Annotated in this window: 356 protein-coding genes, 9 tRNA genes, 1 rRNA gene, 1 other RNA gene, 20 pseudogenes and 1 riboswitch (2 of these 388 only partly in view); of the genes and pseudogenes, 124 read left to right on the top strand and 263 right to left on the bottom strand. The window is 39.1% G+C overall.

The window, feature by feature from the left end:
* A 16S ribosomal RNA gene (locus HW278_RS09355) occupies window positions 1-1,018 on the bottom strand (it extends 500 nt beyond the left edge of the window).
* Window positions 1,019-1,538: 520 nt separating this feature from the next.
* On the opposite strand from HW278_RS09355, the gene HW278_RS09350 reads away from it, so the two are divergent.
* The gene (locus tag HW278_RS09350; protein ID WP_009419881.1) at window positions 1,539-2,141 is read left to right on the top strand and encodes a CDP-alcohol phosphatidyltransferase family protein; all 603 of its coding nucleotides are present in this window, start codon (window positions 1,539-1,541) and stop codon (window positions 2,139-2,141) included.
* A 26-nt stretch (window positions 2,142-2,167) separates the two neighbouring features.
* Here the strand turns inward: HW278_RS09350 and HW278_RS09345 are convergent, their stop codons facing one another.
* From HW278_RS09345 to HW278_RS09315, 7 genes are all read right to left on the bottom strand, one after another.
* Window positions 2,168-3,100: a peptidylprolyl isomerase gene (locus tag HW278_RS09345; RefSeq protein ID WP_178977638.1), complete on the bottom strand. Its 933-nt coding sequence runs from the start codon at window positions 3,098-3,100 to the stop codon at window positions 2,168-2,170.
* 189 nt (window positions 3,101-3,289) lie between these two features.
* Window positions 3,290-4,054, bottom strand: coding sequence for a leucine-rich repeat domain-containing protein (locus HW278_RS09340; protein WP_178977637.1), 765 nt, complete (start codon window positions 4,052-4,054; stop codon window positions 3,290-3,292).
* A gap of 87 nt (window positions 4,055-4,141) precedes the next feature.
* Window positions 4,142-6,154: an excinuclease ABC subunit UvrB gene (gene uvrB, locus HW278_RS09335; RefSeq protein ID WP_178977636.1), complete on the bottom strand. Its 2,013-nt coding sequence runs from the start codon at window positions 6,152-6,154 to the stop codon at window positions 4,142-4,144.
* A gap of 580 nt (window positions 6,155-6,734) precedes the next feature.
* Window positions 6,735-8,015, bottom strand: coding sequence for a replication-associated recombination protein A (locus HW278_RS09330; RefSeq protein WP_178977635.1), 1,281 nt, complete (start codon window positions 8,013-8,015; stop codon window positions 6,735-6,737).
* 102 nt (window positions 8,016-8,117) lie between these two features.
* Window positions 8,118-9,356 carry a type IX secretion system plug protein domain-containing protein gene (locus HW278_RS09325; protein WP_178977634.1) on the bottom strand — a complete coding sequence of 413 codons (1,239 nt, stop codon included), beginning with the start codon at window positions 9,354-9,356 and terminating at the stop codon, window positions 8,118-8,120.
* 75 nt (window positions 9,357-9,431) lie between these two features.
* Complete coding sequence (locus HW278_RS09320) at window positions 9,432-11,483, bottom strand: peptide MFS transporter (protein ID WP_178977633.1); 2,052 nt, start codon at window positions 11,481-11,483, stop codon at window positions 9,432-9,434.
* 44 nt (window positions 11,484-11,527) lie between these two features.
* A complete protein-coding gene (locus HW278_RS09315) occupies window positions 11,528-13,492 on the bottom strand; it encodes a putative porin (protein WP_178977632.1) in 1,965 nt (654 codons plus the stop codon).
* A 430-nt stretch (window positions 13,493-13,922) separates the two neighbouring features.
* Here HW278_RS09315 and HW278_RS09310 point away from each other — a divergent pair, with 430 nt between their 5' ends.
* Window positions 13,923-14,555, top strand: coding sequence for an HdeD family acid-resistance protein (locus tag HW278_RS09310; protein ID WP_178977631.1), 633 nt, complete (start codon window positions 13,923-13,925; stop codon window positions 14,553-14,555).
* A 216-nt stretch (window positions 14,556-14,771) separates the two neighbouring features.
* Here HW278_RS09310 and HW278_RS09305 read toward each other — a convergent pair whose 3' ends face one another.
* From HW278_RS09305 to HW278_RS09285, 5 genes are all read right to left on the bottom strand, one after another.
* A complete protein-coding gene (locus HW278_RS09305) occupies window positions 14,772-16,478 on the bottom strand; it encodes an SLC13 family permease (RefSeq protein ID WP_178977630.1) in 1,707 nt (568 codons plus the stop codon).
* Window positions 16,475-16,948, bottom strand: coding sequence for a CYTH domain-containing protein (locus HW278_RS09300; RefSeq protein ID WP_009417413.1), 474 nt, complete (start codon window positions 16,946-16,948; stop codon window positions 16,475-16,477). Before HW278_RS09300 ends, HW278_RS09305 begins: the two co-directional genes overlap by 4 nt.
* Window positions 16,949-16,951: 3 nt before the next feature.
* Window positions 16,952-17,596, bottom strand: a complete 645-nt coding sequence (locus HW278_RS09295) for a hypothetical protein (RefSeq protein ID WP_178977629.1) — start codon at window positions 17,594-17,596, stop codon at window positions 16,952-16,954.
* Window positions 17,597-17,679: 83 nt separating this feature from the next.
* Complete coding sequence (locus HW278_RS09290; RefSeq protein WP_178977628.1) at window positions 17,680-18,510, bottom strand: lamin tail domain-containing protein; 831 nt, start codon at window positions 18,508-18,510, stop codon at window positions 17,680-17,682.
* A 27-nt stretch (window positions 18,511-18,537) separates the two neighbouring features.
* Window positions 18,538-19,899 (bottom strand): OprO/OprP family phosphate-selective porin, encoded by a 1,362-nt coding sequence (locus HW278_RS09285; RefSeq protein WP_178977627.1) that lies wholly within the window; start codon window positions 19,897-19,899, stop codon window positions 18,538-18,540.
* An 829-nt stretch (window positions 19,900-20,728) separates the two neighbouring features.
* Between HW278_RS09285 and HW278_RS09280 the strand changes: the two genes are divergently transcribed.
* The 10 genes and pseudogenes from HW278_RS09280 (at window position 20,729) to HW278_RS09235 (ending at window position 34,333) form a co-directional block, all read left to right on the top strand.
* Window positions 20,729-23,077 carry a hypothetical protein gene (locus HW278_RS09280; protein WP_178977626.1) on the top strand — a complete coding sequence of 783 codons (2,349 nt, stop codon included), beginning with the start codon at window positions 20,729-20,731 and terminating at the stop codon, window positions 23,075-23,077.
* A gap of 7 nt (window positions 23,078-23,084) precedes the next feature.
* Complete coding sequence (locus HW278_RS09275) at window positions 23,085-23,924, top strand: prephenate dehydrogenase (RefSeq protein ID WP_178977625.1); 840 nt, start codon at window positions 23,085-23,087, stop codon at window positions 23,922-23,924.
* A gap of 197 nt (window positions 23,925-24,121) precedes the next feature.
* Window positions 24,122-25,054 (top strand): YbbR-like domain-containing protein, encoded by a 933-nt coding sequence (locus tag HW278_RS09270; RefSeq protein ID WP_178977624.1) that lies wholly within the window; start codon window positions 24,122-24,124, stop codon window positions 25,052-25,054.
* On the top strand, window positions 25,051-25,635 hold the full coding sequence (coaE, locus tag HW278_RS09265; protein ID WP_178977623.1) for a dephospho-CoA kinase: 585 nt from the start codon (window positions 25,051-25,053) through the stop codon (window positions 25,633-25,635). Before HW278_RS09270 ends, coaE begins: the two co-directional genes overlap by 4 nt.
* A gap of 30 nt (window positions 25,636-25,665) precedes the next feature.
* Window positions 25,666-26,367 carry a cytochrome c3 family protein gene (locus tag HW278_RS09260; protein ID WP_178977622.1) on the top strand — a complete coding sequence of 234 codons (702 nt, stop codon included), beginning with the start codon at window positions 25,666-25,668 and terminating at the stop codon, window positions 26,365-26,367.
* 23 nt (window positions 26,368-26,390) lie between these two features.
* Window positions 26,391-29,291 (top strand): 4Fe-4S dicluster domain-containing protein, encoded by a 2,901-nt coding sequence (locus tag HW278_RS09255; RefSeq protein WP_178978001.1) that lies wholly within the window; start codon window positions 26,391-26,393, stop codon window positions 29,289-29,291.
* Window positions 29,292-29,296: 5 nt separating this feature from the next.
* Entirely contained in the window at window positions 29,297-31,228 is a 1,932-nt protein-coding gene (locus tag HW278_RS09250) for a family 20 glycosylhydrolase (RefSeq protein WP_178977621.1), read from the top strand.
* A pseudogene (locus tag HW278_RS09245) lies at window positions 31,209-33,019 on the top strand (quinol:electron acceptor oxidoreductase subunit ActD). The gene HW278_RS09250 and the pseudogene HW278_RS09245 overlap by 20 nt, the downstream one beginning before the upstream one ends.
* Window positions 33,020-33,029: 10 nt before the next feature.
* Window positions 33,030-33,566, top strand: coding sequence for a c-type cytochrome (locus tag HW278_RS09240; protein ID WP_178977620.1), 537 nt, complete (start codon window positions 33,030-33,032; stop codon window positions 33,564-33,566).
* Between the two features lie 5 nt (window positions 33,567-33,571).
* Complete coding sequence (locus HW278_RS09235; protein ID WP_178977619.1) at window positions 33,572-34,333, top strand: hypothetical protein; 762 nt, start codon at window positions 33,572-33,574, stop codon at window positions 34,331-34,333.
* A gap of 4 nt (window positions 34,334-34,337) precedes the next feature.
* Here the strand turns inward: HW278_RS09235 and HW278_RS09230 are convergent, their stop codons facing one another.
* Entirely contained in the window at window positions 34,338-35,504 is a 1,167-nt protein-coding gene (locus HW278_RS09230) for a class I SAM-dependent RNA methyltransferase (RefSeq protein WP_178977618.1), read from the bottom strand.
* Window positions 35,505-35,568: 64 nt separating this feature from the next.
* On the opposite strand from HW278_RS09230, the gene HW278_RS09225 reads away from it, so the two are divergent.
* Window positions 35,569-36,792, top strand: a complete 1,224-nt coding sequence (locus tag HW278_RS09225) for an exonuclease SbcCD subunit D (protein WP_178977617.1) — start codon at window positions 35,569-35,571, stop codon at window positions 36,790-36,792.
* A 505-nt stretch (window positions 36,793-37,297) separates the two neighbouring features.
* Here the strand turns inward: HW278_RS09225 and HW278_RS09220 are convergent.
* A complete protein-coding gene (locus tag HW278_RS09220) occupies window positions 37,298-38,929 on the bottom strand; it encodes a C45 family autoproteolytic acyltransferase/hydolase (protein WP_178977616.1) in 1,632 nt (543 codons plus the stop codon).
* 424 nt (window positions 38,930-39,353) lie between these two features.
* On the opposite strand from HW278_RS09220, the pseudogene HW278_RS09215 reads away from it, so the two are divergent.
* Together HW278_RS09215 and HW278_RS09210 are read left to right on the top strand one after the other, a co-directional pair.
* Window positions 39,354-41,989 (top strand): annotated as a pseudogene (locus HW278_RS09215) (valine--tRNA ligase).
* An 11-nt stretch (window positions 41,990-42,000) separates the two neighbouring features.
* Complete coding sequence (locus HW278_RS09210; protein WP_126370516.1) at window positions 42,001-42,816, top strand: 2,3,4,5-tetrahydropyridine-2,6-dicarboxylate N-succinyltransferase; 816 nt, start codon at window positions 42,001-42,003, stop codon at window positions 42,814-42,816.
* Window positions 42,817-42,883: 67 nt separating this feature from the next.
* Here the strand turns inward: HW278_RS09210 and HW278_RS09205 are convergent, their stop codons facing one another.
* The 8 genes from HW278_RS09205 to HW278_RS09170 form a co-directional block, all read right to left on the bottom strand.
* Window positions 42,884-43,411, bottom strand: coding sequence for a DUF3575 domain-containing protein (locus HW278_RS09205; protein ID WP_178977615.1), 528 nt, complete (start codon window positions 43,409-43,411; stop codon window positions 42,884-42,886).
* 344 nt (window positions 43,412-43,755) lie between these two features.
* Complete coding sequence (locus tag HW278_RS09200; RefSeq protein ID WP_178977614.1) at window positions 43,756-44,265, bottom strand: gamma carbonic anhydrase family protein; 510 nt, start codon at window positions 44,263-44,265, stop codon at window positions 43,756-43,758.
* Window positions 44,246-44,473, bottom strand: coding sequence for a DUF3820 family protein (locus tag HW278_RS09195; RefSeq protein WP_002675489.1), 228 nt, complete (start codon window positions 44,471-44,473; stop codon window positions 44,246-44,248). Before HW278_RS09195 ends, HW278_RS09200 begins: the two co-directional genes overlap by 20 nt.
* Window positions 44,474-44,526: 53 nt before the next feature.
* Complete coding sequence (locus HW278_RS09190) at window positions 44,527-44,820, bottom strand: type II toxin-antitoxin system RelE/ParE family toxin (RefSeq protein ID WP_002675487.1); 294 nt, start codon at window positions 44,818-44,820, stop codon at window positions 44,527-44,529.
* Window positions 44,792-45,055: a hypothetical protein gene (locus HW278_RS09185; RefSeq protein ID WP_002675485.1), complete on the bottom strand. Its 264-nt coding sequence runs from the start codon at window positions 45,053-45,055 to the stop codon at window positions 44,792-44,794. The genes HW278_RS09190 and HW278_RS09185 overlap by 29 nt, the downstream gene beginning before the upstream one ends.
* A 150-nt stretch (window positions 45,056-45,205) precedes the next feature.
* Window positions 45,206-46,333 carry a biotin synthase BioB gene (gene bioB / locus HW278_RS09180; RefSeq protein WP_178977613.1) on the bottom strand — a complete coding sequence of 376 codons (1,128 nt, stop codon included), beginning with the start codon at window positions 46,331-46,333 and terminating at the stop codon, window positions 45,206-45,208.
* A gap of 53 nt (window positions 46,334-46,386) precedes the next feature.
* Entirely contained in the window at window positions 46,387-47,061 is a 675-nt protein-coding gene (gene cmk, locus HW278_RS09175) for a (d)CMP kinase (RefSeq protein WP_002675478.1), read from the bottom strand.
* 31 nt (window positions 47,062-47,092) lie between these two features.
* Window positions 47,093-47,578 carry a hypothetical protein gene (locus tag HW278_RS09170; RefSeq protein WP_048746800.1) on the bottom strand — a complete coding sequence of 162 codons (486 nt, stop codon included), beginning with the start codon at window positions 47,576-47,578 and terminating at the stop codon, window positions 47,093-47,095.
* A gap of 905 nt (window positions 47,579-48,483) precedes the next feature.
* On the opposite strand from HW278_RS09170, the gene HW278_RS09165 reads away from it, so the two are divergent.
* From HW278_RS09165 to HW278_RS09080, 18 genes are all read left to right on the top strand, one after another.
* Window positions 48,484-49,512, top strand: coding sequence for a rod shape-determining protein (locus HW278_RS09165; protein ID WP_002675473.1), 1,029 nt, complete (start codon window positions 48,484-48,486; stop codon window positions 49,510-49,512).
* Window positions 49,513-49,547: 35 nt separating this feature from the next.
* Entirely contained in the window at window positions 49,548-50,384 is an 837-nt protein-coding gene (gene mreC, locus HW278_RS09160) for a rod shape-determining protein MreC (RefSeq protein WP_002675472.1), read from the top strand.
* A complete protein-coding gene (mreD, locus tag HW278_RS09155; RefSeq protein ID WP_009411304.1) occupies window positions 50,381-50,887 on the top strand; it encodes a rod shape-determining protein MreD in 507 nt (168 codons plus the stop codon). Before mreC ends, mreD begins: the two co-directional genes overlap by 4 nt.
* Window positions 50,884-52,743 carry a penicillin-binding protein 2 gene (mrdA, locus tag HW278_RS09150; RefSeq protein ID WP_178977612.1) on the top strand — a complete coding sequence of 620 codons (1,860 nt, stop codon included), beginning with the start codon at window positions 50,884-50,886 and terminating at the stop codon, window positions 52,741-52,743. The genes mreD and mrdA overlap by 4 nt, the downstream gene beginning before the upstream one ends.
* A complete protein-coding gene (locus tag HW278_RS09145) occupies window positions 52,743-52,934 on the top strand; it encodes a hypothetical protein (RefSeq protein ID WP_053581728.1) in 192 nt (63 codons plus the stop codon). The genes mrdA and HW278_RS09145 overlap by 1 nt, the downstream gene beginning before the upstream one ends.
* 6 nt (window positions 52,935-52,940) lie before the next feature.
* On the top strand, window positions 52,941-53,174 hold the full coding sequence (locus tag HW278_RS09140) for a DUF5053 domain-containing protein (protein WP_009420625.1): 234 nt from the start codon (window positions 52,941-52,943) through the stop codon (window positions 53,172-53,174).
* A gap of 220 nt (window positions 53,175-53,394) precedes the next feature.
* Window positions 53,395-53,946, top strand: a complete 552-nt coding sequence (locus HW278_RS09135) for a Maf-like protein (RefSeq protein WP_178977611.1) — start codon at window positions 53,395-53,397, stop codon at window positions 53,944-53,946.
* 177 nt (window positions 53,947-54,123) lie between these two features.
* Complete coding sequence (locus HW278_RS09130) at window positions 54,124-54,570, top strand: polymer-forming cytoskeletal protein (protein ID WP_002675467.1); 447 nt, start codon at window positions 54,124-54,126, stop codon at window positions 54,568-54,570.
* Window positions 54,521-54,763, top strand: coding sequence for an AtpZ/AtpI family protein (locus tag HW278_RS09125; protein WP_082315870.1), 243 nt, complete (start codon window positions 54,521-54,523; stop codon window positions 54,761-54,763). Before HW278_RS09130 ends, HW278_RS09125 begins: the two co-directional genes overlap by 50 nt.
* Window positions 54,753-55,136 carry a hypothetical protein gene (locus HW278_RS09120; RefSeq protein ID WP_178977610.1) on the top strand — a complete coding sequence of 128 codons (384 nt, stop codon included), beginning with the start codon at window positions 54,753-54,755 and terminating at the stop codon, window positions 55,134-55,136. Before HW278_RS09125 ends, HW278_RS09120 begins: the two co-directional genes overlap by 11 nt.
* Window positions 55,137-56,008: 872 nt before the next feature.
* Window positions 56,009-56,350 (top strand): TM2 domain-containing protein, encoded by a 342-nt coding sequence (locus HW278_RS09115; protein WP_009417595.1) that lies wholly within the window; start codon window positions 56,009-56,011, stop codon window positions 56,348-56,350.
* The gene (locus HW278_RS09110; protein ID WP_178977609.1) at window positions 56,351-56,758 is read left to right on the top strand and encodes a DUF2752 domain-containing protein; all 408 of its coding nucleotides are present in this window, start codon (window positions 56,351-56,353) and stop codon (window positions 56,756-56,758) included. It abuts the gene before it with no gap.
* Complete coding sequence (locus tag HW278_RS09105) at window positions 56,755-57,186, top strand: hypothetical protein (protein ID WP_009417672.1); 432 nt, start codon at window positions 56,755-56,757, stop codon at window positions 57,184-57,186. Before HW278_RS09110 ends, HW278_RS09105 begins: the two co-directional genes overlap by 4 nt.
* Window positions 57,186-57,998 carry a M48 family metallopeptidase gene (locus tag HW278_RS09100; protein WP_178977608.1) on the top strand — a complete coding sequence of 271 codons (813 nt, stop codon included), beginning with the start codon at window positions 57,186-57,188 and terminating at the stop codon, window positions 57,996-57,998. Before HW278_RS09105 ends, HW278_RS09100 begins: the two co-directional genes overlap by 1 nt.
* Window positions 57,999-58,000: 2 nt before the next feature.
* Window positions 58,001-58,432, top strand: coding sequence for a Holliday junction resolvase RuvX (gene ruvX / locus HW278_RS09095; protein ID WP_178977607.1), 432 nt, complete (start codon window positions 58,001-58,003; stop codon window positions 58,430-58,432).
* A gap of 24 nt (window positions 58,433-58,456) precedes the next feature.
* Window positions 58,457-60,559, top strand: a complete 2,103-nt coding sequence (locus HW278_RS09090; RefSeq protein ID WP_178977606.1) for a glycoside hydrolase family 97 protein — start codon at window positions 58,457-58,459, stop codon at window positions 60,557-60,559.
* Window positions 60,560-60,561: 2 nt separating this feature from the next.
* Window positions 60,562-62,586: a glycoside hydrolase family 65 protein gene (locus HW278_RS09085; protein WP_178977605.1), complete on the top strand. Its 2,025-nt coding sequence runs from the start codon at window positions 60,562-60,564 to the stop codon at window positions 62,584-62,586.
* Entirely contained in the window at window positions 62,579-64,639 is a 2,061-nt protein-coding gene (locus HW278_RS09080; protein WP_178977604.1) for a S9 family peptidase, read from the top strand. Before HW278_RS09085 ends, HW278_RS09080 begins: the two co-directional genes overlap by 8 nt.
* Before the next feature lie 87 nt (window positions 64,640-64,726).
* On the opposite strand, the gene HW278_RS09075 is transcribed toward HW278_RS09080, so the two are convergent.
* The 6 genes from HW278_RS09075 to HW278_RS09050 all read right to left on the bottom strand — a co-directional run bounded on the left by HW278_RS09075 (window position 64,727) and on the right by HW278_RS09050 (window position 74,458).
* Window positions 64,727-66,124 carry a BT_3987 domain-containing protein gene (locus HW278_RS09075; RefSeq protein WP_178977603.1) on the bottom strand — a complete coding sequence of 466 codons (1,398 nt, stop codon included), beginning with the start codon at window positions 66,122-66,124 and terminating at the stop codon, window positions 64,727-64,729.
* A 52-nt stretch (window positions 66,125-66,176) separates the two neighbouring features.
* A complete protein-coding gene (locus HW278_RS09070; RefSeq protein WP_178977602.1) occupies window positions 66,177-67,436 on the bottom strand; it encodes a DUF1735 and LamG domain-containing protein in 1,260 nt (419 codons plus the stop codon).
* A 12-nt stretch (window positions 67,437-67,448) separates the two neighbouring features.
* The gene (locus HW278_RS09065) at window positions 67,449-68,807 is read right to left on the bottom strand and encodes a hypothetical protein (RefSeq protein ID WP_178977601.1); all 1,359 of its coding nucleotides are present in this window, start codon (window positions 68,805-68,807) and stop codon (window positions 67,449-67,451) included.
* An 18-nt stretch (window positions 68,808-68,825) separates the two neighbouring features.
* Entirely contained in the window at window positions 68,826-70,484 is a 1,659-nt protein-coding gene (locus tag HW278_RS09060; RefSeq protein ID WP_178977600.1) for a SusD/RagB family nutrient-binding outer membrane lipoprotein, read from the bottom strand.
* A gap of 18 nt (window positions 70,485-70,502) precedes the next feature.
* Complete coding sequence (locus HW278_RS09055; RefSeq protein WP_178977599.1) at window positions 70,503-73,529, bottom strand: SusC/RagA family TonB-linked outer membrane protein; 3,027 nt, start codon at window positions 73,527-73,529, stop codon at window positions 70,503-70,505.
* Window positions 73,530-74,230: 701 nt separating this feature from the next.
* Window positions 74,231-74,458, bottom strand: coding sequence for a hypothetical protein (locus HW278_RS09050; RefSeq protein ID WP_178977598.1), 228 nt, complete (start codon window positions 74,456-74,458; stop codon window positions 74,231-74,233).
* 187 nt (window positions 74,459-74,645) lie between these two features.
* Between HW278_RS09050 and HW278_RS09045 the strand changes: the two genes are divergently transcribed.
* Together HW278_RS09045 and HW278_RS09040 are read left to right on the top strand one after the other, a co-directional pair.
* Window positions 74,646-74,822 (top strand): CAL67264 family membrane protein, encoded by a 177-nt coding sequence (locus tag HW278_RS09045; RefSeq protein ID WP_002675432.1) that lies wholly within the window; start codon window positions 74,646-74,648, stop codon window positions 74,820-74,822.
* Window positions 74,823-74,908: 86 nt separating this feature from the next.
* Window positions 74,909-76,483 (top strand): NADP-dependent glyceraldehyde-3-phosphate dehydrogenase, encoded by a 1,575-nt coding sequence (locus tag HW278_RS09040; RefSeq protein ID WP_178977597.1) that lies wholly within the window; start codon window positions 74,909-74,911, stop codon window positions 76,481-76,483.
* Window positions 76,484-76,543: 60 nt separating this feature from the next.
* Here HW278_RS09040 and HW278_RS09035 read toward each other — a convergent pair.
* The 6 genes from HW278_RS09035 to HW278_RS12710 form a co-directional block, all read right to left on the bottom strand.
* Window positions 76,544-76,617, bottom strand: a tRNA-Arg gene (locus HW278_RS09035).
* Window positions 76,618-76,636: 19 nt separating this feature from the next.
* Window positions 76,637-77,086 (bottom strand): GatB/YqeY domain-containing protein, encoded by a 450-nt coding sequence (locus tag HW278_RS09030; protein WP_015782518.1) that lies wholly within the window; start codon window positions 77,084-77,086, stop codon window positions 76,637-76,639.
* A gap of 69 nt (window positions 77,087-77,155) precedes the next feature.
* Complete coding sequence (gene gldD / locus HW278_RS09025) at window positions 77,156-77,722, bottom strand: gliding motility lipoprotein GldD (RefSeq protein ID WP_002675426.1); 567 nt, start codon at window positions 77,720-77,722, stop codon at window positions 77,156-77,158.
* Between the two features lie 81 nt (window positions 77,723-77,803).
* On the bottom strand, window positions 77,804-78,106 hold the full coding sequence (locus HW278_RS09020; protein ID WP_002675425.1) for a hypothetical protein: 303 nt from the start codon (window positions 78,104-78,106) through the stop codon (window positions 77,804-77,806).
* A gap of 51 nt (window positions 78,107-78,157) precedes the next feature.
* The gene (locus HW278_RS09015; protein WP_178977596.1) at window positions 78,158-78,847 is read right to left on the bottom strand and encodes a ComF family protein; all 690 of its coding nucleotides are present in this window, start codon (window positions 78,845-78,847) and stop codon (window positions 78,158-78,160) included.
* A 22-nt stretch (window positions 78,848-78,869) separates the two neighbouring features.
* On the bottom strand, window positions 78,870-78,992 hold the full coding sequence (locus tag HW278_RS12710; protein ID WP_255493597.1) for a hypothetical protein: 123 nt from the start codon (window positions 78,990-78,992) through the stop codon (window positions 78,870-78,872).
* 199 nt (window positions 78,993-79,191) lie between these two features.
* Between HW278_RS12710 and HW278_RS09010 the strand changes: the two genes are divergently transcribed.
* The 3 genes from HW278_RS09010 to HW278_RS09000 are packed head-to-tail and all read left to right on the top strand — an operon-like array spanning window position 79,192 to window position 82,397.
* Window positions 79,192-80,742, top strand: coding sequence for a glycine--tRNA ligase (locus HW278_RS09010; RefSeq protein WP_178977595.1), 1,551 nt, complete (start codon window positions 79,192-79,194; stop codon window positions 80,740-80,742).
* A gap of 18 nt (window positions 80,743-80,760) precedes the next feature.
* Window positions 80,761-81,363 carry a PAS domain-containing protein gene (locus tag HW278_RS09005; RefSeq protein WP_178977594.1) on the top strand — a complete coding sequence of 201 codons (603 nt, stop codon included), beginning with the start codon at window positions 80,761-80,763 and terminating at the stop codon, window positions 81,361-81,363.
* A complete protein-coding gene (locus HW278_RS09000) occupies window positions 81,360-82,397 on the top strand; it encodes a phosphatase PAP2 family protein (protein WP_178977593.1) in 1,038 nt (345 codons plus the stop codon). The genes HW278_RS09005 and HW278_RS09000 overlap by 4 nt, the downstream gene beginning before the upstream one ends.
* Before the next feature lie 6 nt (window positions 82,398-82,403).
* Here the strand turns inward: HW278_RS09000 and HW278_RS08995 are convergent, their stop codons facing one another.
* From HW278_RS08995 to HW278_RS08985, 3 genes are read right to left on the bottom strand one after another with little or no spacing between them, the layout of a single operon-like run.
* Window positions 82,404-82,844 (bottom strand): deoxycytidylate deaminase, encoded by a 441-nt coding sequence (locus HW278_RS08995; RefSeq protein ID WP_009411280.1) that lies wholly within the window; start codon window positions 82,842-82,844, stop codon window positions 82,404-82,406.
* Window positions 82,807-83,733: a bifunctional riboflavin kinase/FAD synthetase gene (locus HW278_RS08990; RefSeq protein ID WP_178977592.1), complete on the bottom strand. Its 927-nt coding sequence runs from the start codon at window positions 83,731-83,733 to the stop codon at window positions 82,807-82,809. The genes HW278_RS08995 and HW278_RS08990 overlap by 38 nt, the downstream gene beginning before the upstream one ends.
* The gene (locus HW278_RS08985; protein WP_178977591.1) at window positions 83,730-85,502 is read right to left on the bottom strand and encodes an AMP-dependent synthetase/ligase; all 1,773 of its coding nucleotides are present in this window, start codon (window positions 85,500-85,502) and stop codon (window positions 83,730-83,732) included. The genes HW278_RS08990 and HW278_RS08985 overlap by 4 nt, the downstream gene beginning before the upstream one ends.
* A 430-nt stretch (window positions 85,503-85,932) precedes the next feature.
* On the opposite strand from HW278_RS08985, the gene HW278_RS08980 reads away from it, so the two are divergent.
* A complete protein-coding gene (locus HW278_RS08980; protein WP_002675412.1) occupies window positions 85,933-86,289 on the top strand; it encodes a DUF6567 family protein in 357 nt (118 codons plus the stop codon).
* A 492-nt stretch (window positions 86,290-86,781) separates the two neighbouring features.
* Here the strand turns inward: HW278_RS08980 and glmS are convergent, their stop codons facing one another.
* The 9 genes and pseudogenes from glmS to HW278_RS08935 form a co-directional block, all read right to left on the bottom strand.
* Window positions 86,782-88,623 carry a glutamine--fructose-6-phosphate transaminase (isomerizing) gene (glmS, locus tag HW278_RS08975; RefSeq protein ID WP_015782508.1) on the bottom strand — a complete coding sequence of 614 codons (1,842 nt, stop codon included), beginning with the start codon at window positions 88,621-88,623 and terminating at the stop codon, window positions 86,782-86,784.
* 30 nt (window positions 88,624-88,653) lie between these two features.
* Window positions 88,654-89,106 carry a pantetheine-phosphate adenylyltransferase gene (gene coaD, locus HW278_RS08970; RefSeq protein WP_002677379.1) on the bottom strand — a complete coding sequence of 151 codons (453 nt, stop codon included), beginning with the start codon at window positions 89,104-89,106 and terminating at the stop codon, window positions 88,654-88,656.
* Window positions 89,107-89,123: 17 nt separating this feature from the next.
* A complete protein-coding gene (locus HW278_RS08965; RefSeq protein WP_015782507.1) occupies window positions 89,124-90,101 on the bottom strand; it encodes a D-alanine--D-alanine ligase in 978 nt (325 codons plus the stop codon).
* A 13-nt stretch (window positions 90,102-90,114) separates the two neighbouring features.
* Window positions 90,115-91,418 (bottom strand): annotated as a pseudogene (der, locus tag HW278_RS08960) (ribosome biogenesis GTPase Der).
* A 59-nt stretch (window positions 91,419-91,477) separates the two neighbouring features.
* Window positions 91,478-92,401 (bottom strand): DUF4300 family protein, encoded by a 924-nt coding sequence (locus tag HW278_RS08955; protein WP_317166217.1) that lies wholly within the window; start codon window positions 92,399-92,401, stop codon window positions 91,478-91,480.
* A gap of 4 nt (window positions 92,402-92,405) precedes the next feature.
* Window positions 92,406-92,951: a protein adenylyltransferase Fic gene (gene fic / locus HW278_RS08950; protein WP_034556323.1), complete on the bottom strand. Its 546-nt coding sequence runs from the start codon at window positions 92,949-92,951 to the stop codon at window positions 92,406-92,408.
* Window positions 92,952-92,953: 2 nt separating this feature from the next.
* Window positions 92,954-93,481: a GNAT family N-acetyltransferase gene (locus HW278_RS08945; RefSeq protein ID WP_178977589.1), complete on the bottom strand. Its 528-nt coding sequence runs from the start codon at window positions 93,479-93,481 to the stop codon at window positions 92,954-92,956.
* Between the two features lie 125 nt (window positions 93,482-93,606).
* Window positions 93,607-96,075, bottom strand: a complete 2,469-nt coding sequence (locus HW278_RS08940) for a M1 family metallopeptidase (RefSeq protein ID WP_178977588.1) — start codon at window positions 96,073-96,075, stop codon at window positions 93,607-93,609.
* A 99-nt stretch (window positions 96,076-96,174) separates the two neighbouring features.
* Entirely contained in the window at window positions 96,175-98,574 is a 2,400-nt protein-coding gene (locus tag HW278_RS08935) for a TonB-dependent receptor (RefSeq protein ID WP_178977587.1), read from the bottom strand.
* An 829-nt stretch (window positions 98,575-99,403) separates the two neighbouring features.
* Between HW278_RS08935 and HW278_RS08930 the strand changes: the two genes are divergently transcribed.
* Window positions 99,404-100,378: a lytic transglycosylase domain-containing protein gene (locus HW278_RS08930; protein WP_053581699.1), complete on the top strand. Its 975-nt coding sequence runs from the start codon at window positions 99,404-99,406 to the stop codon at window positions 100,376-100,378.
* 16 nt (window positions 100,379-100,394) lie between these two features.
* Here HW278_RS08930 and murI read toward each other — a convergent pair whose 3' ends face one another.
* From murI to HW278_RS08900, 6 genes are all read right to left on the bottom strand, one after another.
* Window positions 100,395-101,204, bottom strand: coding sequence for a glutamate racemase (murI, locus tag HW278_RS08925; RefSeq protein ID WP_178977586.1), 810 nt, complete (start codon window positions 101,202-101,204; stop codon window positions 100,395-100,397).
* A gap of 101 nt (window positions 101,205-101,305) precedes the next feature.
* Window positions 101,306-101,839, bottom strand: a complete 534-nt coding sequence (locus HW278_RS08920) for an OmpH family outer membrane protein (RefSeq protein WP_016479699.1) — start codon at window positions 101,837-101,839, stop codon at window positions 101,306-101,308.
* Between the two features lie 30 nt (window positions 101,840-101,869).
* Window positions 101,870-102,964 carry an OmpH family outer membrane protein gene (locus HW278_RS08915; RefSeq protein WP_053581697.1) on the bottom strand — a complete coding sequence of 365 codons (1,095 nt, stop codon included), beginning with the start codon at window positions 102,962-102,964 and terminating at the stop codon, window positions 101,870-101,872.
* Window positions 102,965-103,033: 69 nt separating this feature from the next.
* Entirely contained in the window at window positions 103,034-105,568 is a 2,535-nt protein-coding gene (locus HW278_RS08910; protein WP_178977584.1) for an outer membrane protein assembly factor, read from the bottom strand.
* A gap of 4 nt (window positions 105,569-105,572) precedes the next feature.
* Window positions 105,573-106,295, bottom strand: coding sequence for an isoprenyl transferase (locus tag HW278_RS08905; protein WP_178977583.1), 723 nt, complete (start codon window positions 106,293-106,295; stop codon window positions 105,573-105,575).
* Window positions 106,296-106,310: 15 nt separating this feature from the next.
* On the bottom strand, window positions 106,311-107,006 hold the full coding sequence (locus tag HW278_RS08900; RefSeq protein WP_034554165.1) for a DUF6089 family protein: 696 nt from the start codon (window positions 107,004-107,006) through the stop codon (window positions 106,311-106,313).
* A gap of 287 nt (window positions 107,007-107,293) precedes the next feature.
* On the opposite strand from HW278_RS08900, the gene HW278_RS08895 reads away from it, so the two are divergent.
* Both HW278_RS08895 and trxB (HW278_RS08890) read left to right on the top strand, forming a co-directional pair.
* On the top strand, window positions 107,294-107,491 hold the full coding sequence (locus HW278_RS08895; RefSeq protein ID WP_220389373.1) for a hypothetical protein: 198 nt from the start codon (window positions 107,294-107,296) through the stop codon (window positions 107,489-107,491).
* Between the two features lie 444 nt (window positions 107,492-107,935).
* Entirely contained in the window at window positions 107,936-108,877 is a 942-nt protein-coding gene (gene trxB, locus HW278_RS08890; RefSeq protein WP_178977582.1) for a thioredoxin-disulfide reductase, read from the top strand.
* Window positions 108,878-108,988: 111 nt separating this feature from the next.
* Here the strand turns inward: trxB (HW278_RS08890) and HW278_RS08885 are convergent, their stop codons facing one another.
* From HW278_RS08885 to HW278_RS08855, 7 genes and pseudogenes are all read right to left on the bottom strand, one after another.
* Window positions 108,989-110,911, bottom strand: coding sequence for an LTA synthase family protein (locus tag HW278_RS08885; protein WP_178977581.1), 1,923 nt, complete (start codon window positions 110,909-110,911; stop codon window positions 108,989-108,991).
* Window positions 110,912-110,922: 11 nt separating this feature from the next.
* On the bottom strand, window positions 110,923-111,225 hold the full coding sequence (locus tag HW278_RS08880) for a hypothetical protein (RefSeq protein WP_009411254.1): 303 nt from the start codon (window positions 111,223-111,225) through the stop codon (window positions 110,923-110,925).
* Window positions 111,213-111,983, bottom strand: a complete 771-nt coding sequence (gene surE, locus HW278_RS08875) for a 5'/3'-nucleotidase SurE (protein ID WP_178977580.1) — start codon at window positions 111,981-111,983, stop codon at window positions 111,213-111,215. The genes HW278_RS08880 and surE (HW278_RS08875) overlap by 13 nt, the downstream gene beginning before the upstream one ends.
* Before the next feature lie 100 nt (window positions 111,984-112,083).
* A pseudogene (locus HW278_RS12850) lies at window positions 112,084-114,407 on the bottom strand (family 20 glycosylhydrolase).
* 17 nt (window positions 114,408-114,424) lie between these two features.
* Window positions 114,425-115,637: pseudogene (locus tag HW278_RS12910) on the bottom strand (aryl-sulfate sulfotransferase); the annotation flags it as partial.
* A pseudogene (gene trxB, locus HW278_RS08860) lies at window positions 115,638-116,573 on the bottom strand (thioredoxin-disulfide reductase).
* Window positions 116,574-116,990: 417 nt separating this feature from the next.
* Entirely contained in the window at window positions 116,991-117,254 is a 264-nt protein-coding gene (locus tag HW278_RS08855) for a hypothetical protein (RefSeq protein WP_220389374.1), read from the bottom strand.
* A gap of 234 nt (window positions 117,255-117,488) precedes the next feature.
* On the opposite strand from HW278_RS08855, the pseudogene HW278_RS08850 reads away from it, so the two are divergent.
* From HW278_RS08850 to HW278_RS08825, 6 genes and pseudogenes are all read left to right on the top strand, one after another.
* Window positions 117,489-118,180 (top strand): annotated as a pseudogene (locus tag HW278_RS08850) (DUF6089 family protein).
* A 15-nt stretch (window positions 118,181-118,195) separates the two neighbouring features.
* Window positions 118,196-118,918, top strand: a complete 723-nt coding sequence (locus HW278_RS08845) for an isoprenyl transferase (RefSeq protein ID WP_178977583.1) — start codon at window positions 118,196-118,198, stop codon at window positions 118,916-118,918.
* A gap of 4 nt (window positions 118,919-118,922) precedes the next feature.
* Window positions 118,923-121,449 (top strand): annotated as a pseudogene (bamA, locus tag HW278_RS08840) (outer membrane protein assembly factor BamA).
* 68 nt (window positions 121,450-121,517) lie between these two features.
* Window positions 121,518-122,611: pseudogene (locus tag HW278_RS08835) on the top strand (OmpH family outer membrane protein).
* Window positions 122,612-122,641: 30 nt separating this feature from the next.
* Window positions 122,642-123,164 (top strand): annotated as a pseudogene (locus HW278_RS08830) (OmpH family outer membrane protein).
* A 107-nt stretch (window positions 123,165-123,271) separates the two neighbouring features.
* Window positions 123,272-123,584, top strand: a pseudogene (locus HW278_RS08825) (glutamate racemase); the annotation flags it as partial.
* Here the strand turns inward: HW278_RS08825 and HW278_RS08820 are convergent.
* From HW278_RS08820 to HW278_RS08795, 7 genes and pseudogenes are all read right to left on the bottom strand, one after another.
* A pseudogene (locus tag HW278_RS08820) lies at window positions 123,584-123,829 on the bottom strand (glutamate racemase); the annotation flags it as partial. The pseudogenes HW278_RS08825 and HW278_RS08820 sit on opposite strands and share 1 nt — an antisense overlap.
* Before the next feature lie 100 nt (window positions 123,830-123,929).
* The gene (locus HW278_RS08815; RefSeq protein ID WP_016479699.1) at window positions 123,930-124,463 is read right to left on the bottom strand and encodes an OmpH family outer membrane protein; all 534 of its coding nucleotides are present in this window, start codon (window positions 124,461-124,463) and stop codon (window positions 123,930-123,932) included.
* Between the two features lie 220 nt (window positions 124,464-124,683).
* Window positions 124,684-124,905, bottom strand: a complete 222-nt coding sequence (locus HW278_RS12905) for a hypothetical protein (protein ID WP_255493587.1) — start codon at window positions 124,903-124,905, stop codon at window positions 124,684-124,686.
* Window positions 124,906-124,996: 91 nt separating this feature from the next.
* Window positions 124,997-125,494, bottom strand: a complete 498-nt coding sequence (locus HW278_RS12900; protein ID WP_255493586.1) for an OmpH family outer membrane protein — start codon at window positions 125,492-125,494, stop codon at window positions 124,997-124,999.
* Between the two features lie 158 nt (window positions 125,495-125,652).
* Complete coding sequence (locus tag HW278_RS08805) at window positions 125,653-128,187, bottom strand: outer membrane protein assembly factor (protein ID WP_178977584.1); 2,535 nt, start codon at window positions 128,185-128,187, stop codon at window positions 125,653-125,655.
* Window positions 128,188-128,191: 4 nt separating this feature from the next.
* On the bottom strand, window positions 128,192-128,914 hold the full coding sequence (locus HW278_RS08800) for an isoprenyl transferase (protein ID WP_178977583.1): 723 nt from the start codon (window positions 128,912-128,914) through the stop codon (window positions 128,192-128,194).
* Window positions 128,915-128,929: 15 nt separating this feature from the next.
* Complete coding sequence (locus HW278_RS08795) at window positions 128,930-129,625, bottom strand: DUF6089 family protein (RefSeq protein ID WP_034554165.1); 696 nt, start codon at window positions 129,623-129,625, stop codon at window positions 128,930-128,932.
* 287 nt (window positions 129,626-129,912) lie between these two features.
* Between HW278_RS08795 and HW278_RS08790 the strand changes: the two genes are divergently transcribed.
* Both HW278_RS08790 and trxB (HW278_RS08785) read left to right on the top strand, forming a co-directional pair.
* The gene (locus HW278_RS08790; RefSeq protein WP_220389373.1) at window positions 129,913-130,110 is read left to right on the top strand and encodes a hypothetical protein; all 198 of its coding nucleotides are present in this window, start codon (window positions 129,913-129,915) and stop codon (window positions 130,108-130,110) included.
* A gap of 444 nt (window positions 130,111-130,554) precedes the next feature.
* Entirely contained in the window at window positions 130,555-131,496 is a 942-nt protein-coding gene (trxB, locus tag HW278_RS08785; RefSeq protein ID WP_178977582.1) for a thioredoxin-disulfide reductase, read from the top strand.
* 111 nt (window positions 131,497-131,607) lie between these two features.
* On the opposite strand, the gene HW278_RS08780 is transcribed toward trxB (HW278_RS08785), so the two are convergent.
* From HW278_RS08780 to HW278_RS08725, 12 genes are all read right to left on the bottom strand, one after another.
* Window positions 131,608-133,530 carry an LTA synthase family protein gene (locus tag HW278_RS08780; RefSeq protein WP_178977581.1) on the bottom strand — a complete coding sequence of 641 codons (1,923 nt, stop codon included), beginning with the start codon at window positions 133,528-133,530 and terminating at the stop codon, window positions 131,608-131,610.
* A gap of 11 nt (window positions 133,531-133,541) precedes the next feature.
* A complete protein-coding gene (locus HW278_RS08775; protein WP_009411254.1) occupies window positions 133,542-133,844 on the bottom strand; it encodes a hypothetical protein in 303 nt (100 codons plus the stop codon).
* The gene (gene surE, locus HW278_RS08770; protein ID WP_178977580.1) at window positions 133,832-134,602 is read right to left on the bottom strand and encodes a 5'/3'-nucleotidase SurE; all 771 of its coding nucleotides are present in this window, start codon (window positions 134,600-134,602) and stop codon (window positions 133,832-133,834) included. Before surE (HW278_RS08770) ends, HW278_RS08775 begins: the two co-directional genes overlap by 13 nt.
* A gap of 100 nt (window positions 134,603-134,702) precedes the next feature.
* Window positions 134,703-137,030 (bottom strand): family 20 glycosylhydrolase, encoded by a 2,328-nt coding sequence (locus tag HW278_RS08765; RefSeq protein WP_178977579.1) that lies wholly within the window; start codon window positions 137,028-137,030, stop codon window positions 134,703-134,705.
* A gap of 17 nt (window positions 137,031-137,047) precedes the next feature.
* Window positions 137,048-138,514, bottom strand: coding sequence for an aryl-sulfate sulfotransferase (locus HW278_RS08760; RefSeq protein WP_178977578.1), 1,467 nt, complete (start codon window positions 138,512-138,514; stop codon window positions 137,048-137,050).
* A gap of 49 nt (window positions 138,515-138,563) precedes the next feature.
* Entirely contained in the window at window positions 138,564-139,361 is a 798-nt protein-coding gene (locus HW278_RS08755) for a hypothetical protein (protein ID WP_178977577.1), read from the bottom strand.
* 695 nt (window positions 139,362-140,056) lie between these two features.
* Window positions 140,057-141,583 (bottom strand): hypothetical protein, encoded by a 1,527-nt coding sequence (locus tag HW278_RS08750; protein ID WP_178977576.1) that lies wholly within the window; start codon window positions 141,581-141,583, stop codon window positions 140,057-140,059.
* A gap of 128 nt (window positions 141,584-141,711) precedes the next feature.
* Window positions 141,712-143,211 carry a toxin-antitoxin system protein gene (locus HW278_RS08745; protein ID WP_178977575.1) on the bottom strand — a complete coding sequence of 500 codons (1,500 nt, stop codon included), beginning with the start codon at window positions 143,209-143,211 and terminating at the stop codon, window positions 141,712-141,714.
* Window positions 143,212-143,229: 18 nt separating this feature from the next.
* Window positions 143,230-144,903 (bottom strand): RagB/SusD family nutrient uptake outer membrane protein, encoded by a 1,674-nt coding sequence (locus tag HW278_RS08740; protein ID WP_178977574.1) that lies wholly within the window; start codon window positions 144,901-144,903, stop codon window positions 143,230-143,232.
* Window positions 144,904-144,915: 12 nt separating this feature from the next.
* Complete coding sequence (locus tag HW278_RS08735) at window positions 144,916-147,960, bottom strand: SusC/RagA family TonB-linked outer membrane protein (RefSeq protein ID WP_015782486.1); 3,045 nt, start codon at window positions 147,958-147,960, stop codon at window positions 144,916-144,918.
* A 295-nt stretch (window positions 147,961-148,255) separates the two neighbouring features.
* A complete protein-coding gene (locus HW278_RS08730; RefSeq protein ID WP_002675350.1) occupies window positions 148,256-148,381 on the bottom strand; it encodes a FeoB-associated Cys-rich membrane protein in 126 nt (41 codons plus the stop codon).
* A gap of 10 nt (window positions 148,382-148,391) precedes the next feature.
* Window positions 148,392-149,072 (bottom strand): SIMPL domain-containing protein, encoded by a 681-nt coding sequence (locus HW278_RS08725; RefSeq protein WP_178977573.1) that lies wholly within the window; start codon window positions 149,070-149,072, stop codon window positions 148,392-148,394.
* A gap of 442 nt (window positions 149,073-149,514) precedes the next feature.
* Here HW278_RS08725 and uvrA point away from each other — a divergent pair, with 442 nt between their 5' ends.
* Window positions 149,515-152,271 carry an excinuclease ABC subunit UvrA gene (gene uvrA / locus HW278_RS08720; protein WP_178977572.1) on the top strand — a complete coding sequence of 919 codons (2,757 nt, stop codon included), beginning with the start codon at window positions 149,515-149,517 and terminating at the stop codon, window positions 152,269-152,271.
* 55 nt (window positions 152,272-152,326) lie between these two features.
* Here uvrA and ric read toward each other — a convergent pair whose 3' ends face one another.
* Window positions 152,327-153,052 carry an iron-sulfur cluster repair di-iron protein gene (ric, locus tag HW278_RS08715; RefSeq protein WP_016479719.1) on the bottom strand — a complete coding sequence of 242 codons (726 nt, stop codon included), beginning with the start codon at window positions 153,050-153,052 and terminating at the stop codon, window positions 152,327-152,329.
* A gap of 953 nt (window positions 153,053-154,005) precedes the next feature.
* The gene (locus HW278_RS08710) at window positions 154,006-155,541 is read right to left on the bottom strand and encodes a leucine-rich repeat domain-containing protein (RefSeq protein ID WP_178977571.1); all 1,536 of its coding nucleotides are present in this window, start codon (window positions 155,539-155,541) and stop codon (window positions 154,006-154,008) included.
* 274 nt (window positions 155,542-155,815) lie between these two features.
* Between HW278_RS08710 and HW278_RS08705 the strand changes: the two genes are divergently transcribed.
* Window positions 155,816-156,034, top strand: coding sequence for a hypothetical protein (locus HW278_RS08705; protein ID WP_178977999.1), 219 nt, complete (start codon window positions 155,816-155,818; stop codon window positions 156,032-156,034).
* Between the two features lie 461 nt (window positions 156,035-156,495).
* Here the strand turns inward: HW278_RS08705 and HW278_RS08700 are convergent, their stop codons facing one another.
* Entirely contained in the window at window positions 156,496-168,657 is a 12,162-nt protein-coding gene (locus HW278_RS08700) for a T9SS type B sorting domain-containing protein (RefSeq protein WP_178977570.1), read from the bottom strand.
* A gap of 1,299 nt (window positions 168,658-169,956) precedes the next feature.
* Here HW278_RS08700 and murD point away from each other — a divergent pair.
* The 8 genes from murD to HW278_RS08660 all read left to right on the top strand — a co-directional run bounded on the left by murD (window position 169,957) and on the right by HW278_RS08660 (window position 179,685).
* A complete protein-coding gene (gene murD, locus HW278_RS08695; protein ID WP_111972968.1) occupies window positions 169,957-171,291 on the top strand; it encodes a UDP-N-acetylmuramoyl-L-alanine--D-glutamate ligase in 1,335 nt (444 codons plus the stop codon).
* 2 nt (window positions 171,292-171,293) lie between these two features.
* Window positions 171,294-172,526 (top strand): FtsW/RodA/SpoVE family cell cycle protein, encoded by a 1,233-nt coding sequence (locus HW278_RS08690; RefSeq protein ID WP_178977569.1) that lies wholly within the window; start codon window positions 171,294-171,296, stop codon window positions 172,524-172,526.
* 25 nt (window positions 172,527-172,551) lie between these two features.
* Window positions 172,552-173,583, top strand: a complete 1,032-nt coding sequence (gene hemH / locus HW278_RS08685) for a ferrochelatase (protein ID WP_178977568.1) — start codon at window positions 172,552-172,554, stop codon at window positions 173,581-173,583.
* Window positions 173,584-173,668: 85 nt separating this feature from the next.
* The gene (locus tag HW278_RS08680) at window positions 173,669-174,214 is read left to right on the top strand and encodes a CopD family protein (RefSeq protein ID WP_178977567.1); all 546 of its coding nucleotides are present in this window, start codon (window positions 173,669-173,671) and stop codon (window positions 174,212-174,214) included.
* A 175-nt stretch (window positions 174,215-174,389) separates the two neighbouring features.
* Window positions 174,390-176,099 carry a 1-deoxy-D-xylulose-5-phosphate synthase gene (locus HW278_RS08675; protein WP_178977566.1) on the top strand — a complete coding sequence of 570 codons (1,710 nt, stop codon included), beginning with the start codon at window positions 174,390-174,392 and terminating at the stop codon, window positions 176,097-176,099.
* A gap of 541 nt (window positions 176,100-176,640) precedes the next feature.
* A complete protein-coding gene (locus HW278_RS08670; RefSeq protein WP_178977565.1) occupies window positions 176,641-177,660 on the top strand; it encodes a DUF3078 domain-containing protein in 1,020 nt (339 codons plus the stop codon).
* Window positions 177,661-177,663: 3 nt separating this feature from the next.
* On the top strand, window positions 177,664-178,257 hold the full coding sequence (locus tag HW278_RS08665; protein WP_178977564.1) for a thymidine kinase: 594 nt from the start codon (window positions 177,664-177,666) through the stop codon (window positions 178,255-178,257).
* Between the two features lie 144 nt (window positions 178,258-178,401).
* The gene (locus tag HW278_RS08660; protein WP_048746914.1) at window positions 178,402-179,685 is read left to right on the top strand and encodes an MFS transporter; all 1,284 of its coding nucleotides are present in this window, start codon (window positions 178,402-178,404) and stop codon (window positions 179,683-179,685) included.
* 112 nt (window positions 179,686-179,797) lie between these two features.
* Here the strand turns inward: HW278_RS08660 and HW278_RS08655 are convergent, their stop codons facing one another.
* Window positions 179,798-181,240, bottom strand: coding sequence for an arylsulfatase (locus tag HW278_RS08655; RefSeq protein ID WP_178977563.1), 1,443 nt, complete (start codon window positions 181,238-181,240; stop codon window positions 179,798-179,800).
* A gap of 172 nt (window positions 181,241-181,412) precedes the next feature.
* The gene (locus HW278_RS12840) at window positions 181,413-181,589 is read right to left on the bottom strand and encodes a hypothetical protein (protein ID WP_009421082.1); all 177 of its coding nucleotides are present in this window, start codon (window positions 181,587-181,589) and stop codon (window positions 181,413-181,415) included.
* 497 nt (window positions 181,590-182,086) lie between these two features.
* On the opposite strand from HW278_RS12840, the gene HW278_RS08650 reads away from it, so the two are divergent.
* From HW278_RS08650 to HW278_RS08640, 3 genes are all read left to right on the top strand, one after another.
* Window positions 182,087-182,356 (top strand): hypothetical protein, encoded by a 270-nt coding sequence (locus HW278_RS08650; protein ID WP_048746918.1) that lies wholly within the window; start codon window positions 182,087-182,089, stop codon window positions 182,354-182,356.
* Window positions 182,353-182,829 (top strand): PIN domain-containing protein, encoded by a 477-nt coding sequence (locus tag HW278_RS08645; protein WP_048746920.1) that lies wholly within the window; start codon window positions 182,353-182,355, stop codon window positions 182,827-182,829. Before HW278_RS08650 ends, HW278_RS08645 begins: the two co-directional genes overlap by 4 nt.
* A 125-nt stretch (window positions 182,830-182,954) precedes the next feature.
* Window positions 182,955-185,246 carry an inorganic phosphate transporter gene (locus HW278_RS08640; protein ID WP_009411219.1) on the top strand — a complete coding sequence of 764 codons (2,292 nt, stop codon included), beginning with the start codon at window positions 182,955-182,957 and terminating at the stop codon, window positions 185,244-185,246.
* 67 nt (window positions 185,247-185,313) lie between these two features.
* Here the strand turns inward: HW278_RS08640 and HW278_RS08635 are convergent, their stop codons facing one another.
* Together HW278_RS08635 and HW278_RS08630 are read right to left on the bottom strand one after the other, a co-directional pair.
* Window positions 185,314-186,504 carry a phosphoglycerate kinase gene (locus HW278_RS08635; RefSeq protein ID WP_002675311.1) on the bottom strand — a complete coding sequence of 397 codons (1,191 nt, stop codon included), beginning with the start codon at window positions 186,502-186,504 and terminating at the stop codon, window positions 185,314-185,316.
* Between the two features lie 116 nt (window positions 186,505-186,620).
* Window positions 186,621-187,580 carry an IS30 family transposase gene (locus HW278_RS08630; RefSeq protein WP_255493530.1) on the bottom strand — a complete coding sequence of 320 codons (960 nt, stop codon included), beginning with the start codon at window positions 187,578-187,580 and terminating at the stop codon, window positions 186,621-186,623.
* 268 nt (window positions 187,581-187,848) lie between these two features.
* On the opposite strand from HW278_RS08630, the gene miaB reads away from it, so the two are divergent.
* Window positions 187,849-189,297, top strand: a complete 1,449-nt coding sequence (miaB, locus tag HW278_RS08625; protein WP_178977562.1) for a tRNA (N6-isopentenyl adenosine(37)-C2)-methylthiotransferase MiaB — start codon at window positions 187,849-187,851, stop codon at window positions 189,295-189,297.
* 45 nt (window positions 189,298-189,342) lie between these two features.
* Here miaB and HW278_RS08620 read toward each other — a convergent pair whose 3' ends face one another.
* The 24 genes and pseudogenes from HW278_RS08620 to HW278_RS08505 all read right to left on the bottom strand — a co-directional run bounded on the left by HW278_RS08620 (window position 189,343) and on the right by HW278_RS08505 (window position 211,543).
* A complete protein-coding gene (locus HW278_RS08620; RefSeq protein ID WP_106095862.1) occupies window positions 189,343-189,840 on the bottom strand; it encodes a hypothetical protein in 498 nt (165 codons plus the stop codon).
* Window positions 189,841-189,904: 64 nt separating this feature from the next.
* The gene (locus HW278_RS08615; protein ID WP_178977561.1) at window positions 189,905-190,411 is read right to left on the bottom strand and encodes a metallophosphoesterase family protein; all 507 of its coding nucleotides are present in this window, start codon (window positions 190,409-190,411) and stop codon (window positions 189,905-189,907) included.
* A complete protein-coding gene (gene rnc / locus HW278_RS08610; RefSeq protein WP_009417665.1) occupies window positions 190,408-191,166 on the bottom strand; it encodes a ribonuclease III in 759 nt (252 codons plus the stop codon). Before rnc ends, HW278_RS08615 begins: the two co-directional genes overlap by 4 nt.
* Window positions 191,167-191,173: 7 nt before the next feature.
* Window positions 191,174-192,421, bottom strand: a complete 1,248-nt coding sequence (gene fabF, locus HW278_RS08605; protein ID WP_009417598.1) for a beta-ketoacyl-ACP synthase II — start codon at window positions 192,419-192,421, stop codon at window positions 191,174-191,176.
* A gap of 97 nt (window positions 192,422-192,518) precedes the next feature.
* The gene (locus tag HW278_RS08600; RefSeq protein WP_002675303.1) at window positions 192,519-192,755 is read right to left on the bottom strand and encodes an acyl carrier protein; all 237 of its coding nucleotides are present in this window, start codon (window positions 192,753-192,755) and stop codon (window positions 192,519-192,521) included.
* Window positions 192,756-192,930: 175 nt separating this feature from the next.
* Window positions 192,931-194,019, bottom strand: a complete 1,089-nt coding sequence (locus HW278_RS08595) for a beta-ketoacyl synthase N-terminal-like domain-containing protein (RefSeq protein WP_048746930.1) — start codon at window positions 194,017-194,019, stop codon at window positions 192,931-192,933.
* A 17-nt stretch (window positions 194,020-194,036) separates the two neighbouring features.
* Complete coding sequence (locus HW278_RS08590) at window positions 194,037-194,894, bottom strand: NAD-dependent epimerase/dehydratase family protein (protein WP_048746932.1); 858 nt, start codon at window positions 194,892-194,894, stop codon at window positions 194,037-194,039.
* Between the two features lie 101 nt (window positions 194,895-194,995).
* Entirely contained in the window at window positions 194,996-195,367 is a 372-nt protein-coding gene (locus HW278_RS08585; protein ID WP_009417662.1) for a DUF2809 domain-containing protein, read from the bottom strand.
* A gap of 38 nt (window positions 195,368-195,405) precedes the next feature.
* Entirely contained in the window at window positions 195,406-196,062 is a 657-nt protein-coding gene (locus tag HW278_RS08580) for a DUF2461 domain-containing protein (RefSeq protein ID WP_178977560.1), read from the bottom strand.
* A 294-nt stretch (window positions 196,063-196,356) separates the two neighbouring features.
* Window positions 196,357-196,884, bottom strand: coding sequence for a hypothetical protein (locus HW278_RS08575; RefSeq protein WP_178977559.1), 528 nt, complete (start codon window positions 196,882-196,884; stop codon window positions 196,357-196,359).
* 52 nt (window positions 196,885-196,936) lie between these two features.
* Window positions 196,937-197,380 (bottom strand): hypothetical protein, encoded by a 444-nt coding sequence (locus HW278_RS08570; RefSeq protein WP_048746941.1) that lies wholly within the window; start codon window positions 197,378-197,380, stop codon window positions 196,937-196,939.
* Between the two features lie 52 nt (window positions 197,381-197,432).
* Window positions 197,433-197,900, bottom strand: a complete 468-nt coding sequence (locus HW278_RS08565; protein WP_048746943.1) for a hypothetical protein — start codon at window positions 197,898-197,900, stop codon at window positions 197,433-197,435.
* Between the two features lie 83 nt (window positions 197,901-197,983).
* Complete coding sequence (locus HW278_RS08560) at window positions 197,984-199,117, bottom strand: clostripain-related cysteine peptidase (protein WP_178977558.1); 1,134 nt, start codon at window positions 199,115-199,117, stop codon at window positions 197,984-197,986.
* 114 nt (window positions 199,118-199,231) lie between these two features.
* Window positions 199,232-199,546 (bottom strand): hypothetical protein, encoded by a 315-nt coding sequence (locus HW278_RS08555; protein ID WP_178977557.1) that lies wholly within the window; start codon window positions 199,544-199,546, stop codon window positions 199,232-199,234.
* A 58-nt stretch (window positions 199,547-199,604) separates the two neighbouring features.
* A complete protein-coding gene (locus tag HW278_RS08550) occupies window positions 199,605-200,066 on the bottom strand; it encodes a hypothetical protein (RefSeq protein ID WP_178977556.1) in 462 nt (153 codons plus the stop codon).
* Between the two features lie 2 nt (window positions 200,067-200,068).
* Window positions 200,069-201,652: a C10 family peptidase gene (locus HW278_RS08545; RefSeq protein ID WP_178977555.1), complete on the bottom strand. Its 1,584-nt coding sequence runs from the start codon at window positions 201,650-201,652 to the stop codon at window positions 200,069-200,071.
* 97 nt (window positions 201,653-201,749) lie between these two features.
* Window positions 201,750-203,912 carry a TonB-dependent receptor gene (locus HW278_RS08540; protein WP_178977554.1) on the bottom strand — a complete coding sequence of 721 codons (2,163 nt, stop codon included), beginning with the start codon at window positions 203,910-203,912 and terminating at the stop codon, window positions 201,750-201,752.
* 95 nt (window positions 203,913-204,007) lie between these two features.
* Window positions 204,008-204,098, bottom strand: a riboswitch (TPP riboswitch).
* Window positions 204,099-204,142: 44 nt separating this feature from the next.
* Window positions 204,143-205,383: pseudogene (gene brnQ / locus HW278_RS08535) on the bottom strand (branched-chain amino acid transport system II carrier protein).
* Window positions 205,384-205,506: 123 nt separating this feature from the next.
* On the bottom strand, window positions 205,507-206,367 hold the full coding sequence (locus HW278_RS08530) for an SDR family oxidoreductase (protein ID WP_111972944.1): 861 nt from the start codon (window positions 206,365-206,367) through the stop codon (window positions 205,507-205,509).
* A gap of 77 nt (window positions 206,368-206,444) precedes the next feature.
* Window positions 206,445-206,735, bottom strand: coding sequence for a hypothetical protein (locus HW278_RS08525; RefSeq protein ID WP_178977553.1), 291 nt, complete (start codon window positions 206,733-206,735; stop codon window positions 206,445-206,447).
* Between the two features lie 302 nt (window positions 206,736-207,037).
* Window positions 207,038-207,841: a CPBP family intramembrane glutamic endopeptidase gene (locus tag HW278_RS08520; RefSeq protein WP_178977552.1), complete on the bottom strand. Its 804-nt coding sequence runs from the start codon at window positions 207,839-207,841 to the stop codon at window positions 207,038-207,040.
* A gap of 591 nt (window positions 207,842-208,432) precedes the next feature.
* On the bottom strand, window positions 208,433-209,605 hold the full coding sequence (locus HW278_RS08515) for a helix-turn-helix domain-containing protein (protein ID WP_178977551.1): 1,173 nt from the start codon (window positions 209,603-209,605) through the stop codon (window positions 208,433-208,435).
* A 192-nt stretch (window positions 209,606-209,797) separates the two neighbouring features.
* Window positions 209,798-210,200, bottom strand: a transfer-messenger RNA (tmRNA) gene (gene ssrA / locus HW278_RS08510).
* A gap of 566 nt (window positions 210,201-210,766) precedes the next feature.
* Entirely contained in the window at window positions 210,767-211,543 is a 777-nt protein-coding gene (locus HW278_RS08505) for an SDR family NAD(P)-dependent oxidoreductase (protein WP_178958322.1), read from the bottom strand.
* 99 nt (window positions 211,544-211,642) lie between these two features.
* Between HW278_RS08505 and HW278_RS08500 the strand changes: the two genes are divergently transcribed.
* The 3 genes and pseudogenes from HW278_RS08500 to HW278_RS08490 all read left to right on the top strand — a co-directional run bounded on the left by HW278_RS08500 (window position 211,643) and on the right by HW278_RS08490 (window position 213,549).
* Window positions 211,643-211,978: a MerR family transcriptional regulator gene (locus HW278_RS08500; RefSeq protein WP_178958321.1), complete on the top strand. Its 336-nt coding sequence runs from the start codon at window positions 211,643-211,645 to the stop codon at window positions 211,976-211,978.
* Window positions 211,975-213,054, top strand: a pseudogene (locus HW278_RS08495) (winged helix DNA-binding domain-containing protein). Before HW278_RS08500 ends, HW278_RS08495 begins: the two are co-directional and overlap by 4 nt.
* Window positions 213,055-213,129: 75 nt before the next feature.
* Entirely contained in the window at window positions 213,130-213,549 is a 420-nt protein-coding gene (locus HW278_RS08490; protein WP_178977550.1) for a SlyB protein, read from the top strand.
* 83 nt (window positions 213,550-213,632) lie between these two features.
* Here the strand turns inward: HW278_RS08490 and HW278_RS08485 are convergent, their stop codons facing one another.
* A complete protein-coding gene (locus HW278_RS08485) occupies window positions 213,633-214,475 on the bottom strand; it encodes an aldo/keto reductase (protein ID WP_178977549.1) in 843 nt (280 codons plus the stop codon).
* Between the two features lie 240 nt (window positions 214,476-214,715).
* Here HW278_RS08485 and HW278_RS08480 point away from each other — a divergent pair, with 240 nt between their 5' ends.
* Together HW278_RS08480 and HW278_RS08475 are read left to right on the top strand one after the other, a co-directional pair.
* A complete protein-coding gene (locus tag HW278_RS08480) occupies window positions 214,716-215,435 on the top strand; it encodes a DUF4468 domain-containing protein (protein ID WP_178977548.1) in 720 nt (239 codons plus the stop codon).
* Window positions 215,436-215,683: 248 nt separating this feature from the next.
* Window positions 215,684-216,286 (top strand): AraC family transcriptional regulator, encoded by a 603-nt coding sequence (locus HW278_RS08475; RefSeq protein WP_255493583.1) that lies wholly within the window; start codon window positions 215,684-215,686, stop codon window positions 216,284-216,286.
* A 63-nt stretch (window positions 216,287-216,349) separates the two neighbouring features.
* Here the strand turns inward: HW278_RS08475 and HW278_RS08470 are convergent, their stop codons facing one another.
* The 10 genes and pseudogenes from HW278_RS08470 to HW278_RS08430 all read right to left on the bottom strand — a co-directional run bounded on the left by HW278_RS08470 (window position 216,350) and on the right by HW278_RS08430 (window position 225,009).
* Entirely contained in the window at window positions 216,350-217,420 is a 1,071-nt protein-coding gene (locus HW278_RS08470; RefSeq protein ID WP_178977547.1) for a hypothetical protein, read from the bottom strand.
* A gap of 320 nt (window positions 217,421-217,740) precedes the next feature.
* The gene (locus HW278_RS08465; RefSeq protein ID WP_220389372.1) at window positions 217,741-217,917 is read right to left on the bottom strand and encodes a hypothetical protein; all 177 of its coding nucleotides are present in this window, start codon (window positions 217,915-217,917) and stop codon (window positions 217,741-217,743) included.
* Between the two features lie 160 nt (window positions 217,918-218,077).
* A pseudogene (locus HW278_RS08460) lies at window positions 218,078-218,542 on the bottom strand (DUF302 domain-containing protein).
* A gap of 8 nt (window positions 218,543-218,550) precedes the next feature.
* Window positions 218,551-219,720 carry an alpha/beta hydrolase gene (locus tag HW278_RS08455; protein ID WP_178977546.1) on the bottom strand — a complete coding sequence of 390 codons (1,170 nt, stop codon included), beginning with the start codon at window positions 219,718-219,720 and terminating at the stop codon, window positions 218,551-218,553.
* Window positions 219,721-219,943: 223 nt separating this feature from the next.
* Entirely contained in the window at window positions 219,944-220,948 is a 1,005-nt protein-coding gene (locus tag HW278_RS08450) for an MBL fold metallo-hydrolase (protein WP_178977545.1), read from the bottom strand.
* A gap of 162 nt (window positions 220,949-221,110) precedes the next feature.
* Window positions 221,111-222,253, bottom strand: a complete 1,143-nt coding sequence (locus tag HW278_RS08445) for an alpha/beta hydrolase (protein WP_178977544.1) — start codon at window positions 222,251-222,253, stop codon at window positions 221,111-221,113.
* On the bottom strand, window positions 222,250-222,819 hold the full coding sequence (locus HW278_RS08440) for a sugar O-acetyltransferase (RefSeq protein ID WP_178977543.1): 570 nt from the start codon (window positions 222,817-222,819) through the stop codon (window positions 222,250-222,252). The genes HW278_RS08445 and HW278_RS08440 overlap by 4 nt, the downstream gene beginning before the upstream one ends.
* Window positions 222,820-223,014: 195 nt before the next feature.
* Window positions 223,015-223,587, bottom strand: coding sequence for a hypothetical protein (locus HW278_RS08435; protein ID WP_178977542.1), 573 nt, complete (start codon window positions 223,585-223,587; stop codon window positions 223,015-223,017).
* Window positions 223,588-223,864: 277 nt separating this feature from the next.
* On the bottom strand, window positions 223,865-223,987 hold the full coding sequence (locus HW278_RS12645) for a hypothetical protein (protein WP_255493582.1): 123 nt from the start codon (window positions 223,985-223,987) through the stop codon (window positions 223,865-223,867).
* 59 nt (window positions 223,988-224,046) lie between these two features.
* Window positions 224,047-225,009, bottom strand: a complete 963-nt coding sequence (locus HW278_RS08430; protein ID WP_178958309.1) for a transporter — start codon at window positions 225,007-225,009, stop codon at window positions 224,047-224,049.
* Window positions 225,010-225,414: 405 nt separating this feature from the next.
* On the opposite strand from HW278_RS08430, the gene HW278_RS08425 reads away from it, so the two are divergent.
* From HW278_RS08425 to purL, 12 genes are all read left to right on the top strand, one after another.
* Window positions 225,415-225,882 (top strand): DUF192 domain-containing protein, encoded by a 468-nt coding sequence (locus HW278_RS08425; RefSeq protein WP_178977541.1) that lies wholly within the window; start codon window positions 225,415-225,417, stop codon window positions 225,880-225,882.
* Window positions 225,883-225,969: 87 nt separating this feature from the next.
* The gene (locus HW278_RS08420; protein WP_178977540.1) at window positions 225,970-226,509 is read left to right on the top strand and encodes an RNA polymerase sigma factor; all 540 of its coding nucleotides are present in this window, start codon (window positions 225,970-225,972) and stop codon (window positions 226,507-226,509) included.
* 3 nt (window positions 226,510-226,512) lie between these two features.
* Window positions 226,513-227,199 (top strand): anti-sigma factor, encoded by a 687-nt coding sequence (locus tag HW278_RS08415; protein ID WP_178977539.1) that lies wholly within the window; start codon window positions 226,513-226,515, stop codon window positions 227,197-227,199.
* A 14-nt stretch (window positions 227,200-227,213) separates the two neighbouring features.
* Window positions 227,214-228,278 carry a TonB-dependent receptor gene (locus HW278_RS08410; protein WP_178977538.1) on the top strand — a complete coding sequence of 355 codons (1,065 nt, stop codon included), beginning with the start codon at window positions 227,214-227,216 and terminating at the stop codon, window positions 228,276-228,278.
* Window positions 228,279-228,422: 144 nt separating this feature from the next.
* A complete protein-coding gene (locus HW278_RS08405) occupies window positions 228,423-228,725 on the top strand; it encodes a hypothetical protein (protein WP_178977537.1) in 303 nt (100 codons plus the stop codon).
* Window positions 228,710-229,036 carry a type II toxin-antitoxin system RelE/ParE family toxin gene (locus HW278_RS08400; RefSeq protein WP_002675218.1) on the top strand — a complete coding sequence of 109 codons (327 nt, stop codon included), beginning with the start codon at window positions 228,710-228,712 and terminating at the stop codon, window positions 229,034-229,036. Before HW278_RS08405 ends, HW278_RS08400 begins: the two co-directional genes overlap by 16 nt.
* 507 nt (window positions 229,037-229,543) lie before the next feature.
* The gene (gene glgP / locus HW278_RS08395) at window positions 229,544-233,785 is read left to right on the top strand and encodes an alpha-glucan family phosphorylase (RefSeq protein ID WP_178977536.1); all 4,242 of its coding nucleotides are present in this window, start codon (window positions 229,544-229,546) and stop codon (window positions 233,783-233,785) included.
* 204 nt (window positions 233,786-233,989) lie between these two features.
* Complete coding sequence (locus HW278_RS08390) at window positions 233,990-235,360, top strand: OmpA family protein (protein ID WP_178977535.1); 1,371 nt, start codon at window positions 233,990-233,992, stop codon at window positions 235,358-235,360.
* Window positions 235,361-235,458: 98 nt separating this feature from the next.
* Entirely contained in the window at window positions 235,459-237,249 is a 1,791-nt protein-coding gene (uvrC, locus tag HW278_RS08385) for an excinuclease ABC subunit UvrC (RefSeq protein ID WP_178977534.1), read from the top strand.
* A 32-nt stretch (window positions 237,250-237,281) separates the two neighbouring features.
* Window positions 237,282-237,425, top strand: a complete 144-nt coding sequence (locus HW278_RS08380; protein ID WP_178977533.1) for a hypothetical protein — start codon at window positions 237,282-237,284, stop codon at window positions 237,423-237,425.
* 3 nt (window positions 237,426-237,428) lie between these two features.
* A complete protein-coding gene (locus HW278_RS08375; RefSeq protein WP_178977532.1) occupies window positions 237,429-237,644 on the top strand; it encodes a hypothetical protein in 216 nt (71 codons plus the stop codon).
* A gap of 217 nt (window positions 237,645-237,861) precedes the next feature.
* Window positions 237,862-241,530 carry a phosphoribosylformylglycinamidine synthase gene (gene purL, locus HW278_RS08370; protein ID WP_178977531.1) on the top strand — a complete coding sequence of 1,223 codons (3,669 nt, stop codon included), beginning with the start codon at window positions 237,862-237,864 and terminating at the stop codon, window positions 241,528-241,530.
* Window positions 241,531-241,766: 236 nt separating this feature from the next.
* Here the strand turns inward: purL and HW278_RS08365 are convergent, their stop codons facing one another.
* The 7 genes from HW278_RS08365 to HW278_RS08335 form a co-directional block, all read right to left on the bottom strand.
* Window positions 241,767-242,105, bottom strand: coding sequence for a transcriptional regulator (locus HW278_RS08365; protein WP_178977998.1), 339 nt, complete (start codon window positions 242,103-242,105; stop codon window positions 241,767-241,769).
* A 141-nt stretch (window positions 242,106-242,246) separates the two neighbouring features.
* A complete protein-coding gene (locus HW278_RS08360) occupies window positions 242,247-242,540 on the bottom strand; it encodes a type II toxin-antitoxin system RelE/ParE family toxin (RefSeq protein ID WP_009420238.1) in 294 nt (97 codons plus the stop codon).
* Window positions 242,530-242,784 (bottom strand): hypothetical protein, encoded by a 255-nt coding sequence (locus tag HW278_RS08355; protein ID WP_015782430.1) that lies wholly within the window; start codon window positions 242,782-242,784, stop codon window positions 242,530-242,532. Before HW278_RS08355 ends, HW278_RS08360 begins: the two co-directional genes overlap by 11 nt.
* A gap of 1,192 nt (window positions 242,785-243,976) precedes the next feature.
* On the bottom strand, window positions 243,977-245,227 hold the full coding sequence (locus HW278_RS08350; RefSeq protein WP_041546941.1) for a hemolysin family protein: 1,251 nt from the start codon (window positions 245,225-245,227) through the stop codon (window positions 243,977-243,979).
* Window positions 245,228-245,389: 162 nt separating this feature from the next.
* Window positions 245,390-245,890, bottom strand: a complete 501-nt coding sequence (locus HW278_RS08345; protein ID WP_178977530.1) for a c-type cytochrome — start codon at window positions 245,888-245,890, stop codon at window positions 245,390-245,392.
* Between the two features lie 182 nt (window positions 245,891-246,072).
* Complete coding sequence (gene hemB, locus HW278_RS08340; protein ID WP_178977529.1) at window positions 246,073-247,059, bottom strand: porphobilinogen synthase; 987 nt, start codon at window positions 247,057-247,059, stop codon at window positions 246,073-246,075.
* Window positions 247,060-247,118: 59 nt separating this feature from the next.
* Entirely contained in the window at window positions 247,119-247,646 is a 528-nt protein-coding gene (locus HW278_RS08335) for a YqiA/YcfP family alpha/beta fold hydrolase (protein ID WP_178977528.1), read from the bottom strand.
* A gap of 353 nt (window positions 247,647-247,999) precedes the next feature.
* On the opposite strand from HW278_RS08335, the gene HW278_RS08330 reads away from it, so the two are divergent.
* Complete coding sequence (locus HW278_RS08330; RefSeq protein ID WP_178977527.1) at window positions 248,000-250,015, top strand: M3 family metallopeptidase; 2,016 nt, start codon at window positions 248,000-248,002, stop codon at window positions 250,013-250,015.
* A gap of 40 nt (window positions 250,016-250,055) precedes the next feature.
* On the top strand, window positions 250,056-250,592 hold the full coding sequence (locus HW278_RS08325; RefSeq protein ID WP_178977526.1) for an isochorismatase family protein: 537 nt from the start codon (window positions 250,056-250,058) through the stop codon (window positions 250,590-250,592).
* Between the two features lie 70 nt (window positions 250,593-250,662).
* Here the strand turns inward: HW278_RS08325 and HW278_RS08320 are convergent, their stop codons facing one another.
* The gene (locus tag HW278_RS08320; RefSeq protein ID WP_178977525.1) at window positions 250,663-251,490 is read right to left on the bottom strand and encodes a universal stress protein; all 828 of its coding nucleotides are present in this window, start codon (window positions 251,488-251,490) and stop codon (window positions 250,663-250,665) included.
* Between the two features lie 42 nt (window positions 251,491-251,532).
* On the opposite strand from HW278_RS08320, the gene HW278_RS08315 reads away from it, so the two are divergent.
* The 4 genes from HW278_RS08315 (at window position 251,533) to infB (ending at window position 256,615) form a co-directional block, all read left to right on the top strand.
* Window positions 251,533-251,787, top strand: a complete 255-nt coding sequence (locus HW278_RS08315; protein WP_178976536.1) for a hypothetical protein — start codon at window positions 251,533-251,535, stop codon at window positions 251,785-251,787.
* A gap of 147 nt (window positions 251,788-251,934) precedes the next feature.
* Entirely contained in the window at window positions 251,935-252,402 is a 468-nt protein-coding gene (gene rimP / locus HW278_RS08310; protein WP_178977524.1) for a ribosome assembly cofactor RimP, read from the top strand.
* Window positions 252,403-252,412: 10 nt separating this feature from the next.
* On the top strand, window positions 252,413-253,645 hold the full coding sequence (gene nusA, locus HW278_RS08305) for a transcription termination factor NusA (RefSeq protein WP_178977523.1): 1,233 nt from the start codon (window positions 252,413-252,415) through the stop codon (window positions 253,643-253,645).
* Window positions 253,646-253,762: 117 nt separating this feature from the next.
* A complete protein-coding gene (gene infB, locus HW278_RS08300; protein ID WP_178977522.1) occupies window positions 253,763-256,615 on the top strand; it encodes a translation initiation factor IF-2 in 2,853 nt (950 codons plus the stop codon).
* A 51-nt stretch (window positions 256,616-256,666) separates the two neighbouring features.
* Here the strand turns inward: infB and HW278_RS08295 are convergent, their stop codons facing one another.
* Window positions 256,667-259,114, bottom strand: a complete 2,448-nt coding sequence (locus HW278_RS08295) for a TonB-dependent receptor (protein ID WP_178977521.1) — start codon at window positions 259,112-259,114, stop codon at window positions 256,667-256,669.
* 3 nt (window positions 259,115-259,117) lie between these two features.
* Window positions 259,118-260,455, bottom strand: a complete 1,338-nt coding sequence (locus HW278_RS08290; RefSeq protein ID WP_178977520.1) for a PKD domain-containing protein — start codon at window positions 260,453-260,455, stop codon at window positions 259,118-259,120.
* 569 nt (window positions 260,456-261,024) lie between these two features.
* Here HW278_RS08290 and porV point away from each other — a divergent pair.
* Window positions 261,025-262,128, top strand: a complete 1,104-nt coding sequence (gene porV / locus HW278_RS08285; RefSeq protein ID WP_178977519.1) for a type IX secretion system outer membrane channel protein PorV — start codon at window positions 261,025-261,027, stop codon at window positions 262,126-262,128.
* A 125-nt stretch (window positions 262,129-262,253) separates the two neighbouring features.
* Here porV and HW278_RS08280 read toward each other — a convergent pair whose 3' ends face one another.
* The 61 genes and pseudogenes from HW278_RS08280 to HW278_RS12605 all read right to left on the bottom strand — a co-directional run bounded on the left by HW278_RS08280 (window position 262,254) and on the right by HW278_RS12605 (window position 323,079).
* The gene (locus tag HW278_RS08280; RefSeq protein WP_178977518.1) at window positions 262,254-262,823 is read right to left on the bottom strand and encodes a hypothetical protein; all 570 of its coding nucleotides are present in this window, start codon (window positions 262,821-262,823) and stop codon (window positions 262,254-262,256) included.
* Window position 262,824: 1 nt separating this feature from the next.
* Window positions 262,825-263,199 (bottom strand): hypothetical protein, encoded by a 375-nt coding sequence (locus HW278_RS08275; protein ID WP_178977517.1) that lies wholly within the window; start codon window positions 263,197-263,199, stop codon window positions 262,825-262,827.
* A gap of 111 nt (window positions 263,200-263,310) precedes the next feature.
* Complete coding sequence (locus tag HW278_RS08270) at window positions 263,311-263,718, bottom strand: hypothetical protein (protein WP_178977516.1); 408 nt, start codon at window positions 263,716-263,718, stop codon at window positions 263,311-263,313.
* Between the two features lie 42 nt (window positions 263,719-263,760).
* A complete protein-coding gene (locus HW278_RS12640) occupies window positions 263,761-263,991 on the bottom strand; it encodes a hypothetical protein (RefSeq protein ID WP_255493578.1) in 231 nt (76 codons plus the stop codon).
* Between the two features lie 137 nt (window positions 263,992-264,128).
* Window positions 264,129-264,614 carry a hypothetical protein gene (locus HW278_RS08260; RefSeq protein ID WP_178977515.1) on the bottom strand — a complete coding sequence of 162 codons (486 nt, stop codon included), beginning with the start codon at window positions 264,612-264,614 and terminating at the stop codon, window positions 264,129-264,131.
* Window positions 264,614-265,144, bottom strand: coding sequence for an ADP-ribosyltransferase (locus HW278_RS08255; RefSeq protein WP_255493812.1), 531 nt, complete (start codon window positions 265,142-265,144; stop codon window positions 264,614-264,616). The genes HW278_RS08260 and HW278_RS08255 overlap by 1 nt, the downstream gene beginning before the upstream one ends.
* Window positions 265,145-265,152: 8 nt before the next feature.
* The gene (locus HW278_RS08250; protein ID WP_178977513.1) at window positions 265,153-265,707 is read right to left on the bottom strand and encodes a hypothetical protein; all 555 of its coding nucleotides are present in this window, start codon (window positions 265,705-265,707) and stop codon (window positions 265,153-265,155) included.
* Between the two features lie 6 nt (window positions 265,708-265,713).
* On the bottom strand, window positions 265,714-265,914 hold the full coding sequence (locus tag HW278_RS08245; RefSeq protein WP_178977512.1) for a hypothetical protein: 201 nt from the start codon (window positions 265,912-265,914) through the stop codon (window positions 265,714-265,716).
* Window positions 265,915-266,231: 317 nt separating this feature from the next.
* Window positions 266,232-266,495, bottom strand: a complete 264-nt coding sequence (locus HW278_RS08240) for a hypothetical protein (RefSeq protein ID WP_178977480.1) — start codon at window positions 266,493-266,495, stop codon at window positions 266,232-266,234.
* A 1-nt stretch (window position 266,496) separates the two neighbouring features.
* Window positions 266,497-268,902 carry an ADP-ribosyltransferase gene (locus HW278_RS12635; protein ID WP_255493577.1) on the bottom strand — a complete coding sequence of 802 codons (2,406 nt, stop codon included), beginning with the start codon at window positions 268,900-268,902 and terminating at the stop codon, window positions 266,497-266,499.
* A gap of 139 nt (window positions 268,903-269,041) precedes the next feature.
* Complete coding sequence (locus HW278_RS08225; protein ID WP_178977511.1) at window positions 269,042-269,422, bottom strand: hypothetical protein; 381 nt, start codon at window positions 269,420-269,422, stop codon at window positions 269,042-269,044.
* 66 nt (window positions 269,423-269,488) lie between these two features.
* Window positions 269,489-269,686, bottom strand: a pseudogene (locus HW278_RS08220) (deaminase domain-containing protein); the annotation flags it as partial.
* A gap of 154 nt (window positions 269,687-269,840) precedes the next feature.
* Entirely contained in the window at window positions 269,841-270,173 is a 333-nt protein-coding gene (locus HW278_RS08215; protein WP_111972895.1) for a hypothetical protein, read from the bottom strand.
* A 2-nt stretch (window positions 270,174-270,175) separates the two neighbouring features.
* Complete coding sequence (locus HW278_RS08210; protein ID WP_178977509.1) at window positions 270,176-271,033, bottom strand: hypothetical protein; 858 nt, start codon at window positions 271,031-271,033, stop codon at window positions 270,176-270,178.
* Between the two features lie 480 nt (window positions 271,034-271,513).
* The gene (locus HW278_RS08205; protein ID WP_178977508.1) at window positions 271,514-271,963 is read right to left on the bottom strand and encodes a guanylate kinase; all 450 of its coding nucleotides are present in this window, start codon (window positions 271,961-271,963) and stop codon (window positions 271,514-271,516) included.
* A 240-nt stretch (window positions 271,964-272,203) separates the two neighbouring features.
* Window positions 272,204-272,668: a hypothetical protein gene (locus HW278_RS08200; protein WP_178977507.1), complete on the bottom strand. Its 465-nt coding sequence runs from the start codon at window positions 272,666-272,668 to the stop codon at window positions 272,204-272,206.
* Window positions 272,669-272,670: 2 nt separating this feature from the next.
* Window positions 272,671-275,232, bottom strand: coding sequence for a hypothetical protein (locus HW278_RS12630; protein ID WP_255493576.1), 2,562 nt, complete (start codon window positions 275,230-275,232; stop codon window positions 272,671-272,673).
* Window positions 275,233-275,541: 309 nt separating this feature from the next.
* The gene (locus HW278_RS08185) at window positions 275,542-275,889 is read right to left on the bottom strand and encodes a hypothetical protein (protein ID WP_111972892.1); all 348 of its coding nucleotides are present in this window, start codon (window positions 275,887-275,889) and stop codon (window positions 275,542-275,544) included.
* Between the two features lie 66 nt (window positions 275,890-275,955).
* Window positions 275,956-276,192 (bottom strand): hypothetical protein, encoded by a 237-nt coding sequence (locus HW278_RS08180; RefSeq protein WP_178977506.1) that lies wholly within the window; start codon window positions 276,190-276,192, stop codon window positions 275,956-275,958.
* A gap of 155 nt (window positions 276,193-276,347) precedes the next feature.
* Window positions 276,348-276,722, bottom strand: a complete 375-nt coding sequence (locus HW278_RS08175) for a hypothetical protein (protein ID WP_178977505.1) — start codon at window positions 276,720-276,722, stop codon at window positions 276,348-276,350.
* Window positions 276,723-276,727: 5 nt separating this feature from the next.
* On the bottom strand, window positions 276,728-277,249 hold the full coding sequence (locus HW278_RS08170) for a hypothetical protein (RefSeq protein ID WP_178977504.1): 522 nt from the start codon (window positions 277,247-277,249) through the stop codon (window positions 276,728-276,730).
* A gap of 10 nt (window positions 277,250-277,259) precedes the next feature.
* Window positions 277,260-277,820, bottom strand: a complete 561-nt coding sequence (locus tag HW278_RS08165) for a hypothetical protein (protein ID WP_178977503.1) — start codon at window positions 277,818-277,820, stop codon at window positions 277,260-277,262.
* A gap of 1 nt (window position 277,821) precedes the next feature.
* The gene (locus HW278_RS08160) at window positions 277,822-279,720 is read right to left on the bottom strand and encodes a fibronectin type III domain-containing protein (RefSeq protein WP_178977502.1); all 1,899 of its coding nucleotides are present in this window, start codon (window positions 279,718-279,720) and stop codon (window positions 277,822-277,824) included.
* 55 nt (window positions 279,721-279,775) lie between these two features.
* Window positions 279,776-280,486: a hypothetical protein gene (locus tag HW278_RS08155; protein WP_178977501.1), complete on the bottom strand. Its 711-nt coding sequence runs from the start codon at window positions 280,484-280,486 to the stop codon at window positions 279,776-279,778.
* A 307-nt stretch (window positions 280,487-280,793) separates the two neighbouring features.
* Window positions 280,794-281,153: a hypothetical protein gene (locus tag HW278_RS08150; protein WP_178977500.1), complete on the bottom strand. Its 360-nt coding sequence runs from the start codon at window positions 281,151-281,153 to the stop codon at window positions 280,794-280,796.
* 339 nt (window positions 281,154-281,492) lie between these two features.
* Window positions 281,493-282,650, bottom strand: coding sequence for a hypothetical protein (locus HW278_RS08145; protein WP_178977499.1), 1,158 nt, complete (start codon window positions 282,648-282,650; stop codon window positions 281,493-281,495).
* A gap of 41 nt (window positions 282,651-282,691) precedes the next feature.
* A complete protein-coding gene (locus HW278_RS08140) occupies window positions 282,692-283,150 on the bottom strand; it encodes a hypothetical protein (protein ID WP_178977498.1) in 459 nt (152 codons plus the stop codon).
* Window positions 283,151-283,156: 6 nt separating this feature from the next.
* On the bottom strand, window positions 283,157-286,204 hold the full coding sequence (locus HW278_RS12625; RefSeq protein ID WP_255493575.1) for a fibronectin type III domain-containing protein: 3,048 nt from the start codon (window positions 286,202-286,204) through the stop codon (window positions 283,157-283,159).
* 5 nt (window positions 286,205-286,209) lie between these two features.
* Window positions 286,210-289,551: a T9SS type A sorting domain-containing protein gene (locus HW278_RS08130; protein ID WP_178977497.1), complete on the bottom strand. Its 3,342-nt coding sequence runs from the start codon at window positions 289,549-289,551 to the stop codon at window positions 286,210-286,212.
* 62 nt (window positions 289,552-289,613) lie between these two features.
* Complete coding sequence (locus HW278_RS08125) at window positions 289,614-290,054, bottom strand: lipocalin family protein (protein ID WP_178977496.1); 441 nt, start codon at window positions 290,052-290,054, stop codon at window positions 289,614-289,616.
* Between the two features lie 346 nt (window positions 290,055-290,400).
* The gene (locus HW278_RS08120) at window positions 290,401-290,664 is read right to left on the bottom strand and encodes a hypothetical protein (RefSeq protein ID WP_178977495.1); all 264 of its coding nucleotides are present in this window, start codon (window positions 290,662-290,664) and stop codon (window positions 290,401-290,403) included.
* Between the two features lie 309 nt (window positions 290,665-290,973).
* On the bottom strand, window positions 290,974-291,321 hold the full coding sequence (locus HW278_RS08115; RefSeq protein ID WP_111972892.1) for a hypothetical protein: 348 nt from the start codon (window positions 291,319-291,321) through the stop codon (window positions 290,974-290,976).
* 440 nt (window positions 291,322-291,761) lie between these two features.
* Window positions 291,762-292,361, bottom strand: a complete 600-nt coding sequence (locus HW278_RS08110; RefSeq protein ID WP_178977494.1) for a hypothetical protein — start codon at window positions 292,359-292,361, stop codon at window positions 291,762-291,764.
* Between the two features lie 22 nt (window positions 292,362-292,383).
* The gene (locus HW278_RS08105) at window positions 292,384-292,755 is read right to left on the bottom strand and encodes a hypothetical protein (RefSeq protein WP_178977493.1); all 372 of its coding nucleotides are present in this window, start codon (window positions 292,753-292,755) and stop codon (window positions 292,384-292,386) included.
* Between the two features lie 361 nt (window positions 292,756-293,116).
* Window positions 293,117-293,473 (bottom strand): hypothetical protein, encoded by a 357-nt coding sequence (locus HW278_RS08100; protein ID WP_178977492.1) that lies wholly within the window; start codon window positions 293,471-293,473, stop codon window positions 293,117-293,119.
* A 255-nt stretch (window positions 293,474-293,728) separates the two neighbouring features.
* Window positions 293,729-294,886 carry a hypothetical protein gene (locus HW278_RS08095; protein ID WP_178977491.1) on the bottom strand — a complete coding sequence of 386 codons (1,158 nt, stop codon included), beginning with the start codon at window positions 294,884-294,886 and terminating at the stop codon, window positions 293,729-293,731.
* A gap of 41 nt (window positions 294,887-294,927) precedes the next feature.
* Complete coding sequence (locus HW278_RS08090) at window positions 294,928-295,335, bottom strand: hypothetical protein (protein ID WP_178977490.1); 408 nt, start codon at window positions 295,333-295,335, stop codon at window positions 294,928-294,930.
* Window positions 295,336-295,553: 218 nt separating this feature from the next.
* Window positions 295,554-296,087, bottom strand: coding sequence for a hypothetical protein (locus HW278_RS08085; protein WP_178977489.1), 534 nt, complete (start codon window positions 296,085-296,087; stop codon window positions 295,554-295,556).
* Window positions 296,084-296,467 carry a hypothetical protein gene (locus HW278_RS08080; protein ID WP_178977488.1) on the bottom strand — a complete coding sequence of 128 codons (384 nt, stop codon included), beginning with the start codon at window positions 296,465-296,467 and terminating at the stop codon, window positions 296,084-296,086. Before HW278_RS08080 ends, HW278_RS08085 begins: the two co-directional genes overlap by 4 nt.
* 352 nt (window positions 296,468-296,819) lie before the next feature.
* Window positions 296,820-297,377, bottom strand: a complete 558-nt coding sequence (locus tag HW278_RS08075; RefSeq protein WP_178977487.1) for a hypothetical protein — start codon at window positions 297,375-297,377, stop codon at window positions 296,820-296,822.
* A gap of 1 nt (window position 297,378) precedes the next feature.
* Window positions 297,379-299,262, bottom strand: coding sequence for a hypothetical protein (locus HW278_RS08070; protein WP_178977486.1), 1,884 nt, complete (start codon window positions 299,260-299,262; stop codon window positions 297,379-297,381).
* The gene (locus tag HW278_RS12620) at window positions 299,178-299,795 is read right to left on the bottom strand and encodes a hypothetical protein (protein ID WP_255493573.1); all 618 of its coding nucleotides are present in this window, start codon (window positions 299,793-299,795) and stop codon (window positions 299,178-299,180) included. Before HW278_RS12620 ends, HW278_RS08070 begins: the two co-directional genes overlap by 85 nt.
* Window positions 299,796-300,110: 315 nt before the next feature.
* Window positions 300,111-300,383 (bottom strand): hypothetical protein, encoded by a 273-nt coding sequence (locus HW278_RS08060; RefSeq protein ID WP_255493572.1) that lies wholly within the window; start codon window positions 300,381-300,383, stop codon window positions 300,111-300,113.
* Between the two features lie 13 nt (window positions 300,384-300,396).
* Window positions 300,397-301,356: an IS30 family transposase gene (locus HW278_RS08055; RefSeq protein WP_255493530.1), complete on the bottom strand. Its 960-nt coding sequence runs from the start codon at window positions 301,354-301,356 to the stop codon at window positions 300,397-300,399.
* A gap of 151 nt (window positions 301,357-301,507) precedes the next feature.
* A complete protein-coding gene (locus HW278_RS08050) occupies window positions 301,508-302,029 on the bottom strand; it encodes a hypothetical protein (RefSeq protein ID WP_255493571.1) in 522 nt (173 codons plus the stop codon).
* Between the two features lie 420 nt (window positions 302,030-302,449).
* Window positions 302,450-302,644, bottom strand: coding sequence for a hypothetical protein (locus tag HW278_RS08045; RefSeq protein WP_178977485.1), 195 nt, complete (start codon window positions 302,642-302,644; stop codon window positions 302,450-302,452).
* 4 nt (window positions 302,645-302,648) lie between these two features.
* Complete coding sequence (locus tag HW278_RS08040) at window positions 302,649-303,035, bottom strand: hypothetical protein (protein ID WP_178977484.1); 387 nt, start codon at window positions 303,033-303,035, stop codon at window positions 302,649-302,651.
* A gap of 3 nt (window positions 303,036-303,038) precedes the next feature.
* Window positions 303,039-305,123, bottom strand: a complete 2,085-nt coding sequence (locus HW278_RS08035) for a fibronectin type III domain-containing protein (protein WP_178977483.1) — start codon at window positions 305,121-305,123, stop codon at window positions 303,039-303,041.
* Window positions 305,124-305,577: 454 nt separating this feature from the next.
* A complete protein-coding gene (locus HW278_RS08025) occupies window positions 305,578-305,793 on the bottom strand; it encodes a hypothetical protein (protein WP_178977482.1) in 216 nt (71 codons plus the stop codon).
* The gene (locus HW278_RS08020) at window positions 305,768-306,043 is read right to left on the bottom strand and encodes a hypothetical protein (RefSeq protein ID WP_178977481.1); all 276 of its coding nucleotides are present in this window, start codon (window positions 306,041-306,043) and stop codon (window positions 305,768-305,770) included. Before HW278_RS08020 ends, HW278_RS08025 begins: the two co-directional genes overlap by 26 nt.
* 542 nt (window positions 306,044-306,585) lie before the next feature.
* Window positions 306,586-306,849 carry a hypothetical protein gene (locus tag HW278_RS08015; protein WP_178977480.1) on the bottom strand — a complete coding sequence of 88 codons (264 nt, stop codon included), beginning with the start codon at window positions 306,847-306,849 and terminating at the stop codon, window positions 306,586-306,588.
* A 1-nt stretch (window position 306,850) separates the two neighbouring features.
* Window positions 306,851-309,256: an ADP-ribosyltransferase gene (locus HW278_RS12615; RefSeq protein ID WP_255493569.1), complete on the bottom strand. Its 2,406-nt coding sequence runs from the start codon at window positions 309,254-309,256 to the stop codon at window positions 306,851-306,853.
* Between the two features lie 70 nt (window positions 309,257-309,326).
* Entirely contained in the window at window positions 309,327-309,845 is a 519-nt protein-coding gene (locus HW278_RS08000) for a hypothetical protein (protein WP_002675173.1), read from the bottom strand.
* A complete protein-coding gene (locus tag HW278_RS12610; protein WP_255493568.1) occupies window positions 309,839-312,877 on the bottom strand; it encodes a hypothetical protein in 3,039 nt (1,012 codons plus the stop codon). The genes HW278_RS08000 and HW278_RS12610 overlap by 7 nt, the downstream gene beginning before the upstream one ends.
* Window positions 312,878-312,882: 5 nt before the next feature.
* On the bottom strand, window positions 312,883-314,937 hold the full coding sequence (locus tag HW278_RS07990) for a fibronectin type III domain-containing protein (protein ID WP_178977479.1): 2,055 nt from the start codon (window positions 314,935-314,937) through the stop codon (window positions 312,883-312,885).
* Window positions 314,938-314,943: 6 nt separating this feature from the next.
* Window positions 314,944-319,395, bottom strand: coding sequence for a hypothetical protein (locus tag HW278_RS07985; RefSeq protein WP_178977478.1), 4,452 nt, complete (start codon window positions 319,393-319,395; stop codon window positions 314,944-314,946).
* Between the two features lie 365 nt (window positions 319,396-319,760).
* Window positions 319,761-319,836 (bottom strand) — tRNA-His (locus tag HW278_RS07980).
* Window positions 319,837-320,013: 177 nt separating this feature from the next.
* Entirely contained in the window at window positions 320,014-320,562 is a 549-nt protein-coding gene (gene rfbC / locus HW278_RS07975) for a dTDP-4-dehydrorhamnose 3,5-epimerase (RefSeq protein ID WP_009751598.1), read from the bottom strand.
* Window positions 320,543-321,787 carry an alpha/beta hydrolase-fold protein gene (locus HW278_RS07970; protein WP_178977477.1) on the bottom strand — a complete coding sequence of 415 codons (1,245 nt, stop codon included), beginning with the start codon at window positions 321,785-321,787 and terminating at the stop codon, window positions 320,543-320,545. Before HW278_RS07970 ends, rfbC begins: the two co-directional genes overlap by 20 nt.
* 94 nt (window positions 321,788-321,881) lie before the next feature.
* A complete protein-coding gene (locus HW278_RS07965) occupies window positions 321,882-322,706 on the bottom strand; it encodes a thymidylate synthase (RefSeq protein WP_009410566.1) in 825 nt (274 codons plus the stop codon).
* Between the two features lie 251 nt (window positions 322,707-322,957).
* A pseudogene (locus HW278_RS12605) lies at window positions 322,958-323,079 on the bottom strand (phosphinothricin acetyltransferase).
* A gap of 449 nt (window positions 323,080-323,528) precedes the next feature.
* Here HW278_RS12605 and HW278_RS07960 point away from each other — a divergent pair.
* From HW278_RS07960 to purB, 4 genes are read left to right on the top strand one after another with little or no spacing between them, the layout of a single operon-like run.
* Window positions 323,529-325,391 carry a M1 family metallopeptidase gene (locus HW278_RS07960; protein WP_178977476.1) on the top strand — a complete coding sequence of 621 codons (1,863 nt, stop codon included), beginning with the start codon at window positions 323,529-323,531 and terminating at the stop codon, window positions 325,389-325,391.
* A gap of 1 nt (window position 325,392) precedes the next feature.
* Window positions 325,393-325,764 carry a hypothetical protein gene (locus tag HW278_RS07955; protein WP_053581514.1) on the top strand — a complete coding sequence of 124 codons (372 nt, stop codon included), beginning with the start codon at window positions 325,393-325,395 and terminating at the stop codon, window positions 325,762-325,764.
* Between the two features lie 40 nt (window positions 325,765-325,804).
* Entirely contained in the window at window positions 325,805-326,926 is a 1,122-nt protein-coding gene (locus tag HW278_RS07950) for an ATP-binding protein (protein WP_178977475.1), read from the top strand.
* Between the two features lie 46 nt (window positions 326,927-326,972).
* Window positions 326,973-328,304: an adenylosuccinate lyase gene (purB, locus tag HW278_RS07945; RefSeq protein ID WP_178977474.1), complete on the top strand. Its 1,332-nt coding sequence runs from the start codon at window positions 326,973-326,975 to the stop codon at window positions 328,302-328,304.
* A 79-nt stretch (window positions 328,305-328,383) separates the two neighbouring features.
* Here the strand turns inward: purB and sufD are convergent, their stop codons facing one another.
* The 8 genes and pseudogenes from sufD to HW278_RS07905 form a co-directional block, all read right to left on the bottom strand.
* Complete coding sequence (sufD, locus tag HW278_RS07940; protein WP_178977473.1) at window positions 328,384-329,685, bottom strand: Fe-S cluster assembly protein SufD; 1,302 nt, start codon at window positions 329,683-329,685, stop codon at window positions 328,384-328,386.
* 12 nt (window positions 329,686-329,697) lie between these two features.
* Window positions 329,698-330,438 carry a Fe-S cluster assembly ATPase SufC gene (gene sufC / locus HW278_RS07935; protein ID WP_048746519.1) on the bottom strand — a complete coding sequence of 247 codons (741 nt, stop codon included), beginning with the start codon at window positions 330,436-330,438 and terminating at the stop codon, window positions 329,698-329,700.
* 57 nt (window positions 330,439-330,495) lie between these two features.
* Window positions 330,496-331,431: a hypothetical protein gene (locus tag HW278_RS07930; protein ID WP_048746520.1), complete on the bottom strand. Its 936-nt coding sequence runs from the start codon at window positions 331,429-331,431 to the stop codon at window positions 330,496-330,498.
* A 215-nt stretch (window positions 331,432-331,646) separates the two neighbouring features.
* On the bottom strand, window positions 331,647-332,063 hold the full coding sequence (locus tag HW278_RS07925) for an EamA family transporter (RefSeq protein ID WP_178977472.1): 417 nt from the start codon (window positions 332,061-332,063) through the stop codon (window positions 331,647-331,649).
* A gap of 56 nt (window positions 332,064-332,119) precedes the next feature.
* Window positions 332,120-332,905, bottom strand: coding sequence for an SDR family NAD(P)-dependent oxidoreductase (locus tag HW278_RS07920; RefSeq protein WP_048746525.1), 786 nt, complete (start codon window positions 332,903-332,905; stop codon window positions 332,120-332,122).
* Window positions 332,906-332,929: 24 nt separating this feature from the next.
* Window positions 332,930-333,454, bottom strand: a complete 525-nt coding sequence (locus tag HW278_RS07915) for a hypothetical protein (RefSeq protein ID WP_178977471.1) — start codon at window positions 333,452-333,454, stop codon at window positions 332,930-332,932.
* 11 nt (window positions 333,455-333,465) lie between these two features.
* Window positions 333,466-333,726 (bottom strand): annotated as a pseudogene (locus HW278_RS07910) (SMI1/KNR4 family protein); the annotation flags it as partial.
* A gap of 257 nt (window positions 333,727-333,983) precedes the next feature.
* Window positions 333,984-334,814, bottom strand: a complete 831-nt coding sequence (locus tag HW278_RS07905) for a TerC family protein (protein ID WP_002675154.1) — start codon at window positions 334,812-334,814, stop codon at window positions 333,984-333,986.
* Window positions 334,815-335,501: 687 nt separating this feature from the next.
* Between HW278_RS07905 and HW278_RS07900 the strand changes: the two genes are divergently transcribed.
* From HW278_RS07900 to HW278_RS07875, 6 genes are all read left to right on the top strand, one after another.
* Window positions 335,502-335,573: transfer RNA gene (locus tag HW278_RS07900), tRNA-Arg, on the top strand.
* 98 nt (window positions 335,574-335,671) lie between these two features.
* Window positions 335,672-337,042, top strand: a complete 1,371-nt coding sequence (locus HW278_RS07895) for an SPOR domain-containing protein (RefSeq protein WP_178977469.1) — start codon at window positions 335,672-335,674, stop codon at window positions 337,040-337,042.
* 4 nt (window positions 337,043-337,046) lie between these two features.
* On the top strand, window positions 337,047-337,574 hold the full coding sequence (locus HW278_RS07890; protein ID WP_002675152.1) for an acyl-CoA thioesterase: 528 nt from the start codon (window positions 337,047-337,049) through the stop codon (window positions 337,572-337,574).
* 57 nt (window positions 337,575-337,631) lie between these two features.
* The gene (locus HW278_RS07885; RefSeq protein WP_009420442.1) at window positions 337,632-338,282 is read left to right on the top strand and encodes a metal-dependent transcriptional regulator; all 651 of its coding nucleotides are present in this window, start codon (window positions 337,632-337,634) and stop codon (window positions 338,280-338,282) included.
* Window positions 338,283-338,357: 75 nt separating this feature from the next.
* Window positions 338,358-339,161, top strand: a complete 804-nt coding sequence (locus tag HW278_RS07880; protein ID WP_178977468.1) for a DUF3298 and DUF4163 domain-containing protein — start codon at window positions 338,358-338,360, stop codon at window positions 339,159-339,161.
* Window positions 339,162-339,165: 4 nt separating this feature from the next.
* The gene (locus HW278_RS07875; RefSeq protein ID WP_178977467.1) at window positions 339,166-339,870 is read left to right on the top strand and encodes a phosphoadenylyl-sulfate reductase; all 705 of its coding nucleotides are present in this window, start codon (window positions 339,166-339,168) and stop codon (window positions 339,868-339,870) included.
* A gap of 60 nt (window positions 339,871-339,930) precedes the next feature.
* Here HW278_RS07875 and HW278_RS07870 read toward each other — a convergent pair.
* The 4 genes and pseudogenes from HW278_RS07870 to HW278_RS07855 form a co-directional block, all read right to left on the bottom strand.
* A pseudogene (locus tag HW278_RS07870) lies at window positions 339,931-340,733 on the bottom strand (TrmH family RNA methyltransferase).
* Window positions 340,734-340,793: 60 nt separating this feature from the next.
* Entirely contained in the window at window positions 340,794-340,991 is a 198-nt protein-coding gene (locus HW278_RS07865; protein ID WP_009410562.1) for a hypothetical protein, read from the bottom strand.
* 94 nt (window positions 340,992-341,085) lie between these two features.
* Complete coding sequence (gene sppA, locus HW278_RS07860) at window positions 341,086-342,858, bottom strand: signal peptide peptidase SppA (protein WP_178977466.1); 1,773 nt, start codon at window positions 342,856-342,858, stop codon at window positions 341,086-341,088.
* Window positions 342,859-343,182: 324 nt separating this feature from the next.
* The gene (locus HW278_RS07855; RefSeq protein WP_178977465.1) at window positions 343,183-345,909 is read right to left on the bottom strand and encodes a calcium-translocating P-type ATPase, PMCA-type; all 2,727 of its coding nucleotides are present in this window, start codon (window positions 345,907-345,909) and stop codon (window positions 343,183-343,185) included.
* A 600-nt stretch (window positions 345,910-346,509) separates the two neighbouring features.
* Here HW278_RS07855 and HW278_RS07850 point away from each other — a divergent pair.
* The gene (locus tag HW278_RS07850; RefSeq protein ID WP_178977464.1) at window positions 346,510-347,226 is read left to right on the top strand and encodes a LytR/AlgR family response regulator transcription factor; all 717 of its coding nucleotides are present in this window, start codon (window positions 346,510-346,512) and stop codon (window positions 347,224-347,226) included.
* A gap of 32 nt (window positions 347,227-347,258) precedes the next feature.
* On the opposite strand, the gene gldA is transcribed toward HW278_RS07850, so the two are convergent.
* The 11 genes and pseudogenes from gldA to HW278_RS07795 all read right to left on the bottom strand — a co-directional run bounded on the left by gldA (window position 347,259) and on the right by HW278_RS07795 (window position 353,315).
* A complete protein-coding gene (gldA, locus tag HW278_RS07845; protein WP_048745480.1) occupies window positions 347,259-348,158 on the bottom strand; it encodes a gliding motility-associated ABC transporter ATP-binding subunit GldA in 900 nt (299 codons plus the stop codon).
* A gap of 129 nt (window positions 348,159-348,287) precedes the next feature.
* Window positions 348,288-350,057 (bottom strand): aminopeptidase P family protein, encoded by a 1,770-nt coding sequence (locus HW278_RS07840; protein ID WP_178977463.1) that lies wholly within the window; start codon window positions 350,055-350,057, stop codon window positions 348,288-348,290.
* Between the two features lie 12 nt (window positions 350,058-350,069).
* A pseudogene (locus HW278_RS07835) lies at window positions 350,070-350,545 on the bottom strand (S-ribosylhomocysteine lyase).
* A 64-nt stretch (window positions 350,546-350,609) separates the two neighbouring features.
* The gene (locus tag HW278_RS07830; RefSeq protein ID WP_178977462.1) at window positions 350,610-350,894 is read right to left on the bottom strand and encodes a virulence protein; all 285 of its coding nucleotides are present in this window, start codon (window positions 350,892-350,894) and stop codon (window positions 350,610-350,612) included.
* The gene (locus HW278_RS07825) at window positions 350,882-351,091 is read right to left on the bottom strand and encodes a transcriptional regulator (protein WP_106095943.1); all 210 of its coding nucleotides are present in this window, start codon (window positions 351,089-351,091) and stop codon (window positions 350,882-350,884) included. The genes HW278_RS07830 and HW278_RS07825 overlap by 13 nt, the downstream gene beginning before the upstream one ends.
* Window positions 351,092-351,543: 452 nt before the next feature.
* Window positions 351,544-351,614, bottom strand: a tRNA-Trp gene (locus HW278_RS07820).
* 77 nt (window positions 351,615-351,691) lie between these two features.
* Window positions 351,692-352,879 carry an elongation factor Tu gene (tuf, locus tag HW278_RS07815; RefSeq protein ID WP_016478559.1) on the bottom strand — a complete coding sequence of 396 codons (1,188 nt, stop codon included), beginning with the start codon at window positions 352,877-352,879 and terminating at the stop codon, window positions 351,692-351,694.
* A gap of 65 nt (window positions 352,880-352,944) precedes the next feature.
* Window positions 352,945-353,016 (bottom strand) — tRNA-Thr (locus tag HW278_RS07810).
* Between the two features lie 12 nt (window positions 353,017-353,028).
* Window positions 353,029-353,101: transfer RNA gene (locus HW278_RS07805), tRNA-Gly, on the bottom strand.
* 22 nt (window positions 353,102-353,123) lie between these two features.
* Window positions 353,124-353,205 (bottom strand) — tRNA-Tyr (locus tag HW278_RS07800).
* A 36-nt stretch (window positions 353,206-353,241) separates the two neighbouring features.
* Window positions 353,242-353,315: transfer RNA gene (locus HW278_RS07795), tRNA-Thr, on the bottom strand.
* 197 nt (window positions 353,316-353,512) lie between these two features.
* Here HW278_RS07795 and HW278_RS07790 point away from each other — a divergent pair.
* Entirely contained in the window at window positions 353,513-353,662 is a 150-nt protein-coding gene (locus tag HW278_RS07790) for a hypothetical protein (RefSeq protein WP_178976535.1), read from the top strand.
* A gap of 129 nt (window positions 353,663-353,791) precedes the next feature.
* Here the strand turns inward: HW278_RS07790 and HW278_RS07785 are convergent, their stop codons facing one another.
* The 4 genes from HW278_RS07785 to HW278_RS07770 form a co-directional block, all read right to left on the bottom strand.
* The gene (locus tag HW278_RS07785) at window positions 353,792-354,715 is read right to left on the bottom strand and encodes a M48 family metallopeptidase (RefSeq protein WP_178977461.1); all 924 of its coding nucleotides are present in this window, start codon (window positions 354,713-354,715) and stop codon (window positions 353,792-353,794) included.
* A gap of 154 nt (window positions 354,716-354,869) precedes the next feature.
* On the bottom strand, window positions 354,870-355,433 hold the full coding sequence (locus tag HW278_RS07780) for a LemA family protein (RefSeq protein WP_009410846.1): 564 nt from the start codon (window positions 355,431-355,433) through the stop codon (window positions 354,870-354,872).
* Between the two features lie 27 nt (window positions 355,434-355,460).
* Window positions 355,461-356,297: a dTDP-4-dehydrorhamnose reductase gene (gene rfbD / locus HW278_RS07775; RefSeq protein WP_178977460.1), complete on the bottom strand. Its 837-nt coding sequence runs from the start codon at window positions 356,295-356,297 to the stop codon at window positions 355,461-355,463.
* A gap of 6 nt (window positions 356,298-356,303) precedes the next feature.
* Complete coding sequence (locus HW278_RS07770; RefSeq protein WP_002675130.1) at window positions 356,304-356,519, bottom strand: hypothetical protein; 216 nt, start codon at window positions 356,517-356,519, stop codon at window positions 356,304-356,306.
* Between the two features lie 323 nt (window positions 356,520-356,842).
* Here HW278_RS07770 and HW278_RS07765 point away from each other — a divergent pair, with 323 nt between their 5' ends.
* Window positions 356,843-357,802, top strand: coding sequence for a ribonucleotide-diphosphate reductase subunit beta (locus tag HW278_RS07765; protein ID WP_002675128.1), 960 nt, complete (start codon window positions 356,843-356,845; stop codon window positions 357,800-357,802).
* A gap of 42 nt (window positions 357,803-357,844) precedes the next feature.
* Here HW278_RS07765 and HW278_RS07760 read toward each other — a convergent pair whose 3' ends face one another.
* Window positions 357,845-358,705, bottom strand: a complete 861-nt coding sequence (locus HW278_RS07760; protein WP_178977459.1) for a glycerophosphodiester phosphodiesterase family protein — start codon at window positions 358,703-358,705, stop codon at window positions 357,845-357,847.
* 874 nt (window positions 358,706-359,579) lie between these two features.
* Between HW278_RS07760 and HW278_RS07755 the strand changes: the two genes are divergently transcribed.
* The 10 genes from HW278_RS07755 (at window position 359,580) to HW278_RS07715 (ending at window position 369,786) form a co-directional block, all read left to right on the top strand.
* Window positions 359,580-360,833 (top strand): sigma-54 interaction domain-containing protein, encoded by a 1,254-nt coding sequence (locus HW278_RS07755; protein WP_009419829.1) that lies wholly within the window; start codon window positions 359,580-359,582, stop codon window positions 360,831-360,833.
* Between the two features lie 272 nt (window positions 360,834-361,105).
* Window positions 361,106-362,377, top strand: a complete 1,272-nt coding sequence (locus HW278_RS07750; protein ID WP_178977458.1) for a nucleotide sugar dehydrogenase — start codon at window positions 361,106-361,108, stop codon at window positions 362,375-362,377.
* Between the two features lie 56 nt (window positions 362,378-362,433).
* A complete protein-coding gene (locus tag HW278_RS07745) occupies window positions 362,434-363,378 on the top strand; it encodes a transporter (protein WP_053581518.1) in 945 nt (314 codons plus the stop codon).
* Entirely contained in the window at window positions 363,359-364,489 is a 1,131-nt protein-coding gene (locus HW278_RS07740; RefSeq protein WP_178977457.1) for a GNAT family N-acetyltransferase, read from the top strand. Before HW278_RS07745 ends, HW278_RS07740 begins: the two co-directional genes overlap by 20 nt.
* A gap of 7 nt (window positions 364,490-364,496) precedes the next feature.
* Window positions 364,497-365,192, top strand: coding sequence for a ZIP family metal transporter (locus HW278_RS07735; protein WP_178977456.1), 696 nt, complete (start codon window positions 364,497-364,499; stop codon window positions 365,190-365,192).
* Window positions 365,193-365,222: 30 nt separating this feature from the next.
* Window positions 365,223-367,544: a glycoside hydrolase family 20 protein gene (locus HW278_RS07730; protein ID WP_009421717.1), complete on the top strand. Its 2,322-nt coding sequence runs from the start codon at window positions 365,223-365,225 to the stop codon at window positions 367,542-367,544.
* A 38-nt stretch (window positions 367,545-367,582) separates the two neighbouring features.
* Window positions 367,583-367,825, top strand: coding sequence for a hypothetical protein (locus tag HW278_RS07725; protein WP_002675120.1), 243 nt, complete (start codon window positions 367,583-367,585; stop codon window positions 367,823-367,825).
* A gap of 3 nt (window positions 367,826-367,828) precedes the next feature.
* Complete coding sequence (locus tag HW278_RS12265; RefSeq protein ID WP_009421757.1) at window positions 367,829-367,957, top strand: hypothetical protein; 129 nt, start codon at window positions 367,829-367,831, stop codon at window positions 367,955-367,957.
* A gap of 157 nt (window positions 367,958-368,114) precedes the next feature.
* Window positions 368,115-369,497, top strand: coding sequence for a dipeptidase (locus HW278_RS07720; RefSeq protein ID WP_178977455.1), 1,383 nt, complete (start codon window positions 368,115-368,117; stop codon window positions 369,495-369,497).
* 215 nt (window positions 369,498-369,712) lie between these two features.
* A tRNA-Asn gene (locus HW278_RS07715) sits at window positions 369,713-369,786 on the top strand.
* A gap of 49 nt (window positions 369,787-369,835) precedes the next feature.
* On the opposite strand, the gene HW278_RS07710 is transcribed toward HW278_RS07715, so the two are convergent.
* Both HW278_RS07710 and HW278_RS07705 read right to left on the bottom strand, forming a co-directional pair.
* Entirely contained in the window at window positions 369,836-371,557 is a 1,722-nt protein-coding gene (locus HW278_RS07710) for an ABC transporter ATP-binding protein (protein ID WP_178977454.1), read from the bottom strand.
* A 6-nt stretch (window positions 371,558-371,563) separates the two neighbouring features.
* Window positions 371,564-373,300 carry an ABC transporter ATP-binding protein gene (locus HW278_RS07705; RefSeq protein ID WP_178977453.1) on the bottom strand — a complete coding sequence of 579 codons (1,737 nt, stop codon included), beginning with the start codon at window positions 373,298-373,300 and terminating at the stop codon, window positions 371,564-371,566.
* Window positions 373,301-374,056: 756 nt separating this feature from the next.
* Here HW278_RS07705 and HW278_RS07700 point away from each other — a divergent pair.
* The 12 genes from HW278_RS07700 to HW278_RS07645 all read left to right on the top strand — a co-directional run bounded on the left by HW278_RS07700 (window position 374,057) and on the right by HW278_RS07645 (window position 385,240).
* A complete protein-coding gene (locus HW278_RS07700; RefSeq protein WP_178977452.1) occupies window positions 374,057-374,923 on the top strand; it encodes a peptidoglycan-binding LysM in 867 nt (288 codons plus the stop codon).
* A 248-nt stretch (window positions 374,924-375,171) separates the two neighbouring features.
* Complete coding sequence (gene recF, locus HW278_RS07695; protein WP_406568143.1) at window positions 375,172-376,293, top strand: DNA replication/repair protein RecF; 1,122 nt, start codon at window positions 375,172-375,174, stop codon at window positions 376,291-376,293.
* Window positions 376,294-376,375: 82 nt separating this feature from the next.
* Window positions 376,376-376,582 carry a hypothetical protein gene (locus tag HW278_RS07690; RefSeq protein WP_255493562.1) on the top strand — a complete coding sequence of 69 codons (207 nt, stop codon included), beginning with the start codon at window positions 376,376-376,378 and terminating at the stop codon, window positions 376,580-376,582.
* Window positions 376,572-376,895 carry a type II toxin-antitoxin system RelE/ParE family toxin gene (locus HW278_RS07685; RefSeq protein WP_002675094.1) on the top strand — a complete coding sequence of 108 codons (324 nt, stop codon included), beginning with the start codon at window positions 376,572-376,574 and terminating at the stop codon, window positions 376,893-376,895. The genes HW278_RS07690 and HW278_RS07685 overlap by 11 nt, the downstream gene beginning before the upstream one ends.
* Before the next feature lie 61 nt (window positions 376,896-376,956).
* Entirely contained in the window at window positions 376,957-379,446 is a 2,490-nt protein-coding gene (locus HW278_RS07680; protein ID WP_178977451.1) for an O-antigen ligase family protein, read from the top strand.
* Between the two features lie 5 nt (window positions 379,447-379,451).
* Window positions 379,452-380,012 carry a bifunctional pyr operon transcriptional regulator/uracil phosphoribosyltransferase PyrR gene (gene pyrR, locus HW278_RS07675; protein ID WP_048747813.1) on the top strand — a complete coding sequence of 187 codons (561 nt, stop codon included), beginning with the start codon at window positions 379,452-379,454 and terminating at the stop codon, window positions 380,010-380,012.
* A gap of 35 nt (window positions 380,013-380,047) precedes the next feature.
* Window positions 380,048-380,734, top strand: coding sequence for a hypothetical protein (locus HW278_RS07670; RefSeq protein WP_178977450.1), 687 nt, complete (start codon window positions 380,048-380,050; stop codon window positions 380,732-380,734).
* 10 nt (window positions 380,735-380,744) lie between these two features.
* A complete protein-coding gene (locus HW278_RS07665) occupies window positions 380,745-381,095 on the top strand; it encodes an SPOR domain-containing protein (RefSeq protein WP_178977449.1) in 351 nt (116 codons plus the stop codon).
* 19 nt (window positions 381,096-381,114) lie between these two features.
* A complete protein-coding gene (locus tag HW278_RS07660) occupies window positions 381,115-382,569 on the top strand; it encodes a sensor histidine kinase (RefSeq protein ID WP_128091571.1) in 1,455 nt (484 codons plus the stop codon).
* A gap of 20 nt (window positions 382,570-382,589) precedes the next feature.
* On the top strand, window positions 382,590-383,036 hold the full coding sequence (locus HW278_RS07655) for a copper resistance protein NlpE N-terminal domain-containing protein (RefSeq protein WP_009417407.1): 447 nt from the start codon (window positions 382,590-382,592) through the stop codon (window positions 383,034-383,036).
* Between the two features lie 155 nt (window positions 383,037-383,191).
* Window positions 383,192-383,800, top strand: a complete 609-nt coding sequence (locus HW278_RS07650) for a bifunctional nuclease family protein (protein WP_015782363.1) — start codon at window positions 383,192-383,194, stop codon at window positions 383,798-383,800.
* A gap of 12 nt (window positions 383,801-383,812) precedes the next feature.
* Window positions 383,813-385,240 carry a NupC/NupG family nucleoside CNT transporter gene (locus HW278_RS07645; protein WP_002675080.1) on the top strand — a complete coding sequence of 476 codons (1,428 nt, stop codon included), beginning with the start codon at window positions 383,813-383,815 and terminating at the stop codon, window positions 385,238-385,240.
* A gap of 873 nt (window positions 385,241-386,113) precedes the next feature.
* Here the strand turns inward: HW278_RS07645 and rplQ are convergent.
* The 40 genes from rplQ to HW278_RS07450 all read right to left on the bottom strand — a co-directional run bounded on the left by rplQ (window position 386,114) and on the right by HW278_RS07450 (window position 415,627).
* A complete protein-coding gene (gene rplQ / locus HW278_RS07640) occupies window positions 386,114-386,599 on the bottom strand; it encodes a 50S ribosomal protein L17 (protein ID WP_178977448.1) in 486 nt (161 codons plus the stop codon).
* Window positions 386,600-386,630: 31 nt separating this feature from the next.
* A complete protein-coding gene (locus HW278_RS07635) occupies window positions 386,631-387,623 on the bottom strand; it encodes a DNA-directed RNA polymerase subunit alpha (RefSeq protein WP_009411648.1) in 993 nt (330 codons plus the stop codon).
* A gap of 22 nt (window positions 387,624-387,645) precedes the next feature.
* Entirely contained in the window at window positions 387,646-388,251 is a 606-nt protein-coding gene (rpsD, locus tag HW278_RS07630) for a 30S ribosomal protein S4 (protein ID WP_009411647.1), read from the bottom strand.
* Between the two features lie 84 nt (window positions 388,252-388,335).
* A complete protein-coding gene (rpsK, locus tag HW278_RS07625) occupies window positions 388,336-388,737 on the bottom strand; it encodes a 30S ribosomal protein S11 (protein WP_002675071.1) in 402 nt (133 codons plus the stop codon).
* A gap of 13 nt (window positions 388,738-388,750) precedes the next feature.
* A complete protein-coding gene (rpsM, locus tag HW278_RS07620; protein ID WP_002675068.1) occupies window positions 388,751-389,125 on the bottom strand; it encodes a 30S ribosomal protein S13 in 375 nt (124 codons plus the stop codon).
* A 2-nt stretch (window positions 389,126-389,127) separates the two neighbouring features.
* Window positions 389,128-389,244, bottom strand: coding sequence for a type B 50S ribosomal protein L36 (ykgO, locus tag HW278_RS07615; RefSeq protein ID WP_002676536.1), 117 nt, complete (start codon window positions 389,242-389,244; stop codon window positions 389,128-389,130).
* A gap of 275 nt (window positions 389,245-389,519) precedes the next feature.
* Window positions 389,520-389,735: a translation initiation factor IF-1 gene (gene infA / locus HW278_RS07610; RefSeq protein ID WP_002675066.1), complete on the bottom strand. Its 216-nt coding sequence runs from the start codon at window positions 389,733-389,735 to the stop codon at window positions 389,520-389,522.
* 7 nt (window positions 389,736-389,742) lie between these two features.
* The gene (gene secY, locus HW278_RS07605; RefSeq protein WP_002675064.1) at window positions 389,743-391,086 is read right to left on the bottom strand and encodes a preprotein translocase subunit SecY; all 1,344 of its coding nucleotides are present in this window, start codon (window positions 391,084-391,086) and stop codon (window positions 389,743-389,745) included.
* Between the two features lie 10 nt (window positions 391,087-391,096).
* Entirely contained in the window at window positions 391,097-391,549 is a 453-nt protein-coding gene (rplO, locus tag HW278_RS07600; RefSeq protein WP_178977447.1) for a 50S ribosomal protein L15, read from the bottom strand.
* A 17-nt stretch (window positions 391,550-391,566) separates the two neighbouring features.
* Window positions 391,567-391,749: a 50S ribosomal protein L30 gene (gene rpmD, locus HW278_RS07595; RefSeq protein ID WP_002675060.1), complete on the bottom strand. Its 183-nt coding sequence runs from the start codon at window positions 391,747-391,749 to the stop codon at window positions 391,567-391,569.
* Between the two features lie 12 nt (window positions 391,750-391,761).
* Window positions 391,762-392,286 (bottom strand): 30S ribosomal protein S5, encoded by a 525-nt coding sequence (gene rpsE, locus HW278_RS07590; RefSeq protein ID WP_002675058.1) that lies wholly within the window; start codon window positions 392,284-392,286, stop codon window positions 391,762-391,764.
* A gap of 5 nt (window positions 392,287-392,291) precedes the next feature.
* Window positions 392,292-392,648, bottom strand: a complete 357-nt coding sequence (rplR, locus tag HW278_RS07585; RefSeq protein ID WP_002679484.1) for a 50S ribosomal protein L18 — start codon at window positions 392,646-392,648, stop codon at window positions 392,292-392,294.
* A gap of 11 nt (window positions 392,649-392,659) precedes the next feature.
* The gene (gene rplF, locus HW278_RS07580; RefSeq protein WP_106095964.1) at window positions 392,660-393,202 is read right to left on the bottom strand and encodes a 50S ribosomal protein L6; all 543 of its coding nucleotides are present in this window, start codon (window positions 393,200-393,202) and stop codon (window positions 392,660-392,662) included.
* Between the two features lie 21 nt (window positions 393,203-393,223).
* Window positions 393,224-393,622: a 30S ribosomal protein S8 gene (gene rpsH, locus HW278_RS07575; RefSeq protein WP_002675052.1), complete on the bottom strand. Its 399-nt coding sequence runs from the start codon at window positions 393,620-393,622 to the stop codon at window positions 393,224-393,226.
* A 20-nt stretch (window positions 393,623-393,642) separates the two neighbouring features.
* A complete protein-coding gene (gene rpsN, locus HW278_RS07570; protein WP_002675050.1) occupies window positions 393,643-393,912 on the bottom strand; it encodes a 30S ribosomal protein S14 in 270 nt (89 codons plus the stop codon).
* A 4-nt stretch (window positions 393,913-393,916) separates the two neighbouring features.
* Window positions 393,917-394,468, bottom strand: coding sequence for a 50S ribosomal protein L5 (rplE, locus tag HW278_RS07565; protein ID WP_002675047.1), 552 nt, complete (start codon window positions 394,466-394,468; stop codon window positions 393,917-393,919).
* Between the two features lies 1 nt (window position 394,469).
* The gene (gene rplX, locus HW278_RS07560) at window positions 394,470-394,784 is read right to left on the bottom strand and encodes a 50S ribosomal protein L24 (RefSeq protein ID WP_002675045.1); all 315 of its coding nucleotides are present in this window, start codon (window positions 394,782-394,784) and stop codon (window positions 394,470-394,472) included.
* 16 nt (window positions 394,785-394,800) lie between these two features.
* A complete protein-coding gene (rplN, locus tag HW278_RS07555) occupies window positions 394,801-395,169 on the bottom strand; it encodes a 50S ribosomal protein L14 (protein WP_002675043.1) in 369 nt (122 codons plus the stop codon).
* A 2-nt stretch (window positions 395,170-395,171) separates the two neighbouring features.
* Window positions 395,172-395,429, bottom strand: coding sequence for a 30S ribosomal protein S17 (gene rpsQ, locus HW278_RS07550; protein WP_002675041.1), 258 nt, complete (start codon window positions 395,427-395,429; stop codon window positions 395,172-395,174).
* Window positions 395,430-395,443: 14 nt separating this feature from the next.
* Window positions 395,444-395,635: a 50S ribosomal protein L29 gene (rpmC, locus tag HW278_RS07545; protein WP_002675028.1), complete on the bottom strand. Its 192-nt coding sequence runs from the start codon at window positions 395,633-395,635 to the stop codon at window positions 395,444-395,446.
* Between the two features lie 10 nt (window positions 395,636-395,645).
* The gene (gene rplP, locus HW278_RS07540) at window positions 395,646-396,065 is read right to left on the bottom strand and encodes a 50S ribosomal protein L16 (RefSeq protein WP_002675025.1); all 420 of its coding nucleotides are present in this window, start codon (window positions 396,063-396,065) and stop codon (window positions 395,646-395,648) included.
* A gap of 20 nt (window positions 396,066-396,085) precedes the next feature.
* Complete coding sequence (gene rpsC, locus HW278_RS07535; RefSeq protein WP_002679516.1) at window positions 396,086-396,826, bottom strand: 30S ribosomal protein S3; 741 nt, start codon at window positions 396,824-396,826, stop codon at window positions 396,086-396,088.
* Window positions 396,827-396,834: 8 nt separating this feature from the next.
* Window positions 396,835-397,245 carry a 50S ribosomal protein L22 gene (gene rplV, locus HW278_RS07530; protein WP_002675020.1) on the bottom strand — a complete coding sequence of 137 codons (411 nt, stop codon included), beginning with the start codon at window positions 397,243-397,245 and terminating at the stop codon, window positions 396,835-396,837.
* A gap of 8 nt (window positions 397,246-397,253) precedes the next feature.
* Window positions 397,254-397,532, bottom strand: coding sequence for a 30S ribosomal protein S19 (rpsS, locus tag HW278_RS07525; protein WP_002675018.1), 279 nt, complete (start codon window positions 397,530-397,532; stop codon window positions 397,254-397,256).
* A gap of 11 nt (window positions 397,533-397,543) precedes the next feature.
* Entirely contained in the window at window positions 397,544-398,371 is an 828-nt protein-coding gene (rplB, locus tag HW278_RS07520; RefSeq protein ID WP_002675016.1) for a 50S ribosomal protein L2, read from the bottom strand.
* 21 nt (window positions 398,372-398,392) lie between these two features.
* Window positions 398,393-398,680 (bottom strand): 50S ribosomal protein L23, encoded by a 288-nt coding sequence (gene rplW, locus HW278_RS07515; RefSeq protein WP_002675014.1) that lies wholly within the window; start codon window positions 398,678-398,680, stop codon window positions 398,393-398,395.
* A gap of 7 nt (window positions 398,681-398,687) precedes the next feature.
* Window positions 398,688-399,317: a 50S ribosomal protein L4 gene (gene rplD, locus HW278_RS07510; protein WP_002675013.1), complete on the bottom strand. Its 630-nt coding sequence runs from the start codon at window positions 399,315-399,317 to the stop codon at window positions 398,688-398,690.
* Window positions 399,317-399,934: a 50S ribosomal protein L3 gene (gene rplC / locus HW278_RS07505; RefSeq protein ID WP_002675012.1), complete on the bottom strand. Its 618-nt coding sequence runs from the start codon at window positions 399,932-399,934 to the stop codon at window positions 399,317-399,319. Before rplC ends, rplD begins: the two co-directional genes overlap by 1 nt.
* A gap of 171 nt (window positions 399,935-400,105) precedes the next feature.
* Window positions 400,106-400,417, bottom strand: a complete 312-nt coding sequence (rpsJ, locus tag HW278_RS07500; protein ID WP_009417400.1) for a 30S ribosomal protein S10 — start codon at window positions 400,415-400,417, stop codon at window positions 400,106-400,108.
* A gap of 12 nt (window positions 400,418-400,429) precedes the next feature.
* Window positions 400,430-402,550: an elongation factor G gene (gene fusA / locus HW278_RS07495; protein WP_178958229.1), complete on the bottom strand. Its 2,121-nt coding sequence runs from the start codon at window positions 402,548-402,550 to the stop codon at window positions 400,430-400,432.
* 9 nt (window positions 402,551-402,559) lie between these two features.
* Window positions 402,560-403,036 (bottom strand): 30S ribosomal protein S7, encoded by a 477-nt coding sequence (rpsG, locus tag HW278_RS07490; RefSeq protein ID WP_106095968.1) that lies wholly within the window; start codon window positions 403,034-403,036, stop codon window positions 402,560-402,562.
* Window positions 403,037-403,068: 32 nt separating this feature from the next.
* A complete protein-coding gene (gene rpsL / locus HW278_RS07485; RefSeq protein ID WP_002675007.1) occupies window positions 403,069-403,476 on the bottom strand; it encodes a 30S ribosomal protein S12 in 408 nt (135 codons plus the stop codon).
* Between the two features lie 433 nt (window positions 403,477-403,909).
* Window positions 403,910-406,342, bottom strand: a complete 2,433-nt coding sequence (gene pheT, locus HW278_RS07480; protein ID WP_178958228.1) for a phenylalanine--tRNA ligase subunit beta — start codon at window positions 406,340-406,342, stop codon at window positions 403,910-403,912.
* A gap of 12 nt (window positions 406,343-406,354) precedes the next feature.
* A complete protein-coding gene (locus HW278_RS07475) occupies window positions 406,355-406,894 on the bottom strand; it encodes a GNAT family N-acetyltransferase (RefSeq protein WP_178977446.1) in 540 nt (179 codons plus the stop codon).
* A 6-nt stretch (window positions 406,895-406,900) separates the two neighbouring features.
* Window positions 406,901-407,080, bottom strand: a complete 180-nt coding sequence (locus HW278_RS07470; RefSeq protein ID WP_178977445.1) for a hypothetical protein — start codon at window positions 407,078-407,080, stop codon at window positions 406,901-406,903.
* Between the two features lie 115 nt (window positions 407,081-407,195).
* Window positions 407,196-408,110, bottom strand: coding sequence for an SPFH domain-containing protein (locus HW278_RS07465; RefSeq protein WP_015782334.1), 915 nt, complete (start codon window positions 408,108-408,110; stop codon window positions 407,196-407,198).
* 689 nt (window positions 408,111-408,799) lie between these two features.
* On the bottom strand, window positions 408,800-410,791 hold the full coding sequence (locus HW278_RS07460; RefSeq protein WP_178977444.1) for a RagB/SusD family nutrient uptake outer membrane protein: 1,992 nt from the start codon (window positions 410,789-410,791) through the stop codon (window positions 408,800-408,802).
* A gap of 12 nt (window positions 410,792-410,803) precedes the next feature.
* A complete protein-coding gene (locus tag HW278_RS07455; RefSeq protein WP_255493810.1) occupies window positions 410,804-413,650 on the bottom strand; it encodes a SusC/RagA family TonB-linked outer membrane protein in 2,847 nt (948 codons plus the stop codon).
* Between the two features lie 35 nt (window positions 413,651-413,685).
* Window positions 413,686-413,919 carry a carboxypeptidase-like regulatory domain-containing protein gene (locus HW278_RS12590; RefSeq protein ID WP_255493557.1) on the bottom strand — a complete coding sequence of 78 codons (234 nt, stop codon included), beginning with the start codon at window positions 413,917-413,919 and terminating at the stop codon, window positions 413,686-413,688.
* A gap of 1,051 nt (window positions 413,920-414,970) precedes the next feature.
* On the bottom strand, window positions 414,971-415,627 hold the full coding sequence (locus HW278_RS07450) for a carbonic anhydrase (protein WP_178977443.1): 657 nt from the start codon (window positions 415,625-415,627) through the stop codon (window positions 414,971-414,973).
* 287 nt (window positions 415,628-415,914) lie between these two features.
* Here HW278_RS07450 and HW278_RS07445 point away from each other — a divergent pair, with 287 nt between their 5' ends.
* Complete coding sequence (locus HW278_RS07445; RefSeq protein ID WP_178977442.1) at window positions 415,915-417,654, top strand: glutamine--tRNA ligase/YqeY domain fusion protein; 1,740 nt, start codon at window positions 415,915-415,917, stop codon at window positions 417,652-417,654.
* Between the two features lie 75 nt (window positions 417,655-417,729).
* Here HW278_RS07445 and bglX read toward each other — a convergent pair whose 3' ends face one another.
* Window positions 417,730-419,933 carry the 3' portion of a beta-glucosidase BglX gene (bglX, locus tag HW278_RS07440; RefSeq protein WP_317166216.1) on the bottom strand. The gene runs 82 nt beyond the window's last position, so the window shows 2,204 of its 2,286 coding nt (coding positions 83-2,286); the start codon falls outside the window, past its right edge; it ends in the stop codon at window positions 417,730-417,732.

Below are 419,933 nucleotides of genomic sequence, written 5' to 3'. Positions count from 1 at the left end.
CGAAGAAGGGAGTATCTCTACTCCTGTCAGTCCCCATTTAAACCTTGGTAAGGTTCCTCGCGTATCATCGAATTAAACCACATGCTCCACCGCTTGTGCGGGCCCCCGTCAATTCCTTTGAGTTTCATTCTTGCGAACGTACTCCCCAGGTGGGATACTTATCACTTTCGCTTAGCCACTCAATCCTTAAACCAAACAGCTAGTATCCATCGTTTACAGCGTGGACTACCAGGGTATCTAATCCTGTTCGCTCCCCACGCTTTCGTCCATCAGCGTCAATTAATTGTTAGTAATATGCCTTCGCTATCGGTGTTCTGTGTAATATCTAAGCATTTCACCGCTACACTACACATTCCAACTACTTCACAACCATTCAAGACCAACAGTTTCAAAGGCAGTTGCTCAGTTGAGCTGAGCGCTTTCACCTCTGACTTACCAGCCCGCCTACAGACCCTTTAAACCCAATGATTCCGGATAACGCTCGCATCCTCCGTATTACCGCGGCTGCTGGCACGGAGTTAGCCGATGCTTATTCGTAAGGTACCGTCATCAAACTACGCGTAGCCCTTATTCTTCCCTTACAAAAGCAGTTTACAATCCATAAGACCGTCATCCTGCACGCGGCATGGCTGGATCAGTCTTCCGACCATTGTCCAATATTCCTCACTGCTGCCTCCCGTAGGAGTCTGGTCCGTATCTCAGTACCAGTGTGGGGGACATCCCTCTCAGAACCCCTATCTATCATCGCCTTGGGGAGCCGTTACCTCTCCAACTAGCTAATAGAACGCATACTCATCTTTCACCACCGTAGCTTTAATAGTATCACGATGCCGTATTACTATACTATGGGGTATTAATCCAAATTTCTTCGGGCTATCCCCCAGTGAAAGGCAGATTGTATACGCGTTACGCACCCGTACGCCGGTCTCAGTCACCCGAAAGTAACCTCCCCCTCGACTTGCATGTGTTAGGCCTGCCGCTAGCGTTCATCCTGAGCCAGGATCAAACTCTTCATCGTTAAATTCTTTTATATCTTCTAACCGATCTTCAAGTTATTGACTTCAGGTTTCACTCAATTCTTTAAATCTTCTTTGTGCTGTACAACATTATGTCAAGGTACGTGTTGTTTCTTTCTTTTAGGCGTATGCTATACCCCTACAAATGTGCCTTATCGCCTCATTTGCGGGTGCAAAGGTATAACCTTTTTCCTTACCTCCAAAATTTTTATATACTTTTTTTGAAGATTTTTTTTAATAATTTGGTAAGTGGTTGATTTTTAATACTAATATTGTAATCATTTTTGGGCCTCTTAGTGTTTTCTAACACGCTTTCCTTCTCTTACAACTAACTACCAACAGTTAAACATACATTCACATTTTTATCTCTAACTTCTATAAGTAGTTTCCAAACTATCCTATCATAATAATTTTAGTACTCAAGTGTGATATAATACATAATCTGCTAATTTACCAAAAGACATATATTTTTTTGTATATTAGAAAAATATTGTATTTTTGTTCTCATAAGAACTTATTAAAATGAAGACACCTTACTTACTAATAGCCTTCCGTTTTTTATTAGCCCCTACCATACTGATCTTTTCTTATTACACTGAAGAATCAATAGCAAGGCTATGGATTATAGTTTTCATCATCCTCGGCTTGCTCTCCGATGTTTTCGATGGCATTATTGCAAGGCAAATGGGTATTAGTACAGTAAAAATGCGACGAATGGATAGCCAAACAGATTTAGTATTCTGGCTCTCTATAGGAATAGCGTGTTATCATCTCAACCCTGAGCTCATAAAGACGTATCGGTATGAAGTAATCGCTATTTTTATAATGGAAGGGTTATGTTATACTATTAGTTTTTTGAAGTTTGGCAAAGAAACCTGTACTCACGCTTTTCTCTCCAAGTTGTGGGGCTTGTGCTTACTTACAGCATTTATCTCGCTCATAGGCTTTGGTCACGGAGGATTTCCCTTGCAATTAGCTATTTATTGGGGACTCTTCTCACAATTAGATGTAATTCTCATCTTGCTTTTGTTGCCTAAATGGCAAAACGATATCCCTAGTGCCTATCACGCCTACTTAATAAGAAGAGGCAAAAACTTTAAGAAGAGTAAATGGCTTAATAGCTAAATACTCTTCTTTAATAAAAAATAAGGTTACCCTACTGACACTAATTCTACATCAAAAATAAGAGGTGCATTAGGTGGTATTACGCCTCCCGCACCACGACTGCCATAAGCGAGTTCTGATGGGATTACCAATCGGGCTTTATCTCCTTCGTGAAGAAGTAATATTCCTTCATCCCAACCTGCAATCACTTGTCCAACACCTACAGTAAACTGTAGTGGTTCCTTCCTGCGATAAGAACTATCAAACACGGTCTTATCAAGCAACATACCTGTATAGTGCACGGCTACTTTTTGCCCTGCTTCTGCTTTTTTACCATTACCCTTGTGGGTAATTTGGTAATATAAACCACTATTCGTTTTCTCAAAGCCCACTACTTCTTTGGTAAAGGCTTCTTCAGCTTTGCGTTTCTCTTCAGCCAAACGAGCTGCTTTGGCTTTATTAAAATCATTGAAGGCTTTTAAGGCGTCCCATTTTTCTGCCTCCTCTCCTACTCTCACTATTTCTACTTTTTCAATCTTATCACCTTGTGCAATCGTATCTACTACTTCTTGTCCTTCCACGACTTCACCAAACACCGTGTGCTTGTTGTCTAGCCAAGGGGTGGCTACGTGTGTAATGAAAAACTGACTCCCATTCGTACCTGGTCCTGCATTCGCCATCGAAATGACTCCTGGTTTATTGTGTTTGAGCTCTGGGTGAAATTCATCGTCAAAACGATAACCTGGGTCTCCTGTGCCAGTTCCTAACGGACAGCCTCCTTGTATCATAAAGTTAGGAATCACTCGGTGAAAAGTAAGTCCATCGTAATAAGGCGTACCAAGTGGTTTTTGTGAGTTCTTCATTTTCCCTTCTGCAAGAGCTACAAAATTCCCTACCGTAGCAGGCGTTTTTTCATAAGTAAGACGAAGTAAAATAACTCCCTTCGTGGTAGTTATCTTTGCATAAATACCATTTTGCATTTTTTATCTTTTAATGTATTAGGGTGCAAAATTACACCAAAATTCCTAAATCACCAAATCACTATTACATTGCGTTCCTAATTCTTTCTAATAGTTAGCCAATGAATTTTTCTCTAATACTCAATAAAAAACAAGAAAGTAGAGACAAAAGATTCGTCCCTACTTTATGAGATTGTTATAGAAAAGATTTTATTCTTCTTCTGAAATAATATTGATATATGGTTTGAAACCTTCTGCTTTTTTATACACCTCTGCTCTTCCTTTAGGTACATAAATATGTCCTTTTACAATAGGTTCATAAGCTTGCTTTACATAATTGAGCTCTGAGCCAAAAATAATTGATATTGTTGGAGGAGTTTGTCCTTTAAAAGTTACATTACTTAACTTTTCACAAGAATCAAAAGCTGCACTTGCAACATTCAGTACGTTCTTAGGAATAGTAACTGAAGCAATTACTTTGTTAGAATCAAATGCGTTTCTTCCAATGGCTTGTAAGCTTTCAGGAAAGTTGAGAACAGGAATTTGGCACTTAGAAAACGCTTTATCATCAATGGTAATAAGTCCTTCTGAAAACTGAACAGAAGTAAGTGAAGTTTCAGCAAAAGCGTAACTACCAATTACTTGGACTCCTTTAGGAATAACAATACTTTTGAGTTTAGTTTTATAGAAAGCTATGTTATCAATACCTGTCAGTCCCTTAGGTAGTGTGATACTTCCTAAGTTTTTGTGTTGATAAAAAGCACCCTTATCAATGGTTTTTACATTTCTAAGTACCGCATCAGCTTGCATATTGAGCACTGCTGTGTTCTCGTTTTTCCACTTTACTAAGGTGAGTCCATCTGCACTCAATTCATAATCAGAAGCAGGAATAGTAACAACTTCTTCATCATTACCTTTGTCCTTTTTACAAGCAAAGAGGGCAAAAACTGAAAGGAGTAATAAAAATTTTTTCATTGTATTATTAGTTTTTAATTATTGGTGGCAAAGATACAAAACATTTTACAATATAGCAAATATTAGTCCTTAGTTTTATATCGCTACTCATTTTCTCATTTTCTCATTTACTAATTCCTGCAATTTCTTTAGCTCATCTCTGTACTGTGCAGCTTTTACAAAATCCAGCTCTTTGGCAGCTACCTCCATCAGTTTGCGAGTTTCTTTGATTTTCTTTTCCAACTCCTTAGCCGATAAATATACCGATTGCGCCTCAGCAGCTGTGCGCTCCTTAAATGAAGGATCGTAGTGAAATTCGGTTATAGGGCTCTTGCTGAGGCTATTCTCTATCTTCTTGTGCAAAGGCTGAGGCGTGATGTTGTGTGCCTTGTTGTAGTTCATTTGCTTTTCACGACGATAATTAGTATCATCGATAGTGCGCTGCATACTGTCAGTAATCTTGTCGGCGTACATTATTGCTTTTCCATTCACATTGCGGGCAGCCCTTCCTACAGTTTGAGTGAGCGAACGAGTGGAACGCAAAAAGCCTTCCTTATCAGCATCGAGGATAGCTACGAGCGACACTTCGGGCAGGTCTAAGCCCTCACGGAGGAGGTTTACCCCTATGAGCACATCAAAGAGTCCTTTGCGGAGGTCTTGCATAATCTCCACGCGTTCCAATGTATCCACATCACTGTGAATGTAACGACACCTAATACCAATGCGAGTGAGGTATTTGGTAAGCTCCTCTGCCATTCGTTTGGTGAGGGTGGTTACCAATATGCGCTCGTCTTTCTCGGTACGCAGTTGTATTTCCTCCACAAGGTCATCTATTTGATTGGCACTGGGGCGCACTTCTATTTCGGGGTCGAGCAATCCTGTGGGGCGTATCACCTGCTCTACGTACACGCCTTGCGTTTGCTGGAGCTCATAGTCGGCAGGGGTGGCACTCACGTAAATCACTTGGTTTTGAAGCGCTTCAAACTCCTCGAATTTCAACGGACGATTGTCCATCGCAGCGGGCAATCGGAAACCGTATTCCACGAGATTCTCCTTCCTACTGCGGTCACCACCATACATTGCGTGTACTTGTGAGACGGTTACGTGACTCTCGTCGATAACCATCAAGAAATCATCGGGGAAGTAATCTATGAGGCAAAACGGACGTGTGCCTGGTTCTCTACCGTCCAAATAGCGGGAGTAGTTCTCAATGCCCGAACAGTATCCTAATTCCCGTATCATCTCAAGGTCGAACTCAGTGCGTTCTTTCAGCCGTTTGGCTTCTAAGGGTTTGCCTAAAGCCTCAAAGAACTCTACTTGCTTCACCAAATCTTGTTGAATGTTCCATATCGCTTTTTGGAGAATATCGGGAGAAGTAACAAACATATTAGCGGGGTAGATATTGAGGCTCTGGTAGTGGTCTAACACGTGATTAGTAGTGGGGTCGAACTGTTCTATCTCTTCAATTTCATCACCAAAAAAGTGAATGCGGAAAGCGTTGTCATCATAACCTGGGAAGACATCAAGCACATCGCCTTTAATGCGGAAATTGCCGTGCCTAAATTCGGCGGTCGTGCGGGCATAGAGACTTTGTACCAATCGATGCATCAGCTTGGTACGGGGGAGTATATCGCCCTGTTTGAGGGTGATTACGTTCTTTTGAAATTCCACAGGGTTACCGATACCATACAAACACGACACCGATGCCACAACCAATACATCGCGCCTGCCCGACAGCAAAGCAGAGGTCGTACTAAGGCGCAGTTTTTCAATTTCATCGTTAATAGAGAGGTCTTTTTCGATATAAGTACCTGTGGAAGGTATATAGGCTTCCGGCTGATAGTAGTCGTAGTAAGAGACGAAGTATTCCACAGCGTTATTGGGGAAGAAAGCCTTAAATTCAGAATACAACTGAGCAGCCAGCGTCTTATTATGTGCCAACACAAGAGTAGGACGCTGAATGCGCTCCACCACATTAGCGATAGTAAAAGTCTTTCCAGAGCCCGTAACGCCTAATAGCACTTGGTACTTATCGTTGCGCTCTATACCTTTTACCAATTGGTCGATAGCCTGAGGTTGGTCGCCTGTAGGGGCAAAGTCAGAAACTATTTTGAATTTCATTTGTTTTAACCATAAATAAGAATGCAAAGATAGTGAAGAAAACTGAAAAGTAAAAATTATTTCACGCACATAGCTTAGAGACTCTAAATACTAAAATCTAAATTCAAAATTTTATAGTCTTTTCTCGTCCATCTATTCACCTCTTCTTTGCTTTACTTTCGATTTATTACCCTCAAAACTGCTTCTCTCTCTTAACTCTTAACCCCTCACTATTAACTCTTTATACACCCTTTCTATACCAATCGTCCAAGATTCGTATAAGCTTCCTATAAGCTCTCTATAAGCTAACACCACCCTCCTTACAGCCTTTTTTTACCAAAAACCCTCCCTCCCCTCTTCCGAACTTCTCCGTTTCCTTCCGAATCTTCCTAACAGCCCCAACACATCGCTTTTTCATCTCAAACTTTGCCAAAGTTAATAGCCCGTCGTGCTACGACTGCCTGTGCGGCTCGCACCTTTGGCAAAGTTAATTATCAGTATTTCTAGCATTATTGGCATTTACCTCATTTCCTCATTTGCTAATTCCCTCATTTGCTAATTCCCTCATTTGCTAATTCCCTCATTTGCTAATTTGCTAATTTCAATACCCATAGCGGTCGCCCCATAGTTTTTTGAGATAGTCACGCAGCGCATTTTCACGTGGATTATCAGAGGGTTCATAGAAGGTTTCTCCTTGCAATTCATCAGGCAAATAATCCTGAAAGGCAAAGTTATGAGCGTAGTCGTGAGCGTATTGGTAGTCTTTGCCATAGCCGAGCTCTTTCATCAGTTTGGTAGGGGCATTGCGCAAATGGATAGGTACACTCAGGTCGCCTGTTTGCTTTACCACTTGTTGGGCTTTGTTAATTGCCTTATAAGAAGCGTTGCTCTTAGGCGAAGAAGCGAGATATATAGCACACTGACTGAGAATAATATGCGCCTCGGGATAACCAATGGTGGTTACTGCCTGAAAGGTGTTGTTAGCCAAAATCATTGCAGTAGGGTTAGCATTGCCTATATCTTCGGAAGCGAGAATGAGCATACGGCGTGCGATAAATTTTACATCTTCACCGCCTTCAATCATTCGTGCCAACCAATAGACCGCACCATTAGGGTCACTGCCCCGTATTGATTTAATAAAAGCCGAAATAATATCGTAATGCTGTTCACCTGTTTTGTCGTAGAGTACGGTATTTTTCTGCACCAATCTGAGGACGCTGTCGTTCGTAATCACTACTGGTTCACCTTCAGGAGTCGCATTGACGATGAGTTCAAAAGTGTTTAACAATTTGCGTCCGTCGCCACCTGAGAGTCGCAAAAGAGCTTCAGTTTCTTGCAGTTCAATATTTTTGGTTTTAAGAATAGCATCTTGGGTAATGGCATTATGAAGCAGTTGCTCTAAATCTTTACGCTCAAAAGCGTTCAGTATATACACTTGGCAACGAGAAAGCAAGGCAGGAATCACCTCAAAACTGGGGTTCTCGGTAGTTGCTCCAATGAGGGTAATCCAACCTTTTTCAACAGCCTGCAAAAGGGAATCTTGCTGGGTTTTGTTAAATCGGTGAATTTCGTCTATGAAAACAATAGGGTTTTGGGTAGTGAAGAGTCCACCACTTTGTTTGCTTTGGTCAATTACTTCGCGCACTTCTTTAATCCCCGAACTAATGGCACTCAAGGTATAGAATGCGCGGTTACTTTGATGCGCAATAATGTTTGCTAGCGTAGTTTTACCCGTACCTGGGGGACCCCAAAAGATAAGCGATGGCAAAAGACCGCGTTCTATCTGTTGGCGCAAAGCCCCTTGAGCTCCAACTAAGTGCTCTTGTCCCACATATTGCGCTAAGGAAGTGGGGCGCATACGTTCTGCTAAAGGAGAAGACATTGATATAATGATTAATGTTTAATGATTAATAAAATCAACTTTACCAAAGTGTGAAACTTTGGTAAAGTGTAGCAATGTATAAACTGCTTGTCGTACTACGCCCTATTTTGTGATATTGGTACTAGAAGCAGAGCCGATGCCTACCACCTCGTCGTAGAGAGCGCCAGGAGCGCGGTAGTACACTAGCACGAGGTAAGTGTTTTCAGTTTGTTGAAAATTACCACTTATTTCGTTGAAATCAACTATGTCGCCTGCTTTGGTAGCAAACTTATAGTTGTAAAATCCCTGTTTAAGGAGTACTTTCCCTTTGAAAAGACCGTCTTTTTCGTCATAAGTGAGTTTGTATTCCTCGCGGAGTTCGTAGTTGCTAAACTTGCCGTATACATACACTTCTTTACCCCAAAAAGTAGATTTCCCTTCTAAGGCAAAATGCACTTGCGTGTAATCGGCTTCGTTGCTGGGGTTCATTCCGTTGATAGTGGTTACCAAGAAATCACCATTGATATCGGGATAATAAGTATAGATATTGCTCGCACGGCTTACATTGGTAAACAAGTAGCTATTTACCCATTTGCTTCTATCCAAACGATAGACTCCCGATGCAGGCACGTGTATATCCTTGCTATCGAAATAGAAGTATTCATTGCCTCCCCAGAAAGCCGTTTCGCGGTCGTAGCGATACACGAGGTCGTTACCCATCACGTACTGAGGTTTTACGCCCGTGATAGCCATATCCCAACGGTAGTTTTGCAGTATGGCTACTTTCACCGCTACATTGGGATTATCAAGTCTAAAATCTTTCTGCTTAATAGTGAACTGTACCACTTGTTGGGTATCAAAGTACTGCAAATCGCGAGCGCGTTTTACTTCGGTGAGTACATTCACTTGGGGTGTATAGAGCACAAATCGGCGTGAAAAGAGCTCTGTGCCATAACTATCGGTGATAGAGAGCATATAGTTACCGCTGAGAGTGATTTTAGTGAGTTCGTTAGGGAAAGTAAGGCGGTAATGCGAATAGCCTTGCAGGGTACCATAGGAGTTACTCTCGGGCTGCACCGGTTGGTTATCAATGCCTTTAAGGTATTCACTTTTCAGCAGAGAAGAGGCAGACCAATCGGCGTTGCAATAGGTGATTTTGTAGTAATAAGTCTCCTCATTACCCCCGAGGTCGTCGAACTGCAAACTAAACGACTCATTACGGCGCACGATAGGGAATTGGTTTTTATCGTTGCCGTTAGCTTTGAAGATAATCGTTTTGATATAATCAGGTGGTGTTTTCTCCACCAGCGGTTGAGCTTGCATTGCCAAGGGAAGTAGGAGTAAAAAGAGAAGTTTTTTCATAATTAAATATTTATATTTGTCTTAGGTGTACTATTTTTTATTTAGTAAAATAGATATTCTCCACAAGAATAGAACTTATTTCACTCCGTGCATCAGTTTCTTCACAAACGGATTGATGAGAATAATGAGTACCCCTGCTACGGCAGGCACAATGGTAAATATCAAAAAGAAAGTACTCAAACTGTACTCACGGGTGATATTCTCTATCTGTCCGCCCACTACAGCTGCTAATTTATGACCAATAGCTACAGCGAGGTACCATACCCCAAACATAAATGCTATCATTCGTGCAGGTACGAGCTTCGAGACGTACGAAAGTCCCACAGGCGATAAACACAACTCACCCATAGTGTTAAACATATAAGCAAATACAAGCCATAACATACTCACCTTTACTCCGTGAGTTACCCCGTGAGAGCCTAAGGCGAGTAAACCAAATCCTACTGAGAGCATCAGCAGTCCGATGCCGTATTTCATCGCAGCAGGTGGATTATACTTGCTATCCCACCAACGTGAAAACAAGCTCGCTAAGGCAATAATGAAGAAAGAATTCAGAATAGAAAACCACGATACAGTCGTCTCTACCCAGTTATCGCGCTCTTCTTTCACTTGCGCAACTATCAGCCCGTTGTCAGTATTGAGCTCTGCTCCCCGCTGTTTTGCCCACTGTTCCTTTTCGGCATCTACATAGCCAAACGAAGTGTTTTTGTTGTTCTTGCTTAGCAATTTTATCTCTTGCCCTACTTTTAGGTGATAATCAGCTACTCCTATGATAGTAGTACGTTCTACGATTTTCAAATCAGGGCGAGCGACTCTGTTTTCTTCAGTAATAGGGATATAAGTAGTTCTGCCCTGTGTATCGGTTTGTTCATAGGCTTGATAACTCACACTGTAAGCTGTAGTTTTGAAGTCGCGTTGTAGCATCCACGAAGCGATACCCCATACAAGACTAAAGCAGACCAATAACACTACTACGGCAGGAAATATCTTTTTGTAGGTTTTCTTTACCAAAAGGAAAAGTACGTAGGTAATCAGTAATAGTGGAATCACGGTGAGTAGCGCATTGAAAATATTGTAAAGTACTGCCCAATTACCGTGTAGCTCACGCTCTATATTATCCCGTGCAAAAATCACTAAAGACGAAGCTCCTTGTTCAAACGACAACCAAAAGAACACCACAAAAAAGGCAAAGATGACCACGGTAAGCATACGGTCGCGCACTATCGTAGTATAACGCATTATGCGACTACCTATCAGGTAAAAGAAAGCTATTAAGCCTACAATCACCATCACATATTGCCCTTTAAGCCCTGAGGTAGCAGCCCACCCAAAAAGGTCGATATTCCATATTTTCGAGAGAGGGTCGTTTAGTGCATAGCCAATACCTATGATTGCCGAAAGCGCTACCAATATCTTATCTACGGTAGTGAAAGGATTGAGTTTTTCCTCTTCTTGTTTTGCATCACTTGTAGTCTCTTTTTTTTCTTGCTTGCGTGGCTCACTTCCTATTGAACCAAATAAAGGTTTGGCAAACCAAAACTGTATAGTCCCCAAGAGCATAAACACTCCTGCCAAACCGAAGCCCCAACTCCACCCAATGCGTTCTGCCAAGTAACCGCAAAGCATCATTCCAAAGAAAGCTCCAGAATTTACTCCCATATAGAAGATGGTATAAGCAGCATCTTTCTTCTCGGGTAGGTCTTTGTACATTTCCGATACAAATGACACCATATTAGGTTTGAAAAAGCCCGTTCCTATCACCAAGAGTGCAAGCCCCAAATAGAGTGAAACCTCAGTTTCAAAAGCCATCGACACGTGTCCTAAGGTAATAATAACCGCCCCAATAATTACTGCCCAGCGGTAGCCGGTAATCTTATCGGCTATTATACCTCCAAGTATAGGAGTGAGATAAAGAAGCATAACATACGTACCAAAGAGTGCACCCGCGTTTTCAGTACTCCACGCCCATCCTGGGTTATACCCTATAAGCGTCATTGTAAGAAAGTTGATGAGCAGTACGCGCATTCCATAAAACGAAAAACGCTCCCACATTTCTGTAAAGAAAAGCACGAACAGCCCCGCTGGATGTCCTAATACTTGTGTATCGAAAATTGTCTTTTTAGTCATATAGATTTCATTCGTTATTTTTCTTGCTTTTCAACTCTTAACTCTTAACTAAAAATGTCCCACTTAATTCCCAATCGAATAATAAAATCTCTATACGGCTGACGTGGTGCAGAATAATAGTTGTAAGGATTTCCTATTTTTAGCCAGTTGCTCACGGGCACTTGCCATTGTTCTAAAGAGAAGAAAATGCGCATCGTACGTACTTTGGCATTGAGAAAAAAGTCTAACATCGGAAAGTTACCCGTCTTCTCTGCCGTCTGTACAGCAAATTCTCCTAAAAGCGGATTGTACTGATTGGAGTAATATTTGGTGAAGTAATTAAACCCTATCCCCGTTTGTAAGTACATTGCTTTGTTGAACAAGTGTGATGCAAAGTAAAAACTATTGCGAGTCACGAAAGTAGGTACATTCAAAATATTGCTATCTTGTACCACTTGCTGGTAGAGCATAGTGTTATCTAAGCCCCATTTACCAAATTTAAACTCTTTTTGTACTTTCAGTTGCAAATATTGTATATTGCTACTGTACTGCTCAGGACGCACTTTCCCTAAGGTTTCTTCTTGAAAATAAGTGTAGTTGTTGAGGTTGGTAAGACTGAGCGACGCATTCCCCCATTGGGTTTTCAAATCGCCATAGAGGGTCTGGGTATTCTGTTTGTTAAACGAAGTATAGTTATCCCAATTAAACTGCTTGTAGTCGCTTTGATACAGCAAATAATTAAAATTAGGCATAGCCGAATGCAGTTCAGCTCCTGCGGTGATGCTGTTCTTATCGTCAAAAGCATAAGCAAGTTTCCCGCTCAGTCTAGTACCTGTCATCTTGCCTACAAATGTCTGTTCACCCTCTGCTTCTATACTGAAACCACCTACTCTCTTATGCCATTGCACACCTAAACTCAGGTCGGTATCCTTGATTTGTCGGCGTTGCAACACTCCCGATACGTAGTAAGCGTTCTGAAAGTAATAATTGTAGAAATAAGCATTTCCAAAGAGGAAGGTTCTACCCAGATAGGGCAATTCGAGCTCTACTCCCAAACGGTTGATCATCTTCTTCAAGCGCGCCTTATCGTGAAGGTTTTGGGGTACATAGGCATCGCCAAAATAACTGTTGCTTTGGGTTTCGTCATAAGTATAATGTTCAGTTTCGTAGCTAAACAAATGGCGGAAGCGTATCTGCTTGTACGAAGCCAGCGAATCGCGGTTGCGCAAGAAAGCGTAGTCGTGTTGCAAAAAATAACGCTTGCTCTCCCGTATATTCTCAGCATTGAGTAATTGCACGTCTATTGTCGCACGGTTTTTAAACTGTTTTTCACCTCCCTCAAACTGCTCGGGCGTTACTATACCTCCATTCTCCTGACTGGTGATATCGTGAGAGGCAAAGTGTGCAAAGGCAGTGTATTTCTTGTTAGGTGATACGTAGGAAAAGCCCGCTCTAAAATTGCCATTGCTCACTAATATACGTTGGTATTTACCCAAGGAACGCAAACCTTTGTAAGCGATAAAGATATTGAGGTTGGGCTGTAAATTGATTGAAAAAAGGGTATTCAAAAACTGACCTTGTTCCATACCGCTTTTGTAAGTAAACTCAGTAAGTGGCGTAGGCAAATGGTAATAAGTTACCTCTTCCGGAGTAAGGTAGAGTTGCTTTTTAGCTTCTGCTCCCATCGAAGGCAGGTAATCCTGACGGCGGAAATCGTAAGAGAGTGCATTATACGGTTGCCCCATATTCGAGAAAGGCATCTTGCCAAACATATCCTTTCCCCACTCGTTGTTCAGGTAATACTTTTGCATCGTAAGCGAAGTATCTACCGAGGTGGTATCGCGGGTATAAGTAATAATTTTGTAGTCGCGTGCAGTGAAAGTAATGCTGTCTTTCTTCTTTTTAGGACGCAACGACTTAAAGGTTACCCCTCCCTCCTGATTGTTATTCGCACTATCGTCTTCTTGTGCCCAACTCAGCAAGGGGAATAGTAATCCTATAAGGAAATATATAGTTTTTTTCAGTGTCATTCGTTTCTATTTGGGGGCAAAGATAGAAATAATTTGTCAATTAGCCAATTTGTTAATTTTAGATACAGGTCAAACATACCAAATTTATTCGCTAGTGCGAGCTTGTAATTTGTGCCTATCTTGTTATATCAATTGCTGAGACTGTCCGAAAAGTCTTAAAATCGCATTTGCGTCGCTACATTTTGCTAAAGTTTCAGTCTTTGGAAAAGTTGATTACCTTGATAATCAATTCCTTCTAGTTATATTGTAGGGGCGATTTCCAATCGCTTTCACAGAACAAAACTTTTGGGACAGTTCAAGCTCTTATAATTAACCAATAAACTACATAACTGACAAAACAACTATATTTTTAATCTTTTATTTGTAAATATTTTTGCTAATCAATAAAATATCCTTACCTTTGTGTCATTAAATTATAAATGATAAAGTTATGTTGTATTTTTTCAAATCCATCAGAAGACCAGTAAAACACTGGTACATTCCCCTTATTTTAGGGATTTTGTTCATTCTTTGTGGTATAGGGGTTATTATATCACCACAAGCTTCATATCTTACCCTTTCAATACTCTTTAGTCTCTCATTCTTAATATCAGGGATAACTGAATCCTTCTTTGCCCTACAAAATACTAAAAATCTCAACGGTTGGGGCTGGTATTTGGTAAGCGGACTCATTTCATTGATAATGGGTATTTTTTTACTTATGTATCCCGCCCTATCAATGTTTATATTACCATTGGTAGTAGGATTCACATTGTTATTCCGTTCGTTTCAGTTACTCGGTTTTGCCTTCGAAGTAAAAGAAGCTGGTGTACTAAATTGGGGTAACCTAGCCATAGTAAGCGTATTGGGTATTATCCTTTCGTTCATTTTGATTGCTAATCCTATCTTTACAGGTATCTCATTAGTAGTGTTCACAGGTTTAGCGTTTATCTTCACAGGTATTTCTTCTGTAGTACTTTCGTTCAATCTGAAAAAGTTAAAAAGTTCTGTTCAAAAGTTATCAGATGATTTAAAGAACCGTATAGAAGACCTCGAAAAAGAAGTGAGAGAAGCTTTAAAATAACAGCAGATTAGCAAAATACCACTGGCACGAATCTATAGTTATACCTATGACTACAGAACTATAGTGCTTTTTTACAGAAAATACCTCCAAAGAATTAAATACTCTTTGGAGGTATTATGATTTTATAATTGATGTGCCTACACCCAATATCCAGGACCTTTTTTAAGAGTTATCTTTACTCTTACCTTCAGTAATTGGCATTATTGCACTGTGGTATTAAAAGAACACTCCATTGGTAAATCCATACCACCGCAATACCGTTTCGCCCCACAAGAGTATCATCAACCAACTGATAAACATCATCGTGATACCAAACTTGAAGGTGTCGCTCCAGCTATATTGATTGGTAGTGTACAGCAGGGCAGCAGGTTTACTGTTAAAGGGCAGTACATACACGTGTCCCACGAGCATTGCTACGGGGAAAGCCAGACTCATAATCGGATATCCGTTCTTCTGAGCTACCCCTATGGCAATAGGAATGAATATGAGGGTAAGCATTGTTTTAGATTGGAATATAAGCGAGAAAAGCAAAATCCCTCCTGTGAGTATCATATACAATACCCAAAACGGAGTGGCTTGAGTTATCCCTAAACTACCAAAAAGTGCATCTATAAGCGTGCCAGGCAAACCTGTCGCGTCAAGTCCTGCCCCTAAGGTATAAGCGCCTGCCGAGAACAATAGCAAGTGCCAAGGAATGTCTACATCGTTCCATTTCACTACGCCTACTCCTGGAAGCAAGGCTACTACGGCACCCATAAAAGCTACTGCTGTTTGGTTGATACCGTGTTGCTTATCGGTAGCCCACAAGATGAGTACACAAACAAAAATAGCAATCGCTTTATACTCCTCAAACTTCATTTTGCCGAGCTTGTTAAGCTCTTCCCTAAGCCTTTCCATACCTCCTTCAATCTGTGGTACGCGCTCTTCTTTTTTCAGTGGAAAATATATTTTCGAGCCTACGAACCACGCAATGAGAATAAGCAACACGCTCATCGGAAAGGCTGCTTTAAACCAATCCTGATAACTAAAAGAGCCTATACCCATAGCTCCTGCTATAAGAGAGCCCGCTAAAAGGGCTGCCCCTGAGCCTGTCAAGAAGGCATTAGCTCCTAAATTGATTTGGAAGAGGTTCTGCAATATCAAATTCCTACCGAAGTTATTGCGGTGTTCTCCTCCCGTAGCCCCGTAGATAGCGGCTATTACCATAAAGATAGGCAACAATATAGCAGCTTTGGCAGTAGTTGCCGAAATAAATGCCGATAGTACTAAGTTAATAATGATAAAACTCAGTATAATACCTCCCGAATTTCTGCCAAACTTCAACACAAACCACAAAGCAAATCGCTTCGCCACCTGCGTTTTCACTAACATACTCGCTAAGATAAACGAAAGAATATTAAGCCACATTACAGGGTGTCCTAATTGAGCATATGCCGTCTTGTCGGTCGTGACTCCACAAAGTACAATGCCCAGTATTACCAGTAATGAAGTGAGGTAATTGGGGATTGCTTCGGTAATCCATAAAATAATAGCAGCTACAAAAATAGCCAGCATCGCGTAGTTGATGTGTATAAACTCTTTGTGTGTTGCCTGCTGTAGGGTTACTTTTTGCTCGTCCGAGAGTTGTTTTTCTCCCTTCATTGTAGCTGTTAGTTGTTTGGTTTTAGCCTTTTCTATTTGGGCATACCGAGCCATCGCCGATTCAGTAAGCGGTGTCGTCTTCTCATTGGTATCAATCCGGTTGATAAACGAAATATTGGCTACCCAGTAAATAAGCACAAAGGCGAGGATAGCAAGCGGTCCTCCAATGCGTTGGAGGAACCGCTCTACCCCTGTTTTTTGTACCTTTGGCAACTTTTCGATATGATAGTTATTCATATCCAAAGGGTCAAAGGGTGGCGTGTGGTCGGTATTGTTTGTCATTTCCAGTTTTTATAAGGGTTCTTCATTAACATTGAATTGTAATAACGCTTGTCGCCTGTTACTTCTTCTCCCAACCAATCAGGACGGGCAAAAGTAGCTTTCTCGTCGGGTAATTCAATCTCTGCCATTACAAGTCCTTCATTATCTCCATAGAACTCGTCAATCTCAAAACAATAGTCGCCGTTCTTTACCAAATAACGTGTCTTGTCTATAATACCTGGTTCGCATAGTTTCAATAGCTCTTGCACTTCAGCTACGGGTATTTCCTTTTCCCATTCAAACCGGCTTGCGCCACTTTCATTACCGATGCCTTTTATGGTAATGAAACCTTTATCGCCTTTTATGCGCACTCTCACGGTGCGTTCAGGAACGGAGCTCAAATAACCTTGGGTGATACGAGTCGCCTTAAACGATGCTGCTTTATAGGCATCGCTCTTCACCATAAATTTTCTTTCTATTTCTTGTGCCATAACTTAATTTGCTAAGGGTTTATGTATCATTCCAATCACGCGTTTAATCGCTTGCAAGTAGTTGATGTTCTCTACTCCTTCCAACCCGCAATCGGCAATGGTTTTCTTAATATCTTCTATCTCGGTAGACTCTGAGTTAATGGTTTTCACCAAAGCCCCATTGATATATACGTTGCCGGTTTCGCAAATGGTATTGTTCACCATATAACCAAAACGCACCTTCTCAACGGTTACTGCTTGCAAGTCGGGGTGTGCTTCCACCATCTGTAAGAACTCTTCTAAGGTGTATTCTCCTTTGGTAAGCTCAGGCATTCCTTGCACTTTAAAAGCGGGGAATACTTCTTCTTTAAGCACTTTTGCCGAGATGGGAAACTCTCCTTTCATCAGTGGGTTCCATTGTTCTAAGCCATCTACCTTTTGTACAAAGGTTTTGATGTCCATCTTACCATCGCGAATTTTAGTGTTGTTCACATCGTTAGTCCTACTCACAATATAGGTTTCGGTACTGCGGCGTTCCCATACTTTTTCAGGAACAGGTACACTTAGGCGTGCCATACGCTCGGCTTGTTTAGCAAAGCAACGCCCAAAACTGCGAAACTCAAAACGCGGTTTAGAAATTTCGCCTATCTTTAATTCTTCTTTTGCCATAATTATGTTTTTATATCATTTATTGTTTAATCGCTTATTTTATAATATTTCCTTACAATAACTGTTCCTACACTCCTCCTCTCTCACTGCTTAACAGTCTCATCTTCTGTTCCTGTCGCAGGGTTCGCTTTTCCTTGGGTTGGGTCTGCTTGCATAAATTTACCTGTACCATCAGGACATCGGCTCCACGATTTCGTAACTGCCGCAAGACTCACTTTGCCCCAACCATCGCCTTTTTCACCTCGTTGGAAGGTGTTAAGCTTAGTTCCCTCAGGACTGTAAAGCTCTATAAGCACATTTTTCTTGCTCGAAAAACCCGAACTAAACCCTCTTGGGGTAGTGCCTTTGGCGCCTACGATAGCAAAATGTGAGTGAGGGGCTACCACTTCACCCTCAATACCCGTCCACACAAGTTCTTCGTCTTTTTTAATGGTTACGTCTTTTAGTTTGATAGGAGTATCGCCGTTGTTGTATAGTTCTATAAATTTTTCAGCATCGGTGCCTGCTCCGTAAAGCTCGTTAAGAACCAATTTAGTGTAGTCCGAAGGCTTATCGCCTACCACATAGCTACTTTCTTTTACGGTCGAAAATCCTGCGGTATTCACTACTGTTACTTTGTAGGTTACTTTTGTTTTATCGGCTTGTGCCGGAATAGTCCCTGTAAAAGTATTGTCCTTGCCTGTCATCGCTACGGTTTGGTTGCCTGCTCCTGCGTTGTAAACCAAAGTTACTGTCGAAGGTGCTTGTAGTCCCGGAGCGATTACAGCGGTTACCACTACGTTGTCAGTTGAGGTAGGGGCTGCGGGAGTAAGCTTCACCGATTTGATAGTCGAAGCTCCCTCGTACACTGCATCTTTCACACAACCTGCTGTAATGACCAACATTAATAGAAGTATGTATCTTAAACTTTTCATTTTAGTAATGGTTTAAAAGGTGAATGTTTAGAAATTAATTTCAAAGCGCATAGCGAGCATATGGTAGCTCACACCGCCTTTGCCTTTGCCTTCCACCGCTTTTTTATAATCGGTAGTTGGGGCTCCTGTGGCATCGTGCCCAATAATCAGTTTGCCTCTGCCGTTTGCATAACGGTCGTTGTTAGTATACTGATAGTTCAGAGCTATTTTCACGTTGTTATTCACATAAAAGTTCAGCCCCGTAGTGAAGTTTGCTCCTGAACCACCATACACGTCTTTGTCGTTCAAGCTGAGGTAATCACAGCGCATTGCCAACTCCAAATCACCCCATTCCTTGCCTCGGGTAGGCTGAGTAAACTCACCTTCCGATACGTTAAACTTCTGTTTGCCTCCAAAGAGCAAATACGCTGCTTGCACATACCAACCCGTGAAATTGTAATAGGTAGCTTCCGTAGTAACGTGGTTGCCTATCCACTCTCCTTGTACGCGGAAGCCTCCGTAGTAAGCAGCAGCTTCTACCCCGCGCAACCATTCGTGGTCTACATTGGGTATAACATCAGTGTCTAAGTACTTTTTGCGGTTAATCGAGGTAGAGTTGCGGGTACTAAAACGCGCTCCGCCGTAATCCTTAGGCGCTACATCAGTTTTAGGAGTGCGGTAAGACCCCTTAACACCTAAATAACAACCTTGCATACGGTCTTCGGTATAAGGCATCCAGCCCACTTTACTGGTGATTGAATACCCCTGGTTGCGTCCGTAATCCTTATTGTTGTCTTGCACATTGGTCACTTCCTCAACGCCAGCCACTCGTTGCAAAAACATACCAAGCGAAGCCCTAAAATGGTCGCGCAAGTACTCTCCTTGAATACCCAAATGTCGTGACGGCACTAAGGCTTTACACACCATAGGGCGTTCCATAAAGGTTAAGTAACGCGAACTGGTAGTTTGCTCCATCGAGAAATCTTCTTTGAAGTTCCCCACTTTCAAGGCTACGTTCTCAATCCCGTCGTATTCCACGATAGCATCTTTAAGTTCAAAAATACCATCGGCGAAATCAACGTCCACTTCACCGTACCAATCTTTGGTAACTTGTGCCTTTACGGCAAATCGAGCACGGCGAATAGAAGCACCGTTGCCTATCTTGTCGTAATCGCTCTTAGCGCCAAAAAACGTAGCAGCATCCACTTGCACACGGTTGTCAAACCAAAACTTATAGTTCTGATGTTTTGATTCAAAAACCAAGATGTTGTTACGTGCCTCTGAGCGAAGTTCTTTTCTATCGACTGCCACGCCATATTGGTTATAGCGAATGGTATCGAGCTCTTGGGCTATAGCTGTACTGAAGAAAGACAGCAATAGCCCCAAAATTAAAAAGGGTAACTTTTTCATCGGTTAAAATAATGTTTGTTAATGGAGTTGGTAAATTATTATTATAGTTCTTTTAACGCCACAAAGGTAAAAACTATTTTCCAATTAGCAATGAATTATTTTCTTTTTTTTTGATTTAAGCTGAAAAATCCTTAATTTTAACATAACACACCTTTACATCACCTCTATCTTACTTTCGATTATTTTTCTATTTTCAATTTTTAACTACTCACTTTTAAGCTTTTCACTGTTTAACCGTTCACTACCAACTCTTTCTATAATTTTATCCTACCATACCCCTATCTCTTCCCTTTTCCGTCATACTCCCCCTAGCACCTATGACCTAAGACCTCACACTTCCCCATTTACTAATTTTCTAATTTGCTAATTCCCTAATTATCCCTTCTCCTTTCCGTCATACTCCCCCCTAGTGCCTATGGCCTAAGGCCTATCTCCTATTCCTCTTTCTTTCGTCTCGAAACCCCATTTTTAACATTTTTAGCGCTGTTGTATAGTGTTATTAATCAATTATTTATATACCCTTTCTATACCAATCGTCCAAGATTCGTATAAGCTTCCTATAAGCTCTCTATAAGCTAACCCCACCCTCCTAATAGCCTTTTTCCATCAAAATTCCTCTCAGCTCTCTTTCGTTCCCCTCCGATATCTTCCGTCTCCTCCTAATCTCCCCAATACGTCGCTTTTTCATCTCAAACTTTGGCAAAGTTTTAAACTTTGCCAAAGTTAAATTACTATTATTGCCATTATCAGCATTTTTGGTATTAAAAAATTTTTTCCTACCTTTGCACTTCATTGCATATTACACTGCTTTCATTGAAACATCTTAATTATGCGCATTCTTTTTTACATAACGCTGTTTTTATCCCTGCTCGCCTGCGATTCCAAAGAGAAGAAAGAGGAGGTAACACCCTTGCTCTTCCCCGATAATACGCAAATGCTTTTCCGCATCAACGATAAAGACAACTTCCTCAGTGCCATTGCTAACAATACCTTTTGGAAAACGCACAATCCTCATCAGTTGCGCCCACACGAGGTAAAACTCCTTAATAGCATTCCCACCGATGATAACTTGTGGGTAGCTTTTGATACCGAAGGTCATTTCTTTGCCATAACTCCCCGTATTAGTAACGATACTATTAGTTTTTGGCGCAATGCCGATACTCAAATCCAAAAACAAGCTCAGTTTGGTAAAGAATGGTTTTACACCATAGCCGATAACAACTTGGTTATAGGCGATTCCGAGACTGTTTCGGCTTATCAACAACTGAAACAAGAAACTAAAACACCACGGCAACAGTCTTTGGAACAACTCCAAAAAGTAGGTAATACCGAATGCGTTGCCACTCTTTTCTTCCAAAAAGACGAAGCAAATGCTTACTTCAAATCGTTTTTCGGAACTGAGATATTGCAAAATGTAAAAGATTGGGTCTCTCTCGACCTTTTCTTAGAAGAAAACAACATACGTTTTAGCGGTATGGCACTCATTGCCAATGCCAATGCCGATATAATGGCACACACCCTGCCCTATCAAAACAATGTGTTAAACGTACTTCCCGCGCGCTTGCGTTCACTCGTTTCTTATACTTTCGACGACGGCGATAAACTCGCTCAAAACGATAGTACAGCCACCAATAATCCGTTTAAAACCTCTATCAATGGGGTAGCTTTCGCTCAAACCCCCGAAGGTCAATTTGCTGTCGCCTCTTCTTTTGATGTAGATGAGACCATCAAACAGTTGCCCGTACTCTCAGAAGACTTTCAGCACAACTTCTCTATGTACGAACTAAACCCCGACCTCCCAATGGATTTTTTCACGGCTTTTGTACCTCAGTTTGTCCCTAAATACGTCGGAGTGTATGAAAAGTTCCTCGTGTTTACTACCACCAAAGACCTTCTTACCTCAGTAATCAACGATATGCAACGAGGCAATGTGCTTTCAGCCAATAAATCTTACGATTGGTTAGAACAAAACAGCGCTTCCAACGTGAGTGTTACACGGCTCACAAATCTTTATGACAACACCGCTTTTAGCAGTAAATATCCTTATATAGCCGAAAACTATCGCTGGGCAGTATTCCAACAAACCCCTCAAAACGACTATTACGTGCTCAATTTCATCAGTCAAAAACAAACTGAAAGCACTCTTTCCGATGAGATGAAAGAACGTTTCCGCCTTACGTTAGACGACCAAATGGTTATCCCTCCTACCATTCTCTTAAACCACCGCACCAAACAACTCGAAATAGCCGTGCAAGACACCAATAACGATTTATATCTGATAGGTAACAACGGTTCTCTCTTGTGGAAAAAACGCTTAGACGGAAAGATACAAAGCCCTATTTACCAGGTCGATTTATTTAAAAACGGCTTCTTGCAAATGGCTTTCACTACCGAAAAGTCTATCTGGATTATTGACCGCAACGGCAATGTGGTAGAGCCTTTCCCTCTAAAATATCAAAACCCTATCACACCTTTGGAGGTGTTCGATTACGATAGCAATCGCGAATACCGCTTCCTCTTTGCCGAAAACAATATCTTGCACCTGTTAGACAGAAAAGGACAACAAGTGAAAGGCTTCTTACAGCGCACCAATGGAAAACCTTTGTTTACTCCTAAGCATTACCGTTTCAATGGCAAAGACTATCTTATCTACCCTTCCGATAATGGTATCTTTAATATCTTGCACCGCAACGGTGAAAACAGAATAACAGTAAAGGGTAACTATCGTTTCTCTAACAATCCTCCTTTGGTATTCAATAACTTGTTTATGTTCACCACTCAAGAAGGTAACCTTATTTCTATCGATGAGAAAGGAGGAATGAATCGCACAAATCCATCGCTGGTAGAACCCTTTTATTGGGAAGGTAATCGTTATGCACTTACCTCTCTTTCAGCCAATATACTCACCATAGGCGGGCAACGGATTGAACTTCCCGAAGGTAAATATGAACGTCCTAAACAGTTCCGCATTCGTGGCATCAACTACGTCTCAGTAAACGAACAAAACACCAAAAAAGCCTATTTATACGACGAAAAAGGAAAATTGTTAAAAGACTTTCCCGTAGAATCAGTATCCCCCATTGCAATAGACGTAGATTTAGATAAATCTATTTGGATAGTTACTGAAAAATCACCCACTGAATTGGTGCTCTACACTATGAGACAATTAGCTAATTAATATCGAATTGAAAAAAGCAGTCATCATAGGCTTAGGTCTCATAGGAGGTTCCTTTGCCTTAGAATTAAAAAAACGTTTGGGCTACCACATTGCTGGTATCGACCTAAACCCTAATCATATAGAAAAAGCCTTAGCCTTAGGCATCATCGATGAAAGTACGGGTTACAACCATCTCACCGATGCCGACCTCGTGCTCATAGCAGTACCCGTGAACCATATAGGCGAAGTACTTATAGAGGTGCTCAATAAAGTAGGCGAGCACACATTAGTAATGGACGCAGGTTCTGTAAAAGGTCACATCTGCGAGGTAGTAGCTACGCACCCCCATAGGCAAAATTTTGTAGCAGCGCACCCTATGGCAGGTACCGAGCATTCAGGACCTGAGGCAGCTCTTTACAACCTCTTCGATGGGAAAGTAATGGCACTTTGTGAAGTAGAAAAAAGCAATTGGCAACTGCTTGACCGTGCGTTAAGTATTGTAAAAGCCCTTAATATGCGTGTGAAGATGATGCAACCTTCTGACCACGACTTGCACACTGCCTATGTATCACACCTCTCACACGTAAGTTCGTTTATGCTAGGCAAAACCGTTTTAGAGATAGAAAAAGACGAAGCTCAAATCTTCGATTTAGCCAGTACAGGTTTCGCCTCTACGGTGCGTTTGGCAAAAAGTGACGCTCAGATGTGGTGTCCTATCTTTTTGGAGAACAAGGACAACGTGCTAAAAGCCCTCAATGAATATATCAAGAATTTAGAAGCTTTCAGAACCCTCATCGAAACTGAACAATCCGAAGCCCTTACCCAAAGTATCCACGAAGCCAATTATATTAGGAAAATACTCAAATAGTATTCTAATACCAAACGGGTATATATGCGAGCCATAACGTGTATATACCCGTTTAGTGATAGATATATACCGCTGACCTCACAGGTATATACTTTTCTAATAATAGGTATATACCGCATTAAAGTATTAATAAGTATTATTTTGCGCTCTCAATAAAAGTTTATACCTTTGTGCCAAAATTTACCCTTTACCTAATTATGAAGCCATTTCGCCTCTTTTTCACTAATCGTCGCAACCTCACTTTTGTGATATGCCTGTTGCTCTCGGTATTCATTTGGTCGCTGAAGAAACTCTCTAAAAATCTTATCAGAGAATTATCGGTACCAGTAACGGTTATCAATCTGCCAGCCGACAAGGTATTTCTACCCTCTGCTCCTAACTACGTGAGAATAACAGTAGAAGGCAATGGCTTTTCTCTTCTGAAATCCTACCGACAAAATGCTACCCTCACCGTAGATTTCTCCGATTTACAAGAAGTGGGCGAACACTTCTATACACTCTCTAAAAGCAGTAAGGACAAGCTCAGCAATACCTACCTATCGAATTTCAGAATACGCTCGGTAGTCTCCGATACTCTACAACTATACTTAGTACCCAAACACACAAAAAAAATACCCGTAGTAGTACACTTAAACGTGGAATTCCCTAAAGAATACCAACTTACGGAATTGCGCCTCTTACCCGATTCGGTAGTAGCTTCAGGTAGCCAAAAAGTGATAGATACGCTCACACAAGTAACTTTCCAATACCGACACAAACGTCCGCTAAAAGACAATTTCGGTGAAACTTATACGCTCAAAAGCACTCCTTGGGTACACTATAACGCTCATAAAATTGTGATGCAAGCCTTTGTCGATAAGGTGAGCGAGCAGGAATTGCGCGTACCTGTGAAAGTGATGGGCGTACCGAAAGAGAGTCAAGTAAAAGTCTTCCCCGACGAAGTGAGTGTACTTTGTACAGGTGAATTGAGTATCTTAAAGACCCTTACTCCTAACGATATAGAAGTAACTGCTGATTTGTGCGAAGCAATCGACAACCATATACCACTACAACTCAATACTCATAAACGACGCATAAAGGTAGCTTTTATGAAAGAGACCTCCGTTGATTTTCTAATACGCAAAGAATGATGGTAGTAGGACTCACAGGAGGTATTGGTAGTGGCAAGAGCACGATATCCAAAGCATTTGCTGCCTTAGGTATCGCGGTATTCAATTCTGATGAACAAGCTAAAGCGCTCATCGCTAACAATGCGCAGGTAAAGAAACGCATTATCGCTGCTTTTGGTGAGGAGGCTTACCAAAATGGAGAATATAACCGCACTTATATCGCTCAAATTGTATTTAACAATCCTGAGAAATTAGCGATACTCAACGGTATTGTACATCCTGCCCTTGCAAAATATTTTAAACAGTGGGCAAAGAAGCAAACTTCGCCCTATGTACTGAAAGAAGCCGCTATCCTTTTTGAGAGTGGAAGCTATAAGGATTGTGATTATATCATCACGGTTACAGCCCCTGAGGAGGTGCGCATTGCCCGTGTGATGGCACGCGACCATTGCACCGAAGCCCAAGTGCGCGCGCGTATGGCACAACAATGGAGTGATGCCGAGCGCATTGCCCTTTCAAATGCAGTGATTGAGAACATCGATTTAGAAAACGCAAAAAAAGAAGTAAGGAGGATACATTTTCAACTTTGCCAAAGTTTGTAACGCAACGGCATTATTTGTCAATTGTCAATTATGAATTATCAATTGAAAAAGATTATCATTATATCAACCCTTATCGTTGCCTTTTTAGGCATTACCTACGCTCTTTACGCCTTTCTGATGCAGATAGGGGTAGATGAGGGTTATGAACCTATACAGCCTATTCACTTCTCTCACAAAATTCACGCAGGTGATAACCAAATCGATTGTAAATATTGCCACTCAGGGGCGCGGACTTCGGCAGTAGCAGGCGTACCCTCACTCAATGTATGTATGGGTTGCCATAATACCATTTCGGAATATGAAGGTGAGGAGGATCTCGCCAATGGTTACACTAAAGAATTTTACACCAAAGAAATCAAGAAATTATACGAAGCAGTGGGCTGGGACGAGCAGAAATTTCGCTATACGGGCACTCCTAAAGGGGTGCAGTGGATACGCATTCACAAACTCCCCGACTTTACTTATTTCAATCACAGTCAGCACGTAGCTGTAGGTGGATTGGAATGTCAGAAATGCCACGGCGAAGTACAACAAATGGAGGTGGTACACCAGTACGCTCCTCTTACGATGGGGTGGTGTATAAACTGCCACCGCCAAATGCCTGTGAATGCTAACAACCCTTATTATCAACACTATGAAGAAGTGCACAAGGCTTTGGCTAAAAAGCTAAATGTTAGCAAACTAACCGTTGCCGAAATGGGAGGCTTAGAATGTGCAAAATGCCACTATTAATAATTACGAATTACGAGTTACAAATGACTAAAGAGTCCATACATAACATACCAACATCACGGCGGGATTTCCTAAAATTCTTAGGTTTTTCTACAGCGGTGGCAGCATTAGCAGGTTGCGAAGGGGCGGTACACAAAACGATTCCGTATGTAATACAGCCCGAAAGCATTGTAGCAGGTGAAGCCAATTATTATGCTACTTGCATCGCCGATGGTTTTGACTTTGCCAGCGTACTAGTGAAAACTCGCGAAGGGCGACCCATTGCTGTATTGCGCAACCCCGAAGCCAAAGCAGGAGGAGCAGTGAATGCAAGGATATTGGCATCGGTATTGAGTTTATACGATGAAAATAGAAACCCCTCCCCTACCCTCTCCCAAGGAGGGGAATTGTGGCAACAGCTAGATACTAAAGCCATTACAGCTTTAGAGAAAGCAAAAGCTGAAGGAAAGCAAATTGTGATGCTCAGTCAAACACTCGCTAGTCCGTCGAGTTATGCTCTTGTAGAACTATTAAAAGAAAAATACCCTACCTTTAAACTCGTAGAATACGATACCATATCAGAAGATGCTACTCTCAGAGCTTTTGAAAAACGTTGTGGACTGCGCGCGATGCCCGATTACGATTTCAGCAAGGCAAAGCTCATCGTTTCTTTTGATGCCGATTTCTTGGGCGATTGGAATGGTGGAGGCTATGAAGCAGGCTATGCGCAAGGGCGTATCCCCAGCAAAGCAAACGGAATGTCGCGCCATATTCAGTTAGAAGCCAACCTCAGCCTTACAGGCGCTAATGCCGATGAGCGTATCGCACTCACTCTTGACCAAGTGAAAAAAGCATTAGCTTACTGTTTCCAATACCTAAAAGGTTTTGAGGAGAATGAACAATTTCATTTCCCAACCTATATTATAGAAAAAGAGGAGAATAAAGTTACTATTGAAGACAAAATAAAGAAAATAGCTTCCGAACTCAAAAAAGCGGGTAGCAAAGCCTTAATAGTAACAGGTATTGATAGCGTTGAAGCTCAATTAATCGCTTTTGCTATCAATGAACATCTCCAAAGTGAAGCTTTCTTGCTTCAAACTCCCGTGCTTACCCGTAAAGGTAATGTTAATGCTCTACAACAGCTACTCATCGATATGAACGAAGGCAAGGTAGGTGCCCTCTTCATCAACAATCTCAACCCCTTATACAGTTTGCCTAATGCCGAAGTGTTTGCCGCTGGCTTGAAGAAAGTACCTTTTTCGGTATCTTTTGCGATGCGCGCTGATGAAACCGCACAACAAACGACCTTTTGGGCACCTCAACCGCATTATTTAGAGTCGTGGGGCGATGTAGAATTTAAATATGGGCACTACGGACTGATGCAGCCTTGTATACGTCCACTTTTCAACACCAAACAATGGCAAGACTGTTTCTTACAATGGATAGGAGACAATGAAAGCTATTACGATTTTATCAAAGCTCATTGGGAAGCCCATATCTTAAAAGGATTTTCTTGGGAACAAGCCCTACACGATGGCACTTTTGTAAAAGAAGATATAAAATCTTTTGAGTTGCCGAAAGAAGAAAAAATCCCTTCACTGAGGAAACCGCCTATGATCCTCACACGTGAGGAAACTTTAAGGCTAATAGGTACAGTACTTCCCAGAGAATTAGTAGAAACACCTTTTGAACTCAGCCTCTATACCAGCACCGCTTTGGGAGACGGGCAGCAGGCTAACAATCCTTGGCTACAAGAGCTCCCCGACCCTATCCACCGCACTACGTGGGATAACTTCCTCACGATGCACCCCAGCGATGCTCAGCGTCTAAATATTGAGAATTGGCATACTGCTGATGGTGCTTTGGACGGGCATCAGGCGAAAGTGAGTGCTAACGGCAAAAGTATCATCGTTCCCGTACTTATCACTCCTGAACAAGCGCAAGGTAGTGTGGGGCTTGCCTTAGGTTATGGGCGCAAGGCAGGCATACAAGCCGAAATGCAAATAGGCGTAAATGCCTTCCCTCTTTATAAAGACCATCGTAAGACCCAAGGTGTACAGATAGAAAAAGCAGACGGCACACACGAATTTGCCTGCTTGCAACTGCAAAATGAATTGGTAGGGCGTAAAAATATCCTCAAAGAAATCAGTTTAGATACTTTCTTAAACTCCTCTGCCAAAGTGTGGAATCCTCAACCTCCTAAAACCAAGAAAGACCCTACTACCCCACATCACTTTAAACTCTCTATCGACCTGAATGCTTGCACGGGTTGTGCGGCTTGTGTGATCGCTTGCCACGCCGAAAACAATGTGCCAGTAGTAGGCAAAGAAGAAGTGCGTCGCTCGCGCGATATGCACTGGTTACGCATTGATCGTTATGAATCAAGAGAAGACGAACAAAGGTATGTTGGTTTTCAGCCCGTGATGTGTCAGCATTGTAATAATGCCCCTTGTGAGACTGTTTGTCCCGTAATCGCTACCACTCACGGACAGCAAGGACAAAACCAAATGGCTTACAATCGCTGTGTAGGCACGCGCTATTGCGCCAATAACTGCCCCTATAAAGTGCGTAGGTTCAACTGGTTTCAGTATAGTGAAAACAAGCAGTTCAACTACAATATGAACAACGAAATAGGGCGTATGGTGCTCAACCCCGATGTAACAGTACGTTCGCGAGGGGTAATGGAAAAGTGCTCCCTCTGTATCCAGAACACCCAAGCGGTAATACTAAAAGCCAAAAGAGAAGGTCGTACGGTCGCGCCAGGAGAGTTTAACAATGTAGTAGCTTGTGCCGCTGCTTGTAATACAGGAGCTATGGTATTTGGCGATGCCAACGAAGAAGGAAGCAAAATAGCCCAACTCAGTGCCAGTGAGCGTATGTATCAGCTTTTAGCTGAGCTCAACACCGACCCTAATGTGGTGTATCAAGTGAAAGTTAGGAATTAGAATTTATGAAGTTTTACATATTTTTGATATACTTTTGGTGTGTTTCTCCTTATGTGCTTTATGCAGGGATAGACCACTTGTTGCCTGAGCCACAACAAGTAATCCCCAATGGGCAACGCTACAAGGTAGCATCGGCAGAAACGCGCCCGCTCATTATTGTAGAAAGAGTAGCCGATTTGCCCGAAATTCCCGTCAATAAAGAAGAAGGGTATATGTTAGAAGTTACCAAAAATTATATCCTCATTCGGGCGATCAGTGGGAAAGGCGTATATTGGGCAAAACAAACCCTAAAACAACTTTTGGTTACCAAAAGCAATAAAGCCTATTACGAAGGGTGCAAAATCATTGATTATCCTGCTTTTAGAGTACGCGGTTTTATGCAAGATGTGGGGCGCACCTTTATGAGTTTGGAGGAGTTGAAAAGAGAAATAGCACTACTTTCGCAGTACAAAATCAATGTATTTCATTGGCATCTTACCGAAAACCAAGGGTGGCGTTTGCAGAGTTTGCGCTATCCTGAGCTCAATGCCCCCTCTAACTATGATCGTATGCCTGCCCAATACTATACCCTCCAAGAAGCCAAAGAGTTAGTCTCTTTCTGTAAAGAACACAATGTATTGCTCATTCCCGAAATTGATATGCCTGGACACAGTCGCGCTTTTGAAAAGGCTTTTGGGGTAGCTATGCAGTCGGAAAAAGGAATAGCAATTCTCAAAGAGCTATTGGATGAGGTAGTCGAAAATTTTGATGTTCCTTATATTCACATAGGCACTGATGAAGTAGTTTTTAGCAATCCGCAATTTGTACCCGAAATGGTGGCTTACCTGCGCCATAAAGGCAAAAAAGTGATTTCGTGGAATCCTGGGTGGCAATATAAAGCAGGTGAAATAGATATGACCCAACTGTGGAGTTATCGCGGTAAAGCACAAAAAGGCATCCCCGCTATCGATAGTAAATTTCACTACATCAATCATTTCGATGCTTTTGCTGATTTAGTTGCCCTCTACAACAGCAGAATTTTAAATGTACCCCAAGGCGACGATGAGCACGCGGGAGCTATTATAGGGTTGTGGAATGACCGCTATATCAAAGGAGAGCGAAATATTTTCATTCAAAACAATTTCTATCCTGCGATGCTCGCCTTAGCCGAACGCTCTTGGAAAGGAGGAGGTAGCGAATATTTTGATGGCAAAGGCACTATGCTCCCTACTGATACCAGCGACCCTATATTCCGGCAGTTTGCTGATTTTGAAAGGCGTATGTGTTGGCATAAAACCCATCACTTTACTGCCGAACCCTTTGCCTATGTACCTCAAACCAAAGTAGTTTGGCGCATTACCGATGCCTTCCCTAACAATGGCAACCTTGCTCAATCCTTTCCGCCTGAGAAAGCTTTAAAAGAAAGCTACTCCTATGAAGGAAAAACTTATCATACCCATAAAGCCATAGGGGCTGGCATTTATTTGCGACATACTTGGGGGGAACTTGTTCCTGCTTTTTATAAAAACCCTCAGCCCAACCACACTGCTTATGCGTACACTTATGTATATTCACCCGAAGAACAGCAGGTTGGTTTATGGGTAAGTTTTCAAGATTACAGTCGGTCGGAAAAAGATCTTCCCCCGCCACAAGGCAAATGGGATTACAAGGAGAGCAAAATTTGGCTAAACAATACTGAACTCTCTCCTCCTATATGGGAATCAACTCACAGAGAACTCTCTAACGAAATACCTCTTACTAACGAAAATTTTCAAGTGCGTCCTCCTTTACAAGTTACCCTCAACAAGGGATGGAATAAAGTGTTGCTCAAGCTACCTGTGGGTGCTTTCTATACCCCCGAAGTGCGATTGGTGAAATGGCAATTCACTTGTGTGTTCGTAACCCCCGACGGCAAAGACGCTGTAAAAAATCTTATTTATGCAGATACTCAACGATAAATCCTATCATACCATCAGTGAAGATATAGCACGCCCCATCGAAGGTCGTGCTTCTCGCGCGTGGTGGATTGCCTTTGGCATTACCCTTCTTGCAACCCTCTGGGGGTGTGGGCAATATGGGTAACCTTGCGCGACGGCATAGGCGCGTGGGGGCTCAACAAGAATGTAGGCTGGGCGTGGGACATCACTAACTTTGTGTGGTGGATAGGTATCGGGCACGCGGGGACACTCATCTCGGCAGTACTGTTGCTCTTTCGCCAACAGTGGCGGGTGGCTATCAATCGCTCGGCTGAGGCGATGACTATCTTTGCGGTGCTACAAGCGAGTATCTTCCCGATACTGCATTTAGGCAGACCGTGGTTGTTGCATTTCAACTTGCCTATTCCCAACCAATACGGCTCGTTGTGGGACAATTTCAACTCGCCTTTGTTATGGGATGTTTTTGCTATTGCTACCTACTTTTCGGTATCTTTAGTTTTTTGGTGGGTGGGCTTACTCCCCGATTTTGCGATGTTGCGTGACCGTGCTCTCAAGCCTTTTCAGAAGAAGATTTACAGCTTGCTGAGCTTTGGGTGGAGCGGGCGTGCCAAAGATTGGCAACGTATGGAAGAAACAATGTTGCTCTTGGCAGGTATTGCCACTCCGTTAGTCATTTCAGTGCATACTATCGTCTCTTTTGATTTTGCTACTTCGGTGGTCTCTGGCTGGCACACTACTATTTTCCCGCCCTACTTTGTTGCAGGGGCTATCTTTTCGGGGTTTGCAATGGTGAGCCTGCTACTTATTATCTTGCGCAAAGTATGTAAGTTAGAAGCCTATATCACCCTCAAACACATTGAGCTGATGAATACCGTGATGTTAGTCGCAGGTAGTATTGTAGCGGTTGCTTACCTCACCGAGTTTTTTATGGCAATGCGTTCTCATTCAGAATTTGAAAAATACATCTTCATAAATCGTGCTACAGGTGATTATGCGTGGGCATTCTGGACGATGATTATTTGCAATATTGTCCTCCCTCAATTGCTATGGTTCAAAAAGTTACGCCGTAGTATTACCTTTTCAGTATGCGTTGCTTTGGTAGTATGTGTGGGGATGTGGTTCGAGCGTTTTGTGATTATCGTTACCTCACTACACCGCGGTTATCTGCCTTCATCGTGGACGATGTTCAGTCCTACGTGGGTGGATATAGGAATATTTGTAGGCACTTTGGGGTTCTTCTTTTTGTTGTTCTTATTATATGCAAGGAGCTTCCCGATGATTGCACAAGCTGAGGTGAAAGGGGGTAGGTCTCAGGTGTCAGGTCTTAGGTATCAGGGGACAGATGTTAGCAGGCAGGAGTCTCTTAACTCTTATCTCTTAACTCTTACCTCTCCGGAAGAACTTTTAGATAAAATAAAAGAATTAAAATCAGAAGGGAAGGAAATTCAAGAAGTATATACGCCTTTTTATGTACACGGTTTAGCCGAAGCCTTAGAGCTGAAACGTACTCGCTTAGGCAAAGCCACTTTTCTATACGGACTCATAGGCTTCTTTTTCGGTTGTTGGCTCACCTATTTCACAATGATAAAAGACTGGCCAATGGATATTGGTGGAAAGCCTAATGCCACTTTCTGGCAAAACCTCCCCGCTTTTGTACCGGTAATATTCGAGTTGGTTGTATATTTTGCAGCGCATCTATTGGTGATTAGTTTCTTTATCAGAAGTAGGTTATATCCTTTCAAAAAAGCTGAAAATCCTATAAAGAAAAGTAGTGATGATAAATTTGTAATTCAGGTAAGAGATAAGAAGTAAGAGGTAAGAAATGAAACATTTTAAAAACTATATAAAGTATTTATTGCTAATAATATTATTGGTAGTTGGTTGTAGGAACAAACAAGAGCGCAATATTGAGTTTATGCCCGATATGTACGAAAGTCCTGCTTATAAAACTTATGAAGTTGCTCCGCTCTCTCCTCCTGAACACACTGTGAAAAGAGGTGAGTTGCCCTATAGCTACCCCAATACTATTGAAGGTTATGAGCAAGCCAAAGCTCAATTGCACAACCCTTTAGCAACTGATACCCTACAACAAACTCAAAACCTAACCAATGGCAAAGCACTTTACGGCATCTATTGCGTGCTCTGTCACGGTGAGAAAGGCGACGGCAAAGGAGTTTTAGTACAACGGGAGAAGATTTTAGGCGTTCCCAACTACAAGAGCAGAGAACTCACCGAAGGCAGTATTTATCACGTGCTCTACTACGGACGCAATACAATGCCCGCTTTTGCTAATCAGCTGAGTGAGAAAGAACGCTGGCAAGTAGCAATGTACGTTGAACAGCTAAGAGATAAGAGATAAGAAGTATGAGCATATTGTTTTTAACATATTCAATTGTATTGTTTGTAGCGCTTACGTTGGTAGGGGTATTGGTATTCTATGCTATCAACAAAGTCACGCACGCGGAATGGGTAACCGATTTATACCCTATAATGAAGCGTATCACAACACCTTTGTGGCTAGTGTTATTAGTTTTGTTGGGAGTGCTGTATATAGTGCATCGCGAAACTTTTTTTCTGTTGCGTACTGTGGGCTATATGGCAGTATGGGTGGGGTATCGTTATACTTTAAAAAAGTTTAAGACTTTAACGCCTCACGTACTATTCTTAGTCCTTTTCTTTCTTACCGAAACTCCAATGGCGTGGGATTGGTTTTTGAGTCTTACTCCCGAATGGCACAGCACCCTCTTTGCGTGGCAATTGCTCAGCAGTTTTCTACTCTCTGGCATTGCCCTCATTACCTTATTTAGCAAGCCAGAACACTATTCTGATTTAGGGAAATACCTCTTTGGATTCTCTATTTTTTGGGCGTATTTGTGGTTCTCACAATATATGCTGATATGGTACGCCAATATTCCTGAAGAAACTGTTTATTACCAAACTCTTCTCAGCAAAGGCTATGGAGAGGCTATTGTAGCAATGCTCATTCCCAGTTTTGCGCTACCTTTTCTCATCTTGCTTTCCTCCAAAGCCAAACAAAAAAAGCTGCTCCTTTTTGGAACAGCTATCCTTATATTATTAGGGCAATACCTCAACTTCTATCTAATGGTAATGCCGTTTGTAAAATAGAACTTTACTCTTCGGCTTGTTTTTTAGCTTTCTTACTTCCTTCGTACATCTTATATTGTAGCAATCGGCTTTCTAATTTGCCATTAAAGAGTTTTATTTTTCTTGAAGGACGCAATCCTACATATTTTATACCTTCTAAATTAGAAGTGATGAACCACGCATCGGTATTGGGGTAATGATGTTTAAGAGTGTTGCCTATCGATGAGTAAAGCTGTTCTACATCGGTTTGTAGGCGCTCATTGTAAGGTGGGTTGAACACCATATGTAATGGTTGCTGTTTATCTTCTTTTTCAGTAGCAAAAAAGTCTTTTTGGAATACTTGAATGTACTCAGATAAGTCGGCGTTTTTTAAGTTATCTTTGGCTTTGGCTACTGCTGAGGGTGCTTTATCATATCCTACAATTTGGTGGTGAAACTCTCGTATTTTTTTAATACAACTGCCAAAGATAAGATTAAAGAGGTCTTCATCAAAATCGTTCCAACGTTCAAAAGCGAACTCTTTTCGGTGTACATTGGCTGGAATATTACAAGCTATCATAGCTGCTTCTATCAAAAAAGTACCACTACCACACATAGGGTCTAAGAAATCACACTGCCCTTGCCAACCGCTGAGTAGTAGGATACCGGCAGCAAGCACCTCGTTGATAGGAGCTATATTGGTAGCTGTACGATACCCGCGCTGATGCAGTGAATTGCCCGAACTATCGAGTGACACAATTACTTCGTTGCGCTGAATATGAATATGTATCTCCAAATCGGGGTGTAGTACATCTACATTGGGACGACGACCTGTGGCATTGCGAAAAGCATCAGCAATGGCATCTTTGGCTTTTAAAGCCACGTATTGAGAGTGATTAAAAAGTTCGGTTTGTAAGGTGGCTGTAACAGCGAAGGTCTGGTCTACTCTTAGGTAGGTTTGCCAATTGAAGTTATAGAGTTTTTGGTAATATTCTTTCTCGTTACGCACATAAAAAGAAGCAATAGGTTTCAGTATTTTTAAAGCGGTACGCAAGCAGAGGTTCGCCTTATACATAAAGCCTTTATCGCCTTCAAACTGTACACTGCGAACGCCTTTGGTTACGTGCATAGCCCCTAAATTGCGCAATTCATCAGCTAAAATATCTTCAAAGCCAAAGAAAGTTTTGGCTACCATTTTATAATTATTTTCCATTAGTATACAAAAATATGGCAAATATACATTATTTTTGCCATTTGAGAAAATAAATAACTGAAAAATGAACTTGCTACATACTGCCGATTGGCACTTAGGACAAACGTTTTACCAATACGACCGCTATAACGAACATCAATATTTCTTGGATAATCTTTTGCAAATTATTGAAGAACAACATACTGATGTTTTACTTATCAGTGGTGATGTGTTTGATACTGCTAACCCTGCAGTGGCATCGGTAAAGCAGTTTTATCATTTTCTTCATCAAGCAACTGAGCGCTTCCCCCAACTGCAAATTATAGCTATTGCGGGTAATCACGATTCGCCTGTACGCCTTGAAATGCCCCAACCACTCCTGGAAGATACACAAGTGCATTTGGTGGGATATGTGAAAAGAAATGAACAGAGAGAGATAGATTACAAGCGTCTTATTATTCCGCTTTACGAAAATGGGGAAGTAATAGCTTACTGCCTTGCCGTGCCTTTTCTCCGCTTAGGGGATACTCCTAAAAATGAAGCTACTAACCCCGATTATACTCAAGGGGTGGAGGCTTTCTACCGTGAAATTACGGAAAAGGCTTTGACTATTGCCAAAGGGAAACCACTGATTGCTATGGGACATCTGCACGCTTTGGGAGCAGAACTCAGCGATGAGGACACGGCTGAGCGTCCTATTATTGGGGGAATGGAAGGCTTCAAACCAACCAGTTTTCCTAACGTGTTACAATACATTGCTTTGGGACATATTCACAAAGCTCAAGCCTTAGGTGGTAAAACTCATATACGCTACTCAGGAAGCCCTATACCCTTATCATTTTCAGAAAAGCATTATCAGCATCAAGTGGTAGCTTTTTCATTAAAAGAAGGACGTGTACAGGATATTAAAACTGTCCCCATTCCGTTGCATACTCCTATGTTAAGCGTGCCTGAGCGACCCCTACCGGTAAAAGAAGTGCTGAATGCTTTGGCTTCTTTACCTAAGGGAACTACTCATACTCCTGCCCCTTATTTAGAAGTAAAAGTATTACTAAACGAACCTGCTCCTGAACTCAAAAACAGCATACTGAAAGCTATCGCTCATAAACACGTGCGTTTGGCGCGTATAGATGTGCGCTACCAACAGCAACAAAACACTACAAAAGAAACTTTGCAAAAGGAAATTACTTTAAACGACCTGCAACCTTATGAGGTACTACAAAGGGTTTACCAAAATAAATTCCAAAAAGAACTGCCTGAATTCTATAAACCTTTGTTTGATGAAGCAATGGAGAAAGCGACTGATTAATGGTTAATGGTTAATGGTTAATGATTAATGGTTAATTGATGTGAGTTTGATGTAAGAAAAGTGTAGCTTACGCTACAGAAATATTACAAATCTTAAAAAAATCAAACAAATAGGTTACTTCGCTACTTTAAAATCTCGCACAGATTGCACGGATTGCGCGGATTTAGACCCCGATTGATTTCAATATTATAGAACAAAAGTGCACGGATTTTAGCAACGAGTTGCTTAGATTTTACTGATTATAATGTAAACACAACTGTAAATCAGTGTTATATATACCAAACTGATGCTAATTAAAAGTGTAGCTTACGCTACACAAATATTACAAATCTTAAAAAAATCAAACAAATAAACAGCAGGGTGAATTAACTTATTGATTATAAACCTCCCCCCCTTACACATACCCAGCTTTCGCTGGCTTCCTCCAAAGGGAGAGATGTGACGCAAAAACGACTATGAAATTGTAAATCAGAGACAATCATTTCTCAAACCTTGATTCACATTACTAATTTTTATTGACTAACTTTTGAATCTTTTCTCGTTCTTCACTATACGGTATTTCGCATTGGAGGGCTTTTTGGAAGAGCTGGTGTGCGGTTTCTTTGTTACCTTGTGTTTGATAAGCTCGCCCTAATAAGTAATAGGCTTTCCAATAATGCGGATTGAGACTTGTTATAGGCTTTACTTCATCTATTACAATAGGGGTATGTTCGCGCAAATGTGTTTCTATCTGTTGCTCTAATACCCTATACGCTTCGTAATCCTTAAACGCTTGGGTGTACATAAAAGGGTCGGGCGGAATATTTAAGGAAGTTTGAGGATAAGGGCTGTGCGACGGATAAACTTTGGTAGCAAATATCTGCTTCAAATCATAGGCTACAAAAGTGCCCAACTGATAAGGAGCTGTCGATACCCATACCAAGCGTTCTTGAGGTTTAAAAATTACTGCGTGATGTGCCAATAGCTGGTTGAGTGCTTTCTCATTGCCATAGCCTATGGAATCGGCGTGTAAGCCTTCGGTACTGCGGAGGAGTGTAGCTATTTTAGAGGGGTTTAGCTTAGGTTCTTCTGTTAGGAACTCCTGCATTTTAGCATATCTATACGCTGAATGCGAAGTGCGTATCTGTTTGAGATTCTTCTTATCTTTCTTGTACACTTCACTTTGGAAATGATTGGCGCAAAGCACTGCATTAGGAGCTTCGTACACCCCAAACTTTTTGGGTGATACCTCGATGATTACTGCCTTGCCGTCGGTAGCACTCCCCACCATTATAGCTTCGGACACGAATACCTTTCGCTTTTTAGCAATAGCAATCGCCTCATCGATATTTTTGGCGTACTGCAAGATTTCACGGCAGAGGAGCGAAATAGGGGTGCGAGCTTTCAGCGGAATAGACGACTTTCCCGCATTGATAGTAACCGTAAGACCTTCGAGATTCATACCCGAGAGCACACCTATCATTCCGCCCCAAGCGTAACTCATAAAAGGAATGCCTTCCTCAGGGCGCACAAATCGCACTACCTTTTCAGTAGCAAAGTCATCGGAGAGATAAAAATCGAAATTGCGCCCTATGAGGAGTTGACCATCTTCGGTTTTATCGCCCCAAACTGCTAATGAAGAACAGCCTACGAGCATCAAGTCTTGCAAAGCGTGCCCTAAATCGTGAGCCGAATGTAGGTAAAGGGTACGCTGATAAGCAGGGGCTATGTAGTTAAAAATCGTATCGGAGTACTGCGCTTGTCCCCAGAGTTCTTGCTGGAAAGGGGGTATCACACAATTATTAATATCTCGATTGAACCACTTGACGAACTTGCGCAAAAAACGCTGTTTGCGCTGTGAAGGCACAAACTGATTGAGTTTGACAAAGAGCAGACTGTCCTGACGGTGATACAAAGGCTCAGTAAGTGCACCCGAATTGAGCCCTAACTGATAGGGATTTCCTGAAAGGTAGAGCTCCCACAAGCCTTGTTGATTTTTTGCAATATAGTTATCCTGAAAATACCGCAACGTATCATTTAGTGCAGTAATTTGAGGTTTCTGGTACGGATAGGTTACCTCAGGCGGAATGATTTTCTTGTAGAAAATACCGCAAGAGGTGAGCAGGAGGTAAAAAGTAAGAAGTAAGAGTTTTTTCATTTTGCCGATTCTTCGAACTGCTGATTAAGGTGCAAAAATAGGGATAATTTTTTAATACCCAAAATGCCAATAATGCCAATAATACCAGAAATGCGAAAATTGTAGTTTTCTGAGCATACAGTAAAAATTCGTACGGATTCGGAGAATATCGGAGATAGTCGAAGGTAGCGGGAGAGTATACTTAGCTTATAGAAAGCTTATAGGAAGCTTATACGAATGTTGGACGATTGTTATAGAAAGGGTATACAAAGAGTTGATTATTAATGATTAAGAGCTAAAAGTGAATTGTTAAAAACAGTTAAATAACCCAAAGTAAGACAGAGGTAAAAAGAAAGTAATACAGAGCAAAAGTAGTTTAAAAATTGGTAATTGGTATTTTTTTACTACTTTTGCAGTCAGAATAGAAATTGGCAAATTAGCACATATGACAGAACCCAAAAAATACAACCCTACTGATTTAGAAGAAAAATGGTATGCCTATTGGCTTGCCCACAACTATTTTCACTCAACCCCCGATGAGCGTACGCCCTATACCATTGTGATTCCGCCCCCTAACGTTACAGGGGTGCTCCATATGGGGCATATGCTCAACAACACCATTCAAGATGTACTTATTCGTCGTGCACGCCTTAAAGGCTTCAATGCTTGCTGGGTACCAGGTACTGACCACGCTTCTATTGCAACAGAAGCCAAAGTGGTGGCAAAACTCAAAGAACAAGGCATTAAGAAATCCGACCTCACTCGCGAGGAGTTCCTTGTACACGCGTGGGAATGGACACACCAATACGGTGGGGTGATTCTCGAACAACTCAAAAAATTGGGTTGCTCTTGCGACTGGGAGCGCACTAAATTCACTATGGACGAGGAGCTTTCGGCTTCGGTTATCAAAGTGTTTGTGGATTTGTACAACAAAGGACAGATATACCGCGGACATCGTATGGTGAACTGGGATCCAGAGGCTAAAACCACCCTTTCTGACGAGGAAGTGATTTATGAAGAACGTCAAGGATTTTTGTATCATTTGAAATATCAAATCGAGGGGACGAATGAGTACCTTATCATTGCTACTACCCGCCCTGAAACCATTTTTGGCGATACGGCTATCTGCATCAACCCTAACGATGAGCGTTGGCAACACCTGAAAGGCAAAAAAGCGATTATACCTATCTGCAACCGCGTAATTCCTATTATCGAAGATGAGTATGTAGATATGGAATTTGGTACAGGTTGCCTGAAAGTAACCCCTGCCCACGACCCTAACGACAAGGTTTTGGGCGACAAACATCAGTTAGAAGTCATTGATATCTTTAATGATGATGCAACCCTTAATAGCTACGGCTTGCACTATGCTGGCAAAGACCGCTTTGTGGTGCGCAAAGAGATAGTAGCCGAATTAGAAGAAAAAGACTTACTCGCTAAAAAAGAGACCTATACTAACAAAGTGGGAACATCCGAGCGTACCAAAGCCGTGATAGAACCCCGCCTTTCCGACCAGTGGTTCCTAAAAATGGATACCCTTATCCAACCCGCTATCAAGGCGGTATTGGAAGACGAAAGCATCAAACTATATCCTAAGAAATTCGAGAATACTTATCGCCATTGGGTAGAAAACGTACGCGATTGGAATATCTCACGCCAGTTGTGGTGGGGACAACAAATTCCTGCTTACTACTACGGCGAGGGCAAAGACCAATTTGTAGTAGCTGAAACTAAGGCAGAAGCCCTTGTGTTAGCTAAAGAAAAGAGTGGCAACGCACAGCTTACCGAAGCTGATTTGCGACAAGATGAAGATGTCCTCGATACTTGGTTCTCGTCTTGGTTATGGCCAATGAGTGTGTTCAACGGTATTTTAGAGCCTAATAATCCTGAAATTGAGTATTATTACCCTACCAACGATTTGGTAACGGGACCTGATATCCTTTTCTTCTGGGTAACCCGAATGATAGTAGCAGGTTATGAGTACAAAGGTGAGCGTCCGTTTAGCAATGTGTATCTTACCGGATTGGTACGCGACAAGCAACGCCGCAAGATGTCTAAATCCTTAGGCAACTCACCCGATGCACTCAAACTCATCGCTGATTACGGTGCTGATGGCGTGCGCGTGGGGCTCTTGCTCTCATCGGCAGCAGGTAATGACTTGCTGTTTGACGAAGCCCTTTGTCAGCAAGGAAAAGGATTTGGCAACAAATTGTGGAATGCTTTCCAATTGGTAAAAGGGTGGCAAGTGGATGGATCGGTAGCACAACCTGCTGCCGCTCAGCTCGCTTTGCAATGGTTTGAAGCGAAGTTCAACGCAGTACTCACCGAAGTAGAAGACCATTTTGAGAAATATCGCATCTCCGATGCCCTAATGGCAATTTATAAACTCGCCTGGGACGACTTCTGTGCGTGGCTTTTAGAAATGGTAAAACCCGAATACGGCAAACCAATGGACAAAGCCACTTACGAGGGCGTGGTAATCGCTTTTGAGAATTTACTAAAACTCCTTCACCCCTTTATGCCATTCCTTACCGAGGAAATATGGCAAAGTTTAGCACCTCGTACCCCTGAACAAGCCCTTATCGTGGCTACCTACCCCACCGTACAGCCGTACGACGAAAAACTATTGGCAGAATTTGATTTTGCTGCCGAAGTGATAGCAGGTATCCGCACGGTACGCAAAGAAAAGAATATACCTTTCAAAACACCGCTTAGCCTTTCGGTACTAAACAAAGAGCAAATGAGCAACCGTTTTGATGTGGTACTTAGCAAAATGGGCGGACTTGAGGCTATTACCGAAGTGAGTACAGCTATAGAGGGGGCAATGTCTTTCCGCGTAAAAGCTAATGAATACTTTATTCCTATCGGGGGGCTGTAAATGTAGAAGAGGAACTTAAAAAACTACAAGAGGAACTCACCTATACACAAGGCTTTTTAGCATCGGTACGCAAGAAACTTTCTAATGAGAAATTCGTAAACTCAGCGCCTGCTCAAGTAGTAGATAACGAGCGCAAAAAAGAAGCTGATGCGTTAGCGAAAATTGAAACACTTGAAAAAGCGATAAAAGCAATTAACAATTGATAATTAGATAAATGGAACACTTAAAACAAATGATAGATGAAGCGTGGGAAAATCGCTCTCTGCTTCGTGAGGAAATTGTACAACAGACTATCCGTGAGGTGATTCACCTCTTAGATTTAGGTCAGTTGCGAGTGGCAGAGCCTACTGCCGATGGCTGGAAAGTAAACGAATGGGTGAAAAAAGCTGTAGTGCTTTACTTCCCTATCCAAAATATGAAACCTGTAGAGGTGGGCATCTTTGAGTTCCACGATAAGATTCCGCTCAAACACAACTACGACGAGAAAGGAGTGCGCGTAGTACCACCTGCTGTAGCACGTCGTGGTGCTTTTATTGCCAAAGGAGCTATACTGATGCCCAGCTATGTGAATATAGGGGCGTATGTAGACGAAGGTACAATGGTAGATACGTGGGCTACTGTGGGTAGTTGTGCCCAAATAGGCAAGCACGTGCACCTGAGTGGTGGCGTAGGTGTAGGGGGGGTATTAGAACCCTTGCAAGCAGCTCCTGTGATAGTAGAAGACGGGGCTTTCATCGGGTCGCGTTGTATCTTGGTAGAAGGAGTACGCGTAGGCAAAGAAGCGGTACTTGGTGCTAATGTAGTGCTTACAGCCTCTACTAAAATCATTGATGTAACGGGTAATGAACCTAAGGAACTGAAAGGCTATGTACCTGAACGCTCAGTAGTGATTCCTGGTAGTTACACCAAGCACTTCCCTGCTGGAGATTACCAAGTGCCTTGTGCCCTTATCATCGGGCAGCGTAAAGCCTCAACCGATAAGAAAACTTCACTAAATGATGCCCTTAGAGAATATGGAGTTTCTGTATAAGAAAAGTGATGAGGATATAAAATAGAAAAGGCTACCCCAAAGGTAGCCTTTTTAATAGATAATAGATTTAGAATTTATATCCTATCTTAATACCAAAGTTAGGTTCGATAGCCCAGAACTTCTTATTTTCATTAACTTGTTTACCAAAGTTTCGTGCAATATTTGCAAAAGGAGCGATGATAAAGGTATCGTCGAGATTCCATTGGTAACCTGCCCCTACACCTAAGATAAAACTATCCAAACGCGTTTTTACTCCATCTTCAGAGAATGTTCCAAAACGTTGTTTGATAAAAGGATTTACATAGAGCCCTGTGCCTCCGTCTTCTTCAAAATAATAGTTATATCCTATTTGAATACTAGTAGCTCTGTACTTTTCTCCTTTTTTTCTAGGGAATACAGAAAAGCGGTCGTTAAAGAAAATAGTTCCTTCGATAGACTGATTAGGAGCTATGTAATGTTCATAACCTAACTCTACAGAAGCTAACCATATAACATTCAAGATATTCAAGTTTACTTGATGTTGAGGAAAATCACTTTGGGCAAATGTTTTTGCTGAGAAAAACATAAGCATTACAGCTACAATAATTTTTTTCATCGGTTTTCTTAGTTTAAAAATAATGGCAAAGATACTACTTTTATGCTAATACACAAAAATAATACTGTAAAATCAAAAAAAGTCCAGTGTGTAGCACACTGGACTTTTATATGTAAAACTAACTAATTCACTTGTGAAGAAAAGGTAACAACTATTAAAAACACTAAAAAAGAATACAGACTTCACAAGGAATCGCAAACGAAATATAAAGACTTTACTACTATTATATTCCTTTACTAATAGTGGGGCAAAGGTATATATTATTTTGAATACATCCAAATAAATAGTAGAATAATTTTAAATAACATATGCTTAATACTGATAATCAACATATAGCATATTCTCTATTTTTCTATCCAACTTGCATATTTGGGATAGTTTAGGGCAGTTCGCTCGATGAGAGTCCTCTGTTCATCGGTAATATTTTTGAGTTTTTTAGCAGGAACGCCAGCATAAAGACTCCCTTTTTCTATATGGGTATTAGGAGGTACTACGGCTCCAGCAGCTACAATGCTATGGCTTTCTACCACACATCCGTCCATTACGATGCTTCCCATACCTATAAGCACATCATCTTCGATAGTACAGCCGTGTACAATAGCGTTATGCCCTATGGATACACGATTACCAATGGTTGTAGGGTGTGTTTGATAGGTAGCGTGAATCACTACACCATCTTGGATATTGGTGTCATCACCTATGCAAATAGTGTTTACATCGCCACGAATAACCGCATTATACCACACCGTACAGCAGTCGCCTAAGTGCACATCACCGGTAAGAGTAGCATTTTCAGCAAAAAAGCAACCTTCCCCAAAGGTAGGTTGCTTTCCGTTAACTTTCTTGACTAACATATTCTTTTAGTTTATCGATTATCTCTTGTAGACCATTAGTTTTTATCTCGAAAGTAGTAGCCAATAGCATTCCTAACTTCCCTTTAGGAAATCCTTGAGTACTGAACCACTCGAGGTAATAGGAAGGCAAATCAGCAATCATAGTACCCTTGTACTTGCCATAGGGCATTGGGGTTGTGATGATTTCTTTGAGAATTTCGGAGTTCATAGAGAAAATTAGAAAATTAGCAGATTAGGAAATTTTTGAATTAATCAGGCAATTTAGAACAAAGGTTTCTGTTTAGAACTTCTAAAATGGCGTATTTCTATTATATTTTTTTCTTTATCAACTTTGTAATAAACAAGAAACTTTCCTTTTAGAATAGTTCGCCTATAAATATTTAGGTCTTTGTTATAATACGATAAGGCATACGGATCTATTGAAATCTCCTTTTCTAAATCTATCAAAGCCTTAGTAATTTTATCGGAATAAGAAAAACTACCATTTCTTTCGTCCCAATAATCAAGTGTATCGTTATAATTTCTTTCAGCTTCTTGAGTCCACTTTACTTTCATAACGTTGTCTTCTTCGTTCTGTAGCTCTTCTGTGTACTTCAGAACTATCCACTAACATTCCTAATCTTGATTGTTCTTCTGAAAGAGCTAAACTTCTAAGGTCTTCTTCAGTAAGCTCACTAAAATCATCTGCTCTTTCTACAACTGTTGTTTTTAGTTTAAACTTATCAAACAATGGTTGAAATATGGATAATTCTGTGGGATTAAAAGTTATTTTTAATGTGGTTGTATCCATAGTTTAACAATTAAAAGTTGTCTATTTCTTTGTAAATTAACAAATCTGTGAATTAATTAGGCGATTTTTCAACTTCGTCAAAGATAAGAGCCACTCTGGCAAGAAACTTTGGCAAAGTGTAGGGCCTAAATTCGCAAAGCAATTGTGATATTAGTGTGTAGCTCGTACTCTTTTTTCTTCGTTGCGCTCTATTTTATGGTTAGGGCGCGTCCATTTAGGGTTTTCGCCTAAGGAGTGATATTGAGAGTCGGCTGCTTCTACCGTTTGAGGTTGTGGATGCGTTTCAAAAGGTTTCTGAATACGCATACCAAGTACGCCGAGCATTTGCATATCCTCATTGATATCGGGGTTAGGAGTAGTGAGGAGCTTATCGCCTGCGAAGATAGAGTTGGCTCCCGCAAAGAAACAGAGAGCTTGTCCTTCTTGGCTCATTTGGGTACGACCTGCAGAAAGGCGCACTTGCGATTGTGGCATCACGATACGCGCGGTAGCTACCATACGCACCATCTCGAAGATATCTACGGGCTCACAGTCTTCCAAAGGCGTTCCTTCTACGGGCACTAAGGCATTAATAGGTACCGACTCGGGTTGTGGATTGAGCGTTGAGAGCGCTACGAGCATTCCGGCGCGGTCTTCGAGTGATTCACCCATACCAATAATCCCTCCACTGCACACAGTAATATTGGTTTTGCGCACGTTGTCAATCGTTTTGAGGCGGTCGTCATAACTACGGGTAGAAATGATTTCTTTGTAGTATTCTTCTGACGTATCGAGGTTGTGATTGTAAGCATACAAGCCTGCTTCCGCCAAACGTTTGGCTTGGTTTTCGGTAAGCATACCGAGTGTACAGCACACTTCCATATCCAGCTTATTGATAGTACGCACCATTTCGAGCACCTGTTCAAATTCGGGACCATCTTTTACGTTACGCCACGCTGCCCCCATACACACACGTGAAGCTCCTGCTGATTTAGCACGAAGGGCTTGGGCTTTTACGTGAGTAACACTCATCATATCGGCGTTTTCTATCTTTACTTCGGTTTCGTAACGCGCCGATTGCGGACAGTAAGCACAATCCTCGGAGCAACCTCCGGTTTTAATAGAGAGTAGTGTAGAGACTTGTACCGAGTTAGGGTCGTGATATTTACGGTGCACAGTAGCGGCTTCGTAGAGCAACTCCATTAAGGGTTTATTGTAAATAGCCATTATTTCTTCTTTCGTCCAATTATGACGGGTTTCGGCATTGCTACAGCCACACGTATGTTGATTTTCGCACATAGTTCTTTTCTTTATTTCGGGGGCAAAGATACAAAACAATTGACAATTGACAATTAACAATTAACAAATGCTAAGATTTTTTGTACTTGTTCCTCTATAGTAAGATTGGTATTATCGATAACTATGGCATCATTGGCTTTTTTAAGAGGTGACTCTTTGCGGGTAGTATCGATATGGTCGCGGTGCTGGATATTGGCAAGCACTTCGTCGAACGATGCTTTATCGCCTTTGGCTTGTAACTCTTTATAACGGCGCTGGGCGCGCACTTGTTCGCTAGCGGTCATAAATATTTTAAGTTCAGCATTCGGGAATACCGTTGTACCTATATCGCGTCCGTCCATTACAATACCTTTGTCTTTACCCATTTTGCGTTGAAGGTCTACTAGGTAAGTGCGCACTTCGGGTTGTTTGGCAACTTCGCTCACCCAATTGGCTATTTCAATACCGCGTATTTCGTTTTCGATATTCTTACCGTCTAAATAAATTTCAGAAAATCCCAACTCAGGGTTGTATACGAACTTTATTTCCGACTTTCGCAGGGCTTTCATCAGCGGTTTTACTTCGATGCCCGAGGTAGAAACATAACCTTTTTCTAAGGCTAAATAAGTAACGGCGCGGTACATCGCACCTGTATCGATATAGACGTAGCCCAACGCTTTGGCTACGGCTTTGGCAGTAGTACTCTTTCCTGTTGAGGAATAGCCGTCAATGGCAATGATAATATTCATTAGTGTTTAGTTATTAGTTTTTAATCGTTAGTTATTTGTAGAGTGATGGGGCTATTTCTATTTCGGTTACAACTTTTTTGTTTTTATCGTAGTAATAATAGTACAGCGTTATATTGTTATCAATGAAAAAGCGCATCTTTCCGCGATTGCTTTTTAGTTTTTGTACAATAGCTTCCTTAGCTGCTGATGCGTCAAACTCTACTCCTTCGGAATCGAAATTAAAGAGGGTTACATAATACCCCATAGTTTTTTCTCCTTTTAGGGCAACACTATCTAAGCGCACCCCCTCTTCTATTATTTGTGGCAACTGCTGGTTCATTTCGGCTACTTGATTCTTCATTTCATCGGTAACTAAATCGTTTTTAGCTTTTGAAAAGAAGGAGCTTGTGAGATAGCGTGTCGTAAAAAATGCCGCTAAAAATACCACAACAAAAGACACCACACCCACTATTACTCCAATAATGTTTTTAGTGCGATTGTTCTTTCGGGATTCCTGAGTGTTAAGAAAATCGTTCATTTTTGTCTCTTTTTAACGCTACAAAGATATAAAACAAAAAGCAAACTGCAATGCCCTGATGCGTTTTTATCTTAAAAAAATACGACCATCTAATAATAAATACTTAAAAACAATGAGATAGGAGAATTTGGAAATTAGGAAATGAGGAAATGAGGAAATGAGAAAATGAGGAAATGAGAAAATGAGGAAATTAGAGAATGAGGAAATTTGGAAATGAGAAAATGAGGTGGAGGCTACAAGGAACGCGCTATCGGAGGGGATTAACTTTGGCAAAGGTGCGAGCCGCACAGGCAGTCGTAGCACGACGGGCAATTAACTTTGGCAAAGTTTGAGATGAAAAAGCGATAGTTGGGACTGTTAGGAGTATTCGGAAGGAAACGGAAAAGTTCGGAAGAAGGGAAGTAGAATTTTTGATGGAAAAAGGCTGTAAGAAGGGTGGGGTTAGCTTATAGAGAGCTTATAGGAAGCTTATACGAATCTTGGACGATTGGTATAGAAAGGATACATAAATAATTGATTAATAATACTATACAACAACGCTAAAAATGTTAAAAACAGGGTTTCGAGGCGAAAGAAAAGGAAATGAGTAATGGATAAGGATAGGAACTCGGTGCTTACTCAAAAGTCGGTGAGCTATTGTAGAACACTATGCGAGATTAGAAATTAGTTTTACGTATACCTAAAAGATGTTATATTATATCGAATAGACATTATTTAATAGAAATTCATATAAACTGATAAACAGCAAGATAAGAGGAGGTTAGCTATAAAGTTTTAAGAAAAAGTGTAAGAATATTTGTGTAGGTCAAAAAAAAATCGTAAAATTGCACCCGCAAAAAGTAGTGTCTACAAAACACTTAAATAACTGATTTATAAGGTAAATATATAATAGAAAGAAAAATAATATGGGTTTTTTTGATTTCTTGACAGAAGAAATAGCCATTGATTTGGGTACTGCGAACACCCTCATTATTCACAATGACAGGGTAGTGATTGATAGTCCATCGATTGTAGCAATAGATAGGACAACCAGAAGAATTATAGCCGTAGGTAGAGAAGCACGGCTAATGCAAGGGAAAACACACCCTAATATCACCACTGTTCGTCCGCTAAAAGACGGGGTAATTGCCGACTTTGACGCTTCGGAACAGATGATAGGAATGCTCATTAAGAGTATACCTGCGTTGCGCAAACGCTTTTTCTCGCCTTCTTTGCGTATGGTAGTTTGTATCCCCTCAGGAATTACCGAGGTGGAAACGCGTGCGGTACGCGAGTCGTGCGAACGTGTGAACGGTAAGGATATTTACCTCGTACACGAACCGATGGCAGCGGCTATTGGTATAGGGCTTGACATTATGCAACCTAAGGGTAATATGATTATCGACATAGGTGGGGGTACTACCGAGATTGCGGTGATTGCCTTAGGGGGTATTGTATGCGACAAGTCGGTAAAAATTGCAGGGGATATTTTCAACTCGGATATTGTGCACTATATGCGTACGCAACACAACCTTTACGTAGGGGAAAGTACTGCAGAAAACATTAAGATGACCGTAGGAGCTGCTACTGAAGACCTCGATGCCCCACCAGATGATATTATGGTACAAGGGCGTGACTTGCTCACCGGTAAACCTAAGCAAGTGCAAGTATCCTACCGCGAAATGGTGAAAGCGCTGGATAAGTCTATTCTTCGTATAGAAGATGCTATAATGGAGACACTTTCGCAAACACCTCCTGAATTGGCTGCCGATATCTATAATACAGGTATCTATATGGCAGGTGGTGGGTCGATGTTGCGGGGATTAGACAAACGTATTTCTATGAAAACTGACCTCCCTGTATACGTAGCCGAAGACCCTTTGCGTGCCGTAGTACGTGGAACAGGTATCACTCTAAAAAACATTAACAAATTCAGAAGTATTTTATTAAAGTAAAAATAGATAGAGGTAAGAGATAAGAAACAAGAGGTATGAACCAAATCATTCAATTCTTTATGAGGTCGAGGGACTTTTTTGTGTTCCTCGCACTGTTCTTATGCGCTATTGGTTTGGTTTTTAACAGCAATTATTATCCTCAGAGTGCTTACATAAACTCAGCGAATGCAGTGTCGGGTAGGCTTTACAGTTTCACAGACTATTGGGCACAATATTTTAGCTTACGCGGTCAGAACGAAACCCTTACTGAGGAGAATAGAGCTCTGCGCTCACAACTCTTACGGATGGAACAGCAAATCCGCAATATATCTCTTGTAGATTCGGTGTCATTCCCCACTACCGATTCACTGAAATACAAGGTACTTAAAGCAAATGTTATAAAAAATAGTTTCCGTTTAAAAAACAACTACCTCACTATCGACAAAGGCACAAAAGACGGTGTAAAGCAAGATATGGGAGTGCTATCGCCACAAGGAGTTGTGGGAATAATAGAGAATACTTCGGAGAGGTTTGCTACTGTACAAAGTGTACTGAATACTAGGTCGGCACTGAATGCAATGGTGAAGCGCACACAACACTTTGGTTCATTGCGTTGGGATACCCGAGAGGTGAATAAAGTACAGCTGTTAGAAGTACCTAATATAGCCCCTATACAGAATGGAGACACGATTGTAACAGGGGGTATGTCGAACATATTCCCCAAGGGAATTCCTATTGGCAGGATAGTTCATTTTGAAAAGAGCAAAAAGGATAATACGTATATCATTGATGTAAAGCTATTTGCTGATATGTCGAACCTTGAATATGTGTATATTATTGAAGATAGAGATAGAGCAGCCGTTTCTGACTTAGAAAAACAGAACCCAAAATGAGTCACCCAGTAGTAAGAAATGTATATTTATTTGTATTCTTAGTGTTGTTGCAGGTACTCATCTTCAACAATGTGGAGTATTGGGGCTATGTAAATCCGATGGTTTACATAGTGTTTATACTGTTATTACCCTATCGTGAAAACAGAATGCCTTCATTGGTAGCGGCATTTTTAATAGGGTTGTGTATAGACATTTTTTCTAATACGGGAGGGTTGCACGCTGCCAGTAGTGTACTCATAGCTTATTTGCGTAATCCGATACTACTAACAGTATTTGGCAAGAATTTTGAGTATCAAGAATTGGATTTGCTCGCTTATCCGTTTTCTAAGATTTTTAGCTATACAACCTTGATGGTGGTAGTGCATCACACACTGTTTTATTTCTTAGAAGTCTTTAACTTCAATCACTTGTTTCTTACATTAGCAAAGATTGTAGGAGCATCTATCTTCACTATCATCGTTTGTTTGCTATTCATCTATCTGTTTAGTAAAAATAAGAAATGAGAAAATATCTGTTGCCCATTATTATTCTTTTTGTGGCAGTGGTGTTCTTAGTACGGTTATTCTTCTTACAAGTAATATTTCACGAGGAAAATACAGGAATTGACAACATTGCTATTGAAACGGTATACGATTACCCCGAACGCGGGTATATTTACGACCGTAATGGAGAACTATTGGTATCGAACCAACCTGCCTATGACGTGATGGTTGTGCCCAGTGAGGTGAAAACTCTCGATACCTTAGAGCTTTGTGGACTCCTTGAAATCAGTAAAGAAGAGTTTAGGGAACGACTCATAAAAGCAAGTGATTACTCACGCAAAAAACCTTCGGTAATCGTGCACCAGCTCTCCAAAGACGATTATGCTGTACTACAAGAAAAGTTGCGCAAGTTTCAAGGATTTTATATACAGAAGCGAATGCTCCGCAGTTACCTCACTCACAATGGGGGGAATGTATTGGGATATATCAGCGAGGTAAATGAATGGGAACTAAAAAAGAACCCTTATTACTTAGCTGGTGAACTGATAGGGCGCAGTGGGGTAGAAAAACAATACGAGGAATTCTTACGAGGTAAAAAAGGTGTACAATTCTTCCAAAAGGACAAACACAACGCTGCCATTGAACGCTATAAAAATGGCGCAATGGATACTTTGCCTATCACTGGACAACCATTGCAACTAACCATAGATATCAATTTGCAAGCCTATGGCGAAATGCTGATGCAACACAAACACGGCGGAATTGTAGCTATAGAACCTAAAACAGGTGAGATTCTCGCATTGATATCAGCGCCTACTTTTGACCCTGCTCTGTTAGTAGGACGTGAACGTTCTAAGAACTACACAGCCCTTTATAACGATTCGATTGCTAAACCTCTTTATGACCGCACACTATTAGCAGAATACCCACCAGGTTCGCCATTTAAAGTAATAAACGCACTCATAGGCTTACAGGAAGGTGTGATAACACCAGGTAGTGTGTTCAGCTGTGGGGGAGGTTATCGTTTTGGAGGGCGTATAATGCGTTGCCACTGCGGGCGCAGTTCTAATGACCTATTACACGGGATAGCTTTTTCTTGTAACTCTTATTTTGCGAATACCTATAAGCGTGCTATTGATATGAAAACCTCTTCGGCAGTGGGTATGGACAAGTGGAATGCTCACGTACGAAGTTTTGGATTGGGAAGCTTTTTAGGTGCTGACCTACCGACGGGACGTGCAGGGAAAGTGCCTAATACTGCTTTGTATGACAAACAATATGGTAAAGGTCGCTGGAATGGCACAACCAATATCTCTAACGCTATTGGGCAAGGAGAATTGCTTACCACTCCTATACAGCTTGCTAATGTGATGGCAGCCATCGCTAATAGAGGTTATTACTATACCCCTCATATCGTAAAAAAAATAGATAATAAAATTACTCCATTTCAAGAGTATACCGTTGCTAAACACACTACAATAGCCCCTAAAAACTTTGAACCTGTGATTAGAGGTATGAATATGGCATATGAGCAAGGTACCGCACGCCGTACCCAAATTGAAGGTATTAATATCGCTGCTAAAACAGGTACCGCCGAAAACTTTATAAAAGTGAATGGCAAGCGTATGCAACTTACTGACCACTCTATATTTGTAGCTTTTGCCCCCATAGAAGACCCTAAGATTGCTATTGCCGTATTTGTGGAAAACGGGTATTACGGAGCACGAGTAGCTGCTCCCATCGCCTCACTAATGATTGAAAAATACCTAAAAGGTGAAGTATACCGCTGCGACCTCGAAAAACAAATGCTCGAAAAGAGTCTTGAAGACGAATATATGAAGCCTTATAGCGGATTGCCTTTTACCATCAACCGATAATGAAGAAACAAATGAAATTAACAACCAAAGAAGAAAATTTGATTATTGCGATACGGAACTTTAGAGAATCTTTACATAATCCTTCAGAGGAGTTGGAATGGTATGCCCGTAGACTTTTCGAAGAAATTATAGATGGAGAAGATGATGAAGAACGTCGTAAGCTCATAAAAAAAGAACTTAGAAAAAAATAACACAATATGGAAATAGTAATTAATAAAAAGATGGCTACTAAACAACAAATACAAGACATCGCTCTTGATATTTCTTGGGCTAAAATAGCACGTAAGTATTTTGGTAAATCTGCTTCTTGGATATACGACAAAATAGACGATACTAATAACGGCTTTACCGAAACAGAAAAAGATCTTTTTAGAGGAGCTTTATATGATTTGGCAGAACGTATTCGCAAAACTGCAGATAATTTTGAATAAAGTTTAGATAATTATTATAGTCAAACAAAAATAGATTGCGAATAAATAGGCTTGTTCTTAGAAGGCGATTTGCAAATCGCTCCTACAATATACTAAAAAATCGACTGATTATCAGTGTATCAACTTTGCCAAAGTCTGAAACTTTGGCAAAGTGTACGATACAAAATTTGCAAACCAATTCTGATAGACTATACATTAAAATTGCCCGTGTGGCTCACATTTGAAAAAGATTATATTAGCCTCAGGCTCACCGCGCCGTCAGCAGTTCCTGAAAGAATTAGATATCCCTTATGAGGTAGTCCTTAGACCCATAGACGAAACCTACCCTAAACACTTAAAGCGAGAGCAAATCACCGACTATCTCGCCCAGCTGAAAGCTACGCCCTTTGCGGGTGAAATACCTACGGATTGTGTGCTTCTCACCTCTGATACTATTGTGTGGCACAAAGGTAAAGCCCTTGGTAAACCCAAAGACGCTACCGAAGCCTTTGCAATGTTGCGTTCGCTCTCGGGGAAGACTCACGAGGTAATTACCTCTATATGTTTTACTACTAATGAAAAGCAAATAACGGAACACTGTATTACGAAAGTAACCTTTAAAGAGCTTTCCGATGACGAAATAACCTATTACATAATTCACTATCAGCCATTTGACAAAGCAGGAGCTTACGGTATACAGGAGTGGATAGGACATATAGGAGTAACAGCTATTGAAGGCTCTTATAACAACGTAATGGGACTACCTACACACTTAATTAAAGAACAAATATAAAACAAATAAACTCTGGTAATTCTTGAATTTTACCAGAGTTTTTTCTTATATACTAATTAGCTTAAACTATTAAGAAACAATTTATTAAGAAAAATAATAAAAAAAGAATTATTAAAAAAATTGCAGTTTTAAAATATTTATTGTACTTTTGGGGCTGTATTTTAAATAGAAATACAAATGGCTATATTTAATAAAGAGAGAGATAATAAAAAGATTATTATGGCAGCAGAAAATCCCACAGGAAGTAGCAACCGTATTGTTACTGAAACAAAATTCAAAGGAGAAATCAATTCAAAATCTGATTTTAGAATTGATGGTGAAGTGGAAGGAACTTTCCAAACTTCAGGTAAATTAGTAGTAGGCAGAACCGGTGTAATAAAAGGCACTGTGATTTGCGAAAACGCCGATATTGAAGGTAAAATAACAGGTACCCTCAAAGTGAGTAGTATTTTAAGTTTAAAATCTACTGCAGTTGTAGAAGGCGAAGTGTACGTAGATAAGCTTTCTATAGAACCAGGAGCGGTATTTAACGTTTCTTGCTCGATGAAAGGAGGCAAAAACAGCTTTACTATCAATGAAAAACCACAAGCACCACTTACAGCCGAAAAACAACCACCTAAATAAGTGGATTACCTTTTCACAAATAGGGCTACAAATGGCTATTACCATAGCCATTTGTAGCTTTTTTGGTGTTTGGTTAGATGGTAAATTTCCTAATGAGTACTCTCTATGGACAGTGGTATGTTCGCTTTTTGGGGTATTTGGAGCTATGTATTCAGTAATTAAGAAAGCCCAACAGATGAGCGATGAAGAGTAACATACTCCTGTTTGTAAAATATTTATTATTGCTTATTGCCGGAGGGGTAGGACTCTTTTGGGTGTATGATTATTGCGTAAACACAGAGGGTATTAGTTTGTACTATTCGCTAAAAACCTTGCTCATCTTCCATTGTGGTTTATCTTTCTTCTTATTTAGTATTATCTTCATCGTAAACAAAAGACGCAAACAGCACACTGCTTTTGCTTTTATGGCGGGGTTTGTATTGCGTTTTGTAGCCGTAGTAATTCTCTCACTTCCGCTGGTAAAAACTGTAAGTCCTTCACCTTTATACGAAATGCTCTTCATCTTATTGCCCTCTTTTTATTTCACAACCATAGAGGCTGTATTAGCGATTCGGTTGATAAAATAAGTGGGAGCCGTATGGCGGGTAGAAAATTAGAAAATGAGAAAATTAGAAAATGAGAAAATTAGAAAATGAGAAAATTAGAAAATGAGAAAATTAGAAAATGAGCAAATGAGAGAATTGGAAAATTAACAGATTAGCAAATGGGTAGTGATAAAAAAGGTTTTTTGATGGGTCTGACTTGTCGGACAAATCGGACTGGTCTGAGTTATCGGAGGAAAACGAAAAATATAAAAAGTGAGTTGGGAGGATTTTTGATGAGAAAAGGCTATGAGATGGGTGGGGTTAGCTTATAGAGAGCTTATAGGAAGCTTATACGAATCTTGGAAGATTGGTATAGAAAGGGTATGCAAATAATTGATTAATAGTGTAATACAACAAGGTTAAAAATGTTAAAAACGGGGTTTCGAGGCGAAAGAAAGAGGAAGAGGTGATAGGCCTTAGGCCATAGGCACTAGGAGATAACCTCCCCCTTTACACATACCCAGTTGTTGCTGGCTATTTTCAAAAGGGGAAACTGTGGCGAGTCTTTTATTCGGTAAGCCCCCGAACCCCCGAAGGGGGACAAGCTGGAAAAGGTGACAAACCTCCCCCCTTACACATACCCAGTTGTTGCTGGCTATCTCGGAGAAGGGGAAGGTAACGAGGGAAAAGGGAACAAATGACGAAGAACGATAGGCGAATGATGAAGGCAAGGTGATGGTAAGATAAGGGAAATGTAAAAACCGAGTGTGGCAATTTTGTGGGAAAATTCCTTGTTAAAGACACTATTTATGATTTTGAATCAGAAGTATAACTTTTTTTGTTAAAATATTAGGCAATATCAAAAAAATGCTGTAATATTGCACCATAATTTTAATATCATAATTTTACACACTATGGATGCACAAAAAGTGGATATGTTTATCGTAACTAATGGTAAATTTTTCAGACCTGAAATCGTTCCTCAAATTCGTGAAAAGCTTCTTTCTTTGGACGAATCAAAATGGGTAATGCTACAAACGATACAATTTAAAGACCCTACTACTTCTCTCCTCATTTCTATTTTTGCAGGACATTTGGGTATTGACCGTTTCTACATAGGCGATGTAGGTATGGGAGTTGGTAAATTACTTACTTGTGGTGGTTTGGGTATTTGGACGATTGTGGACTGGTTCCTAATTATGGACGCTACAAGAGACAAAAATGCGGAATTATTAGCTTCAGCACTTAGTTACTAATTGACGACTAAAAAGTTCTATACTTTCATCACACTCCTATGTCTTGCCTGTTGGGGGTGGCTACTTAGCCACTATCTTTTTCACGGACAGGACATAGGGGTTACTGTTTGTGCAATAAAGAATGTTACGGGGTACCCCTGTCCGTCGTGTGGTACCACGCGGTCGGTTGAGGCTTTTTTTGAAGGGCACTGGGGAGAGGCGTTACTGACCAATCCGCTTGGGGTATTGGCATCGGTATTACTTATCATTACTCCGTTATGGTTACTTTATGATTTATGCAGAAAGAAAACTACTTTGCAGGGAGCTTACATAAAGTTTGAACAATTCTTTAAACACCCTTACGTGTATATTCCCTTTTTTATTCTCATAGTACTGAACTGGATTTGGAATATTTATAAAGGTTTATGATAGAAACTAAACAATTAAACGAACGCATCAGCGATGGTGACAAGGAGCGCGCTGCCAATAGCTATATAATGTCGATAGTGGCTATTATGGCGGGAATGCCTTTGCCTATCATCAATCTACTGGCTACCATATTCTTTCTGGTGGCACATCGCAAAGGCTCTTTTTTTGTGCGTTGGCATTGTTATCAAGCCTTCGTTTCACAACTTTTCTTATTTTTTGTAAACACCACTACTTTCTGGTGGACTGTATCAATAGTATTAGGGAGCAATTTAGTAACTAATGCTTATATTGCTTGGCTGATTATTGCCTTTATCTTTAATGTTTATGAAATTATAGGCACGTTTTATTCTGCCATAAAGATACGCAAGGGCGAACATTTATCGTGGTGGTTTTACGGTGATATTGTAGATTTAATAGTGAAAAAATAATGAATAAAGTAATATCAAGAGGCACTATTTTACTGTGTGTTTTCTTTGGCAGTTGGTTTTTACTGCAACAAGTAAACTGGTTGGGGATTTTTAAGATTAACTCGCTGATAAGGAATGAATATGTGAAGAAAATAGAGGTGAAGCTGGGTGAAATGATGTTTGAGGACTTCACGAGCAGAAACTCGGTGGTAGACGATAGCCTTGCAGTAGCGACTATCGACAGTATGGTGACCAAAATATGTGATGCTAATAACATCGACCGGAAGGAGCTGAAAGTGTACTTATTAGATAGTGAAGAGGTAAATGCTTTTGCTTTGCCTAATCACCAGCTGATGATTTATACAGGACTTGTAAAAAAGACCTCAAGCCCAGAAGCCCTTTGTGGGGTGATTGGGCACGAGCTGGCGCATATTGAAAAAGATCACGTAATGCAGTCGCTTGTAAGAGAATTAGGGATAGGCACTTTGTTTGCTATTATTTCGGGGCGGTCAGACCTTTCGATGATTACAGAAGTAGGCAGAATCGTATCTTCGAGTGCTTTTAACCGAAATATGGAAAAAGAAGCCGACCTTGTGGGACTTACCTATATACAAAATGCGAAGATAGACCCTAAACCTTTTGCTGAGTTTATAGGGGTGATAGATGATAAGAATACTCCGCCTTCGGCATTTAAATGGGTGAGCACTCACCCTTTTCCAAAGGATAGGAAAGAGTATTTGCTACAAAATATCGGTAAACAGCGAACTAACTACAAGCCTGTTATTTCTTCATCTACTTGGGAAACATTTAAGGAAATCATAGAGGAAGAATAATTATGCGACTCTTAGCTATAGACTACGGAACCAAACGCACAGGAATTGCTGTAACCGACCCTCTGCAAATTATCGCTTCGGGGCTTTGCACAGTAGAAACCCCTACCCTACTGGCTTTCCTAAAACAATACACTGCCGAGGAAGCCGTAGAAGCCTTTGTGATTGGGCAACCTAAACGAATGAACAACGAGGATTCCAGCGTAGAGACTGAGATACAAAAGTTTATCAGTAAGTTACAACAGAAGTTTCCAGAGATACCTATCCACCGTCAAGACGAGCGCTTTACCTCCAAACTTGCTTTCCAAACAATGATTGATAGCGGACTTAAAAAGAAACAACGCCAGAACAAAGCGCTGATAGATGAAATTAGTGCTACCATTATCTTACAAGAATTTCTCTCAGGGAGAGCCAATGAGTGGTCAAGCAAAAGATAAAATCACGATAAAAATATTTAACCAATGAAAAAGTTTATTATCACTATTGTATGTATGTTGTGTGCTGCGCCTCTTCTATTTGCGCAAACTCTTTCATCTCCTAACGGGAACCTCAAACTCTCATTTCGGCTTAATGAAAAAGGTACGCCTACTTATGCCTTAACTTTCAAAGGCAAAACAGTCATCAGCGAGAGTGCTCTGGGGTTTGTTATCAACCAAAAGGAGGATTTCAACAGCAATTTTGAAATCACAGATGTTCAATTTGCTGAAGCTAATAATGTATGGCAACCCGTATTGGGCGAAAACAAAGAAATACGCGACCATCACAAAGAAATGTTCGTCCGTCTCACTCAGAAAAACAACGGACGACAATTGCACTTGCGCTTTCGCTTGTTCAACGACGGTTTAGGTTTCCGCTATGAATTTCCAGTGCAAGCTAACTTCCGTCACTTTAGAATTCAAGAAGAGCTTACTGTTTTCCAACTTTCGGGTAACCACAAGGCTTTTTGGATTCCCGCTGACTACGATACTAACGAGTTTCCTATTACCACTTCTGCTATTTCGGAAATTCCTAAACTTATCGACAAAGTGCGCGAAGAGCCTTTGGCTGCCAAAGCACCTACTCCTAATGTAGCCGTACAAACTCCCTTGATGCTCAAATCGAGTGATGGATTGTACATCAATCTGCACGAAGCTGCTTTGGTGAATTACCCTGCGATGATGCTCAACGTCAGTGCTACCAAACATCAGTTATCAGCTCATTTAGTCCCCGATAAGAATGGGGTAAAAGGCTACATTCAAACGGGTAGCGTAACACCTTGGCGCACAATAGTAGTGAGCGATGATGCTCGCGATATTTTGGCTTCTAACCTTATCCTCAACCTCAACGAACCCTGCAAAATCACCGATACTTCTTGGATTCACCCTACCAAATACATAGGCGTTTGGTGGGAGTATTTTATAGGAGGTGGTAGTACGTGGGCTTACTCCGATGACCGCGATATTACCATTGGCGTTACCGATTACCAAAAACTAAAACCTAACGGACATCACGGTGCTAATACCGAGCACGTGAAGAAATACATCAACTTTGCCTCTCAGCACGGTTTTGATGCCGTTCTTGTGGAAGGTTGGAATGAGGGCTGGGAAGATAATTATGCTTACGACAAAGAGCGCATCTACAGCTTTACCAAAGCCTACCCCGATTTTGATGTACAAGCACTACACCAATACGCCGCTGGCAAAGGAGTAAAACTGATTATGCACCACGAAACTACCTCCTCAGTAGTTGATTACGAACGCCACCTGCACGAGGCTTTCCGCTTTATGAACGACAATGGTTACGACGCCGTGAAAACAGGTTATGTTGGACCTATCATTCCGCGCAGCGAATACCACGACGGACAATGGATGGTAAACCACTACAACTATGTAGCCGAAACCGCTGCTAAGTACCGCATAATGGTCAATTCACACGAGGCGGTGCGACCTACCGGTATGAGCCGTACTTACCCTAACTGGGTAGCCCAAGAAAGTGCACGCGGTACCGAATTTGAGTCGTTCAACGGCAATCGCCCCGAACATACTACTATCCTCCCCTTTACCCGCTTGATGGGTGGTGCTATGGACTATACCCCTGGTATTTTTGAAGGCGATTTGAGCCGATATGGCAACAACAAAGCCAAACGTAGTACTACCCTTGTGAAGCAGTTGGCGCTCTACGTAACAATGTACAGTCCGTTACAAATGGCAGCCGACTTGCCTGAAAACTACGAAAAACACCTCGATGCTTTCCAATTTATCAAAGATGTAGCAGCCGACTGGGATAATACTTACATTTTAGAAGCCGAACCCGGCGATTACATCACCATTGCCCGCAAAGCTAAAGGTAAAAACGAGTGGTTTGTAGGCGCTATCACCGATGAAAACGCCCGTGAAGCTCTCATTGATTTCAGCTTTCTACCCAAAGGAAAAACCTATACCGCTACCCTCTACACCGATGGCAAAAATGCCGATTGGCGTACCAATCCCAATAGTTACTCCATCAAAACAATGAAAGTAACTCAAAAAACCAAACTCAAACAACGCCTTGCCCCCAGTGGTGGCTTGGCTATAAGTATCAAGTGATTATGAAACAATTCTTTTTCATTATAGGTTTCATTTGCTGTGCTTCACTGAATGCCCAAGACCCGTGGTTGCTCAAAGCAGAGACCATCAACCCCGCTAACTATTACGGGGTTACAATAGGCAATGGAATGATAGGGATGCGTTCTTCTGCTGCACCCCTACAAATAGACCAAGTAATCATAGCAGGGTTGTACGATTACGGCAAAAGTAGGGTAGTTTCGGCTATGCCTAATATCAATCCATTACAACTGCGAATGGCTATTGATTACGAGGATATCAACGCTCATTCTGTTAGTGATTTCACTCAAGAGTTAGAATTGCGCAATGGGGCGTTCTCAGGTCACTTCAATTTTAAAGACAAAGCTAAAGTTACCTATACTTATTATGCCTTGAGGCACTTGCCTCACACCTTGCTGTTAGACATCAGCATTACCCCTTTGCGCGATATTACACTTCTGGCAGAGAACATTCTAACCACCCCCGATGGCTTCCGCAACCCTCAAAACTACTTCAATGAAATCAATCCGCCACACGCTCATATCCCATTGCTCACTACGGTGGCTCAAACACCAGCAGAGAATGCCAAAGTAGCAGTGAGTAACGCTTTTCTTTTTGATAAAAAATACGGTAACGCTCCCCAAATATTACACGAAATGAGGGACTATAATAGTCACCTAATGCAATTCACTCATAAACTAAAAGCTGGCGAAACCTATTCTTTTTCTCTAATTGGCAACCTAATAAGCTCTCAGCACTCTATCGACCCTTATAACCAAGCCGAAAGACTCTGTACTTATGCTTTTTTGCAGGGACACGAGGCGCTACTTGCAGGACATAACAAACAGTGGGCAAAACTCTGGGAAAGCAACATTGAGATTGAGGGAGATGCACAGGCTAATCAGGACATCCACAATATGTTATACCACTTATACGCTTCGGTAAGTGAGCTCCATTCCTTTTCTCTTTCTCCTTATGGGTTAAGCCACACAGGGTATATGGGACACATATTTTGGGATACCGAAATGTGGATGTATCCCCCTTTGTTATTATTGCACCCCGAAATAGCTAAAAACCTCCTCAACTATCGCTATCAAAGGTTAGAACGCGCCCAACACAACGCTGCGCTGCACGGTTATCAAGGGGCGATGTTTCCTTGGGAAAGTGCTGTGTCAGGAGAAGAAGACACCCCTGTGTGGGCACTCACAGGTACTTACGAGCATCACATCACTGCCGATGTAGCTATAGCGGTTTGGAATTACTATTGTGTAACTAAAGATAAAGAGTGGTTGCACCGCATAGGCTACCCCATTTTAGAAAGTACCGCTACTTTTTGGCAAAGCCGAGTGAGTGAACAAGCTCCCTATCAAATTAAAAACGTAGTATGTGCCGATGAATGGGCTGAAAATGTAGATAACAACGCCTATACCAATGCAGCTGCTAAACTGAACTTGCTCTACGCTACTGCTGCTGCCAAAGTATTAGGCATAAAAGCTAACCCACAGTGGAAAACCATAGCCGAACAACTCGTTTTCAGCACGATGGATAATGGCGTAACCCGTGAACACGATAGCTATACAGGGCAATTCATCAAACAAGCCGATGTAAACCTATTAGCTCATCCGTTAAAAGTAATTACCGACAAAAACCAAATACACAAAGATTTAGAGTATTACAAAGACAAAGTGCCTTACAACGATACTCCTGCGATGACTCAGGCTATATTCTCTCTCTTATACAGCCGATTAGGCGACCGCGAAAAGGCTTATAAGTACTTTACTGAAGCCTATCACCCTAACCTCTTACCTCCTTTTAGAGTAATGGCTGAAACCAAAAATGGTAAGACTCCTTATTTCCTCACCGGAGCAGGAGGCGTACTACAAACGGTGATGATGGGCTTTGGAGGATTAGATATATCCGAAGAAAAAGGCATACAACAACTGAAAACTGTAATGCCCACACATTGGAAAAAAATCACTTTAAAAGGCATCGGAATTGACAAAAAAACATATATCATATCAAATGAATAAACCTCAATCACACCCTCCTAAAGCTAAACAAATACCTCATATATTCACCGAATTTGGCAACAAGCGCACCGATAATTACTATTGGCTACGCGAGCGCGAAAACCCTGAAGTCATTGCTTATTTAGAAGCCGAAAACGCCTATTATCAGGCGCAAACAGCACACACCAAACCTTTGCAAGAAACGCTCTTTGCCGAAATGAAAAGTCGCATCAAAGAGAACGATAGTTCTGTGCCTTACTTTTACAACGGTTATTGGTATCAAACCCGTTATGAAGAAGGAAAAGATTACCCTATTTATGTGCGCTACAAGGAAACGCTCGATGCTCCAGAAGAAATCCTTTTCGATTGTAATGCGATGGCTAAAGGCAAAGCCTACTTTCACCTCGATAGCTTTGCCATAAGCGACGACAATCAGTGGGCAGTTTTTGGGGTGGATACTGTATCTCGCCGGCAATATACGTTGCAAATCAAGAACCTCAGCACAGGTGAAATACTGCCCTATAAAATCAAAAATACCAACGGACAAGCAATTTGGGCAGCCGATAGTCGTACCATTTTCTACGTGAAGAACAACCAGCAAACCCTGCGTTCTTTCAAAGTATACCGCCATATTTTAGATACTGACCCCAAAGACGATGTATTGATTTTCCACGAAAAAGACGATACTTTCGATGTGTTCGTCTACCGCGAGAAGTCTCGCAAATACCTTGTGATAGGCAGCGAAAGTACCCTTACATCCGAATATCAAATCTTAAACGCCAATACCCCTCTCGAGGCTTTCAAAGTATTCCAACCCCGCACACGAGGCTTGGAATACGATATAGCTCATTATGAGGAGTATTTTTATATTCTCACCAATAAAGACGGTGCGACCAACTTCAAACTGATGCGTACCCCCGAAAGTGCTACAACTTCCGAGCATTGGGAAGAGGTAATAGCCCATCGTCCCGAAGTACGCCTCAACGATATCGAGATTTTTAAAGATTTCTTAGTAGTCGAAGAAGTGTACAATGGCTTAGAACACATACAAATACGCTCTTGGGATGGCTCAAAAACGCATTACCTCCCCTTTGATAGCGAAACTTATACCGCCTATACTACCCAAAATATAGATTTCAACACCGAATGGATCCGCTACAACTACCAATCATTGGCAACTCCTGCTTCTATTATAGAATATAATATGCGCACTGGCGAAGAGCGCCTACTAAAAGAACAAGAAGTATTAGGCGGGAACTTCAACAAAGATAATTATATAGAAGAACGCCTTTGGGCAACTGCCCCCGACGGAGTAAAAGTCCCCATTTCGCTTATCTACCGCAAAGATATAGTGAAAAATGGACAAAATCCTTTGTTGTTGTATGGTTATGGCTCGTACGGAGTAACCATCAATCCTTATTTTTCTACCACTCGTTTGAGCTTGTTAGACCGCGGTTTTATCTATGCTATTGCACATATCCGCGGGGGAGAATATTTAGGTCGCCAATGGTATGAAGATGGCAAACTCCTCAAAAAGAAAAACACATTTACCGATTTTATCGCTTGTTCTCAGTACCTCATCGCAGAAGGCTACACCTCTCCCGAACATCTATTTGCTGAAGGTGGCTCGGCTGGAGGTTTGCTAATGGGTGCTGTGGTGAATATGGCACCACAATTGTATAAGGGCATTATCGCTTCAGTGCCTTTTGTGGATGTGGTAACCACAATGCTCGACGACAGTATTCCGCTCACTACGGGCGAATACGACGAGTGGGGGAATCCTAATAACGAGAAATATTACAATTATATGCTCTCCTATTCCCCTTACGACCAAGTGCGCGCTCAAGTCTATCCAGCAATGTACGTGAGTACCGGTTTGCACGACTCACAAGTACAGTACTGGGAGCCTGCCAAATGGGTAGCCAAACTGCGAGAACTCAAAACCGACGACCATCTGCTGTATTTAGACACCAATATGGAAGCTGGTCACGGCGGTGCCTCAGGACGCTTTGAAGCCCTAAAAGAAACCGCAAAAGAATACGCTTTTTTATTGGAATTAGAGAAAAATAGATAAACAAAAAAAAGGAATGTTTAGTAAACATTCCTTTTTATAAAAGATACTACTCTATTAAAAATAGAATAGTATTTTATTTAATTTTTACTACTCTTCGTAGAAATTAATTTCAGAGAATCCCATCCAATAAGAGGAAGCGTTTTCATCATTAACAAAGTTTCCTACTGATAGACGTATAAGAGGAACAGCTTTTTTAAAGGTTATTACAATATCACCACTACCGTTATAAGTTATAGTTCCTTGATATTGCTCACTTCCTTGTGTCATACCAGCATACGCTGATATATTTTTCACTTGGTTCCCTGATATAGGTTTCAATACTACTGATTTTATAAGTCTTACTTTAGGAAAAGTAAAGTAATAATAAGCGCCATCTCTCACATAAGAATAGGTATTTTCATCTCCATCTAATAGAAATCTTGGAGAGTAATATATGTCTCCATAATAAGAAGCGATAATACCTTTTCTATCTATTATTTTACCTGATGGTTGAGTGCCCACTTCTACATTATCATTTGATGAGACTAACTCTTTAATGTCGAAATTCACGAAGAGTTTGTTATTACTCAATTCTTGTTCATTACCCGAAGCATCTTTTACTACATATTTGAGGGGTAATGCGTATTCTCCCTTATTAGTAAAAGAATCTTCATTTAGATTGAAAGTAAGTTTTTTGCTTAACGCATCGAAATCAGCTTCGGGGAGTGTTCCTTCAACTCCTGCAGGCGCGAGGGTTCTACCACTTAGCACAGCACTATCATCGCGCACTAAGGCTACTTTAAGTCCTGTTGGAAGTTCATAGCTACTCTTTATAGTGAAAGCGACTTCCTTATCACTATTCCCTATATAAACACTACCATTGTAGTAGCCTAAAAATTTAGAAACAACTTTAGATTCAGCAGTGATTTTTATTTCTTCAGGGAAGACTTTTAGTACAAATACATCTTTCCCTTTAGGAAGTGTAAGACCGCTATCGGTTACTTTTAAAGCATAAGGCAAAATGACTTTTTTGTTAAAATTAGAGTTATTGCTAATAGTAAGCGTGAAAGTAACAGAAGTTTCACCTTTACTAAGGGTTTTGGTAGCTTCACTCAACTGAACAAGGTTTGCATCTCCTAATTCAAAGCCTGAATAATCAGCTTTTACTTTGTCGTAAGCTGATGCATCGTAAGCAAATGATACTTGAACATCCTTATCATAAGGTTTGTCAAGCAGTCTTACTTCTACTTCTTTGGTATAGTTTCTATTAATAGTTACATTACCAAAAGAGAGCATTGGCAGATCGGCAACAGTGGGTCTGAGATAAATATAGTTAAGACGAGGGTCATACCCTAATTGGGTACGAATATCGTTGTCTTCTATTTTTTTATCAATTTCCCAAGTAGTGCTATCGTTTTTTTCGACAGTAATCTCGTCTTTTTTACAAGATACTAATAGTGAAAAACAGAAAGCGACTGTTAAACTATTGAATATTATTTTTTTCATTGTGTTTATTTTTTAGAAGCTATTTCTTTACAGTATAGCCTCATTGTTATTACTAATCTTCTGTATCTAAGATTTCAGATGGGAATTTTACATTTTCTTTCCATTCTACCGTAGGGGTAAAGGTAGCTTCATCAATATCTTTTACATACGAATCACCATCTTGTTCTCCTGTATTATAGGAAGAAGTACCTTTTCTATAGATAGTGGTATTATTGTACTTGCTCATATCTTTAAAACCGTCTTTTTTGGTGATAGGCAAGTAGGCTACCAAACCTTTACTAGTTGGATCAACAGGTAAGTATAAACCATCTACAATCTCAGCATCGGTAAGAACTCTGTTCCACAATCTAAACTCGCGAAAATAACGATTCGCAGAATAAGAGGTTTGGGTATTTTCGATATTGATACGCATACCAGGAGATACTTTTAAGCTAGGGCGTTGATAAGTTTTAATAAGTTTACCATTGATATACAATTTAAGGAAAGAGTCTTTATAGGTGAAGGTAATTTGTACCCATTTTCCTACAGCAATATCTTTAGATTCTGCCCAATCGTCGGGGCTATCTCCACCACCGTTTTTCACCTGTATTTTACCAGCATCTATACGGGTATAAGGTAACATTTCGCCTTGGAAAAGTGACATATTTACATTGGTATTATTATAGGAGTGAAATTCTTCAAACAAGAACATTCCTTGTATGGTAAATTCATCATTTCCTTGAATATTGTCAGCTACTTTCACTCCTAAACCATAGCCTTGTTTAATTTTGGCTACTGAAGTTTTGAACGGACGACTAAGGCTTATTACCACATCTTTATTAGAAAGAATAGGCAAAGAAGCAGAGACGATACGCAATGGGATAGCGTATTTTATGCCTAAAGGGAAGGTATCATCATTTAAAGGGCGTACTTTCACTCCCACTTGTACAGCGGTTTGTCCAGCTTTTAGAGTGATATTCAAACTACCATTAGTAGATTTATTGGTAGTATTACCTTCTTCATACAATTCGTATTCAGAGACAGGTAACATTTTGTAATTAGTGGTGTTTTTCTCGTTGTATTCAGGAAAAAAATCGGTAGTAGCAATGGTGATGGTTTCATTGCGGTCTCTGAGGTTAGACATACGGATTTCAAACTTAGTGCTACCTGATTCAGTAGACTTGGCAAAGCTCACATTGACATTGTTGTCGTTCATATACACCGCTGAAAGGTTTCCGAGACTGTTACTATTGTCGTTGTCTAACTTTTCTTGACAAGCGGTGAGCCCTAAGAAAAGGGCTACACTCGCTAATTTTATGATTGTATTTTTCATTGTAATAATTTTTTAAGGGAGAATGATTGTAGGTTCCATTTCTTTATAGCCTGAGTAATCAGGGCGAGGATTAGCGATGCGGATCGCTTCACGAGTCCAAGCGTAGTGCAAATACTTACGAGTAATATTATTATCTTGGAGATATTTTTTGAAGTGAGGGTCACTTTCATTAGTAACAGCGTAATCACTTTGTCCGTGGTATGCTCCTAAACCCCATATTTCTTTATTTTTTACAGCTTTTCCTTTTCCTATCATTACATTAAATTTACCTGCTTGATAATTAGCTGAGGTAGAGTTGTAGTAAACACCTCCTAAATGTTCAATATGATTTCCTACCCCATTAACATTATAGTCTTGTAAAAAGTGTTTATCAAAATAAGTAGTAAAGTGATTATGGAAAATTGCTGCTACGTGACAGGGCACATCGGCACAGAAATAGTAACGTTTGGTAAGATAGTTAGCTGGCAAATAAGATTTGAAATTATTAATATATTCAGCTTCTTTAGGGTGGAATCCTGAAGTAGAAGCGGTAAATAACGCTTTAAGATTAGCTTCGCGTTCTGCTTGAGTTTTTACAGCATGATCTGCTCCTATAGGACCAAAGTATTTAGCCATTTCTTTTACAAATTTAGCTATATTACTATTCTCATTACCCCAATCTACCATTAATGGAGTCTGTTTTTTCTGTTCTTCTCCTGTAAGATTTTGATTATGGTTTCCACAAGTTTCCCAGTCTACGTCATAACCATCAAAATCCATAGCGATGATATAGCGTGCTAATTCACGAGCATAGATTTCAGGCCATTGGTTATAGCATTCAGCATAAGGATATTTGTTATGAAAGTCTTGACTACCTGACACTCCTTCTTTGGTAGCGGGTAAGCCTAAACCTACACTTGGAGTTTGCCAGCACATTAAGATAGAGCCTCCCTTTTTGTGGAAAACCTCAATATCTTTTTTGTGATTAGCGGTTAGAGTTTCGGGGCGCATATTAGTACCTCCCCAAATAGAAAGCGCTACTATCGAGTCGGGTACAGCTTGTAACCAGCCACGTGCAATGCCTTTTACAGGTTGCCAAGTAGGCCCATCAAACCAAAAATATACCATAGGCACCTGTCCGCCTGCTTCACCTGTATTGAGCCACGCTTTTTGTTTGTACTCGCGGAGCTGAGCCCAATAGGCTTCAAGAGCTTTTTTGTTCTCTTCAGTACGTTCAGCTTCAGCGAGCCATTTAGCAGCGTCTCTTTTGTTCTTTAAGTCCTCTAATGCCGCTCTTTCAAAATCTTCGGCATTCGACTCTGTTTCTGTCCACTTACTACAGCTTGTAAGTCCGATAGTAAGGGCTAATAGTGTGTATACAAATTTTTTCATCGTATTTTACTTTTAAATTTATTTAGTTTTTTTGTCCCACCATACGTTAGTAGCAGCGTTATCAGTACCACCTAAGAGGCCTTGAGCAGCTGTAACGTTTTCTCTGTTTTGTTTAAATTCATTTTCAGGGAATGGGAAACGACGCATACCGAAATCTTTACCAGAAGCAGGGATATTTTGCACTCCTACATTGGTTCTGTTTAAAGCGGCTGTAAACATACGAGGGTAGCCCGTACGACGCCATTCACTCCAAGACTCGAAACCATTAGGATAGTTAGCGAGGTATTTTTGAGTGATAATTTGCTCTAAATGGTCTTCAGTACTACCGCTGGTGAGCCATTTTTTATCAATAGTGCTCGCTGCACTGATGTTGTAAACAGAGTTTTTAGGGTCGGCATAGTTAGCGGGTTGAGCACTACTATTGTAATAGCTTTGCGCTTGAGCAGCAGTTAAACCATTTTCGGCGAAAGATACTTCAATACCTTTTTTGTACAAATTTTCGGCAGTATCGTTAGTATACCATCCTATTAAAGCAGCTTCAGCGAGTAAGAATTGCACTTCGGAAGCGCGCAACCAATAGGTAGGAGTAGTTTGCACTACAGTAGGTACTGAGAAGTTTTTGTAAACAGCTACATCGGTGGTAGGGTCGATACCAGAGCGTACAGCGTAGAAATCGGAGGTTTGAGTATCGGCAGTTGCCTTGGTAAAGTATTTAGCCATACGAGGGTCGTCATATCCTTTTAGGTAAGAATAGATAGTCGCCCCCATTTTAAGCTCACCATAACCTAACATAGTTACCAAGGAATGGTCGAAAATATATTTACTAGAGGTTACTAACTTACCTGCTTGAGAATCGTCTTCAATAAGTCCACCAGGATTCGTAGTAGCTTTGATTACATATTGTTGAGCGAGCGCTTGGTCGGCAAAGCGTACACGCATTGCTAAGCGCAACATCAATGAATTAGCTAAGCGTATCCATTTAGCAGTATCACCTTGGTACACAGGGTCGAAGTTTTCTAACACTTTGTTGTTAGCTCCATATTGATTGAGTATGGTTACTGCATCGTCTAATTCTTTTAAGAAAGATTTGTAAACTTTTTCTTGGCTATCGTATTTAGCTTTGATTTTACCAGGTTCCATATCGCTATAAGGGATAGGACCAAAGAGGTCGGTAGCGCGATGCATAGCCATTATTTTTACGATTTGTGCTAAAGAATAAGCAGCTTGGCTTGTCAAATCTTTAGGGGTATACACCAATTTACCATTTACAGTTTGGACATTGTGCAAGCGGTTTTTAATCTCAAAATAAGGGTTCATCACCTTTGTAATAAGTGTAGAGAAAGTACCATTGGCACGGAAGTCGGACACATAGTAACTAGTTTGGTTATTGCCATTATCCCAGTGATTACGCCCTGGAGAGAAGTAACCTACCCAGTTATCAGTACTCATATTTTGTACTACTTGATAGTCGTTAGCAGGGTCAACACCTACTCCTGTAGGGACGGGGCGTTGTACCAGCTCGGTGAAATATCCACCAGAAGCATAGCCACCACGGTTAATATCCTCATCGGTAGGTTGTGTTTTATTAGTATTTACATCGGCAAAATCTTTAGTACAAGCACCGAGTAATATACCTGATAATGCTACAACTGCTATATTTTTATTGAATATTTTCATTGTTTTGTCGTTTTTGAATTAGAATTTAATTTTCAAGCTCGCACCGTAAGTAGCTGCACTTGGAGTCATAAAGAACTCAGTAGTAGCATAGGTACCTACACCATAAGTAAGTTGAGGGTCGAAAGGAGCTTTGTTGTAAATCATCCAAAGGTTAGTACCAATGGCACCAATCGTTACGCTTTTCACTTTATCCCAGAAGTGTTTACCATCTATAGTATAGTTGAGTGATACTTCTTGGAGACGTACGTTAGTAGCGTCGTAAGAGTAATAACCAGGAAGGTCTTTAATGGTATTGTAGTATTTTTGAGCGTCGTATTTTTTACCATTCACTACTACTCCATCATTATCACGAGCATCGGCAGAAGCTTTTGATACTCCATAAGCATCGAGCATAGGTTGTGTACCTGCTAAAACGATACCTCCAAAGCTACCGTTGAACAAGAAGCTCAAATCGATACCTTTATAAGAAAGGGTGTTGCGCCATCCCATTTGGAAATCGGGGGTAGAACGTCCTAATTTTACTTCTTGAGTTTTATCAAATTTGTATTGAGAAGCTTCTTCGATAAGATCACCGTTCACATCGCGGAGCAATACACCTCTTACTACAACATCGGACATACTACCGCCTTCGCGCAATACAGTGCTACCTTTGCGCACTTCTGTAATATCAAATAATTCACCAGTGAAAGGATTGCGGTAACCGCGAACTAATTCTTTTATTTCGTTCACATTGCGTGAATAGGTAAGAGTAGAATTCCAGTTGAGTTCTTTGTTAAGGAATTCTTTATTGTAATTTACTGACAACTCAATACCGCGGTTTTCAACGTTACCTGCTTGCAAATAGAAAGAAGAGTAGATAGAAGAAGCGGACAATTGTTGTTCAAAGAATTGATTATAAGTGTTAGATTTGTACAAAGTCAAATCTACTGACAAGCTATTACCGAACAATTTGGTATTTAAACCAGCTTCCCAAGAAGTAGTGCGTTCAGCTTTAAATTCTGGATAAGGATATACCTTATTAGTTTTCAAGCCGTCGGCAGTAAGTTCGTGAGTAATAGTACCTGGAGTAATACCTGTTTTGCTGATAGGAGAACCTACCTCAGTATATGAACCACGTACTTTCAAATAGTTGATAAACTCAGGCAATTTTGCCATTTGAGAAATCACTGCGGAAAGCCCTACTGAAGGATAGAAGAATGAAGGTTCGGCAGAGTTTACCAATTGTGAAGACCAGTCGTTACGACCTGTAGCTGAGAGGTATAACATACCTTTATAGCCAAGTTCGGCACTTGCGAATACCGCTACGTTTTTAGCGCGAGAATAGCTCTGACCTGAGCCTCCTCGTTGAGGGTCGAAGTTAGTTGTTGAGAAGAGGTTAGGCAAACGGAACAACACGCCTCTTGCCGAAAGACCTGTGCTATAACGGTCGTTATAACTTGAACCAACGTTAGCTGTTAAAGAGAATTTTTCGCCAAAGTTTTTATTGACGTTAAACATTATATCGGCATAAGTTTGCTCATCTTTAGTTTGGGTATTAGCATAAGAACCGTTGTTGTTAGGCCCCCATTCAGTTTTCCAACCGATTAAGAAGTTGGTAGTGCTGGCATATAGTTTTTCTTCAGCAGTACCGTAGTCGTTATCTAAACGCACACGCCCTGTAACGTTCAACCAATCGAGGATATCGTATTTCAAAGAAGCCGACATCATATAGCGTTTCTTGTTGTTCAAGAAGAGTTCTCGATTCGCTACCCAATAAGGGTTTTCGGAGAAGTAACTGTCAACTCTATCAGAATAAGGTTGATATCTTTCATAAATACCTCTTGAAGGGTTGTAGCGTTCATAAGCTTGTACATCGCGATAATCCATACTGCGTGGCATTAAATACAAACCTACTAAGGGGTTGAAATAACCACCTCCCGCCATCATATTACGGCTACCTTGGCGGATAAAGTTACCACTTACATCTAAGTGCAATTTATCTTTAGCAAAATTAGCGGTATTGCGCACCCCTACGTTGTAACGATAGTAAGCGTTGTTAGGAATGAGACCTTCGGCATTGGTTTGTGCAGCCGATACAAAAGTTTGGTTTTGAGCGTTCCCTGTAGAGAAGGTAACAGAGTTCATAAAGTTTGTACCTGTATTGAAGAATTTACGAGGTTCGAAAGTAGAAGGTGTTGCTAATTTAGCTCCCCAGCTTTTATCACCATTACTACCATAAGTATTTTGGAATTCAGGTAATAATATAGGAGTCATCAACTCTACACTGCTGGATAGGTTTACTTCAGTTTTACCTTCTTTACCTTTTTTAGTGTTGATAAGGATTACCCCGTTAGCGGCTTCACTACCGTACAAAGCTGCTGCCGAAGGACCTGTAAGTACGTTGATACTTTCGATATCCTCAGGGTTGATATCTGAAATACCTTCTCCTCCACCTGGACGACCGAAGTTATTACCTCCGCCATCACTTTGTTTGTTGAACAAAGGCACCCCATCAATCACATAGAGCACACCGTTATTACCGTCCAATGATTTGAGACCACGCATTACCACTTTGGTAGAACCACCTACCCCAGAAGAGCTACGTTGGATATTCACCCCCGCTACTTTACCGTTGAGGCTATTTACCACGTTCACGTCTTTCACTTTGGTAAGTTCTTCCGACTTCACTTGTTGTACGTTATAACTCAAGGCTTTCTCTTGGCGTTTGATACCCAAAGCGGTTACCACTACTTCACCAAGTTGTTGTGCTTCTTCTTGTAACACCACATCTAAAGTAAGAGTACCGCTCGCTTTCGTAACCTTTCTTTGCAGAGTACTATACCCCAAGAAGCTGTACTCAATAGTTTCATTGGCAGCTGCTTGTAGTTCATACTTCCCGTCAAAGTCAGTTGAAACACCACGTGTTGTACCTTTAATCACAACACTTACACCTGGCAGTGGCATACCATCACTGCCTGTAACTGTACCAGTTACTTTCGTTTGTGCCATTAGCGCACCGCTAAACAATGCAAAAACGAACATTAGCATTGATATTTTTACTTTCATTACTTTATTGAATAAATTAATTTGGGCGCAAAATTAGGAATATTTTAACATAGCGCAAATTTTTTACCTTACTTTTTTCCTTTTTTTTCTCTTTTTCTTTATTTCAAAAATATATATTATTGATAATCAAACAGAATCAAAAGTACTAATTTTATATTTTTCTCCTTCAAAAATCTCCAAAGATTAAAAAATAATCTTCTTTATATCTATTTTATTAAAGAGAAGCTCATCTTATATGGTTATTTTTTTAAATCTATTTAATTATTATAACCAAAATAGTTTACACATTAAATTAAAGTCTTTTTTTCTAAATCAATACTCATTCTTAATATTTTCTTAAAACAAATGTTAAAGTCTTCTCCCCTTCATCTCAGCGTCTTTTCATCACTCCCTTTCAAAATCGCAAACCACTATTCTTCTCCCCTTCTCCCGACCATACACTTTACCAAAGTTTCTAATTGCTTTTCGTACTACAACCTTTTACAAAGTCAAAAACTAACAATAACCCTCTTTTTATCTCTACCTTACCTTTAACTTAGCTTCACTTTTTCTTCGTTCATTCTTCGTCTTTACGTCGCTTTAGTCCCCCCTTTGGAGGTAGCCAGCGATAGCTGGGTATGTGTACCGCGAAAGCTGGGTATGTGTAAGGGGAAGGTTACCTTTGTCTTTTCTATATCTGTCTGTGTAACTCACACCGTCTTTTATTCATTGTAGACCCACTGTAGACCCACTGTAGACCCACTGTAGACCCACTGTAGACCCACTGTAGACCCACTGTAGACCCACTGTAGACCCACTGTAGACCCACTGTAGACCCACTGTAGACCCACTGTAGACCCACTGTAGACCCACTGTAGACCCACTGTAGACCCACTGTAGACCCACTGTAGACCCACTGTAGACCCACTGTAGACCCACCCATTATTCAATTATCCTATAAGCTTTGTACAATCCTCTGCCAATTCCACCATTAACCACTAACCATTAACCACTAACCATTAACCACTAACCATTAACCACTAACCATTAATCATTGACCATTAATTCAAAAATTTGTTCATTTGCTAATTATTTTCTACTTTTGCCTACTGATAACCGATACTTGTAATCATAATAATGAATAAAAATGCTGTATTAGGGTGGGCAACCCTCATAATGATAGTAGTAGGCTTAGGGCTTATCGCTTTAGGAGCCTTTAAATACAACGAAGTAGCAGGCTTTGGATTCGGAGCAGTAGGCATCGGCTTTTTTGCTATTGCTTGGGTATTCAACGCCCTCAAAGGAAGAGTATGACAATTTGCTAATTTGTTAATGTGATAATTAGCAAATGTACATACCCTACTCATTTGCTAATTTACTAATTTGCTAATTAAAAAATTATGAATATACCAGAACAATTTCAAGTAAAACCCTTTCGCCAAGACACTTACCTTATTGATGGCGAACTCCGTGAGTGGAAAGGTGAGTTCACCAATATCTACTCCACTATTTCTTCTACTGAAAAGTATGAGCATACCCTCTTGGGTAGCGTGCCTTCGTTAGGCAAAGCTGATGCTTTAGAAGCCCTTCATTCGGCTACCGAGGCTTATAACAAAGGTAAAGGTTTGTGGCCTACAATGAAAGTAAAAGACCGCATCTCCGCAATGCTCAAATTTGTAAAACAAATGGAAAAGCAACGCGATGAGGTCGTAAAACTGATGATGTGGGAAATCGGCAAAAACCTGGACGACTCGCGTAAGGAATTTGACCGTACCGTAGAGTACATCTACGACACCATCAATGCTTATAAAGAACTCGATAACGAGTCGTCTAAATTCGTGCAACGCGATGGAGTCTATGCCCTCATTCGTCGTGGCCCCTTAGGGGTTGTACTCTGTTTAGGCCCTTATAACTACCCACTGAATGAAACCTTTGCACTGATTATCCCTGCACTTATTATGGGCAACACAGTGATTTTTAAGCCCGCTAAACACGGGGTATTACTCTTCACGCCTCTATTGGAAGCCTTCCAAAACTCCTTCCCTCGTGGGGTGATTAATATTCTTTACGGACGCGGTCGCACCGTTGCACCACCCATTATGGAGAGTGGCAAGGTAGATGTATTGGCACTCATAGGCAACAGTAAGACAGCTATTGCACTGCAAGACCAGCACCCTAAGAAAAACCGCTTGCGCCTTGTCTTTGGCTTGGAAGCTAAAAACCCTGGAGTAATACTTCCTGACGCCAATCTTGATTTGGCAGTAAACGAATGCGTGAAAGGAGCTTTGTCTTTCAACGGACAGCGTTGTACAGCACTAAAAATCCTCTACGTACACGCCAAGATAAAAGATGAGTTTCTCAAGCGTTTTTCCGAAAAGGTCGATGCGCTCAAGTTCGGTAATCCGTGGGACGAAAAAGTTGCCCTCACTCCCCTACCTGAGGTCGATAAACCTGCTTTCTTACAAGAACTCATAGACGATGCTCTTGCCAAAGGCGCTACTATTCAGAATAAAAAAGGTGGTCAGCGCACTGATAACTTCATTTTCCCTGCGGTACTTTATCCCGTTACCAAGGAAATGCGAGTGTATAACGAAGAGCAGTTTGGTCCCCTTATTCCAGTAAAACCATTCTCCAATATCAACGAGATTATAGATGAGATTTCCGATTCTAAATACGGACAGCAAATCAGTCTGTTTGGCGAAGACCCACACGAGCTCTCCCCTCTCATCGATATGTTGGTGAATATGCTCTGCCGTGTGAACCTCAACAGCTTGTGTCAGCGAGGTCCCGATGTATTCCCTTTCACTGGTAGAAAAGACTCAGCTGTGGGTACCCTAAGCGTACACGATGCCTTACGCTCGTTCTCTATCCGCACCTTTGTATCGTTCCAAAACAACGACTACAACGACAGGATAGTAGAGAACCTCCTCCGCACCGGCGCTTCTAACTTCATCAACACCGATTTCATTTTATAAAGTATATTTATAAGGTATATAAAAAAGCAGGTTGCTATATAGCAACCTGCTTTTTCCTCGTGACCGCAAGAGGAGTCGAACCTCCAACCTTCAGAACCGGAATCTGATATTCTATCCAGTTGAACTATGCGGCCTCTTTTAAACTATATATTACTAAGACAATAATCTCTTTACAATCTCCGAAATGAGCTTGCCATCAGCCTTACCTGCCAATTGTTTGGTGGCTACACCCATTACCTTGCCCATATCCTTAGGCGTAGTAGCACCCACTTGGTTAATAATCCCTCTCAGAGCAGTTTCTACTTCTGCTTCACTGAGTTGAGCCGGTAAGAACTTCTCTATCACCGCCATTTGGGCTAATTCAGGCTCAGCTAAGTCATTCCTACCTTGTTGTGCGTACAAAGCCGCACTGTCTTTGCGCTGTTTTACTAATTTTTGCAACAGTTTAAGTTCATCAGCTTCCGAAAGTTCTTCGGCAGCCCCTGCTTCTGTTTTGGCTAACAAAATAGCCGATTTAATAGCTCTCAACGATTCTAATGCCACTGTGTCCTTGGCTTTCATCGCTTCTTTGAGAGCCTCCATTACTTTAGTTTGTAAACTCATAATTTTCCAGTGTTTTGTGGGGCAAAAGTAATGCTATATTTGTAAACTGCCAACTTTTACCCCTGTTTTTTATTTCCAACGGAGGCTTTCCATTATCCTTCTCACATCTTTTTCTAAATAATTACTCGCAGGTTGTACCGAATCGTAATTAGGAACCACCCTAAAATACACCGAACCTGATATAAAATGACGCACACTATCAGTAGCGTAAAACTGTGCTTGCGAAGCTGCATTGCCATACACTTGGTAAAACATACCGTACACTTTGGTCGTATCGTTCATAAATACTGTCGAAGCAATATTATCCGCTTTAATCGTATGGTCATAAGTAAACTTCTGTGCATCACTCAGCAACTGACGGATATTGCCATTCACATTTTTATAAGTGAGATAAACCGTAGCCTTCATCGCAGGATATTCTATATTAACATCACACGAATGGGGTTTGTATTTCAATTCCGATAGCGTATTTACCTCAAAAGTAAACGGACAATTAGGCAATTCGGTTACTTTCTGATACGATGCTTGCGGGTATTCCAATCGCAATACTCCCTTAGGCTTAGGTAATATATCAGTACCACAAGCTACTAACAATAGCACTACACTACTCAACAGACTATAAATAAGTTTTTTCATACATCACACTAATACCAAAAAACCTCAGCCACTTATGCTAAGGTTTTTCAGTGTAAAAAAGTTTTTATAATGGGTGAAAAATTATTCTACAGGTTTTTCTTCTGCTTTCACTTCTTTTTTCTCACCACCTTTTTCGTGGCAAGACTTTTTGCCATCTTTCTTACCGTCTTTTTTGCAACAAGATTTCTTTTTGCCATCTTTATTGCACTCTTTTTTCTCGCCGTCTTTATCGCAAGATTTCTTCACTTTCACTCCTCCGTTACCATCTTGGTCTACGATAAGGCTTTTAGCGATTTGATTTACATTAAGGGTCATAGCCCCTACATTAGTACTAAATGCAAACATTACAAATGCTGCAACAATTAATTTAAAAGTGTTCTTCATACAATTTTATATTTAGTTATTAATTTTCTGTTTATCAATATATTTCCTTTCTTATCCCAACATCGCATATCCCATTGTAGCAACGCCTATTTCCACATTGGGTACGGTTTTCAAAAGCTCATAACAGTTCGTGAGCGTGGCTCCTGTGGTCACCACATCGTCTACCAAAAGCACCTTCTTGCCTTCTATTCTATGAGTATTTTGAAGAGAAAATATATGTTCGCTCTCCTTCAAACGTCGCCACACCACCTTTCGGGTCTGCGTAGTATTAGCTTCAATTTTCACCAATACATCATCTATATAATCAAGGTGTAATACCGAAGCCAATGTCCTGCCAAACAAGGCTACTTGGTTGTATCCTCGCTTGCGTTCTTTGCTTTTGTGTAAAGGCACAGGCAACACCACCTCAGCCTGCTGAAATAGGGGCGCATTCTTTATCTTTTCACCGAGCCATTGCCCTAACCACTCCCCTATCTGCTCTTCTCCTTTATACTTCAAAAGATGTATCAAATGTTGTGCCATATTGTCCTTTTTAAAGTAAAATAATGCAGTAGCCGCAAACACTTCGCACTCTTCTGTCAGTCGCTGGGTAAACAAATTTTCCGCCTGCAAATGAAAGTTCGTTTCTTCCAACTTTTCTCTACAATTTACACACAAAAATTGCTCACCTGTAACCAACAATTTTCCACAACCTCTGCAATAAGCAGGTGATAACACCGAAAGTATATCCGATAAAATCATAATTCTTTTAGCTAATAGGTCGTTAATAGCTTCCTCTTAAATCCACCTTCTCTCCTTCCGCTCCTCGTTCATCGTTCGTCTTTTGTTCGTTGTAGACCCACTGTAGAGCCACTGTAGAGCCACTGTAGACCCACTCTTTGTTCATCTATCCTATAAGCTTTGTATAATCCTCTCCCAATTTCACTATTAACCATTAACCATTAATCATTAACCACTAACCATTAATCTAAAACTTTTTCGGCAAATATACTCCTTTTTCCAAAAAATAATAGTACCTTTGTCCAATTATTTTTGATCTGAAACAAAACTTAATCTATTTTTACAACTGAAAATCAATTGAATATATGGCAAATACAGACGATCAATTCAAAAAAGTTATTGCTCACGCCAAAGAATATGGCTTTATTTTCCCTTCAAGTGAAATCTACGACGGTCTTGGTGCCGTGTACGATTATGGTCAAAATGGCGTTGAACTAAAAAAGAATATCCGCGAATATTGGTGGCGCGCAATGGTGCAGATGAACGAGAACATTGTGGGTATCGATGCTGCTATCTTTATGCACCCTACTACGTGGAAGGCTTCTGGGCACGTCGATGCTTTCAACGACCCTCTTATCGATAACAAAGACTCTAAAAAACGTTACCGCGCCGATGTGCTCGTAGAAGATTACGTCGCTAAACTCGATGATAAGATTGAAAAAGAAATCGCTAAAGCTCAAAAACGCTTCGGCGATGCTTTCGACCGCGAGCAGTTTATAACTACCAATCCTCGTGTGTTAGAATACAAAAAACGTGGCGAAGAAATATTACACCGCTTGGGTAAATCGCTTGAAAAAGAAGACCTCGCCGATGTAAAAGCCCTTATCGAAGAACTCGAAATTGCCGACCCCGAAACAGGTTCTCGCAACTGGACAGATGTAAAGCAGTTCAACCTAATGTTCGGCACCAAAATCGGCGCCTCTGCCGATGCCTCTATGGATTTATACCTACGTCCCGAAACCGCTCAGGGTATTTTCGTAAACTTCCTAAACGTGCAAAAATCCGGACGTATGAAAATTCCTTTTGGTATCGCCCAAACGGGTAAAGCCTTCCGCAACGAGATTGTGGCACGTCAGTTTATTTTCCGTATGCGCGAGTTCGAACAAATGGAAATGCAATTCTTCATCAAACCAGGTACCCAACAACAATGGTATGAGTATTGGAAAGAAACCCGCCTCAAATGGCACTTGTCCTTAGGAATGGGTGAAGAAAACTATCGCTACCACCCACACGAAAAGCTCGCCCACTACGCCGATGCTGCTTGCGATATCGAGTTCCGTTTTCCATTTGGTTTCAAAGAATTAGAAGGTATCCACTCTCGTACTAATTTCGACCTCGGTAACCACGAAAAGTATTCAGGTAAAAAAATGCAATACTTCGACCCCGAAGAAAACAAGAGCTATACTCCTTACGTACTCGAAACCTCTATCGGGCTCGACCGTATGTTCCTTGCGGTATTCTCCAATTCATTGCAAGAAGAAGCGTTAGAAGGAGGAGATACCCGTACCGTATTGCGCTTGCCTTTTGTGTTGGCTCCTACCAAAGTAGCCGTATTGCCATTGCTCAAAAAAGACGGACTTCCAGAAGTTGCCGAACAAATTGTGAACGAGCTAAAATACGATTTCAATGTAGCTTACGACGAAAAAGATGCAGTAGGTCGCCGTTATCGTCGCCAAGATGCCGTAGGTACACCTTTCTGCGTAACCGTCGATCACCAAACTTTGGACGACAACACCGTTACCTTACGCCACCGCGACACTATGGAGCAAGTGCGCATTGCCATTCCCGAATTGCGCGCTGCTATTGCCAAAGAAGTGGATATGCGCAATTGGCTTCACAAATTAGATACGAAGTAAGAGATAAGAGGTAAGAAAATGACTGAAACTCCAACAATCAAACGTCCCGTGCCCATAGACGAAGAAGTGTTGTGGGATAAAACCACTACCCTGATGAGTCGTACCAACAAGCACGGACATATAATGGAAACCAATAAGGCATTTCAAGAAGTATCAGGCTATACTGAGGCTGAGTTATACGACCAGCCTCATAGCCTTATCCGCCACCCCGATATGCCCAAAGTAGTTTTTAAAATACTGTGGGAAAACCTCAAAGGGCATAATAATTTCCACGCTATCATCAAGAACCTCTCTAAAAGCGGGCGCTATTATTGGGTGATTACTAATTTTGAAATCATACGCAATGAGCAAGATGAAATTACTGCTTTTGTATCACACCGCAAAGCATTGCCTAAAGCACTCATCAGCGAGCATATAGCCCCTTTGTACGAACGACTCTTAAAGATAGAAAAAGCCAATGGTTTGGAAGTAAGCGAACGCTATTTCAACGGCTTTTTAGAAGACCGTAAAACTACCTACGATGCTTTCATTCGTCAGTTGCTCAAAGAAAATGCTGAAGAAATCAAAGCCTTCTATAACAACAAAAACACCGATAGCTTTTTAACAGAACTCATTCGATGAAATACTTTTTACTATCCTTTCTCCTTTTCTCCCTATATCCTGTTACAGCACAGGAAAACGACTCTATTCCACAAACTACATTGGATAGCATTGCAAATGCTTTGCAAGGCTCACACCCATCTGAAGCAGATTTATCAGGCAAACAATATAAAATCAACGATAATCTAACCTATGTATACCAAAAACCGCGTTTTGTGGATATCTTCAACAAAATACCACGCAACATAGGTAAATCAGCGGTCGAGATGGCGTCTAAACCGAATTATCCTTACGGATTGGCAGCTATTGGAGCAACCGCTGCACTTATCCCCGCTGACCCTTGGCTCATTAGAGAGAGTAGAAATTTGGGAGAGAATTTAGGATTAAATGAAGCACATACCTATAAAAAGTTAGGTTTTTTGAAGATTATTCCCGCCGATGTAAACTCAGCAATGTACTTTATTGGCAATGGTACGACTTTTATCATCATCAGTGGGGGGATGGCTACTTATGGTCTTATCACAGGTGATTATCGCGCCAAAAGTACTGCTATGCAGATATTGGAAAGTATTATTGTATCAGGGGCATTTGTACAACCCATCAAGCGACTCACAGGGCGCGAGAGTCCTTTTATAACCGCAGACGACGGGCGTTGGCACAGTCAGTGGACGTTTGCTCCCAGTTTTAAAGCTTACCAAGAGGATACCCCTATGTATGACGCTATGCCCTCTGGACACCTCACTACTGCAATGTCAGCACTCACAGTGATTGCCGAAAACTACCCTGATTACAAATGGATAAAGCCCGTAGGTTACACAGCCTTAGGCTTGATGTGCTACGAGATGATGCAAAGTAAAGTACACTGGGCTTCCGATTACCCTATTGCCCTATTTGTGGGCTATATCACCGGTAAAACGATTGCTAACAGACGCATTACTAAAATAAAAAAAGAAGACACTTTCTTAGTTAATAAAGTAAAATATAATTGGGAATTCTGTACCTCCAACACTTGGGAAGGATATCAGCTACTTGGAGTAAATATTAAATTTAAGTAAGGAAGATTATTCACTTACATCTTCTAAATGGACGACTTCTACACCTGCTTTTTCGAGAAAAGCTAAGCCCTCGTTATCGCGATAGCCTTCCTTATACACCACGCGCTTAATCCCCGATTGGTAGATGAGCTTACTGCACTCTTTGCAAGGTGACATTGTGATATAGAGCGTCGCTCCTTCCGACGATTGTGTAGACGAAGCGACTTTCATTATCGCATTGGCTTCGGCGTGAAGTACATACCAATGGGTATTGCCTTCCTCATCTTCACAACAGTTATCAAAACCAGTGGGCGTACCATTATAACCGTCAGAAATAATCATACGGTCTTTTACTATTATAGCTCCTACTTGCTTGCGCTGTGAATAAGACAATTTTGCCCATTCCATCGCCATACGCATATAAGCTTTGTCATAACGCAATTGCTTTTCTCGCTGTTGTTTCGTCATCTTGTAATTGTTTTTTAAGAAGTGCTACTGAAGAGAACTTTCGTTCTTCACGTAGGTATTTTACAAAATATATTGTGAGTTCACGGTCGTAAAGGTCGCCGTTGAAGTCAAAGAAATACACCTCGATAGAAGCCCCTTTACCTTCGATAGTAGGGTTCTTGCCAATGCTCATCATTCCATACACTTTTCGTGCGTCAATGTAGCTATACACGGCATATACGCCATCTTTGGGAATGAGTTTGTAGTCTTCGGTTACTTGTATATTAGCAGTAGGGTAGCCTAAGGTACGCCCCAATTTGAGTCCGTGTACCACCGTGCCTGTAAGGCTGTAAGGAGTCCCGAGGTAATGCTCGGCAGTGGTAACGTCGCCTTTATTCAACGCCTCTCTTATCTTGGTGGAACTCACCGATACTTCATCTACTTCTTGCACCGATATTTCTTCCACAGCAAAGCCATACTTTTCGCCAAATAAACGCATATCGTTTATATTTGCGGTACGATTGCGCCCAAAACGGTGGTCGTAACCAATAATCACCTTTTTCACATTGAGATGCTGTACCAAAATAGTACTTACGAACTCCTCGGCAGTAAGTTGGGCAAAAGCCTCATTAAAAGGTTGTACTACGAGCAAATCGACGCCTAATCGCTGGAGTAGTTGCTTCTTCTCTTCCAAAGTGTGAATAAGTTTCAAACTTTTGTCGTGTTGCACTACCATTCGCGGATGCGGAAAGAAAGTGAATATTGTTGCTAAAAGTCCTTCTTGGCGAGCTGTTGCTACTACCCTTTCAATGATTTTCTGATGTCCCAAATGCACACCATCAAACGTGCCTATGGTGAGCACCGTAGGTTGTTGGGTAGTAAAAGTAGTAATATCGGTTATTTCTCTCACTTATTGTAGAACTTATTGTAAATATCTATATACTTTTCTTTAATCACACGTCGTTTGAGCTTGAGAGTAGGAGTGAGATGACCGCCATCTATCGTCCATTCATCGGGGGTGAAATCAAAAAGTTTTACTTGTTCCCACTTGCCTAAATGATTGTTTACCTTTTCTACCTCTTTAGCAATACGGTCGTGAATGGCTTGGTTTTGTATAATCTCTTCGTTGGTTTTACCTAATTTCACTTTATGACGGCGTGCCCATTCTTTTACAAACGGGAAATTGAGCTGAATAATAGCAGCTGGCATCTTTTCACCTTCGCCTACTACCATTACATTCTCAATGAAACGAGAGAGTTTCAACTGGTTTTCTATCAGCTGAGGCGATACGTACTTACCGCCTGAAGTTTTGAAGATTTCCTTCTTGCGGTCGGTGATTTTAAGGAAGCCATCAGCGTCAAGCTCGCCTATATCGCCTGTGTGGAAGAAACCATCGGTGATGTTTTGATCTGTTTGCTCGGGGTCTTTATAGTAGCCCAACATTACATTCTCCCCTTTCACAAGTATTTCACCGTCTTCGGCAATTTTCACTTCTATATTGACAATAGGTTTCCCTACGGTACCTATCTTCCAAAATCTACCCGATTCGCGGTTTACTGCAATAACGGGAGCGGTTTCGGTAAGACCATAACCTTCCATAATTTTGAGTCCTGCGGCAGAGAACACCTTAGCCAAACGCGGTGAGAGAGCAGCACTACCTGAGACAATCATCTGTATGCGTCCGCCTAAGGCTTCGCGCCATTTGCTAAAGATGAGTTTGCGCGCAATTTTCAGTTTGAACTGATACCAAGCGCCATTGGCTCCATAAGGTTCGTACTTGAAGCCCAAATTGAGTGCCCAAAAGAAGAGTTTGCGTTTAATGCCTTTAAGTTCTGCCCCTTTTGCGAAGATTTTGTCGTAAATCTTCTCTATGAGTCGGGGTACTACTGTAATGATATGCGGTTTTACTTCGCGTAAGTTATCACTGATTTTATCGAGAGATTCGGCAAAATAAATGCTTAGACAATCGTACTGATACAAATAGGTGAGCATACGCTCAAACACGTGGCACACAGGCAAAAAGCTGAGTGCTGTAGAGCCTTCGGTAATAGGCAAACGGTCTTGGCAGTTCAGTATGTTAGAGATGATATTCCAGTGGGAGAGCATTACCCCTTTTGGACGGCTGGTAGTGCCCGAAGTGTAGATGATAGTTGCTAAATCGTCTTTTTGAATACTATCTTTGCGTGCTTCCACTTCTGCTTGATTGCTCTCATCGGCGCCTAAATCGAGGATTTCTTGCCAATGGTGGGCATAAGGTACATCGTTGAAGGTAAAAATAGTTTTTAGATGAGGCAATTTATCTTGGATAGAAGAGATTTTCTCCCATAGTTCTTTATCGGAAACGACACAGTATTTACATTCCGAATGGTTGAGGATATACTCGAAATCCTCTAAGTTGATAGTGGGATAGATAGGTACATTCTGTGCGCCTACTTGTAAAATCCCGATGTCGAGCACGTGCCATTCGGTGCGATTAGTACTTGAAATGACCGCTATTTTATCATTTTTTTCAATGCCTAAGCGCAATAAGCCTCGGCTTACGGTATTCACTTTTTGGATATATTCAGCGGTAGAGGTTTTTGCCCACTCACCGTTGTATTTGGTAGCAAAAGCGACCTCTAAAGGGTGTTTAGATTGTTGATAATAAGGTATATCGAATAAACGATTTACGGTATTCATTGGTTTAAATTTTTGTTACAGAGGGCAAAAGTAATAAATAATTACGAAATACGAAATACGAATGACGAAAAAAGGAAAAAACTTTATTTTTCTGGAAAAAATTGTCTTTTATCATTTGTAATTTACAATTAATTCATACTTTTGCACCAAATAAAAACAATTGAGATATAGAAGAATAGAAAAATACACATAAGATTTAAAGAGAAAGTTGTTAATATTCCTTTTTAAAAGAATCTGGTAAATTCAATAAAAAAGCAGAGGTAATTAACAAAAGGTTTCTCGCCCCATAAGGGCGTGAACTGTTTTTGTTACATACCTGTTTTTGGGCATACCAGAGCCTTTTTAAAAGTGTGAACAAAACATTCACGCTTTTTTATGCTCAAAGGTTGCCCTTATTCGTTTTGTAATATTAAAATTAAATCAATAACAAATGAAAAAAATCGTATTATTCAGTGCTTTGGCACTACTGTTAGCAAGTTGTGGAGGTACAAGAGAGTTATCGCACAATGTAAACAACCATACTACTCAAGTGGTATTGGCTAAAAATAACTTTAAAGTAGTAGAACACGTGAAAGGAGAAGCTTCTAATCAATATTTTCTTATTGTAGGAGGTGGAAGACGTGGCTTGGTAGAAAAAGCAAGAGCTAAAATGCTTCAAAATGCCAATTTGGTAGGCTCTTCAAGAGCGGTTATCAATGAAACTGTAGAAATACATTCTTTCTTTTTCTGGTTTGGTATGCAATACACAGTAACTGTTTCAGCTGACGTAATCGAATTTACTGAATAGTAAAACACAAAAAAGAAGCTGTTCAAAAAGTTTTATTTTTATAGGGGCGTTTACAAGCGCCCCTATAAATGTAATATCAATGAGATTGACTATCAATGATTTCAACTTTGAAAAAGTCATAGCACAACAGGGCGTGAGCTATACGGGGAACGGAAACTTTAGCAAGGTATAACGGCAGTAAGATAAACGAAGAGTGGGTCTACAGTGGCTCTACAGTGGCTCTACAGTGGCTCTACAACGAACAAAAGACGAACCTAAATAGGAAGTAAGTTAAAGCTAAGATAAAACTAAAAAGAAGGTAGTTAAGGGATTTCTATTTTGGTAAGGAACGTAGCACGAAGAGCAAACAGAAACTTTGGCAAGGTATATAGTACAAAAGCAAATAAAAAAGAGAATTTTGTTATATCGAGCTCACTTCAAACAAAAAAAGAGTCAATTTGTAAGTATACAAATTGACTCTTTTTCTAATTGAGAAATTGGGAAATTACCAAATTATTCTACGGTTACTGATTTGGCTAAATTACGAGGTTGATCGACATTGCAACCGCGCTTGATAGCGATATAATAGGACAGCAACTGCAAAGGTACTGAGGCTAAAATAGGGGTAAGTGCCTCACTGATTTCGGGTATTTCAATCACGTGGTTTGCTAAGCCCGCCATTTGGGTATCGCCTTCGGTTACTACGGCTATAATTTTACCTTTGCGTGCCTTTATTTCTTGTGCATTGGAAACTACCTTATCATAATGTCCTTTAGACGGTGCGATGAATATCACCGGCATATTCTCATCGATAAGGGCGATAGGTCCGTGTTTCATCTCGGCAGCTGGATAGCCTTCGGCGTGAATATAGGATATTTCTTTGAGTTTTAAAGCCCCTTCCAAAGCGGTAGGGAAGTTAAAACCACGACCTAAATACAAGCAATTGGTAGCTGTTTTATAGCTTTCGGCTATTTCGGCTATCTTGTGATCGACTGTTTTGATAGTGGTTTCGAGCAACTGGGGCACACGTTCTAATTCCTTGCAAAGACGGTGATAGGTTTCCGTACTGAGGGTACCCTTCTTATGTCCTAAATGCAAAGCGATAAGGGTAAGCACCGTAAGCTGGGTGGTAAAGGCTTTGGTAGAAGCTACCCCTATTTCAGGACCTGCGTGAGTGTAAGTGCCTGAATGGGTGATACGCGCAATTGATGAACCTACCACATTGCAAATACCGTAGATAAAAGCTCCTTTTTCTTTCGCTAATTTGAGGGCTGCTAAGGTATCGGCGGTCTCACCCGATTGCGAAATAGCAATGACGATATCCCCTTTATTGATAATAGGGTTGCGATAGCGGAACTCTGAGGCGTACTCTACCTCCACAGGAATACGAGCGTATTCTTCTAACAGATATTCACCTACCAAGCCTGCGTGCCACGAAGTGCCACACGCTACAATAACGATGCGTTTGGCATTGAGGAAGGTCTCTAAATGATTATCTATTCCTGATAGTTTGGTAGTATGGTTGGGCAAGAGGCGACCGCGCATCGTGTCTTGGATAGACTTAGGCTGCTCGTAGATTTCTTTGAGCATAAAATGGTCGTATCCGCCTTTTTCAATTGCTTCGAGGTTGAGTTTGAGTTGTTGTACAAACGGACTCACCTGCTCGTTACTGCCTATTTTAATCACTTTCAACGGTTTGTTGAGGTGAATGGTAGCCATTTCGCCATCTTCTAAATACACAGCATTTTGGGTGTATTCTATAAAAGGAGAGGCATCGGAAGCGACGAAGAACTCTCCATCACCTACCCCTATTACCAATGGACTACCCAAGCGGGCTACTACTATTTCCTCAGGTTTGCTTTCCTCCATTACAGCAATGGCAAAAGCGCCAACCACCTCGTTGAGCGCATAGCGCACGGCAGTCTCTAAATTGACGTTTTCTTTTTCTTTGAAGTATTCGATGAAGTTTACTAATACTTCGGTGTCAGTATCTGAATGGAATACAAATCCCTCTTTGATGAGGTTTTGCTTGATACTCTCGTAATTCTCAATAATTCCGTTGTGTACAATGGCTATTTTGCCAGAGTTAGAACGGTGAGGGTGTGAATTGATGTCGTTAGGCACTCCGTGGGTAGCCCAACGGGTATGCCCCATACCGCAGCCATAAGTAGGAACATTTTCTCCTGCCTTGGCTACCAAATCGGATACTTTGCCCTTGGTTTTTTCTCCGTAAAAACTCTCAGCGTTTAAGATAAAACCTGCGCTGTCGTATCCGCGATACTCTAAGCGTTTTAAACCATCAATCACGATGGGAAAGGCGGCGCGTTTGCCTAAATAACCTACAATTCCACACATATTTTTAAGTTCTTTTTATTATTTATTAATTTATACTCTTACACTTTCGGGCACTAATACGGTATAATCACCGTGATTGCGAATAACATCGCGCACAATAGACGATGATATAAACGAAGTACGCGCTGCCGTAAGTAAAAAGACAGTTTCTATTTGAGATAATTTGCGGTTAGTATGCGCAATAGCTTTTTCAAACTCAAAGTCGGCTGGGTTGCGCAAACCTCTGAGGATGAACTGAGCATCGATTTCTTTGCAGAAGTCTACCGTAAGTCCTTGGTAAGTTGTAACTTTTACTTTGGGTTCATCGGCAAAGGCTTTTTCGATAAACTCTTTGCGTTGTTCTACCGTAAACATATAGTTCTTGTCGCCATTAACACCTATGGCAACCACAATTTCATCGAATAGGTCTAAAGCGCGTTTGATAATATCGTAATGACCTAAGGTAATGGGGTCAAATGACCCTGGAAATAAAGCTCTTTTCAATGATTAACGATTAATGGTTAGTGATTCAATACTCGTTCAATTTCGCTTTCGAATAGTTCTTCAAGGCTAATACCAGCTACTTTAGCTTGTTGAGGCAGTAAACTAGCTTCTGAAAGCCCTGGTGTGGTATTCATTTCAAGCAAATAAGGTGTATCGCCTACTATGATAAACTCACTTCGGCTGAAACCTTCCATTTTTAACAATCGGTATACACGTTCCGCCAAAGCGTTGATTTTAGCAGTCATTTCGGCAGAAAGGCGCGCAGGGGTAATTTCTTGCGACTTGCCGTTATACTTGGCATCATAATCGAAGAAATCATTCTCGGATACAATCTCAGTCATTGGAAGAACTTTTATTTTCCCGCGATAGTTGATTACCCCGATAGAGATTTCAGTACCTTTCAAGAAAGTTTCGATGAGGATTTCGTCGTCTACTTCAAATGCTTTGTCTATATACATAGGCAGTTGAGCCTCTTCATATACTTTATACACTCCAAAACTACTCCCTGATTTATTAGCCTTCACAAAGCAAGGCAAGCCTACTTTGGCCACAATATCAGCAGTGTTGTAGTCTTCACCTTTGTTGAGATAGTAAGAAGGGGCTGAAAGAATTCCGAAAGGTTTGAGTACCGATAGCATATCACGTTTGTTGAAAGTAAGAGCCGAAGCATACATACTGCACCCTGTGAGCGGTAAGCCAATCAAATTGAAATAGGCTTGTAAATAACCGTCTTCACCTGGGGTGCCGTGAATAGCATTGAAAACAGCATCAAAAGTAATTTTACGTCCGTTTACTGTTACCGAGAAGTCGTTTTTATCAATAGGGTGTTCGTTGTTTTGAGTATCTACATACACCCATTTATCACGGTCGATACGCACGGGGTAAGGTACATATTTATCTTGGTTGAGGTTTTTGGCTACTACTGCAGCACTTTTTAAAGAAACGGGAGCTTCATTAGAGTATCCTCCCATTATGATTGCTATATTCTTTTTCATTTTTTCAATAGTATTACTTCTGACGGAAATACACGTCAATAGGCACGCCATTAAAATCAAAGTTCTCACGGAGTTTGTTTTCTATAAAACGTCGATATGGGTCTTTTACATACTGAGGCAAATTAGCAAAGAAAGCAAACTGTGGCATAGGTGTAGGCAACTGGGTACAGAATTTTATCTTGATGTATTTCCCTTTGATCGCGGGAGGGGATAGTTCTCAATGATAGGCAACATCACCTCATTGAGTTTGCGAGTAGGGATACGCTTGGTGCGGTTGTTATACACTGCTACAGCCGTTTCTATGGCTTTGTAGATACGTTGCTTATTCAATGCCGATACAAACAAGATAGGTACATCGGTGAAAGGTTCTATTTCTTTACGGATAGCCGCTTCGTACTGTTTAGCCGTATTGTTTTCCTTCTCTACCAAATCCCATTTGTTTACCAATATCACTATGCCTTTGCGATTGCGTTGTGCCAACCAGAAGATATTAGCATCTTGGCTTTCAAAACCACGCGTAGCATCAAGCATCAAAATACACACATCGGAGTGTTCAATGGCGCGAATAGAACGCATTACTGAGTAGAACTCTAAGTCCTCTTTCACTTTGGCTTTGCGACGGATACCTGCTGTATCAACTAAGTTAAACTCAAATCCAAAACGGTTATATTTAGTGTCAATCGCATCGCGTGTAGTGCCTGCAATATCAGTAACAATATAACGGTCTTCGCCTATAAGGGCGTTGATAAAGGACGATTTACCCGCATTAGGTCTCCCTACTACGGCAAAACGCGGTAAGGTGTTTTCTTCTTGTTTTTCTTTTTCGGGCAAGAGAGCGACCAAATCGTCGAGTAGCTCCCCTGTACCGCTACCATTTACACTTGATAGGGCGTAGAGATGTTCAAAACCTAAGGCATAAAACTCGTGCATATCGTTGCGACGGTTGTTGCTATCTACTTTATTTACCGCTACTAATATCGGTTTATGGCATTTGCGCAACAACTCAGCCACCGATTCGTCCATACCGGTAAGTCCTTCTTCTACGTTTACCATAAAGATAATCGCATCGGCTTCGTCTATGGCTAAGGCAACTTGTTTGTTGATTTCTTTCTCGAAAGAATCGTCGCCTCCCGCTAAGTAACCACCTGTATCAATAACAGAAAAAGAGACCCCGTTCCAGTCGGTTTTACCATAATGGCGATCGCGTGTTACGCCACTTACAGCGTCCACGATAGCCTCTCGGCGTTTTATCAAACGGTTAAAAAAAGTGGATTTACCTACATTCGGTCGTCCCACAATGGCTACTATAGCACTCATAATACACCTACTTATTTTTTGCAAAGATAGAAATTAATTGACAAATGACAATTATCTTCTTACAATCGCTGTTCTTTTTTATATGGATTGGGGCGATAGCCGTCCATTAGCACATCGTTTTCCATTATAAACGGAATAGCATCAGGTTGCTCCCATTCTACATCATAACGATTCATTAAGTAATCACTGAGCTGGGTGCGATTCTCTAATTTTATTGCCTGATAGGGTTCTTGAAAAGCGAGTTTTTCTATAAAGAGCAACTTGCCGTCAAAAGGTACTAATACCCCTACGTGTCCTACAAAAAGAGTGTTCTCCTCTGGGGTGATTTGGGAATGGAAGACTGCCGAGATAAGCGATGCCTTAGTCGGGTCGTTTTTATAACGGAAATTGATACCGCGCTCTTTCCACGCTTCTTGCATCACCCGCAAATGGGTGTTTACATCTTTGGTATTAGTAGTAGGCACCTCAGTAAAGAGGGTAAAAAAGTTATTTTCTTCCTCAGAGGTAAAGAACTTCTTAGAAGTATTGTGCAAGGATTCACGGTCTATAAAAAGCACCTCATCTTCCTCTTTGCTAGCAAACTTTTTATCCGTAGGGAAAGAAATTAAATCACGCAAGAGGGTGAAAGAGGTAAGACGGCAATTATAGCCTTGAAACATAGGGTATTTAGCCGTCCAAATGCTTTGTATAGCAACCTCATCATACTTAGGTAGCAAGCTGTCAATAGTAACAAATCCTTTGTGTACTAAGCCTGCTTTATCACCTACTGTTTGGTTGAAAAGGGCTACACCCTCCAAAAAAGAGGCTACATTTTGTGAAGAGACCCCCGCTGCTGTAAGGGCTTTTTGCACTTCATCTTGGGTAGCGGTATCTACTAAATTAGAATAAGTGAGAGTAACTGCTGTATTTTCAGTTGTTGCTTTCTTCTGTTGGCAAGAAATTGCTACCAAAGAAAGAGTAGTTATCAATAGAAGTCTTTTCATTGTTTTAGTCATTACTTTCATAATAATAAGATTGTTCTATACCTTTAAAAATTACTTCACGGTCGTTTACTTTATCAGTAAGGGCAGGTTGCAACAAAAAGCGTAATTCCAAATCGTTGATAGGGCTACGCTCCATTGCTTGGAGGTAAGGAGCTTTATCTATCCGTTGCCAATTCACTACTTTGCCTAAGCGTTTTTTAAGTATCAAGTCGAGCCATATACGAGTAGCACGTCCATTGCCTTCCATAAAAGGGTGGGCAATATTCATCTCTACGTATTTGGCTACAATTTCTTCAAAAGTATTTTCAGGCATTTGGTCTATTACGGGTAGGATAGCGTGCAAAAACATCGCATTGGCAAACTTAAAACCGCCCTTGCTGATGTTTAGCCGACGTATCTCACCTGCAAAATCGTAAAGCCCCTCAAAAAGATAGCGATGTATCTCGCATAATCCTTTAGTGGTACCTACTTCTATCTGCTCTATAGTCCCACTCTCAAAAAGACGATAGGCATTTTGCAAACTTTGTGCGTCGATTTCTTGAGTATTCATCTTCAATTTTCTCTGTTTAACGTATATACTAAGCTTGTATGCCTCTCTCCTATAAGCGGAAACAAGAAATCTTCAAGGGTATGATGGTAACGGAAGCCACATTTTTCAAGTACTCGCTGTGAGGCAATATTTTCCTCGTATGCGCCTGCCCATAGCTGGGTAAGGTGCAACTCTTCAAAAGCATATTGCAGTACCCTTAGGGTAGCTTCAGTAACATAGCCCTTGCTCCAAAAGTCTTCTCCAAGCCAATATCCTATTTCAGCTTCACTTTCGCTTATAGGAAGATTGCTCTTTCCTTGTAAAAGCAAGCCTATACTTCCTATGGGAATGTTGTTTGCTAAACAAATAGCAAAACTATGAGGCTTGCTAAGGACAACCTCAATAATCTCTCGGCTCTCTTCTACACTTTTGTGAGGTAGCCAACCGCACATCTTGCCTATAATAGGATTATGAGCTTGTGCGTATAAGGCTTGGGCATCTGTTATTTTCCAAGGACGAAGCAAAAGGCGCATTGTGTGAAGTGTTTCCATAAACTTAAATATTTTATAAATAGACTTTACCAAAGTTATCTGCCCGTGCGGCTCGCACCTTTGGCAAAGTTTATCATTAACCATTAACCACTAATCATTAACCACTAATCATTAACCACTAACCACTACTTAAACATTTCTTTAATCTCTTCCAACATCTTAATCTGTTTTTTTACCGATTCAGTTTGGTTTAAGCCGCGTTTGATAGTGATTCCCTCGTCCAATACGTTTTTGAGCATCTCTTTAGCAGCAGGGTTCTCCATATCTTTAGCGATTTCTTTGAGTGATTCAGCCAATAGCTCCACGTGTGAAGTATTGTCTAAGTGCATTGCCCACTCATAACCTTTTTTAAAGTTGGTAGCTGTTTCAGGATTGTCTTTTTCAAAGAAAGGATAGTATATAAAATAAGGAAGTATCGCAGGGAGATACTGCTCCATTTGGTTGTCTACAATTACTCCTGATAATCCCGCTAATTGGTCGGTATCAAAGTCTTTAATACTTCCTTTTTCAAGTATACTCTTAGCGCGGGCGGGCTCAGTGCGAGCTATCCCGTTGATAGCAGCATTCTTGATAGCCCCCGAAGGAGTTTCAAGGTATTTTTCAAATAAAGAAACGTATTTGTTTTTGTCTTTTGAGGTAGCTAATACCCATATCGCTGCCGATTTAGCTAAGTTCTCAGGGTCAGAAGACGCAATCTTTTCTACCATTGCCATTTCTTTGGCATTGAGTTCATAACTAGCGAGTTTTTGCAATGCTTGTATGCGCACTTGGAAAAAGGGGTCTTTAAGAGCAGCAAGCAAAATATCTTTGCCGTCAGGAGCCATTGGCGCACTTACCGCTTGCATTCTGCTCTTGAGCGATTTAGCGCGTTGCATTTGGTACAAATACTCTGCCCACGTTTTATGGTATTGCTCATCTATCAGCACCACACCTTCGGGGTTGATATCTATCAGCTCTGAGGCTTTCTTCATTGCGAAAGTAAAAGTATTCTCTTTACGAGCATCTACCCAAACACTATGACGCTCTGCCTTGCCATTTCTGTAAATATCTATATCCAACGGAAACTGAAACAAGAGGTCTTCGCTTTGTGTTTGAATGATTTTTAAGGTCAATTTACCATTGCTAAACGTCTTTTCTACATTCACAGTAGGATTACCATTGCCAAAGTACCATTGGTTGAAGAACCAGTTCAAGTCTTTACCGCTCACTTTTTCTAACGAAAGACGTAATTGGTGAGCTTCCCCCGTGCCGTATTCATTCGTTTTGAGGTAATCGGTAAGCCCTGCAAAAAAAGCCTCATCACCAAGATAATTGCGCAACATATGCAAGATAGCCCCGCCTTTGTTGTAAGATACCAAATCGAACATATCCTCACGTGAATCATAGCCAAAGCGCACCAAATCTTTTGCAAAATCATTGACGCGGTGTTGATATTGAAGGGTGTTATTGCTAAGGTGGTATTCTGCGGCATCTTTGCCGTATTTGTGTAGCAACCACAAGTATTCGCTGTAGTTAGCAAACGACTCGTTTACGGTGAGATTCGACCAGCTTTCGGTAGTTACCAAATCGCCAAACCAGTGGTGTGCCAATTCGTGTGCGATAATAGGCTCCCAATAGTTTTGGTCAGCCAAAGCTTCTGCGCTCTGATAAGCACTCTCGGCGTGGCTTACAGCCGTAGTGTTTTCCATTGCTCCACTCACAAAATCGCGCACTACCATTTGGGCGTATTTAGCCCACGGATAGTCATAGCCAAAACGCTCAGAGAAGAACGTAATCATCTCGGAAGTATTTCCAAATATCTGTTTTGCAACAGGCTCGTATTCCTTTTCTACATAGTATTCAATAGGCACCTTACCGCGCCAAGGTGTATCTTTTACTACGGCAAACTCTCCTGCCCCCATAAAGAAAAGATAAGGTGCGTGAGGCTTGTCCATCACCCAATAGTCGGTGCGCATATTGCCTTTCTTATCACTGCTTTTTAGCACCCCGTTAGAGAGGGTAACAAAGCTATCGGGCACTGTCATTTCTATTTCTTGAGTAGTCTTTTGGTTGGGCTTGTCGATGGTAGGAAACCAGCACGAAGAGCCTTCCGTTTCACCCTGCGTCCATACTTGGCGCATAGGCTTGTCGGCTTCTCCGTTAGGGTTGATAAAGTAAAGCCCTTTGGCATCGGTAATAGCACGACTGCCCTTATCGGTTACCTTTTCAGGCTGTGCCGTATAGCGAATGTACACGGTATAGGTCTCCCCTTTTTGGTAAGTTTTGTTGAGTTTTATTCTCAACATATCATTCTTATAGCTATAAGAAAGAGGCTGTTGCTTGCCGTTCTGCTCCAAAGCCACCTTGTGGATAAGCATAGCCTTTGCATCAAGGATAAGGCTATCGGTAGCATAGAAATAAGGAGAAGCAGTAAGCCATTCTTCGCCGTTGAGTGTTTGGTTAGTGAAGTTAAAATCTACCTTCAATTTCGTGTGCTTTAAGGCAGTTTTCTTCTCAGGAGTAGCACGATAGAGGCTTCGCCCCGAAGTATCCGTCTGTGCAAAAGTGTAGCCCGAAAGTAACAGGGCAATAATAGTAAAAAGTGTTTTTTTCATTAGCTTATTTTATTGCCTTGAAAAATATATTTCCAAGGGATAATTTCAAATGCAAAGATATAGCTTTTTGCCATTATAGCGAAATAAAACACCAAAAAATCACAACCGTTGTACCTCTTCCAGTTCATTTACGTGTGCCTCTTTAGCTTTTCCAAATTGGTAAGTGAAGTTCAGTTTAAGCTGTCGGCTTTCGCTATTGCCGTAAGCATAAAGGTCTAAGTTAGGCAAATGGCTCTCGCTGTCCCAACGCTGGGTGTGGAAAATATCGGTAAAACTAAAGGTAGCCGTAAGACGATTATTTAAGAAAAGGCGTTGCAAACCGAGGTCTATACCTCCTGACGATTTAGCTATCTCGTTGATGCCTGCTAATCTGCGCGAATTGTAAACTGCCGTGAGTTCGCCTTTCAGTTGCCAAGGCAAGCGAAAGTAATTTTGCATCGTTAGGCTGTACTGCCAACGATTGAGGTGTAACTCAGTGCCTTCTAACACAGTGCCTTTGTTCTCTATATAACTGAGGTTAGGGGTAATAGTCGTCTGACAGCCTTTGCCCCAGTTGAGTTCTTGATAAAGAGAAAAAAGTAAATGGTGCTGGCTACCTATGTTCTGAGGGATAGAAATAATCTTATTTTGCTGAAAAGGTTCACTAATACTGCTAAAAAAATCAGTAGAATAGCTGTAAGCCATTGTAAAAGATGTCTTTTTATACGAAGCCGAAAGAGTGAGTTTTTGTATCTTCTCAGGGGCTAAAAACGGATTCCCTTTCCAATACGATAATTCGTCTAAGAGGTATTCAAACGGATTGAGATTCTGGTATTCAGGTCGGTTGATACGTGTGCTATAACCTGCAAATAGTTGTAGGTCATCGTTGCATTGGTATTGCAAACTCAGGGTAGGAAAGAAATTGGTATAGTGCTTTTTGTGTTCTTGTTGGCTATTTGCACTGCCTGCAACAGGCAATAGCACTCCCTTAGAAAAAGTGGTCTCGTTGCGCACACCCACCTCAGCATTCAAGCGTTCGGTAATAGGGTAGTGATACTGGGCATATACGGCAAAAATACGCTCTTTGAAATCGAAAGCATTGGAGCGGTTTACATCTATGATATTGTGGGTAGGCAAGTGCTTGAAGAAATGAAAACTATTATCCGAAAATACTTGTGAATATTTAGCACCCGCTGTAAGACTGCCTCCCCATAACGGTAGCTCCGAACGAAAAGAAGTAGCAAAGATATGTATCTTACGGTCGTTTTCGGAGAGGTACATATCGTGAGAAAGTATAGTACCCTCAGGCGAACGGTAAGTGTTGGGTTGCCAATTGCCCGAGCCCCCATCAAAGAAAGCGTAATCTATGTCCAACTGATAGCGTTCGTTATCCGAAGGAGTAAACGTGTAGTAAACATTGGCACTGTATCGATTGGCTTTTTGCATAAAGTAATCGTTATAGCCCGATAGCGTCTTTTCCAATACATTAGCAGCATTGAAAAAGCGGGTAGTCGTGCTGGTAGTTCCTTTGCCAAATAACGTGTTGGCAGAGAGTTGCACCCCTAAGGTATGTTGTTCATCGGGCAAATAATCATAGCCAATATGCCCTGCAATCGTTTTGCGCTTTTCGGTATCATCGGTAGGACTTTCATAGCGCAAGCCATTTTGTAGGCGCTCACTGCCGTAATCCATTGCGTAATGCCCCAACTGATGATTATAACCCAAACGCAAAATACCCTTCTTCACGCTGTGTTGCAATTGGAGTTCTGTATTCTGTCGCAGATTCCACCAATACGACACCCCGTTATTTAAAGAGAAGAACGTGCCTTCCACCGTCTTTTTGTCTAATACTATATTCACCGCTCCTGCTCCTCCCTGTGCCTCATATTCGGCAGGCGGATTAAGTAATAATTCCGTTTTCTTGATTTGCGCCATTGGAATAGATTTCAGGTAGTTCGCCAAATCGTCGGGCTGCATATAAGTAGGCTTCCCATTGATGAGCACCAACACATTGCTCTTCCCGCCAATGCTCAGGTGATTTTGGTTGTCTACCACCACATTGGGCGTACTTTTCAGTGCATCAAGTGCCGTACCCGAAGAGTGTGTTAGGCTGTTTTTAGGTGAAAACACTATCTTGCCTTGCTCCATATACACAGCAGCTTTCTTCTGAGGAGCTGTAAGTACTACTTCTTCCAAATCTACCGCAGTGCTAAGTGCAATAGCAAGCATATCAATATTCTTGTCTAACAGAAAAGGCTCTCCCGTATACGACAAATAATCACCCGTACTTTCAATATAAATGCGCAACTTACGAGGAGGTGAAGTAAAGCTAAAGAGTCCGTTAGCTCCCGTAAGAGGTTCGCTTACAATAAGGTTCGTATCGGCATCTAATACTTTAATAGCTACTTTGGGAATTCCCTCAAGCGAAGCGTTATGGACGAAGCCTTTTACAGTGTATTGTGCTTGAGCAGAAAGAGTAAGCTCACAAAAAAGAGCAAGAAAGAAAATAAAACTTTTCATTAAAATATTGTTTATGGCGAATAATGGTGCAAATGTAAAATAAAAAACACACTCCATAAAAAGAATTAACTTATTTTATTGTTTTACTTTAACAAAGTTTCACATTTGTCCTTCGTCCCTCATCATTCGTCATTTCTCGCCTTTTCCCTCGCCACACTCCCCCCTTTTCTGTCATACTCCCTCCTATTACCTATGCCCTAAGACTCCACACCACCCCATTTTCTCATTTTCAAATTTGCTAATTCTCTAATTTCTCTTCCCCTTTTTCCGTCGCTACATTCCCCCTTTGGAGGTAGCCAGCGACAGCTGGGTATGTGTAAAGGGGGATGTTTCCCCTAGTGCCTATGGCCTAAGGCCTATCACCTCTTCCTCTTTCTTTCGTCTCGAAACCCCGTTTTTACCGTTTTTAGCCTTGTTGTATTATACTATTAATCAACTATTTATACACCCTTTCTATACCAATCGTCCAAGATTCGTATAAGCTTCCTATAAGCTCTCTATAAGCTAACCCTACCCATCTAATAGCCTTTTTTCATCAAAACCCCTCTTAACCTTCTTCCGAATCTCTCCGATATCTTCCGAAAGTTCAGAACCTCTTTAAGATTCTCCAAAAACTCCGACGAATCTCTCTCCCCATTTCACAAGGCGTAGACTTGATTTTGTTAAATTTTTGTTTAATTTCTGAGGCACAGCCTCATTCCTCTAACTCAAACTCGCGCCTCATTTCCTCATTTGCTAATTTTCTAATTCTCTAATTTTCTCATTTCTAACACTATTTGGTATTAAAGAATTATTTACTATCTTTGCCCCAATCTATACAAAAGAAAAAATGATGAAAAGAACGATACAATATTTGCTCACAGGTGGAGGAGTTGTTTTGCTCTCTGGTTTTTTGGTCAATGCAATGTCAGTTAAAAAAGAAGAAAACAATATCTACGAACAAGCAGAAGCCGAAGCAGCCCAGAACCCTCTTTCAGCTCAAGAAACTCATCATAAAAGCGATTTCTCTAATGATTACAGAGTTTTTGCCATCGATTTACCCGAAAAATTAGACTTTGCTGGCGAAAGAGTACCTTTGGAAGACCCCGATGTACACGAGCGCTTAGACCGAGAGCTTATCGTAAATACCTATTGGCAATCCAATACTTTGTTGGTGCTCAAGCGTGCTAATAAGTACTTCCCTATCATCGAACCTATCCTCAAACGCAATAATATCCCCGATGATTTCAAATATTTAGCCATCATAGAAAGCGGACTCACCAATGCGGTATCACCCTCCGGTGCAAGTGGCTTTTGGCAACTTATGAAACCCGCCGCTCAAGAATACGGCTTAGAAGTAACCGACCAAGTAGATGAGCGTTATCACATAGAAAAAGCTACCCAAGCTGCCTGCGATTATTTAAACAAAGCCAAGCGCAGTACAGGTTCCTGGACAATGGCTGCCGCTGCTTATAATGCCGGTATCTCAGGAATGAATAAGCAAACTTCTTTTCAAGAAACTAATAATTATTATGATTTATGGCTAAGCTCCGAAACTTCACGCTATGTATTTCGTATTTTAGCCCTAAAAGAGATAATGAAGCACCCTAAGAAGTACGGCTTCATCTTCGAGAAGAAACATTTGTATAACGAACTGCCCACTTACAATGTAATGGTAGATTCTACCATCGAAAATCTCACCCAATTTGCCAAGAGCCAGAACATCACTTATAAAGACCTAAAACTATACAATCCTTGGCTACGCGATAAAAGGCTAGATAATATAGATGGTAAAGCGTATTATATCAGGATTCCCAAGAAATAGTTTTTAAAGATAGATATTAGAAAGTAGAAATTTTCAAGTGTTTGACATTCTTGGGCGCAAACTGTTGCAATACTTCTACCTTGCCATTAGCAAGCCAAAGGTGTTGTGCCTCTGCAGTAGCATCATCGTTCAGTAAATGATGTTGAGAAAGTATATTGCGCGTTTGTTTGGCTACCGCATACCCCGAATCTATTACCTTTATGTGTGGAGGAATGAGCTCTTGTATTTGTGGTAACAAATAAGGGTAATGAGTGCAACCTAACACCAAATAATCAATCCCTTCGGCAACCATAGGTAAGAGGTATTTGCGTAATAATAGCGTCATTTCAGGACTTTTTATACGTCCCGCTTCTATAAGGTCTACTAGCCCCTCCCCTACTTGCTCTATAATTTCCACTTGCTCTTCCTGTTTAAGGTGCTCACTGGTTTTAGCAAAAAGGTCGCTGGCAAGTGTACTGCGGGTTGCTAATACCCCTATTTTCTTAGTAACACTCTGCAAACTCGCAGGTTTTATAGCAGGTTCTATTCCTATAAAAGGTACTTCTTTATATTTATTCCTCAAATACGATATAGCATTGGTAGTACCCGTATTGCACGCTACTACTATAATTTTTGCATTATTTTCTAACAGAAAACGCGTATTGGCATCGCATAATGCAATGATTTCCTCCTTAGTCTTCTCACCATAAGGAGCATTTTTATTATCTGCTATAAACAGGGTGTTCTCATTAGGCATTAGTGCGTTTACTTCTTTCCAGATAGTAGTCCCCCCTACTCCAGAGTCAAACAAACCAATAGGTGCTGTACGTGATGTTGAGTGAGTCATTTTAAAATAAGGTTCTTTTCAGTTGCAAAAATAAAAAAAAGTGTTCACTTAGCGAACACTTTTCATAAGAAAAAATATCTAATAATTTAAAAATCTACGAACTAAAATCCTAAGTCCTTTTTAACTGTACTGTAAAGGTCATCTCCTGTAGCTACAATCACGCTTGAGCCTGCACTTGAATCCAATACGTACTGAAGTCCTCTTTGCTTAGCAATTTTCTCAATAGAGCTTTTTACCTTTTTAAGCAATGGCTCTACCAATTCTTGTTGCTTTTTCTGTAAATTCTCAGCAGCAGTTTGTTGTGTTTTACGGATATTTTCTTCCATAGTTTTAATTTCCTCTGATTTTTTGAGGAATTCTGCTTCACGAGCTTTAAGTTGTGCCTCTGTAAGAGCAGCAGCTTCATTCTGATACTTTTGAGCCTTAGCTTGCAATTCTTTAATAGCTGCTTGAATATCGTTCATATATCCTTGCTCCATTTTCTTTAATTGTGACTCTATTGATTTTCTTTCAGGCATTTCTTCTAAAAGTTTTTGCACATCAATATGAGCGATTTTCACTTGTGCAGTAAGCATTGTAGTAGCTCCTAAGAATAGAGCCAATGCAATCATCAACGTTCTAATGTTTCTCATCATCTGTTTGTAATATTAGTTATTTAAAAATTTTTACTGATTTGTTGTAGGCGTTTGTGTTCTCGCCTCTTGTTGTTTTTTAAGGCGCTCGGCTTGTTCTTTTTCACGTTGCACCCTTTGTTCTTCAAGTTTCTTTTGGCGTTCAGCTATTTCCTTCTCACGCTGTTCTTTCTGTTCTTGTAACTTCTGTTGGCGTTCGGCTTGCTCTTTGTCGCGTTGTGCTTTTATAGAATCGCGCTGTTGTTGGAACTTCTGCTGGCGCTCAGCTTGCTCTTTCTCGCGTTGTGCTTTAAGAGCATCGCGCTCTTGTTGGAACTTCTGTACACGTTCAGCTTGTTCTTTTTCGCGTTGCGCTTTAAGAGCATCTCGTTCTTGTTGAAACTTCTGCTGACGCTCGGCTTGCTCTTTTTCGCGTTTTGCTTTGAGCTGTTCGCGCTGTTGCTTCATTTCTTCAGTTTTGCGCAAACGTTCTTGTTCGTATTGTACTCGGCGTTGCTCACGAGCTTTTTCAGCTTCTTTACGTTTCTTAACGCGTTCTTCTACAAACTCAAAATCATAGCTTTCTTTTAAGAGCTGAGCCATATCTTTGTTCCTATCTTCGGCATTGTCTTTCTTCTTCAAGGCACGAAGCACTACTTTACTCAAGTTATGTTGCTCATTAGAGAATAACATAGTGGCATCACTCTTTTCAAAGATAAAGTCGTATTTACGCATCTTGCCTATCTCTTGCACTATATTGAACACTTGGTCTTGGATAGGCTTAGCAAGCATAAACTTTTGGGTGATATACTCTCCTTCCTTAGCATCAAACTTCTGCTGTTTATAGGCATTCAGGTTGTATTCTAACAGAGCTATTTCTTCTTCTTTATCTTTGATAAGCTCGGGAGTAAGTAAAGCTTTCTCAGCTTCTAACTTATCTTTTTCAGCCTTTATCTTTTCTTGGCGTTTGGCTATTTCAGCCTCCCATTGCTCTACTTGTAAGGCAAACTGCTGGCTTGCTACTTTATAATCTTCGAGGTGTGATAATATGTAATCCATATCCACATAGCCAATACGAGATGGCTTTTGTGCATAAGTAAAACAGGCACTACACAATAGTACTATAAATAACGCTTGTAGTTTGTTCATAACATTTATCAAATGTATATACTACTTTTTAGCCTTCTCTTTTCATAAAAGAAAATATCGTGCCAAAAATTAGAATTGTTGTCCAAAAATAAAGTGTGTTTGCCAGCCACTGCGGCTATTGCTATTGGCAGGGTTATCGAAACCATACCCGAAGTCAATACCCAGCATACCGAACTGTGGCATAAAGAGTCGCAATCCTAAACCTGCTGAACGCTTAATCTGGAAAGGATTAAAGTTCTCTAATCCATTGTGTACATTACCTCCTTCGGCAAATACTAAGCCATAGATAGAAGCCATTGGTTTAAGAGTAATAGGATAACGCAATTCCAGAGAGAACTTGTTAAACACAGTCTCGCCATCATCGGCGGAAAGGGCATAGTTTTCATACCCGCGCATTTGTATGTTTTCACGTCCGTCCATAGAGTAATAGCCTAAGCCATCGCCTCCCATAAAGAAGCGTTCAAAAGGTACTATACCACGTTTGCTGTTATAAGCTCCCAAATAACCAAAATCAGCACCAAACTTTAATACAAATTTACTGTAAATATTGGTATACCAAGCTGAGGTAAACTTGAGCTTATAAAACTCTAACCAGTGAAAACGCTCTTGGTCTATCTGTGCTATTCTTTCAGAATCGCCGTTATTAGATGCTGTTTCACGTTCTTCAAGCAGTTTGCCATAATCTACCTTATTGAACAATGAGTAAGGAGGGGTAAGTTTCGCACTAATGGTAAAACTACTTCCTGACATTGGATAGATAGGGTTAGGACCACTTGAGTTACGCGATAACGAAATGGTATAAGCTAATGAATTAGAGTTACCATCTTTAAAAGTAAAGAGTCCTAAATTAGGATAATTCTTCAAATCATAATGCTGATAGCTTAAAGTATGAGCGATTTGGAAATAATCATCGGGGACTCTCAAACGTTTGGCTAAACCTACGTTTATTCCTGTGATATACACACGTTTACTCCTATCTACATCATAGCTCCTGTAACTATACCCGAACTGTTCGGTTCTACTGAATGACACTGAGAACTGCACAGGCTGTTTACCTCCCATCCAAGGTTCGGTGAATGAAAACCCATAAGTACGGTAGTACCTACTTATTTGGAAACTGAGTGATAGTGCTTGACCGTCGCCCATAGGCACTGGGCGATAGGCTTTGGGGTTGAACAAGTTGCGAATAGAAAAGTTATTGAATGAAAGGGCAAGTGTACCTATGAATGAGCCTCCACCATACCCTCCTTGCAACTGCACTTGGCTTGAACCTGTTTCGGTGAGTTTATATTCTATATCTACGGTTCCTGCATTAGGGTCGGCATTTTTAAACTCTGGATTGATGTTTTGAGCATCGAATAGTTGCAACTGTCCTAACTCACGAACGGTACGCACTACGGCATCTTTGCTATATAGATAACCAGGACGTGTGCGCAACTCGCGATAAATTACATAGTCGTTAGTCTTTTCGTTACCTGTTACTGATATTTTATTAAAATAAGCAGGCTTCCCTTCTACCACGCGTATTTCGAAATTGATAGTATCATTTACCACTGAGGTTTCTACAGGGTGTATTTGCGAGAAGAGATAACCACTATTTTGATATAAGTTGGTTATATCTTCGGCATCGGGTTTGGTATTGTCTTGAATGCGTTTTTTGAGCAATACTCCGTTATATACATCGCCTTTTTTGATACCCAATACTTGATTGAGCACACGGTCGTTATAGACTGAGTTTCCTAAGAAGCGGATATCACCGAAATAATAACGCTTTCCTTCTTCTACTGCTATTTTAAGACTTACGTTACCGTCTTTATTTTTAATAAGCGTATCGTTTACCACACGAGCATCGCGATAGCCTTTTTCTTTATAGAAATCTACGAGGTTTGTTAAATCTTCGTCGTAGTCTTTCTTAACATATTTGGAGCGTTTCCAGAAACGACCGAAACGCACTTGTTTTGTTTTTTTAAGCTTCTTGCGCAACTTGGCTGAGGTAAATTGCTGATTGCCTTCAAAAGTAATTTTATCGACTTTTACCTTATTACCTCTATCGATGTGAATGAGCATATCTACACCATTGGCATCGGTAGTATCTATTTTGGTATCGATGGTTACTTTGGTATTGAGATAACCATCTTTTCGATATTTATTAGTGATATAGTTTTTAGTATTAGCAATAAGGCTTTCGTTTACCTTTATTCCTTTTTTAATTTCGGCATCTTTAAGGAGGGTTTCTGCTTTTTTCTGTCCGATACCTGTTACTTTTACATCGACTAATGAAGGTGTTTCTTTGATAGCTAACTCTAAGAATACGGTATCACCTTCTACACGCTTGATATAAATATTAATATCGCTAAACAACTTATAGCCCCATAGCTTATGAATGATGGAGCTGAATTTTTCACTGGGGATTTCGATTACATCACCTACTTTCAAACCCGAAGTAGTAAGGATAGTTTGTTCGTTATAACGTTTTGCACCAGTAACTTCAATGCCACCAATTGTATATTTTCTTCCTTTTCCTAATGATATTCTGTCTTCTTCTTGTGCATTTACAAGGCTTACAAAAGCCAAGAAAGCAAGCAATAAAAATTTTTTCAGCATAGTTTTACGTAAGTTGTTCGCTTGTTTTTCCAAATCGTCTTTCTCTACTTTGATAGTTTGATAGGGCTTCTTCTAAGTGTTTTTTTGTGAAATCAGGCCATAATACTTCAGTAAAATAGAGTTCGGCATAGGCTATTTGCCATAATAAAAAATTGCTGATGCGCTCCTCACCGCTGGTGCGGATAAGTAAGTCTACATCGGGTAAGTCGTAGGTGTATAGGTGTTCTTGTAGTGTTGTTTCGGTAATTGTATTAGCAATAAGTGTGCCTTCTTTTACTTTTGCTGCAATTTCTTTTATAGCAGTTAGGATTTCTTCACGTGCTCCATAGTTGAGGGCTAAGGTAAGGGTAAGCCCTGTATTGTTTTTGAGTTTATCGATAGAAGCAAGTAGGGCTTCGCGTGGTTTAGGAGGGAAACGGTCTAAATTGCCAATGGTTTTGAGGCGTACATTATTCTTGTGCAAATTATCAACTTCCTTTTTCAGGAACTTTACTAATAGTTCCATTAAGGCTTTTACTTCTAAGGCGGGTCGTTTCCAATTTTCGGTAGAAAAGGCAAAAAGGGTGAGGTATGGAATACGGTGTTCCACACAATATTCCACTACTTGTCGCACAGTTTGCACTCCCTTTTCGTGACCATAAGCTCTGAGCAGACCTTGTTTTTTTGCCCAACGCCCATTACCGTCCATTATAATAGCCAAATGCTTTGGATAGTTTGTAATCTCCATTGGTTTCAAGTGAAATTATCTACAATAGCAAGGCCATTCGCCGAAGGTGTAGGTAAGGGTAAGACCTGAGAAGGCGTACCAGTCGTAACTTCTTCCTATGTTACCGAATGTAAAGGATTTTCTTTCGGGCGCACTACCATCGACGTTGTTAGTAAGGGCAAAACGGAAAGCTACTTCACCTCCTAAAACAAGCCTTCGAGTGATTTTAGCTTTAAAACCAAAAGCTACGGGCACAGCCACATCGAAGTCGCGACGTGTAGTATCGGTAGCTTCAACGGGTTTGGGAGAGGAGGGGTCGAAGTACAAATCGTCGTGCCAAAGCCCAGCTATACCTACGAACACATAGGGGGTCATAGGCATATCGAGCAAATTGCCGATTCTGTAGCTAAAGAAATTGAACTCGGTGCCTACTGCCAAATCGGTAATATCACTTGAATAAGCGAACCCTCGGTTGCGTTTACCAGGGATATCGGACTGGACGTCGTTAGCTCTAAGTTCGGACTTAGTAACCTGCACACGAACTGCCATACGTTCGTGGAAATTCCATTTATATATCCCACCAAAAGCGATTTTGTTAGGATATAAATAATAGGTTCTACCAACATCTGAAATGGGGTTGCTTCCACCTAAGAAAACACCGATTTCGTGTTGCTGTGCCGATGCCATATGCATCGCCAATAGTATCAATGTAATGTGTATAAATCTGTACATACGCTATTCTATGCAAGGCGCAAATATACGTGTTTTATATGAAATAACATTTATTATTTCCTATTTTTTTATTTCGGATTTTTTAATTAGCTGTTAAAATTCTTTATATATCATTGATTATTAACACGATATAAGTATATTTATTTTTATAAAGAATTATAAGTTATCGGGGGTGATTTGTGAAAAGTGGATAGATGAAAGATGCTTGTGAGTAGGTAGCAAGAAGTACCTTTGGTTGCTCTGTGAGACATCTGACGGATTTTTAATAAACCTTAAACGGAACTACAGTGGCTCTACAGTGGCTCTACAGTGGCTCTACAGTGGCTCTACAGTGGCTCTACAGTGGCTCTACAGTGGCTCTACAGTGGCTCTACAGTGGCTCTACAGTGGCTCTACAGTGGCTCTACAGTGGCTCTACAGTGGCTCTACAGTGGCTCTACAGTGGCTCTACAGTGGCTCTACAGTGGCTCTACAACGAAGACTAACCGAAGATCAATCGAATAGTAACTGAACACTGATTGAACTTATGGTGCTACTATCTGCTCATATCACTGGTTCTACTTTTTAGACTTATCGGGCATAAAATAAGTAACGTGAGCTCGATGTAAAATAGCGAACGAATACTCGGAGTGGGGTATGCGAGAGATTGTGTTTCAGAAATTAAACAAAATTGATTTCAAAATTAAAATAGCATCAAGACTGCGCCTTGTGAAATAACAATGCAAGATTCAACTTTGCCAAAGGTCGTAGCACGAGGGGCAATTAACTTTGGCAAAGTGTATACCGCAAAAAAGACTCATCATCAGAATTATTTATCAAACTGATATTAACTTTTAATTTCGTGTGTTTGCTCTAATTGACAAATTGGCAGGTTTGTAGATTGGTATTATTTTTGTAGTTTTGCACCCTAATTAAAAGAAAAAATTGCTATGGCAAACATCGAAAAAATAAAATGCCTAATTATAGGCTCAGGTCCTGCGGGCTATACTGCCGCTATTTATGCCTCTCGCGCTAATCTTAACCCTGTGCTTTATCAAGGCGAACAACCTGGCGGACAACTCACTACTACCTTTGAGGTAGAAAACTTCCCGGGATATCCTGAGGGAGTAATGGGTAGCGAAATGATGATGCAGTTAGAGCAACAAGCTAAACGCTTTGGGGCTGATATTCGCAACGGCTGGGTGACTAAGGTAGATTTTTCGGCTCGCCCACACAAAGTATGGGTAGATGACCAAGAGCTCCACGCTGATGCTGTGATTATCGCTACGGGTGCTTCGGCTAAATACTTAGGTTTACCCTCAGAACAGCACTATTTGCAAACAGGAGGAGGCGTATCGGCTTGTGCTGTGTGCGACGGTTTTTTCTACCGCAATCAACACGTGGCTATTGTAGGGGCAGGCGACTCGGCTTGTGAGGAAGCGCTTTACTTGGCAAACCTCTGCTCGAAAGTAACAATGCTGGTGCGTCGCGATGAGTTCCGCGCTTCACAAATTATGAAGGAACGCGTGCTCAATTCGCCAAAAATAGAAGTGCTTTTCAATACTGAAACTGAAGAGATATTAGGTGACGGACAAGTAGTTACCGGCATTAAAGTACGCAACAACAAGACAGGGGAGATAAGCGAAATAGCTATCACAGGTTTCTTTGTAGCTATCGGTCACAAACCTAATACCGATGTGTTTAAACCTTATATCGATACTGATGAGGTGGGCTATATTAAGAATGTAGCGGGCACTTCGCTCACCAATGTAGCAGGGGTGTTTGTAGCCGGTGATGCTGCCGACACGCGCTACCGCCAAGCTATTACCGCAGCAGGTTCGGGCTGTATGGCAGCGTTGGACGCAGAGAAATACCTTCTTACTCTTGAATAGCTAAGAGGTAAGAGATATGAGATAAGAAAGCGCGATGTTTAGAATAATAAACATCGCGCTTTGCTATTTAACCTGCCAGTTATCGCTGGATTTGTTTCTTACTTTTTACCTTTATCGTAAACTAAGCTTATGGTTGATAATTCTATCCATATAGTCTTGCATAAAGGCTTTTAAATCTTTAATACCTTTTTGTATTTCGGCATTGTCTTCTTTGCCCAAGAGATTGTTTTTGAGAGCACCGTCTTCTTTCTTGTACACTCCGTTTACGTTGCCTGTTTCGTCGATGATATAGATGTAATTACCTTGCATCATTTGGTACATAAGCGCATCGGAGATAAAAGCGCGAGGCGTTTCATCAGGAAGATTGGCAAACACACTGCGCCCCCAAGAGCGGAAAGGCTTATGGTAACCCATTAGGTCTACTAACGAAGGATAAATATCTATTTGCTGGGCAATATCTGAATTTACACCCTTTGGCACTAAATTAGGATTAGGACTGTAGAACATAATTGCCGCTCCTTTGCCTGTAATAGGCTCTTTGTAAAGGTCGTAATAAGTTTGGTTAGGGTGGTCATTGACGAAAGCAAAGATAGTATTGTTATACCAAGGTTGTTTTTTAGCACACTCAAAGAATTGTTTGAGAGCGTAATCGGTATAGCCAATACATTGGTGAATTTCTAAGTTGCCTTTAGGGAATTTGCCCTCATATTGCTTAGGAATTTGAAAAGGGTGGTGGGAGGAGAGTGTGAAAATAGTGCCTAAGAAAGGTTGTTTCTTTTGAGAATAAGTCCTGCACATATATTGGAAAAAAGGTTCGTCCCAAATTCCCCAGTGACCATCGTCATCAGCATCGTTATTGTACTCATTTTTACCATAGTAATGGTCGAAACCTAAGATATTAGAAAAACCTAAGAATCCCATAGAACCATTGGGTGCTGAATGGAAGAAAGAGGTATCGTAGCCCATTTCTTTAGCGATAGACACCAAAGACTGTGTGGGTTGTTTCACATAAGGTGATGAGGTGTAAGCGACTTGAAAAGAGGGAATTCCTGCCAACATTGACGACATTCCGTGTATAGACTGACGCCCTGTGCAATAAGCATTGTCGAGCACAAGTGAATGTTGTGCTAACGAGTCTAAGAAGGGAGTATACGACTTAAAGTTAGGAATATGGGTTTTAGTATTCATACAGCCCCAATACTCTTTACCGAAACTTTCTAAAATAAAGAGGACGACATTGGGCTTGGTAGCTACTTCGCGGTTGTACTGCTTAATAGGTTTTAAACTCTCATTGATGTAGGCTTCATCTACAAAGTGATATTCTTTAAATCCTTTGTTCTTACCGATACTGCGAATGAGACAAAAAGGTGTGTTTAGTATCGCATCAGCCTGAGGAGCTGTATTTACGTGTCGGCTAGCATCGAGCATATTGATAGGGCGCGTATCCGAAGTAAAACCACCGCCTCGTATAGCCATCATTATCAGAGTACCGAAGCCTAAGAAAAATACAGCAGACCAACCAAAATAAGATTTCTTTTGAGCAATAGGCACTTCGACGTTTTTCACGCGTTTATAAAGGAAAACCCAAAGAGCTATCAGTAAAAAGAAGCCTACGAACATATACCAATAGCCTCCTAAAAAGCTACTGAATATTTTCATTTTGTTGTTTTCGTGTTCTATAACTGCAAACGATGCCGAAGTAAGGCGAGACTTGCTAAAAGGGTAGTATGCCATATCAATAAAATTGGTGGCATAAGCAATCGTATTAGGTATAAAGTACGACCAAAAAACTACTTTCTGAAATTTCTTATGGGTATTTACCCACAAAGGTAGTAAACTGAGCAGTATGAACAGCAAATTAGTGTACATTATAGCACAGTTATCAAACGCCAATCCATAATAGAAAAGGTCGGATGTGTTATAATCACCCATCACTCCGCGATTCATATAGATAAACAAACCACGTGCAATGGCATAAAATAAGTATACCAAGAAGATACGGTATAAGAAAACTACATATTCTCTGATTCTCATTGTATTTAATTTTAAGTGAATTGTAATAGCAGAATTATAAAGGCTAATACGCACGAAGCGATAAGTACACCACGTGCGCGTTCGTTTTCATAACGATTGATAAAAAAGAAGAAGATAGCAAGGTCTAACAGGGCTCCTAAGAGTATGAGTTTCCCTAAATATCTCTTGTAATAGGCATCTTGCAAGGTAGTAGCAATACTAAATTTAGAGAAAATAAGCACATAGGCTATCACCCCTATTACGTTTACAACAATACCTGCTATAAAACCAATGATTTGGTCTTTGCGTTTTTGATTTATATTTAAAAATCCCATTGCTTTAACTCTTGAATATTTTGGTGAGCCGTAAGGTCGAATTGAATAGGCACTACTGAAATGTAGCCGTTTTCGAGAGCCCATTGGTCAGTATCAATACCTTGGTCTTCATTCACAAAAGTACCTGTCATCCAGTAGTACACTCTCCCTTGCGGGTTCACACGTTTGTCAAAACTTTCTATCCAGCGCGAACGTGCTTGACGGCATACTTTTACGCCTTTTATTTCTTCCTTCTTGATATTAGGTATATTCACATTCAGCACTGTCCCTTTGGGCAACCCATTAGCGAGTACTTTTTCAGCAATACTTTTGATATAAGAGCGCGCTTGCGAAAAGTCGGCATTCCAACTGGAGTCTAATAATGAAAAACCAATAGCAGGAATACCCTCAGTACCCGCCTCGATAGCAGCACTCATCGTTCCTGAATATATCACGTTGATAGAAGCATTGGAACCGTGATTGATACCACTCACACAGAGATCGGGCAGACGACCGTTCAACACTTCGTGTTTGGCTATTTTCACACAATCGGCAGGTGTACCACTACAAGCGTATTCGCGAGTAGCTCCGTTATGTGAGGGCATAGGGTCGCAGTACATAGTAGTATCGAGGGTAACGGCGTGCCCTTTACCGCTCTGAGGCGAATCAGGGGCTACTACCACTACTTCGCCTAATTCTTTCATTATGTCTATCAGATAACGGATACCAGGAGCGGTAATACCGTCGTCGTTTGTTACTAATATTAAAGGTTTTTGCATACTAAAAAGTAAAGACGCGTTTTGTAGTCGCGTCTTTACGATGTGCAAAAGTACACAAATTTTAAATAAAAGCAATATTACATATGAAAAATATATATTTTTACATCAGTTGGATTTCATCTACAAACAATAAGGCTGGTGTGCCTTTACCCTCGTGCCATTCAGGGATTACAGTACCTTTGAGCACTACTTTCACATAGCGAGTTTTAGTTTTAGCAAAGTTCAAACTGATAGGCACGCGCTTGATAGGGTCGGTCTTCTGGGCTATCTTCAAAGGTTGCTGAGTGATGAGCTGAAAGTTTTTTCCATCAGCAGAGCTGTAAATAGCGACTTCTGAGGCGGGAAATATCCAGTTAGGCGTATCGGACAAAGAACCTGTTTTGAGATTGCTAATTTCTTCTTCTTTACCTAAATCGATTACTGCTTCTACTCCCACTCGACCAGGAAAGCCCACCCAATGCCCATCGATATAAGAATCTTCACCTATTTGGGCATCTACTAAGGCAGTAGCCCCTCCAAAAGTGTATTTAGGATTAGTTTCAGTGAGTAATTGTATAGGCTTGTAAGTAGCCTTATTAAATAACGACTGGTAGCTAAACACTCCGCTTATAGTATCTTTATGCACAGCTACTGCTTTTAACAGCACCTCGTTGCTGAGTTTGATAGGCTGGGTATAAAGCGTTTTGGTAGCATCAGGAGTAGTGCCATCGGTGGTGTAGTACACCTTGCCATCGCCTACGGTAAGGAGTTCTACCTGAATACCATCTTTCTTAGGAGCGGGCTGAATAACAGGGGTAACACCCAAGACGTGTTTGGCATAATGATATCCTTCTTTTTGATAGTAATTGAGTAAGTTGCCTAAACGCTTCAAAAAATCAGCATAGTTCTTTTTCTCTGGGGCTGTCCATTGTACCTCAGCTAAGGCAGCCAAACGCGGCAAGAGCATATACTCAGCGTGTGCAGGACTCGCGATGTACTCTGTCCACAAATTAGCTTGTGCTCCTAAGATGTATTTACCTTGTTCGGGAGTGAGTTTAGGGTCGATAGGTTCGTAGTCGTACACCTTTTTCACGGGAGGTATTCGCCTATGGACAGTGGTTCTTTACTAGGGTCTTCGCCTTGGTTATAGTCGAAATACAAACTGTAATGCGGGGTCATAATAGCACGGTTGTGGCGTTGTGCTGCGGCTATACCTCCTTCGGTACCTCGCCACGACATTACAATCGCGTCTTGTGAAATGTTATCTCCCTCCAAAATCTCGTCCCAGCCTATTACCTCTCTACCTTTCTTCTTGAGAAACTGCTCTACGCGCGATACCACATAGCCTTGTAGTTTCTGTTCGGCAGTGTGTTCAGCGTCGCCTTTTAAGCCCAATGCTTTAATTTTGGCCTGACATTTAGGGCACTCTTTCCAACGTGTTTTAGGACACTCATCACCTCCTATATGAATATATTTAGAGGGGAAAAGTTCGGTAATTTCGTCGAATACGCCTTCTAAGAACTCATAAGAAGCCTCATTGCCAGCGCAAAGTACATCGTCGAACACGCCCCATTTGGTACCTACTGCATAGTCCTTGCCTGTACAACCCAACTCAGGGTAAGCCGTGAGCACAGCTAAGGTATGTCCAGGTATATCTACCTCGGGAATAATCGTAATATAGCGGTCTTGGGCGTATTTTACAATCTCTTTAATCTGTTCTTGGGTGTAGAACCCGCCATAAGGTTTGCCATCAAATTGGTGGGGTTTATCTTTGAGCAAATGCCCAATAAGCGTTTCTTTGCGTGTTGAACCTACCTCAGTAAGGCGAGGTATTTTTTTGATTTCTATACGCCACCCTTGGTCATCGGTGAGGTGCCAATGGAACTTATTAAGGTTATGAAGTGCAAGTATATCAATGTACTGCTTGATAAAATCTACTGTAAAGAAATGCCTGCTCACATCAAAATGCATTCCCCGATAGGCAAAGCGAGGCGCATCGTCTATCACAGCCGTAGGGAACGCTAAGGATTTAGGTTCTGTTACGTCAATCGACTTGCGCAAGGTTTGTATGCCGTAGAACACACCTGCGGGACTTGCTCCATCATAGTAATTTGTTCACTTGTTACGGTAAGTTGATAAGCCTCTTGGTTAGTTTTTTTAAGGTCGGTTTTAAGACGAATAACCTTCCCACTATTTACATTGGGCTCAGTGGTAAGGGGTAGCCCTGTGATTTCTTTAAGATAAGAGCGAGGAATTGGGCATTCCTTTGTAGTAAGGTATCACCTTGTGGATAGGTAATCACGGTTTGGGCATCGAGCTCAAAAGGTTTCTGATGGGTATAACTAATGGATTGTGGTAGCGGAATTACCTCGTAATGAATTACAGGCTCAGTGCTTTACAAGCCATAAGACATAGCGTTACTAAACTAAATATAAGTTTTTTCATTGGTGGTGGTTTGATTTTTAATATTTAATAGTTGGGATATATTGTGCTCTATAGAAAGTAAAAGGCAACATAAAAGAACGTTTTATGGTGGGTGTTTCGTTGCGGTCAGTAATGATAATTTGTTTTTTGGTACTCAACGTGATTAGTAGCAAGTCCTCACCTATAAATTGGGCATTGCTACGGTTTGATGAGGATAAATCTTGGGAAGAGCTACTGCCATAGGAACTGTTACTGTTTGCTTGTTCATTCACTTTATACAAATAGCTCTCGAGCCAGTATCGGAATCTGATCGCGCATTGTCAATCACTAACACCTCGTTAGGTGCTTTCGGGTTGGACAGTGCATTCCGTGAGTAAAGTATTTTTTCTCAGGTTTTATGGTGCCATTTTCGCCTATGCGATATAGTAACTTCCCTGTTTTACCGTCAATTTTCCAAAGTTTCTCCATAACGATTAAACGTCATATAGTAATTACCTTCGCTATCGTAGTTAAAGGAGTTGGCGTGTAGCCAATCTTTTTTTACCCCTTGTATTTTTATATTAGGGTCGGTAGTGGGTCTACATAATCAAAACAACTCCATTGCTGGGTGATTTCCCTCTTCTATTCATAATCACAAAACCATCACCCTTTACAATATCGGTAGTTGTACCGCCTTGTGCAGTGAGGTCGAAAGTTTTATCAATATAGGTTACTAATCCTATACTGCCATCGGGCATAGGGCGACACTCGTGATGCACTTCCCGTCCGTTAAGTGCAGGAACAGTAGCAAAGTCTTTTTGAAATACTACCTCCCAAAGAGGTCTATAATTTTAATACTTTTAGCATTGAAAGTATAAGGACTTCCAACGGGGTAAGCAGGATTGGTAAGAATGTAAAACTGCTGACGCTGTGCATCGTAATTTACGACCAAAGGCTCTTCGGGCACTTGCTCATACCATACTACTACTCCTTTAGTATCTGTCAGATAGATAGCTTTTGTACCATTCATACGGGCATTTGCAAAAAATAACCGCCTATATCTTCTTTTAGGTCGTCTATCAGTAATGTTGCATTAGGAAGGAAAGCCTCCACACTTTTTGTCTTAAAAGTTTTCACTGCCGACTTATCTCCTTTCTCGGTAATGATTTGGCAACTGTATTGCCTATCGGGTTTGAGGAACAATAGCGTTTTACGTTCTATTCCTTTGCCCTGGTAGGTATTGGTTTGCTGTACTTGTTCCGGATGGCTTAGCTATTCAAGAGTAAGAAGGTATTTCTCTGCGTCCAACGCTGCCATACAGCCCGAACCTGCTGCGGTAATAGCTTGGCGGTAGCGCGTGTCGGCAGCATCACCGGCTACAAACACCCCTGCTACATTGGTGAGCGAAGTGCCCGCTACATTCTTAATATAGCCCACCTCATCAGTATCGATATAAGGTTTAAACACATCGGTATTAGGTTTGTGACCGATAGCTACAAAGAAACCTGTGATAGCTATTTCGCTTATCTCCCCTGTCTTGTTGTTGCGTACTTTAATGCCGGTAACTACTTGTCCGTCACCTAATATCTCTTCAGTTTCAGTATTGAAAAGCACTTCTATTTTTGGCGAATTGAGCACGCGTTCCTTCATAATTTGTGAAGCGCGGAACTCATCGCGACGCACCAGCATTGTTACTTTCGAGCAGAGGTTTGCCAAGTAAAGCGCTTCCTCACAAGCCGAGTCGCCTGCCCCTACAATAGCCACGTGTTGATTGCGGTAGAAAAAACCGTCGCACACAGCACAAGCCGATACGCCTCCTCCTGTTTGCAAATAGTGCTGTTCTGAGGGTAAACCTAAGTATTTAGCGAGCACCCGTAGCGATAATCACAGCATCAGCGTGGAGCTCTTGGTCATCTACCCATACTTTGTGTGGGCGAGCCGAAAAATCTACCTTAGTCACCCAGCCGTTGCGAATATCAGCCCCAAAGCGTTAGCTTGTTGCTCTAACTGCATCATCATTTCGCTACCCTTACTCCCTCAGGATATCCCGGGAAGTTTTCTACCTCAAAGGTAGTAGTGAGTTGTCCGCCAGGTTGTTCGCTTGATAAAGCACAGGGTTAAGATTAGCGCGAGAGGCATAAATAGCGGCGTATAGCCCGCAGGACCTGAGCCTATAATTAGGCATTTTATTTTTTCGATGTTTGCCATAGCAATTTTTTCTTTTAATTAGGGTGCAAAACTACAAAATAATACCAATCTACAAACCTGCCAATTTGTCAATTAGAGCAAACACACGAAATTAAAAGTTAATATCAGTTTGATAAATAATTCTGATGATGAGTCTTTTTTGCGGTATACACTTTGCCAAAGTTAATTGCCCCTCGTGCTACGACCTTTGGCAAAGTTGAATCTTGCATTGTTATTTCACAAGGCGCAGTCTTGATGCTATTTTAATTTTGAAATCAATTTTGTTTAATTTCTGAAACACAATCTCTCGCATACCCCACTCCGAGTATTCGTTCGCTATTTTACATCGAGCTCACGTTACTTATTTTATGCCCGATAAGTCTAAAAAGTAGAACCAGTGATATGAGCAGATAGTAGCACCATAAGTTCAATCAGTGTTCAGTTACTATTCGATTGATCTTCGGTTAGTCTTCGTTGTAGAGCCACTGTAGAGCCACTGTAGAGCCACTGTAGAGCCACTGTAGAGCCACTGTAGAGCCACTGTAGAGCCACTGTAGAGCCACTGTAGAGCCACTGTAGAGCCACTGTAGAGCCACTGTAGAGCCACTGTAGAGCCACTGTAGAGCCACTGTAGAGCCACTGTAGAGCACTGTAGTTCCGTTTAAGGTTTATTAAAAATCCGTCAGATGTCTCACAGAGCAACCAAAGGTACTTCTTGCTACCTACTCACAAGCATCTTTCATCTATCCACTTTTCACAAATCACCCCCGATAACTTATAATTCTTTATAAAAATAAATATACTTATATCGTGTTAATAATCAATGATATATAAAGAATTTTAACAGCTAATTAAAAATCCGAAATAAAAAAATAGGAAATAATAAATGTTATTTCATATAAAACACGTATATTTGCGCCTTGCATAGAATAGCGTATGTACAGATTTATACACATTACATTGATACTATTGGCGATGCATATGGCATCGGCACAGCAACACGAAATCGGTGTTTTCTTAGGTGGAAGCAACCCCATTTCAGATGTTGGTAGAACCTATTATTTATATCCTAACAAAATCGCTTTTGGTGGGATATATAAATGGAATTTCCACGAACGTATGGCAGTTCGTGTGCAGGTTACTAAGTCCGAACTTAGAGCTAACGACGTCCAGTCCGATATCCCTGGTAAACGCAACCGAGGGTTCGCTTATTCAAGTGATATTACCGATTTGGCAGTAGCACCGAGTTCAATTTCTTTAGCTACAGAATCGGCAATTTGCTCGATATGCCTATGACCCCTATGTGTTCGTAGGTATAGCTGGGCTTTGGCACGACGATTTGTACTTCGACCCCTCCTCTCCAAACCCGTTGAAGCTACCGATACTACACGTCGCGACTTCGATGTGGCTGTGCCCGTAGCTTTTGGTTTTAAAGCTAAAATCACTCGAAGGCTTGTTTTAGGAGGTGAAGTAGCTTTCCGTTTTGCCCTTACTAACAACGTCGATGTAGTGCGCCCGAAAGAAAATCCTTTACATTCGGTAACATAGGAAGAAGTTACGACTGGTACGCCTTCTCAGGTCTTACCCTTACCTACACCTTCGGCGAATGGCCTTGCTATTGTAGATAATTTCACTTGAAACCAATGGAGATTACAAACTATCCAAAGCATTTGGCTATTATAATGGACGGTAATGGGCGTTGGGCAAAAAAACAAGGTCTGCTCAGAGCTTATGGTCACGAAAAGGGAGTGCAAACTGTGCGACAAGTAGTGGAATATTGTGTGGAACACCGTATTCCATACCTCACCCTTTTTGCCTTTTCTACCGAAAATTGGAAACGACCCGCCTTAGAAGTAAAAGCCTTAATGGAACTATTAGTAAAGTTCCTGAAAAAGGAAGTTGATAATTTGCACAAGAATAATGTACGCCTCAAAACCATTGGCAATTTAGACCGTTTCCCTCCTAAACCACGCGAAGCCCTACTTGCTTCTATCGATAAACTCAAAAACAATACAGGGCTTACCCTTACCTTAGCCCTCAACTATGGAGCACGTGAAGAAATCCTAACTGCTATAAAAGAAATTGCAGCAAAAGTAAAAGAAGGCACACTTATTGCTAATACAATTACCGAAACAACACTACAAGAACACCTATACACCTACGACTTACCCGATGTAGACTTACTTATCCGCACCAGCGGTGAGGAGCGCATCAGCAATTTTTTATTATGGCAAATAGCCTATGCCGAACTCTATTTTACTGAAGTATTATGGCCTGATTTCACAAAAAAACACTTAGAAGAAGCCCTATCAAACTATCAAAGTAGAGAAAGACGATTTGGAAAAACAAGCGAACAACTTACGTAAAACTATGCTGAAAAAATTTTTATTGCTTGCTTTCTTGGCTTTTGTAAGCCTTGTAAATGCACAAGAAGAAGACAGAATATCATTAGGAAAAGGAAGAAAATATACAATTGGTGGCATTGAAGTTACTGGTGCAAAACGTTATAACGAACAAACTATCCTTACTACTTCGGGTTTGAAAGTAGGTGATGTAATCGAAATCCCCAGTGAAAAATTCAGCTCCATCATTCATAAGCTATGGGGCTATAAGTTGTTTAGCGATATTAATATTTATATCAAGCGTGTAGAAGGTGATACCGTATTCTTAGAGTTAGCTATCAAAGAAACACCTTCATTAGTCGATGTAAAAGTAACAGGTATCGGACAGAAAAAAGCAGAAACCCTCCTTAAAGATGCCGAAATTAAAAAAGGAATAAAGGTAAACGAAAGCCTTATTGCTAATACTAAAAACTATATCACTAATAAATATCGAAAAGATGGTTATCTCAATACCAAGTAACCATCGATACCAAAATAGATACTACCGATGCCAATGGTGTAGATATGCTCATTCACATCGATAGAGGTAATAAGGTAAAAGTCGATAAAATTACTTTTGAAGGCAATCAGCAATTTACCTCAGCCAAGTTGCGCAAGAAGCTTAAAAAAACAAACAAGTGCGTTTCGGTCGTTTCTGGAAACGCTCCAAATATGTTAAGAAGACTACGACGAAGATTTAACAAACCTCGTAGATTTCTATAAAGAAAAAGGCTATCGCGATGCTCGTGTGGTAAACGATACGCTTATTAAAATAAAGACGGTAACGTAAGTCTTAAAATAGCAGTAGAAGAAGGAAAGCGTTATTATTTCGGTGATATCCGCTTCTTAGGAACTCAGTCTATAACGACCGTGTGCTCAATCAAGTATTGGGTATCAAAAAAGGCGATGTATATAACGGAGTATTGCTCAAAAAACGCATTCAAGACAATACCAAACCCGATGCCGAAGATATAACAACTTATATCAAAATAGTGGTTATCTCTTCTCGCAAATACACCCTGTAGAAACCTCAGTGGTAAATGATACTATCAATTTCGAAATACGCGTGGTAGAAGGGAAGCCTGCTTATTTTAATAAAATATCAGTAACAGGTAACGAAAAGACTAACGACTATGTAATTTATCGCGAGTTGCGCACACGTCCTGGTTATCTATATAGCAAAGATGCCGTAGTGCGTACCGTTCGTGAGTTAGGACAGTTGCAACTATTCGATGCTCAAAACATCAATCCAGAGTTTAAAAATGCCGACCCTAATGCAGGAACCGTAGATATAGAATATAAACTCACCGAAACAGGTTCAAGCCAAGTGCAGTTGCAAGGAGGGTATGGTGGAGGCTCATTCATAGGTACACTTGCCCTTTCATTCAATAACTTTTCTATTCGCAACTTGTTCAACCCCAAAGCCTATCGCCAGTGCCTATGGGCGACGGTCAAGCACTATCACTCAGTTTCCAAATAAGTAGGTACTACCGTACTTATGGGTTTTCATTCACCGAACCTTGGATGGGAGGTAAACAGCCTGTGCAGTTCTCAGTGTCATTCAGTAGAACCGAACAGTTCGGGTATAGTTACAGGAGCTATGATGTAGATAGGAGTAAACGTGTGTATATCACAGGAATAAACGTAGGTTTAGCCAAACGTTTGAGAGTCCCCGATGATTATTTCCAAATCGCTCATACTTTAAGCTATCAGCATTATGATTTGAAGAATTATCCTAATTTAGGACTCTTTACTTTTAAAGATGGTAACTCTAATTCATTAGCTTATACCATTTCGTTATCGCGTAACTCAAGTGGTCCTAACCCTATCTATCCAATGTCAGGAAGTAGTTTTACCATTAGTGCGAAACTTACCCCTCCTTACTCATTGTTCAATAAGGTAGATTATGGCAAACTGCTTGAAGAACGTGAAACAGCATCTAATAACGGCGATTCTGAAAGAATAGCACAGATAGACCAAGAGCGTTTTCACTGGTTAGAGTTTTATAAGCTCAAGTTTACCTCAGCTTGGTATACCAATATTTACAGTAAATTTGTATTAAAGTTTGGTGCTGATTTTGGTTATTTGGGAGCTTATAACAGCAAACGTGGTATAGTACCTTTTGAACGCTTCTTTATGGGAGGCGATGGCTTAGGCTATTACTCTATGGACGGACGTGAAAACATACAAATGCGCGGGTATGAAAACTATGCCCTTTCCGCCGATGATGGCGAGACTGTGTTTAACAAGTTCTCTCTGGAATTGCGTTATCCTATTACTCTTAAACCAATGGCTTCTATCTATGGCTTAGTATTTGCCGAAGGAGGTAATGTACACAATGGATTAGAGAACTTTAATCCTTTCCAGATTAAGCGTTCAGCAGGTTTAGGATTGCGACTCTTTATGCCACAGTTCGGTATGCTGGGTATTGACTTCGGGTATGGTTTCGATAACCCTGCAATAGCAATAGCCGCAGTGGCTGGCAAACACACTTTATTTTTGGACAACAATTCTAATTTTTGGCACGATATTTTCTTTTATGAAAGAGAAGGCTAAAAAGTAGTATATACATTTGATAAATGTTATGAACAAACTACAAGCGTTATTTATAGTACTATTGTGTAGTGCCTGTTTTACTTATGCACAAAAGCCATCTCGTATTGGCTATGTGGATATGGATTACATATTATCACACCTCGAAGATTATAAAGTAGCAAGCCAGCAGTTTGCCTTACAAGTAGAGCAATGGGAGGCTGAAATAGCCAAACGCCAAGAAAAGATAAAGGCTGAAAAAGATAAGTTAGAAGCTGAGAAAGCTTTACTTACTCCCGAGCTTATCAAAGATAAAGAAGAAGAAATAGCTCTGTTAGAATACAACCTGAATGCTATAAACAGCAGAAGTTTGATGCTAAGGAAGGAGAGTATATCACCCAAAAGTTTATGCTTGCTAAGCCTATCCAAGACCAAGTGTTCAATATAGTGCAAGAGATAGGCAAGATGCGTAAATACGACTTTATCTTTGAAAAGAGTGATGCCACTATGTTATTCTCTAATGAGCAACATAACTTGAGTAAAGTAGTGCTTCGTGCCTTGAAGAAGAAAGACAATGCCGAAGATAGGAACAAAGATATGGCTCAGCTCTTAAAAGAAAGCTATGATTTTGAGTTTGTAGAAGAACGCGTTAAGAAACGTAAAGAAGCTGAAAAAGCTCGTGAGCAACGCCGAGTACAATACGAACAAGAACGTTTGCGCAAAACTGAAGAAATGAAGCAACAGCGCGAACAGCTCAAAGCAAAACGCGAAAAAGAGCAAGCCGAGCGTCAGCAGAAGTTTCAACAAGAACGAGATGCTCTTAAAGCGCAACGCGAAAAAGAACAAGCTGAACGTGTACAGAAGTTCCAACAAGAGCGCGATGCTCTTAAAGCACAACGCGAGAAAGAGCAAGCTGAGCGCCAGCAGAAGTTCCAACAACAGCGCGATTCTATAAAAGCACAACGCGACAAAGAGCAAGCCGAACGCCAACAGAAGTTACAAGAACAGAAAGAACAGCGTGAGAAGGAAATAGCTGAACGCCAAAAGAAACTTGAAGAACAAAGGGTGCAACGTGAAAAAGAACAAGCCGAGCGCCTTAAAAAACAACAAGAGGCGAGAACACAAACGCCTACAACAAATCAGTAAAAATTTTTAAATAACTAATATTACAAACAGATGATGAGAAACATTAGAACGTTGATGATTGCATTGGCTCTATTCTTAGGAGCTACTACAATGCTTACTGCACAAGTGAAAATCGCTCATATTGATGTGCAAAAACTTTTAGAAGAAATGCCTGAAAGAAAATCAATAGAGTCACAATTAAAGAAAATGGAGCAAGGATATATGAACGATATTCAAGCAGCTATAAAGAATTGCAAGCTAAGGCTCAAAAGTATCAGAATGAAGCTGCTGCTCTTACAGAGGCACAACTTAAAGCTCGTGAAGCAGAATTCTCAAAAAATCAGAGGAAATTAAAACTATGGAAGAAAATATCCGTAAAACACAACAAACTGCTGCTGAGAATTTACAGAAAAAGCAACAAGAATTGGTAGAGCCATTGCTTAAAAAGGTAAAAAGCTCTATTGAGAAAATTGCTAAGCAAAGAGGACTTCAGTACGTATTGGATTCAAGTGCAGGCTCAAGCGTGATTGTAGCTACAGGAGATGACCTTTACAGTACAGTTAAAAGGACTTAGGATTTTAGTTCGTAGATTTTTAAATTATTAGATATTTTTTCTTATGAAAAGTGTTCGTAAGTGAACACTTTTTTTTATTTTTGCAACTGAAAAGAACCTTATTTTAAATGACTCACTCAACATCACGTACAGCACCTATTGGTTTGTTTGACTCTGGAGTAGGGGGGACTACTATTGGAAAGAAGTAAACGCACTAATGCCTAATGAGAACACCTGTTTATAGCAATAATAAAAATGCTCCTTATGGTGAGAAGACTAAGGAGGAAATCATTGCATTATGCGATGCCAATACGCGTTTTCTGTTAGAAAATAATGCAAAAATTATAGTAGTAGCGTGCAATACGGTACTACCAATGCTATATCGTATTTGAGGAATAAATATAAAGAAGTACCTTTTATAGAATAGAACCTGCTATAAAACTGCGACTGTATTGCACGCTACTACTATAATTACCCGTATTGCACGCTACTACTATAATTTTTGCATTATTTTCTAACAGAAAACGCGTATTGGCATCGCATAATGCAATGATGCTTTTATTATCTGCTATAAACAGGGTGTTCTCATTAGGCATTAGTGCGTTTACTTCTTTCCAGATAGTAGTCCCCCCTACTCCAGAGTCAAACAAACCAATAGGTGCTGTACGTGATGTTGAGTGAGTCATTTTAAAATAAGGTTCTTTTCAGTTGCAAAATAAAAAAAAGTGTTCACTTAGCGAACACTTTTCATAAGAAAAAATATCTAATAATTTAAAAATCTACGAACTAAAATCCTAAGTCCTTTTTAACTGTACTGTAAAGGTCATCTCCTGTAGCTACAATCACGCTTGAGCCTGCACTTGAATCCAATACGTACTGAAGTCCTCTTTGCTTAGCAATTTTCTCAATAGAGCTTTTTACCTTTTTAAGCAATGGCTCTACCAATTCTTGTTGCTTTTTCTGTAAATTCTCAGCAGCAGTTTGTTGTGTTTTACGGATATTTTCTTCCATAGTTTTAATTTCCTCTGATTTTTTGAGGAATTCTGCTTCACGAGCTTTAAGTTGTGCCTCTGTAAGAGCAGCAGCTTCATTCTGATACTTTTGAGCCTTAGCTTGCAATTCTTTAATAGCTGCTTGAATATCGTTCATATATCCTTGCTCCATTTTCTTTAATTGTGACTCTATTGATTTTCTTTCAGGCATTTCTTCTAAAAGTTTTTGCACATCAATATGAGCGATTTTCACTTGTGCAGTAAGCATTGTAGTAGCTCCTAAGAATAGAGCCAATGCAATCATCAACGTTCTAATGTTTCTCATCATCTGTTTGTAATATTAGTTATTTAAAAATTTTTACTGATTTGTTGTAGGCGTTTGTGTTCTCGCCTCTTGTTGTTTTTTAAGCGCTCGGCTTGTTCTTTTTCACGTTGCACCCTTTGTTCTTCAAGTTTCTTTTGGCGTTCAGCTATTTCCTTCTCACGCTGTTCTTTCTGTTCTTGTAACTTCTGTTGGCGTTCGGCTTGCTCTTTGTCGCGTTGTGCTTTTATAGAATCGCGCTGTTGTTGGAACTTCTGCTGGCGCTCAGCTTGCTCTTTCTCGCGTTGTGCTTTAAGAGCATCGCGCTCTTGTTGGAACTTCTGTACACGTTCAGCTTGTTCTTTTTCGCGTTGCGCTTAAGAGCATCTCGTTCTTGTTGAAACTTCTGCTGACGCTCGGCTTGCTCTTTTTCGCGTTTTGCTTTGAGCTGTTCGCGCTGTTGCTTCATTTCTTCAGTTTTGCGCAAACGTTCTTGTTCGTATTGTACTCGGCGTTGCTCACGAGCTTTTCAGCTTCTTTACGTTTCTTAACGCGTTCTTCTACAAACTCAAAATCATAGCTTTCTTTAAGAGCTGAGCCATATCTTTGTTCCTATCTTCGGCATTGTCTTTCTTCTTCAAGGCACGAAGCACTACTTTACTCAAGTTATGTTGCTCATTAGAGAATAACATAGTGGCATCACTCTTTTCAAAGATAAAGTCGTATTTACGCATCTTGCCTATCTCTTGCACTATATTGAACACTTGGTCTTGGATAGGCTTAGCAAGCATAAACTTTTGGGTGATATACTCTCCTTCCTTAGCATCAAACTTCTGCTGTTTATAGGCATTCAGGTTGTATTCTAACAGAGCTATTTCTTCTTCTTTATCTTTGATAAGCTCGGGAGTAAGTAAAGCTTTCTCAGCTTCTAACTTATCTTTTTCAGCCTTTATCTTTTCTTGGCGTTTGGCTATTTCAGCCTCCCATTGCTCTACTTGTAAGGCAAACTGCTGGCTTGCTACTTTATAATCTTCGAGGTGTGATAATATGTAATCCATATCCACATAGCCAATACGAGATGGCTTTTGTGCATAAGTAAACAGGCACTACACAATAGTACTATAAATAACGCTTGTAGTTTGTTCATAACATTTATCAAATGTATATACTACTTTTTAGCCTTCTCTTTTCATAAAAGAAAATATCGTGCCAAAAATTAGAATTGTTGTCCAAAAATAAAGTGTGTTTGCCAGCCACTGCGGCTATTGCTATTGGCAGGGTTATCGAAACCATACCCGAAGTCAATACCCAGCATACCGAACTGTGGCATAAAGAGTCGCAATCCTAAACCTGCTGAACGCTTAATCTGGAAAGGATTAAAGTTCTCTAATCCATTGTGTACATTACCTCCTTCGGCAAATACTAAGCCATAGATAGAAGCCATTGGTTTAAGAGTAATAGGATAACGCAATTCCAGAGAGAACTTGTTAAACACAGTCTCGCCATCATCGGCGGAAAGGGCATAGTTTTCATACCCGCGCATTTGTATGTTTTCACGTCCGTCCATAGAGTAATAGCCTAAGCCATCGCCTCCCATAAAGAAGCGTTCAAAAGGTACTATACCACGTTTGCTGTTATAAGCTCCCAAATAACCAAAATCAGCACCAAACTTTAATACAAATTTACTGTAAATATTGGTATACCAAGCTGAGGTAAACTTGAGCTTATAAAACTCTAACCAGTGAAAACGCTCTTGGTCTATCTGTGCTATTCTTTCAGAATCGCCGTTATTAGATGCTGTTTCACGTTCTTCAAGCAGTTTGCCATAATCTACCTTATTGAACAATGAGTAAGGAGGGGTAAGTTTCGCACTAATGGTAAAACTACTTCCTGACATTGGATAGATAGGGTTAGGACCACTTGAGTTACGCGATAACGAAATGGTATAAGCTAATGAATTAGAGTTACCATCTTTAAAAGTAAAGAGTCCTAAATTAGGATAATTCTTCAAATCATAATGCTGATAGCTTAAAGTATGAGCGATTTGGAAATAATCATCGGGGACTCTCAAACGTTTGGCTAAACCTACGTTTATTCCTGTGATATACACACGTTTACTCCTATCTACATCATAGCTCCTGTAACTATACCCGAACTGTTCGGTTCTACTGAATGACACTGAGAACTGCACAGGCTGTTTACCTCCCATCCAAGGTTCGGTGAATGAAAACCCATAAGTACGGTAGTACCTACTTATTTGGAAACTGAGTGATAGTGCTTGACCGTCGCCCATAGGCACTGGGCGATAGGCTTTGGGGTTGAACAAGTTGCGAATAGAAAAGTTATTGAATGAAAGGGCAAGTGTACCTATGAATGAGCCTCCACCATACCCTCCTTGCAACTGCACTTGGCTTGAACCTGTTTCGGTGAGTTTATATTCTATATCTACGGTTCCTGCATTAGGGTCGGCATTTTTAAACTCTGGATTGATGTTTTGAGCATCGAATAGTTGCAACTGTCCTAACTCACGAACGGTACGCACTACGGCATCTTTGCTATATAGATAACCAGGACGTGTGCGCAACTCGCGATAAATTACATAGTCGTTAGTCTTTTCGTTACCTGTTACTGATATTTTATTAAAATAAGCAGGCTTCCCTTCTACCACGCGTATTTCGAAATTGATAGTATCATTTACCACTGAGGTTTCTACAGGGTGTATTTGCGAGAAGAGATAACCACTATTTTGATATAAGTTGGTTATATCTTCGGCATCGGGTTTGGTATTGTCTTGAATGCGTTTTTTGAGCAATACTCCGTTATATACATCGCCTTTTTTGATACCCAATACTTGATTGAGCACACGGTCGTTATAGACTGAGTTTCCTAAGAAGCGGATATCACCGAAATAATAACGCTTTCCTTCTTCTACTGCTATTTTAAGACTTACGTTACCGTCTTTATTTTTAATAAGCGTATCGTTTACCACACGAGCATCGCGATAGCCTTTTTCTTTATAGAAATCTACGAGGTTTGTTAAATCTTCGTCGTAGTCTTTCTTAACATATTTGGAGCGTTTCCAGAAACGACCGAAACGCACTTGTTTTGTTTTTTTAAGCTTCTTGCGCAACTTGGCTGAGGTAAATTGCTGATTGCCTTCAAAAGTAATTTTATCGACTTTTACCTTATTACCTCTATCGATGTGAATGAGCATATCTACACCATTGGCATCGGTAGTATCTATTTTGGTATCGATGGTTACTTTGGTATTGAGATAACCATCTTTTCGATATTTATTAGTGATATAGTTTTTAGTATTAGCAATAAGGCTTTCGTTTACCTTTATTCCTTTTTTAATTTCGGCATCTTTAAGGAGGGTTTCTGCTTTTTTCTGTCCGATACCTGTTACTTTTACATCGACTAATGAAGGTGTTTCTTTGATAGCTAACTCTAAGAATACGGTATCACCTTCTACACGCTTGATATAAATATTAATATCGCTAAACAACTTATAGCCCCATAGCTTATGAATGATGGAGCTGAATTTTTCACTGGGGATTTCGATTACATCACCTACTTTCAAACCCGAAGTAGTAAGGATAGTTTGTTCGTTATAACGTTTTGCACCAGTAACTTCAATGCCACCAATTGTATATTTTCTTCCTTTTCCTAATGATATTCTGTCTTCTTCTTGTGCATTTACAAGGCTTACAAAAGCCAAGAAAGCAAGCAATAAAAATTTTTTCAGCATAGTTTTACGTAAGTTGTTCGCTTGTTTTTCCAAATCGTCTTTCTCTACTTTGATAGTTTGATAGGGCTTCTTCTAAGTGTTTTTTTGTGAAATCAGGCCATAATACTTCAGTAAAATAGAGTTCGGCATAGGCTATTTGCCATAATAAAAAATTGCTGATGCGCTCCTCACCGCTGGTGCGGATAAGTAAGTCTACATCGGGTAAGTCGTAGGTGTATAGGTGTTCTTGTAGTGTTGTTTCGGTAATTGTATTAGCAATAAGTGTGCCTTCTTTTACTTTTGCTGCAATTTCTTTTATAGCAGTTAGGATTTCTTCACGTGCTCCATAGTTGAGGGCTAAGGTAAGGGTAAGCCCTGTATTGTTTTTGAGTTTATCGATAGAAGCAAGTAGGGCTTCGCGTGGTTTAGGAGGGAAACGGTCTAAATTGCCAATGGTTTTGAGGCGTACATTATTCTTGTGCAAATTATCAACTTCCTTTTTCAGGAACTTTACTAATAGTTCCATTAAGGCTTTTACTTCTAAGGCGGGTCGTTTCCAATTTTCGGTAGAAAAGGCAAAAAGGGTGAGGTATGGAATACGGTGTTCCACACAATATTCCACTACTTGTCGCACAGTTTGCACTCCCTTTTCGTGACCATAAGCTCTGAGCAGACCTTGTTTTTTTGCCCAACGCCCATTACCGTCCATTATAATAGCCAAATGCTTTGGATAGTTTGTAATCTCCATTGGTTTCAAGTGAAATTATCTACAATAGCAAGGCCATTCGCCGAAGGTGTAGGTAAGGGTAAGACCTGAGAAGGCGTACCAGTCGTAACTTCTTCCTATGTTACCGAATGTAAAGGATTTTCTTTCGGGCGCACTACCATCGACGTTGTTAGTAAGGGCAAAACGGAAAGCTACTTCACCTCCTAAAACAAGCCTTCGAGTGATTTTAGCTTTAAAACCAAAAGCTACGGGCACAGCCACATCGAAGTCGCGACGTGTAGTATCGGTAGCTTCAACGGGTTTGGGAGAGGAGGGGTCGAAGTACAAATCGTCGTGCCAAAGCCCAGCTATACCTACGAACACATAGGGGGTCATAGGCATATCGAGCAAATTGCCGATTCTGTAGCTAAAGAAATTGAACTCGGTGCCTACTGCCAAATCGGTAATATCACTTGAATAAGCGAACCCTCGGTTGCGTTTACCAGGGATATCGGACTGGACGTCGTTAGCTCTAAGTTCGGACTTAGTAACCTGCACACGAACTGCCATACGTTCGTGGAAATTCCATTTATATATCCCACCAAAAGCGATTTTGTTAGGATATAAATAATAGGTTCTACCAACATCTGAAATGGGGTTGCTTCCACCTAAGAAAACACCGATTTCGTGTTGCTGTGCCGATGCCATATGCATCGCCAATAGTATCAATGTAATGTGTATAAATCTGTACATACGCTATTCTATGCAAGGCGCAAATATACGTGTTTTATATGAAATAACATTTATTATTTCCTATTTTTTTATTTCGGATTTTTTAATTAGCTGTTAAAATTCTTTATATATCATTGATTATTAACACGATATAAGTATATTTATTTTTATAAAGAATTATAAGTTATCGGGGGTGATTTGTGAAAAGTGGATAGATGAAAGATGCTTGTGAGTAGGTAGCAAGAAGTACCTTTGGTTGCTCTGTGAGACATCTGACGGATTTTTAATAAACCTTAAACGGAACTACAGTGGCTCTACAGTGGCTCTACAGTGGCTCTACAGTGGCTCTACAGTGGCTCTACAGTGGCTCTACAGTGGCTCTACAGTGGCTCTACAGTGGCTCTACAGTGGCTCTACAGTGGCTCTACAGTGGCTCTACAGTGGCTCTACAGTGGCTCTACAGTGGCTCTACAGTGGCTCTACAGTGGCTCTACAACGAAGACTAACCGAAGATCAATCGAATAGTAACTGAACACTGATTGAACTTATGGTGCTACTATCTGCTCATATCACTGGTTCTACTTTTTAGACTTATCGGGCATAAAATAAGTAACGTGAGCTCGATGTAAAATAGCGAACGAATACTCGGAGTGGGGTATGCGAGAGATTGTGTTTCAGAAATTAAACAAAATTGATTTCAAAATTAAAATAGCATCAAGACTGCGCCTTGTGAAATAACAATGCAAGATTCAACTTTGCCAAAGGTCGTAGCACGAGGGGCAATTAACTTTGGCAAAGTGTATACCGCAAAAAAGACTCATCATCAGAATTATTTATCAAACTGATATTAACTTTTAATTTCGTGTGTTTGCTCTAATTGACAAATTGGCAGGTTTGTAGATTGGTATTATTTTTGTAGTTTTGCACCCTAATTAAAAGAAAAAATTGCTATGGCAAACATCGAAAAAATAAAATGCCTAATTATAGGCTCAGGTCCTGCGGGCTATACTGCCGCTATTTATGCCTCTCGCGCTAATCTTAACCCTGTGCTTTATCAAGGCGAACAACCTGGCGGACAACTCACTACTACCTTTGAGGTAGAAAACTTCCCGGGATATCCTGAGGGAGTAATGGGTAGCGAAATGATGATGCAGTTAGAGCAACAAGCTAAACGCTTTGGGGCTGATATTCGCAACGGCTGGGTGACTAAGGTAGATTTTTCGGCTCGCCCACACAAAGTATGGGTAGATGACCAAGAGCTCCACGCTGATGCTGTGATTATCGCTACGGGTGCTTCGGCTAAATACTTAGGTTTACCCTCAGAACAGCACTATTTGCAAACAGGAGGAGGCGTATCGGCTTGTGCTGTGTGCGACGGTTTTTTCTACCGCAATCAACACGTGGCTATTGTAGGGGCAGGCGACTCGGCTTGTGAGGAAGCGCTTTACTTGGCAAACCTCTGCTCGAAAGTAACAATGCTGGTGCGTCGCGATGAGTTCCGCGCTTCACAAATTATGAAGGAACGCGTGCTCAATTCGCCAAAAATAGAAGTGCTTTTCAATACTGAAACTGAAGAGATATTAGGTGACGGACAAGTAGTTACCGGCATTAAAGTACGCAACAACAAGACAGGGGAGATAAGCGAAATAGCTATCACAGGTTTCTTTGTAGCTATCGGTCACAAACCTAATACCGATGTGTTTAAACCTTATATCGATACTGATGAGGTGGGCTATATTAAGAATGTAGCGGGCACTTCGCTCACCAATGTAGCAGGGGTGTTTGTAGCCGGTGATGCTGCCGACACGCGCTACCGCCAAGCTATTACCGCAGCAGGTTCGGGCTGTATGGCAGCGTTGGACGCAGAGAAATACCTTCTTACTCTTGAATAGCTAAGAGGTAAGAGATATGAGATAAGAAAGCGCGATGTTTAGAATAATAAACATCGCGCTTTGCTATTTAACCTGCCAGTTATCGCTGGATTTGTTTCTTACTTTTTACCTTTATCGTAAACTAAGCTTATGGTTGATAATTCTATCCATATAGTCTTGCATAAAGGCTTTTAAATCTTTAATACCTTTTTGTATTTCGGCATTGTCTTCTTTGCCCAAGAGATTGTTTTTGAGAGCACCGTCTTCTTTCTTGTACACTCCGTTTACGTTGCCTGTTTCGTCGATGATATAGATGTAATTACCTTGCATCATTTGGTACATAAGCGCATCGGAGATAAAAGCGCGAGGCGTTTCATCAGGAAGATTGGCAAACACACTGCGCCCCCAAGAGCGGAAAGGCTTATGGTAACCCATTAGGTCTACTAACGAAGGATAAATATCTATTTGCTGGGCAATATCTGAATTTACACCCTTTGGCACTAAATTAGGATTAGGACTGTAGAACATAATTGCCGCTCCTTTGCCTGTAATAGGCTCTTTGTAAAGGTCGTAATAAGTTTGGTTAGGGTGGTCATTGACGAAAGCAAAGATAGTATTGTTATACCAAGGTTGTTTTTTAGCACACTCAAAGAATTGTTTGAGAGCGTAATCGGTATAGCCAATACATTGGTGAATTTCTAAGTTGCCTTTAGGGAATTTGCCCTCATATTGCTTAGGAATTTGAAAAGGGTGGTGGGAGGAGAGTGTGAAAATAGTGCCTAAGAAAGGTTGTTTCTTTTGAGAATAAGTCCTGCACATATATTGGAAAAAAGGTTCGTCCCAAATTCCCCAGTGACCATCGTCATCAGCATCGTTATTGTACTCATTTTTACCATAGTAATGGTCGAAACCTAAGATATTAGAAAAACCTAAGAATCCCATAGAACCATTGGGTGCTGAATGGAAGAAAGAGGTATCGTAGCCCATTTCTTTAGCGATAGACACCAAAGACTGTGTGGGTTGTTTCACATAAGGTGATGAGGTGTAAGCGACTTGAAAAGAGGGAATTCCTGCCAACATTGACGACATTCCGTGTATAGACTGACGCCCTGTGCAATAAGCATTGTCGAGCACAAGTGAATGTTGTGCTAACGAGTCTAAGAAGGGAGTATACGACTTAAAGTTAGGAATATGGGTTTTAGTATTCATACAGCCCCAATACTCTTTACCGAAACTTTCTAAAATAAAGAGGACGACATTGGGCTTGGTAGCTACTTCGCGGTTGTACTGCTTAATAGGTTTTAAACTCTCATTGATGTAGGCTTCATCTACAAAGTGATATTCTTTAAATCCTTTGTTCTTACCGATACTGCGAATGAGACAAAAAGGTGTGTTTAGTATCGCATCAGCCTGAGGAGCTGTATTTACGTGTCGGCTAGCATCGAGCATATTGATAGGGCGCGTATCCGAAGTAAAACCACCGCCTCGTATAGCCATCATTATCAGAGTACCGAAGCCTAAGAAAAATACAGCAGACCAACCAAAATAAGATTTCTTTTGAGCAATAGGCACTTCGACGTTTTTCACGCGTTTATAAAGGAAAACCCAAAGAGCTATCAGTAAAAAGAAGCCTACGAACATATACCAATAGCCTCCTAAAAAGCTACTGAATATTTTCATTTTGTTGTTTTCGTGTTCTATAACTGCAAACGATGCCGAAGTAAGGCGAGACTTGCTAAAAGGGTAGTATGCCATATCAATAAAATTGGTGGCATAAGCAATCGTATTAGGTATAAAGTACGACCAAAAAACTACTTTCTGAAATTTCTTATGGGTATTTACCCACAAAGGTAGTAAACTGAGCAGTATGAACAGCAAATTAGTGTACATTATAGCACAGTTATCAAACGCCAATCCATAATAGAAAAGGTCGGATGTGTTATAATCACCCATCACTCCGCGATTCATATAGATAAACAAACCACGTGCAATGGCATAAAATAAGTATACCAAGAAGATACGGTATAAGAAAACTACATATTCTCTGATTCTCATTGTATTTAATTTTAAGTGAATTGTAATAGCAGAATTATAAAGGCTAATACGCACGAAGCGATAAGTACACCACGTGCGCGTTCGTTTTCATAACGATTGATAAAAAAGAAGAAGATAGCAAGGTCTAACAGGGCTCCTAAGAGTATGAGTTTCCCTAAATATCTCTTGTAATAGGCATCTTGCAAGGTAGTAGCAATACTAAATTTAGAGAAAATAAGCACATAGGCTATCACCCCTATTACGTTTACAACAATACCTGCTATAAAACCAATGATTTGGTCTTTGCGTTTTTGATTTATATTTAAAAATCCCATTGCTTTAACTCTTGAATATTTTGGTGAGCCGTAAGGTCGAATTGAATAGGCACTACTGAAATGTAGCCGTTTTCGAGAGCCCATTGGTCAGTATCAATACCTTGGTCTTCATTCACAAAAGTACCTGTCATCCAGTAGTACACTCTCCCTTGCGGGTTCACACGTTTGTCAAAACTTTCTATCCAGCGCGAACGTGCTTGACGGCATACTTTTACGCCTTTTATTTCTTCCTTCTTGATATTAGGTATATTCACATTCAGCACTGTCCCTTTGGGCAACCCATTAGCGAGTACTTTTTCAGCAATACTTTTGATATAAGAGCGCGCTTGCGAAAAGTCGGCATTCCAACTGGAGTCTAATAATGAAAAACCAATAGCAGGAATACCCTCAGTACCCGCCTCGATAGCAGCACTCATCGTTCCTGAATATATCACGTTGATAGAAGCATTGGAACCGTGATTGATACCACTCACACAGAGATCGGGCAGACGACCGTTCAACACTTCGTGTTTGGCTATTTTCACACAATCGGCAGGTGTACCACTACAAGCGTATTCGCGAGTAGCTCCGTTATGTGAGGGCATAGGGTCGCAGTACATAGTAGTATCGAGGGTAACGGCGTGCCCTTTACCGCTCTGAGGCGAATCAGGGGCTACTACCACTACTTCGCCTAATTCTTTCATTATGTCTATCAGATAACGGATACCAGGAGCGGTAATACCGTCGTCGTTTGTTACTAATATTAAAGGTTTTTGCATACTAAAAAGTAAAGACGCGTTTTGTAGTCGCGTCTTTACGATGTGCAAAAGTACACAAATTTTAAATAAAAGCAATATTACATATGAAAAATATATATTTTTACATCAGTTGGATTTCATCTACAAACAATAAGGCTGGTGTGCCTTTACCCTCGTGCCATTCAGGGATTACAGTACCTTTGAGCACTACTTTCACATAGCGAGTTTTAGTTTTAGCAAAGTTCAAACTGATAGGCACGCGCTTGATAGGGTCGGTCTTCTGGGCTATCTTCAAAGGTTGCTGAGTGATGAGCTGAAAGTTTTTTCCATCAGCAGAGCTGTAAATAGCGACTTCTGAGGCGGGAAATATCCAGTTAGGCGTATCGGACAAAGAACCTGTTTTGAGATTGCTAATTTCTTCTTCTTTACCTAAATCGATTACTGCTTCTACTCCCACTCGACCAGGAAAGCCCACCCAATGCCCATCGATATAAGAATCTTCACCTATTTGGGCATCTACTAAGGCAGTAGCCCCTCCAAAAGTGTATTTAGGATTAGTTTCAGTGAGTAATTGTATAGGCTTGTAAGTAGCCTTATTAAATAACGACTGGTAGCTAAACACTCCGCTTATAGTATCTTTATGCACAGCTACTGCTTTTAACAGCACCTCGTTGCTGAGTTTGATAGGCTGGGTATAAAGCGTTTTGGTAGCATCAGGAGTAGTGCCATCGGTGGTGTAGTACACCTTGCCATCGCCTACGGTAAGGAGTTCTACCTGAATACCATCTTTCTTAGGAGCGGGCTGAATAACAGGGGTAACACCCAAGACGTGTTTGGCATAATGATATCCTTCTTTTTGATAGTAATTGAGTAAGTTGCCTAAACGCTTCAAAAAATCAGCATAGTTCTTTTTCTCTGGGGCTGTCCATTGTACCTCAGCTAAGGCAGCCAAACGCGGCAAGAGCATATACTCAGCGTGTGCAGGACTCGCGATGTACTCTGTCCACAAATTAGCTTGTGCTCCTAAGATGTATTTACCTTGTTCGGGAGTGAGTTTAGGGTCGATAGGTTCGTAGTCGTACACCTTTTTCACGGGGAGGTATTCGCCTATGGACAGTGGTTCTTTACTAGGGTCTTCGCCTTGGTTATAGTCGAAATACAAACTGTAATGCGGGGTCATAATAGCACGGTTGTGGCGTTGTGCTGCGGCTATACCTCCTTCGGTACCTCGCCACGACATTACAATCGCGTCTTGTGAAATGTTATCTCCCTCCAAAATCTCGTCCCAGCCTATTACCTCTCTACCTTTCTTCTTGAGAAACTGCTCTACGCGCGATACCACATAGCCTTGTAGTTTCTGTTCGGCAGTGTGTTCAGCGTCGCCTTTTAAGCCCAATGCTTTAATTTTGGCCTGACATTTAGGGCACTCTTTCCAACGTGTTTTAGGACACTCATCACCTCCTATATGAATATATTTAGAGGGGAAAAGTTCGGTAATTTCGTCGAATACGCCTTCTAAGAACTCATAAGAAGCCTCATTGCCAGCGCAAAGTACATCGTCGAACACGCCCCATTTGGTACCTACTGCATAGTCCTTGCCTGTACAACCCAACTCAGGGTAAGCCGTGAGCACAGCTAAGGTATGTCCAGGTATATCTACCTCGGGAATAATCGTAATATAGCGGTCTTGGGCGTATTTTACAATCTCTTTAATCTGTTCTTGGGTGTAGAACCCGCCATAAGGTTTGCCATCAAATTGGTGGGGTTTATCTTTGAGCAAATGCCCAATAAGCGTTTCTTTGCGTGTTGAACCTACCTCAGTAAGGCGAGGGTATTTTTTGATTTCTATACGCCACCCTTGGTCATCGGTGAGGTGCCAATGGAACTTATTAAGGTTATGAAGTGCAAGTATATCAATGTACTGCTTGATAAAATCTACTGTAAAGAAATGCCTGCTCACATCAAAATGCATTCCCCGATAGGCAAAGCGAGGCGCATCGTCTATCACAGCCGTAGGGAACGCTAAGGATTTAGGTTCTGTTACGTCAATCGACTTGCGCAAGGTTTGTATGCCGTAGAACACACCTGCGGGACTTGCTCCATCAATAGTAATTTGTTCACTTGTTACGGTAAGTTGATAAGCCTCTTGGTTAGTTTTTTTAAGGTCGGTTTTAAGACGAATAACCTTCCCACTATTTACATTGGGCTCAGTGGTAAGGGGTAGCCCTGTGATTTCTTTAAGATAAGAGGCGAGGAATTGGGCATTCCTTTGTAGTAAGGTATCACCTTGTGGATAGGTAATCACGGTTTGGGCATCGAGCTCAAAAGGTTTCTGATGGGTATAACTAATGGATTGTGGTAGCGGAATTACCTCGTAATGAATTACAGGCTCAGTGCTTTTACAAGCCATAAGACATAGCGTTACTAAACTAAATATAAGTTTTTTCATTGGTGGTGGTTTGATTTTTAATATTTAATAGTTGGGATATATTGTGCTCTATAGAAAGTAAAAGGCAACATAAAAGAACGTTTTATGGTGGGTGTTTCGTTGCGGTCAGTAATGATAATTTGTTTTTTGGTACTCAACGTGATTAGTAGCAAGTCCTCACCTATAAATTGGGCATTGCTACGGTTTGATGAGGATAAATCTTTGGGAAGAGCTACTGCCATAGGAACTGTTACTGTTTTGCTTTGTTCATTCACTTTATACAAAATAGCTCTCGAGCCAGTATCGGAATCTGATCGCGCATTGTCAATCACTAACACCTCGTTAGGTGCTTTCGGGTTGGCACAGTGCATTCCGTGAGTAAAGTATTTTTTCTCAGGTTTTATGGTGCCATTTTCGCCTATGCGATATAGTAACTTCCCTGTTTTACCGTCAATTTTCCAAAGTTCTCCATAACGATTAAACGTCATATAGTAATTACCTTCGCTATCGTAGTTAAAGGAGTTGGCGTGTAGCCAATCTTTTTTTACCCCTTGTATTTTTATATTAGGGTCGGTAGTGGGGTCTACATAATCAAAACAACTCCATTGCTGGGTGATTTCCCCTCTTCTATTCATAATCACAAAACCATCACCCTTTACAATATCGGTAGTTGTACCGCCTTGTGCAGTGAGGTCGAAAGTTTTATCAATATAGGTTACTAATCCTATACTGCCATCGGGCATAGGGCGACACTCGTGATGCACTTCCCGTCCGTTAAGTGCAGGAACAGTAGCAAAGTCTTTTTGAAATACTACCTCCCCAAAGAGGTCTATAATTTTAATACTTTTAGCATTGAAAGTATAAGGACTTCCAACGGGGTAAGCAGGATTGGTAAGAATGTAAAACTGCTGACGCTGTGCATCGTAATTTACGACCAAAGGCTCTTCGGGCACTTGCTCATACCATACTACTACTCCTTTAGTATCTGTCAGATAGATAGCTTTTGTACCATTCATACGGGCATTTGCAAAAAAATAACCGCCTATATCTTCTTTTAGGTCGTCTATCAGTAATGTTGCATTAGGAAGGAAAGCCTCCACACTTTTTGTCTTAAAAGTTTTCACTGCCGACTTATCTCCTTTCTCGGTAATGATTTGGCAACTGTATTGCCTATCGGGTTTGAGGAACAATAGCGTTTTACGTTCTATTCCTTTGCCCTGGTAGGTATTGGTTTGCTGTACTTGTTCCGGATGGTTCACTTCCCAATAAGCTATATGGAAGGACGTTTCCCCGCTGAAAGTCGCAGTTACTTCCGCGCGAAGGTTATTCGTCTTACTCAAAGACACCTCAAAATCGGTAAGATTACTCTGATACGGAGGGGTAAAAGGGTCTTCTTTTTTAGGGGGAATAGGGTCTTCTTTCTTAGGGATAAAAAGTTCGTCTTTTTTACAAGAAACTGATACCCCCCCTATGATTAAAAACAAAATAATAATCGATTTTCTCATATTTTAAATCTTTCTTGTTCCTATATGTTATTTCAATAAGAAAAAAGCGTTAGTCTTTATCGGGATTTACAGGCTCAATAGCATTACTAAAAGGCTCATATGTCACATAATCCCACAAGGCATAATGGTCTCTGGTAGGAATACGGTCTCCTATAAAATCTATATTTTCTACACTGCAAAAGATACGAAAAGGATACTGTTGCCCATAGTTGAGCTCCTTATGAAGATGTTGCACCCCATCGATGAGCCACGTAGCAATATAATGGTTGTTCTGCGGATTGATAGCTAATTTAATCTGAAAAGTATGCCATTGGTCGCTGTCTATAAGCACCTCAGCATTTTGCGCCCAAGGATTATTCTGGCTGGTCATAAACACCACTACCTGCCCCTCTTTTGCGCCCAACTTCTTTCTGCGTTTAGCATCGCCCGAGCCCACTTCAAAATCTATCTCGTGCCCTTCACTGTTATACAGAAAAGAGCCTATACTTGCCCAAGCGCCTGTTTCCATCGGAGGAATGTAAGCGCGCCAAGTGTAAATACCTGCCCCGTAACGGTGTACTGTTTTTTGTTTTTTGCGCTGTTCAGTATGAGCTTTCGTCCATATTTTCAGTGCCCAACCATCTTCGGCATAAGAATCACTTACCACTTTGGCATAAGTTTCTTTGTCCTTCCCTTGTGGGTAATCCTCGTCCTGATTACCTAATAACCAACCGTCAAGCGTTTTAAAATCCCATCGCATCACTTTGGTTTTATCAATGGTCACCTCAGGAATATCACTTGATTGTTTGCTACAGCCTACAAAAGCTGTCAAACACATTGCCATTAAAAATAGATTTACTCGTTTCATATGCTTTTATTTTTTCGTTTTTGCTTTATTTAAAATTCTCTTTTGCTTTATTGTTTCTTCGCTATTCCTTCTCCGTTTCTTCGTCTTTCCTTCGTCTTTCCTTCGTTGTTTCTTCGTTCATTATTCGTCATTGCATCGCTACACTCCACCTTTTCCGTCATACTTCCCCTAGTGCCTATAACCTAAGACCTCACACTTCGCCATTTACTAATTTTCTAATTTACTAATTTCCTAATTATCCCTTCTCCTTTTCCGTCATACTTCCCCTAGTACCTATGACCTAAGACCTATTGCCTATTCCTTTTTCTTTCGCCTCAAAACCCTGTTTTTACCGTTTTTTGCTTTGTTGTATTATAGTATTAATCAATTACTTATATACCCTTTCTATACCAATCGTCCAAGATTCGTATAAGCTTCCTATAAGCTCTCTATAAGCTAACCCCACCCAATTTACAGCTCATCTTTTACCTTTTATCTAAATTCCTACTTTTGAAAATCTCCGTTTCCTTCCGAAAAGCTCAAAAAAACTCTTTATCCTAATAATTTTTCACTTTTCACTATACAAACTGGTGTGAGGGTTGTAATGAATACCGTTTTAACTAACAACAAAGCAATTCTATTAATATTCTATAAAGGTAGATAATTACAACCCCTTTACCAGCCATTTATAAAAGCAATATGTAAGTCTCGTTTTATTAGCGAGGTTTATAAGAATAAGGATATGGTTGATAAGTTACATAATCCCATAAGCCTACAACATCTTCTGTAGTAGGACGTTCTCCTAAAAAGTCTAGGTTCTCTACACTACAAAATATATGAAATAATTTTTCTTGTCCATAGTTTAGTTTTGACTTATAACGGTCTACTCCATCTATAGCCCAAGTAATGATATAGTTCTGACCATTAATAGCTTGATTTATTTCTAATCTTATCTGAAAAGTATGCCACGATCCTTTATTTCTCTCATCAACTGTAACAATCTCAGTATCGTGATGTAGTTCTGGATTATTTTGGCTTGTAATATAAGCTATCAACTGATTGTTTTTCGTTGCGTGAGCTTCTTCTCTTTTTTTAATAGTCCCTGAACCAACCTCAAAATCTACTTCGTGTTGGTCATCGTTATAAAGCCAAGAACCTACGCTCACTCTTTCACCAATATTCATTGTAGGAATGAAAACACGCCAAGTGTAAATCCCTGCACCAAACATTTGTTTTGTCTTTAATTTTTTCCGCTCTTTTGTCCCTGCTTTTGTCCATATCTTCAAAGCCTTACCATCGTCGCAACCATCTTTATAAACTGATGAACAATGGTCTACATTCTTATTAGGTTCTTGGTTGGCTAAAACCCAATCTGAAAGAGGATAAGAACTAAAGTGCCATCTGTAAGTTCCAACAGGATTATCAGGCTTAGGGTCAGGTGTAGGCTTAGGTGTAGGAACTACGGCTCCACCATTGGGCGTATACTTAACATTATCCCATACGCCTGTTGTAGGAGTGGTAGCAGGTCTATCACCTACTTTTGGTAAGTTCTCTACACTACAAAAGATATTGAAAAGGTTGTCTTGACCATAATCAAGTGTTCCTTCCAATTTATCCTTTCCTTCTCTTCCATCTACTGTAAGGATAGCGTGATAGTTGCCATTCACTAACTTCAATTCTATCTTAAACCTATGCCAATCTTGTTGGGTAATAGCTATCTTTTTAGTGGTCATTCCGTAACCACCCAATTCTGCTATCACTTGATTATCAGTAAGTCTCATTTGGGAGCGTTCTGCATTCTTTCCTGAATAGACTTTGATAGCCAATTCGTGATTGTCATCTTTGTAAAGAAAGCAATTCACACTTGTTTGGGCTCCTTTCTCCAATTTAGGAACATACAATCTCCACTCATATACTCCCGCTCCATATTGTCTTACAGTTTTGAGTTTGTTGCGTTGCCAAGTGTTCACATCTGTGTGAATAATAAGTCCACCGTTTGTACAGCCAGGGCTATGTTGTATCTTATAGCAATTAGGCTTACTGTTCTGATTGGCTTCTATCCAATCGTTAGAAGGAGCATCAAACTCCCAAAACATTACCCCTTTTTGAGCCTGTTGTGCAGCATTAAGCGATTGTCCATCGCTTGATGTAGTTGTTGCGTCGCGTGTAGTTTCCTCAGAATCTATCTTACAACCAACATAGATGAACAAGGTCATCAATGAAAAAATAAATGTTTTTTTCATACTAAAATCATTAAGTTGTATGCTTTATTCTTAGTTTCCTTTTTAAGAAAAAGAGGCTGTCTCGTTGTTGGAGGTGAGACAGCCTCAGAAAAATCAATTTGCCATTTATAGATAAACATCAATTACTACTAATAGGCGGTATATTCAATAAAGTTAAACTTCGTTTCTAAGTGTTTTGTAAGAGCTTTATCGAGTTTAGCCCATTTCATCCAAGGTCTATTAGCAGCTGCTTCGGCTATAAAGAAGAACTTAAATTCATCTTCACCATAATTTGCAACTAAAGTTTTTAATACGTTACCATCAATAGAGTAAACAATAGTATACTTGTTATTTACTTTTTTAAGGTCGATGGTAAGTTTGTAGTCTTTGTTAGCATCTAATAAGCCAACATATTCGTCTACCGCAGGTTCAGCTCCTTGTATATATAGCAATAACTGATTGGGTTTAGCTCCTAAACGAGTGCGATCCTCTTCTGAGCCTATACGAGCCATCATTAAAAAGAGGCGTTCGGTTACTTTCCCTTTTTCATCTTCTGCATAATAATAAAGATTAGCTCCTGATTGGAATTGAGTACCCGCAGGAATGGTTGATACATCGGGGAAGCGGACAGACCACGTATATTTTCCATAGCCCATTTTCATACCCAACTTGTATTGTACCTTAGCAATAGTATTACCACTATCTACTCCTAACACCAATTTACCACTATCTACTTTAGCAATACCCCATTTCAACCAATCGTCGGGGAAGCTGTTGAAAGTCCATTTCTTTACTTCTCCTGTATCTGGTTCTGGTTCTGGGTCAGGTGGGTTAAGTTGGTTTTGAGGTTCTGTAGGTTCCATAGAATATGAGTAGGGAGTATAGGTTACATAATCCCACAAGCCATAATTATCTTTATAAGGCCAGCTATCGCCTACAAACTTTAAGTTTTCAGTACTACAAAAGATATAAAAAGGGTGCTCTTGCCCATAAGTAAGTTGCTGAGCGGCACACTTTACATCATCAATAAGCCAAGTAGCAAAATACTTTCCTCCTGCTAATTTTAGGTCAATTTGGAATGTATGCCAAGCATTCTTCTTGATTTTTACCTTTTGGTGTAAAGCTGGGTTATCCTGGCTGGTAATATAAGCAATCACTTCATCATCAGTAGCTCCTAAGGCATCACGGTCTTTAGTCGTACCAGAACCTACCTCGAAGTCCAATTCGTGTTTATCGCTATTCCACAACCAAGAGCCTATGCTCACACGTTCAGTAGTTCCTAAATCAGAGATATAGGCACGCCAAGTGTAGAGTCCTGCTCCGTATTGTTTTTTAGTTTTGAGCTTTTTACGCTCTTTGGTACCTGCTTTAGTGAATATTTTCACTACTTTACCATCTTCAGCTTGTGTATTGCTCTCCACTGAAGTTTGTGAAATATTAGCCTGTTCTCCTTGGCTGGCATTAAGCCAATCATTGGTATTATCAAAGTTCCACTTCACTTGCTTAGCAGTAACCAAACTGCCTTCTTGTGGAGTTCCTATCTCACTGCGTGGGTTATCGCTAAAACGCCCATCTGCATCGCTCTTGTCGCAGCCTATCATACTAAGCATCGCAACAGCCATCAGTATTGGTTTTGTATAGGTTTTCATATGAGTTTACATTTAAGATTATTGTTCTCTAAAAGAACGGTTGTTTTGTAGGTCAGGGAATTTGTTACTATACACCCCTGGTATAGGGTAATACCTACGTTTGTCATAAGGTTTAAACGGATTGCTGAACTTAGGATACACTTTCCATTCAGGACTCAAATCATAAGGATTTTTTACTACATTAGGGTCTCTTCTAGCATTTAAATTGGCTTCTTTAGTTTCCAATTTTTGTTTAACAAGATCCATATAAGCATCTAAGCGGTCTTTCCATAATCCCATACGGATAAGGTCTACACGACGGACTCCCTCCATATTAAGCTCAAACAAGCGTTCATCACACAATTTACTACGCATATCTTCTTTAGAAGCAAAGTTTGCCAAGGTATAATTGTGGTTGCTATTTTCAAAAGCTCTCTCACGAATTTTATTAATCAAATCCACTGATTCTTGAGTAGGTCCATTGAGCTCATTAAGAATTTCAGCCTTGCAAAGCAATACATCAGCATAACGCAACAAGATGAGGTTATTAGGTGTATTATAATTATAGGTTCCTGGTTTGGTATATTTATATTTTTTAGTATATACCGCATCATTCTCTACTATTTGCGGATTACTTTTTTCATTCCTAAGCGTTCCTACTTCATTAAGTTTAGGAGATATGTACTTTATAGGTTTTCCGTACACATTCTTGAAAGAAGTTACAATAAGTTCTTTAAGACGTTGGTCGTCACTATCAAACTTCCAGTACAATTCCAGAGGCATATTGATATTGTTCCAGCCCATATCATATTCCCAAGGAGTGAAATACAAAGCTAAATCTGAAGAACCTGAGGGCACTTTATCACTTGCTCGTATAGCAAAGATAATCTCGTTATTATTTAAGGTTTCAGGCTTAGAAGGGTCGAACACATCAAACACTTTAGCTTGTAAGGCGTATTTACCTGAGGTTACCACTTGGTCTGCATACATTAAAGCAGCTTGCCAAGCAGCGGTAGCATCTTTACCTTCTTCACGCAAACGCCCTGCTTTACGCATATTAAGACGCATCAAATAGCCATAAGCAGCGCCTTTGGTAGGACGACCTGAAGCTCCCTCTGTTGCAGTACCCCATTCATCGGGAAGGTTATTAGTAGCAATGAGCAAATCTTGTTCTATTTGGTCATCTAATTCCTCAACAGTAGCCAAAGTAGGGTTAGCATCAGCTTCGTAGAAACCATTTGTTATCAAAGGTACTCGATAAAAAGCATTGGTAAGCTGATAGAAAGCAAAAGCGCGCAAAAAGTGGGCTTCGGCTAAGAGCTCTGGTTTCTTATCGGCGGTTTTGAAACGAGATTCAGGAATCATTGAGATATTGTCAATAGCAGTATTGGCACAACCAATCATTTGCCAGTTACCATTGTAGCATCTCGCAAGTTCTACGTTGCCAGAGAGACCATTTTCATTGTATATCTCGAAAGCAATACCATCTTTAAAACAGTCATCAGTAGACATATCGTTGATGTAGAAGTTGCTTGTGTGTGTAGCCCCAAGAAGGTAACGATAAATTCCGTTTACACCTTCTTGTGCATTTTCTTCGGTAGTATAGGCGTTATTAGCATTGTAAACAGAAGTTAAATCTTCTTTGAGTTCACAAGCGGTAAACGAGAGTCCTAAAAGACCTACCAATGTATATAGTTTATAATTCGTTTTCATTATTCTTTTGCGTTAAAAAGTTAATTTCACTCCAAAGTTAATGGTTCTGTAAGCAGGATAAGAGTTTAAATCTAATCCTTGTGCAATAGCACTACTACCATTAGTACTAATATCGGGGTCGAAACCTTGGTATTTAGTGAAGGTAAGCAAATTTTGAGCTCCTACAAACATACGCATTGTTTTAAGAGTTTTCATATTCCATTGACTACCTGTGAAGGTATATCCTAACTCAACATTGCGCAATTTTACGAAATCGGCATCTTCTACAAAACGAGAGTTCACATAAGAACCATATTGCAATTTGGCTGTTTTTTGATAACCATTACGAGGCACACTGTTAGAAGCGTGCGCTTTTGTCCAACGGTCAGCTGAATCTGAAAGGCGGTTATTATCTTCCAAATAAATACGAGTTAAGTTAAGCATCTTGGCTCCTAATGAGGCTTCAAAGAAGAAAGAGAAGTCAAAACCTTTATAGGTAAAACTATTGTTAAGACCTATGATAGTTTTAGGGATACCAGTACCCAATACAGTACGGTCTTTTTCGTCTATTTTACCATCACCATTAAGGTCTTTAAACTTAGGGTCACCAGGTGCTGAGTTAGGCTGTGGTGCATAAGTTTCGCCTTCTTGAAGGATACCATCGAACTCATAACCATAAATAGCACTGAGAGGTTCACCTTCTTTGAGCATCATATATTCTTTTTCGTCATAAGAACCGTGAGGACGTATATACTGAAAACGTGGTTTTCCATCGTTGAGTTTCAATACCTCACTGCGGTTATGAGAGAAGTTAAATGCTGTAGTCCAGACAAAATCGTTTTTATTGATATTGGTAGATTTGATAGCCACTTCAAAGCCTCGGTTTTCAATCTCACCATCGTTTACCATCATTGCGGTATACTCAAAACGGCGACCGTCATTCACATAGTTAGGGAAACCTCCTGAAGGGTGAATAGGGTCAGGGTTTAACAAGTCGTGAGTGCGTTTGATATAATAATCGAAGCTGGCTTCTACTCTACCAACCACTAAATCGATACCGGCATTCCATTGTGCAGTGGTTTCCCAACGGAGTTTTGGATTGTAGGGATTAGAAGGATACATACCTTTAGAGTTCACATCATTACCAATATACACATCGCGTACAGAGTATTGGTATTGTGACAAACCAAAGCGGATACCATCGTTACCACTAAGTCCATAGCTAGTGCGCAATTTGATACGAGAGAAAAGAGGTTTAGCAAATTTCATAAACTCTTCTTCACCTAAGTGCCAAGCAATAGACCCCGCAGGAAATATACCCCAACGATAGTCAGCTCCAAACACTGATGAACCATCGGCACGAACTGAAGCGTTGATAATATAACGGTTATTGAAGATGTATTCGGCACGACCAAAAACAGAAGCTTTTTTGATTGAGGATTCACCTGAACCTATCCAATCTAAATGTTGGGCAGCTCCAATATTTTTGAAAGAGAATACATCGGAAGCAAAACCATAGGCTTGCACTTCATCACCTTTACCTCTTTGATAAATATAAGAAGTACCTGCGGTTACTTTTACATCGTGTTTACCTTCCATTTTAGGGTGGTAAGTAGCCACACCTTCTATTTGGTGTTTTACGTTTTCTTCGTGACTGAGAAATGCTTGTCCTTTGTAAGACTGACCTATAGAAGTAGAACGGTCATAATACTTTTCAGTTTTTAAATGGTCATAAGCATAGGTATAACGACCATTGATAGTAAGTGAAGGCAACAAATCAATATCGGCATAAGCGGTTGCATACATTGTATTAAAATGGCGATAGAGTTGCGCTCCGCTCATTTCTTCGAACACAGCCGGACGGCGGTCTTTAGTTCCAAACACATCGAAACCTTCTTTATTTTTCCAAGGTTCCAAATTAAAGATGCGGTACATAATATTTTTATCAGAAGAGACTGTACCCATATCTAAGAATTTCTTTTTAGATTTGGAAAAACTCATATTAGCCCCCGCTCTTACTTTCGGACTTATCTTGTACTGCAAATTGATACGTCCTCCATAACGATTATAATCGGTATTGAGCAGAATACCAGGCTCTGTAAGGTAGTTACCTGACATAAAAGCGGATAAGCGGTCAGTACCACCTGATACGGAAAGCTGGTGTAACACAGTGAAGGCATCGTGAGTGGTTTCTTTGAGCCAATCGGTACCTTTACCGCGATAGGTAGCTTGTTGAGCTGTCCATTTACCATAAGCGGCGTCTTGGGTTTGTTCATATAAGCGGCGGGTAAGTGCTATGGTTTCTCCAGCATCGAGCAAATCCCAAGGATTGTACATATTCTTATAAGAAGTTTGGTTAGAGTACTCTACATTAAAGCTACCTTCTTTACCTTTTTTAGTAGTAATAAGGATAACCCCGTTGGCACCACGAGCTCCGTAAATAGCAGTAGTAGAGGCATCTTTTAAGATTTCGATTGATTCGATGTCGTCTATACTGATTTGCGACATATTATCAGTTTGGAATCCATCGATTACATAGAGCGGTTCGTTATCGGCACTTACTGAAGAAGCACCACGCACACGGATAGATACATTACCACCAGGCTCGAGTGAGTTTTGGCGCACTTGTACTCCTGAGGCACGACCTTTTAACATCTGTGACATATCGGCTACCACCCCTGCTTTTACATCATTGGTTTTGATGGAGGTAATAGCACCTGCTAAATCACGTACTTTGGTAACGCCATAACCTACGACCACTACTTCGTCTAACTTTCTTTGCTCTTCGGCAAGAGCAATATTCAAAGGAGAAGGTGTATTGGCGGTTACTTTTACATTTTGAGTTACATAACCCATAAATGAGACTTCTAAGGTTTGCCCTACCGATACCTCTATGGTATACTTACCGCTCATATCGGTACTGACACCCTTACTAGTTCCTTTAATTACTACCGAAGCACTCATTAGGGGCTCTTTGGTAGTAGCATCGCTGACAGTTCCACGGATAGTGCGTTGTTGCGCATAGCTCCAACTCACTAATAAGAACAACAGAACTGATAAAAATAGATTTCTTTTCATACAATGGTTGTTTGTTCGTTTGTTTTCGTATGGTTTTGATGGTTCAAAAGTACAAAATAGTTGAAGAAATAGAGGTTTAAAATCGTCTATAAAAGGTTTAAAATCGTCTAATGAGTTTTAAGACATTCATAATCAAAGGCTAAAAAGAAGCTCTAAGAAAGTAATAAAAAGAAAAATAGCCTATAACAAATAGAAAAAAGATAAAAACAAAAGAATAAAAGATAAAAAAAGCCCCCAAAAAGGGGGCTGCGCAATTTAAAAATATATTACAATGCCGAGAAAAATCTCGTTATTTTTATCCACACTTACAATCAGTTCCTCCTCCACAACTTTTCTTTTTCTTTTTAAAAAAAAGTGTTTTTACGAGATAGCCTACTGCTATAACAACTAATATATAAGCGATGATTTCTTGTGTATTCATACTAAAAATACTATTTATTGAGTAATTCAAAAGCTACATTTATTTGTGCTTCTACTGCTATTTTGCCTATTGCTAAGGTGTCATTGGCTTCTGCTCCGCTACTACCTAAGCTCACTTTACTGGATCTGAAAGTAGGTTGTACATCGTTAAAGTTTGATGAAAGTTCTTTAACAGCAATAGCTTTGCCTATATTTTGGTCTAAACTTACCGCATAGAGCAGTGCTTTTTTACGAGCATCTTCAATGGCAGCTACACGAGCGTCTTGCAAATGCTTTTCTTTATTCTTCACATCGAAACTTACACTATTGATACGGTTTACGCCTGCATCGAAAATAGCGTTCATTAAACTATCGTATTTGCTAATATCTTCTAATTTGATAGTAATATTTTGTAAAACGCGATATTTATTAATCTTATTATAATCGTCTTTATAAAGTGAAACATAGCTGGTTTGGAAGTTTTCCTTTGGCAGTTCTTTACTCAAAGTCTCCAAGACTTTGGCTACTTCTTCACTGTTTTTTTGTCGTAAATTTTTAAGGTCAAGTCCTTCTCTTTCTATACTGATAGAGATGTTTACGACATCGGGGGTAACATATACAATGCCTTCACCCACCACTTGCACTGAAGGCGTTTGGGTTTGTGCTATTGCCATTGTCGAGACCAATGAGAATAATAAAATGTACTGTTTCATATGTTTGTTTTTAGTTTATTATATGCAATTTATATGCCAAAGGTGCGAGGTCGTAGCACGACAGGCAGGCGGATAACTTAGAAATTAGCTAATGGTTAATGATTAATGGTTAATGGTTAATTTGGGAGGGAATTATACAAAGCTTATAGAATAGATGAACGAAGAGTGGGTCTACAGTGGCTCTACAGTGGGTCTACAGTGGCTCTACAGTGGCTCTACAACGGAGACTAACCAAAGATTAACTGAATACTAACTGAATACTGATTGAGTTTATAGTGCTCCTATCTGCTAATATCACTCGTTTTACGAGTTAGACTTGTCGGGCGCAAAATAACTAACAACTTAGGTTAACCGCACGAAATTGCGGTTGCTATAATAAGATTTTTCCCAATTAGCCTATTTGTTAATTATTTCGTACCTTTGCCCTCCCTAATAGATAAAAATGAAAACCAAAGAGATACTTATAAAGGGTGCGAAATTGCACAACCTTAAAAATATAACTGTAGGAATTCCTCGTAATAAGTTAGTAGTGATTACAGGACTCTCTGGCTCGGGTAAATCATCATTGGCGTTTGACACGCTTTACGCCGAAGGACAGCGCCGTTATGTGGAGAGCCTATCGTCGTACGCGCGTCAGTTTTTGGGTAAGTTAGACAAACCCAAAGTAGACAATATCATAGGGATTGCCCCTGCCATTGCTATTCAGCAGAAAGTAAACACTTCGAACCCACGTTCTACTGTGGGCACTTCTACCGAGGTGTACGACTACTTGAAACTGCTCTTTGCTCGTATCGGGAAGACATATTCGCCAATTTCGGGACAAGAGGTGAAAAAACATACGGTTACCGATGTGGTTGATGCGGTGATGCGCTATCCCGAAGGCACCAAACTGTTGCTTTTAGCCCCTGTGAGTATCCCCAAAGACCGTACCGTAGAGCAAGTGCTCAAACTCCTATTACAACAGGGCTATGTACGCATTCTATACAAAGAAGAAATCATTCGTCTTGGGGAAGACAATTTGCCTAAGAATCTCGACAATTTCCAATTGGTAGTAGATAGGGTGATTGTGCGTCACGACGAAGACTTTCAGCACCGCCTTGCCGATGCGGTAGACACGGCTTTCTTTGAAGGCAAAGGCGAGTGCTATATTCAAGAAATGGACGGGGTGGTACAAACGCATTTCAGCAATCGGTTTGAGTTGGACGGTATCACTTTTTTAGAGCCTAACGTACACTTATTCAGCTTTAACAACCCTTATGGGGCTTGCCCAAAATGCGATGGTTATGGTGATACTATCGGACTTGATGAAGACCTTATCGTGCCTAACACAGGTCTTTCGGTCTACGAGAATGCTATCTATCCTTGGCGTGGCGAGACGATGAGTTGGTTTCGTGACCAATTGGTGAATAACGCCTATAAGTTCGATTTTCCGATACACAAGCCTTGGTTTGAGCTCACCGATGAGCAGAAACAATTGGTTTGGGACGGCAACAAGTATTTCACAGGACTCACCGATTTTTTCAAAGAGTTAGAAGAAAAAAGTTATAAAATACAAAACCGAGTGCTCTTGGCACGCTATCGCGGAAAAACGCGTTGTCACGAATGCCACGGCAAGCGTTTGCGCAAAGAGGCTAACTACGTGAAAATAGCAGGCAAAAGCATTTCGGACTTGGTAGAATTGCCTATTGAAGAACTACAAATCTTTTTCAAAGAACTCAAACTCACGGACTATGAGCAAGAGGTAGCCAAACGATTGCTTTTAGAAATTAACAACCGCTTGCAATTCCTTGCTGATGTGGGCTTAGGTTACTTAACGCTCAACCGAAAATCGAACACGCTCTCAGGGGGGGAAAGCCAGCGCATTAACTTAGCGACCTCGTTGGGCAGTAGTTTGGTAGGCTCTATGTACATACTCGATGAGCCCAGTATCGGTTTGCACCCGCGCGATACCGAACAACTGATAAGCGTACTAAAATCCTTGCGCGACTTAGGCAATACGGTGATTGTGGTGGAGCACGACGAGGATATTATGAAAGCTGCCGACTACATCATCGATATAGGTCCTGAAGCGGGCACGCACGGTGGTGAAGTAGTAGCGACAGGCACTTACAACGAACTTCTAAAAGCCAACACCCTTACGGGGAAATACCTCAGTGGGCGCTTAACAATTGAAATACCCAAAAAGCGACGCACTTCGCCTCACTACATCACTTTGGTAGGCTGTCGCGAGAACAACCTTAAAAATATAGATGTTACTTTTCCTTTGGATATGCTCACGGTAGTTACAGGGGTATCGGGTAGTGGAAAATCGACTTTGGTGAAAAAGCTACTCTATCCTGCTATTCAAAAAGAATTAGACTTAGGGGGAGAGAAAATCGGTCAGTTTACCAAAATAGAGGGTAAATACAAACACTTGCAAAGTGTGGAGTTTGTAGACCAAAACCCTATTGGAAAATCAACCCGTTCAAATCCTATTACCTATATTAAGGCTTACGACGATATTCGCGCCCTCTTTGCAAGTCAGAAGTTGGCAAAGATGCGGAATTTCCAATCTAAACATTTCTCATTCAACGTTGATGGTGGGCGTTGTGAAGTATGTAAAGGAGAGGGTGAAGTAACCATAGAAATGCAATTTATGGCTGATGTGCACCTCACTTGTGAGGCTTGTGGTGGTAAACGCTTCAAAAAAGAAGTGCTTGAAGTGATGTACGAAGGCAAAAACATAGATGACCTGCTGAACACTACTATCGATGATGCAGTAGCCTTTTTTCAAAAGCACAAACAAACCAAAATAGCTGAAAAACTCAAACCTTTGCAAGATGTAGGTTTGGGGTATGTAACACTAGGGCAGTCCTCCTCTACCCTATCGGGTGGGGAAGCCCAACGGATAAAATTAGCGTCGTTTCTATCGAAATCGGACAGTAAAGAAAAGGTGCTTTTCATCTTCGATGAGCCTACTACCGGCTTACACTTTCACGACATTCGCAAGCTCTTAGACTCGCTGCAAGCTCTTATAGAAAGAGGGCATTCGGTAATTATTATAGAGCACAATGTAGAGATGATAAAATCGGCTGACTACGTGATAGATTTAGGCTTAGAAGGCGGTGCTAAAGGAGGTAATCTCGTAGCGACAGGTACGCCCGAAGAAATCGCTAAAAACAAAAAGAGCTACACAGGAAAATACTTAAAACTGAAATAAAAAAGAGTTCGGTATTCTTACCGAACTCTTTTTTATTGATAATCCTAATAATAAACTACGCTTGACGAAGTTGCTTTTCCAAAGCAATAGCTTTAGGGAAAAGAATATTGTTTTCGAGGTGAATATGACGATTTAAATCGGTTTCAAACTCTTGCAACATTTGATAAGTTACCTTGTAAGTATTACAAGCATCGGCAGGAGGCGTATAGTTATTGGTAAGCTTTACTATTTCCTCGAAACGCTCACCTTCTGCACTGTGTTCGTGCATCATCATTGCGATAGGGTTCTCTACCGTACCGAAAGGTATATCGCCAAGAGGTTGCCCTGATTGTTGTGCTTTTACGAGGCTTTCGATAAAAGGGAAAAGCACTCCTTCTTCTTTTTTAAAATGCGACTCGAGGTCACGAGCACTCTCATTAAAAATACGATTGATTTCAAAGAGCTCAGGGTGACGCTCGCCGTGCACACGACATAGCTTATCGAGGAACTGCAAAAGCATAGGGGTTTTGTCGCGCACGTATTGGTGATGAATGCGCACAATATAGTTAGCAAGCAAGTCGAGAGGCCAATCGCGTACATCGACCTCGTTGCTATTGCCTTTGGGGAGCGCTTCCAACTCGCTAATAAGCGCGTTTTTCTCTACTCCTTTTTTCTCACAGGCTTCGTCGATAGTACGACCGCCTTTGCAGCAAAAATCAATACCGTGTTTTTTAAATATAGCGGCAGTGCGAAAATCGTCGGCTACGATTTCGCCAATGGTTTTGTTTGTTGTTATACTCATAATGATTTAATTTGAGAGGGCAAAGGTATGAAAAGTATTTGGATAATAAAAGTGTATTATATCTTTTTTATTTATTATACAAATACTATACCTTAGAAATAAGGTAGTTTCCGCTTTTAACATTCCTTTTACATTAACAAATATTTAAGACCTTTATTTTAACATTAAGAAGATGTTTGAATCCTTTTATCGTTCTAAAATGAATAAAGGAAAGGGTAGCACAATAGCTTTTTTACAGGGATTTTGGACATTTTAAAGAAGATAATATTGTCTTAAAATGGCAAAAGTAAAATTTTAACATTCATTGCGTTATTCTCGGGATTTTAACATTTTCTTTGCGTTTTATCTGTTAAAAACAGTTTTTTAACAGATAAAACGCAGTGTTTTTAAAGATTTAGTGTGTAATTATTAACAGTAAAATAAGAATTTCAGCGACGATAGTTATATTTTTTTGCATATTTTTTTGAATATTTTTTGGTAGTTACATTTTTTAACGTATCTTTGTGCCATCAAAAAAGATAAGAGACTTTTTCATAACCAACAACAAAGAAATAAACGAACTACAAGTTGTGTATAAAAACAAGAATGTAATTGTAAACAAAAAGTTTTTTTTCATAATTTTTATTTTTAAGTTTTCTTTTTTATTATTAAATTCAAGAGGCTTCTAAGGGGTTAGAAGCCTCTTTTTATTTGAGCCGGCCGACCGTAGCACGGCAGGCACTTTAATTAGGCAAATACAATTTGAGGCGAATTTGGGCTAAAGAGTGAAACTATGCCTCAGAAAAAGTAGTAGCACGACGGACAATTGATTTCAGAATTGGAGTGCTTGAAAGATTGCACATAAAAAAACCGTTATAAGCTATACTTATAACGGTTTTCCCCTATTATTAAATATTTAATTCTTATGAATAAGACGACTACTAAAAGTATATCTTCTCCAACTATCTTGTCTATTATTTAAATTCTGAAATATCTTTAGGATTGTATATACCTCCTGCACGGAAATCAGACTCTGAGATAACTCTATCATAATCAGCTTTACTTGATAATGGAATATACAACTGTATCTTACCGTTTCCGTTTGAAAAAACATCTCTTATGTTATCTATTTCAGGAGCTGGAACATCTTTACCCTCTGGTAAAGCTCCTAATCCTTTTGGAGGAACTGTTCCTCTAAAAGCTACGTGTTGTAATGCAGTACAATTACTGAATGCATTTTGTCCTAAGTGGGTTAAAGTAGCAGGAAATTCTACCTTCGTTAAACTTCTGGCCATTCTAAAAGAAGAATCTCCAATCTTTTTAATTTTAGGAAATTTGATATATGAAACATTAACATCAAAAGAATAAAGATCTGTCTCATTTTCATTAAACAACTTACCTTCTATCTCTGTAACATTATTAAAATCTATTCCTGTAAGCTCGTTTTGCCCTGCAAAAGCCCTACGTGCTACTTTAGTAATATTAGGTGGAAGAGTAATATTTCCTTTCAATTTTACACCTGTCTTTATTCCTAAAAGTACACCATCTTTAACAATATAATTTGAGTCATCTGATTTACTAACAACAATAGTAAGTATAAGTTTATTTCCCTTACCATTATCACCATCACTATTAGTAAGCTCTACTGTTAAAGTTCCTTCTTTTTTTCCAAATATTTTAACACCCGTATATTTACCATTCTCTTTCTCTATATCTGCACCAACTAATTCTTTCGCATATTCAATAGTAGCAATACTACTATCGTAAGTGCCAATAGTAAATGAATTATTATAAATATTATTTAAATCAATACGTCTAGGTTTTCCTCCTATCCCTATTTCTACATTTTGAATTGCAGCAGTAAAAGGAGCTCGTACGTGTACGATAAAACTTCCTTTAGGGAATCCTTTGTCATTTTTCTCACCTGCGGTATCTTCAAAGTATACTTCACCAGTTTGCCCTTCGCCTATTCCTTTTACAAAGAAATTTGCATTTCCCTTTTTATAGGCTTTTGCCAAGGCAGTAGATGTAGAGTTTATATTTACTTTATCTATCGTACCATTATATTTTTTGAGCAAATTGGTAACTTCTACTTCTACGTCTCTATCAACAAATACGGTTTTACCCAAAACGGCTATACCTCTATCTGTTTTCATTTCGTCTTTTACAGTTACATTGATATAGGCAACTCCATCACCGTTTTTACTTTCTATTTTCACACGGGTTTCGCCTACTTTACCGCCTACTTTTTTGCTAGAAATAATAACATTAATATCTCTTCCCATATTGGCGATAGCCACGTCTACATCTTCAGATTCGGGCTTTTTGATACCGTCGGGGGCAGTTACTTTCACGGTTGTTTGCCCTCCTAAGTTAAGGGTGACAGCCGTTTTCTCTAATATGATATTAGAGTCTCCCTCTTTATCGTCTTTTTTGCAGCTGAACAGGGTTGCTGAAGCCAACACTAATAAAGCTAACATCATTAGTCTAGTTTTCATTGCTAAATACATTTAATTAAATTTCGCTACAAAAATAGGTATTTTTACAATACAAAACAAGCTTTTAGAGATAATATTATCTATTATTTTGTGTTATTTGTAACATTTTATATTTAAACATCTGACAATCAAGTAACTTTATAAGAATTTTATTAGAGTAAAATTATTGTTTAATAAGAGAAGTATAGGTTAAACATACGAGGTTTTCTTTAAAGAAAATCAAACAAATAGGTAAAAGTCTTTCAATTGACAATTGATAATTGACAATTGATAATTGACAAATGTGATGTGCACGGAGGTACAGTGGTTTTATAGTGGCTCTACAGTGGCTCTACAGTGGCTCTACAGTGGCTCTACAGTGGCTCTACAGTGGCTCTACAGTGGCTCTACAGTGGCTCTACAGTGGCTCTACAGTGGCTCTACAGTGGCTCTACAGTGGCTCTACAGTGGCTCTACAATGGCTCTACAGTGGCTCTACAGTGGCTCTACAATAACGATTAATTAAATTATAATCAAAGATTAATTGAGTTTATAGTGTTTTAAGTTAATGTGAGATTGGTGTAAGAAAAAAGTGTAGCTTACGCTACAGAAATCTTACAAATCTTAAAATAATCAAACAAATAGGTAGCAAGCCTGGAAGTCTCGTACAGATTTCACGGAACAGTAATGAATAAATTGTAACTGACGTTAATTATGATGCATAAGATAGGGGATAAAACTGATAACACCAAAATAAGCCAATAATACCAGAAGTGAGGAAATGAGAGAATGAGGAAATTAGCAAATGGGGAGTGTATAAGATAAAAATAAAAGGCAAAAGATAATAAATAAAGTGAAGGAAAATACAATGACTATTATAGTTGGGATAGCAATAAAATTTTTAAGAAATGAAAAAGGGCTACCCTTAGCGGATAGCCCTTTTGAAATAAATATTAATTAATGTATAACCTATGAAGCAAACAAATCTTAACGATATAGTGTAAAGTTACCGTTGAAGGTACGAGTATCGTGTTCGTCGCTAAGTTCTACGAGGTACCAATAGTCGCCTGTTGGCATATCTCTACCGTCGTACTTACCGTCCCATTCTTCGCCTGCTCTAAGCGTTTTGAGACGACGACCGTAGCGGTCGTAAATAGTAGTACGGATGAACGGATACTTATCTACCCTGCGTGGTGCCCACGTATCGTAGTTGCCATCGCCGTCAGGAGTAAAGAAGTTCGGTATGAATACATCGAAGTATTCTTCATAGAACGTTTTCGAGAACGTACAGCCTGCTGCATCGTGTACTACTACATCTACTATTTTGAGTTTCTTACCGCTCACTGGATCGGTGTACTCACGGTCGTTCATTCTCAATTCGTAGACGTTATTGGTATCGTAATCTTCGCCATTGAACTCATAACGATAAGGTTTCACGCCGTTTACACCTTCTACTTGTAGCGTATTGATAACGGTAGTAGGTGATTTCACGATATTGTTCAACTGGCGATACTCTACCACAGTTACTGATTTGGTAGCCATTTGAGTACATTGTTTAACAGCTCCGGTAACTGAATGGACATCGGTATAGACGATTTCTAAGGTTTGTGTTGCTATACTCATATTAAACCTGTTCTGGTCGATATAGCCGACATTCACACCGTTGTTACGCGAGAAGGTTTGTGGTGTAGTAGCTCCGTTGAGTTTGTAGGTTATCTTATTGAAATCTACTTCGTCTTTGAAGCGTACTTCTATCCAGGTTGTGAACTCGTTATTATCACAACTGAAGCCTTGCTCGGTAGTTGGGTCGAGGTCAGGAGCTGAGTAAACGCTAAACTTATAAGTAGGCGACATCACACAGCTGTTGGTTGTACTGCTTACGCTATCGGTTACCACAATCTCGTAATTGCCTTCGGTTAAGTTAGAAGCGCGGATTACGGTTGCTGACGAGGTAGCATAATCGGTATGTGCAGGAACGTTTGAGCCTTGTTTCATTATAGCGATGTCGTAATTAGGACGACCGCCATCAACGGTGAACTCTATCCAAGCGTCGTTACCTTTGTGGCATACAAGCAAGTTAGAATCGGTTACATTCACTACGATAGGCTTAGGTTCTTTTACTATTAGTTGTTCCTTTTTGAACAAACAGCCCCAAGTATCCATTATTTCGACTGTATAAGTATCAGGAGGCAAGTTCCTAAATGTAGTATCTGATTGCGTCCTAAAGTTATAGTGAGAATCTATAATTGTATAATGATAACGTCCTGATCCTCCTCTTATGCTCAATGGATCAATAGTAATCTCTCCATCAGTATCTCCCTGACAAGTAACGTGACGAGTTACGGAAACAGTAGCGGTAATTGGGTCAGGTGCTTTTAAGCCTACCTGAGTAGTACCTGAAGCTACTGAACAGCCCCACGCATCGGTAACAGTAATAGTGTAAGTTACTACACCACCAGGAGTACCGACCAATCCTGAGAATAATACACTATCGCCATTGAGAGCTATGGTTTTCTGACCTGTAATAGCACCGCCTTGTATATTGACCGTATAAGGAGCCCAACCACCTGACACGGTTACGAGTATCTCACCACGATTATTATCACAAGTTACACTAAATGTTTCTCTTGCAAAAACAGTTATAGGAGCTTCGGCTTGTACTATTTCGAAGGTAGTTTCGGCTTTACAGCCTGAAATAGCCGAGATAGCTTCTACCCTGTACTTGCTTGCTGGCAAGCCTGCGTGTACTATGGTAGCACCTGTAGAGTTACCTGTAATAGGAGTACCTACTGGCAATGGATAAATTGTATAGCTAAATCCGTTAGCCACTTGGTCGCCGTCAGAGAGACGGGTATCGGTAAGTTCTAAGGTAATAGAACCTGTACCACCGTAGCAAGTTACCCTTTGTGGGTTCTTAGCTTCTAACAATAAGGTGTTAGGATCGAGCACGGTATAGTTGGTACTTACCTCACAACCCGTAATCATATTCTTAGCTCTTATCACATAAGCGTAAGGTTCAGTAAGGGTGAATGTATAAGTGAGTGAGTTAAGCGTTACTGGAGGTATTACGGTAATAGTACCCCAACCTACTTTGCTCACTGAGTACTCGATAGGTTCGCCACTGTATACGGTGGTAGTGCTGAGGGTTACAGAGATGTTTTCATCTACATTACAAGTTTTCGCTTGTAACTGAGTAGCGGTAAGACTGCTCATCATAAGTGTAGGTGAAATAGTCACTGCGGTAGTAGTTGCACTACAACCATTGGTATCGTACACCTGTGCATAATAACTATTAGCGGTAGTTAAATAGCTTGGTAAGGTGTAGCTATAAGAGGTTACTCCCGGAGTTACTTGCTGTTGATAGAGCAAGGTGCCTGAGGCAAGCTCTCGGTATTCAATACGTGTATAAGACTCAGTACCACCTGTTACATTATTCAAATCGAAATGCAATTGTGGATTAGTAACTTCACCTGTATCAGCATCGCAAGTGTACTCTTTTTTGCTAAGGGCATTGGTAGTTGAGATTACATCAGGAGAGGTAACCGTTACTTCAATGGTTGATGAACAAACTTGTGCACTTACAGCTGTAATACGGTAGGTAGCACCACCTAAGATGGCTGCACCTGATGGTACGTTATTAAAGGTTACATAATTACCATTTAGAACCTGAGTAACACCTGGTACTGCTACCCCTGCATTATCGGTGATTGTGAAGGTATATGGAATACCATCAACAGGGTTTGCTTTTATACGTACGGTAGCAGTTTCGGCATAACAAGTAGGTGTAGTAACCGAAAGGACTTCGAGTCTAGGTATTTCAGGAGGTCTTACTACGAAGTCTAACGACTTAGCACATTCGGCAGGAGTACCCCAAGTAGCTGCATCATAGATATTGATGAGGTAACTACCTATACCACCATTGGTTATTACACTGTGTGCATTACCTGTAACATTAGCCCCTGTAACCACCGGTACAGCACGTTCGTTGGCAGTACCTTTGTTAATCACACGGTAGAGACTAAACTTATAAGTACCTGAACCACCTGTGATATTAGTTACATTGATAGTTACTGTATTAGTAGCACCACAAGGTAACAATGGTAAGTGACTTGCATCAAACTTAATCATCTCGTGTACTCTAAATGTAGTACTAGTTTCGCAACCATTAGCATCTTTAAATGAGATGGTGTACGGATTTGGATTTGGTGCTAAGCGTATTGGTAAAACAGTTTCAGTAGTTACTGTTATGTTTTGCCAGTTCACAATACCGTCTATCTTGTATTGATGTTGACCAATACCTATGCTGTTAAATTTCACTCTAATAGGATAATCGGTATTATCGCTACAAGCGTCATCGACAGTAATTGAGGCAACAGAAGGTTGAGAATCGACGGTTACGGTAACTGTGTTTTCTCTCAAACAGCCAGAAGTATCTCTGACAAATACTTTCCAAACACCTGCTTCTACGTCTTTTGATTCGTTATCAGTAGAAGTAGTGAGGGCATTATCTAAGGCAGTACCGGTAGGTGCTGCTGATATGGTTGTATTGTGATAGTAATACTGATAAAGGGCTGTACCACCTGTGGCATCTACTACTATCTTACCGAGACCTTGTGGTTGCGGTGCTTGACAGTTTGCCTTACGGGTAACCGTAGCAGTCATTGTCAATAAAGACGCTGACTTACCTATGGTAAAGTTGGTAGTACCTTGTGTACAGTTAGTACCACCCTCAGTAAAGAGGACAAAATATCTACCTGCTGGAACATTTGGTATTACTATATCTTGACCCACTGCTGGAGTTGCTGTTAATGGTGGCGTAACAGGACCACTAGCTACAGCAGTTCCTAATGACGGATAAGTAGGTGTATAACGGAATACTTGATAGGTAACATTTGGATTTGTCCAGTTCTTCAAGTGAACAAACACCTTACCGTCATTGGCATCGGCACAAGTAGTAGAAGCAACACCTGTGATAGTAGCTTCTAAAGGCGATTGTGTAGGTACAGGTATATTAGCTTCCTTGATAAAAGTACACTTGCTACTTGCATCGTACACGATAAAGGTATAGGTTACCCCTGGTGTAACACCTGTAAAGGTGTAAGTAGAAGCGTTTTTAACACTACCATCGGACAAGAGAGTAGGTACTACAGCACCACCGTGGAACCAAGTATCATTTCCTCCTAGAGGGTTAGCCACTGTTTCTTGTACACTGGTAGTGGCTCCATAAGGAGGAGTAATACCTTCACGATATACGGCGATGTATTGGTTAGCACCAATAGTTCCTCCTGAGTTATCGTATACTGAGATAGCTATTTCACCGGAGTTGGCTATACAACCTATGGTGGCTGTACCTCGTGCGTCTAAGCCATTAGCATCGGATTTTACAACAAAGTCATAAGTATACTTACAAGACTTAGCATCTTCTACCACTATTTGGTAGTTACCAATGTCTAAGTTCATAAAGGTTTCTCTTGAACCAGTAGCTACATTAGTACGAGTAGCATTCACCACGCCATTCTTATTTAAAGTAACAGTGAATGGTGCAGTACCTCCTTTATTCACCCAAGCACTTGCCTGAGCTTTCTGAGTACCTGTAGTAGAGCACTCAAGGTCAGTATGGGTAACAGAGACTACCATTGCAGGTACTTCGGTAACAGTAAGACCTAATGGGTCGGATTTACAGTTTGAAGCATCTACAATTGTAAGAGTATAGATTCCTTTTGCTAATCCTGTAATATCTCCTACTGGACGTGTAACGGTGGTAAGACCATTATTAAACTCTATAGTATAAGGAGCTACTCCTCCTGAAATGTTGGCATTATTGAAGAGTATCTTACCTGAATTAACGCCTGCGCAGTTAATACCTTCAACAGTAGGCGTAACTACAAAAGCAGGAGCATCTTTCTTGATTTCTTGTTTAGGTGAAATCACTTCGCAGTAGTCACCATTGGTCATTTGGTAACGTATCTTAAAGTAGTAATCACCTGGTATCTTAGTTTTGAAAGTATAAGTATTACCAGACTGGCTAATAGCAATACCTGTAGGGGCTGCTACTGTAAAGTTGGCAGTAGGTGAATTGCTCCACAAGAACTGACGAGCACCTCCTGCTTTACCACCAGAGTAAGTAATATCATACTCAGCTTCGCTATTAGGTACACAAGTTAAAGCTACTTTAGAGATTACTTGCATACGCAATGGGTTATCTATAGTATAAGAAGTGCTTGTACGACAGTCGGCACCATCTTTTACTTCAAAGTTATAAACACCAGCCGATAGGTTTTCGTAAATGATAAAGTTTGTAGCGCTGGACTCAAAAGTTGCGCCTCCGTCTTTACTAAACTGATAGCTACCATTGCCATTTATTACCTTCACTTGCAAACGACCTGTAGCACCACCTTTAAAGCAAGGTTCTAAGTCTACTACTTCTATTTGCAATGGCTTAGGCGCTGGCACATCAAGAGTAGCCGTCATTGTACAACCATTGTTATCCTCTACTTCAATTACATAAGTTCCTACCTGTAAGTTAAAGTCAGCTTCGTTATTTACAGCCGATTTCGATTGTGATGGTGTAGCACCTGTTATAGGAGTAAAGCGGAATGTTTTATAAGGTCTTGCACCTCCTTCGGCAGTAAAGCGTACTGTCGCAAAAGTATTGAAGCAAGACACCGGAGCTGTAACTGTAGCCGTAACTGTTAAAGGTACAGGCTTGTTAATAGTATAGTTAAAGGCTGTTTGGCAACTGTGTTCATTAGCTTTGCGCACCAATAACGTACCATTATTTACTGCTGGGATTCCTGTAAGGGTAGCGACCCCTTGAGTAGGATTAATCTGTGTAAGGGTAACACTCGTCCAAGTAGTAGTACCCGCTATTTGATATTCTATTACAAATGTAGAAGGTGGATTATCAACTGTTAAGAAGATAGAACCATCATTCTTACCACATTTTTCATCGTAGGTAGTACCACGTGCTTTAAAGCCTTTGTTCTTGTCAATCTTCACTGAAAGTCCTTCGGCGCGTACTTGGCATATCTTAGTAGGTTGTGTAATCACAATATCGTCCACTGCTAAATCACTACCCACAGTAGAAGCAGCTGCTATATTTCTAATCTCAAATATATAAGCATTAGCAGTTATATCAGTAGTTGCAAAGGTTACTTTCTTATTAAGCCAAGCTCCTGTACGAGGAAGTTCACCTAATGACCTTTCAACGTATTGTGCTGGGTTACCAGGATTGTACAAGCGTACTATCAAGTTAGGGTTAGTACCACCTATATAAGTAATAGGTAATAAGTTGAACAAGTTCACTGATACACTCATTTCTTGACCAGCTACTACGTCTCTAATCGTGCGCTTGTAAACAATACCATTGTCATTATCAGGACTGCTTCCGTTGATTGCTAAATAGCGACCATCAGTTACTCCCGAAGCGTCTGACGGTGGTGTAGATACCCAGTAAGTTCCTGTAGTAGGTACTTGGCGTGTAATCATATACTGGTTATCGCCCAAAGTAGTACCGTTGGCATTACAAGTAATAAATACCGACTCGGAGTCGCAAGTATTCTTACCTTTACCAAAGTCTTCTTTAAACAACACATTAGGAGTTGTGCCCGTAGCTGTCTTGGGTGTATATCGCACATAAACACTATAAATACCTGGGTCTAATGTAAAGACATTAGAAGTACGTGTTTCACTGAGAGTACCATCGTCTTTTACAATGTCGTATTCGTAGTTACCTGCTGGGTTAGTAGTTACCGTAAAGGTACCTTTACCCTCACAGTCATAAGTAACAGTAGAAGCACTTACGGTAGCAAGTACTATTGGTTTTATGGTAATAGGTATTTCAAGAGTACATTTATTACTATCGCGTACATATACCACACTTGCTGTAGAGCCTACACGCAAAATAGGCACGGTAGTAAACGATACATTATTAGTACTAAACTCATAACCTGTACCAGTACCTCCTGACACATTGTTAATATGTACTATATACTCTTTGGTAGGACTTGAAGTATCACAAGAGATATCCTCAGCCACTCCTGCATAAGCACGCAAAGTGCTTTCTATATCTTTAATTACAATATTGCGGTTCCTATAAGTACATATATTGGTAGTAGATAACTGTATTTTTATTTCCAATTCATACTTACCAGCTTCCAAGTTATTAAAGAAACCTGTAGAGTTGGTACCTATAGTTTGTACTCGTGCTCCTGTGTCGTCTAACTTGTAAAGGGTAGACTTCACGTTTTGCTGTGTGTTATAAGTAATAGACACCTGTCCTGAGTTATTAGCAAAGCCACACAAGATATCGCGAGTTTTGATTGTATAGCCTAAGAGTCCTTCTGGATAAATATCCACTGGGGCAGTAAGAGCATAAGCTGAGTTAGCATCTTTGGCAATGAACACATATCTACCAGGTTGGTCTATATGTATATCACGCTCTACAAAGCTACTACCCGCAGGTATAGTAGCTATGAAAGCTGAAGCAGGTACATCGGAGTAGTCAGTATAGCCGTTTTGTACTACGCCGTCAATACTCCAAATAGCAAACTGATAAGGATTCTTACCTCCATCGGCTTCAAAGCGAGTAGTAAGTGAGTTACAGTTCTTCCAAGCCTTAGGAGTCACTTTGGCTGTAAGAGTAGTTTGTTTTTCTATTTTTTGTATAAAAGTTGCCTTACAAGTACTTGGCAAAGCGGTTGAAGTAACCTCAACAGTATAAGTATCAGGAGCTATGGTTATAGGCACTCGATATTCTGAATTAGTAGTAATCACAAAAGCTTGTCCGTTTTGGTTCACTACATTACCTGCTGAGTTTTTCAACACATATTTATAAGCAAGACCTGCCGTAGCCATACGTATAGTAATGAAACCTTGTTGATAGCTGGTTACATTGGCAAAGTCTATTATTTCACCTGAAAGTGAATTGGTAAATACATCAAAATAGAAGTATTTCTCACAGTTGTTATCCTTGTCTGACACACGCAAGCGGAAATGACCTTGTGCGTTGGCAACAAAAGTATTGTTGTTATGTACATCTTCCCAAGCGCTATCATCTAAGTTCGGACAGTTCAAACTTGATGGCGAAGAGCCTGCTTTTAGCTTTTGCCACATTATATTGCTATCGCGGAAGTTCACCACTATATTACGTGAAGGCTGATTACACAAGATAAAGTGACTTACCCATAAGTTGTTACCCGCACACACATCACCTCCGTTAGCTTGAGGTCTGATAGGGTCTGGTAGGTTATTGCTGGATACGAATTTTATTTCTTCACTGGTAGTGTAGGTTACATTACCACATTTCATCAATTTATCTACTCTATAAGTAGCAGGGTCGCTTACCTCTATATAATTATGGTTTAACGGATTTGGTATCTGTGTACCGTTCTTATACCAATTATAAGCAGTAAAACCATCAATAGCGGTGAGGCGTGTATTTATGCCAGAACAAGCGATCTCAGTACGTGAACACTCTTGCGTAGATATCGCAATAGTTTTAGAGCCTGTGCTAGTTTGTTCAGGAATAGTACAAGCTGCCGTTCCTCCTGAGTAAGTTAAAGAGTAAGTAGCTTGCAACACATTCATACAAGGCTTACCGATTACTGAACACTCTCCTTTTAATGAAATAGGAATAAGTATGGTACGCACATTACCCCCTGCTGTAAGTGTTTGCTTAGGCAGTGTAAAAGTAATCACATTACCCGATTTAGTAAAGGTAGGCTTGAAGATAGTAAGGGAAGCCCCCGTAACATCAGGAGTACCTATGGTAATGTTAGGGTGATTAGGCAAAGTAACCTCCAAGGTCGACGATACTACCCCTGCGGTTCCTTTATTTCTATAAGTAATGCGATAGTTGAAGTTCTCAGTAAGTGATAAATCGCGGTTGATAGGAGTTCCTGTACCATCCACAAAATCATTGGTAACCTCCATATCTACGGCACGCGATTTTACTACCACGTTAAAAGTACAAGTAGCTGCATTACCTGAGGTATCCTTAAACACATAGGTTACCGAGGTCGTTCCTATCGGAAAACGCTCTCCACTTTGGTGAGTCTGACTCCAAGAGCCTATACGGCAGTTATCGGTTGCCGTTACCACTCCCCAATGTGCTATTCCGTAACACTGGTTAGCTACTGCAGTTACTTCAATATTTTGCGATGGGCAACCTGTAATCACAGGAGGTATGGCGTCAGGAGCAAAGTTTACGGTAATAGTATGACTGCCCGAGTTAGTAGTACACAACCCGAGGTCTTTCAAACTGTAACGCACCACATACTGAGTATTGCGTGTTACCGTATCACTAATAGTTTGTTCACTACCCAAGAAAGTTTCAGTAGCATCAGTTTCTATACGGAACCACTCTATATTGAAGAGTTGCGCCGAACCGCCAAAGGTAAGGTCTACCACATCACCATTACAAGGGTTCGTGCTTCTTGCAACATAAGTAACTCCTGGTGAAGTATAGTTATTTGCCGTTACCAAAGCCGAATCAGGGTAATCACCACAAGCGTGAGAAGTGGTGACAGCATAAGTACCGTCCGGTACGTTCTTAAATACGTACCCCGTAGCGGTAGAAGTAGCTCCAAATACTGGCGATTTAGTTTCTACTCCTGTAACAGTATTCTTAATACTGAATTGTAATGGATAACGGATATACTCAGGATTGGTAACGTTCACCGCTATAAGTCCTGTTCCCGATACCGCACTACACGAAGTACCTACCACATCGCGTTTGAGCTCTCCCGTAGGGCTCACGGTTAAGTACACACGACTGACGTGAAAAGCTCCTGTCCCATCATTCACTGGGTCAGAAGGTTTATGAGTGTCAGGAGAAGGGATTACACTATACAAATTCATACTATTAGCTGGATCAGTAAAGTACTGTTCCCTCTGTGAAGCTTTCCCTACACTCCATAGTTGTTTTATACGTGCGTAATAGAAATAAGTAGACTGTAACAGATACTCTCCTGCTGATAAGTTATTAAAGGTGTGTGAACGGTCGTTACTTCTCCCTACTACTTGGTCATAGCCTGTAGCAGTCTTTTTTAATAAAGTATATTGTGCGTAACGAAGTGTTCCTACGGGAGTCGCCTCTATTTCATACGAAATCTTTGCTGCTCCCACACATCCTTGCTCTACTTTCACCTCATCTTTGTCATACTGCATTGGGGTGTCTAAGTTGAGTTCTTTGGTAGCTTCATTGCCACAACGGTCTTTAATAGTAATATTATACCTACCTTGTGGAAGGTCTCCAAACTCAAAACGATACGTTTCATTAGCGGTATCAGGGTTTCTCACCTCTTTTACTATAGGGAAAGTATACGTTACTTTGTGTAGTGGTTCAAAAGGTAAAGCGGTTTGGAAGTCAAATGTACGAGTAGTACCACTGTGCCCATCGTCTAAATAATCAACAGTCACAGTGATAGGGTAATTAAATTGGTTTCCTGCTACCCATTTGCGTATAGATACAGTACCTTTAAATATCCCTCTATTAATTTCTATCCCGTCAAAACGCTCATCTATCTTATTAGGCAAAGGAGCCATATTTACAATACGCTCCGGCTCATAACACTGAGTAATCCCTACAGTTTTAAACTTCACCTTATAGTAGCCATCAGGTTGTGAAGCTAAATCGGCATACAAACTACCGTTGTTGTTTATCCAAGTATAGTCAGTCCCTGGCGTAAGAAGTAGCCATTTAGCAGGGTTGCCTATTTCTGACTGTGTATAAGTAGCATTCCAACTGGGGTCGCCTGTACCTGTATATTTGTATACTTCAAAGTAAAATCCTTTGGCTCCTGCTACTGATGGATTTTTTACCCAGTCTGCTGGAGTAAAGTTCTGCCAGTTATAGAACCCAAAATATATCTTATCAGAAGCACTGTCTGGGTTAGGCAATTCTATTTTTTTCCAATTAGCCTCTACGTACAGATACTTAGCTGAAGAACCACTGGGGCAAGGATTAGCAGGGTCAGCGTTTAGGTCTGAACGGTTCACTGCTAATATCGCTGTCGAACCTGCTCTGTCCATATATATAAATGGGTCGTGCGAGTTCGTAGGGTTCAATTTGTTCTTTACAACATCTACTAAGTCCTTATCAAGTTTGAACTTCTTAACTATAGGTGTTTTCCCTAACTTAATAATCAGTTCGATAATATCTCCTTCTTGAAAATGTACTCCAGCTATATCATTGGTAATAAAAGAATAAGCACTGGATTTTTGTGGGCGAGCTACTGTGCGATAAGAAGAGGTAATATCATAAGTATTTTTATAATTCCCGGCTGAGTCATAGTGTTTTATAACAGCAGTGCCGGGTTTCCCTTTAATTTCATTCTCTAAACTTTGTTGTATACCTACATTGTCTTTTCGTTTTATACGAAATGAAAAATTAAACTTACAATCAGCTCCTACGCGTATGCCTGAATTCTCATTGTCGAGTTCAAACTCCATACAGTCAATATTCAATGAAAAAGGCGCTACTGAAAAAGTAGTTTTATTGGTTTCCCCACAATTCGGAGTACCATTCATTGTATCTTCTACGGTAAGCTCATAACCACTTCCTGTAGTAATCGGTTTAGCATTAGTTCCTTGAATAGTGATTTCCAAGTCTTGCCCCGCAACAGCATTATGAGTAGCATTATACAGCTCAGTACCCCCTTTGGTAAGGCGCACTTTAAAAGGCCCCTTGGCTCCTTTCTGTATACTGAAAACCACGCTACCGTCATTACCATTCCCTGTACAAGACGGCGGTACCGATTTAAAACTTTTAAAAGTTGGTGGTACGTACGAAGAAGTAACCGTTACCACTTTAGGTGAAGTAGATTTCTGGTTATTAGCTACATTCACCATTGTAACAGTATACGTACCCGCTTTAAGCGTAGTAAACTCGTGTTCATTTTTACCCGTCACTCCTATTTCCATAGGCCACGTACGACCGCTCGGGTCACCAGGTACATCGAGTTTTACCTGCAACTTGGTACCTACAGGCCCCATAGTAGTAGGAAGTGTTACCTTAATCTTCCCATCTGAGGCACATTGCCCTGGTGTTGTGGAAACATTAAAGTTGTTTAAGTTCAGCGGTGTTTGAGCCGAAAGCCCGAAGACCGTCATTACTATAAAAACAATTGTTAGAAAAAACTTTCTCATAATGCTATATATGCTATTTTGAAACAATAGTATCACTATACTTTAATGCACAAAAGTATATATTTTTCTCGAAACAGCAAAACTCTTTTATTGCGAATGTTAAAACAAAAGTTGCTCGTCTACCCCTTCCCTACCCTGCTCTTCCAACGGAAAAACCTTACACAACTATAACATTATTAATTACATACAACTGTGAAAAAGAAAAACAATCTACCCTTTTAGTCCGCTATTTTTTAGCTATATTTTAACTTTTTGTATACAAAAATTTAACATTTCCGAGAGGCTATTTTGGTAAAAAACACCCTCTTTTTTCACTCTTTTTTCACCTCCTTTACACAGATAATTGGAAGTTTTTACACAAAAACTTTTATCACCTTATTTATATTATGTATTCTATCTCAAATTCATCTTCGTTTAATGCTTATCCAATCTATATAGTTCAATACTTATCCAATGAGCCCTACACTTTGGCAAAATTTCTATTCACCCGTCGTGCTACGACCTTTATCAAAATTGAAAATCACTCGTCTATACTCTCTAAGAGTTATCCGTAGTAGCCGAGTAAGTGAATAAAGAAAGAAGTCTTTCTGAGTCTTTCCAACTAATCTCCAAATTCTCTAATCCTCTTTTTCCAGCACATTCCCTCTAAACTCCCCCAAAAAATTTACTAATCTCCAAATTTTCTAATTTGCTAATTCTCTTTTCTGTCACCACATTCCCCCTTGGGAGGGGGCTAGGGGAGGTTATATCCTAGCACCTATGGACTTAGGCCTAGCACCTCTTCCTCTTTCTTTCGCCTCGAAACCCCGTTTTTACCGTTTTTTGTGTCGCTGTATTATGCTATTTATCAATTATTTATATACCCTTTCTATACCAATCGTCCAAGATTCGTATAAGCTTCCTATAAGCTCTCTATAAGCTAACCCCACCCTCCTTACACCCTTTTTTTATCAAAAACTCCCCCTCCTCTCTTCCGAACTTCTCCGTTTCCTTCCGAAAGCTCAGCTGTGTCACTTTTAGGGGTACACACTTTGCCAAAGTTTTTGCCTGTGCGGCTCGCACCTTTGCCAAAGTTAATTATTAGTATTTCTGGCATTATTGGTATTTACCCCATTTCCTCATTTCCTCATTTCCTCATTTCCTCATTTCCTCATTTCCTCATTTCCTCATTTCCTCATTTCCTCATTTCCTCATTTCTGTCATTATTTATTTTTTTTTGCTTTCTCCCTTGCTAATTCCTATTTGTTTTGTACCTTTGCCCAAAAATAATAAGCACCTCAACAAAACGAGGTTTTATCAATGAAACGTTTAGTAATATTAGGAGGTGGTGAAAGTGGTGTAGGAACTGCCATTCTCGGTAAACAAAAAGGCTGGGAAGTATTCCTTTCCGATAAAGGCTCCCTAAAACCTCACTACCGCGAAACTCTTAACAAAGAAGGCATTCAGTGGGAAGAAGGCACACACACCGAAGAGAAAATTCTCTCAGCCGATGTGATTATGAAAAGCCCAGGTATCCCCGATAAAGCACCTATCATCAAAAAAGCTCACGAAAAAGGCATTGCTGTGATTTCTGAAATAGAATTTGCAAGCCAATATACCGATAGCCTCATTGTAGGCATCACAGGTAGTAATGGTAAAACCACTACCACCTTGCTCACTTATCACATTTTCAAAGAAGCGGGATTGCAAGTGGGACTTGGCGGAAACATAGGTTATAGCTTCGCCGAATTAGTAGCTACCAAAAATCCACCGTATTATGTACTCGAAATCAGTAGTTTTCAGTTAGACGGCATAGAGCATTTCGCCCCCCATATCGCCGTGTTGCTTAACATAACTCCTGACCATCTCGATAGGTACGACTATAAGTTCGAAAACTATATCAACTCTAAATTCCGTATCGCGATGAACCAAACTGAAAATGATTACCTTATCTATGATGCCGACGACGAGGTAATTACACAGTGGCTCAGCACCCATACTATAAAATCTAAACTCATACCTTTTTCTATAGAGAAAGAACTCCCACAAGGAGCTTTCTTAAAAGATAATAAAATATACATTATGTTAGAGAATCAAACTACTGAAATCGACGTTGAAGAAATTAGCCTTCGTGGCAAGCACAACATTAAAAATACAATGGCAGCAAGTGTAGCTGCCCGCTTAGTAAATATCCGCAACAACTCATTGCGCGAAAGTCTTAAAGGCTTTAAAGGTGCTCCCCACCGCCTCGAAGAGGTGAAAGTAGTAGATGGTGTTACTTACGTAAACGACTCTAAAGCTACTAACGTAAATTCAGTATTCTACGCTCTCGACACCATTAAAACTCCTATCGTGTGGATAGTTGGCGGACAAGACAAAGGCAACGACTATAACTCTCTTTTGCCTTATGTACACGAAAAAGTAAGAGCTATTGTATGTCTCGGAGTCGATAATTCCCCTATTATTCAATCGTTTCACAACACAATAGGCACGCTTGTCGAAACCCGCTCAATGGACGAAGCTGTAAAATTAGCACAAGGTTTTGCTCAAGAAGGCGATACAGTACTATTATCCCCCGCTTGCGCCAGCTTCGACCTCTTTAAAAACTACGAAGAACGCGGAGACCTCTTTAAAGCAGCTGTTCAGAAACTGTAATAATGCGCGAATGGATAGCCTCACATATCAAAGGCGACAAAACCCTTTGGGCGCTCATACTCGTCTTTACCCTCTTCTCCTTCTTGGCGGTGTACAGCACCAGTACCAACTTAGTGTATGTAGTGGGTAAGGGCACTCCTTTTGGCTACCTCATCAAGCACTTGGTGTTTGTAGGGGTCGGCTATCTCACTCTTTATATCGTGCATCGTACACCTTATCGTTTTTTCCGTCCTGCTTCTAAACTGGGGCTCATCTTAGCGGTGCTCCTACTCATCTTTGCAAACCTTTCAGGGAGCACCATCGAAGGGGCAAACGCCAGCCGATGGCTCAGCGTAGGGGGTTTCTCTTTTCAGCCCTCCACCTTTGCAATGGTAATGCTGATGGCTTATGTAGCTTCTTATTTAGCTAAAAACTACGGCAAAAAACTGTCTTTCAAAGAAACTATTTTACCCCTGTGGATGCCCGTAGGAGTGATTACAGCCTTAGTACTTCTTTCTAACCTATCTACCGCAATGCTAATCCTCAGCTCAGTGCTGATGCTCACTTTCTTGGGTCGTTTCCCAATGAAACATATCTTTTCAGCTATAGGCATTGCAATTGTTTTCCTTGCACTTTTCTTATTAGTAGTAAAAGCCTTCCCCGAAGCTTTCCCCAATAGGGTAGATACTTGGATGAGTCGTATCGAATCGTTTATGGGAGGCGAGGACAACAAAGAAGGCTATCAGATAGAACGTTCCAAAATGGCTATTGCCAAAGGAGGTATAATGGGACAAGGAGCAGGTAAAAGCACAATGAAAAACTTCCTCCCCCAAAGTTCCTCCGACTTTATTTATGCTATCATCACCGAAGAATATGGCTCATTAGGAGCTATCGTTATAATGGTGCTTTACATACTACTGCTCATTCGCATTGTAGTCATCTCACAAAAAGCACCTACCCTCTACGGGCAGTTATTAGTATTAGGCTTAGGTTTCCCAATACTCTTGCAAGCAATCATTAATATGGGAGTAGCAGTAGAACTCTTTCCCGTAACGGGGCAGAACCTACCTCTCATCAGTAGTGGGGGTACATCACTATGGATGACGTGCTTAGCCTTAGGGTGTATTCTCTCCGTAAGTGCCCAAAAACGCAAAGATGGTAAGATGGAGAAAGACAAACCCGAAGCCGACGTAGAGGAAGAACTCGCTGAAAGCGCTCTCAGACAAATGAAAAATGCGAACCGCACAGGCGATTAACTTTTAACTTTTCACTTAACTAAAAATGCCCAAAGGAGTATTACTCGTAAATTTAGGATCACCCGATTCCTTCGCAATAAAAGACGTCAAACGATATCTAAAAGAATTTTTAATGGACGAACGCGTCATCGACCTGCCTTACCTATTGCGCTATGCTTTGGTACACGGGGTTATTCTCAATACGCGTCCACCCAAAACCAGTAAAGCCTATCAAAAAATATGGTGGAGCGAAGGTTCTCCTCTCATTGTCATTAGTCGTTGGCTTACTGAAAAAGTACAGCGTAAAGTCTCTGTACCCGTAGTATTAGCAATGCGCTATGGCAACCCAAGTATCGCCAATGCACTAAAAGAATTACACAGCAAAGGAGTTGATGAAGTACTCCTCATTCCTCTTTATCCTCAATACGCAATGGCTACTACCGAAACCATTGAAGTCCTCACCGAAAAACTCATCAAAACCTCTTATCCTAATATGCGTCTCACTAAGTTTCCTGCTTTCTTCCATCGCCCCGAGTATATCGAGGCTTTAGCAAAGGTCGTACGCGCTCATTTAGGGACAGCTCCTTTCGACCATTTGCTCTTTTCTTATCACGGTGTACCCGAGCGCCATCTCTACAAAACCACACCTACCTCTGCACACAAACACATTGTAGAAGGTGTAACTTGTTGCGACCCTTACAGCGAAGAAGGAACACACTGCTACCGAAGTCATTGTTTTGAGACTACTCGCTTATTGGCAGAAAAGTTAGGATTAGAAAAAGGAAAATACTCACAAGCGTTTCAATCGCGTTTGGGGAAGGATAAGTGGATTACCCCTTTCACTTCCGATAAAATTATAGAACTTGCCCGAAATGGTGTAAAAAAATTAGCAGTCATCGCTCCTGCCTTTGTCGTCGATTGCGTAGAAACTCTTGAAGAAATAGAAATAGTAGGAGGTAAATCTTTCCGCAAAAATGGTGGCGAAAATTTTAAAATGATTCCCTGCCTCAACGACTCCGACCTGTGGGTACAAGCTCTGTCCTCTTGGATTAATGAAGAGACAAGAGATGAAAGATAAGATTAAAACTTTTCGGACGACTTCTTTTTCTATTTTAGCTAATTAATTCCTATCTTTGTAATCTGAAACGCTTAAAATATTTCTAATGACTGATTACCTTATTGCTAAAAGCATACATATCATCTTTGTAGTGAGCTATTTCGCAGGACTCTTTTATATGGTGCGACTATTTATCTATCACACCGAAGCCTTGGAAAAAGATGACCCCGAACGCTCAATTCTCCACAAACAATTCAGCTTTATGGAAGAGCGCTTGTGGAATATCATTACCGTGCCGGCACTGGTGCTGATGACTCTTAGCGGACTCTATATGCTATACGACGGTGGCGACTGCACGCTTATTAAACAAGGATGGTTTCACGTCAAACTGCTATTCGTCGTCTTTTTGTTTGTATATCATTACTATTCTTGGCGCATAATGAAACGACTCCAAGCGGGGCGCGCCTCTCTTACTTCGGTACAACTGCGAATGCTCAACGAAGTAGCGACAATTATCCTCTTTGTGGTGGTATTCGCCGTGATACTAAAAGGCTTATTCATCACCTATTGGTATTTTTCTTTAATAGCTTTTGTAGTAATGGGGGCTCTGATAATGTTAGTAGTGAAATTGGTCAATAAAGGAAAGAATTAGCATATTTGAAAATTAACATTTTAGCCAATGAGTGCGTCGCAAACTTAGCCAAAGTTTCAAATACAAGCTACACTTCTTTTTTAATTGTTTGATTTGAATAGATTTGTTTGATTTCTAAGGCACAAACCTTATCCTTTTTAATTTCTTTGTTGAATTTCTATAGCGTAAGCTTAATATGCAACAACTAAAAAATACTCCTATAACCTCTCTTCCTGCTCTGGCGCAACAAATCCGCAACCGCATTATAGAGGTTATTGCTACACGAGGTGGACACTTAGGTGCAAGTCTCGGAGTGGTAGAGCTTACTATTGCGTTGCACTATGTGTTCGATACTCCTCACGATATACTAGTATGGGACGTAGGGCACCAGAGTTATGCTCATAAAATCCTCACCGGTAGAAACGAGTATTTTACACATATACGCGAGCGTGGAGGTATCAGTGGTTTTCCTAAACGTGCAGAAAGTCAGTACGATGCTTTTGGTACGGGACACTCATCTACCTCTCTTTCTGCTGTCTTGGGTATGGCAATGGCATCGGCTTTGGCAGGCGATAAAGAGCGACAACATATAGCCGTGATAGGCGATGCTTCTATTGTGAGTGGTATGGCTTTCGAGGCACTGAACTATGCAGGCACCACCGATGCCAATATGCTCATTATACTGAACGACAATACAATGGCTATCGACCCCACCGTAGGAGCGTTCTCTCATTACCTTGCCCAACTGAAAACCGAACACGCTACTCACAGTGCTTTTTTTAGTGCTTTGGGGATTACCTACAAAGGCGTAGTAGACGGACACAACCTCACCGCGCTCATCACGGCACTCAAAGCCGAAAAGCGAGCCCGTGGAGTGCGCCTCCTACACGTTGTCACCACCAAAGGTAAAGGATACCCTAAAGCCGAAGCCTCACAAGTATTTTTCCATTCCCCCTCACAATTCGATAAAATCACAGGCAACCCTCTGCCTGAAAACTCTGCTCTCCCTGCTAAATATCAAGACGTAGTAGGGCAAACCCTCACCGAACTCGCCCAGCAGAACCCCAAGATAGTTGTCATCACCCCTGCAATGAGTAGTGGTAGCGGACTCACGGCTATGCAAAAGGCATTCCCCGATAGGGTAATGGACGTGGGGATTGCCGAACAACACGCGGTTACCTTTGCTGCCGGTTGGGCTACACAAGGTTTTATACCGTACTGTGTGGTATATTCCACATTTTTACAGCGCGCTTACGACCAGCTTATTCACGATGTAGCCCTCCAAAACCTGCCCGTAGTATTCTGTATAGACCGTGCAGGACTCGTAGGCGAAGACGGTGCCACCCATCACGGAGTGTTTGATATGGCATTCTTGCGCCCTATTCCTAATCTCATTATCGCTTCACCGCGTAATGCTACCGAGTTGCGCAATTTGCTCTATACCGCTCAGCAATCGCTCAAGCACCCCATTGCCATTCGTTATCCTCGTGGTCGTTGTGCACAAACCGATTGGCAACAACCTTTCCAACAGCTAATTATAGGCAAAGGCGAACAGCTAAAAGAAGGTAGCGAGATAGCCGTACTCACCATTGGCGCCATTGCCGAAAATGTACAACAACAGCTCAATCAAACTGCTGAACCCGAAAAATATGCCCATTACGATGCCCGTTTTCTCAAACCTTTGGACGAGGCGATGCTACATCATATCTTCCGTTCTTATAAGAAAGTAATCACAGTAGAAGAAGGAAGCACAGGCGGTTTAGGCAGTGCCGTAGCCGAATTTGCTACCCAGCACAGCTATACCACTCCGCTGAAAATCATCACCCTCCCTGATAGTTTTATTCCTCACGGCAAAGTAGAGACGCTCAAAGAAGAGTTTTTAAAAATTAGAGATTTAGCAGATTGACAAAATAAGCCAATATGTGAAAGAACAAAAACTGCTTTTTCTTCAACCTTTTCACGTTTTTAACACTTTTTCCTCAACAGTTTTAAAAGCCCTTTCTTCCTATTGACCTTCAACTAACTAACACCTTTCCTTCGTCTTAGGTTCGTCTTTCCTTCGTCTTAGGTTCGCTCTTCCTTCGGTTAAACTTCGGTGAAGAGACAAGTATGATAAATCTTTTATTTAACTGAATAATAATATTTTAACTGTTTTTACAGTGTAAGATACTAAGTTGTATTTTTCTTTTTAATAATTGAAAAAAATACATACATTTAACAAACATTAAGATTTTTTCAGCAATCTGTCAAGCTTCCTATTTGCTAATCTGATAATTACTTCTCATTCTATACCTCTCCCCTACTATTACATTTTCATTACGCTTTGTCTGTCAAGCATTCACCAGCTATATTCATTCCATTTTACATTTATTAGTTCATTTGCTAATTGCCAAATTAGCAAATTATCATTACCTTTGCACCCTGAAATATTTAGCACGATTCTCTGTATGAAAAAACTCATTGTTCTACTGTTTCTTACCTCCTTTACCGCTTTTGGGCAAGTGCGCAAAGCAAGAACGTACGAAGCCCCTGTAAAGTCCGATACGGTAAAAGTAATGAAAGATACCGAAGCGTTAAAGTTCACTTTCAACCGTTTTAAATTAGCACAACAAAAATGGTTCAAATTCAATCAAGTGAGCCTTAATATGAGCGAGGTAGCTTTTTCTAATTGGAGTGCAGGAGGAGAAAGTTCTATTTCGGGGATATTTAATGCCAAATTCCGTCGCCGTTATACCGAACGCACTTTCTTTTGGGACAACGAATTAGAAATCAACTACGGTATTAATGCTCAAAAAGGGCGCGAAGTGCGCAAGACCGACGATAAACTCTCACTCATCTCATCGTTTGGCTATCGAGGCGACTCACAGTCGTTTTGGTATTACACGGCACGCTATCAGTTTCTTTCACAAATCAGCAACGGGTACAACTATCCCGATGTAGAAAAGCCTATCTCCAAATTCTTTGCCCCTGCTTATATCACCTTTGGTTTGGGTACTGAATATGCTCCTTCAAAGATAAAATTCAGTATTTTCCTTTCGCCTATCACGCTTAAAACTACTGCTGTACTCGACCAACGTTTAGCCGATGAAGGTGCTTTCGGGGTAGAAAAAGCCCAGCGTGCTCCTGACGGTACTATTCTGAAGAAAGGTAAGCGTACCCATAACGAACTCGGTTTTTCAGTGTCCGGTCGCTGGGACAAGAAAGTGATGGAGAATATGATACTCAATACTTCCTTTAACTTCTATGGCGATTACCTTAAAAACTTCGGAAATATAGATGTGGATTGGGAAACTAATCTCAACTTGAAGGTAAATAGCTACGTGCAGGCGCGTATAGGGGTACATATCAAATACGACGACGATGTGAAGTTCTTTTCTTACAAAACACCTAATGGCGAAGTGCACAACTATGGAGCACGCACTCAATTCAAGCAGGTATTAGGGGTAGGAATATTATATACTTTTTAAGTGATGTTTTTAGAGAATACAGTAAACGACAACGAAAAAGCGGGCTGGATAGAAGTAATATGCGGGTCGATGTTCTCAGGCAAAACCGAAGAACTGATTCGCCGATTACGTCGTGCCCAATTTGCAAAACAGAAGGTAGAGATATTTAAACCCAGTTTCGACACGCGTTATGATGATACCAATATCGTATCGCACAACGCCAATGAAATTCCTTCTACACCCGTAGAAGCCGCCGCTAGCATTATGCTTCTTGCCGATGGTTGCGATGTGGTGGGTATAGACGAAGCACAGTTTTTTGACGACGAGATAGTACACGTGTGCAATGAGCTCGCCAATCGCGGGGTACGTGTAATCGTAGCAGGACTCGATATGGACTATAAAGGAAAGCCTTTCGGACCTATGCCCTTCTTGATGGCTACTGCTGAGTATGTTACTAAGGTACACGCTGTTTGTACACGTACCGGCAACCTCGCCAATTATAGTTTTCGCAAAGTTTCTAACGACCAGCAACGCTTGTTAGGAGAAGCCGATAGCTATGAGCCTCTCAGTCGCGCTGCCTTCTATAAAGCAATGAATGCTAAGAAAACAAAAGAATAATAACCGCACTTAAAGTACTTAATTGATAAGTTATTTTGGTATATTTAGGGTATTTTCAAACTTGCTAATCTGCTAACTTGCCAATTTGTAATTATTTTGTACTTTTGTCTGATTTTTAAAATGAAGTAATATAATACAACCATTATGAAAAAGAAAAATCCTATTACTTGGGTGCCTACCACCTATTTCGCTATGGGGCTTCCCTTTGTGATGCTTTCATTAGTTTTTCCTATTATCTTCAAAGGATTAGGTATTCCTGACGACCAGAACGCTTTTTGGACTTCTTTACTCATCTTACCTTGGTCTTTAAAACCTATTATCAGTGTAATAATGGAGCTCTATGGTACTAAAAAACAATATATTGTCATTACCGAATTAGTATCAGCAGCTTTATTCGGTTGTATTGTCTTTTCGTTACCTCTCCCTAACTTTTTCACTGTGTGTTTAGCCTTATTAGGAGTGATTGCCCTTAGCGGTTCTACTCACGATATTGCAGGTGACGGAATGTATATGGAACAATTGGACACAGCTACCCAAAGTGTATATTCTGGCTGGCAAGGTGCTTTCTACAACTTAGCAAAAGTGCTTGCCAATGGTGGTCTTATCTTCTTAGCAGGTTGGCTCGTAAAAGCAAAAGGTATGAGTGTAATTGCTTCTTGGCAACTGATTCTTAGTATTTGTGCTACTATTTTAGGTCTCGTAGGTCTATATCACCTTTATGCTTTGCCAAAAGATACTAAACCTCAGCAAGCTGGTGATTTTAATGTAAAAATGAAAGAACTATGGGGTATTTTTGTAGCTTTCTTCCGAAAGAAATATATTTTTTATTATTTGTTTTTTATCTTCTTATACCGTTTTGCAGAAGGATTAGCTATGAAGATAGCTCCTCTTTTCCTCATTGCTAAAACTGATAAAGGAGGCTTAGGGCTCACCGAACAAGAATATGGCTTAGTATACGGTACTGCGGGAGTTATTGCTTTTATTGTAGGCTCTATTTCAGCTGGCTATTTCGTCTCTCGTGTAGGGTTGCGCAAAGCTCTTTTCACTTTGGCGTGTGCTTTTAATATTCCATTTGTAGTGTATCTACTTTTTGCTTATTTCTTGCCCTCTCACTTGCCTACTATCGCTTTGGGAATTGTAGGTGAGTACTTTGGTTATGGTTTGGGTTTCGTAGGTCTTACCCTCTTTATGATGCAACAAATAGCTCCTGGTAAATACCAAATGGCTCACTATGCTTTCGCCAATAGCCTGATGAACTTAGGAGTGATGGTTCCTGGTATGATTAGTGGTTTCCTCAGTAAATATTTAGGATATCAACACTTCTTCTTATTGGTAATGATTTGCACTATTCCTGCACTATTAATCACTTGGAAAGTGCCTTTTACTTATGACTCCAAGCAGAATAAAATAGATGAAAAAGCTCATTAAACCTACTTCTTAGAGCATTTTTAAAGTCTATAATACTCATACTTAAAAGCCTTTACCTAAATACTGATTAGGTAAAGGCTTTTAAGTTATCTTTCTTCCTCCTTAGTAAGTTTTATTTCTTTGTCTCCCAATCAAAAGGAAAGAGCTCTGAGCGTGTATGACTTTGTTCCATAAATCGCTCTATTTTCTTCACTATCTTAGGATATTTCTCGGCGAGGTTGTGCTGTTCAGCAGGGTCAGTAGTAAGGTCGTACAACTCAATAGGAGCGTTTTTATCTTTATTCACGTTTAGGCGTACTCCTTTCCAGTTTTTATAACGCACTGCTTGTCTACCTCCCATTTCGTGAAACTCCCAATAAAGGTATTTATGCTGTTGCTGTTGTTTCTTCCCTAAAAGCGTAGGTAAAAACGACACCTGATGCCTATTAGGCACATACTTCTGATGCGTAATCTGAGCAAAGGTAGGCATCATATCCCAAAAAGCCCCTATGTGGTCGCTTACGCTACCTGCCTTTATCTTGCCTTTCCAATACACAATGTAAGGGGTACGTATACCGCCTTCGTACAAGTCGCGTTTAATACCTCTCAATCCTGCTGAGGAGTTGAAGAACTTAGGGTCAGCACCACCTTCGCGATGTGCCCCATTGTCGCTCGCAAAGATGATAAGGGTATCCTCATCAAGCCCTTTAACTTTAAGGAGCTTGCGTATTTCTCCCAAATATTTGTCTAACCGACTCACCATAGCCGCATAAGTGGCATAAGTATGCGGTTGCGACATATAACCTGCCCAGCCAAAAGGTTTAGGAGTAATCTTGTCGTAATCCACCCCTTTATAAGGTTTCTTGGGAAGATATTCGTACGAAGCGTAAATACTGTCGTGAGGCACTACCAATTCGGCGTGTGGGAGTGTATAAGTAAGCCACATAAAGAAAGGCTTTTCAGCTGTTTGTTTGCCTATATAATCCAATATTTTTTCTTGTATGAGGTCTTCGCCATAAACCTCTTGGCGCTCATAGTTTCCGTTTTCGGGAATGAGCACCTTTTCATTGTCGTGCCACAAGAAAGCAGGATAACGGCGATGAGCGCGGAACTGCGAGTTATAACCAAAAAAAGTATCAAACCCTTGTTTTAGCGGATTCCCTTCGGAAGGAACGATACCTAAACCCCATTTACCAAAACAACCCGTATTATAGCCTGCTTTCTTAAAAAGTTGTGCTACCGATGGGTCGTTAGCAAGTAAAGGTGCTTGCCCATCTACTGGCTCACGCACTTCTTCATTACCGCGTATGTGCGTTTCACCCGTAGTTTGCCCTGTAATAAACGAAGCGCGAGAGGGCGCACACACAGATGTACCTGTATAAAACTGAGTAAACTTCATTCCTTCATCAGCGAGTTTGCTGAGTTGGGGTGTTTTGATAATTTGCTGACCGTAAGGCTCTATATCGCCGTAACCTAAATCGTCAGCCAAAATAAAGATAACATTAGGAAGTTTTTCTTGTGCCTTGACTCCTATGGTGCATAAGGAAGCTAAAAGGCTTAATAGTAAATGTTTCATAATAGTTAATAATGAGTTATAAATGGTTAATCATTAATGCGACAAAGATACAAAACAATTTACAATTAGCAATAAAATAGACTATCAAACTCACATTAATCAACATTAGTCCGATATGATCATCACCACAACTCCCCTTACGTCTCTATTGTCCCTCTCCTGCGAGTCTCTCTCAAACATCTGATAACTCCCCTTTGGTCGCTACAATTTCCCTTTTGAAGATAGCCAGCGACAACTGAGTATGTGCACAAAGATAGCAGAGTATGCGTAAAGGAGGAGGTTTGTCTCCTTTTCCAGCTTGTCCCCCTTCGGGGGTTCGGGGGCTTACCGAATAAATGACTCGCCACATTCCCCCTCATTGAGAGGGCTAGGGGGGAGGTTTCTCCCCTACTGCCTATTGCCTAAGACCTCATACTTCCCCATTTACTAATTTTCTAATTTGCTAATTCTCTAATTATCTCTTCCCTTTTCCGTCACACTCCCTCCTAGTGCCTATGACCTAAGGCCTAGTGCCTATTCCTCTTTCTTTCGTCTCGAAACCCTGTTTTTAACATTTTTACCCCTATTATATCATATTATGAATCAACTATTTATATACCCTTTCTATACCAATCGTCCAAGATTCGTATAAGCTTCCTATAAGCTCTCTATAAGCTAACCATACCCATTTTACCTCTTACCTTTTACTTTTTACCTGTATCACCTCTTCCGTTATCTTTCGGTATCTTATGATACTCCAAAAAATCCAATTACTAACCCTCAATTAGTAAAACCTAACCCATTTTTTGCCAGTCTCCTAATTTATTACTACCTTTGCCTCATACAAATAAAAAATACTTAAACATTATGTCTTACATAGCAACTATAAACAGTAATAATCCTGAAGCCTTAAAGGTAATAAATTACCTTAAGACTCTTGACTTTGTGAAAGTTACTAAGAAAAAAGAATCCAAAAAAAATGTAACAGCTACTTCCGAAGTTTTAGAGGAAGATGAAAACGGAATCCCTCTAAAATTTAAAGATAAAATAATGGCTATGTCAAAACAAGCAAATCGCAATATGACCAAACGTTGGGAAGCTGCTATCGCCAAAGAAGAAAAAAAACATAAAATATGATAGTCATTTCCGACTCCAATATCATTTTCAGTTGCTTTTACACCCCTAATGGCGTAATAGCCTCTATTCTTAAAAACAAGAAGAATAAGTTACAATTTATAGCCCCCTCTTTTCTATTAGAAGAAGTTAAAGAACATTTGCCCGAAATTATGAAAGACAACCTTCTCACTAAAAGAAAGGCAAACGTTTTATTGAAAGAATTTACCCAAAACATTACTTTCTACGAATTAAAAGATATAAAAAAACAAAATAGAGAGAAAGCAAGTAAAATAGCCAAAAATATAGACCCCGACGATTATCTTTTTATAGCTTTACACTTTGAAAAGGGACATAAAATATGGACTTGTGACAACATCCTTTCTAAAAGATTAAAAGAAATGGGCTACGATATATGTATTTCTACACAAGAATTAAAAACCAATATCTATAAAAAAGTATCTCCTCTACCAAAAGATTCTCAAAATAAAAAATAACCTTAGTTCCTCATATTTATATAACTAAGAAAACATCAATAAACCTCCTCTTAAATTTACTAATCAGCAAATTGTCTAATTGACAAATTATTCATATCTTTGCCCCATAAAACTGATATAGTGTTATGGAACAGGTGTACATCTTTATGCTGTTCGTGTTCTTGGTGCTCGCCGTTATCGATTTGGTGGTGGGTGTGAGTAACGATGCAGCTAACTTTCTTAACTCTGCCGTAGGCTCCAAAGTAGCCACCATTCGCACCATTATGATAGTCGCCAGCGTGGGGGTAGCCATTGGTGCCGTCTTTTCTAGCGGAATGATGGAAATCGCACGTAAAGGCATCTTTAACCCTCAGCTCTTCTATTTCGATGAGGTAATGGTTATCTTTATGTCGGTTATTCTTGCCGATATCCTCCTCTTCGACCTCTTCAACTCTATCGGTCTACCTACTTCCACAACCGTTTCTATCGTATTCGAACTCTTGGGCGCTGCGATGTGTGTCGCCACTATCAAAACGTTTATGAGTGACGAATCGCTTTTTAACGCTTTCAACTATATCAATACAAGCGAAGCAGGCAAAATTATCACCGGTATTTTCACCTCGGTAGCCATCGCCTTTACAGTCGGTACGATTGTACAATACTTAGCCCGATTAGTATTCTCATTTAAATATCAAGAAAATGTAAAATATGTAGGAGGCGTGTTCGGCGGGCTCTCGCTTACGGGGCTTTCCTACTTCATTATCTTTAAAGGACTCAAAGATGTCGCTTTCATTCCTAAAGAAGCCATTGCGTGGATAGACACGAATATAGTGCCGCTACTCATAGGCTGTTTTATTTTCTATTCGGTGCTCTCACAAGTGCTTATCCGTATGAAAGTAAATATTTTTAGGGTAATTATCCTCAGCGGTACTTTTGCTTTGGCAATGGCTTTTGCGGGTAACGACTTAGTGAACTTCATAGGGGTACCCGTAGCAGCTTATCAGTCGTATGATATATGGCATAATTCAGGAGTAGCTCACGACGGCTTGCTAATGGGTGCTTTAGCCGATGGGCAAATCTCTACTCCTACCGCCTTGTTATTGCTCACCGGTTTTGTGATGATTCTCACCCTTTGGTTTTCCAAAAAAGCACGTCACGTGATTGATACAGGCGTTAATCTATCTCGTCAGAACGAAGGAGGTGAAGAGAAGTTTTCTTCTAACTTCTTATCGCGATTCTTGGTGCGTATTACAGTGATTTGTGCCAATGCCGTGAACTTCATAATGCCAAAGTCCATTAGCAACAAAATAGATCACCGTTTTGAAAAACCTGAACCTGACCCTAATGTAAAAGAAGAAGACCTTCCTGCTTTCGACCTCGTACGTGCTGCTATCAACCTCGTGGTATCCAGTAGTTTGATTGCCATTGGTACTTCCTTTAAGCTCCCGCTTTCTACTACTTATGTAACCTTTATGGTGGCGATGGGTTCTTCCCTTGCTGATAGAGCTTGGGGGCGCGATAGTGCTGTATATCGCGTGGCAGGGGTACTGAACGTAATCGGCGGTTGGTTTTTAACGGCTATTGTTGCCTTTATCGGGGCATTTTTAGTAGCAGGCATATTGTATTACGGAAGCGTGATTGGGCTTATTGTGATGATAATGGTAGTAGGCTTTGTACTCATTCGCAACGCAATTATCTACCGCAATAAACAGAAAGCCAAAGCACAAGGAAAACGCTTTGAGCGTGCCGACTTGGCTACCATTGGCGGTGTCATCAAAGAAAGCTCTAACTATGTATCCGAAACGATTTTCCGCATCGACCAGCTTTATAGCAAAGTGGTGAAGAATCTCGGCACTCAAGATTTAGGCAAACTCACCAAAAACAAAAAGAATGCTAAAAAGCTCGAAAAAGAACTCGATGAGCTGAAAGGTAATGTGTACTACTTTATAAAATCGCTGAATGAAAGTTCGGTGGCGTCCAGCAAGTTTTATATCCTTATTTTGGACTGTTTGCAGGATATGGCACAATGTCTCACGGCTATCACACTCAATAGTTATGAACACGTAAACAACAATCACAAGAACCTCAAATTTAATCAGCTACGTGACTTAAAATACATTTCCGATAAGATGGAAGATGTGTTTAAGGCAGAAGCCGAAATATTCAAAGGTTCAGACTATAACAAGTTACACGTAATTTTCGAAGATTGTAAGGTGTTGAAAAACGAAGTGTCAAAGATGGTACAAAAACAAATCGACCGTATTCGCACTACCGAAACCAGTCATAAAACTACTAAATTATATTTTAGTATTTTATTAGAAACCAATGCGCTCATCCGTGCTAATAACAACCTGCTAATGCAGTTCGATGAATACCAAAAACAGCAAAATAAGAAGAAGAAAATGAACCTTATCACCCAAGTAACAGGGAAGAAATAATGAAGATATAAAAAAGAGGTAACTAAATTAATTTTTAGTTACCTCTTTTTCTTTTTTTATATTTTAACTATTCGTTAATAGCTGCAATACCAGGTAGTACCAATCCTTCAAGGCTTTCAAGCATCGCTCCACCACCGGTAGAAACATAACTTACTTTATGCTCAAAACCAAATTGTTTTACAGCAGCTACCGAGTCGCCACCTCCTACAAGTGAGAAAGCACCTTTTTTAGTAGCTTCAGCCACGTAATCACCTACGGCAATGGTACCTTTTGCGAAGTTAGGCATTTCAAATACTCCGATAGGACCATTCCACAAAATAGTTTTTGATTTAAGCAATACCGATTTGATGTTTTCAAGAGTCTTAGGTCCTGCGTCCAATCCTTCCCAACCATCGGGAATAGCATTTACAGGTACTACTTGTGTTTTGGCGTTGTTATCGAAAGCGTCAGCAGCTACTACGTCTATAGGCAAGTGTACTTCTACTCCTTTAGCTTTGGCTTTGGCAAGGATATCAAGTGCAAGGTCAAGTTTATCATCTTCGCAGATAGAACTACCTACTTTTCCGCCTTGTGCTTTGATGAAAGTATAAGCCATACCCCCACCTATGATAAGGTGGTTCACTTTATCTAAGATATTTTCGATAATAGTGATTTTAGAAGAAACTTTTGAACCACCAAGGATAGCAGTTACAGGTTTTTCGCCGTTCTTCATCACTTTATCAATACTTTCAATCTCCTTAGCGAGGAGGTAACCAAAGCATTTGTGGTTAGGGAAGAATTTCGCTACAATAGTAGTCGAAGCGTGAGCGCGGTGAGCGGTACCAAAAGCGTCGTTCACATAGATATCGCCGAGTTTAGCAAGCTGTTTAGAGAATGCTTCATCTCCTTTTTCTTCTTCGTTATGAAAACGCAAGTTTTCAAGTAATACCACACTACCAGCAGGAGCAGCTGCTACCGCTTTTTCGGCTACTTCGCCTACGCAATCATCTACAAAAATCACTTTTTTACCTAATACTTTTTCCACTTCACTTACGATGTGACGCAAAGAATACTTGTCGTTGCGTTCCCCTTTGGGGCGACCTAAGTGGCTCATAAGTACTGCGGTTCCTCCATCTTTGAGGATTTTCTCGATAGTAGGTTTCGCAGCCTCAATACGAGTGTTATCAGTTACTTTAAAATTTTCGTCCAATGGCACATTAAAGTCCACGCGAATAAGGGCTTTCTTGCCCGCAAAATTAAAATTGTCTATGGTTTTCATATATCTAAAACTACAATAATTTTATTCAAGCCTCAAAGGTACAACAAAAAAGTGATATACACAAAACTTTTTGACAATAATTTTATTTCGCCCATTCCACCATCAAGTGCAATTTTTCAGATTACTTTCTGATAGAATAAATCTTTAGGTTTTTCAAAATCTAATACTTTTCTTGGTCTATTATTAATTTTATATTGATATTCTTTAATTTCTTTATCTGTAATATTTTTAAAATCAGTATTTTTAGGTATGTATTGCCGTACAAGACCATTGGTGTGTTCACTAAGACCTCGCTCCCAAGAACTATAAGGATGAGCAAAGAAAAATTGTAGGTTCAATTTCTTTTCAACTCGCTTAAAATCAGAAAATTCATTACCATTGTCAGCAGTAATTGTCTTTATATAGTTTTTGTAAGGCAAGGTCATATCTATAAGTTCATCTGCTAATGATTTAGCTTTCTTTCCTTCTTTTAACTTTTTCATAAATAACATTTTAGTAGTCATTTCAACCAATGTAAGTATCGCTCCTTTATTTCCTGCTCCTACAATTAAATCTATTTCCCAGTGTCCAAACTCTGTTTTCTGACTTATAACCTCAGGACGTTCTTCAATAGACTTTTTATCTTCTACTTTCTTTTTACAAGTGTACAATGCTCTACTTCTATGCTTAAGCTGATGACGAGTGTGTTTGTATAGTTCGCCTCCGTTTTCTTTGTCTTGGTGAATGAAATTATAGATAGTTGTTTTTCCAACCATTGGTATTCTATTTTTTTTACAATACCCTACAATTTGCTCAACAGACCACTGTTCTTCAGTGATATGCTTAATAACAAAAACTTTCATTTCTTTAGTAAATTTACGTTCTTTCCTAAAACGTTCTTTACGCTCTTCTGAGATTTCTTGAGCTACTTTTGGACTGTATTTTCCTGTCTTTGTTTTGTTTCTTGACAGCTCTCGACTGACGGTAGAGGGATTACACTCTGCATAAAGAGCAATATCTTTTTGTTTGATTCCGCTTGCTTTTAAAGCAGAAATTACCGACCTTTGCACCAAATTTAAATGCTTATATTCTTTCATTGTCATTTACAAAGAAAAGCATTTATTTTGAAAGAGAAAAGACTTTTATAGTTTTTTCTCTTTTTTTATTTTTCAGAGGGTTGCCCCTTAGAGGCAAAACCCTCTGAAAAATAAAAGTTTTACTAAAAATTACTACTTAAAATTGCAATTATTAGTGGAACTTACATTTCACCAATTGCCCTTAATGGTAGAATTGGCACACTGACAAATTGGCTAATTGCCAAATTATCTTTATCTTTGCGCCCTCAATTCAGAAACTCAAACCTCTATGGCTAAAGAAATAGACGAAAGTAAGCAAGGGCAAAGCCTTGTTTTACAAGCTGATAATAACAATTCTAAAAAACTATATATCGAGAGTTACGGTTGCCAAATGAACTTCTCCGACAGTGAAATTGTAGCTTCTATTCTCTCCAAAGCGGGATATAATACCACTGATACTGTTGATGAAGCCGATTTGGTACTTATCAACACCTGCTCAGTGCGCGAAAAGGCAGAACAGACTATTCGCAAGCGTTTGGAGCAGTTTAATGTGTACAAACGCAAGAAACCTGCTATGAAAGTGGGCGTATTGGGCTGTATGGCCGAAAGGGTAAAACACGCCTTCCTCGAAGAAGAAAAAATAGTGGATATGGTGGTAGGTCCTGATGCTTATAAGGATTTACCTAACCTACTTGAAGAAGTGGAAGAAGGTCGTGAAGCGGTAAATGTGATTCTCTCTAAGGACGAAACCTATGCCGATATTGCACCTATTCGTCTCAATAGCAACGGTGTAACAGCTTTTGTATCGATTACGCGCGGTTGTGACAATATGTGTACTTTCTGCATTGTACCTTTCACTCGCGGACGTGAACGCAGTCGCGACCCTTATTCTATCCTTAACGAAATCGCCGACCTCCAAGCGCGTGGTTTCAAAGAGGTTACCCTACTGGGGCAGAATGTGGATAGTTACCTTTGGTATGGAGGCGGGCTCAAAAAGGATTTCAGCAAAGCAAGTGAGATGCAACAAGCCACCGCTATCAACTTCGCTAAACTCCTCGATATGGTGGCAACAGCTCAGCCTGAAATGCGTATCCGCTTTTCTACCTCCAATCCGCAGGATATGACCCTCGATGTGATTGATACGATGGCAAAACACCCTAACATCTGCAAGTATATCCACCTGCCCGTACAGAGCGGTAGCAATCGCATCTTGAAAGCAATGAACCGCCTCCATACTCGCGAAGAATATTTCACGTTGATAGACAGCATACGCGAACGCATTCCTGAGTGTGCTATTTCGCAGGATATGATTGCTGGTTTCCCCACCGAAACTGAAGACGACCACCAAGATACGCTTTCGCTAATGGAATATGTAAAGTATGATTTTGGATTTATGTTTGCTTATTCGGAGCGTCCTGGTACATTAGCAGCACGCAAAATAGAAGATGATGTACCCGAAGAAGTGAAGAAACGCCGTCTTGCTGAGATTATCGACTTGCAACAAAAACACAGCTTGTACCGCACTCAAGCACAAATAAGCAAAACGGTAGAAGTGCTTATAGAGGGAAACTCTAAAAAATCGGATAAAGAGTGGATGGGGCGCAATAGTCAGAATACCGTAGTAGTATTCCCCAAAGAAGATTATAAAATAGGCGATTTTGTAATGGTAAAAATTACAGATTGTACTTCTACTACCCTAATAGGAAAAGCTATAAAAATTAGTAATGAAAGACAATAGAGAAAACAAAATAGGCTGTCCGGTTAAGGGACAGCCTATTTCTATTTATTGTTTCCGATAGGTAATCGTTACATTCAAAATATCATCAATGGTATAGCCTTTTTCTTTAAGAGTAGGGTCATAAGGTATTTGAGAGCGCAAAAAAGCTTTAAATTCATTGTCGTATTTAAAAATAAATTGTGTAGGGGTAATACTAACAATATCATAAGCTTTAAGAACCACTCCATTAGCCCCTTGTAAGCACAATTTGCTATTTTCTACAAAATATTTTACCGTGGCATTCTTTTTTTCACAATCATCTCCTTTAAGAGTGTGCTCCTCCGAGGTGAAAAATTCACCATAGAAAATGTACTTGTTTTCTTTGGCACACTGCATTTGTTTAGAAGTAATAATCTCAGTGAATAACTTACCATCAGGTAGCTTTGAATTTTCATAAACCCAAGTACCTTGTAATTCTTTAGGATGCTTAGTATCCTCATTGTCTTTTTTAGTGCACGCCGTGAAAGCTATCACAGAAAGTGCTATTAATAATATTCTTTTCATTAGAATAAAGTTTTAAATTCGGAACAAAAGTATAAAAGATTTTACTAATTAGCAATTTTTATTTTTACTCATTATCTGTCGCGCTACGAGCTAACTCTATAATCTCTAAGTTTTTAATCTCTCCTGCTTCTATCTCAAAACGAAGCATCGTACGCACGGTTTGCCAACCATAAAGACCAGCAGCTCCTGGGTTGAGGTGTAACAACTGAAACTGTTTATCGTATTGCACTTTTAGAATATGTGAATGCCCCGAGATGAAGAGTTTAGGAGGGCAGGTTAGGATTTCTTGTTTTGCCAACGGACTGTATTTATTAGGGTAACCGCCTATGTGTATCATCAGTACCTCCACGCCCTCACAAGCAAACCGATTTACTTCAGGGAACTGATGCCGTATCTCTATGCCATCGATATTACCATAAACCCCACGCAAAGGTTTTACGGCTTGCAACGCCTCTATCACTGCCAGGTTACCGAAATCGCCACAATGCCACACTTCGTCTGCCTCACTAGCGTAGTGCAATATACGATCGTCTATATACGAATGGGTATCGGAGAGAAGAAGGATTTTCATTGTACATCTAATTTATGATGTTGTTTACCCTGAATCTTATAGCAAGCGCGTTTGGCAGCAATCTCTTCAGCCTTTTTCTTAGACGTAGAACGCGCCCGAGTTACCGAAAAGCCTTGTACGTGCACTTTAGCAACGAAAAACTTAGTCTCAGAACAATCTTCTATATCTTCTTCAGCCTCAAAAGCAAAGTCTAATTTATGTTTTTGACACCATTCTATCAACAAACTCTTATGGCTAATAACCTTTCCTTCTAAATTCTTGATGTTGATATACGGCAAAATGAGCTCACGCTCAATGAACTTAAAACAAGCCTTATAACCTCTGTCTAAATAAATTGCTCCTATAAGTGCCTCGAAGAGGTTACCAGTGATATTATTACCTAATTGTCTCGGAGTGAGTTTAGTGCGCAAGAAGTCCAAGAGCCTCATATCCTTACCGAGTTGATTGAGGTTACGGCGCTCTACGATTTTAGAGCGCATTTTGGTAAGATAGCCTTCATCTTGTTCAGGAGCATTAGTAAAAATATAGTCGGCTATCACAGCGCCAAGAATCGCATCACCCAGAAATTCAAGGCGCTCATAGCTCTTACGCGTCGCTTTTTGGAATTGGTAAGAAGGGTGTGTAAAAGCCTCGCTGTAATATGATAAGTTTTTAGGAGGGAATCCTAAAAGCTCTTTGATTTTAGTATAAAAAATCCCGTCTTTCTTCTTAGGAATAAGACGGGGAAAAGTTAATATTTTCTTTAAGCCGAACACTTATAATTTATATCTTTTTGAATAATAAGCACGCATTGTGTCCACCGAAACCAAAGGTGTTACTCATCGCTACTTTCACGTCGCGATGTTGCGCTTTGTTGAAGGTGAAGTTCAGGCGTTGATCTATTTTTTCATCGGGATGTTCAAAGTTGATAGTAGGAGGAACGATGCTGTGTTTGATAGCGAGAATAGACGCTACTGCTTCTATTGCTCCCGCAGCTCCGAGCAAGTGCCCAGTCATCGATTTGGTAGAGTTAATATTGATATCGTAAGCGTGCTCACCAAATACATCTAATACTGCCTTAGATTCAGCGATGTCTCCTAATGGAGTAGAGGTACCGTGCATATTGATAGCATCTACTTCGTTCACTGATACTCCTGCGTCTTTAAGACAGTTAATCATCACGTTTTTAGCACCAAGCCCTTCAGGGTGAGGCGCCGTCATATGGTAAGCATCAGCAGAGAGACCTCCTCCTGCCAATTCGCAGTAGATAGTAGCTCCACGAGCCACTGCGTGATTGTACTCTTCAAGCACTACCGCTCCTGCTCCTTCGCCTAATACAAAACCATCGCGATTGGCATCAAACGGACGAGAAGCTTTGGCAGGGTCTTCATTGAAAGTAGAAAGGGCGTGCAAGGCGTTGAAACCACCGATTCCTGCAATAGTAACCGCTGCTTCCGAACCACCTGATACCATCATATCAGCATAGCCAAAACGAATGTAGTTTAACGCATCTATCATAGCATTAGCTGCAGAGGCACACGCTGAGACTGTAGTGAAGTTAGGACCCCTAAAACCATAGCGTATAGAAATCACACCTGCTGCGATATCAGCTATCATTTTAGGTATAAAGAATGGATTAAAGCGTGGCGTACCATCGCCTTCGTTGAAGTTAATTACCTCATTTTGGAAAGTTTCTAACCCCCCAATACCTGAGCCCCAAATTACCCCTATGCGGTCTTTATCTAGTGTATCCATATCAAGATGAGCATCTTTTACGGCTTCATCAGCAACCACTAAGGCATATTGAGCAAATTTATCGAGCTTACGTGCTTCTTTTTTGTCTATAAAATCCTCGACATTAAAGTTCTTTACTTCGCAAGCAAACTTTGTTTTAAACTTTGAAGCATCGAAATGGGTAATAGGCGCAGCACCGCTCTTGCCGGCTACGAGTCCTTCCCAAAACTCTTGGGCGGTATTACCTATAGGGGTAAGAGCCCCTATACCTGTAACTACAACACGTCTTTTCTCCATATTAGTTTCAACTTTTTAGCATTTAGGTTTAGAGCAAAAAGCATTAAGCAGTAAGCTACCAAGTATATACGTTGATAGCCTACTGCCTATGAGCCAATTATTGTTTAGCGTCTTCAATATATTTGATTGCTTGACCTACAGTTGCAATGTTTTCAGCTTGGTCATCTGGAATTTGAATATCAAATTCTTTTTCAAACTCCATAATCAATTCAACAGTGTCTAATGAATCAGCTCCTAAGTCGTTAGTGAAGCTCGCTTCTGCGGTTACTTCATTTTCGTCTACGCCTAATTTATCAACGATAATGGCTTTAACTCTTGATGCAATGTCTGACATAATTTTCTTTTTTTATAATTTGATAATAATTACTGCCGGCAAAAGTAACACTTTTTTTTTGAAACACAATCTTTTTCGTACAAATATTCTTATTTTTTACTTTTAAAAAGTACAAACCTACTTATTATCATAGATTTATCATTTTATAAATATTCTACTTTTTACTTTGCTTTTTTCACTTTTTCACTATCACACTTATTCCATTTCCGCCAAATCCTACGGCATTAATTAATATATGTTCGAGTTTATCGGGTACAGATTCGGGACTACTGAGATAAGGTACTCCTTCAAAACGGTTATTCTGTAACATTCGTATTGCCATTGCGAGGTTCAGTGCTCCACTCGCCCCATAGGTATGTCCGTGTCGCCATTTATTATTGGTGAGTAAAGGTTTTTCTTCGCCAAATACAGCTTCTATGGCGTTGAGTTCAGCTTGGTCACCTTTGATAGTACCGGTACAATGGGTTACAATCACATCTATCTTAGGATTCCCAGCACTTGTCAAAGCACGATGCATAGCATCTTGCAAACACTGTCCGTTTTTAGAGAGCGATACGCTATGGGTGAGCTTTTCAGTGGCAAAGCCTATCCCTACGATATAAGCTAAGGCATTAGCACGCTCTCCTTTTTCTAAACAGAAACAACCTGCCCCCTCCCCTAACACCATAGTGCTTTGTTTTTTGCTCATATCCATTGCCCTGCAAGGATAAGGCAAGGGCAGACTACTGTATATTTTCAGAGCTTTCACTTGTGCAATAGTAAAAGGGGTAAGAGGTGCCTCGCTACCACCTACCAAGAAGCGGTCTTCCATACCACTTTCCAGCCACGCAATGGCATTGGCAACGCCGTGTAAAGCGGTAGAGCAAGTAATAGAATGTGAGAGCTCAAAACCCTCATTGCTCAAATCCTGTGCTACCCAAGTGCTGATATTGCCCAAAGTAGTAGTAGGCGAAGCTAAGGTTTGGCAACTGTCTTCTTTCAGAAAATGACTAAAATGCTTTTCAAACAACATTGTTGCTCCTCGCGACGACCCTATATTGATGCCAAAACGAACTCCTTGCCACCCTGCTTGTGCAACAGCTCTTCGTGCAGTATGTAAGGCATAAAGAACGGTGGGGTCTAAGGGCTCATAAGCAGAATTAGAAGCTCTGAGTTGTTCTATAAGTTTTTGGTCACGGTCAGAAAGTCGCCCTTGTGGAATATTATTGTAAAGAGAGAGTGCCTCAGCTGCGAGGGTACTCGCCCCTGTAATAGCTATTTTCATTTCCCGCTTGCTAATTGTTAATTATCAATTGACAATAGTTCTATATATTCTTTAATATGCTTCTTCGCTTGCCAGCCCAAGGCTTCTGTTTTTTGGGTAATAACTTCAGCAGTCATACGGTTACCTTTGCGCTCCGGTAGCATTTGTATCTCGCCTCCAAAAAGCTGAGCGATTTCTAAAACTGTATAAGTCTCCGGACTGCCAATACCATAGCCGTCGCCTTTACCTTTTTCACCTACCAAGAGTAAGCCCGCTACTATATCATCTATATGCGTAAAATTGCGCTGTTGAGTACCTGGGGCTACTACCGTGAGAGGCTCCCCTTTCTTCATCTTCTCTATAAAGAGTGCTATAAGCGTCGCATATTTCCCCGTGCCAACTTCTCCTTTGCCATAAACATTGTAGAAATACACAATAGCATAGTTGAGCCCATACCACATACCGTAGTTCTTGATAAGCTCTGTATTCGACGATTTGCTCCAAGCATACGGACTTTGGTCTTTCCCTAAACCCCCGTCACCAAACTTGGTGCTACTGCCCGCATATACGAGTTTAGCCCCGTGTTTTCTGCAGAACTCTAATACTTTCAGCGTACCTATTTTATTAAACAACAATACCTTGTCGATATCCTCAAAACTCTGTTCCACCCGTGAGTATTCACCTAAGTGATAAATAATATCAGGTGAAAAACTGATAAGCTCGAAGATATGTTCGGTACTTCCTTCGATATATTGCACCCCTTCTACGTGATTTTCACGCTTACCAGTGAAATAATTGTCTAACGAATAGACCTCGTTGTTAGGGTCTTTGGCAAGAGCTTCACAAAGGTTAGAACCTACAAATCCTGCCCCTCCGGTTACTAATATTTTCTTCATTTATCCTAATAATACAACCTTAGTTCAATATAATATTATCCCGATTTTACAATTGCTTTGCGTTACATTATGTAGGGGCGAAATAACCTTTCACCCTCATTTTATTTATTCTTACTTGTGAATTGCAAAATAAGACAACCAATGGCGTAACACACCACATCTGCCCACGAAAAGTGATTGCCTAAGAGGATATACCCCAAGCTTCCTCTCGTGAAGCCCAAATAAGTAGCCACACCCAAGTACTGCATCACTTCTACGGCTACCGCAAAGGCAAATATACCCCAGATAAGTTTATCTTTATGCTTCACTTTCACGAACGAAAGCACTAAGTAGTACAGCAATATCACCACCAGTACATCGCCTATATAGCCTCTGATAAAGCCCATACTGCTAAACACTGTCGCAATAAGCAGTTCTGCCCCTAACAGTGCCAACGCCCATATAAAGTACTTTTTGTTAAATGTTAGTTTCATATCACACTTACCTAGCTGTTGCTAGCTTTACCTCTTAGCTAAAACAAACTTTCTCCATTCAAATTCGTCGTCAAGGCTTCCGTCATAAAGTCTAAAAACGGGCGCATTGCCAAAAGTCCCTGCACTACTTTCTTATCAAAGTCCTTCGCTGTGGCTTCTTGTCGTGTATAGTCGTGTTTTAAGAGAAACTGCTTTTTGCGCAAATAGGCAATCATCGGGTCGTCTTTCTCAAAACCTTTGGGGGCAGTCTTCACCTCGTCCCCCCATAGTTTCCCGTCAAACTCTTTCTTTATCCCCTCACTATTCATCACCTTTTGGAAATCCTCAGCATTGAGAGAAATTTCCTGACGCATACGCAATAAATCTTCTTTGTTCGGGTCGAAAAAACCTCCTCCTATAAACGTCTCTTGCGGACTAATATGCACGTAATACCCACCGCGGTAATACGGTTGTTTGCGTTGTATATAGCAACCGAAGTGCGTCTTGTAAGGTGTTTTGTCTTTAGAAAAGCGCAAATCGCGATAGATACGGTATATTTTCAGTGGCGCAAGGGTATCGTGCTCAGCAAGCCCAGTATAAATATAATTGAAAAGCAATGTAGCTTCTAATTTAGCACATTCATAAGCCTCCTTATGAGCATCGAACCACTCTTTATTATTGTTTTTAGCAAGGTCTGTAAGAAAAGAAAAAATCATAATACTAATTACAAATGACAAATAACCAATAAGGATATCTTTGTTGTTAGAAGTGCAAAGATAGTAAATAATTGCAAATAGAAGACAATTAAATAACGATTTTCTAGTTTAGAGATTTTTACTAAAATTAAGAAATCATATAGTTTTCCCTTAAAATTTTTAAACTTATAAAAGTATGAAATTCAATGTTTTATATAGCCTTTGTATACCTATCTTCCAAGATTCGTATAAGCTTCCTATAAGCTTTCTATAAGCTAAGCATATCTACCCTATATATAAAAAGTCTTAAAATTTTCAGATTTTCACACTTACCCCCACTTTAAATGAAAGAGCATTCCCAAAAGCCACTTGTCCGTTGAGTCCTACGTTTTTGAAGATGAAATAGCGAAAACCTAAATGTGCATTCCACAATACAAAATTATGGGGGTGTTCTCTTCTAAATTTTTCAGGGATAGGATCGGAAGAGCTATCACAACCACCTGAACTATGTCCGTCAGGAGTATCGCTTTGCCAAAAACAATGCCCTATTGAAAGCCCTGTATACCAATCGGTAGTCATACGATGGTCAAAATGGAAGTCCACACTGAGCTCAGGTACGTAAGCAGTTTCGTACTTACTTTTAAGATTAAAACTCTGGTTAGAAAAGTTAGCTCCCACCGAGAAACGAGGCGTAGCCCCATAGTGTACCCCTCCGCCTATAATACCTCCTATAAACGAAGCACCTGTTTGCACATCGATAAATACATCGCCTTTGGTGTAGGCTTCTTGAGCACTTATTTGCAATGCAAAAAGCAATAGAATAAAGAGTAAAAACTTTCTCATATTGATTATTTTTTTACCCTTTGGCAAAGAACTCCCTGCCAAAGGGTTAAGGTTATTTCACTAAGATAAAATCGTTGTTTTTCACCCCGTTGATATACATTTCTTGAAAGTAAGCATATCCACATTTACCTATATATCCTAAAAACTCTATTTTATAAGTCTTAGCTTTATTTTTAAGATAAAGTGTTTCTATCTTTCCTGTATATAAAAATATTGCACTCTCAGTTGCTACTTCGGCATAATCTTTTTTTTTAGATTCATTAGTAAACAAGGTACGGTATTTCTTCTCAGTGTTATTCTCTGTAATTTGGTAAAAATACACATTTTCTTTATCAGCCTCTCCTTTGTCGTTTAAGAAATCTTGATATTCAGGAGCTGATTTAGCTATAAATAATTGAAAATTAGGAGGTGGAAGCATACATTCGTCTTGTATCTCTGAAGACTTCTCACAAGACAATAAACAAATAAATAATGATAAAAATAATATCCTTTTCATAATACTTATTTTATTACCCTTTTACAGAGAACTCCCTGCCAAAGGGCTAAAGTTATTTTGCTAAGTAATGATTTTCTACTTTTACACCGTCTACACGGATTTCATTTGTTATGGATACGCGACCACATTTTGTATCTTTCATATAACCATTTACTTCTAATTTATAGGTTTTGGTAGCATTTTGAAGGTAGAGCGTTTCTGTTTTGCCAGTATACACATCATTTTCAAACCAAAGCTGAGTTCCTATATGCAAATAGGTATTTCCTCGAGGGTCTGTTTCATAAAGGAATCCTATTGGATACTCTTTTTTTGTATTACCTACTTGTTTGTATAGGGCAATATGAGTAGAGTCAATATTTCCTCTTTCATTGATAAATTCCTTATGAACCTCAGAGTTTTTGTTTATCCACATACTAAAAGTAGGAGGTGGTGGAGAACATATATAATCTTCCTTATTTTCTTTACTTTCTTTACAAGCTATTAGAAGAAATAATGTTGTAAGGCATAATATTTTTTTCATATAAGGTTTGTTTTTTAGGATTACGCAACAAAGGTAGGGAAAAATTAGCAAATTAGCAAATTTGAGAATTAGAAAATTATAAGCTATTTATACGAGAAATGAAACCTTGTAGCTCTATACCACGACAATTGTTTGTAATAGTTGTTCAGCTTTTCATTCTTGCCAAACAAATAAACACTCAGTCCGTTGCAATCTGTCAGCGCAATATTAGCAAATCTCGGTGTGTGTCTTTCAACCTTACAGAGTTGTAGCCAAATAGATTCGATAGCCACACTGGCTTTGCTCTCCAAAAGCACTTGTTTGAGGTCAAACAAATACTTTTCGTTATTCCTACTGTATTGTTGCAAGTGGGTTAAGGATAACTCAGAAGTGTTGAGTTGTTTGCAGAAAGAAGCTAATGCCTCCAACTGCTCACTATCTACCAAAGTAACCGTAGCCGACTGTCGTGCACCCTCCAAAACATTGTAATAGTTGTAGTAAGCTTCGGTTGCTTTTTCTAATTGTAATTTCCCTATAAGGTAAGGCAATAGGTAATGATAAGGAAAACCATCGGCAAGAATTTCGGCAGGCGAAGCAATAAAGTAACGGGCAGAATGTCGTAATTCATAGAGCACCTCTACCGACCCCATAAAGCAAGCGTCAAAAAGGATATAATCAAAACGATAAGGACTTAAAACTTCCGCAAGGTCAGGAAGCTCCATAGCCCCCTCTCGCGGACTCATATCTTTCCCAAACGATTTTACCACCACCCCTGATTTGTTTTCGGTTTCTATATGATAACCTTCCGGCAACCAGGCATTGCCGTGCGACCAAAGCACAAGTCCTTTATAGTGATTGTCGCCTTTGTAATAGCCCAAAGCATCTCTCAACACATTGCTCATTACAGTTTTATCAGTTGAATTTTGTTCGGGGTAAGAAACGATGATTCTAGAGGCTATTATCTCGGTGGTATCGTGTACAATTTCTAAAAGTACAGGGTGTGAAGGCAAAGCGGTAGAAGTATTGCTATCGATATACAGCAAGAGTTTGTCTCTTCCGTTAGGCACAAACCCGCGTTCTATTTCGTTGAGGTCTTTTAAGGCATAGGGAGCGAGGTCGTTATCAGCAACCATATACACGAGTGTGATTTCGTGAGGAGGTAAAGGCTCAGGAGTTGGGCTATCTTTTTGGCAAGAAAGTAACCCCAAGCCAATAAGAAGCAAAGAGTAATAACGCATAGTTTATTTTTTAGTCTTGCACAAAGCCAGCGAAAGCCCCCGTTCCCCCGAAGGGGGACAAGCTGGAAGAACAATTGTAAATCATAACTTTAATATATTAAACTGATACAAAAATTAATGAACAATACTAATTTTTCCTTTTGGGCAAATATCGATTGTGAGTTCACTTTTACTGCCTTGTATTTGTACTGTGCTTTCCAATCGTAGGCGTGAAGCCGTGATGGCTACTACTTTATAGCTACCTTTAGGCAAAGTAAATACCTTAGAAACAGTATTGGGTGATAACTTTTCAGAAAAATGCTCAACTACCGAAACGGTTACTGCTTCAAAATAGCGATTTTGTACGTGCAGGGTATAGTTTTCGGGCTCTATAGTTTCTTTAGAGCAAGATAGGGCAATGACTGCCAATAGATATATAAGGTAACGCATAGAAAGAATTAAAAAAATACCCTCTGGCAGAGGACTCCCTGCCAAAGGGTTAAGGTTGTTATTTTGCTAAATAAGGCACTTCTATTTTAGTACCATCTACACGAATTTCATTAGTAACTGCATACTTTCCACATTCTGTATCCTTCATATAACCATTTACTTCTATTTTATAAGTTTTAGTAGCATTCTGCAAATAAAGTGTTTCTATTTTGCCCGTGTAAACATCGTTACTAAAAGGAAGAGTAACTGAAATGTATAAATAAGTCTTTTCTGCTTTGGTGGTTTCATAACTATTATATTCATACGCCTTTTTCTCTCCTTCAAGTAATTTATATAAGCTAATATTTGCTTTATCAATTTTTCCTTCTTCATTTATAAATTCCTTGTAAAGTTTAGAAGTTTTGTTGATAGCAAAGGTTAATTCAGGAAGAGGGAGAGAACACGCTCTTTCTTCATCTTTCTCTCGACAAGAAATGATACTAACAAATAATAATATTGTGAGATAAAATATACTTTTCATAATTATTTAATATTAAGGATTGTTTTAACTCTATATTGATAGTTACCTTTAACTCCTGATTTGTATGCGTTTGAAGGTTCTTTATCCCCATTAGTATCAAATATTCCCAAATTATACCAACCACTTCCGTGATAGGGACTTGAGCCATCTTTATATCCTCCCCAACCTAAATTGTAGTGTACTAAGCTAAATCCTTCTTCTCCCACGTGAAGAAAATCATCAGGGCTATCACAGGTTGTGTGCATTTCTACAGTTCTATATCTTTTCATATAACCATCAATAACCCACGCGTGACCAGAATATTTATAATGTGTTGTTTTAAATATCCACCACCCGGTTTTATATGTTTCTACAATATCACTACCTCCTATGTAGATAGGGTTCCTTTTTTTTATTTCTGAAATAACTTTTGGGACTTGGAAATTTTCCACATAAGCATCTTTATAACCCAATTGATGGAATGTATGGAGAGCTTTATCTACGTCTGAACTACTACCTTTGTCACAAGTGTATTTCATTTCTAACAAATCATTATCTCCCAAGTGAGCTAATAAATATTGAATGTCTTCTTTAGCAGTAGAGTTGTTCCATACATTATGACTATAAATATTAGAGAACATATCTCCACTATCTATTTTAGTCATATCATCCCAATGCATTTTTCGTCCTACAACGCTATCTGGTTTTTTGTGATAGGCTAATAGTTGTCCAACAGCAACAGATACACAACCTACAGGAGCCTTATTATTACCACACTGCATAGAGACCTTTTCATTATAATCATTTTCTTGACTCCAAAGAGTTTTCACTAAAGGTCCTATTACATCTGTTTTCCACTCTCCATAAATATAAATATCTTCTTTGTAGTGATCAGGTTCTATACAAAGGAAGTTTTTAAATTTTCTTCCTTTCCCTTCATCTGGTTCAAACTTACTCTTCACTCGTTTACCCTCTTTATCAAAGAGTCCTTGTGCTATTAGCTCTGCTTGTCGTTCTTTAGAAAGCTGTTTGAAAATGGCTTCTTCTGCCTCAGTAGCGAGTTTTTCTTTATTAGCTTCAAAGGCGGCACGCTGTTCCTCTATATATGCCTGCATATAGCTAAACAGTATTGCTTGTCCTGGGTTGCTAATAGTATCACCGAGATGTCCGTAGGAGTTGTAGGCTAATACACTAGGAATACGCCTATCAGCTGAGGTAATTACATAACCTTGGTTATTGGCAAAGTTTACAATGTAGACATCGGCTTGTTCGGGTTTTGCATTGCCTTTGGTAGGTACGTAAGGCTTACGAGTGTCGCCTTTTACTACCTCAACAGAGCCAATTTTTAGGGGAGCTTTGGTAACGATACCCTCTACTTCACGCATTTGCATTGCGGTAGCGAGAGCGGTTTCTTGGGCTTCCTCCGCCGAAATATGGGTTTGCCCTGTGAGAGCTACCCAACCTAAAAGTCCGTTGTCTGAAGCCTTCGTTTCAGTATTGGGTAATACTGAAATATCAGTGTCGGTTGCGAACGGGGCATCTGCCTCTTCGCGTTGGCAGGAAAAGAAGAGTCCTGTTACGATAAAAATAGATAAAAACTTTCTCATATAAGGTTTGTTTTTTTATTCGCGACAAAGATAATAAAAGAAATGGAAACTTCAAAACAAAGTAACAAAAACTATAGCAGACTTTATCTTTTATCTCCTAAAAACTAAGCGTTACCCCTGCTAAGTAATTGGCTTCGGCAGCGGGTATATACACCATTCCGTAGCCGTTATCGCCGTAAGGAGTGTATTTGGTATTGAAAATGTTATTCCCCATTACCGAAAACAATACCGATTTGAAAGTGCTTTTAGGTTTCCACTCATATTGCAAACTGAGGTTATTCACGAAATAAGCATCGAGTTTTGCTTCCTCACGCTCGGTGTTATCTACATATTGCGCACCTACATATTTAGAAATTAACCCTATTTGAAAACCCTCAATAGGCATAAAAGTAATTGTATTACCGAGCACTACATCAGGAGAATACGAAATGCGAGTATCACCCCAACTAATAGTGCGAGTGGCTACCTCAGCATCTTGACTCTTATAATCTTTGTTTAGATTTTTGCTAAAAGCTATGTTAGGCGACCAGAACCAACGCTCTGAGAGTTGCACCATCGCATCGGCTTCAATTCCTGCACGATAACTCTTGCCTACATTTTCACGGATAGGATAACCGGTGCTGTTGAGTTTCCCTGAAAGTACTAATTGGTCTTCATAGCTCATATAATAACCATTGAGATTTAAACGTACTTTTGGGGTGGTGAGTCGCCAACCGAGTTCGATATCGTTGAGCTTCTCGGCGATAGGTTTCTTTGTATTAGGGTCGTCCTGTAAGGCTTCGTAATAACTCTTGTAATCGGAGCGGTTAGGCTCTTTGGTAGCACGAGCATAAGAGAGGTAAAGGTCGTTATGTGCATTCAAGAAGAAGGTAATACCCGCCTTAGGGTTGAAACTATTAAGGTTTTCGTCTATTTTGTATTTATTCGCCTTATACCCTACGTGACGGAATTGTACATCGGCAAACAGGCTCCATTTAGGGGCAAATTGCCAAGTGAGTTTGCCATAACCTGCCGCTTCTTCTTTGGTGTTGAGTCCTTCGTAGCTATAACGATTGCCATACACAAAAGGTGCTTTTTCTGCCCATAGCAAATCCTTGTAATGCGACCCTTCATAGCGATTGAGCAATCCTCCAAAGAGCAGTTGCACACCGTCTTTCTGATAGTTCGCCGAAAAAGTAGTACCCCAGAAATCGTTGTTCAATCCTTGTTGGTGAATGATGTATGCTTTTTGCTCCTTGCCTGCCCCGTCGAGCACTTTGGGCAAGCCTACCTTAGAATATTTTTTCTTCTCATAGTTCTCCCAATAGCCTTTACCTTTGGTGTAGTGGAAGGAAAGTTGCGTATGCCACGCCGTATTCCACTGTTGTGTCCAGTGCAGTTGGGCGTGGTCTTGCTGATAGTTATCGGTTTCGTTTTCATAGAAACGTTTGTTACCAGCGGTATCTTTGTATTCACCCGCAGGATTATAACGGCGATTACTGTGTAAAGTCTCTTTATCTACTCCCAGATAAGTGAGATAGACACTTTGTTTGCCACCAAATACCAATCCTTTGATGAGCGTACCCCCGTGGCTATAAGCACCTTGTAAGAAGTAGGATTTAAGGTCGGAGGAAGCGCGGTCGCGATATCCATCACTCTTGATAACAGAAAAGCGTCCGCTGAGTTCAAAACGGTCGTTGAGTTTTCCGGTGGAAAGTTTAAGGCTGTGTTTGTGAGTATTATAACTGCCGTAGAAGTTAGCAAGCTCTCCTGATGCCTGCTCTTGTACAGCATCGGTGAGGACGTTTAGGCTTGCGCCAAAAGCTCCTGCCCCATTAGAAGAAGTACCCACTCCGCGTTGCAACTGTATGCTCTCGGCAGAAGAAGCAAAGTCGGAGAGATTGTACCAGAAAACCCCTTGTGATTCGGAGTCGTTGAGCGGTACCCCGTTGATAGTAACATTGGTGCGGTACAAGTCGCTCCCACGTACAAACATATTGCTACTGCCAAAGCCCGAACCATCTTCGGAATAGCTCACCACATTAGGTAACTGAGCTAACAACAAAGGAAATTGCTGACCGAAATTTTTGGTCTTGATTTCCTCCTTAGAGAGGTTAGAAAAGGTTACGGGAAGTTTTTTGGTAGCCCTCACGGACGATACTAATACTTCGTCTAACTGAATGGGCTTAGGTGAAGGGACGATAGAGTCAGGCTCTATTGCCTGTTGTGCCATTGCCGATGTAGTAAGGCAAATGGCAGTGTACAAAAGTACATTTTTCATTGTAAAATAAATATTTACAAATAAAAGAGGCTATTATTTGGTGTGTTAATAAAATAAAAAAGCCTGTTTATGCTACCCAAAAGCAAAAACAAGCTCCAATTGCTTAGTTTCATTCCTTCAACGGGATTATCCGTTCAAGTTCAATGGGTATAATCTCAGCCTGTTACAGCACCCCTTATGAGACGGCGCAAAAGTACAAATAAATATCAAAACCGCAAATAATACGCTAATTATTTCTTCTGAAAGCCTTTTATGAAAGCTGTAATAATAAAAGTTAGCAAGGCAGGTAAAAACCATTCTAAACCGTAATCGCTCAAAGGTAATAGGCTTTTAATTTCATAAAGCTTATCAAAGGGTAGTTCTAACGTTTGACAGCTATCAATAGTGGAAATAATAGCAGTGACCAATACGCTTAAAATATAGGGTAATTTGCTATTTACAAAGCGGTCGAAGATTAAAACGGTTATAATGAGAGTAGAGACTATGGGGTATATAAATAGCAGAATATAAATCGCATAATTGATGATATTATCCACCGTGTTAATTGATAATACTACTGAAATAAGCGTACAGGCTATAGCACCTGCTTTGTACGGGATGCGTTGGTGAGTTACTTCTTCAAAGAACAAACCCACTGCCGATGTAAGAGCAATAGCCGTGGTAAGACAAGCAAAACCAATAGCTAAGGCAACAGTGATAGTACCCCATTTCCCTAAAACAGAATGAGAAATGTGTAACAGAAGTTCAGTGCGTTGTACGCTATCAGTTAAAGGGTAATCGGTAGTGGCGCCTAAGTAGATAAGCCCCCATAAATAAACAACAAACAGAGCGTAGAAAGCATTCCAGCCGCAAAAGTAACAGAAACACGCTCATTGCGTGAGGTATATCCACTATCTATTACTGCTGCAATAACAATACCTGCAAAGATAACCGAAGCCAGCAAATCCATTGTTTGGTAGCCTTCTAAGAAACCTAACGAAAAACTTTCGGTGGCGGTAAATGCCGTAGAGGTAATACTATCAGGGGGAAAGCATACGCCTAAAACAATAAGCAGTACTAAAACTATCAGCAGAAAAGGAGTGAGAAACCTGCCTATAATGCTTACAATCTTGGATTTCGATATAGATAATGCGGTTACAACGGCAAAGAATAGAACGATAAACCACACCTTAGGAAAAGCAGGTAATAAGGGCTGTATGCCTACCTCAAAAGTAGTAGCAGCGGTGCGTGGGATAGCTACCAAAGGACCTATGCATAAAATAACTAATAACGTAAGGATTTTAATGAGCCAAGGGTGCGTTTTCTTCCCTAAATCAGTGAAGTGAGTGCCCGTTTTAGCCACCATTAACACCCCTAAAAAAGGAGCTAAAATAGCGGTGATAAAAAAGCCTAACAACGCCATACCCCATTCACCTTCCGTTCTTAAACCTATGAACGGAGGCAATATAAGATTACCCGCCCCAAAGAACATCGCAAATAAAGCGAAGCCTACGGTGGTAATAGTTTTCCATTTGCTTTTACGAATATGATGCATAGAGGTAGAGAATAACTTTGCAAAAATAGTAATTTTATACTACAAATGCAAATATTTATTTTAAAGCCCCTCAAAAAATGCCTTCAACCTATGTTTTCCTACCTTCATTGGCGCTACCGAATCCATTGCCATTACGGTGAAAACGAATTCTATAGTGCCGTAAGCACTTTTAGGTAAGAAATATTTGCCTATTTTCAAAACAGACTTCCGTACCCAATCAGGCAAAAAACCGACCTTCACAGGCTTATGTAACACCTCGAAAGCCAAAGCAGCGATTTCATACTGGGTGAACACCTCAGCCCCTCCTACATTCACTTCCTTTTCGGAGCTCTCTAATTGCGCTACACACACCTCGGCTAAATCCTCGCCGTGAATAGGATTCATAGCGTATTGCCCTTTGCCAAACAGACGCACTTTACCTTCTTTTGCCATTGAAAAGAAGGTGGCTATATCGCTGTAAAAAGCCGATGGACGCACGATACAGTAGTCCATTCCACTGGTTTTAAGGGTATCTACAAAACGCTCTTTGGCAGCCCCAATGGCAATAGGACGTAATGCTTCGCCGTTTAATACGGAAATATATACGAACTTACGTACCCCTGAGCGCAGAGCTTCGTCAAGCAAGTTCTTGTTAGCCGCATAATCTACTTGCTCGTAGGTGAGTTTGTCTTTCTGCCGAGTAATCCCGACAGTGGAAATCACTTGGGTAACTCCCTCGCACACACCGAGTAAAGTATTGGGTTTTGTTACCTCAGCCTCGACGACTTCTAATAGCGGGTGGGTAAGTAAGGCGGGTGCTATTTTCGACTTATTGCGCACTATAATGCGGGTAGGGTATTCTTTTTTTAAGAGTTCAGCTAATATAAACTGACCTAAATAACCGGTCGCTCCGGCTAATAATATTTTTTCTGATGATTTCATACTGTTTTAATAAATTGATTTAAGACTTTCAACTTAGTTAATGTTTAAACTTTGGCTAAATTTGCGACGAAAAATAACTAATCGAACACAATTTTTCCTACGATTTTAGCACCTTCATACACGTTGAGCTCGTGAAGTTCGTCTAAGATATAAGCGGGGGCGTGACCGACAAGAAACCTCACTTGGCACAAAGCACTGTATTCACTCTCTTTCATAGGCTCTTCAAATTCAATAATAATGCTCCAATTTGGTTGAGGCAATTGCTCGATGTAAGTGCTGGCATAATAAACCTCACCGGTAGGAGGGTGTTGTCGTCCGCCTTCTTCTTTGGTAAGAAAATGAATGACACCTGATTTTGATTTCTTCATAGTCAGAATACAATTTGGTTTAACAAAAGTACTTCTTTATTTATTAACCGCCAAATAAAATAACAAATAACGAATGACGAATGACAGATAGATATATTTTAACTATACACTAAACGAATTTAAGGTGGGGCTTCAGTGGGTCTACAGTGGCTCTACAGTGGCTCTACAGTGGGTCTTCAGTGGGTCTTCAGTGGCTCTACAGTGGGTCTACAAGGGTCACTAACTATACATTCACCGAACACTAGCTGTATATCAACGATTTTTTACCTTTGAGAATTGGCTTTTTCGGTAGAATGAAGGTTTTACTTACTAAAAAACAATTTTCTCTCTTTTATGAGGATATACCCCACGAGTAGAGCGAATAAGCCTGTTTGTATCAGTTTGCTGTCGGGGTGAGTGGCGAAGATTTCGTTAGAAACATTGGCTACCAAATGGAACAATATGGCTACTAGCACATTGCGCCCCGATTTGTAATACAGCCAGTTGATGATAAACACAAAGGCAAACAGACTCACAAAAAAGTTGGCTGTATAGAGCCACCCCTCAGCTTGTACATTGCTTTGGTAATAGTTCTTTACAAAGAACAAGGGCAAATGCCATAACCCCCAATACACGGTAAAGATAACCGATGAGGTGAAAAGCGTCCACCTACTGCGCAAGGCATCAGTGCCGTAAGTATGCCAAGCCAATTCTTCGAGCACCGGCGCCAAACAGAGCACAAACCAAGCGTTGAAAGGCGCTGAACTGAAACTGGGTTGCCCTGAAATGTAAAACTGGTCGAGACTATGCCCTAAATTGAGCGAAAGTAGCTGTGCCACGACAATGGAAAGGGGTGGAAATAAGAGGGTAATCCAAAAATAGCGGTTGGTGAGCAAATTTCTGCCAATAAAACGCGCTTTGAGGTCGGATAAGAGCTCCTTATTGCGTGCAAAGAGGTAGGTAGCCACGCCCATAGGAGCAAATAAGCCTGCCAATTCAAAAAAGCCTGTCCAAAAAGCATTAGGTGCTTTTGGCTGGTGGCTCCAATAAGCCACCACAAACCACAATACCCAAGGAATCACAAGGGAAAGGGTAAAAAACAAAATAGGGTGATTATACTTTTTCATTTTATTTAAGAGTTAAACTCAATTTATGAGAAAGCCCCCGTTCCCCCGAAGGGGGACAATCTGCAAAAGTGAGCATTTTTTAAAATAAAGACAATGTTTAGCCTCTCACAATAATCGCTTTCACGGCTTGCCTCCTCTCCTTCGGAGAGGGGGAACGGGGGTGAGGCCTTTACTTTCAAAATTCTATTTTATAACTGATATTAGGGATAACCAAAGTAGCTTTGCTGAGCTCTATTTGTCTGCTTTGGTCATAAATAGAATAGTACCCCTAAGTGTTTGGGTAATATCTTGTGCGTGTGCTACAAGCAGAAGCACTAAAAAAAGAACGATGCTCAAAAAGGTTTTCATTGCGTAATACGTTTAAAATTCTGGGGCAAAGGTATGGTGGAAAACAAGGTGCATCGCCCAAGCGTGAGGGAATGGACGTAATTGTAATGAACAATTGATAATTGACAATTGACAAATGGTAGTGACGCAAGGGGTTAGGGAAGTTTTGTTCGTGGGAAGAATTGTGCGGGGCGGACAGGTAGGAGGAAGTGAAAAGAGGGGGTAGCGTGAGAGTTTGGACGTGCTAAACTATGCTTCTCGCACCTAATTTACAAATTCACTCGGTGTTTTACCTGTAATCTTCTTGAAAACTTGGTTGAAAGAGGACTTAGAGTTAAAGCCCGCTTCATAGGCAAGCCCCAAAAGATTAAAATTCTTATCAATGTCTTTCTTTGCCAAGGTGATAAACTCTTCGACACGATAGCTGTTCACAAAGTCATAAAAATTCTTTTCTTCGTATTGGTTGATAATTTGTGAAAGGTGGTTAGGAAGTACACCTAACATTTCAGCTAATTGAGCTAAGGAGAGTTTAGGTTCGAGATAAGGTTTTTCGGTAGTCATTAGTGTGAGCAGCTGTTTGTGTAAGCTGGTTGCTTCCTCGGCTTTCAAACCGGATTTGCGGTATTCAGGAGTTTTGGAGAATGAAGAAGGTTCAATATTGTCTGACCTATGAGAATTGTCAGACAAGACTAAATTCTTTATAAAAGGCTTTTGTTTTTCAACACTAAAAATTCCCTGATGCCGTATGCCCCAGAAGCCAATAAGCCCTATAAGTAAGACAAAGAGTGCTAAGAAAATAAGTTCTATATTAACTCCTATCTCTATTTCTAAGAGAAATTGCACTATATATCCCACTATCATCACTGAGAAAATCAGCCCGAACCCGATGAGCAACAGTCGTAGCCATTGCAAACTAATACCTTCGTTATAGCCAAAATTATCGCCTATTACCCGCTCATACTGATTGATTTTCTGATAAGCCAATACAATATATACCACACTCACGGTCACAAAAGCTACAAACGAAGTTGTAAATAACCATTGATAGGGGCTATGGTAATCGGCTTGGTCTATCATTGCTTTTTCAGTCGCCGAATAGCCAAAAAGAAATGGAAACATCACAACGTAGGTGAGCAAAAAAGGTAAAAAATGCAAGCTATCGCGCCAATGAAAATGTTGGTCTTCACGTGAACACACCAACACGTACAAATATACAAAAGGAGCAAACAAAAGCGGAAAAGGGTGCGTCGCTCCTACTAAATGCGGGTATTTCTCCCAATAACCCAAATAATGCAGGTAGTAATTCAGCAAATAAATACCAATGCACACCAACCATATCCCCAATACCTTATCCGATAAGGCTTGAGAGCGTTTGGTAAAGAGCAATACAGAGAGGAAAAAGCAAAGGAAAATGCCGATGGTAAAGAGCGTATTCATTATTATCTTCGTTGTTATTAAAGGCGCAAATATAAAGATAATACAAGAAAACGCCAATAACTTTACTACTTAATGATAAATAAATGAAAAAAATATAATAAATATTTAGTGAACAAGACTTCTAAAATGAATAAAACGAGAACTAAATAGAAGTGTTTTTCTATTTAGTTCTCGTTCTATAATGAGATTGTAATGTGGAGTCGGAGAGAATCGAACTCTCGTCCAAATAAGTCATCAAAAAGCTTTCTACATACTTAGTCCTCGTTTGATTTTCGTCGCAAAACTGACCGAGCACCGCCCATTTTGCGCTTAGCTTCCTTTGCTTAAGAACCGTTAGCAGAAGCGTACCGCAGGTTCAATGTTGACTTTTATGGTGCCTCTGCACGAAACGCCGTCAACAAGGGCTTTTCAGAGACATCTCGCTTCCCTACCTTGTAGAGACTTAGCCAGCAATCTTACTAAACTTCAGATTAGGCAGCAAGAGCGTAGTTATTCTCGCCATTTAAAATTTTGAAATAGAGATTATCGAGCATTCATTTCACAGCTCGGTATGCTTACTATTTAATGCCACTTACTGTCAAAACCGGTCGACCCCAAGTGTTCATTTCTGTAATTCGGTGCAAAGGTACAAAAAATAATCATACTGACAACAATTACCCTCTTTTTTATTTCATAATCCCTCTTTATTCTCCTACCTTCCACTAGCATACGCCTACCAGAGAGAAGAGAAAATGCTATTTAATCACTTTCCCTTCAATAATTCAGATAGCACTCTTCTTCTATTGACATTCAATACACCAACGTATTCACTTCTCTTTACTTTCGATTTATTATCCTCAAAATCACTTCTTACTCCCCTCTCTTAACTCCTCATTTTTAATTATTTACACACCCTTTCTATACCAATCTTCCAAGATTCGTATAAGCTTCCTATAAGCTCTCTATAAGCTAAGCATACCCTCCTAACAGCCTTTTCTCTCCAAAATTCCCTTCAACCTCTTTTGATTTTTTTTCGTTTTCCTCCGATAACTCCGAGCCTTTCCAAGTTTCTCTACTCTCCCTCCGCTGGTGCTTTTCTTGTAGCCTGTACCTCATTTTCTAATTTCCAAATTCGATAATTTTCCCTCTGCCTGTGTGGTTCACATTGCGCGTCGTGCACAACTAATTTGTGGTGAGTCCGCCATCAACGGCGAGCACAGTGCCTGTAATCCACGAAGCATTGTCGCTGGCTAAGAATACCGCTGCTTGGGCTATATCTTCAGGCGTGCCAATGTGTTGTAAAGGGTATATTTCCTTTACCATAGTCTCAAAAGCGGCTTGTTTTTCGGGGGTGAGAGCTTGCAAATTGCGGTTGAATTGCGGGGTAGAAATATTTCCAGGAGCAATGGCATTTACGCGTACGCCTAAGTGTCCGACTTCAAAAGCTAAGGCTATGGTAAAAGAGTTTAACGCTCCTTTAGTAGCCGAATAGACGGTAGCCGCGCGGTTAGGAAGCATTCGGTGCACAGAATACGACGAGATATTAATGACATTCCCCTTGCTTTTCACCAAAGCAGGAAGCAGACCTTGGGTAAGGAAATAAGGCGCTTTTACATTGAGGTTGAAGTGAGCATCGTATAAGGTGTTGTCCACTTGCTCAAAAGGCACGAACCTCGCCAAACCGGCGTTGTTTACTAAAATATCTACCGCAGGTAGCAGTTGCTCAATGTCTTTCACTACCTCAGTTACTGTCTCTATTTTTGATAAATCAGCAGAGAGGGTGTGTACTTGCACGCCAAACTCATTTAGTAGCTCTTGTTGGGCTCTTTGTAGTTTCTCAGGGTCTTTGCCTATGAGCAATAGGTTCGCGCCCTCACGGGCAAAGGCTTTGGCTATTCCTAAGCCAATACCGTCACTTCCGCCAGTAATCACGGCGTTCTTGTTGTTTAAGTTTTTCATTTGTTAATTATCTTCTTTAATTGTAGATTATTTACAAAGTGCAAAGGTAAAGTATTTATTTGTATATTTGCAACTTATGTCGTAATTTATTTACAATTTATGGCAAAAGAAGTACAAAAAGAACTCTTGTTAGACTTTGATTTTCTGCGGAAATTGGTAGTGGGAATAGGGGAAGTATCACAAATCACTGGTATCCCTACCCGACAAATACGCTATTGGGAAGAGAAAGGAATTATCAGCAGTTTAACAGAAGAGGAAGGGAAAAATAGAAGGTATGATTACCTGAATATCAAAAAAATACTCCTTATCAAAGAGCTTCTTGATGAGGGGTATACGTTAGATGCTTCGGTAGAGAAAGTAAAGAAGCGTATGGCGATGATAGAGGAAACGCTCTCCAAGATGAATCAATTAGTTAATAAGCAAGTGAGTCGATGAGAACAATAAGTAGGCAAGAGGCTATTACACTGAGATTGTTACACCAGCAATTGCTTTCTCCTCAATATGAAAAACCTGAGGAAATTGTAACGTGGCAAGGGGCTATGCAAGCACAGGACTATAACTATTTTCGTTGGGCGATAGGTATACGGCAATGTACTCCGCAATTAACCCAACTCCAAGAGGCTTTTGCTAAGGCTGAACTTTTACGTCTTCATCTCTTGCGTTGTACGGTGCAAGTGGTGAGCAAAACGGATATAGGCTGGCTACTTCCTTTATGTGAGGAACGCAATCTGAGTACTTTGCAATCTTGGCAAAAGAATATCAGTACAGCGTTTGCCCAAAATTACTTTCAGGAGGTAACACACGCTCTATGTGAATTGTTAGCTGGTGGTAAGTCATTGTCTAAAAAAGCTATTGCTAACAGACTCACAGCTTTGGGACTTTTACCTGATGACAAACTGCTCAACCCTTTATTATTGCGTGCTGAGATTGAAGGGCTTTTGTGTTCGGGGGTAATGCAAGGCAAGGAAGCTACTTGGGCTCTATTGTCCGAAAGAGTACCTACAACAACTGTTATTATCCTTGATGAAGCTTTGAAACGACTGGCACAGAAGTATTTCAGGAGTCATTCGCCTGCCTCGTTAGAGGATTTTACGTAGTGGTCAGGATTGCCTAAAATGCAATGTAAAAAAGCTATAGAGGGGATTGCCTCTGAATTAGAAGAAGTTTTGGTAGAAAGTATCCCAATGTATCTGTATCGCAATAACTTTGAGGCTACCAATTACGTAAAAACAATACATTTGCTTCCGCCATACGATGAGTATCTGATAGGCTATAAAAGCCGCTGGGTAGCTCTCGACAAAAAGCACGAAGCAAAGGCACATAATAAGTTTGGTATATTTAAACCGGTTATTCTGCACGAAGGCAGAGTTGTAGGCAATTGGAAAGCGAGTATTGATAAACAAGCAACTAACCTAACTACCGACCTTTTTACTGAGAAAACCAAAGTAAGGAAACAGAGTTTGCAAGAGGCTACTGACCAACTTGTAAGATTTTGTAAAAAAGATAACTAATTTTCTAATTCCCTCATTTGCTCATTTTCTAATTATGTATTACCTTTGCAGCATTAAAATATTAATAATATAATTATGAGAAAAGTACTTTTAATGGGAGTGTTAGCTTCCTTTATGTTAGCGGGTTGTGGTACAGCTAAATCACCAGAGATGAAACGCTTGGAAAAACAACAACAAGCCTTGAAACTCAATACCGAGCTCAACGAATTGCAAATGAGACTCACTCAAGAGCAAACCAATAATCAGTCGTTGCAAACTGAGGCTACACAAGCTAATGAAGAAGCTACCAATCGTACGGATGCTTTTAGTGATGCCAACTCGGCTTCGGCAAGTGCTAAAAAAGCGAACAAAGCTCAAAAGGCATTGCGCAAAGCTAGTAGGGCTAACAGGAATTTAGCCAAAAGTAATCGCCGTATTGAGAAATTGCAAAAAGACATCACTAAATTGCAAGAAAAGATAACTAAACTAAATGCTGAAGTAGAATTTAGCAAATAGATGCAAGTTAGATGTTTTATTAAAAAATCCTTGTATGGTATTACCACACAAGGATTTTTATTTATTGCTTGTCGTGCTACGATCTAATTGCCATATTGTAGTATCATCTCTACAAAATCAGGGTCTCGGTGAGAAGCGAAGAGTGTTTGCTGGGTGTCGAGAGTGGCTATTTGGCTCATATCCTCTGCTGAGAGTTGGAAGTCAAATACATTAAGGTTTTGTTCCATACGCTCTTTGCGCACCGACTTAGGAATGCAGATAATATCGCGTTGCAAGAGATAGCGCAAAGCTACTTGGGCAGCGCTTTTGTGATACTTTTCACCAATAGCATTGAGAGTAGGATTGGCAAAGAAATCGTTTTTACCCTCAGCAAAAGGTCCCCACGACATTAGCTTGGTGTCATATTTTTTCATTAGCTCTTGGAGGTCTTGCTGCTGGTAGAAAACGTGAGTTTCCATTTGGTTTACAGCAGGTTTTATCTCGCAGTGGTATGCCAAATCGAGGTATCTATCGGCATAGAAGTTGCTCACGCCAATAGCGCGCACTTTGCCCTCTTTGTAGGCTTCTTCCATTGCACGATAAGAGCCATAATAGTCGCCAAAAGGTTGGTGAACGAGTAGCAAATCGATATAATCAGTTTGTAGTTTGCGCAAAGAGGTTTCGATAGAGGCTTTTGCCTTTTCATAGCCTGCATTGCTTACCCACACTTTGGTAACGATAAAGAACTCTTTGCGGTCGATACCACTTTTCTTAATAGCGTTGCCTACGCCTTCTTCATTTTTGTAGATTTGGGCAGTATCAATCATTCGGTAGCCTACCGCGATAGCATCGCTTACGCAACGCTCACATTCTTTTGGGTCTACTTGGTATACACCATAGCCCAATAGGGGCATTTGTACCCCGTTGTTTAACTCAATGTTTTTCATTTGTAATTCTTATTTTTAGTTTTTAGACCCTGCAAAGATAAACAAATTTGTCAAATAATTGTTACAGAGGAGTTGGTAGTTTTTGTAGATTTTTTCCTTGTATTTTTTGATCTTTTTATGTTATGTTATAATCAATGGAAATATATCAATAGAGAAATGTTAAAATTTATAGTTTTATACATTTTTATTTTTGATTATAAAAAAATGTTGTATTTTTGCCACCTAAATTATTAAAAAGAAATGAAAAGTATCTTAATATTATTTTGTAGTATAATTCCTTTTATAGCAATAGGACAAGAAAAAATGAGTTTAGGAGATATTGAAAAAGTAATTGAAGTTGGTAATATCTCTAAATCAGTATTATATAATAATGCTGTACAATGGGCATCTGCAAATGAAGCAGGATGTAAGAAAAAAATAGAAATTCAAGATTCTAATAACTCAAGTATTGTTGTAAAATATGAAAAATTAAATACTCCAAGAGATAAATCATTAACAAAGTATATGTCCTATACTTTCAGATTTACTGTAAAAATAGATTGTAAGGATAATAAATATAGACGTATTTATGCTACTCCTTCCGTATTAATAGGTCAAGATAGAAATATTAATCTAAAAAAAATGACTCCTGACGAATTGATGGAATTACAAAAAGAACTAGAAGCAGGAATAAGGATTTCTGAAAGCTATTTTAAAGAAATATTGGATTGGGATTTAGGGAAAATTACTGAAATTCTTTTTGAAAAAGAGAAATTAATTACTGATTATAAACAAAAGTTGTCCAATATTGTAGGTAATTCAAGAACTGAGAAAAAGGAGAAAAAGTTATTAGAGGAGTCTTTAGAAAAAAATTATTTAGAATCTTATATTTTAAATGAATCTATAATTCGTTGGAATGTAATGATTGATAAATTAAATAATAACATAGATGCTATAATGAATCAAAACAATGATTTTTAGTATATTCTATAAAAAAAGCCCAAAAAAAACACTTATTTTTTTGGGCTTTTTTTTACTATACATTGTTAATTTGTTATTTTTTTAACCTCAATTACTTTATGGAAGAGCACAAACAAAGTGCTTGTTCAATAAAGTAATTAGCACTAATTAACTCATAACTTAATTATTTTCCTGTACGGCTAGCACCTCATTATACATAAATTATCCCTTATCAACAGTTTATAGGGGCAGTTGAGCCCTCTCCTGCCTTGCAAGCTACTTGTATCTATCTCAGTCCTGAATATGCTGAATATTGTACCCCGCGTAGCAACTATGGCATACGAGGAGCGTTGGCGCTGTTTGCAAACCCTATTATGCCACTCACCGAAAAGCAATTCACCCAACTGCAATACGATTTTCAACAAATAAAACACCGCCTCACCGATACCATTCACGCTTTTCAAGAGGAAGTACTACAAAATGCAGTGCAAACACTTATGTTAGATTATTTTGATATTCATACCTCGTTGTTTGGCAATCAGAAAATAGCTTTTCAGGGCAATGACCTTATGGTGCGTTTTATGGCATTGTTAGAACAAGAAGAATATGTGCAACATCGTGAAGTGAGGTATTATGCCGATAAGCTCTTTGTGTCGCCCAAGCATCTATCAGAAGTGAGCAAGCAGGTAAGCGGGCGCAATGCCCTCTACTGGATTAACCGCTTTACTACCATACATATACGCAAGATATTACAACAAAAAACACACTCTATTACCGAGCTTACCGACCTTTTTGGTTTTTCTTCCACTGCCTATTTTTCTCGCTTTGTACAACAACATTTAGGGGTAAGTCCGAGTGAATTTTATCAGTAATAATAAACTCCCCGTGTGGTATGTATCACGCAGGGAGTTTATTTTTGTAGCTACGGAAGCTTACTATGGTAATTTTGGACCTTTCCAGCCTCTGGTTACTAAAACATATTGAAAATAATCGGTAGTATATTTATCCTCCTCAGGCGTTATCTTTCCCATAAGGAAACTAATAGGTGATTTGAAACCAACAACATCTTGACAGTGTGCATAAGGAGAATCTTTACTGTTGAGCTTGTAAAGCACTATTGAAGGATTTTCAGAGGCTTCTTTGAAATTTTCTGCATTTGTGAAATAGGAGATAGGCCCATCGCAGTTTGCCCAAGAAATCATCTCGTTAGGGCTCGTTGGCATACCCAAACCTTTTGGAAGATACATTTCTGAATCAAAAGGACGATGCATCACAGAAATCACCGTATAATCTTTCTGTTTTAGAAGAGCAGCAAAACATTTTCTCCCGTTGTATTTTTCCTGATAGATATGTCCGCTACCCAAAGAGCAATAATAGTTTCTTTTTGTATCACTCACACTATCTAACTGCTTGATAGTTAAATCAAAATTACTCATCATAACACTATCGCGATTATGCTTAAAGGCTTCTTGTTTACCTAAAAGTCCATAAACTCGTATCTTTTGATCCTTTGGTAGTGTTTGATTATAGTTGTAAAGTATCTTCCATTTTTCAAGATACTCCTGTGTTTGGCGCTGCGGGATATTCTCTTTAAGATTGTTAAAGTGTTGTTTCAATAACGTTTCATCAGGAGTGTCAGTATTTAGGTATTGATTCAGAAGTTCAGCATCTTCGGTAAAAAATTCATTAAAATAATCAGTAACTCCAAACTTTTTGTTCAGGTACATCAAGAGTTGAGCGTCAAAAAGCTGTGTCTTGGCAAATCCGTGAATCTCACCAAACATAAACACAGTAGGAGTATTAACCTCTGTAAATAATGTTGTATCGGAGATTGTGCTTTCTGGCGGTAATATTATGCTATTAGCTTTAAGGTAATTTACTTTTTCTTCACTAATATTACCACGAAGGAAGAACCCATAAATAAAGAAATACGCTATGGGCAATACGGTTAAGAGCAAGAAAATAACAAGAATAGTAAGTAGTATTTTCTTTATTACTTTTTTCATAACATAACTATTTAGTTAATAAATATAAACTCACAAGAATCTAAGTAAAAAGAATCTCATTTCCTTAAATTCACAACAAAAGTATAAAATTAATTTTAATGAATAGATAATTAATGAGTATTTTTTTGTACAACAACATTTAGGGGTAAGTCCGAGTGAATTTTATTTATTGTTTGTTGTGCTACAACTTGCGTGTCGTGCTATGACTCCTCAATTTTAAGATAGTCTTTTGCCTTTGTATCAGCGACATCAGTAAGTCACATTTTACCATCAGCAGCTTCTAATTTCAACTGGTGACAATTTGACACCGTTTCATTTCCCTATTTTTTGAGTCGTTCTTTTAGCTTGTTCCAATACTTTCGAGCAGTAAGAAAATCTTTACTATCCGCAAGTATAGCCACTACATCTACAATAGAGAAATACCATTTCTCGTGAGTGTCGTCCCAAATGGTACGCACCTTGCGTTCTTCAAATAATTTGATAGCTTCTTTTTTCATATCCGATAAGGTTTTTGTGCTTTTTCAAACAACAAAAGCACAAAATAATTAATAATTGACAATTAACCATTGATAGTTTACAAAAACTCCCCGTGGTTACTGCCTATGCAGCTCGCACCACGGGGAGTTCATTTTCTAATTTTCTAATTCTCTCATTTCCTCATTTGCTAATTGACGATTTTATCAACTGTAGCATTGCTGTATCTATTTTCTCTGCTGTGCTGAAGTTTTGCTTTATATGGTATTTTTCGGCGATAGCAGAAATTTTCTCATAGCGTATGTTTACCGTTTTATCCTCCTCATAGATAAGGATTTTCAAAGGGAGTTCAATAGCCAACCGAGGGTTTTCCTGCATTAGGGCGGTTCCTACTTTGGGGTTACCTACTATGAGCACGGTGGCAGGCTGCATACTTTCGCCTACTGCCTAAGCCGCTTTGTGATGTTCAATAGTGGCAAAAATGGTAATCCCCTTGCTGTTCAGTGTTTTCTGAAGTGCTGCTACGGTCTCTTCAAAAGCTAATGGACTTTGGAAGTCTCCATAAGGTTTTATTACATCTTTACAACTGATAATAGGTTGTGCTGCTGCTAAGAACGGGAATAATAAGAAGATAATAAGGTGTTTCATATAGTTTATTATAAGTGTTTTTCAAAGAAAGTAAGGGTAAGTTCATTTAGTTTGTGGTGGGTTTTCTCAATAGGGGTTTTGCCACTAAATCCCAAAAAATGAGCAAAAGGCACCCACAAAGGCGCATCGGTAAAATCTACGTGGAAGATATCGGGGATTTGTATAAATTCACTTTCAGCTGTGTTTTTGCATAGGTTTCCCATTGTGCTGAGGTGCTCTTGAATATCGCTTTCTGTCCACCCACCTGAGCGTTCTCTTTCTGTGCGCATAGCTTCTGCAGGACGTGTGATAACCATTGTAGGAACACGCAAACCCGTTTGTGCTATTTTCTGAGGAATCCGCGATTCCATAATCAAATTAGCCTTGATACGAGGGTCTTTCCAAGAGGCTTCCGATACGATAATTCCTCCGAGAGAGACCCCAAAAGCTCCTAATCTATCCAAGTTGAGTTTGTTGTAAAGAAGATTGTTAGGGTCGTTTGTGTTGAGCATAGTAAGGAAATCTATTACTCGCGATACATCTTTAGCGAAGTAGGCTATCAATCCCCCTTCAAAAGTTTTTCCGTTATAGTTCAAGAGTGGATTTTCTTCTGTTAAGCTCTCATTGAGCATAGGGTCGATGAGTGTTCGCGGCAGGCTTTGGAGCGTACTGCCGTCGGGGAAAGTTGCCAAGGCTACCGCCATAGGGCAATCAATACCTACCACTATATAGCCTTGAGAAACTAACTCTTGTATCTGAAAAGTGCTTATACATCGGTGTCCATAAAGTCCTGTAAGGTATAAAAGTACAGGATATTGCACTTTTTCCTTGTTTACAGGAACTTTTACTAAAGCATTCGAACGCTTGAATCGTAACGGATAAAGCAATGCTTTCGGGATGTGTAAAAGCTCTGAAATAGCTTCGCTCACCTTTGTAGCTTCAGGGATATAAGGGGCGTAATTAGGTTGAGAGGTCTTTTCTGCGGGGTACCACACTTGTATGGGGATTTGTCTGGCTTGGTGTTTATCAGTGATGAAAATCTCCTCCCTATCAGGGTCAGTTACACAATAGGTTACCGTGCCAATGGCATACTTGCCCGTAGGTTTTGCAAAAAGCGCAGGACGGAATATATAGTAAGCCCCTCCCACGAGCAATAGCAATAGTATGGTGATAAGGATATACATCTTTTTCTTTTTCATTTGCTGCAATTATTTCTTTACTGCTGTGGTGGCTATGTCTGCCTTTTTTGCATTTAAAGGTAGCCATAGGCTACCTTTAAACGGTATAATATGCAAAAGTACATATTATTTTTTACTTAACCTACTAAATTTGTAGCTTTTATAAAAAACTTCCCGCGATGCGAGTCGCATAGGCTGTTTGCACCACGAGGAGTTTATTTATGCTTGTTGTGTTACGACTTAATTAAATAATTATATCTTCAGGAGAAGCATAAGAAAAAGGCACCCATCGGTAGTCCTTCTCTTTGCCTATATATCCCAAACCAGGGAAAGGTAAATGCCCTGCAAGAATAAGCGTATGCTCTTTGTAGCAGTTTTCGAGTACGAGCAGGCGTGTGTAAATTCCTTGCTGATAATCAGTATCCCACAACACACCCCAATCGGGTTTAGCAATGAGCAAAGGCGAGTGAACCGTATCGGCTAAGTGCTTTAACGAACGGCCCTCTGAGATGATAGTTACAAGCGTATGCCCCGGCGTATGTCCTTCGGCTAACTCGGTTTTTAATATCCCAAAAAGAGTATCACCTGCGCTGAAGAATTGCAGATGATTGCCAAGAGCTTTGAGAATATTGCGCGAATAGTTTAAGTATTGTTCTAACTGCTGGGGCGTTCTCTTATATTTAGTTTTAGAAAAATCGGGATTAGGTGATAGCCAAAAGTCGTACTCCTTTTTGTTGATATAACATTGCGCATTAGGGAAAGTGAGTTTGCCATCAGGAGTGGTAAGTCCCCCAATATGGTCGCCGTGAGCGTGAGTGATAAATACATCAGTAATATCAGAAGGAGAAACACCTATCTTTATGAGATTTTCGGGGAGTCTTCCTATATTGGTTTTCCCAGAATGTTTCCCGTTACCAGCATCGATTAGGATATACTTATTAGCCGATTTTATAAGCAATATATTCACCGACATCTGCATCAGTTCGGGGTTGAGATACAGTTTTTGCATCTGATTTACAAAGTCCTTTTTAGGTATTTGAGGGGCAAAGATAGATTGAGGAGGAGTGACGTTCATATATCCATCAGATAGGAGAAAGAGCTCCAAATCTCCTAATGTAATTTTAAGGCTACATCCTGTTGCTACAACATTGCTATCAGTAGTTTTTTCAGGTAAGAAACTCATTAGTGAGGGAACTGCTAAAAGTCCCCCACTGAGGGCAGTGGTTTGAAAGAATTTACGTCTATTCATAATGTCGATTAGCTTTATTTTATTTATTGATGATACAAAGATATAAAATAATTGACAATTAACCATTAATAATTAACAAAAACTTCCCCATGATGCGAGCCACATAGGCTTCACCACGGGGAGTTTTATTTACGCTTGTCCTGCTACGACTCGTGTTACGACTTAATTAGCCAAATTCTTTTTATAGAACTCTTCAAACTTGTCAAAAGGTATTTTGCCTGCTTTGTTATCGTATAAATCTACGTGAGTAGCATTGGGTACGATATAGAGTTCTTTGTTTTTACTACCTATTTGTTTGTAAGCATCTTCACTGAAATAGCGCGAATGTGCTTTTTCGCCGTGAACGAGCAAGGCAGGGGTTTGCATTTCGGCTGCGTAGTGCAAGATAGGCATATTAATAAGGGCTAACATACCGGTATCAGCCCAAGAATGTTCGGAGTTAGAGTTTACAGCACGAGGGTGAAAACCGCGCTTGGTGCGGTAAAAATCGGCATACTCGGCAATGAACTTAGGTGTTTCGGGGGTGATAGTTTTAGGGTCGAGGTTATTAGCAGGCAGGTAGGAAGCATAGCCTTTTTTAGCACTTTCCCAGCGTGCATTATTCATTTGTTCTTTCATCTTACGGCGTGCTTCGGGAGTATTGCCTGGTACACGGTCGTAAGTGCCTTGTGCATTGGGAGTCATTTTTATTTCATAGCCATTAGCCGATACGCGGGTCATATCGTACATAGTGCTGGTGCCTACCGCTTTGATACGAGTATCGGAAAGTGCCACGTTGAGAGCAAAACCTCCCCAACCGCAGATGCCGAGAATGCCAATGCGCTCGCGGTCTACATTCTCCAAAGAGCCTAAGAAATCAACAGCAGCTGAAAAGTCTTCTGTATTGATTTCGGGACTGGGCATATTGCGGGGTTCGCCAGAGCTTTCGCCAGTAAAAGAGGGGTCAAAAGCAAGGGTTACAAAACCGCGCTCGGCAAGGGTTTGAGCATAAAGTCCAGATGATTGTTCTTTCACTGCTCCAAAAGGACCTGATACAGCAATAGCAGCGAGTTTACCCTGAGTGTTTTTAGGCGTATAGAGGTCGGCAACGAGGGTGATGCCATAGCGGTTTTTAAAGGTTACTTTGCGGTGGTCTACTTTTTCTGATTTGGGGAATATCTTATCCCATTCTTGTGTAAGTGTCATAGTGTTTTCGGTATTAGAGGATTGAGCTTCTGTTTGTGTATTTTCGGTGTTGTTCACTTGTTTGTTTTGGCAAGAAACCATAGCCAAAATACTTGCGATTGTTAAAATGATTTTCTTCATACGGTATTATTTTCTAATTCTTTAATTATTTTTGCTGGTACGCCTGCTACTACCACATTAGCAGGTACATCTTTGGTAACAACGGCGCCAGCCGCTACTACCGAGTTTTCACCTATGGTAACCCCAGCGGTAATTACAGCCCCAGCGCCTATCCATACGTTCTTACAAATATGCACGTGGGCAACACTCAAACTCTGGCGGTTGGCGATAGTCACGGGGTGTCCTTCGCTGGAAATAGTAACCTTAGGGGCTATCATCACCTCTTCATCAATGGTAATACCGCCTAAATCGAGGAACGAACAATCGTGGTTGATAAAGGTATGCGCCCCTATGCGGAGATTCCTACCATAATTTAGGTGAATAGGGGTAGTAATCACAGCGGTTTCGTGCATTCGGTTGCCAAAGAGCTCTTGTAATAGTTGCTTTGTTTCAGTAGTGTCGGCAGTGTTATTGAGGCGTACAAGAAGTTTTTTGCTTTCGGCACAAGCCTCGTGAATGAAGTGGTAATCGGGGTCAAAGAAAGAAACAGTTTCTCCTGCAAGGAGACGAGAAAAGATATTGTTCATAATTGTTCATAAGCGTTAGTCTTTAGTTCTTAGTTGTTAGACTCATTGTTGTTTAGGCTACAAAGATAGTAATTATTTGCTGATTACCTAATATATTGACAAAAATCCCCGTGGTGCGAGCCACACAGGTTGTTTGCATACGGGGATTTCATTTTCTAATTCCCTAATTCCCTAATTCTCTAATTTCCTAATTTGCTAATATCTTTTACCTAAAAATTTCTCTTTGGTAACTCTATTATTGGGTCTATCGAGGGCTGTAACTACTATCTTACTACCTGAAAGAGCAGGGTTCAGGGCAGTAGTAGCATATTGCCAAATGTCAGCGGTAAGTACGGCATTGCCTTCTTCAACGGTTTCCTCACCGTGCGATATCGTTACTTTCACCTGAACAACCTTAAAATTATCACTTACTTCAATGGTTATAAGCTCTCCTTTTTGGGCACCTGTATAGGCTTCGGCGTTGATGTGCCTAATTTCAGGAGCTTTGAGATAGTCGGACACTGCCATATTATAAGCGTTGATAACACCACGTCGTTCAGCTTCTGCTGTATATAAGTCTTTCAGAACAGGGTCTTGCAAAGCGTTTTTGGCATAGGTGCTAGCGAGCCTAAATCGGTTATTTTGCGAGATGAGAGTAGGGTGAGTAGTAGGCTTTCGGCGGGGTTTTGCAACAACAATAATCTTATCGCCTACTCTGCGGTATACTACTTGGTTGCCGAGTTTCCCCGAGATGCCTTGCATTGCTAAGTTGTCTTTTATTTTTGCCATAGGTCTATTAGTTAATTTGTTCTTTTGTTAATTAGTACTGCAAAATTATAAAACATTTACTGAATTAGCAAATATGTCCATCTGCTCTCCACCGGCGTTCGCTTTTAAAACAACGGTCTATATATCCTGAGAATAATGCCTATAATAGTAAGAAATATAAGATGTTTTTTATTAAAAAAGTCGCTTTTATGGATTGCCCCCTCTCCTTGGGAGAGGGGGAACGGGGGTGAGGCCTTTAAATGCAAATATGCCCATCTGCTCTCCGGTTTAAGACTGCCTATCGTTCGGTGTAGAGCCACTGTAGAGCCACTGTAGAGCCACTGTAGACCCACTGTAGACCCACTGTGGGTTCGGTATAGCTTCGGTGTAGATAGCAATAAAGTTCTCTGTATGGTTTCAATAAGTAAATATACGAAATTTCATTTTTATAAGACGTTTACTTAACCTTATTTCAAAGGGTTAAGCCTTATACTTTCCTCTTTCCCAAATTTCTATTGAGTTAATAATGTTCTGCCACAAAATATAGCAGCCAGGACCTACGGTGGAAAGAGGGTGTAGGTAAGTAGTAGCTATCCAAATGGCAAAAGCCGTATTCTTTTGTCCTAAGGCTTGTCCTGCCTCAATCGAAGCTTCAAAAAACCGACCTATATACCGCCCAATAGCATATTGCATTAGGCATAATAGTAGCCCCAAAAAAGCAATGAGCAATAAAAAACCTATCCCCGATTGTGCGTGGAAGATATTTTTAAGAGTCGTACCGGTAACAATCATCAGTGAACAACCCCAAAGATAGAAGGAGAGGTCAGGAATGTGTATCAGCCATTGGTGAAAGCGGTGAAGTTGTGGTACACTCTTGGTAAGTAGAGCTAAGAGCATAGGCACAACCAACACCAAACACACTTTCTGCATTATGAGTGAGAAAGCAGTCCAAAAAGTAAACTCCGATGCAGGTTCTATCAGCGGAAAACAAATCGGAATCAGTAGGGCGCAAAGCAGATTAGAGAGGAAAGTGTAGGTGGTCATCTGTTCCAAATTGCCCCCAAGTTTTAAGGTTACTACGGCTGCGGCTGCGGCACAAGGGGCTATCACACAAGCAAGAATGCTCTCCAAGAGTATCAACTCCTTTCCACCAATCCGAAAATAAAGAATCACCCCTACAATCGCTGCTACCAAAACGATTTGGAAGAGACTTGCCCAAAAGTGCCATCGTACAGGCAACAACTTCTTAAAGTTTACCTTGCAGAAAGTAACGTACAGTATCAGGAACATAAACAGAGGCAGTATAGTGTCGAACGTAGGAGCAAGTTTTTGTGAGAGAGTATCCAATGCAGGCACGTAGTAAAATATGAGATATACCAAAGCGCCTATGCCCATAGAAATAGGCAGTGTCCAATTCTTTATAAAACGAATGAGTGTAAGCATTTTAAATTTACCGATGAGCTAATGATTTAAGGCTACAAAAGTACAAATAATTTGCTAATCAAACTGCCTGTACAACTCGTATTTAAAATTTCTAATTTGTCAATTTACTGATTTCTCTCTATCTTTGCCCTCAATTTACCGATTGTTAATGAACAAATTAAGACATTTCTATGAAACAGCTTTTATTACTTATTGCTATTCTTTCAGTATCAGCTCTTCTGGCTCAAAATTCTTTTGAATGTGATTTGTACTAAACTTTGCCAAAGTTAAATAATTTGCTAAGTGGTAAATTTTCTAATTATTTTCCAACCTTTTTATTTTTTCTTCGTTTATAAGGGCAAAAAGGATAATTGAGATATCAAAATTCATATATTTATTTTCTGAACTTTTAATTTTGTAGGACTTATGAAAAAGAAAATATTTACATCTGTTAAACTATTGCTGATGGGAGTTATCCTATTGTGCTACCTTGTTTTTAGCGCTTGTTCAGCTCTCACGCTTGAGTTTGAAGAGAGGGACTTGACCATTACCAATCTTGACGGCAAGACCATTCCCATAAGAGTTGAGCTTGCTCGCTCCATACGAGAGATGTCAAAAGGTTATATGGGGCGTGAGAATATTCCCGAAGGAACGGGTATGCTTTTTATCTTTAAAAGAGACGAAAAGTTAAGCTTTTGGATGAAAGATACGCCTACCCCCCTTTCGATTGCGTTCATTAACTCGAATGGCGAAATTCGCGAAACACGCGATATGACACCGTTCAGCCATCAAAGTGTGGACTCATCGGAACCTGTGCGTTATGCTCTTGAAGTGCCTCAAGGATGGTTTAAAAAAAACAACATAGGAAAGGGCTGTACAATCAAACTGCCGTAACCGATGAAGTTGAACAATCTCCTGTTTTTCTACATCGTACTTAATTTGAACCTTAAAAAGAATAAATCATTCATCATTTAAAGAAAAATGCAAATCGACCATCGTCTCATCGAGAAAGCTCAGCGCAACGACCGCTTAGCGCAAAAGCAGTTGTACGACCAGTACGCTCCTGCTTTGCTGAGTGTGTGCAGGCTGTACATTAGTGATTTGCAATTCGCCGAAGATGCCCTACTGAAAGCCTTCTTCAAGATATTTACCAGTCTCTCTAAATATGAAGAACAAGAGCACTTCTATGCGTGGATACGCAGGATTACTGTAAATGAATGTATAGATTTTCTCAAAAGCAAAGTCCAAAAGCTATCCTTCGCCGATTGGAGCGATACTTACGACACTATCGACGAGAGTGAGTTAGACAATGAATCTTTTAACGATGAGCAGATACAAGCCTTTATAGATAAACTTCCTTCTGCCTGTCGTACCGTTTTTAACCTTTATGTGTTTGAAAATGAATCTCACAAGCAGATAGCAGAGAAGTTAGGTATTAGTGAAGGCACTTCTAAATCGCAATTGGCTTATGCCAAAAAACTTTTACAACAATACGTTACAAACTATAAAAAAAGAGCTTAAAAAATGTGGAAAGATAGCATACAACGCCTATTTAGGTATCGGAAAATCACCCCATCACCTACCCTATGGGAACAGTTAGAGGCGCAATTAGCCGAGAGTGAAGCCCAACAAGCAAGGCAGAACAGCCGAAAAGTGTGGTATTGCGCCATAGCTGCCTGCTTGCTATTGTGCCTCGGGATAGGGTATTTGTTAGAACAGCAACAAACCAATACAAACCCTGAATATCAATCGCAGAAAGTAGTAGTTGTAACCACAGAAAAAGAAAACGTATCATCTGTTGGTACTACTTTCACTCCTACTACGATAACCGAAACTCCCAAAGTTCCCATAATCCAAAGGACTCTTACAACTTTGCCAGCTGTTAAGAGTTCCATAGCTTCTCCTGCCCTCCTCGATATCAATGAGGTAGATACTCTTTTTGCCCAGTACACTGCTGATGTTATTGAAACCAGAATTACAAAACAGATGGAAAAGCAAATAGCAGGGGATTTACAGCAACTATCGGCAGAAGACTTAGCTCTTATCGCTACTACTCAAGCTCAACTCAACCAATATGTAAATCAAAAATACGAGCAAGATGCTACTTTTAACACCATTGAAAGGGACTTGCTTAGAAACAGGGTAAAACTATTAGCTGAAAGGCTACTAAAAGAAGTAGGAACACGCGTTGTTTTAAACAATAAAGACTAAAAATAAATATCAAAATGAGAACATTATATTTTTTATGGGTGATTTGCTTGTTGGCGACAAGCGTCACCTTCGCACAAGACCATTCCAAAGAAGCTATCAAAAAATCGAAATACACGATAGACTCTATTGTATTTGCAGAAAAAGAAACGCTCAAAAAGAAACTTTCAGCCGTAAATCAGTTGCTCAAAGAGAAGAAAATCAGTGAAGAACTGAGTCAGCAGATGAAAGAAGAGCTCACGGCTACTACCGAGAAGAATATCAAAGAAAAGACGGCTACTGAAGCCGAACATTTAGCAAAACTCATACGTGAAGGAGCGACATCAGCCTCCACAGAAACCCAAACCAATACGGTTACCACAGCTAAATCGGATGCGTATAAGCGCGCAATGGAAGAATTAGAAACTATTTTCCGCAAGAAGGAAGAGAAAAAAGTGAATACCTATCGTGCCTTAGACGAAATAGGGCTTTATATGGCAATAGGGTTTCACAACCTAAACAGTAGCAATGGTTTTGGAGATAATCGTTTTAAACCCTTAGGTTCTAAATCGTTTGAATTGGGCTTTACATCAGGGTTTCGCTTGCTTAAAACGAACAATTTGTTGCATATCAACTATGGAATTGCCTGGATGCACGACGGACTCAAGTTCAAAGAGAGCGAGTACTTTGTAAGAGAAAACGGCGTAACAAAATCGGTGGAGTATACCGCTAATAAACTTAACAAATCGAAATTGCGCACCAATTACCTCATCGTGCCTGTGGACTTCGAATTTGATTTTACACCTCCTAAAACTAAGAACGGAGTAACCATTTACCCTGTTCACGACAGTTTCAGAGTAGGTTTTGGGGGTTATGTAGGGGTATCCATAGGCAACAGTCAGAAAATAAGATATGACGATGGTTCTATTCATAAAAATGTTATAAGAGAGGACTTAAATATTAGTCCTTGGGTATATGGACTTTCGGCGCATTTAGGATATAAAAGTTGTGTGCTTTACGCTCGATATAGCCTCGCTCCTCTTTTCCGAAACAATCCTGTAAACGAGTATCCTTTTTCTATAGGGATACGTTTTGGAGATTAAAAGATTTGTTTTATATCTCTTAGCTAAAATTTATTTTCCTGAAAATAGTATTATAATCAAAAAAAACTTTGTACCTTTGCAACGTTGCTTGTAAAGGTACTTTTTTTGTTTGGTATAAAAGCAGTCTTTTTAAATGATAAAAATATGAATACAATCTTAGAAGAAAAAGACATAGACACTCAAGATAAACAGAAGCTTATGGAGGCACTCGAGACGATGAGTGCCGAAGAGTCTGCTGGTTATAAGTTGTGGATTTCAAAAAAGCTTAAAGAGAGGTTTCATAATGCGACTGATTTAGAAGAAAACAATGAATATGCCTCAGCTAACTATCAGGATAAAGAAGAAAGTATTACCAACTTAGAAAATCTTGTAAGAGAAGCAAGAGCGGAATATAAAGCGGGTAAAACTACCCCAATAAACCCGTTTGATATATGGGAAAATCTTTAACTGAAACTGAAGAAAGCTCAAGCTCAACCTATACAATCGAATTAACTCAAGAGGCTTTAAAACAACTAAAAGAGATAAAGAAAAATGGGCTACCCTCTGTAAAGAAACGCTTAGAGAGGATTTTTGCAGAAATAGCAATTAATCCTATGGATAGTAATGGTTTTGCTTCTGCTGAGAAATTAAAACATTTCCCTAATAATGAGATTTGGAGCAGAGAGTTAAGCAAAAAGGATAGAGTAGTGTATGAAGTTTTTGAAGATGAGAAAACAGTACTTGTTTCCCGATTATTAGGACATTATTTTGACAAATAAGTCGTAGTACGACGACAATACGAGCCGTACGGGCAACCGTAGTACGGTGGATAGCAGAAGGGTCGGGAGAGCGAAAGATAACGGAGGATTTCAGAAGTAGTGTAAGAGGATTTTTGATGAAAAAAGGGTATTGGAAGGGTGTACTTAGCTTATAGGGAGCTTATAGGAAGCTTATACGAATCTTGGACGATTGGTATAGAAAGGGTATATAAGTGATTGACTCATAATACAATACAACAGTGCTAAAAATGTAAAAAACGGGGTTTCGAGACGAAAGAAAGAGAAATAGGTATTAGGCCTAAGGTCTTAGGCACTAGGAGGGGAGTATGACGAAAAAAGGAAGAAATGACGAGTGACGATTGACGAATGACAAATAACAGATGAAGAAGATAATATTATAAGGGGGAACTGAAATGAGGGAAAAGCGATTGAGAAATGGTATTGTTTGAAACTAATGATACATAAAACATCTAAAAATTGACAACTAACGACTAAACACTAAATATAATGAGTAATACAAAGAAAATTAATCCCGACTATGTGTTTGAAACCAGTTGGGAAGTATGTAACAAAGTAGGAGGTATTCACACAGTGATTACCACGAAAGCTCCGAGTATTGCGAAACAATTCAGAAGGAAATACTTTCTGATTGGTCCCGATATTTGGCAACACAACGAAAATAAAGAATTTGTAGAAAACCCCGAACTCTTCAAATCGTGGCGTGCTAAAGCAGCATCTGAGGGCTTGCGCGTGCGTGTGGGGAATTGGAAAATAGAAGGCAACCCCATAGTAATTCTGGTAGATTTCTCTCATTATGTAAGTGCCAAAAACGAGATTTTGCGTTATTATTGGGATAACTACAAGCTCGATTCTTACAATAGTCCGTGGGATTACGTAGAGTCGGTGCTTTTTGGTTATGCAGTAGGGAAGGTGATTGAGAGCTTTGTGAAGTTCAACACTGCTTCACGCGAAAACGTGATTTGCCATTTCCACGAATGGATGACCGGTAGTGCGCTACTCTATTTGGAAGAAGAAATGCCTAAAATAGGTTCGGTTTTCACTACTCACGCTACCGTAGTAGGTCGTGCGATTGCCGGCAATGGTTATCCGCTCTACAACGATATGAAGAACTACAAACCCGAAGAAATGGCCTATCGGTTTGGGGTACAACACAAGCACTTCCTCGAAAAAGAAACTACTAAAGTAGCCGACTGCTTCACTACGGTAAGCGAAATTACTGCCCAAGAGACGTTGCACTTCCTCAGTAGAAAAACTGATATCATCACGCCTAATGGCTTCAACGACGCCATAGTACCAGCTGAAAAAGATTTTGATAAGAAGCGTGCAGAAGCTAAACAGCGTCTTATCAGCGTAGCACAGGCTTTGGTAACCCAACCTATTAGCAAGGATACCAAAATTGTAGCTATCAGCGGTAGATATGAGTTCCGCAACAAGGGCATCGATGCCTTTATTGATGCCTTGGGAGCACTGAATAGGAATTCTAATAACAAGAAAGAGCTTTTGGCTTACATCTTAATTCCTACAGCTCACGATGCGCCTAACCAAGGATTGCTAAACAATTTGCACAACCCTCAGCAAACTACCGAAAACGAACAAAAGCACCTTACCCATATTCTCCCTGATGTGTATCACGATGCGATAATGACTCGTATTTATGAGCAACAGCTCTTCAATCGGAAAGAAGATAAGGTGAAAGTGATTTTCTGTCCAAGTTATCTCAATGGCAACGACGGGGTGTTCAACCTTTCTTATTACGACTTGCTCATCGGGTTAGACGGCACCGCTTTCCCATCGTACTACGAGCCTTGGGGCTATACACCGCTTGAAAGTTTAGCTTTTAAAGTGCCTACCATTACCACTACTTTGGCAGGTTTTGGCAAGTGGGTGAACGATTATTACCCCGAAAAACAAAAAGCGATAGAAGTAGTACCGCGCACCGATAGCAACTACGGTGAGGTAGTAGGCGCGATTGCTAAGAATATTCAGAATTTATTAGACAAGAAAGAACAAGACTTCCAAGAGCTTCGCGAAACAGCAGGTAAAGTATCAGAAATCGCTCTGTGGAAGAACTTAGTACAATACTACATAAAATGTTATGAACTCACTCTTGAAAATATAGAGGACAGAGTGGAGAGTCTGCCTCCGGTAGAAACTGATGGGGTGGCATATTTAGAGAAATCGAAGGTGGTGAACACGCCTAACTGGCGCAGTGTGATTATCCACCGTGCAATTCCCGAAGCCTTACAACCGCTCGAAGAACTCGCTAAAAACCTTTGGTGGTGCTGGAATGACGAGGCTTACGAAGTTTTTAAATACATCGATAAAGCCCAATGGATAGAAGTGCGTAAAAACCCTATTGCATTGCTGGACAGCATCTCACTTACTCGTTATAAAGAATTGGAGCAAGATGCAGTATTTATGCGCAATCTTTCGAAAGTATACGGTGATTTCCAAGCGTATATGGCTAAGAAATCGGAGATGGTAAGTCCGTCTATCTCTTATTTTAGTATGGAATACGGCTTACATTCTTCCTTGAAGATTTATTCAGGAGGTTTGGGTATCTTGGCAGGCGATTACCTAAAAGAAGCCAGCGACAAGGCAACCAAAATCACTGGGGTAGGATTGTTATACCGCTATGGTTATTTCACTCAAAAACTATCATCAGCAGGTAACCAAGAAGCCGACTACGAAGCACAAGATTTCTCGAAGATACCTGTAACGCCTGTAACAGATGAGAGTGGAAAATGGTTGATTGTATCAATAGATTTACCAGGTAGAACCCTATATGCACGTGTATGGCGTGTGGACGTAGGTCGTATAGAGCTTTATCTTCTCGACACCGATTTTGAGAACAACCGCGAAGACGACCGTTCTATCACCCACCACTTATATGGAGGCGACTGGGAAAACCGTCTTAAACAAGAAATGTTATTAGGTTTAGGAGGTATTAAGATGTTGCGCAAGCTAGGTATCGACAGTGATATTTACCACTGCAACGAAGGGCACGCTGCCTTTATAGGTTTGGAACGCCTCAGCGAGTATATCCAAAACGAGAACCTTACTTTCTCGGAAGCGATGGAAGTGGTGCGCGCCTCATCACTCTTTACTACTCACACCCCAGTACCCGCAGGTCACGATGCTTTTGAAGAAGGCTTATTACGCGCTTATTTAGGAAATTACGCCGATATATTGCACGTGAATTGGGAACAAATACTCGCTTTGGGTAAAATAAACTTGCAAAACCCACACGAGAAATTCTCGATGAGTAACCTCGCAGCAAACCTTTCGCAAGAAATAAACGGTGTGAGCTGGCTACACGGTGAGGTAAGTAAAGAAATCCTCAAAGACTTGTGGCCAGGTTATATGCCCGAAGAACTTCACATTAGCTATGTAACCAATGGGGTACACCAACCTACGTGGACAGCTGGCTTGTGGAAAGAAGTGGAAAACGAGGTGTTTGGCAAAGACTACAAAACACACCACTACGACCCTAAGAGCTTTGAGGGCATCTATAAGGTATCTGACCAACGCGTGTGGGAAATCAAAACGGCTCTTCGTTCTAAGCTATTGCGCCGTGTAGAACAAAAGCTACGTTTAGAGAAGAACACCCCTTATTTCTCTCCACGTCAGTTAGTGGAAATCAAAGAGAACTTACGCGAAGATATCCTTACCATTGGTTTTGCGCGTCGTTTTGCAACCTACAAACGCGCTCATTTGCTCTTTACCAATATAGAGCGTTTGGATAAAATAGTGAACAATCCTGAGCGCCCTGTACAGTTCATCTTTGCAGGGAAAGCCCACCCTGCCGATAAAGCAGGTCAGGATTTGATTAAGAATATTGTGGAAATCTCGAAATTACCACAGTTCTTAGGCAAGATATTATTCGTTCCTAACTACGATATGGAGCTCGCGCGCCATATGGTACAAGGGGTAGATGTATGGATGAATACCCCTACACGTCCGCTAGAAGCCTCAGGAACCAGTGGTGAAAAAGCTGCAATGAACGGGGTAATGCACTTCAGCGTACTTGATGGTTGGTGGGTAGAAGGGTATCGGGAAGATGCCGGTTGGGCCCTCCCTATGGAACGCTCCTACGAAAACCAGCAGTATCAAGACGAAATGGATGCAGAGACGATTTACAATATTATTGAAGACGAGATAGCTCCTATATTCTATGATAAGAATAAAGATGGCATCTCATCACGCTGGTGTGCACTCATCAAGAATACAATTGCCAAAGTGGCGGTAAACTTTACCACTACTCGTATGCTCACTGATTACGAAAAGCAATACTATTACCCAATGACTGAGCGCGTAACCAAGATTAAAGACAATCACTTTGCAATCGCTATTGAACTTTCGAACTGGAAACGCAAAGTAACTCAAGAATGGGATAACATAAAGGTAGTGAGCTTTAAAGTGCCTAATCGCAACGAGCAACTCATTTCTATTGGTAAGATATACAAAGGCGAAATTACCTTAGAATTAGGAGAATTACGTCCTGAAGACGTAGGAGTAGAATTGGTAGTAGCCCAACATAAAGACGATAAGTTTAAAGTACTCTCGACAAGTGAGTTTACGGTAGTGGCTCAAGAAGGCAATAAAGCTACCTATCAATTGGAAATTGCCTCAGAATATCCAGGTGCTTTGCACTTAGCAATAAGAATTTTCCCTAAAAATAATTTATTGCCACACCGCCAAGATTTCGCTTTGGTAAAATGGCTATAACAAATAAATAAGTATTTCATTTTAAAGTATATACGAAGAAAATAAGCAAATATATAAAGGTTAAAAAACCACTATTTTGGAGAGATTAAAAAGAATAAGAAATGTTAAAATTAATAAAAAAATATCTCTAAAATGATTTTGTATTAAAATAATACTTATATTTGCACCAAAATTAAAATAGTAATCAAAATTCATTTTTTAAGTATGAAGAAAATCAAAGTAACTTTATTTGCTTTGGCTGCTGCTTTCTCGGTAGCAGTTCAAGCACAAGATGAAGACAGTCCTTGGCAAATAGGATTTGGAGTGAACTCCGTTGATATTCGTACCCCTGATGCATTCGGGGACTTAATGAAAGACTGGGGAGGGCCAAGCGATATCAATATCCTTCCAGCAGTTTCTCGTCTTTCAGTAGGTAGATATATCGGAGCTGGTTTTTCTGCTGAATTATCAGGTTCTTTAAACAAAATCGAAAAGGGATTCGGTTATGACAAAGATCTTGATAACAAAGTAGATTTATCTTTCTGGTCTGCAGACTTAGCGTTGCAATACCACTTTAAATCTCTTTGGAACAAAGAGAAAGTAAAATGGTTTGACCCATTCTTACAAGTAGGTGGTGGTTATGCCGCTATTGACAACGAAGGTAAATTCCGCGCCTTAGGTGGTGGTGGTGTAAACTTTTGGTTTACCGAAAACATCGGTATTAACTTGCAGACAGCTTACCACCCTACTTTCCAATCTGATTCAAAAGAGGATTACTTCCAACACGCTGCCGGTATTACCATTAAATTTGGTAAAAAAGACCGCGATAAAGATGGTGTAGCTGACAAAGATGACCTTTGTCCAGATGAACCAGGTAAACCAGAATTGAAAGGTTGCCCAGACCGCGATAATGACGGTGTAGCTGATAAAGACGACGCTTGTCCTGATGAAGCTGGTAAACCAGAATTGAAAGGTTGTCCAGACAGAGACAATGATGGTATCGCTGATAAAGATGATGCTTGTCCTGATGAAGCTGGTCCAACTGAATTTAACGGATGCCCTGATACTGATGGCGATGGTGTGCCAGATAACGTAGACCAATGTAAAGACGTAGCTGGTCCTAAAGAAAACAACGGTTGTCCTTGGCCTGATACTGATGGTGACGGTGTTCTTGATAAAGATGACGAATGCGTAGACGTACCTGGTCCTGCTTCAAACAACGGTTGTCCTGAAGTAACTCAAGAAGTTCAAAAGAAATTGAACGACTTTGCACGCACTATCTTGTTTGACGTAAACAAAGCTACTATCAGACCTCAATCAGCAACTGTATTGAACCAAATCGTTGACGTATTGAAGCAATACAAGAACGCTAAATTCTCTATTGAGGGTTACACTGATATCAGTGGTAAGAGAGATAAGAACCAAAAATTATCAGAAGATAGAGCTTACTCTGTTAAAGCTTATTTGATTGAAAAAGGTATCGATGAAGGTCGTTTGACTGCAAAAGGTTTCGGTCCTGATAAACCAATCGCTTCTAACAAAACTAAGAAAGGTAGAGAGCTCAACCGTCGTGTTGAAATCAACTTAGTAAAATAGTTGTTTCTCTAACCCTTTTGTTACACATAAAAAGAGGTTGCCCGTAAGGACAACCTCTTTTTAATTATTAATTGTCAGTTATTAATTACTAATTGTTTATGTTCTCTTCTATCGAAATTCAATTGCAAACCTTACCTACTAACCCTGGTGTCTATCAGTTTTACGATGCTACGGACACGCTTATTTATGTAGGGAAAGCCGTCAATTTGAAAAAGCGCGTTTCTTCTTATTTTCAAAAGGAACACGACAATGCCAAAACACGTATTTTGGTGAGGAAAATTGTGCGTATAGAACACATAGTTGTAGCTACCGAGAGTGATGCATTACTACTCGAAAACAACCTTATCAAGAAATACCAACCGCGCTATAACATTCTCCTAAAAGACGACAAGAGCTATCCGTGGATATGTGTGAAGAAAGAGCGTTTCCCACGTGTGTTCTCTACGCGTAGGGTAGTAAAAGACGGTTCGTTGTACTTTGGCCCTTATACCAGTATGAAAACTGTACACACACTTTTAGATTTGATAAAAGAGCTCTTCGCTTTGCGCAATTGTAATTACGATTTATCTCCGCAAAACATCGCTAACCACAAGTTTAAAGTGTGCTTGGAATATCATCTGAAAAATTGTAAAGGACCTTGTGAAGGATACCAAAACGAAGCAGATTACAACCAGAATATTCAGCAGATTGTAGAAATCCTTAAAGGGAATTTCAAAGATGCGTTACATCAGTTTAAAAAGGAGATGATGGCACTGGCTTCGGAAATGCGGTTTGAAGAAGCAGATCTCATCAAGCAAAAGATACAGAGTTTAGAGAACTATCAGGCAAAATCGACCATCGTAAGTAGTAAAATTAGCAATGTAGATGTATTTTCTATCGTTTCGGACGAAGAGTACGGTTATGTAAATTTCCTACAAGTAGCCTACGGAGCGATTGTGAGAGCTCATACTTTGGAGATTAAAAAGAAATTGGAAGAAACCGATAGAGAGCTCTTGGAATACGCTATTATTGATATTCGTGAACGTTTCTTCTCTAATTCCAAAGAGATTATTGTGCCTTTTGAGGTTACTCTTTCAGAAGGGCTACAAGCGACCATTCCTAAGGCAGGTGAGAAAAAACAACTCTTAGACCTATCGATGCGCAATGCCAAACACTTCCGTCAAGATAGATTCAAACAGGAGAAAATAGTAGACCCCGAACGCCATACGAACCGTATTCTCACTCAGATGCAACGCGACTTGCACCTTTCTGTCCCACCGGTACATATAGAGTGCTTTGACAACTCGAATATTCAGGGTACGAATCCCGTATCGGCGTGTGTGGTATTTAAGAATGCAAAGCCGAGCAAGAAAGATTATCGTCATTTTAACGTGAAAACTGTAGAAGGGCCTAACGATTTTGCCTCGATGGAAGAAGCCGTGTATAGACGTTATCGAAGATTGTTGGACGAGGAACAACCGCTACCTCAACTGATTGTAATAGACGGCGGGAAGGGACAATTGTCTTCGGCATTAAAAGCCTTAGAGCAATTAGAACTGCGCGGAAAGATAGCTATTATAGGTATTGCAAAGCGTTTGGAAGAAATATTTTTCCCTGAGGATAGTATTCCATTGTATTTAGACAAGCGTTCGGAAACCTTGCGGGTGATACAGCAGTTACGCGATGAAGCTCACCGTTTTGGGATTACCTTCCACCGGCAAAAACGGAGTAAATCGGCAATCGTATCGGAGCTTGATGGAGTAGAGGGCATAGGAGAAAAAACTAAAGAAGTCCTCTTACAACATTTTAAATCGGTAAAACGCATAAGAGAAGCTACTTTAGAGGAGCTTACCCAAGTAGCAGGTTTTAGGGGTAAGAAAGTGTATGAATATTTCCAGAGTCATAAATAAAAACGAAGACTTTATTTGTTGCTAATTACAATTTGTTTCATACCTTTGGAGCAAGTTCTATTATAGAAATAATCTATGGCGAAAACAGTAAACAGCTCAGCTGTAATAGCTTTATAATCAAACGTTATTCGGAGCTAAGACGAACAAAAGACGGTGCGAGCCGCACGGGCAGATAAAAAATGAACGAAGAAAAGACGAACAAAAGACGAACAAAAGACGAACAAAAGACGAACAAAAGACGAACAAAAGACGAACAAAAGACGAACAAAAGACGAACAAAAGACGAACAAAAGACGAAGAAACAACGAACAAAAGACGAAGAACAGTGGTACAAATCTGGGTTCTTAGAGGTGTATAATGAGTACTTCTGCTATAAAAATAATTTATTCTTTTAATTAGAAAGTTTTTAATATATTTTTCGTATCTTTGTCGCAAGTTTCATCTTAGAAAAAACACCTATGAAAAAACTAGGTATGGTAGCTCTTTTGGCAACGCCAATGGTAGCTTGCAACAACAGCATACCTTTCTTACTAATGCTACCTAACTTTTTGAAAAATACTACTCAATAACTGAATTATTAATTGTTAATTGCTAATCGTTAATTGGATAATAATGCTTCTTTTCTTTAAAACCCCCAAAAACACTATCTATGTGGTAGCTACCGAAGTTGCCCTTACTGAGACCGACCTCAACAAACTGAAATGGCTGTTTGGCAATGCCCAGCAACTCCCCTCCCCTACCCTTAGCGGTACTTTCATCGGGCCCCGTGCGGCGATGATTACTCCTTGGAGTACCAATGCGGTGGAAATTACCCAAAATATGGATATTCACGGGATTACCCGCATCGAGGAGTTCCACGAGGTAACCGACCCCAATACACCTTTCGACCCTATGCTCTTTGAGCGATACAACGGTCTTACCCAAGACAGCTTTACTATCAACATTCAACCGCAAACAACACTCGAAATCGATGATATCGAGGCATATAACCAGCAAGAAGGACTTGCGCTAAGCGCCGAAGAAGTTGCCTATCTGCAAAATCTCTCTCAACAATTGGGGCGCAAACTCACCGACTCGGAAGTGTTTGGTTTCTCACAAATCAACTCCGAACACTGTCGCCATAAAATCTTCAACGGCACTTTTGTTATCAATGGTGAGGAAAAGCCTTCTACCCTGTTCAAACTCATTAAAAAGACATCACAAGAACACCCTAATAGCATTGTTTCAGCTTATAAGGACAATGTAGCTTTCATCAAAGGGGCTACTGTCGACCAGTTTGCACCCAAAAGTGCCGATAAACCCGATTTCTACGAAGTAAAACCTTTTGAAGTCGTGCTCTCACTCAAAGCCGAAACCCACAACTTCCCCACTACGGTAGAGCCTTTCAACGGGGCTGCTACAGGTTCAGGAGGTGAAATACGCGACCGTCTCGCGGGCGGACAAGGTTCTTTGCCTTTGGCAGGTACGGCTGTGTATATGACGGCTTACCCCCGATTAGAAGAAGACCGCCCTTGGGAAAAAGGAATGGCTGAACGCCAATGGTTGTACCAAACACCAATGGATATCCTCATCAAAGCCTCTAACGGGACAAGCGATTTTGGTAATAAATTCGGGCAACCGCTCATTACGGGTTCACTCTTTACCTTTGAACACGAAGAAGGCGGACGCAAATTAGGCTTTGACAAAGTGATTATGCAAGCAGGGGGCGTGGGGTATGCCAAAGCCTCACAAGCTATAAAGCACACCCCTCAAGAAGGCGACAAAATCGTTATCTTAGGCGGTGAAAACTACCGCATAGGTATGGGAGGTGCTGCGGTATCATCTGCCAATACTGGCGCTTTTGGTACAGGTATAGAGCTCAATGCCGTACAGCGTTCTAACCCCGAGATGCAAAAACGCGCTGCCAATGCAATTCGCGCAATGGTAGAATCGGACGAGAATCCTATCGTTTCTATACACGACCACGGAGCAGGCGGACACCTCAACTGTCTCTCAGAACTCATAGAAGAAACCGGTGGTAAAATCGACTTAGACAAACTGCCCGTAGGCGACCCTACCTTATCGGACAAAGAAATTATAGGTAATGAATCTCAAGAGCGTATGGGATTGGTATTGCCCAATTCGGCTATTGCCAAACTAAAAACCATTGCCGACCGCGAGCGTGCGCCTATGTACGAGGTGGGCGTAGTTACTGATGACAAGCATTTCAGCATTGCTTCTGCAAAGAAAGGTACCCACCCAATGGATTTAGACCTCAGTGCGCTCTTTGGCAGTTCACCAAAAACCGTAATGACCGATGAAACAGTAGTTACTAACTACGAAGAGTTACACTACTATGCAAGTCAGTTGCACAACTATTTAACACAGGTGCTACAATTAGAAAGTGTGGCTTGTAAAGACTGGCTTACTAATAAGGTAGACCGTTGCGTAGGGGGCAAAGTCGCCAAACAACAATGTGCAGGCGCACTACAACTCCCTTTGAACAACGTTGGGGTGATGGCTTTGGACTACAATGGCAAAGAAGGAATCGCTACTAGTATTGGTCATTCGCCTCTTACGGCACTCATCAGCCCTACCGCAGGTAGTCGCAATGCTATTGCCGAAGCACTTACTAATATTGTTTGGGCGCCACTAAAAGACGGCTTGCAAAGTGTATCGCTATCCGCCAACTGGATGTGGGCGTGCCGCAATAAAGGAGAAGACGCGCGTTTGTACGAAGCCGTAGAAGCTGCTTCTAATTTTGCGATTGAATTGGGTATCAATATCCCTACCGGTAAAGATTCCCTATCAATGAAACAAAAATACCCCGATGGTGGTGATGTGATTGCCCCAGGTACGGTGATTATTTCGGCGGCTACCCATTGTACCGACGTGCAAAAAGTGGTAGAGCCCGTATTAAAACGCAATGGAGGCAACATTTATTATATCAACTTCTCAGGCGCTCATTTTGAATTAGGGGGTTCGGCTTTTGCCCAAGTATTAAACAAAATAGGCGACAAAGCTCCTACTGTAAAAGATGCCGAAGGCTTTAAAATAGCTTTCAACGTATTACAATCACTGATAAAAGAAGGAAAAATACAAGCAGGACACGACATTGGTAGCGGCGGACTTATCACAACGCTTTTAGAGATGTGTTTTGCTGAAAACGACTTAGGAGCTACCATCGATTTGAGCGGACTTTCAGCCGATGAAGACCTTATCAAAACCCTTTTTGCTGAAAACGCAGGGGTAGTAATTCAAGCCGATAGCAGTGTTGAAGCTACTTTGGAAGAAAACTTCTTAGAATGGGCTAATATAGGCAAAGAAACTACTTCACAAGAACTTACTATTCACCATTTCGGGAAATCGTACCATTTCAATATCCCCGAATTGCGCGATGTGTGGTACCTCTCTTCTTATTTGTTAGACAAACAACAAACAAAAAATGACAAGGCGACCGAGCGTTATCAAAACTACTCTGAACAGCCTCTGCAATGCACTTTCCCAGCGCATTTCACGGGCGAAAAACCCGCACGCCCCGCAGGCAAACGCCCTATAGCGGCAGTGATACGCGAAAAGGGTAGCAACTCCGAGCGCGAAATGGCAAATGCCCTATACTTAGCAGGCTTTGATGTGAAAGACGTACATACCACCGACCTTATCAGCGGACGTGAAACCTTAGAAGATGTACAATTTATAGGAGCTGTAGGTGGTTTCTCTAACTCCGATGTGTTAGGCAGTGCCAAAGGTTGGGCAGGTGCTTTGCTCTACAACGAGCAAGCTAAAAAAGCGTTAGACAACTTCTTTGCCCGTCCCGACACCCTTTCTGTAGGTATCTGCAATGGCTGTCAGTTGTTTATGGAGTTAGAAGTCATCAATCCTGAGCACGCAGAGCACGGAAAAATGTGGCATAACGATAGTGGCAAGCACGAAAGTGGCTTTGTGTCGGTAACCATTCCAGAGAACAACTCGGTGATGCTCTCCTCTCTTGCAGGCAGTACCTTAGGGGTATGGATATCACACGGCGAAGGAAAATTCCACTTGCCATTGGCAGAAACCGAATATAATATCGTAGGTAAATACGCTTATCAGGAGTACCCTGCCAACCCTAATGGCTCTGATTACAACACGGCTATGTTATGCGACAAAACAGGGCGACATTTGGTAACGATGCCTCACATAGAGCGTTCAGTTTTTCCTTGGCAATGGGCGTACTATCCGAGTGAAAAAACAGCAGTTAGTCCTTGGTTAGAGGCATTTATCAATGCCCGCAAGTGGATTGAAGCACGTAATGCTAAATAAAAATGGTAAACAAAATCTTAAAAAAATAAGTGCGCAAATATTAAATTTACGCTAAAAAGGGGCTCCATAAGCCCCTTTTATATTAAACTTTTGTTAAACTTAAAAATACACTTGACAGGTACTGTTTTATTCGTACCTTTGCGTCGCAATGAGGGTGGTAGCTCATTGTAAACTTCAAATAATAGTTTTCATAATTTAAAGTTTTGGTTGGTTAATGAAGAAGTCCGATAAAAGAATTATCGGACTTTCTTTTTTAATTCTTGCAACACTTCTTCTAAATCAACAAAAAAAGAAGGTAATTGTATTGTAATAGTACTGAAAGGGCAATTACCTTTTAGCTTCTTTGTGATATGAATATGCAAGGCATTGGCTCTCAAATTAAACTCTACATCTTGGCACAAGGCATAAATATAATGAGTTTGTTCATTGTATTCAAAATAGAGTTCTTCTTCATAAGCTAATCTACTTATAGAAAAATATTGCTCCTTATTTACAAAAGTTATTTGCAAAAGCTCTCCCCAATATGGGCGAGGGTTGAGGTCTATTTCTTCAGAGGTAAAAAGTAAGGATTCCATCATAAGTTTTGTTAATCTACCGATTCTAAAAGAACTTCTTTATATCAGGAGTGTTAATGCTGTGAGTTAACGAATGGGCACTTACATTGTAGTGATTAGCTAAATTCTGTCGTAATCATTTTCATTTTGCAACTTAAAAAACTACTCTAAAGGTTTTTGCTTGGTGCTTCTAAAAAATTTTATTACAATTAGATTTTCTTCTTCTATAAAATCATAATACAAAGCAAACTTCCCTTTCATAATTAGTATTTTATATAACTTAACCTCTTCTACAAATTTTGAAAGTAACATAGGATTTTCTTTTAGAAAAACTTCAGTTTTTTCTACCTCATCAATAATTTTATTGGAATAATCGTTATTACAATTCCGTTTACTCCAATAGCGAAGTGTATCTCTAAAGCTTTCAATAGCCTCATTAGTCCAATTAATTTCCATACTCAGCCCTTAGCATTTTAAAAACTTCTTCACTCTTTACCATTTTTCCCTCTTTAGCTTGCTGATGCGATAAGGCTATTCTTTTTAGTTCTTCTTCTGTAAACTCATCATCGGAATCATATTGTTTTATGATTTTCAACATAGTATTATATTCATTTATAGGAACTATAGCTGATACTGTTCTTCCATTACTATCGGTTATAAACTGGATATTTGGATTCTGTGTTAATACTGCAATACTCATAATTCTATTATTTTTTTTACAAAGATACTGATTCTTTCCTGAAAAGCAAGAAGATTTTTAAATTTTAGACTTGAGGAATCTCAGAGAGAGTTAGAAAATATCAGAAAAACTTTGAGATATCAGAAATGAATTTGAACTTCCGGAAGATAACGAAGAAGTTCGAAGGAGGTGAGTCAGGTAAAAGGTGAAAGATGAAAGGTAAAATGGGTATGCTTAGCTTATAGAGAACTTATAGGAAGCTTATACGAATCTTGGACGATTGGTATAGAAAGGGTATATAAACAGTTGATAATGAATAGCTAAAAATGAAGAATAAAACGGATTTTTGAGGGAAATAAATCGACAAATAAGGAAAGTTAAAAGGGCGGTAAGACGATGGTATTAAGAACTGAAGAAATAGAATAATATCAATTATTTTGTTTAGTGTGAATTTTAATACTGCTTCTTTTTCGTGCGGGAGAAAACTGAAAATGAGCCGTGTAAAATGAGAATATTATACAGGTTAATCGTGTAGCGTATACACAAAATGAAGATTTTAGGGATATTGAAGTAAAGAATCTAAAATAGTATTAAGTATTGATAATAAGCTATTTAAGTGTAAAAAAGGCTACTTTATCATTTTTGGCACGCTATTTTCAATATAGATAGTGTAAGTTTGACAGACGGGATGTTAGTAAAACTTGCAAGTGCATTTAAATCATAATAAATGATGACACTAAAAATTGCTTGAAAAAACTGAATTAAACAAAATTACTGAAAAATTGCTATAAGAAACATTGTTAGATAAAAATTATTCATTGAAACAAGATTTTGAGAAGACACAGAGATTGCTAAAATAAACATTGTTAATCAAAATTACTATAAGAAACATTGAATCATTAAAGCAAAGACTGAAAAAACTAAATTACAAAGTCATTTATTAGGCTATTTAAAGACAAAATTTTATGAGAAAAAACAAATACTTTTAAGTTCATAAAATTTTATCAACTTAAAAGTATTCATTTTGGAGTTAGTAGTAGTATTTATATGCATTGTGAAAAAAGACTCTTCCGAAAGGGAGGGTCTTTTTTTAATAGTTAATAATTAGTGATTAATAGTTAATAAGGTATTGCAGTAATTCTTTTGCGACCCCGTACCTCTCTTCTTTAACAGGGGTTGATACATTATTTTAAAAGGGATTAATGACTTTTCGCTATTCGTTATTCACAGTAAGTCTTACGGTTTCTATTTTAGTCTGTGAGCAGGCTTCGATAGTGAAGGTAAAAGGAGGGATTTCTATCACTTCGCCTTGAGTAGGGATTCCTTCGTTATGAAGCACTATAAAACCGCCAAGTGTTTCGTATTCCTCGCTTTCTGGGATATCCAAATGATAGGTTTCATTGAGGTATTCGACCTCTAAACGCGCTGAAAAAAGGTATTCAGTATCGGATATTTGTTCTTCTATAAACTTATCTTTGTCGTGCTCGTCTTCTATTTCGCCAAAGAGTTCTTCTACGATATCTTCTAAGGTTACAATACCCGAAGTACCACCATACTCATCGAGCACTACTGCCATACTCTTGCGTTTGCGGGTGAGAATATTTAGTACTTCGTTTATCTGGATAGTCTCAGGGATATTGACAATAGGAATAAGCACTTCCTTGATGGCTTTTGGTTTCTTGAACATATCGAAAGAGTGCACGTAACCCAAAATATCATCTATATTTTCGTTGTATATTAATATTTTTGAAAACCCTGATGACACAAAGGTAGCAATAAGATTTTCAATAGATTCATTGAGCTCCACGGCTACTATTTCAGTACGCGGAATCATTATTTCACGTGCTTTTACGCCCGAGAACTCCAAGGCGTTTTGGAACATCTGCACCTCACTATCTACCTCTTCTTTTTTAGGAGCGTTTTCCATCTGTTCGGAGATATAATCTACCAGCTCTACTTTAGAGAACGAAAGAGGCACATAATCGCCTTTCGTCTTGAAGAATACGCGCAAGACAAAGTCGGATATCCACATCACAAAGCTGGAAAACGGATAGAACAGCAGATAGAAAAAGTACGCAGGAATAGCAAATACTTTTAGGAGTTGGTTTGCGTAAATCTGGAAGAACACTTTGGGCATAAACTCTGCCGTGATGAGAATTATGAGGGTAGAGATAATGGTATGCCAAAGGACATTTTGGAAAAAAGGAGGCAAAAGAACTGTCATTACCTTTCCCATTTCAAACCCATACACTACAAGGGCTACGTTATTGCCCACAAGCATAGTAGCCAGTAGTTTAGAAGGCTTTCGGGTGAGTTTGGTAAGCACATTAGCAATCACTCCTTCTTGCTTTTTAAGGATTTCTACGTGTACTTTGTTAGACGACACGTAAGCGATTTCAAACCCCGAAAAGAAGGCTGAAAGCACGAGTGTAGTAAGAATAATTATTACAGAAATAGGTTCCATAAGGGTATAATAGAAAAAGGCAGTTGCTATCAACTGCCTTTTATATAAGTGCAACACTTGTTATAATAGCTAAGCTGAGTGCAAGCTTCTTCATTAGTGATTCTTATTTTAAGTCATTCACTCGGCAAAGATACAAAAAAATAGATAATAAACAATCATTTCTTATTTTATTGTTCTGATGTACTCCAAAACTTCACGAGCTTGCTGTTCGTTCAAGCGCTGGTTGAGCATTAAGGTGTTGTACTCTTCTACCAACTTCTTGGCGATAGGGTCTTGCTTCTCCATCACATCGGGATTGAGAATCATATTCATCACCCACTCTGGCGTACGGCGGTCGAGCAAACCTATCATTGCAGGCCCTGTGAGTCTCTTTTTAGGACGATGGCACACGGTGCAATAGGTGTTGAAAGTTTCTTCTCCTTTGGCTGCCATTGTTGCATCGGGGGTATCAGCTAAGGGTGGGGTGATGGTCTTCACGGGGCCTATCCCTTTGTTGTTTTGCCAATCGGGAAAATCGGGCTCTGGTGCACTGTTTGAAGGGGCAGGTGTAGTAGTAGTTGCCTCTTGGGTAGTACTATCGGTGGTGGTGTTATTGTTGTTCGTTCCGCCACCACAAGCGGTTAAAAGTGCCATAGTGGCGAATGTTAAAAAGTGTTTCTTCATTAGTGTATAAAGAAATATAGCTTGCGCTATGAAAATTAATTAAGTATTCTTGTTTGGTAAAGAAATATGGCTAAAGCCATAGAAATTAAACAAAAATCAACAAGAAAATTAAACAAAGGTATAGATTCCCTGTTTGATTTGGTGTGATTTGTTCAATTTATCTCCCTCAGGGAGATTGTTGCCTATAAAAGTTTTACGACTTCCTTAGCAAAATAGCTAGCGATAAGGTCAGCACCGGCACGCTTGATGCTCACAATTTGTTCCATCATTACAGCATCGTGGTCGAGCCAACCGTTGGCAGCAGCAGCTTTCAGCATTGCGTATTCACCCGATACTTGGTAAACAGCTACGGGCACTTCGCTCATATTCTTCACTTCGCGAACGATGTCTAAATAGCAAAGCCCTGGTTTTACCATCACAATATCAGCGCCTTCCTCTATATCCATACGGGTCTCGCGTAAGGCTTCGAGGCGGTTGTGATAGTCCATTTGGTAAGTTTTCTTATCCTTAGGGATATCCTGTTGGTCTACGGGAGCACTGTCGAGTGCATCGCGGAAAGGTCCGTAGAAAGCTGAGGCGTACTTGGCACTATAAGCCATTATCCCTACGTGCTCAAAGCTATTGTCTTCAAGGGTTTCACGCAAGGCGAGGATACGTCCGTCCATCATATCGCTGGGGGCGATGAAATCAGCACCTGCCTGAGCGTGTGAGAGTGCCATTGTACAAAGAGCATTTACAGTAGCATCGTTCACAATGCGTCCGTTTTCCACAATGCCATCGTGACCATAAATAGAATAAGGGTCGAGCGCTACATCAGTCATTACGAGCATTTGGGGTACTGCTTCTTTCACAGTTTTAATAGCGCGTTGCATCAATCCATTGGGGTTGGCTGCTTCTACACCTTTGTTGTCTTTGAGAGCGTCAGGCACTTTCACAAACAGTAATACCGATTTGAGTCCTAAGCTCCAGAGCTCTTTTACTTGTTTTGCCAATAGGTCGAGGCTATAACGGTAATAACCCGGCATAGAGGCTATTTCTTCTTTTACGCCAGTACCTTCAACTACAAAGAGAGGCACAAGAAAATCATCAGGGGTAACAATCGTTTCTTTTACCAAACTACGTACCGTATCGTTTACGCGCAAACGGCGGTTTCTTCTCAGTGGATACATTATATTTAGTTATTAATTTTTAATGATTAATATTTAGTCCTTATTTATCTTTTTACCTACTATCTGCCAGTGTGGCTCCCTCCTTTTACCTCAAAAAACTCCTTCACTTCTTTTTCAAAAATCTCTATGGGATAAGTGTGTGCCATAGTATTCAAGAGGTGAATTTCTATATTTTGCTGAGGACTCATATCTTCTCGGAGAACTGATAGCGACTCCCACGGTGTGATGACGTCGTCCTGCAAACCGATAACTATCTGCATATAAGCGCGGTAATTAGGGTTGGGTTGGGTGTTAAAAGGCACTTCGTGTCGATAGGTAAGCGCAGGATTGAACAACAAGCAAGGTTTTTCAAGCTTTTGAGCGAGGTAATAGACAATGAGCCCTCCAAGACTCGAACCTATAAGCACATCAACCTCAGCATACTCTTTTTGTAACTCAGCAAAGAGGTTAGGCGCATTCCGATAGTCAATCGTAGGGGCGAAGATTTCACCGTAAGGGGTGAGCACTGCGCGCCTATCGTCTTGTAAGTAGCTATCGAGACCGTGTAAATAGAGTATTTCCATAATGAGTGCAAAAGTACAAAACATTTTTTAATTGACAAATTTGTCTTCTGTTGGCTATAGTCAGAAGTGTTTCGTTTAGAAAATTGACTTTAACAAAATTTAAAACTTCACTCAACTTAAACCCCTCTTCTTATCACCTCAAAATCAACTTAAAAGCACCTTTTCTTCGTCTTAGCTTCGCCTTACCTTCGCCTTAGGTTCGCTTTAGGTTCGTCTCAGAAGGCTCCAAAATTCATTTTCCTTTTTCCACCTTTATGTTTCAATATTTTTCTTTTCACTGAAAAAATTAGTATCATCTATCTGTTTTCTCTTCTGCTAATTTGCTAATTCCCGCATAAAGATATATATTTGCACTCTTATAATAAAAAACAACCTATATGTTCCAAACACCTTATAACGCAGCGCCCTTTTCGCGCTTTGCTCCTACCGACTATCTACCAGCCATCCAAAAAGCTATTGCCAAAAGCCTCAAAGAAATCGATACCATTGCTCATAATCCAGAAGTGCCTACCTATATGAATACAATACAGCCTTTGGCTTATGTGGGATTAGAACTCGACCGACTTACGGCGATGTTCTTCAACTTGAACAGTGCCGAAACGAACGAAACCCTGCAAGCAGAAGCTCAACGCATCTCGCCTCTGCTCACCGATTACAGCAACGATATCCGTTTGAACGAAGTGCTTTTTAAACGTGTTGAAGCAGTTTACAAAACCCGCAATTACCTTTCCGCTTCACCAGAACAACATACTCTCCTTGAAAAGACTTATAAGAGTTTTACTCGCAATGGTGCAAATTTATCATTGAATGATAAAGAGCATTTGCGCAGAATTGACAAGGAATTGGCGCGCCTCAAACTGAAGTATTCAGAAAATGTATTGGCTGAAACACAGCATTACCAATGGGTGATTACCCATAAAGAAGAGCTTAGCGGTCTGCCCGACTTTGTATTAGAGATGCTCGCTACCGAAGCAAAAAAATGCCATAAAGAAGGTTGGGTAATCACCCTCGACCTGCCTGTCTATACCGCCGTGATGAAATATGCTAATAACCGTGAGTTACGCCGTAAACTTTTTATTGACTATCATAGCCGTTGTGCAGGTGATAGTGCTTATAATAACGAAGCCAATGTATTGCGTATCGCTGAGTTACGTGCCCAACGCGCCTCACTGTTGGGTTATCCTGATTATGCGTCTTTGGTATTAGAAGAGCGTATGGCAGAAACATCAGAAAAGGTAATGGATTTCTTGAATAAACTTTTAGCTAAAGCCAAACCGCAAGCAATCAAAGAATTGGAAGAGCTAAAAGCCTTTTCAGGACTTGATGACTTTCAGCAATGGGATTTTGCTTATTATGCCGAAAAACTGAAACAACAGCGCTATCAAATAGATGATTCTCTATTAAAACCCTACTTATCTTTGGATAAAGCAGTGGAAGGAATGTTTGCAGTAGCACATAAGCTCTACGGTTTGCACTTCACCCTTACCGATGAGGTAGAAAAGTATCACCCCGAAGTACAAACCTACAAAGTAACCGATGATAAAGGAGAATATCTCGCCCTTTTCTACACCGATTTCTTTCCACGTACAGGCAAACGCAATGGTGCGTGGATGACCTCTTACAAAGAGCAATATACTGATAATGAGGGGAAGGATTCGCGTCCACACATTTCCATAGTGTGTAACTTCACGCGCCCTACTGCTTCGGCTCCTTCCTTGCTCACCTTCAACGAACTGACGACTCTCTTCCACGAGTTTGGGCACGCTCTTCACGGTATGCTTTCTAAGGTTACGTACCCTTCTCTAAGCGGTACTAATGTAGCCCGCGACTTTGTAGAGCTTCCCAGCCAGCTGATGGAGAACTGGTGTTACGAAGAAGAAACCTTGCGTCTTTTTGCAACACATTACCAAACAGGTGAGCCTTTGCCCATAGAATGGGTGCAAAAAATAAAAGAAGCTGGTGTTTTTATGGAAGGACTTTTAAGTGTGCGTCAGTTAAATTTCGGGTTCTTAGATATGGCGTGGCATACCTACCCTCATTTGGAACGCCTTGAAGATGTTCGCACTTTTGAACAAACAGTTACCAAAGAAACCCAACTCTATCCAACTGTAGAAGCAATGTGTATTTCGCCCGCCTTTTCACATATTTTTAGTGGAGGTTATGCCGCAGGGTATTATAGTTACAAATGGTCGGAAGTGTTAGATGCTGATGCTTTTGAAGTTTTTAAGGAATCAGGTATTTTTAATACTGAGGTAGCTACTCGTTTCCGCAGAGAAGTGCTCAGCAAAGGTAGTAGTGAGAAGGAAATGACCCTTTACAAACGCTTTCGTGGAAAAGAGCCCTCTATAGATGCTTTAATGAGAAGAACAGGATTCGACTTAGATAAGAGATAAAATAAGATAGAAGATGAGTATCAATTAATAATAATCAAGTATGACAACAGAAAATACACAATTGGTAATCCTTGATATTCAAGGAAAGTTATCACAAATCGTTTATAAATCGGAAGAGGTGTTACACAACAGCAGGATTCTTATTGAGGGATGCAAGCTCTTAGAGCTTCCTATCATTTGGGTGGAGCAAATGCCCGATAAGTTGGGTGCTACTCACCCTGTGATTGCTGAGATATTAGAAGGCAAAACCTCCGTGAAGAAAAGTAGCTTTTCAGCTTGGGGTAATGCTGAGTTCCGCAAGGAGCTTAGGACTAACAATCGCAAGCACGTATTGCTTATAGGTATTGAAACCCATATCTGTATTTACCAAACTGCGCTCGATTTGCTCGCTGAAGGTTATGAAGTATCCGTAATTGCCGATGCAGTATCTTCGCGTACCGAAAGCAATAAGCTCATCGGGCTCACAATGCTACGTGATGCAGGAGCTACTCTATTAAGCACCGAAGCGGCACTCTTTGCCCTCTTGCGCACTGCCGAACACCCGCGATTTAAGGAAATAGCAAGATTAGTGAAATAATGATTAATGGCTAATGATTAATAAAAAGGCTGTAAGAGTTTTCTTACAGCCTTTTTACATTAACATTCTCCTACTTTTCCACTTTAATAGTGAGCACAGGTGTGCTGGAGTGATTTACAAGGTCACTACTGATACTTCCATTGAAGAAGTGAGCAATACCCTTACGTCCGTTAGGGAACATACAGATAAGGTCTATATTGTTTTCCTTCACATAGTTTAAGATTCCTGTTTCTACACGAATATCGTTATAAACGTGTGTTTCAAAATGCTGATGAGAGTGTTCAGCTTCTTTAAGGAACTCTTCCATACGTTTATTTATTTCGGAAGTAGTAAGGAACTGGTAAGGAGTATTAACATACACCAAATCAACCTTAGCACCAAATACTTTAGCAAGTTTCAATGCCTTTTCAAAAGGTTTTAAAAATCGTTTAGAGAAATCGCAACCAAACATCATATGTTTAATTTTGAGTTTTTCGTGTGGATTTTTAATTACCAATACAGGCACAGAGGCAGAGCGGACTACTTTTTCAGCATTAGAGCCTATAAAGAGTTCTTTGGCGCCTGAAGCCCCATTAGAGCCCATAAACACAAGGTCGATATGGTATTTCTTTACAACTTCTTCCACAGCTTCGGGTAGCGGAGCGGTTTCAACAAGGTCAATCACTTCGACAGTGGTATCAATTTCCTTTTTAAGGTCGTTGAAACGCTGTTTAGTAAGGTTGAGAAAATACATTGCTTCGGGTACCGATACTTGACTTTCGGTCATTAAGCGGATAGGAAGTTCAATGGCGTGCAACACATATACTTTGGCATTGTGTTGCTTGGCTAAGTTAATCGCAACGTGTAGTGAAGCGATTGACTTTTCTGAAAAATCGGTGGTTACTAAAATGTTTTTCATAAGAATCTATTTTTTTTAGTTAAAAGTTATGAGTTTAGAGTTATGAAAGCGACCTACTCTAAAATTAGGTTTAGCTTATACAAAGCTTATACGAATCTTGAACGATTGTTATACAAAGGGTATATAAAGCATTCATTAACAGGTTTTTTATCAGATGTTTTTATCAAGGAAAAAAGTATTACAACGGCGGTAATTACTGTTTTTATTATTCTTAACAATCAGTTTATTAGTACTTTAAACGCCTTTATGGCTTACCGAATGCCTATCTATACAAATATTGATAGCTTTATGCGTTAGTTAAATTTCACGTGGTAAAGGTACTACTTATTTTTATAACTTCCAAACTTTTTTTACTTTTTTTCTTGTTATTTAGAAAATTCGTCGTATCTTTGCACCGAAAAGTAATACTTGAGGGGACATTTAAGTCCCCTCTTTTTATAGCAAATGAATTTCAAAGACCACGTTAAAGAGTTAGTTAATAAGGCTTTAAGCGAGCACCCTGAACTGTTTCTAACCGATTTAAGCGTAGGAACTGACAATACCATTCGCGTGACTATCGACGGAGATAAGGGCGTGGGTATTAACGATTGTATAGAGCTTAGTCGTGCTATTGAAAACTCTTTAGACCGCGAGGTGGTGGATTTCGCCCTGGAGGTTACTTCGTTTGGTGCTACTGAGCCTTTTGTAATGGAACGCCAATACACTAAAAATGTGGGTAGAACCGTGCAAATCACAACACTCGATGGTAAAACACACGAAGGAGTACTGAAAGGCATTGTTGAAGGTAAAGCCGTACTCGAAACTGAAACTCGCGAACCGAAGCCCGTAGGTAAAGGTAAAATCACTGTAAAAAAAGAGCACTTGTTTGCGCTCACCGATATAAAAGAAACTAAAGTAATCATTAAATTTTAATTAAACGTATATGAATAGTCTTGAATTAATCGAATCATTCTCGGAGTTTAAAGATGATAAACTCATCAATCGCGAAACCTTGATGGCTATTTTGGAAGAGGTTTTCCGCAATACTCTAAAAAAGAAATATGGCTCTGACGATAATTTCGATATTATTATCAACCCCGATAAAGGCGACTTACAAATCTTTCGTAACCGTGTGGTAGTGGAAGACGGTGCAGTAACAAACGACAATCAGCAAATTGAACTTTCGGTAGCTCGCAAAATTGAACCCGATTTTGAGGTAGGAGAAGACGTTTCAGAGGAAATTAAAATTAATGACTTGGGTCGGCGTGCTATCTTAGCTTTACGCCAAAACTTGATTTCTAAAATTCACGAATACGATAGTATGACTATCTATCAGCGTTTCAAAGACTTGATAGGTCAGCTATACGTAGCCGAAATACACCATATCCGTCACAAAGCTATCATCTTGTTAGACGACGAAGGCAATGAGATTATCCTTCCTAAGGAAAAACAAATTCCGTCGGACTTCTTTAAGAAAGGCGAGCACGTGCGCGGAATTATTGAATCAGTAGAGCTGAAAAGTACTAAGCCTACCATTATTATGTCGCGTACCTCTCCCCTATTCTTAGAGCGTTTGTTCGAACAAGAAATCCCCGAGATTGCCGACGGGCTTATCACTATTAACAAGGTGGTACGTATCCCAGGAGAGAAAGCAAAAGTGGCTGTAGATTCATTCGACGATCGTATTGATGCGGTAGGTGCGTGCGTAGGTGTGCGTGGGTCTCGTATTCACGGTATTGTGCGCGAGTTGGGCAATGAGAATATTGATGTATTACCATTCACCAATAACCCACAACTGCTCATTACCCGTGCCCTGGCGCCTGCACGTGTATCTTCAGTGGTTATCAACGAAGAAGAAAAACGTGCCGATGTGTATTTGGCAAATGAAGAAGTATCGAAAGCCATTGGTAAATCGGGCTATAACATTCGCTTAGCGAGTCAGCTTTCAGGCTATGAAATCGACGTATATCGCGAAGGAGCAACCGAAGAAGATATTGAGCTTAGCGAGTTTAACGACGAAATTGAAGAATGGGTGATTGAAGAACTGCAAAAAGCAGGACTTGATACAGCTAAGAGTGTATTGGAACTTTCTGCCGAAGAGCTAATGCAACGCACTGACCTCGAAGAAGAGAGCGTAAACGAAGTGCTACGCATTTTGGCAGAAGAGTTTGAATAGGGTAAAAGAAAAAATCTGTGAAAGCAGAGTATATGAGGGAGGTAGATTCCCTACAACTTAAACAAAGAATAATGTATCCTTTCTTCTTAAAAGGGAAATGGATTTTAATAAACATATATGAGCGAGGGAAAAAAAATAAGATTAAGCAAAGTTTTAAAGGAGTTCAATATCTCTATGGTAACAGCCGTAGAATATCTGAAGAAGGAGAAAGGGATAGAAATAGAATCTAACCCTAATACTTCTATTACAGAAGATATTGTGAAGTTCCTTTCGAACAAATTTAACGCCGACAAGAGTAAGCGTGAGGTTTCAAAAGAGATAGTGGAAGACAAGCGCAAAGAGCGTGAGGCTATCCGCATAGAGCAAGAGAAAGAAAACCAAGAGAAGCGCAAACAGCAGGAGCAAGAAGTGATAAAAGCTAAGGCTCAACTGGCTGGGCTCAAACCTGTAGGTAAAATAGACCTTGAAGAAGGTAATAAAAAAGAAGGAACAGCTCCTACTCAAGAAGCACCAGAACCAGAAATTACTACTTCAAAGCAGGAAGTAACTACTTCTAAAATAAAGACAACAACCTTGAAGCAAGAAGCAACTCCTGGAACAGTGCAATCTCAGCCGTCTGCCAAGAACAATAAAGAAAAAGATAAGAAAAAAGACAACAATAAACCCGACGCTCAAAAGAATAAATCTGCTTATCAAAATCCATTGGCACAAACCGTTGCTACGCAAAAGAAGAAGGAACAACAGAACCATAACTCTAAGGAAGAACTCACCTCTGAGATTCCCGCAGGTGTAATTGAAACCCAGTACCAAAAGCTCACAGGTCCTAAAGTAGTGGGTGAGAAAATAGACCTCAGTCAGTTTGAGAAAAAGAAGAAAAAGCGCAAACGCAACCGTCACAAAGACAAGGATAAAGAGACTCAAATTACTACTAATAGCGCTACTGATACTACCGGCGACAGCGAAAAACGCAAACGCATTCGCATTCGCAAAGATGAAGTGAATGTGGCTAAAGGTGGTGACAACACGAAGAAAGAAAAGAAAAACAAGATTATTGCCAAAATAGAACCTTCTGAAGAAGAAGTACAAAAACAAGTGCGCGAAACCCTCGAGCGCTTGCAAGGTAAAGGTACAAAATCTAAGGGGGCTAAATACCGCAAAGAAAAACGAGAAACACACCGACAAAAGGTAGAACAAGAGCTCGCAGAACAAGAACAACAAGAAAAAATACTAAAAGTAACCGAGTTTGTAACAGTAAACGAACTGGCTACAATGATGGATGTGCCTATCAATAAGGTGATTGGTGCGTGTATGTCTCTCGGTATTATGGTAACAATGAACCAGCGTCTCGATGCCGAGACCCTCTCAATAGTAGCTGATGAGTTTGGCTATGAGGTGGAATTTGCAACAGCTAACATCGAAGAAGCTATCCATACCGAAGAAGATCAACCTGAAGATTTAGTACCTCGTGCTCCTATTGTTACTGTAATGGGTCACGTAGACCACGGTAAAACATCGCTCTTAGACTACATTCGTAAAGAAAATGTAATTGCAGGTGAAAGCGGGGGTATAACTCAGCACATTGGGGCTTACAGCGTGAAATTAGAAAGTGGTGAACGTATCACTTTCCTCGATACTCCTGGTCACGAAGCTTTTACTGCTATGCGTGCTCGTGGTACCAAGGTAACCGATATTGCCATTATTGTGGTAGCTGCCGACGACGATGTAATGCCTCAAACCAAAGAGGCTATTAGTCACGCACAAGCCGCAGGAGTACCTATTATTTTTGCCATTAACAAGATTGATAAACCGAATGCAAACCCCGATAAAATTAAAGAACACTTGGCGACTATGAACCTTCTCATAGAAGAATGGGGCGGTAAAATACAGTCGCAGGATATTTCGGCAAAGCAAGGTATCGGTGTATCTGAACTATTGGAAAAAGTACTCTTAGAAGCTGAAATCCTCGAACTGAAAGCAAATCCTAACAAACCGGCGGTAGGTACTGTAGTGGAAGCAGCTCTTGACAAAGGTCGCGGATATGTATCTACTATATTGGTAGAATCGGGTACGTTGCACGTAGGCGACTATGTACTGGCGGGTACCAACTCTGGTAAAATACGTGCTATGCACGACGAACGAGGTAAGAAGGTAAAAGAAGCAGGCCCTTCTACTCCTATTTCTATCTTAGGATTGGACGGTGCTCCACAAGCAGGTGATAAATTCTACGTGTTTGAAGACGAAAAAGAAGCCAAACAGATTGTAGCTAAACGCGCTCAATTACAACGCGAACAATCAGTACGTACGCAACGCCACATCACCCTCGACGAGATAGGGCGACGTATTGCTCTCGGTGACTTCAAACAGTTGAATATTATTCTTAAAGGTGACGTAGATGGCTCGGTAGAAGCTCTTACCGACTCTTTCCAAAAGCTCTCTACTGAAGAGATACAAGTGTCTATCATTCATAAAGGCGTGGGAGCAATTACCGAGTCTGATGTATTATTGGCTTCTGCCTCCGATGCTATTATCATTGGTTTCAACGTTCGTCCGATGACTAACGCACGCGCCTTGGCAGAAAAAGAATCTATCGATATCCGTACCTACTCTATCATCTACGACGCTATCAACGACCTCAAAGACGCAATGGAAGGAATGCTTTCTCCTGTCTTCAAAGAAGAGGTTACTGGTACTGTAGAAATACGCGAACTCTTCAAGATTTCTAAAGTAGGAACCATTGCGGGCTGTATGGTAACCGATGGTAAAATCTACCGCAACTCTAAGATACGTCTATTGCGTGACAATGTGGTGATTTATACGGGTGAACTTTCTTCACTTAAACGTTTCAAAGACGATGTAAAAGAGGTGAGCAAAGGTTATGATTGCGGTTTGCAGATCAAGAACTATAACGACATTCACGAAGGTGATATAATAGAAGCCTTCCAAGAAGTAGCTGTAAAGAAGAAACTGTAAAAAGTGATATAATAAAAAAGCGCCTTAGGGCGCTTTTTTTATATCTCTGAACTAATTATTACTACTGCTATTGAAAAAAGCTTTGTGGTAAAAATCAGCTAATAACACTGAGATAGCATCCATTTTTTGCTGAGGGGATAGCTTTTGAGCAATGGTTTGATAAATCTCTTCTTTATGTTGTTCAGCAAAGTTACTGAGCAGTCCTTTTTCTTGAATCAAATGTTCCATAGTAATATTTTTCAGCTCATTAAGCATCCAAAGATGTGCTTGATAGCCTTCCTCTGCTTTGTGTAGCAATTCTTGATTTTCAGCAGTATTATTCAAGTCATAGGCTTGTTTCTTAGCAAAGAGGTCTGCTTTAAACTTGTCATCACTCTCCAATGCCTGTTTATACAAATTCTTCAAACAACGGAATACAAAATAACGATAATCAGCTTGTTGCTTCTTAGCTTTTTCTACAAGTAGCTTTTGCTCTTGTAACAAACGTTTCTTATCTTTCTTAGCACTTACTTGCAACTGACGGTGTACTTCTGCAATTTGAGTATTCAGTTCTCCCATAAAACTCAAATCAGTGATGTTTGAAAGCTCAGGTATATCTTTTATAACTACCACTTCCTCAGTAGTTTTAGTTGCTTGTTCAATAGGCTCTTCGGTAGTTGCAGGAACTTCTGGTATTACTTTCTCCTCTTGTAATGGAATAGTATCCTTAGATTTCTCAAGTTCTTCTGCTTTTTCAACTTTTTGCTTTTTCTCTTTACGAGGCTTTTTCTCTTTAGGAGTTTTCTCCTTTTTCTTAAACTTAAACGATGGGAAAGGCAATTCTACCTTTTCAAAATGGTAGGTATAACCTACACTCACATTAGTACTTTGTGCCGAAGTGTTTTGAGTGTCACTTTCAGCATTGCGGAATGACTGTAAGGCGCTCAAGGTAAACTGGTGGTTTTTCCAAGGAAGGAAGTTTATATTTAGTTGCACATTAGCTGTACTACCTTTGGAGGTATCCGATTGTGAAATACTATAGTTTCCTAACAGTGTCGTGTTGAGTTTGCCCTCAAAAAACGCTTTACCTACTGTAAGCGAAGGTCCCATCACTTGTGTTTTTTCTCTTGAGACAATACTGTACGAGTAGTTGAACGAAGGAGACAAACTGAGTTTGCTTTCAGGGAATTGTAGTATATAAGTCGCACCCGCGTTGTGAAAACGCGAAATACCTCCTCTGCGTACTATATCATTTTGTTTATTCACCACATCGTTGAAAGAATACGAAAGAGTTATATTCTGTTTTTCATTTATGGCATAAGCTATATTGGCATTCGTGTTTTGTGATACTTGTCGGTAGTTGATAGAATCTTGAGGATGTTCATAGAGTTGCGGATTGTTGATTCTATCAAAAGGATTGATAAGTTTATTAGTAAACATCGTAAAGTTGCTATAACTTCCTGAAAGAGATAGTTTAGACGTAACCTTGGCATTTACATTGGCTGAGCCTACCCACTGGTTGGACTGTTTAGGTTTTTGTTGGTTTAAATTGTCGTGTTGTCGCCCTATGCTAGTAGCTATTGACACATTGCCATTAAATAAATTCAACGAACTGTTTAGGGTGATATTCTCCATATCGTTTACAAAATAGTAAGCCCCTAAGGTCTTGTAATCGGGGTCTACTTTCTCGTAACGCACCCCTACACTCGCCTTCGTGAAAATAAAGTTAATACCTGCATTGTAAGCTGTAAAATCCTGCTTCTGGCTTTGAGTATTGCCCAAAAGACTTAAAGCATATTCACCAAACACTTCTACAAAATGCAGAGGTTTATATTTAGCAAATCCTGAATACACTTGGTTGGATAGTGGATATATTTTCTTCTCATCGGGAATAGGTACCGATAGAGAATTAGCTTTATCGTTAGCAAAGAAAAGAATTCCGCCTATTTCTAAATCTTCTTTTTTATAGGAGAGCTTCGTGCTGTAACCCCAACGCTCATAGGTAGGTATGGTTTGAGGGCGACCGTCGTATTCAGTTGCTTTGGCAAGTCGACCTCCCATAAACGAAGCTCTTAAAGGGTATTTTTCAGGTGTGAGCTCTAAACCTCCTCCTGTGAATTGTAGACCGTTGAATGTATAAGGAGAAAAGCTCATACTCACATCACCTATATGTGCTAAAATCCATTTGTATTTAGGGTGCAGACTTAGGCGATTAAACTTAAAGGGAATTTGGTAGTCTAAAGCATCTCCTTGATTGGTGTATCGATAATTGATAGGCATCGTCCAATCGTAAAAGCCCAAAGTGATATTACCATTGAAGAAATACAAGAAAGGTTCATTAGTAGCACTATCAGACGCCTGGTTATACACACCACTTACCGAAGCACTCCCCGAGATAGAAAAAGGTTTCTTCTTGAGTTTTTCTTTCAGTTGAGTATCTATATTCTCTAAATCTACCTGCTGAGCTAAAAGAGGTAGAGAAAGTAATACAAAGAATACAAGTAGGTAAGTTCGCGCCATTGATTAATGATTTTTTTGCATTTTAATATCAACAACTAAGTAAGATTCTGCACCATTGCTTACGTATTCCTTTATCTTAATAGCTCCTTTTCGCCCGTTAGCTGTCTCAAAAAGCACAATTCTGTTTGTTATTTCCTTATTAAAGGGGGCTTTGTTACTATTAGGTTTTATAGACAATGAAGATAGAGTAGTTCCCGAAGAAAGCGCATCGAAATCAGCTACTGAGAAAAACACCTGCCCCTTATTCTCTTGTTTGTTGATAAAGTAACTTTTTGTAGCATTGGGAATAGGGTCAAAAACAGCTGCCTGTGCTTCATTAGGTGATAAGAATACATTATAAGCAAAAGAAGTGCTCTGCCCGAAATACACAAAATCAATAAGCCTTCCATTCTCCGCTGTTACGTCATTAGGCTTTAGTACCTCCCCTAAAAAAGAAGAAAAATAGCAACCTACTGTTTTATTAGTATTGATACCTAATTTTACATCTGTAAAGGTAATAAGATTATCACCTGCTGTTACCGTAAAGTTCTTTTTCTCTGATAAGGTTTGCTTATCGTTATTAGCTGTAAGCTCTATTTGATACGTTCCTGCAGTAGGAAGTATAAACGACGGATTTTCATCAGTGCTCTCTTGCTGAAAAGCCCCGCTACTTACTTTCCAGCGATAAGCAGTGGCATTTACCGATTGGCTTTTCAAGAACAATCGTACAGGGGCTTGTGTATTATGAGGGTATTCATTCGTCATTTCAAAAGCAACAACTAAAGGCGCACGTACTACTACTGTTTTCTCCATTACCCTACGCTGAGAGTGGTTACTCGTTTCCAATCGCAATGTAAATATCCCCCCCTTTTCAAAGGTTACCGTAGGATTTTTCTCCGAACTATAAGCAGGCGTTCCTCCTTCAAACGACCATTGATAAGTAGTCGCTCCCTCACTTTGGTTGCTAAGAGTAAGCGTAAGAGGTGCTATATCACTCCCTTGTTGAGTAAAACTAAACAAAGCTGATAGCTCAGGGTAAACTGTAAACGATTTTTGGAAAGTGCGCGCCTCACCGTCTAAATTGGTAGTATGCGCTGTAATAGTATAAGTACCAGGCTCCGTATAACGAATATCCTCAGGATAAAAGGCATTAGAAGAAGTATAACTGCCATTAGGAAATTCCCACTGAAAAGCATCAGCTCCTGTGATTTTGTTTATGATGCGCACTTGTGCTGGAACATTGTAATTATCATCTACCATTGCAATGCTAAAATCACCCTCAATAGGCATATTTTGTTCTTGCTCACAAGCAAAGCAAAACCATAGTGCTAAACAAATTACTATCTTTAAAACTAAACGCATTGTATCATATTCTAAAACGGCTACAAAAGTAATACTTTTTATAGAATAAACCTAAAAAACATTTACTTTTTTAAGTCTAATATGTCATCCTTAACCTTCTAAGAACTAAAAAATCTGCTAATCCTCCCTACCCTATGATTTACACCTATCTGTGCCACCCGCACCCTTTCTCTTTCTTTCGCCTCGAAACCTCGTTTTTAGCATTTTTGGCATTGTTGTATTATATTATTAATCAATTACTTATATACCCTTTCTATACCAATCGTCCAAGATTCGTATAAGCTTCCTATAAGCTCTCTATAAGCTAACCCCACCCTTCTCACAGCCTTTTCTCTCCCAAAAACCTCCCAATACACTTTTTATATTTTTCGTTTTCCTCCGATAACTCAGACCAGTCCGATTTGTCCAACAAGTAAGACCTATTAAAAAACCTTTTTTATCACTACCCTTTTGCTAATTTCCTCATTTCCTCATTTTCTAATTCTTTAATTTTATAATTTCCCCCTCCTCTTTTACAAAAAATTGTATAATTCAACTATTTGATGTATCTTTGCAAAAATACTATTAAAATGAACTGCACTCGGTTATTTTGTTTCCTCTGTGTGTTTCTGTTTGCGAAAACACCCCTCTTTTGTCAAGAAGAAAAGTCTATTTCTACCGCTTTTCCGTTCTTAATCCTTAATTCTGATGCTATATCAGCAGGAAAAGGAGAAGTAGGGGTAGCTTCCTCTCCCGATGTGTTTTCTCAAAGAGTGAATGCTTCCAAATATATCTTTCTGCCTACTTCTTCAGCAGTAGCTATTAATTATATGCCCTTCACCCACAGAGCTGTGCGCGATGTGTTTTTAGGGGGGATTACTTTTTACAAAAAGAGAATACGGGATGCTTTCGGGGCAAATTTCTCATATTTCAGTATCGGTGATGTGAACTTAACCCAAGACATAGGGCAACAATCGTATATGTTAGGCACTTTCAAGCCTACTGAGCTTTCATTGGAGGGCTCTTATAGTTTACAATTAAGTCAGTCGTTTGCAATGGGGGTTACCTCTCGTTTTTTAAGCTCACAACTATCTATTCCTTCGCAAGGGAAGAGTGTAGCCCGAGCATTAGCTTTTGATATAGCAGGCTATTTCTACTCACAAGAGCACTTTATTAGTAGTTTGTTATACCGATACACTTGGGGATTCCAACTTTCTAATGTGGGAACAAAGGTGAAATACGACGACTTGGGCAGGTCTTTCTATCTTCCCACCCAACTGAAATTAGGAGCAGGTTTTTTATTGCAAACCGATAGTTATAACGAGTGGGAACTCTCAATAGAAGCTCAGAAATACCTTGTGCCTACCCCTACTGAGCAAGGTGTCCCCGATAAAGATATTATAGAAGCCTTAATAACCTCTTTCTACGATGCTCCTAATGGTTTTCGTGAAGAGTTTCACGAGATTAATTGGGCAGTAGGTTTGGAATACAAGTATAACCAATCATTTTTCTTGCGCTCAGGATTCTTCTACCAACACAAGGACAAAGGCGACCGAAAGTTTCTATCCATAGGAGCAGGTTTTGCCTTTAACAATTGGCAAATGGACGTAGCTTATCCTTTTTCATTCTCCACCTATAACAATCCATTCAGCACTTTTAAAATTAACCTAATTTACCGCTTTGGGCAACAGTGATTATTTTACAATCATCTTCTGCACCATCACATCTCTTCCCGTTTTTTAGCTTTAACTGTAAAACCAAGTAATGAATAGAGAATTAATATGAGAAGACGGAGGGACATTTATCTAAACATCAAACATCATTTTGATTCAAGATTCTTTTCATATTCCCATCGTCCCAATTCTTTTCTCTTTTCTAACTGGTGCAAAGCCAATTTCTTTATTTTTATATCATTAGTCTCAGATGCTAATTTTTCTAATGCTAAAAAACTCTCAGGCTGTGGTTGAGCTCCTATAGCATAAATGATTTTTCGTATGTAAGGATATTTAAAATCTTCTGGCTCTAAATACTTAGGAATATTTTTCAATGCTTTTAATAGAATAGGTATATTTTTTATATTATTATTATAAATAGATTGAAAAGCACTTACTATATTCTCGTGTTCATTATGGAAATTACATAGCAAGAACTCTTGGTATAAAGCTTCATAATCCTTTTCACTTAATCTTTTAGGTAATTCCCATAGTATAGAATTAAAAAATTGATTGTATCCTTCTTCATCTATACAATCTTTAACACTATATAACAAAGATCTCAATTCTTGAAAATTGGCTTTAAAATCTGTCTTTTTTTTAAAATCATTTGTGTCAATTTTCCAATGATACAAATCTTTTATTAACTCATAATCTTTTTGATTTATGTTCTTCATTTTATTTCACAATTTCAAATTTAACAATGTTCTCATTAAAAGTCTCTAATGCTTTCCCTTTTCCTAAACCAATATTAATTTGTTGTAATCCTTGTTTAGTACCCTCCGTTTTAAATAAAGCGCTTGTTTGTGTCCAGTTTTCCACACTGTTCACAGGAGGCATTTGAGAAAAATTTGTCATCATTTTTCGTGTTTTATCATTTCTAATTCCTATTTTTACTAATTTTTCTATTGTTCCTGTTTTCATCTGAAACTTTACAATAGTCCCATTATAACCAGTGTTTTTAATATATGTAAGAGTTGGAGAAGTGAATGTTTCAGAGGAAGCTGTTAATTTTCCTGTACTTTTTAGTGTTTCTAAATCTGTTTTTGTCATAGCCCTATAAAACACTTCTCCATTTTCATAAACTTCATAATCACCTATCCTCTTAATAAACTTACCTAAATTAAGTTCTTCAACTAACTTAGAAACGAACTCTTTTCTTTATTAATTCACATAATATAGCTCTTTCTCCATTTCATAAATAATTATTTTAATAAAGTCAAGTTCTTCAAGTCCTAAATCATATTTTTCCCAAGGAGATAGAATGTCTTTATTCTTTTCAATATAGAATTTTATTAAATCTAATATGTATGGACGATTCTCAATTCTTTCATTATTATAATTTATAATTCGCTCTTGTTCCTCTTTGTTATTTATAACATTATACAATGAAAACAATTGCTTTTTAAAATTGTTTTCCCCAAAGAACACAATAGATTCCTCAAGGGAATAATTATTAGATGTTAATATGATATTAAACATTGGAGAATATTCATCATATTTTTCTCCCCAATCCATCGTTTTTTCTTTAATTAAACAAAAAGGTTTGGTATTTCTTTCTATTTTAATCATATTCTTTACTATATGTTAAATAATTTATAATAACAAGTTGTATTAAGACAAAATGTTTATCATATATATAAGCCAATAACCAATGATTCCTACAATATCTGTTACATAGTTTAAGATATATTTCTTATTTTTAAAAAACACCCTTTCAAACCTTGTAGAATGTTTTGTTCTTTGTCTTTGTGTAGGTTCTTTATAACATTCTGCCATAAGTTCTTCAAAAATATATTCTAACATAGATATTAACTCTTCTTTCTTATCTTCTGGTATATACACTACATCTTTTGTTTTCCAGATAGTCCAATCAATATTGTGTTTTATCGAAAATCTTAGAAGATAGGGATATAGATATTCCACACAATAGGGTGTAATTCAAATTTTTTATCATTACATTTAAAAAACATAAGTACTATTTATATATAATATTCTTTCTTTTTCCAAACTTTTTCAAATAGGATTAAATAGTTATTGAGGTTAAGACTATGATATTCTTGAGAATCTTCTTGTCTTATCTCTTTAAATAGATTTTCTATGATATTTATATCTACTTTTCTTATTTTATAAAGATTATTTATATCCATTTCATCTATAAAATCTTGTTGTACATTAACTAATATGCAAAGTCGTTTCAGATAAATTTTATCTGTATACATTGTATTATGAATAATATTCTCTCCTATATCATATAGTTTAATAATATTTCTTTCATATTCTATATTGATATTTTTATGAGATTCTCTTTCTAAAAAAGATATTGCAAATTTTCGTTTGTTCTGTTTCTCTTTTTTTGACAATAAATTCCACTCTTCTTCTTTTTTTAAAATTTCAAGGAGTCTAATTTCTTCAAGAGGAACTTTTTGTTCCTTTAAAAACTCTATTTTTCCCTCTAAATTCTTCATTATTCAATTTCTTTTAGATAAATTTCTTGAATCAAAGGATCTGATTCATCAAATCGTGGCTTAAATGTTTTATTCTCTATTATAAATGTTCTATCTGACTTTAATAATATCTCTCCTTCAAAACCTGATTGTGAAATATTAGCTATTGAAACACCAGACTTATGCTCTATAATTAGGATTGTATTCCCATTATTTCTATTCATAAATAATTCTGCAACATCTTCATCTAATGAAGAAGAAAGAAAACTTTTTTCTGTAATTTTATCTCCCTTTTTTAATGATGAAAAATATTTAGATCCCTCTTTACCTAAGCCTCTATATACAGGTTTATTATACTTAGGTAATTTATTTAACGCTTGGTTCATTAAGTTTTTCTGAGAGATATAAAAATCAGTGATAGGTATTTCACCTCTTAGAGCTCTATTAAAATTCTTATATCCCTCTTTGGTTGTATAAAATCTCAATACAGCTTCTTCCTCTAACGAAAGCTCCTTAGTAAATTTTCTTTTAACTTTTCCATTTAGTAATATCTTGTATTTTAATTAATTTTCTCTATATGTATATAATGATATTTTTTTTCTTTTAATAGAGAAAAGACCCCTTCTTTTTCCAAAAAGTAATTTATAAAATCATAATCAAAAACATAACATTCATCATATAGATTAGGAATTTGAAATTTATTTTTTAAAGAGATAGACAAACCAAAATTATCTGTCAAAATATTTTTATCCACATTCTCTTCTCTAACATAATTTTGAACAATAGATAAATTTATTCTACCTCTTTGAAATATAGCCACTCTACCTTCTCCAGTTGTTGATTGATAATATACTAATAAAATAATAGTTTGATACTTCTCAGACAACCTTCTCAAGAACTCATCATAAATGTATAGTGAATAATTGAATTGCACCTCTATTTCTATCCAATTCTCATATTCAGATGAAATAATAATAGTCTCTTTGGGCGCATAGAGCCACCACTTTGGAGTATCTAAAAATTCTATTCTTTTTATAGAATAGAAAGTTTTAAACTCATTAATAATATTATCTATATTATCATTTTTTACATAAATTTTTGAAAGAGTTCCCATAACAAGTTACTTTATTATTTTTCCTAGTTCATCTAATGAATTTACTACGATTACATTTTTCTGTTTGATTCTATTAATCATATTTAATTGCGTATTTGTGGCTTCAGACATAGGTTTGTCTATATATAAAATCACTTTCTTTTGTTCTGGATTACAAAAATTATCCAACTTACTATTTAAGAATTTATCAAATTGATTCTCTTTCACAGCACTAAAAGATGTTTTTACCTCAATTATTTCATCTAATGTAGAAACGTCTATATCTGTGATGTTTGATTCTATTTTTTGTCTAAATCCTAATACTTCTTTTCTACTTTTAACAAACTCTCCTACTTTACCTTCTGTTATTTACCTATATTATTAACATTAGTGTTATTTAATCTTTTTGCTACTTGAATAGCATTCTTCTAATCCTTCGTTCTTTGTTCACTCCATCTCAATATTTTTCGTGCAGGATAAGTATATTCAATTATATTGCCATTTCTAACAATAATTCTCCTCCGTAAAATTAGCATAACCTAAATTCAATAAGATTCTGTCTCATTAAATTTTTCTTTTAATTCTTTCAAATAATCTAAATAATTTTGTCTCTCTATATCATTCATAAGTTTCCATTGAATATCTTTTATTTCCTTAGTTATCTTTATTAATTCAACAAACATATTTACATTTTTCTTTACAAAAAGATTATATTCTTTTTCACTTGAAAATGAGTAACTATTAATTGTTTTCATAAGTTGGTCTTTCCTCTCTTTTAATAAAAGAAGTTCTTTTTGATAATCTTTCATATTATAATTCTTTTAACCAAATTGTTTTTATAGGAATCATATAATCTTCTGGGTTAGGAGAAAAACCTACTTTTTCCACTTTAAATATCGTCTCAGACTTAAATAATATTTCTTTTTCAGATGGTAATGTTGAAAGCCCTTCTATTAGTTTTCCATCCTTTCCTTCTATTCTTATTAACACAGTATAAGGTCTATTCCTCATAGCTTCAATAACAGCATCTTCTGAATATGTTGCAGAAGTAAATCCTTTTGTTTTTATTATGGAACCTTGAACATATAATTCTGAAATTTTATCTTCAGATAAATCTTCAATTCTATATAAAAGACTATTATTATGATTAGATGTTGGTAACTTTTTCAACGCCTGATTCATTAGTTTTTTTTGAGAGATATAAAAATCAGTCATAGGTATTTCACCTCTTAGAGCTCTATTAAAATTCTTATATCCCTCTTTGGTTGTATAAAATCTCAATACAGCTTCTTCCTCTAACGAAAGCTCCTTAGTAAATTTTCTCGTTACTTTCCCACTTACAAAATCGTTGTATATTCTCTTATAATCTTCGTTAGTAAGAAGTCTTTTAAGACTTCTTGAAGACTCTGCTGTTCTTTTTCCTACTTCTCGTCTTGCTTTTTCAACAAAAGTATCTAGTTCTTTGGTGTCTACTCCTTCTTTTTGCAGTTTAGCACTTACTTTAGGCAAATCATCTAATATAGCTACTGAGAAGGTCGCTAAATCAGTAAGGGTACTTATAGTACTCCAATTCTCCACAAACCATTTGCCTCCAGCTCCCATATTTTCTATCTCTTTTCTATGGGATTCATTTTGCATATAGGCATTTAACGACAAATTTACTATTTCAATGGTTGCTGCTGTTTTCAGTATTACACTTGCTCCCTTTACAAATAGTCCTCTTGAAGCTCCATATAATCCTAAGAAGTTAGATGCTATTTCTATTGTTTTTAAAAGGTCTTCCTGATTTTGTTTCTTTGATAAATGATAAATATATATAATAGGTAAAACATCAACTTTAGGTGTTGTTGAATTTTTATAAAGATAAACAGTTGCAACATCTAATAAATTTTCTTTTGAAAAATTACTTAAGTCAGAGGCGTCTAATTCTGCTGGGATTCCTCTATTTAATACTGTAACTTTCCAAGATTTTATAAATTTAGAACGATTATGTTCTTTAATGTTTTTGATCTCTGTAAAGAATCTATAATCACCTGTCTTAAATAGCCCTAAAAAACAGAAATGTCTGAGACTTTGTTCTTCTGCTTTACTATACTTATCTGTTAATTGAAGAAGTTTATTGAGATGACGCATTACATTATCTCCATCTATTCCTGAATATAAATCATAGACTACTTCTTGATGATTATACAATTGGTTATATAAATACTTATCATCTTTAAAGCTATTGATAACATTAAAGATAGCACTTTCTTCGTTCGTTCCTGCCTTATCAATACTTCCTTTAGAAAGTGATTGTAAATATTTCCACAGTGTTTCATCTGAAAGTTCAGAAACAATAAAACTTGGAATATCTTCAAGCAAAGCATCTATTTTGTTATAATCATAACCAGCTTTTCCAAATGCTTCTTTGTATAGTTTAGCTATATATCTTTTGCTTTCCCCTGTAATTTCAAAGCCAATGTAATTAAGGATTTCTTTTAATGCATGATATCCTTTTGTTTTGATAGTAATAGCAGGTTCTTTTCCTTGGGCATAGTAAACATACATAGAGAAAACAGCATTATACTCGTTAAATTCTACAGAGTATCCTGTTCTTCCTATAATATTCCCTACAGTAGAGAGGTTCAATTTCCCCTTTTTATCATTGCAATAAAGTCCTACTATTTTTACTTTCTTATTTTCTTTATTTGTAAAATATTCATCTAAACGAGTTTCTGAAGAATATTTTTCTAAGTTATAATCTTGCTTAGCAGGAGGAAAATTTACTTCTTTATTCTTATTGCTTCTAAGGAAATCTAATATTTGTTGTAATGAGTAAACTAAATATTCTCCCTCTTTTTGTCCTTGAAAAGCGTATAACTTCACCTTAGGGTCGTTGATTTGCTTCCAATCGCGGTAGAAGAAGTCTTGCCCATCATTGTAATCCATTAGAGCAGAGGTTTTACCTTTATCGGCATTTTTACCTTTGAAAGGGTGTTCGAGTTTGAAGATGCCGTGCCCCAGTTCGTGGGCTATGGTGCGGGCATTGGTGCTGTAAACAAAGCCGTATTGCCCACCTAATCGCATATAGCCGTGATTGCCAGTGCCGTCGTTTACCAAAAAGATGTAATATGTGTTGTCTTTTGGCTTTCTGTTGGTTGTAAATTTAGCGATGACTGCGTTTTGTTCAGGACTATAGGTAGAAAGGTCGCCAAACTCGTTTTCTGTGGGCAAAGTGCCGTTTTTGAGTTGGTCGCTAATATCAAAAGGTTTTTCAGTGGTGATGTGTAGTGTTACCCCTACTTTTTCATAAATACTTTATATTCTTGTTACGAAACAGTTTTTTCAATATGTCAAAGAACGTATAGAGTGATTATATAGAAACTATTTTTTCAATATCTATTCTTCCAAAATATAACGCAATTTCAGTGTTCAATCTTAAATTTAATGTTATAATATCTTCTTTGCTTAGTTTAATTTCTATAAAATCATTTCTAAAAATGTATATATTATTAATGTAATGAATTTCACCTAAAAGATTAAAAAGTTCTTTTTGAGGCTCAGTGTCAATGAAAATAGTAGATAATTCTATATATACATATTTATTCAAAAGACTTTCAATATCTTCCAAATATTTATAATCAAAGATTTTTATTCTTGTCTTATTATTTAATTCTATCTCCAACCAATAATCATAAATAACTCCTTCGTATTCTGTTCCTTTTTCTATAGATATAATTTTAGCTTTTACCATATAATTTAATTATTATGATTTATTTTACAAAGTTACAATATATCCATAATTTCAAAAGTAAGCTCTTTATTTTCCATTTGTTTGTGTTTTTGTAATTCCATCAATTAATATTAATTTTACATTTGGAAACATTTCATTGAATTGTTGTATTATACCTGTACAAGATTTACAATACTCTAATTCTGATACTATTTTTATTTCTCCTTTTATATCAGGATTATATTTACCTCCTAAATCCTCTGCAAGTTTATTGAGCATTTTGTATTCACTATCTGTAGTTCATATCCAAGCACTTACTTCATCTCTGTTTGTTTTGCATTAATCTTTTTTGTATTCTCTAAGTCTTTTTTCTATCTTCCTTCTACATCATTATAAACCAGAGTTTGTATTGTCTTTTTCTAAGAATATGGATAAATATTTAGAAAATCTCTTCTTTTATTCTTTTTAATTTATCTATCCACTCTTCCCAATCAAATTCAAAATTATATTTACCTTCTAATTCTTTCTGTAGTAATTCTGCAGAAACTAAAACTCTATTTATAAAAATGTATTCTCTAATTTTATCATTGTGTAAGGGTTCTGGAGGATAATTGTCATTATAAGTTTGCTGATACATACACTCTAATTCTTCGATTTCTTTGATCAAATATTTATTCTGTAACAAATTATTAATTTTGATAAAGCAAAAATTATCTTTTGAATAAAAAGGAGTATTTATTTCATACTCAAAAAAGAATTTTATTTTTTCCATTATTACAATTTTTTAAATTTAGATACAGGATTTGCTCCTACAACAAACCCATTTGAGCTAACAGTTATTGCAGTTGTTTGTTTTATTCCTTTATAGATATATTCATAGACAAAGCGAGAACCTTCTTTCCCTACAATTTTACCATTTTTTAAACTTTCCATAATAAATTCTGCTAAATCTTCTTCAAAAATACCTTTATCTAAAAATTCCTCCTTATGTTTTAAAATATGTTGAAATCCTCCACTATTTTTACCTTTTTCAAGAAATATAATTTTTCCATCCTTATTTTTAAACAACCACATTAAATTTTCTTCTGTGAATTTTACTCCTTTTTCTTTTAGCTCTTGTATAAGTGCTTTATTTATAAGATTTTCAATTTCTCCAGCGTTCTTAACAACAACTTCAGTAGCTACTTCTAATTCTTTTGCCGATCCCTTTAAAACCTTTTTGCTTTTCACTATAGCAGTAGTAGCGTTTTTCCCCGCTTTTAAAACTCCTTTACCTGCCTTATAAAAGCCCTTACCTACTACTGTAAACGTTAGCCCTGCTTCAATTACAAGTGATGTACCCGCTACAAGACGACTCCTCTCTTCTCCTTCAAAATTCTTCCCTGTAATTAAAATATAGCCACTTTCTATAGGAATAATATAATCTACTACTGTAAATAGGAAATTGCGTAATTCATCAGGCATCGGGGCTCTTTTAAACTCCCTAAAGTCAGGGAAAAAGCGTTCCCATTTTTGAGAATTAGGCTCATATACATAAAAGTATTCTTTGTCGTGATCTTGTGATAAAGCATTGGCATACACATTATATTGAGTATGGAAGAAATAAAAGACTCCTCCTTTTGCTTTATACATCGTACCATTAGTACACTCTTGATATTCTATATAATCAAGATTGTATTGCCCAATTTTACCAATGCCTCCTTTTGCTTTTTTCCATTCTTTACAATGAGTAGTAGAAGTATTACTGCTTTCGTGTACAAAATCTTCTAAATATTGTTTTATGTCAGCAATTGCACTCTGTTCACGTTGTGCAATTTTACTTAGAATCTCAGTTTGTCTTGCATTAATCTTTTTTGTATTCTCTAAGTCTTTTTTACCAACACTATTTCCTGCAAAACTTTTTTGCTGTTGAAGTTCCTTCAGTTCATTAACTTCTTCTTTTGTTATTAAAGGGTGTTTCTCTGTAAAACTTTCTACATCATTATAAACCGATAATGTTTTCTCCCATTGAGAGATATTCTCTTTAGTTTTCTTGTCATATTCTTCTTTGTCTATTTTATTTTCAGAAAGCTGTTCATCTAACTTTTCTTGATTCTGAACTATCTCCTCTTTCTAATGTTCAACTAACCAGACACCATTTTTCTTGAGATAGACAATAGGTTCTTCCTCAAATTTAAAACCTTTTATGGGAGTTCTTTCTTCCCATACATCGGTAACTTCACTTTCTTTTATTTCGTATATAGGGTCATAACCTTGCTTTGGAAAATCATTAAAGAAAATCATAGCTTCCTCTAAAGGACGTAATATAAAGATATCATTTTTTATTACATTCTCTACAAAAAACTTTAACCCTTTATAAAGAGCATAAGAGGAAATCGAATAAGCACTTATTATTTTTGTATTTTTGATAACTAACCCATAATAATAGTCATATTTCTTAAAATGATATTTATTTATCAAAGAAGTATCTTCTGTTATAAATAACCAATCTTTCTCTTTCTGAAGTTCTAGTAAATTATCATTCAAATAACCAAAATCACCTTTTCTTCTTATAGTTGCCATAATTATTTTATTTTGTAAAATCTTTCAATATTATTTTCTTTTTTAAACACTCCTATTAGTTCCTCAGTTCCATCAGGTTTAATCCTCCAAATTTCTGCTCCTATTTGGGGCGAAACATAAGTGTGTTTATCAAAAACATATTCTGGTATACCTAATCTGTCATTATTGCCTGATGTAAACCCATTTCGAGTAAAAGGAAATTCACTGCGAGAAGCAAGCTTCTAACTTACCTATCCCGCTCTAATGTTCAACTAACCAGACACCTTTTTTCTTGAGATAAACAATAGGTTCTTCCTCAAATTTAAACCCTTTTATGGGAGTTTTTTCTTCCCATACATCAGTAACTTCGGTTACAAACTTATCATAGGGAACATCAACACTATTGTCGTTATAAATATGAAAACCTATTTTACGTTTTGTTTCTAAATCTGGAAATAGAATAACTGTGTTATCTGCGATATTAGATAAATCATATTTCCCTTCTTTATAATTACAGTATGTTCTCACTCTATAGGCTGAACTTATTTTATTTTTAGATACATCTATAAACATTTTATCTTTGAGTTCTACTTCATCATAGTTTTTAAAACCTAATAAGCTTTTTCTTTTCTCTACTTGAATACGGTATATTCCTTTTTTAACTTCCCAAAATCGACCATCAGTGTCCAAGTACTTTGCATAGAAATCATTTTTAATTTTTAGCATATTTATTTAGATATAAATTTTCCCAAATCTTCATTATAAACTCCTCTTAATCTTTGAGTCCCATCATTAAACACTTCCCAAATTTCGTCGCCATCTATAAATTTAATTCTTTCAGGAAGATTCCATTCAGGAACACCTAATCTACCATTATTCCCAGAAGTAAATCCTGTAGAGGTAAAAGGATAATTCCACTCGTCAAATGTTCCTCCTTTTGGAATAATAATTTTATCTGGTATTTCTGTTGATTTAAAACGTATGACACCACAGCTACCCTCTTCTAAATAAAACTCATATTTACCATTAGATAGTTTATAGTCCAAGCGCAAACCATAATAATAGTCTTCAAAAGTTTTAAGATGCTTTGTATCAGAAGCTATAGCCACAGAACCTCCAACTTCACCTGTATACTTGCCTTCTAGATATCTATTCATTGTTTCTTTAGTTACAACTTTCTGCATTAAAGTATTTTCATCAGGTTTAGGAATAGCTTTTCTTATTCTGGTAAGTTTCTTAATTTCATTAGGAGTCAAGGCATTGGCGTGTTTTTGCATCATATAATGAAAATCATCCATTGTAAGTCCTTCTTTCTTCAGCAAATTAGGAAGTATATCCGTAAATCCTTTTTCTTTAGCTATCGCTTCCTTAGTATATTTACCTATAGAAGAAGCTTCTGTGAGGGTTCTTTCTACATTTCCAATCCCTTTTCCCCATACTTTCTTAAAATTCTTGCTTAGAATGCGTTGTGATTCATTGATTGCTTTATTAGTTATTGCTAAGTCCAACAAATCCCCATACATCTTAAAGTATTGGAAACCTAAAAAGAAAGCTGAGGTGGTACCATAATAGGCTACATATTGGCTGTGTCCTCCTTGTATATCTATAGCAGAAGCCTGTCCCGCTTTTTCTCTTCGAGAAATCTCACCTAACCAGTTATTATCTGCTAAGAATGACCGTTTTTCTAAGTCTTTAATACTATAGTAATATCTATCATAAGCTCCTAAAAGCTGAAATGCTGCAATAAAATTATTGCGTTCTTTCAATTTATTTGTAAGAATAAACTTCTTCCCTTCTTTTGTCCTTCTTTTTGCTATAAAAGCTTCTAATGTTTCTTTCTGCCCTTGAGTCAAACATTTAGGACAAGCGTCCAATGATGAGTTAAGTACTATTTCTAATGTATTAAGTAATTCATCTATAACTTGCTCGCTGTCTAAATTTGGAATGTTAAAAGTTGTATAATCAAATGAATAGGCATTATAGTATTCAGGAATTCCTTCCCAAGGGTCAAAATTAGAAATAAGTAAATCTACATCTTTTATATAATAAGGCTTATCTTTTTCTGAAAGACGTATTACGAAGGATTCTTTAAAAGCTTTTTCACTAAATATTTTTTTATCTTTCAGTACATTTAAAAACAAGCTTTCTCCATAATGTTCTTTATAATCATTCTTTGATTTATAAAGGAATCCCCATTTTTTACCTTTTAAGATAGTTGATAAATATTTAGCAAAGGATTCTATCTCCTTATATTCTGCTGAATCTGCAGAGAGCCCTTTCCCTAAAAATAGTTTTATAGTCTCTTCTGAAATTCCTTCTTCTAATAAAGAATTTGATAGCTTTTGTTCTGCACTTTTTATTGTAATGAAAGAAAGACAGTCTACAATTTCTGTTTTCCCTTTTACTGAAATAGTTTTGTCAGAATTCTCTATCAGATATTCTCCTTTATTATTTATCCTTACCCAAACAGCTTTTTCTTTACTTCCTTTTTGGGGAACAAACTTAGATTTTGAGTAACTATTTATATAATATCCTTGTGGATTTTTATTTAGAATTGCATAAGAATGATATACTCCTCTATGATTAACCATTCCCAATCTTCCGTAATAAGTTCCTTCTTCCTCTCCCATAAAAGCAACTGTGAAATCTTGAGAAGAAAGTTCTATAGGTTCACCATTTATATTATAAAAGTGATAGCCTTTGTCATAAAGTATCTTTCTTAAATTATCATCAATACACACATAATGAGCTTGCCCTTCTCCTACATTTTTACCTTCACTTTGTCCTTGGAAGGCATACAGTTTTACTTTAGGGTCGTTGATTTGCTTCCAGTCGCGGTAGAAGAAGTCTTGTCCCTCATTGTAATCCATTAGGGCGGTAGTTTTACCTTTGTCGGCATTTTTACTTTTGAAAGGGTGTTCGAGTTTGAAGATGCCGTGCCCCAGTTCGTGGGCTATGGTGCGTGCATTGGCGCTGTATACAAAGCCGTACTGCCCACCTAATCGCATATAGCCGTGATCGCCAGTGCCGTCGTTTACCAAAAAGATGTAATATGTGTTCTCTTTTGGCTTTCTGTTGGTTGTAAATTTAGCGATGACTGCATTTTGTTCAGGGCTATAGGTAGAAAGGTCGCCAAACTCGTTTTCTGTGGGCAAAGTGCCGTTTTTGAGTTGGTCACTAATATCAAAAGGTTTTTCAGTGGTGATGTGTAGTGTTACCCCTACTTTTTCATAAATCTGCTGTACTTGAGCGATTGCCTCTTGAAGGTTTTGTCCGCTTTGAGTAGGCACTAAAGCTACATTTACTTCTTTAGGCGAGAGGTGTACTAAAATACATTTGCCAATGATTTCTTCTTTTTTGCCCTTTTTGTCTTTCTTTTCTTTGGCAACAACCCATAATTCTTCCTGCGCAAAGTCGAAAGCTCCCTTACGAGTGATTTTGTATAGTCCTTCACCCTTGCTTTCAGCCTCTACTTTTACACCATTTTCTGTATGGAAGAAGAAATCGTACTTGGTAGTATCGGCGGGTTGTATGCACAGTTCAAAACTGATTTATTTTTTATATCTAATATGTCAAAGAACGTAATACGAAAAAAAAACTTAAAAAATCTCTTTTTCTAATTTTTTGCATTCCTCAAATAAACATTCCATATCTATTGAATTATAAAAAAAAATAAATTCTCCTTCTAATTCTTTTTTCAATAACTTAGCAGATTCAATAGTTCTCCTTATAAAAATATAGTCCCTAATCTTATCATTATGTAGAGGTTCTGCAGGATATTCATTATTATATGTCTCTTGATATAACCTATCTAATTCTATGATCTCTTCTTTTAAATAGGTATTAATAGGAAGATCAACAATATCTATGTTATCAGCTCCCATATCGTCATCATATATCCATATAGGAGAACACTTGTATTCAAAAAAATATCTTATCTTTTTCATAATTACTTTAATGATTTCATATTTGTGCTAACTCTATAACATTTTTCCTGCTTTAAGAAGATTTTTTCATTCATTCTCTTCAATGTATTCATTAAATTTCCTTAAATATTCCTCTTCTTCTTTTGTCGCTTTTCTTAAAAATTTTTTGTCAATATAATTTAAATCCGCTCCATCTAATTTATCAAAATCCCATATTTCTAAATGATAATCATCCTTCTCATCCATATCAATAATTATGGCATAAGTTCCTTTTTTATAAATATCTACGTTTTCATTTATAATACATAAATCATATAATTTCATCCCATTTAGCAAATCCATCAAAAGGTCTGATAATTTTTTATTATACTTTATAATCTATCCATATAACCTCTTTTTATGTCTATTCCATAATATTTGCATTTTTATTTTGGAAACTTCCAATTAACCTATTAAATATCTATAGTAACGTTTCTTTTTTACATTATTTTTATTTCTTTCAAGAGTAGTTCGTCAAAAAAATATTGGCCTATTTTATTTAACTGAATATTTTTCTCCTCTATAATATCAGTTGGTAAGTTTATTTTTATAAAGCTATTTTCAAAAAAGCAAGTATCTCTCACTTGTCTTATAGTTCCAATAAAACATTGACCAAAAGCCCCCTTTTTACTTATAAAATAAGAATATAAAATTATGTTTATTTTCTTATAGATATATTTTGTCAAATCTATAGGAATCTCATCTATAAAAGTTATTTCTAATCCATTATTTAAAATTCCTATTACTTTGTATGAATATACTTTGCCTTCATATTCGGCGAAAGCTAAAACAGATTTTATAAAAACTTCTACCATAAAATTTACCAATTTGGGAAAAGTGTAACTATGTATCCATTTGACCCTACAGCTATCTTAAATTCTCTTAGCCCTTTTGTAGTTTGAATTTTATATACATAAGAAAGACGGCTACTACTATCAATAGTTTTCTTAATATATTTTTCATTTTTTATAGCCTTGTATATGTTATCTACCATTTCTTTTATTTTTCCATTAAATAAATTTTGAAAATCTATTCTTCCATTCCATTTCCCCTCTATAATATGTTCTAACCCTGAAGTTTTACTTCCTTTCTCCAAAAATATTATCATACCATCTATATTTTTTGTAATAAATTCTAAATTTTCTTCTGTAAACTTCACTCCTTTTTCTCTGAGCTCTTGAATGAGTTTTTTGTTTAACAATTCAACTTTATCAGCATTCTTAACAATAAGTTTTCCTGTTTTTCCATTAACATCGGTAATTTCTTCGGTAATTTCAAAAAGTACTTGCTCTATTTTGCCTGCTTGAGGAAGTAACTCCCATAGCTGGTAAAAGTTTATCACTCGTGCCTAATCATCTATTCTTTTCATACTCCCATCGTCCTAATTCCTTTCGCTTTTCTAGCTGATGTAAAGCCAATTCCTTTATTTTTATATCATTAGTCTCAGATGCCAATTTTTCTAAAGCTAAAAGACTCTCAGGTTGTGGTTGAGCTCCTATAGCATAAATGATTTTTCGTATATAAGGATATTTAAAATCTTCTGGCTCTAAATACTTAGGAATATTTTTCAATGCTTTTAATAGAATAGGTATATTTTTTATATTATTATTATAAATAGATTGAAAAGCACTTACTATATTCTCGTGTTCATTATGGAAATTACATAGCAAGAACTCTTGGTATAAAGCTTCATAATCCTTTTCACTTAATCTTTTAGGTAATTCCCATAGTATAGAATTAAAAAATTGATTGTATCCTTCTTCATCTATACAATCTTTAACACTATATAACAAAGATCTCAATTCTTGAAAATTGGCTTTAAAATCTGTCTTTTTTTTAAAATCATTTGTGTCAATTTTCCAATGATACAAATCTTTTATTAACTCATAATCTTTTTGATTTATGTTCTTCATTTTATTTCACAATTTCAAATTTAACAATGTTCTCATTAAAAGTCTCTAATGCTTTCCCTTTTCCTAAACCAATATTAATTTGTTGTAATCCTTGTTTAGTACCCTCCGTTTTAAATAAAGCGCTTGTTTGTGTCCAGTTTTCCACACTGTTCACAGGAGGCATTTGAGAAAAATTTGTCATCATTTTTCGTGTTTTATCATTTCTAATTCCTATTTTTACTAATTTTTCTATTGTTCCTGTTTTCATCTGAAACTTTACAATAGTCCCATTATAACCAGTGTTTTTAATATATGTAAGAGTTGGAGAAGTGAATGTTTCAGAGGAAGCTGTTAATTTTCCTGTACTTTTTAGTGTTTCTAAATCTGTTTTTGTCATAGCCCTATAAAACACTTCTCCTTTTTCATAAACTTGATAATCTCCTATTTTTTTAACGAACTTTCCTAAATTAAGTTTTTCAACCAATTTACTTACCACTTTGGGAACAGCAACAGATTTGACAGCTCGAACTTGTCTTAATTCGAAAACCTTTTTCCCTTGAGATATCTTATAATAAGTACTTGAAGGAGCTATTGCTCCCACTGATAAAGCAATCTCAAAAGAAGGCCATAATTCTCTAAATCCCTCAATAAAATTAGCACTATTTTTTGCTCCAAGAAATTTCTTCTCTATTTCCTCAAGTGAAGTATTTTCATTCCAAGTAATAGATTTTGTAATATCTTTATGAATCTTTGAATAAGCTCTTGCGGTATAAGTACCATCTTTATTTTTTGTTATTTTAGACCATAGTTCCCCTGTCCAAATATAATATGTGGGATTAGCCTCCTTCCCTACTTTTATATGTCCTATATACTCTCCTTTTTCTGAAGGAGGATCGCCTTCTAATATTTTATATTTTTTTAGCTTATTAGGAATGCTATCCGAAACAGTAACATATAAAGTACTTACTTTCTCATCAGAAATACCATTTATAAGTTCCTCAAATTCTGATACAAACTCTTTTCTTTCTTTTTGTTCAGCAAAACCTACTTTGTACTTATCATACAGTTTTTCAGCCTTTTCTGTATTTGTTATAAGAGTTTCTTTTTCTTCTTTAGACAATTTCCCAGTAGAGACAGAAAACATCTTAGCTCCTATTTCTTTAAAAGCCGTTTTATCTTCTTCTGAAATACCTATTTCATCAGCATTGCTTAAATAGAAATCCCATTGTTTCTTTAATTCTTGAAGAGATTTAACATCTTCTTCTGTAAGCTTTTTCTTTTTAAAGATATTCTTAACATCATTAATTATACCACTCAGACTTTTGATTTCCACCACATTGCTCTCCGTTTCATCATAAGTCGTTACTAACTTCCCCTCTATGAGTTGGCGTTCGGTGTTGAGCTTGATGCCGTTGAACACTACCTTTATCTTAGTGTCTTGCAGATAAGGTACTTTCACATAACCTTCACCTGAGTATACGCCATTGTTACCCGTAGCGTTGAGCACCATTACCGGGAAATCACCTGCTGTAAAGGTCGTGTTAGGATACAGATTGTCCTGTAGTGGGTTAGTGTTCTTGATGCGTATTTCGGGTTTTACCCCACATTGCACTTGGCTCTTTTCATCTATCTGCTCGGTGGTAATAAACTCCTGTTCGGTGCTATACATATAGCTTTCTTCTCCAAATACCGAACTACTATAGGCTGTTTCTAAGCCACAGGCTACACCCACTTTGTAAATGTAGGTACGTCCGCGTTTAAGGTTCGTGAGCTTGGCATAGGGCATACTCACTTTTTGCGATTTCCAGCTTTTGCCTTTCTCGCGGTACATCACCTTGTACGGGTATTCCTGATTAGGCATCATCGCCTGAGCACTCCATCGCAGTTGTGCTGAGGTGCTCTCGGTTATCGCTGTGAGCATTTGTGGTTACATCACGAAGGGTCTATTTCAATATGTCAAAGAACGTGAAAAAAAATTAATCTAAACATTCTAAATCCTCTATATTGTAATAACAAAGATTTATTAGAAAGGTATCTTTATTATTCTTATACATATCCTTAAATGTTTGGTAGATAATATCTTTACTATAATTACTAAAAGTTGAATTAATAAACTTTATATTGTTAGCTTGGATTAGTAAATAAGTGTGTTGTGTAAAATAGTCCTCGACAAAAATTTTACACGGTTTGCAGTTGATTTTATTAGCGTATTGTAACTGAATTTTATTTGTGTTTAGGAGGTCAGTTGCTATAAAAGAGTTCCCGTTGAGTTTATAAATTATATTTTCTTTGTAATCAAAATACTCTTTAAAATTAAAGTTTATAAATATATTCTTTTTTAAAAACAAGTATTTAAAAAAGGTTAAGTCACTATTTCTTACAGTTTCACCCTCATTAGTTCTAAACCAAATAAATGTTACATTTTCTTTATCATCTTTTTGCAAACGAAGTTTACCTTCTTTTAAAAGATGGTAAATCCTATTATCTTTTTTCTGCATTACTTTTAAAAAAGTTTCATATGAGGGATTGCCTCCTTGACTTGCATAAAGATCATTATAATTTTTGTTTAATAAACTATTTTCTATATAAATAACATTAAATTGTACATCTAAGAATTCAATATATTTAACTATGAAAAAAGCTATTATTAATATAATAGAGCTATATGTAATTATTCTTTTCTTCATTTTTTCACCTTCCTAAGGATTAGATTATAAAAATTAGTTTTATGGATCTTATCATATTCTTTTATCACATTCTCTTTAGTCTCATTCTTGTTTTTGATATAATAGTATTTCCAAACTAAATCAATATCATCTTTTGAACTGAAAATTAATTTCGCTGTATAAATATTTTTGTCATTTAGGAACCATATTAGGTTTGTCTCTTTTGCGTTATAGGTTTAAATTACCTGCTTTTAGTTCGACACAGCATATATTAAATTCTTCTTTGGGTTTTATCTTAATCTCTCCTGTATAGTTTATTTTTTTTCCATTAATCACTATAGCATCTGCATATGAATATGTTATAAAAACCTAATGCTTCCATAGAAGATTTATAAGTTCTTCTTGGTATTTGCTCATACATCTTTTCAAAATAACCATTTTTACTTCTGATTTCAATCTTTTTCTCTAATCCCAAACAGATATTAACTTTTATTGCTTCTGTAGAAGCTACACCTGTACGAAAGTATTCTTCCCACTTCTTTATTGAATCTTCAGCTTCCTTTCTCCCAACATTTTGAGCTATCTGAACTAATGCATCAAGAAAAAGTTTAGGATTTTGACAATCAGGACAATTAGCAATAAAATCATCTATTAACTTTCTAATTTCATTTCTGAGGATTATCATCATCAAGGAATATTTTCATAACATTTAAGTATGCCTTTTTACAAAAAGGACACAAAACTTTTTCAGAAGTATTAATTATCAAAAACTAACTACTTCAATCCATTTTTGTTCTATCTTTTTCATAATTTATTCTTCCTTGTCTTAGTTAGCTGTTAATTCTATATCCGCAAAAGGGTACTGCTGAACTTTAAGTGTAAAACCAAGTAATGAATAGAGAATTAATATGACAAGACGAAGGAACATTATTACTTAGAAAAATATTTTGATAAGCGACTGCTATTCTTCTCTATAACATCAGCTAATTTGAAAATGTTTAAGGTGTTATCAATGTTTTTTATGCCCTTACATAAAAGCATTCTTATTTTCTTCTATAATATCACGCAAATTTCTAATCATTATGTTGCCTTCTTTTTCTATTACCTTTTTAAATTTCTGAAATTTAGGGTATTTTGGCGTCTCGGAAAAACAAATATCTACAAACACATCAAAATCTATTGTTGTTAAGACAAACAAAGTATTATTCTCTTTTGCGATATCTCTATCTAAAATCTGATTTCCCTTTTTTATGATGGGATCATTATCATAAAATTTCAATATAGAAAAGGTGTCATTAGAGCTATTTATATCTATAATTTCTTTTACTGCTAAACTATCTCTTTTTAAAAGTTCTATTGGTATTCTATATTTTTCTGAGATTTTTTCTTTTGATAAAACTTGCTTTTTTAGAACTACTCCACTTATAACATCGTGAAATTCTTTTTTATATTTCAAAGAATTCTTAATAGGTGTTCCTCTTGTGTTTTTGCTCATTTCCCCTGTTTTCGCTATTTCCTTTTTATAAAAGGGAGAAAATTGCTTATCTAATAAGTTAAAAACATTAATATTTGATGAATCATCATTTTTTATACAATTAAAAAAATCATCACATAGTTTTGTTATATTAATATTCTTTTCATTTTTTAAATAGTCAGACACTTTAGTAGTGTTTGTTCCGACCAAAAACAGTGCTATATCGAGATTTTCTCCCATATCTTTAACTATTAAACCCTGAGAGGAAGATTGAATGTAAAATACTGAATAGATAGGCTTAGGAAATGTGCTATTATAATTGATATACTTAACGAAAATATCTTCAGTAATACCATTATTAAAAATGTATTTAGAGTCTAACTGATAATAATTATTCTTATTATCATCATATAGTCTCATATTCTTTAAGTAATCCTCTTTCTTATAACTTGTAGGAATCTCATAAGGTTTGAAAAAATCTTCCAACTGTTGCTGAGTACTCAAATTGAAAAAATCACAAAACTGCTTTTCCACTGTGTTGATTGAAAATTTACATTTTTTACCTTTATAAAGAAATATATTCTCATAACTTTCTATAGTCAGTTTCCCTTCCACTTCATTTATAACGGCTAATTCCTTAGCTTCAAATTCAATTTGTCCAAAAGCTAAGATACTATTTAATAATAAAATAAAAGTTATTTGTAATTTCATTTTTCTCTTTATTTAATAAGATTAATACTTTGTGTTATCTATTATTGATTGTTTTTGAATTTATGAGTCTTCATCAAATGCCAGAAAACAATCATACCAACTATTCCAATAGAAGAAAAGATTATTCGCATTTTCTTCCATCGTGCAAATTCATTATCGTATACAACCATCACTTGATCAGAATGCTTAAATTTTAGTACCTTTATTGAATTTCCTATCTCAACATTTGGAATATTGAATTTTCCTGCAATATCATATACATTTTCATCTAAGTTTCTAATAAAATATACTTCTTGACTATCAATATACCCTCTCACAAAAACACTTGGTGACCCATTATCTTCTCCTCCACTGCCAGTATAATAATCTATCTTTGAGATAATCATTACTTTCGGAGAGTAATTCCCTGATAAAGCATCATATATCCGCTTAATGTCAAAAAGATTCATTATAAGAATCATAGAAGCTAATAAAAATAACCAAAGCTTAAAAAACCACATAGCATTCTATTTTATATCTATTTTTAAAGGAGGTGTTTCATACTTAATATCTTTCCAAATATATTTAAAATCACCACTAGGAATAATATTATACCCTCCTAAAGTCATTCCTCCTTTTATTCCTACATAAGGTTTTCCTATCCCTATTTTACCTTCTATCGATTTGTTTATATTAGAATATCTTATATTTCCCCAAGAAGATATTCCTGCATAAGGGTTTGCATTTATGTTTACAACTCCTAAATCAAGACCTAATTCTCCTCCTACTTGCAAATCTGCTTGAAGTCCAAAATTCATTGTAAAATCTTTTTCTATAAAATCTTTTTTATCATTACGTTTTTCATATTGCATTTGCCCACTTGCTATAAGTCCTATAATAGGCTTAAGATATATCTTCGCTTTTGCTAATTTTAAATCTGCTCCGTATGTAAAACCTTTAAAAACTAAATTAATTCCGCCTGAGAACCCACCTTTCCTTACTATATTGTAAAACCTTGTTGCTTTGTCTTCTTCTAAAAATTCTTCTCCTTGAAAAGAAATATTAAACTCTAACTTTCCTGTATTATCTAATTTATTCAAAACACTACCAATACTATTTACATATTCACTAAGTTTTCGTAAAGCATTTTGTACCGCAGGAGACACTACTTTTACAGAAATATCATAGCCATCAACCCATTTAATTTGTACACTTTTACTCGTTTGGGTAGGATTACCTGTTTTTACTGTTATTTTTTTATCTTGTTTTTCATTAATAGAGGTCTTGAAATCTAATTCCCCTTGATTTGTTTCAAACTCTTTGCTATTTACAGTCCAATTAATAAAACTCACAGGAATTTCTTCCTTAGGAATATTAGGTTTTATTTCAGCTATAAATTGAGTATCCCGCCTTTCCTTTTCTATAGAAGGAAAATTTACATAATATAAAGTCTCCCCACTTTTTGCTACTCTATTTCCATTTCTTAAATCAATAGCTTTTAACTCCGTAAGATCAAACTTCTTTACTTCCTTATCTATCTCTATTCGTACTCCTATAGAGTCTGGAACTTTAGCAAATGCATAAATATCCAATTTTAAAAGTTCTTCAGAATGTTTCTCTATGAAAAATGTTTTTTTCTTTTCAAATCCTGCTACTATAGTTTTTAAACCTCCTCCATTGGGATAATAAATATTAAAATTCACTTTAGTTGTATCTGCTACATCTCCCATTTCAAAGGTTTCGAGCATATTCCGCTTATAAGGAAGTTTTATTTTATCCCCTGTGTAGTATTTTTTATTTTTATGTTTAATATAATAAGTAACATCTCCTTTCTTGTTATTTTCAGGAGTTGTTTCTTTACTTTTTTGTAAATTGCTAGGTGATTCTGTTTGTTTTACTTCGTTTTCTTCAACTGCTATAGATGTATTAATTTCTGCTTCCTTTTTAGCCGTTTCTGTATATTCTCTTTCCTTCTCCTTAGCCCACTCTTCTAAACTTTTATCAAAATTCTCATCTTGTTCTCCAAAAAGAGCTATAGTTTCTTCTTTTTTCTTAGCTATTTCTCTCTTCAATTCTTCAGCAAATTCTTTCAGTCCCTTTATTTCCTTTGAAACTTCCACCACATTCCTCTCCGTCTCATCATAAGTCGTTACTAACTTCCCCTCTATGAGTTGCCGTTCGGTATTGAGCTTGATGCCGTTAAACACTACCTTTATCTTAGTGTCTTGCAAATAAGGTACTTTCACATAGCCTTCTCCTGAGTATACGCCATTGTTACCTGTAGCATTGAGCACCGTTACGGGGAAATCGCCTGCTGTAAAGGTGGTGTTAGCATACAGGTTGTCCTGTAGTGGGTTAGTGTTCTTGATGCGTATCTCAGGTTTTACCCCACATTGCACTTGACTCTTTTCGTCTATCTGCTCAGTGGTGGTAAACTCTTGTTCGGTGCTATACATATAGCCCTCCTCACCAAATACCGAGCTACTATGGGCTGTTTCTAAGCCACAAGCTACTCCCACTTTATAAATGTAAGTACGTCCCCGTTTGAGTCCTGTAACTTTGGCATAGGGCATACTCACTTTTTGCGATTTCCAGCTTTTGCCTTTCTCGCGGTACATCACCTTGTAAGGGTATTCCTGATTAGGCATCATCGCCTGAGCACTCCAGCGCAGTTGTGCCGAGGTGCTCTCGGTTATCGCTGTGAGAAACTTCGGCGCTTCACAATTGGAGACTAAATCAAAGTAAAATGTCTCAGAATTGCCGTTGTTTTTAAAGTACGACTGTTCGTTAGGATTATTGGGGTTATTTGTAAAAGCTCGTACCTGCCATACGTAGCGCTTGTTTTCCAACAGTATAGGCATCATATTAGTGTATGCCAAGGCTGGTGAAAAGGTTTTAGTTTGGTACACCAATCGTCCCGTCATAAACGCCTCTTCTGGCACCAATGCCAAGTCCCATACTTCTTTGAGGGTGAACTCATACTGCATAAAGGGGGCTACATCGCGGGGCATCCATTGGAAAACAATATGCTGAAAAGCGTTCTTTTTGGTAAGCACTTCTCCTTTTTGGGGCATTGTAAGCACAGGAGGTGAGTAGCGGCGCACTTGTATCATCGCGCGTCCTTTGTTGGATACGGGGCGTCCAGTAGCTATGTCGTAAAGCGACAAGCCAATAAAATAAGTACCCTCAGGAAGTAGTCCGTTATAAGTCGCCTCATTAATACCGTAGAGGTTTTCGTAGCGCAGTAGGGTCTTAAAATCTATATTGGTAAGAGTGCGTCGTACACCTGGGGAGAGGTTTACCAAATAGGGAGTAATATAGTCGGGTGTTTGGGCGATGACTTGTCCTTGGAAGTCCTCTAACGAGAAGCGGAGCACAAAGGGGCGTCCGCCGGTAGAGAGGTCTTTAAGCAGAAAGTGTGCTTGTATTTTCTGTTCAAAGGTGTCGGCATACCCTCTCAGACTCTGTGGATAGGGCGGAGTGACAAACACTTGCACGTCCACAGGGTATTGCTGAGCTTGCAAAGTGAAACTCAGCAAGGTTAAGAAAAAGAGTATGTAACGACGTAAGAACATTATTTTTAATGATTAACAATCATCTTCTGCACCATCACATCGCCACCTGCTTCTAAAATAACCAAATACTGTCCTGCTGATATTCTTCTATTTTCAATAGGAATGTCGAAAGTTGTGCCTTCTGGTTGCTCAATCGCAGGAAAAACCTCTCTGCCTAAAATATCTATACAATACACCTTTATTGCAGAAGCTCTCTTGAGATTTACCTTTATACGGAAAGTTCCATTGTTAGGATTACTAAAAATACCAAAATCATCTATGAGTACTTCTTTAGATGTATTTTCCTTACCAATACCCAATCGGTCTTTTTCTACCCAAAGCGTTTTGTATACGGTCTTCTCACAACCGTCCAAAAAGCCTTTTAAGCCTATGGTATAAGTTCCTTCGTTAGGAAAACGCACTTCTGCAGCTCCATTTTCTTCTTTGATAAGAGTCACTTCTCGAGGTAATACCCACTGGGTAGTGATACTGTGAGATAAGCTTACCAATTTTACTGTATAGTTGTAATATGAATTGGTAGCAGCCAAAAAGTCTACTTCTAATATCTTATCACTTTGTGAAACTTCAAAGGTTGTCGCCTCTTTACAGCCTTTCTGGTCAGTAATTTCTACTTTATAATTACCTTTTGTTGATACGGTAAAGGTAGGTTCGGTACTAAGGAGGCTACCTGTGCTATCTGTCCAACGGAAAGTAGCCGAAGGAAAAGCTGTACTTAAATCGAATGACCGACTGTCGCCTTGGCATATCGTGATTTGTGAAGGGATATTAATAACCGTTTTTTCAGGTTGCAATACTTCGTAAAACTGCTCTAACGCCGGACAGTCGCTTTGGTCACGAAATACTGCTTTGTATTTACCTGCTTTTAACCCACTGATAGTTTTACCTCCATTAGTAGTGCCTTGTGTAATGAGAGTACCCTCAGCATCATACCACGAAACATTAACAGCTCCTTTTCCTCCTGAGAGTGTAAGAGCTATCTTACCATCATTCCCCTCATAGCAGGTTACGGGAGTGATGATAGTGCTCACTACCTCCACTTCCTCAGGATAAGAAAGCACCACCTTTTCTTGCACGGAACAACCTCGACTATCACTTACGGTTACAAAATACTTCCCAGCCGATAGTCCTGTGATATGAGCGTCTGTATGCCCTGTATTCCAAAGATAGGTATAAGGAGGCGTACCTCCAGAGACTATAGCGGTCGCTTGCCCCCCATTAGGAGCACTACAGGTCATTTCTGATTTAGTAACCTTCAAGTAAAGAGGGTCAGGATAAGTAAGAGTATAAGTTCCGACAGCTTTATTTTCATTAGCATCTATAACTTCTACTTGATAGATACCATCTACAAGATCTGTAATAGTTTTATCTCTTGTTTCGGTATATGGCTTGTTAAATCTTTTCCATACATATCTGTAAGTAGGTACTCCTCCTTTAGCATTTACCGTCAGCGTACCATTACTATTGATGCTCGAATTATTATTGGGGTCACTATTACGAGGGTTACAACTGATAGGTGTAGCTTCAATGCTATTTATAATAAGTTCATCAGGCTCAGTAATGGTAATTTTCTTAGTAAGCGTACAACCATTTCTATCTTTAATAGTAAGCGTATAAGTATCTGCCCCTAAAAAATAGTAAAGAGCTAAAAACTCCCCCTTTTTTTCTCCTGTCCCCATATGAAGAGTGTTAATAAATTCTCCATTACTTGCTTGCAACTGAGTTGTATATCTATAACTATCGATCGGAGTCCCTCCGGTAATAATTGCTGAGATCATACCATCTTTACGCTTATAGCCCTTAGCATGTGTGATGAAGTTTACTTTCCCTTCATTAACAATAGTAATAGGCTTTGCAGGCCCTCCTATTTTTACAACCACAGGAGATACTACCCCATTTTTAAGAATCTGGCAATCGTTCTTATCGGTAATAGTAAAGGTATATGTTCCAGAGGGTAGATTTGAAAGATAGAGAAAATTATCATCATAGACAAAATTATCATCAACGAGCACAGGTTCTTCTCCATTTTTAATATATTTATAAGGGGGTGTACCACCTGAAATTTCAAGAGTTATCACACCCTTAGACTCTCCGAAACATTGATTATCATTCTTATAATACAAAAAAGAATTTAAAGGTTCTGGGACAGCAACTGTAAATCTACCTTTATGTTGTGCATCATCTGTATATAAGGGAATATCTTTTCTTTGCCCATTATTATTTAGGTAGTAAAATTTTCCCATTATATCTATCTGATAATTAGTAGTTACAGAAGCAGTACGAAGTACCACATTATCTATGCGGTCGTGTTGTAAGAAATATTCTGTTAAATCTTTAGGTAAACCATCAATATCTCCTCCTTTTTCATTCTCCCCTGCTTTTATGAAAGAAAAACCATTGAATACTTCACCTAAATAAGCATCTCTATTTTTCTTATATTGTTCTAAACTACCTAATAATTTCCTGCTGAGCTGGATAGTAACAGTAGCTGTAGTTTCATTACTATTACATAAAGGAGATTGGATATTTTTTATTGTAATGAAAGGAGCTGCTTGTGTAACGGTAAGAGGTAATACCTCAGAAGAAGAACACACTAAACCAGTATCTTTATCATAAGATACTACTCTGAAGTAAATAGGTTTGCCAATCATCTCTTCTGCTCTTGCTTTACTTCCTAAAACATCTTCAGCAGAGACTTCTATGCTTTGTTTTTGTTGGAATTTTGCAGGAAGAGGTTCCCAATTATAATCATCTAACCAACTAAACCACCACCTCTTTTTCTCTGTTGCATATTCATAATGATATAAATCATTATCAAAAACTTCCTTAGCTATAAGAGGAACTTTGACATCAATAGGGAGAAATTTAGCACTATTGTTATCAGAGGTTTTCAAAGTATGAAGGGGAACGACATAAAAATCATAAGAGTAACTTAAAGATGCTCCATGTCCATCCCCTTCTTTGCTATCATGCAATATCTTACAAAAAACAACATTAATAGGCACATTAAAGTCCTCATCATCTCCATCACAATCATATCTATTCCAACCAAGTCTTTGTATGTGACCTTGATACCTTATTGTTAAGGGCTTTTCATTATAAAAATATTTAAGTGGGTTATAAAAGTTATTTTCAGTAGAAAAGTTTTTCTCTCGCTCATTTATAAAAATCCTATTCCATTTACCACACAACTTTCTTCCTCCTCCACTCCCGTAGAAGCCAACTCCCCCCGATATATAATAATTATTATTTTTTTTGATATTTAAATCTATATCAATTGTTCTGTCTTGAGCAAAAACACTTATACTAGCAACAAGAAATGATATAAAGTAAAGTAATTTATAAGCCATTGTCTCAGATCTTTAAGTTTTTTTCAATAAGGTAATCCTAATATTTGAAAAACAAAGGAACATTATTCCTTCACATAGACTCTTTTTTCAATTTCAGTTCCATTTCCCATATCATTTTTTTCACTATGAATTAGAGTTAATTTATTTTCTACAATTGAAAAAGTATAAGTATATGTCTTTTTTTCAGTATCAGATAATATAAGTTTATTATTAGATATAACATAGCTAAATGCATTAGAACTCTCTTTACATTCATCTATCTCTTTATTAAAATTAGTATTTACGTATTGCTTTTCTGTAAAGAGAATGTAACTTTTCTTTCTGCACTCATTTAAAACTATTTCTTCCCCTTCATCAGTTATAGATTCAATTTTCCACGTTCCAATCAATGCTTTTTTAGCATCATCTTGAGAGGTAGGGGTTGGGTTGTCATTGTTGCTTTTTCCACAGGCGGTGGCTAATAATGTTAAGGCAATAAAAGCCAAAGTAAAGATTTTTTTCATTGTACAAAGGTTTTTAAATTATTAATGCGACAAAAGTAGTGTGTTTTTTTGAGATATGCAAAAAATGTGAGATGTTTTTCTTACAGATCTACTTATTCCTTTTCTGCATCAGAAAACTTATCTAAAAAAATACTCTCTCCTTCTCTCCTTTGTTTTTCTTTCGTTTTATTTCCCTAAAATCACTGTTAATTCTTCACTTTTAGCTATTCATTATCAACTCTTTATATTCCCTTTCTATACCAATCTTCCAAGATTCGTATAAGCTTCCTATAAGCTCTCTATAAGCTAAGCATAAGATTCCTTCAAGCAAAAAGCACCTTTCACATTTATTTATACTTTCGTTTTCTTATCTTTTAAAAGTAATAAAGCTACCAAGTGTTCTCTTTTGGCTTTCTGTTGGTTGTAAATTTAGCGATGACTGCATTTGTTCAGGGCTATAGGTAGAAAGGTCACCAAACTCGTTTTCTGTTGGCAAAGTGCCGTTTTTGAGTTGGTCGCTAATATCAAAAGGTTTTTCAGTGGTGATGTGTAGTGTTACCCCTACTTTTTCATAAATCTGCTGTACTTGATCGATTGCCTCTTGAAGGTTTTGTCCGCTTTGAGTAGGCACTAAAGCTACATTTACTTCTTTAGGCGAGAGGTGTACTAAAATACATTTGCCAATGAGTTCTTCTTTTTTGCCTTTTTTGTCTTTCTTTTCTTTGGCAACGACCCATAATTCTTCCTGCGCAAAGTCGAAAGCTCCCTTACGTGTGATTTTATATAGTCCTTCTCCTTTGCTTTCAGCATCTACTTTTACACCATTTTCTGTATGGAAGAAGAAATCGTATTTGGTAGTATCGGCGGGTTGTATGCGCAGTTCAAAACTGATTTATTTTTTATATCTAATATGTCAAAGAACGTAATACGAAAAAAAAACTTAAAAAATCTCTTTTTCTAATTTTTTGCATTCCTCAAATAAACATTCCATATCTATTGAATTATAAAAAAAAATAAATTCTCCTTCTAATTCTTTTTTCAATAACTTAGCAGATTCAATAGTTCTCCTTATAAAAATATAGTCCCTAATCTTATCATTATGTAGAGGTTCTGCAGGATATTCATTATTATATGTCTCTTGATATAACCTATCTAATTCTATGATCTCTTCTTTTAAATAGGTATTAATAGGAAGATCAACAATATCTATGTTATCAGCTCCCATATCGTCATCATATATCCATATAGGAGAACACTTGTATTCAAAAAAATATCTTATCTTTTTCATAATTACTTTAATGATTTCATATTTGCACTAACTCTATAACATTTTTCCTGCTTTAAGAAGATTTTTTCATTCATTCTCTTCAATGTATTTTTGAAACTTTACTTGGAACTTTTCTCCTTCTTGATTAGTTACAGCTCTTAAATTTTTTATAGGTATAGATTTTATATCTACCTCTTCTCCCTTTTCAAAAGTCCAATTTTCTATAATATAATATGTAGGAGAAAAATCTTCTAAATTATTCCATAGGAACCATTCATTAGATCATCACTATTAGTAATAATCCCTAAATCATATAATTTCATCTTATTTAGCAAATCCATCAAAAGGTGTTTTCTTTGTCTTAGCTGTTAATTCTATATCCGCAAAAGGGTACTGCTGAACTTTAAGTGTAAAACCAAGTAATGAATAGAGAATTAATTTGACAAGACGGAGGGATATTATTACTTAGAAAAATATTTTGATAAGCGACTGCTATTCTTCTCTATAACATCAGCTAATTTGAAAATGTTTAAGGTGTTATCGGCATCTTTAACAGATGCTTTCAATTGATTAATTTCAAGGTATTTTGGATTATCATCGTCTACTTCAAACTGAGAAAAAGCTTCATTTTGTAATTTTAATATTATTGTAATTGCTTCAGATATTTTATTATCTGAATTATCTAACCATTTCCAAATATTCCCTTCTTTCTTAAAAATAGCTACTTTATGAGTCATCTTTCTGTCTTTAAGGGCATATTTTATATAATAATACTCTGAAAGATTGTATTCTAAAATTATTCTTGAATATAAAATGATTTCTTTTCTTTCATCTGGAGTACTTTTTAAAAAGAAATCTGAATATTTTTGTGTTAATAAATCTTTAGGCTTATTACCTTCTGATACTTTTTGATAGATAGAGTCAGATTTTTGAGCATTTATTTGATAATCATAATAAGAAGCTTTTTTAAATTGAAAACTCCCTATACAATTTACTTTGTTACTTTCATACTCACCTTGAATTTGAGAAAAAGTTAGGTTAGAAAGTAATGATAAGCTCATAAAACATAAGAGCTTAATAGTTTTATAATATAGAATGTTCATCTTTTAGTTCTTTTAATATTGGATCTTCAGTTTCTGATAGCTTATCCAATTCAATAGATAATTTATTAAAATCTAATACCGTATTATTAGAAGTGATTTTGGGCTTTATCTTCACTAATACTTCTTTATCATAAATTCCTTGTATTATAGAATCATATATATCAGGTTTAATCTTAAGTATTGTTAGAGCAATATTATTTACCTGACTTGTATTTGTTTTAAACCAAGTACCATTATATTTTTGCATAACAAAGATACCTGCTTGTGGCTTGAGATCTTCTTCACTAAAAAAATATATTTTCAAAATAGCAGTAGGAATGTTATCAATTCTAAATTCTGTTTTATTAATCAATTCAAAATAGTTTTTCTTCTTATTTATTGACTTAATTCTATTATATTCCCTTTTGGTCTTTTCTCTGATATAAGAGGCTCCTCCTAACGTGTTCTTTATATCCCATTCTTTACTTGAACAAGAAAAAACGGATTGTACAAGTTGTCCTGGAGTTTCATTTTTTACTTCAGTAACACTTTTTAGAGTAGAAAAAAACTTTCACTCTATCGTACTTGAAATAACTTATATCTTCAATATTATAGGAATAAATTCTATTATATTGCTGTGAAAAAATACAATGTATCACAAAATACATTGATATCAATATGTAAATTTTCTTGTCTTTCATCTTATCAAATTTTAATTTATTATTCTCTGTCTTCTATTCTTTTATCTTATGTTTAATAATATATTTACAGAATCTGTTAATAATTAGTAGAAATAACCAATAGATAAAAAAAATCAACTGTTTCATTAAATAGGACGTTATAGGAACTTTTTTTTCAGTCTCTTTCCCTGGATATGCGTATTTAGCTCCTTTCCGATACCAAATATATGAAAAATTTTTACCCTCTTTTTTCTCTATATAAGAGTTAAAATCTTCCCAATCAAGTGTTCCAAATTCAATAGCTGTGGAGTAGTTATCTAATGTTTTTGAATATCCTCTAAAATATGCGACTTTACTTACTGCTTTGGAATGATTGATATAAAAAGAATCTATTTCAATATACTTCTTCACATATTCTGTGTGATTTATAATAAAATCTCGATGCTGTAAAACATTAAGAAAAGAAATTATCAAAGGGATTCCTAAAATACCCAATAAGAAAAAAGTTATATAGTAAAAGATTCTTAATTTTATCACAACTTAAACCTCCCTTCTTTTAATGGAATCTTATCCGTAATACTCCAACTTTTGCCTATATCTACTAATTCAAACTCTAAAACACCTTTTGATTTTATCTTAGCTTTAACACAACATCCTATAACATTCTCACATAAAAGCATTCTTATTTTCTTCTATAATATCACGCAAATTTCTAATCATTATGTTGCCATCTTTTTCTATTACCTTTTTAAATTTCTGAAATTTAGGATATTTTGGCGTCTCGGAAAAACAAATATCTACAAACACATCAAAATCTATTGTTGTTAAGACAAATAAAGTATTATTCCCTTTTGCGATATCTCTATCTAAAATCTGATTTCCCTTTTTTATGATGGGATCATTATCATAAAATTTCAATATAGAAAAGGTGTCATTAGAGCTATTTATATCTATAATTTCTTTTACTGCTAAACTATCTCTTTTTAAAAGTTCTATTGGTATTCTATATTTTTCTGAGATTTTTTCTTTTGATAAAACTTGCTTTTTTAGAACTACTCCACTTATAACATCGTGAAATTCTTTTTTATATTTCAAAGAATTCTTAATAGGTGTTCCTCTTGTGTTTTTGCTCATTTCCCCTGTTTTCGCTATTTCCTTTTTATAAAAGGGAGAAAATTGCTTATCTAATAAGTTAAAAACATTAATATTTGATGAATCATCATTTTTTATACAATTAAAAAAATCATCACATAGTTTTGTTATATTAATATTCTTTTCATTTTTTAAATAGTCAGACACTTTAGTAGTGTTTGTTCCGACCAAAAACAGTGCTATATCGAGATTTTCTCCCATATCTTTAACTATTAAACCCTGAGAGGAAGATTGAATGTAAAATACTGAATAGATAGGCTTAGGAAATGTGCTATTATAATTGATATACTTAACGAAAATATCTTCAGTAATACCATTATTAAAAATGTATTTAGAGTCTAACTGATAATAATTATTCTTATTATCATCATATAGTCTCATATTCTTTAAGTAATCCTCTTTCTTATAACTTGTAGGAATCTCATAAGGTTTGAAAAAATCTTCCAACTGTTGCTGAGTACTCAAATTGAAAAAATCACAAAACTGCTTTTCCACTGTGTTGATTGAAAATTTACATTTTTTACCTTTATAAAGGGACATATTCTCATAACTTTCTATAGTCAGTTTCCCTTCCACTTCATTTATAACGGCTAATTCCTTAGCTTCAAATTCAATTTGCCCAAAAGCTAAGATACTATTTAATAATAAAATAAAAGTTATTTGTAATTTCATTTTCCTCTTTAATTAATAAGATTAATACTTTGTGTTATCTATTATTGATTGTTTTTGAATTTATGAGTCTTCATCAAATGCCAGAAAACAATCATACCAACTATTCCAATAGAAGAAAAGATTATTCGCATTTTCTTCCATCGTGCAAATTCATTATCGTATACAACCATCACTTGATCAGAATGCTTAAATTTTAGTACCTTTATTGAATTTCCTATCTCAACATTTGGAATATTGAATTTTCCTGCAATATCATATACATTTTCATCTAAGTTTCTAATAAAATATACTTCTTGACTATCAATATACCCTCTCACAAAAACACTTGGTGACCCATTATCTTCTCCTCCACTGCCTGTATAATAATCTATCTTTGAAATAATCATTACTTTCGGAGAGTAATTCTCTGATAAAGCATCATATATCCGCTTAATGTCAAAAAGATTCATTATAAGAATCATAGAAGCTAATAAAAATAACCAAAGCTTAAAAAAACACATAGCATTCTATTTTATATCTATTTTTAAAGGAGGTGTTTCATACTTAATATCTTTCCAAATATATTTAAAATCATCATTAGGAATGATATTGTATCCGAAGCTGTTTAAACTTTTTCACTCAAAAAAAAATAACTCCTTGACAAGAAATACAATAGTTTAAACTCTAATCATCTATTCTTTTCATACTCCCATCGTCCCAATTCTTTTCTCTTTTCAAGCTGATGTAAAGCCAATTCCTTTATTTTTATATCATTAGTCTCAGATGCCAATTTTTCTAATGCTAAAAGACTCTCAGGTTGTGGTTGAGCTCCTATAGCATAAATGATTTTTTTTATATATGAATATTTAGAAATCTCATCTTGTAAATATTCAGGAATATTATTTATTGCTTTTAGTAAAATAGGTATATTCTCAATATTGTTATTCCATGTAAATTGAAATAGAGTAACTATATCTTCATTTTCTATATGCCATTTTTCACATAATAATTCCCTATTAATACCTTCAAATAGAGAAATATTATTTATAGGAACAAGTCTTAGATAACTAAGATATTCCTTATTTTTCAGTTTAATAGCTTCTAAATATTTTTGAAGTATAAAATTATCATTTTGATAATTTGGCAATTTCTTATAAAATTCGTTTAATGATATATCTGAGGAAGCAAAATCTAAGATAGTATCTTTTTCTATTTGTGTCATTTTTTAATAATTTTTATAAGTTGAAATTCAATTATATTATTATTGAATTGATTCAAACCTTTTCCTTGACCTAAAGCGATATTAATTTGTTTTGTATTTGAGTTTCTTAATGTCTCTACTTTAAAACGAGTGTGTGTTTGATTCCAATTTCCACCAATATCTTTTGCTGTAGGCATTTTCCCAAATTTTCTTTCAACTAAAGGGTTACCATCAGTAACACCTATTTCTCTTAGTTCATCAATAGTACCTCTTTTTACCTTAAACTGAACTAATATTCCTTCATAGCCTTCTGAAAAAGCCATATTAGGTGAGGTAGTAGTCTCTCCTGTAGCCCGCATTTTATTTGTTCTTAAAAGTTCATCATAATGTTCTTTAGACATAGTGCGATAAAACACTTCTCCTTTTTCGTAAACTTCGTAATCACCTATCTTCTTAATAAACTTACCTAAATTAAGTTTTTCAACTAACTTAGAAATACTCTTTCCTGCAATTCTTGTAACTTCCTCAGCAATGTTATTAGGTAAAGTTATTCTATTTCTATTAGCACTTTCTAATGTTTCTTAGGCTATTTCTAGAACGATTCTACCTTGTGAGTCTTTTCCTACAATGAGTTTTCCTGTTTTTCCATTAACATCGGTAATTTCTTCGGTAATTTCAAAGAGTACTTGCTCTATTTTGCCTGCTTGAGGAAGTAACTCCCATAGCTGGTAAAAGTTTATTACTCGTACCTAATCATCTATTCTTTTCATACTCCCATCGTCCCAATTCTTTTCTTTTTTGAAGCTGATGTAAAGCCAATTCCTTTATCTTTATATCATTAGTCTCAGATGCTAATTTTTCTAATGCTAAAAGACTCTCAGGTTGTGGTTGAGCTCCTATAGCATAAATGATTTTTCGTACATAAGGATATTTGAAATCGTCGTCTTCTAAATACTCAGGAATGTTGTCTATTGCTTTTAATAGGATTGGAATGTTTTCAGTATTGTTGTTAAAAATAGTCTGAAAGGCACTTGCCATCTCTTCGTGTTCATGATGAAACTTTTGTAATAAAAACTCTTGATATATTTCCTCTTTTTCCTTAAAAGTTAAAATTTTAGGTAAACGCCAAAAAAGAGCCTCGAAGTAATTATTGTCATTATACTCATTAATTCTATTCTTTGTTTCATATAATAATTCCTTTAAGATTTTTTTATTTGCCATAAATTTTGTAAGAGTTTTAAAATCTTCAATAGAAATTTTTCTTTCACATAATAAAAGTATTAGTTCTTTATCTTTTTCTGTTATTCCCATTTTATTTTATTATTTCAAAATTAATAATATTCTCATTAAAAGTCTCTAATGCCTTTCCTTTTCCTAATCCTATATTAACTTGTTCTATATTGTAATTTCCACCTTCGGTTTTAAATAAAGCATTATTAGTTGTCCATCCTTTTTTTACTCTATCCATTTTTGAAAAGTTCAACATCATTTTTTCCCCACTATCATTCCTAACGCCTATTTTTACTAATTTTTCTATTGTTCCTGTTTTCATCTGAAACTTTACAATAGTCCCATTATAACCAGTGTTTTTAATATACGTAAGAGTTGGAAAAGTAAATGTTTCAGAGGAAGCTGTTAATTTTCCTGTACTTTTTAGTGTTTCTAAATCTGTTTTTGTCATAGCCCTATAAAACACTTCTCCATTTTCATAAACTTCATAATCACCTATCCTCTTAATAAACTTACCTAAATTAAGTTTTTCAACTAATTTAGAAATACTCTTTCCTGCAATTCTTGTAACTTCCTCAGCAATGTTATTAGGTAAAGTTATTCTATTTCTATTAGCACTTTCTAATGTCTCTTGGGCTAATTGTTGGATTTCTCTACTTGTATAAATATCTGCGGATAAAGTAATTGCATTTATAGCGAATATTAATTGTCTGAGTTTCTGGCAAACTTCCTCATTTTCGCAACCCTCACCATAAGTTAAGAAAATATCAGCAGTAGCACTTCCTACTTCAACTCCCCCAATAACTGTTTTAAGTTTCCTATACGCTTGAGGAACTTCCTGTATACCTTTTAAACTATTTAAGCCTATTACAAAAGAATATGTATCAATATAACCTGATAAATAATTGAAAAAGGCATCAGAATTCCTTTGGTCTAACAAAATATAGGCAACAAAAGCAGGAATTCGTTTGTTTTCTAATTTTAAATTATCCTTATCAACTACTATGTAATCTAAGGCTTCAAAAGCTGCTGCAGATAAGGTTTTATCTGTTGTAAGTCTTACTTTAGGGGTAGCATACTGTAAATCAAAATGAATCTTTCCCTTTTCTATTTTTAAGATATGAGCATCAAACTTCCCTTTCTTGACTACAATATCCTGTTTTGCTTCTTCTTTAAAAGGAGTCCTTCCCCAAATTCTTAAAATCTCATTTATAAGGCGTTTTCTATTGTCTTCTCTACCTCCAAAGATAGAAGAATCGTCTAAACTATAAGCTAAGTCAGCCAATAATTTGTCTTCTGTTGAAAGTTTGGTTAAAAACTCTTGTTCTTGACCTTCTGGAATATTGTGCAAAATATCCAAGATTAAATCCTCTTCTGCTTCACGAGAGCTTCTTTTTATAAGAGCCTTTATAAGACCGATTCGTTCTTGTGGTGTAAAGTGAGCTAATCCACAAATAGCACTATTTTTGAGTTGTTCGAACTCTGTATCATCTATTTTACCATCTTCTAAGTACCCCCCAGTAACACTAACTTCCTCTAAATAGACAATATCATCTTTTGAACTATCTAGTACAGAACTTTGTTGATTTGAAGCTACTTGAGAAAGAGGTTTTCCTGACAAATAATCGGCAAAGGAATAGTTATCTGTCCCTGCTGAAGTATGTGTAGTCAGAATTTGTAACTTCTCAAAATCATATTGAGTGAAAGCTCCCATTCCAGGTGGGGTGGCTGTACCTCCTATTATTTCTTTTGGGAAATTCCATTTTCTATTCTTACTAATTAAGAACTTAACAGAAACTTTATAAGATGAACGACCTCTTAAACTTACTTGATAAACACGACTTTCAAAGCTATCGTTAGGCAATAAATCATCAAAATATTTTAAATCACTATCTGAGATAGGCTTGTAGTTCTTTTCAGAAAGATAGTAACAACGTATCTGTTGTAATATTTTGCTTCTAACCATTTTCCTTTATATTCACCCTCTTTTTGTCCTTGGAAGGCGTATAACTTCACTTTAGGGTCGTTGATTTGCTTCCAATCGCGGTAGAAGAAGTCTTGCCCATCATTGTAATCCATTAGGGCGGTAGTTTTACCTTTGTCGGCATTTTTACCTTTGAAAGGGTGTTCGAGTTTGAAGATGCCGTGCCCTAGTTCGTGGGCTATGGTGCGTGCATTGGCGCTGTATACAAAGCCGTACTGCCCACCTAATCGCATATAACCATGATTGCCTGTGCCGTCGTTTACCAAAAAGATGTAATATGTGTTGTCTTTTGGCTTTCTGTTGGTTGTAAATTTAGCGATGACTGCGTTTTGTTCAGGACTATAGGTAGAAAGGTCGCCAAACTCGTTTTCTGTGGGCAAAGTGCCGTTTTTGAGTTGGTCGCTAATATCAAAGGGTTTTTCAGTGGTGATGTGTAGTGTTACCCCTACTTTTTCATAAATCTGCTGTACTTGAGCGATTGCCTCTTGAAGGTTTTGTCCACTTTGAGTAGGCACTAAAGCTACATTTACTTCTTTAGGCGAGAGGTGTACTAAAATACATTTGCCAATGAGTTCTTCTTTTTTGCCTTTTTTGTCTTTCTTTTCTTTGGCAACGACTCATAATTCTTCCTGCGCAAAGTCGAAAGCTCTCTTACGAGTGATTTTGTATAGTCCTTCACCCTTTGCTTTCAGCATCTACTTTTACACCATTTTCTGTATGGAAGAAGAAATCGTATTTGGTAGTATCGGCGGGTTGTATGCGCAGTTCAAAACTGATTTATTTTTTATATCTAATATGTCAAAGAACGTAATATAAATATAATGAGTTTATTATTCATATTTAGGAATTTCCAATTTATCTATTTCTAAATATTCAACTATTGCTTTTTGTTTTTCTTGATTATAAGGAAGATGACATTTGTTTATATCATCCATTAATTGCATTTCTATGACTCCACAGGGAAGCTCTTTTATATAAATAGCTTTTTTAAATTGCAATATCTTTTCTTTACCAAAAAGCTCTTGTGCTTCTTCACCAAACCAAATCTTATAAGCAGGATAAAAAATAAAATTTCCTAAATCTCTTTTCGCCCATTCCACCATCAAGTGCAATTTTTCAGATTACTTTCTGATAGAATAAATCTTTAGGTTTTTCAAAATCTAATACTTTTCTTGGTCTATTATTAATTTTATATTGATATTCTTTAATTTCTTTATCTGTAATATTTTTAAAATCAGTATTTTTAGGTATGTATTGCCGTACAAGACCATTGGTGTGTTCACTAAGACCTCGCTCCCAAGAACTATAAGGATGAGCAAAGAAAAATTGTAGGTTCAATTTCTTTTCAACTCGCTTAAAATCAGAAAATTCATTACCATTGTCAGCAGTAATTGTCTTTATATAGTTTTTGTAAGGCAAGGTCATATCTATAAGTTCATCTGCTAATGATTTAGCTTTCTTTCCTTCTTTTAACTTTTTCATAAATAACATTTTAGTAGTCATTTCAACCAATGTAAGTATCGCTCCTTTATTTCCTGCTCCTACAATTAAATCTATTTCCCAGTGTCCAAACTCTGTTTTCTGACTTATAACCTCAGGACGTTCTTCAATAGACTTTTTATCTTCTACTTTCTTTTTACAAGTGTACAATGCTCTACTTCTATGCTTAAGCTGATGACGAGTGTGTTTGTATAGTTCGCCTCCGTTTTCTTTGTCTTGGTGAATGAAATTATAGATAGTTGTTTTTCCAACCATTGGTATTCTATTTTTTTTACAATACCCTACAATTTGCTCAACAGACCACTGTTCTTCAGTGATATGCTTAATAACAAAAACTTTCATTTCTTTAGTAAATTTACGTTCTTTCCTAAAACGTTCTTTACGCTCTTCTGAGATTTCTTGAGCTACTTTTGGACTGTATTTTCCTGTCTTTGTTTTGTTTCTTGACAGCTCTCGACTGACGGTAGAGGGATTACACTCTGCATAAAGAGCAATATCTTTTTGTTTGATTCCGCTTGCTTTTAAAGCAGAAATTACCGACCTTTGCACCAAATTTAAATGCTTATATTCTTTCATTGTCATTTACAAAGAAAAGCATTTATTTTGAAAGAGAAAAGACTTTTATAGTTTTTTCTCTTTTTTTATTTTTCAGAGGGTTGCCCCTTAGAGGCAAAACCCTCTGAAAAATAAAAGTTTTACTAAAAATTACTACTTAAAATTGCAATTATTAGTGGAACTTACATTTCCTTCCAACATTTTTTGAAATATCTAATAACTCTAACTGTATAAACTCATTAAAATAAAGTTTTGATTTATCATATTTCAGATTATATGTGTCATAATATTGTGGATTCTCAGTAGATTGTAAAAAGTTATATCTAGAAAGATTTAAAAATGATATCTTTAATTGTATATTAACAAACTCTATTATTGTATTTGGAAAATTTGTTAAATTTGAAAAATCAAAATTCAGTAAATCAAATCTCTGATTATTTCGCCCCATTCCAAAAAATTCTCCTTTCCTATTTTCAAGCATAAGAAAATCTTCATCTATATCAAAATGTTCTATAAATTGATACCATTCACTTGATAAATGTTTATTCTCATAAATTTTAAGCTCTTCAAATAGTGAATGTATAGGATAAGTAATATTATATTTTAACAATTCTAGAAGTACAATATTAATACTTTCATTATTAAAACTAAATTCTTGATAAAAGCTATCGTAATAAAAGGATTTTAAATTCATAGTTTGTTATTTAATTATAATTGTTAATGTAACAGACGAAGAGTTTCTATAGATATAGTCTTCCAAATATCTTTTCAAAGTAGAAATATCAACACCTTCTTGTACAACAATATCTAATCTAGCTCTCTTTACTTGTAAAACTCTTTTACCTCCTTGCAATACGTAGCTTTTCGCTCTTACAACATTATCTAATTCTTTGTTGATCACTATTTCTATTCTATACTAATCTAAAGAGAATATATAAAACTCCCTAGAGGTTTTCCTTGTTCATTTATACGAATATAATATAACCAAGAAGCTGGATAAATTCGAGGGCTATCCTCCTCTCCTTTTCTACCTAAAATAATAGGCTTTTCATAAGCGCTATCTCTTTTAAACTTCCCTATAGACCAGAAACCTCCTAAGATTTTTATTACAGCCTCACCTATGTACATATACATATTCATATAGATCTTGTTTTTTCTTATAGATTTCTTCTATTTGATTTATTCCTTCTTCAGAAAAAGTAAACTCTTTTAGATTTAAAATTTCAAGAAGCTTATGTAATTTTGCATCCTTACTTTCCAAAAAGGCATCTAACTTTTTCTGCAATTCTTTGTTGAGCTTTATTTCCATTAACTTAAGAGTATATCATTTTTCCTAGAGAAGTTCTTAATCTATCAGTGCCGATCCTTTTTAACCAAATATCAGGACAAATTCGAGGGTTATAATCATTTCCTCCCCAAGCAAGAATAATAGGATAACCATAAGCCTCGTCTTTTTTAAACTTCCCTATAGACCAAAATCCTCCTAAGATTTTTATTACAGCTTCTCCTATGTATACATATGTATAATCATATAGATCTTGGTTTTTCTTATAGATTTTTTCTATTTGATTTATTTCTTCTTCAGAAAAAGTAAACTCTTTTAGATTTAAAATTTCAAGAAGCTTATGTAATTTTGTATCCTTACTTTCCAAAAAGGCATCTAACTTTTTCTGCAATTCTTTGTTGAGCTTTACTTCCATTCCTTAATATTTTATAATTATAAAATCACTTTCTTTTAATCCTGCTTTTTGCACTTCTGCTTTTACATTCTGTATAAATTTGGGATCTACTTCATCAAAACAATGCCATTCTATTTTATCAACTTTATCAGATAAGTTATCCTTAATTATTTTTATATCTTTCATTACTTGATCATTATACTTACTACACGTTACCTTTCCAGATTTAACTTCTCGTGCTACTCCATTCAAAACATTATCTATAACTCTCTTACTATTACCCACTTGTATTTCTAACTGAACAGCATTAGACCCCATTAATTTATTAAAAGTTTCTTCTGTGATAGTGCCAATTTCTCTATTCCTATAAAGCGTTTTAAATTTATCTTCCCATTTATCATAAGGTAATTTTCCCTTGTATTTATTCCAATAGGTTGTTAATATTTGTTTAAACTCAGGAGTAAGCATAAAGTTATCAACTTCGACTATTTTTTTACTTATTGCTTTCTTAACTGTTTTACCAATATATTCAATAGCTTTTTTGTCAATCCCTGTTTTAGAAACCCACTTTCCTCCTTCAAAAGCAAGTGTTCTAAAAGTACCTTTCACTCCAGAAACAGCTACTTTTAATGGCTCTTTCACTACTCTCCATATCCTACCCACAGGGGCAAACTCTAATATTAAGAATCCTCCTGCTTTTAATCTACTTGCCTCTTCTCCATCAAAATCTTTACCTGTAATAAGTATAAGTCCGTTCTCGAAAGAAAGCATTCTTCCAAGTTCCTTATACCCTTCTATAAAAAGAGGCTCTAAATCTAATTTTTTATAACTTGATGGTAAATCTACTACCTTATGCCATTTATTATCAAAATCTTCATTATAATAGTAAAAATAACCCTCTTTCTTTGTTACTTCTGTAGTAGAAGGTGGATTTTCTCCATCTGTAGGCAAAGCTTCTGAAGTATGCAATAAAAGTGTTTTATTATCTGGTAGAAAGAAAACAGTTCCTATTGACCTTTTATCTTTTATCCAATCAGCTGTGGCTTTATACCATATTTCGTAACCTGCTATTTTTTGAAGCTTGTTAAAAGCTTTATAGTTCTTATACCAAGGCTCTCCTTTGCTCTGCTGTTCATTAAGTTGTTCAACAGCAAGTCGTTTATTCTCCTTTACCTCTTTATCAAAATTACTAACTTTCTGTTGTGTTTCTTGGTCTTTTTTCCTAACCTCATTAAAGAAACTATCGTCTGTACTTGCTTGTCTTTTATCTGTTTGATAATAGGTTTTAACATCCGTTAATTCTTTACGGCTATTCTCTGACAAGAAAGGTGATTTTGAAAGATTCTCAATTTGCGCGGCAATCTCTTTATCGGTTTCTTGCAAAGATTTAAAGATAGTTTCTCTCTTCTTCTGATAATCTGATTCATTAATTTCTTTTTTCTTCTTTTCAAGAGCTTCTAGTTCTGCCAATCTCTCTTCCCGTTCCTTTATAATTCCTCTAATAATATCACCTATTTCCTTTGAAACTTCCACCACATTGCTCTCGGTCTCATCATAAGTCGTTACTAACTTCCCTTCTATGAGTTGACGTTCGGTGTTGAGCTTGATGCCATTAAACACTACCTTTATCTTAGTGTCTTGCAAATAAGGTACTTTCACATAGCCTTCACCTGAGTATACACCATTGCTGCCTGTAGCGTTGAGCACCGTTACGGGGAAATCACCTGCTGTAAAGGTCGTGTTAGGATACAGATTGTCCTGTAGTGGGTTAGTGTTCTTGATGCGTATTTCGGGTTTTACCCCACATTGCACTTGGCTCTTTTCATCTATCTGCTCGGTGGTGGTAAACTCCTGTTCGGTGCTATACATATAGCTTTCTTCTCCAAATACCGAACTACTATAGGCTGTTTCTAAGCCACAGGCTACCCCCACTTTGTAGATGTAGGTGCGTCCGCGTTTGAGTCCTGTAACTTTGGCATAGGGCATACTCACCTTTTGCGATTTCCACGTCTTGCCCTTCTCGCGGTACATCACCTTGTAAGGGTATTCCTGATTAGGCATCATCGCTTGAGCACTCCAGCGCAGTTGTGCCGAGGTGCTTTCGGTCATCGCGGTGAGCATTCGTGGCTACATCACGAAGGGTCTATTTCAATATGTCAAGGAACGTTGTTTTAAGGTTTGTAATTATACAACCTTTTAAACTTGTATAAAATAATTCTATCTTACAAATAAAAACATTAATATTTTATAGAATACTCTCTGCTAACAAATCTTCTTTTAAAGGTAATTTTTCAGGATAAAAAATAAAAATAACATTATCATCATTTATCAATGAAATATATTCTTTTTCTTGCCACTTCAATAAAACAGGTAGCACTTTGTTATAATTATCTCTGAAATGTTTATATTCACTATATCCATTAAATCCCAATCTATTATTGGAGTTATTAAATAAATATTATCACGGTAAATAGTGTCTACTAATAATTTGATAAGATTTTTACGCTTCATATTTCTTTAAATATTATTATTTTCCTCACGTTTTTAATAATTTATGAAAGAGTCATAATCTATTAGAAGGTAAGTCTATAATTTTAAACTTTTCTTCAGATACAATTTCAATAATTCCTTTGCTTTCTAAAAAAGGTAAAAACTCTTTTATTACATTTTTTTGATTTTCATCTTCAGCAAAATCATTAATAGACCATTCATTCCCAAAATTCCTATAAAACAATTCTATTTTATATAGAAAATTATCGATTATTGCTTTTGTTTTCATAAGATAAACTTTCTAACAATAGAACATCTCTTGCGGGTAAATTTTCGGGAAATAACATAAATATATATTCATCATCATTTATTATAGAAATATAGTTTCTTTCTTCCCAGTATTTGAGAATTGGCAAAATTTTTTGATATTCAGCTTTGATATTTTTAGAGAAGGCATTCCATCTCCATTTAGGATTATAGGCAGAGGGATCATGACAAATATTATCAATTATTATCTCTATTATTTTTGAACGTTTCATAGCATAGTGTTATTTAAAATTGATTATTTCACCTGTTTTTAGATTAATCATCCTTTTTAGTCTAATTTCGGATTTAGTTATAAATTGTGTTGCCCCTCCTTTTCCAAAATTCGGATAACTCCTCGTTATAACTTCTATATATATAAAAATCACTTTCTTTTGTTCTGGATTACAAAAATTATCCAACTTACTATTTAAGAATTTATCAAATTGATTCTCTTTCACAGCACTAAAAGATGTTTTTACCTCAATTATTTCATCTAATGTAGAAACGTCTATATCTGTGATGTTTGGTTCTATTTTTTGTCTAAATCCTAATACTTCTTTTCTACTTTTAACAAACTCTCCTACTTTACCTTCTGTTATTTACCTATATTATTAACATTAGTGTTATTTAATCTTTTTGCTACTTGAATAGCATTCTTCTAATCCTTCGTTCTTTGTTCACTCCATCTCAATATTTTTCGTGCAAGATAAGTATATTCAATTATATTGCCATTTCTAACAATAATTCTCCTCCGTAAAATTAGCATAACCTAAATTCAATAAGATTCTGTCTCATTAAATTTTTCTTTTAATTCTTTCAAATAATCTAAATAATTTTGTCTCTCTATATCATTCATAAGTTTCCATTGAATATCTTTTATTTCCTTAGTTATCTTTATTAATTCAACAAACATATTTACATTTTTCTTTACAAAAAGATTATATTCTTTTTCACTTGAAAATGAGTAACTATTAATTGTTTTCATAAGTTGGTCTTTCCTCTCTTTTAATAAAAGAAGTTCTTTTTGATAATCTTTCATATTATAATTCTTTTAACCAAATTGTTTTTATAGGAATCATATAATCTTCTGGGTTAGGAGAAAAACCTACTTTTTCCACTTTAAATATCGTCTCAGACTTAAATAATATTTCTTTTTCAGATGGTAATGTTGAAAGCCCTTCTATTAGTTTTCCATCCTTTCCTTCTATTCTTATTAACACAGTATAAGGTCTATTCCTCATAGCTTCAATAACAGCATCTTCTGAATATGTTGCAGAAGTAAATCCTTTTGTTTTTATTATGGAACCTTGAACATATAATTCTGAAATTTTATCTTCAGATAAATCTTCAATTCTATATAAAAGACTATTATTATGATTAGATGTTGGTAACTTTTTCAACGCCTGATTCATTAGTTTTTTTTGAGAGATATAAAAATCAGTCATAGGTATTTCACCTCTTAGAGCTCTATTAAAATTCTTATATCCCTCTTTGGTTGTATAAAATCTCAATACAGCTTCTTCCTCTAACGAAAGCTCCTTAGTAAATTTTCTCGTTACTTTCCCACTTACAAAATCGTTGTATATTCTCTTATAATCTTCGTTAGTAAGAAGTCTTTTAAGACTTCTTGAAGACTCTGCTGTTCTTTTTCCTACTTCTCGTCTTGCTTTTTCAACAAAAGTATCTAGTTCTTTGGTGTCTACTCCTTCTTTTTGCAGTTTAGCGCTTACTTTAGGCAAATCATCTAATATAGCTACTGAGAAGGTCGCTAAATCAGTAAGGGTACTTATAGTACTCCAATTCTCCACAAACCATTTGCCTCCAGCTCCCATATTTTCTATCTCTTTTCTATGGGATTCATTTTGCATATAGGCATTTAACGACAAATTTACTATTTCAATGGTTGCTGCTGTTTTCAGTATTACACTTGCTCCCTTTACAAATAGTCCTCTTGAAGCTCCATATAATCCTAAGAAGTTAGATGCTATTTCTATTGTTTTTAAAAGGTCTTCCTGATTTTGTTTCTTTGATAAATGATAAATATATATAATAGGTAAAACATCAACTTTAGGTGTTGTTGAATTTTTATAAAGATAAACAGTTGCAACATCTAATAAATTTTCTTTTGAAAAATTACTTAAGTCAGAGGCGTCTAATTCTGCTGGGATTCCTCTATTTAATACTGTAACTTTCCAAGATTTTATAAATTTAGAACGATTATGTTCTTTAATGTTTTTGATCTCTGTAAAGAATCTATAATCACCTGTCTTAAATAGCCCTAAAAAACAGAAATGTCTGAGACTTTGTTCTTCTGCTTTACTATACTTATCTGTTAATTGAAGAAGTTTATTGAGATAACGCATTACATTATCTCCATCTATTCCTGAATATAAATCATAGACTACTTCTTGATGATTATACAATTGGTTATATAAATACTTATCATCTTTAAAGCTATTGATAACATTAAAGATAGCACTTTCTTCGTTCGTTCCTGCCTTATCAATACTTCCTTTAGAAAGTGATTGTAAATATTTCCACAGTGTTTCATCTGAAAGTTCAGAAACAATAAAACTTGGAATATCTTCAAGCAAAGCATCTATTTTGTTATAATCATAACCAGCTTTTCCAAATGCTTCTTTGTATAGTTTAGCTATATATCTTTTGCTTTCCCCTGTAATTTCAAAGCCAATGTAATTAAGGATTTCTTTTAATGCATGATATCCTTTTGTTTTGATAGTAATAGCAGGTTCTTTTCCTTGGGCATAGTAAACATACATAGAGAAAACAGCATTATACTCGTTAAATTCTACAGAGTATCCTGTTCTTCCTACAATATTCCCTACAGTAGAGAGGTTCAATTTCCCCTTTTTATCATTGCAATAAAGTCCTACTATTTTTACTTTCTTATTTTCTTTATTTGTAAAATATTCATCTAAACGAGTTTCTGAAGAATATTTTTCTAAGTTATAATCTTGCTTAGCAGGAGGAAAATTTACTTCTTTATTCTTATTGCTTCTAAGGAAATCTAATATTTGTTGTAATGAGTAAACTAAATATTCTCCCTCTTTTTGTCCTTGAAAAGCGTATAACTTCACCTTAGGGTCGTTGATTTGCTTCCAATCGCGGTAGAAGAAGTCTTGCCCATCATTGTAATCCATTAGAGCAGAGGTTTTACCTTTATCGGCATTTTTACCTTTGAAAGGGTGTTCGAGTTTGAAGATGCCGTGCCCTAGTTCGTGGGCTATGGTGCGTGCATTGGTGCCGTAAACAAAGCCGTATTGCCCACCTAATCGCATATAGCCGTGATTGCCAGTGCCGTCGTTTACCAAAAAGATGTAATAAGTGTTCTCTTTTGGCTTTCTGTTGGTTGTAAATTTAGCGATGACTGCGTTTTGTTCAGGGCTATAGGTAGAAAGGTCACCAAACTCGTTTTCTGTGGGCAAAGTGCCGTTTTTGAGTTGGTCGCTAATATCAAAAGGGGTTTCAATATGTCAAGGAACATTATTTGTTTTTTCAGAATTTTATAGCGTTAGACATCGTATCCATCTGTTTAGTAAGAAAATCCCCGTAAAATTTATTAGAAACAGTCGTCAAATCATTTATATCACGAAAGCCATAGTTATCATTTGAGTGAATTAAAGTATCTATCATCTTGTCACAATCAAACTGAGCTATGATATAAGGGTATTTTTTATCTCTATCTCTTTCCTCATTAAAAAGCATTAAATGTTGAACTAAAAGAACAATATTATTCTTTTTATCATAGATTCCAGAAAAATAATATAGGTCTGGTGATACTTTTTTTATATCAACAGAATCTGTTTTTACAAATATACAATATCTATTCCCACTAATTTCTACAATTTTAAATATCTGACCTGATATATAATAAGAAGTATTTTCTTTATAAATATTCCAACTATTCTGTTCTTTTTTAGAATTATAACAACTTTCATAAAACATCAAAAAACACATTATCCCCAATAAGGTTATTATTATTATATTAGCTGTCTTACTCGTCTTTATTACCATAGTTCTATTACCATTATTTTTATAAAACTTTTTATTTTCTCCCAATTATTTTTAGGAGTATTAAATGAGTCTCCATTTATAAAGTAAACTTCTCCCTTCCCATAAGTAACACTTCCTGTTATTACAGTAGAAACTCCCGCACCAATACCTATATTAGTTCCTATAGAGAACACATTCCAATCACTACCTTCTGCTATGGTTCCTGAAGTTCCCACAGAAATATCTACTCCTGCTGTTATTGAACCAGAACTAGCACCAGCCTCTATTCTTTTATATGTGTAATCTCCTTCAAATTTTTTCTGATTTCTCTCCCTGTGATTCCAAGTTACGAAATGAGATTTTGATCTATTAACTCCTGCTCCTATCGCCGAGATAGCTCCTACTCCAAATTCTCCTCCTTTATAGGAATATACATATCCTGCATTCTTACCTCCCAAGAATGTAACATTCCCAAATATTCCTCCTCCTTCTAATTTAATACCAGAATTAGCTTCTATTCCTCCTGATATTTCAAGTCCTACCCCAACTCTATCTCTATTGGCGTTCACTACTTCTAATGCTTTATTTACAATCTTAAAAGTCTCTTCTATTTTATCTTTAGGTAAAATAGTCTCTAACCAACTTTTATCCACAGTACCTCCTTGGAAAGTAGGTTCTAATAGAGCATCTTGATTGGTTGCTGAAAGTGTTATAATGTCTTGGTTAAACTCGTTGTTTTTCTTTTTCTTGTAAAGATAGTCATAATACTTTTCTAACAAACGAATCTCTAAACTTTGTCCTTCTTTTTCTTGATAGTCTTGAGGAGTGTTTATCAGTTTTTGGGTCATAGTGTTTATACCATAGGCACTTCCTATCACTAACTGCCCCCAATTATCCGTTGGGTCTGCATTCTCTAGCATTTTCTTCATTACACGTTTGTATATCTCAATATTTTGCTTTTTAGAGAAAAACCTATCACTATAATTTATTTTATATTTCAATTGATTTTCTCCTTTTGTGTAATGCAACCAAATGGTAAATCCTTGTGTTTTTTCTAATTCTTTTTTCAGTTTCTCAAATTCTTCATCTTTAATATTTGATGTACTTACAATTATCTTAAATTGATTGTTAATTGTGTATATCTCAAACGAAGCATTATTAGGTACAGCAATAGTTTGTTTGCTCTTAAACTCTTTCTGGAAAGCGTTCTCTGTTAAAATAGCCCCTTGAGGAATAGTTGTACCATTAATAACACCATCAAAATAACTGTCTTTTCCTACGTTATTAATACTACCTCCTGTATTTTCAAAGCTATTTAATTTTTCTGTATATTTCTGTAATTCCTCTTGTAATAATTTAATTTCTTCTTCAACTTTTTTTACTTCATTAGAGGTAAAGTTTTTTCCTTTTTCAATAAGATTATCTGCACTCTTTTCTAAGTTCTCAAGAGACTTCTTGAGTTCATTATCATTATGTTTATCTATTTCATCCTTTATCTGTTTTACCTGTTCTTTTAACTCTTTCTGTTGATTCTTTTTACCCTTATATTCTCTTAGGATTGACTTAATCTTTTCTACCTCATTCGTAATATTTATCACATTGCTCTCCGTCTCATCATAAGTCGTTACTAACTTCCCCTCTATGAGTTGGCGTTCGGTGTTGAGCTTGATGCCGTTAAACACTACCTTTATTTTAGTGTCTTGCAAATAAGGTACTTTCACATAGCCTTCTCCTGAGTATACGCCATTGTTACCTGTAGCGTTGAGCACCGTTACCGGGAAATCACCTGCCGTAAAGGAGGTGTTAGGATACAGGTTATCCTGCAAAGGCTCGGTGTTCTTGATGCGTATCTCAGGTTTTACCCCACATTGTACTTGGCTCTTTTCGTCTATCTGCTCGGTGGTAGTGAACTCCTGTTCGGTGCTATACATATAGCTCTCCTCACCAAATACCGAGCTACTATAGGCTGTTTCTAAGCCACAGGCTACGCCTACTTTGTAAATGTAGGTACGTCCCCGTTTAAGATTTGTGAGCTTGGCATAGGGCATACTCACCTTTTGCGATTTCCACGTCTTGCCCTTCTCGCGGTACATCACCTTGTAAGGGTATTCCTGATTAGGCATCATCGCCTGAGCACTCCAGCGCAGTTGTGCCGAGGTGCTCTCGGTTATCGCTGTGAGAAACTTCGGCGCTTCACAATTGGAGACTAAATCAAAGTAAAATGTCTCAGAATTGCCGTTGTTTTTAAAGTACGACTGTTCGTTAGGATTATTGGGGTTATTTGTAAAAGCTCGTACCTGCCATACGTAGCGCTTGTTTTCCAACAGTATAGGCATCATATTAGTGTATGCCAAGGCTGGTGAAAAGGTTTTAGTTTGGTACACCAATCGTCCCGTCATAAACGCCTCTTCTGGCACCAATGCCAAGTCCCATACTTCTTTGAGGGTGAACTCATACTGCATAAAGGGGGCTACATCGCGGGGCATCCATTGGAAAACAATATGCTGAAAAGCGTTCTTTTTGGTAAGCACTTCTCCTTTTTGGGGCATTGTAAGCACAGGAGGTGAGTAGCGGCGCACTTGTATCATCGCGCGTCCTTTGTTGGATACGGGGCGTCCAGTAGCTATGTCGTAAAGCGACAAGCCAATAAAATAAGTACCCTCAGGAAGTAGTCCGTTATAAGTCGCCTCATTAATACCGTAGAGGTTTTCGTAGCGCAGTAGGGTCTTAAAATCTATATTGGTAAGAGTGCGTCGTACACCTGGGGAGAGGTTTACCAAATAGGGAGTAATATAGTCGGGTGTTTGGGCAATGACTTGTCCTTGGAAGTCTTCTAACGAGAAGCGGAGCACAAAGGGGCGTCCGCCGGTAGAGAGGTCTTTAAGCAGAAAGTGTGCTTGTATCTTCTGTTCAAAGGTGTCGGCATACCCTCTCAGACTCTGTGGATAGGGCGGAGTGACAAACACTTGCACGTCCACAGGGTACTGCTGAGCTTGCAGAGTGAAACTCAGCAAGGTGAGGAGGAGGAGTATGTAACGACGGAGGAGGGGCATAGTAATTATGGATTATTAATTGTTTTGACTTCTATTTTTTCAGTAGGGGTAGGTGAATTATCTTTTAAAATGACTTTAAAAAGATAGAGATAAGTGTTATCAGGTTGTATGTCGGTATCTTCAACCGAGGTAACAGGCGTAGTAAAACTGCGCCACAACATAGGTTTATCTCCATTGATAGCCTTGTAAATTATCATTTCATTAAAGCCATCTTTTATAGGTAACCACTGCAAAGTAACTTTCCCTTTTTTAACACGACTTTGAAGTCTTCGTAATACCCTATCATCAGTTTTAGGTTTGTGATTGATTTGTATTATAGGAGAGTAGTCGGAAAAATTATTGCTATGGTCTTTTGCACGTACGCTATACTCATATACCCCTGATACATTAGGAGGAACAGTATAAGTATAGGATTCTTTTTTACTATTATTTTCAGAGTGAATGAGTTTCCAATCGGTAGCTCCTTTTTCTCTTCGGTAGAGCAAATATTGGGTTACATCGTCACTAAAGCTCTTACGCCAAGTAAGTTTCCACCCACTTTTGTCATCAGTATACTCAGTGAAAATAGGGGTGGTAGGAGGAACTTTATCGGGTTTGGTGAGTTCCAACAATACGGAGGGAGTAGACTCATTCTTACGAAAATCGATGGCAGTTACCCAATAATACACTTTAGCGTTCAAACTTTTGAGTACTACGGTATCTTTTAGGGAGGTATCGGTGATATGAGAGCCCGTGATACGCATCATCTCTTCACCTTTTTGGTTACCTCTAAAAACATAGTAGCCCATTAGGTCAGCATCGGTATTGGCTTTCCATTGCAAAGTTACGACCCCTAAAGTATCTATAGTCCCAGTGAATTGTTGTACCCTTTCAGGAGGGGTTTCGTCATCGGGCTGTACTAACATCGCGAATGAATCGAAAGTAGTACCATTTTTACCATATGTGCGCACTTTGTAGTAATTAGAGGGCATTGTAGGGGTTATAAGTATTTGTCTATCACTTACAGCAATAGGAGTTTTTATCTCTTTATAAGCCTTGTCGTCAGGCGAATGCAAGAGAGAAAAGTGTGTAATCTCATTCTCGTTTTCTTTAGAGAAATCCCAACGTAATCGGTATTGTTTTTCATCTATAGGAACTACCTCAGTGAGTTGTGCTATTTGCGTAATAGCCTTAATACCCTTGCCTTTTATCTCTTGAGAATACGGACTATAAGTTCCAAAGATTGTTTTTCCTTTTAGGCGATAGCGGTACTCCTTATCATTCTGAGCTAATGAATCTACATAAATCATCGCTGAGGAACGACTATTCTGATTCATATTCACCACGGGGTGTTCAGTTATTGGAGCAAAAGGAGCGTCGCCTTCAGCCTTTTCAATAAAGTAATAACTATAGAGTTGGCTAAGGGTTTGATAGTCCCACGTGAGGGTTACTTTCCTATCTTCAAAATGTCCTCTAAAACCGAAAGGAGCTGGTAATTCTTGAAAATCTTTGAGCCCTGCTACTACCCCTCCTTCTTTTACGCTAAGCTTATCATTAGGTAATAGTTTTACTTTATAAAGATAATTTTCATTGGGTAATACTTCGTTGTCTACATATCCCCACCCTGCAAAGCAAGCTACCGAGAAGTCTAAATCGGCTGCCATTAGAGCAAAAGAAAAACGGTCATCTATTTCGCGCGCTTTATTAGCAATGCCTTCTATGGGGTTTTGGTTATTAGAAATTTCCGTTTCAAAGGTTTCTCCATAGATAGCTTGTGCTACAATAGCTGCATTATCGTTCTTTTCTACCCATTCTTGCCACTTTTCTAACGGAGGGGTTTTGAAGGTGCCTAACACTTTGGTTTCGGGGGTAGCGAGCACTTTACCATTGCGAAGATATGTAGTCCGTTCTAACTGAAAACCTATATTATTGGCTTTCTGCCACGCTACAGGAGCATCTACTGCCCAACGTAAGGCAATGCTGTTTTTTCGTACCTCCTTACTCATTTGCAAAGAAGGATTTTCTTGTGAAAAGGCAAGAAAAGTAATGCTATATATAACTATAAATAAAACTCGTTTCATTTTCTCTTAAAACTTATATTTGTAAGGTGTTTCGGAAGTAATCTTCCCGTCAGGCAATCGGTATTTTAACACTGCTTTGTAGTTCTTAGTAGGAAGCACAGGAAAATAGAGCTCCATAAACTCATTATACAAAGGATTTTTAGCCAGTTCATTTAAATGATTAGCAAAGTAATAATGTTGGGCATCCCAGTCTCTTTGATAATACATAAACACATCATATCGATAAGGGAATACCCGTTTTACATCGTAACTACTCCATTTCAGTTCCTCAGGATAAAACGAAAAAACAGTGATAGCCTCTTTTGGAGGATAGCCTACAGCATCATTGTCTCTGCTGAACCACGTTTGCCCTTGAGAATTACTATATAGATATTTAGTAAATAAAGCGTCAAACTTATCATCTAATACGGCTTCAGCTTTTATGAGAGGAATTCCTGAATAAGTAGTTCCTATGAGTTCAGCTTCTTCAAAAGGTTCATCAGTATTCATATCGTTCTGTAGCAAGGCAACTGCCGAGTTGTATTTTATCCATAAGTGCTCAATTTTGAACTTCTTCATCTTGTCGCTCAGACGCTCGTATTTACTAGTGTTAAATTGGTACGACAAACGTTCAAAGCCTCCTCTATCCACATTGGCTTGTGCTTTCTTGTTTTCAAAGGTGTAAGAAGTTTCATCTTCTCCTTTGTCAAAATCACCTTCTGAAACTTTAATGTTATTTTTCTTCTGCTGTGTTTTACCTGTGGCACTTACTTTTGCCCCTTGCTTACTATAGCTCACAATAGAAAGCCCATATTTAGTAGCTTTCGAGAGTTTAGGCATTGTAAAGGAAACTTTATTCTCTGCTTTTAAGTAAGTCGGGTTGAGCTCAAGAGTTTTTCCTCCTCCTTCGGGCTCTATAAACAAGCGGGTATTCCAATGCGCATCCTCAAACAAATAAGACTGTCCTTGTTTTAACTGCACAAAGCCTTCATTACTTTCTCCTATGAAATAATTCTTTTGGTCTAACACAGGATAAGCGTATTTTATATTCTTATTAGGGATATACTCAGGTGCTTCGCCTGTAGTAAAGGTTCGCTCTTCAGTTTCTACGGCTTTTTTACCATCTACCATCACAGTATGGTAACTTCCTCCTTTAAGTTCTTTAAAGCTTACACTTACTACTGCTTTTAGTTTTTGATGAGAAGGAAGCACCTCTCTTGGGGTGAAGTTGAGTTCATCCTGACTCTTTCCATAAGTTAGTTTTCCTTCTATGGTATTTCCTTGCGCATCGAGTACTTCAAATTTTTCTAAGTTCACGATATACGTATGGTCGCGGTCGTCTTCGGGAATTACAATAGGTTTCTCTAACTCTAAGTTGAAAGTAGCTTGAGGAGAGAGGAAGACATCTACCCCTTCACTACGGTCAGAAGGGGATACGTCTGAGATAATTTTCATACCTCCTAACACTTGATCGCTTGCCAATTCACATTGTTCTCCAAATTCCATTTTTAAACGGAAGCGCCCTTTTACTAATCCTCCTAGTACGTTGTAGTAGCCTCCTAAATAACCGCGTGCCCAGAAAGGATTAGGTCCCGACCCTTGTAGTAAAGCCGCTACCCCTGCGCTGAGTATTGGGATGCGTTTGCGAATGAAGAACAGTTTTATTTTAATGCCTAACTCTCCTTGCAGATATACATACGTTTGTCCGTTAGCATACCATCCATTGATACCCAGTTCTCCGCTTCTGCCCTTACAATGGGCATTGCCGTAATTCTTTAACATTAAGTCTGAACCAAAGCCAGCGGCGAAACTTGCGTAGAGGAAACCTACATCAAATTTAGTATCGAAGTTCAAATGCGCTCCAAAAGCAAACCCTTTGCCTTCTTTTATCTGGTTAAGACTCTTCATATAACCGATCTCGTCAGGATTGAGTTTTAGTATTTCGGCTACCTTCGCAGGAGGCTGAGGTGCTTCGCCTATTTTAGTACCCACCATAAAGTAGGTTTGCGCTTTGATATTTAGGAAATCACCAAAGCCCACTTGTAATCCCATCATCTCACGGGTTGTTCCTAAGTGGTAGTACCAATCTTGTGGGTCTATATGCAATACCGCACGTCCTGCTAAGCCACTATTGCCAGTCCCTCGTATTACTCCACCTGCTACATTCACGTATACTTCCATATTAGAGTGATAGGCTTTTTGGGCAAAGTCGTAACTCACATTTAGCTGTGCAAAGATAGGTGCTTTTTTGCTTTCATTGCTTTCATCTATGGTGAAATCATCAGGGATATCTGCTTTCCCTGAGTTGTCTAAATATTTGTATTTCTCATTTTTAGCCAACTCTTCCATTTTTACCACTTTCTGCACATTGTCAGCAAAGCCTTTTTGTACAGTAGCAAACGGATTGGATAGCTTATCTTGCAAAGCATACATTACGGCAGCATTACCATAAAAACCAATTTTTGAGAGACCTCCTCCTTTATAGGTTTGAATGTCTAATAAGGCTATAAAGGAAATCACTCTTTTGTCCTGAAAAGCTCCTAATACTCCTGCTTTGAGTCCTAACCCTATCTTTTCATCGGGAACTAACGAAAAGGCTTCTAATGCCTCTTTATCTTTAGGATTCCCCAAAGGGCGCATTTGGTAATACGCTCCTCCTACAAATCCTGTTATTTTTACGTATTGGGTGTTGATATTTAGTCCATCTACCATAGCTTCAAAGCCCCAATAGCGGAAGTCTTTACTACCAAATACAGCGTTAGCATTAACATCTACATCTAAAGATGTAATCTTGGTTGAAAGTTTTGCCTTAAATCCATTGCCGTACACTGGGTCGTTCTTCATTAGGTTTAACTCTCCACTCACTTTAGCTACTACTATATCTACATCCTCCAATTTGAGTCGGTTGATTTCAAATTTGTCGTAACTCCAGTGTTCATCGGTATTTTTAGCGTAGATATTAAAATCACCTTCGGCTGAAAACTTATCTTTTTGTAAGCCCACCCGTATACCGAAATGTAATTGGGCTCGTTCTTCTCTGAAAGCTACACTTACATCTTTGATACTCACAGGGAAACCTGCTATTTTCTGCTCTCCTTCACAGCCAAAATACTCAGCTGATATGTAAGGTGCTTGTGTTTGTAAGGTGAATTTTTGGAAGTTAATACCTTCTAACCTGTAAAGGTTTTTATCGCTCTTAGGAGCTTCTAAAACCATCGAGCCATCAAGTACTACTTTAGGAAGAAATTCTTTATTTTTTACTTGCAATTCAACATAAGAAGAAGGGAGAATTACAGCCTTTGCTTTCCACATATCAAAGGAAATAGAGTCCAACGACGAAACGCGAAGCATATAGTTATCTTCAGAAAAACTACCGTCAAAATGAATCCCGCGTGAATCGTCTTTCTCTATCGGAATCCTAAAAGCCCCTGAGAGAGCCCCTCCTTTGAGTTTAGAAGCTACAAAATCGGCTTGTATATGGTGTATGGCATATTTCCAACCTTTCTTTTTATCCTCTGACGTACGCCCTTCTTTAAAGCTAATGATATTGTCTGCCGATAAGCTCCCCGAAAAACCATAAGCGTCCAAAAGGAAGTTAGTCGCCTTTAAACTTACTCTCCCCTCCGTTTTTTTAAACTCTTCAGGCAAGGTAACCGTGAGTTCTTGTATATAAAAACCTCGCCAACTCTCTTGTCCTGCTACTAAATACTCATCATATCCTTGAGGGAATACCATTGCTGGAGCATTACTAGTATCACTCATATCCAAGACCATTCGCTCAGGGTGAAAGATAAAAGCTCCTTTGTCTTTGTTTTGTATTTGTCGAGTGAGGGCAAAAGCAGGTAGTTTAAGCTCTACTAACAAGTTGTTAAAATCTTCAGCTTCTATAGCTACCTCGCTTTCTACATAGCCATTGGCTATAGGTTGTAACTTATTGTCAACTGGTACTATAAGTTCATTAGAGATGCGTATTATCCCTCTTAAAGCAATTTTTTTCAATCCGTTACAATCTACCTCCACGTATGTTTGGTCGCCTACCGTTTCCCCTTTTACATTTCTACCTCCTTTGAGTAAGAACGACCAGTTTTTAGTATTGCTAAGGGTTACATCACCCAATAACGACAAGTGTACGTCGCCTACTAACTGACCTTCATACGAAAAAGGAATTTCGGTAGCTCCAAAGTACAGTTCGCGTTTGCCTGAAGGATTTTGGGTATCAGGAAAAGTAATACGAGCGTAAATATTTACCCTCGTTTCGTTAGGAGAAAAAGTAGCTTTGGTAACCATCATTGCATACTCTACCCCATTCTTATTTTCCCTAATTCCCACAGGAAGTTCTGTAATATCTTGGATTTGGTTTACCCAATGGGTCTTATTTTCTAATGAAGTGAAATTTTCTTGCTCTTGTGCCCTTAAACCAACATAGCACAATAGCAAAAGTAGTAAATAAATGCTTCTTATCTTCATAGCAATAGTCATTTTAAAGCTACAAAAGTAAAATATTATTTTCGAATTAGCAACTTTATTTATATCAAAAGCAAAAATACTCTTATATCCATCAGTAAATAGAGGTTTATTTTAACCTCAGTTCGATATATAATACTGATTTATAATAGTTGTGTTTACATTGTAATCTGTGCGAAACTTTCAGGTAGCTTGTCTCCTATTTGTTTGATTTGTGAAGATTTGTAAAATTTCTGTAGCGTAAGCTACTCTTTCCTTACGTCGAACTTACGCTAATTAATAAAAAGCTAAAAGTCGTTTTTCAGAAATATACTAGCTTTGTATAAGCCATAACGTATGAGCATAAAAAAAGCACCTTAAAAGGCGCTTTTTTATTAATAGGGTGGAATATGGGGCTCGAACCCACGACCTTCGGAACCACAATCCGACGCTCTAACCAACTGAGCTAAGACCACCGTCTGTATTTTCGGTTGCAAAAGTAACTCCTTTTTCCCAATCTACCAAATATTTAGACAACTATTTTTTAGCTAAGTGTTAAATGTTAAGTGTTAGGAACATTTAGCTCTTTGATTTTCAATCTCTTTTCACCTTTCACTCACATACCCTGTTACGAGCCCTCACTGGCTTTACCTTTTATCTTTTACCTTTTGCCTCTACCAGTAATGGCGCTTTCTTGTCTTTCTCCGAAAGTTGTATCACCTCAGCTGGTAGTCGCCAATCAATACCTATGGTAGGGTCGTCCCAGCGCACACTACCCTCACTCTCGGGAGCGTAGTAATTGTCGCATTTGTATTGAAAAATAGCTTCTTCGCTCAATACAGCAAAACCGTGAGCAAAACCTCTCGGGATAAAAAACTGGCGCTTGTTTTCTTCGTTTAGTATCACAGACTCATACTGCCCAAAGGTAGGTGAGTCTTCTCGCAAATCCACTGCTACATCAAGTACTTCTCCTTTTACCACTCTCACCAATTTAGCCTGTGCAAAAGGTGGTTTCTGAAAGTGTAATCCGCGCAATACCCCATAGGTCGATTGCGATTCGTTGTCTTGTACAAATACAGTGGGGCTTACTAACTCATTAAATCGCTGTTGCGAAAACGACTCAAAAAAGTAACCTCTTCCGTCAAAAAACACCTGTGGCTCAATAATCACCACGCCTTCTATCTTAGTTCTGATTACTTTCATCGGCAGGATTTTGTTCTTCTTGTGCAGGTGTTACCTCTTCTGCTGGTTCTATGGGTTCTATTACTTTTGTGCGTTTACTCTTGCGTTTAGTGGCTTGCAAATGCGTGATACGTTCATTTATCAAGTCTCCTGTGATGAAATCTATATTAGGCTCAGTATACGCTTTCTGATAGGTTTTCAGTGCCTTTTTATCATCGCCCATCTTTTCGTAATATTCAGCTAAAAAGAAGTTGGGCATCGCTGTTTTTAGGTAGCCATTGCTCTCTACGTATTTCGCTAATTTCTTAAGCGATTCCCAGTCTTGCGACGAATTAATAGCTGTATAAGTAGCCATCACATCGTTTAGTATAGGCACTTTCTTTACGCCTAACTGTTTATAAATAGTGTTATATTTGTTCTCCAAATATTCATAAATCCCCGTTTCAAGAGTCTCCATTTGGGTCTTAAACTCCTTGCCTCCTATGGGTTTATAAATGTCAAAACACATATCAAGTGCCTGTGCTATCCCTTGCAATTTAGCAGCGTTTACTGAGCTTCCTTTAAAATCAACAAAGTGATATTCTACCGATTCGTGCACGGGCGCCGAGCGCATCGCTCTTTCAAACTGAATTGCCTTGTCGTACACCACTTTGTTTTCCACATCGGCAGTAGCCATATAGTAAAATAAATGGTTAGGCACTCCCGCTGCCAAAGCGTGCGAAAACTCTTCTCCCATACGTGGAAGAGCCACTGGATTAAGGCTTACTATCATATTAAAAGTAGGTTTCTTCTCGGCAAGCATATAGTAATTCGCCAAAAAACCCGCCTCTTCCGAAGCAATAACCCCTTTTAGGTCAGCTATCGGGTATTTCCCTTGTATGTAAGGCACTAATTCTGCCGATACAAACTCAAAGAAACGAGCCGACTCATTAATAGGGCGACCCACCTCTTCTACCACCGTTACATCTTCTTGTTTGGGTTCATACACACCCACCACTATACACTTAGGCATTTCACCAAACTGTTCGTAATAACGCACCATCGAAACAACAGGCTCCATCAGTGTTTCGGCATTGAGCACTACTATCAGCGGATATGCCTGTCTATCCGTGTACTTTTCAGGCTTGTAGATACCTATCTTCTGTTTTCTATTGAGTCTCCCTGACGAAAAAGTCTCCGAAATAACCTGTGAAAACGCACTTTGTAAGGTTACCAAAGCGATAACGATTGTAAGAAATTTCTTCATTTTTTTATAGTATTTACTTTATTTTAAACGCACAAATGAAACAAAAAAGCTCCATATAGCAAAATTTTAAGCATTTTTTAACGAAATTTTAACTTTATACCGATACCTGCGCTTTAATCGTAGGGTAAGGGTCATAGCCTTCTAAACGAAAATCATCATAATCAAAGGCAAACAAATCCTTCACTGCCCGATTCAAGTGCATCGTAGGCAAAGGGCGTGGCGTCCTGCTGAGCTGTAAAGCTACCTGCTCACGATGATTGTTATAGATGTGCACATCACCAAAAGTATGCACAAAATCTCCTAATTGCAAATCGCATACTTGCGCAAGCATCATCGTAAGTAACGCATATGAAGCAATGTTAAAAGGCACCCCTAAAAACACATCGGCACTGCGTTGGTATAACTGACAAGACAATTTCCCATCGGCTACGTAAAACTGAAACAGTGCGTGACAAGGAGGCAATGCCGCTTTACCATTGGCTACGTTCTCCGCAAACGATTTTCCTGTATCAGGCAATACCGACGGATTCCAAGCCGAAACGATAATCCGTCGGCTTTCAGGATTTTGTTTAAGAGTCTCTACCACCGTTTTTATCTGGTCAATCGCCTCGCCATTCCAGTGGCGCCATTGCGCTCCATAAACAGGACCGAGGTCGCCGTTCTCATCTGCCCATTCGTTCCAAATGCGCACCCCGTGGTCAGTGAGATATTTAATATTTGTATCTCCTTTTAAAAACCAAAGTAATTCATAGATAACCGATTTTAAGTGTATCTTTTTAGTCGTTACCAGCGGAAAACCCTTATTGAGGTCAAAGCGCATTTGGTAACCAAATACACTAGTCGTTCCCGTGCCGGTACGGTCATCTTTAGAATAGCCATTATCGAGGATATGGCGCAAGAGGTCGTGATATGTTTGCATTTTTAGTTAAGTGTTAAACCTAAGAAGTTAAATCGGTGCAAAGATACAACAATAATAAAAAATACCAATACCCTAACCCCTCTCATTCTATCAACCCACTTATTTCCAATTTTTTATATACCTTACCTTTTCCTTATCTTTGTTCTGTATATCACTGCGCTTCATCTTTCCGCCCCCACACTCCCACTAAACTCCTCCCACAAATTTACTAATTTCCAAATTCTCTAATTTTCTAATTCTCTTTCCCGTCACTACATTCCCCCTTTGAAAATAGCCAGCAATAGCTGGGTATGTGCACCGCTATAGTGGAGTATGTGTAAAGAGGAGGTTTGTCACCTTTCCCAGCTTGTCCCCCTTCGGGGGTTCGGGGGATGTTATTCCCTAGTGCCTATGGCCTAAGGCCTATCACTTCTTCCTCTTTCTTTCGCCTCGAAACCCCGTTTTTAACATTTTTTGTATTGCTGTATTATATTATGAGTCAATCACTTATATACCCTTCCTATACCAATCGTCCAAGATTCGTATAAGCTTCCTATAAGCTCTCTATAAGCTAACCTCACCCTCCTCACAGCCTTTTTTCACCAAAACTTCTCTCAGCTATCTTCCGAAAACCTCCGATATCTTCCGAATACTCCTAACAGTATCAACACATCGCTTTTTCATCTCAAACTTTGTCAAAGTTAATAGCCTGTCGTGCTACGACTGCCTGTGCGGCTCGCACCTCATTCCCTAATTTTCCACCCGCCCGTCGTGCTACAACTTGTTAATTTGCCAATTACTTCGTACCTTTGCACTTTCAATAACTATCAATAGAATATAATAATGAGAAAAATACTCTTAGCACTCTCTGTTTTCGCTTTTATGCTGAATGCAATAGCCCAAGATAACCCTTGGCAACAACAAGCTGATTACCAAATGAACGTAACGATGGACGTGAAAAACTTTCAGTATAAAGGCACCCAAAAACTCACGTATACCAATAACTCTCCCGATACCCTACGCGTAGTATTCTACCACCTCTATTTCAACGCTTTTCAGCCAAATAGCGAAATGGATAGCAAATTGCAATCCATCCCCGACCCCGATAGACGTATGACTAACAATCTCGGCACCGATAAAAACCCCATTTACGAGAGTCGTATAGCCAAACTCTCACCTTCTGAAATCGGACTATTGCGCATTACGGGTATGAGCCAGGACGGACAAAAAGCTACCTTCTCTCACGAAAGTACAATCCTAAAAGTAACCCTCCCCACCCCTATTCTACCTCACAGCAAAACAGTACTCGATATGACCTTTGAAGGTCAAGTGCCCGTAATGATACGTCGTGCAGGTCGTAATAGCCCCGATGGTGTAGCGCTTTCAATGGCACAATGGTACCCTAAAATGGTAGCTTACGACCATCAAGGTTGGCATACTACCGAATACTTAGGTCGTGAGTTCTACGGCGTTTGGGGTAACTTCGATGTAAAAATCACCCTCGACAAAACCTATGTGGTAGCAGGTTCAGGCGTATTGCAAAATCCTAACGAAATGGGCTGTGGTTATGAAGATAAGGGCGTAAAAATACCCCAAACCAAAGCTAAAACCAAAACGTGGCACTTTGTAGCCGAACGTGTACACGATTTCACTTGGGCTGCCGACCCTCAGTTTACTCACGATAAGCACACTCTCACCGACGGTAAAACCATACATTTCTTTTATAAAAAATATCCAGAGAATTGGAAGCGTATCCAGCCCGATATGCTCAAAGTATTCGATTATTTCAATACACTTATAGGCAAATATCCTTGGGCTCAATACTCTTTCATTCAAGGAGGCGATGGTGGTATGGAGTATGCAATGTGTACCCTTATGGAAGGCGGTAAGAAATACGAGAGTTTAGTAGGCACCGCCACCCACGAACTGGCTCACGCTTGGTTTCAACACCTCTTAGCTACCGATGAGGCAGCTTATCCGTGGATGGACGAAGGGTTTACCTCCTATATCCAAACACTTGCCGAACAACAAGTGTTGCACCTCATTCCTGCAACCAACTATCCCTTTAATAAAGCGTACAATGGCTACCTAAACTTAGTAAAATCGGGGTTACAAGAACCTACCATCACTCATTCCGACCGTTATGCGACGAACTACGCTTATAGTATTGCCGCTTACTACAAAGGACAACTCTTCCTCACTCAGTTAGATTATCTAATGGGTAACGAAGCACTGATGAAAACTCTCAAACGCTACTACCGAGAATATGCTTTCAAGAATCCAACCCCCAATGATTTTATTCGCATAGCCGAAAAAGTATCAGGAATGCAATTGCAATGGTTCCTCAATGAGTTTATGGAAACTGACCACGTAGCCGATTACGCTATCGACAAGGTAGAAGCCAAAGGAAATAAAACGGCAATTACCCTCAAACGCTTAGAACGCCTGCCTCTTTCTATCGACCTTTTTGTAACCGATAAAGCTGGTAAAACCCAATACGTATATGTGCCCTTGCGAATGACTTACGGCGAAAAACCAAACACTTACCCTAATTATCCCCGTACGGTAGTTCCTGCTTGGGGTTGGGGTAACCTTACCTACACTTTTGAACTCGATATGCCATTGAACAATATCCAGAGTATAGTATTAGACCCTAATAACAGAAGTGTAGATATCAACAGAGAGAATAATATTTATAAGAAATAGAATGTATACTGTTATTATCTTTTTAGGATTTTATAATTTGCTCTTTGCCCTCTTCCATTTGTTGTTTTGGAGACTTTTTAAATGGAAGGAAGAGGTACATAAACTCAGTTTTGCCAATCGCGGAATTATCCAAATTCTCAATATACAAATAGTTTATTATTTTGTAGCAGTAGCAATAGTTTGTTTTTGTTTTACTAACGAACTTCTCACTACTGATTTAGGTAAGGTTTTCTTACTTGGCAACTCGTTGTTCTGGGCAATACGTTTGGTACAACAATATATATTTTTGAGGAAAAATAGTTTTGTAATTCACTTTTTGGCAGTACTATTTTTGTTAGGAACAGTATTATTTTTATTACCTTTGTTTTATTAAAATCAGTATATACTAACTCCTAACATCTAACACCTAAACAATGGACAATATTTTAGGATACGATACAATAAAGAACTATTTGCAAGCCAGTGTGGAAGCAGGTCGCATTCCACACGCTCAATTATTTGTGGCAGGCGAAGGACAAGGCGCTCTGCCAATGGCAATCGCCTACGCAACTCTCATTCTTTCGCACGATAACCCCAAGGCAAAGGCTCAATGCGCCCAACTCGCTCACCCCGACCTTCATTTTGCTTTCCCCACAGCTATTAATGACAAGGTGAAAAAAGACCCTATTAGTGCTCTCTTTATGGACGAATGGCGCGCTTTTGTAAAAGAACAGCCTTATGGTTCCCTTTTTGATTGGCTCGTGTTCTTAGGTATAGAGAAGAAACAAGCCAACATAGGGGTAAATGAGGCTAAAGAGATTACCAATAAGTTAGCACTGAAATCATTTGAGGGTGGTTATAAGGTAATGATTATCTGGATGGCAGAGAAGATGAATCCCGAAGCCTCTAACAAGCTCCTCAAACTCCTCGAAGAACCTGCCGATAAAACAGTCTTTCTCTTGGTGGTAGAAGATGAAAATGCCCTATTAGACACTATCAAATCACGTTGCCAAATCCTGCGTTTTCCGCCCTTAAGTGAGAATGCTATTAAAGAAGCCCTCGTAGAACGTGGTTTAGCTGATGCCGAAGCAACCAAAATAGCTCTACGCGCTCAAGGAAATTTCAACAAAGCCCTCCAACTGATGAACAACAAAGAAAGCGAAGAAGCCATTTTTGAGCGTTGGTTTATTGCGTGGGTGCGCACAGCCTACCGCGCGCGTGGTAACAAAGCCTCTATACAAGGACTCTTGCAGTGGAGTGACGAAATCAATACCGTAGGGCGGGAGGCGCAAAAACAGTTTTTGCAGTACTGCGCTGAGGTATTCCGTCAGGCGTTCCTACTGAACTATAGCGCCTCTGGTTTGGTATATATTCAATTTGCCGACCCTACTTTTCAACTTGCCAAATTTGCCCCTTTTATTCACGGTGGTAATATCGAGGCAATACACAACCTCCTCGAAGAAGCCCAGTTACACGTAGAGCGCAATGGCAATGGCAAAGTTATTTTCACCGATTTAGCTATCAAACTCACAAGATTGTTACACACTAAGCAATGAGACAATTTCCTAATTTTCTAATCTGCTAATTTTCCAATTTGAAATTATGTTAACCGCAATTTCCCCCATCGATGGTCGTTATGCCGATAAAACGACCTCCCTTGTGCCTTTCTTCTCCGAAATGGCACTCATTCGTTATCGTGTGCAAGTGGAAGTAGAGTACTTTATCGCTCTATGCGAACTCCCCTTGTCTCAACTCGCCAATTTTCCTAAGGGAAAATACACCGACCTTAGAAGACTCTATCAAAAATTCTCAGAAAAAGAAGCTTTGAAAGTAAAAGAAATAGAGCAAACTACCAATCACGATGTAAAAGCGGTTGAATATTTCATTAAAGAGGCTTTTGATAAACTGCAATTAGGAAAATACAAGGAGTTTATCCACTTTGGTCTCACCTCTCAGGATATCAACAATACCGCTATTCCGCTTAGCATCAAGGAAGCTGTACAACAAGTGTATTTGCCTGCCTTGGAGCAATTGCTCAGCAAACTGAGAAGTTTAGTAACCCAATGGAAAGATGTCCCTCTACTAGCACGCACTCACGGTCAGCCGGCATCCCCTACGCGTTTAGGCAAGGAATTCGAGGTGTTTGTCGTTCGTATGGAACAGCAGTTACAAACCCTTATAGCAGTGCCTTATGCTGCCAAATTTGGGGGAGCTACCGGTAACTACAACGCTCATAAAGTAGCCTATCCTAATATCGATTGGAAGGCTTTCGGCACTCGCTTTGTAGAGGAAATATTAGGCTTACACCATTCTTTCCCCACTACCCAAATAGAGCATTACGACCATCTTGCATCGCTTTTCGATGCTCTCAAACGCATCAATACGATTCTCATCGATTTAAATCGCGATGTTTGGACATATATCTCTATGGATTACTTCAAGCAACAGATAAAAGCTGGCGAGGTAGGCTCTTCGGCTATGCCTCATAAGGTAAATCCTATTGATTTTGAAAACTCCGAAGGTAATTTAGGCATAGCCAACGCTCTTTTAGAGCATTTATCGGCAAAATTACCTATTTCCCGTCTACAACGCGACCTCACCGATAGTACAGTATTGCGCAATGTAGGGGTGCCTTTTGGTCATATACTCATAGCCTTGCAATCTACCCTCAAAGGGCTCAATAAACTCCTTTTAAATGAAGATAAAATCCGTGAAGACTTGCAAGACCATTGGGCAGTAGTAGCCGAGGCTATCCAAACGATTTTGCGTCGTGAAGGCTATCCTAACCCCTATGAAGCCCTCAAAGCCCTCACGCGTACCAATACCGCTATCACTGCCGAGACTATTAGCAGTTTTATCGATACCTTGGAAGTAAATGAAGATGTAAAGGCAGAACTAAAAGTCATCACCCCCGAGAACTACACAGGAGTTTAAAATAACAGCCACAATATCCAATAAAAAAGCCTACTTGAAATTTCAAGTAGGCTTTTCTTTTTTATAAATACTTCTTCTCTTAAAAATCTACGGTTACTCCTAATTTCTCAGCAATAATCGCATTGATATACTCCGAAAGGGCTAGAATGCTTACGCTCTCCAATACGGTATTTGCAAAAGCATAGGTAAGTAAGGCAGAGGCTTCTTTTTTGCCTATCCCACGTGTTTGCAAATAGAATAAGGAGTCTGCACTGAGAGAGCCTACGGTACAGCCGTGTGAGCACTTCACATCATCGGCGAAGATTTCGAGTTGGGGCTTGGTGTATACCGTTGCCTTATCGGAGAGGAGGATATTGTCGTTCTGCTGATAAGCATTCGTTTTCTGGGCAATTTGCTCTACCATTATCTTACCGTTGAACACATTGGTTGCTTCATCACTTACGATACTCTTATAATCTTGATGACTCTCACAGTTAGGATATGCGTGGTTCACTAGCGTATAATGGTCGGTATGTTGTGTGCCTTGCAAAATGCTCAACCCTTTGAGAGTAGATTCTAAATACTCGCCTTGGTGATAGAAATTGAGGTTGTTGCGAGTGAGTGTCCCACCAAACGAGAAGGTATGTACGCTGGCGTGGCTATTTGCCTCTTGCGAAATATAGGTGTTATCGATAAGGGAAGCGGTAAGACTATCGTTTTGCAATTTGTAATAATCGAGGAAAGCCTCTTTGGCTACAAACACTTCGGTTACTACATTGGTAAGGATTGCCGTAGCAGTATCCGATAAGTTTTGGTGAACTTCAATAACTTTGAGCTGTGCATTTTCTCCCACTGCAATAATATTGCGCGGTTGGTAGCAAGTGGTTTCTTTTCTGTCGTTGAAATACAGCAACTGTATGGGTTTATTTACCACTTTTCCCTTGGGTACTTCTATATAAATCCCTTCTGAGGCAAAAGCGGTATTGAGAGCGGTAAATACATCGCCTTTTTCGGTATTGGCGTTGAAGTATTTTTTAATAAACGCTTCTCCTCCTTTGTGCAACGCCTCTAATAGGGGCGTAATGGTAACACCTGCTATTTCTTTACTCGACATTTCTGGGCAGTAATAGCCGTTTACAAACACGAGCACATCACAATCCTTAATCCAGTGTTCGTATAGCACTTCTGCGGAGAGGGTTGTTTTATTGTGAATAGGTTGCCACAAGCTGTAATCAGTAGCTTGGAGGTTAGAGAGAGAGGTGTATTTCCACGCTTCTACTTTCCTATGTGGGAAACCCTTTTCGGCAAAGAAACTGAGGGCTTCTTTGCGAATGTCTTTTAATATATCGCCTTTATGTGGGAACTGCTCAAAAGTAGCTACCCATTTGTCTTTTAAATTCATAGTCTAATTTGCTTATCCTTTGAGCCAATCATAACCTTTTGCTTCCAATTCTAAGGCGAGGTTTTTGTCGCCTGTTTTTACGATTTTACCGTCGGAAAGTACGTGTACGTAATCGGGGACGATGTAGTCTAAAAGGCGTTGGTAGTGGGTGATAACAAGCACCGCATTGTTTTTGTTTTTGAGTTTATTCACTCCATTGGCTACAATGCGTAGGGCGTCGATATCAAGACCAGAGTCGGTCTCGTCTAAAATAGCAATTTTAGGTTCGAGCATTGCCATTTGGAAGATTTCGTTGCGTTTCTTCTCACCGCCCGAAAAACCTTGGTTGAGGGAACGCGAAAGGAAGTCAGGGTTGATTTCTAGAAGGGCTGCTTTTTCGCGTATTTTTTTGAGAAGTTCAGCAGCAGGCATATCGGGTAATCCTTGTGCCTTCCGACTCTCATTGATAGCGGTTTTGATGAAGTTGGTTACTGATATTCCAGGGATTTCTACAGGGTATTGGAAAGACATAAAGATACCTTTATGTGCGCGCTCTTCGGGGGCATCTTCTAACAGACTTTCACCATTGAGGAGGATATCACCCTCTGTTACCTCAAAGTTTTCGTTACCCGCAATCACCGCCGAAAGGGTAGATTTGCCCGCTCCATTAGGTCCCATAATAGCGTGTACTTCGCCTGCTTTTATTTCTAAGTCAATCCCTTTGAGGATTTCCTTGCCTTCCACACCTGCGTGGAGATTTTTTATTATTAACATTCTTAATTGAGTTTAGTGATACTTCTCTTCTAACTATAAACAATGATACAGCTTGTATTAGTATTCATATTTTTCAATAGTACTATCATATCCCATCATCACTTTGGTAATTTTAGTAGCGTAACCTTGCGGATTATTAGCTTCATTTTTATATTCAGTTAAATATGGAGTGCCTGTAGTAAGTCCTAAGCTGGGGTTGTTAGGGTCTTTTTGTACTTGGGTTAGTTTAGTTTGTTTTACTACAAGGTTTTTGCTATTAGTGGCTTCATAAAGCTCATAAAAGATGTACTTATCTAAAGGAGTGTTTGCTAACGTGACAAGTTGTATTTGCAAGTCTCTCTTGGGGTTTTTCTTCTGCAGGTCATACTCATATAGACAGGTCTCTCTAAGAAAAACTTCTCCTCCGTCATTGAGTTTATCTTTTACTTTCTTTATCAAGTTGCCTTCTGGACTAAAAGTATAGGTTTTTCTGTCGTGTCCAGAAGCACTCGTTGCCACCACAGTATGGGCATCTGGGTAGGTAATTTTGTAAACGATTGAAGGAGAAAATTCACTTAGTTTTCCATCTTTGTAGCCAAAAGTAATAGACATAGGATGCTTTCCTATTCTACTTTTTCTAATTTCAGTAACTTGGTCTTGGTCATTGAAACTAAATTCTACAACTCCTTGAGCTATACCGTCTTTATCAATATCTATCCTGGCAGGAAGTTTCTTACCCTTTAGAGGCTTAATAATCAAATGTTTGACTTCCTTTCGCTTTGAACGATAAGTTTTGAACTCTCTTGCTTCCTTAATAAATCCGTCCTCTATGGTGTAAACCATTTCGGAGATATCATCCTTTGAACGCTCTATGATGTACTTAGTAGGCAATAATGTCTTTTCTTCCCACGGGTCAGGAGTTTTTTTATTGTTATTATTGTTATTGTCATCATCACTTTTGTGGCAAGCAACTCCAATGAGAGCAAGGCTTGCTAAAATTAACAGCTTTCTCATAACGGTTTTTTTAATTAAATTAGGGAGCAAAGGTAGTCTTTTTTGGCGTAACGAACAAAAAATATTTCTCCTATCTCCTCCTTATATTCGTGCCACATACGTGGTTTAGATGTGGTACAGACACCCTATCTATCGTAAATAACCTAATTTCTTTAAAAACCTCTCTATGGGGAAATTTAGCCCGCCCTGCTAGTGCAAGTGTTTCGTTCCTACTCTCACCATATCATCACCAAGGTACCTATGGTAATGAGTGAGACACCTACCACTGATTTAAGGGTGAAGTCCTCGTGTAGGAAGATAATAGCCAAAACGAAGGTGATGGCGATACTTAGTTTATCTACCGAAACAACTTTGGTAGTTTCTCCCATTTGCAGGGCTTTGTAATAGCACAACCACGATGCCCCTGTGGCAATTCCTGAGAGGATAAGAAAGAGCCAACTGCGCTGGCTTATCTGGGCAATATTATGCTGACTTTGGGTGATAAAAACCATTGCCCACGCCAGCAACACAACTACCACTGTGCGGATAGCGGTCGCTACATTAGAATTGACCCCCTCAATACCTATTTTGGCAAGAATAGCGGTAAGAGCAGCAAAGATAGCCGAAAGTAGTGCAAAAACGAACCACATCATATGTTATTTTGTGACAAAGGTAAGTATAATTTACTAATTAGCAATTAGCAAATTATCTAATCTGCTAATTTATAAATATGTAAGGCATCCGTTTGGTGGAGCGGGGTAACAGTAATATCGGTGATTTGAACTTTATCTGGCAGATTGACGATATAGGCGATAGTGTCGGCTATATCTTCGGCATATAGGGGCGTGATACCCTTATACACGTTCTCGGCTTTCTGCTCATCGCCTTTGAAACGCACCTTGCTGAAATTGGTCTCTACCAACCCTGGTTTTACAGTCGTTACCTTCAGCTTCTTGTCCATTAGCTCTATGCGCATCGCATCGCTGAGGGCTCTTACGGCAAACTTGGTCGCGCAATAAATACTGCCATTGGGGTAAGCTATCTCACCCGCTACCGACCCGACGTTCACTATCGTCCCTACCTTGTCGGTGGCAATCATTAGCGGAATCACACTGTTAGCAATATAGGTAAACCCTTTGATGTTAGTGTCAATCATCTGGTCTATATCTTCTATGGCGTAAGTATAGAGGTGTTGCAATCCTATTGCCAAACCCGCATTGTTGATGAGTATATCTATTTGTCGCCATTTTTCGGGTAAGGACTGGATATTTTTCGCAACCTCTTGGTAGTTTCTCACGTCGAAAGCTAAGGTTATAACCTCCACAGCGTGTTCTTTTTCGAGTTGGGCTTTCAGTTCTGCCAATACCTCAGCCCGACGAGCGCAGAGAATCAAATTAACGCCCATTTGTGCCAACTTTTCGGCTACTGCTTTACCTATCCCGCTACTTGCACCCGAGATAAAAGCTATTTTTCCTTTGATACGATTTAGTTCCATTTGTTTAGATATTTAAGTGTTAGGTTATCTCCATATCTTTTTCATTACCCCTTCTACAGTAGGTTGGTGATACTTACCCTCTTTATCTTTTGTGGTATTGAACACAGTAGGGTCAAAGTGCGGACAGTTGAGTGCTAAAAACTGAAAGAAGTAGCCATCGCTATAAAACATATAAGGCATAAACTCCCTTTGAAAATCGTTTTCGCACTCAAATTCATTGTTTATGATGATACGCACAAAAGCTGCGATGTCCTCTCGGGTGAGGTTGTTGTGTTTTACAGGGTCAGGCATAGCCAAATCAAAGGCAAAAGCTTCAATGCCATTGCTTTCCCACCATTCCCATAGCCAAGTGTTGGAAAGGTCTTTACCGGTGAGCTCACTGAGGTATTGCTCCATCGCCTTGTATTCTTTGTCAAACACTTCTTCGGGAGTGTCTTCACTTTGAGTATCCCAAAAGGCTTCGTAGTCTTGCAGGCGTTTGAGCACGAGGGGGTATAACCTTTCTGCAGTTGCGAAATCAGGGCGTAGTTCTTTTCTAAGGTTTTTCATATTCGTTAATTTTAATCATCATACGAAGTGTAATCCCATTGCAGACCATAACTTCCTAAATCATTTAATAGTTTATCAAAAAGAGCTTTTTGGGTAGTCCCTATAAAGATAGCTGTGGGTTTTCCAGTATCTCGGTGTATAGAGAGTGTTATCACAAGCTTAAAATCCTCATCGATAAAGGTGCGTTGTCCTTCCCAACTGAGAGAGGTAAGTTCGGTATATTGTTTTTCTATATGGGCAACTGCTCCTGTGGGCACTTCAAAGTCTTCCATTGTAGCTCGCACCCTGTCTTGCTACGACCTTTGAAAAAGTTGATTACCTTATAATCACTCGCCTTTTCGGTGTGCGTAGGGGCGATTGGCAAATCGCCCTTTAAGAAATAAGCTCATTCATTTACAATCTATTTTTTGTTTGACTCTAAAAAAGCAAAGCCTTTATTTTTGCTTATTTTTTTATCGAATTTCTATAGCGTGAGCTACATACACTTCCTCTTATCATTAATCATTAACCATTAATCACTAACCATTCATCATTTTTCTACCTCTTTTTCACTTTGCTCGCCACTACTTGGGAGAGAGGCTGAAGGTGAAGCCTTCCTCATTCTCATATTCAGAAACTCTACCCCTAACGAAAACGCTATCGCAAAGTACAAGTATCCCTTAGGCACAGCGCCCACCGTTTGCCCTGCCAATACCGCTTCCGATAGGTGCATACTCTCAGTAATAAGCATAAAACCAATGAGTATCAAGAACGAAAGTGCCAATATCTGAATCGAAGGATTGCGGTTTACAAAGTTGCCCACAGGGTTTGCAAAAAGCATCATTATGCCCACCGAAAGCACTACCGCTGTAATCATTATATAAATCGCCCCTGTTAGCCCGCTGGTCATTCCCACCGCTGTAAGAATACTATCCATCGAGAAAATAAGGTCTATCAGTAGTATTTGTACAATAGTTCCCCCGAAAGAAGCGTGTTGTCGTCCCTTAGGGTTGTCCGATTGTGTAACGTGTTCTATATGATTCACTTTCGCGTGAATTTCCTTAGTCGATTTATAGAGCAGGAAGATACCCCCCGCAAGCAGTATGAGAGCCTGCCCGTTAAAATGAGCTGAAAACCACCCCCAGTCAAGGCTGATAAGCGGGTCTTTCAACCTAATCAGAAACGAAATACCCAATAAAAGAGCAATGCGCAAAAACATCGCCAAGAAAAGCCCTAAGCGTGTAGCGCGCTTACGTTGATGTTCGGGCAGCTTCCCCGTAACGATAGAGATAAATATCACGTTATCAATCCCCAATACAATTTCGAGGAACGTAAGAGTAATAAGCGCCACAAGGGCATCAGCAGTAAAAAGAAAATCCATTTTATTTTTAGTTTTTAAAACGCAAAGATAAATCAAAAATTGAATATGAATACAACCCAAAGCCCAAAATGATAAAATTCTTATTCAATTACACCTCATTATAAGAAAAGTTTCCCATCGCCACACTCCCCCTAAACTCCTCCCACAAATTTGCTAATTTCCCAATTTTCTAATTCGCTAATTCTCTTTTCTGTCACACTTCCCCCTAGTGCCTATGCCCTAAGGCCTATTACCTGTTCCTCTTTCTTTCGCCTCGAAACCCCGTTTTTAACATTTTTAGCATTATTGTATCACACTATTAATCAGTTATTTATATACCCTTTCTATACCAATCGTCCAAGATTCGTATAAGCTTCCTATAAGCTCTCTATAAGCTACCCCCACCCTCCTTACACCCTTTTTTCACCAAAACTTCTCTCAGCTCTCTTCCGTTCTTCTCCGTTTCCTTCCGACTCTCAAAGACCCTCCCCAATAAAGTTTTCAATCTCGCCTAACCTCTGTCCGACACGTCCGACCTGTCAAAAAACTATTTTTATCACTCCTCATTTCCTAATTCTCTCATTTCCTCATTTTCTCATTTTCTAATTTCTTAATTTTCTCATTTTCTAATTTCTTAATTTTCTCTTCTTTCATCACATTTTTTCGTAGTTTCAAAAAAAGTCGTACCTTTGCAAAAAATTAATTACAGGTCTTGTAGTTCAACGGATAGAATAGAAGTTTCCTAAACTTTTGATCCAAGTTCGATTCTTGGCAAGACCACTTTTTTATCAAAAAACTTGGTCGGTATAAAAAAATATCGTACCTTTGTTGTTTCAAAAGGCAAATCCATCATTTTAATAACTTAAAATATCGGAATTATGAAAGACCTAAATGTATACATCGAAGAATTGCTCTACAAACACCAATGCGTGATTATCCCTAAGTTTGGAGCATTTATATCTAATAGAAAATCAGCCCAAATGGCTGAAGACAAAACGTTCGACCCTCCTAAACGAGAGCTCAGTTTCAACCCAAGTCTCACTTCTAATGACGGCTTGCTCATCAAGTATATATCCGAACAAACAGGCATCGAATATAACTTGGTAGAAGATTACGTAAACTTAGCCGTCGAAGGGTGGAAACGCATCTTGAAGCAAGACCAAACCTTAAATCTCGAAAAAATCGGGACTCTTAGGTTAGTCGGCGAAAATCGTATCTCTTTCGAACCCGCTGACGACGTGAATTTCCTTACCGATTCTTTCGGTATGGCGCCTTTCGTACCTCACGAAGTAACCGCCTCCGATTTAAAAATAGAAGAAAATCAAATCCGTCCTACACTCGACCATTCAAGTACCGATACCGGCATTCCTAACCTTCCTCCAGAAGAAGAAGATGCCGTAGTAACTCCTACTGAAAGTCCTGTGAGCCAAGTTACAGCTCCTGTGGTAACCAATACTCCTAAAACCCACAGAGGTACTACCCCACCGCCAGCTAAGGAAAAGAAACCTGCTAAAATAATGCCGTATGTAAAATATACAGCAGTAGCCTCAGTAGGCTTAGCCTTTTTGGCTTATGGAGCTTATCTGCTCTTCGGCGAAAGAGTAGTAAACGATGGCAATAACGAACAACAGTTTGCAATTACTGACAGCCTAGTACAAGAGCGCCTTAACCAAAAACTCAGCGAAGCAGCCGTGTTCACCCCGCCTATTACTATACCTGCTATTCCTTTGCAAGTAGAAAAAGTAAAGGCTAAAAAACCCGAACAAGTAAAACCTGAGCAAGTAAAGCCTGAACAAAAACCTACTCAGTCCACTAATCAAGCTGCCACTACGGTAGCGACAACCAAGCCCGCTAACACGCCTGTACAAGCTACTGCTACGCCTAAGCCAGCGCAAACTAGCACTGCGCCCAAACCTGCACAAACCACTACAACACCTAAGCCCGCTCAAACCAATACCTCAGGTGTAGCCTCTACCCCTGTACGTACAAATTCGGCAATGTCAGCTAAAAAATATCAAGTGATTGCAGGGGCTTTTAAGGACGAGAAAAACGCAGAAACCCGAGTGAAACAACTCCAAAAGCTGGGGTATAAAAACGCTTTCGTATTAGGAATGAACGCCAGAGGTTTGTACCAAGTAAGTTATGGCGGTTTCGATTCTATGGACGAAGCTAAACTACAACAAAAAGAAGTGCAAAACTCTAAAGAAGAGAAAAAACTCGACGGTGGCTGGATACTAACTCAACCCTAAAATAATGATGAAACTCAAGAAAAAACCTTCTGACTCACGTACTATACTCACCGACCTCGTACTCCCAGGCGAAACCAATCACCTCAACGCTCTGTTTGGAGGTGAACTCCTCGCCCGTATGGATAGAGCTGCTAGTATTGCTTCACAACGCCACTCTGGACGTTTAACCGTTACCGTATCAGTAAACCACGTGGCTTTTACTCACAGCATACGCATAGGAAGCATCGTAACGGTCGAAGCCGCCATCTCTCGCGCTTTCTCTACTTCTATGGAAGTATATATCGATGTGTGGATGGAAAATATCTATGGCGAACGTACCAAAGCTACCGAGGCGATTTACTCTTTCGTAGCGGTAGACGAAAACGGTCGCCCCGTAAAAGTACCTGAGATAGAACCAGAAACCCAGCTCGAAAAAGAACGTTACAACGGTGCCCTACAACGTCGCCAACTGAGTCTTGTGCTTGCAGGTAAACTCAGTCCGCACGACGCTACCGAGCTAAAAGCTCTCTTTACTGAATTAGAAAATAGCTGATGCATTTAGTAATAGAACCGCTGTAAAAGGCGGTTTTTCTCTTAAAAACAAAGCAAAATGACCTTATCTGAAGAAAACCACTTGAAAGCTATCTTTCACCTTTATAACGAAAAGAAAGAAGAGGTGAACACCAATGCTATTGCCGAAGTGATGAATACCAAAGCTTCATCAGTAACCGATATGCTTAAAAGGTTAGCCGATAAGGGGCTCATCAACTATGTGAAATATCAAGGGGTAACACTCACTAAAAAAGGCACGCAAAAAGCTATTGCTATCATTCGCAAACACCGTCTTTGGGAAGTGTTTTTAGTCGAAAAACTAAATTTTTCTTGGGACGAAGTGCACGAAATAGCCGAAGAGTTAGAACATATACAGTCAGAAAAACTTATAGAGCGCCTCGATGCTTTCCTCGATTTTCCTAAAAAAGACCCCCACGGCGACCCGATTCCTAACAAAGAAGGCGTTTTTACCACCACTATTCAAACCCTATTAAGCGAGCTCAAACAAGGCGATAAAGGTATATGTGCAGCGGTAAAGAACACCTCTAAGGAATTTCTCGTTTACCTCAACAAAATGAATATAGCTCTTGGCGACGAAATAGAAGTACTCAGCAAAGAACCCTTCGACGACTCTATGACTCTACTGGTAAACGACAAACAAATCAACCTATCAGCAATGGTATGCCGAAATATCTATGTCAATGGTTAGTGATTAATTGTAAATGATTAATTGCGTCGCAAACTTTGGTAAAGTTGAAATTCTACAAACAAAGGTTTTAAAAAGATGAAAAAAAACAATATAAAAAAACTAAGCCTTATTTTAGGTCTTATATTCATTATAATAATCGGTTACTGCGGTTACTGCATTTACCGTCACTATACCCGTACTCAAAAAATTAGCTTCGAAGAGAAAACTATAGAACGTAGCGATGAGAATTGCGAAGATAACTGTTTCTCTGTAAGCCTAAACTATCTATATTGCAACGGTAATAGCGAGTTCGCTAAGAATTTCAATGAAGAAATAGAACTACAACTCTCCAATTTTCTTCTTTCCAACGGCGACTCTCTACAAGTGGAAGGTATCAGTATACAAAAAGCTTTAGATAGCCTTACAAAAGATTACTATAAGCTTCACGAACATTTCCCTGAGCTCCCTGCTTTCGAGTTTATCGCTACCGATAGCATTATGTGGCAAAACAGTAAGATGCTTTCTTTAGTGTCCAATCGTTATGCTTTTACCGGTGAAGCACAACCTATACAAACCAAAGTTTTCACTCACTTTGCGTTAGATAATGGCGAAGTAATTACCAATGAAAACCTCTTTACCGATGAAGAAAAAGTAACCCAAATAGCCAAACGTTATTTTGAGAAAGCACAACAAAACGCCACCATCACTCCTTTAGATGATAAGAAGTTTTATTTTGAAGATGGAACCTTTCGTCTTCCTAACCAAATGGGTGTAGCAGCCGATGCTCTCATTTTGTTCTATGAACCTTTTGAGATAGCTCCTTATGTAGATACGCCTTTTGAAGTGAAAGTACCTATAAAAGAAATTATGCCTTATCTCACTTTTGCTGACAATAAATAACACTATGAAAGAACGATTAACAACATTACATAACGCTCTCTTACAAAAAACAGAAGTAGAAGGTCTCGCTTTTTTAGCTGAACAATTTCCTAATGAGATAGTTTTTTCAACCAGCTTTGGGTTAGAAGACCAAGCCATTACTCACCTCATTCTCGCAAACCAAATTCCTATCAGTATTTTCACCTTAGATACCGGTCGCTTGTTCAACGAAACTTACTCAGTTTGGGAAAGCACTGAACAGCGCTACAATACACATATTTTGCCTTATTATCCCAAAACACACGATATAGAAGAATATGTACACAAAAATGGTCCTTTGTCTTTTTATCGCTCAGTAGAACTGCGCAAAGAGTGCTGTCATATACGCAAAGTTGAACCCCTTAGCCGAGCGCTAAAAGGCAAGAAAGTATGGGTAACAGGTTTGCGTGCCGACCAAAGTAATGCTCGTAAAGATCTCCCTATACTCGAATGGGACGATACTTACCAGCTCTTTAAATACAATCCTATCCTCCATTGGACGTTTGAAGATACCAAAGCCTTTATCAAGACACATAACATTCCTTATAATGTGCTACACGACAAAGGTTTTGTGAGCATAGGCTGTGCCCCCTGTACTCGTGCTATCAAAGAGGGTGAAGATTTTCGCGCAGGTCGTTGGTGGTGGGAAAGCAATAGTAAAAAAGAATGCGGACTACACGAACACAAATAATAACAAAGAGCTCCACTTAGCCTTGCTAAGTGGAGCTCTTGTTCTCTATAAATAATTCAATTAATTAAGATTTACCCTTTGTCTTTTCGCTTCAAAAATAAGCACCGCAGCAGCAACTGATACATTCATAGAGTCGATTACGCCCTCCATTGGGATAATGATGTTCTGAGTGCTATGAGTAAGCCATTCCTCTGTAAGACCTTGGTCTTCCGTACCTACTACGATAGCACTGGCTTCCTCAAACGATACTTCGTAGTAAGGTTTAGAGGCTGTAAGAGCAGCACAATAGCTATTGATACCTTTGGCTTTGAGAAAATCAATCACTTCAGTAGTGCTCCCCGTTGCAATAGGAACAGTAAACACACAACCCACGCTCGAGCGTATAATATTAGGGTTGTAGAGGTCAGTTTTAGGATTGGCAATAATCACAGCGTCTATATTAGCAGCATCGGCAGTGCGAAGGAGAGCCCCTATATTACCTGGTTTTTCAGGAGCTTCAGCTACCAATAACAAAGGAGAGTCGGTTGCGAAAGCTAACGTATTTAAGCTGTGTTTTTTAGTCTGTATTAAGGCAATAACCCCTCAGTAGAACTGCGATAACTAATCTTTTGGTATACTTCTTTGCTAATAGCGATAGGATTTACTCTTTGAGCTGTATGGCTAAGAAGTTTTTGCAAGTGTCCTTCTGCAAAAATCTCAGGCTGATATAGCAGTGTTTCGAGAGTATAGCCTCCTTCAAGGGCTAAGCGTATCTCGCGGGCACCTTCTACTACACATATTCCTTCTTTTTTACGCTCGCGTGATTTCTCGCTGAGGAGAACTATTTTCTTTATTAGGGGGTTTTGAGTACTGGTGATGTTCATTTTTAGGTAAGAGATAAAAAGTAAGAAAAAGCTGCCTACTCTCGTAGGCAGCTTTTGTTATCATTTATCCATAAGCACCATACACTGCATCAGCTCGGGCTTATTCTTGGTGTAGTCATCTAACCAAACTTTCAATTCTTCTATTTCATAAGGTAATAACCTATCAATAGCTTTTTTAAGTTCCTTACAAAATAGGTTAGGGTCGAAACTCACTTTCGATAAAATCATTGTGGTATATTCAAACATAGCTCGTTTCATAACTTCATCTATTTAGAATTTCACTGTACAAATGTACTTCTTTAAAATGAACTAAGCAAGTTTTTAGGTGTTAATATTGTGTTAATTTTTATAACTATTTCAGTTTCACATCGTATTCTAAATGGGCTTGCACTCCACGTTGCTGAGCGATATGTTTCACCTGCTGATAGACTTCATAAGCTTCTACACCCATCTCATTGCACAAGTTCTCGCTTCTCAGATTCGCTCCAAAACGGCGGAACATTGCTTTAAAGTCCATCTCAAAAGTAGGGTAAGAAACGGTGCGATATTCTTTGAGTCCGTTGTCTTTGGCAGCGTAGGCGATAGCATCGTTTAGCGAGCCGATTTCGTCTACCAAACCATTAGCAAGAGCTTCTTTACCGCTCCATACTCTTCCTTGTGCAATGGAGTCTATTTGGGCAACCGTTTTACCACGCCCTTTGGCTACACGGTCTAAAAATACAGTATACACTTGCTCGATAGATTCGGTCATTTCTTTTTTAAATTGTTCAGTAGGTTTTTGGAATACACTATAAAACTGAGCGTTGGGGTGAGTACTTACAGTTTCGGCATTTATACCCCAGTTGGTAGCTAAAACATTTACATTGGGAATTACCCCAAACACCCCAATAGAACCGGTGATAGTACCTGCTTCTGCAAAAATGCGATTAGCATTGCACGCAATATAATAGCCTCCTGAAGCGGCATAGTTACCCATAGAAACATATACCTTTTTCTTCTTTTTAGTAACTTCGATTTCTCGGTGCATCAATTCAGAGGCTAAGGCATCGCCACCAGGGGAATTGATACGAAGCACAATAGCTTTTATATCTTTATTATCGGAGGCTTTGCGCAAGGCACGGATAATGGTTTCATTACCTACGATTTCGGCGCGCCCTTCGCCTTGCATAATCTCACCATCGGCATAGATAACAGCTATCTTATTTTTGGTGTGTTTGCCCGCTGCTTTGCCTACTACGGCTTCGGCATAATCTTCAATATTGATAAAATCGACTTTATCGATGCTTTTACTACCGGTTTTATCACAGATGATTTGCTCGAATTCATCACGGAAAAGAATGCCGTCTATGAGTCCGTTGTTTTTAGCTAACTGGGCAGTACGTCCGCCTACATTGGTAGCTATTTCATTGAGTTTTTCTACGGAAATATTACGACTTTTAGCGATATCGGTAACGATGACGTTCCACATAGCAGAGAGTAATTCGGTGAGTTGCTTGCGGTTGTTATCGCTCATCTTATTGTCTAAGAAAGGTTCTACAGCGCTTTTGTATTTACCGTGGCGAATCACTTCCATTTGTACACCGCTTTTTTCTTGGAGCCCTTTGAAGAAAAGGACTTCAGAAGAGAGCCCTCGAAGCGCAACACTTCCGAGCTGACTAATATACACCTTATCGGCTACGGTTTGGAGATAGTAATCGAGTTGGGAAATTTCATCACTATAAGCTAAGACGAATTTGCCAGAAGTCTTAAAATCCTCCAAAGCTTTACGAAGTTCTTGAGCGAAAGCTAATCCGCCGATGTTACCCGTACTTTTGAGGTAAATACCTTTGATACGCTTGTCGGTTTTGGCGTTCTCAATAGCTTTGAGAGTTGCATTAAGTCCGTTATAGGATTCAGAGGTATAGTCGAAATCCTTAAAGGTTATGCGTTCGCCGTAGTCTACTAATGGTTCTTCAAAAGAGAGTTCGAGTACAGAGTTGTCCTTCACACTCACTTCTTCACCTTTGGCACCACCTACCACTGAGCTTATCATCACAGAAATGAAGATGAGGAAAAGAATAAAACATATCCCCATAGAGATAAAGAATCCGAGGATAGTGGCTAAGAGAGTCTTAAAAAAAGTCATATTGTTGATGTTTTAATGATTATTTTTTAGGTTTTAATTACCTCCTCCATCAGAGGAGCAAGCAGTAAAGGTTACTAATGTTACCGCAATAGCAATAAGGCTGTAAAAAGCCTTTTTCATTTCTTTTATTTGAGTTAATACAGGGGCAAAGATAGGAGAAAATTAACAAATCAGCAAAGTTTTAATACAAAAAAAGAGCTTATCTGGAAAGTTTTATTTTGTGAGGACGATTTGCCAATCGCCCCTACAATGTAACTAAAGCATTTTGATTATCAAGGTAATCAACTTAGCCAAAGTTTGAAAATTCGGCTAAGTATGTAACTATTACTTTTCTGTTTTTATGGCTCTGAGAATTTCTCCTGTCCAGAGTACGAGGCTGGTAGCGCCAATGATGATTGCCCAATCGGTGAGCTTGAGTGGGGTTACGTTGAACATCTGTCCACCAAAAGTAGTGATAAACACTTGACCGATGACAATCACCGTAGCAATAAGTATAAAACCTTGGCTCTTGCCTATATTATAAAAAGTACTCTTTCCGGTACGATAAGCTTTGGCATTGAACATATTCCAGAATTGCAAGAACACGAATATCGAGAAGAACAAGGAAAGTTCATAAGCCGATAGTCCGTTTTTGGGTGCTCCGAAGTGAAAGAAATGACTGAAATAATCAGTAATTGAAAATTGAGTGAGACTGGTGATATCCTCATTTTTAAAGTACTGAATGAAACCAAAAAGCAACACTACAAAGAATCCTCCTACACCAAAAATGCCTTTCGTCATTGGTTTTGTAATGATATTAGCACCACGCGCACGAGGTTTATCGTTCATTACGCGGTTGCTCGGTGGTAAGGACGCTAACGCTAATGCCGCAAAGGTATCCATAATGAGGTTCACCCAGAGCATTTGGGTTACGGTAAGCGGTGACTCTACCCCTAAAAATGCCCCAATGAGCACGATGATACACGCTGCCACATTGATAGTCATCTGGAAGAGGATAAAACGCTGAATGTTTAAATAGAGTGAACGCCCCCACATTACGGCTTTACCGATACTACTGAACGAGTTGTCCAAGATAGTGATATCGGAAGCTTCTTTGGCTACTGAGGTTCCGTCGCCCATTGAAAGACCTACTTGGGCAGCTTTGAGGGCTGGTGCATCGTTGGTACCATCACCGGTTACGGCTACAACTTCGCCTTTTTGTTGCAATAGGTTCACGAGGCGTGCTTTGTCGAGCGGACGTGCGCGTGAAATCACACGTAGGTCGGTAATGCGATCTAAGAGTTCGGTATCGCTCATCGCGGCAAATTCTACGCCGGTGATTTGGTTGCGCTCGGTGCAAGTATCGTCCCACAAATGTATTTGGCGGGCGATTTCGCGAGCGGTACCTGGTGTATCACCGGTTACAATCTTCACCTGAATGCCTGCGTGCAAACACTCTTCAATAGAAGCAGGCACATCAGGGCGTACGGGGTCAGAAATAGCAGTAATACCTATAAAATTTAAGCCATTTATCACTAACTTACCATTTTCGGATATTACCGTATTCGGGTCGTCGATTACTTTATATGCAAAACCGATAGTGCGCATCGCTTGGTTTTGGTATTGTAATAGTTTTGCCTCGAAATCGGCTTGAGGAATATCGGAAAGGAATTTACCCCCCTCGTAGCAAAAAGTCATCACGATTTCGGGAGCTCCTTTTACGTACAATACCGGTTTGCCCAACGCTGGTGATTGCACCAAAGTAGCCATATATTTGCGTTCGGTAGAAAAAGTGAGTTGGTTAAGCACTTCACTCCCTTCGCGTATGGGCAAGTAGTTGGTTCCTTTGCCGTAGAGCCACAATAGGAGTGCTCCTTCGGTAGGATTCCCCAGCACGTTTGGTTTTTCTTTATCAGTAAAATCGAGGTAAGCGGTAGAGTTCACCGCCATCGATTCGGCGATGAGTTTTTCACCTAATTGTTCATCTGTAAAACGATTGAAATAAGTTTCGTAGATAGTCATTTGGTTTTGGGTGAGCGTACCCGTTTTATCGGTACAAATCACGGTAGTAGCGCCCATCGTCTCACAAGCGTGCATCTTGCGCACGAGGTTATTGGTGGCCATCATACTGCGCATACTGTAAGCCAAACTGAGGGTAACACTCATCGGTAAGCCTTCGGGTACCGCAACTACCACCACAGTAATAGCAATCATCGCTGTATTGAGAAGATAGTGACCAAAATCAATCCAATCGATTTGGTTTATGTTATGAGCAGGAAGCGTAAAATATAGGATAAGGCGACCTACAATCACCAAAATTGCAATGGCGTAACTGATTTTGGTAATCATTCCTGCGAGTTTATCCAACTGTTCGTTGAGGGGAGTTTTCACTGTGTTGTCTATCTGAACCCCTTCGAACACTTTGCCATATTCGGTAGCGTCGCCGACCTTTTTCACTTCAAAAATACCGTGACCATCGGATACCGAAGTACCGCGACAAACGTAGTTAGAAGGGTAAGTAGCTTCTGCCTCAAAATCGGCTGGATTGGTGGTTTTGTGTACCAAAGGTTCTCCGGTAAGGGTAGACTCGTTGATATGCATTGATACGGCTTCGAGGAGCTCGCCATCGGCGGGTACTTCTTCTCCGGTTTCCAAAATCACGATATCGCCTACTACAATATCCTTTTTGAGCACTTGTGTAATGTGTTCGTTGCGAATGACTTTATAGTAAATCTCGTCGTTTACCTGATTGAGAATTTCGAATTGTTTATTGGCTTTATGTTCAAAATAGAAAGCGACACCTGTAGCCAAGAGTACAGCAAAGAGAATCCCTATGGGCTCTAAGAAAGCATCGAAACCTTCATTATGCACCATATACTCATAAGTAGATACTCCAAAAGAGAAGACGAGGGCAACGAGAAGAATGATGATAATGGGGTCGGTGAACTTTTCTAAGAATTGTTTCCAAAGCGGTTCGCCTTCTACTGATGAAAGGGAGTTTTCACCGTATTTTTGGCGACTTTCAAGGACTTGCGCATCGGTAAGACCTTTGTAATGGTGTTTATCTGCCATAGTTTTTTGAGTAATTAAAATGCAAAGATAGCTATAATTAGCGAATTAGAAAATTATAAAATGAGAGAATGAGGAAATTAGGGAATTAGGAAATTAGGAAATGAGATGCGAGGTTGAGTTAGAGAAATGAGGCTGTGCCTCAGAAATTAAACAAATTTTAAACAAAATCAAGGCTACGCCTTGTGAAATGAGGAGAGAGGTTTGTCGGAGTTTTCAGAGAATCTTAGAGAGGTTCTGAACTTTCGGAAGATATCGGAGGGATTCGGAAGAGGGGAGAGAGAGTTTTTGATGAAAAAAGGGTGTAAGATGGGTGGGGTTAGCTTATAGAGAGCTTATAGGAAGCTTATACGAATCTTGGACGATTGGTATAGAAAGGGTGTATAAGTGGTTGAATGACAGCATAATACAGCGATGCAAAAAATGGTAAAAAGAGGGTTTCGAGGCGAAAGAAAGAGAATCTTCACCCCGTTCACATACTCTCCTATTCGGAGACTTCTCCCAAGGAGAGGGGGGATATGGCGACGGAAAAATGTTATTATTTGGGTATATAACGGAAAAATAAGTGTATCTTTGCCTTTGGAATTTTATATCTGTAGCAAAATGCAACTTACTTGTATCATTGTAGACGATGAGCCTATGGCGCTCCAACTGCTTGAAAGTTATGTGGTAAAGACCCCTTTTCTGAGGTTAGTGGGCAAATTTAGCAATGCTATTGATGTATTGACGTTCTTATATGAAGGTCGTACACCCGACCTTATCTATATGGATATCCAAATGCCTGAGCTTACAGGGCTTCAGCTTTCTAAAAAGATACCTACCTCTACTAAAATTGTTTTTACTACGGCTTTTGACCAATACGCTATTGAGGGATATAAGGTAAACTCTATTGGATACTTATTGAAACCTTTTGATTATGCTGAGTTTTTGGAGACGGCTCAAAAGGCTTTGCTATTAAGCACACCTTCTGTTACTGAAAAACCGCTCGAAGTAGCGCAGGATTATATGTTTGTAAAGGCGGATTACAAGCAAATAAAGGTGATGTATGATGATATTTTGTATATAGAAAGTCTTAAAGATTACGTAAAAATATACCTCAACAGTCAGCCACATCCTATTGTAACGCTGATGAGCTTGAAGAAATTGGAAGAGGAATTACCGGAAGAACGGTTTATGCGAGTGCATAGGTCGTTTATAGTCGCTCTGGACAAAGTAGAAGTAGTGGAGCGCAACCAAATAGTATTTGGCAAACAACGCATTACGATTGCTGAGAATTGTAGGGAAGCGTTTCTGAATAAAATAATGCCTAATGGTCAATAAAAAAAGTTGCTTGAAAAAATCAAGCAACTTTTTTAATTATTAGCCGTTAGTTGAATAAAGGTTTCTTCTAAGTCTTTATGCTTGTGATTAATTTGTAGTATTTTCAATCCGTTTTCTTTGGCAAAATCAAATACAGTAGGACGCATATCTTCTGAGGTATCGAACTGTAACTGATATAGAAAATCATAGACATTATGCACTGATACTATGTTAGGCAAAGCGCGTAAGAGGCGTTCTTCGACACGAAAATCAAAAGCTACTTCTATAATTTGTTCTTTGTTTTGCAGTTCGGTCATTTTCTTATCTAACACGATGTTACCTTTATGCAATACAATCACACGGTCGGCCAAAGCTTGAATTTCTTGCATAATATGAGAAGATAGCAACACTGTTTTACGCTTACCTAACTCTTTGATAATATGGCGTATTTCTACCAGCTGATTGGGGTCGAGCCCTGTGGTAGGTTCATCGAGTATAAGAATTTCGGGGTCGTGAATAAGCGCAGAAGCCAAGCCTACACGCTGACGATAGCCTTTGGAGAGCGCCTCTATCTTCTTATTACTTTCAGAAGAAAGCCCTGTAAGAGCAATTACCTCTTCAATTCTATCGGAGGGGACTTTGGGGTATAGTTCAGCCATAAAGCGCAGATATTCTCGCACGTACATTTCGGTATACAACGGATTGTGTTCAGGTAAATACCCTATTGTTCTCTGTGCTTCAATAGGATTTTTTAGTATATCAATGCCATTTACTGTTATTGTTCCATCAGTAGGGGTAAGCGCTCCTGTAATCATTTTCATAGTAGTAGATTTACCTGCTCCATTAGGTCCTAAAAAGCCGGTAATTTCACCTTTTTCAAGTTGAAAACTGATAGCATTGACAGCCACTTGCTGTCCGTATATTTTTGTTAGTTGTTGAACTTCTACAGACATCTTATTATATTTTGGGCTCAAAAGTACAAAATAATAAACAATTGACAAGCGTAATAATTAAAAAAGGCTACCCCAATAGAGCTTTGGATAGCCTTCCTTCAGTATATTTAAAAACAAATAGAAGCTAAACTACAAAGGTTTTACAAGAGTTAAGAACCATTCTTTTACATCGCCTTCTAATAGAGGGGCGAGTTTTTCTTCACAAGTTTTGTGGTAGTCATTAAGCCATTTACGCTCTACATCGGTGAGGAGACTCACATTGATGCTTGAGGGCATAAACGGGCAAAGGGTGAGGGTTTCAAAATCGTAGAAGGTACCAAACTCGTTGGTAGCTACTTCACGCACCGTAATGAGGTTCTCGTGACGAATACCGTATTGGTTTTCGAGATATACCCCAGGTTCGTCGGAGCATACCATACCTGCTAATAACACTTGTGGGTTCAGGTCTTTGCGAATATTTTGAGGTCCTTCGTGTACGTTCATAAAGCTGCCTACACCGTGACCTGTACCGTGCCCGTAGTCCTTGTGGTTTTTCCAAAGTGCCATACGTGCATAAGCGTCGAGCTGTACACCACGAGTACCTCTTGGGAATTGTACCATTGCGAGTTGTATCATTCCTTTGAGTACAAGGGTACTATCGTCAATAAACTGTTGACTTACTTTCCCTAATGGAATGGTACGAGTGATATCGGTAGTACCTTCAAGATACTGTCCGCCAGAGTCTACCAAAACGCTACCTTCAGGATGTACCTCTTTACTACCGTGCTTAGGAGCTGAATAGTGCACAATGGCGCCATTACCTTGGTAACCAATGATACTGCCAAAACTTTCGCCTACGAAGTTTTTGCCTTCGGCGCGGAAGTCGCGTAGCTTCTTGCCGATGCTGTATTCGGTCATTGGTTCTTTACCTACTTGGTGAGTGAGCCAATAGAGAAACTTCACCATTGCTACCCCATCGCGTACCATTACGGTGCGGAACCCTTCGAGCTCGCTAGGGTTTTTCACGGCTTTCATCAGGTTGCCAGGAGCGGGAGCTTGCACGAGTTTATTGTCCTTTTGGAGGGCTTCGAATATCGCTTGATTCGTATTAGGGGCGAGGAGTATATTTTGTCCTTTTACGGTAGCCAAATAGTTGTAGAACTCATCATAAGGACGCACGTTTACTTTGGCTGCTGCCAAATGAGCTTCTACCTCAGGGGTGAGTTTAGCTTTATCTACAAAAAGGGTCGCTTCTTTATCGGATAGAGCGATATAACCGAGGAATACAGGGTTGTAAGCCACATCGCTACCGCGGAGGTTGAGTGTCCAAGCTACATCGTCTAAGGCAGTGATAAGGTGCAAGGTAGTGCGGTGGTTAGCCATTGCTTTGCGAATAGCGGTGAGTTTATCGGCTACGGTTTGTCCTGCCCATTTATCGGGGTGTACGAAAATGTGATGAAGAGGGTCTTTTTCGCGGTTCGTCCAGATAAGGTCGATGAGAGGTTTATGTACCAATTTGATATTGTGAGCGGCTAAAGTAGCTTGTAGTTTTTCCCAAGCGATGTGAGAGGTTGCCAAGGCGTTAAGTGCCACAGTAGCCCCAGCAGGAAGTACTGATACGAGCCAATCGGCATAATCGGGGGTACCTTCTACACCGTCCTTGAAGAGGTCGATGCCAGAGCCTTTGAGCTCAATAGCCGATTGTACAAAGTAACGAGAGTCCGTCCACAAGCCGGCTTTATCTTTGGTAACGACTACAAAACCCGCAGAGCCTGTAAATCCAGAGAGCCAAGCGCGTTCGAGCCATTCTTTGGGTAGGTATTCACTAAGGTGAGGGTCGGCGCTGAATACCACAAAAGCGTCGATGTGGTTTTCTTGCATTTTAGAGCGCAAGAGGGATAATTTTTCGGGTGTATTCATTGTTTATAGTTTTTATTCTGGGTAATTCAGATTTTTATCAGTGAGGTGGTGAAGAGTTTCTAAGTATTTCTTAGCTTCATACTTCGCCATTAGGAGGTTGTTGTTGTAGAAATTGCCACATTCTAAAGCTGAGGCACCAGGTATATCACCTTCAAAATTAGCGATATACTCAAAGAGTTCGGTAATCAAAGGGGCGATATCTTTAGAAGTATAGTCGCCAGCGAGAATAAGGTAATTACCGGTCATACAGCCCATAGGCCCCAATAGATAATTTTGTCTTTCCACTCGGGGTTGTTGCGCAACCAAGTAGCGGCAAGGTGCTCGATAGTATGCGTTTCGGGACTGCCAAGTACGGGCTCACGGTAGGGGAGCTTCATACGGATATCGAAAGAGGTAAGCACTTCGTTGCCTACATAGTCTTTACGCGATACATAAATGCCACGCTCGAGTTTGAGGTGGTCGATACAAAAACTTGCTATTCTTTCCATTTTATTTAGCTAAGAGTTAAGAGATAAGAGGTAAGAAATGATACCTTTATATTTTAACTCGTTGTTAATTGATATTTAGTTGAATTTCTTGAGTGAAATCGGAGTAGTCTTCTATTTTGAAAGCGCGAATATCTCTTACTGAAAGGCAAAACCATTTGATATTTTTTAGGCTTTGTATAGCACGAAAAAGGGTTCGCAAATCGCCTTCAGTAGCATAAGTACTCCCTTGTATCCAATAAAAATTATTTTGCTTAAGTACTTTTCTAATTTCAGCATAAGCGTTGTGATATGGATCTTTATAATGTTTCTTTAGCTCAGAAACTATTAAGTCAAAAGCTATAGCGTGCATAATTCTTCCTCTTCTACGGGTTTAAACATATCTTCTTTTTCAAAGAATAATTCGCCATTGTCCGTCTTTACTTCAATGACAATTCCTATAAAAGGATTTTGTTCTATTTCGGTAATGGTAGCTTCTACCCAATCGGGTTTCCCTGTGAGTTGAGGAGAAACCCACACGCGTTGTCCTATGTTAAATTTACTTTCCATTTTGTTTAGGTAAGAGATAAGAGGTAAGAGATGATACCTTTACTTCTTGTTAATTGATATTTAGTTGAAATTCTTGAGTAAAGTTGTTTAGGAGTGTCTGAATTTTCGGAGAAGCTCGGAGAGTTTCTGAAAAAACTCTAACGTCTGACACCTAATAAACTACCCCGCAAAGGTATTAAACCTATCATTAAAAAACAAATGTTTTAAGGAAATTGTTTTAAAGATCTGTAATTCCACTAGTAGAGATATTACTCTTAATCACCATTTTCTTATGTGTTTTAGTCGTTTTAATAATACAAAAAGGACGACTCAACTTTTTTACTTATCATCAAAAATATGGAGTATATTCAGGTAAAAGATAAAAAATAATGTGATACAAAGATATGATTTTTAGAAGATAAAAACAAAAAAAAACATTGCCAAAGTTTGTATGTAACTTTAGCAATGTTAAGCACGGGTGGAGGGATTCGAACCCCCATCAACGGTTTTGGAGACCGCTATTCTACCCTTGAACTACACCCGTATTTTAAAAAAGTTTTGAGTTTTTATGCTCAAAACTTTTTTGTATTAAATAATATTTAACCTAACCTTCTAAGCTAATTAGTCAAGAATTTCAGTTACTTGACCAGCACCTACGGTACGACCACCTTCGCGGATAGCGAAACGGAGACCTACGTTAAGAGCGATAGGTTGCAACAATTCTACTTCGATAGTTACGTTATCACCTGGCATAACCATATCAACGCCTGGTTGCAAGTGGATAGTACCGGTTACGTCGGTTGTACGTACGTAGAATTGAGGACGGTAGTTGTTGTGGAATGGAGTGTGACGACCCCCTTCTTCTTTAGAAAGGATATACACCTCAGCTTTGAATTTAGCGTGTGGAGTTACAGAACCTGGTTTGCAGATTACCATACCACGTTTGATGTCTTTTTTGTCGATACCACGAAGCAACAAACCTACGTTGTCACCAGCTTCACCACGGTCGAGGATTTTGCGGAACATTTCAACCCCAGTAATAGTAGAGGTTAACTTATCAGCACCCATACCGATGATTTCAACTGCATCACCTGTTTTAGCTTCACCAGTTTCGATACGACCTGTAGCAACGGTACCACGACCGGTGATAGTGAACACGTCTTCGATAGGCATCAAGAATGGTTTATCTACGTCACGAGTTGGAAGTTCAATCCATTTATCAACAGCGTCCATAAGGGCAAGAACGCTATCAACCCATTTCTTTTCGCCGTTAAGAGCACCAAGAGCTGAACCTTGTATGATAGGAGTGTTATCGCCATCGTATTGGTAAGAGCTCAAAAGCTCGCGCATTTCGAGTTCTACGAGTTCCAACAATTCTGGGTCATCTACCATATCTACTTTGTTCATAAACACAACGATACGAGGAATACCTACTTGGCGACCGAGGAGGATGTGCTCACGAGTTTGAGGCATAGGTCCATCGGTAGCGGCAACTACGAGGATAGCACCGTCCATTTGGGCAGCACCTGTAATCATATTTTTTACGTAGTCGGCGTGGCCAGGACAGTCTACGTGTGCGTAGTGACGAGTAGCTGTTTGGTATTCTACGTGAGAGGTATTAATGGTAATACCACGTTCTTTTTCTTCGGGAGCGTTGTCGATTGAATCGAAGCTACGAACTTCTGAAAGACCAGCATCGGCTAATACTTTAGTAATAGCGGCTGTCAAAGTTGTTTTACCGTGATCCACGTGTCCAATAGTACCAATATTCAAGTGGGGTTTGGAACGATCAAATGTTTCTTTTGCCATTTTTAAATAAATTTTAAATCTTAGTTATATAAATGAGTGTTTGATGTGTGTACAAAATACGTGAGAGCTGATGACGAGATTTGAACTCGTGACCTCTTCCTTACCAAGGAAGTGCTCTACCCCTGAGCTACATCAGCATACAAAAAAAGAGCGGGAGACGAGGTTCGAACTCGCGACATTCAGCTTGGAAGGCTGACGCTCTACCAACTGAGCTACTCCCGCAAAAAAAATAAAAATATGACAGTGGGGAGAACAGGATTCGAACCTGTGAAGGTAAAACCAGCAGATTTACAGTCTGCCCTCGTTGGCCACTTGAGTATCTCCCCCGAATATTTGAACTATTAAAATATGTACTTTTTTTGAGCCGGCAGAGGGATTCGAACCCACGACCCCGAGATTACAAATCACGTGCTCTGGCCAACTGAGCTATGCCGGCGTCTATCTTTTTACAGAGCGCAAAAGTATAACATTTTTTTTTATCGACAAAATTTTTAGCACTTTTTTTACGAAAATATTTTGACTGTAAATACAAACATTTGAATATCAGATGTATTTTATGAATAATATGTTTTAACTTTATTGCTATTTTTTTAGCTTACGTGAATAATTAGCCAATTAGGGTTTGGCAAAGCTTTGCGATATAAAAGTAAACAAAAATACGATACGAACCACACGAGCAGGTGTGGGGCATACGGACAAGTAATAAGGTTTAAATGGGGGATAAGTGGGGTTACAGTGGCTCTACAGTGGCTCTACAGTGGCTCTACAGTGGGGCAAGAATGAAGTAAAGACAAATAAAAGGTGAAGAATGAATGAAGAAAACTTCTATGATTGATAAAGGAATCAAGGGGAGTTGTAGAAGGTAAGCTTATGCACAAGAATGTTTTGGTTGTTTTGAACTAACATAAGTCTTTAAAATTGCTCTAATACTTGTATGCGTTTGCGAATAGGTGGGTGGGTGGCGAACATTGCAAAAAAGCCTTCGGCTTTATAGTCGATGAAGAGTTCTTTTACTTCGTCGTTATCCACACCTTCGATGGTGGAGTGCCCTGAGATTTTCTTTAAGGCATTGGCTAATGCCAAAGACTTATGGGTCATTTCAACAGCTCCTGCATCAGCCATATATTCGCGACTGCGAGAAAGTGCTAACTTAAAGAGTATTGAAAAGAAATAGACAACCCCTGCTACCAATAAGACTACCAGCACAACAGCTCCTCCCCCACCCTTTTCGTTTCGCCTATTGCGTGAAGAATACAACTGACTATTGAGCATCGTGCGGAAAGCGATATTGGCAATCGTGGCAAAAATACCTACAAACACAATGGTAATAATAAGCAAACGGACATCGCGATTGCGGATATGGGTAAGTTCGTGAGCTATCACCCCTTCGAGTTCATCGTCGTTAAGCGTGTTGATAATACCACGTGTGAGGGTGACGGCAAAGGTCTTTTGGTTGATACCGGAAGCAAAAGCATTGAGCGCATCGCTTTCTATAATATAGAGCTTGGGCATAGGCATTCCGACGCTCATACAAAGGTTCTCGGTGAGGTTATACACCCGCATATTCTCACGGCGTTCTAAGGGACGAGAGTGAGTGGCGGTTTGTATCATTTGGGTATTGAAGAAGTAGGAGATTACAAACCATATAGCTACCCCTATCAGCACCACAGGGACTACTGAAAGGAATTGAGCATTCACAGTCTCTATATCTTGGTCGTTAAGCATATACAATACCGCATAGGTTCCCGCAAGGATTAGCAAGGGGAAGGCTAATAAATACAGAACAGACTTGGTGTTATTTCGTGCGATTTGTTGTCGGATACCAAGATATTGCATAATTTAAGTTTTTATTATTACCGGATTTTCTTTACTTGCAAAGATAGGAGTGGCAAAGATATTAGTTTTATATGAGAATACCAAACAATGTTCAAAAAAACAAATAAAGGAGACGCTATAAAACATCTCCTTTATATATCTTCTATGCATTCGATTAGCTAAACGAAATCTCTGGAGCTTTATCCAACTGCTGGCGTTGTTCTGTACCCAAATCGAAGAAGGGTTGTGGAGTCATTTTCTTGAAACCTGCTACAATGTTAGTAGGTATCGATTGGATAGCGGTATTCAGCTCTTTGGTAGTAGAGTTGAAGAAGCGACGCACTGACGCCAATTTATTTTCTATATCGGCAATTTCTTGTTGGAGGTGCATAAAGTTAGTATTCGCTTTCAAATCAGGATAAGCTTCTACTTGGATATTGAAAGCACCCATAGCAGAAGAGAGTTCTTTCTCAGCTGCAATCTTATCGTTTATATCAGTAGCGCTCATAGCACGACTGCGCGCTTGAGTGATTTTGGTGAGCACATCGGACTCGTGAGTCATATAGCCTTTTACAGCTGCTACCAGTTGAGGAATAAGGTCGTGACGTTGCTTGAGTTGCACATCGATATCAGCAAAGGCGTTCTCACGATTATTGGCTAATGCTACCAATTTATTATTGGCACTAATGTACCAAAATACTACAATCACTATGATTGCGATGGTTATTATAAGTCCCATATCTAATTTAATAATTTACAATTAATATTAACAATTAAAACTATGCCTCCAATGAGGAATTGAATAATTAAAGTCTTTTTTTAGCTTGGTTTTATCTAACACTGAGTAGGCTGGGCGCGTTACTTTGCTTGGAAACTCATCGGAACGACAGGGTAATACTTTACAATTATTACCCGATTGCGCTACAATAGTTACTGCAAAGTCATACCACGAGCAAACTCCTTCGTTAGAGAAGTGATAGACCTCACATTTGCCTTTATACCAAAGGTTTTCGACTGCTTGCACAATAAAATCGGCTAAATCAGAAGCGTTGGTAGGGGTACCTACTTGATCGAATACTACTTTTAGTTCAGTACGTTCGGCACTGAGACGCTGAATAGTCTTTACAAAGTTATGACCGAAACGCAATGAGTACAACCACGCTGTACGGATAATGAGATGTTCAATGCCTGCTTGTTGTATTGCTTGTTCGCCTGCTAATTTAGTACGCCCATACACCCCAAGAGGTGTGGTTGGGTCGGTTTCGGTATAAGGAGTGTTTTTACTTCCTCCGAAGACATAATCGGTGGAAATATGAATAAGAGGCAAGTTGTGTTCTTTACAAACAGTTGCTAAATTCTCGACTGCTGTATGGTTGATAAGAGTTGCGAGAGCTGAGTCGTCTTCGGCCTTATCTACATTGGTATAAGCTGCACAATTGACAATGACACCAATATTATTGAGTTGCACAAAAGCACGAATAGCTTGGACATCACAGATGTCCAAGCTATTTATATCCGTGAAATAGTAGCAACTTTTCTTGTGAGGATTAGCCTGAATTTCAGAACCTAATTGCCCACTACCTCCAGTTACTAAAACATTCATTTACTATTAGCTAACAGCGTAAGCGTTACTATCTACCTCTACGCTTTGTTTATCGCGAAAGCTATTATATAATCTGTTTACATCTGCTTTATACTTATCGGGCACATTATTGCCATAAGTTCTGTTAAGCTCTATAAACTTTTGTTTTAAATCAGGAGTAATTGCAGTGTTGAAATTCTCCATATACAAAATGTGTTCTACTAATTTTACAAATTCTTCCATAGTTCTATAAATGTTTAATCATTGTTTGACGAGGCAAAAGTACGAATAAATTTATTATTGACAAAAAAATAGTTATCAATTTAAATTAACAGGTTATTAACAGAGTTATCAACAGGAGGAATTTAGATAAAAGGTAAAAGGTAAAAGATAAAAGGTAAAATTAGTGAAAATAAAAGATTTTTTGAAGAGCAAAGGTAAGGTGAAGAAAATTAGAGAATTAGAAAATTAGAGAATTAGAAAAATTATTGGAGTTTATAGTATTTTTATTATCTTTGCGCTCTGTAAAACATCATTAAAACATTCATAAAAAAACATTTATCATTATGGGAATTTTTGACAAACGCGAGAACTACAAACCTTTTGAATATCCTGAGGTTATGGAGTTTGTGAACGCTATGCACAAATCGTTTTGGGTACACTCTGAAGTGGAGTTTACTGCCGATATTCAGGATTTTAAATCGGAGTTAACACCTGTAGAAAAAGAGGCAGTGAAACGTGCTCTATTAGGTATCGCCCAAGTGGAAGTATCAGTAAAGACTTTCTGGGGAGACCTCTATGACCTCTTCCCTAAACCTGAATTCAACGGATTAGGGGCTACTTTTGCCGAATGTGAGTTCCGCCACAGCGAGGCTTACGCACGCTTATTGGAGGTTTTGGGCTACAACAACGAGTTTGAAAACTTATTGGAGGTACCTGTTTTTAAAGAACGCAGTAATGTATTAAAAGAATACTTGGCTAAAAATCGTGAGAACGCTATGGAGCGGATTCTGTTTTTCACATTGATTATTGAGAATGCTTCGTTGTTCAGTCAGTTTGCTACTATTCTTTCATTTACGCGTTTTAAAGGGTTCTTGAAAAACGTAGCGAATATTATTGCGTGGACATCGGTAGACGAACAGTTACACGCCAATGCAGGTATTTACATTCTCAAAAAAATATTTGAAGAAAATCCAGAAATGAAAGCTAAAGCCGAAGAAGATGCAACTACTTTTATCCGTAGTTATATCACTTTGGAAGACAAGATGCTAGACTGGATTTTTGAACAAGGTGAATTGGAGTTTTTTAGCAAAAAAGACTTGTCGAACTATATGCGTTATCGTTTGGACGACTCGCTTACACAATTGGGATTAGGAAAGCCTTTTGGTATTTCGGGAGAGGAAGCTAAACCGATGATGTGGTTTGAGGAGGAAGTGTTCAGCAATGAGCTTGACGATTTCTTTGCCAAACGCCCTACTGCTTATACTAAACACGACAAGAGTATTAGCGAAAACGATTTGTTTTAGATAAAGAAAGAGGTAAGAAGTAAGTTTCTTACCTCTTATTTTTTACTTGAATGCCAAAGGTCTATCGGTAGAAAAAACTTGTATACCTTTCTTTGCCCACTCGGTATATAGGTAGTCGCCTTTGGTAGCAGCACGCTTATCTAAGTTACCTAATGTACCTAATATGGCAGGTATTTTTAGTTGGTTTAAACGCTCGTACAGCTGATCAGGAGCTAAACGAATACCGGTGAAAGCTAACAACTTCTGTTTAGGAATACCTGTTTGCAAAATACGGTTTAGTTCGTCTTCATTGCGGGCGCTCACCGAAAGGAGCATCTCAGGAGCTACCTTATGCAAGGCTTCGGCTTGTGCAGTGTTATAACTGATAAGCACCACTTGCGCTTCCATCTTCTCTTCGCGCACTAAATCTACCACTTTTTGATAAGAAATACCCTTTTTAAAATCTAACATTAAGTACCCCTTATGAGTTTTACACCACGAAAGTACATCTTTTAAAAACGGAATCTGAAAAGCAGTTACATTGCCAAACTCATCTTTGAGTTTTTCAGTGCGCAACTGTTCGGTAGTAAGGGCTGATACAACTCCTTGACCTGTGGCGGTACGTCCTAACTTATCGTCGTGCATCAGGAGCAAATCGCCGTCGGCACTCTCGAAGATATCTATCTCAAAGCTGTGTATTCCTTTCTTGGAAAGGTACTGAATGCTTTCCAAACAGTTTTCGGGATAGCCTTTAAGTTGCTCTCCTCCCCCACCCCGATGAGCAGAAACAATGGGTTTGGAGGTGAAATACATTTGGTTAGTAATCTCCTCTTGGGGGATTATCTGTCCGGTTGAGGGGCTTTTGCAAGCCATTGCGAGGCACAAAAGCGATAAAGTGATGATATATTTCTTCATTAAAAACATATTTTTTTTGCAAAGATAAAGAAAATATAGAAATGAGAAAATGAGAGAATGAGAGAATGAGAAAAGTGCGAGGCCTTAGGCCTTAGGCCATAGGCACTAGGAATGCGACGAAAAAGTGACAAGAAAATTAGAGAATTAGGAAATGAGAAAATGTGGAAATGAGAAAATGTGGAAATGAGAAAATGTGGAAATGAGAAAATGTGGAAGTGAGAAAATGTGGAAATGAGGAAATGGGAGAATGAGAGAATGAGGAGGAGGCTACAAGAATTGCACTAGCGGAGGGTTTGTTAGTTTATTCAACTTTGCCAAAGTTTGAGATGAAAAAGCGATGTGTTGGGACGGTTAGGAGTATTCGGAAGGAAACAGAGAAGAACGGAAGAGAGCTGAGAAGAATTTTGGAGAAAAAAGGCTGTAAGGAGGGTGGGGTTAGCTTATAGAGAGCTTATAGGAAGCTTATACGAATCTTGGACGATTGGTATAGAAAGGGTGTATAAGTAGTTGATTCATACTGTGATACAACAGCGCTAAAAATGTTAAAAACGGGGTTTCGAGGCGAAAGAAAAGGGAATAGGTGATAGGCCTTAGGGCATAGGCATTAGGGGGGAGTATGACAGAAAAGAGAATTAGCAAATTAGAGAATTGGGAAATTAGCAAATTTGTAGGAGAAGTTTAGTGGGAGTGTGGTGGCAGAAAAAGAGAATTAGCAAATTGGAAAATTGGGAAATTAGCAAATTTGTGGGAGGAGTTTAGTGGGAGTGTGGTGGCGGAAAGGCGGAGGAAAAGCGATTGAAAAATAGCATTTTGTTATATCGAACTGACATAAATTCAAAAAAATATTCGTACCTTTGCCGTTCATAAACTCTCAACTAAAAAAGTGGAAAATATACAAGCTATAAAACAGCGATTTAGCATTATTGGCAACGACCCTAAGCTGAATCGCGCTATCGAAAAAGCTATACAAGTAGCCCCTACTGACATTTCGGTACTCATCACCGGAGAAAGTGGGGTGGGAAAAGAGGTTATACCGCGCATCATTCACTCGCTGTCTCTACGCAAACACGGTAAATACATAGCCGTAAACTGCGGAGCAATCCCCGAAGGGACTATCGATTCAGAACTTTTTGGTCACGAAAAAGGCGCTTTTACGGGAGCTACCGCTACCCGTAGTGGATATTTTGAGGAAGCCGATGGCGGGACTATCTTCTTGGACGAGGTAGGTGAATTGCCCCTCACTACCCAAGTGCGCCTCTTGCGGGTGCTCGAGAATGGCGAGTTCATAAAAGTAGGTTCGTCGGTAGTGCAGAAGACAAATGTACGCATTGTGGCAGCTACCAATGTGCAAATGCAAGAAGCTATTAAAAAAGGACGTTTTCGCGAAGACCTTTACTACCGACTCAGCACAGTAGAGATACATTTGCCTCCTTTGCGCGAACGCAAAGACGATATCCACTTGCTTTTCCGCAAGTTTGCTTCGGATTTTGCCGAGAAATACAAAATGCCTCCTGTGAAGCTCAGCGAAGATGCGGTACATCTGCTCACGAACTACCGTTGGAGCGGGAATATCCGTCAGTTGCGCAATGTAGCCGAACAGATTTCGGTACTTGAACAGCGCAGGGATATTACAGCGAGTATTTTGCGCACCTACTTACCTGATGAGGGTAGCAATCTACCACAGGTTGTACCTCAGCAAGCGCGCCAGGATAGTGATTTTAGCAACGAACGCGAATTGCTTTACAAGGTGCTTTTCGATATGAAATCTGACCTCAACGACTTGAAAAAGCTTACCCTTGAACTGCTACAACACGGCAATTCAGCCCAAGTACAACAGGACAACGAGGGACTTATTCACCGCATCTACGGCAATGATTCACACAAGAATGAGGCGAGCTCTCCGGCTTATTCTATCATTCCCGTACCTCCTACCGAGAAGGAAATCCTATCTCACGAAGAGGTGTACGACTATGAGGAAGCTGCGGAAGAAGAGCGTTTTTCACTCCAAGAGCAAGAACGCGAGATGATACGCAAGTCGTTAGAACACAACGGTGGCAAGCGCAAGGAAACCGCCAAAGCCTTGGGGATTTCGGAGCGGACGCTATATCGCAAACTAAAACAGTATAATATGATTTAGGCACTAAGCTTTGGGGCATAAGCCTCAGGCAATAGGAGGTCAGAGGAGAGAACTTTCTGTTCAGCCGGAAGAGGCGGAGTTTTGGGAAAGGATTGTTAATTATTAATACCAATTAAGAGGTTGGGCTAACTTTTTGATTATAAACATCCCCCCTACCCCCCTTCAAAGGGGGAAGTAGTGATAGTCATCATATACGAAGAATGTAACTCTCAATAAATCAGATATTATACTTTTTTAACCTTGATTCACATTATTAATTGTTAATTATTTAGATGAAATCATATAAAATAGGCATTATTGGGCTGGGTTATGTGGGTTTCCCCTTAGCTTGTCTGTTTGCCAAAAAATATCCCACAGTGGGTTACGACCCCTATACGGCGCGAGTGGAAAGCCTCAACACGGGTATTGACACTACGGGCGAAATCGGTAGTGAAACTCTTAAAAAACGATTGGCTACCCATCTCATTTGCACTGCGAACCCAAATGACGCTAAGGATTGCAATGTGTACATAGTGGCAGTACCTACACCTATCGACCTCTATCAGCAACCTGACCTTACCGCTTTGCGCGAAGCGAGCCAAACAGTAGGCGCATTGCTAAAAAAAGGAGATATAGTGATTTATGAATCGACGGTTTACCCAGGAGTGACGGAAGAGGTGTGTGTGCCTATCTTGGAAAGCGTGTCGGGGCTTGCATACAACCGCGATTTCTTTGTGGGTTACTCGCCCGAGCGCATCAACCCTGGTGATAAGCACCATACCGTGGAGACTATCTGCAAGATTACCTCAGGCTCTACCCCTGAGGTAGCACAGGAAATAGACACGCTCTACAATTCAGTGCTGAGGGGAGGCACTTACCTTGCCCCGTCTATAAAAGTAGCCGAAGCCGCCAAAGTGATAGAAAACGCTCAGCGCGATGTGAATATCGCCTTTATGAATGAGATAGCGAAGATATTCAATATTTTAGAGATTGATACTAATGCGGTGATAGATGCAGCAAGCAGCAAGTGGAACTTCTTGCCCTTCCGCCCCGGTCTGGTAGGTGGACACTGTATAGGGGTAGACCCTTACTACCTCATACAAAAAGCTAAACTGCACGGCGTATCGCCACGCTTAATGATGGAAGCCCGCAAGACGAACGACTCGATGGGAGGCTATATCGCCTATCAGATTATCAACCGCTTGTGTTTACAAGGTATGCCTGTGAAGGACAGCCGAATCCTGCTCTTAGGTTTTACATTCAAAGAAAACTGCCCCGACACTCGCAATACGAAAGTAGTGGATATCTACCGTACCCTTGAAAATTTTACTAATAATATTACAGTGTATGACCCTTGGGCAGACCCTAAACGCGCTCTTGAAGAGTACGGCATTGAGGTAGCTATTAAACCACAAAACCTCGCTACCCACAACGATGTAGTGGTGCTTTGCGTGGCGCACCAAGAGTTTCTGCAAATGAATATAGGAAATTACTTAAAAGAAGACGGTATCGTTTACGACGTAAAAGGGAAGTTAAAAGTGAAGAAGAATGTGTTTAGGTTATAAAAGTTGTATAGTAAAAAACTTTTTCCTACCTTTGTCGCCTAAAATATTCACATACAATGAAGAAAATATACTTGCTAATGCTTTGTGCTTTTCCGTTTTTGGCAAAGGCACAATACACTGAAATTATTAACTCAAACCTCCCAGGCACTTCACAAAGTGCCTATGCGGTAGGGGCGAGAGTATTACAATTTGAAGGAGGTTTATGGTACGAGCACAACCACCACAAAGAGACAGGCACTTCTATGGATTTTACTGGAATGAACTATGCAGTGCGTTATGGTTTTTATAAAGAAGAATTGGAAGTGATGCTCAATGGTACTCTTGCTTATGACCGTACAATTGCATCTAACGGTACGACTTCGCACTTTGGTTTTGTGAACAATACTATCGGGGCTAAGTACTTGCTCTTTAAACCTGATTTTTTAGATGAAGAGCCGAGTATTTACAGTTGGAAGGCTAATAACTCTTTTAGATGGCGCAACCTCACACCTTCTATATCTCTTTATGCAGGGGTGAATTTCTTACCAAACAAGCGATATTACTACGAGTCAATACCAGCACTCTCTCCTAAAATAGCAGCTATCTTTCAAGCAGAGCCTATCCCCCGTGTGGTGTTGGTAGCAAACGGTATCATTGATAGATTCTTAAGCGGTAAAAACACCGAATACAGCTATTTGTTCACCGTTACTCATAACTTAGACAATGGTTGGTTTAGTATCTTTGCAGAGCATCAAGGTATTCACAGCCAGCATTACAACGACCAGATTACGCGTCTTGGCGTTGCCTTCTTGCTTTCCGATAAAATACAACTCAATGCCGATATGGGCTTTGGCTGGAAAGATACCCCACAACGCTATATGGGATTGTTCGGGGCTTCTTATCGCATCGATAATCACAACAGCTATATCAAGAAGGTATTGAGTGAAACAATAGAAACCACCAAAATACAACACAAGAAAAAACCTAAAAGAAACAGACGTAATGCCATTGATCCTGATTAAAGAACTCACCACTAAAAAGGAACTTACCGAGTTTGTGAAGTTTCCTTTGTCTTTATACAAAAACAACCCTTATTGGGTGCCGCCTCTCATCAGTGACGAGGTAGCCTCTTTTGACAAAACCAAGAACCCTGTATTCGACAATGCCGAAGCCTTCTTTTACGGAGCTTACAATGAGAAAGGTAAAATGGTAGGGCGCGTAGTAGCTATTATTAATCAGCACGACCTTAAACAGAACATAAAGAAAGTGCGGTTTGGTTGGTTGGATATGATAGACGACATTCAAGTAACACAAGTTCTTTTGGATAAAGTAGCTGAAAAAGCTCGTGAGTATCAATTGGAGTATATGGAAGGTCCGATAGGTTTTTCGAGTATGGACAAAGTGGGATTGCTTACCGAAGGTTACGACCACCTCTCGAATATGATGACGTGGTATAGCCATCCCTATTATAATCGACACTTAGAGCAATTAGGCTTTACCAAAGAAAAAGGCTTTGTAGAGATGGAATTTTTAGTAAAGAACTCTAAACCTGAGATTTTTAAGAAAACGGCTGAAGCTATAAAAAAACGCTATGGGGTAAAGTTCATCGATACGCCTACTACCAAAGAAGTGCTCAAGCACGTAGATGCAATGTTTGACCTTTACAACGAAACTTATTCTAAGTTAGCCTCCTACGTGCCTATAAGCGAACGTCAGCGAGAGTACTTCAAACAAAAGTATATCCCTTTTATCAATCCTGAGTATGTACGTTTTATTGAAGATAAGGACGGTAAACTGATATGTTTTGCCATTGTGATGCCTTCGTTCTCTAAAGCATTACAAAAGGCAAAAGGCAAACTCTTCCCTTGGGGTTGGTGGTATTTGTTACAATCGAAACGACATCACGATACGGTGGAGTTCTACCTTATTGGGGTAGCCCCCGAATACCAAAGTAAGGGTATTCCTGCCTTGTTGTTCGACTATTATTATGATATATTCACCCGCAATGGTGTTACTCATTGCGTGATTACACCTGAACTCGAAGAAAATATTGCTATTCAGCAACTTTGGAAGAGCTTTGACCCCGTTATCTTTGCTCGTCGTGCTACCTTTAAAAAACAGGTAAGAGATTAAATGTAAAATGAATTATCTTCTCCCCTTTCTGGCAGTAGTATTAGGCTACTCATTCGTTACCTTTTTTAAACCTGCCCAACAGCAATACACCAAATTACTACTCTCTTTCAGTGGCGCTTACCTATTAGCACTCACTGTATTCGTACTGATACCCGAAGTATATCACTCTCACGATGAGCAGCACGATTTTAAATACATAGGGCTATTTGTGATAGTAGGAGTACTCTTGCAAATTGTCTTAGAGTTCTTTTCGCACGGAGCTGAACACGGTCACACCCAGCACCCACACCCACACCAGCATAGTGCTTTCCCGCTCTCACTGTTTATCAGCCTTAGTATTCACTCCATTTTAGAAGGTTTCCCGCTATCTCACGAACATAATCACGACCTCGTGTATGGTATATTCGTGCACAAACTGCCTGTGGCTATTGTGCTTACTACCTTTTTTATTAATTCAGGAGTGAACAAGTGGAAGACAGCACTGTTTTTACTCTTCTTTGCCCTAATGACGCCATTAGGCACTTTTTTAAGCAATACAGTACCAAGCCTTATCAGTTACCACACGGAGCTTTCGGCTATTGTAATAGGTATTTTCTTGCATATTTCTACCGTTATCTTATTTGAAAACTCCGAAGGACATCGTTTTAACCTATTAAAGTTTTTAAGTGTTTGTGTAGGATTTGCGGTAGCATATCTTACATAAAAGAGAATTAGCAAATTCGTAAATTAACCAATGAAGACAATAAAAAAATTCTTATGCATTAGTGTTTTATGGGTAGTAGCCTGTCAGTCGCAAAGAGAGGCAGTTTTTACGATGAAAGACCTCGCTGTTATTCCGCAACCTGAATCGGTGGTGCCAGGTAAGGGTAGTTTCCGGTTTACTAAGGAAACTGTTTTTGTAATTGACCCTGCTTTGATGCCAGCTCGGTTGCCTTTTCTCGAACAATTTGAGAAGGCTTCGGGATTTAGGTTTTCTGTACAAAAAGTAGCTCTCTTGACTAATTACGTAGTGATTGACACTGATACATCTCTTCCTAAAGAAGGTTACACCCTCACTGTAAATCCTAAAGAAATTATCATTAAGGCAGGTGGTTACAACGGGGCGCTTTACGCCCTCGAAACGCTCCGTCAGCTACTGCCTAAAGAGTTTGAAAGCACTACACCCGTGAAGACTGATTGGACGGTGCCCGCAGTTACCATCACTGATGCTCCTCAGTACGCTTGGCGCGGATTGATGCTGGACGTCTCTCGCCATTTCTTCCCCAAAGAATATATACTGAAAACCCTCGACCGTATGGCAATGCTCAAGCTCAATACCTTCCACTTCCACTTAATAGACAATGAAGGTTGGCGCATCGAAATTAAAAAGTATCCTAAACTTACCGAAATAGGTGCGTGGCGTGTAGACCAAGAAGATAAACTATGGAATGAGCGCACTCCTAACTCCGCCAACGCCTTTGCCAATCCTGCGACAGCTCCTAAAAAATATGGAGGTTTCTATACCCAAGAATATATTAAAGAGATTGTAGCCTACGCCTCTGCACGTGGCATTACGGTAATTCCTGAAATAGAAATGCCTGCCCACGCAATGAGTGCCATAGCGGCTTACCCCGAACTGTCTTGTCACAAACGCCCCATAGGAGTACCCTCAGGCGCGGTGTGGCCTATCACCGATATTTATTGTGCGGGGCAAGAAGAAACTTTCACTTTCTTGGAAGATGTACTTACCGAAGTGATGGAACTCTTCCCCAGCAAATACATTCACGTAGGTGGCGACGAAGCCACTCACACCGAATGGGAAAAGTGCCTCAAATGCCAAGCACGTATGAAAGACCATCATTTAAAAGATGTGCACCAATTGCAGAGTTATTTTATCAAGCGTATAAATGATTTCTTAGTATCCAAAGGGCGCACTTTGGTAGGTTGGGACGAGATAATGGACGGGGGTTTGGCTAACAATGCAGTGGTGATGAACTGGCGCGGTATCGAGGTAGGTAAAAAAGCCCTCGAACAAGGTAACCCTGTTGTCCTCACTAGCGATTGCTATATAGACAACTATCAAGGTCTTCCCGACTATGAGCCTCAAGCCAATGGCGGTTACTTACCGCTCAAAACCCTTTACCATTACAGTCTTGAAAAAGAAAACCTCAGCCCAGAACTACAGAAAAAAGTTTTGGGTACGCAAGTCAACTTATGGGCTGAATACATAGCTACCCCTGAACATTCGGAATATATGCTCTTTCCGCGATTGTTGGCGCTTGCTGAAATCAGTTGGACAACCGATAACTTGAAGAATTGGGACAACTTTATAAATCGCACTCAAGCCTTTATGAAGCGTTTGGACGTGATGAAGGTGAACTATGCCCGCTCTATGTACCAAGTAGTGCCTACCGTTGAAAACCAAAAGGGGAATATCTTTCTAAAATTAGACTGTGAAGTCCCCAACGCCGACATTCGCTACGCTTTGGGAGATACTCCTATAGAAAAAGCTACGAAATACCGCCAGCCTATTGCGCTGAATAGAAGCACAACCTTTAAAGCAACTGTTTTCAGTGGAAAGGCGACCAACACCATTACCACTGGCGAGGTAACATTCCACAAAGCGATAGATAAGAAAGTAAGTTACAGTCCACTTTATCACAAGAGTTACCAAGGGCAAGGAGAAGCGACACTCACCAATGTCATTCGCGGTACCAAAAACTTTCACGATGGGCAATGGCTCGGTTGGTTAGGTGACGATGTAACCCTTACCCTCGATTTGGAGCAAGCTACTGAGGTGAGAGAAGTGCGTATAGGCGCAATGGATGCCCAAGCATCTGGTATTTACTTTCCCGTAGAATTTATAGTATCCCTTTCAAACGACGGTAAAAACTACCGTGAAGTAGCAACTCACAATGAGCCTTGTGTAGTGAGAGGGAAAGCCACCTTAAAAGATTTTGTATTGAAGTTTAGTCCAACGGAAGCACGCTATATCAAGCTCACTCTCAAAAACGTAAAAACACCCCCAAAAGGAGGTGATGCTTGGCTTTTTATAGATGAAATTTTGGTATTTTAGAAAAATAATGTACCTTTGTTGCGTAAAAGAAGAAAAATATGGAAACAATTACAGTTGCCTTACCCAAAGGACTTTCATTGAAAAATGCTAAATCTGTACTTGAAAGTCTCAACTTTAAAATAGTAGAGACTTTTGAAGAAACTCCTCGTTTACGAAGGGGAGAAAACATTCCAAATGAGACTACTCAAAAAGCCTTAGAAGAAGCTGAAAGACTTATAAACGATCCCAACACAAAATACTTTACAAATGTAAAAGAATTAATAGCCTCTTTAAATGATTAAGTTATGGATAATATTAACAGAAATGTATATGAAATAACTTATACTGGACAGTTTAAAAAAGACTATAAAAAGAACCTGATTTACTTATCATTTGGTTACAATACGATGAAGAGAGGAAAAGAATACTTTTAGTTAGGTTAGGTTCTTCTCATTCAGAATTGTTTAGCAAATAATTTTACTAAAGGATATAACTACATATTTTTAAAAACACACAACAATAACACAAAAAAAAACACCCTGCTACGGTTGCAGAATTGTAAATTATTAATTGTAAATTGTTAATTGACATATGGATTCAGTAAAAAATTATATCAATGAAAACAAAGACCGCTTTATTGCGGAACTGATAGAACTGCTTAAAATGCCTTCTATTAGTGCTGATGCTGCCTATTCTCAGGACGTGCTCAACACTGCCGATGCTGTAAAAAATGCCTTAGAGAAGGCTGGTTGCGACAAGGTGGAAATATGTGAAACCCCTGGCTACCCTATCGTATATGGCGAAAAAACTATCGACCCTGCCCTGCCTACTGTTTTAGTATATGGGCACTATGATGTACAACCCGCCGACCCTATTGAGCTTTGGGAATCTGACCCCTTTGAGCCTGTTATCAAAAAAACCGATATTCACCCTGATGGAGCTATCTTCGCTCGTGGGGCTTGCGACGACAAGGGGCAAATGTTTATGCACGTGAAAGCCCTTGAATATATGGTGAAAAACAACGTGCTCCCTTGCAATGTGAAGTTTATGATTGAAGGCGAGGAAGAAATAGGCTCAGGAAGCCTTAGTTGGTTTGTAAAAAACAACCACGAAAAACTCAAAAACGATATTATTCTCATTTCCGATACCAGTATGCTGGCTAACGACACCCCTTCTATCACTACGGGCTTACGAGGACTTAGCTATGTGGAAGTGGAGGTTACCAGTGCTAACCGCGATTTACACTCTGGTTTATACGGTGGTGCTGTAGCAAACCCTATCAACGTGCTTACTAAAATGATTGCTTCTTTGCACGACGAGAACAACCGCATTACCATTCCGCATTTCTACGATAAAGTAGAAGAGCTCTCACAAGCTGAACGAGATGAAATGGCAAAAGCACCTTTCTCACTCGAAGCCTACAAAAAAGCCTTAGATATCGATGAGGTATATGGCGAAAAAGGCTATACCACTACTGAGCGTGCCTCTATACGCCCTACCCTTGATGTAAATGGTATTTGGGGAGGCTATACCGGACAAGGAGCTAAAACGGTTATCCCAAGTAAGGCTTATGCCAAAATATCAATGCGCTTGGTGCCTAACCAAGATAACCACGAAATAACCGAGCTCTTCACCAAACACTTTGAGAGCATCGCTCCTGCAGGAGTACGTGTGAAAGTAACCCCTCACCACGGCGGACAAGGCTATGTGACCCCTACCGATACTACTGCTTACCAAGCAGCGGTAAAAGCCTGCCAACAAACTTTTGGCAAAGAGCCTATACCTGTGCGTTCAGGAGGAAGTATCCCTATTGTAGCCCTTTTTGAAGAAGAATTGGGCAGCAAATCTATTCTCTTAGGCTTTGGTTTAGATAGCGATGCTATCCACTCACCTAATGAACACTACGGTATTTTCAACTTCCTAAAAGGTATTGAAACCATTCCGTGGTTCTATCACTACTTCGTAAACAAGTAATACGAGTTACATAAAAAGTAATAAAGACTTTACCAAAACTCATAGCACGAGAGACTATTAAATTTTTGGTAAAGTCTTTTTATATTATTGTTGAAAATAAACGACTTAGCAATACAGCTAAAAAATATTAAATATTTTTCTGCTTAAAAATTTGCAGGTTTCAAAAATAGTTGTACCTTTGCACCGCAATTAAGGAAAACATAAGTAGAAAATATTCCTCCTTAGCTCAGTTGGTTAGAGCATCTGACTGTTAATCAGAGGGTCACTGGTTCAAGTCCAGTAGGGGGAGCAACAAAAAAGCACTTACATAATGTAAGTGCTTTTTTTATTTTATCTTCTTATAAAGCCCATTCTTTAGCTCGGTTGTGAGCATTCCACATTCTTTCGTACAATTCACTCTCTTGCAATAACTGACTATGAGTGCCTATAGCGTTGATTTCGCCTTTGTTGAATACAATAATCTGGTTGGCTGTGGTGATAGAGCTAAGGCGGTGTGCTATCACAAGTACGGTTTTGTTGCGAATAAGCGTACTGAAAGCCTGCTGTATTTTATGCTCGTTCTCAGGGTCGGCAAAGGCAGTAGCTTCGTCTAAGATGAGGATTGGTGCATTTTTAAGAATAGCACGTGCCAACTGGAAGCGTTGTTGTTCTCCTCCGCTGAGATGTACCCCTTGCTGACCGAAAAATGTGTTGTACCCATTGGGCAGATTCGTGATAAAATCGTGTATTTGAGCTGCTTTGGCAGCCTCTATCACTTCTTCTTCTGTTTTATCCATTCCCATACGAATATTGTCGTACATCGTTTGTTGAAACATAAAGCTATCTTGGAAAACAAATGATACCTTTTGCATCAAACTTTCGGTGGGTAACTCTTTGATGTCAATTCCACCTATAGTAATTCGTCCTTCTTGGCAATCCCAAAAACGAGAAAGCAATTGCCCTACGGTACTTTTACCTGCCCCTGAGGGGCCTACTAAGGCAGTAACTGTACCTTCTTTGGCTGTGAAGCTAACGTTGTTCAATACATAGTTCTCGCCGTCGTAAGCAAAGCTAACCTTGTCGAAACAGATATTATAGTGAGTAGGTATCTGCGCATTATGTCCTTCGGGAAGAATGGGTTGATTGAGAATTTTATCAATCTGTTGTACGCCTTGTTCTATCAGTTGTAGTTGCATTGCCATATTGCTAATGGCAAAAACGGGACGCATATAGCCTGTACCTATGATGAGGAAAAAGAGCATAGTGGCAAGGGTCACCCCATTGTGAAAATAAAGATATAGACCTAATGCCAAAACAGGCAACATTGCATTACTGGCAAAACTCATAAAGATAGCGTAAGGAGGTGAGCTATGACGTATCCACTGGCTTACAAAACGGTTGAAAGATTTTACTTTCTTGCCGTATTTATCAAAACTCTCAGCTGATTGTTGGAATATCTTCATCACGGGCATAGCACGTACGTATTCTACGATACCTGAACTCATCTCTTCTAACGATTGGTGATATAGCTGAGTGAGATTTTTGTTTTTTCCTCCAAACATTATTGGGAAAATAAGCAGTAGCAACAATAAAGGCAAACAGCTGGCAAGAGCTAATCGCCAATCTTGACTGAACAGATATCCTAAGGTGAACAAAGGCAAGGCAATAGCTTTTACAAAATCGGGGATTTGGTGAGCAATAAAGGTTTCTATACGCTCTACATCGTCCGAAATAATTTTCTTAAAAGCTCCTGAATTGCGGTTAGAAAGATAGCCCATAGGCAATACGCCGACCTTTTCGGTAATCGTCTTTCTAAGACCGTAAAGAATGTTGAAAGCGGCGATATGTGATAAAATACCCGATAAGAAGAAAGCGACCATACTCACGGCTATCATTACAATGGCGTAGATTACGTATTGTTGAGCGGTAGCAAAATTGGGTATTTGCTGTGTGAGTTCTTGTATGATATAGAATACCAAGGCATAAGGAACCAAGCTCAGTACTGCGTGAATAATGGCTAAAGTGCAGGAGGCTAAGAGTAAGGTTTTACGCTGTCCTGCTATTTGTAATAATCTTTTCATAGTTCGTTAATTGTTAATTGCTGTCCAGCCAGAGGCTTGTTGTTGGAGTGTCCAGAGGCGATGATAAATACCTTTTTTAGTCAAGAGTTCGGGGTGCGTACCTTCTTCGGCAATACGCCCTTCTTCTAAAACAAGTATTTTATCAGCATTTTTAATGGTGGAGAGCTTATGGGCTATCACCACTACTGTTTTGTTTTTTACAAGTTCCTGAATGGCTTTTTGAATGTATATTTCGTTTTCGGGGTCGAGACTGGCAGTAGCTTCATCTAACAAGATAATAGGAGCGTCTTTCAGCAAAGCACGTGCGATGCTGATACGTTGTTTTTGTCCGCCAGAGAGATGGTTACCTCCTTCACCTACGGGAGTGTGCATTCCTTGCGGTAATTCCCACGCAAACGAAAGTACTTGTGCTTTTTCGGCAGCCTCTATAATTTGGCTTTCGGTAGCGTTAGGATTCCCTATTTTGATGTTATTGTAAATAGTATCATCGAATAGGTATACATCTTGGAATACTTCGCTGATAAGTCCATAGAAGCGGTCTTGCCGGATATTTCTAATATCTACTCCACCGATGGTAATTCTTCCATTATTCACGTCCCAAAAACGCGCAATGAGTGAAGCAATAGTGGTTTTACCCGAGCCCGAATGTCCTACCAATGCTACCATACTGTGCTGAGGAATGCTGAAATTAAGATTGTTAAGTGTAGTTTTATCTTCTAAATACGAGAAACTTACATTATCAAAATTGATATTAAAGTGGGAAGGGAACTCGTTTTTATCGGTTTCCATAGTGGGTTCTTTCAGTACATCAATGACACGGCTGAGGCTTTCGTTCATATAGCGCAACATCATATAATCTACTAATACTACTTTGATGGGGTTGTACAGAATATAGCCTAAAATGAGAAAAACGATAAGTACAGGAATAGTAATGGTGTTGTGAGTGAGATAGTACAAGCCTAAAGCGAGCATCAACACAAAGCCTATTTCCAAAACAGTAAACGAAAGCATTACAAAAGGTCCTGGTATAGCTTCTAAGCGGATACTCTTTTGGCGCAAATTCTCATAAGCCTTTTCGAGCATTCGGTAATTACTACCTGTAAGACCATAGGATTTTAGGTGTCGTATTCCTTGTACATATTCCAAGAATTTAGCTGATACTTCGTTTCGTGCCTTTACTTGCCCTTTGCTGAGTTCCCATTTATCGACCATAAAAATACCGAGCTTTAAGAACGGTATTACCAGTAGAATGCCAATGAACAAACAAAGGGTGAGTCGCCAATCACAATAGAAGAGAAATCCTGAGAGCATAAGTGTACCGAAAAGAGCGGCTGCTAAATTGCCAAAACTGTGACTGAAAATATGCTCAAACGAGGCGACATCTTGCATAATCACTGAAGCTATTTCGCCGGGGTCGCGCTTTTTGAAGAAACCTAATGAGAATTTTTGGATATGATTACCTAAGCGAATGCGTACTTTTTCGGAAATACCATATACTAATAGGTTGGACGACACAAGGGTGCGCGAGGCAACGAAGAACTGTAATAGGAGTAGGATACCCATTAGGGCTACCATTTCCCAGATAAGGGACAGATTGGGTTGCGGTTTAAAAAGCTCCCATAATATTATGAGTAATATGCCCGACGGAGCTGTGATAAAACCGTTATGCACAATTTCCCACAACACGCTCTGCCACGTACCTTTTTTATTAAAAGCTGTAATATACAGTAAATTGCGAATCATTTTATTTAAATGTTTGATTAACGGGGCAAAAATACTGTAAAAAGCTCTTACGTAGATTTAATATAAATAGCTTTTTTTTAAATGTGAATAGCTTTTTTAATAATTAGAAAATGAGAGAATGAGAAAATTAATAGATTAGTAAACGGGTACGAAGAAAATCGGAAAGGTTCGGAAGAGGGTTAAGAAAATTTTTGGTGAAAAATGGCTGTAAGAAGGGTGGGGTTAGCTTATAGAGAGTTTATAGGAAGCTTATACGAATCTTGGACGATTGGTATAGAAAGGGTATATAAGTAGTTGATTCATACTGTGATACAACAACACGAAAAACGTTAAAAACGGGGTTTCGTGACGAAAGAAAGAGAAAAGGCAATAGGCCTTAGACCATAGGCACTAGGAGGGAGTGTGACGGGAAAGAGAATTAGCAAATTAGGTGTGAGCTGGACGGGCTGGGAAATTAGAGATTAGCAGATTAGGTGTGATACAGACGAGCGGGTATGAGCTACACGGGCTGGGAAATTAGAGAATTAGAAAATTTGGAAATTAGAGATTAGCAGATTAGGTGTGAGTTGGACGGGCTGGGAAATTAGAGAATTAGAAAATTTGGGAATTAGAGAATTAGCAGATTAGGTGTGAGCGCATAGGCAGGAAGGTTGAAAAGGTTTGTGTTATATGTAAAACAAAAAAAGATGATGAAATATTTGGTGGGGAACAAAAAAGTGTGTATTTTTGTGCGGATTAACAAATACTTTTTAAACGATGAAGAAAATATTTTTAGCTTTAATAGCAATAGCTACTTTTGTAGCTTGTAGTAAGGACAATGGGGGAAGTGAGGAAGGAGTTTCAGCTAAACACCCTAAGAAAATTATTTCAACAAGTCCTTACCTTCGGGTAGAACGTATATTTGAATTGTATGACGATGCCCGCCCTAAGAAAGAATCTTATACACACTATCAAGCGGATACTGTTTCGTATTCTTCTGTTACAGAATATGAATATGATGGCAAACGCCCTGTAAAAGAGAGATATGGAGATACCGAAGTTTCATTCTTTTACAATAAAGGAAAATTAGAACGTGAGGTGTCTAAATCTAAATATAATAGCACTCCTTCAACAACAGAATATCAATATGATGGCAATGGGAGAGTCATTAAAAAACTAACTCGTTACCGTCAGGATAATTATGAAGAAGTAAACTACCAGTATAGTGAAGGAAACAAAATAATCGCTAGTACAGAGAGATTTGTAGAAAACAAAAAAATATATTCATCACGTACATATACTTTAGATGCTAATGGGAATGTAGTAAAACAAGAGTATAAAGATTATAAAGATTATGACATTGTTATTACTTATGAATATGATAATAAAATAAACCCTTTGTTTTCTCCTACATTTAGAGATTTATATCCGGATTACTTTACAACAGGGGTAAGCAGAAACAATATTATCAAGCGAACCGAAATAGGGACTAACCCAAAGGAACCTAACAAGATTTCTAAGGAAACCTTTAGAACCGTTTATGAATATAACGGCGATTATCCTGTAAGAGATACACATTACTCAGTTCCTAATGAAGAAAATAAACCTGAGGAAAAATTGTCTGTTACAGAATATATTTATTAGAAAGAACACTATTTTTCAATTTTACAAGAAAACGTTCAGAATAAAAACAGCTTAAAAAAGTAGAGAAAATAGCATTTTTCTCTACTTTTTTGTTTTTATGAGACAGATTAAAATTAGTAGAAAGCCTTATTTTTCGGAGTACTCTGAGTTTTCATACTTTTTCGGAGAGGCTCAGAGAATATCTAGGAGGCATTACCCAATCGACAAATTTGGTAATTCACAAATTATTCGTACCTTTGCACTAACAAATGATGTTTCTCAAACAAATATCGGTCGTAAACTACAAGAACATACTCTCACAAGCGTATGCCTTTAGCCCTACTATCAACTGTTTTGTAGGAGATAATGGTGTAGGGAAAACGAATCTGCTTGATGCTATTTATCACTTAGGTATGGCGAAGAGCTACTTTACTACTTCGGCAGCGCAGAGTGTACGTCACGGCGAGGAGTTTTATCTTATCGAAGGACAGTTTCGGCAAGAAGAACGTGAAGAGCAGATAGTATGTAGCCTTAAAAAAGGACAGAAGAAAGTGATGAAACACAACGGTAAAGCCTATGAACGTCTGGCTGACCATATAGGTAAATACCCTATGGTGCTCATTTCACCTTCCGACCGCGACTTGATAGTAGAAAGTAGTGAAACACGCCGTAAGTTTTTGGATAGTGTGATTTCGCAAACTGATAGGGCTTACTTAGAACTGCTTTTGCGCTACAACCGCACGCTCTTGCAACGCAATACGTTACTGAAACAAATGGCAGAAGGAGGCGTTTTCTCTTTAGAGACTTTGCACATTTACGACGAGCAGTTGGCGCCCTTAGGACAACACATTTATGAGAAACGGCGAGCTTTTATGGAAGAGTTTTTGCCTATCTTCAGCGAGCAGTACGCGTATATCTCGGGGGGTAAGGAACGAGTGAGTTTGCAGTACGACAGCAGTTTGCACCAAAGCGATTTGGCTACCCAGCTTGCTGAAAATACTGAGCGAGACCGCAGTGCGCAATACACTACCGCAGGTATTCACAAGGACGATTTGCTTTTTGAGATTGAGGGCTACCCGATGAAAAAGTATGGCAGTCAGGGACAACAGAAGTCGTTTTTGATAGCCTTAAAGCTATCGCAGTTTGAAGTGTTGAAGCAATCGTTAGGGATTACGCCTATAGTGCTTCTAGATGATATTTTTGATAAGCTTGACGATACTCGCGTAACGCAGTTGGTGCAGTTAGTTACTCAAAAACATTTCGGACAGCTTTTTATCACCGATACTCATTCGCAACGCACCGAAGACGTAGTGAAGCAAACGGGACTAGCGTATGAGATGATTCAAATAGGTGCGAGTCGCACGGGCAGTAAGAGCCACAAAAGCAGGTAAAAGGTAAGAGATAAAGGTAAATGAGATGTGAAAGCGACTTTTACAGATATTAATTGTTAATTAAAATAATATGTGTTTATTAGTGTATCCTAAGAATGAAATACAAAAAGCTGAATTGACCTCTTTGTTTGAAAAAATGGGAGTGGAATTTGAGTATGAACAATCTTTTTTATCTGATTCTCTTAAAAAAGAGTTGGATAAAAGAGTTATAGAGATAAAAGAGAACCCTTCTATTGGAATTCCTTTTGAAGAAGTAAAGAAAAAAATATCAGAGAAGTATGTCATTTAGTTTGATTTTCCACCCCAGAGCAGAAAAAGAGTTAAATGATATTATAGATTATTACAATGTTTTTAGAGAAAATTTAGGTTTCGAAGCATATAATGAAATAGTAGATTATATAGAAACATTAAAAGACTTTCCCTTTGTTGCTCCAAAGAAATATGAGGAGGTTCGTATTTTCTTTACTAAAAGATTCCACTTTGGAATTCATTATATTGCTTTGGAAGAATTGTCAGAAGTGATTATCATAGCCATTATTAACACCAAACAACAAATAAAAGAACACCAAATATTCAATAGAATTTCTGGTATAAAAGACTGATTATAATTGGAGGTAACTATCAAGATATAAGTAATTAAGAAAAATTATATAAATACATAAGATGAAACCCAACAAGAAGAAAACACCCAGCAAGAATCCTATTAAACCTACCCCCACAGTGAGTGAGGAAGGGAGTTCGAGTATGAAACTTTTGGCGAGTGTCTTGCTCATTGCCTATGGCTATGTAACGGTACTTACCCCTAACTGGATGGCATTCGACTCCAATGCTACAAAGTTTTACACCTTTGCTATTCTGAACTTGATAGTAGTAGGGCTTGTGTTTTTTATTAAAGAATTCAGAGAACGCACACAATTACTGTTTGGCTTTTTTACCAATAAAATAGGGATTGCTTACTGCCTGATAATGGTATTGGCATTGCTCTCGTTTACCAAAGCTATTGATATAGAAGAAGCGATTTTGCACTTCTTTAAGATATTTACAGCTTTCTCAGCTGCTTGGATGGTATCGGCTTTGGTAATTTACAACAAAAAGAGTTTAGTACATTTGGCAGTTGCGATGACAATTCTTTTGTGTTATGACTTTTTGGTAACCCTCGACGGGGTAAAAGGCATCATCAAGGGTATTAGTGCCGATTACAATATCAAAGGCTCGTATTCTAACAAGAATATTTTGGCTTCGGCTATGTTTATTAAGATACCTTTTGCTATCTGGTTGTTTTATTTTTATAAAAACACTTTGCGTATCATTGGGGGGATAGGTGTTTTAGTCGGTACTTTGGCAATCTTCTTTATGAGTACCCGTGCTTTCTACTTAGCAACTATTCTTACAACGCTTATCTTCATCACGTATGGTGCTATCGACTATTTTATCTTAAAACGCCGTGAAACGGGCGTAAAAGTACTGATGCACGTAGGCTTGGTAGTTCTTGCTTTTGGTATTTTCTCGTTTGTACAGAACTATTTATACCCTCAACAAGTGCGACAAAGCACCAGCTTCGGGGCTCGTTTGGCTGAGGTAACTAATCAAGAGAATACCAGTAACAACTTGCGTAAAACTGCTTGGGTAATTACTGCTACCGATATGATTCCGAACGACCCACTGTTGGGCGTAGGCATTGGTAACTGGAAGGTACGCTTCTTACAGTATGAGAATTCTTATAGTCCGCATTATATTTATATGTATAAGAACCACAACGACTTTTTGGAGCTCACCGCCGAAGCGGGAATCTTTGCAGGGTTGGCGTTCTTGGCTATCTTCCTCTTGGCAGCTTATTATTTCCTAAGAGGCACTTATAAAAACAAGAATCCTGAGCAAGAGCAATGGTTTTTCTTACCATTGTTTGGTCTCTTTGCTTATTCGTTCGATGCATTCTTTAACTTTCCTCAAGACCGCCCCGAAATACAAGCCCTCTTTGGTATTTATGTAGGGATAGCAGTAGGTCTGGCAGTATTGTATTTCAGTAAGAAAAAAGCAGAAGAGCGCAAATTGCCAATGAGTGTTGTAGGTTTTATAGGAGCAGTAGCCGTAGTGGCAATGGTTTTGAATGTGGTAGTAGAGCGTATGTACTTTGATTCTTCTAAAATACAACGTATGGTAAAAGAAGAGCAACAAGGGGTGCGTCCTACTAAATCACCTTCGGATTACCTGATACGCAACTATCCTCGTATTCCAAATCTCACGGCAGTGGCTGAGCCTGTAGATGTAGAAAAGGCGCGTTACTTGATAGACGAAAAGAAATTCGATGAGGCACGTAAGGTATTGGCTTCCATTCATTACCACCCTTATGATGCGCGTCCTGAGTATTTTACTGCTGTATCATACTTTATGGAAGAAAACAAAAACAACGATAGTATTTATAAATATGCCCATAAAGCCCGAATGATAAAGCCTAATTTCTTCGGTAACCTAAATTTAGAGACCTTTGCGCTGAACAATATGGGTAAAGAACAAGAATCGATTCACTTGCTCAAACAGTATTTAGGCTTGGAGAAAGACAGTGTGCAGAAACCACAACCTAAGTGGAAAACTATACTGAAAAACCGTTTCCACGTAGATGTAGATAGAGACGCCCTTCGCAGTAATCGCAGTGAGGTACAAGCGTGGAACTCTTTGGCTTATCTACAAGAGAAAAATAACTTAATAGCTGATGCTCGTGCTACCTTAGATAGTGCCATTGTGTATTTGCCCGATAATAAAGATATAATTAATAACCGCAACAAGATTATCTCGCGTATGCAGGTAGAACAGTTTGCTCCTCTTTACACTCAGGCAATGCAACTCTATTTGCAGCAACGTTATGCTGAAGCTATTCCTATATTTACGAAGTTCTTAGAGAAAGTGCCTGCTCATATAGACGGGCTCAGGTATCGTGCTATTAGTTACTACAACACCCAGCAATACCAAAAAGCTATTAACGATATGGCTGAAATGGAGAGCTTAGGAGTGCCCGTAGATGCTGTACTGAATAATTATCGCGCCTCTTGCTACTATATGTTGGGCGACAAAGCAAACGCCAAAGTCTTTTTCCAAAAAGCCGCTAGCGAGGGCAATGCCGATGCTCAACGCAACTTAAATACCCTCAGTTTTTAAGTCAAATGAATACCTATACAAAACAAATCCTCAGCGAGAAGGAACTCCAAGTAATGCTACATCGCCTTGCTTGTGAGCTGATAGAAAACCATAACGATTTCTCGAATACGGTTTTTATCGGTATCCAACCTCGTGGCACTTATTTAGCTGAGCGATTGGTAGAACTACTTACTAACGAATACCACATTGCTGATATTCCATTAGGCTTATTGGATATTACTTTTTTTCGCGACGATTTTAGGCGCACAGGTAGACCTCTTGAAGCCAACTCTACTGCTATCGACTTTATCGTCGAAAACAAGAGAGTGGTATTTATAGACGATGTGCTCTACACAGGGCGCAGTATTCGCGCTGCTCTTAGTGCCATACAGAGCTTCGGGCGTCCTTCTGAAATAGAGCTCTTAGTGCTTATTGATAGGCGCTTTAGTCGTCATCTTCCCATACAACCCGATTACAGCGGTAAGCAAGTAGACGCTATCAATAATGAGCGTGTGGTAGTACACTGGAAACAAAACGACGGAAAAGACTCAGTAGAGGTAATAAGTAAAGTCGGTGAGCTGGCGTAGCTGAGAATGTAAGTAAGAGATAAGGGATATGTGATATGGTAATAGCAATTCTTACAGTCTTTATAATGCTGAACGTAGTGCTGAAACTCAGTTTTTGGAAACTGTGGCAACAGGCGTTATTTGCAGCTGTTTGTTTCTTGTTTGTTTGGTTAGCTACTGATTTTGCCTCAGAGCAGTCACAAGTTACCCTCCAAACAATGCTCAGCAACCCCAAAGTGCTTGGCAATATTACCGTACTGCTCACCGTAGAAACTGCTGTGTGTATGGCGTATTGTTTTACTTCACTACGTACGCTTTTCAAAGGTAAAGAAAGTCGCTGGCATAAAGTTTTGCAGTGGTATCCTAACCTGCTTATCTTTCCTGCATTGTTCTATGTACTCACTCAATCTATCTTTTATTATACAGGGGTATCGTTTGAGCATATTGCTTTTTGGATAGGTGCGAGCGTGGTAGTTTTCATTATATTAGGTGCTTGGGGTCTTCAAAAGCTGTTGCCCGAGAAAGGCCTGCGCTTAGAGCTACACTTTTTGGTGAGTTTGCTTATCACTCTCTTAGGACTTATAGGTACTGCTAACGGACAAATACTCTACGTTCCCCAAAGTGAACCTATCAATTTAAAAGTATTGGAAGGTATATTTACTTTCTTTATAGCTTTGTTTGGCATAGGCTTTGGATTTAGTAAATTGTATTGGTTCTTACGCCAAAGAAAACAAAAGAATTAAATTTATATTGATGATGAAAAACATATTTATAGCTGGAATACTATTGCTCACAAGCACTTCCTATGCACAAATAACTATTAGTCAGGAAAAGAATATAGCCGATGCTATGGAACTCAAAAAGGAAATAGCTCGTACCGAGAGTGCTTTCCAAGTACAAATCTATAATGGCAATATCACCGAAGCTAATAAAGTAATGCTCGATGCCAAAAGCAAATACAAACAATACCCTGTATTGCTCACTTTCGAGTCGCCTAACTACAAAGTGCGCCTTGGTAGTTTCCGTACGCGTTTAGAGGCTGAGAAGAAACTTGTAGAGATTAAAAAATCTTATCCCGCAGCCTTTGTAATAGGCTTAAAATAACTTGTAATAAGGGGACACTATGTTTAAAAAAAACACCCTTCGCTTTCAGATATTCCTCAGTATGACCCTACTCGTGCTAGTAGCTTTTGCTATTTTGGCTTTCGTAATGATTGGGCAGTATAAAAAACAGGCATTAGAATATCACGATGAGCGACTTATCGACAAGGAAAACCAAATCAAGATGCAGATACAATATGTATTCTCGCAAACCACTTTCCCTGTCGAAACCCCTTATATACCCCTTATCTTTCGGGAGGATATCTACAGCATTGCCAATATCCAAAACCTAAACTTTGCCCTCTATGACCTCGACGGCGTTCTGCTAAAAAGCTCCAAAGCCTCTCTCTCGCCGGACCAAGATGCTTTTTTTATTCCTCCTGATGTATTGCATCAGCTTTCCGCTACACTCAATAAACGTCTTGTTGAGCACCACGAATTTGCAGGGCGTGGTTACCAAACCTCTTACAGTTATATTACCGATTTGCAGTTCAAGCCTATCGCTATTCTCAACATTCCTTATTTCGAGAACGACACCTTCAACGAGCGCGCTTTAAAAGGGTCGCTGTACAACTTAGCGATGGTGTATTTCTCGCTCTTGGTAGTTGCCCTTACGGTAGCTTACTTCATCTCTAAATATATTACCAAATCGCTTAAAACCATCGAAGGTCGTTTAGAGAAAACTCGTTTGCTCTCCCAAAACGAAAAGATACTTCTCAAATCTGCCCCTACCGAGATTACCGAATTGGTAAATGCCTATAATGGAATGATTGATGAGATTGAGAACAGCAAAGCCCTTTTGGCGCAATCCGAACGCGAACAAGCGTGGCGCGATATGGCAAAGCAGGTAGCACACGAAATCAAAAATCCTCTTACTCCTATGCGTCTCTCCGTGCAAAGTTATCAACGCAAAGCCCTTCGAGAGCCTCAAACCGCTGAACAAACTAATGAATTCTGCGAATCTCTTATCCAACAGATAGACATATTGAGTAATATTTCTACTGCATTCTCGGCACTTACCAATATGCCTGCTAAAAATGATGAGGAATTCGATTTTGTGTCTGTTATCAAACGCACTTTAGATATCTTTAATTCTGATGAAATTCACTTCACCCATTCTCACGATGAGATTATAAGTGTATTCGATAAAGACCAGCTCGGTCGTGTAGTTACCAATTTGGTGAAAAATGCGCTACAAGCTACCGAAAACGAACCTTTCCCTTCTATTGAAGTGAGCCTCAATAAAAGCGATACCGATATTACTCTAAAAGTAAAAGACAATGGTACGGGTATCCCCGACGCCGATAAAGAAAAGATATTCGAACCAAAATTCACTACCAAAACCAGTGGTAGTGGCTTGGGATTAGCAATGGTGAAAAACATCGTACTTTCCTACGGGGGTAGCATTCATTTTACTTCCGAAGTAGGAAAGGGAAGTGAATTTACTGTAGTATTGGTACACTTTTTGAATAAGTAAATAAATAAACATTATATTTTATGAAAAATCACATCTTAACATTGGGAGTTGCTGTGCTTATGCTCGCCTCCTGCCAAAACAATCCTTCACAAACTGCTAACACTGTAGTAAGTGAAACCACTACTATGATGGAGAATGCTGCTGAAAAAGTAGAAGAAATGGTAACTCCTCAATTGTTAGCTACTTATGTAGGTACTCTTCCTGCTGCCGATTGCGGCGGAATGGCTACCGTTATCCATCTCTATGCCGATGACACCTATGTAAAACAAGAAAACTGTGCAAGCAAAAACTTCGAATCTAAAGAAGAAGGTAAAGTAGAACACACTGATAAAGGTTTTACACTCGTTTCTAAAGCTGATAATCACAAATCTTTCTATATTACCAAAGGCGATAATATCGTACAAGTAGGTGAAGATGGTAAAGAACCTAAAATGGTAAAAGAATATACTCTTACCAAACAAATGTAACAAGTAAAATCTTATGTAATGCGAAGGCTGTTCAATCTTGTATTGAACAGCCTTTTCTTTTACAAAGAAGAAAAAATATGTTAAAAATCTTTTGTAGTTAAAATAATTGTTATAACTTTACCCCCTAATTTGTATTTTATGTTAGTAACCTTCCAATGGATTTAGTGCGTCTTTTCATAAAAAGGATATCATACAATCAATCGCAGAACGATGCCTTTGTGCTTATAATGCACGAGGTCGAGACCGATTTAAAGCTACCCATCGTCATTGGTACCTTTGAAGCACAATCTATTGCCTTGGAATTAGAGAAGAGTCTTGTACCTCCTCGACCTCTTACACACGACCTCTTCAAGATATTCGCCGATACTTTCAGTATACAAATAAAAAGAGTCGTGATTTACAAATTAGAAGAAGGCATTTTCTACTCCAATATCCTCTGTATACAAAATGGTCAAGAATACACCATCGAAGCTCGTACCAGCGATGCCATCGCCATTGCCTTGCGTTGCAACGCACCCATCTACACCTATCGAGATATCATTCAAAGAGCCGGCATTTATATCCCTTTGCTCAACGATGAGCCCTCCAATACCATAAGCCCTTCGTTAGACAATGTTGATGAGGAAGACAGCAGCCGAAACAGATATACTAAATACGCCTTACCCGAACTAAAAACAATGCTAAATGACTGTATCGAAAATGAAGATTACGAAATGGCAGCGCTTATCAGAGATGAAATCTCTAAACGCGATAGTACTTTTTAAAACTATATACCAATGAAAAAAAACATAACCATCGGAAGTCTTAGCTTCCTTTTACCACTCATAAGTGTCGCCCAAGACGCTACACAATCTCCTACTACACAAACCGCCACTACACAAGTAATGAAGGCTGTCGCTAGCGAAGGTTTCTCTCTCGAAAGTTTTACTCGTGGCGTGGTAGGTATGATTACCCTCCTGTTTATCGCCTATCTTTTCAGTAGCAATAGGCGCGCTATTAATTGGAAGACTATTGGCATAGGCTTAGCCCTACAACTCTCCATTGCAATAGGTATTCTAAAAGTAGGCTTTATACAAGACGCCTTCGATTTTGCCGGTAGTATCTTTGTGCTTATATTAGATTTTACAAGAGCAGGCAGTCAGTTTCTCCTCGGTAACTTAGTCGATACCAATAGCATAGGCTATATCTTCGCTTTCCAAGTGCTCCCCACCATCATCTTCTTTTCTGCACTCACCTCCCTATTGTTCTATTTAGGTGTTATTCAGGTAATAGTGCGTGGTATGGCGTGGGCATTGTCTAAACTGCTGAATATCTCAGGTGCCGAAAGTCTTTCGGTTACGGGTAACATCTTCTTAGGACAAACCGAAGCCCCTCTGATGATTAAAGCCTATTTAGCCAAAATGACTCGCTCCGAAATCCTCCTTGTGATGATAGGCGGAATGGCTACCGTAGCAGGAGGCGTTATGGCTGCTTATATCCAATACCTCGGTGGCGACGACCCCCAAATGCGCTTGCTCTTCGCCCGACACCTCTTAGCAGCTTCCGTAATGGCAGCCCCCGGTGCTATTGTAGTTTCCAAGATGCTATGTCCTCAAACCGAGCAATTCTCTAACGATTCACACGTCTCTATGGAGAATGTAGGTTCCAATGTGCTCGACGCTATCGCCAATGGTACTACCGAAGGACTTAAACTCGCTGCCAATGTAGCGGCTATGCTTTTAGTATTTGTGGCTTTTATCGCAATGATTAATTATTTCTTTAATTGGGTAGGTTATCAAACACATCTCAACAATATCATAGCCAGCAATACTCCTTATAACGGACTCTCTTTAGAAATGATTTTAGGTACCGTTTTCTCACCCGTTATGTGGCTCGCTGGTATTGCCAAAGAAGACGTTATGCTGATGGGACAATTGCTCGGTATTAAGCTCTCCTCCTCAGAATTTGTGGCTTACACTCAGTTAGCCACCCTAAAGGATATGACGAGTGCTCCTCACCTAATGTATAACAAATCTATCATTATGGCAACCTATATGCTTTGCGGTTTTGCCAATTTCGCCTCCATAGGCATTCAAATAGGAGGCATAGGAGCCTTAGCCCCCAACCAACGTAAAACCCTCTCTCAATTCGGCTTAAAAGCCGTTCTTGGGGGTACTTTAGCCTCTCTGTTATCCGCAACTATCGCCGGAATGATTATCGGGTAACCACACTTTTCTAAATAACACAAGCTTAAAATCGCTTTTTATACCATAACACTTTGCCAAAGGTTCTGAACACCTACCGTTCTACAACTTTGGCAAAGTTTTTTATTGTCTATTTTGCTACAATCCCCCGTGTAGCTCGTCCCCGCCCGTCTGTCTCACACCTAACCTGCTAATTCTCTAATTTCCAAATTTTCTAATTTACTAATTCTCTTTCCCGTCACACTCCCCCTAGTGCCTATGGCCTAAGACCTAGTGCCTCTTCCTCTTTCTTTCGCCTCGAAACCCTGTTTTTACCGTTTTTTGTGTCGCTGTATTATACTATGAATCAACTTTTTATACACCCTTTCTATACCAATCGTCCAAGATTCGTATAAGCTTCCTATAAGCTCTCTATAAGCTAACCCCACCCTTCTTACAGCTCATTTTTTATCTTTTACCTGAATTACTTCTTCCGAACTTCTTCGTTTCCTTCCGAACCCTCCTAACAATCCTAACACATCGCTTTTGCGCTACGCACTTTGCCAAAGTTTGAAATTTTGGCAAAGTTGATGTTCCAAAAAGTTACCTCCCCATTCCCCCATTTTCTCATTCTCTAATTTCCAAATTTTCTCATTTTCTAATTTTTTCCCCTGCCTGTGTGGCTCGCATCTTTGGCAAAGTTAATTATCAGTATTTTTAGTATTATTGACTTTTTCAGGTAGCTTGTTGCCCATTTGTTTGATTTTTTAAAAGATTTGTACGATTTCTGTAGCGTAAACTACACTTTTACATAAAAGGCTAAAAATAGCCTTTAAAAAGAATTTTACACAATAAAAAAGGGCTTGCCGACGGCAAGCCCTTTTTTATAATTTACGAACCTAATAAACTGCAATATTATTCAGTAGCTTCAGCAGTAGCCTCTGGTTTAACTTCGGCTGTAGCTGGAGTTTCTTCAGCAGTTGCTTTCTTTTTACCACGACGGGTAGTTTTCTTCTTAGCGGTTTTAGCTACGTTGTAAGTAGTGTTGTAATCTACAAACTCAATCATAGCCATTTCAGCGTTATCGCCCAAACGGTTCCCTAATTTAATGATACGAGTGTATCCCCCTGGGCGGTTGCCTACCTTTACAGCCACTTCTTTGAAAAGCTCGGTAACAGCATATTTATTGCGCAATTTACTAAAAGCGATACGACGGTTGTGAGTGGTATCTTCTTTAGATTTGGTTACCAAAGGCTCTACAAATAATTTTAAAGCCTTTGCTTTTGCCAAAGTAGTGTTAATACGTTTATGCTCAATCAGTGAGTTCGCCATATTGGCAAGCATTGAATTTCTGTGAGCAGTTTTTCTTCCTAAATGATTAATTTTATTTCCGTGTCTCATTTTTCCTTAGTTAAAATATCGCAAGAGCGAGTTAATCTTTATCCAATTTATACTTCGAGGTGTCCATACCAAACACTAAACCTTTATTGACTACCAACTCATCAAGTTCAATTAATGATTTCTTTCCGAAGTTTCTAAACTTCATCAAATCGGCTTTATTGAAAGATACCAAATCACCTAATGTTTCTACTTCGGCAGCTTTCAAACAATTGAGTGCACGAACGGATAAGTCCATATCCACCAACTTAGTTTTTAGCAACTGGCGCATATGCAATGATTCTTCATCATAAGTATCAGTTTGTGCTATTTCATCAGCTTCTAAAGTAATTCTCTCGTCAGAGAAGAGCATAAAGTGATGAATGAGTGTTTTTGCAGCTTCTGTAAGTGCTTGTTTAGGGTGTATAGACCCATCGGTTTTAATTTCAAAGACTAACTTCTCGTAGTCTGTTTTTTGTTCAACACGATAATTTTCAATAGAATATTTCACATTTTTAATAGGCGTAAAAATTGCATCAGTAGCAATTACACCTATCGGTGCATTTGGTTTTGCATTTTCCTCAGCCGAAACATAACCGCGTCCTTTTTCAATAGTAATCTCTATTGTAAAAGAAGCTGAAGAATCCATATTGCAAATCACCAAATCAGTATTTAATACTTGAAAACCTGAAAGAGCTTTTTGAAAATCACCGGCAGTCAATTGTCTTTTACCAGAAACAGTAATAGTTGCTGTTTCATTTTCTATATCCTCAATCTGGCGTTTAAAACGTATTTGTTTCAAATTGAGAATAATTTCAGTAACATCTTCTCTTACTCCTGATATAGTAGAAAATTCGTGTCCTACTTTATCAAATTTCACAGAAGTGATTGCAAAACCTTCTAACGAAGAAAGCATAACTCTTCGTAATGCGTTACCTATTGTTAAACCATACCCTGGCTCCAAAGGGCGAAACTCAAATCGTCCTTCGAAATCAGATGATTCAATCATTATAACTTTATCTGGTTTTTGGAAGTTGAATAATGCCATAATTTGACTGCTGTCTTTATTATTATTTAGAGTACAACTCTACGATTAACTGTTCTTTAATATTTTCAGGAATCTGAATACGTTGAGGTACTGCTACGAAAGTACCTTCTAATTTTTCAGGGTTCCAAGTGATCCATTCGTATACGGTGCTGTGAGCAGCCAATGAATTTTCGATCACACTTAAAGATTTTGATTTTTCGCGAACGCCTACTACATCACCTGGTTTAAGAGAGTAAGACGGAATGTTTACAATATTTCCGTTTACAGTGATGTGACGGTGAGATACCAATTGGCGGGCTGCACTACGAGTAGGAGCGATGCCCATACGGTATACTACATTGTCTAAACGAGATTCGCAAAGTTGAAGAAGCACCTCACCGGTAATACTTTTACTTCTTTTTGCTTTTTCATATAGATTATGGAATTGTTTCTCTAAAATACCATAAGTATATTTAGCTTTTTGTTTTTCTTGTAGCTGGATAGCATATTCAGAGCGTTTTGCTCTACGGCGTGCCAAACCGTGTTGTCCGGGAGGATAATTTTTTCTTTCAAAAGATTTATCATCTCCGAAGATAGCTTCACCAAATTTACGAGCTATTTTTGTTTTTGGTCCTGTATATCTTGCCATTTTAAATTGTTTAAATGAAAGGTAGTTATGAATTAAGGCATTCCTTCGATAACAACTCACCTTTCTTACTTGTTAGTATTGAAATTAGACTCTACGTTTTTTAGGAGGGCGACATCCGTTGTGAGGTAGTGGAGTAACATCGATAATTTCAGTTACTTCTATACCTGCATTATGAATAGTACGGATAGCAGATTCTCTACCATTACCCGGTCCTTTCACGTATACTTTTACTTTTTTAAGACCTGAGTCAAAAGCTACTTTAGCTGCATCTTCTGCGGCTACTTGGGCAGCGTAAGGAGTGTTCTTTTTAGACCCTCTGAAGCCCATTTTTCCTGCTGATGACCACGCAATTACGTCTCCTTTTTTGTTGGTAAGAGAAATAATAACATTGTTAAAAGTAGCTGAAACGTGTGCTTCGCCTACTGACTCAACCACTACTTTTCTCTTCTTAGAGACTTTTGCATTCTTTGCATTTTGTTTTGCCATACTCTACTACTTATTATTTAGTTGCTTTCTTCTTGTTCGCAACAGTTTTTCTTTTACCTTTTCTTGTACGAGAATTGTTTTTAGTTTTTTGTCCGCGCAAAGGCAATCCGTTACGATGGCGGATACCGCGATAACAACCGATGTCCATCAAACGTTTGATGTTCAATTGGATTTCGGAGCGCAATTCTCCTTCAATTTTATAAGACGCAACCACTTCACGAATACGAGTGATTTCGTCATCATTCCATTCGCTTACTTTTGTGTCTTCGTTTACTTGAGCTCTACTTAAGATTTCTTTAGCTCTACTTTTTCCAATACCAAAAATGTAGGTTAAACCAATAACCCCTCTTTTGTTTTTTGGTAAGTCAATACCTGCAATTCGTGCCATAATTATCCTTGTCGTTGTTTAAATTTAGGATTTTTCTTATTAATTACGTACAATCGTCCTTTTCTGCGCACAATGATGCACTCTGAACTTCTTTTTTTAATTGATGCTCTAACTTTCATTTCGTTTTGTTTATATCAATAGAGTGCGCAAAACTACAATTTTTTTTTGTAATAGCCACATTTTTAGCTCACAAAAATGCAATTATACATTTCACTCACTCATTTTTAAGCATAAAAAACCATATTCAAGATACTGAATACAAATGTTTTATACTAAAAATACTACAAATAAAAAATTCTTTTTTATGATTATAATTTCTCACAGATATTACTAAAATAGGAAAATATCTGTGAGAAATTAACAACCAAAATATTGGAAGAATTCTCTTAATTAACTAATAACGGTAAGTGATACGAGCTTTACTTAGGTCGTAAGGACTCATTTCGAGTTTTACTTTATCACCAGGAAGAAGCTTGATGTAGTGCATACGCATTTTTCCTGAGATATGGGCAATCACTACGTGACCGTTATCCAATTCAACTCTGAACATTGCGTTAGACAAAGCTTCTACAATGGTTCCGTCTTGCTCAATTGCTGCCTGTTTAGCCATATATTAATTAAGATACTTTTCTGTTTTTACCTGTTTTCATCAAACCATCATAATGGCGATTGAGCAGATATGAATTTACTTGTTGCATAGTATCAATTGCAACCCCTACTAAGATGAGTAGTGAGGTACCACCATAGAACAATGCCCATTGGTCTTGCATTCCGATGATTTTAAGCAGAGAAGGGAATATTGCTACCAAGGCTATAAATATAGAGCCTGGGAGAGTGATGAGCGACATAATTTTATCTAAATAGTCGCCTGTTTCTTTACCTGGGCGTATGCCTGGTATGAAACCTCCACTGCGTTTTAGGTCATCGGCCATTTTGTTTGTAGGCACTGTAATTGCAGTATAAAAATACGTAAAGAGTATAATCATAGCTGCAAATAGCAGGTTGTACCAAAATCCGAAGACGTTGGAGAAGGCTGCTTGAACACTTTTTGCAAATTCTGACTGTGATAGTCCGGCTACAGTGGCTGGGATAAACATCAAGGCTTGAGCGAAGATGATAGGCATTACCCCTGCAGCATTAATTTTTAAAGGAATGTATTGGCGAGCTCCGAAGATGTTTCTCTCGTTAGTAGTTCCACCATCGGCTGTTCTGCGTGCATATTGTACTGGGATTTGACGTACTGCTTTGATTAGATAAATACAAAGCAGAATGATTACGAACCAAAGAATTATTTCGATAAGAATCAATAGAGGGCCTCCATTACCAGTAAGGCGAGAGGCTGTTTCAGACAAGAATGCGCGAGGCAAGCGAGCGATGATACCTACCATAATGAGGAGGGAGATACCGTTACCTATTCCTTTATCGGTGATTTTCTCACCTAACCACATTGCAAAAATAGTTCCTGTTACTAAGATAAGCACCGCTGGAACAATAAAATTGAGTCCCTTACCTAAAAGGAAGGCAGAATCAGGGACTCCTAATCTATTGATACCGTATAAATATACAGGTGCTTGTACAATACATATTGCAATAGTAAGCCATCGAGTGATTTGGTTTATCTTTCTTCGTCCGCTTTCACCTTCTTTTTGTAGTTTTTGGAGATAAGGAATAGCGATTCCCATCAACTGTACTACGATAGAAGCTGAGATGTAGGGCATAATCCCGAGCGCGAATACTGAGGCATTAGAGAAAGCACCCCCTGTAAAAGCGTTGAGAATGTCGAGCAATCCGCCACCTGAGGTTTTCGTTGCTAACTCGTGGAGTTGAGCGGAGTCGATACCAGGGAGGACAATGTGAGCTCCAAAGCGATAAACTAACAAAATTCCGAGAGTTAAAATAATTCTATTTTTTAACTCTTCAATTTTCCAAATGTTGGTCAGGTTCTCGATAAACTTCTTCATAAATTGAATATTACAAGGTTACAGCTTCACCACCAGCTGCTTCGATAGCTACTTTAGCACTTGCTGTAAACTTATGAACAGATATTTTTAGCTTAGATTTTAGTTCTCCACCACCTAATATTTTCACCAAGTCGGTTTTTTTAACGAGGTTTAGTTGAACTAAGGTTTCAAGGTCTACTTTATCGGTAATTTTACCATTATCAACGAGTTCTTGTATTCTACCCAAGTTGATACCTACGTATTCTTTACGGTTAAAGTTTTTGAAACCGAATTTTGGTACGCGTCTTTGGAGGGGCATTTGTCCACCTTCGAAGCCAATCTTATTAGAAAAGCCTGAACGAGATTTAGCTCCTTTGTGACCACGGGTAGCGGTTCCACCTTTACCGGAACCTTGACCGCGGCCTACGCGCTTCCCTTCTCTGTGAATTGAACCCTGTGCGGGTTTTAAATTACTCAAGTTCATAACTTTGTATAAAAATATTATTTAACTTCTTCTACAGAAATTAAGTGTTTTACCTTATTGATCATACCAAGGATACTTGGTGTAGCTTCGTGTTCCACGGTTCTACCGATTTTGGTAAGTCCTAAAGCCTCGAGAGTAAGTTTTTGGTCTTTTGGACGTTTGATGCTACTTTTAATTTGTGTTACTCTAAGTTTTGCCATTGCTATAAAAAATTAACCTTTAAACAATTTTTCTAAAGAGATGCCACGTTGAGCAGCAACAGTTTTAGCGCTACGCAACTGCAATAAAGCATCGAAAGTAGCTTTTACCACGTTGTGAGGGTTAGAAGAACCTTGTGATTTAGAAAGTACGTTATGGATACCTACTGATTCCAATACGGCACGTACTGTACCTCCTGCGATTACTCCGGTACCCTCAGTAGCTGGTTGTAAGAATACACGAGCTCCGCCGTATTTTCCTTTTTGTTCGTGGGGCAAGGTAGTACCGTTAAGAGGGATACGCACTAAGTTTTTCTTAGCGTCTTCTACTGCTTTAGCAATAGCTTCAGAAACCTCTTTAGATTTTCCTAAACCGTGACCAACCACGCCGTTTTCGTCGCCTACTACAACGATAGCAGAGAAACCGAAAGCGCGACCACCTTTAGTTACTTTAGTAACACGTTGTACTCCTACCAAACGGTCTTTCAATTCCAAACCACTTGGTTTTACATATTCTACATTTTTATATTTCTGATACATAGTTATTAGAATTTAAGTCCGCCTTCTCTAGCACCGTCGGCTAATGATTTTACACGTCCGTGGTAAAGATATCCCCCGCGATCGAAGGACACTTTTTCGATACCTTGTTTTAGAGCTTTTTCAGCAATAGCTTTACCGACCAATGCTGCTTTTTCAGTTTTAGTACCTTTGGCGGCACTAATTTCTTTATCACGTGAAGATGCAGCCAACAGAGTAGTCCCTTTAGTATCATCTATGATTTGGACATAGATTTCGTTATTACTTCTGAAAACAGCCAAACGAGGTTGCTCAGCAGTACCTTTTACTACTTTTCTGATTCTGCTTTTAATACGTTGTCTTCTTTCTATTCTTGATAATGCCATTGTTCTAACTATTAAGCTGATTTACCTGCTTTTCTTCTCAACTCTTCGCCTACAAATTTCACACCTTTACCTTTGTAAGGTTCAGGTTTGCGGAAGCTACGGATTTTAGCCGCTACTTGACCGAGTAATTGTTTATCGTGAGAAGTTAATTTAATGATAGGGTTTTTACCTTTCTCGTTAATTGTCTCGAGTTTAATTTCTTTTGGCAATTCGAGAATGATGTTATGAGAGAAACCGAGGGCTAAATCTAACTTTTGTCCTTGGTTAGCTGCACGGTATCCAACCCCTACTAACTCTAATTCTTTAGTGAATCCTTCAGAAACACCTACAACCATATTATGGACTAAGGCACGGTATAAACCGTGTTTAGCGTTTTGGTCTTTGGTAGCATCTGTAGTTTCAAACACTAAATGTCCATCTTCTTGCTTTACAGCAATGTCTTTAACCTCTTGGGTTAATTCGCCTAACTTCCCCTTTACGGTTACAGCGTTATCTTTGATAGTAACAGTAACGCCTGCGGGAATATTGATGGGTGCTTTACCTATTCTTGACATTCTTTATTGTCTTTTTATTGATTAGTAAACGTAACAAATTACCTCTCCACCGATATTGAGTTCTCTAGCTTTTTTACCTGTCATCACGCCTTGTGATGTAGAGATGATAGCAATACCCAATCCGTTTAATACGCGAGGTAGGTTATCAGCGCCAGCGTACTTTCTCAGACCTGGGCGGCTGGCTCTTTCAATATGCCTAATAACGGGTTCTTTAGTCACTTTGTCGTATTTCAAAGCTATTTTGATAGTACCTTGAACGGTAGAGTCATCAAATTTATAGCTAAGAATGAATCCTTGGTCGAAAAGGATTTTAGTAATTTCCTTTTTGAGTTTAGATGCAGGGATTTCTACGACTCTATGACCTGCGCTATTAGCATTTCTAATTCTTGTTAAATAATCTGCGATAGGATCTGTATACATAAATTTGTCCTTTTAAATTATTACCAACTTGCTTTTTTTACACCAGGAATTAATCCTTTGTTTGCCATTTCGCGGAATAACACACGTGAAATTCCAAAAGTGCGCATATACCCTTTAGGGCGTCCTGTAAGTTTGCAGCGGTTGTGCAGACGGACAGGAGAAGCATTTTTAGGGATTAGCTGAAGTGCTTCATAATCACCAGCTTCTTTTAGAGCTTTGCGTTTAGCAGCGTATTTAGCTACTAACTTTTGACGTTTCACCTCGCGGGCTTTCATTGATTCTTTAGCCATATACTTAGTTCTTTTTAAAAGGTAATCCTAATTCGCTTAATAATGATTTAGCTTCTTTATCAGTGTGAGCTGAAGTAACGAAGGTAATATCCATACCTGCAATCTTATTGATTTTATCGATGTCGATTTCAGGGAAGATGATTTGTTCGGTAACGCCTAAGTTGTAGTTACCTCTACCATCGAAGCCATTTGCTTTCACGCCTTGGAAGTCTCTTACACGAGGAAGAGCTGTAGTGATAAGGCGGTCTAAGAACTCATACATTCTTTCGCCACGAAGGGTAACTTTGGCACCGATAGCCATACCTTTACGGAGTTTGAAAGAAGCTACGTCCTTTTTAGAATAAGTGGCAACAGCTTTCTGACCAGTAATTTTGGTAAGTTCGTCTACAGCATAGTCGATTTGTTTTTTATCGGCTACGGCTGAACCAACACCGCGGCTCACAACTATTTTTTCAAGTTTAGGAACCTGCATTACGTTTTTATAGCCAAATTCTTCTTTTAGAGCCGCAATGACGCGCTCTTTGTATTCTTGTTTTAATCTAGGTACGTAAGCCATATTATATTACTACATTAGATTTTTTAGAAATTCGCACTTTTTTACCGTCACGTACTTCGAATCCTACACGAGTAGTTTTTTTCGTTTTAGGGTCGATGAGGGCGAGGTTAGAAATGTGAATAGATGCTTCTTTTTCTACGATTCCACCTTGAGGTTTTTGAGCGTTAGGTTTGGTGTGCTTTTTCACCAGGTTAACTCCCTCAATAATCGCTCTGTTCTTCTCGCGATCTACACGTAATACTTTGCCTTCTTTACCTTTTTCGTCTCCAGCAATTACTTTTACGGTATCTCCAGTTTTAATTTTTAGTTTCATCATTTACTTTAGTTAAAAATTAAAGCACTTCTGGTGCTAATGAAACGATCTTCATAAATTGTTTATCACGAAGTTCTCTCGCTACAGGCCCGAACACACGGGTACCTCTCATTTCACCAGCTGCGTTCAAGAGAACGCAAGCGTTTTCATCAAATCGGATATAAGAACCATCGGCACGGCGTACTTCTTTTTTAGTTCTTACAACCACCGCGGTAGAAACTTGTCCTTTTTTAACGTTTCCGTTAGGGGTAGCTTCTTTGACGGTAACTACAATCTTATCGCCAACAGAGGCATATCGGCGCTTAGTACCACCGAGTACACGGATTGTTAGCACTTCTTTAGCGCCAGTATTATCGGCTACTTTTAGTCTTGATTCTTGTTGTACCATAATTACTTAGCTCTTTCAATGATTTCTACTAATCTCCAACATTTGGTTTTGCTCAATGGACGTGTTTCCATTATACGCACAGTATCACCAATGTTGCAATCGTTTTTTTCGTCGTGCGCAACATATTTTTTAGTGCGCAACACGAACTTACCATACATAGGGTGTTTTACACGTTTCACTTCTGAAACTACGATAGATTTATCCATTTTGTTGCTTGTAACAACCCCTATTCTTTCTTTTCTTAAATTTCTTTTTTCCATAAGGCAGGTTCGAATTATTGTAATTCTCGTTTAGTTAGCTCACAAGCCAATCTCGCGATAGTTCTTCTTACATTACGTAATTGAATTGGTTTTTCCAATGACGAAATTGCGTGTGCCATTTTCAAATCTGCATACGATTTCTTAAACTCACCAAGCTTTTCTTGTAGCTCAGTTATTGTCAATTTGTTAATTTCAGACTGTTTCATTGTTCTTTAATTAATTTTGATAATCTCTTGCTACAACGAATTTTGTTTTCACAGGTAGCTTTTGAGCTGCGAGGCGTAGCGCTTCTTTGGCTACGTCGAGCGGCACACCGCCTACCTCAAACATTATTCTTCCTGGTTTTACTACGGCTGCCCAGTATTCTACGGCACCTTTACCTTTACCCATACGTACTTCCAAAGGCTTTTTGGTAATAGGTTTATCTGGGAAGATTTTGATCCAAAGTTGACCTTCACGTTTCATATAACGGGTAGCAGCTACACGAGCTGACTCGATTTGGCGAGAAGTGATGAATGCTGAATCTAACGATTTAATTCCGAAAGTACCATTAGAAAGGAGCGCCCCACGGTGAGATACACCTTTCATTCTGCCTTTTTGTTGTTTACGATATTTCGTTCTTTTTGGCTGTAACATCTTTCTTGTTCTTTAAAAAATTACTTTTTGCGACGCGCTCTTTTGGGTGCACCCGCAGGCTTGTCAGTTGATTTACCAGAGAAGTTTCCACCGGTGGCTTTTTTAGTCATACCTACGAGTGGGGAGAGTTCTCTTTTACCATAGATTTCGCCTTTCATAATCCACACTTTGATTCCCATACGACCGTATGTAGTGTGAGCTTCGTCAATAGCGTAATCGATATCAGCTCTAAAGGTTGAAAGAGGGATACGACCTTCTTTAAAGCTTTCGGAACGTGCCATTTCGGCTCCATTCAAACGACCTGAAATCATTACCTTGATACCTTCGGCGTTCATACGCATAGCGGAAGCGATAGCCATTTTGATAGCGCGTTTGTAAGAAACACGACCTTCGATTTGGCGAGCGATGCTTGCAGCAACAAGAGCTGCGTCGAGCTCAGGGCGTTTGATTTCAAAAATGTTGATTTGGATGTCTTTACCGGTGATTTTCTTAAGTTCTTCTTTCAACTTGTCTACCTCCTGGCCACCTTTACCGATGATGATACCAGGGCGAGCGGTGGTGATAGTAACGGTTACAAGTTTAAAAGTACGTTCGATAATCACGTGAGCAACACTAGCTTTAGATAAACGAGCGAGAACATATTTTCTGATTTTGTCGTCTTCAGCGAGTTTATCTCCGTAATCATTGCCTCCATACCAGTTAGACTCCCATCCTCTGATAATTCCTAGGCGATTTCCGATTGGATTTGTCTTTTGTCCCATAGTTTATCTTAGCTTTCTGTGTTAAAATTTTTAGCTCCAAGCACCAAAGTTATGTGGTTAGAGCGTTTTCTAATTCTGTGTGCTCTTCCTTGTGGAGCTGGGCGTAAGCGTTTAAGGATAGCGCCACCATCCACGCGGATTTCTTTGATGAATACTCCTGCTTCTTCCAAGTTAGCGTCCTCGTTTTTAGCTTGCCAGTTAGCGATAGCTGAAAGCAACAATTTTTCTAAACGAGCGGCTGCTTCTTTTTGGTTGAATTTCAAAATAGCCAAAGCTTTGTCTACTTGCTGTCCACGTACTAAATCCGCTACTAAGCGCATTTTTCGAGGAGAAGTAGGGCAGTTATTTAACTTCGCGAAAGCCAAGCTTTTTTTAGCTTCTTTAATTTCGTCTGCTCTTAATTTTTTTCTAACTCCCATAGCCTTAATTATTTTTTACCTTTATTTTTTGCACCTGCGTGTCCACGGAAGGAACGAGTAGGTGAAAATTCTCCTAATTTATGTCCCACCATATTTTCAGTGATGTATACAGGGACAAACTGACGACCGTTGTGAACTGCAATAGTTTGGCCAACGAAGTCTGGAGTAATCATAGAAGCGCGTGACCAAGTTTTGATAACGTTTTTCTTACCAGACTGTATATTTTGTTGGATTTTCTTTTCCAAGCTATAGTGAACGTAAGGTCCTTTTTTTAATGAACGTGCCATTTGTTAGTCTCTTATTTTTTTCTGCGTTCTACAATATACTTATTACTTGCTTTGGTTTTAGAACGAGTTCTATAACCTTTTGCTGGGATACCTTTACGTGAGCGTGGGTGACCACCGGTAGCACGACCTTCACCACCACCCATTGGGTGATCGACAGGGTTCATAACTACTGCACGGGTACGAGGACGGCGTCCTAACCAGCGTGAGCGACCTGCTTTACCTGAAAGTACCAATTGGTGATCGGAGTTTGATACGGCTCCTATGGTTGCGAGGCAAGTGAGGAGGATCATACGGGTTTCACCTGAAGGTAGCTTTACAGTAGCATACTTACCATCTTTTGCCATTAGTTGGGCAAAAGTTCCTGCAGAACGAGCGATGTTAGCTCCTTGTCCAGGGCGCAATTCAATACAAGAAATTACAGTACCGAGAGGGATTTGAGAGAGCGGCATTGCGTTACCGATTTCAGGGGCGATGTTTTCTTGACCTGAAACGATTACTTGATCTACTTTCAAACCAGCGGGAGCGATGATGTAACGCTTTTCACCGTCGGTGTATTGAACGAGAGCAATAAACGCTGTTCTGTTTGGGTCGTACTCGATAGAAACTACTTTGGCGTCTACGCCGAATTTGTTTCGTTTGAAGTCGATGATACGGTACTTTTTCTTATGACCACCACCAATGTAACGCATGGTCATTTTTCCTTGATTGTTTCTACCACCGGTCTTTTTCAACGGAACGAGCAAGCTCTTTTCCGGCTTATCAGTAGTAATGGTGTCGAATTCGTTTACTACTCTAAAACGCTGACCGGGGGTAATCGGTTTTAATTTTCTAACTGACATTTTTGTCTATTTGTTAAATACTTATATATTACTATAAAAATCTATAGTTCCATCTTCTACTTGCACAACTGCTTTTTTAACAGCGTTAGTTTTAGCGATTTGCAAGCCTGTTTTTGTATAACGAGTAGATCGTTTAGGTCCGTAGTTAAGAGTACGTACGGATTTCACTTTAACGCCATAAGTAGCTTCAACTTCATTTTTGATTTGAATCTTGTTAGCGTCCTTAGCTACTACGAACGTATAGCAGTTTCTCAACTCGCTATTGTCGTTTGCTTTTTCTGTATTTACAGGTTTAATTAATACGCTCATTTCCTTCTTATTTTGTTAAAATTGACTCTAAAACTGCTACTGAACTCTCAGTAAGTACTACGTTTGAAGCATTCACTAATTGATAAGTGTTTAACTCTGAAGCGGTTACTACACTTGAAGTAGGTACGTTACGAGAGGACAAATATACATTATTATTTGTATTTGGTAACACAAAAAGTGATTTTTTATTTTCTAAGCCCAAAGATTTTACAACTGCGGTGAAATCTTTAGTTTTTGGAGCGTCGAAATTTAAATCTTCAACTACAACGAGGGCTTGGTTTTGTAGTTTAGCGCTGAGGGCAGAACGGCGAGCCAAGCGTTTTACGTTTTTAGTAAGTTTTTGTGTATAGTCTTTAGGACGAGGACCGAATATGCGACCACCACCCACAAATACAGGAGATTTTACGCTACCTGCACGAGCTGTACCAGTACCTTTTTGTTTTTTAATTTTGCGAGTACTTCCAGCCACTTCGTTTCTTTCTTTAGCCTTGTGAGTACCTTGACGTTTGTTAGCTAAATAGCGTTTAACATCTAAGTATACTACGTGATTGTTAGGCTCGATACCGAACACAGCATCAGAAAGGGTTACCTTTCTACCTGTTTCTTTTCCTTTTATGTTTAATACTGCTACTTCCATTATTTGTGAATAGTTACGTAAGCATTTTTGTGACCTGGGATACAACCTTTTACAACTAAAAGATTTTTCTCAGCAACCACTTTCAATACTTTCAAGTTTTGTACTGTTACCTTTTCAGCTCCCATACGCCCAGCCATACGCATACCTTTGAATACGCGAGAGGGATAAGACGAAGCGCCTACTGAACCTGGTGCTCTGAGGCGGTTATGCTGACCGTGAGTAGTTTGACCTACTCCGCCAAAACCGTGGCGACGCACTACCCCTTGGAAACCTTTACCTTTAGAAACGCCTGTGATATCCACAAACTCTCCTTCGGTGAAGAAATCGACGGTGATAGTATCACCTAATTTGTAATTGTCTTCAAAACCTTGGAATTCAACAACTTTTTTCTTTACAGAAGTACCTGCTTTTTTGAAGTGACCAAGCTCTGCTTTGGTAGCACGTTTTTCTGCTTTGTCATCGAAACCAAGTTGAAGAGCATCATAGCCATCAACCTCTTTGGTTCTGACTTGGGTAACTACGCAAGGACCTGCTTCAATGATGGTACAAGGTATATTTTTACCGTTCTCATCAAAAATGCTGGTCATTCCTACTTTTTTTCCGATTAACCCAGACATAAAATTAAATATTAAATTAGTTATTAGTTCTTTTTAATTGACAATTAACAATTGATAATTGACAATTATTATAATGGTTCAGGGTCAAAAAATGCCCGAGGCTTTTTAACCCTGAATCATTTTTATCCGTTTTTCCCTAACCCGCAGTTTCGGGACATTTTAGTAAAGTTATCAAACTTTGATTTCTACTTCTACACCACTTGGCAATTCCAATTTCATCAAAGCATCAATAGTTTTTGATGACGAGCTATAGATATCTAAAAGACGTTTATGAGAGCTCAATTGGAACTGTTCACGTGCTTTTTTATTTACGTGAGGTGAGCGCAACACAGTAAAGATTTTTTTGTGTGTAGGTAATGGAATAGGTCCTGTAACTACTGCACCTGTTGCTTTTACTGTTTTTACGATTTTCTCAGCAGATTTGTCTACCAAGTTGTGGTCGTAAGATTTTAACTTTATTCTTATTTTTTGTTGATTACTCATTTTTTCAATAAATTAGTTGCCTCTGGCGTTTTTAATTACTTCGTCTGCAATGTTTGAAGGAGTTTCGGCATAGTGAGAGAACTCCATTGTAGAAGTAGCACGACCTGATGAAAGAGTGCGAAGCGCTGTTACATAACCGAACATTTCTGATAGTGGAACAAATGCTTTGATTACTTTAGCACCGTTACGATCGTCCATATTATTTACTTGGCCACGACGGCGGTTCAAGTCTCCTACGATATCACCCATATTTTCTTCTGGAGTAATAACTTCCAACTTCATAATTGGCTCCATCAATACAGCTTTTGCAGCGCGAGCAGCTTCTTTGTACCCCAATTTGGCTGCCAACTCGAATGACAATGAATCTGAATCGACAGGGTGGAATGAACCATCGATAAGAACGATTTTCATCGCGTCCATTTCGAATCCTGCCAAAGGTCCGTTCTTCATTGCTTCTTTGAAACCTTTTTCAACTGATGGAATATACTCTTTAGGAATGTTACCACCTTTGATTTCGTTTACGAACTCAAGACCTACTTTGCCTTCTTCAGCTGGTTCCATACGGAATACGATGTCGGCAAATTTACCACGTCCACCTGTTTGTTTTTTGTAGACTTCGCGGTGATCAGCTTTAGCAGTGATAGCCTCTTTATACTCTACTTGAGGTTGTCCTTGGTTTACTTCTACTTTGAACTCGCGTTTGAGGCGGTCTACGATGATATCCAAGTGTAACTCACCCATTCCTGAGATGACAGTTTGTCCAGAAGCTTGGTCTGTCTTCACTTGGAAGGTAGGGTCTTCTTCAGCTAATTTAGCCAATGCCATACCGAGTTTATCAATATCGGCTTTAGTTTTAGGTTCTACTGCAATACCAATTACTGGATCAGGGAATACCATACTTTCGAGTACGATAGGATATTTCTCATCGCAAAGGGTATCACCTGTTTTGATATCTTTAAATCCTACTGCTGCCCCTATATCACCTGCTTCGATGTATTCGATAGGGTTTTGCTTGTTAGCGTGCATTTGGTAGATACGAGAAATACGCTCTTTGTTACCTGAACGGGTGTTCAATACGTAAGAACCTGCATCGAGGTGACCAGAATAAGCGCGGAAGAATGCTAAACGACCTACGTAAGGGTCAGTAGCAATCTTGAATGCCAAGGCTGCAAAAGGAGCGTCAACGGATGGCTTGCGGAGTGCAGGCTCACCTGTTTCAGGATTAGTACCCTCAATAGCTTCTTTATCAAGCGGTGATGGCAAATAACGACATACCGCATCAAGCATAAATTGTACTCCTTTATTTTTGAATGATGAACCGCATACCATAGGAATGATAGCCATATCCATTACTGCTGCGCGCAATGCCTTATGGATTTCGTCTTCAGTAATTGAGCTTTCATCTTCCATAAATTTCTCAAGTAATCCTTCGTCATAGCCCGCTACTTCTTCAATTAATTGAGCGCGGTATTTGGCTACATCCTCTTTCATATCGGCAGGAATTTCTACTACGTCGAAAGTAGAACCTGAATTTTCTTCGTGCCATACGATGGCGCGGTTTTTAATCAAATCTACAACACCTTTGAAATCTGCTTCGTCACCGATAGGCAATACGATAGGAACCGCGTTAGATTTGAGCATATCTCTCACCTGGTTGCAAACGTTGAGGAAATTAGCTCCTTGACGGTCCATTTTGTTTACAAACCCAATACGAGGTACTTTGTAGTTATCAGCCAAACGCCAGTTGGTTTCCGATTGAGGTTCTACCCCATCAACGGCAGAGAAAAGGAATACTAAGCCGTCAAGTACACGTAAGGAACGGTTTACCTCAACGGTAAAATCGACGTGGCCTGGGGTATCGATAATGTTGAAGTGATACTCTTTGGCATCGGCGGTAGGTTTACCATTTTCGGTAGGAAAGTTCCATTTACAGGTAGTAGCCGCTGAAGTAATAGTAATACCGCGTTCAGCCTCTTGTTCCATCCAGTCCATAGTAGAAGCACCATCGTGTACTTCACCAATTTTGTGCGTTTTACCGGTATAGAAAAGGATACGCTCGGTAGTAGTGGTTTTACCGGCATCGATATGCGCGGCAATACCTATGTTTCTTGTATATTTTAAATCTCTACTCATCGTGTTTTATTAGAATCTAAAGTGTGAGAATGCCTTGTTAGCTTCAGCCATACGGTGCGTATCCATTTTTTTCTTCACAGCAGCACCTTCTTCTTTAGAGGCAGCGATAATTTCGGCAGCCAATTTCTGAGCCATTGATTTCTCATTGCGTTTACGAGCGAAACCGATGAGCCATTTCATCGCCATAGACACTTTGCGGTCTGGGCGGATTTGCATAGGAATTTGGAAGGTAGCACCACCCACGCGGCGTGAACGCACCTCAACGTGAGGCATCACATTGCTAAGAGCGTCTTTCCAAACTTCTAATGCCGACTTTTCGTCGTTATTCTTCTTTTGTTCTACGATGTCAATTGCGTCGTAGAATACTTTAAAAGCCACTGACTTTTTACCGTCCCACATAAGGTTATTCACGAAACGCGTAACCAATTGGTCGTTAAACTTAGGGTCTGGTAAAAGGGGGCGTTTTTTAGCCTGTCTTTTTCTCATTTCTTTTCAGTTAAAAGATTTTGTGTGTTAAATTACTTTTTCTTTTTGTCGGCGGGAGCTGCTTGTCCTGGTTTAGGGCGTTTCGCACCGTATTTAGAACGGCGTTGCGTTCTACCTGCTACACCAGCCGTATCGAGAGCACCACGAACAATGTGGTATCTAACACCTGGTAAATCTTTTACCCTTCCGCCTCGTACCAATACTATCGAGTGCTCTTGGAGGTTGTGACCTTCACCAGGTATGTAAGCGTTCACCTCATTGCCATTAGTCAAGCGAACACGAGCTACTTTACGCATAGCAGAGTTCGGCTTTTTAGGCGTTGTGGTGTACACACGTGTACATACACCTCGGCGTTGTGGGCACGAATCCAAAGCAACCGATTTACTCTTCTTGGTAATTCTGGTTCTTCCTTTTCGTACTAATTGTGAAATTGTTGGCATAATTTACAATACTATATATTTGTTTATTTGTTTACTTGTTGTCAGTCCATAGACATTAGTCCATAAGCATTAGAGGTTTGGACTTAATATCCAAAGCGGGTGCAAAAGTACAACTATTTTTTAAAACTGCAAAAGTATCTGATAAATAAGAGGTGAGAAATAAGAGATAAGAGATAAGAGATAAGAGATGAGAAACAAGAGGTGTAGACACTATATTATTGTTGATTACCAATATTTTAACGAGATTGAGTTTTAGAAATTAGTGTAACATAAGTAGTTATGAAAAAGTTGTATTTTGTTACAAATATCACAAAATAGTTCTAATTTTGTCCTATAACAATAGTCTTAATTTGAGAACTAAACCATTAAGGAGCATAAAAAAATAAGACGGCGTAAAAACGTCGTCTTATTTTTTTGTTCTAAGTTTTATTTTTTACTCTCTTAATGCTGCACCAAATTGCTTTTCAAAAGCGTCTTGTAGGCGTTGCATTGTTTTATCGATTTGTTTATCGGTAAGAGTTTTATTGTTGTCTTGGAGTACAAAACTGAGGGCATAGCTCTTCTTGCCTTCGGGTAGTTTGTCGCCTTGGTACACATCAAAAAGATTTACGTGTTTTAAGAGGTTTTTCTCGGTAGCATATGCCTTTTCGTAAAGGTCGGCGAAGGTTACTTTCTCATCGAGCAAAAGGGCTAAATCACGACGTACTTCGGGGTATTTAGAGATTTCCTTGTATACCACTTTATGGTCTTGCACTTGTTCTAAAATCACTTCCCAATGCAAATCAGCTACAAGCACCTCTTGTTTGATATCGAAATCTTTAAGCACTTTGCTTTTTACTACTCTTATCGTTCCTAAAAGGGTCTCCCCTATTTGCCAACGGAACCCTTCACTACTCAACGTGTCGTTAGCTTCTAAAGGCAAAATAGTGATTTCCTTCAAGCCGAGACGTTCGAAGAGAGATTCTACTACTCCTTTGAGCTCAAAGAAAGAGGTTTTTTGAGCGGGAGCACCCCAATACTCAGGTTGGGTATTGCCTGTGAGATATAACACCAAATGCTTGCTTTCAGTATAATTACCATCGATATAGTGATAGTTCTTGCCAAACTCGAACAACTTCAAGTCGGAGCGTTTGCGATTGTTATTATAAGCAATCACTTCTAAGCCTGAAAACACTAGATTTTTACGCATATAGCCCAAATCGCTACTCAAAGGATTGAGGAGCTTTACTGCTTGCTCTGGATTTCCGGCATAAGTAGTAATCTCTTTTTCTGACACAAGACTGTTGGTCATTATCTCAAAAAAGCCTTGCGCTACCAACTGGTCGGCTACCACATTTTGTATATTGTGGTCGTCGTATTTGTTAGAATGCGCCATTGTAGCATTTAGCTTTTCAGAGAAAATGACATTGTTATAGCCATAGATACGAAGGATTTCCTCGATAACATCGGCTTCACGCTGTACATCTACGCGGTACGAAGGAACTGACAAACCTAACCCACGTTCGGTAAACGAATTTACTTTGATATCTAAAGAGTGTAAGATAGCCTTAATTGTATCGCGTGAAATCTTCTGACCGATAAGTTTATCTATTTTCTCAAAAGTAAGGAATACCTGAAAATCTTCTTGCTTTTTAGGATAAAAATCTATCACATCGGATGATATAACCCCTCCTGCAATATTTTCAATCAGTACTGCGGCATACATTAGGGCGTATTTACAATCTTCTATATTAATACCGCGCTCAAAGCGATAAGAAGCATCGGTATTGATACCGTGACGTTTGGCTGTTTTGCGCACCGATACAGCATCGAAATAAGCACTTTCTAAAAATACATTGTGAGTAAAATGAGTGATACCTGAGTTTTCACCGCCTAATACCCCTGCTATACAGAGAGGTTTTTCGGCATCATAAATCATAATATCTTCAGCGTTGAGGGTGCGTTCTACTCCGTCGAGGGTTTTAAACTTCGTGCCTTCCTCGGCATTTTTTACAATCACCTTGCGACCAATGATATGGTCGGCATCAAAAGCGTGAATCGGTTGTCCCATTCCGTGCAGTACGTAGTTTGTAGCATCTACTACGTTGTTCTTAGGAGTAATGCCTATGGCTTTGAGTTTGTTTTGTAACCATTCAGGCGATTCGTCTACGCGTACATTGCTAATGGTAACACCGGTATAGCGAGGTACGAGTTTTTTATTCTGTACCTCTATATCCATTTTTATTGAGCGGTTATCGACGTGGAATTTTGTAATAGAAGGGGTGATGAGCTCTAATGAAATACCTTTTTGCATCAAGCCTGCACGTAAGTCGCGTGCTACGCCATAGTGGCTCATTGCATCGGCGCGGTTAGGAGTCAGTCCTATTTCGAATACCTCGTCGGTTTCTACCTCAAACACCTTACTGGCAGGGGTACCTACTTCGTACTTATCGTTGAGCACCATAATGCCATCGTGACTTTCGCCTAAGCCGAGTTCGTCTTCAGCACAAATCATACCGTAACTCTCTTCGCCACGAATTTTACCTTTCTTAATTTCGAAAGGCTTACCTTCTTTGTCGTAGAGTACTGTACCAATAGTAGCTACAAGTACTTTCTGCCCTTGTGCTACGTTAGGAGCTCCACAAACGATTTGCAAGGGTGCTTCGCCTCCTACATCTACTTTGGTGATTTTAAGTTTATCGGCGTTAGGGTGTTTTTCGCATTCGAGTACGTGACCTACCACTACCCCTTTGAGCCCACCTTTTACGCTTTCGAAGTGTTCAATCCCTTCTACTTCTAAGCCTAAATCAGTAAGAATGACTGCTGTATCTTCAGCAGGCATTTCTAACTTCAAATATTGTTTTAACCAGTTATATGATATTTTCATAGTTGTTTTTTTTCATTGTAATAGCATTAAGTCAAGAAACATTTGTCTCACATCTTTTTGCTCATCTTTATTAGTTATATATTGAAAACCAAATCGTTCATAAAAAGGTAAAGCTTGCCTGTAAGCATCTACTGTTATTAACCTGCAAGCCTGTTTTTTATTGAGTTCTATAGCATCATTTATAATACCTTCAAGGATAATACTTCCTAATCCTTTTCCTTTATAGGTTTTATCTATTCCCAACCGACCTATTTTTAACGATGGAATATTCTTTAAATGTCTTTTTGGATGAGGAATTAGGCATTGTATAAATTTCTTATATTGAGTTTTGGAGGGGAATAATTCCTCTCTTATCTGCAAACTATCGTTCAGCACACTATAGAAGCCTAAAGTTCGTTCTTTGTTTTCTATAATAAAGGTAGTGGCAAGCATTTGCTTTTGATAGAGAATAGCTTCTTCAAACAAGAAATCATTCAAATCTTCATCTTCACAATCAAATGGTTTAATGATATGGTTTTCTGAGAGTAATAAAAAAGATAACTCTTCTAACATTTTCTTCTATTTATTACTATTTTCTTTGAATATAGATTTTAAATATTTAGCACTTTCTTGAATTTTTTTACGATCAAGCACTATACCTTTTTCTTTTAGATATTCTTTATAAGTATCTAATTTATGTAAAAACTCAAGTGCTTCTTGTCCTTCGAGTACAGGGGTGGGTTGTATTTCTCTTGCCATAGCTTATAGTCATTAGTTATTACAGAGTGCAAAATTAGTAATTTTAGCAATAACCACAAAAAAAGCTATTCAAAAAAATGAATAGCTTTTAAAATCTATATTATTTAACAGTGAGTTAGTCGTTTTTCTTTTTCTTCAAGGTTTCGGTTACTTGAGCTGAAGCGGTGAAGGAGGTAATCATATTATTGAGCATCTCACTACCTGCTTCGGGTGAGTTAGGAAGTAGGATAAGATTACTATTGGTTTGCTGACCTACGGCTTGCAAGGTGTCGTAGTGTTGAGTAACTACAATAAGCGCAGAAGCTTCTTGCGAGCTGATACCTACTTTATGCAATACGTCTACACTCTCTACCAATCCGCGAGCAATTTCACGACGCTGGTCGGCGATACCTTGACCTTGCAAACGTTTGCTTTCGGCTTCTGCTTTTGCTTTTTCGACGATGAGGATGCGTTGTGCATCACCTTCGTATTGAGCCGCTACTTTTTCGCGTTCGGCGGCATTGATACGGTTCATTGCGGCTTTTACTTGGGCATCGGGGTCGATATCGGTTACTAAGGTTTTGATGATGTCGTAACCGTAAGTTTCCATTGATTCTTGTACTTCGCGTTTTACGGCGATGGCAATATCGTCTTTCTTAACGAATACATCGTCGAGTTTCATCTTAGGGACTTCGGCGCGGACTACGTCGAATACATAGCTGGTAATCTGGTCGTGTGGGTATTCGAGCTTGTAAATGGCATCGTATACTTTTTCTTTGATCACCACGAACTGTACTGATACTTTGATTTTGACGAATACATCGTCCAAAGTTTTGGTTTCGACAATGACATCGAGCTGTTGGATTTTGAGGCTGATGCGAGCGGCTACTTTATCGATGATAGGTATTTTCATTTGTAAACCCGAGTGACGAATGCTTTCGAATTTACCGAAACGTTCTACTGACACGGCGGTTTGTTGGCGCACGGTGAAGAAAGTAGATAGCAAAAATACTAATACAAAAAAGAATAAAATGTAAAATAAATAGGGCATAATGTGAATTTTTATGGGTTATTAACGGCTACAAATGTACTTTCTTTTTTTGAATTGTGCAAGAAATATGAGAACAGAATTTTGAGTTTAAAATAATTTAAAGAAAATGAGGAAATTAGAGGATTAGAAAATGAGGAGATGAGAAAATTAGGAAATGAGAAAATTAGGAAATGAGGTAAATGCCAATAATACCAGAAATACCAATAATACCACCAAAGGGAATGGACGGGTCGGAGTTTTCAGACGAGTAGGACAGGTTAGAGGAGGGATTGGAGAGCTCGGAAGGAAACGAAGGAGTTCGAAAGAGGAGAGGGAGGGTTTTTGATGGAAAAAGAGTGTAAGGAGGGTGGGGTTAGCTTATAGAGAGCTTATAGGAAGCTTATACGAATCTTGGACGATTGGTATAGGAAAGGTATACAAATAGTTGACTCATAGTATAATACAGCAAGGTTAAAAACGGTAAAAACGGGGTTTCGAGGCGAAAGAAAGAGGAATCCTCACCCCGTCCCTCTCCCAAGGAGAGGGGGAATGTGGCGACGGAAAAGAGAAGAAATGACGAGTGACGAATGATGAATGACAAAAGATGGAGCGATAGAAAAATTTATAGCAAATAGTTATAAAATAGAAAAAGCTACCTTTTAGGGGTGGCTTTTCCTATTTAAGCAATAAAAATTATGTTATGAAAGATGTTATTTTAGACTTTCGCCGGCTACTTTGCTCCAGCCTGGATTTTGATAGATTACCGAACCATCTAAATTGGCTTGATTTTGAGAAGTAAGACGGAAGGCGTCCATAGGGATTGGCTCGAAATAATGAGCGTCATTCCACTTATAACCATCGTAATAAAGATTGTTCACTTTATTGCGTTGGTAAGGACGCAAGTAGACACTATTGGATTGTGGGTTTACATTTCCTTTATCGGTGTCGCTTACTACTAATTTGGAAGTGCCATCTTGGTTTTTATACCAATCTTTCATAGTTCCCCAAATTTTGAATCCTTCGACAATATAAGGAGTGTTTTTAATCTGTTCCATAGAACGCCAACGTTTTAGGTCAGCCCAACGCATACCCTCGGCAATAAACTCGTTACGACGTTCGCGACGGATATTGTAAAGCGTTGTATTCACCAAAGTTCCTGCGGAGTAAGCTCCCCAGTCGCCAAGTTTTTCTTTCTCCATATCGGTAGCATTGATGGTTTTTTGGAAATCGGGATCTACGTTAGCACGTGTTCTAAGAGCGCGCCAATAGTTTTGAGAAGAGCCATCGAGGGTACCATCGAGGAGATATTGAGCTTCCATATAGTTGAGTAAAGCTTCGGCACCACGAAAAACAATAGAGCCTGTGATACCGCGGTTGTGGGTTGTAGCATCGTCTTCAGAATAGTTTAATCCTTTTTTCACGCGATAGCCTGTGGTAGCACGGGTTTCGGCAGGATTAAGGATTTCGGGTACACGGGCTTTTACAGGAGTCCCTTCGTGGTAATACAAGGTGTCGTTATCTAACTTAGTGAAGAGGCGCAAGCGGTCGTCGCGTTTTTCTATTGTATTGAAAAGAGTCTCATCGCCTAAATAGCCTGATCCTGATGCATAGATGGGCAAGCCGTTTTTCATTAGGTAAGAGTCTACGAGTCCTTTGGTATAGCCAGAGCCACCTCCGTTACGAGCTAATTCCATTTGGATATTATGCGTTTGTTCAGTTCTAGAATATTTACGCCAGAAGATAACCTCGTCATAAGATTCCATATTATCATCGGCAAACATCATAAAATAGCGATTCTTAATAGCCATACTAGCATCGCGAGCTACACGCACGCCAGAGTTAGGGGTAAGGTTATTTACCATCTTATCGGCGACTACTTTAGCAGCGTTTTTGGCTTCGGTAAGGAAGAACTTAATTTCATCATCGATGTTGATACTGAAGCCACTCAAATAGCTTGCTTGAGCGCCAGGCCAGCCAGCTCCTCCTGGCACCTGGGCAGTACCTTTGTGGTATTTAAGCCAAGTACCTTCGTAGAGTGCTACACGAGACTTGAGGAGATAAGCAGCGTTAAGATTGATGCGATTTTTGCCATTAGGGGTACTTTCGCTGAGCAGGGCGATGGCTTTGTCTAAATCTGAAAGGATAAAGCGGGCTACTTCATTTTGAGGACGGCGCTTGCTTTGCTCAGTTAAGATAGCGTTCTCGTCGGGCAACACTTCAGTAATGATGGGGAAGTCGCCAAAGTTTTGGAGTCTTACGAAATAGATTTGTGCTCTGAGCGCATAGACTTCTCCTATACACTGCTTAATATTAGCAGGGCTTCCTTTAATTTCATTGGCTTCGTATTTAGGAAGTACTTTCTCAAAGAAGTAGTTGCACTTTCTGATAGACTCGAAATTCCATTCTTTACTAGTACTAGGCACACGCCATTCACCGGGTAAGAATCGAGCATTACCAGCTGGGGCAACTTGGTTATCGGTTGCATCGTCCGATTTGAAGACGGAAAGCCCGTATTGTCCTGGTGGAATAGTAGAGAAACTTACATCGGGATAGAGGTTGATAGCATAAGAGAGTAAGTCGCTTTCGGTATTAAAGAAGTTATCGGGGGTTACTTTATCCAAAGGCTCTCTATCTAAGAACTTATCGCAAGAGGCGAGTAATACTCCTGCTGATAAAGCTATATATTTTAAATATCTTTTCATAGTTTACTAAAATTAAAGAGTTATATTTAAACCAATTGCCCAAGTTTTTGAGATAGGATAAGTTTTAGCACCTTCGTCGCCATAACCGATACCTAACATTTCGGGGTCGTAAAGTTTACTGAGCTTGGTAAAGGTGAGGATATTTTCACCTGAAATATAGACACGTAAGTTACTAATGCCTATTTTCTCACTTACTTCTTGGGGGATCGTATATCCGAGCTGTATGTTTTTCACCCTTAGATAAGCGGCATTTTGCAAATAGCGGGTTTGTGTATGGCGGTTTCTCCCTGAATCCCAGTCGGGACGAGGATAGTAAGAGTCGAGATTTTGTCCTAATGGGTGATTAGGGTCATTGCGGAAATAGTCCAAATGTTCTTTAAAGACTACGGTTTGCCACTTACCGCCACTTGCTCCCCAGAAGTAAGAACCACTGGTGGCAAAGTCGCGTTTGCCTACCCCTTGCAAGAAGAGACGGAAGTCGAACCCTTTGTAAGAGGCATCGAGGGTTATACCATAGTTATATCGAGGGGTTTTGTTACCTATAATAGAAAGGTCGCCAGAGTCATCGACAGTGTTTTTACCGTTAGATATTTTACCGTCGCCATTAAGGTCTTCGTACATAATATCGCCCGCACTCCAGTTACTTCCTAACTGACTTTGGTTTACCTTAGCTAAATGAGCGTCCATTTCGGCTTGTGTTTTGGCAATTCCTTTGGTGGTATATCCCCAGATATCACCATCATAACGACCCTCGTACCAATTATCTCTTTTGTCACCTAAACTCTTAGAAGGGTTAGGGTATTTAAGGATTTTCTGACGAGAGTCGGCAAGGGTAAAGGTAAGACCATAGCGAAAGTCTTCACCGATTTTGTCTTTCCAGCTGAGCATTACTTCAAAACCACGGCTTTCCATATCGGAGTTATTAGTTTTGGGGACTGCTGCGCCAAGGGTTTGAGGTAGCTCGGGAGCAGGTCCTATCATACCGTAAGTGGCACGGACAAAGTAATCGAACGTGAAGTTCAAACGATTTTTAAGAGCGGTTACATCGAGACCTGCATTCCAAGAACGTACGGTTTCCCAGCCGTAAGTAGTACTGATAAGTGCAGGTATACCAGCAATATTAGGGCGAGATTCTCCTAAAACCCACTTACCTTCATTGGTTTTGTAATCGATTATAGTATAAAGAGGATACCAGTTTTTGGTATTTTGGTTACCCAATTCACCCCAAGAGCCTCTAATCTTGAAGGTGCTCACATAGTCGCGATAGGGTTCCCAGAAGTTTTCTTGAGCTACGTTCCAACCAGCAGAGAAAGAAGGGAAGAAGCTCCAACGTTGATTGCGCAAGAAGCGAGAAGTACCATCATAACGACCATTTACCTCTAACAAATATTTACCTTGGTAATCGTAGTTGATACGACCAAAGAAACCTAAGGTAGCCCAATGGCTATAACCTCCTTTGGTTACTTCTTTACCAGAAGCGGTATTTAGGGTAGGAGTTAAAGGGGTAATCACATTCTTTTTATCGCCTGATAAATCTCTACTCTTTAGAAGTTCGGACTGGAAGCCCGCCATAAGCTTAAAGTTATGACCACTTTCTAAATTGATGTGATAATTTGTGAATACGTTAGGGTTTAAGAAGTTTTCTTTCTTAGCATATTCATATATAGAAGAAGTCTCGTTATCTACAATATAAGGTTGATTTTTGACATCTTTAGCATAAGTAGTAAGATGGTCGGTGTGATTGAACTCTGTATAGATACGGTAGTTAAACTCAGCTACCACGTCCCATTTATCAGTGATTTTGTAATTGGCAGTGAGTTGAGAATACAACCAATCCTTCTCAGATTTTTGTTTACCACCCTCTCTCAGGTATGGCACTTTACTTTCACGAGTATAATTGCCATTCGGGTCTTTGAGAGGGATAATAGGCCAATAACGAATGATATCGTGGAAGAATACGGCATTGTGGGTAAGGTAGGAAGGGGCTTCGTAATTCTGGCGCACTAACCGAGAACTATAGCCTATAGAGAGTTTGTCATTAATTTTAGCGTTTATTTTACCTGTAAGGGTATAGCGGTCGAAGTCTTCGGAGGCATAACGGAAAAGTCCATCGCGGTTTAAGTAGTTAGCAGAGATGTAATACTGGTTTTTATCACTACCGCCACTTACACTGAGGTTGTGTTCATAAGAATAATAAGCTTTCTTGTAGTGTTCTTCAATCCAGTTGGTATTTGCAATAGGGAGCAAGTCGTGAGCGTCCCAAGCTTCCCATTTACCAGAAGAGTTTTCGAACATTGATTTGGTAATCTTTCCTTCTTGAAAGTCTTTTATTTGTTGAAGTTTCCAATCTTGGAATTGCGTACCGCCTACATCGGCGTCGTTAAAATAAGTAGCCCAAGAGTAAGAATCGACCATTTTAGGGCGAATGATAGGAGAATCAGCACGCAAATTAGAAGTATAGTTTACTATTACTTTACCAGATTTTCCTTTTTTAGTAGTTATGAGGATTACCCCAAACGGAGCTCTTGAACCATAGATAGAAGCAGCCGCAGCATCTTTAAGTACTGAAATATTCTCGATATCATTAGGGTTGAGGGCATTCATATCGCCTTCCATACCATCGATGAGTACTAACGGGCTTGCATTAGAGCCATCGCCAATGGTACCTGCCCCACGAATGTTAAAGCTTTTGGTAGCATCGAGCTGACCGCCAGCAGTGGAAGTGGAAATGTTCAGCCCCGGAACAATACCTTGCAAAGCCTCAGTGACGGTAGCTACGGGACGTGCTTCGATAGCTTTAGAGTCGACGGAACTCACAGAGCCCGTAAGGTTTACTTTCTTTTGGGTACCAAACCCCACCACTACCACTTCGCTGAGTTGCTGGGTATCTTCTTTTAGCTGTACATTAACTGTATAAGAATTACCCCCCCTACAACTTTTTTAGTCTGGGTAGTAAACCCTACAAAGCTAAACTCAAGCACATCGCCTGCTTTGGCTTGGATTTGATAATTACCGTCAAAATCAGTAGATGTACCGTGCGTAGAGCCTTTAACCACTACGGAAACACCGGGTAAAGGCGTTTTCTTATCGTCAGTAACTTTACCTTTTACTGAGATGGTTTGTGCCATAAGAGTTGTTAAAAAGCAACTTAACACAAACATAACAAACGTTAAATACTTTCTTTTCATAAGTTTGGCTATTAAATGAAATTTACGGCGTAAAAGTACGACTATTTATTATACCTACCAAATAATTATAGCTAATATTTTTAAATAATTTTATATACTTCGCTAAATAGAGGGGATAATCATATGAATTACAATAGATAAGGAGAAAATAAAAGAAAGTGTATTATTATTAATTTTAACACTTTTCAAAAGAAAAAGGAAGAAAGTGTGAGGTCGTAGCACGACGGGCGGGGAAAATGAGGAAATGAGAGAATTAGCAAATGAGGAAATTAGAGAATGAGGGAATATTATTAGTTTATTCAACTTTGGCAAAGGTGCGAGCCGCACAAGCAAAAACTTTGGTAAAGTTTGAAATGAAAAAGTGATGTGCTGGGACTGTTAGGACTGTTAGGAGTGTTCGGAAGGAAACGGAAAGGTTCGGAAGAGAGGAGGGAGGGTTTTTGATGAAAAAAGAGTGTAAGGAGGGTGGGGTTAGCTTATAGAGAGCCTATAGGAAGCTTATACGAATCTTGGACGATTGGTATAGGAAGGGTATATAAATAGTTGATTCATACTATAATACAACAAGGCTAAAAATGTTAAAAACGAGGTTTCGAGGCGAAAGAAAGAGGAAGAGGTGCTAGGCCTTAGGCCATAGGCACTAGGGGATAACCTCCCCCTTTATACATACTTTGCTCTCGCGGACTTCCTCCCCGAGAGGGAGTGTAGCGAAGGAAAAATGTGAACCACACAGGCAGGTGTCAGTCGCACGGGCAATGAGGAATGAACGGAGAATGACGAGGTGAGGCGGTGAAAAAGTTTTATGAGATAGGTTAAAAAGGTGGGTGCTGTCGGAGAGACTTAGGAGAGTGAAAAGATAGACGTCGTAGAATAGGTGTTTATAAAAAAGCTTTTGAGAGAAATTGTATTTAATATAAGTTCGTTGTAAAGTAGCCAGAGAATAGTTAGAACTGATATATGACGTCTTTTGATTTTTGACTACTGGGTGAAATTAGTAGGGTTTATACCATTCTTGTCCGGTGAGGTCATATATCTTTTGGATTTTATGAAGGAAGGCTTCGAAGTCGAGGTTAAGGTCTATGAGTTCGCCAGTATGAATATCGAATACCCAACCGTGAACAGCAGGGTATTGGTGTTTGAGATAACTTTCTTGCACAACTGCCATTTTGGTAACATTGAAGCACTGTTCTTCTACGTTCAGTTCTACCAAACGGCGGTAACGGTGGTCGGCATCAGTAATGGCATCGAGTTCTGCTTGATGCAAGCGGTATACATCGCGAATGGTACGCAACCAAGGGTTTAACAAACCAAAGTCTTTGGCTTGCATAGCAGCTTTTACACCTCCGCAATCGTAATGACCACATACGACAATATGCTTTACTTGCAGGTGTTCTACGGCGTATTGTATCACGGCGGTAGAGCTCATATCGAGGGTGTTTACTACATTGGCAATATTGCGGTGTACAAACACCTTACCAGGACCTACACCCATTAACTCTTCGGCGGCTACACGACTATCGGAGCAACCTATATAAAGATAGTCGGGGTTCTGGTCTTCGGCGAGTTTCTCGAAGAAATGAGGGTCGCCCTCTTTGCGGTGTTTTACCCATTGACGATTGTTTTCGAATATTTTGTTGTAAGTAGGCATAAGTTATAATGATTAGTGGCTACTGAGGTGGCAAAGGTAGGTGTTTTTAGGAAAATGACAAATATTTGCAGAGAAATCTCCGAAAAGCTGAATATCAGTGTACATACAGTAAACCGTTATAGGCAAAATATCCTAAGAGAAAACACACGCTGATAATGTGGAAGCTATTGCCTTCGACAAAAGAATGAGAGTAATTGGTTAATTAGTAAATTAGGAAATTATTTGTATCTTTGCACCTTGAAAACAAGAATTAACTATCTACCATTCATCATTAATCATTAAAAAAGATGTCAGAAGAATTAAAAGAACAACGCTCTAATAACTTTATAGAAAATATCATTGAGGAAGACCTTGCGAAAGGCTTTCCCGCCAGTGCTTTACGCTTTCGCTTCCCTCCAGAACCGAATGGCTACTTGCACCTCGGTCACGCGAGTTCTATCTGCCTTAACTTCGGATTGGGCTTGCGCTACAACGCCCCTGTAAACTTGCGTTTCGACGATACCAACCCTTCTAAGGAAGAACAAGAATACGTAGATGCGATTCGCCGTGATGTAGCGTGGCTCGGATTCAAATGGGATAAAGAATGCTATGCTTCCGACTATTTTCAAGAACTTTACGAGTGGGCAGTAATGCTCATTAAACAAGGGAAAGCCTATGTAGATAAACAAACATCGGAAGAGATTGCCGCTCAAAAAGGCACGCCAACGGTAGCAGGAACCGAGAGCCCTTATCGCAATACCTCTCCTGAGGAAAACCTCGCCCTTTTTGAGCGTATGAAAAACGGTGAGTTCGAAAACGGCACGTATGTACTCCGCGCCAAGATAGATATGGCATCGCCCAATATGCTAATGCGCGACCCTATCATTTACCGCATTATGAACGCTTCACACCACCGCACGGGCGACAAATGGCATATCTACCCTATGTACGACTGGGCGCACGGAGAAAGCGACTACCTCGAACAAATATCACACTCCCTTTGTACATTGGAGTTTTTACCTCACAGAGAGTTATACGATTGGTTTTTAGACCAGGTAATCCCCTCCCCTGCCCTCCCCAAAGGAGAGGGGAGTAACATCCCCCCTGCCCCCCTTCAAAGGGGGAGTGTGCGCCCCAAACAGAGAGAATTTGCACGGAGGAATTTGAGTCATACGATTGTGAGTAAACGTAAGCTGTTGCAGTTAGTGACCGAAAACTACGTTGCTGGCTGGGACGACCCTCGTATGCCTACTATCTCAGGCTTACGTCGCCGTGGTTATACCCCCGAAGCCATTCGCAAATTCGCCGATACCATCGGTATTGCCAAACGCGAAAACCTAATAGATGTATCGCTATTGGAATTCTGCGTGCGCGAAGACCTCAATAAAAAAGCTAACCGTGTAATGGCAGTGCTCGACCCTGTGAAGGTGGTGATTACTAACTATCCCGAGGGACAAGAAGAATGGCTTGACGCCGAAAATAATCCCGAGATAACCCCTATGACCTATCGTAAGGTGCCTTTCAGTAGAGAAATTTATATCGAGAGAGATGACTTTAGAGAAGAGGCTGACAAGAAGTATTTCCGATTGAAATTAGGAGGAGAAGTACGTTTGAAGAATGCTTATATCATCAAAGCTGAAAGCGTAGTGAAAGACGCTCAAGGAAATATTACTGAAATACATTGTACTTACGACCCCGATAGCCGTAGCGGTAGTGGTACCGAAGCGAGTATGCGTAAGGTAAAAGGTACATTGCATTGGGTGTCCATACCCCACGCCGTGAAAGCCGAAGCGCGCCTCTACGATCGCCTCTTTACCGTTGCTGAACCCGACCGCCAAGAAGATAGCTTCTTAAACTACATCAACCCCGATTCTCTAAAAGTAGTAACTGCTTATGTAGAGCCAAGCCTCAAGACCGCCCAAGCAGGCGACACGGTACAGTTCCAACGTTTGGGCTATTTCAGTGTAGACCCCGATACTACCCCCGAAAAATTGGTGTTCAACAAAACCGTCGGCTTAAAAGATACGTGGGCTAAGATTAGCGAATAAGATATCATACACTAAAACAAAAAAAGGATTGCCCTAGAAGAGCAATCCTTTTTGCGTGTAATGAAAGAAAAAAATCTACTTTAGTTCAAAATCTTTTTCGTTACTGTTGTCGGCGGAGTGTTGGGCTACCCAGAGTTTGAAAGCGCCGGGTTCGGTTACTTTTTTCAAATCGGCGTTGTAGAAGGCTAAGAGGTCTTCGGTGATTTCAAACTGCACTTGTTTGCTTTCGCCTGCCTTGAGAGCCACTTTTTGGAAGCCTTTGAGCTCTTTCACCGGACGGGTTACACTACCCACCAAATCGCGTATATATAACTGTACTACTATTTCACCATCGCGCTTGCCGGTATTGGCTACTTGGGCTGTAACAGTGATCTTACCTCCTTTGCTAAGGGTGGCACTGCTGAGCTGTACATTACTAATATTAAAGGTGGTGTAGCTCAATCCGTAACCAAAAGGATAGAGAGGTGTGACAGGCGCATCCTCATATTTAGAACGATAATCAACTGTTGGGCTATTAGGGTCAACGGGGCGACCGGTGTTCTTGTGATTGTAATAGATAGGCACTTGTCCAACATTACGAGGGAAACTCATCACCAAACGCCCTGAAGGGTTGTACTTACCTGATAATACATCGGCGATACCATAACCTGACTGGGTACCAGGGAACCACACTTGCAAAATAGCATCGGCTAATTCACTTTCTTCACTGAGGTCGAGCGGACGACCGCTATACACTAATAACACTATAGGTTTACCTGTTTGTTTGAGGGCGCGGAGCAATTCGCGTTGAGGAGCGCGCAAATGTATATCGGTAAGGCAAGCGGATTCACCAGACCAGTTATAATCTTCACCTAAGGCTACCACCGCTACATCAGCGGTACGTGTTGTAGCTACTGCTTTGGCTATATCGGCAGAAGTAGTGGCAGTAAGGGTACAACCTTTGGCATAGCTAAACTGCACCTTACTATCTTTATACACTTCTTGTAATCCTTTGAAAAGAGAAGCGCTGAGTTCACGGTCGCCGCGACCTTGCCATTCGCCATTTTGGTTGATAGAATCTTTTACCATAGGGCCTATAAGGGCTACCTTTTTCGGCATATCGGGAGTGATAGGCAATACCTCGGCGTTGTTTTTGAGCAATACTACCGATTTAGCAACGGCAGTGCGGGCTACTTGCAAGAACTCCGGTTTCATAAGGGTTGTTTTGGCGCGATTCTCATCGAGGAACTTATAAGGGTCGTCAAACAAGCCCAATACGAATTTCATTTCCAAGATACGGCGTACAGCGGTGTTGATAGTCTCTTCTTTTACCTTACCCTCTTCGACTGATTTTTTGAGGTGCTTGATAAAGTTAGCGCCTGTCATATCCATATCAATACCAGCATTGATTGCTAACTCGGCAGCGTGCTTATTATCAACCGCAACACCGTGAGGAACCAGTTCGTTAATACCGGTATAATCGGTTACAACAAAGCCTTTGAAGCCCCATTGCTTGCGGAGGATATCCGTCATTAGGTAGCGATTGGCAGTTGCAGGGATACCGTTTACCTCGTTGAAGGAAGCCATTACGGTGCCCACTCCAGCATCAATCGCCGCTTTATATGGTGGTAGATAGGCATTCCAAAGGGTGTGCTGAGAGAGCTCGGCAGTATTGTAGTCGCGTCCTGCTTCGGCAGCACCATAGGCAGCAAAGTGTTTTACACACGCTAAGACAGTATTGGTTTTACTAAGCGAATGCCAGTCGGAACCTCCTTGAAAACCTTGTACGCGAGCTTTGGCGATTTCACTTCCCAAGAAAGGGTCTTCGCCAGCACCTTCCATCACACGCCCCCAGCGTGGGTCGCGAGCGAGGTCGACCATAGGGGCGAACGTCCATTTGATGCCATCGGCAGCAGCTTCTTCGGCAGCAATAGCAGCGGTTTGGCGCATTAGGTCTAAATCCCAAGAGCAGGCTTCGGCAAGCGACATAGGGAATATGGTTTTATAACCGTGAATCACGTCGTAACCAAAGAGAATAGGGATACCCAAGCGAGTTTTCTTGACAGCTATATCCTGCAATTTGCGCACTCCAGGCACGGTAACAGCGTTGAACACACTACCTACGAGACCTTTTTCGAGATAAGGCTGAAAGTCATCGGACATTACGGGGCCTGTAACATCCCAATTAGCGGCAAACTGAGTAAGTTGTCCTATTTTTTCTTCTAAGGTCATCAGCGATAGCAAAGAATCTACCTTGCGTTCGATGTTTTTATCGCCACTGAAGGACTCCCATTTCACGG

The organism is Capnocytophaga sp. oral taxon 902, from assembly GCF_013394735.1.
GTDB lineage: Bacteria > Bacteroidota > Bacteroidia > Flavobacteriales > Flavobacteriaceae > Capnocytophaga > Capnocytophaga ochracea.
The sequence above is the reverse complement of the archived record's forward strand: the minus strand, read 5'-3'. Positions and strand labels throughout refer to the sequence as shown.

What these genes read in the sequence shown, in the direction of transcription:
- rpsD (WP_009411647.1), bottom strand. Translation starts at nt 388,251, where the DNA reads ATGGCAAGATATACAGGACCAAAAACAAAAATAGCTCGTAAATTTGGT.
- HW278_RS08910 (WP_178977584.1), bottom strand. Translation starts at nt 105,568, where the DNA reads ATGCTGAAAAAATTTTTATTGCTTGCTTTCTTGGCTTTTGTAAGCCTT.
- HW278_RS08260 (WP_178977515.1), bottom strand. Translation starts at nt 264,614, where the DNA reads ATGAAGAATTTAGAGGGAAAAATAGAGTTTTTAAAGGAACAAAAAGTT.
- HW278_RS08815 (WP_016479699.1), bottom strand. Translation starts at nt 124,463, where the DNA reads ATGATGAGAAACATTAGAACGTTGATGATTGCATTGGCTCTATTCTTA.
- HW278_RS08405 (WP_178977537.1), top strand. Translation starts at nt 228,423, where the DNA reads ATGAATACAATCTTAGAAGAAAAAGACATAGACACTCAAGATAAACAG.
- rplP (WP_002675025.1), bottom strand. Translation starts at nt 396,065, where the DNA reads ATGTTACAGCCAAAAAGAACGAAATATCGTAAACAACAAAAAGGCAGA.
- ykgO (WP_002676536.1), bottom strand. Translation starts at nt 389,244, where the DNA reads ATGAAAGTTAGAGCATCAATTAAAAAAAGAAGTTCAGAGTGCATCATT.
- HW278_RS09305 (WP_178977630.1), bottom strand. Translation starts at nt 16,478, where the DNA reads ATGACAAACAATACCGACCACACGCCACCCTTTGACCCTTTGGATATG.
- HW278_RS08725 (WP_178977573.1), bottom strand. Translation starts at nt 149,072, where the DNA reads ATGAAACAGTACATTTTATTATTCTCATTGGTCTCGACAATGGCAATA.
- HW278_RS09165 (WP_002675473.1), top strand. Translation starts at nt 48,484, where the DNA reads ATGGGTTTTTTTGATTTCTTGACAGAAGAAATAGCCATTGATTTGGGT.
- HW278_RS08455 (WP_178977546.1), bottom strand. Translation starts at nt 219,720, where the DNA reads ATGAAAAAGAAAAAGATGTATATCCTTATCACCATACTATTGCTATTG.
- HW278_RS08115 (WP_111972892.1), bottom strand. Translation starts at nt 291,321, where the DNA reads ATGAAAAAGATAAGATATTTTTTTGAATACAAGTGTTCTCCTATATGG.
- HW278_RS09065 (WP_178977601.1), bottom strand. Translation starts at nt 68,807, where the DNA reads ATGAAAAAATTTGTATACACACTATTAGCCCTTACTATCGGACTTACA.
- HW278_RS07950 (WP_178977475.1), top strand. Translation starts at nt 325,805, where the DNA reads ATGGACAATATTTTAGGATACGATACAATAAAGAACTATTTGCAAGCC.
- HW278_RS07765 (WP_002675128.1), top strand. Translation starts at nt 356,843, where the DNA reads ATGGGAATTTTTGACAAACGCGAGAACTACAAACCTTTTGAATATCCT.
- purB (WP_178977474.1), top strand. Translation starts at nt 326,973, where the DNA reads ATGTTAACCGCAATTTCCCCCATCGATGGTCGTTATGCCGATAAAACG.
- HW278_RS08885 (WP_178977581.1), bottom strand. Translation starts at nt 110,911, where the DNA reads ATGAGAATCAGAGAATATGTAGTTTTCTTATACCGTATCTTCTTGGTA.
- HW278_RS08365 (WP_178977998.1), bottom strand. Translation starts at nt 242,105, where the DNA reads ATGGAATCCTTACTTTTTACCTCTGAAGAAATAGACCTCAACCCTCGC.
- HW278_RS08635 (WP_002675311.1), bottom strand. Translation starts at nt 186,504, where the DNA reads ATGAAAACCATAGACAATTTTAATTTTGCGGGCAAGAAAGCCCTTATT.
- HW278_RS08565 (WP_048746943.1), bottom strand. Translation starts at nt 197,900, where the DNA reads ATGAAAAAAATATTATGCCTTACAACATTATTTCTTCTAATAGCTTGT.
- uvrC (WP_178977534.1), top strand. Translation starts at nt 235,459, where the DNA reads ATGTTCTCTTCTATCGAAATTCAATTGCAAACCTTACCTACTAACCCT.
- rpsC (WP_002679516.1), bottom strand. Translation starts at nt 396,826, where the DNA reads ATGGGACAAAAGACAAATCCAATCGGAAATCGCCTAGGAATTATCAGA.
- HW278_RS09075 (WP_178977603.1), bottom strand. Translation starts at nt 66,124, where the DNA reads ATGAAAAAAATAATATTCAATAGTTTAACAGTCGCTTTCTGTTTTTCA.
- HW278_RS07855 (WP_178977465.1), bottom strand. Translation starts at nt 345,909, where the DNA reads ATGGCAGATAAACACCATTACAAAGGTCTTACCGATGCGCAAGTCCTT.
- fabF (WP_009417598.1), bottom strand. Translation starts at nt 192,421, where the DNA reads ATGGAGAAAAGACGTGTTGTAGTTACAGGTATAGGGGCTCTTACCCCT.
- HW278_RS07930 (WP_048746520.1), bottom strand. Translation starts at nt 331,431, where the DNA reads ATGAGAAAGCTGTTAATTTTAGCAAGCCTTGCTCTCATTGGAGTTGCT.
- HW278_RS07895 (WP_178977469.1), top strand. Translation starts at nt 335,672, where the DNA reads ATGAAAGACCTAAATGTATACATCGAAGAATTGCTCTACAAACACCAA.
- HW278_RS09225 (WP_178977617.1), top strand. Translation starts at nt 35,569, where the DNA reads ATGAACTTGCTACATACTGCCGATTGGCACTTAGGACAAACGTTTTAC.
- HW278_RS09090 (WP_178977606.1), top strand. Translation starts at nt 58,457, where the DNA reads ATGAAAAAGTTTATTATCACTATTGTATGTATGTTGTGTGCTGCGCCT.
- HW278_RS09145 (WP_053581728.1), top strand. Translation starts at nt 52,743, where the DNA reads ATGAAGAAACAAATGAAATTAACAACCAAAGAAGAAAATTTGATTATT.
- HW278_RS09310 (WP_178977631.1), top strand. Translation starts at nt 13,923, where the DNA reads ATGTTGTATTTTTTCAAATCCATCAGAAGACCAGTAAAACACTGGTAC.
- HW278_RS09100 (WP_178977608.1), top strand. Translation starts at nt 57,186, where the DNA reads ATGAATAAAGTAATATCAAGAGGCACTATTTTACTGTGTGTTTTCTTT.
- rfbD (WP_178977460.1), bottom strand. Translation starts at nt 356,297, where the DNA reads ATGAATGTTTTAGTAACTGGAGGTAGTGGGCAATTAGGTTCTGAAATT.
- HW278_RS08675 (WP_178977566.1), top strand. Translation starts at nt 174,390, where the DNA reads ATGCAACAACTAAAAAATACTCCTATAACCTCTCTTCCTGCTCTGGCG.
- HW278_RS08280 (WP_178977518.1), bottom strand. Translation starts at nt 262,823, where the DNA reads ATGAAGAACATAAATCAAAAAGATTATGAGTTAATAAAAGATTTGTAT.
- HW278_RS08210 (WP_178977509.1), bottom strand. Translation starts at nt 271,033, where the DNA reads ATGTATAAAGCAAAAGGAGGAGTCTTTTATTTCTTCCATACTCAATAT.
- HW278_RS07760 (WP_178977459.1), bottom strand. Translation starts at nt 358,705, where the DNA reads ATGTTTTTAATGAAGAAATATATCATCACTTTATCGCTTTTGTGCCTC.
- HW278_RS09140 (WP_009420625.1), top strand. Translation starts at nt 52,941, where the DNA reads ATGGAAATAGTAATTAATAAAAAGATGGCTACTAAACAACAAATACAA.
- HW278_RS08905 (WP_178977583.1), bottom strand. Translation starts at nt 106,295, where the DNA reads ATGGAGATTACAAACTATCCAAAGCATTTGGCTATTATAATGGACGGT.
- HW278_RS08980 (WP_002675412.1), top strand. Translation starts at nt 85,933, where the DNA reads ATGAAAAAAATCGTATTATTCAGTGCTTTGGCACTACTGTTAGCAAGT.
- surE (WP_178977580.1), bottom strand. Translation starts at nt 134,602, where the DNA reads ATGCAAAAACCTTTAATATTAGTAACAAACGACGACGGTATTACCGCT.
- HW278_RS09235 (WP_178977619.1), top strand. Translation starts at nt 33,572, where the DNA reads ATGAGCATATTGTTTTTAACATATTCAATTGTATTGTTTGTAGCGCTT.
- HW278_RS08525 (WP_178977553.1), bottom strand. Translation starts at nt 206,735, where the DNA reads ATGAAGAAATCAAAATCAGGTGTCATTCATTTTCTTACCAAAGAAGAA.
- porV (WP_178977519.1), top strand. Translation starts at nt 261,025, where the DNA reads ATGAACTGCACTCGGTTATTTTGTTTCCTCTGTGTGTTTCTGTTTGCG.
- HW278_RS08545 (WP_178977555.1), bottom strand. Translation starts at nt 201,652, where the DNA reads ATGAGAAAGTTTTTATCTATTTTTATCGTAACAGGACTCTTCTTTTCC.
- surE (WP_178977580.1), bottom strand. Translation starts at nt 111,983, where the DNA reads ATGCAAAAACCTTTAATATTAGTAACAAACGACGACGGTATTACCGCT.
- trxB (WP_178977582.1), top strand. Translation starts at nt 107,936, where the DNA reads ATGGCAAACATCGAAAAAATAAAATGCCTAATTATAGGCTCAGGTCCT.
- rpmC (WP_002675028.1), bottom strand. Translation starts at nt 395,635, where the DNA reads ATGAAACAGTCTGAAATTAACAAATTGACAATAACTGAGCTACAAGAA.
- HW278_RS07830 (WP_178977462.1), bottom strand. Translation starts at nt 350,894, where the DNA reads ATGCACGCTATAGCTTTTGACTTAATAGTTTCTGAGCTAAAGAAACAT.
- rfbC (WP_009751598.1), bottom strand. Translation starts at nt 320,562, where the DNA reads ATGAAAGTAATCAGAACTAAGATAGAAGGCGTGGTGATTATTGAGCCA.
- sufC (WP_048746519.1), bottom strand. Translation starts at nt 330,438, where the DNA reads ATGTTAATAATAAAAAATCTCCACGCAGGTGTGGAAGGCAAGGAAATC.
- rplB (WP_002675016.1), bottom strand. Translation starts at nt 398,371, where the DNA reads ATGTCAGTTAGAAAATTAAAACCGATTACCCCCGGTCAGCGTTTTAGA.
- HW278_RS08530 (WP_111972944.1), bottom strand. Translation starts at nt 206,367, where the DNA reads ATGAAATCATCAGAAAAAATATTATTAGCCGGAGCGACCGGTTATTTA.
- rplF (WP_106095964.1), bottom strand. Translation starts at nt 393,202, where the DNA reads ATGTCAAGAATAGGTAAAGCACCCATCAATATTCCCGCAGGCGTTACT.
- mreD (WP_009411304.1), top strand. Translation starts at nt 50,381, where the DNA reads ATGAGTCACCCAGTAGTAAGAAATGTATATTTATTTGTATTCTTAGTG.
- HW278_RS08360 (WP_009420238.1), bottom strand. Translation starts at nt 242,540, where the DNA reads ATGGAAATTAATTGGACTAATGAGGCTATTGAAAGCTTTAGAGATACA.
- HW278_RS09170 (WP_048746800.1), bottom strand. Translation starts at nt 47,578, where the DNA reads ATGAACGATTTTCTTAACACTCAGGAATCCCGAAAGAACAATCGCACT.
- HW278_RS09040 (WP_178977597.1), top strand. Translation starts at nt 74,909, where the DNA reads ATGAATATACCAGAACAATTTCAAGTAAAACCCTTTCGCCAAGACACT.
- HW278_RS08435 (WP_178977542.1), bottom strand. Translation starts at nt 223,587, where the DNA reads ATGGCAAAAATAAAAGACAACTTAGCAATGCAAGGCATCTCGGGGAAA.
- HW278_RS08550 (WP_178977556.1), bottom strand. Translation starts at nt 200,066, where the DNA reads ATGAAAAGTATATTTTATCTCACAATATTATTATTTGTTAGTATCATT.
- HW278_RS07705 (WP_178977453.1), bottom strand. Translation starts at nt 373,300, where the DNA reads ATGATTCGCAATTTACTGTATATTACAGCTTTTAATAAAAAAGGTACG.
- HW278_RS08595 (WP_048746930.1), bottom strand. Translation starts at nt 194,019, where the DNA reads ATGAAAATAGCTATTACAGGGGCGAGTACCCTCGCAGCTGAGGCACTC.
- HW278_RS08755 (WP_178977577.1), bottom strand. Translation starts at nt 139,361, where the DNA reads ATGAAACGAGTAAATCTATTTTTAATGGCAATGTGTTTGACAGCTTTT.
- HW278_RS09020 (WP_002675425.1), bottom strand. Translation starts at nt 78,106, where the DNA reads ATGAAGAACACTTTTAAATTAATTGTTGCAGCATTTGTAATGTTTGCA.
- HW278_RS08900 (WP_034554165.1), bottom strand. Translation starts at nt 107,006, where the DNA reads ATGTACAGATTTATACACATTACATTGATACTATTGGCGATGCATATG.
- HW278_RS08665 (WP_178977564.1), top strand. Translation starts at nt 177,664, where the DNA reads ATGTTTTTAGAGAATACAGTAAACGACAACGAAAAAGCGGGCTGGATA.
- rplW (WP_002675014.1), bottom strand. Translation starts at nt 398,680, where the DNA reads ATGAGCGTATTAATTAAACCTGTAAATACAGAAAAAGCAAACGACAAT.
- HW278_RS07965 (WP_009410566.1), bottom strand. Translation starts at nt 322,706, where the DNA reads ATGCAAACATATCACGACCTCTTGCGCCATATCCTCGATAATGGCTAT.
- rplE (WP_002675047.1), bottom strand. Translation starts at nt 394,468, where the DNA reads ATGGCTTACGTACCTAGATTAAAACAAGAATACAAAGAGCGCGTCATT.
- HW278_RS09320 (WP_178977633.1), bottom strand. Translation starts at nt 11,483, where the DNA reads ATGACTAAAAAGACAATTTTCGATACACAAGTATTAGGACATCCAGCG.
- HW278_RS08760 (WP_178977578.1), bottom strand. Translation starts at nt 138,514, where the DNA reads ATGAGAAAATCGATTATTATTTTGTTTTTAATCATAGGGGGGGTATCA.
- HW278_RS08040 (WP_178977484.1), bottom strand. Translation starts at nt 303,035, where the DNA reads ATGGAAGTAAAGCTCAACAAAGAATTGCAGAAAAAGTTAGATGCCTTT.
- nusA (WP_178977523.1), top strand. Translation starts at nt 252,413, where the DNA reads ATGAATAGTCTTGAATTAATCGAATCATTCTCGGAGTTTAAAGATGAT.
- fusA (WP_178958229.1), bottom strand. Translation starts at nt 402,550, where the DNA reads ATGAGTAGAGATTTAAAATATACAAGAAACATAGGTATTGCCGCGCAT.
- HW278_RS08175 (WP_178977505.1), bottom strand. Translation starts at nt 276,722, where the DNA reads ATGGTAGAAGTTTTTATAAAATCTGTTTTAGCTTTCGCCGAATATGAA.
- HW278_RS08055 (WP_255493530.1), bottom strand. Translation starts at nt 301,356, where the DNA reads ATGAAAGAATATAAGCATTTAAATTTGGTGCAAAGGTCGGTAATTTCT.
- HW278_RS07665 (WP_178977449.1), top strand. Translation starts at nt 380,745, where the DNA reads ATGATGAAAAACATATTTATAGCTGGAATACTATTGCTCACAAGCACT.
- HW278_RS08670 (WP_178977565.1), top strand. Translation starts at nt 176,641, where the DNA reads ATGAAAAAACTCATTGTTCTACTGTTTCTTACCTCCTTTACCGCTTTT.
- HW278_RS07445 (WP_178977442.1), top strand. Translation starts at nt 415,915, where the DNA reads ATGTCAGAAGAATTAAAAGAACAACGCTCTAATAACTTTATAGAAAAT.
- HW278_RS08540 (WP_178977554.1), bottom strand. Translation starts at nt 203,912, where the DNA reads ATGAAAAATGTACTTTTGTACACTGCCATTTGCCTTACTACATCGGCA.
- HW278_RS08075 (WP_178977487.1), bottom strand. Translation starts at nt 297,377, where the DNA reads ATGGGAATAACAGAAAAAGATAAAGAACTAATACTTTTATTATGTGAA.
- glmS (WP_015782508.1), bottom strand. Translation starts at nt 88,623, where the DNA reads ATGTGTGGAATTGTAGGTTATTTAGGCAAACGCGCCGCCTTTCCCATC.
- HW278_RS07450 (WP_178977443.1), bottom strand. Translation starts at nt 415,627, where the DNA reads ATGCCTACTTACAACAAAATATTCGAAAACAATCGTCAATGGGTAAAA.
- HW278_RS09055 (WP_178977599.1), bottom strand. Translation starts at nt 73,529, where the DNA reads ATGAAAGTAAAAATATCAATGCTAATGTTCGTTTTTGCATTGTTTAGC.
- HW278_RS08575 (WP_178977559.1), bottom strand. Translation starts at nt 196,884, where the DNA reads ATGAGAAAGTTTTTACTCTTTATTCTATTGCTTTTTGCATTGCAAATA.
- HW278_RS08045 (WP_178977485.1), bottom strand. Translation starts at nt 302,644, where the DNA reads ATGGAAATAAAGCTCAACAAAGAATTGCAGAAAAAGTTAGATGCCTTT.
- HW278_RS07825 (WP_106095943.1), bottom strand. Translation starts at nt 351,091, where the DNA reads ATGGAAAGTAAATTTAACATAGGACAACGCGTGTGGGTTTCTCCTCAA.
- HW278_RS07465 (WP_015782334.1), bottom strand. Translation starts at nt 408,110, where the DNA reads ATGCCCTATTTATTTTACATTTTATTCTTTTTTGTATTAGTATTTTTG.
- HW278_RS07780 (WP_009410846.1), bottom strand. Translation starts at nt 355,433, where the DNA reads ATGGGACTTATAATAACCATCGCAATCATAGTGATTGTAGTATTTTGG.
- HW278_RS09295 (WP_178977629.1), bottom strand. Translation starts at nt 17,596, where the DNA reads ATGGCAAAAGAAGAATTAAAGATAGGCGAAATTTCTAAACCGCGTTTT.
- HW278_RS08640 (WP_009411219.1), top strand. Translation starts at nt 182,955, where the DNA reads ATGGAACAGGTGTACATCTTTATGCTGTTCGTGTTCTTGGTGCTCGCC.
- rplR (WP_002679484.1), bottom strand. Translation starts at nt 392,648, where the DNA reads ATGGCATTATCAAGAATAGAAAGAAGACAACGTATTAAAAGCAGAATC.
- HW278_RS08275 (WP_178977517.1), bottom strand. Translation starts at nt 263,199, where the DNA reads ATGACAAAAACAGATTTAGAAACACTAAAAAGTACAGGAAAATTAACA.
- HW278_RS09330 (WP_178977635.1), bottom strand. Translation starts at nt 8,015, where the DNA reads ATGTCTTCTCCTTTAGCAGAACGTATGCGCCCCACTTCCTTAGCGCAA.
- ruvX (WP_178977607.1), top strand. Translation starts at nt 58,001, where the DNA reads ATGCGACTCTTAGCTATAGACTACGGAACCAAACGCACAGGAATTGCT.
- HW278_RS07750 (WP_178977458.1), top strand. Translation starts at nt 361,106, where the DNA reads ATGAAATCATATAAAATAGGCATTATTGGGCTGGGTTATGTGGGTTTC.
- HW278_RS08655 (WP_178977563.1), bottom strand. Translation starts at nt 181,240, where the DNA reads ATGAAACATTTACTATTAAGCCTTTTAGCTTCCTTATGCACCATAGGA.
- HW278_RS09070 (WP_178977602.1), bottom strand. Translation starts at nt 67,436, where the DNA reads ATGAAAAATACAATCATAAAATTAGCGAGTGTAGCCCTTTTCTTAGGG.
- HW278_RS12265 (WP_009421757.1), top strand. Translation starts at nt 367,829, where the DNA reads ATGGATAATATTAACAGAAATGTATATGAAATAACTTATACTGGACAG.
- HW278_RS08050 (WP_255493571.1), bottom strand. Translation starts at nt 302,029, where the DNA reads ATGAATTTAAAATCCTTTTATTACGATAGCTTTTATCAAGAATTTAGT.
- HW278_RS08485 (WP_178977549.1), bottom strand. Translation starts at nt 214,475, where the DNA reads ATGAAAAACATTGAGTTAAACAACGGGGTACAAATGCCCCTATTGGGC.
- HW278_RS07710 (WP_178977454.1), bottom strand. Translation starts at nt 371,557, where the DNA reads ATGAAAAGATTATTACAAATAGCAGGACAGCGTAAAACCTTACTCTTA.
- HW278_RS08335 (WP_178977528.1), bottom strand. Translation starts at nt 247,646, where the DNA reads ATGTTTTGTACTTTTGCACTCATTATGGAAATACTCTATTTACACGGT.
- HW278_RS08935 (WP_178977587.1), bottom strand. Translation starts at nt 98,574, where the DNA reads ATGAAAAGTTTTATTTTCTTTCTTGCTCTTTTTTGTGAGCTTACTCTT.
- HW278_RS07785 (WP_178977461.1), bottom strand. Translation starts at nt 354,715, where the DNA reads ATGCAATATCTTGGTATCCGACAACAAATCGCACGAAATAACACCAAG.
- HW278_RS08985 (WP_178977591.1), bottom strand. Translation starts at nt 85,502, where the DNA reads ATGAATACCGTAAATCGTTTATTCGATATACCTTATTATCAACAATCT.
- rpsJ (WP_009417400.1), bottom strand. Translation starts at nt 400,417, where the DNA reads ATGAGTAATCAACAAAAAATAAGAATAAAGTTAAAATCTTACGACCAC.
- HW278_RS08730 (WP_002675350.1), bottom strand. Translation starts at nt 148,381, where the DNA reads ATGAATACACAAGAAATCATCGCTTATATATTAGTTGTTATAGCAGTA.
- HW278_RS07475 (WP_178977446.1), bottom strand. Translation starts at nt 406,894, where the DNA reads ATGTTAGAAGAGTTATCTTTTTTATTACTCTCAGAAAACCATATCATT.
- HW278_RS08225 (WP_178977511.1), bottom strand. Translation starts at nt 269,422, where the DNA reads ATGGTAAAAGCTAAAATTATATCTATAGAAAAAGGAACAGAATACGAA.
- HW278_RS08200 (WP_178977507.1), bottom strand. Translation starts at nt 272,668, where the DNA reads ATGCTAAAAATTAAAAATGATTTCTATGCAAAGTACTTGGACACTGAT.
- HW278_RS07970 (WP_178977477.1), bottom strand. Translation starts at nt 321,787, where the DNA reads ATGAAGAAATTTCTTACAATCGTTATCGCTTTGGTAACCTTACAAAGT.
- HW278_RS08420 (WP_178977540.1), top strand. Translation starts at nt 225,970, where the DNA reads ATGCAAATCGACCATCGTCTCATCGAGAAAGCTCAGCGCAACGACCGC.
- HW278_RS12905 (WP_255493587.1), bottom strand. Translation starts at nt 124,905, where the DNA reads ATGAAGCAACAGCGCGAACAGCTCAAAGCAAAACGCGAAAAAGAGCAA.
- HW278_RS08085 (WP_178977489.1), bottom strand. Translation starts at nt 296,087, where the DNA reads ATGACACAAATAGAAAAAGATACTATCTTAGATTTTGCTTCCTCAGAT.
- HW278_RS07660 (WP_128091571.1), top strand. Translation starts at nt 381,115, where the DNA reads ATGTTTAAAAAAAACACCCTTCGCTTTCAGATATTCCTCAGTATGACC.
- HW278_RS08015 (WP_178977480.1), bottom strand. Translation starts at nt 306,849, where the DNA reads ATGAAAGATTATCAAAAAGAACTTCTTTTATTAAAAGAGAGGAAAGAC.
- HW278_RS08295 (WP_178977521.1), bottom strand. Translation starts at nt 259,114, where the DNA reads ATGGCGCGAACTTACCTACTTGTATTCTTTGTATTACTTTCTCTACCT.
- HW278_RS08025 (WP_178977482.1), bottom strand. Translation starts at nt 305,793, where the DNA reads ATGAAAACAAAAGCAATAATCGATAATTTTCTATATAAAATAGAATTG.
- HW278_RS08945 (WP_178977589.1), bottom strand. Translation starts at nt 93,481, where the DNA reads ATGGAAACACTTCACACAATGCGCCTTTTGCTTCGTCCTTGGAAAATA.
- HW278_RS08570 (WP_048746941.1), bottom strand. Translation starts at nt 197,380, where the DNA reads ATGAAAAGGATATTATTTTTATCATTATTTATTTGTTTATTGTCTTGT.
- HW278_RS08125 (WP_178977496.1), bottom strand. Translation starts at nt 290,054, where the DNA reads ATGAAAAAAATCTTTACTTTGGCTTTTATTGCCTTAACATTATTAGCC.
- HW278_RS09205 (WP_178977615.1), bottom strand. Translation starts at nt 43,411, where the DNA reads ATGAAAAAAATTATTGTAGCTGTAATGCTTATGTTTTTCTCAGCAAAA.
- HW278_RS08130 (WP_178977497.1), bottom strand. Translation starts at nt 289,551, where the DNA reads ATGGCTTATAAATTACTTTACTTTATATCATTTCTTGTTGCTAGTATA.
- HW278_RS08740 (WP_178977574.1), bottom strand. Translation starts at nt 144,903, where the DNA reads ATGAAAACGAATTATAAACTATATACATTGGTAGGTCTTTTAGGACTC.
- HW278_RS07770 (WP_002675130.1), bottom strand. Translation starts at nt 356,519, where the DNA reads ATGGAAGAATTTGTAAAATTAGTAGAACACATTTTGTATATGGAGAAT.
- HW278_RS09300 (WP_009417413.1), bottom strand. Translation starts at nt 16,948, where the DNA reads ATGGCACAAGAAATAGAAAGAAAATTTATGGTGAAGAGCGATGCCTAT.
- HW278_RS08585 (WP_009417662.1), bottom strand. Translation starts at nt 195,367, where the DNA reads ATGAAACTAACATTTAACAAAAAGTACTTTATATGGGCGTTGGCACTG.
- HW278_RS08060 (WP_255493572.1), bottom strand. Translation starts at nt 300,383, where the DNA reads ATGGTGGAATGGGCGAAAAGAGATTTAGGAAATTTTATTTTTTATCCT.
- gldD (WP_002675426.1), bottom strand. Translation starts at nt 77,722, where the DNA reads ATGAAAAAACTTATTTATAGTCTGTTGAGTAGTGTAGTGCTATTGTTA.
- coaE (WP_178977623.1), top strand. Translation starts at nt 25,051, where the DNA reads ATGATGGTAGTAGGACTCACAGGAGGTATTGGTAGTGGCAAGAGCACG.
- HW278_RS08930 (WP_053581699.1), top strand. Translation starts at nt 99,404, where the DNA reads ATGATGAAAAGAACGATACAATATTTGCTCACAGGTGGAGGAGTTGTT.
- HW278_RS08590 (WP_048746932.1), bottom strand. Translation starts at nt 194,894, where the DNA reads ATGAAGAAAATATTAGTAACCGGAGGGGCAGGATTTGTAGGTTCTAAC.
- rplC (WP_002675012.1), bottom strand. Translation starts at nt 399,934, where the DNA reads ATGTCTGGGTTAATCGGAAAAAAAGTAGGAATGACCAGCATTTTTGAT.
- HW278_RS09270 (WP_178977624.1), top strand. Translation starts at nt 24,122, where the DNA reads ATGAAGCCATTTCGCCTCTTTTTCACTAATCGTCGCAACCTCACTTTT.
- HW278_RS07720 (WP_178977455.1), top strand. Translation starts at nt 368,115, where the DNA reads ATGGATTCAGTAAAAAATTATATCAATGAAAACAAAGACCGCTTTATT.
- HW278_RS08325 (WP_178977526.1), top strand. Translation starts at nt 250,056, where the DNA reads ATGACAACAGAAAATACACAATTGGTAATCCTTGATATTCAAGGAAAG.
- HW278_RS12900 (WP_255493586.1), bottom strand. Translation starts at nt 125,494, where the DNA reads ATGGATTACATATTATCACACCTCGAAGATTATAAAGTAGCAAGCCAG.
- HW278_RS08700 (WP_178977570.1), bottom strand. Translation starts at nt 168,657, where the DNA reads ATGAGAAAGTTTTTTCTAACAATTGTTTTTATAGTAATGACGGTCTTC.
- rpsL (WP_002675007.1), bottom strand. Translation starts at nt 403,476, where the DNA reads ATGCCAACAATTTCACAATTAGTACGAAAAGGAAGAACCAGAATTACC.
- HW278_RS07960 (WP_178977476.1), top strand. Translation starts at nt 323,529, where the DNA reads ATGAGAAAAATACTCTTAGCACTCTCTGTTTTCGCTTTTATGCTGAAT.
- HW278_RS07725 (WP_002675120.1), top strand. Translation starts at nt 367,583, where the DNA reads ATGGAAACAATTACAGTTGCCTTACCCAAAGGACTTTCATTGAAAAAT.
- HW278_RS08445 (WP_178977544.1), bottom strand. Translation starts at nt 222,253, where the DNA reads ATGAAGAAAATCATTTTAACAATCGCAAGTATTTTGGCTATGGTTTCT.
- bioB (WP_178977613.1), bottom strand. Translation starts at nt 46,333, where the DNA reads ATGTGCGAAAATCAACATACGTGTGGCTGTAGCAATGCCGAAACCCGT.
- mreC (WP_002675472.1), top strand. Translation starts at nt 49,548, where the DNA reads ATGAACCAAATCATTCAATTCTTTATGAGGTCGAGGGACTTTTTTGTG.
- hemH (WP_178977568.1), top strand. Translation starts at nt 172,552, where the DNA reads ATGCCCAAAGGAGTATTACTCGTAAATTTAGGATCACCCGATTCCTTC.
- secY (WP_002675064.1), bottom strand. Translation starts at nt 391,086, where the DNA reads ATGAAGAAGTTTATCGAGAACCTGACCAACATTTGGAAAATTGAAGAG.
- HW278_RS08705 (WP_178977999.1), top strand. Translation starts at nt 155,816, where the DNA reads ATGTGCACGGAGGTACAGTGGTTTTATAGTGGCTCTACAGTGGCTCTA.
- mrdA (WP_178977612.1), top strand. Translation starts at nt 50,884, where the DNA reads ATGAGAAAATATCTGTTGCCCATTATTATTCTTTTTGTGGCAGTGGTG.
- HW278_RS08035 (WP_178977483.1), bottom strand. Translation starts at nt 305,123, where the DNA reads ATGACCGAAAGCACCTCGGCACAACTGCGCTGGAGTGCTCAAGCGATG.
- HW278_RS09260 (WP_178977622.1), top strand. Translation starts at nt 25,666, where the DNA reads ATGAATTATCAATTGAAAAAGATTATCATTATATCAACCCTTATCGTT.
- HW278_RS08110 (WP_178977494.1), bottom strand. Translation starts at nt 292,361, where the DNA reads ATGAGCTTATCATTACTTTCTAACCTAACTTTTTCTCAAATTCAAGGT.
- HW278_RS09210 (WP_126370516.1), top strand. Translation starts at nt 42,001, where the DNA reads ATGGAACACTTAAAACAAATGATAGATGAAGCGTGGGAAAATCGCTCT.
- pyrR (WP_048747813.1), top strand. Translation starts at nt 379,452, where the DNA reads ATGAATACCTATACAAAACAAATCCTCAGCGAGAAGGAACTCCAAGTA.
- HW278_RS08660 (WP_048746914.1), top strand. Translation starts at nt 178,402, where the DNA reads ATGAAAAAGAAAAATCCTATTACTTGGGTGCCTACCACCTATTTCGCT.
- rplN (WP_002675043.1), bottom strand. Translation starts at nt 395,169, where the DNA reads ATGGTACAACAAGAATCAAGACTAAAAGTAGCCGATAATACTGGCGCT.
- HW278_RS09345 (WP_178977638.1), bottom strand. Translation starts at nt 3,100, where the DNA reads ATGCAAAATGGTATTTATGCAAAGATAACTACCACGAAGGGAGTTATT.
- HW278_RS08580 (WP_178977560.1), bottom strand. Translation starts at nt 196,062, where the DNA reads ATGATTTTTTCTTTTCTTACAGACCTTGCTAAAAACAATAATAAAGAG.
- HW278_RS08095 (WP_178977491.1), bottom strand. Translation starts at nt 294,886, where the DNA reads ATGAAATTACAAATAACTTTTATTTTATTATTAAATAGTATCTTAGCT.
- HW278_RS07885 (WP_009420442.1), top strand. Translation starts at nt 337,632, where the DNA reads ATGACCTTATCTGAAGAAAACCACTTGAAAGCTATCTTTCACCTTTAT.
- trxB (WP_178977582.1), top strand. Translation starts at nt 130,555, where the DNA reads ATGGCAAACATCGAAAAAATAAAATGCCTAATTATAGGCTCAGGTCCT.
- HW278_RS08490 (WP_178977550.1), top strand. Translation starts at nt 213,130, where the DNA reads ATGAGAAAAGTACTTTTAATGGGAGTGTTAGCTTCCTTTATGTTAGCG.
- HW278_RS08480 (WP_178977548.1), top strand. Translation starts at nt 214,716, where the DNA reads ATGAAAAGTATCTTAATATTATTTTGTAGTATAATTCCTTTTATAGCA.
- rpsN (WP_002675050.1), bottom strand. Translation starts at nt 393,912, where the DNA reads ATGGCTAAAGAATCAATGAAAGCCCGCGAGGTGAAACGTCAAAAGTTA.
- rpmD (WP_002675060.1), bottom strand. Translation starts at nt 391,749, where the DNA reads ATGGCAAAACTTAGAGTAACACAAATTAAAAGTAGCATCAAACGTCCA.
- rpsM (WP_002675068.1), bottom strand. Translation starts at nt 389,125, where the DNA reads ATGGCACGAATTGCAGGTATTGACTTACCAAAAAACAAAAGAGGGGTT.
- HW278_RS07865 (WP_009410562.1), bottom strand. Translation starts at nt 340,991, where the DNA reads ATGAAACGAGCTATGTTTGAATATACCACAATGATTTTATCGAAAGTG.
- HW278_RS08955 (WP_317166217.1), bottom strand. Translation starts at nt 92,401, where the DNA reads ATGAAAAGACTTCTATTGATAACTACTCTTTCTTTGGTAGCAATTTCT.
- HW278_RS08185 (WP_111972892.1), bottom strand. Translation starts at nt 275,889, where the DNA reads ATGAAAAAGATAAGATATTTTTTTGAATACAAGTGTTCTCCTATATGG.
- HW278_RS08920 (WP_016479699.1), bottom strand. Translation starts at nt 101,839, where the DNA reads ATGATGAGAAACATTAGAACGTTGATGATTGCATTGGCTCTATTCTTA.
- HW278_RS09015 (WP_178977596.1), bottom strand. Translation starts at nt 78,847, where the DNA reads ATGATTTTATCGGATATACTTTCGGTGTTATCACCTGCTTATTGCAGA.
- HW278_RS08780 (WP_178977581.1), bottom strand. Translation starts at nt 133,530, where the DNA reads ATGAGAATCAGAGAATATGTAGTTTTCTTATACCGTATCTTCTTGGTA.
- HW278_RS12840 (WP_009421082.1), bottom strand. Translation starts at nt 181,589, where the DNA reads ATGTGGCGAGTCATTTATTCGGTAAGCCCCCGAACCCCCGAAGGGGGA.
- HW278_RS09130 (WP_002675467.1), top strand. Translation starts at nt 54,124, where the DNA reads ATGGCTATATTTAATAAAGAGAGAGATAATAAAAAGATTATTATGGCA.
- HW278_RS07645 (WP_002675080.1), top strand. Translation starts at nt 383,813, where the DNA reads ATGAAAAAAAACATAACCATCGGAAGTCTTAGCTTCCTTTTACCACTC.
- HW278_RS08345 (WP_178977530.1), bottom strand. Translation starts at nt 245,890, where the DNA reads ATGAAGAAACACTTTTTAACATTCGCCACTATGGCACTTTTAACCGCT.
- rpsK (WP_002675071.1), bottom strand. Translation starts at nt 388,737, where the DNA reads ATGGCAAAACAAAATGCAAAGAATGCAAAAGTCTCTAAGAAGAGAAAA.
- HW278_RS09115 (WP_009417595.1), top strand. Translation starts at nt 56,009, where the DNA reads ATGGATGCACAAAAAGTGGATATGTTTATCGTAACTAATGGTAAATTT.
- HW278_RS07880 (WP_178977468.1), top strand. Translation starts at nt 338,358, where the DNA reads ATGAAAAAAAACAATATAAAAAAACTAAGCCTTATTTTAGGTCTTATA.
- tuf (WP_016478559.1), bottom strand. Translation starts at nt 352,879, where the DNA reads ATGGCAAAAGAAACATTTGATCGTTCCAAACCCCACTTGAATATTGGT.
- HW278_RS08735 (WP_015782486.1), bottom strand. Translation starts at nt 147,960, where the DNA reads ATGAAAAGAAATCTATTTTTATCAGTTCTGTTGTTCTTATTAGTGAGT.
- HW278_RS07740 (WP_178977457.1), top strand. Translation starts at nt 363,359, where the DNA reads ATGCCATTGATCCTGATTAAAGAACTCACCACTAAAAAGGAACTTACC.
- gldA (WP_048745480.1), bottom strand. Translation starts at nt 348,158, where the DNA reads ATGTCTGTAGAAGTTCAACAACTAACAAAAATATACGGACAGCAAGTG.
- HW278_RS09195 (WP_002675489.1), bottom strand. Translation starts at nt 44,473, where the DNA reads ATGAACTCCGAAATTCTCAAAGAAATCATCACAACCCCAATGCCCTAT.
- HW278_RS12710 (WP_255493597.1), bottom strand. Translation starts at nt 78,992, where the DNA reads ATGAACAAAGAGTGGGTCTACAGTGGCTCTACAGTGGCTCTACAGTGG.
- HW278_RS07990 (WP_178977479.1), bottom strand. Translation starts at nt 314,937, where the DNA reads ATGAAACGAGTTTTATTTATAGTTATATATAGCATTACTTTTCTTGCC.
- rpsG (WP_106095968.1), bottom strand. Translation starts at nt 403,036, where the DNA reads ATGAGAAAAAGACAGGCTAAAAAACGCCCCCTTTTACCAGACCCTAAG.
- fic (WP_034556323.1), bottom strand. Translation starts at nt 92,951, where the DNA reads ATGAATACTCAAGAAATCGACGCACAAAGTTTGCAAAATGCCTATCGT.
- murD (WP_111972968.1), top strand. Translation starts at nt 169,957, where the DNA reads ATGAAACGTTTAGTAATATTAGGAGGTGGTGAAAGTGGTGTAGGAACT.
- infB (WP_178977522.1), top strand. Translation starts at nt 253,763, where the DNA reads ATGAGCGAGGGAAAAAAAATAAGATTAAGCAAAGTTTTAAAGGAGTTC.
- HW278_RS08500 (WP_178958321.1), top strand. Translation starts at nt 211,643, where the DNA reads ATGGCAAAAGAAGTACAAAAAGAACTCTTGTTAGACTTTGATTTTCTG.
- pheT (WP_178958228.1), bottom strand. Translation starts at nt 406,342, where the DNA reads ATGAAAATATCATATAACTGGTTAAAACAATATTTGAAGTTAGAAATG.
- HW278_RS08215 (WP_111972895.1), bottom strand. Translation starts at nt 270,173, where the DNA reads ATGGAAAAAATAAAATTCTTTTTTGAGTATGAAATAAATACTCCTTTT.
- HW278_RS08710 (WP_178977571.1), bottom strand. Translation starts at nt 155,541, where the DNA reads ATGTATTTAGCAATGAAAACTAGACTAATGATGTTAGCTTTATTAGTG.
- HW278_RS08680 (WP_178977567.1), top strand. Translation starts at nt 173,669, where the DNA reads ATGACTGATTACCTTATTGCTAAAAGCATACATATCATCTTTGTAGTG.
- HW278_RS07735 (WP_178977456.1), top strand. Translation starts at nt 364,497, where the DNA reads ATGAATTATCTTCTCCCCTTTCTGGCAGTAGTATTAGGCTACTCATTC.
- HW278_RS08645 (WP_048746920.1), top strand. Translation starts at nt 182,353, where the DNA reads ATGATAGTCATTTCCGACTCCAATATCATTTTCAGTTGCTTTTACACC.
- murI (WP_178977586.1), bottom strand. Translation starts at nt 101,204, where the DNA reads ATGACTCACTCAACATCACGTACAGCACCTATTGGTTTGTTTGACTCT.
- HW278_RS07470 (WP_178977445.1), bottom strand. Translation starts at nt 407,080, where the DNA reads ATGGCAAGAGAAATACAACCCACCCCTGTACTCGAAGGACAAGAAGCA.
- HW278_RS08560 (WP_178977558.1), bottom strand. Translation starts at nt 199,117, where the DNA reads ATGCGTTATTACTCTTTGCTTCTTATTGGCTTGGGGTTACTTTCTTGC.
- HW278_RS08090 (WP_178977490.1), bottom strand. Translation starts at nt 295,335, where the DNA reads ATGAATCTTTTTGACATTAAGCGGATATATGATGCTTTATCAGAGAAT.
- HW278_RS09060 (WP_178977600.1), bottom strand. Translation starts at nt 70,484, where the DNA reads ATGAAAATATTCAATAAAAATATAGCAGTTGTAGCATTATCAGGTATA.
- HW278_RS07700 (WP_178977452.1), top strand. Translation starts at nt 374,057, where the DNA reads ATGAAGAAAATATTTTTAGCTTTAATAGCAATAGCTACTTTTGTAGCT.
- HW278_RS09085 (WP_178977605.1), top strand. Translation starts at nt 60,562, where the DNA reads ATGAAACAATTCTTTTTCATTATAGGTTTCATTTGCTGTGCTTCACTG.
- HW278_RS08615 (WP_178977561.1), bottom strand. Translation starts at nt 190,411, where the DNA reads ATGAAAATCCTTCTTCTCTCCGATACCCATTCGTATATAGACGATCGT.
- HW278_RS08315 (WP_178976536.1), top strand. Translation starts at nt 251,533, where the DNA reads ATGAAAGCGACCTACTCTAAAATTAGGTTTAGCTTATACAAAGCTTAT.
- HW278_RS09240 (WP_178977620.1), top strand. Translation starts at nt 33,030, where the DNA reads ATGAAACATTTTAAAAACTATATAAAGTATTTATTGCTAATAATATTA.
- HW278_RS08205 (WP_178977508.1), bottom strand. Translation starts at nt 271,963, where the DNA reads ATGGCAACTATAAGAAGAAAAGGTGATTTTGGTTATTTGAATGATAAT.
- HW278_RS08440 (WP_178977543.1), bottom strand. Translation starts at nt 222,819, where the DNA reads ATGAACAATATCTTTTCTCGTCTCCTTGCAGGAGAAACTGTTTCTTTC.
- purL (WP_178977531.1), top strand. Translation starts at nt 237,862, where the DNA reads ATGCTTCTTTTCTTTAAAACCCCCAAAAACACTATCTATGTGGTAGCT.
- HW278_RS07680 (WP_178977451.1), top strand. Translation starts at nt 376,957, where the DNA reads ATGAAACCCAACAAGAAGAAAACACCCAGCAAGAATCCTATTAAACCT.
- HW278_RS08765 (WP_178977579.1), bottom strand. Translation starts at nt 137,030, where the DNA reads ATGAAAAAACTTATATTTAGTTTAGTAACGCTATGTCTTATGGCTTGT.
- HW278_RS07905 (WP_002675154.1), bottom strand. Translation starts at nt 334,814, where the DNA reads ATGGATTTTCTTTTTACTGCTGATGCCCTTGTGGCGCTTATTACTCTT.
- HW278_RS07685 (WP_002675094.1), top strand. Translation starts at nt 376,572, where the DNA reads ATGTCATTTAGTTTGATTTTCCACCCCAGAGCAGAAAAAGAGTTAAAT.
- HW278_RS09250 (WP_178977621.1), top strand. Translation starts at nt 29,297, where the DNA reads ATGAAGTTTTACATATTTTTGATATACTTTTGGTGTGTTTCTCCTTAT.
- HW278_RS08070 (WP_178977486.1), bottom strand. Translation starts at nt 299,262, where the DNA reads ATGGTTAGAAGCAAAATATTACAACAGATACGTTGTTACTATCTTTCT.
- HW278_RS08430 (WP_178958309.1), bottom strand. Translation starts at nt 225,009, where the DNA reads ATGCTTACACTCATTCGTTTTATAAAGAATTGGACACTGCCTATTTCT.
- uvrA (WP_178977572.1), top strand. Translation starts at nt 149,515, where the DNA reads ATGAAAACCAAAGAGATACTTATAAAGGGTGCGAAATTGCACAACCTT.
- HW278_RS08805 (WP_178977584.1), bottom strand. Translation starts at nt 128,187, where the DNA reads ATGCTGAAAAAATTTTTATTGCTTGCTTTCTTGGCTTTTGTAAGCCTT.
- HW278_RS08140 (WP_178977498.1), bottom strand. Translation starts at nt 283,150, where the DNA reads ATGTGGTTTTTTAAGCTTTGGTTATTTTTATTAGCTTCTATGATTCTT.
- HW278_RS08240 (WP_178977480.1), bottom strand. Translation starts at nt 266,495, where the DNA reads ATGAAAGATTATCAAAAAGAACTTCTTTTATTAAAAGAGAGGAAAGAC.
- cmk (WP_002675478.1), bottom strand. Translation starts at nt 47,061, where the DNA reads ATGAATATTATCATTGCCATTGACGGCTATTCCTCAACAGGAAAGAGT.
- HW278_RS12590 (WP_255493557.1), bottom strand. Translation starts at nt 413,919, where the DNA reads ATGGCACAAACCATCTCAGTAAAAGGTAAAGTTACTGACGATAAGAAA.
- HW278_RS07920 (WP_048746525.1), bottom strand. Translation starts at nt 332,905, where the DNA reads ATGGAACTAAATCGTATCAAAGGAAAAATAGCTTTTATCTCGGGTGCA.
- HW278_RS08425 (WP_178977541.1), top strand. Translation starts at nt 225,415, where the DNA reads ATGAAAAAGAAAATATTTACATCTGTTAAACTATTGCTGATGGGAGTT.
- HW278_RS08620 (WP_106095862.1), bottom strand. Translation starts at nt 189,840, where the DNA reads ATGAAAAGAATATTATTAATAGCACTTTCTGTGATAGCTTTCACGGCG.
- HW278_RS09285 (WP_178977627.1), bottom strand. Translation starts at nt 19,899, where the DNA reads ATGAAAAAGTTACCCTTTTTAATTTTGGGGCTATTGCTGTCTTTCTTC.
- rpsE (WP_002675058.1), bottom strand. Translation starts at nt 392,286, where the DNA reads ATGTATCAGAAATATAAAAATGTAGAATATGTAAAACCAAGTGGTTTG.
- HW278_RS08290 (WP_178977520.1), bottom strand. Translation starts at nt 260,455, where the DNA reads ATGCGTTTAGTTTTAAAGATAGTAATTTGTTTAGCACTATGGTTTTGC.
- HW278_RS07730 (WP_009421717.1), top strand. Translation starts at nt 365,223, where the DNA reads ATGAAGACAATAAAAAAATTCTTATGCATTAGTGTTTTATGGGTAGTA.
- HW278_RS09010 (WP_178977595.1), top strand. Translation starts at nt 79,192, where the DNA reads ATGGCAAATACAGACGATCAATTCAAAAAAGTTATTGCTCACGCCAAA.
- HW278_RS09120 (WP_178977610.1), top strand. Translation starts at nt 54,753, where the DNA reads ATGAAGAGTAACATACTCCTGTTTGTAAAATATTTATTATTGCTTATT.
- HW278_RS08515 (WP_178977551.1), bottom strand. Translation starts at nt 209,605, where the DNA reads ATGAATACGCTCTTTACCATCGGCATTTTCCTTTGCTTTTTCCTCTCT.
- HW278_RS07655 (WP_009417407.1), top strand. Translation starts at nt 382,590, where the DNA reads ATGAAAAATCACATCTTAACATTGGGAGTTGCTGTGCTTATGCTCGCC.
- HW278_RS09350 (WP_009419881.1), top strand. Translation starts at nt 1,539, where the DNA reads ATGAAGACACCTTACTTACTAATAGCCTTCCGTTTTTTATTAGCCCCT.
- HW278_RS09255 (WP_178978001.1), top strand. Translation starts at nt 26,391, where the DNA reads ATGACTAAAGAGTCCATACATAACATACCAACATCACGGCGGGATTTC.
- hemB (WP_178977529.1), bottom strand. Translation starts at nt 247,059, where the DNA reads ATGTATCCACTGAGAAGAAACCGCCGTTTGCGCGTAAACGATACGGTA.
- HW278_RS09185 (WP_002675485.1), bottom strand. Translation starts at nt 45,055, where the DNA reads ATGGATACAACCACATTAAAAATAACTTTTAATCCCACAGAATTATCC.
- HW278_RS08505 (WP_178958322.1), bottom strand. Translation starts at nt 211,543, where the DNA reads ATGAAAAACTTAAACAACAAGAACGCCGTGATTACTGGCGGAAGTGAC.
- sppA (WP_178977466.1), bottom strand. Translation starts at nt 342,858, where the DNA reads ATGACTTTTTTTAAGACTCTCTTAGCCACTATCCTCGGATTCTTTATC.
- rpsQ (WP_002675041.1), bottom strand. Translation starts at nt 395,429, where the DNA reads ATGGAAAAAAGAAATTTAAGAAAAGAAAGAATAGGGGTTGTTACAAGC.
- HW278_RS08145 (WP_178977499.1), bottom strand. Translation starts at nt 282,650, where the DNA reads ATGAAATTACAAATAACTTTTATTTTATTATTAAATAGTATCTTAGCT.
- HW278_RS07955 (WP_053581514.1), top strand. Translation starts at nt 325,393, where the DNA reads ATGTATACTGTTATTATCTTTTTAGGATTTTATAATTTGCTCTTTGCC.
- HW278_RS09290 (WP_178977628.1), bottom strand. Translation starts at nt 18,510, where the DNA reads ATGAAAAGTTTAAGATACATACTTCTATTAATGTTGGTCATTACAGCA.
- HW278_RS08250 (WP_178977513.1), bottom strand. Translation starts at nt 265,707, where the DNA reads ATGGGAACTCTTTCAAAAATTTATGTAAAAAATGATAATATAGATAAT.
- HW278_RS07875 (WP_178977467.1), top strand. Translation starts at nt 339,166, where the DNA reads ATGAAAGAACGATTAACAACATTACATAACGCTCTCTTACAAAAAACA.
- HW278_RS08745 (WP_178977575.1), bottom strand. Translation starts at nt 143,211, where the DNA reads ATGAAAACCTATACAAAACCAATACTGATGGCTGTTGCGATGCTTAGT.
- HW278_RS12625 (WP_255493575.1), bottom strand. Translation starts at nt 286,204, where the DNA reads ATGTTCTTACGTCGTTACATACTCTTTTTCTTAACCTTGCTGAGTTTC.
- HW278_RS08390 (WP_178977535.1), top strand. Translation starts at nt 233,990, where the DNA reads ATGAAGAAAATCAAAGTAACTTTATTTGCTTTGGCTGCTGCTTTCTCG.
- HW278_RS08160 (WP_178977502.1), bottom strand. Translation starts at nt 279,720, where the DNA reads ATGCTCACAGCGATAACCGAGAGCACCTCAGCACAACTGCGATGGAGT.
- HW278_RS09000 (WP_178977593.1), top strand. Translation starts at nt 81,360, where the DNA reads ATGAAATACTTTTTACTATCCTTTCTCCTTTTCTCCCTATATCCTGTT.
- HW278_RS08520 (WP_178977552.1), bottom strand. Translation starts at nt 207,841, where the DNA reads ATGAAAAAGTATAATCACCCTATTTTGTTTTTTACCCTTTCCCTTGTG.
- HW278_RS09230 (WP_178977618.1), bottom strand. Translation starts at nt 35,504, where the DNA reads ATGGAAAATAATTATAAAATGGTAGCCAAAACTTTCTTTGGCTTTGAA.
- HW278_RS12610 (WP_255493568.1), bottom strand. Translation starts at nt 312,877, where the DNA reads ATGCCCCTCCTCCGTCGTTACATACTCCTCCTCCTCACCTTGCTGAGT.
- HW278_RS07670 (WP_178977450.1), top strand. Translation starts at nt 380,048, where the DNA reads ATGGTAATAGCAATTCTTACAGTCTTTATAATGCTGAACGTAGTGCTG.
- HW278_RS08330 (WP_178977527.1), top strand. Translation starts at nt 248,000, where the DNA reads ATGTTCCAAACACCTTATAACGCAGCGCCCTTTTCGCGCTTTGCTCCT.
- HW278_RS08690 (WP_178977569.1), top strand. Translation starts at nt 171,294, where the DNA reads ATGCGCGAATGGATAGCCTCACATATCAAAGGCGACAAAACCCTTTGG.
- HW278_RS08630 (WP_255493530.1), bottom strand. Translation starts at nt 187,580, where the DNA reads ATGAAAGAATATAAGCATTTAAATTTGGTGCAAAGGTCGGTAATTTCT.
- HW278_RS08415 (WP_178977539.1), top strand. Translation starts at nt 226,513, where the DNA reads ATGTGGAAAGATAGCATACAACGCCTATTTAGGTATCGGAAAATCACC.
- ric (WP_016479719.1), bottom strand. Translation starts at nt 153,052, where the DNA reads ATGAGTATAACAACAAACAAAACCATTGGCGAAATCGTAGCCGACGAT.
- rplO (WP_178977447.1), bottom strand. Translation starts at nt 391,549, where the DNA reads ATGAACTTGAGTAATTTAAAACCCGCACAGGGTTCAATTCACAGAGAA.
- HW278_RS08000 (WP_002675173.1), bottom strand. Translation starts at nt 309,845, where the DNA reads ATGGTAATAAAGACGAGTAAGACAGCTAATATAATAATAATAACCTTA.
- HW278_RS07635 (WP_009411648.1), bottom strand. Translation starts at nt 387,623, where the DNA reads ATGGCATTATTCAACTTCCAAAAACCAGATAAAGTTATAATGATTGAA.
- HW278_RS09005 (WP_178977594.1), top strand. Translation starts at nt 80,761, where the DNA reads ATGACTGAAACTCCAACAATCAAACGTCCCGTGCCCATAGACGAAGAA.
- HW278_RS07985 (WP_178977478.1), bottom strand. Translation starts at nt 319,395, where the DNA reads ATGACTATTGCTATGAAGATAAGAAGCATTTATTTACTACTTTTGCTA.
- HW278_RS08650 (WP_048746918.1), top strand. Translation starts at nt 182,087, where the DNA reads ATGTCTTACATAGCAACTATAAACAGTAATAATCCTGAAGCCTTAAAG.
- HW278_RS08880 (WP_009411254.1), bottom strand. Translation starts at nt 111,225, where the DNA reads ATGGGATTTTTAAATATAAATCAAAAACGCAAAGACCAAATCATTGGT.
- HW278_RS08400 (WP_002675218.1), top strand. Translation starts at nt 228,710, where the DNA reads ATGGGAAAATCTTTAACTGAAACTGAAGAAAGCTCAAGCTCAACCTAT.
- recF (WP_406568143.1), top strand. Translation starts at nt 375,172, where the DNA reads ATGATGTTTCTCAAACAAATATCGGTCGTAAACTACAAGAACATACTC.
- rplQ (WP_178977448.1), bottom strand. Translation starts at nt 386,599, where the DNA reads ATGAGACACGGAAATAAAATTAATCATTTAGGAAGAAAAACTGCTCAC.
- miaB (WP_178977562.1), top strand. Translation starts at nt 187,849, where the DNA reads ATGGCTAAAGAAATAGACGAAAGTAAGCAAGGGCAAAGCCTTGTTTTA.
- HW278_RS08750 (WP_178977576.1), bottom strand. Translation starts at nt 141,583, where the DNA reads ATGAAAAAAACATTTATTTTTTCATTGATGACCTTGTTCATCTATGTT.
- HW278_RS08800 (WP_178977583.1), bottom strand. Translation starts at nt 128,914, where the DNA reads ATGGAGATTACAAACTATCCAAAGCATTTGGCTATTATAATGGACGGT.
- HW278_RS09340 (WP_178977637.1), bottom strand. Translation starts at nt 4,054, where the DNA reads ATGAAAAAATTTTTATTACTCCTTTCAGTTTTTGCCCTCTTTGCTTGT.
- HW278_RS09280 (WP_178977626.1), top strand. Translation starts at nt 20,729, where the DNA reads ATGCGCATTCTTTTTTACATAACGCTGTTTTTATCCCTGCTCGCCTGC.
- HW278_RS08795 (WP_034554165.1), bottom strand. Translation starts at nt 129,625, where the DNA reads ATGTACAGATTTATACACATTACATTGATACTATTGGCGATGCATATG.
- rpsH (WP_002675052.1), bottom strand. Translation starts at nt 393,622, where the DNA reads ATGTATACAGATCCTATCGCAGATTATTTAACAAGAATTAGAAATGCT.
- sufD (WP_178977473.1), bottom strand. Translation starts at nt 329,685, where the DNA reads ATGAATTTAAAAGACAAATGGGTAGCTACTTTTGAGCAGTTCCCACAT.
- HW278_RS08180 (WP_178977506.1), bottom strand. Translation starts at nt 276,192, where the DNA reads ATGAAATTATATGATTTATGTATTATAAATGAAAACGTAGATATTTAT.
- HW278_RS08465 (WP_220389372.1), bottom strand. Translation starts at nt 217,917, where the DNA reads ATGAAAAAAGAAGCTATCAAATTATTTGAAGAACGCAAGGTGCGTACC.
- HW278_RS08165 (WP_178977503.1), bottom strand. Translation starts at nt 277,820, where the DNA reads ATGAAGAACATAAATCAAAAAGATTATGAGTTAATAAAAGATTTGTAT.
- HW278_RS08375 (WP_178977532.1), top strand. Translation starts at nt 237,429, where the DNA reads ATGAACGAAGAAAAGACGAACAAAAGACGAACAAAAGACGAACAAAAG.
- HW278_RS08155 (WP_178977501.1), bottom strand. Translation starts at nt 280,486, where the DNA reads ATGAAGAAAAGAATAATTACATATAGCTCTATTATATTAATAATAGCT.
- HW278_RS08965 (WP_015782507.1), bottom strand. Translation starts at nt 90,101, where the DNA reads ATGAAAAAGAATATAGCAATCATAATGGGAGGATACTCTAATGAAGCT.
- HW278_RS08915 (WP_053581697.1), bottom strand. Translation starts at nt 102,964, where the DNA reads ATGAACAAACTACAAGCGTTATTTATAGTACTATTGTGTAGTGCCTGT.
- HW278_RS07745 (WP_053581518.1), top strand. Translation starts at nt 362,434, where the DNA reads ATGAAGAAAATATACTTGCTAATGCTTTGTGCTTTTCCGTTTTTGGCA.
- HW278_RS09030 (WP_015782518.1), bottom strand. Translation starts at nt 77,086, where the DNA reads ATGAGTTTACAAACTAAAGTAATGGAGGCTCTCAAAGAAGCGATGAAA.
- HW278_RS08080 (WP_178977488.1), bottom strand. Translation starts at nt 296,467, where the DNA reads ATGTCTAAAGAACATTATGATGAACTTTTAAGAACAAATAAAATGCGG.
- HW278_RS07850 (WP_178977464.1), top strand. Translation starts at nt 346,510, where the DNA reads ATGCAACTTACTTGTATCATTGTAGACGATGAGCCTATGGCGCTCCAA.
- HW278_RS07650 (WP_015782363.1), top strand. Translation starts at nt 383,192, where the DNA reads ATGGATTTAGTGCGTCTTTTCATAAAAAGGATATCATACAATCAATCG.
- HW278_RS07840 (WP_178977463.1), bottom strand. Translation starts at nt 350,057, where the DNA reads ATGAATACACCCGAAAAATTATCCCTCTTGCGCTCTAAAATGCAAGAA.
- rplX (WP_002675045.1), bottom strand. Translation starts at nt 394,784, where the DNA reads ATGATGAAACTAAAAATTAAAACTGGAGATACCGTAAAAGTAATTGCT.
- HW278_RS07890 (WP_002675152.1), top strand. Translation starts at nt 337,047, where the DNA reads ATGATGAAACTCAAGAAAAAACCTTCTGACTCACGTACTATACTCACC.
- HW278_RS07915 (WP_178977471.1), bottom strand. Translation starts at nt 333,454, where the DNA reads ATGAAAAACCTTAGAAAAGAACTACGCCCTGATTTCGCAACTGCAGAA.
- HW278_RS08020 (WP_178977481.1), bottom strand. Translation starts at nt 306,043, where the DNA reads ATGAAACGTTCAAAAATAATAGAGATAATAATTGATAATATTTGTCAT.
- uvrB (WP_178977636.1), bottom strand. Translation starts at nt 6,154, where the DNA reads ATGAAATTCAAAATAGTTTCTGACTTTGCCCCTACAGGCGACCAACCT.
- HW278_RS08450 (WP_178977545.1), bottom strand. Translation starts at nt 220,948, where the DNA reads ATGAATAGACGTAAATTCTTTCAAACCACTGCCCTCAGTGGGGGACTT.
- HW278_RS09325 (WP_178977634.1), bottom strand. Translation starts at nt 9,356, where the DNA reads ATGAAAAAACTTCTCTTTTTACTCCTACTTCCCTTGGCAATGCAAGCT.
- HW278_RS08995 (WP_009411280.1), bottom strand. Translation starts at nt 82,844, where the DNA reads ATGACGAAACAACAGCGAGAAAAGCAATTGCGTTATGACAAAGCTTAT.
- HW278_RS08410 (WP_178977538.1), top strand. Translation starts at nt 227,214, where the DNA reads ATGAGAACATTATATTTTTTATGGGTGATTTGCTTGTTGGCGACAAGC.
- HW278_RS07925 (WP_178977472.1), bottom strand. Translation starts at nt 332,063, where the DNA reads ATGATGTGGTTCGTTTTTGCACTACTTTCGGCTATCTTTGCTGCTCTT.
- HW278_RS08775 (WP_009411254.1), bottom strand. Translation starts at nt 133,844, where the DNA reads ATGGGATTTTTAAATATAAATCAAAAACGCAAAGACCAAATCATTGGT.
- HW278_RS09190 (WP_002675487.1), bottom strand. Translation starts at nt 44,820, where the DNA reads ATGAAAGTAAAGTGGACTCAAGAAGCTGAAAGAAATTATAACGATACA.
- HW278_RS08845 (WP_178977583.1), top strand. Translation starts at nt 118,196, where the DNA reads ATGGAGATTACAAACTATCCAAAGCATTTGGCTATTATAATGGACGGT.
- infA (WP_002675066.1), bottom strand. Translation starts at nt 389,735, where the DNA reads ATGGCTAAACAGGCAGCAATTGAGCAAGACGGAACCATTGTAGAAGCT.
- HW278_RS08150 (WP_178977500.1), bottom strand. Translation starts at nt 281,153, where the DNA reads ATGATGATAATCCTCAGAAATGAAATTAGAAAGTTAATAGATGATTTT.
- HW278_RS08270 (WP_178977516.1), bottom strand. Translation starts at nt 263,718, where the DNA reads ATGATTAAAATAGAAAGAAATACCAAACCTTTTTGTTTAATTAAAGAA.
- HW278_RS09105 (WP_009417672.1), top strand. Translation starts at nt 56,755, where the DNA reads ATGATAGAAACTAAACAATTAAACGAACGCATCAGCGATGGTGACAAG.
- HW278_RS09125 (WP_082315870.1), top strand. Translation starts at nt 54,521, where the DNA reads ATGAAAAACCACAAGCACCACTTACAGCCGAAAAACAACCACCTAAAT.
- HW278_RS09045 (WP_002675432.1), top strand. Translation starts at nt 74,646, where the DNA reads ATGAATAAAAATGCTGTATTAGGGTGGGCAACCCTCATAATGATAGTA.
- rplV (WP_002675020.1), bottom strand. Translation starts at nt 397,245, where the DNA reads ATGGGAGTTAGAAAAAAATTAAGAGCAGACGAAATTAAAGAAGCTAAA.
- HW278_RS08350 (WP_041546941.1), bottom strand. Translation starts at nt 245,227, where the DNA reads ATGGAACCTATTTCTGTAATAATTATTCTTACTACACTCGTGCTTTCA.
- HW278_RS08470 (WP_178977547.1), bottom strand. Translation starts at nt 217,420, where the DNA reads ATGAAAAAAGTAATAAAGAAAATACTACTTACTATTCTTGTTATTTTC.
- glgP (WP_178977536.1), top strand. Translation starts at nt 229,544, where the DNA reads ATGAGTAATACAAAGAAAATTAATCCCGACTATGTGTTTGAAACCAGT.
- HW278_RS09200 (WP_178977614.1), bottom strand. Translation starts at nt 44,265, where the DNA reads ATGTTAGTCAAGAAAGTTAACGGAAAGCAACCTACCTTTGGGGAAGGT.
- HW278_RS09080 (WP_178977604.1), top strand. Translation starts at nt 62,579, where the DNA reads ATGAATAAACCTCAATCACACCCTCCTAAAGCTAAACAAATACCTCAT.
- HW278_RS08555 (WP_178977557.1), bottom strand. Translation starts at nt 199,546, where the DNA reads ATGCGTTACCTTATATATCTATTGGCAGTCATTGCCCTATCTTGCTCT.
- HW278_RS09220 (WP_178977616.1), bottom strand. Translation starts at nt 38,929, where the DNA reads ATGAAAAAACTCTTACTTCTTACTTTTTACCTCCTGCTCACCTCTTGC.
- rpsS (WP_002675018.1), bottom strand. Translation starts at nt 397,532, where the DNA reads ATGGCACGTTCATTAAAAAAAGGACCTTACGTTCACTATAGCTTGGAA.
- HW278_RS08600 (WP_002675303.1), bottom strand. Translation starts at nt 192,755, where the DNA reads ATGTCAGACATTGCATCAAGAGTTAAAGCCATTATCGTTGATAAATTA.
- HW278_RS08355 (WP_015782430.1), bottom strand. Translation starts at nt 242,784, where the DNA reads ATGAGTATTGCAGTATTAACACAGAATCCAAATATCCAGTTTATAACC.
- HW278_RS08320 (WP_178977525.1), bottom strand. Translation starts at nt 251,490, where the DNA reads ATGAAAAACATTTTAGTAACCACCGATTTTTCAGAAAAGTCAATCGCT.
- rimP (WP_178977524.1), top strand. Translation starts at nt 251,935, where the DNA reads ATGAATTTCAAAGACCACGTTAAAGAGTTAGTTAATAAGGCTTTAAGC.
- HW278_RS08940 (WP_178977588.1), bottom strand. Translation starts at nt 96,075, where the DNA reads ATGAAAAAAACACTTTTTACTATTATTGCCCTGTTACTTTCGGGCTAC.
- HW278_RS09315 (WP_178977632.1), bottom strand. Translation starts at nt 13,492, where the DNA reads ATGACACTGAAAAAAACTATATATTTCCTTATAGGATTACTATTCCCC.
- rplD (WP_002675013.1), bottom strand. Translation starts at nt 399,317, where the DNA reads ATGGAAGTAGCAGTATTAAACATAAAAGGAAAAGAAACAGGTAGAAAG.
- HW278_RS07460 (WP_178977444.1), bottom strand. Translation starts at nt 410,791, where the DNA reads ATGAAAAGATATTTAAAATATATAGCTTTATCAGCAGGAGTATTACTC.